This is a genomic window from [Empedobacter] haloabium (assembly GCA_008011715.2).
GTDB lineage: Bacteria > Pseudomonadota > Gammaproteobacteria > Burkholderiales > Burkholderiaceae_D > Rugamonas > Rugamonas haloabia.
Map to the genome: position 1 here is coordinate 2412465 of CP136508.1, position 458535 is coordinate 2870999.

The 458535-nt window shown below is 68.0% G+C and carries 409 protein-coding genes, 3 tRNA genes, 6 pseudogenes and 1 riboswitch (2 of these 419 running past the window's edge); of the genes and pseudogenes, 243 read left to right on the forward strand and 175 right to left on the reverse strand.

Annotated elements, in window-relative coordinates; translation table 11 throughout:
• Both E7V67_010550 and E7V67_010555 read left to right on the forward strand, forming a co-directional pair.
• Nucleotides 1-36: transfer RNA gene (locus E7V67_010550), tRNA-Arg, on the forward strand (it extends 41 nt beyond the left edge of the window).
• A 165-nt stretch (nt 37-201) separates the two neighbouring features.
• Nucleotides 202-1353 (forward strand): alpha-hydroxy acid oxidase, encoded by a 1152-nt coding sequence (locus E7V67_010555; GenBank protein ID WUR15512.1) that lies wholly within the window; start codon nt 202-204, stop codon nt 1351-1353.
• On the opposite strand, the gene bla (E7V67_010560) is transcribed toward E7V67_010555, so the two are convergent.
• Nucleotides 1350-2246 carry a class A beta-lactamase gene (gene bla, locus E7V67_010560; protein ID WUR15513.1) on the reverse strand — a complete coding sequence of 299 codons (897 nt, stop codon included), beginning with the start codon at nt 2244-2246 and terminating at the stop codon, nt 1350-1352. The two genes, E7V67_010555 and bla (E7V67_010560), sit on opposite strands and share 4 nt — an antisense overlap.
• 185 nt (nt 2247-2431) lie before the next feature.
• Here bla (E7V67_010560) and E7V67_010565 point away from each other — a divergent pair, with 185 nt between their 5' ends.
• Both E7V67_010565 and E7V67_010570 read left to right on the forward strand, forming a co-directional pair.
• A complete protein-coding gene (locus tag E7V67_010565; GenBank protein WUR15514.1) occupies nt 2432-3778 on the forward strand; it encodes a DUF4384 domain-containing protein in 1347 nt (448 codons plus the stop codon).
• 10 nt (nt 3779-3788) lie between these two features.
• A complete protein-coding gene (locus E7V67_010570; GenBank protein ID WUR15515.1) occupies nt 3789-6578 on the forward strand; it encodes a CHAT domain-containing protein in 2790 nt (929 codons plus the stop codon).
• 3 nt (nt 6579-6581) lie between these two features.
• Here E7V67_010570 and E7V67_010575 read toward each other — a convergent pair whose 3' ends face one another.
• Both E7V67_010575 and E7V67_010580 read right to left on the reverse strand, forming a co-directional pair.
• A complete protein-coding gene (locus E7V67_010575; protein WUR15516.1) occupies nt 6582-7532 on the reverse strand; it encodes a D-2-hydroxyacid dehydrogenase in 951 nt (316 codons plus the stop codon).
• On the reverse strand, nt 7529-8494 hold the full coding sequence (locus E7V67_010580; GenBank protein WUR15517.1) for a LysR family transcriptional regulator: 966 nt from the start codon (nt 8492-8494) through the stop codon (nt 7529-7531). Before E7V67_010580 ends, E7V67_010575 begins: the two co-directional genes overlap by 4 nt.
• Before the next feature lie 195 nt (nt 8495-8689).
• On the opposite strand from E7V67_010580, the gene E7V67_010585 reads away from it, so the two are divergent.
• The 7 genes from E7V67_010585 to bla (E7V67_010615) all read left to right on the forward strand — a co-directional run bounded on the left by E7V67_010585 (nt 8690) and on the right by bla (E7V67_010615) (nt 17568).
• Complete coding sequence (locus E7V67_010585) at nt 8690-8899, forward strand: hypothetical protein (GenBank protein WUR15518.1); 210 nt, start codon at nt 8690-8692, stop codon at nt 8897-8899.
• Complete coding sequence (locus E7V67_010590) at nt 8899-9786, forward strand: alpha/beta hydrolase (GenBank protein WUR15519.1); 888 nt, start codon at nt 8899-8901, stop codon at nt 9784-9786. Before E7V67_010585 ends, E7V67_010590 begins: the two co-directional genes overlap by 1 nt.
• 225 nt (nt 9787-10011) lie before the next feature.
• Nucleotides 10012-11205: an efflux RND transporter periplasmic adaptor subunit gene (locus E7V67_010595; protein ID WUR15520.1), complete on the forward strand. Its 1194-nt coding sequence runs from the start codon at nt 10012-10014 to the stop codon at nt 11203-11205.
• 33 nt (nt 11206-11238) lie between these two features.
• Nucleotides 11239-14430, forward strand: a complete 3192-nt coding sequence (locus tag E7V67_010600; GenBank protein WUR15521.1) for an efflux RND transporter permease subunit — start codon at nt 11239-11241, stop codon at nt 14428-14430.
• Nucleotides 14427-15926: an efflux transporter outer membrane subunit gene (locus E7V67_010605; protein WUR15522.1), complete on the forward strand. Its 1500-nt coding sequence runs from the start codon at nt 14427-14429 to the stop codon at nt 15924-15926. The genes E7V67_010600 and E7V67_010605 overlap by 4 nt, the downstream gene beginning before the upstream one ends.
• A 134-nt stretch (nt 15927-16060) precedes the next feature.
• A complete protein-coding gene (locus E7V67_010610; protein WUR15523.1) occupies nt 16061-16717 on the forward strand; it encodes a polyphenol oxidase family protein in 657 nt (218 codons plus the stop codon).
• Between the two features lie 2 nt (nt 16718-16719).
• Nucleotides 16720-17568, forward strand: a complete 849-nt coding sequence (gene bla, locus E7V67_010615; GenBank protein ID WUR15524.1) for a subclass B3 metallo-beta-lactamase — start codon at nt 16720-16722, stop codon at nt 17566-17568.
• Nucleotides 17569-17662: 94 nt separating this feature from the next.
• Here the strand turns inward: bla (E7V67_010615) and E7V67_010620 are convergent, their stop codons facing one another.
• Nucleotides 17663-18034: a hypothetical protein gene (locus tag E7V67_010620; protein ID WUR15525.1), complete on the reverse strand. Its 372-nt coding sequence runs from the start codon at nt 18032-18034 to the stop codon at nt 17663-17665.
• Nucleotides 18035-18251: 217 nt separating this feature from the next.
• Here E7V67_010620 and ligD point away from each other — a divergent pair, with 217 nt between their 5' ends.
• Nucleotides 18252-20891: a DNA ligase D gene (gene ligD / locus E7V67_010625; GenBank protein ID WUR15526.1), complete on the forward strand. Its 2640-nt coding sequence runs from the start codon at nt 18252-18254 to the stop codon at nt 20889-20891.
• A gap of 94 nt (nt 20892-20985) precedes the next feature.
• Here the strand turns inward: ligD and E7V67_010630 are convergent, their stop codons facing one another.
• Both E7V67_010630 and E7V67_010635 read right to left on the reverse strand, forming a co-directional pair.
• Complete coding sequence (locus E7V67_010630) at nt 20986-22101, reverse strand: Ku protein (protein WUR15527.1); 1116 nt, start codon at nt 22099-22101, stop codon at nt 20986-20988.
• 44 nt (nt 22102-22145) lie between these two features.
• A complete protein-coding gene (locus E7V67_010635; GenBank protein ID WUR15528.1) occupies nt 22146-23138 on the reverse strand; it encodes an SDR family oxidoreductase in 993 nt (330 codons plus the stop codon).
• Between the two features lie 213 nt (nt 23139-23351).
• Between E7V67_010635 and E7V67_010640 the strand changes: the two genes are divergently transcribed.
• The 14 genes from E7V67_010640 to E7V67_010705 all read left to right on the forward strand — a co-directional run bounded on the left by E7V67_010640 (nt 23352) and on the right by E7V67_010705 (nt 36436).
• A complete protein-coding gene (locus tag E7V67_010640) occupies nt 23352-24827 on the forward strand; it encodes a diguanylate cyclase (GenBank protein WUR15529.1) in 1476 nt (491 codons plus the stop codon).
• Between the two features lie 170 nt (nt 24828-24997).
• Nucleotides 24998-26401: a right-handed parallel beta-helix repeat-containing protein gene (locus E7V67_010645; protein ID WUR15530.1), complete on the forward strand. Its 1404-nt coding sequence runs from the start codon at nt 24998-25000 to the stop codon at nt 26399-26401.
• A gap of 73 nt (nt 26402-26474) precedes the next feature.
• Nucleotides 26475-28121 carry a sulfate permease gene (sulP, locus tag E7V67_010650; GenBank protein WUR15531.1) on the forward strand — a complete coding sequence of 549 codons (1647 nt, stop codon included), beginning with the start codon at nt 26475-26477 and terminating at the stop codon, nt 28119-28121.
• The gene (locus E7V67_010655) at nt 28118-29857 is read left to right on the forward strand and encodes a DUF885 family protein (GenBank protein WUR15532.1); all 1740 of its coding nucleotides are present in this window, start codon (nt 28118-28120) and stop codon (nt 29855-29857) included. Before sulP ends, E7V67_010655 begins: the two co-directional genes overlap by 4 nt.
• A gap of 72 nt (nt 29858-29929) precedes the next feature.
• The gene (locus tag E7V67_010660) at nt 29930-30421 is read left to right on the forward strand and encodes a hypothetical protein (GenBank protein WUR15533.1); all 492 of its coding nucleotides are present in this window, start codon (nt 29930-29932) and stop codon (nt 30419-30421) included.
• A 68-nt stretch (nt 30422-30489) separates the two neighbouring features.
• The gene (locus E7V67_010665) at nt 30490-30723 is read left to right on the forward strand and encodes a hypothetical protein (GenBank protein WUR15534.1); all 234 of its coding nucleotides are present in this window, start codon (nt 30490-30492) and stop codon (nt 30721-30723) included.
• 124 nt (nt 30724-30847) lie between these two features.
• The gene (locus E7V67_010670; protein ID WUR15535.1) at nt 30848-31705 is read left to right on the forward strand and encodes an urease accessory protein UreD; all 858 of its coding nucleotides are present in this window, start codon (nt 30848-30850) and stop codon (nt 31703-31705) included.
• 10 nt (nt 31706-31715) lie between these two features.
• Nucleotides 31716-32018, forward strand: a complete 303-nt coding sequence (locus E7V67_010675; GenBank protein WUR15536.1) for an urease subunit gamma — start codon at nt 31716-31718, stop codon at nt 32016-32018.
• An 8-nt stretch (nt 32019-32026) separates the two neighbouring features.
• On the forward strand, nt 32027-32353 hold the full coding sequence (locus E7V67_010680; GenBank protein ID WUR15537.1) for an urease subunit beta: 327 nt from the start codon (nt 32027-32029) through the stop codon (nt 32351-32353).
• The gene (gene ureC, locus E7V67_010685; GenBank protein ID WUR15538.1) at nt 32353-34053 is read left to right on the forward strand and encodes an urease subunit alpha; all 1701 of its coding nucleotides are present in this window, start codon (nt 32353-32355) and stop codon (nt 34051-34053) included. The genes E7V67_010680 and ureC overlap by 1 nt, the downstream gene beginning before the upstream one ends.
• Nucleotides 34054-34064: 11 nt before the next feature.
• Nucleotides 34065-34598, forward strand: coding sequence for an urease accessory protein UreE (gene ureE / locus E7V67_010690; GenBank protein ID WUR15539.1), 534 nt, complete (start codon nt 34065-34067; stop codon nt 34596-34598).
• Nucleotides 34598-35278 carry an urease accessory UreF family protein gene (locus tag E7V67_010695; GenBank protein ID WUR16260.1) on the forward strand — a complete coding sequence of 227 codons (681 nt, stop codon included), beginning with the start codon at nt 34598-34600 and terminating at the stop codon, nt 35276-35278. Before ureE ends, E7V67_010695 begins: the two co-directional genes overlap by 1 nt.
• A gap of 10 nt (nt 35279-35288) precedes the next feature.
• Nucleotides 35289-35912 (forward strand): urease accessory protein UreG, encoded by a 624-nt coding sequence (ureG, locus tag E7V67_010700; GenBank protein WUR15540.1) that lies wholly within the window; start codon nt 35289-35291, stop codon nt 35910-35912.
• A complete protein-coding gene (locus E7V67_010705) occupies nt 35909-36436 on the forward strand; it encodes a HupE/UreJ family protein (protein WUR15541.1) in 528 nt (175 codons plus the stop codon). The genes ureG and E7V67_010705 overlap by 4 nt, the downstream gene beginning before the upstream one ends.
• A gap of 6 nt (nt 36437-36442) precedes the next feature.
• Here E7V67_010705 and E7V67_010710 read toward each other — a convergent pair whose 3' ends face one another.
• A complete protein-coding gene (locus E7V67_010710; protein WUR15542.1) occupies nt 36443-37063 on the reverse strand; it encodes a 1-acyl-sn-glycerol-3-phosphate acyltransferase in 621 nt (206 codons plus the stop codon).
• A gap of 326 nt (nt 37064-37389) precedes the next feature.
• Between E7V67_010710 and E7V67_010715 the strand changes: the two genes are divergently transcribed.
• Nucleotides 37390-38346, forward strand: a complete 957-nt coding sequence (locus E7V67_010715; protein WUR15543.1) for an MBL fold metallo-hydrolase — start codon at nt 37390-37392, stop codon at nt 38344-38346.
• 376 nt (nt 38347-38722) lie between these two features.
• Here the strand turns inward: E7V67_010715 and E7V67_010720 are convergent, their stop codons facing one another.
• The 3 genes from E7V67_010720 to E7V67_010730 all read right to left on the reverse strand — a co-directional run bounded on the left by E7V67_010720 (nt 38723) and on the right by E7V67_010730 (nt 41556).
• Nucleotides 38723-39835 carry an IS110 family transposase gene (locus E7V67_010720; protein WUR15544.1) on the reverse strand — a complete coding sequence of 371 codons (1113 nt, stop codon included), beginning with the start codon at nt 39833-39835 and terminating at the stop codon, nt 38723-38725.
• A 308-nt stretch (nt 39836-40143) separates the two neighbouring features.
• Nucleotides 40144-41199, reverse strand: a complete 1056-nt coding sequence (locus E7V67_010725; protein ID WUR15545.1) for an alkene reductase — start codon at nt 41197-41199, stop codon at nt 40144-40146.
• Between the two features lie 51 nt (nt 41200-41250).
• A complete protein-coding gene (locus E7V67_010730; GenBank protein WUR15546.1) occupies nt 41251-41556 on the reverse strand; it encodes a helix-turn-helix transcriptional regulator in 306 nt (101 codons plus the stop codon).
• A 233-nt stretch (nt 41557-41789) separates the two neighbouring features.
• Between E7V67_010730 and sugE the strand changes: the two genes are divergently transcribed.
• Together sugE and E7V67_010740 are read left to right on the forward strand one after the other, a co-directional pair.
• A complete protein-coding gene (gene sugE, locus E7V67_010735) occupies nt 41790-42110 on the forward strand; it encodes a quaternary ammonium compound efflux SMR transporter SugE (GenBank protein ID WUR15547.1) in 321 nt (106 codons plus the stop codon).
• Nucleotides 42111-42178: 68 nt separating this feature from the next.
• Nucleotides 42179-42484: a YciI family protein gene (locus tag E7V67_010740; protein ID WUR16261.1), complete on the forward strand. Its 306-nt coding sequence runs from the start codon at nt 42179-42181 to the stop codon at nt 42482-42484.
• A gap of 48 nt (nt 42485-42532) precedes the next feature.
• Here the strand turns inward: E7V67_010740 and E7V67_010745 are convergent, their stop codons facing one another.
• Nucleotides 42533-43492 carry a succinylglutamate desuccinylase/aspartoacylase family protein gene (locus tag E7V67_010745; protein WUR15548.1) on the reverse strand — a complete coding sequence of 320 codons (960 nt, stop codon included), beginning with the start codon at nt 43490-43492 and terminating at the stop codon, nt 42533-42535.
• A gap of 61 nt (nt 43493-43553) precedes the next feature.
• On the opposite strand from E7V67_010745, the gene E7V67_010750 reads away from it, so the two are divergent.
• Nucleotides 43554-44702, forward strand: coding sequence for an acyltransferase (locus E7V67_010750; GenBank protein WUR15549.1), 1149 nt, complete (start codon nt 43554-43556; stop codon nt 44700-44702).
• On the opposite strand, the gene E7V67_010755 is transcribed toward E7V67_010750, so the two are convergent.
• The 4 genes from E7V67_010755 to E7V67_010770 form a co-directional block, all read right to left on the reverse strand.
• Nucleotides 44699-45349 carry a PEP-CTERM sorting domain-containing protein gene (locus tag E7V67_010755; GenBank protein WUR15550.1) on the reverse strand — a complete coding sequence of 217 codons (651 nt, stop codon included), beginning with the start codon at nt 45347-45349 and terminating at the stop codon, nt 44699-44701. The two genes, E7V67_010750 and E7V67_010755, sit on opposite strands and share 4 nt — an antisense overlap.
• A 251-nt stretch (nt 45350-45600) precedes the next feature.
• Nucleotides 45601-46068, reverse strand: a complete 468-nt coding sequence (locus E7V67_010760) for a hypothetical protein (GenBank protein ID WUR15551.1) — start codon at nt 46066-46068, stop codon at nt 45601-45603.
• 103 nt (nt 46069-46171) lie between these two features.
• The gene (locus E7V67_010765; protein ID WUR15552.1) at nt 46172-47089 is read right to left on the reverse strand and encodes a pirin family protein; all 918 of its coding nucleotides are present in this window, start codon (nt 47087-47089) and stop codon (nt 46172-46174) included.
• A 22-nt stretch (nt 47090-47111) separates the two neighbouring features.
• Nucleotides 47112-47705, reverse strand: a complete 594-nt coding sequence (locus E7V67_010770; protein ID WUR15553.1) for an NAD(P)H-dependent oxidoreductase — start codon at nt 47703-47705, stop codon at nt 47112-47114.
• 113 nt (nt 47706-47818) lie between these two features.
• Here E7V67_010770 and E7V67_010775 point away from each other — a divergent pair, with 113 nt between their 5' ends.
• On the forward strand, nt 47819-48721 hold the full coding sequence (locus E7V67_010775) for a LysR family transcriptional regulator (protein ID WUR15554.1): 903 nt from the start codon (nt 47819-47821) through the stop codon (nt 48719-48721).
• Between the two features lie 210 nt (nt 48722-48931).
• Here E7V67_010775 and asd read toward each other — a convergent pair whose 3' ends face one another.
• On the reverse strand, nt 48932-49783 hold the full coding sequence (gene asd / locus E7V67_010780) for an archaetidylserine decarboxylase (protein WUR15555.1): 852 nt from the start codon (nt 49781-49783) through the stop codon (nt 48932-48934).
• Nucleotides 49784-49942: 159 nt separating this feature from the next.
• On the opposite strand from asd, the gene E7V67_010785 reads away from it, so the two are divergent.
• From E7V67_010785 to E7V67_010795, 3 genes are all read left to right on the forward strand, one after another.
• A complete protein-coding gene (locus tag E7V67_010785) occupies nt 49943-52165 on the forward strand; it encodes a TonB-dependent receptor (protein WUR15556.1) in 2223 nt (740 codons plus the stop codon).
• Nucleotides 52166-52472: 307 nt separating this feature from the next.
• Nucleotides 52473-52769 carry an H-NS histone family protein gene (locus tag E7V67_010790; GenBank protein ID WUR15557.1) on the forward strand — a complete coding sequence of 99 codons (297 nt, stop codon included), beginning with the start codon at nt 52473-52475 and terminating at the stop codon, nt 52767-52769.
• Nucleotides 52770-53299: 530 nt separating this feature from the next.
• The gene (locus E7V67_010795) at nt 53300-53908 is read left to right on the forward strand and encodes an LON peptidase substrate-binding domain-containing protein (protein WUR15558.1); all 609 of its coding nucleotides are present in this window, start codon (nt 53300-53302) and stop codon (nt 53906-53908) included.
• 5 nt (nt 53909-53913) lie between these two features.
• On the opposite strand, the gene E7V67_010800 is transcribed toward E7V67_010795, so the two are convergent.
• Nucleotides 53914-54864: a DMT family transporter gene (locus tag E7V67_010800; protein ID WUR15559.1), complete on the reverse strand. Its 951-nt coding sequence runs from the start codon at nt 54862-54864 to the stop codon at nt 53914-53916.
• Between the two features lie 97 nt (nt 54865-54961).
• Here E7V67_010800 and E7V67_010805 point away from each other — a divergent pair, with 97 nt between their 5' ends.
• Nucleotides 54962-56314, forward strand: a complete 1353-nt coding sequence (locus tag E7V67_010805) for an erythromycin esterase family protein (protein ID WUR15560.1) — start codon at nt 54962-54964, stop codon at nt 56312-56314.
• Here E7V67_010805 and E7V67_010810 read toward each other — a convergent pair whose 3' ends face one another.
• From E7V67_010810 to E7V67_010820, 3 genes are all read right to left on the reverse strand, one after another.
• Nucleotides 56315-56581 carry a DUF1294 domain-containing protein gene (locus E7V67_010810; GenBank protein ID WUR15561.1) on the reverse strand — a complete coding sequence of 89 codons (267 nt, stop codon included), beginning with the start codon at nt 56579-56581 and terminating at the stop codon, nt 56315-56317.
• Nucleotides 56582-56900: 319 nt separating this feature from the next.
• On the reverse strand, nt 56901-57980 hold the full coding sequence (trpS, locus tag E7V67_010815) for a tryptophan--tRNA ligase (protein ID WUR15562.1): 1080 nt from the start codon (nt 57978-57980) through the stop codon (nt 56901-56903).
• Nucleotides 57981-58202: 222 nt separating this feature from the next.
• A complete protein-coding gene (locus E7V67_010820; GenBank protein ID WUR15563.1) occupies nt 58203-58592 on the reverse strand; it encodes a thrombospondin type 3 repeat-containing protein in 390 nt (129 codons plus the stop codon).
• 151 nt (nt 58593-58743) lie between these two features.
• On the opposite strand from E7V67_010820, the gene E7V67_010825 reads away from it, so the two are divergent.
• Nucleotides 58744-60639: a CocE/NonD family hydrolase gene (locus tag E7V67_010825; GenBank protein WUR15564.1), complete on the forward strand. Its 1896-nt coding sequence runs from the start codon at nt 58744-58746 to the stop codon at nt 60637-60639.
• Between the two features lie 92 nt (nt 60640-60731).
• On the opposite strand, the gene E7V67_010830 is transcribed toward E7V67_010825, so the two are convergent.
• Nucleotides 60732-61991, reverse strand: coding sequence for an MFS transporter (locus E7V67_010830; protein WUR15565.1), 1260 nt, complete (start codon nt 61989-61991; stop codon nt 60732-60734).
• Nucleotides 61992-62015: 24 nt separating this feature from the next.
• The gene (locus E7V67_010835) at nt 62016-62675 is read right to left on the reverse strand and encodes an HD domain-containing protein (GenBank protein WUR15566.1); all 660 of its coding nucleotides are present in this window, start codon (nt 62673-62675) and stop codon (nt 62016-62018) included.
• Nucleotides 62676-62875: 200 nt separating this feature from the next.
• Between E7V67_010835 and E7V67_010840 the strand changes: the two genes are divergently transcribed.
• Nucleotides 62876-63358 carry a chemotaxis protein CheW gene (locus tag E7V67_010840; protein WUR15567.1) on the forward strand — a complete coding sequence of 161 codons (483 nt, stop codon included), beginning with the start codon at nt 62876-62878 and terminating at the stop codon, nt 63356-63358.
• A 48-nt stretch (nt 63359-63406) separates the two neighbouring features.
• Here the strand turns inward: E7V67_010840 and E7V67_010845 are convergent, their stop codons facing one another.
• From E7V67_010845 to E7V67_010855, 3 genes are all read right to left on the reverse strand, one after another.
• Nucleotides 63407-63907, reverse strand: coding sequence for a ribonuclease HI family protein (locus E7V67_010845; GenBank protein WUR15568.1), 501 nt, complete (start codon nt 63905-63907; stop codon nt 63407-63409).
• A gap of 125 nt (nt 63908-64032) precedes the next feature.
• Nucleotides 64033-64638: a YXWGXW repeat-containing protein gene (locus tag E7V67_010850; protein WUR15569.1), complete on the reverse strand. Its 606-nt coding sequence runs from the start codon at nt 64636-64638 to the stop codon at nt 64033-64035.
• A 116-nt stretch (nt 64639-64754) separates the two neighbouring features.
• Complete coding sequence (locus E7V67_010855; GenBank protein ID WUR15570.1) at nt 64755-64991, reverse strand: hypothetical protein; 237 nt, start codon at nt 64989-64991, stop codon at nt 64755-64757.
• Between the two features lie 155 nt (nt 64992-65146).
• Here E7V67_010855 and E7V67_010860 point away from each other — a divergent pair, with 155 nt between their 5' ends.
• The 7 genes from E7V67_010860 to E7V67_010890 all read left to right on the forward strand — a co-directional run bounded on the left by E7V67_010860 (nt 65147) and on the right by E7V67_010890 (nt 76856).
• Nucleotides 65147-68254 carry a penicillin-binding transpeptidase domain-containing protein gene (locus tag E7V67_010860; GenBank protein ID WUR15571.1) on the forward strand — a complete coding sequence of 1036 codons (3108 nt, stop codon included), beginning with the start codon at nt 65147-65149 and terminating at the stop codon, nt 68252-68254.
• A gap of 80 nt (nt 68255-68334) precedes the next feature.
• Nucleotides 68335-69495 carry a hypothetical protein gene (locus tag E7V67_010865; GenBank protein WUR15572.1) on the forward strand — a complete coding sequence of 387 codons (1161 nt, stop codon included), beginning with the start codon at nt 68335-68337 and terminating at the stop codon, nt 69493-69495.
• A gap of 1 nt (nt 69496) precedes the next feature.
• Entirely contained in the window at nt 69497-70057 is a 561-nt protein-coding gene (locus E7V67_010870; GenBank protein WUR15573.1) for a hypothetical protein, read from the forward strand.
• A gap of 7 nt (nt 70058-70064) precedes the next feature.
• Nucleotides 70065-71123 (forward strand): hypothetical protein, encoded by a 1059-nt coding sequence (locus tag E7V67_010875; GenBank protein WUR15574.1) that lies wholly within the window; start codon nt 70065-70067, stop codon nt 71121-71123.
• Nucleotides 71120-72148: a hypothetical protein gene (locus E7V67_010880; GenBank protein WUR15575.1), complete on the forward strand. Its 1029-nt coding sequence runs from the start codon at nt 71120-71122 to the stop codon at nt 72146-72148. Before E7V67_010875 ends, E7V67_010880 begins: the two co-directional genes overlap by 4 nt.
• A gap of 58 nt (nt 72149-72206) precedes the next feature.
• A complete protein-coding gene (locus tag E7V67_010885) occupies nt 72207-74477 on the forward strand; it encodes a hypothetical protein (GenBank protein ID WUR15576.1) in 2271 nt (756 codons plus the stop codon).
• Between the two features lie 9 nt (nt 74478-74486).
• Entirely contained in the window at nt 74487-76856 is a 2370-nt protein-coding gene (locus E7V67_010890; GenBank protein WUR15577.1) for an SUMF1/EgtB/PvdO family nonheme iron enzyme, read from the forward strand.
• A 79-nt stretch (nt 76857-76935) separates the two neighbouring features.
• Here E7V67_010890 and E7V67_010895 read toward each other — a convergent pair whose 3' ends face one another.
• Nucleotides 76936-77268: an SMR family transporter gene (locus tag E7V67_010895; GenBank protein WUR15578.1), complete on the reverse strand. Its 333-nt coding sequence runs from the start codon at nt 77266-77268 to the stop codon at nt 76936-76938.
• Nucleotides 77269-77404: 136 nt separating this feature from the next.
• Between E7V67_010895 and E7V67_010900 the strand changes: the two genes are divergently transcribed.
• Both E7V67_010900 and E7V67_010905 read left to right on the forward strand, forming a co-directional pair.
• Nucleotides 77405-77821 carry an OsmC family protein gene (locus E7V67_010900; GenBank protein WUR15579.1) on the forward strand — a complete coding sequence of 139 codons (417 nt, stop codon included), beginning with the start codon at nt 77405-77407 and terminating at the stop codon, nt 77819-77821.
• Nucleotides 77818-78708: a pirin family protein gene (locus E7V67_010905; GenBank protein ID WUR15580.1), complete on the forward strand. Its 891-nt coding sequence runs from the start codon at nt 77818-77820 to the stop codon at nt 78706-78708. Before E7V67_010900 ends, E7V67_010905 begins: the two co-directional genes overlap by 4 nt.
• A gap of 98 nt (nt 78709-78806) precedes the next feature.
• Here the strand turns inward: E7V67_010905 and E7V67_010910 are convergent, their stop codons facing one another.
• From E7V67_010910 to E7V67_010930, 5 genes are all read right to left on the reverse strand, one after another.
• Entirely contained in the window at nt 78807-80366 is a 1560-nt protein-coding gene (locus E7V67_010910) for an FHA domain-containing protein (GenBank protein WUR15581.1), read from the reverse strand.
• A gap of 160 nt (nt 80367-80526) precedes the next feature.
• Nucleotides 80527-80982 carry an SH3 domain-containing protein gene (locus E7V67_010915; GenBank protein ID WUR15582.1) on the reverse strand — a complete coding sequence of 152 codons (456 nt, stop codon included), beginning with the start codon at nt 80980-80982 and terminating at the stop codon, nt 80527-80529.
• Nucleotides 80983-80992: 10 nt separating this feature from the next.
• Nucleotides 80993-82465: a 2OG-Fe(II) oxygenase gene (locus tag E7V67_010920; protein WUR15583.1), complete on the reverse strand. Its 1473-nt coding sequence runs from the start codon at nt 82463-82465 to the stop codon at nt 80993-80995.
• Nucleotides 82466-82470: 5 nt separating this feature from the next.
• Nucleotides 82471-84774, reverse strand: coding sequence for an FtsW/RodA/SpoVE family cell cycle protein (locus E7V67_010925; GenBank protein ID WUR15584.1), 2304 nt, complete (start codon nt 84772-84774; stop codon nt 82471-82473).
• Complete coding sequence (locus tag E7V67_010930) at nt 84771-85757, reverse strand: protein kinase (GenBank protein ID WUR15585.1); 987 nt, start codon at nt 85755-85757, stop codon at nt 84771-84773. The genes E7V67_010925 and E7V67_010930 overlap by 4 nt, the downstream gene beginning before the upstream one ends.
• A 107-nt stretch (nt 85758-85864) precedes the next feature.
• On the opposite strand from E7V67_010930, the gene E7V67_010935 reads away from it, so the two are divergent.
• The gene (locus E7V67_010935) at nt 85865-86644 is read left to right on the forward strand and encodes an RHS repeat-associated core domain-containing protein (GenBank protein WUR15586.1); all 780 of its coding nucleotides are present in this window, start codon (nt 85865-85867) and stop codon (nt 86642-86644) included.
• A complete protein-coding gene (locus tag E7V67_010940; GenBank protein ID WUR15587.1) occupies nt 86631-86960 on the forward strand; it encodes a hypothetical protein in 330 nt (109 codons plus the stop codon). The genes E7V67_010935 and E7V67_010940 overlap by 14 nt, the downstream gene beginning before the upstream one ends.
• 99 nt (nt 86961-87059) lie before the next feature.
• On the opposite strand, the gene E7V67_010945 is transcribed toward E7V67_010940, so the two are convergent.
• From E7V67_010945 to E7V67_010955, 3 genes are all read right to left on the reverse strand, one after another.
• Complete coding sequence (locus tag E7V67_010945) at nt 87060-87845, reverse strand: hypothetical protein (GenBank protein ID WUR15588.1); 786 nt, start codon at nt 87843-87845, stop codon at nt 87060-87062.
• Between the two features lie 11 nt (nt 87846-87856).
• Nucleotides 87857-88249 carry a glycine zipper domain-containing protein gene (locus E7V67_010950; GenBank protein WUR15589.1) on the reverse strand — a complete coding sequence of 131 codons (393 nt, stop codon included), beginning with the start codon at nt 88247-88249 and terminating at the stop codon, nt 87857-87859.
• 136 nt (nt 88250-88385) lie between these two features.
• Nucleotides 88386-88919, reverse strand: a complete 534-nt coding sequence (locus E7V67_010955; GenBank protein WUR15590.1) for a GNAT family protein — start codon at nt 88917-88919, stop codon at nt 88386-88388.
• Nucleotides 88920-89029: 110 nt separating this feature from the next.
• Here E7V67_010955 and E7V67_010960 point away from each other — a divergent pair, with 110 nt between their 5' ends.
• The gene (locus tag E7V67_010960) at nt 89030-90469 is read left to right on the forward strand and encodes a M20/M25/M40 family metallo-hydrolase (protein WUR15591.1); all 1440 of its coding nucleotides are present in this window, start codon (nt 89030-89032) and stop codon (nt 90467-90469) included.
• A gap of 3 nt (nt 90470-90472) precedes the next feature.
• Here the strand turns inward: E7V67_010960 and E7V67_010965 are convergent, their stop codons facing one another.
• Entirely contained in the window at nt 90473-91315 is an 843-nt protein-coding gene (locus E7V67_010965; GenBank protein ID WUR15592.1) for an MBL fold metallo-hydrolase, read from the reverse strand.
• A 120-nt stretch (nt 91316-91435) separates the two neighbouring features.
• On the opposite strand from E7V67_010965, the gene E7V67_010970 reads away from it, so the two are divergent.
• From E7V67_010970 to E7V67_010995, 6 genes are all read left to right on the forward strand, one after another.
• Nucleotides 91436-91822, forward strand: coding sequence for a hypothetical protein (locus E7V67_010970; GenBank protein WUR15593.1), 387 nt, complete (start codon nt 91436-91438; stop codon nt 91820-91822).
• A gap of 71 nt (nt 91823-91893) precedes the next feature.
• Nucleotides 91894-92271, forward strand: coding sequence for a hypothetical protein (locus E7V67_010975; protein ID WUR15594.1), 378 nt, complete (start codon nt 91894-91896; stop codon nt 92269-92271).
• Nucleotides 92261-93643 (forward strand): TolC family protein, encoded by a 1383-nt coding sequence (locus tag E7V67_010980; protein ID WUR15595.1) that lies wholly within the window; start codon nt 92261-92263, stop codon nt 93641-93643. The genes E7V67_010975 and E7V67_010980 overlap by 11 nt, the downstream gene beginning before the upstream one ends.
• Nucleotides 93640-95028, forward strand: a complete 1389-nt coding sequence (locus E7V67_010985) for a copper oxidase (GenBank protein WUR15596.1) — start codon at nt 93640-93642, stop codon at nt 95026-95028. The genes E7V67_010980 and E7V67_010985 overlap by 4 nt, the downstream gene beginning before the upstream one ends.
• 41 nt (nt 95029-95069) lie before the next feature.
• Nucleotides 95070-96305, forward strand: coding sequence for a voltage-gated chloride channel family protein (locus E7V67_010990; protein ID WUR15597.1), 1236 nt, complete (start codon nt 95070-95072; stop codon nt 96303-96305).
• A 150-nt stretch (nt 96306-96455) separates the two neighbouring features.
• Nucleotides 96456-97913, forward strand: a complete 1458-nt coding sequence (locus tag E7V67_010995) for a hypothetical protein (protein ID WUR15598.1) — start codon at nt 96456-96458, stop codon at nt 97911-97913.
• Between the two features lie 71 nt (nt 97914-97984).
• Here E7V67_010995 and E7V67_011000 read toward each other — a convergent pair whose 3' ends face one another.
• Nucleotides 97985-98293 (reverse strand): hypothetical protein, encoded by a 309-nt coding sequence (locus E7V67_011000; GenBank protein ID WUR15599.1) that lies wholly within the window; start codon nt 98291-98293, stop codon nt 97985-97987.
• A 185-nt stretch (nt 98294-98478) separates the two neighbouring features.
• Between E7V67_011000 and E7V67_011005 the strand changes: the two genes are divergently transcribed.
• The 14 genes from E7V67_011005 (at nt 98479) to entS (ending at nt 121506) form a co-directional block, all read left to right on the forward strand.
• Entirely contained in the window at nt 98479-100449 is a 1971-nt protein-coding gene (locus E7V67_011005) for a TonB-dependent receptor (protein WUR15600.1), read from the forward strand.
• A gap of 87 nt (nt 100450-100536) precedes the next feature.
• A complete protein-coding gene (locus tag E7V67_011010; protein ID WUR15601.1) occupies nt 100537-101682 on the forward strand; it encodes an isochorismate synthase in 1146 nt (381 codons plus the stop codon).
• The gene (locus E7V67_011015) at nt 101679-103289 is read left to right on the forward strand and encodes a (2,3-dihydroxybenzoyl)adenylate synthase (protein WUR15602.1); all 1611 of its coding nucleotides are present in this window, start codon (nt 101679-101681) and stop codon (nt 103287-103289) included. Before E7V67_011010 ends, E7V67_011015 begins: the two co-directional genes overlap by 4 nt.
• 13 nt (nt 103290-103302) lie before the next feature.
• Nucleotides 103303-104166: an isochorismatase family protein gene (locus E7V67_011020; GenBank protein ID WUR15603.1), complete on the forward strand. Its 864-nt coding sequence runs from the start codon at nt 103303-103305 to the stop codon at nt 104164-104166.
• Nucleotides 104167-104177: 11 nt separating this feature from the next.
• Nucleotides 104178-105011 (forward strand): 2,3-dihydro-2,3-dihydroxybenzoate dehydrogenase, encoded by an 834-nt coding sequence (gene dhbA / locus E7V67_011025; protein ID WUR15604.1) that lies wholly within the window; start codon nt 104178-104180, stop codon nt 105009-105011.
• 149 nt (nt 105012-105160) lie between these two features.
• Nucleotides 105161-106318, forward strand: a complete 1158-nt coding sequence (locus tag E7V67_011030; GenBank protein ID WUR15605.1) for an efflux RND transporter periplasmic adaptor subunit — start codon at nt 105161-105163, stop codon at nt 106316-106318.
• A gap of 1 nt (nt 106319) precedes the next feature.
• Entirely contained in the window at nt 106320-109424 is a 3105-nt protein-coding gene (locus E7V67_011035) for a multidrug efflux RND transporter permease subunit (protein WUR15606.1), read from the forward strand.
• 2 nt (nt 109425-109426) lie between these two features.
• Nucleotides 109427-109681: a hypothetical protein gene (locus E7V67_011040; GenBank protein WUR15607.1), complete on the forward strand. Its 255-nt coding sequence runs from the start codon at nt 109427-109429 to the stop codon at nt 109679-109681.
• Entirely contained in the window at nt 109678-109971 is a 294-nt protein-coding gene (locus tag E7V67_011045) for a hypothetical protein (GenBank protein ID WUR15608.1), read from the forward strand. The genes E7V67_011040 and E7V67_011045 overlap by 4 nt, the downstream gene beginning before the upstream one ends.
• A 1-nt stretch (nt 109972) precedes the next feature.
• Nucleotides 109973-111622 (forward strand): PepSY-associated TM helix domain-containing protein, encoded by a 1650-nt coding sequence (locus E7V67_011050; GenBank protein WUR15609.1) that lies wholly within the window; start codon nt 109973-109975, stop codon nt 111620-111622.
• Nucleotides 111619-112818, forward strand: a complete 1200-nt coding sequence (gene fes / locus E7V67_011055) for an enterochelin esterase (GenBank protein WUR15610.1) — start codon at nt 111619-111621, stop codon at nt 112816-112818. The genes E7V67_011050 and fes overlap by 4 nt, the downstream gene beginning before the upstream one ends.
• Nucleotides 112815-113036 carry an MbtH family protein gene (locus E7V67_011060; GenBank protein WUR15611.1) on the forward strand — a complete coding sequence of 74 codons (222 nt, stop codon included), beginning with the start codon at nt 112815-112817 and terminating at the stop codon, nt 113034-113036. The genes fes and E7V67_011060 overlap by 4 nt, the downstream gene beginning before the upstream one ends.
• A gap of 8 nt (nt 113037-113044) precedes the next feature.
• The gene (locus E7V67_011065) at nt 113045-120208 is read left to right on the forward strand and encodes an amino acid adenylation domain-containing protein (protein ID WUR15612.1); all 7164 of its coding nucleotides are present in this window, start codon (nt 113045-113047) and stop codon (nt 120206-120208) included.
• Nucleotides 120209-120243: 35 nt separating this feature from the next.
• Nucleotides 120244-121506: an enterobactin transporter EntS gene (gene entS, locus E7V67_011070; GenBank protein WUR15613.1), complete on the forward strand. Its 1263-nt coding sequence runs from the start codon at nt 120244-120246 to the stop codon at nt 121504-121506.
• A 119-nt stretch (nt 121507-121625) separates the two neighbouring features.
• On the opposite strand, the gene E7V67_011075 is transcribed toward entS, so the two are convergent.
• Nucleotides 121626-122537 (reverse strand): DUF72 domain-containing protein, encoded by a 912-nt coding sequence (locus tag E7V67_011075; GenBank protein ID WUR15614.1) that lies wholly within the window; start codon nt 122535-122537, stop codon nt 121626-121628.
• Nucleotides 122538-122642: 105 nt separating this feature from the next.
• Between E7V67_011075 and E7V67_011080 the strand changes: the two genes are divergently transcribed.
• Nucleotides 122643-123317: a hypothetical protein gene (locus tag E7V67_011080; protein ID WUR15615.1), complete on the forward strand. Its 675-nt coding sequence runs from the start codon at nt 122643-122645 to the stop codon at nt 123315-123317.
• Nucleotides 123318-123462: 145 nt separating this feature from the next.
• Here the strand turns inward: E7V67_011080 and E7V67_011085 are convergent, their stop codons facing one another.
• From E7V67_011085 to E7V67_011095, 3 genes are all read right to left on the reverse strand, one after another.
• Nucleotides 123463-124506, reverse strand: a complete 1044-nt coding sequence (locus tag E7V67_011085) for an acyltransferase (GenBank protein WUR15616.1) — start codon at nt 124504-124506, stop codon at nt 123463-123465.
• 85 nt (nt 124507-124591) lie between these two features.
• The gene (locus E7V67_011090; protein WUR15617.1) at nt 124592-126844 is read right to left on the reverse strand and encodes a family 1 glycosylhydrolase; all 2253 of its coding nucleotides are present in this window, start codon (nt 126842-126844) and stop codon (nt 124592-124594) included.
• A 113-nt stretch (nt 126845-126957) separates the two neighbouring features.
• Nucleotides 126958-127269 carry a hypothetical protein gene (locus tag E7V67_011095; GenBank protein WUR15618.1) on the reverse strand — a complete coding sequence of 104 codons (312 nt, stop codon included), beginning with the start codon at nt 127267-127269 and terminating at the stop codon, nt 126958-126960.
• A 208-nt stretch (nt 127270-127477) separates the two neighbouring features.
• Between E7V67_011095 and E7V67_011100 the strand changes: the two genes are divergently transcribed.
• Complete coding sequence (locus E7V67_011100; GenBank protein ID WUR15619.1) at nt 127478-129760, forward strand: TonB-dependent siderophore receptor; 2283 nt, start codon at nt 127478-127480, stop codon at nt 129758-129760.
• Between the two features lie 111 nt (nt 129761-129871).
• Here E7V67_011100 and E7V67_011105 read toward each other — a convergent pair.
• Nucleotides 129872-130748: pseudogene (locus E7V67_011105) on the reverse strand (IS1595 family transposase).
• 311 nt (nt 130749-131059) lie between these two features.
• Between E7V67_011105 and E7V67_011110 the strand changes: the two are divergent.
• Both E7V67_011110 and E7V67_011115 read left to right on the forward strand, forming a co-directional pair.
• On the forward strand, nt 131060-131308 hold the full coding sequence (locus E7V67_011110; protein ID WUR15620.1) for a hypothetical protein: 249 nt from the start codon (nt 131060-131062) through the stop codon (nt 131306-131308).
• Nucleotides 131309-131333: 25 nt separating this feature from the next.
• On the forward strand, nt 131334-131723 hold the full coding sequence (locus E7V67_011115; GenBank protein ID WUR15621.1) for a hypothetical protein: 390 nt from the start codon (nt 131334-131336) through the stop codon (nt 131721-131723).
• A gap of 75 nt (nt 131724-131798) precedes the next feature.
• Here E7V67_011115 and E7V67_011120 read toward each other — a convergent pair whose 3' ends face one another.
• Both E7V67_011120 and E7V67_011125 read right to left on the reverse strand, forming a co-directional pair.
• Entirely contained in the window at nt 131799-133361 is a 1563-nt protein-coding gene (locus tag E7V67_011120) for an MHYT domain-containing protein (protein WUR15622.1), read from the reverse strand.
• Between the two features lie 108 nt (nt 133362-133469).
• On the reverse strand, nt 133470-137405 hold the full coding sequence (locus E7V67_011125; protein ID WUR15623.1) for a CHASE domain-containing protein: 3936 nt from the start codon (nt 137403-137405) through the stop codon (nt 133470-133472).
• A gap of 223 nt (nt 137406-137628) precedes the next feature.
• On the opposite strand from E7V67_011125, the gene E7V67_011130 reads away from it, so the two are divergent.
• Nucleotides 137629-138465, forward strand: a complete 837-nt coding sequence (locus E7V67_011130; GenBank protein WUR15624.1) for a cyanophycinase — start codon at nt 137629-137631, stop codon at nt 138463-138465.
• Nucleotides 138466-138662: 197 nt separating this feature from the next.
• Here the strand turns inward: E7V67_011130 and E7V67_011135 are convergent, their stop codons facing one another.
• A complete protein-coding gene (locus E7V67_011135; GenBank protein ID WUR15625.1) occupies nt 138663-139319 on the reverse strand; it encodes a zinc ribbon domain-containing protein in 657 nt (218 codons plus the stop codon).
• A 129-nt stretch (nt 139320-139448) separates the two neighbouring features.
• Here E7V67_011135 and E7V67_011140 point away from each other — a divergent pair, with 129 nt between their 5' ends.
• Nucleotides 139449-139661, forward strand: coding sequence for a hypothetical protein (locus E7V67_011140; protein WUR15626.1), 213 nt, complete (start codon nt 139449-139451; stop codon nt 139659-139661).
• A 13-nt stretch (nt 139662-139674) separates the two neighbouring features.
• Here the strand turns inward: E7V67_011140 and E7V67_011145 are convergent, their stop codons facing one another.
• Nucleotides 139675-142041: a PAS domain-containing protein gene (locus tag E7V67_011145; GenBank protein ID WUR15627.1), complete on the reverse strand. Its 2367-nt coding sequence runs from the start codon at nt 142039-142041 to the stop codon at nt 139675-139677.
• A 203-nt stretch (nt 142042-142244) separates the two neighbouring features.
• Between E7V67_011145 and E7V67_011150 the strand changes: the two genes are divergently transcribed.
• From E7V67_011150 to E7V67_011175, 6 genes are all read left to right on the forward strand, one after another.
• On the forward strand, nt 142245-145217 hold the full coding sequence (locus tag E7V67_011150; GenBank protein ID WUR15628.1) for a TonB-dependent receptor: 2973 nt from the start codon (nt 142245-142247) through the stop codon (nt 145215-145217).
• Between the two features lie 156 nt (nt 145218-145373).
• A complete protein-coding gene (locus tag E7V67_011155; protein ID WUR15629.1) occupies nt 145374-145709 on the forward strand; it encodes a hypothetical protein in 336 nt (111 codons plus the stop codon).
• Nucleotides 145710-145903: 194 nt separating this feature from the next.
• Nucleotides 145904-148030 (forward strand): TonB-dependent receptor, encoded by a 2127-nt coding sequence (locus E7V67_011160; GenBank protein ID WUR15630.1) that lies wholly within the window; start codon nt 145904-145906, stop codon nt 148028-148030.
• Nucleotides 148031-148041: 11 nt separating this feature from the next.
• Entirely contained in the window at nt 148042-148782 is a 741-nt protein-coding gene (locus E7V67_011165; GenBank protein ID WUR15631.1) for an ABC transporter ATP-binding protein, read from the forward strand.
• Nucleotides 148779-150245 (forward strand): DUF3526 domain-containing protein, encoded by a 1467-nt coding sequence (locus E7V67_011170; protein WUR15632.1) that lies wholly within the window; start codon nt 148779-148781, stop codon nt 150243-150245. Before E7V67_011165 ends, E7V67_011170 begins: the two co-directional genes overlap by 4 nt.
• Nucleotides 150246-150263: 18 nt before the next feature.
• Nucleotides 150264-151619: a DUF3526 domain-containing protein gene (locus tag E7V67_011175; protein WUR15633.1), complete on the forward strand. Its 1356-nt coding sequence runs from the start codon at nt 150264-150266 to the stop codon at nt 151617-151619.
• 105 nt (nt 151620-151724) lie between these two features.
• On the opposite strand, the gene E7V67_011180 is transcribed toward E7V67_011175, so the two are convergent.
• The 4 genes from E7V67_011180 to E7V67_011195 all read right to left on the reverse strand — a co-directional run bounded on the left by E7V67_011180 (nt 151725) and on the right by E7V67_011195 (nt 157644).
• Nucleotides 151725-151877, reverse strand: a complete 153-nt coding sequence (locus E7V67_011180) for a hypothetical protein (protein WUR15634.1) — start codon at nt 151875-151877, stop codon at nt 151725-151727.
• Nucleotides 151878-152438: 561 nt separating this feature from the next.
• On the reverse strand, nt 152439-154799 hold the full coding sequence (locus E7V67_011185) for a glycosyl hydrolase family 18 protein (GenBank protein WUR15635.1): 2361 nt from the start codon (nt 154797-154799) through the stop codon (nt 152439-152441).
• A gap of 15 nt (nt 154800-154814) precedes the next feature.
• Nucleotides 154815-155852: a cupin-like domain-containing protein gene (locus E7V67_011190; GenBank protein WUR15636.1), complete on the reverse strand. Its 1038-nt coding sequence runs from the start codon at nt 155850-155852 to the stop codon at nt 154815-154817.
• Between the two features lie 121 nt (nt 155853-155973).
• Nucleotides 155974-157644: a glycosyl hydrolase family 18 protein gene (locus E7V67_011195; protein WUR15637.1), complete on the reverse strand. Its 1671-nt coding sequence runs from the start codon at nt 157642-157644 to the stop codon at nt 155974-155976.
• 645 nt (nt 157645-158289) lie between these two features.
• Between E7V67_011195 and E7V67_011200 the strand changes: the two genes are divergently transcribed.
• Complete coding sequence (locus tag E7V67_011200; GenBank protein ID WUR15638.1) at nt 158290-161622, forward strand: calcium-binding protein; 3333 nt, start codon at nt 158290-158292, stop codon at nt 161620-161622.
• A gap of 57 nt (nt 161623-161679) precedes the next feature.
• On the opposite strand, the gene E7V67_011205 is transcribed toward E7V67_011200, so the two are convergent.
• Complete coding sequence (locus tag E7V67_011205) at nt 161680-164739, reverse strand: TonB-dependent receptor (protein WUR16262.1); 3060 nt, start codon at nt 164737-164739, stop codon at nt 161680-161682.
• A gap of 463 nt (nt 164740-165202) precedes the next feature.
• On the opposite strand from E7V67_011205, the gene E7V67_011210 reads away from it, so the two are divergent.
• From E7V67_011210 to E7V67_011235, 6 genes are all read left to right on the forward strand, one after another.
• Entirely contained in the window at nt 165203-166399 is a 1197-nt protein-coding gene (locus E7V67_011210; GenBank protein WUR15639.1) for an ROK family transcriptional regulator, read from the forward strand.
• Between the two features lie 171 nt (nt 166400-166570).
• On the forward strand, nt 166571-167704 hold the full coding sequence (locus tag E7V67_011215) for an endo-1,4-beta-xylanase (GenBank protein WUR15640.1): 1134 nt from the start codon (nt 166571-166573) through the stop codon (nt 167702-167704).
• Nucleotides 167705-167820: 116 nt separating this feature from the next.
• Nucleotides 167821-168786, forward strand: coding sequence for an IS1595 family transposase (locus tag E7V67_011220; GenBank protein ID WUR15641.1), 966 nt, complete (start codon nt 167821-167823; stop codon nt 168784-168786).
• A gap of 215 nt (nt 168787-169001) precedes the next feature.
• Entirely contained in the window at nt 169002-171164 is a 2163-nt protein-coding gene (locus tag E7V67_011225; protein ID WUR15642.1) for an endonuclease, read from the forward strand.
• 178 nt (nt 171165-171342) lie between these two features.
• Nucleotides 171343-173655, forward strand: a complete 2313-nt coding sequence (locus E7V67_011230; protein ID WUR15643.1) for a diguanylate cyclase — start codon at nt 171343-171345, stop codon at nt 173653-173655.
• A gap of 309 nt (nt 173656-173964) precedes the next feature.
• Nucleotides 173965-174570: a histidine phosphatase family protein gene (locus E7V67_011235; protein ID WUR15644.1), complete on the forward strand. Its 606-nt coding sequence runs from the start codon at nt 173965-173967 to the stop codon at nt 174568-174570.
• Between the two features lie 62 nt (nt 174571-174632).
• Here E7V67_011235 and E7V67_011240 read toward each other — a convergent pair whose 3' ends face one another.
• The 5 genes from E7V67_011240 to E7V67_011260 form a co-directional block, all read right to left on the reverse strand.
• Nucleotides 174633-177011: an EAL domain-containing protein gene (locus E7V67_011240; GenBank protein ID WUR15645.1), complete on the reverse strand. Its 2379-nt coding sequence runs from the start codon at nt 177009-177011 to the stop codon at nt 174633-174635.
• A 111-nt stretch (nt 177012-177122) separates the two neighbouring features.
• Nucleotides 177123-177425, reverse strand: a complete 303-nt coding sequence (locus E7V67_011245; GenBank protein ID WUR15646.1) for a hypothetical protein — start codon at nt 177423-177425, stop codon at nt 177123-177125.
• A 56-nt stretch (nt 177426-177481) separates the two neighbouring features.
• Nucleotides 177482-180277 carry a response regulator gene (locus E7V67_011250; protein ID WUR15647.1) on the reverse strand — a complete coding sequence of 932 codons (2796 nt, stop codon included), beginning with the start codon at nt 180275-180277 and terminating at the stop codon, nt 177482-177484.
• Nucleotides 180274-181434, reverse strand: a complete 1161-nt coding sequence (locus tag E7V67_011255; GenBank protein WUR15648.1) for an acyl-CoA dehydrogenase family protein — start codon at nt 181432-181434, stop codon at nt 180274-180276. Before E7V67_011255 ends, E7V67_011250 begins: the two co-directional genes overlap by 4 nt.
• 311 nt (nt 181435-181745) lie before the next feature.
• Nucleotides 181746-182081 (reverse strand): hypothetical protein, encoded by a 336-nt coding sequence (locus E7V67_011260; protein ID WUR15649.1) that lies wholly within the window; start codon nt 182079-182081, stop codon nt 181746-181748.
• A gap of 197 nt (nt 182082-182278) precedes the next feature.
• Between E7V67_011260 and E7V67_011265 the strand changes: the two genes are divergently transcribed.
• Both E7V67_011265 and E7V67_011270 read left to right on the forward strand, forming a co-directional pair.
• The gene (locus E7V67_011265; protein WUR15650.1) at nt 182279-183796 is read left to right on the forward strand and encodes an ATPase domain-containing protein; all 1518 of its coding nucleotides are present in this window, start codon (nt 182279-182281) and stop codon (nt 183794-183796) included.
• Nucleotides 183783-185492 (forward strand): response regulator, encoded by a 1710-nt coding sequence (locus E7V67_011270; protein WUR15651.1) that lies wholly within the window; start codon nt 183783-183785, stop codon nt 185490-185492. The genes E7V67_011265 and E7V67_011270 overlap by 14 nt, the downstream gene beginning before the upstream one ends.
• An 87-nt stretch (nt 185493-185579) precedes the next feature.
• Here E7V67_011270 and E7V67_011275 read toward each other — a convergent pair.
• Nucleotides 185580-185879: pseudogene (locus tag E7V67_011275) on the reverse strand (IS1595 family transposase).
• 129 nt (nt 185880-186008) lie between these two features.
• Here E7V67_011275 and E7V67_011280 point away from each other — a divergent pair.
• Entirely contained in the window at nt 186009-186908 is a 900-nt protein-coding gene (locus tag E7V67_011280) for a flagellin (protein ID WUR15652.1), read from the forward strand.
• 251 nt (nt 186909-187159) lie between these two features.
• On the forward strand, nt 187160-187708 hold the full coding sequence (locus E7V67_011285; GenBank protein WUR15653.1) for a PEP-CTERM sorting domain-containing protein: 549 nt from the start codon (nt 187160-187162) through the stop codon (nt 187706-187708).
• A 172-nt stretch (nt 187709-187880) separates the two neighbouring features.
• On the opposite strand, the gene E7V67_011290 is transcribed toward E7V67_011285, so the two are convergent.
• From E7V67_011290 to E7V67_011305, 4 genes are all read right to left on the reverse strand, one after another.
• Entirely contained in the window at nt 187881-188558 is a 678-nt protein-coding gene (locus E7V67_011290; GenBank protein ID WUR15654.1) for a PEP-CTERM sorting domain-containing protein, read from the reverse strand.
• 220 nt (nt 188559-188778) lie between these two features.
• Nucleotides 188779-189099: a Dabb family protein gene (locus tag E7V67_011295; protein ID WUR15655.1), complete on the reverse strand. Its 321-nt coding sequence runs from the start codon at nt 189097-189099 to the stop codon at nt 188779-188781.
• Nucleotides 189100-189166: 67 nt separating this feature from the next.
• Nucleotides 189167-189388 carry a hypothetical protein gene (locus E7V67_011300; protein WUR15656.1) on the reverse strand — a complete coding sequence of 74 codons (222 nt, stop codon included), beginning with the start codon at nt 189386-189388 and terminating at the stop codon, nt 189167-189169.
• An 82-nt stretch (nt 189389-189470) separates the two neighbouring features.
• Entirely contained in the window at nt 189471-189770 is a 300-nt protein-coding gene (locus E7V67_011305; GenBank protein ID WUR15657.1) for a hypothetical protein, read from the reverse strand.
• Nucleotides 189771-190128: 358 nt separating this feature from the next.
• Here E7V67_011305 and E7V67_011310 point away from each other — a divergent pair.
• A tRNA-Leu gene (locus E7V67_011310) sits at nt 190129-190215 on the forward strand.
• A 155-nt stretch (nt 190216-190370) separates the two neighbouring features.
• On the forward strand, nt 190371-191381 hold the full coding sequence (locus E7V67_011315) for a site-specific integrase (GenBank protein WUR15658.1): 1011 nt from the start codon (nt 190371-190373) through the stop codon (nt 191379-191381).
• 21 nt (nt 191382-191402) lie between these two features.
• Here the strand turns inward: E7V67_011315 and E7V67_011320 are convergent, their stop codons facing one another.
• The 24 genes from E7V67_011320 to E7V67_011435 form a co-directional block, all read right to left on the reverse strand.
• Nucleotides 191403-191669: a hypothetical protein gene (locus E7V67_011320; GenBank protein ID WUR15659.1), complete on the reverse strand. Its 267-nt coding sequence runs from the start codon at nt 191667-191669 to the stop codon at nt 191403-191405.
• A gap of 29 nt (nt 191670-191698) precedes the next feature.
• Entirely contained in the window at nt 191699-191995 is a 297-nt protein-coding gene (locus E7V67_011325; GenBank protein ID WUR15660.1) for a hypothetical protein, read from the reverse strand.
• On the reverse strand, nt 191983-192501 hold the full coding sequence (locus E7V67_011330) for a hypothetical protein (GenBank protein ID WUR15661.1): 519 nt from the start codon (nt 192499-192501) through the stop codon (nt 191983-191985). The genes E7V67_011325 and E7V67_011330 overlap by 13 nt, the downstream gene beginning before the upstream one ends.
• A complete protein-coding gene (locus E7V67_011335) occupies nt 192488-192619 on the reverse strand; it encodes a hypothetical protein (GenBank protein ID WUR15662.1) in 132 nt (43 codons plus the stop codon). Before E7V67_011335 ends, E7V67_011330 begins: the two co-directional genes overlap by 14 nt.
• Nucleotides 192620-192621: 2 nt before the next feature.
• Nucleotides 192622-193632: a hypothetical protein gene (locus E7V67_011340; GenBank protein ID WUR15663.1), complete on the reverse strand. Its 1011-nt coding sequence runs from the start codon at nt 193630-193632 to the stop codon at nt 192622-192624.
• Nucleotides 193633-193877: 245 nt separating this feature from the next.
• Nucleotides 193878-194705: a hypothetical protein gene (locus E7V67_011345; protein ID WUR15664.1), complete on the reverse strand. Its 828-nt coding sequence runs from the start codon at nt 194703-194705 to the stop codon at nt 193878-193880.
• Nucleotides 194702-194983: a hypothetical protein gene (locus tag E7V67_011350; protein ID WUR15665.1), complete on the reverse strand. Its 282-nt coding sequence runs from the start codon at nt 194981-194983 to the stop codon at nt 194702-194704. The genes E7V67_011345 and E7V67_011350 overlap by 4 nt, the downstream gene beginning before the upstream one ends.
• The gene (locus tag E7V67_011355) at nt 194980-195822 is read right to left on the reverse strand and encodes a DUF551 domain-containing protein (protein ID WUR15666.1); all 843 of its coding nucleotides are present in this window, start codon (nt 195820-195822) and stop codon (nt 194980-194982) included. The genes E7V67_011350 and E7V67_011355 overlap by 4 nt, the downstream gene beginning before the upstream one ends.
• The gene (locus tag E7V67_011360) at nt 195819-196133 is read right to left on the reverse strand and encodes a hypothetical protein (GenBank protein ID WUR15667.1); all 315 of its coding nucleotides are present in this window, start codon (nt 196131-196133) and stop codon (nt 195819-195821) included. The genes E7V67_011355 and E7V67_011360 overlap by 4 nt, the downstream gene beginning before the upstream one ends.
• Nucleotides 196130-196315 (reverse strand): hypothetical protein, encoded by a 186-nt coding sequence (locus E7V67_011365; GenBank protein ID WUR15668.1) that lies wholly within the window; start codon nt 196313-196315, stop codon nt 196130-196132. Before E7V67_011365 ends, E7V67_011360 begins: the two co-directional genes overlap by 4 nt.
• Nucleotides 196312-196587, reverse strand: coding sequence for a hypothetical protein (locus E7V67_011370; protein WUR15669.1), 276 nt, complete (start codon nt 196585-196587; stop codon nt 196312-196314). Before E7V67_011370 ends, E7V67_011365 begins: the two co-directional genes overlap by 4 nt.
• The gene (locus E7V67_011375; GenBank protein ID WUR15670.1) at nt 196568-196993 is read right to left on the reverse strand and encodes a recombination protein NinB; all 426 of its coding nucleotides are present in this window, start codon (nt 196991-196993) and stop codon (nt 196568-196570) included. The genes E7V67_011370 and E7V67_011375 overlap by 20 nt, the downstream gene beginning before the upstream one ends.
• Nucleotides 196990-197160, reverse strand: coding sequence for a hypothetical protein (locus E7V67_011380; protein WUR15671.1), 171 nt, complete (start codon nt 197158-197160; stop codon nt 196990-196992). Before E7V67_011380 ends, E7V67_011375 begins: the two co-directional genes overlap by 4 nt.
• The gene (locus tag E7V67_011385; protein ID WUR15672.1) at nt 197157-197804 is read right to left on the reverse strand and encodes a YqaJ viral recombinase family protein; all 648 of its coding nucleotides are present in this window, start codon (nt 197802-197804) and stop codon (nt 197157-197159) included. Before E7V67_011385 ends, E7V67_011380 begins: the two co-directional genes overlap by 4 nt.
• Nucleotides 197797-198555 (reverse strand): phage recombination protein Bet, encoded by a 759-nt coding sequence (gene bet / locus E7V67_011390; protein ID WUR15673.1) that lies wholly within the window; start codon nt 198553-198555, stop codon nt 197797-197799. The genes E7V67_011385 and bet overlap by 8 nt, the downstream gene beginning before the upstream one ends.
• Nucleotides 198556-198706: 151 nt before the next feature.
• Nucleotides 198707-198970 (reverse strand): hypothetical protein, encoded by a 264-nt coding sequence (locus tag E7V67_011395; protein WUR15674.1) that lies wholly within the window; start codon nt 198968-198970, stop codon nt 198707-198709.
• An 89-nt stretch (nt 198971-199059) separates the two neighbouring features.
• The gene (locus tag E7V67_011400; GenBank protein WUR15675.1) at nt 199060-199395 is read right to left on the reverse strand and encodes a hypothetical protein; all 336 of its coding nucleotides are present in this window, start codon (nt 199393-199395) and stop codon (nt 199060-199062) included.
• A gap of 76 nt (nt 199396-199471) precedes the next feature.
• Complete coding sequence (locus E7V67_011405; protein ID WUR15676.1) at nt 199472-199879, reverse strand: hypothetical protein; 408 nt, start codon at nt 199877-199879, stop codon at nt 199472-199474.
• A gap of 168 nt (nt 199880-200047) precedes the next feature.
• Nucleotides 200048-200320 (reverse strand): hypothetical protein, encoded by a 273-nt coding sequence (locus E7V67_011410; protein ID WUR15677.1) that lies wholly within the window; start codon nt 200318-200320, stop codon nt 200048-200050.
• 144 nt (nt 200321-200464) lie between these two features.
• Entirely contained in the window at nt 200465-200896 is a 432-nt protein-coding gene (locus E7V67_011415; GenBank protein ID WUR15678.1) for a hypothetical protein, read from the reverse strand.
• Nucleotides 200897-200978: 82 nt separating this feature from the next.
• The gene (locus E7V67_011420) at nt 200979-201170 is read right to left on the reverse strand and encodes a hypothetical protein (GenBank protein WUR15679.1); all 192 of its coding nucleotides are present in this window, start codon (nt 201168-201170) and stop codon (nt 200979-200981) included.
• Between the two features lie 57 nt (nt 201171-201227).
• On the reverse strand, nt 201228-201923 hold the full coding sequence (locus tag E7V67_011425) for a hypothetical protein (GenBank protein WUR15680.1): 696 nt from the start codon (nt 201921-201923) through the stop codon (nt 201228-201230).
• Between the two features lie 40 nt (nt 201924-201963).
• Complete coding sequence (locus tag E7V67_011430) at nt 201964-202245, reverse strand: hypothetical protein (GenBank protein ID WUR15681.1); 282 nt, start codon at nt 202243-202245, stop codon at nt 201964-201966.
• Entirely contained in the window at nt 202245-202976 is a 732-nt protein-coding gene (locus tag E7V67_011435) for a S24 family peptidase (protein ID WUR16263.1), read from the reverse strand. The genes E7V67_011430 and E7V67_011435 overlap by 1 nt, the downstream gene beginning before the upstream one ends.
• Before the next feature lie 52 nt (nt 202977-203028).
• On the opposite strand from E7V67_011435, the gene E7V67_011440 reads away from it, so the two are divergent.
• The 13 genes from E7V67_011440 (at nt 203029) to E7V67_011500 (ending at nt 208534) form a co-directional block, all read left to right on the forward strand.
• Nucleotides 203029-203232: a helix-turn-helix transcriptional regulator gene (locus tag E7V67_011440; protein WUR15682.1), complete on the forward strand. Its 204-nt coding sequence runs from the start codon at nt 203029-203031 to the stop codon at nt 203230-203232.
• Nucleotides 203233-203304: 72 nt separating this feature from the next.
• Nucleotides 203305-203550 (forward strand): hypothetical protein, encoded by a 246-nt coding sequence (locus tag E7V67_011445; protein ID WUR15683.1) that lies wholly within the window; start codon nt 203305-203307, stop codon nt 203548-203550.
• A 55-nt stretch (nt 203551-203605) separates the two neighbouring features.
• Complete coding sequence (locus E7V67_011450; GenBank protein ID WUR15684.1) at nt 203606-203797, forward strand: hypothetical protein; 192 nt, start codon at nt 203606-203608, stop codon at nt 203795-203797.
• Complete coding sequence (locus E7V67_011455) at nt 203797-203970, forward strand: hypothetical protein (GenBank protein WUR15685.1); 174 nt, start codon at nt 203797-203799, stop codon at nt 203968-203970. Before E7V67_011450 ends, E7V67_011455 begins: the two co-directional genes overlap by 1 nt.
• The gene (locus tag E7V67_011460) at nt 203967-204368 is read left to right on the forward strand and encodes a hypothetical protein (GenBank protein WUR15686.1); all 402 of its coding nucleotides are present in this window, start codon (nt 203967-203969) and stop codon (nt 204366-204368) included. Before E7V67_011455 ends, E7V67_011460 begins: the two co-directional genes overlap by 4 nt.
• Before the next feature lie 22 nt (nt 204369-204390).
• Nucleotides 204391-205239, forward strand: coding sequence for a hypothetical protein (locus tag E7V67_011465; protein WUR15687.1), 849 nt, complete (start codon nt 204391-204393; stop codon nt 205237-205239).
• On the forward strand, nt 205205-205912 hold the full coding sequence (locus tag E7V67_011470; GenBank protein WUR15688.1) for a hypothetical protein: 708 nt from the start codon (nt 205205-205207) through the stop codon (nt 205910-205912). The genes E7V67_011465 and E7V67_011470 overlap by 35 nt, the downstream gene beginning before the upstream one ends.
• Before the next feature lie 30 nt (nt 205913-205942).
• The gene (locus E7V67_011475; GenBank protein ID WUR15689.1) at nt 205943-206743 is read left to right on the forward strand and encodes a hypothetical protein; all 801 of its coding nucleotides are present in this window, start codon (nt 205943-205945) and stop codon (nt 206741-206743) included.
• A gap of 31 nt (nt 206744-206774) precedes the next feature.
• Nucleotides 206775-207086, forward strand: coding sequence for a Gp49 family protein (locus E7V67_011480; protein ID WUR15690.1), 312 nt, complete (start codon nt 206775-206777; stop codon nt 207084-207086).
• A complete protein-coding gene (locus E7V67_011485) occupies nt 207083-207496 on the forward strand; it encodes a nuclease domain-containing protein (GenBank protein WUR15691.1) in 414 nt (137 codons plus the stop codon). Before E7V67_011480 ends, E7V67_011485 begins: the two co-directional genes overlap by 4 nt.
• Complete coding sequence (locus E7V67_011490) at nt 207493-207852, forward strand: RusA family crossover junction endodeoxyribonuclease (GenBank protein WUR15692.1); 360 nt, start codon at nt 207493-207495, stop codon at nt 207850-207852. The genes E7V67_011485 and E7V67_011490 overlap by 4 nt, the downstream gene beginning before the upstream one ends.
• A complete protein-coding gene (locus tag E7V67_011495; protein WUR15693.1) occupies nt 207849-208190 on the forward strand; it encodes a hypothetical protein in 342 nt (113 codons plus the stop codon). Before E7V67_011490 ends, E7V67_011495 begins: the two co-directional genes overlap by 4 nt.
• Nucleotides 208187-208534 (forward strand): hypothetical protein, encoded by a 348-nt coding sequence (locus tag E7V67_011500; protein ID WUR15694.1) that lies wholly within the window; start codon nt 208187-208189, stop codon nt 208532-208534. The genes E7V67_011495 and E7V67_011500 overlap by 4 nt, the downstream gene beginning before the upstream one ends.
• Before the next feature lie 106 nt (nt 208535-208640).
• Here the strand turns inward: E7V67_011500 and E7V67_011505 are convergent, their stop codons facing one another.
• A complete protein-coding gene (locus E7V67_011505; GenBank protein WUR15695.1) occupies nt 208641-208787 on the reverse strand; it encodes a hypothetical protein in 147 nt (48 codons plus the stop codon).
• A gap of 324 nt (nt 208788-209111) precedes the next feature.
• On the opposite strand from E7V67_011505, the gene E7V67_011510 reads away from it, so the two are divergent.
• The 25 genes from E7V67_011510 (at nt 209112) to E7V67_011630 (ending at nt 230713) form a co-directional block, all read left to right on the forward strand.
• On the forward strand, nt 209112-209552 hold the full coding sequence (locus E7V67_011510) for a phage protein NinX family protein (protein WUR15696.1): 441 nt from the start codon (nt 209112-209114) through the stop codon (nt 209550-209552).
• A 71-nt stretch (nt 209553-209623) separates the two neighbouring features.
• Nucleotides 209624-209746 carry a hypothetical protein gene (locus tag E7V67_011515; protein ID WUR15697.1) on the forward strand — a complete coding sequence of 41 codons (123 nt, stop codon included), beginning with the start codon at nt 209624-209626 and terminating at the stop codon, nt 209744-209746.
• 326 nt (nt 209747-210072) lie between these two features.
• Nucleotides 210073-211392: an SGNH/GDSL hydrolase family protein gene (locus E7V67_011520; GenBank protein ID WUR15698.1), complete on the forward strand. Its 1320-nt coding sequence runs from the start codon at nt 210073-210075 to the stop codon at nt 211390-211392.
• 1 nt (nt 211393) lies between these two features.
• Nucleotides 211394-211699, forward strand: coding sequence for an HNH endonuclease signature motif containing protein (locus tag E7V67_011525; GenBank protein WUR15699.1), 306 nt, complete (start codon nt 211394-211396; stop codon nt 211697-211699).
• An 11-nt stretch (nt 211700-211710) separates the two neighbouring features.
• Complete coding sequence (locus E7V67_011530; protein WUR15700.1) at nt 211711-212220, forward strand: HNH endonuclease; 510 nt, start codon at nt 211711-211713, stop codon at nt 212218-212220.
• Nucleotides 212221-212317: 97 nt separating this feature from the next.
• The gene (locus tag E7V67_011535) at nt 212318-212623 is read left to right on the forward strand and encodes a hypothetical protein (protein ID WUR15701.1); all 306 of its coding nucleotides are present in this window, start codon (nt 212318-212320) and stop codon (nt 212621-212623) included.
• A 10-nt stretch (nt 212624-212633) separates the two neighbouring features.
• Entirely contained in the window at nt 212634-214316 is a 1683-nt protein-coding gene (locus E7V67_011540; GenBank protein WUR15702.1) for a terminase large subunit, read from the forward strand.
• Entirely contained in the window at nt 214313-215596 is a 1284-nt protein-coding gene (locus E7V67_011545) for a phage portal protein (GenBank protein ID WUR15703.1), read from the forward strand. The genes E7V67_011540 and E7V67_011545 overlap by 4 nt, the downstream gene beginning before the upstream one ends.
• Entirely contained in the window at nt 215565-216266 is a 702-nt protein-coding gene (locus tag E7V67_011550) for a Clp protease ClpP (protein ID WUR15704.1), read from the forward strand. Before E7V67_011545 ends, E7V67_011550 begins: the two co-directional genes overlap by 32 nt.
• Before the next feature lie 70 nt (nt 216267-216336).
• Nucleotides 216337-217554: a phage major capsid protein gene (locus E7V67_011555; GenBank protein ID WUR15705.1), complete on the forward strand. Its 1218-nt coding sequence runs from the start codon at nt 216337-216339 to the stop codon at nt 217552-217554.
• 48 nt (nt 217555-217602) lie between these two features.
• The gene (locus E7V67_011560; protein ID WUR15706.1) at nt 217603-217881 is read left to right on the forward strand and encodes a hypothetical protein; all 279 of its coding nucleotides are present in this window, start codon (nt 217603-217605) and stop codon (nt 217879-217881) included.
• Nucleotides 217882-217883: 2 nt separating this feature from the next.
• Nucleotides 217884-218453: a hypothetical protein gene (locus E7V67_011565; GenBank protein ID WUR15707.1), complete on the forward strand. Its 570-nt coding sequence runs from the start codon at nt 217884-217886 to the stop codon at nt 218451-218453.
• Between the two features lie 3 nt (nt 218454-218456).
• A complete protein-coding gene (locus tag E7V67_011570; GenBank protein ID WUR15708.1) occupies nt 218457-218762 on the forward strand; it encodes a phage head closure protein in 306 nt (101 codons plus the stop codon).
• Nucleotides 218759-219220, forward strand: a complete 462-nt coding sequence (locus E7V67_011575; GenBank protein WUR15709.1) for a hypothetical protein — start codon at nt 218759-218761, stop codon at nt 219218-219220. Before E7V67_011570 ends, E7V67_011575 begins: the two co-directional genes overlap by 4 nt.
• A complete protein-coding gene (locus tag E7V67_011580; GenBank protein WUR15710.1) occupies nt 219217-219573 on the forward strand; it encodes a DUF3168 domain-containing protein in 357 nt (118 codons plus the stop codon). The genes E7V67_011575 and E7V67_011580 overlap by 4 nt, the downstream gene beginning before the upstream one ends.
• 116 nt (nt 219574-219689) lie before the next feature.
• Complete coding sequence (locus E7V67_011585; protein WUR15711.1) at nt 219690-220334, forward strand: phage tail protein; 645 nt, start codon at nt 219690-219692, stop codon at nt 220332-220334.
• Nucleotides 220335-220420: 86 nt separating this feature from the next.
• On the forward strand, nt 220421-220834 hold the full coding sequence (locus E7V67_011590) for a phage tail assembly chaperone (GenBank protein WUR15712.1): 414 nt from the start codon (nt 220421-220423) through the stop codon (nt 220832-220834).
• Nucleotides 220835-220851: 17 nt separating this feature from the next.
• Nucleotides 220852-221139, forward strand: a complete 288-nt coding sequence (locus E7V67_011595; protein WUR15713.1) for a DUF1799 domain-containing protein — start codon at nt 220852-220854, stop codon at nt 221137-221139.
• A 34-nt stretch (nt 221140-221173) separates the two neighbouring features.
• Nucleotides 221174-226090, forward strand: coding sequence for a phage tail length tape measure family protein (locus tag E7V67_011600; GenBank protein WUR15714.1), 4917 nt, complete (start codon nt 221174-221176; stop codon nt 226088-226090).
• A complete protein-coding gene (locus E7V67_011605; protein ID WUR15715.1) occupies nt 226087-227001 on the forward strand; it encodes a hypothetical protein in 915 nt (304 codons plus the stop codon). The genes E7V67_011600 and E7V67_011605 overlap by 4 nt, the downstream gene beginning before the upstream one ends.
• On the forward strand, nt 227001-228395 hold the full coding sequence (locus E7V67_011610; protein WUR15716.1) for a hypothetical protein: 1395 nt from the start codon (nt 227001-227003) through the stop codon (nt 228393-228395). Before E7V67_011605 ends, E7V67_011610 begins: the two co-directional genes overlap by 1 nt.
• A gap of 302 nt (nt 228396-228697) precedes the next feature.
• The gene (locus E7V67_011615) at nt 228698-229126 is read left to right on the forward strand and encodes a hypothetical protein (protein ID WUR15717.1); all 429 of its coding nucleotides are present in this window, start codon (nt 228698-228700) and stop codon (nt 229124-229126) included.
• Nucleotides 229123-229758 carry a glycoside hydrolase family 19 protein gene (locus tag E7V67_011620; protein WUR15718.1) on the forward strand — a complete coding sequence of 212 codons (636 nt, stop codon included), beginning with the start codon at nt 229123-229125 and terminating at the stop codon, nt 229756-229758. Before E7V67_011615 ends, E7V67_011620 begins: the two co-directional genes overlap by 4 nt.
• Nucleotides 229755-230276, forward strand: a complete 522-nt coding sequence (locus E7V67_011625) for a hypothetical protein (protein WUR15719.1) — start codon at nt 229755-229757, stop codon at nt 230274-230276. The genes E7V67_011620 and E7V67_011625 overlap by 4 nt, the downstream gene beginning before the upstream one ends.
• 32 nt (nt 230277-230308) lie before the next feature.
• The gene (locus E7V67_011630; GenBank protein ID WUR15720.1) at nt 230309-230713 is read left to right on the forward strand and encodes a hypothetical protein; all 405 of its coding nucleotides are present in this window, start codon (nt 230309-230311) and stop codon (nt 230711-230713) included.
• On the opposite strand, the gene E7V67_011635 is transcribed toward E7V67_011630, so the two are convergent.
• Nucleotides 230667-230861, reverse strand: coding sequence for a hypothetical protein (locus E7V67_011635; GenBank protein ID WUR15721.1), 195 nt, complete (start codon nt 230859-230861; stop codon nt 230667-230669). The genes E7V67_011630 and E7V67_011635 overlap by 47 nt on opposite strands.
• Nucleotides 230862-231107: 246 nt before the next feature.
• Between E7V67_011635 and E7V67_011640 the strand changes: the two genes are divergently transcribed.
• The 3 genes from E7V67_011640 to E7V67_011650 all read left to right on the forward strand — a co-directional run bounded on the left by E7V67_011640 (nt 231108) and on the right by E7V67_011650 (nt 235747).
• Entirely contained in the window at nt 231108-231959 is an 852-nt protein-coding gene (locus tag E7V67_011640) for a hypothetical protein (GenBank protein ID WUR15722.1), read from the forward strand.
• A 25-nt stretch (nt 231960-231984) separates the two neighbouring features.
• The gene (locus tag E7V67_011645) at nt 231985-234210 is read left to right on the forward strand and encodes an acylase (protein WUR15723.1); all 2226 of its coding nucleotides are present in this window, start codon (nt 231985-231987) and stop codon (nt 234208-234210) included.
• 118 nt (nt 234211-234328) lie between these two features.
• Complete coding sequence (locus E7V67_011650; protein ID WUR15724.1) at nt 234329-235747, forward strand: hypothetical protein; 1419 nt, start codon at nt 234329-234331, stop codon at nt 235745-235747.
• A 101-nt stretch (nt 235748-235848) separates the two neighbouring features.
• Here E7V67_011650 and E7V67_011655 read toward each other — a convergent pair whose 3' ends face one another.
• Nucleotides 235849-237024 (reverse strand): PLP-dependent aspartate aminotransferase family protein, encoded by a 1176-nt coding sequence (locus tag E7V67_011655; protein ID WUR15725.1) that lies wholly within the window; start codon nt 237022-237024, stop codon nt 235849-235851.
• On the reverse strand, nt 237024-238409 hold the full coding sequence (locus tag E7V67_011660) for a pyridoxal-phosphate dependent enzyme (GenBank protein ID WUR15726.1): 1386 nt from the start codon (nt 238407-238409) through the stop codon (nt 237024-237026). Before E7V67_011660 ends, E7V67_011655 begins: the two co-directional genes overlap by 1 nt.
• Before the next feature lie 229 nt (nt 238410-238638).
• Between E7V67_011660 and E7V67_011665 the strand changes: the two genes are divergently transcribed.
• Together E7V67_011665 and E7V67_011670 are read left to right on the forward strand one after the other, a co-directional pair.
• Complete coding sequence (locus tag E7V67_011665; protein ID WUR15727.1) at nt 238639-239187, forward strand: thymidine kinase; 549 nt, start codon at nt 238639-238641, stop codon at nt 239185-239187.
• Nucleotides 239187-239741: a hypothetical protein gene (locus E7V67_011670; GenBank protein WUR15728.1), complete on the forward strand. Its 555-nt coding sequence runs from the start codon at nt 239187-239189 to the stop codon at nt 239739-239741. Before E7V67_011665 ends, E7V67_011670 begins: the two co-directional genes overlap by 1 nt.
• Here the strand turns inward: E7V67_011670 and E7V67_011675 are convergent.
• The gene (locus E7V67_011675) at nt 239732-241690 is read right to left on the reverse strand and encodes a DUF4214 domain-containing protein (GenBank protein WUR15729.1); all 1959 of its coding nucleotides are present in this window, start codon (nt 241688-241690) and stop codon (nt 239732-239734) included. The genes E7V67_011670 and E7V67_011675 overlap by 10 nt on opposite strands.
• 296 nt (nt 241691-241986) lie before the next feature.
• On the opposite strand from E7V67_011675, the gene E7V67_011680 reads away from it, so the two are divergent.
• Entirely contained in the window at nt 241987-244230 is a 2244-nt protein-coding gene (locus tag E7V67_011680) for a carboxy terminal-processing peptidase (protein WUR15730.1), read from the forward strand.
• A gap of 208 nt (nt 244231-244438) precedes the next feature.
• Here the strand turns inward: E7V67_011680 and E7V67_011685 are convergent.
• A pseudogene (locus tag E7V67_011685) lies at nt 244439-244544 on the reverse strand (IS1595 family transposase).
• Nucleotides 244545-245491: 947 nt separating this feature from the next.
• On the opposite strand from E7V67_011685, the gene E7V67_011690 reads away from it, so the two are divergent.
• The 7 genes from E7V67_011690 (at nt 245492) to E7V67_011720 (ending at nt 254309) form a co-directional block, all read left to right on the forward strand.
• Entirely contained in the window at nt 245492-245830 is a 339-nt protein-coding gene (locus E7V67_011690) for a hypothetical protein (protein WUR15731.1), read from the forward strand.
• 723 nt (nt 245831-246553) lie between these two features.
• On the forward strand, nt 246554-247165 hold the full coding sequence (locus E7V67_011695; GenBank protein ID WUR15732.1) for a 2Fe-2S iron-sulfur cluster-binding protein: 612 nt from the start codon (nt 246554-246556) through the stop codon (nt 247163-247165).
• Nucleotides 247162-248181 carry a xanthine dehydrogenase family protein subunit M gene (locus tag E7V67_011700; protein WUR15733.1) on the forward strand — a complete coding sequence of 340 codons (1020 nt, stop codon included), beginning with the start codon at nt 247162-247164 and terminating at the stop codon, nt 248179-248181. The genes E7V67_011695 and E7V67_011700 overlap by 4 nt, the downstream gene beginning before the upstream one ends.
• Nucleotides 248178-250379, forward strand: coding sequence for a xanthine dehydrogenase family protein molybdopterin-binding subunit (locus tag E7V67_011705; protein ID WUR15734.1), 2202 nt, complete (start codon nt 248178-248180; stop codon nt 250377-250379). Before E7V67_011700 ends, E7V67_011705 begins: the two co-directional genes overlap by 4 nt.
• A gap of 5 nt (nt 250380-250384) precedes the next feature.
• On the forward strand, nt 250385-251209 hold the full coding sequence (locus E7V67_011710; protein WUR16264.1) for an aldo/keto reductase: 825 nt from the start codon (nt 250385-250387) through the stop codon (nt 251207-251209).
• Between the two features lie 101 nt (nt 251210-251310).
• Nucleotides 251311-252045 (forward strand): PEP-CTERM sorting domain-containing protein, encoded by a 735-nt coding sequence (locus tag E7V67_011715; protein WUR15735.1) that lies wholly within the window; start codon nt 251311-251313, stop codon nt 252043-252045.
• Between the two features lie 41 nt (nt 252046-252086).
• Nucleotides 252087-254309 (forward strand): NHL repeat-containing protein, encoded by a 2223-nt coding sequence (locus tag E7V67_011720; protein WUR15736.1) that lies wholly within the window; start codon nt 252087-252089, stop codon nt 254307-254309.
• 167 nt (nt 254310-254476) lie between these two features.
• Here E7V67_011720 and E7V67_011725 read toward each other — a convergent pair whose 3' ends face one another.
• The 3 genes from E7V67_011725 to E7V67_011735 form a co-directional block, all read right to left on the reverse strand.
• Nucleotides 254477-255346 (reverse strand): DUF2807 domain-containing protein, encoded by an 870-nt coding sequence (locus E7V67_011725; protein ID WUR15737.1) that lies wholly within the window; start codon nt 255344-255346, stop codon nt 254477-254479.
• Between the two features lie 117 nt (nt 255347-255463).
• Nucleotides 255464-256420, reverse strand: a complete 957-nt coding sequence (locus tag E7V67_011730; GenBank protein ID WUR15738.1) for a diacylglycerol kinase family protein — start codon at nt 256418-256420, stop codon at nt 255464-255466.
• 153 nt (nt 256421-256573) lie between these two features.
• Complete coding sequence (locus E7V67_011735) at nt 256574-257551, reverse strand: alpha/beta hydrolase (protein WUR15739.1); 978 nt, start codon at nt 257549-257551, stop codon at nt 256574-256576.
• Nucleotides 257552-257726: 175 nt separating this feature from the next.
• Here E7V67_011735 and E7V67_011740 point away from each other — a divergent pair, with 175 nt between their 5' ends.
• The 21 genes and pseudogenes from E7V67_011740 (at nt 257727) to E7V67_011840 (ending at nt 279902) form a co-directional block, all read left to right on the forward strand.
• Nucleotides 257727-258614, forward strand: a complete 888-nt coding sequence (locus E7V67_011740) for a LysR family transcriptional regulator (GenBank protein WUR15740.1) — start codon at nt 257727-257729, stop codon at nt 258612-258614.
• Nucleotides 258611-259597: an NAD(P)-dependent oxidoreductase gene (locus E7V67_011745; protein ID WUR15741.1), complete on the forward strand. Its 987-nt coding sequence runs from the start codon at nt 258611-258613 to the stop codon at nt 259595-259597. The genes E7V67_011740 and E7V67_011745 overlap by 4 nt, the downstream gene beginning before the upstream one ends.
• Nucleotides 259598-259689: 92 nt before the next feature.
• On the forward strand, nt 259690-260880 hold the full coding sequence (locus E7V67_011750) for an acyl-CoA dehydrogenase family protein (protein ID WUR15742.1): 1191 nt from the start codon (nt 259690-259692) through the stop codon (nt 260878-260880).
• 13 nt (nt 260881-260893) lie between these two features.
• Entirely contained in the window at nt 260894-262006 is a 1113-nt protein-coding gene (locus E7V67_011755) for an acyl-CoA dehydrogenase (protein ID WUR15743.1), read from the forward strand.
• Complete coding sequence (locus E7V67_011760; protein WUR15744.1) at nt 262006-262470, forward strand: MaoC family dehydratase; 465 nt, start codon at nt 262006-262008, stop codon at nt 262468-262470. Before E7V67_011755 ends, E7V67_011760 begins: the two co-directional genes overlap by 1 nt.
• A 72-nt stretch (nt 262471-262542) precedes the next feature.
• Nucleotides 262543-263199, forward strand: coding sequence for a 5,6-dimethylbenzimidazole synthase (gene bluB / locus E7V67_011765; protein WUR15745.1), 657 nt, complete (start codon nt 262543-262545; stop codon nt 263197-263199).
• 50 nt (nt 263200-263249) lie between these two features.
• A riboswitch (cobalamin riboswitch) is annotated at nt 263250-263480 on the forward strand.
• Between the two features lie 150 nt (nt 263481-263630).
• A complete protein-coding gene (locus tag E7V67_011770; GenBank protein WUR15746.1) occupies nt 263631-263816 on the forward strand; it encodes a CbtB domain-containing protein in 186 nt (61 codons plus the stop codon).
• A 35-nt stretch (nt 263817-263851) separates the two neighbouring features.
• A complete protein-coding gene (locus E7V67_011775; GenBank protein WUR16265.1) occupies nt 263852-264631 on the forward strand; it encodes a CbtA family protein in 780 nt (259 codons plus the stop codon).
• Between the two features lie 17 nt (nt 264632-264648).
• Nucleotides 264649-264981: a ferredoxin gene (locus E7V67_011780; GenBank protein WUR15747.1), complete on the forward strand. Its 333-nt coding sequence runs from the start codon at nt 264649-264651 to the stop codon at nt 264979-264981.
• A 347-nt stretch (nt 264982-265328) separates the two neighbouring features.
• A pseudogene (locus E7V67_011785) lies at nt 265329-267549 on the forward strand (cobaltochelatase subunit CobN).
• Nucleotides 267431-269077 carry a cobaltochelatase subunit CobN gene (locus E7V67_011790; GenBank protein ID WUR15748.1) on the forward strand — a complete coding sequence of 549 codons (1647 nt, stop codon included), beginning with the start codon at nt 267431-267433 and terminating at the stop codon, nt 269075-269077. Before E7V67_011785 ends, E7V67_011790 begins: the two are co-directional and overlap by 119 nt.
• 20 nt (nt 269078-269097) lie before the next feature.
• Nucleotides 269098-270990 (forward strand): putative cobaltochelatase, encoded by a 1893-nt coding sequence (locus E7V67_011795; protein ID WUR15749.1) that lies wholly within the window; start codon nt 269098-269100, stop codon nt 270988-270990.
• Between the two features lie 16 nt (nt 270991-271006).
• Nucleotides 271007-271705: a cobalt-precorrin-7 (C(5))-methyltransferase gene (locus E7V67_011800; protein ID WUR15750.1), complete on the forward strand. Its 699-nt coding sequence runs from the start codon at nt 271007-271009 to the stop codon at nt 271703-271705.
• Nucleotides 271702-273285, forward strand: coding sequence for a precorrin-8X methylmutase (locus tag E7V67_011805; GenBank protein ID WUR15751.1), 1584 nt, complete (start codon nt 271702-271704; stop codon nt 273283-273285). Before E7V67_011800 ends, E7V67_011805 begins: the two co-directional genes overlap by 4 nt.
• Nucleotides 273272-274396 (forward strand): cobalt-precorrin-5B (C(1))-methyltransferase CbiD, encoded by a 1125-nt coding sequence (cbiD, locus tag E7V67_011810; GenBank protein WUR15752.1) that lies wholly within the window; start codon nt 273272-273274, stop codon nt 274394-274396. The genes E7V67_011805 and cbiD overlap by 14 nt, the downstream gene beginning before the upstream one ends.
• A complete protein-coding gene (gene cobI / locus E7V67_011815) occupies nt 274393-275133 on the forward strand; it encodes a precorrin-2 C(20)-methyltransferase (protein ID WUR15753.1) in 741 nt (246 codons plus the stop codon). Before cbiD ends, cobI begins: the two co-directional genes overlap by 4 nt.
• A 10-nt stretch (nt 275134-275143) precedes the next feature.
• A complete protein-coding gene (gene cobM / locus E7V67_011820) occupies nt 275144-275917 on the forward strand; it encodes a precorrin-4 C(11)-methyltransferase (protein ID WUR15754.1) in 774 nt (257 codons plus the stop codon).
• Nucleotides 275914-276681 (forward strand): cobalamin biosynthesis protein, encoded by a 768-nt coding sequence (locus E7V67_011825; protein WUR15755.1) that lies wholly within the window; start codon nt 275914-275916, stop codon nt 276679-276681. Before cobM ends, E7V67_011825 begins: the two co-directional genes overlap by 4 nt.
• The gene (cobJ, locus tag E7V67_011830; GenBank protein ID WUR15756.1) at nt 276678-278225 is read left to right on the forward strand and encodes a precorrin-3B C(17)-methyltransferase; all 1548 of its coding nucleotides are present in this window, start codon (nt 276678-276680) and stop codon (nt 278223-278225) included. Before E7V67_011825 ends, cobJ begins: the two co-directional genes overlap by 4 nt.
• Nucleotides 278222-279307, forward strand: a complete 1086-nt coding sequence (locus E7V67_011835; protein WUR15757.1) for a GTP-binding protein — start codon at nt 278222-278224, stop codon at nt 279305-279307. Before cobJ ends, E7V67_011835 begins: the two co-directional genes overlap by 4 nt.
• A 28-nt stretch (nt 279308-279335) precedes the next feature.
• On the forward strand, nt 279336-279902 hold the full coding sequence (locus tag E7V67_011840; GenBank protein ID WUR15758.1) for a HupE/UreJ family protein: 567 nt from the start codon (nt 279336-279338) through the stop codon (nt 279900-279902).
• Between the two features lie 293 nt (nt 279903-280195).
• On the opposite strand, the gene E7V67_011845 is transcribed toward E7V67_011840, so the two are convergent.
• The 17 genes from E7V67_011845 to E7V67_011925 all read right to left on the reverse strand — a co-directional run bounded on the left by E7V67_011845 (nt 280196) and on the right by E7V67_011925 (nt 297928).
• Nucleotides 280196-281416 carry an acyl-CoA dehydrogenase family protein gene (locus E7V67_011845; GenBank protein WUR15759.1) on the reverse strand — a complete coding sequence of 407 codons (1221 nt, stop codon included), beginning with the start codon at nt 281414-281416 and terminating at the stop codon, nt 280196-280198.
• 10 nt (nt 281417-281426) lie between these two features.
• Complete coding sequence (locus E7V67_011850) at nt 281427-282500, reverse strand: phosphotransferase (GenBank protein ID WUR15760.1); 1074 nt, start codon at nt 282498-282500, stop codon at nt 281427-281429.
• A 78-nt stretch (nt 282501-282578) separates the two neighbouring features.
• Nucleotides 282579-283301, reverse strand: coding sequence for a histidine phosphatase family protein (locus tag E7V67_011855; protein WUR15761.1), 723 nt, complete (start codon nt 283299-283301; stop codon nt 282579-282581).
• Nucleotides 283301-283891: a prepilin-type N-terminal cleavage/methylation domain-containing protein gene (locus E7V67_011860; GenBank protein WUR15762.1), complete on the reverse strand. Its 591-nt coding sequence runs from the start codon at nt 283889-283891 to the stop codon at nt 283301-283303. Before E7V67_011860 ends, E7V67_011855 begins: the two co-directional genes overlap by 1 nt.
• Before the next feature lie 31 nt (nt 283892-283922).
• Complete coding sequence (locus tag E7V67_011865) at nt 283923-284663, reverse strand: hypothetical protein (GenBank protein ID WUR15763.1); 741 nt, start codon at nt 284661-284663, stop codon at nt 283923-283925.
• The gene (locus E7V67_011870; GenBank protein ID WUR15764.1) at nt 284663-285421 is read right to left on the reverse strand and encodes an ABC transporter permease; all 759 of its coding nucleotides are present in this window, start codon (nt 285419-285421) and stop codon (nt 284663-284665) included. The genes E7V67_011865 and E7V67_011870 overlap by 1 nt, the downstream gene beginning before the upstream one ends.
• On the reverse strand, nt 285418-286134 hold the full coding sequence (locus E7V67_011875; protein ID WUR15765.1) for a prepilin-type N-terminal cleavage/methylation domain-containing protein: 717 nt from the start codon (nt 286132-286134) through the stop codon (nt 285418-285420). Before E7V67_011875 ends, E7V67_011870 begins: the two co-directional genes overlap by 4 nt.
• A gap of 4 nt (nt 286135-286138) precedes the next feature.
• Nucleotides 286139-286876 (reverse strand): hypothetical protein, encoded by a 738-nt coding sequence (locus E7V67_011880; protein WUR15766.1) that lies wholly within the window; start codon nt 286874-286876, stop codon nt 286139-286141.
• Nucleotides 286848-287321 carry a hypothetical protein gene (locus E7V67_011885; GenBank protein ID WUR15767.1) on the reverse strand — a complete coding sequence of 158 codons (474 nt, stop codon included), beginning with the start codon at nt 287319-287321 and terminating at the stop codon, nt 286848-286850. The genes E7V67_011880 and E7V67_011885 overlap by 29 nt, the downstream gene beginning before the upstream one ends.
• The gene (locus tag E7V67_011890) at nt 287318-287980 is read right to left on the reverse strand and encodes a hypothetical protein (GenBank protein WUR15768.1); all 663 of its coding nucleotides are present in this window, start codon (nt 287978-287980) and stop codon (nt 287318-287320) included. The genes E7V67_011885 and E7V67_011890 overlap by 4 nt, the downstream gene beginning before the upstream one ends.
• On the reverse strand, nt 287968-289551 hold the full coding sequence (locus tag E7V67_011895; protein WUR15769.1) for a hypothetical protein: 1584 nt from the start codon (nt 289549-289551) through the stop codon (nt 287968-287970). The genes E7V67_011890 and E7V67_011895 overlap by 13 nt, the downstream gene beginning before the upstream one ends.
• A 2-nt stretch (nt 289552-289553) precedes the next feature.
• On the reverse strand, nt 289554-290768 hold the full coding sequence (locus E7V67_011900; protein WUR15770.1) for a type II secretion system F family protein: 1215 nt from the start codon (nt 290766-290768) through the stop codon (nt 289554-289556).
• A gap of 1 nt (nt 290769) precedes the next feature.
• A complete protein-coding gene (locus tag E7V67_011905) occupies nt 290770-292464 on the reverse strand; it encodes an ATPase, T2SS/T4P/T4SS family (GenBank protein WUR15771.1) in 1695 nt (564 codons plus the stop codon).
• Nucleotides 292465-292495: 31 nt separating this feature from the next.
• Nucleotides 292496-294232 carry a tetratricopeptide repeat protein gene (locus E7V67_011910; protein WUR15772.1) on the reverse strand — a complete coding sequence of 579 codons (1737 nt, stop codon included), beginning with the start codon at nt 294230-294232 and terminating at the stop codon, nt 292496-292498.
• On the reverse strand, nt 294229-296157 hold the full coding sequence (gene mshL / locus E7V67_011915) for a pilus (MSHA type) biogenesis protein MshL (GenBank protein ID WUR15773.1): 1929 nt from the start codon (nt 296155-296157) through the stop codon (nt 294229-294231). Before mshL (E7V67_011915) ends, E7V67_011910 begins: the two co-directional genes overlap by 4 nt.
• Nucleotides 296154-297158 (reverse strand): AAA family ATPase, encoded by a 1005-nt coding sequence (locus tag E7V67_011920; GenBank protein WUR15774.1) that lies wholly within the window; start codon nt 297156-297158, stop codon nt 296154-296156. The genes mshL (E7V67_011915) and E7V67_011920 overlap by 4 nt, the downstream gene beginning before the upstream one ends.
• The gene (locus tag E7V67_011925) at nt 297155-297928 is read right to left on the reverse strand and encodes an ABC transporter ATP-binding protein (protein WUR15775.1); all 774 of its coding nucleotides are present in this window, start codon (nt 297926-297928) and stop codon (nt 297155-297157) included. Before E7V67_011925 ends, E7V67_011920 begins: the two co-directional genes overlap by 4 nt.
• A gap of 127 nt (nt 297929-298055) precedes the next feature.
• On the opposite strand from E7V67_011925, the gene E7V67_011930 reads away from it, so the two are divergent.
• From E7V67_011930 to E7V67_012005, 16 genes are all read left to right on the forward strand, one after another.
• Entirely contained in the window at nt 298056-299759 is a 1704-nt protein-coding gene (locus E7V67_011930; protein ID WUR15776.1) for a GspE/PulE family protein, read from the forward strand.
• An 11-nt stretch (nt 299760-299770) separates the two neighbouring features.
• Entirely contained in the window at nt 299771-301000 is a 1230-nt protein-coding gene (locus E7V67_011935) for a type II secretion system F family protein (protein WUR15777.1), read from the forward strand.
• 4 nt (nt 301001-301004) lie between these two features.
• Nucleotides 301005-301511 (forward strand): hypothetical protein, encoded by a 507-nt coding sequence (locus E7V67_011940; GenBank protein ID WUR15778.1) that lies wholly within the window; start codon nt 301005-301007, stop codon nt 301509-301511.
• A 71-nt stretch (nt 301512-301582) separates the two neighbouring features.
• Nucleotides 301583-302041, forward strand: a complete 459-nt coding sequence (locus E7V67_011945; protein ID WUR15779.1) for a type II secretion system protein — start codon at nt 301583-301585, stop codon at nt 302039-302041.
• A gap of 125 nt (nt 302042-302166) precedes the next feature.
• A complete protein-coding gene (locus E7V67_011950) occupies nt 302167-302670 on the forward strand; it encodes an MSHA biogenesis protein MshC (GenBank protein WUR15780.1) in 504 nt (167 codons plus the stop codon).
• Nucleotides 302660-303196 (forward strand): prepilin-type N-terminal cleavage/methylation domain-containing protein, encoded by a 537-nt coding sequence (locus tag E7V67_011955; protein WUR15781.1) that lies wholly within the window; start codon nt 302660-302662, stop codon nt 303194-303196. The genes E7V67_011950 and E7V67_011955 overlap by 11 nt, the downstream gene beginning before the upstream one ends.
• Nucleotides 303197-303198: 2 nt before the next feature.
• The gene (locus tag E7V67_011960; GenBank protein WUR15782.1) at nt 303199-304014 is read left to right on the forward strand and encodes a prepilin-type N-terminal cleavage/methylation domain-containing protein; all 816 of its coding nucleotides are present in this window, start codon (nt 303199-303201) and stop codon (nt 304012-304014) included.
• Nucleotides 304011-304448 carry a pilus assembly PilX N-terminal domain-containing protein gene (locus tag E7V67_011965; GenBank protein ID WUR15783.1) on the forward strand — a complete coding sequence of 146 codons (438 nt, stop codon included), beginning with the start codon at nt 304011-304013 and terminating at the stop codon, nt 304446-304448. The genes E7V67_011960 and E7V67_011965 overlap by 4 nt, the downstream gene beginning before the upstream one ends.
• Nucleotides 304445-307555, forward strand: coding sequence for a DUF6701 domain-containing protein (locus tag E7V67_011970; protein WUR15784.1), 3111 nt, complete (start codon nt 304445-304447; stop codon nt 307553-307555). Before E7V67_011965 ends, E7V67_011970 begins: the two co-directional genes overlap by 4 nt.
• A 135-nt stretch (nt 307556-307690) precedes the next feature.
• Nucleotides 307691-308638 carry an agglutinin biogenesis protein MshI gene (locus E7V67_011975; GenBank protein ID WUR15785.1) on the forward strand — a complete coding sequence of 316 codons (948 nt, stop codon included), beginning with the start codon at nt 307691-307693 and terminating at the stop codon, nt 308636-308638.
• Complete coding sequence (locus tag E7V67_011980; protein ID WUR15786.1) at nt 308635-309342, forward strand: MSHA biogenesis protein MshA; 708 nt, start codon at nt 308635-308637, stop codon at nt 309340-309342. The genes E7V67_011975 and E7V67_011980 overlap by 4 nt, the downstream gene beginning before the upstream one ends.
• Nucleotides 309339-310106, forward strand: a complete 768-nt coding sequence (gene gspM, locus E7V67_011985; protein WUR15787.1) for a type II secretion system protein GspM — start codon at nt 309339-309341, stop codon at nt 310104-310106. Before E7V67_011980 ends, gspM begins: the two co-directional genes overlap by 4 nt.
• Nucleotides 310103-310489, forward strand: coding sequence for an MSHA biogenesis protein MshK (locus E7V67_011990; GenBank protein WUR15788.1), 387 nt, complete (start codon nt 310103-310105; stop codon nt 310487-310489). The genes gspM and E7V67_011990 overlap by 4 nt, the downstream gene beginning before the upstream one ends.
• Nucleotides 310486-312255, forward strand: a complete 1770-nt coding sequence (mshL, locus tag E7V67_011995) for a pilus (MSHA type) biogenesis protein MshL (protein ID WUR15789.1) — start codon at nt 310486-310488, stop codon at nt 312253-312255. The genes E7V67_011990 and mshL (E7V67_011995) overlap by 4 nt, the downstream gene beginning before the upstream one ends.
• Entirely contained in the window at nt 312255-313148 is an 894-nt protein-coding gene (locus E7V67_012000; GenBank protein ID WUR15790.1) for an AAA family ATPase, read from the forward strand. Before mshL (E7V67_011995) ends, E7V67_012000 begins: the two co-directional genes overlap by 1 nt.
• Nucleotides 313145-314269, forward strand: a complete 1125-nt coding sequence (locus E7V67_012005; GenBank protein WUR15791.1) for a tetratricopeptide repeat protein — start codon at nt 313145-313147, stop codon at nt 314267-314269. Before E7V67_012000 ends, E7V67_012005 begins: the two co-directional genes overlap by 4 nt.
• A gap of 130 nt (nt 314270-314399) precedes the next feature.
• Here E7V67_012005 and E7V67_012010 read toward each other — a convergent pair whose 3' ends face one another.
• The 3 genes from E7V67_012010 to E7V67_012020 all read right to left on the reverse strand — a co-directional run bounded on the left by E7V67_012010 (nt 314400) and on the right by E7V67_012020 (nt 317065).
• Nucleotides 314400-315359, reverse strand: a complete 960-nt coding sequence (locus tag E7V67_012010; GenBank protein ID WUR15792.1) for an HD domain-containing phosphohydrolase — start codon at nt 315357-315359, stop codon at nt 314400-314402.
• A 2-nt stretch (nt 315360-315361) separates the two neighbouring features.
• Nucleotides 315362-316543 (reverse strand): pyridoxal phosphate-dependent aminotransferase, encoded by a 1182-nt coding sequence (locus E7V67_012015; protein ID WUR15793.1) that lies wholly within the window; start codon nt 316541-316543, stop codon nt 315362-315364.
• A 63-nt stretch (nt 316544-316606) separates the two neighbouring features.
• Entirely contained in the window at nt 316607-317065 is a 459-nt protein-coding gene (locus E7V67_012020; GenBank protein WUR15794.1) for a putative toxin-antitoxin system toxin component, PIN family, read from the reverse strand.
• 37 nt (nt 317066-317102) lie between these two features.
• On the opposite strand from E7V67_012020, the gene yaaA reads away from it, so the two are divergent.
• On the forward strand, nt 317103-317867 hold the full coding sequence (gene yaaA, locus E7V67_012025; protein WUR15795.1) for a peroxide stress protein YaaA: 765 nt from the start codon (nt 317103-317105) through the stop codon (nt 317865-317867).
• A gap of 124 nt (nt 317868-317991) precedes the next feature.
• Here yaaA and E7V67_012030 read toward each other — a convergent pair whose 3' ends face one another.
• Nucleotides 317992-318795, reverse strand: a complete 804-nt coding sequence (locus E7V67_012030; protein ID WUR15796.1) for an outer membrane protein assembly factor BamD — start codon at nt 318793-318795, stop codon at nt 317992-317994.
• A 66-nt stretch (nt 318796-318861) separates the two neighbouring features.
• Between E7V67_012030 and E7V67_012035 the strand changes: the two genes are divergently transcribed.
• Together E7V67_012035 and pgeF are read left to right on the forward strand one after the other, a co-directional pair.
• A complete protein-coding gene (locus tag E7V67_012035; protein WUR15797.1) occupies nt 318862-319971 on the forward strand; it encodes an RluA family pseudouridine synthase in 1110 nt (369 codons plus the stop codon).
• A complete protein-coding gene (gene pgeF / locus E7V67_012040) occupies nt 319968-320765 on the forward strand; it encodes a peptidoglycan editing factor PgeF (GenBank protein ID WUR15798.1) in 798 nt (265 codons plus the stop codon). The genes E7V67_012035 and pgeF overlap by 4 nt, the downstream gene beginning before the upstream one ends.
• A gap of 4 nt (nt 320766-320769) precedes the next feature.
• On the opposite strand, the gene E7V67_012045 is transcribed toward pgeF, so the two are convergent.
• The gene (locus E7V67_012045) at nt 320770-320967 is read right to left on the reverse strand and encodes a hypothetical protein (GenBank protein WUR15799.1); all 198 of its coding nucleotides are present in this window, start codon (nt 320965-320967) and stop codon (nt 320770-320772) included.
• A gap of 51 nt (nt 320968-321018) precedes the next feature.
• On the opposite strand from E7V67_012045, the gene phaC reads away from it, so the two are divergent.
• From phaC to E7V67_012100, 11 genes and pseudogenes are all read left to right on the forward strand, one after another.
• Nucleotides 321019-322749, forward strand: coding sequence for a class I poly(R)-hydroxyalkanoic acid synthase (gene phaC / locus E7V67_012050; GenBank protein ID WUR15800.1), 1731 nt, complete (start codon nt 321019-321021; stop codon nt 322747-322749).
• Nucleotides 322750-322991: 242 nt separating this feature from the next.
• Nucleotides 322992-323559, forward strand: a pseudogene (phaR, locus tag E7V67_012055) (polyhydroxyalkanoate synthesis repressor PhaR).
• A 429-nt stretch (nt 323560-323988) separates the two neighbouring features.
• Nucleotides 323989-325311: a GH1 family beta-glucosidase gene (locus E7V67_012060; GenBank protein WUR16266.1), complete on the forward strand. Its 1323-nt coding sequence runs from the start codon at nt 323989-323991 to the stop codon at nt 325309-325311.
• 79 nt (nt 325312-325390) lie between these two features.
• Nucleotides 325391-326668, forward strand: coding sequence for an ABC transporter substrate-binding protein (locus tag E7V67_012065; protein ID WUR15801.1), 1278 nt, complete (start codon nt 325391-325393; stop codon nt 326666-326668).
• The gene (locus E7V67_012070) at nt 326662-327549 is read left to right on the forward strand and encodes a sugar ABC transporter permease (GenBank protein ID WUR15802.1); all 888 of its coding nucleotides are present in this window, start codon (nt 326662-326664) and stop codon (nt 327547-327549) included. Before E7V67_012065 ends, E7V67_012070 begins: the two co-directional genes overlap by 7 nt.
• Nucleotides 327546-328451 carry a carbohydrate ABC transporter permease gene (locus tag E7V67_012075; GenBank protein ID WUR15803.1) on the forward strand — a complete coding sequence of 302 codons (906 nt, stop codon included), beginning with the start codon at nt 327546-327548 and terminating at the stop codon, nt 328449-328451. Before E7V67_012070 ends, E7V67_012075 begins: the two co-directional genes overlap by 4 nt.
• Before the next feature lie 12 nt (nt 328452-328463).
• The gene (locus E7V67_012080; GenBank protein ID WUR15804.1) at nt 328464-329534 is read left to right on the forward strand and encodes an ABC transporter ATP-binding protein; all 1071 of its coding nucleotides are present in this window, start codon (nt 328464-328466) and stop codon (nt 329532-329534) included.
• Between the two features lie 85 nt (nt 329535-329619).
• The gene (locus E7V67_012085) at nt 329620-332025 is read left to right on the forward strand and encodes a TonB-dependent receptor (protein WUR15805.1); all 2406 of its coding nucleotides are present in this window, start codon (nt 329620-329622) and stop codon (nt 332023-332025) included.
• A 173-nt stretch (nt 332026-332198) separates the two neighbouring features.
• On the forward strand, nt 332199-333608 hold the full coding sequence (gene rimO / locus E7V67_012090) for a 30S ribosomal protein S12 methylthiotransferase RimO (GenBank protein ID WUR15806.1): 1410 nt from the start codon (nt 332199-332201) through the stop codon (nt 333606-333608).
• Between the two features lie 78 nt (nt 333609-333686).
• Complete coding sequence (locus tag E7V67_012095; protein ID WUR15807.1) at nt 333687-334856, forward strand: cystathionine beta-lyase; 1170 nt, start codon at nt 333687-333689, stop codon at nt 334854-334856.
• Nucleotides 334857-334985: 129 nt separating this feature from the next.
• Complete coding sequence (locus E7V67_012100) at nt 334986-336395, forward strand: hypothetical protein (protein WUR15808.1); 1410 nt, start codon at nt 334986-334988, stop codon at nt 336393-336395.
• A 262-nt stretch (nt 336396-336657) separates the two neighbouring features.
• Here the strand turns inward: E7V67_012100 and E7V67_012105 are convergent, their stop codons facing one another.
• The 3 genes from E7V67_012105 to E7V67_012115 all read right to left on the reverse strand — a co-directional run bounded on the left by E7V67_012105 (nt 336658) and on the right by E7V67_012115 (nt 337734).
• Nucleotides 336658-337014 carry a hypothetical protein gene (locus E7V67_012105; protein WUR15809.1) on the reverse strand — a complete coding sequence of 119 codons (357 nt, stop codon included), beginning with the start codon at nt 337012-337014 and terminating at the stop codon, nt 336658-336660.
• A gap of 65 nt (nt 337015-337079) precedes the next feature.
• Nucleotides 337080-337316: a hypothetical protein gene (locus tag E7V67_012110; GenBank protein WUR15810.1), complete on the reverse strand. Its 237-nt coding sequence runs from the start codon at nt 337314-337316 to the stop codon at nt 337080-337082.
• A 22-nt stretch (nt 337317-337338) separates the two neighbouring features.
• Nucleotides 337339-337734: a cytochrome c family protein gene (locus tag E7V67_012115; protein ID WUR15811.1), complete on the reverse strand. Its 396-nt coding sequence runs from the start codon at nt 337732-337734 to the stop codon at nt 337339-337341.
• A gap of 110 nt (nt 337735-337844) precedes the next feature.
• On the opposite strand from E7V67_012115, the gene E7V67_012120 reads away from it, so the two are divergent.
• On the forward strand, nt 337845-338330 hold the full coding sequence (locus tag E7V67_012120) for a TspO/MBR family protein (protein ID WUR15812.1): 486 nt from the start codon (nt 337845-337847) through the stop codon (nt 338328-338330).
• A gap of 10 nt (nt 338331-338340) precedes the next feature.
• Nucleotides 338341-339534 (forward strand): CaiB/BaiF CoA-transferase family protein, encoded by a 1194-nt coding sequence (locus E7V67_012125; protein WUR15813.1) that lies wholly within the window; start codon nt 338341-338343, stop codon nt 339532-339534.
• 165 nt (nt 339535-339699) lie between these two features.
• On the opposite strand, the gene serB is transcribed toward E7V67_012125, so the two are convergent.
• The 4 genes from serB to E7V67_012145 form a co-directional block, all read right to left on the reverse strand.
• On the reverse strand, nt 339700-340542 hold the full coding sequence (gene serB, locus E7V67_012130; protein WUR15814.1) for a phosphoserine phosphatase SerB: 843 nt from the start codon (nt 340540-340542) through the stop codon (nt 339700-339702).
• 44 nt (nt 340543-340586) lie between these two features.
• Nucleotides 340587-344024, reverse strand: coding sequence for a transcription-repair coupling factor (gene mfd / locus E7V67_012135; GenBank protein WUR15815.1), 3438 nt, complete (start codon nt 344022-344024; stop codon nt 340587-340589).
• Nucleotides 344025-344143: 119 nt separating this feature from the next.
• Nucleotides 344144-344959 carry a protein phosphatase 2C domain-containing protein gene (locus E7V67_012140; GenBank protein ID WUR15816.1) on the reverse strand — a complete coding sequence of 272 codons (816 nt, stop codon included), beginning with the start codon at nt 344957-344959 and terminating at the stop codon, nt 344144-344146.
• A gap of 10 nt (nt 344960-344969) precedes the next feature.
• Nucleotides 344970-347390, reverse strand: a complete 2421-nt coding sequence (locus E7V67_012145) for a PBP1A family penicillin-binding protein (GenBank protein WUR15817.1) — start codon at nt 347388-347390, stop codon at nt 344970-344972.
• Between the two features lie 212 nt (nt 347391-347602).
• Between E7V67_012145 and glpD the strand changes: the two genes are divergently transcribed.
• A complete protein-coding gene (gene glpD, locus E7V67_012150) occupies nt 347603-349096 on the forward strand; it encodes a glycerol-3-phosphate dehydrogenase (GenBank protein ID WUR15818.1) in 1494 nt (497 codons plus the stop codon).
• 38 nt (nt 349097-349134) lie between these two features.
• Here glpD and E7V67_012155 read toward each other — a convergent pair whose 3' ends face one another.
• The 3 genes from E7V67_012155 to E7V67_012165 form a co-directional block, all read right to left on the reverse strand.
• Nucleotides 349135-350103 (reverse strand): hypothetical protein, encoded by a 969-nt coding sequence (locus E7V67_012155; GenBank protein WUR15819.1) that lies wholly within the window; start codon nt 350101-350103, stop codon nt 349135-349137.
• A complete protein-coding gene (locus E7V67_012160; protein ID WUR15820.1) occupies nt 350100-352349 on the reverse strand; it encodes an AAA family ATPase in 2250 nt (749 codons plus the stop codon). The genes E7V67_012155 and E7V67_012160 overlap by 4 nt, the downstream gene beginning before the upstream one ends.
• 125 nt (nt 352350-352474) lie before the next feature.
• A complete protein-coding gene (locus E7V67_012165) occupies nt 352475-353980 on the reverse strand; it encodes a peptide MFS transporter (protein ID WUR15821.1) in 1506 nt (501 codons plus the stop codon).
• A 222-nt stretch (nt 353981-354202) separates the two neighbouring features.
• Here E7V67_012165 and ppnN point away from each other — a divergent pair, with 222 nt between their 5' ends.
• Nucleotides 354203-355576 (forward strand): nucleotide 5'-monophosphate nucleosidase PpnN, encoded by a 1374-nt coding sequence (gene ppnN / locus E7V67_012170; protein ID WUR15822.1) that lies wholly within the window; start codon nt 354203-354205, stop codon nt 355574-355576.
• Nucleotides 355577-355583: 7 nt separating this feature from the next.
• The gene (locus E7V67_012175; protein ID WUR15823.1) at nt 355584-356099 is read left to right on the forward strand and encodes an SLATT domain-containing protein; all 516 of its coding nucleotides are present in this window, start codon (nt 355584-355586) and stop codon (nt 356097-356099) included.
• 378 nt (nt 356100-356477) lie between these two features.
• Here E7V67_012175 and lysS read toward each other — a convergent pair whose 3' ends face one another.
• The 4 genes from lysS to E7V67_012195 form a co-directional block, all read right to left on the reverse strand.
• Nucleotides 356478-358007 carry a lysine--tRNA ligase gene (gene lysS, locus E7V67_012180; GenBank protein WUR15824.1) on the reverse strand — a complete coding sequence of 510 codons (1530 nt, stop codon included), beginning with the start codon at nt 358005-358007 and terminating at the stop codon, nt 356478-356480.
• 6 nt (nt 358008-358013) lie between these two features.
• The gene (locus tag E7V67_012185) at nt 358014-358709 is read right to left on the reverse strand and encodes a beta-phosphoglucomutase family hydrolase (GenBank protein ID WUR15825.1); all 696 of its coding nucleotides are present in this window, start codon (nt 358707-358709) and stop codon (nt 358014-358016) included.
• A protein-coding gene (gene prfB, locus E7V67_012190) for a peptide chain release factor 2 (protein ID WUR15826.1) occupies nt 358709-359813 on the reverse strand; the annotation gives its coding sequence in 2 pieces (ribosomal slippage) (nt 358709-359731 and nt 359733-359813; 1104 coding nt in all). The genes E7V67_012185 and prfB overlap by 1 nt, the downstream gene beginning before the upstream one ends.
• Before the next feature lie 45 nt (nt 359814-359858).
• Complete coding sequence (locus E7V67_012195; protein WUR15827.1) at nt 359859-360152, reverse strand: hypothetical protein; 294 nt, start codon at nt 360150-360152, stop codon at nt 359859-359861.
• 74 nt (nt 360153-360226) lie between these two features.
• On the opposite strand from E7V67_012195, the gene E7V67_012200 reads away from it, so the two are divergent.
• Nucleotides 360227-362254, forward strand: a complete 2028-nt coding sequence (locus E7V67_012200; protein ID WUR15828.1) for a bifunctional 2',3'-cyclic-nucleotide 2'-phosphodiesterase/3'-nucleotidase — start codon at nt 360227-360229, stop codon at nt 362252-362254.
• 193 nt (nt 362255-362447) lie between these two features.
• Nucleotides 362448-362939 (forward strand): nuclear transport factor 2 family protein, encoded by a 492-nt coding sequence (locus tag E7V67_012205; GenBank protein WUR15829.1) that lies wholly within the window; start codon nt 362448-362450, stop codon nt 362937-362939.
• 9 nt (nt 362940-362948) lie between these two features.
• On the opposite strand, the gene E7V67_012210 is transcribed toward E7V67_012205, so the two are convergent.
• From E7V67_012210 to E7V67_012225, 4 genes are read right to left on the reverse strand one after another with little or no spacing between them, the layout of a single operon-like run.
• Nucleotides 362949-363788, reverse strand: a complete 840-nt coding sequence (locus E7V67_012210; protein ID WUR15830.1) for a DUF817 domain-containing protein — start codon at nt 363786-363788, stop codon at nt 362949-362951.
• A 7-nt stretch (nt 363789-363795) separates the two neighbouring features.
• Nucleotides 363796-364113 carry a DUF2288 domain-containing protein gene (locus E7V67_012215; protein ID WUR15831.1) on the reverse strand — a complete coding sequence of 106 codons (318 nt, stop codon included), beginning with the start codon at nt 364111-364113 and terminating at the stop codon, nt 363796-363798.
• Nucleotides 364114-364133: 20 nt separating this feature from the next.
• Nucleotides 364134-364859, reverse strand: a complete 726-nt coding sequence (locus tag E7V67_012220; GenBank protein WUR15832.1) for an RES family NAD+ phosphorylase — start codon at nt 364857-364859, stop codon at nt 364134-364136.
• Complete coding sequence (locus tag E7V67_012225) at nt 364860-365297, reverse strand: MbcA/ParS/Xre antitoxin family protein (protein ID WUR15833.1); 438 nt, start codon at nt 365295-365297, stop codon at nt 364860-364862.
• 207 nt (nt 365298-365504) lie between these two features.
• Here E7V67_012225 and E7V67_012230 point away from each other — a divergent pair, with 207 nt between their 5' ends.
• Nucleotides 365505-365954 carry a nuclear transport factor 2 family protein gene (locus tag E7V67_012230; protein ID WUR15834.1) on the forward strand — a complete coding sequence of 150 codons (450 nt, stop codon included), beginning with the start codon at nt 365505-365507 and terminating at the stop codon, nt 365952-365954.
• A gap of 47 nt (nt 365955-366001) precedes the next feature.
• Here E7V67_012230 and recJ read toward each other — a convergent pair whose 3' ends face one another.
• Nucleotides 366002-367696 carry a single-stranded-DNA-specific exonuclease RecJ gene (gene recJ, locus E7V67_012235; protein WUR15835.1) on the reverse strand — a complete coding sequence of 565 codons (1695 nt, stop codon included), beginning with the start codon at nt 367694-367696 and terminating at the stop codon, nt 366002-366004.
• Nucleotides 367697-367726: 30 nt separating this feature from the next.
• Nucleotides 367727-368755 (reverse strand): hypothetical protein, encoded by a 1029-nt coding sequence (locus E7V67_012240; protein WUR15836.1) that lies wholly within the window; start codon nt 368753-368755, stop codon nt 367727-367729.
• Nucleotides 368756-368907: 152 nt separating this feature from the next.
• Between E7V67_012240 and E7V67_012245 the strand changes: the two genes are divergently transcribed.
• From E7V67_012245 to E7V67_012260, 4 genes are read left to right on the forward strand one after another with little or no spacing between them, the layout of a single operon-like run.
• Nucleotides 368908-370173 carry a lipoprotein-releasing ABC transporter permease subunit gene (locus E7V67_012245; protein ID WUR15837.1) on the forward strand — a complete coding sequence of 422 codons (1266 nt, stop codon included), beginning with the start codon at nt 368908-368910 and terminating at the stop codon, nt 370171-370173.
• A gap of 34 nt (nt 370174-370207) precedes the next feature.
• A complete protein-coding gene (locus E7V67_012250) occupies nt 370208-371470 on the forward strand; it encodes a lipoprotein-releasing ABC transporter permease subunit (protein ID WUR15838.1) in 1263 nt (420 codons plus the stop codon).
• A 10-nt stretch (nt 371471-371480) separates the two neighbouring features.
• Nucleotides 371481-372179: a lipoprotein-releasing ABC transporter ATP-binding protein LolD gene (gene lolD, locus E7V67_012255; GenBank protein WUR15839.1), complete on the forward strand. Its 699-nt coding sequence runs from the start codon at nt 371481-371483 to the stop codon at nt 372177-372179.
• A gap of 13 nt (nt 372180-372192) precedes the next feature.
• Entirely contained in the window at nt 372193-372999 is an 807-nt protein-coding gene (locus E7V67_012260) for a TatD family hydrolase (protein WUR15840.1), read from the forward strand.
• A gap of 93 nt (nt 373000-373092) precedes the next feature.
• On the opposite strand, the gene gudD is transcribed toward E7V67_012260, so the two are convergent.
• Nucleotides 373093-374433: a glucarate dehydratase gene (gudD, locus tag E7V67_012265; GenBank protein WUR15841.1), complete on the reverse strand. Its 1341-nt coding sequence runs from the start codon at nt 374431-374433 to the stop codon at nt 373093-373095.
• Nucleotides 374434-374739: 306 nt separating this feature from the next.
• Here gudD and E7V67_012270 point away from each other — a divergent pair, with 306 nt between their 5' ends.
• The 5 genes from E7V67_012270 (at nt 374740) to dcd (ending at nt 381225) form a co-directional block, all read left to right on the forward strand.
• A complete protein-coding gene (locus E7V67_012270; GenBank protein WUR15842.1) occupies nt 374740-376095 on the forward strand; it encodes an MFS transporter in 1356 nt (451 codons plus the stop codon).
• Between the two features lie 48 nt (nt 376096-376143).
• Complete coding sequence (locus E7V67_012275) at nt 376144-377163, forward strand: LacI family DNA-binding transcriptional regulator (GenBank protein WUR15843.1); 1020 nt, start codon at nt 376144-376146, stop codon at nt 377161-377163.
• Between the two features lie 103 nt (nt 377164-377266).
• The gene (locus E7V67_012280; protein WUR15844.1) at nt 377267-379699 is read left to right on the forward strand and encodes a DNA internalization-related competence protein ComEC/Rec2; all 2433 of its coding nucleotides are present in this window, start codon (nt 377267-377269) and stop codon (nt 379697-379699) included.
• 60 nt (nt 379700-379759) lie between these two features.
• Nucleotides 379760-380590, forward strand: coding sequence for an alpha/beta hydrolase (locus E7V67_012285; GenBank protein WUR15845.1), 831 nt, complete (start codon nt 379760-379762; stop codon nt 380588-380590).
• A 68-nt stretch (nt 380591-380658) separates the two neighbouring features.
• Nucleotides 380659-381225, forward strand: a complete 567-nt coding sequence (dcd, locus tag E7V67_012290; GenBank protein ID WUR15846.1) for a dCTP deaminase — start codon at nt 380659-380661, stop codon at nt 381223-381225.
• An 18-nt stretch (nt 381226-381243) separates the two neighbouring features.
• Here the strand turns inward: dcd and E7V67_012295 are convergent, their stop codons facing one another.
• Nucleotides 381244-382668, reverse strand: coding sequence for an ATP-binding protein (locus E7V67_012295; protein WUR15847.1), 1425 nt, complete (start codon nt 382666-382668; stop codon nt 381244-381246).
• 8 nt (nt 382669-382676) lie between these two features.
• Nucleotides 382677-383378 carry a response regulator transcription factor gene (locus E7V67_012300; GenBank protein WUR15848.1) on the reverse strand — a complete coding sequence of 234 codons (702 nt, stop codon included), beginning with the start codon at nt 383376-383378 and terminating at the stop codon, nt 382677-382679.
• Between the two features lie 186 nt (nt 383379-383564).
• Between E7V67_012300 and E7V67_012305 the strand changes: the two genes are divergently transcribed.
• The 10 genes from E7V67_012305 (at nt 383565) to E7V67_012350 (ending at nt 393178) form a co-directional block, all read left to right on the forward strand.
• The gene (locus tag E7V67_012305; GenBank protein WUR15849.1) at nt 383565-384134 is read left to right on the forward strand and encodes a Spy/CpxP family protein refolding chaperone; all 570 of its coding nucleotides are present in this window, start codon (nt 383565-383567) and stop codon (nt 384132-384134) included.
• Nucleotides 384135-384150: 16 nt separating this feature from the next.
• Entirely contained in the window at nt 384151-385044 is an 894-nt protein-coding gene (locus E7V67_012310) for an intradiol ring-cleavage dioxygenase (protein ID WUR15850.1), read from the forward strand.
• Nucleotides 385045-385228: 184 nt separating this feature from the next.
• On the forward strand, nt 385229-385807 hold the full coding sequence (locus tag E7V67_012315; protein WUR15851.1) for a hypothetical protein: 579 nt from the start codon (nt 385229-385231) through the stop codon (nt 385805-385807).
• A gap of 31 nt (nt 385808-385838) precedes the next feature.
• The gene (locus tag E7V67_012320) at nt 385839-386573 is read left to right on the forward strand and encodes a hypothetical protein (protein WUR15852.1); all 735 of its coding nucleotides are present in this window, start codon (nt 385839-385841) and stop codon (nt 386571-386573) included.
• A 5-nt stretch (nt 386574-386578) separates the two neighbouring features.
• Complete coding sequence (locus E7V67_012325; protein WUR15853.1) at nt 386579-387853, forward strand: hypothetical protein; 1275 nt, start codon at nt 386579-386581, stop codon at nt 387851-387853.
• Between the two features lie 25 nt (nt 387854-387878).
• Nucleotides 387879-390059 carry an 8-amino-7-oxononanoate synthase gene (locus tag E7V67_012330; GenBank protein WUR15854.1) on the forward strand — a complete coding sequence of 727 codons (2181 nt, stop codon included), beginning with the start codon at nt 387879-387881 and terminating at the stop codon, nt 390057-390059.
• Nucleotides 390056-391102, forward strand: coding sequence for an aminotransferase class I/II-fold pyridoxal phosphate-dependent enzyme (locus E7V67_012335; GenBank protein WUR15855.1), 1047 nt, complete (start codon nt 390056-390058; stop codon nt 391100-391102). Before E7V67_012330 ends, E7V67_012335 begins: the two co-directional genes overlap by 4 nt.
• On the forward strand, nt 391099-391848 hold the full coding sequence (locus tag E7V67_012340) for a GIY-YIG nuclease family protein (protein WUR15856.1): 750 nt from the start codon (nt 391099-391101) through the stop codon (nt 391846-391848). Before E7V67_012335 ends, E7V67_012340 begins: the two co-directional genes overlap by 4 nt.
• 13 nt (nt 391849-391861) lie before the next feature.
• Nucleotides 391862-392440: a hypothetical protein gene (locus tag E7V67_012345; protein WUR15857.1), complete on the forward strand. Its 579-nt coding sequence runs from the start codon at nt 391862-391864 to the stop codon at nt 392438-392440.
• A 3-nt stretch (nt 392441-392443) separates the two neighbouring features.
• On the forward strand, nt 392444-393178 hold the full coding sequence (locus E7V67_012350; protein ID WUR15858.1) for an amidohydrolase family protein: 735 nt from the start codon (nt 392444-392446) through the stop codon (nt 393176-393178).
• A 45-nt stretch (nt 393179-393223) separates the two neighbouring features.
• Here the strand turns inward: E7V67_012350 and E7V67_012355 are convergent, their stop codons facing one another.
• The 5 genes from E7V67_012355 to E7V67_012375 form a co-directional block, all read right to left on the reverse strand.
• Nucleotides 393224-395167 (reverse strand): hypothetical protein, encoded by a 1944-nt coding sequence (locus E7V67_012355; protein ID WUR15859.1) that lies wholly within the window; start codon nt 395165-395167, stop codon nt 393224-393226.
• 69 nt (nt 395168-395236) lie between these two features.
• A complete protein-coding gene (locus E7V67_012360) occupies nt 395237-396619 on the reverse strand; it encodes a sigma 54-interacting transcriptional regulator (GenBank protein ID WUR15860.1) in 1383 nt (460 codons plus the stop codon).
• Between the two features lie 188 nt (nt 396620-396807).
• Nucleotides 396808-399060 (reverse strand): arginine/lysine/ornithine decarboxylase, encoded by a 2253-nt coding sequence (locus E7V67_012365; protein ID WUR15861.1) that lies wholly within the window; start codon nt 399058-399060, stop codon nt 396808-396810.
• Nucleotides 399061-399284: 224 nt separating this feature from the next.
• Complete coding sequence (locus E7V67_012370) at nt 399285-399893, reverse strand: DUF4337 domain-containing protein (GenBank protein ID WUR15862.1); 609 nt, start codon at nt 399891-399893, stop codon at nt 399285-399287.
• A 14-nt stretch (nt 399894-399907) separates the two neighbouring features.
• Nucleotides 399908-400405 (reverse strand): dihydrofolate reductase, encoded by a 498-nt coding sequence (locus tag E7V67_012375; protein ID WUR15863.1) that lies wholly within the window; start codon nt 400403-400405, stop codon nt 399908-399910.
• 194 nt (nt 400406-400599) lie between these two features.
• Between E7V67_012375 and E7V67_012380 the strand changes: the two genes are divergently transcribed.
• Together E7V67_012380 and E7V67_012385 are read left to right on the forward strand one after the other, a co-directional pair.
• Nucleotides 400600-402111, forward strand: a complete 1512-nt coding sequence (locus E7V67_012380; protein WUR15864.1) for a M48 family metallopeptidase — start codon at nt 400600-400602, stop codon at nt 402109-402111.
• A 29-nt stretch (nt 402112-402140) separates the two neighbouring features.
• Nucleotides 402141-402791 carry a DJ-1/PfpI family protein gene (locus E7V67_012385; GenBank protein WUR15865.1) on the forward strand — a complete coding sequence of 217 codons (651 nt, stop codon included), beginning with the start codon at nt 402141-402143 and terminating at the stop codon, nt 402789-402791.
• 154 nt (nt 402792-402945) lie between these two features.
• Here the strand turns inward: E7V67_012385 and E7V67_012390 are convergent, their stop codons facing one another.
• From E7V67_012390 to wrbA, 10 genes are read right to left on the reverse strand one after another with little or no spacing between them, the layout of a single operon-like run.
• The gene (locus tag E7V67_012390; protein ID WUR15866.1) at nt 402946-403917 is read right to left on the reverse strand and encodes a thymidylate synthase; all 972 of its coding nucleotides are present in this window, start codon (nt 403915-403917) and stop codon (nt 402946-402948) included.
• Nucleotides 403918-403976: 59 nt separating this feature from the next.
• A complete protein-coding gene (locus E7V67_012395) occupies nt 403977-405356 on the reverse strand; it encodes a DEAD/DEAH box helicase (GenBank protein WUR15867.1) in 1380 nt (459 codons plus the stop codon).
• Nucleotides 405353-406456, reverse strand: a complete 1104-nt coding sequence (locus tag E7V67_012400; GenBank protein ID WUR15868.1) for a beta-eliminating lyase-related protein — start codon at nt 406454-406456, stop codon at nt 405353-405355. Before E7V67_012400 ends, E7V67_012395 begins: the two co-directional genes overlap by 4 nt.
• Nucleotides 406453-408345 carry an ABC transporter transmembrane domain-containing protein gene (locus E7V67_012405; protein ID WUR15869.1) on the reverse strand — a complete coding sequence of 631 codons (1893 nt, stop codon included), beginning with the start codon at nt 408343-408345 and terminating at the stop codon, nt 406453-406455. The genes E7V67_012400 and E7V67_012405 overlap by 4 nt, the downstream gene beginning before the upstream one ends.
• A 47-nt stretch (nt 408346-408392) precedes the next feature.
• Nucleotides 408393-409466, reverse strand: coding sequence for a carotenoid 1,2-hydratase (locus E7V67_012410; protein WUR15870.1), 1074 nt, complete (start codon nt 409464-409466; stop codon nt 408393-408395).
• Nucleotides 409466-412024: an FtsX-like permease family protein gene (locus tag E7V67_012415; GenBank protein ID WUR16267.1), complete on the reverse strand. Its 2559-nt coding sequence runs from the start codon at nt 412022-412024 to the stop codon at nt 409466-409468. Before E7V67_012415 ends, E7V67_012410 begins: the two co-directional genes overlap by 1 nt.
• A gap of 53 nt (nt 412025-412077) precedes the next feature.
• Nucleotides 412078-412506, reverse strand: a complete 429-nt coding sequence (locus E7V67_012420; GenBank protein WUR15871.1) for a DUF4124 domain-containing protein — start codon at nt 412504-412506, stop codon at nt 412078-412080.
• Nucleotides 412503-413909, reverse strand: coding sequence for an FAD-binding oxidoreductase (locus tag E7V67_012425; GenBank protein WUR15872.1), 1407 nt, complete (start codon nt 413907-413909; stop codon nt 412503-412505). The genes E7V67_012420 and E7V67_012425 overlap by 4 nt, the downstream gene beginning before the upstream one ends.
• Nucleotides 413906-414325 carry a DUF2069 domain-containing protein gene (locus E7V67_012430; protein ID WUR15873.1) on the reverse strand — a complete coding sequence of 140 codons (420 nt, stop codon included), beginning with the start codon at nt 414323-414325 and terminating at the stop codon, nt 413906-413908. The genes E7V67_012425 and E7V67_012430 overlap by 4 nt, the downstream gene beginning before the upstream one ends.
• The gene (gene wrbA / locus E7V67_012435; GenBank protein ID WUR15874.1) at nt 414322-414960 is read right to left on the reverse strand and encodes an NAD(P)H:quinone oxidoreductase; all 639 of its coding nucleotides are present in this window, start codon (nt 414958-414960) and stop codon (nt 414322-414324) included. Before wrbA ends, E7V67_012430 begins: the two co-directional genes overlap by 4 nt.
• A gap of 77 nt (nt 414961-415037) precedes the next feature.
• On the opposite strand from wrbA, the gene E7V67_012440 reads away from it, so the two are divergent.
• Nucleotides 415038-416420 (forward strand): YihY family inner membrane protein, encoded by a 1383-nt coding sequence (locus tag E7V67_012440; protein ID WUR15875.1) that lies wholly within the window; start codon nt 415038-415040, stop codon nt 416418-416420.
• Between the two features lie 21 nt (nt 416421-416441).
• Here E7V67_012440 and E7V67_012445 read toward each other — a convergent pair.
• Nucleotides 416442-417164 (reverse strand): annotated as a pseudogene (locus E7V67_012445) (alpha/beta hydrolase).
• A gap of 241 nt (nt 417165-417405) precedes the next feature.
• On the opposite strand from E7V67_012445, the gene E7V67_012450 reads away from it, so the two are divergent.
• Entirely contained in the window at nt 417406-417873 is a 468-nt protein-coding gene (locus tag E7V67_012450; GenBank protein ID WUR15876.1) for a CBS domain-containing protein, read from the forward strand.
• 172 nt (nt 417874-418045) lie between these two features.
• On the opposite strand, the gene E7V67_012455 is transcribed toward E7V67_012450, so the two are convergent.
• Nucleotides 418046-420295 carry an EAL domain-containing protein gene (locus E7V67_012455; GenBank protein WUR15877.1) on the reverse strand — a complete coding sequence of 750 codons (2250 nt, stop codon included), beginning with the start codon at nt 420293-420295 and terminating at the stop codon, nt 418046-418048.
• A 271-nt stretch (nt 420296-420566) separates the two neighbouring features.
• Between E7V67_012455 and aroC the strand changes: the two genes are divergently transcribed.
• Nucleotides 420567-421673, forward strand: a complete 1107-nt coding sequence (aroC, locus tag E7V67_012460; GenBank protein ID WUR15878.1) for a chorismate synthase — start codon at nt 420567-420569, stop codon at nt 421671-421673.
• A 12-nt stretch (nt 421674-421685) separates the two neighbouring features.
• On the opposite strand, the gene E7V67_012465 is transcribed toward aroC, so the two are convergent.
• Both E7V67_012465 and E7V67_012470 read right to left on the reverse strand, forming a co-directional pair.
• Nucleotides 421686-423179, reverse strand: a complete 1494-nt coding sequence (locus tag E7V67_012465; GenBank protein ID WUR15879.1) for an HDOD domain-containing protein — start codon at nt 423177-423179, stop codon at nt 421686-421688.
• On the reverse strand, nt 423176-424888 hold the full coding sequence (locus tag E7V67_012470; protein ID WUR15880.1) for a GGDEF domain-containing protein: 1713 nt from the start codon (nt 424886-424888) through the stop codon (nt 423176-423178). The genes E7V67_012465 and E7V67_012470 overlap by 4 nt, the downstream gene beginning before the upstream one ends.
• 257 nt (nt 424889-425145) lie before the next feature.
• Between E7V67_012470 and E7V67_012475 the strand changes: the two genes are divergently transcribed.
• The 4 genes from E7V67_012475 to E7V67_012490 all read left to right on the forward strand — a co-directional run bounded on the left by E7V67_012475 (nt 425146) and on the right by E7V67_012490 (nt 428472).
• A complete protein-coding gene (locus E7V67_012475) occupies nt 425146-426849 on the forward strand; it encodes an isovaleryl-CoA dehydrogenase (protein ID WUR15881.1) in 1704 nt (567 codons plus the stop codon).
• Between the two features lie 64 nt (nt 426850-426913).
• Entirely contained in the window at nt 426914-427564 is a 651-nt protein-coding gene (gene upp / locus E7V67_012480; GenBank protein ID WUR15882.1) for a uracil phosphoribosyltransferase, read from the forward strand.
• A 2-nt stretch (nt 427565-427566) separates the two neighbouring features.
• A complete protein-coding gene (locus tag E7V67_012485; protein WUR15883.1) occupies nt 427567-427920 on the forward strand; it encodes an Hpt domain-containing protein in 354 nt (117 codons plus the stop codon).
• A 348-nt stretch (nt 427921-428268) separates the two neighbouring features.
• On the forward strand, nt 428269-428472 hold the full coding sequence (locus E7V67_012490) for a cold-shock protein (protein WUR15884.1): 204 nt from the start codon (nt 428269-428271) through the stop codon (nt 428470-428472).
• Nucleotides 428473-428783: 311 nt separating this feature from the next.
• Here the strand turns inward: E7V67_012490 and E7V67_012495 are convergent, their stop codons facing one another.
• Complete coding sequence (locus E7V67_012495) at nt 428784-429689, reverse strand: LysR family transcriptional regulator (GenBank protein ID WUR15885.1); 906 nt, start codon at nt 429687-429689, stop codon at nt 428784-428786.
• A gap of 120 nt (nt 429690-429809) precedes the next feature.
• Here E7V67_012495 and aceB point away from each other — a divergent pair, with 120 nt between their 5' ends.
• Nucleotides 429810-431402, forward strand: a complete 1593-nt coding sequence (gene aceB / locus E7V67_012500) for a malate synthase A (protein ID WUR15886.1) — start codon at nt 429810-429812, stop codon at nt 431400-431402.
• Nucleotides 431403-431418: 16 nt separating this feature from the next.
• Here the strand turns inward: aceB and E7V67_012505 are convergent, their stop codons facing one another.
• Both E7V67_012505 and gloB read right to left on the reverse strand, forming a co-directional pair.
• Nucleotides 431419-432066, reverse strand: a complete 648-nt coding sequence (locus E7V67_012505) for a 2-hydroxychromene-2-carboxylate isomerase (GenBank protein ID WUR15887.1) — start codon at nt 432064-432066, stop codon at nt 431419-431421.
• Between the two features lie 12 nt (nt 432067-432078).
• A complete protein-coding gene (gene gloB, locus E7V67_012510) occupies nt 432079-432864 on the reverse strand; it encodes a hydroxyacylglutathione hydrolase (GenBank protein WUR15888.1) in 786 nt (261 codons plus the stop codon).
• A 32-nt stretch (nt 432865-432896) separates the two neighbouring features.
• On the opposite strand from gloB, the gene E7V67_012515 reads away from it, so the two are divergent.
• The 6 genes from E7V67_012515 to E7V67_012540 all read left to right on the forward strand — a co-directional run bounded on the left by E7V67_012515 (nt 432897) and on the right by E7V67_012540 (nt 436762).
• Complete coding sequence (locus tag E7V67_012515) at nt 432897-433694, forward strand: class I SAM-dependent methyltransferase (GenBank protein ID WUR15889.1); 798 nt, start codon at nt 432897-432899, stop codon at nt 433692-433694.
• 31 nt (nt 433695-433725) lie between these two features.
• Complete coding sequence (gene rnhA / locus E7V67_012520) at nt 433726-434166, forward strand: ribonuclease HI (GenBank protein WUR16268.1); 441 nt, start codon at nt 433726-433728, stop codon at nt 434164-434166.
• A gap of 54 nt (nt 434167-434220) precedes the next feature.
• Entirely contained in the window at nt 434221-434922 is a 702-nt protein-coding gene (dnaQ, locus tag E7V67_012525) for a DNA polymerase III subunit epsilon (protein ID WUR15890.1), read from the forward strand.
• Between the two features lie 46 nt (nt 434923-434968).
• Nucleotides 434969-435043, forward strand: a tRNA-Val gene (locus E7V67_012530).
• Nucleotides 435044-435584: 541 nt separating this feature from the next.
• On the forward strand, nt 435585-436361 hold the full coding sequence (locus tag E7V67_012535) for a hypothetical protein (GenBank protein ID WUR15891.1): 777 nt from the start codon (nt 435585-435587) through the stop codon (nt 436359-436361).
• A 53-nt stretch (nt 436362-436414) separates the two neighbouring features.
• Complete coding sequence (locus E7V67_012540) at nt 436415-436762, forward strand: hypothetical protein (GenBank protein WUR15892.1); 348 nt, start codon at nt 436415-436417, stop codon at nt 436760-436762.
• Nucleotides 436763-436974: 212 nt separating this feature from the next.
• On the opposite strand, the gene E7V67_012545 is transcribed toward E7V67_012540, so the two are convergent.
• From E7V67_012545 to E7V67_012560, 4 genes are all read right to left on the reverse strand, one after another.
• Nucleotides 436975-438426, reverse strand: coding sequence for a TULIP family P47-like protein (locus E7V67_012545; GenBank protein WUR15893.1), 1452 nt, complete (start codon nt 438424-438426; stop codon nt 436975-436977).
• Nucleotides 438427-438490: 64 nt separating this feature from the next.
• Nucleotides 438491-440068 (reverse strand): TULIP family P47-like protein, encoded by a 1578-nt coding sequence (locus E7V67_012550; GenBank protein ID WUR15894.1) that lies wholly within the window; start codon nt 440066-440068, stop codon nt 438491-438493.
• Nucleotides 440069-440078: 10 nt separating this feature from the next.
• The gene (locus E7V67_012555; protein WUR15895.1) at nt 440079-441806 is read right to left on the reverse strand and encodes a TULIP family P47-like protein; all 1728 of its coding nucleotides are present in this window, start codon (nt 441804-441806) and stop codon (nt 440079-440081) included.
• 50 nt (nt 441807-441856) lie between these two features.
• Complete coding sequence (locus E7V67_012560) at nt 441857-443143, reverse strand: TULIP family P47-like protein (GenBank protein WUR15896.1); 1287 nt, start codon at nt 443141-443143, stop codon at nt 441857-441859.
• Between the two features lie 819 nt (nt 443144-443962).
• Here E7V67_012560 and E7V67_012565 point away from each other — a divergent pair.
• Nucleotides 443963-444871 (forward strand): alpha/beta hydrolase-fold protein, encoded by a 909-nt coding sequence (locus tag E7V67_012565; protein ID WUR15897.1) that lies wholly within the window; start codon nt 443963-443965, stop codon nt 444869-444871.
• A gap of 3 nt (nt 444872-444874) precedes the next feature.
• On the opposite strand, the gene E7V67_012570 is transcribed toward E7V67_012565, so the two are convergent.
• From E7V67_012570 to tssK, 11 genes are all read right to left on the reverse strand, one after another.
• On the reverse strand, nt 444875-446224 hold the full coding sequence (locus E7V67_012570) for a sigma-54 dependent transcriptional regulator (protein ID WUR15898.1): 1350 nt from the start codon (nt 446222-446224) through the stop codon (nt 444875-444877).
• The gene (locus E7V67_012575) at nt 446217-448136 is read right to left on the reverse strand and encodes an ATP-binding protein (GenBank protein WUR15899.1); all 1920 of its coding nucleotides are present in this window, start codon (nt 448134-448136) and stop codon (nt 446217-446219) included. Before E7V67_012575 ends, E7V67_012570 begins: the two co-directional genes overlap by 8 nt.
• Before the next feature lie 35 nt (nt 448137-448171).
• Nucleotides 448172-449170 (reverse strand): porin, encoded by a 999-nt coding sequence (locus tag E7V67_012580; GenBank protein WUR15900.1) that lies wholly within the window; start codon nt 449168-449170, stop codon nt 448172-448174.
• 39 nt (nt 449171-449209) lie between these two features.
• Nucleotides 449210-450484 (reverse strand): dicarboxylate/amino acid:cation symporter, encoded by a 1275-nt coding sequence (locus E7V67_012585; GenBank protein WUR15901.1) that lies wholly within the window; start codon nt 450482-450484, stop codon nt 449210-449212.
• A 192-nt stretch (nt 450485-450676) separates the two neighbouring features.
• Nucleotides 450677-451414, reverse strand: coding sequence for a sterol desaturase family protein (locus E7V67_012590; protein ID WUR15902.1), 738 nt, complete (start codon nt 451412-451414; stop codon nt 450677-450679).
• Nucleotides 451415-451865: 451 nt separating this feature from the next.
• Nucleotides 451866-452426 (reverse strand): hypothetical protein, encoded by a 561-nt coding sequence (locus tag E7V67_012595; protein WUR15903.1) that lies wholly within the window; start codon nt 452424-452426, stop codon nt 451866-451868.
• Between the two features lie 7 nt (nt 452427-452433).
• Nucleotides 452434-452955, reverse strand: coding sequence for a hypothetical protein (locus tag E7V67_012600; protein ID WUR15904.1), 522 nt, complete (start codon nt 452953-452955; stop codon nt 452434-452436).
• Nucleotides 452952-454082 (reverse strand): Imm71 family immunity protein, encoded by a 1131-nt coding sequence (locus E7V67_012605; protein ID WUR15905.1) that lies wholly within the window; start codon nt 454080-454082, stop codon nt 452952-452954. Before E7V67_012605 ends, E7V67_012600 begins: the two co-directional genes overlap by 4 nt.
• 156 nt (nt 454083-454238) lie before the next feature.
• Nucleotides 454239-454580 (reverse strand): hypothetical protein, encoded by a 342-nt coding sequence (locus tag E7V67_012610; GenBank protein WUR15906.1) that lies wholly within the window; start codon nt 454578-454580, stop codon nt 454239-454241.
• The gene (icmH, locus tag E7V67_012615) at nt 454580-455317 is read right to left on the reverse strand and encodes a type IVB secretion system protein IcmH/DotU (protein WUR16269.1); all 738 of its coding nucleotides are present in this window, start codon (nt 455315-455317) and stop codon (nt 454580-454582) included. The genes E7V67_012610 and icmH overlap by 1 nt, the downstream gene beginning before the upstream one ends.
• A gap of 74 nt (nt 455318-455391) precedes the next feature.
• A complete protein-coding gene (tssK, locus tag E7V67_012620) occupies nt 455392-456735 on the reverse strand; it encodes a type VI secretion system baseplate subunit TssK (GenBank protein WUR15907.1) in 1344 nt (447 codons plus the stop codon).
• Nucleotides 456736-457105: 370 nt separating this feature from the next.
• On the opposite strand from tssK, the gene E7V67_012625 reads away from it, so the two are divergent.
• From E7V67_012625 to tssC, 3 genes are all read left to right on the forward strand, one after another.
• Complete coding sequence (locus E7V67_012625; protein WUR15908.1) at nt 457106-457606, forward strand: hypothetical protein; 501 nt, start codon at nt 457106-457108, stop codon at nt 457604-457606.
• A 124-nt stretch (nt 457607-457730) separates the two neighbouring features.
• Nucleotides 457731-458234, forward strand: a complete 504-nt coding sequence (gene tssB, locus E7V67_012630) for a type VI secretion system contractile sheath small subunit (GenBank protein WUR15909.1) — start codon at nt 457731-457733, stop codon at nt 458232-458234.
• Between the two features lie 2 nt (nt 458235-458236).
• Nucleotides 458237-458535 carry the 5' portion of a type VI secretion system contractile sheath large subunit gene (tssC, locus tag E7V67_012635; protein WUR15910.1) on the forward strand. Its footprint extends 1192 nt past the window's final position, so the window shows 299 of its 1491 coding nt (coding positions 1-299); the start codon lies at nt 458237-458239; the stop codon falls past the right edge of the window.

Consider the following 458535-nt stretch of genomic DNA (forward strand, 5'->3'; position numbering starts at 1 on the left):
AAGGGGTCGTGGGTTCGATTCCTGCCAGCCGCACCAGATGTAAAGGAAAGGCCAGATCTTCGGATCTGGCCTTTTTTCGTTTGCGTTCCCGCTGCGTTGCGCTCAACGCGGTGATTCATCGCGCCCGCGCGCGCGCAGGCGGTTGGCAAACGGCGGCAAATGCCCGATGATTTCGAGCATGTCCATGTCACAGGCTCCCGCATGACCATCATCACCTCCATCGAAGACCTGCGCGTGCTGGCCAAGCGGCGCGTGCCCCGCATGTTCTACGACTACGCCGATTCCGGCTCCTGGACCGAGTCCACCTACCGCGCCAACAGCAGCGACTTCGCCCGCATCCAGTTCCGCCAGCGCGTCGCCGTCGACATGAGCAACCGCACGCTGGCCACCACCATGGTCGGCCAGGACGTGACGATGCCGGTGGCGCTGGCGCCGACCGGCCTGACCGGCATGCAGCATGCGGACGGCGAGATCCTGGCCGCGCGCGCCGCCGAAAAGGCCGGCGTGCCGTTCACGCTGTCGACCATGAGCATCTGCTCGATCGAGGACGTGGCCGCGCACACCAGCAAGCCGTTCTGGTTCCAGCTGTACGTGATGAAGGACCGCGATTTCATCAACCGCCTGATCGACCGCGCCAAGGCCGCCAACTGCTCGGCGCTGGTGCTGACCCTGGACCTGCAGGTGCTGGGCCAGCGCCACAAGGACGTGCGCAACGGCCTGTCGGCGCCGCCGCGCCTGACCTTGCCGAACCTGGTCAACATGGCCAGCAAGCCGCGCTGGTGCCTGGGCATGCTGGGCACGCGGCGGCGCTACTTCGGCAATATCGTCGGCCACGCACCCAAGGTGGCGGACATGTCGTCGTTGTCGTCGTGGACCGCGCAGCAGTTCGACCTGACCCTGTCGTGGCGCGACGTGGAATGGATCAAGCAGCGCTGGGGCGGCAAGTTGATCATCAAGGGCATCATGGACGCGGAGGACGCCCGCCTGGCCGTGGCCAGCGGGGCCGACGCGCTGATCGTGTCGAACCACGGCGGCCGCCAGCTCGATGGCGCGCCCTCGTCGATCGCGGCGCTGCCAGCCATCGTCGATGCGGTCGGCGACGCCATCGAGGTGCACTTCGATGGCGGCATCCGTTCCGGCCAGGACGTCATCAAGGCCGTGGCGCTGGGCGCGCGCGGTGTCTACATCGGCCGCGCCTTCCTGTATGGGCTGGGCGCGATGGGCGAGGCGGGCGTGACGCGCTGCCTCGACATCATCCGCAACGAGCTCGATATCACGATGGCCTTCTGCGGCCTGCGCGACGTGCGCGACGTCACGCGCGACATCCTGTTGCCGGGGACGTTCCCCCGTTAATCCGCGCGTGCCAGGCGCGCCGGCGCCAGCTCGCGCAGGGCGACGCTCGTGGCCTCGGCCACGCTCTCGCTGCGCGCCTCGGCCTGCTCGGTCGCCCCATGCGTGAATACCACCAGCACGATCGGCGCGCGCTGCGGCAGGTAGATCACGCCCATGTCGTTGGCGACGCCGTAGCTGCCGCTGGTGCCGGTCTTGTCGGCCACGACCGCGCCTTTCGGCACGCCGGCGCGGATGCGCGTGGCGCCGGTCGTGTTCCCCACCATCCAGTCCTTCAGCTGTTGCCGCTGCGCCGGCGGCAGGCCGTCGCCGACCAGCAGTTTTTGCAGGGTGCGCGCCATCGCCAGCGGCGTGGTCGTGTCGCGCTCGTCGCCCGGGATGGCGGAGTTCAGCTCCGTTTCCCAGCGGTCGAGGCGGAAGGTCGTGTCGCCCAGGGTGCGCGCATAGGCCGTGATGGCGGCCGGTCCGCCCAGCTCGCGCATCAGGATGTTGGCGGCCGCGTTGTCGCTGTACTGGATCGTGGCGGCGCACAGTTCGGCGGCCGTCATGCCGGCTTCCACGTGCTTTTCGCTCACCGGCGAATGCGGCTTGATGTCGGCCTGGGTGTAGCGCAGGCGCTTGCCCAGGAAGCCGGGTTCGGTCGCGCTGCGCGCCAGCACGGCCGCCGCGACGATGGTCTTGAAGGTGCTGCAGAAGGGGAAGCGCTCGTCCTGGCGGTTGCCGATGACCTTGCCGCTGGCGGTGTCGATGGCGGCCACGCCGACCCGCCCCTTGAACTTGCGTTCCAATGCGGCGAAAGCGGATGGGGCGGCCGGTGGCTTGGCCAGCGACAGGCTCGGCAGCAACGGCAGGGCGGCGGCGGCAAGCAGGAGCCGGCGGTGGCGGGACAGGGTCATGGCGGTTGGGCGGTAGTGGCTGGAGCCCCGTATTCTAGACGGTGTAGCCGATATTGCAACGCTCGCGCTGTGGCACGCGGGCAGCCATTTTTGGCCGCCCGCGTCGCCCGCGCCAGCGCGACGGTGTAAGCTGGCGGAGAGACGCGGCGACCCGTCCGCCGCCCACCGACGTGGGGAGAAGCGCGATGCCGGCCATCTTCTTGCATGCGTGTTGCTGTCTGCTGCTGGCCCTGCTCGGCGCCTGCGGCGACGGCAGGAGCACGTCCGCTACGGGCGCGGATGCCGACTTCGAACCGGCGCGCGCGGGCCCGGCCGCCAGCACGCTGGTCGTGTTCGTGCACGGCGTGCTGGGCGACGCCGTCACCACGTTCGGTGCCGACCGCGAGCACAACTGGCCCGTGCTGCTGGCCAGCGATCCCGCCTTCGCCGGGCAGCTCGCCGTGCTGAGCCTGGGCTACCGGTCGGCGCCGCTGGCAGGCGGCAGCAACGTCAACGAGATCGCCAACCGGCTGCTGGTGCGCTTGCGCGACAAGGACGTGTTCCGGCGCTACCGCCATGTGGTGTTCGTCGCTCACAGCATGGGTGGCCTCGTCGTCAAACGCATGCTGGTGCAACTGCAGGCCGACGGACCGGCCGAGCTGGGTGCCGTCGCGGCCGTGTTCTTCATCGCCACGCCGGCCGGCGGCGCGGACCTGGCGGACGTCAGCGCGTGGGTCAGCGGCAATCCCCAGTTCCGTGACATGCGCGGTATCGATGCCAACACGCTGCTGCAGGCCTACGAGGACGACTGGCAGGCGCTGTTGCGCGCGCGCCCGTCGCAGCGCCCTTATCCCCGGGCATTCTGCGTCTACGAAACGCGCGCGACGGGACCGTTTCACGTGGTCCCGCGCAGCAGGACGCAGGCCGGTTGCGACGAGCGGCCCAACGCATTCGAGGCGGACCATCTGGGTATCGTCAAGCCGGTCCGGCGTGACGGCGTGTACGAATACGTGGGCGCGCGCATTCGCCGCGTGCTTGCGGGCGACTACCTGGCATTGCAGATCCATGCGCAGCTGACCGCTGCCGACGACACGGTGCTGCCGCCGGACCTCACGCTGCGCTCTGGCCAGCAGTTCGCCTTGCGGCTGCACGCCAGCAAGCCGGCATGGTTTCTGGTTCTTGCCGGCGACAGCGCGGGCAAGCTGGTGCGGTTGTATCCCAGCGCGCTGGGTGGGCAGCAGGAGGTACCGGCGGCGCAGCTGCGCATCCCCGCCTCGGCCAAGGAAATGCTGCAGCTGGATCATGCCGTCGGCGTCGAGACGATCTACGTGTTCGCCTCCAGCGCGAGCCGGCTCGACCTGCCGCAGGCAACGGCGGAGCTGGCGCGGCCGCGTCCCGGCGGTACCGCGTGGCTGTCGGACGAACTGCGCAAGCGTGGCCTGGACATCGCACCCAAGCGTGCCGCGCCCGCTGGCGCGCCACGCCAGGTATCCTTCGACGCCGCCAGCATCGGCGCGCAGGCGGTACTGCGCGTCAGCATCGGTCACATCTGAAGGACGGGACATGCGTAGCGAGCGTGGATGGCTTGGCCCGCTGCTGCGAGCGCTGTGCTGCTGCCTGCTGGCCAGCGCCGCGCAGGCCCGGCAGGCGCCGTCGCCGGCAGTGCCGGCCAGCGCGCCTGCGCCCATCGGCCCCGGGGCGGAAGGCGAGCTGGCCGCGTTTGGCCAGCTGCTGGACCCGGCGCGGCCGCTGGCGGCCCCGGGGCCGTTGGATGCCTTTAACCGCGTGCTGGCCGGGGCGCGCTACCAGATCCTGGGCCAGTACGCCCAGGTGCTGCGGCTGTGCCGCTACGACGAGCGGGTCGCGACCAGCGCGGCCGCGCGCGACACTGCCCGCGGCTGCCAGCGCGCGGCACTGGTCAACCTGGAGCGCTACCGGGAAGCGGAGGAGCTCGCGCTGGCGCACGGGGCGCTGCTGCCGCCGTCCGGCCAGCCGCCGGAAGCCAGCGCGCGTCACTGGCACTGGAGCGCCACCCTGGCGCTGAACCTGGGCCAGGTGCGCGTCGCCGAGGCGGCATACCGGCGCGCCCTTGCGGACATCGCCCAGGCGCGGCGCGACGGCCCGTCCGGCCTGCCCAAGCAAGGGGTCGGGCCGGAACTCGAGAGCGCCGCGCGCGACCTGCATGACAGCATGCTGAAAGACGATGAACTGGCCGTGCGCAACGCGCTGGACGGCATCGCCTGGCACCTGCAGCGCTACCCCGAGTATTTGGGCGGTGCCCGGCACACGCTGGAGCGCGCGGCCGTGCTGGGCGGTCGCAATGGCAACCATGCCGAGCTGGCGATCGAGCATGCGCTGCGCCTGTGGCAGCTGGGCCGGCAGGACGAGGCGCGCGCACTGGCCGAGTCGGTACACCCGGCCTTGCGGGCCCATGCCGGCTTTCGCGATCAGCCGGAACCGCTGGTCGATCCGCGTCCGCTGTCCTCGGCGGTGGCGGCGCTGGGCGACGAACGCACGCAGCCGGCCCATGTCCAGGCCTGGCTGCGGCTGGCCAGCGCCTACCAGCTGGCGGGCCGGCTGGACGAAGCGGAGCGCCTGCTGGCAGCGACGGTGCCGCTGGCGCGGCGCTACATGCTTGCGCCGGAGGCGGGCAATACGCTGCTGGCCGAGGTGGAGGAGGCGCAGGGCCGGCTTGCCGCCAGCCGGGGCGTGCCGGCCGACGCGCTGCCGTTCCTGCGCCGGGCGCGGGGCCGGCTGCTGCTGGCGGGCGCGAGCGAGCGCGCGGCGGAGCTGGGACGGCGCCAGTTACGGCTGGACAGTCCGCAGTTGCGCGCAGGTGCGGCGATACTGGCGGCGCTGGCGGGTGGGGCGGCGGTCACGCTGCCTGCTGGCAGCGCGGAGGAGCGCGAGGTGGCCGAGATCGCGTCGGACTTCGCCGCCTCGCGGGCACAGCTGAGCAACGAGCTGGCCGACCGCGCCGCGCGCAGCGACCGCGCCGCCCTGGCCGAACGGCTGCGGCGCGACGGGGTGCTGGTCGACGAGCTGGTCGAGCTGCGCGGTGCCATCACGGCCGGACTGGCCGCCGGCCGCGCGCCGGACGAGCGGACGGCGGCGCTGACGCGGCGCCTGGCGGCCTTGCTGGACGAGCTGGCGCAATCGAAGGCCGGCTTGCAGGCGGACGGGGACGGCGCGGCCGGCACCGACAGCGCGGCACTGCGGCAGCGGCTCGGCACCGGACGCGCCTACTTCCAGTGGATTACCCATCCGGCCGGCAATTTCGCGCTGTGCTGGCGCGACACTGGCGTCACGCTGGCGCCGCTGCGGCTGCCCGTTGCGCGCATCCAGCAATTGGCACGGCGCGTGCACGCGGCCAGCAGCATGCGCGGCGTGGCCAGCGTCGCCGCGCTGCCGGCGTTTCCCCGCGCCGATGCCGCGGCGCTGTTCGATGCCTTGTTCGGCCCGGTGTTGCACAGCGCCGCGGGAACGCGCCACTGGCTGCTGGCGAACTCGCCGCTGGTCGACGGCATTCCGTGGGGAGCGCTGGTGACTGGTCCGCCAGCGGCGCCGCCGGGCTGGCTGGCCGAGCGCGTCGCGCTGACCGTCACGCCGTCCTGGCGCAGCGCGGTCGCGCTGGCGCGACGCCCCGCCGGCCCGGCCGACCGTACACTGCTGGTCGGCGACCCGCGCAACGCCGCGACGCTGGCACCGCCGGGGCAACTGAGCACCCGTGGTCTCTTCGTGGCGGCGGCGATCGGCCTGGCGCCGCCGCGCCTGGTCCGCACAAGCGCACTGGCGCGCGAGCTCGATACCCTGGTGCGCCTGTTTCCCGCTGCCGCGACGACCATGCTGCGTGGTCCGGACGCGACCAAGCACAAGCTGTTGCGACTGCCGCTGGAGCGTTACCGGCTGCTGGTGTTTACGACCCATGGCTACCTGGCGGCCAGCCATGCGGCGCTGCTCGGGCCCAGCCTCGAGCTTACCGCACCGCACGGCACCCTGGACGAGCGGCTGCTGACGGCGCGCGAGATCGCCGGCCAGCGCCTGCACGCGCACCTGGTGGTATTGAGCGCCTGCGATACGTCGGCGCCGGACGGCTACCCGGACTCGGAAGGCCTGTCCGGACTGACCAGTGCCTTCCTGCTGGCCGGTGCGCGCAACGTCGTCGCCTCGCTCTGGCCCGTGGAGACGGAGGCCACGCGCCAACTGGTCACGGTCATGCTGGCCCGGTATGCGCGCGACGAGGACGATATCGCGCTGGCCCTGCAGCAGGCAACCCTGCGCTACCTGCGCGCTGCCGACGCGAAGCGGCGCCACCCAGCCTTCTGGGCGGCGCTGCTGCATGTGGGCGGCTGAGCGTCAGGCGACCACGTTGCGCGGCGTCCCCGCGGCAAACGCCTCCACATTGCCGATCAACTGGTCGGCCAGCCCCTGCATCGCCTCGCGGCTGGCCCAGGCGTTGTGCGGCGTCAGGATGAAGTTCGGCAGGCGCAGGTTCAGCAGCACGTTATCCGCTGTCGGCGGCTCGCCCGCCAGCACGTCGAAGCCGGCACCGGCGATGACGCCGCGCGTCAAGGCGTCGGCCAGCGCCGCCTCGTCCACCAGGCCGCCGCGGGCGGTGTTGATCAGCAGCGCCGTCGGCTTCATGCGCGCCAGCCGGGCCGCGTCGATCAGGTTGCGCGTCGCGTCCGACAGCGGCAGGTGCAGGCTGACGACGTCGGAGCTGGCCAGCAGCTCGTCCAGGCCCAGGTTGACGACGCCGTCCACCGGCGTGCGCGTGTGCACGGCGATCTCCATGCCGAAGGCGCGGCCCAGGTGCGCCACCTGGCGGCCCAGCGCGCCGTAGCCGACCAGGCCCAGGCGGCTACCGTGCAGGTCGCGGATCGGGTGATCGAACAGGCAGAAGCGGGGCGAGCGCTGCCAGGCGCCCGCTTCCACGTCGGCACGGTAGGCCAGCAGGTTGCGGCGCAGGGCCAGCATCAGGGCGAAGGTGTGTTCGGGCACGGCGGCGCGGGCATAGTCGCGGATATTGCAGACGACGATGCCGCGCGCGCGCGCCGCCGCCAGGTCGACGATGTCGGTGCCGGTGGCGGCGACGGCGATCAGGCGCAGGTCCGGCAGCTGCGCCAGTGCCTCCGCGCGCAGCGGCACCTTGTTGGTGATGGCGATGCTGGCGCCCTGCAGGCGCTCTACGGCCTGGGCCTCGCTGCTGGCGTCATATTCGGTGCACGTGTGCGGGAAGGCGGGCCGGCGCACGTCGGCGACGAGGCTGGCGCGGTCGAGGAAGACGATCTGGTGCTGCTCGCTCATGCGATCTCCGGTTCGGCGGTGGGTTGCGGTTGGTTGACGTTCGGCGCCAGCGCGCGCACGCGCATGCTGGGGTGGCTGTCGAACAGCTCGGCCACCCATTCGACGAACACGCGCACCTTGGTCGACAGGTGGCGGTTCTGCGGGTAGACGATATTGATCGGAATCGGGTCGGACACCCAGTCCGGCAGGATCTGCACCATGCGCCCGCTGGCCAGGTGGTCGCGCAGCAGGTAGTCCGTCATCTGCAGCACGCCCAGTCCCGCCAGGCCCGCCTCGACGTAGGCGGTCGAGTCGTTCACGGCGATCACGCCGGGCAGCGGGATCTGGATCCGTTCGCCGTCGCGGGTGAAGTCCCAGTCGTAGATCTTGCCGGTCTTGGCGGAAAAGTAGTTGACGCAGCGGTGCCGCTCCAGCTCGCGCGGATGGTGCGGCGTGCCGTACTGCGCCAGGTACTCCGGACTGGCGCACGTCAGCATGTTGAGCACGCCGACCCGGCGTGCGATCAGGGTGGAGTCGGCCAGCGTGCCGCCGCGCACGGCGCAATCGACGCCTTCCTCGATCAGGTCCACCAGCCGGTCGGAGCAGCCCAGTTCCAGCTGGATGTCCGGATAGCGTTCGAAAAAGGCGGGCAGGGCGGGCACCAGGATGCTGGAGGCCAGGCCGGTGGGCGCGTCCACGCGCAGCCGGCCGCTGGGTGACAGGCGGGTGCGCGACAGCGATTCCTCGGCGTCCTTCACGTCCGTCAGGATGCGCAGGCAGCGTTCGTAATACGCCGCGCCGTCGGCGGTCACCGTGACCTGCCGCGTGGTGCGGTGCAGCAGCTTGACCGACAGCGCCGCTTCCAGCTGCTGGATCAGGGTGGAGACGGTCGCCTTGGGCAGTTGCATGGCGTCGGCGGCGCGCGAAAACCCGCCCGCGTCGACGACCTGCACAAACACTTCCATGGCCTGCAGCTTGTTCACCCTTGCCTCCTGACTAATGTTTTGAAAGCCACTAGCGGCTACTGAACAGTTAAATCCAGTAATCCGGCTGTCATTGTTCGAGGTTCTGAACAATCAATTCGTCATTGACGACTTTATCAGATTCTAGTTCAAAGTTATAGTTACTGCACTGCATCAAAGAGAAGACATTTTTCGAAGGGCTGACGGGAGGCGAACATGGGGATTCGGGACACTATTCTGACAACGGTTGCACTGGCGCTCTGCCTGCTGGCACTGGCAGTGATCGTCTCGACCGACGTGTATTCGCATACCGCGGGCACGGAAGCGAAGGGTTTGGGTGCACTGCAGCGTGAGGTGTTGAGCGGTACGCAGCTCGCGGCCGCCAGCGCAAGCGAGATGGCTGCCAGCGCCGGAGCGGCACGCTGATGGGTATCGCATCGAGCGCGGCCGCCGTTCCTGAACTGGCCAGCGACCTGGTGCTGCGCGACCTGGAAGTGAAGGGCGCCGAAGGCCAGCTGAAGGCGCGCCTGTACCAGGCCGGCCCGGTGGCCGCGAAGCGCGACACACTGGTGGTGTTCTTCCACGGCGGCGGCTTCACCTGCGGCTCGATCGACGAGGCCGACGATTTCCTGAGCCGCCTGGTCAGCGCCGACCCGACCCAGGTGGCGCTGTCGCCGGCCTACACCCTCGCCACCGAGCGGCCGTTCCCGGCCGCCGCCGAGGATGCCCATGCCGTGCTGGTGTGGGCCAAGAAGAACAAGGCCAAGCTGGGCTGGAGCGGCAAGCGCCTGGTCGTCGCCGGCATCGAGGCCGGTGCCAACCTGGCGGCCGTGGTGTCGCTGATGGCGCGCGACCGCGGCGGTCCCGCGCTGACGGGCCAGGTGCTGATCATGCCGATGCTGGACCCGGGCCTGTCCACCTGCTCGATGCGCGAGGTGCCCGTCTGCCCGGACAAGGCGGCGCTGGTCGACAAGGTCGCCGGTACCTGTGCGGCCGGCTATCGCGGCTACCTGCCCAACGCGGCGGACCGCACGCACCCGTATGCGTCGCCGCTGCAGTCGTCGCGGCTGAAGAACCTGCCGCCGGCCCTGATCCTGTCGGCCGAGGACGATCCGCTGCGCGACGAGGCCGAGCAGTACGGCGCCAAGCTGATCAAGTGCGGCATCACGACGACCGTGCGCCGCCTGCCGGCGCCACCGCTGGAGCAACCGGGTGGCCGCAACGATTGCGCCTGTTATTTCGCGCTCAATGAAATCGCCGCGTTCATCCGCGGCGCCGACGGGACGGAGGCCCCAGCAGTAATAAATAACTAAAAGCGTTTACATATTGTCGTGCCGACGATATAGTGAACCGCGTTCGTCAAGCAGTTCCTTAACCAAAAGTAGTTCTCGGTAGTTCCTGACGCTTCAACCGGAATCCCACGCCAGCGCTCGCGCCAGGGCGTGCCGGCACCGCTTTGCCCTTCGGCTTGGAAGGGCGCGCCACGGCGCGGCGGTAGCGCTCAGTTCCACATGTTTTCGTATAAATAGGGGTGAATAATGAAAAACGTACAAGCACTGACTCGACCAATAGTCGCTGCGCTGGCCGCCGCTGGACTGGCGCTTACGCTGGCCGGCTGCGAGGACGCGACCGGCAAGACGGCCGAGGCGCCCGCCGCCGGCGGCCCGCCCGTCTCCGCCGCCGTCGTGGTCGAGAAGGCCGTCGCGGAAACCCAGGAATTCTCCGGCCGCCTGGAAGCCATCGACCGGGTCGAGATCCGCGCTCGCGTGTCCGGCTTCATCACGGCCGTCAACTTCAAGCCGGGCAGCCAGGTGAAGAAGGGCGACGTGCTGTTCGTCATCGATCCGCGCCCCTATCAGGCCGAAGCCGACCGCGCCCAGGCGGCCGCCAGCTCGGCCAAGGCCAAGGCCGACCTGGCCCGGCTGGAACTGCAGCGCGCCGAGAAGCTGTTGGCCGACAAGGCCATCGCCCAGCGCGAGTTCGACGAACGCGCCTCCACCCAGAAGGAACTGGACGCCAACGCCCGCGCCGCCCAGGCGCAGTACGAGGCGGCCAAGCTGAACCTTTCCTACACCCGCGTCACGTCGCCGATCGACGGCCGCGTCTCGAAGGCCGAGATCACGCTGGGCAACCTGGTCGACGGCTCCGTGGTGCTGACCTCCGTCGTCTCGCTCGACAAGATCTACGCCAGCTTCGACGGCGACGAGGAAACCTACCTGCGCGTGGGCGGCCTGGCGCACAAGGGCGAGCCGGTCGTCGTCAGGGTCGGCCTGGCCAACGAGGAGGGCTTCCCGCACGAGGGCAAGCTGGAATTCGTCGACAACCAGCTCGATTCGCAGACCGGTTCCGTGCGCATGCGCGCCACGTTCCCGAACACCGACGGCACGCTGGTGCCGGGCCTGTTCGCGCGCGTGCAGCTGGGCGGCGGCAGCGCTACAGCCAAGGCGATCCTGATCAACGACCGCGCCATCGGCACGGACCAGAACCGCAAGTTCGTGTTCGTGGTCGGCAAGGACAACAAGGCCGAGTATCGCGCGGTGAAACTGGGCCCGACGGTGGACGGCCTGCGCGTGGTGCGCGAGGGCCTGAAGGCGGACGAAAAGATCGTCGTCAACGGCCTGCAGCGCGTGCGCCCGGGCGCGCCGATCACGCCGCAGCTGGTGCCGATGGACTCGAACGTGGCCGCCAAGCCTGACGACAACAAGAAGGATGCGAAGGTCGCCGCACTGTAAGCGGGGCCGGAGCCAACCAGTCAAGGAATACCCATGAACTTTTCACGATTCTTTATCGACAAGCCGATTTTCGCGGCCGTGCTGTCGATCATCGTCTTCGTGGCGGGGCTGATCGCGATCTTCAAGCTCCCCATCTCCGAATACCCGGACGTCGTGCCGCCGTCCGTGGTGGTGCGCGCCCAGTATCCGGGCGCCGATCCGAAGGTCATCGCCGAAACGGTGGCCGCGCCGCTGGAAGAACAGATCAACGGCGTCGAGAACATGCTGTACATGTCGTCGCAGAACACCTCCGACGGCGCGCTGGCGCTGACGGTGACGTTCGCCATCGGCACCAACGTCGAGCAGGCCGAGACGGCCGTGCAGAACCGCGTCCAGCGTGCGCTGCCGCGCCTGCCGGAAGAGGTGCGCCAGATCGGCGTCACCACCGTCAAGAGCTCGCCCAACCTGACCATGGTGGTCCACCTGAATTCGCCGGACGGCCGCTACGACGACCTGTACCTGCGCAATTACGCGGTGCTGAACATCAAGGACCAGCTGGCCCGCATCCACGGCATGGGCGAGGTCCAGCTGTTCGGTTCCGGCGACTACGCGATGCGCGTCTGGCTCGATCCGCAGAAGGTGGCGGCGCGCGGCCTGACCGCAGGTGACGTGGTCAATTCGATCCGCGAGCAGAACGTGCAGGTCGCGGCCGGCGTGATCGGCCAGGGCCCGTCCAAGGATGCCGACTTCCAGCTGACCGTGAAGACCCACGGCCGCCTGCAGTCGCCCGAGGACTTCGGCAACATCGTCGTCAAGGTCAATGCCGACGGCGCCACCACCTTGCTGAAGGACGTGGCGCGCCTGGAGATGGGTTCCAACTCCTACGCGCTGCGCTCCCTCTTGAACAACAAGTCGGCAGTCGCAATCCCCATCTTCGAGGCCCCCAATGCCAACGCGCTGCAGCTGTCCGCGGACGTGCGGGAGCGGATGAAGGAACTGTCGAAAGATTTCCCGGAAGGCGTCGAATACAGCATTGTGTACGACCCGACCCAATTCGTGCGTGAGTCGATCAACTCCGTCATCCACACCCTGGTCGAAGCGGTGGTGCTGGTCGCGCTGGTCGTGATCATCTTCCTGCAGACCTGGCGTGCTTCCATCATCCCGCTGCTGGCGGTGCCGGTCTCGGTCGTCGGTACCTTCGCCGTGATGCTGGGCTTCGGCTTCTCGATCAACACGCTGTCGCTGTTCGGCCTGGTGCTGGCCATCGGTATCGTGGTCGACGATGCCATCGTCGTGGTGGAGAACGTCGAGCGCAACATCAGCAACGGCCTGTCGCCGCGCGATGCCACCGTGCAGGCGATGAAGGAAGTCTCCGGCCCGATCATCGCCATCGCGCTGGTGCTGTGCGCCGTGTTCGTGCCGATCGCGTTCGTCTCGGGCCTGACCGGCCAGTTCTATCGCCAGTTCGCGCTGACGATCGCCATCTCCACCGTCATCTCGGCATTCTGCTCGCTGACCCTGGCACCGGCCTTGTCGGCCGCGCTGCTGAAAGGCCATGACGAGCCGAAGGACTTCCTGACGCGCGGCATGGACAAGCTGTTCGGCCGCTTCTTCGCCGGCTTCAACAAGTTCTTCAACCGTTCCGCCCACGGCTACGAGAACGGCGTCAAGGGCGTGCTGCGCCACAAGGGCGCCTCGCTGGTGGTGTATGCGCTGCTGACGGCCGCCGGCCTGTTCATGTTCAAGGCCGTGCCGCCTGGCTTCGTGCCGTCGCAGGACAAGCAGTACCTGATCGGCTTCGCCCAGCTGCCCGACGCGGCGTCGCTGGACCGCACCGACGCCGTCATCCGCCGCATGTCCGACATCGCCGAGGACATCCCGGGCGTGGAAAACTCGATCTCGTTCCCGGGCCTGTCGATCAACGGTTTCACCAACGCGCCGAACGCCGGCATCGTGTTCCTGGGCCTGGAGCCGTTCGAGAAGCGGCGCGACAAGAACACCTCCGCCGAAGCCATCGCGGCCGAGATGAACAAGCGCATGGGCGCCGTGCAGGACGCGTTCGTGATGGTGCTGCCGCCGCCCCCGGTCAATGGCCTGGGCACCACCGGCGGCTTCAAGCTGATGATCGAGGACCGGGGCAACCTGGGATACGACGAACTGTTCAAGGCGGTGCAGGCGGTGCAGGCCAAGGCCGCGCAGAACCCGCAGCTTGCCGGCGTGTTCTCGGGCTTCCAGATCAACGTGCCGCAACTGTTCGCGGACGTGGACCGCGTGAAGGCGAAGCAGCTGGGCGTGCCGCTGCAGACGATCTACCAGACCTTGCAGATCAACCTGGGTTCGCTGTACGTGAACGACTTCAACCAGTTCGGCCGTACCTACCAGGTACGCGTGCAGGCCGATGCGCAGTTCCGCTCGCAGCCGGAGCAGATCGCCCAGCTGAAGGTGCGCAACGACAAGGGCGAGATGATTCCGCTGTCGTCGCTGATGCGCGTGAAAGACACGTATGGCCCGGACCGGGTGCAGCGCTATAACGCCTACGTCTCGGCCGACCTGAATGGCGGCCCGGCCCCGGGCGTGTCGTCCGGCCAGGCGCAGGCGGCGATGGAGCAGGTGCTGGCCGAGACGCTGCCGAAGGGGATCGCCTACGAGTGGACCGAGCTGACCTACCAGGACATCCTGGCCGGCAACACGATGATCTACGTGTTCCCGCTGTGCGTGCTGCTGGTGTTCCTGGTGCTGGCCGCGCAGTACGAGAGCTGGACCCTGCCGCTGGCCGTGATCCTGATCGTGCCGATGTCGATCCTGTGCGCGCTGATCGGCGTGAAGCTGACCGGTGGCGACAACAACGTGTTCACCCAGATCGCCCTGTTCGTGCTGGTCGGGCTGGCGTCGAAGAACGCGATCCTGATCGTGGAATTCGCCCGCGAACTGGAAGACCATGGCCGTACCGTCGTCGAGGCCGCACTGGAGGCTTGCCGCCTGCGTCTGCGCCCGATCCTGATGACGTCGATCGCGTTCATCATGGGCGTGCTGCCGCTGGTGTTCTCGAGCGGTGCGGGTTCGGAAATGCGCCATGCGATGGGCGTGGCGGTGTTCGCCGGCATGCTGGGCGTGACGTTCTTCGGCCTGTTCCTGACGCCCGTGTTCTACGTGCTGCTGCGCACCCTGGCCAAGCGCCTGGAGAAGAAACCCGCGGCGGCGCCCGACTTCGCGCCCGTCGTCAAAATGGAAGGAACCCACGGATGAAAACCATGATTGCAAGAGGCGTCCCGGCGCTGCTGGCGGCGCTGCTGCTGGCCGCGTGCGGCGCGCCGCAACTGAAGCAGCCGGCCATCGACGTGCCGGTGGCCTTCAAGGAGTCGCAGGACACTGCGGCGGTGCGCACCGCCGCCGACGGCACCCGCTGGAAACAGGCGCAGCCGGCCGAGCAGCAGCCGCGCGGCGAGTGGTGGCTGGCCTTCAACGACCCGGCCCTGAACGAGCTGGTGCTTGAAGCGACCCGCAACAACGCCAACCTGGCGGTGGCGGCGGCGCGCGTCAAGCAGGCGCGCGCCATCGCCGGCATCGCCGAGGCGGACCGCATTCCGCAAGTGGGCCTGGGCGTCGGCGCCCAGCGCGCGCGCCAGTCGCCGCTGGAACTGGGCCTGCCGCAGGGCACCGAGGTCACGCCTGGCACGAGCTACTCGGCGCGCCTGACGGCCAGCTATGAAGTCGACCTGTTCGGCCGCGTCTCGTCCAATGTGGCGGCGGCGCGCGGCGACGCGGCCACGGTGGAGGCGAACTACCGCTCCGTGCTGCTGGCGCTGCAGGCCGACGTCGCCCAGACCTATTTCCGCCTGCGTGCCACGGACGCCGAACTGGCGACCGTGGCGCAGACGGTCCGGCTGCGCGAGGAGAACGTCAAGATCAACCAGCGCCGCTTCGACCTGGGCGACATCGGCGAGTTCGACCTGTCGCGCGCCAAGACCGAGCTGGCCACGACGCAGGCCGAGGCCATCGGCCTGGAACGCCAGCGCGCCAACGCGGAACATGCGCTGGCCGTCCTGCTGGGCAAGCCGGCCGCCGCGTTCACGGCCGGCGTCAACCCGCTGCAGGACTCGACCCTGCTGCCGGCCATCCCGGCCGGCCTGCCGTCGGCCCTGCTGGAACGGCGGCCCGACATCGCCGCCGCCCAGCGCGCGATGGAGGCGTCCAACGCCCGCATCGGCGTGGCCCGCTCGGCCATGTTCCCGGCCCTGACGATCAATGCGGCCGGCGGCGGCATCGGCCCGGCATTCGCCGACGTGTTCAAGTGGAGCAGCCGCTCGTGGGTGCTAGGCGCGCTCTTGAATCTGCCGCTCATCGACGGCGGGCGTAACCGCAACAACGTGGTGCGCAGCGAGGCCGCGCTGGAAGAGTCGGTAGGCCAGTACCGCCAGAGCGTGCTGACGGCGTTTGCCGAGGTCGAGGACAACCTGGCCGGCCTGCGCATCCTGTCCGGCCAGACCCAGCGCATCGACGAGGCGGTGGTGTCGGCACGCCGCTCGGCCGACCTGGCGCAGAAGCTGTACCAGGCCGGCCGCTCCAGCTACCTGGAACTGCTGGACGCGCAGCGCAACCTGGCGGCCGTCGAACGCAATGCCGTGCAGCTGCGCGGCGAGCGCGCCGTGACGACCGTGGCGCTGATCCGCGCGCTCGGCGGCGGTTGGGGCGATGCGCCTGCCGTCAACGTGGCGCAAGCGAACGCGCAAGCGCGCAACTGACGTAACGTCTTTCTCCAAGCCCTTGGCGGCGGTCCTCATCCGAGGCCGCCGCCTTTTTTATTGCCAAAAAAATAGGGACAGACCCCATTTTTCGTGCAACTTTCGCTATCATCCCGGCAGCAAAGGAGAATGGCTTGATCACCAGCGATTTACTGAACGAGATTCCCGGCATCGACCACGGCTTCGGCACGGCCGCGCAACTGGTGCCGGCCGCCTTGCAGCCGGCGTGGGACCAGCGCCCGGACAAGCGCCAGGTGCACGGCACGCGCGGCGTCGCCATCGTGCAGCCGCGCCAGCCGGTGGGCGACGCCGACGCGTTCCACACCGCGCTGCCCGGCGTGCCCGTCAGCGTGATCACGGCCGACTGCGTGCCGTTGCTGCTGGCCAGGCGCGACGGCCGCCGCGTGGCCGCCATCCACGCCGGCTGGCGCGGCCTGGCCGACGGCATCGTGCCGCAGGTGCTGGCGCAGCTGGAGGCGGGCGCGGATTGGACGGCGGCCGTCGGCCCGACGATCTGCGCCGCCTGCTATGAAGTCAGCGCGGAGCTGGCCGACACTTTTGCCGCACGCTTCGGTGCCGCCGCGATACCGGCTTACCGCCACCTCGACCTGCGCGCGGTCGTCACGCAACAGCTGGCCGCGGCCGGCATCCAGGTGATCGACCACGTGGGCGGCTGCACTTGCTGCGCACGCGACGCCGATGGCGCTTTTCGTTTTCGCAGTTACCGCCGGGGCGACCGCAACTCGCAGCAGCACGCCGGCATTCTTATCACTTCCACCGAGACTCCATAACAATGAAAAAAGCACTGCTGTCGTTTGCTATCGCCACGCTGGTCGCCCCCGCCTTTGCCGGCGACTGGGACGAGCCGCAAGACCCGTTCCCGATCTACGGCAACGTCTATTACGTCGGCCCGCACGGCATCAGCGCGCTGCTGGTGACGTCGCCGCAAGGGCATATCCTGCTGGACGGCGCCACGCCGAAGTCGCCCGACGCCATCGCCGCGCACGTGCGCCAGCTGGGCTTCAAGGTGGAGGACATCAAATACATCTTGACCTCGCACGAGCACTTCGACCACGCCGGCGGCATCGCCGCGCTGCAGAAGCTGACCGGCGCCACCGTCATCGGCAGCGCGAAAAGCGTGCCCGTGCTGGCCAGCGGCAAGCCCAATCCGGGCGACCCGCAGTTCGGCGGCCTGCCGGACATGACGCCGGTGGCCAATACCCGCGTGATCCAGGACGGTGACGTGATCAAGCTCGGGCCGCTGGCACTGACCGCGCATTACACGCCGGGCCATACGCAGGGTGGCCTGAGCTGGACCTGGCAGGCCAGCGAGAACGGCCGCACGGTCAATATGGTGTACGCCGACAGCCTGAATGCGTATGGTGCGAAAGGCTTCCGCTACGGCGGCGACCAGCGTTATCCGCAGGCCAAAGCGGACATCGAACGCTCGATCGCCAGGATTGCCAGCCTGCCATGCGACGTGCTGATCTCCGCCCACCCCGAGTTCAGCGGGCTGTGGGAACGCAAGGAGAAGGCGGCCAAGCAGGGCAACGCGGCCTTCATCGATCCGCAGGGCTGCCGCAAGTATGCGGAAAAGGGCAGGGCACGACTGGCGCAGCAGTTGGCCGACGAGTCCAAATAAGTCCGCCGCCAGCAAAAAAGCCCGAGCCAGGAGGCTCGGGCAAGGGAGGGAGGTACTACCGTTTTTCTTGGTTGTAGCCCTGAGAGTGGCGTTGTTATTTGGTTTGCGCGGCGACGCTTTCCTGCTTGTCTTCCTTGGCTTCGGCTTTCTTGTGCGCGGCCTTGCTGTGCGCCTTGGCTTTCTTCTCCTTCGCATCCGCCTTGGCTTCGGCGACGTCCTTCTTCGCCTCGGCGGTTTCCTTCGCGACCTTCGCGTCGGCCTGGGCTACTTCCTTGGCTTCCTTCGCCTCGGCCTTGGCCGCAGCCTTGGTTTCCTTGGCTTCCTGCTTGGCGACCTTGGTGTCGCCGTGGGCCGTGTGCGCTGCCGGGGTGGCTGGCGTGGCGGCGGTGGCAGGGGTGGCCGCGGTTTGGGCGAATGCGGCACCAGCGAACAGACCGGCGATCAGGGTAGCGATAATCTTCTTCATGGTGTGTTCCTTTAAGTGAGGTTGAGCTTGCGAATTACCTGGTGCATCCGGCCGATATTCCGGACGTCACTGAACCAGAAACGCGGCCAGTTTCGGCCCAGTTGACGGGTCTTACAAGTGTTACAAATACCAACGTCGTGTTACGAATCCGGCGCTTCGGGACTCTTCTGTTAGTTGACGAACCGATGCGCGCCACCGCGCGGCCTACAGTGGTCGCATGAAAGACTCCCTGAAGACCTACAAGGCCAAGCGCAACTTCGCCATCACGCCGGAACCGGCCGAGGGCGGCGAGGAGGGCAAGGACGCGCTGACGTTCGTCATCCAGAAGCACTGGGCGACGCGGCTGCACTACGACTTCCGCCTGGAGCTGGACGGCACCATGAAGAGCTGGGCCGTGCCGAAAGGGCCGAGCTACGACACGCACGACAAGCGCATGGCCGTGCACGTTGAGGACCATCCGATCTCGTACAACGACTTCGAGGGCACGATCCCGGAGAAGCAGTACGGCGCTGGCAAGGTCATCATCTGGGACAAGGGCACCTGGCATCCGCTGGGCGACCCACGCCAGGGCTACCGCGACGGCAACCTGAAGTTCGAGCTGCGCGGCCACAAGCTGCGCGGCAAGTGGGTGCTGGTACGGATGAAGCGCTCGGGCGAGAAACAGGAGCCCTGGCTGCTGATCAAGGAAAAGGACGAGTACGTGCGTTCCGCCGACGAGTTCTCCGTCATCGACGAGATGCCCGACAGCGTCAAGGCGCTGGGCATGCCGACCGACGAGCCGTTGACGCCGCAGGCCGCGACGGCCGAGGAAACGGCGCGCGCGCATGCGGCGCCGGCGCGCAAGAAGGCCGCGGCCAAGGGCACGGGCAAGCCCAAGGCCGCGCCGGTGGCGCCAGGCGTGCGCTGCGCCTTGCCGGAGACGTTCGCGCCGGAGCTGGCCACCCTGGTGGACGCGCCGCCTTCGGACCCGCAGGACTGGCTGTTCGAGATCAAGTTCGACGGCTACCGCCTGCTGGCACGGGTGGACGGCAAGGACGTGCGCCTGATCACCCGCAACGGCAACGACTGGACCCACAAGCTCGAACCGCTGCGCGCCGCCATCGAGAAGATGAAGCTGCCCAAGGGCTGGTACGACGGCGAGATCGTCGTGCACGACCAGAGCGGCCGGCCCAACTTCGGGCTGCTGCAGCAGGCCTTCGACGGCACCAGGACCAGCAACATCGTCTACTTCGTGTTCGACGCGCCCTATCTGGATGGCTACGACCTGCGCGAGGTGCCACTGGCGCAGCGGCGCGAATTGCTCAAGACCGTGATGGAGCGCGCCGGCAACGACATGGTGCGCTACTCGGCCGAGCTGGAGGCCCCGCCGGCCGAGATGGTGGCGGCGGCCTGCCAGATGGGCCTCGAGGGCATCATCGGCAAGCGGCGCGACTCGGCCTATGTATCGCGCCGCTCGCCCGACTGGATCAAGCTGAAATGCGCACAGCGGCAGGAATTCGTCATCGGCGGCTATACCGACCCGAAAGGCTCGCGCGTGGGCATCGGCTCGCTGCTGCTGGGTTACTACGGCGAGGACGGCAAGCTGCACTACGCCGGCAACGTGGGCGCCGGCTTCAACGAGACGACCCTGCGCGAGATCACGGCCAAGCTGAAGAAACTGGCCAGCGACAGCAATCCGTTCGCGCCGTCGAAAGCGATCGAGAAGCGCGCGCACTGGGTCAAACCGAACCTGGTGGCCGAGGTGACGTTCGGCGAATGGACGAGCAGCGGCTCGATCCGGCATTCCGTCTTCCAGGGACTGCGCGCCGACAAGAAGGCAAGCAGCGTCACCCGCGAGCAGGCGGCCCATATGGAAACGCTGGTGGAGGGAACCATGCAGACACAAAGTGCGGCAAAGACGACGAAGCCCAAGGCAGCGGCAAAGAGCGCGCCAGCGCGCGCGCCTGCGGGGTTGGACGCGGACAGCAAGCTGCCCGCATCGCTGAAGGTGACGAACCCGGACCGCCTGATCGACCCGGCCAGCGGCACCACCAAGATCGGCCTGGTGCGCTACTACGCGCTGGTGGCGGAACTGATGCTGGAGCACCTGAAGGGCCGCCCGGTGGCGCTGGTGCGGGCGCCAGCCGGCGTCGGCGGCGAGCTGTTCTTCCAGAAGCATTCGGAGGTCGGCAAGCTGCCCGGCGTGAAGCAGTTCCCGCAGGAGCTCGACCCGGATCACCCGTCGATGCTGGAAGTGGCGACGATGCAGGGCCTGCTGTCGGCGGCGCAGTGGAACGTGGTCGAGTTCCATACGCAGAACGCGTTCGGCAAGAACTACGAAAAGCCCAACCGGATGATCTTCGACCTGGATCCGGGCCAGGGCGTGACGTGGCCGCAGATCCAGGAGGCGGCGCAGCTGATGCGCGCCTTCCTGGCCGAGCTGGGCCTGCCGGCATTCCTGAAGACCAGCGGCGGCAAGGGCCTGCACGTGGTGGTGCCGGTCAAGCCGCAGCACGACTGGGATACCGTCAAGGGCTTCACCAAGGCGATCGTCGAGCACATGGCGACGACCTTGCCGGACCGCTTCGCGTTCAAGAGCGGGCCGAAGAACCGGGTCGGCAAGATCTTCATCGACTACCTGCGCAATGGCCGCGGCGCCACCACGGTCAGCGCGTGGTCGGCCCGCACGCGCGCCGGCCTGGGCATCTCGGTGCCGGTGGCTTGGGACGAGCTGGCACACCTGCGCGGTGGGGATCACTGGACGGTCGCTACGGTGCACGGCCGGCTGGACGAGGGCAATACGCCTTGGGCCGACTACGCCAAGAGTGCCGTCAGCATTACCAAGGCGATGAAGCAGCTGGGCTACACCGGCGCATGATGTCGGGGTCTGTCCCCAACGGGGACTGACCCCGAAGTTTCTCGGCGTGCAGGCAAACTTCAGGGTCAGTCCCGAAGGGACAGACCCTGCCACCTCAAGCAGCGCGGCGCCGCGTCGAGGTGGTCGCAGACTTGGCCGCCGTCTTCTTCGCCGCCGGCTTCGCCACCGCCTTCTTCGCCACCGACTTCGAAGCCTCCGCCTTGGCCGGGCTGGCCTTTGCCTTGGCCTTGGCGGCGACCGTGCTCTTGCTGGCCGTGCCCGTCCGGCTTGTGCTGCGCGCATTCACGCTGGCCGAACCGCGCGGTGCCGGCCGCCGCGCCTTGGGCGGCGGTTCGTCGTCGTCCGTGTCCTCGTCGGCTTCGACCTCGTCCTCTTCCTCGTCCTCGTCGGCCGCCGCGGCCTTGCCCTTGCCGGGCTTGGCGCCCAGCGACTGCTTCAACAGCGCCACCAGGTCGATGACGTTGGTCGACGGTGCGGCCTCGCCATCTTTCGACGGCATCGTGATGGTCTTGGTCTGCTTGGCCTTGATCTTTTTCTCGACCAGGGCGAGCACGTCATCCTTGTACGTGTCGTGGTACTGCTCCGGCGCCCAGTCCTCGCTCATGCCTTCCACCAGCGACAGCGCCATCTCCAGTTCCTTTTCCTTGATGCCGGTAGCCTTGGTGCCCTTGTCCGGCAGGTCCAGGCCCTCGGTGTCGCGGATCTCTTCGGCGTAGCGCAGGGTATTCATGATGATGCCGTCCTCGGCGGCCACCAGCGCGCACAGGTGCTGCTTGGTGCGGATCACCACCGTGGCGATGCCGATCTTGCCGGCGCGGCGCAAGGTCTCGCGCAGCAGCGCGTACACCTTGGCGCCGCCGCGGCCGGGCGCCAGGTAGTAGGGCGTTTCGTAGTACGTCAGCGGCACGTCCTCGGCATCGACGAAGGCCAGGATGTCGATGGTCTGGGTGGCCTTGACGTTGGCCTGGCGCAGGTCCTCGTCGGACAGCACCACGTATTCGCCGGGCTGGTATTCATAGCCCTTGATGATGTTGTCCCACGCGACTTCCTTTTCCGTCGTCTTGTTGTAGCGCTTGTAGCCGATGGGGGAGAAGTCGCGCTTGTCCAGCATCGTCAGGTCGAGCTCATTGCTCTTGACGGCCGAGTGCAGCTCGACCGGTATGTGCACCAGGCCGAAGCTGATGGCGCCTTTCCACAGCGCGCGTGCCATGATGGTCTCCTTGCATGTAAAAGGGCGGCCGCGCCGCCCGTGGTTCAGCCCACGCTGCCCGTGATGGGCAGGATGATGCCGGTGATGTAGCTGGCGCAGCTGGGCGCGGCCAGGAAAACGTAGGCCGGCGACAGCTCTTCCGGCTGGGCGGGGCGCTTCATGTCCGTGCTCTGGCCGAACTTGGCGATCTTGTCCGGCGTCTGGTCGGCCGGGTTCAGCGGCGTCCACACCGGGCCCGGCGCGACGGCATTGACGCGAATGCCTTTCTCCAGCAGGTTCGAGGCCAGCGACATCGTGAACGCATGGATCGCGCCCTTGGTGGACGAATAGTCCAGCAGCTTGGACGAGCCCTGCAGGCCCGTCACGGAGCCCGTGTTGATGATCGACGCGCCTTGCTTCAGATGCGGCAGCACGGCTTTCGCCATGTGGAAGTAGCCGTAGATATTGGTCTTCATCGTCAGGTCGAAGCGCTCCTCGGTCAGGTCCTCGAGCGAATCGGCGTGCTCCTGGAACGCGGCATTGTTGACCAGGATGTCGATCTTGCCGAAGGCCTGCAGCGTTTCCTCGACGGCGTGCTTGCAGAACTGCGGTTCGCGCACGTCGCCCGGGATCAGGATGCAGCGGCGGCCTTCGGCCTCGATGCAGCGCTTGGTCTCGACGGCGTCCTCCTGCTCGTCGGTCAGGTAGACCAGTGCCACGTCCGCGCCTTCGCGTGCATACAGCACGGCCACGGCGCGGCCGATGCCCGAGTCGCCGCCGGTGACGATGGCGCTCATGCCTTCCAGCTTGCCGCTGCCCTTGTAGCCGGGCGCCATGAACTGCGGCTTCAGTTCCATGTCCGCCTCGATGCCGGGCTTGGCCAGGTGTTGGCTGGGCATGTCGCCGTCCGGGAAGTCATGCGTGCCCGTCTGCACGCCTTGCGGCTCCTGCTGGCCGCCCCCGGTATCGCCCTGCTTCTGCTGGTCGCGCTGGTCCTGCTGCTGCTGGATCTCGCGCTGCAGGTTGCCCACATTGTTACTGTTCTGCGAATTCGACATTGCTTGTGCTCCCGTTGGTAGACATTGGAAAGACGAGCGACCAGTATTGACAATCGCCGCCGCCGACACCGTGCGCTCTCGCACAGATGCCACGCACACAATCTGACCACCAGGAAAAATATAGTGTATTTAGGTAAATAATATTGTTATTATTGAACAGTCTGGCAAACTGTCGGGATCTGATAACTAGAACAAACACGGGAGCTTTTGAGAATGTCGGAATCCGGTCTTGGCCGCACAGGCCTGTTCGTGCATCCGGATGCCAAGCGGTACGAGCAGTTTCGTGCCGCGTGTGGCGAAACTTTCGGTCGCCTGCATGCGGCCGTCAACGCAGGCGCGGCGATCGAGCGCATGACGCGCGGTCACGTCGACCTGCTCGTCATCGACCTGGCTGGCTGCCTGGTAGGCGACGCCGCGCTGCTGACGGGCCTGTCCATGTTGCTCCGTACCCGCAACGGCGCGCCCGTGCTGGTGCTGTGCCCATACGGGCACACGGCCTGGCTGCCGGAGCTGATGGCGCACGGGGCGCTGCACTATCGCATCAGCCCGGTCGCCGGCGCCGAGCTGCGCAGCGCCGTCGACAGCCTGCTGCGACCGGCGGGCGATATGCAGGCCAACGCCCAGCAGCAGCTGCTGGACAAGGAACGCGAGCTGCGCGAACTGCTGACGATCCAGCGCAGCGTGCAGCGCGCCATGGCCCACGGCGAGGACGGCGAGCGCCTGGCGGCCCAGCTGTGCGCCGCGCTGTGCAGCTTTCCCGGCGTGCGCCACACGGCGCTGCTGCGGCAGCATCCGGGCGGCGACCTGTGCCTGCTGGCGCAAGAGAGCCGCAACCACCTGGACCTGGTGCGCCTGCTCGGGCGGCAGGACAAGCTGCTGGCATCGCCACTGCGGGACACCTTCCCGCCGCTGCTGGCCGCCAGCGCGGGCGAACTGGTCTTGCTGGATGCGCCGGAAAAGATGGGCGACCCGGAACTGGCGCTGGCGCTGCATCGGCGCGACGTGCAGATGGTGCTGGCGCTGCCGCTGCGCGGCGAGCCGGGCGGGCCGCTGCTGGGGGCGGTCAGCCTGATGTTCGACCGTTCGCTGCAGTTTACGCGCGAGCAGTTCGCCTGCTTCGCCAGCCTGGCGCAGTACATCGGCTTCGGCCTGGCGATGGGCGAGCTGAAACAGCAGAACGATGCCCTGGCGGGGCGCCTGACGCAGATGGCCACGCGCGATCCGCTGACGGGCGCGATCAACCGCCGCGCCGGGGAAGCGCTGCTCGAGAGCGAGATCCGGCGCGCGCGGCGCTACGGCATCCCGCTGGCCGTCATCGCCTTCGACATCGACAACTTCCGCTCCGTAAACGACGTGTACGGCTATCCGATCGGCGACCAGGCGCTGCGCGCGGTGGCGGCGACGATCCAGGGCCGCCTGCGCGTCTCCGACACGCTGGCGCGCATGCGCGGCGAGGAGTTCCTCGTCATCGCCACGCATACCGCGGCGGCGGACGCGCGCAAGCTGGCCGAAAAGCTGCGCGCCACGATTGCCGGCACGGCGCTGCCAGGCTGCGAGACGGTGACGATCAGCCTGGGCGTGGCGCAGGTGGCGCCGGACGAGGGCGCGACCACCGTCATCGACCGGGTCGACACGGCGCTGCGGCGCGCCAAGCGGGGCGGGCGCAACCGGGTCGAACTGGCCGATTGACCGCGCTGCGATAACCATTCGAACGGCACCGATACCGCTCCCGGTATCGGGCCGGCAAGCGCATATAGTAATCAAAAAATAGAGCAGCAAACCCGCTGGTGCGACGCTAAGATGGCTCGGCTTCACGGGGCGGCCGCGTGGCCGCTCCGATCCATCCATCGGGAGAGCGCATGAAGAAAAACAGACAGCGGAAGGCAGTGATCGGAACCCTGGCCGCCGCCTTGGCCTGGTCGGCCCACGCGGCGGCGGCGACCTACTACGTGGCGCCGGCCGGCAACGATGGCGCGGCCGGCAGCAAGGCCGCGCCATGGCGGACGTTCGCGCGGGCGCAGGAAGCCGCCGTGGCGGGTGACACCATCTACTTCCGCGGCGGCACGTACAAGTACACGGCGGGGCTGAACGCCTGCGCCAGCACCACCGACGTCGTCAACGCCATCACACTGAACAAGAGCGGTACCGACGGCAAGCGCATCCGCTACTGGGCCTATCCGGGCGAGAAGCCGGTGTTCGATTTCGCGGCGATGAAGGACAACTGCCGGGTCAAGGCGTTCAACGTCAACGCCAGCTGGCTGCACCTGAAGGGGCTGGAGATCAAGGGCGCGCCGCAACAGCCGGGCAACCTGCAGAACAACGAGTCGTGGGGCATCTGGATCAAAGGCAGCCGCAATGTGTTCGAGGCGCTCGACACGCACCACCACATGGGTCCCGGCCTGTTCCTGGCGGACGGCAGCTACAATCTGGTCCTGAACGTGGACTCGCACCACAACTACGACCCGTACAGCAAGTCCGGCGCGGGCCAGAACGCGGACGGCTTCGGCGCCCACGTCAAGGCCAATCAGCCGGGCAACGTGTTCCGCGGCTGCCGCGCCTGGGCCAACACGGACGACGGCTTCGACCTGATCAACGCCTACTCGCCCGTGCTGATCGAGCGCTCCTGGGCCTGGCTGCACGGCTACCTGCCCGGCACCACGACGCCGATCGCGGCCGGCAACGGCAACGGCTTCAAGATCGGCGGCTTTTCCGGCAAGTGGGTCGCCGGCGCGCCCGTGCACGTCGTGCGCAACTCGGTCGCGCTGCGCAACAAGGCCAACGGCTTCTATGCCAACCACCATCCGGTCGCCAGCCAGTTCTTCAACAACACGGCGGCCAGCAACGGCATCGGCTACAACCTCTTGGGCATCGCGCCGGACGGCAGCGCCGTCAACCTGGGCGTGGCGCGCAACAACGTGGCCTACGGCGGCACGGCGGCGGCCAACACGGCCGGCGCCGACACGTCGCACAACAGTTGGGAGCTGCGCAGCGCGCCCGTCGCCGCCGACTTCGAGAGCGTCTCGACCAGCGGCTGGGATGCGCCGCGCCAGGCCGACGGCAGCCTGCCGGCGCTGCCGCACTTCCACCTGGCTGGCGGCAGCGCGCTGGTCGACGCCGGCATCGACGTGGGCCTGCCGTACGCCGGGCGGGCACCGGACCTGGGCGCCTGGGAAGTCACGGCCAAGCAAGGCGCGCTGCCGCGCGAGCTGGACGACGCGGACGAGGGCCTCGCGCCGGAAGCAGTGGAGGAGGCCGCGCCATAGCAATCCGCGGGGCCTGACTCGAGCACCTCAGCCGTGGTAGGCTTCAGCCTTTGATCGAGCAACGGAATTCGTAATGCTGCTTTGGCTGAGGCGCTACCGCCGTGCCGCGCTGCCGGGGGACATCGGCGCCGGCATCGTGGTGGCGATGATGATGATCCCGCAGGGGATGGCGTATGCGCTGGTGGCGGGCCTGCCGCCCGTGGCCGGCCTGTACGCCAGCATCCTGCCGCCACTGGTCTATGCGCTGTTCGGCAGCAGCATGACGCAGTCGGTGGGGCCGATGGCGATCGTCTCGCTGATGACGGCCGCCGCCATCGGCCCGCTGGCGCCGGCCGGCACCGCGCTGCATGGCGTGCTGGCCGCGCAACTGGCGCTGGTGGCCGGTGCGGTGCTGCTGCTGTGCGGCCTGCTGCGGCTGGGCTTTCTGGCCAGCTTCTTCTCGCGCCCCGTAATGAGCGGGTTTACCGTCGGCTCATCGCTCGTCATCGCCTGGGGCCAGGTCAAGCCGCTGCTGGGCGCGGCGCCGCCGCACTTTCACCTCCCCAGCGCCGCGCTGGGCTTGGGTTCCTTGGCGCTGCTCGTGCTGGCCCGTTCCTACCTGGCGCCGCTGCTGGCGCACTGCGGCATGCCGAAAGCGGCCGCCGACGTGGCGGCCAAGCTGGCGCCGATGGCCGTGGTGCTGGCGTCGATCGGCCTGGTCGCCGCGCTGGACCTGCCGGCGCTGGGCGTGGCCGTCACCGGTCCCGTGCCGGCCGGGCTGCCGCAACTGAACCTGGCCACTTCCAGCGCCCACTGGCGCGCGCTGCTGCAACCGGGCCTCTTGATCGGTTTCATCGTTTTCCTGATCAGCATGTCGGCCGCACAGACCCTGGCGCAAAAGCGCGGCGAGAAGCTGGTCAGCAACCAGGAACTCGTGGGCCTGGGAGCGGCCAATATCGCCAGCATGGCGTCGGGCGGTTTCCCGGTTACCGGCAGCCTGTCGCGCTCCGCCGTCAATTTCGCCGCCGGCGCCAACACGCCGCTGGCCAGCGTGATCTCCGCCGTGCTGCTGGCCGCCGCGCTGGTGCTGCCGACCGGATGGCTGGCGCTGCTGCCGCTGCCGACACTGGCCGCCACAATCATCGTCGCGGTGCTGGGCATGCTGCAACTGGACACCTTGCGCACCGCCTGGCGCTACGACCGTGGCGATGCGCTGGCCTGGCTGGTCACCTGCGTCGGCGTGCTGGCGCTGGGCGTGGAGGCCGGCGTCATCGTCGGCGTCGTGCTGTCGATGGGCACCCTGATCTGGCGCGCCAGCCGGCCGCACATCGCCGTGCTGGGGCGCATCGCCGGCACCGAGCACTTCCGCAACGTCGACCGCTATGCGGCCACCACCTGCGCCACGGTGCTGATCCTGCGCATCGACGCCAACCTGTTCTTCGGTAACGTCGATGCGGTGGGCGAACGCATCGAGGACGAGCTGCGCGCCCACCCGGCCGCGCGCCACCTGGTGCTGGCCATGCTGGCGGTCAGCTCGATCGACACGACGGCGCTGTTCGCGCTGCAGGAACTGAACGACAGCCTGCGCGCGCGCGGCATTGGCTTGCACCTGGCTGAAGTGAAGGGTCCCGTGATGGACCGCCTGCGCGCCAGCAGCCTGCCGGAGCGCCTGAACGGCCGCATCTTCCTGTCCACGGCAATGGCCAGCGACTTCCTCAACCCCAACCAGGACCCAGAATGAAACGACTCAGCGCGGCCATCCTTGCCGCCGGCCTGTTGGCCGCCCAAGCCCAGGCTGCCCCGAAGGCGAATCCCACCGACGACCAGTTCCGCGCGGTCTACACGCAGGAATGGCAGTGGCGCCTGTCGCAGCGGCTGGAGGATGCCGAGGACGATACCAACGGCATCCGCGCCACCTTGCCGAAGATCGACCCGGCCACGCAGCTGGCGCGCCAGCGCTACTGGGAGGGCACCTTGCGCCGGCTCGATGCCATCGACGAGAAGAAGTTGTCGGCGCCCGAGCGCATCAACTATGCCGTCTACCGCACCCAGATCGCCGCGCTGCTGGACAACCAGCGCTTCCGCGAATACGAGAAGCCGCTGAACGCCGATTCGTCGTTCTGGTCGAACCTGACCTACGAGGCGCGCAAGCCGTTCCGCACGCTGGCGGAGTATCGCGCCTACGTGGCGCAGCTGAACGACGTGCCGCGCTACTTCGACGACGAGATGGCGAACATGCGCGCCGGCCTGGCGCGCGGCTTCACCCCGCCGAAAGTCACGCTGCAGGGCCGCGACCAGTCGCTCGTCGCCGTGGTCGAGGCCAAGCCGGAGGACACGCCGTTCTACCAGCCGTTCAAGACGATGGCGGCGACCATCCCGGCGGCGGAGCAGGCCAGCCTGCGCGAGGCGGCGCTGGCGGCGATCCGCACCCAGGTGATCCCGGCGCACGCGCGCCTGCTCAAATTCATGCGCGAGCAATACGTGCCGCGCGCTACCGACAACCTGGCGGCCGAGCGCCTGCCGGACGGCAAGGCCTACTATCAATCGAAGATCGTCGAGTACACCACGACGAACCTGACGGCGGACGCGATCCACCAGATCGGCCTGGCCGAGATGGCGAAGATCCGCGCCGAGATGGCGCAGGTGATGAAGGAGGTGAAGTTCGACGGCGACCTGCCCGCGTTCCTGCATTTCCTGCGCACCGACCCGCGCTTCTACGCCAGGACGCCGGAAGAGCTGTTGATGCGCGCGGCCTGGATCGCCAAGAAGTTCGACGGCAAGGCCGAGCAGTACTTCGGGCGGCTGCCGCGCAGCCGCTTCGCCGTCATTCCGGTGCCGCCGGAGCAGGCGCCGTACTATACGTCCGGCCGCGGCGGCCCCGGCGTCTACCTCGTCAACACGTACAACCTGCCGGCTCGCCCGCTCTACAGCCTGCCGGCACTGACCCTGCACGAATCGGCGCCGGGCCACGCGTTCCAGATGCCGCTGGCGCTGGAGCAGCAGGGCCGGCCGGCGTTCCGCAATGCCTACATCTCGGCCTATGGCGAGGGCTGGGCGCTGTACTCGGAGCGCCTCGGCACGGAGATGGGCATCTACGAGACGCCCTATGAAGTGTTCGGCATGCTCAGCTACCAGGCCTGGCGCGCCTCGCGCCTGGTGGTCGACACGGGCATCCATGCCAAGGGCTGGACCCGCGAGCAGGCCCAGCGCTACCTGATGGAGAACACGGCCTTGTCCAGCCACGAAGTCGAGACCGAGGTGGACCGCTACATTTCCTGGCCGGGCCAGGCGCTGTCGTACTACCTGGGCGAGATGGCGATCATCGATGCGCGTCGGCGCGCCGAGGCCGCGCTGGGTACGAAGTTCGACATCCGCGCCTTCCACGATACCGTGCTGGAGCTGGGCTCGGTGCCGCTGCCGGTGCTGGCGGCGCGGATCGAGCGCTTCATCGCCGAGGGAGGGAAGGGCCCTTACTGATCTGCGGCAACGTGCTGGGCGGCAACTTCGCCTACGCTCGGGTGGCATTCCACCACCCGAAAGGAGCCCAGCATGCACCGCATCGCCATCATCGCCGCCGCGCTCGCGCTGGCCGGCAGCGCAGCCGCCGAGGACGCCACCTACGCGTTCCGTGACCAGCCCCGCACGGGCAGCCACATCCGTCGCAACGTCGCGTTCGCCCAGATTCCCTTCGACAAGCGCTACGCCGACCTGTCCGACGCCCAGAAGAGCGTGCTGCGCGCGGGTTACGAGCGCATGGACGCCAACGACGAGCCGCCGTTTCCCGTCAACGGCTTGAGTCCGATGTTCCGGGCATTGGCGCGGCTGGAGAAAAGCGACATCCGTCCCGGCCCCATCAAGGCCGCCGTCAGCGTCGACCAGGCGGGCCAGCCGCTCACCGTGCGCATCCTCGCCGCGCCGAGCGAATACCTGGGCGACTACGTCGCCCGGCTGTTGCTGCTGGAGCGCTACAAACCTGCCCTGTGCGGCGGCCAGCCGTGCGGGCAGGACTTCCTGCTGGCGGCGACCTTGGCGGACGAATAGCGCGGCCGGGGCATGTGTGCATCGCTTGCTGTACGTTATGATAATGTACTGTTTTTCTGGAGCACTACATGCCTCTCTATCAGATCTGGTACAACGACCTCGACCAGCCACTGGTCGTCAACCCGCCTTACCGCCTGCGCGACGTCGAAATCGTCGGCGAAGTGCTGCGCCACGAGCGCCGCGACAACCGCCAGAGCGCCGACCCCAGCGGCCTGACGGTGCGCGAGCTGATGCGCGTGAACGGCTTGCGCAATGTGCGCTATACGATGGATGAGAGCGAACCGATCAGTTTGGCGGGCTGACGCACCAAGCCGGTCCAGGCTCCCCTTCGTCGCACCGAAAAGGTGCGCAGGCCGGCCGTAAAGTGCGTTCCGCCATTGGCACGTAACTTGCGTAGATGAGCAGGTCATCCCCGATCCTGCTCGTATGCCCGACTGCCACGCCAGCCTTACCGATTTCTCCCCGCACGCCGGCCCCGGCGCGTGGCAGGCCAGCCTCAAGCTGGGCTTTCGCCGCGACGGCGCCGTCACGCGCCTGGCCCAGCGCGAGCACCGCGGTCCGCTGCGCGTGCAGAAACCCCTGTATCCCGAAGAACCGGCCGTGTGCCATGCGATCGTCGTGCATCCGCCCGGCGGCGTGGTGGGTGGCGACTGCCTGGCCATCGACGTGCACGCGGGCGACGGCGCGCACGCCTTCCTGACCACGCCCGGCGCGGCCAAGTGGTACCGCGCCAACGGCCACGTCTCGCGCCAGCAGGTGGCGCTGCAGGCCGGCGCCGGCGCCATGCTCGAATGGCTGCCGCAGGAAACCATCTTCCATGACGATGTCGATATCGCCCTCGACCATCACGTGACGTTGGCGGCGGATGCAGCCTACCTGGGCTGCGAGATCTTCTGCCTGGGCCGGCGCGCCGCCGGCGAAACCTTCACCAGCGGGCGCATCGCCCAGCGCACCTCGATCCGGCGCGGCGGCCGGCTGCTGTGGTGGGAGCAGGGCGTGCTGACGCCGGTGCGCCAGCACAGCCCGCTCGGCCTGGCCGGCCGCGGCGTCTGCGCGACCCTGGTCGCGTGCGGCACGCCGCTGGGCGCCGACGTGCTGGCCGCCGTGCGCGCGCTGGACGATGGCGCGCATTTCGGCGCCACCCGCATGAAGGAGGTTTTCGTCGTGCGCTGGCTGGGCGACGACAGCGAGACCGCCCGCGACATCATGCTGGCCGCGTGGCGGCTGCTGCGCCCCGCCTTGCTGGGCCGCGTGGCCTGCGAACCGCGCAGCTGGCGCACCTGAGAGGACAGCCATGGACCTGACACCCCGCGAAAAAGACAAGCTGCTGATCTTCACTGCCGGCCTGCTGGCCGAACGCCGGCTGGCGCGCGGCCTGAAGCTGAACCATCCCGAAGCCATCGCCTTGATCACGGCCGCACTGCTGGAAGGCGCGCGCGACGGGCGCAGCGTGGCCGACCTGATGTCGTACGGGACGACCATCCTGACGCGCGAACAGGTGATGGAAGGCGTGCCGGAAATGATCCCGGACATCCAGGTCGAAGCCACTTTCCCGGACGGCAGCAAGCTGGTGACCGTCCACAACCCGATCGTATGAGGTGCGCCATGATCCCCGGCGAATATCAACTGGAGCAGGGCGACCTGCCGCTCAACGAAGGCCGCGCGACAGTAACGGTGGTCGTCGCCAACCAGGGCGACCGGCCGATCCAGGTTGGCTCGCACTTCCACTTCTTCGAAGTGAACAACGCGCTGTCGTTCGAGCGCTGGAAGGCCTACGGCCGGCGCCTGAACATCGCCGCCGGCACCGCCGTGCGGTTCGAGCCGGGCCAGCAGCGCACCGTCGAACTGGTCGACCTGGAGGGCGACCGCGAGGTGTACGGCTTTTCCGGCAAGGTGATGGGCAAGCTCAAGACCGACGGCGGGCAGGGCTGATGGCGACGATCCCGCGCCGCGCCTATGCCGAGATGTTCGGCCCCACCACGGGCGACCGGATCCGCCTGGCCGACACCGAGCTGTTCATCAAGATCGAACGCGATCACGCCATCTATGGCGAAGAGGTCAAGTTCGGCGGCGGCAAGGTGATCCGCGACGGCATGGGCCAGTCGCAGCGCGCCCATGCCGACGTGATGGACACCGTCATCACCAATGCCGTCATCGTCGACCATTGGGGCATCGTCAAGGCCGACATCGGCATCAAGGACGGGCTGATCGCCGCCATCGGCAAGGCCGGCAACCCGGACATCCAGCCCGGTGTGACGATGGCCATCGGCGGCGCTACCGAGATCATCGCGGGCGAGGGCATGATCGTCACCGCCGGCGGGATCGACAGCCACATCCACTTCATCTGCCCGCAGCAGATCGAGGAAGCCTTGATGAGCGGCGTGACGACGATGCTGGGCGGCGGCACCGGGCCCGCCACCGGCACGGCCGCCACCACCTGCACGCCGGGTCCGTGGCACCTGCACGCGATGCTGCAGGCGGCCGACGCGTTCCCGATGAACCTGGGCTTTCTCGGCAAGGGCAACGTCAGCCTGCCGCTGCCGCTGGAGGAGCAGATCCGCGCCGGCGCCATCGGCCTCAAATTGCACGAGGACTGGGGCAGCACCCCGGCCGCGATCGACAACTGCCTGGCCGTCGCCGACCGCTTCGACATCCAGGTCGCGCTGCACAGCGACACGTTGAACGAAGGCGGCTTCCTGCAGGACACGCTGGCGGCGTTCAAGGATCGCACCATCCACACCTTCCACACCGAGGGCGCCGGCGGCGGCCACGCGCCGGACATCATCGCCGCCGTCGGCCAGGCCAACGTGCTGCCGTCGTCGACCAATCCGACCCGGCCCTATACGGTCAACACGCTGGACGAACACCTGGACATGCTGATGGTCTGCCACCACCTCGATCCGGCGATCATCGAGGACGTGGCGTTCGCCGAGTCGCGCATCCGCCGCGAGACCATCGCCGCCGAGGACATCCTGCACGACCTGGGCGCGATCTCGATGATGTCGTCCGACTCGCAGGCCATGGGCCGCGTCGGCGAAACCATCCTGCGCACGTGGCAGACGGCGCACAAGATGAAGGTGCAGCGCGGCGCGCTGGAAGGGGACAGCGCCCGCAACGACAACTTCCGCGTCAAGCGCTACATCGCCAAGTACACGATCAACCCCGCCATCACGCACGGCATCGCCCATGCGGTGGGCTCGCTGGAGGTAGGCAAGATCGCCGACATCGTGCTGTGGAAGCCGGCCTTCTTCGGCGTCAAGCCGTCCATGATCCTGAAGGGCGGCATGATCGCGGCGGCGCAGATGGGCGACCCGAACGCGTCGATCCCCACGCCGCAGCCGGTGCACTACCGGCCCATGTTCGGCGCCTTCGGCGGCGGCCTGAAGAAATCGTTCACCTTCGTCTCCCAGGCCGCCTTCGACGCCGGCATCGGCGATGCGCTCAAGTTGTCCAAGACGCTGATCCCGGTGCGCGGCATGCGCCACCTGCGCAAGCACCACATGATCCACAACGGCGCCACGCCCGTGATGGAAGTGGACCCGGAAACCTACGAGGTGCGCGCGGATGGCCGTCTCCTGACGTGCGAACCCGCCACCGTGCTGCCGCTGGCGCAGCGCTATTTCCTGTTCTAGAGCGAGGACCCATGCTGACACTGCATACCAAAATACCGGAGACGAACGTCATCGACCCGCGCGCCCCCGTCGACGGGCGCCTGGTGCTGCCCTACGAGCTGCGCGAGAAGTGCCGGCTGCGCGCGCGGCTCGATTCGGGCGAGGAGGTCGCCATCTTCACCGTGCGCGGCACCGTGCTGCGCGGCGGCGACCTGCTCAAGGGCGACGATGGGCCGGGTGTTCGCATCGTTCGCGTCGAGGCGGCGCCCGAGGCCACCTACAAGGTCACCTGCGCCGATGCGCACGCGCTGCTGCGCTGCGCCTTCCACCTGGGCAACCGGCATACCCAGGCCCAGGTGGGCGAGGGCTTTCTGCGCATCCGCGCCGACGCCGTGCTGCGCGACATGCTGGCGGGCCTGGGCGCGACGGTCATCGAGCAGCTGGCGCCATTCGAGCCGGAGTCGGGCGCCTACGGCGGCGGCCATCACCATCACGACCATGGTCATGGTCCCCTGGCGCCGGTGCCGCTGCGCCAGCGCATCCACCGGCCCGGCGACCCGGCATGATAGGCGCGGCGCAACTGCTGCACCTGCTGCAGCTGGCCAGTCCCTCGCTGCCGATCGGCGCCTACAGCTATTCGCAAGGCCTGGAGGCGGCGCTGGAGCAGGGCTTGGTGACGGATGCGGACAGCGCGCGCCGCTGGATCGCGCGCCAGCTGCACGAGGTGGTCGCGCTGTGGGAGGCGCCGCTGTGCTGGCGCCTGATGGCGTCGTTCACCCGGCGCGACGCGCTGGCGGTGGCGGAGCTGTCGGAGCAGTTCCTGGCTTCGCGCGATACGGCCGAACTGCGCGCCGAGACCGTGCAGATGGGCTTTTCGCTGGCGCGCCTGATCGCCGAACTGGGCATCGCCGACGAGGGCGCGCTGGCCATGCTGCACGCGCATGCCGAGGTGCCGCTGCCGGCGGCATATGCCTGCGCCGTCGCCGCGCTGGGCATCCCGCACGAGGAAGCCCTGCTGGCGCTGCTGTTCGCCTGGGCCGAGAACCAGGTGCTGGTATGCGTCAAGTCGGTGCCGCTGGGCCAGGTGGCGGGGCAAAAGCTGCTGCTGTCGTTGCGGCCCGACCTGGAGGCGGCGGCGCTGTGCGCGCAGTCGCTGGCCGACCATGCGCTGTCGAACTGGGCGCCTGGCCTGGCCCTGCTGTCGATGCGTCACGAAGTGCAGTACAGCCGACTTTATCGATCCTGAGGGAACCATCATGCAACCATCTTCCAACCCGCTGCGCGTCGGCATCGGCGGTCCCGTCGGCTCCGGCAAGACGGCGCTGTGCGAAATGCTGTGCAAGGGCATGCGCGAGCGCTACGACATGGCCGTCATCACCAACGACATCTATACCCGCGAGGACATGGAGATCCTGCTGCGCGCCAACGCGCTGCCGGCCGAGCGGCTGATGGGCGTGGAGACGGGCGGCTGCCCGCACACGGCCATCCGCGAGGACGCCTCGATCAACCTGGAAGCGATCGCGCGCATGCAGGCCGACTTCCCGGACCTCGACCTGATCCTGGTCGAATCGGGCGGCGACAACCTGGCCGCCACCTTCAGTCCCGAGCTGTCCGACCTGACGCTGTACGTGATCGACGTGGCCGGCGGCGAGAAGATCCCGCGCAAGGGCGGGCCCGGCATCACGCGCTCGGACCTCCTGATCATCAACAAGACCGACCTGGCGCCGCACGTGGGCGCGGACCTGGACGTGATGGCGCGCGACGCCCGCCAGCAGCGCGGCGCGCGGCCGTTCGTCTTCACCAATCTGCGCAGCGGCGAGGGCGTGGCGCAGGTCATCGATTTCATCCGCACGCAGGGCTTGCTGGAAGCGCGATCATGAGGGCGCTCCGGTTGTTGCCGCTGGTCCTGTGCCTGCCGTTGCCGGTACTGGCCCATCCCGGCCACGCGCACAGCGCGGGTTTCGCCGCAGGGCTGCTGCATCCGCTGACGGGCCTGGACCACTTGCTGGCACTGCTGGCGATCGGCATCTGGAGCGCGCGGCAGTCGCCGCGGCTGCTGCCGCTGGCGCTGGCGGCGCTGGCTGCCGGCGCCGCCATCGGCCAGGCCGGCCTGCGCCTGCCCGCCCTGGAGGGCGGCATCGCGTTGTCGGTCCTGGTGGCCGGCGCGCTGGCCGCGGCGGCGGTACGGCTGCCGGGCCTGGCGGCAGGCGCCATCGTGGCCGGGTTTGCGCTATGGCACGGCAATGCCCATGGCCTGGAGCTGCGGCAGGCGAGCGCCAGCGCCGGGTTCCTGCTGGCCAGCGCTGGCTTGCTGATGACGGGGCGCCGGCTGTCCTGCTGGCCGCAGGCACGCATGCTGGGCGGCGCCGTGGCGGCAGCGGGTTGCGTCCTGTTGGCCGCGTAGGCCGGTTCAGTCGCGCGGCTTCTCGCGCCGCTCGGCCAGCACGATGGGGGCGGCGTTGTGCGGATGCTTGCCCTGTCGTCCGGCGTAAGCCGCGGCGATGGCGGCCATGTCGCGTTCCTGGTCGCCGGTCAGCCACAGGTGGTCGGTCATGTGCAGCGTCTTGTTGGGATAATCCAGCGCGACCAGGCACAACGGCACCTTGGCCTCGATGGCCAGATGGTAAAAGCCGCTTTTCCAGTTGGGCCTGTAGCTGCGCGTGCCCTCCGGCGTGATGGCGACCCAATACCACGGGGCCGCGTTCATGCGCTCGGCCTGGGCCCGGATCATGCCGTTCGGTGCGCTGCGGTCGACCGGCTGGCCACCCAGGCTGACGAACCACTTGCCCAGCAAGGGTATGCGGAACAGCGAATCCTTGGCCAGCCAGCGGAACGGCAGGTCGACGGCCCATTTGGCGAACAGGCCGATGAAGAAGTCCCAGTTCGACGTGTGCTGGTAGGTGACCAGGATGCCGCGCGGCCCCGGCAATGGCCGGTACATGAACTTCCAGCCGAAGAAGTGAAGGACGCGCAAGGCCATGCGCTGCTTGATCGTGGGCAGTTCGGCGACCGCCAGCCTGTGATTGGTCATACGGAGTTCCTGTTGGTGGCGCGGCTGCCGTCCGGTCGTTCCACCTTGTGAAAACCGCGGACGAAATTCTATCCGGGTCGGCAGGGCGCGGCAAGCATTGTTGCCGGTTGAGAATAGCATTCCTGCGCGCTGTGCGGCCTGTTCGCAACGCTCGCGCGCGCCGGCCCGCCAGCCCGATGATGCGGGCTGAGCAACAAAAACCGGGGCGCGACAAGGCGGAAGCCGCGCCAGCCGGGGCGCGTGCATCCCCCGGCGGAGGCAAGCGCAAACGGCGTTTTTGCGTTAACGTAGCGTTCCGTACATCTCAAGATAAAAGGAACAATACGATGTCCAGACAAATCGTACCCGCCCAGGCAGCCCTGCTGGCGGCGCTGGCACTGTCCAGCGCGATCGCATCCGCCGCCGCGCCGATGGTGAAAACCCAGGCGCCCGGTTTCTACCGCACGATGGTGGGGGACTTCGAGGTAACCGTCGTCAACGACGGCACGGTCGACCTGCCGATGGACAAACTGCTGCAGGCACCGAAACCGAAGATCGACCAGGCGCTGAGCCATCACTACCTGACGGCCCCGGTAGAGACGTCCGTCAACGCCTTCCTCGTCAATACAGGCAGCAAGCTGGTGCTGATCGATGCGGGTGCCGGCAACCTGTTCGGCCCCACCTTGGGCAAACTGGTCAACAGCATCAAGGCCGCCGGCTACCAGCCGGAGCAGATCGACGAGATCTACATCACCCATCTGCACCCCGACCATATCGGCGGCCTGAACACGGGCGACAAGCCGGCGTTCCCGAACGCCGTGGTACGTGCCGACAAGCATGACACGGACTACTGGCTCAGCAAGACCCAGATGGAATCGGCACCGGCCGACAAGAAGGGCTATTTCCAGGGCGCACAGGGCGCGCTGGGGCCATATGCGAATGCCAACCGCCTGCAGCCGTTCAACGGCAACACGGAGCTGGTGCCGGGCGTGCGCGCCACGTCCAGCTACGGCCACACGCCGGGTCACACCACTTATGTGGTGGAAAGCCGCGGCCAGAAGCTGGTCCTGATCGGCGACCTGATGCATGCGAAATTCATCCAGTTCGATGATCCATCGGTGACGATCGGCTTCGACAGCGACAGCAAGGCCGCGCTGGCCGCGCGCAAGGCGGCGTTCGCGCATGCGGCGAAAGAGGGCGCGCTGATCGGCGCGGCGCACCTGCCGTTCCCGGGCCTGGGTCACCTGCGCGGCAGCGGCAAGGGATACGAGTTCATTCCGGTCAACTACACCGTGCCGCGCTGAGCGCGGCAACCCGGTGCCGAGGGTCTGCCGGGTCGCCGGACCGCCCCAAAGGGGACTGACCCTGAAGTGTCATTCCTGACAACCAACAAAGTTCGGGGTCTGTCCCTAATGCCGCTGATATGTATTGGACCTGTCAACGCTTTTCGTAAAAAATCCTTTTAGCACAGCGTGCTGGTAGCAGAACGGGCGGCATTCCGACGGTTGATCAGTCTGATATGCGCGGGTTGGGTACCGCATGACAACCGATTCGTCGGGGAGCTGCCTCGCTCTAAGTTGGAGGATCAGTTCATTGCTGGCTGCCTCATAGCGGCACCGAGGGTTCTCCCACCGTTGCCCATTCTGCTACCACCACGCTGTACGTTCACGATCGGCTCCGTTACGTCGTTGGCCTGACGCGCGGCGTCACTTGGCCAATGGCCCAGATGAAGCCTGCCAGCTCGCGCGCCACCGCCGTGCATGCCTGTACTTTGAGTTTGCCCCTCTCGCCCATCGCGCGATAGCGCGCACAGAGCCGCTTTTGGGCGTTCCAGGCGATCTCCTGGACCTCGTCTGACGTCTTCTCGGCACGGCGCTGCAAGTGAGCTGTCTTACGGGCTGGGTACCGGTAGGTCCATGCCGACTCGATGAGCACCTTACGTACGTGCCCGTTCCCGGTCTTGGTGATGCTGCCTCGCGATTTGCTTGCCCCACTTGAGTGCTCGCTCGGCACCAGTCCCAAATAGGCCATAAATTGCGGTGCGGTGGCAAAGCGATGCAGGTCGCCGATTTCCGCCATCACGGTGGCGGCGGTGAGCAGATTGACACCCCGTAGCGCCATCAACGCTTCGATCATTGGCCAGAGTGCCGATGCCGTGGCTTCTGCTTCCAGTTGCTGATCTAGTCCGTCAACGCGCTTAGTCAGCGCCTTGACCGTATCGACGTATTCCTGGAAGACGATTTGCTGCGTCCGACTCGCAAACTTCATTTGCTCCAGCCAGCGGAAATGCGCCTGCGTCCAGTTGCTCTTGCCATCGTAGCTTTTCCCATGACGCAACAGGAAAGCGGATAACCGCTGCTTAGCCTTCAACTGCAGCGCCTTCATATCCTCGCGTGCCCGTGTCAAGTCGCGTAATCCCTCCTGCGCATCATCGGGTACCCACACTGGAGTGAGTTCACCGGCACGAAGCAGGCGAGCCAACATCATGCTGTCACGGCGATCGGTCTTGACGCGGTCACCAGCTTTCTTCGGAATCAGCGACGGTGCCACCACCAAGCACTCCAGACCCAGTCCCCTAAGCTGGCGGAAAATCCCATAGCCACAAGGGCCAGCTTCGTAACAGAACACCAGTTTCGCGCCATCCTTGCCGAGCTGCTTTACCAGCTTAGCAATCGCCTCGGATGTGTTCGGGATTTCACCCATGTAACGCAGCTCGCCTTCTGAATCGGCAACCGAAACGGCGATCGTCGCCTTGTGGGTATCGAGTCCGACATTCTTGATAAACTGTTCCATGACCTGCCTCCTCAATTTCGGCTCTGCGCCCATGGTTCTTCGGAACCTAAAGCTTAACCCGCGTTGTTTGAGGTCGGCAGGTCCAATACATGATGTCTAAGTTAAGGAATTTTGGCGCGCAGAGAACAGACGCTCGCTTGGGGTCTGTCCCGTTTTTTGGGACTGACCCCGGTTTTTATCGCGCAAGTCGCATGGTTCTGCGATTAAAACCAGGGTCAGTCCCCTGCGGGGACGGACCCTAACCCAGCTACTTTTCTCTTAACTTAGCGGCATTAGGGTCAGTCCCCGCCGGGGACAGCCCCCACGGATCAAGCCAGCGCTGGATAGTCGGTATAACCCTCGGCGGACGGCGCGTAGAACAGCTCCGGCCGCTGCGGATTGAGCGGGGCACCCTGGCGCAGGCGCTCCGGCAGGTCCGGGTTGGCGATGAAGTCCTTGCCCCAGGCGATGGCGTCGGCCGTGCCCTCGTTCAGCGCGCGCTGCGCGCTTTCCAGGCTGAACTGCTCGTTGGCGATGTAGACGCCGCCGAACTCCTGCTTCAGCAACGGGCCCAGGCTGTCCGGGCCGACGGCTTCGCGGGCGCAGATGAAGGCAATCTTGCGCTTGCCCAGCTCGCGGGCGACGTACGTGAACGTGGCCCTCGGGTCGGAGTCGCCCATGTCGTGCGCATCGCGGCGTGGCGCCAGGTGCATGCCGACACGATCGGCGCCCCACACCTCGATGGCGGCGTCCGTCACTTCCAGCATCAGGCGGGCGCGGTTCTCGACGGGGCCGCCGTACTGGTCGGTGCGCTGGTTGGTGCTGTCCTGCAGGAACTGGTCGAGCAGGTAGCCGTTGGCGCCGTGGATCTCGACGCCGTCAAAGCCGGCCTTCCTGGCGTTTTCCGCGCCCAGGCGGTAGGCGGCCACGACACCGGCCACTTCTTCCGTCGTCAACGCACGCGGTACCGGGTACGGACGCTGCGGACGCAGCAGGCTGACATGGCCCTTGGCCGGGATGGCGCTGGGCGCGACGGGCGACTCGCCGTTCAGCAGGCTGGGGTCGGAGATACGGCCCACGTGCCACAGTTGCAGGAAAATCCTGCCGCCCTTGGCGTGCACGGCCTCGGTGACGAGCTTCCAGCCTGCCACCTGCTCGTCGGACCAGATGCCTGGCGTATTCTCGTAGCCCACGCCCTGCGGCGTGACGGACGTTGCCTCGGACAGGATCAGGCCGGCGCCGGCACGCTGCGCATAGTACTCGGCCATCAGGGCATTGGGCACCCGGCCGGGCCCGATCGCGCGGGCGCGCGTCAGCGGCGCCATGATGACGCGGTTCTTCAGGGTCAGGTCGCCGATGGTGATGGGGTCGAACAGTGTCGTCATTTTCTCTTCCTGGTTCAAGGGGCTGTGCCGGCCGCGCGCTGCGCGGGACCGTTACAGGCCGAGGTTGATATGGTCGAGGAAACCCTGGATGACCTCTTCGTTGCGCTTGAACATATTCCACTGCCCCAGGCGCGTCACCGTCACCAGCCCGGCCTTTTGCAGGATCGCCAGGTGGCCGGACACGGTCGACTGCGACAGGCCGCACTTGTGGTCGATCATGCCGGCACACACGCCCATGGATACCGGGTGCAGTTGCTGGGCGAAGTGCGTTTCCGGCTCCTTCAGCCAGGCCAGGATCTGGCGCCGCACGGGGTTGGCGAGCGCCTTGTGGATCGCGTCGATGTCGAGTTCGGTCATGTTTCGGGTTTCTCCGATGCGGATATCGGCTATCGCCGATTCGCATATTGGTATTCTACGATATAAATCCAGCCCTTGCCGGCGACTGGCCCAGGCCGCGGCAACGGGGCCACCGGCCCGGCAGGAAAGCGTGAATGATATACTGCCGCGTCACCCGTGGGGACGGCCCCGCCGGCGCCGCGCGCCGCCCGGGTTCGCGGCAGGGACGGCCTTGCCACTCATTGGAGAGGCATATGTCCTGGATGTTCCTGTTTGTTGCCGGTTTGCTGGAAGTGGGCTGGGCGGTCGGCCTGAAATACACGGCCGGCTTCACGCGGCTGCTGCCGAGCGCGCTGACCCTGGCCGCGATGGCCGGCAGCGTCGGCCTGCTGGGCCTCGCGCTGCGCGGCCTGCCGCTGGGCACGGCCTATGCGGTCTGGACGGGTATCGGCACCGTCGGCACGGCCATTTTCGGCATGCTGGTGCTGGGCGAACCCGCCGGCGCCGCGCGGCTGTTTTGCATTGCCCTGATCGTGGCCGGCATCGCCGGCTTGAAGCTGCTGTCGCCGCATTGAGCGGCATGGATGACGTGTACGAAGGAGGCTTCGTGACCAAGTTCCTGATTTCGTTCCCGGCCAGCGCAATGGACGTTCCCGCCGAAGAGATGCCCGCCGTCGCGGCGGCATCGCACGCGGTGATCCGCGCAGCGAAGGCTGCCGGGGTCTATGTCTTTGCCGGCGGCATCAATGCCGGGGTCGCGCCGGAGAGGGTGGCGGCCGACGGCGGGCGTACCGGCACGACCTATCCGCAGACTGCGCGATTCGATGGCGGATTCTGCGTGCTCGAGTTGCCGTCCAGGGATGCCGCCGTCCAGTGGGCGGCCCGGCTTGCGGCGGCCTGCCGCTGTGACCAGGAACTGCGCGAGTTCCACTACGATCCGGAAAGCTGACCGGAACCGGCCGGCGGCGGGCTTGTCGGCAGCGAGGGCACGGCGCCCTCAGAATGCCGGATTGACGCGCGCCAGGTAGTACCACTCCGCATTGGCCCGTGCCGCGCTGTCCGGGAACAGCATCACCGCATCGAATGGCGCCAGCACCGGCGTACCATCGGCGCGCCGGCCGATCTCGGCGCCTGTCGCCACCCGGTCGAAGCTGGACCAGGGCCTGGTGAAGGCGTCGCCGTCGTGCAGCTTGTCGAACACCTCCACCATCGACAGCGCCTCGACGGCATCGGCCGGCACCGGCCGCGGCGCCGCTTCGTCCACCAGCCCCAGATGCGCCAGCGTGTTGCGGATGGCGCGATAGGCCACCTCGGGCGCCTGCGGATCGGCATGCTGGCCGCACTCCAGGGTCAGCGCGTAGCCGCCCGTCGTGCGCATGTATTCGGTCGTGCCCACGCCATAGCGCAGCACCGTTTCGAGCTGGCTGTCGCCGCGCAGGCGCCGCTCGACGCCGGCGCCATACGTGCGCAGCCAGCCGTCGACGAAGCGGCGCACGCCCAGTACCCGCGCCAGTGAACGCTCCGCCTGCTCGTGATGGAACGGCTCCAGCGGGCCATCGTTGTCGCGCGGTCCCATCATGACGAACGGCTCGCCCGGCGCATGGAAGGAGTGCAGGTCGAGCAGCACGTCGTGGGCGGCCAGCAGCGGGCACAGCCAGTTGGCGACGCGGTCTTCGAAATCCTCCGGCTGCGCTTTCGGGAACAGGTTGCGGTTCAGGTTGCGTTGCCCGGCGCGCTCGCCCCGTGCATACGCCAGCGGATTGGTCACGGGCACGAACGTGACGCTGCCGGCGGCAATGGTCAATGTACCGCTGTCGAGTTCGGCCATGACGCGCACGATGCCTTGCGTGCCCGCCGTTTCGTTGCCGTGCACGGCGCCCGTGACGATCAGGCGCGGCCCCGGCGCCAGGCCGGTGTAGGTGGTCGAACGGAAGTGCAGCGGCGTGGACGGGTTCATGCGGCGTTCCTGGCAAAGGTCGGAGCGCTATTCTAGCGGCTGCGCCGGGTAGAATGCCGCCATGATAGAAAGCCCGACCAAGCGCCTGTACGGCCTCGACACCCTGCGCGCGCTCGCGATCCTGCTGGTGTTCGCCAACCATTACGTCAACTTCGTCACGCACCGGCCCACGCTCGGTGCCGTCGGCGAGATCGGCTGGGCCGGAGTGGACCTGTTTTTCGCACTGTCCGGCTACCTGATCGGCAACCAGATCTTCGCCAGCCTGCGCCAGGGCACGTTCTCGCTGCCGGTGTTCTACGCGCGCCGGCTGCTGCGCACGCTGCCCAATTACTATGTCGTGCTGGCGCTGTACGCGTTCTGGCCGGTGTTCGCGGCCGGCTCGCCGCACGCGCCGTGGTGGCAGTACCTGACCTTTACGCTGAACTTCGACCTGAAGCCGGGCACGCGCTTCTCGCACTCGTGGTCGCTGTGCGTGGAGGAGCAGTTCTACATGGCCTTGCCGGCGCTGGCGCTGCTGGTGGCTGCCAGCCGGCGCTGGCGCTTGCCGCTGGCCTGGCTGCTGATCCTTGCCAGTTGCGTGGCGGGCATGCTGCTGCGGGCGCACGCGTGGGACGCGGCCCGCCCGCCGCAGGGGGGCAACGCGCTGTTCTACCGCACCATCTATTATTCGACGTTGTGCCGCTTCGACGAACTGGTGGCCGGGGTCGCGCTGGCGCTGCTGAAGAATTGTCATGCGCGGGCGTGGGCCAGGCTGACGGCCTGGGGCAACTGGACGCTGGCATCCGGGGTCGCCGTCGTCGGCTGTGCCTTCCAGCTGTTCCTGGCCAATCATTTCGGCCGCGCCGAAACAATCTATGGTTATCCGTTGCTGGCGCTGGGATTCGGCTTGCTGGTGCTGGCGGCGCTCAGCCCTGGCTCGCTGCTGTACCGGCTGCGGCTGCCGGGTGCTGCCAGCCTGGCATTGTGGTCGTATGCCATCTACCTGGTGCACAAGCAGCTGTGCATCGTGCTGGCACCGCTGCTGGCGCCGCTGGGCATCGCTGCCGATGAGCCCCTTGGCGTGCTGCTGTTGCTGCTGGCCAGCGTGTGGGCAGGCTGGCTGTTGTATGCGCTGGTGGAGACGCCGTTCATGCGCCTGCGCGCGCGCTGGTTCGACGCGCCGCGCAGGCAGCCGGCCGCGGGCGCGGCCGGCTCGCTGTCGCCGTCTTAAGCGCGGCGCTTGCGACGGGCCAGATAGCCCATCAGGCCCAGGCCGCCCAGCAGCATGCCGTAGGTGCTGGGTTCCGGTACGGCCGCCACCGACAGGTGCAGGTCGTTGACGGTGGCCCACACGCCCGGCTGGTCCTCGGCCGTCATCGTCAGCGAGACCAGGTCGTGGTCCGACACGAAGCCCACGAACGAGCCCTTGTCCGGTGCCGACAGGCGGTAGTCGATCTTGGCGCCGGTGCTGTCGGTGGCGGTCAGGATCAGGTAGTCCGCGTCGGTGTACGAACCGAACAGGTCGGAGCCGAAGAAGAAGCCACCGGCGCCGGCGACTGGCGTCTTGCTGCTGAAGGAGACGATGTCGATGCGGTTGCCGCCCGTCAGCCAGTAGTCGCTGAAGTCGTCGGTGGCGCCCCACAGCGACGGATTGGCGGGCCCTGCCGCGATCGTGTATGCATAGGAGCCGGCGGTGCGGTCCAGCGGGCCGCCGTATTCATCGATTTCCAGGTCGTCGAAGGTGTCGACGCCGGTCGTGCCCACGGCCGCCAGATAGGCGGACTGGCTGGTGTACGTGGTGATGGCGGCCTGTGCGCTGGCGGCGCACAGCAGGACTGCGGAAGCGATTGCGGTCGTTACGAAACGGGAAATACGCACAGTAAGCTCCTTTGCATTTGAGAGGGTCGCACCGTTGTGGGGTGCAGCTCTACTGTACTCCCGCCGCTTGTTAATGCAACAACAAAATTAAGCTAAGGTTAATTGATTTGCGCCTAACGGTCGGCCGGCATGTCATCGAACGGTCATGAAACGCTGAGCTGGCGCGGCATTTGAGCTCAGCCATAAGGTCCGGACAGTCGCTTCGGCGTGTTGTCTTTTCGTTACACCGGCGCTTGTCGCAGTTGACTTGGCTACTTCATCTCGATCACGTCGAACGGGGCATCGGAGCCGCCCAGGAAATCCAGCACGGCGGCGATGCGCTTGTTGCCGTCCAGGTGCGCGCCCGCGTCGATGGCCGCGCGCAGCCCCGGCACCGCCTCGGGGGTGTCGCGGCTGTGGTAGGCACGCAGCAGCAGGGCGGCCAGTTGCGCGGCCTCGCGCCGGTGGCCCAGCCGCAGGCGTTGCTCGAGCAATCCGAGCAACGTGCGCTGCATGCGTGGCGTGGGGTTGACGATGTGGCCGAATACCAGCGGCGTATTGGCGACGGCGTCGCAGATGCGCCGCTCCATCTCGTCGGGCGGGACGTTCGAAGCGATGTCGAAATAGGCCGCGTTCCAGCGCGTGCGCGCGTAGCGGTGGCCTGGGGGAAAGCTGTCGGCCGTGTCGAGCCCGAGCGCACGGCTCAGGCGTTTCAGCAAATGCAGGATGGGACTGGTCATCCGCGCATTCTAGCGTGCCGGCGGCCGCCTAGCGAGGGCGCCGCCGGCTGGCGCGATCAGCCGGCGGCAGGTGGGTTCCTCACCCGCCGCCGGGTGGGGATGGTTACCCGTCGCCGGGTGGGGTTGGTTGCCCGGCGTGGGCTTCCTCGCCCAGGCGGCCGGCGCGGAAGTCCTCCACCGCCTGCTGCAGTTCCTGCTGCGTGTTCATGACGAACGGGCCGTATTGCGCGATCGGCTCGTGCAGGGGCCGGCCGGCGACCAGGATGAAACGGGCCGGTTCGCCAGCCGGGCCGGCGATGCTGACGCCGTCGCTGTCCCCGTCGTTGGCGAAAATCGCCATCGTGCGCGTGGCGATGATGCGTGCGCCGGTCGTCACGCTGCCCCGGTATGGGTACAGGAAGGCATTGTGACCGGCCGGCAGCGGCTGGTCGAACACGGCACCGGGCGGCAAGGTCACGTCCAGGTACAGCGGCTCGGTGCCATCCCGCTGCACGGCGCCCGCGACACCATGGCTGCTGCCGGCGATGACGCGCACGCCGGCGCCGGCCGGCGTCGTGAACGCGGGCACGTCGGCGGCCTTGAAGTCGCGGTACCAGGGCGAGCGCATCTTGTCCCGCGCGGGCAGGTTCAGCCACAGCTGGAAGCCTTCCATGCGGCCTTCCTGTTGTTCCGGCATTTCCGAATGGATCACGCCGCGCCCGGCCGTCATCCACTGCACGCCGCCGTTCTCCAGCAGGCCTTCGTTGCCGGCGCTGTCGCGGTGGCGCATGCGGCCCTCGATCATGTACGTCACCGTCTCGAAGCCCCGGTGCGGGTGGTTCGGGAAGCCGGCGATGTAGTCGTTGGCCTCGTCCGAGCCAAAGTTGTCCAGCATCAGGAACGGATCGAGGCGACGCTGCAACGGCTGCGTCAGCACCCGGTTGATCTTCACGCCCGCGCCGTCCATGACGGCCTGGCCGGCGATCACGCGTTCCACGGTGCGCGGCCGCGTGACCGTATTGCTGTTGTCGATGTCTGCCATGATGGCCTCCTGGTTGTTGGTATCAAGCCAGCGCTTCGATCTGCTGGCGCGCCTCGGCCCGGGCCCGCGCCACGGCGTCCGCCCCCATGCCATGGCCTTCCGAGAACACGAACTGGACGTCGGTCAGGCCCAGGAAGGACAGGAAGGTGCGCAGGTGCGGCAGCTGGCTGTCGGTCGGACCGTCCTTGTGCATGCCGCCACGGGTCACGGCGACGTACACCTTTTTGCCCTTCAGCAGGCCTTCCGGACCGCTGGCGCTGTAACGGAACGTCACGCCGGCGCGGGCGATGGCGTCGAACCAGCTCTTCAGCTGCACGGTGATGCCGAAGTTGTACATCGGTGCGCCGATGACGATCACGTCGGCGGCCTGGGCCTGGGCGATCAGTGCGTCGTCCAGTGCCACCCGGGCCGCCTGCGCCGGGGTGCGCTGGTCGGCCGGGGTGAACAGGGCCTGCAGTGCGGATTCGTCCAGCACCGGATGCGGCTCGGCCGCCAGGTCGCGGCGGACCACGTTGGCCTCCTTGCCGGCCGCCACGCGGGCGACGATCTCGTCGGCCAGGCGGGTCGATTCGGAACCGCTGCTGCGGGCGCTGGAGTTGATCTGCAGGATATTCATGGTGTGCTCCTCGTGTGGGTTCGTCGTGTGCTGCGATGGGTGTACTTTATCCGTTCCATCTGCGCTAAAGAAGACGTTAAAATGGATAACATTGACCCACTCATGGAACAATCATGGACATCGATCCCGCCGACCTGCTGCTGTTCGCCCGCATCGTCGAATGCGGCAGTTTCAGCCAGGCGGCGCAGCGCCTCGACCTGCCGAAGTCCACCGTGTCGCGCCGGCTGGCGCTGCTGGAAAGGCAGGTCGGCGAACGGCTGCTGCAGCGCACGACGCGGCGGCTGGTGCTGACGGAATTCGGCGCCAGCCTGCTGGAGCATGCCCGCAAGGTGGCGGAAGAGACGGCGGCAGCGGGCGCGCTGGCGCAGCATCGGCAGCAGGCGCCGAGCGGCCACCTGAAGGTGTCGATGCCGGCCGACTTCGCCAACGAGGAGATGGCCAGCGTGCTGCCGGAGTTCCTGGCGCGCTATCCGGCGATCACGTTGCAGCTGGACCTGTCGCCGCGCCGCGTCGACCTGCTGGCCGAAGGCTTCGACCTGGCCGTGCGCATGGGCGCGCTGCCGGACGACGCCACGCTGGCCGCCCGGCCCGTCGTGCACAGCACGTGGTCGCTGTACGCCGCGCCGGCCTATACGGCGGCGCACGGGTTGCCCGAGCATCCGGACGAGCTGTTCCGCCACGACCTGCTGGGGCTGGGCGCCGTGCAGGCCGGGCTGGTGCGCTGGAAGCTGCTGCGCGACAAGACGGAATGGGAACGGGAGCTGCCGGTGCGACTGTCCGGCAACTCGCCCGAGCTGCTGGCGCGCATGGCCGCGGCCGGCGCCGGCATCGCCAGCTGCACCGACCGTTCCGTGGCCGGGCTGCTGCGCGACGGCAGCCTGGTCAAGGTATTGCCGGAGTGGGCGTTCCCGGCGGTCACGGGCTGGGCGGTGTTCCCCGGCCGGCGCCTGATGCCAGCCAAGACGCGGGTGTTCCTCGACATGCTGGAGCGCCACTACAACGCGACGATCGCCTGAAACGCCTAATGCCGCCAAGTTAAGAATGTAAGACTCACAGGGCCGCAGGCGGATCTCTCAACCCCCAGGCCCAAAACCGGGGTCAGACCCGCCGGGTCTGACCCCAGCTCTCCGCTGTTGGATGCAAAGACGTCTGCGGCTGGCTGATAATTTTTCCTTAACTTAGCGGCATTCGGGACAGGCCCGGGTTTTCAGGAAATACCGGCACCGTCACCGGTTTTGCAGATTGGCCATCATCTCGCCCAGCCGCACCGGGCCGGCCGGCTGCCAGTGCGGGTTGAACGCCAGCGTGTCCTTCGGGAACAGCATGACGACGGTCGAGCCCAGCAGGAAACGGCCCAGTTCCTCGCCCTTCTTCAGCACGATGTCGCGGTCATGGTAGGTCCATTCGCACAGCGTGGGCTGGCGCGGCGGGTTGACCACGCCGTGCCACACGGTCGCCATGCTGCCGACGATCGTCGCGCCCACCAGCGTCATGACGAACGGGCCGGCGGCCGTGTCGAACACGCACACCACCCGTTCGTTGCGGGCGAACAGGCCCGGGATGCCGCGCGCCGTGGTCGGGTTGACCGAGAACAGGTCGCCCGGGATGTAGATCATGCGCGTCAGCCTGCCATCGCACGGCATGTGGATGCGGTGGTAGTCGCGTGGCGACAGGTACAGGTTGGCGAAGCTGCCGTGCCGGAACTGGTCCGCCAGCGTGCGGTCGCCGCCGACCAGCGCCGTCGTCGTGAACTTGTGGCCCTTGGCCTGGAAGATCTGGTCGTCCTCGATGGCGCCGAACTGGCTGATGCGGCCATCGACCGGGCAGACGAAGTCGGCATCGGCCAGCGGTCGCACGCCCGGCTTCAGGGCCCGGGTAAAGAATTCGTTGAAGCTCTTGTAGCTGGCGATGTCCGGGTTTTCCGCCTCGTCCATATTGACGTCGTACTTGCCGACGAACCAGCGGATCAGCCGCGTCGTCATGGCGCCGCCTTTCGCCCCCGCCACGCGGCCGGCGAAATTGGTCAGCGCCCCTTTCGGGAGCAGGTATTGGGGCAGTACGGCAAGACGGTCGGACACGATGGAATCCCTGACATGATCAAGAACGCATTATAGCCGCGCCGGCAACGCGAGCGGGGCCGTTCGCGCACGAGAAATATTTCTGTGAGGCTAACAATTCTCGTGAAAAACATCTTACAATACTGCATCTTGCAAAATTACTAACCGCCAGATCCTTCCATGTCCTTCCCTTTACCGCTGCGCCCGCGCGCCATCGCGGCCGCCGTCGCGGCCACCGTTTGCACGGCATTGCCGGCGCACGCCCAAGTCCTGACCACCACGCCTGCCGTTGAGGAAAAACCGCCGGCCAAGGCCGAGACCGCACCCGAAAAAATCCAGAAAGTCGAAATCAAGGGCTCCAGCACGGCCTACGACCCGCGCCGCGACGATACCGCCAGCAAGATCGTCGTCTCGAGCGAGGAAATCCTGCGCTACGGCGACACGTCCGTCAGCGACGTGTTGAAACGGCTGCCCGGCATCACCGTCGGCGGCGGCGGGCGCGGCGGCAACGACATCCGCATGCGCGGCCTGGGCAGCGGCTATACGCAAATCCTGCTGAACGGCGAGCGCGCCCCGGCCGGCTTCTCGATCGATACGCTGGCGCCGGACTCGATCGAGCGCATCGAGATCGTGCGCGCGGCCAGCGCCGAGTTTTCCACCCAGTCGATCGCCGGCACGATCAATATCGTGTTGAAAAAGGCCGTCAAGACGGCCCAGCGCGAACTGAAGATCGGCACCGGCGAGAGCGCCGACGCCAGCAATCCCTTCGCCAACCTGCAGCTGTCCGACAAGCTGGGTTCGCTCAGCTATTCGCTGAGCGCCAATGCCTGGCGCTACCGCTACGACCGCGAGACGCCCACCGAGGAGACCCGGATGAGCGCCGACGGCCGTCTGGTCGAGGTGCAGCGTTCGCGCCAGCACGACCGCGGCAGCCCGGAGGGCGCGAGCCTGAACCTGCGCCTGAACTGGACGCTGGCGGACGGCGATACCATCACGTGGCAGACCTACGGCAACACGCAGCACAACGACTACCTGGGCGCCCAGGCCATCGAGACGCCGGTCGGCACGCCGCCGCGCTATACGGAGCGCACGTTGCAGGAGGATGCCCGCAACACGTTCGGCCGCAGCGACCTCAACTGGGTTGGCAAGTTCGCCAATGGCGCCAAGCTGGACGTCAAGCTGGGCACCCACTGGATGCGTTCGCGCGGCCTGTGGGAAGAACAGGACTATCGCTTCGCCACGCTGTGGCGCGACGCCGACATCCACAGCAGCACGCGCGAACGGGGCGTCAGCACCCAGGGCAAGTATTCGACGCCGCTGGTGCCGGGTCATGCGTTGTCGATGGGGTGGGACGCGGGCACCACCTGGCGCGAAGACGCGCGCGTCGAGCGCGACGCGGCGCTGCCCGGCACGCCGCCGGATAATGCCGACGAAGGCTACCAGGCCAGCGTCCGCCGGCTGGCGCTGTACGCCCAGGACGAGTGGGACGTGACGCCGCGCTGGTCGATGTACGTGGGCGTGCGCTGGGAAGGCATCGACACGACCAGCGAAGGCAGTACGTTCGATACCGTGCGTACCAGGACCAGCGTCTGGAGCCCGCTGGCGCAGACGTTGTACAAGCTCCCGGACAGCCGTGACCAGCTGCGCCTGGCCCTGACGCGCACGTACAAGGCGCCGGCCGCCAACAACCTGATCCCGCGCCGCTTCACGTCGACCAACAACAGCCAGACCGAACCCGACCGGCGCGGCAACCCGGACCTGCAGCCGGAGCTGGCGACCGGCATCGATGCTTCCTACGAGCACTACTGGGCCGAGAACGCGCTGCTGAGCGCAGCCGTGTCGATGCGCCGCATCAGCGGCTATACGCGCCAGGGCCTGTTCCTCGACGCCAACGGCCGCTGGGTTTCGGCGCCCGTCAACGACGGCAGCGCCGTCACCCGCAGCGTCGAGCTGGAGGCGAAATTGCCGCTGTCGGCCGTCATGAAGGAGGCGCCCGGCATCGACCTGCGCGCCAGCGTCAGCCGCAACTGGTCGCGCGTCGAAGCGGTGCCGGGGCCGGACAACCGGCTCGGCCAGCAGACGCCGCTGTCGGCCACGCTGGGCATCGACTACAAGACGCGCGACGCCAAGCTGACAACCGGCGCCAGCTTCGCGTTCCGGACCGGCGGCCCGGTACGCATCGATACCAACCAGACGGGCTACCAGTCGGTGCGGCGCGAGCTCGACGTTTATGCGCTGTGGAAGTTCTCGCCGCAATACCAGCTGCGCGTGGCCGTGTCGAATGCGCTGGGCCAGGATTATTTCTACGATAACGCCTACCGCGACGCCAGCGGCGTGCGCCGCCGTGCGGGCACGTATGCCGGTTATCCGCAGGGCAGGGCGACGCTGGAAATGCGCTTCTGAAAGGCGGCGCCCGGGCATGGCCGGCGGCCGCGAATGTCCGGGACAATAGCCGGGCCCAATTCACATCCATTCAAGTGGCGACGTCATGCGCGTCGCCGCCTTGTCGCCATTCAAGGCGGCACCCGTCTTTGTCCGGTATCAGTTAATCGGCCGAGCCACGCTTAATTACCCTGGAGGTTTCGTTGCATACTGCACGAATAAACCTGGAATAAGTTCTGCATCTTATGGTAAATTGGCGGTACATTCAATTCTCACAGATTGTCACACCCCCGGTTTTACCCGGTTTCACACCTACGAAGGATAAGACATGACGACCTACCAGGAATACCAGGCCAAGATCGCCGAATTGCAGAAAGCGGCCGAAACGGCGCGCAAAAACGAAATCGCGCAGGCCAAGGAACAAATTGCAAGCATCATGCGTGAATACAATCTCACGCTGGCCGACCTGGGCCCTGCCGTCAAAGCCGCGAAACCCGTCAAACCACGCGCTCCCGTACCGATGAAATACCGTGACGATGTTACCGGCCAGACCTGGACCGGCCGCGGCCGCGCCCCGAAGTGGCTGGAAGGCCGCAAGAAGGAAGATTTCCTGATCAAGCAGTAAGCGGTACCTGCCGGCGCGCGTTTCGTTGCGCAATATCGCGCCGGCATTTGCGTTGCTTCAACACGAGTAGCGCGGAGCGTTTAATCCGGACGTGCATCCAATAGCGGCCGCGCTCGTGATCGCGCAAAGCGGTCGCTGACGATAAGGCGGTAAATTTCCGCTACCGGCGGTAACACGTGCCGATGCGGTCGTCACGGCGTACGGCCAATCAGGCCGGCGGTGCATGGCCATTCCCATGGCGGCAATTGTGCGAGCAGGTCTGCGAGGCTGTCGGCTATTTGCCACATTCGCCCGGCGCGGGCTGCCGATATTCGCGAACTTATCCGTGCAGCGCCTTGACCCAGGTCAGCGGTCATTTCCAGATTTGTCGCTCACAGGCGACACCCGTCGTCCCGGCAATACCGCCGCGGCCACTCATATATATTCCGTCGCGATAAGCCGCTTCGTAATGACGGAGCGGCTGCCGTTCGTGCGCCGGGCGCTGTCCATGCGGGCGTCAGCGCTTTGCGATGTATGCGAAGATGGCCGCCATGATTCCTCTCTTCCCGCTCAACACGATCCTGTTTCCGGACGGCCGCCTGGCCCTGCAGGTGTTCGAGGTGCGCTACCTGGACATGATCAAGAAGTGCATCGCCAACGGCGAGGAATTCGGCATCGTGCCGCTGGCGCAGGGCGACGAAGTGCGCAAGCCGGGCCAGCACGAGGCGCTGTGCAGCGTGGGCACCCTGGCGCGCGTGGTCGAGTGGACGGCGCCGCTGCCCGGCCTGATGCAGATCACCTGCCTTGGCACGCAGCGCTTTCGCATCGAGACGGCCACGCAGCTGCCGCACGGACTGTGGATGGCCGAGATCACCCGCCTGCCGGACGACCTGGCCATTCCGATCCCGAACGACCAGCAGGACGTGGCCAACGCGCTGGGATCGCTGATCCGCACGCTGCAGCAGCGCGGCGTGACGGGCGCGCAGATGCCGATGCAGCCGCCTTACCGGCTCGACGACAGCGGCTGGGTCGCCAACCGCTGGTGCGAGCTGCTGCAGCTGGACATGGTGCAGAAGGAGCTCTTGCTGGCGCAGGAAAATCCCGTGCTGCGGCTGGAGCTGGTACAGGATGCGCTGACCGAAAACGGTCTCTTGAACTGACCTGGTCAGGCCGGATGCGGTGGCGGCGTGGCGTGCGCCCGCACCGACCACGTCACGCCGAGCACCAGCAGCGCGATGGCCGCCATTTCCAGCGGCCGGGGCCACTGCGCCCGCCAGATGAAGCCGTACAGCAGCGCGAACAGCGTCTCGAACAGGATCAGCTGGCCCGATAGCGTGACCGGCACGCGCCGGCTGGCCACGTTCCACAACTGGTTGCCGATCACCGAGGCGCCCAGGGCCAGCAGGCCGTTGAACAGCCAGAACTTGCCCCAGTCGCGCCCGGTGGCGATGGCGCCGGCACCTGTCACGTCGTCGTGCCACAGCGCGAGGGCCAGCGCGCCGATGACCAGCGCCAGCAGGCCCGACGTCAGGCCGTACAGCGCCGACCATTCGCCGCTGCTGAAATGCGGGTTGCGCTTCAGGTAGCGCGCATTGTCCACCGCGTACCACGTCCAGCAGGCCAGCGCGCCGGCTGCCGCCAGCACGCCGGCCAAGGTCTGCCACAGCGGCCGGCCGGCCGCTTGCGCGTGCAGGAAGGTATCGACATTGACGCAGGCGATGCCGGCGCCGACGATCAGCAGCGGCAGCGCCAGCTGGCGCAGCGGCACGGCGCCATGGTCCTTGCGCCCCATCAGCGTGACGGAGATTGGCAGCACGCCGATGATCAGCGACGTCGGCGCCACCCCGGCCAGGCGCACGCCCAGCGCCAGCAGCATGTAATACACGATGTTGCCGCTCAAGGCCTGGCGCAGCAGCGCCTGCAGGTCGGCCCGGTCCAGCCTCGTGGCCAGGCCACCCAGCTTGGGCAGCAGCAGCGCCAGCGCCATGGCACCGTAGGCCAGGTAGCGGCCCACGGCCAGTTCCAGCGGCGTGAATGCCGTCAGCAGTTCCGGCACGATGAACACCATGCCCCACAATGCGCCCGCCAGCAGGCCGCACGTCACTCCTTGCCACATGTTCGGTCTTTCTTGTCGTTAAAGCGGCGACAGTGTCGCACAGCTTGCGCTAACGTGTGCCGGACCAATCGGAGAGCATCATGAGCAGGAGGGCACCATGAATGACAGGAACGCCATCGCGGCGCTGCGCCAGCACGCGCGGCCGCTGGCCAATGCGGACGACTTCGACGCGGTGCTGGAAACCATCGGCGACGCTTCGATCGTGCTGCTGGGCGAAGCCACACATGGCACGCGCGAGTTCTACCGGCTGCGCGCGGAAATCAGCAAGCGGCTGATCGTGGAGAAGGGCTTCGACGCCATCGCGGTCGAGGCGGACTGGCCGGACGCGCTGCGCGTGAGCCGCTACGTCCAGCATGGCGGCGACGACATGACGGCGGAAGGCGCGCTGGGCGGCTTCAAGCGCTTCCCGCAATGGATGTGGCGCAACCAGGAGATCGTCGAACTGGTCAACTGGCTGCGCGTGCACAACGGTCACGTGGCCAGCAACGCGCGCCGCGTCGGCTTCTATGGCCTGGACCTGTACAGCCTGGCGCAATCGATGCACGCGGTGATCGACTATCTGCAGCAGGCCGACCCGGAGGCGGCCGAACGGGCGCGCCAGCGCTACGCCTGCATCGACCATATGGCGGAAGATCCGCAGCGCTACGGCTACGCCACCACGTTCGGCATGAAGGAGGATTGCGAACGCGAAGTGATGCGCAAGCTGACCGAGCTGACGCGCCAGGCCAATGCCCACCTCGCGCAAGGGGCCGGCCAGGTGCCGGACGAACTGTTCTATGCGCAGCAGAACGCGCGCGTGGCGCGCAACGCGGAGACCTACTACCGCTCGATGTTCCAGAGCCGCGACGAGTCCTGGAACGTGCGCGACTCGCACATGGCGGAAACGCTGGAAGCGCTGCGCGAGCACATCGCCCAGCGTACCGGCAAGCCGGCCAAGGTGGTCGTGTGGGCGCACAACTCGCACCTGGGCGACGCCCGCGCCACCGAGATGGGCGAGGGCGGGCAGCTGAACCTGGGCCAGCTGGTGCGCGAACGCTACCGCCCGGAGGACACCTTCCTGCTGGGGTTCACGACGCATACGGGCACCGTGACGGCGGCCACCGACTGGGATGGCCCGGCCGAGTTGAAGCAGGTGGTGCCGTCGCGCCCGGACAGCGTCGAGCGCCTGCTGCACGAGGTGGCGACAGCCAGCGGCATGCCGCAGTTCCTGCTGCCGATGAAGGGCCGCGACAGTGCCCTGGCGCGCCTGCCCAAGCGGCTGCTGGAGCGCGCCATCGGTGTCATCTACCGGCCGGACACGGAGCGCTACAGCCACTACTTCCATGCGGAGGTGGCGCAGCAGTTCGACGCGCTGATCCACGTCGACCGCAGCACGGCCTTGCAGCCGCTGGAGCGCTCGGCGCTGTGGCAGCTGGACGAGGTGCCGGAGACGTATCCGTCCGGGCTGTGATCAGACGAACAGGAAGGCGCCGAGGTTGACGGCGACCGTCAGCCAGAAGCGCAGCTGGAAGGAGGTCTTCGCGCTCTTGTGGCGCAGGCGGCGCTGCGCCAGCAGCGCGGCGGGCCAGCCGCCCAGCAGGCCCAGCAGCAACAGGGTGTTTTCCGGCGTGCGGCGACGGCCGGCGCGGGCGGCCGCCTTGTCGCGGGCGTAGGCCAGGTAGGTGAGCAGGTTCAGCGCGGCCAGGAGGGCGGCGCCTATGAGATAGTAGTTCAGCATCAGGCTTGGGGTCTGTCCCTTCGGGACTGACCCCGAAGTTTGTCAGCGGTCCGCGTAACAACTCAGGGTCAGTCCCCTGCGGGGAGCGTAGCAGGGGTTTCGAGGCGCGCCGCGCCGCGCCTGCGCAGCGGTGCGGGCCTACCAGCCCGCACCAAGACCCCGGAGTTCGTCAGCGCTCCACATAAGGGCTTACGGTCTTTCCCTGCATGGGGACTCACCCCGGTTTTCATCGCAATGGCCGAGCCGCCGATTAAAACCAGGGTCAGTCCCGAAGGGACAGACCCTAAGCCCGGTCAGCAGCGACGGGCCATAGTCCAGATCAAAAATACGACAGCCCCAAAGCCGCCTTCACCTCATCGGCCGTCTGCGCCGCCACCTCGCGCGCGCGCAGCGTGCCCTCTTTGAGCAGCTGCATGACGTAACCCTTGTCCTTGGCGAACTCCTCGCGGCGCGCGCGGATCGGGCCCAGCAGCTCCTGCAGCACCGCTTCCAGGCGCTTCTTGACGACCGAGTCGCCCAGGCCGCCGCGCACGTAGTGCGCTTTCATCTCTTCCAGCGCCGCCTTGTCCGGGTCGAACGCATCCAGGTAGATGAACGCCACATTGCCTTCCAGGTGGCCGGGGTCCTGCACGCGCAGGTGCAGCGGGTCGGTGTAGACCTTCTTGACGGCGGCCGTGATCTCGTCGGCCGAGGCGCCCAGGTTGATCGTGTTGCCCAGCGATTTGCTCATCTTGGCCTTGCCGTCGATGCCCGGCAGGCGGCCGATTTCCGGCACCAGCGCCTTGCACTCGACCAGCACGTCCTTGTTCGCCAGGCGGTTGAAGCGGCGCACGATCTCGTTGGTCTGCTCGATCATCGGGATCTGGTCTTCGCCCACCGGCACGATCGACGCCTTGAAGGCGGAAATGTCGGCGGCCTGGGAGGCCGGGTAAGTCAGGAAGCCGGCCGGGATGTCGCGCTCGAAGCCGCGCAGCACGATTTCCGCCTTGACGGTCGGATTGCGCTCCAGGCGCGCCACCGTCACCATGTTCAGGTAGTAGAACGTCAGCTCGGCCAGTTCCGGGATCTGCGACTGGATCAGGATGGTCGACTTGGCCGGGTCGATGCCGACCGCCAGGTAGTCCAGCGCCACCTCGACGACGTTGCGGTGCACCTTGTTGGTGTCGTCCATATTGTCCGTCAGCGCCTGCGAGTCGGCCAGCATGATGTACTGCTTGTACTGGTGCTGGTACTCGACGCGGCTGCGCAGGCTGCCGACGAAGTGGCCCAGGTGCAGCGGCCCGGTGGGGCGGTCGCCCGTCAGGATGACGGCGGGCGTGGTGCTCTTGGCCGCGTCGGCGGCGCTGATCACGGAAGACTCGGAGGTTGCGGCGACGGATTCGGTGGTGGTGTCGGTCATGGCGTTCCTGGTTCGGTTGCCCCGACCGGCCGCGCCAATGAAAACGCCACCTGGCAGGGGCGGCGTTGAGATGGGTATCACATCACTTTGCAGTGGCCGCGCGCTGGGAGCGGCGCCACCAGGGCGTGGCGGTGCGGTTGGCGTGATGGGATGGATGAAAATTCATGCCCGTATGTTTACAGGTTGGCGCCGCCCTGTCAAGCAGCGGGCGGCGCCAGCACTTTAGTGGCGGCGCGCATTGTCCGGGCGATCGTCGTGGCGGTTCGGCACGCCGTCGCCGTCACGGTCGCGGTCGTAGCGGTTCGGCACGCCGTCGCGGTCGCGGTCACCGGCGCGCCAGCCGCCACGCTCGAACGCCCAGCGGCCATCGCGTTCATGCCAGGCCGGCGCATTCCAGTGCTGGCCGGGGCGGGCGCGCACGTATGCGCCGCGATGCCAGCTGTAGCGTTGGCCGGTCCATTGCCAGTAGCCGGGCGTCCAGACGTAACCATGGCGGGCGGCCGGCACGTGTTCATGGCGCGGCGGGGGCGGCGCCTCGCGCACGACGATCACGGCGGCGCTGGCCAGGGGCAGGGCGGCGGCAAGCAGGGTGGCGATCAGCAGCTTTTTCATGATGGGCTCCTCGGGTTGCGATGGCTCCATCATGACGCCCAGGTGTAACGCCAGTGTGCCCGCTGCCATTTAGCTTGTAAGCAATTGTTTCGTTGCATACATGGCAACTGCACGGTAGTATGTTTATCTTCAAAACAATACCGGAGATTCCATGCGCCTGCGCACCCTTGCCCTGGCTTCGTCCCTGCTTGCCACATCCGCCCTGGCCCAGACCCCACCGATGGCACCCGATATCGGCGCCAGGTTCGAGGCGCCGCTTGATGCCCACGACTACGTCAAGCGCGTGGTCATGATCCCGATGCGCGACGGCGTCAAGCTGCATACGATCATCCTGGTACCGAAGGGCGCACAGCGCGCGCCGATGCTGCTGACGCGCACGCCGTACAACGCGGCCGGGCGCACCAGCCGCGCCGTCAGCCCGAACATGCTGGCGACCTTGCCGGCGGGCGACGAGACGATGGTGCGGGCCGGCTATATCCGTGTGTTCCAGGACGTGCGCGGCAAGTACGGCTCGGAGGGCGACTACGTGATGACGCGCCCGCTGCGCGGACCGCTGAACAACACGAAGACCGATCACGCGACCGACGCCTGGGACACGATCGAGTGGCTGGTCAAGAACGTCAAGGAAAGCAATGGCAAGGTCGGCATGCTGGGCTCCTCGTACGAGGGCTTCACGGTGCTGATGGCGCTGGCCGATCCGCACCCGGCGCTGAAGGTGGCGGTGCCGATGAGCCCCATGGTGGACGGCTGGCGCGGCGACGACTGGTTCCACAACGGCGCCTTCCGCGTCAACACGTTGCACTACATCGCCAGCCAGACTACGGCGCGCGGCAGCGGCAGCGAGCTGGCGACCGGCGTCTACGACGACTACGACAGCGTGCTGCGCGGCGGCTCGGTCGCGGATTATGCCAAGCGGTTCGGCCTGGACAAGCTCAACTACACGAAGAAGCTGTTCGAGCACCCGGCCTACGACAGCTACTGGCAGCACCAGGCGCTCGATCGCATCCTGGGCGCGCGCAAGCTGACGGTGCCGACCATGACGGTGGTCGGCCAGTGGGACCAGGAGGACATCTACGGCGCGTATGCCGTCTATGGCGCGCTGGAGGCCCAGGACGCGGACAACAAGCGCAACTACCTGGTGATCGGGCCATGGCGCCACAGCGGCGTCAATTACGACGGCTCCAGCCTGGGCGCGCTGAAGTTCACCGGCGACACGGCGCTGGAATTCCGCCGCGACGTCATGCAGCCTTTCCTCGACCAGTACCTGAAGGACGGCGCCCCGGCAGCCGACACGCCGCCGGTGCTGTCCTACCAGACCGGCAGCAACCGCTGGCAGCGGCTGCCGCGCTGGCCGCTGGCGGCATCGACGTCGACAGTTTACCTGCAGGGCGGATTCGGACTCGATTTCAAGCAGCCGGCCGCTGGCGCGGCCTATGACGAATACGTAGCCGATCCCGCCAAGCCGGTGCCGTTCGTACCACGCCCGGTGCGCATGGGCGACCGTGACGTCTGGCAGCCCTGGCTGGTGCGCGACCAGCGCTTCGTGGCGGACCGGCCGGACGTGCTGAGCTACGTGTCGGCGCCGCTGAAGGCGCCGATGCAGCTGTCCGGCGCGCCGGTCGTCAACCTGTTTGCCGCCACGTCGGGCACGGACGCGGACTGGGTGGTCAAGGTGATCGACGTGTATCCGGACGAGATGCCGAACCAGCCCGCCATGGGCGGCTTCCAGCTGCCGCTGTCGATGGACATCTTCCGCGGCCGCTACCGCAACAGCCTGGAAAGCCCGGCGCCGATGGTGGCGAACCGGGTCGAGCGCTACCGCTTCGCGCTGCCGAACGTGAACCACGTGATCCAGCCGGGCCACCGGCTGATGGTGCAGATCCAGTCCAGCTGGTTCCCACTGTACGACCGCAACCCGCAAAGCTACGTGCCGAACATCTTCCACGCCAAGGCGGCCGATTACGTCAAGGCGACGCAGCGGGTGTATCACGCGCCGGATGCGGCCAGCTCGGTCGAGCTGCCGGTGGTGGTGCATCCGCCGTTCTAAAAGGCGTAACCCATGGTGTCAGGCACCTATCTGAGGGTCGAAGACCCTCAGATAGGTGCCTGACACCGGTGTTTCGCCTGTCCCCCGTGCTTCTACTGCGCCGGCTTCAAATGGATGTGATGGTCGCGGAAGTACTTGCGCGCGACAGCGATGGCGATCGCCTGCATCGCCGCGCACACGAAGAAGGTGACGCCGATGCGCCAGTCCGATGGCGGCAGGTGGCTCACTTCGCCCAGCAGCACGCCGCCCACCAGCGGCATGATGATGACGCCCACGCTGCCGATCGACTGCAGTGAACCCATCAACTCGCCCTGTTCGTCGGCCGGCGTGGCCTTCGACACGATGCCCTGCAGCGCCGGGCCGGCGGCGAACGCCAGCAGGTTGCACAGGATGAAGACGTACATCATCCAGCCCTGTGTCGCCAGGCCATACAGCAGGTAGGTGATGGCGCCCGAGGTCAGCCCCAGCAGCGACAGCCGCACCTCGCCGAACTTGCGGATGAAGACACCGAGCAGGCCGGCCTGCACGACGGCGGCCGCCACGCCCACGCAGAACAGCGCCAGGCCGTTCTGGCTGGGCGTCCAGCCGAAGCGGAAGTTGGTGTACAACACCCAGGTCGAGTGCAGCATCATCTGCGCCAGCGTCACCAGGGTGTAGACGATGACGAGGCCGCGGATGTCCTGCCGGCGCGCCAGCTTGAGCAGGCCCGCCAGCGGATTGACGCGGGTCAGGCGGAACTTGCCGCGGCGCGCTTGCGGCAGCGACTCCGGCACGAAGAACCAGCCATAGACGAAGTTCGCCGCCGACAGCGCCGCCGCCACGTAGAACGGCAGGTGCAGGTCGATCCCGCCCAGCAGGCCCCCCAGCATCGGCCCGGCGATGAAGCCCAGGCCAAAGGCGGCGCCGATCTTGCCGAAGCTCTTGGCGCGGTTGTCGTGAGTGGAAATGTCGGACGCGTAGGCCGACGCCACCGACATGCTGGCCGACGACATCCCGCCGATGACGCGGCCGATGAACAGGCAGGCCAGGTTCGGCGCCCAGGCGGTGGCCAGGAAGTTCAGGCTCATGCCGGCCATCGAATACAGCAGCACGGGACGGCGGCCGATGCGGTCGCTGATCGCTCCCAGCATCGGCATGAAGATGAACTGCATCAGGCCGAAGGTGGCGCCGAGGATGCCGTACCAGAGCGTCTGCTCTTCGCGCGAGCCGACGTATTCGCCCACCAGGATCGGCAGCACCGGCACGATCAGGCCGATGCCCAGCATGTCGATGAAGACGCAGACGAGGACAAAGCCAAGCCTGCCGGGCGATGCGGCGGCGACGAGGGCGGGGTCGGGACGGGAATCGTTCATGGTCGGCAATCGGTCAATGTTGGGTCAGGCGCCTTGCCATTCGGCGATGAAGTCGGCGCGGAAGTCCTGCAGCTGGCGCAGGCGCGCCTCGCCCAGGCGCCGCCCGGCGGCGGTGCGCATCGTGCCGGGCAGCGTGGCCAGCTTGACGACGATGTGGTCGAGCGAATAGGCCTTGTCGTCCAGCACGCGGTGCAGCCCGGCCGGATCGCTGTCGTGCGCCAGCGCGCTGCCCATGCGCCCGGCCGTGTAGAACATGCGCGCCAGGCCGACGGCGCCGAGCGCGTCGAGCCGGTCGGCGTCCTGCACGATGCGTGCCTCGATGGTGTGCGGTTCGAGGTTGGCCGAAAAGCTGTGCGTCTCGATCGCGTGCGCCACGCCGGGCAGGAGTGCGGCGGGGAAGGCCAGTTCCGTCAGCTGGGCGCAGGCCAGTTGCGCCGCCTGGCGCGAAGCCAGGTGACGCTCCGGATGGTTCTTCGGCAGGTTGACGAGGTCGTGCAGGTAACAGGCCGCCAGCACGACGAGGGCGTCCGCCTCGGGATGATCCGCCAGCAGCCGGCGCGCATTGCCCCACACCCGATGCAGGTGGTTGAGGTCATGGGCGCCATCGTCGCCGGTGGCGGCGCATGCCAGCACTTCCAGTCGTGGTTGCCAAACGGATAACAGCTCGGTGTGCTTCAGATTCATCGGTGATCAGCATGGACGGCGGGGTGTTGCATTGTGCCACGAACGGCCGCCGGACAGTGCCGAGCCGACAAGATTGCTCTGGTTTCGATGTTGCTGTATGGAATTTCTGTCGCCAAATATCTTGGCTTACGGTAACATTTCGCCTGTTATTCAATTTCCGCGATCCACTTCCGGTCGCGCAGGCCCAAGGAAACGCCGCCATGTCCCATACCGAAACCGCCACGCCAACGTTGCCGTCCGAATACCTCGCCTTCACCCTTGGCAAGGAAGAATATGGCATCGACATCCAGAAGGTCAGCGAGATCCGCAGCTACGAGAACCCGACCCGGATCGCCAGCGCGCCCGAGTTCGTCAAGGGCGTGATCAACCTGCGCGGCATCATCGTGCCGATCGTCGACATGCGCATCCGCTTCGCGCTGGGGGCGCCCGACTACGGTCCGTTCACCGTCGTCATCATCCTCAATATCGGCACCCGTGTGGTCGGCATGGTGGTCGATGCCGTATCGGATGTGACGACATTGACGCCGGACCAGATCAAGTCGGCGCCGGACATGGGCTCGACGCTGAACACGGAGCACATCGTCGGCCTGGGCACGGTGGAAGAGCGCATGCTGATCCTGGTCGACATCGACAAGCTGATGTCGAGCGAGGAGATGGGCCTGATCGAGCGGCTCGCCGCCTGAGCGGGAGCGCTGCACGGCAGGGGGCAGCCTGTCGTGCAGCGCTCCCGCTCAGGCGCCGGACCGCTCGGGCGCAGCCACGCTGATGCCGTCCAGCGCCCGCTGCGACAACCGGTCCGCGTCGCCGTTGCGATGGCGCGGTACCCAGCGCAGCGCCACCTCCCCGATCCGCACCAGCAGCGCCGTCGCCACCGCCCGGTGGTGCGCCAGGCTGACCGCCGCGGCGCCGGCCGGCAGCAGCATGTCGTGCACGACGACCTGGCTGTCGCCATACACCGCCAGCGGCGCCAGTCCGCGCGCCGCGGCTTCCTCCAGCAATCCGATCAAGGCCAGGTATTCGGCATCGGCGCTGCTGCCTTCGCCGGCGCGGCGGCTGATTTCGATCCGCTCGCCATCGGGCCCGAGCAGCAGGGCGCCGATGCCGATGCGGCCCGGATTGGGCGTGGCGGAGCCGTCGAACCAGGCCTGCCACTGGCCTGGCGCGGGCGGCACGGCGCGGCGCGCCAGGCGGGCGGCGGCGGCCAGGGCTTGCAGGGCGGCTTTGCGGGACAAGGGGGCGGGCAGTGCGAAAGCCGGCAACGCGGCGGCAGGGAGGTCGGGCACGGACATCGGGCAGGCAAAGCGACGATTGTACGCAAGAAGGGCCATCCGTGGATGGCCCTGGTGATGCGGGTCGCTCAGTTGCGGTAGGGATTGCCTGGCCGGTAGTCATACCGGTTCGGCACCCCGTCGCCATCGCGGTCGCGGTCATAGCGGTTCGGCACGCCGTCGTGATCCTGGTCGCGGCCGCCGCGCTCGCGCCAGCCGTTGTGTTCCCAATGGCGGCGCGGGGCATGGTCCCAGCCGCTGTGCCAGCGCCGGTCGTAGCGGCCGTCGTGGCGATCGTAGCGATTCGGCACGCCGTCGCCGTCGCGGTCGCGGTCATAGCGGTTCGGCACGCCATCGTGGTCCATGTCGCCGCGCGGGCTCCGGCGGTTCCAGCGTGCTTCCTCGTAAGCCCAGCCGCCATGCCGCTCGACCCAGCGCGGTCCCACGTAAGCATAGCCGGCCCGTTCGCGCACCCAGTTGCCGCCATGCCAGATGTGGCGGCGGCCGTCCCAGCCCCAGTAGCCGGGCGCCCACACATAGCCGGCGCGCTCGTATGGCACCACTTCGTAGCGCACCGGTGGCGGCGGGGTGCCGATGATCAGGTTGACGTCCACCTGGGCCATCGCCTGCGTCGGCAGCAATGCGGCCGAGCCGGTGGCCAGGAGGGCGGCTGCAAGGATGGTTGGCTTGATCATGATGTTCTCTCCGTGTTCGTGGCGGCGCTCTGTTGCTGGCCCGATGAAGCCACTATAGCGCGCCACGTGGAGGAACATTGCGCCTGATTCAGTTTTTTACAAATGCGCGAGATTTGTCACAGCGCCGGCTTGTCCGGCGCTGCCTGGGCCTTCTCGTCCGCGCTGAGGCGCTTGCCGCGCACGATGACGACCGGTACCGACGGCACGCTCACCAGCTGACTGACGCGGTGCGGTTCCGCCCGGGGCGCCTGGTCGGGATGGGTGAGCCCCAGGAAGGGGGCGGCGGCGGCCACCGCGACGGCCAGCACGACGGTGCCGACAAACACAGCTTCCGCATTACGCACGACGTTCATGATGATTCCTTTCCAGAGAAAAAGTGCCCTTCATCGTGCCGGAGCGGGCGCATCGCGGCTTGTGCCAGGTCATTGCAATCCTGTATGTGCGGGGAAACAACGCCGTTTTGTCACGCCCCCCGCTAGCACCCGGCAGTACAGCTTGCGAGACCGCCATGTCACCTTTCCTCCTGCCGTTGCAGCGCCTGTCGGCCGCATGGTCGGCGCACCGCCGCGCCTGGCGCCGTGCCGCCAACCTGCGCCGGGCCGCGCCGCGCGGACGCTGGCGTGCCCTCGGCCTGCCGCTGGCTGCGATCCTGCTGGCCATGACGGGCGCCGCGCTGATCGGGGGACATGCGCGCCGCCTGGGCGACGCGGTGCCGCAGCCAGGGCACGCCGTGAGCGCATTGCAGCCCTATGTCCCGGGCGCCGCCTTTACCGTGCCGGCCGCCGGGGTGCGGCTGCTGGCGCGCAGCGAGGGCGCGCTGGCGATCGTGGCGGGCATGCGCGCCGCGCCGCCGGTGCGCGTGGACCTGTGCCGCCAGCTGCGCGATCCCGGCCGCGGCGACGCGCTGGTGCCGCTGCGGCTGGGCTACCGCGCCGGTGACGTGCGGCGCTGGGCCGCCGGCCCCGCGTCGGCCCCACGCAACGTGGTATTGGTGCCGGACGGCATGCCGCGCCTGGAGCTCAGCGGCAGCGCGACGGGCGACTTCGACGGCGCGCCCTTGCGGCTGTCGTGGCAGGGCACGGCGGTGGCGCACTGGCTGGGCGACGGCGCCGTGGTGACCGGGCCGGCCGGGCAGGGCGGGCTGGCGCGCCAGGGCTGGCTGGCCTGGCCCGGCGGCGCGCTGAGCATCGAGCGCCGTGCCAGCGCCACCTGCCCGGCGGCCGGCGAACTGCTGCTGCGGGCCTGGCAGCCGGATCAGCGCAGCGAGCGTGCCGCGGTGACGGCGTTCGGCGCCGGCGGCAGCATGACACTGGCGCTGCCGCCGGGCGACTACCGGGTCCCGGGCGCCCTGCCCGCCGCCCTGGAGGACGCCGCGCTGTTCGAAGCGCTGCGCCAGGCCGGCCTGTTGCGCCTGTCGCGCGACGGCGCCATCGGGCTGGCACCGCCCGACCTGGCCGCGTGGCAGGCCGCGCCGCCCGCCGCGCGTGCCGCCGCGTTGCCGGAATGGGCCGAGGTACGGATCGACGACGACAGCCGCAAGCTGCTGCGGCGGCTGTACCGCCAGGCCGATGGCGCCTACCTGCGGCGCCAGGTGGAGCTGTACAACAGCGAACGCAGCCTGCTGGCCTGGCGCGTGCCGGAGGGCGACGACGCGACCTGGCAGGCCAGCGGCGCGACCGGCCCGCTGGCGCCGATGGCCGCGTTGCCGCCGGCGGCGGCCCGGCTGTTCGAGACGCTGCCGCAGGGCTGGCGCCCGTGGGCACGGGTGGGGCGCTGGCCCGCCGGCGAGCAGGCGGTGCGGCTGACGTGGCTGCCGGGCCGTCCCGCTGGCGGGAGCGAGCGGGTACGCCTGATGGTGGCCGGGCGGGTGACGAGTGTCGCCGGCGCGGCCGTCGAGACGCGGCCCGCCTGCGACGGCCGCGCCTGTGGTGCCCGTGACGACGTGGTGGAGCTCGCATTGCGGCCGCATCCGGGCGTGCGCGCCGTCGTCGTCACCGCGCGGCCGCTGGCCACCGCACGGCTGCAGCGGCCCGGCGAGCGGCGCTACCGCCACCTGCGCGTCGTCGCCGGGCGCATCGAATGGCAGGCGCTCGGGCCGGCGGCGCCGTTGCCGGCCACGCCGCCCGCCGGGCCCGTGACGATCGCCGACCGTCACGGCACGCCGCTGTGGGCGGACGGCCAGCCGACCCGGGCCGCCGTGCGCGCGGGCCTGGCCACGCTGGTGGGCCTGCGGGCGGAACAGGACAGCGGGGTGGCGGGCCAGCTGCTGCGCGCCGGCGCCGGCACCACGGGCGCACGCCTGACGGTGGACCTGCCGCTGCAGGCGCTGGCCAGCGACGTGCTGGACTGCGTCGGCATGCGGCGCGGCGCGTGGGATGGCCGCCGCTGCGCCGGCGGTACGGCGCCGCCGGCCGGGCGCGAGGCCGGCGTCGTGCTGCTCGACAGCGAGAACGGCGACATCCTGGCCGCGGCCGGCGTCGGCAACGGCCGGGCCGAAGGCGCCGACTGGGCCGAGCTGCGCGATTTCGACCGTGCCGACCCCGCGCGCAGCCCGCTGCGCCTGCCCGCGCTGCAGCACGACGGCGGCGCCCGGCGCAGCCCCGGGTCCACGTTCAAGATCGTCAGCGCGCTCGGCCTGGAGATGGCCGCGCGCGACGATGCACGCCTGGACGACCTGCTGGGCGGCGCGCCACTGGCCCGGCTCGACGCCCTGGCGCAGCAGCGCGGCTTCGATTTCGCCACGAGCGCCGCCACCTATCCCGTCCATGCGGACGTGCACGTGACGAACTACCGCGAGCTGGGGCTGGGCAGCCGGGTGCAGGACGGGCGCCTGGGCCTGGCGCAGGCGCTGACGTACAGCCTGAACACGTGGTTCGCGTGGACCGGCGAACTGTCCGACGCCACGCTGTTCGGCCGGCCCGACGGCGGCGTGCCGGCCGCGCAGGCCCTGCAGCCGGGCGCGCTGGACGAGGTGCGGCCGATCCTGGCCGCGGCGCGCCGCCTCGGCTTCGAACAGCCGCTGCGGCTGGACGGCGGCCTGCTGCCGGCCGACTTCGACTGGCGCCAGTACGACGCCTTGCAGGCCACGCCGGCGCGGTTCGATCCGATCCGCAGCCGCCACGAGTTGCGCCAGATGAGCATCGGCCTGCGCATGCAGGCGACGCCGCTGCAGATGGCGCTGGCGGCGGGCGCCATCGGCCAGGGTGCGACGGTGGCGCCGCGGCTGCTGGCGCAGCTGGACGGGCGCCCGGCCCGCGCCGCGCCGGCACAGCCGCTGGACGTGCGGCTCGACCGCATCCGCGCCGGCATGAAGGGCGTGATCGAGCGCGGTACCGCCGCCGCCGCCTTCCGCTGCGCCGGCTGTGCGGCCCTGCGAGCGGGCCTGTACGGCAAAACCGGCACGGCGCCCGTGGCGATGGATGCCACCGTCTGGTTTACCGGCTGGCTGGAACCCGGCACGCTGCCGGGCCAGCGCCACCGGCTGGCGTTCGCCGTCTTCGTCAGCCGCTCGGAGGCGGGCGGTGGCGATCATGCGGCGCCGGTGATCGCCGCGCTGCTGTCAACGCTGGCAAGCCGTCAAACAGAGGGCGAAATGGCCATGTTAATCGGGCAATGAGGTCGCGCCGTTCGTGGCATGATGAGCATGCGGTTGCCGCCGGCGTTCCGGCGGCCCGCGTCACGAAGGAACGGGACAGCATGCGCTTGCCAGGAACGCGCTATCAGGAACACGGCTGGGAAGACGTGCGCAAGCTGCTGGGCGCCGGCTCGCTGGCGGCGCTGCGCGCCTGCGACCTGGACGCAGTGCTGGCACCGGCCCGGCACGCGGCGCTGCTGGACGACTATACGGACGCGCTGGCACCCCTGCTGCACGCCGCCGGCCGCGCCGCCCGCCTGCCGGGCAACAGCTACGGCGACAGCGTGGGCGCGCTGGCCATGACGCTGCTGTGCGAGCTGCAGGCGCGCCCGGCGTTCTGGCTGGCGTTCGCCACCGGCCTGGCCGGCGAGCACGCGAAGCAGGGGCCGTTCTGGCGCGCCGCCGCTGGCGATGCGCTGCTGCGCAAGAAGGTCAACGACATGTACGCCACCCTGCGCGACCAGGTCGATGCCGACAACTACCAGGCCGCCACCGGCCAGCCCTGTTCGGCCAACCGCATCTACACCTACCGCATGCTGGACACGGCCTGGCGCGCGATCGAACAGGTGTTTGCCGGCTGGCCCGGCACTGCCGCCCAGGTGGCCGCCATCCTGGACCGCCCCGCCGATGCCATGCCGATCGAACTGCGCCAGCTGACGTCGGCCGCGCGCTGCCGGCCCGAATGGGTGATCCGCTGGAGCGAGTCGCTGGAGCGTTTCGGTGGCAGCCCGGGGCCGCTGCACACGCGCTCGAAGCGCTTCGCCAGCCTGCGCAACCAGCCGGAGCGCATCGGCGCGCTGCTGCTCGAGATCGGCGAGTACGAGGCGCTCAGTGCGAATGCCGACGGCGCGGCCTGGCTGCACGACGCGCAGGCGGCCGCGGACTGGCTGGAGGACCTGGACCGGGTCGGCGCCGAATCGGCCCGCGCGGCCGGCGCTGGCGTGGACGCCGTTTGCCCCGCCCCCCGCCATGACACCGTGACGGCGGCGCTGGCCGCGCTCGCGGCCGAGGCGCTGCCGGTGCGGCAGGCGGTCTGCCTGAAACTGCTGGGGCCCGACGACGACAGCTATCCGGACGACTGGCGCACGGGCCCGGGCGCCGGCCTGCCCACGCTGGAGCAGCTGGCGGCGCTGGGCGGCATGTCGGTGCCGACCCTGCGCAAGCGCCGCAACGCGGCGATCGACCGGCTGGTCGGGATGGTCCCGGCCGCCCAAGGAGAATAATGTGACGAAAGACGATATGGTGCAGGCCAGGCTGCGCGAACGGCTGCTGCTGGCCGCGGCGGCGCACGACAGCCTGGTGCTGGCGGACGCCACGCTGCGCGCGGCACTGGACGGCAGCCGGCCCTTGCGCCCGGGCGAACTGGCCGCGCTGCAAGGCTCGCCATTGACGCTGCGGCGCTTCCGCCACCTGGCGCTGGCGCGGCGCCAGGCGCTGGCGCCGCGCTGGGCGGGCAGCACCGGGATGCTGCGCGCGGCCGACAGCGGCGGCGCGCCGGCGCGGCTGGTCACGGACGACGGCCACTGGACGCTGCATTTCGTGGCCCAGGACGGTCACTGGCAGGTCATCCTGCAGCTGGACCCGGGCGCGCCATTCGCTGCGGCGCTGCTGCGCGACGCCCCGCCGCTGCGGGTGACGGACGGCGCCGGCAACACGCTGCTGCAGGGCCGCCTGGACGCGGACGGCGAATGCGAGGCGCCGTGGCCGGGCGCGCTGGCGCCGGCGGCGCACCTGCAGGCGCATGGCGCGGCGTTCACGGTCGCGCCGGCGGCCGGCCAGCCGTGAGGCGCCAATGAATTGGTTCGGCCGATCCGCCGCGCTGCCCGACGCCGGCCTGCTGGGGCAGGCGTTGATGGCGCTGCGCTGCGACGACAGGCCCGTGCCGCCCGGGACTACCGTGACCGTGCTGGGCGCGGACGGCCGCGCGCGCCGCCCCCTGGTCCGCCCGGGAGCGCCCGTCACGTGCGGCGCCGGCGAAATCGCCTGGTGCTGGCACGCCGGCCCGTATGCGATGGATCTGGTGCCGTTCGCCGCCGCGCCCGAGGTCGGCCTGCGCCTGCAGGGCATGGTGGCCGGCGCCGATGCGGTGCCGGGCGGCGAGCGCTTCGAGCTGCTGCTGGCGGCCGAGGCGCCGCCGGAGCGATTGACGGTGGCCGCGTTCGCGCTGCTGGTGCAGGGTGCGTTGCGCGGCGCGTTGGCGCAGGGCCTGCTCGAGCTGCCGCCCGGCACGTCGCTGGAAGAGTGGCACGCGTTTCGCGCCGGCGTCAACGAACTCCTGTACACCCGCTTCGGCCTGATCGTCACCGACTGCCTGCCGGTGGACCTGGGCGACATCGTCGACTATGCGGCCGTGCTGCGCGCCCGGGCCGCGCGGCTCGAGCCTGTCGAGGTGCCGGCCGCGGCGCCGGCCAGTCCGGTTGCCGTCGCGGCCGGCACGCCGCCCGACGACGCGCAGGCGCTGCGCCGGCTGTTCCTGGAACTGCCGGCGCTGGCCGCGCAACTGCGCGTGCTGCCGCTGCCGGCCGGCGCTTTCGGCGCGCACCGCGCGCTGCTGCAACAACTGGCGCTGGCGGCGCTGCAGGTCAACACCATGCCGGCCCTGGGGCTGGCGGCGCCTGGTCAGCCGCTGCCAGCGGCCGGCCAGCGCGGCCGGGCGGGCGCCAGCGCGGCGGCCGTGGCGGCACTGGACGACGCCTGGAGCGTGCTGGCGCGCATGAAGCAGGACGGTTTCGCCGCGCTGCACGACGAGGCCGAACGGGTGCTGGCCAACCTGGCGCAGCATCTGGCGCGGCGCCGCTCGGGCGAGCATGCGGCCGAACCGGTCGCGCAACGCAGGGAGCCCACGCTGTGACGCCCGTCGTCGCCCACTGCCGTACCTTGCTGGCCGACGGCACCATGCTGACGGTAACCGCCACGCGCCGGCCGCGTGCCGGCCGCGCCGACGTCAAGTGCGCCGTGCCGGATGCCGCGCGGCTGGCCGAACGGATGGCCGAGGTGGTGCGACTGGCGCGGCTGACCGAAGCGCGCCTGGACGCGCGCGACCAGGTGGTGCTCAGCGTTGACGGCACGCCCGCCGCGGGAGAGCGCAACTGGGAGCTGGCCGCCGTGCTGGCCGACCGGCTCGTGCGCGGCGCCTGGCAGGCGGCGGATGTCCCGCTGGCGCTGGGCTGGTCCGACGCGTGGCAGCTGGGCCGGATCGACGGCCACGCGCCGCCGCCGGCGCTGCCGGCTGACGCGTTGCTGGGCGGCGCGCCGCGCGCGGGCGCGGTGGCGGCCGGTTACCTGCCGCACCTGGGCGCGCTGACGGGGCATGCCGACCCCGGCGCCGCCGTGTCGGCGGTGCGCGCCTGGTTCCCGCTGCACAGCGGCGGCGGCAACGACAGCCTGGCCTGGGTCGAAGTCGGCGTGTTTCCCCATCCGGCGGACGCAACGACGGACGAGGAAGACACGATCGCAGTGCCGGGCACCGACGCGGCGCTGCAGCAGGCCGTGCGCGCCGTGCTGGCGGGGGCGCGCCATTTCGACGGCCGCGGCCTGGGCCGCTGGCGCAGCGTCGTGCGCTTCAGCGAGGCGCGCTTCCAGGGCGATTCCTACCAGCTGGCGCTGGTCATGGCCGACCGGCTGGCGCGCGGCCGCGAGTTCGTGCCGCGCGGCCGGTTAATCGCCACGGGCAGCTCGACGGCGTGGCATGCCGGGCAGGTGGAGGGCGTGGCGGGACTGGCGGCCAAGACGCAACTGATCCTGGCCGAAGCGGCACCGGGCGACCGCGTGCTGCTGCCGGCGGCGTGGCAGGACGGGCTGCCGCCGGGTTTCGCGGCGGCGCTGCACGCGCGCGGCGCCAGCCTGGCGTGCATCGACCGGATAGGGCTCATCTGAATCGTGCGCCTGTTAAAATCGCACGGCAGGCCGTGTACAAAAAAGCAAGGAGTCTGACATGTTCAAGATGTTTGGTGCCGGTGGCGCCCGCTGCCCGCGCTGCGGGCAGAAAAGCGGCGGCGCGGACGGCTATTGCGGCGGCTGCGGCCTGTCGCTGGGCGCGCCGCGCAGCGCACCCGTGCTGCAGGAAAACCGCTGGATTCCGGCGCCAGACGAGCTGGCGGTGTACTTCGGCGTGCGCCAGCTGTCCGGCATCTTCAGCAAGACCTTGCGCGTGCCGGCCACCACCCGTGCCTATATATTGCAGGGCGAGACGGCCACCGAGGTCACGCAGGGCGAATACGAGCTGGAAGGCTTCTTCCAGCGCCTGAACAACCTGCTGCGCGACCAGCATGCGGAAATCCTGATCACCCGTACCACGCCACTGCCGGTGGCGTTCGCATTCGACGACCTGGCCACCAGCGAACACCTGCGGATCGCGGCCCGCTTCACGGTCGGCATCAAGGTCGAGCAGGTGGCCGCGTTCGGCCAGCATTTCATGACGGCGCCCGGCACCGTCACCACGCGCCACCTGGAAGAGCTCTTGGCGCCGATGGTGCGCCAGATCGCCGCCGAATTCGTCGGCGCCCGTTCGCTGCGCGAGATGCACGCCAATCCGGACCTGCGCCTGCAACTGGACGAACGCCTGCAGGCCGCGCTGAAGCTGCGCCTGGCCGACTTCGGCCTGGCCGCCGTGCAGGTCGAGACCCTGGCCCTGCGGCACGACAAGTTCGACGCCAACCGCGCCCGCGTGGGCAGCCTGTGGCTGGTGGCGGACGAGCGCCACGCCGCGCTGGAACACGTCAAGCACCTGGATCAGCTGTACGACGAGGAGGAATGGCAGGCCATCTGGCGCGAGGAGCAGAAGGCGCGCAGCGCCTACCGCCGCGTCGAGCTGCGCCAGGATGCCACGGTGGACCAGGCCGAGCTGGCGCTGCGCCAGGCCGAACGGCTGCAGGCGATCCGCGCGCGCGAAATCGACCTGTACGCCCGCGTCGCCGAAGCGGATACGCGCCAGCATGCGCTCGAGAAGGGCGCCGGCGCCACTGTCGCCGAGCTGGAACACGAGCTGGCCGGCAAGGCGGCCGAGTGGGCGCACGTGCGCCAGCTGGCCCAGATCCGCCTGCGCACCGAGCTGGAGGTGGCGCAGCAGGCCGCCGTGGAGGAGCGCGCGTTCGCGCGCCAGCGCTTCACCCACCGGCTGCACCTGCAGCAGATCCGCAACCAGATGGAGCAGGCGCTGGCGATCGAGGACGAGACGGCGCGGCGCGCGCAGGCGAAGCGCCTGCAGCAGGCCGAGCTGGACGCACAGCGGCGCGAGGCCGAGATCGAGGCGGAGCATCACCAGGCGCGCTTCCAGGGCGTGGCGCTGGCCAATGCGGCGCGCCGGCGCGAGGCGGAACGGGTGCAGGAATGGGAAGAGGCCCAGCACCTGGCGCGCCAGCGCGAACTGGCGCGCGGCGAGGGTGACAAGGATGCAGCGGCGCAGGCGCGGCTGGACGAACTGCGCCGCGGCGGCGCCTCGGCCGAGGCCCTGGCCCAGCACGAGAAGCTGCTGCGCACGATCGAGGCCGACGGCGCCCAGCAGCGCCAGGCCCAGGCCATCGCCATCGAGGCGGAAGAACAACGCCTGGCGCTGAAGCTGCGCGAGCGCGAGGCCCAGTGGCAGCAGGAGCTGCGCCGCATCGAGCACGAACGGGACGAGCGCTATGCGCGCTGGAAGCTCGATTACGACACGCTGGCCGCGCAGCAGAACCACGCGGCGGAGCTGGCGCGCATCGAGATCGAGCGCATCCAGGCCGTCGGCACGCTGTCGGACACCGGCAAGATCGCGCTGGCCGACACGCCCAACGCGCAGGCGCTGGCGCAGCTGATGAAAACGCAGGCCCATGCCGGCATGAGCGCGGAACAGTTGCAGGCGCTGGCCGGCGTGGTGGCGGCCGAGAACAGCATCAGCCAGCTCGATGCCATGCGGCTGGCGCAACAGGGCATCGGCGACGAACGGGCGCGCGCCGATGCGCAGCAGGACAAGGACCGCCAGCACCAGCTGGAGCTGCTGAAGCTGCAGAACGCCACGCATGCGAATGCGCTGGCGGCGCAGATGCAGCTGGGCGTGGGCGTGGCGCAGGCCGGGGCGCCGGTACATCACCATCATGCGCCATCCCCGGTCCCGATCCCGGTCCCGGTGCCGCCGCTGGCGTCGCGCGTGTGCGTCAACGGCCACCCGGTCCCGGCCGACCGTCCGGACGCGAAGTTCTGCGCCGAGTGCGGCGCGCCGCTGCAGCGCTAGAAGGAAGCGATGCAGACAGCCAGAGAAAAGATCCGCGAGCTGCGCGCGCTGCACGAGGACGGCCTGCTCAGCCAGGACGAATTCGACCGCCGCAAGAACGCCATCCTGGATGCCGAATACGCGCCGCCGGGCGCGACGGCGCCGCCGCTGGCACCGCGCCAGGGCACCGAGCTGGGGCTGATGGTGGGCCAGGAGATCGGTCCGCAGCACCGGCGCTACCGCCTAGAACGCCTGATCGGCATGGGCGGCATGGGCCAGGTGTGGCAAGCCACCGACCTGGCCACGCACGCGGAGCTGGGGCACAGCGAGATCGTCGCGGTGAAGATCCTGCCGCCGCAGTTGACGCAGAGCCCGGTGCACGCGCGCCTGCTGGTGGAAGAGGCCACGCAGGCGCGCCGCCTCGCCCACGACAATATCGTGCGCGTCTACGAATGGGCCCAGGACCCCGCCACGTCCAGCTACTTCATCATCATGGAATGCCTGGAAGGCGAGGACCTGGATGCCTGGCTGGCGCGCAACGGCCGGGCCGACCTGGCGGCCGTCGAACGCATCCTGCGGCCCGTCGCGGCGGCGTTGCAGTACGCGTGGGAACGGCACCAGCTGGTGCACCGCGACCTGAAGCCCGGCAACGTATTCCTGACGGCGGCGGGCCACGTCAAATTGCTCGATTTCGGCATCGCCGCGCAGGCGCGCGACGCCGCGTCCAGGCCCGGCAGCATGGGCGAGCGCATGCCGAATGCCGGCACGGCGGGCTACCGGGCGCCGGAGGCGGGCACGCACCGCGGCCAGCCCTCGCCCAAACTGGACGTGTACGCCGTGGCCGTCATGATCTACCAGTTGCTGGCTGGCGCCATGCCGTTCGACGACAGTCGTTCCGCCCGGATCGCGCCCGTTGCGCCACCCGGGCTGAACGAGGCCCAGTGGGCCGTGCTGCAGCAGGGTTTCGCCTTCGACCAGGACGAGCGCTTCGCCTCCGTGGCGGCGCTGCTCGACGCGCTGCTGCGCGCGGCCGGCCCCAGCGCCGCCGAACTGGCCGAGCGGGAACGCCTGCGCGCCCAGGCCGAGGCGGAACAGGCGCGCGCGCTGGCCGAGGCCGAGCAGGCCGCCCGCCAGGTGCAGGCCGAGCGACCGGCGCCGCCGCCGCCCGTCGATGCCAGGGAGCTGGAGCGGCAGCGCGCGGCCGAGGCGGCGGAACTGCGCCGCCTCGAACTGCAGCGCCAGATGGAGCTGGCGGCGCGGCGCAAGGCCGAGGCGCAGGCCGCCGCGCTGGAAAAGCTGAAGCAGGACCAGGTCCGGCGCGCGCTGGAGAAGCAGCGCCGCCTGGAGGCGGAGGCGCAGGCGGCCGAGCGCAAGGAAAGACTGCGCCAGCAATTGCTGGCGCGGCGCGAGGCCGACGCGCAGAAGGCGCGCCAGGCGGAAGAGGAAAAGCAGCGCAAGGCCGCGCAGCTGAAGGCGGAAGCGGCGTACCGCGCCGAGCAGGAACGGCACCGGCGCGAACAGGCCGCGCGCCACGCGGCCGAACTGGCGGCCCAGTTGCCGACGCCGGGCAGCCCCGTCGCCGACCCCAGCGGCGTGCTGCGCGACCCGTTCGTCGACGGCAGCGGCAACGGGCCGGACCTGGTGCTGATCCCGACCGGCCGCTTCGAGATGGGCGCGCACGAGTACGAGCATGCGCAGGCGCTCAAGGCCGGGGCGCAGCGCGCCTGGCTGGAGCGCGAGAAGCCGCCGCACTGGGTGGGCATCGAACGCTCGTTCGCGCTGGGGCGCTATCCCGTCACGGTGGGCGAATGGCGCCGCTTCGTGCGCGCCACCGGCTGGCAGCCCAAGCTGGACTTCGACTGGGAGCACCCGGGCTTCCGCCAGGACGACGACCATCCCGTCGTCGGCATCAGCTGGTACGACGCGCAGGATTACCTGAACTGGCTGTGCGTGATGACGGGCCAGGTGTACCGGTTGCCCAGCGAAGCGGAGTGGGAGTATGCCTGCCGGGCGGGCAGCAAGACCGCGTTCAGCTTCGGCAACGAGATCGCGACGACGCAGGCCAACTACGACGGCAATTTCAACTATGGCGCCGGGGTCAAGGGCGAGGCGCGCGGCGGCACCACCAAGGTCGGCAGCTTCCCGCCCAATCCCTGGGGCCTGTACGACATGCACGGCAACGTGTGGGAATGGGTGCAGGACCCGGTGCACGACAACTACGCGGGCGCCCCGGTGGACGGCAGCGCCTGGGAGCAGGGCGGCGATCCGTCGCGGCGCGTACTGCGCGGCGGCGCCTGGCTGTACCAGCCGCGCTACCTGCGTTCGGCGGTGCGCAATGGCTATTCGGCGTTCCTGTCGAACGACGTCGTCGGGTTCCGCGTGGCGCGGCGGATTGGCTAGGCATCGCGGATGACCCCTGGTGACAGGCACCGATCTTCAGGTCGACAACCTGAAGATCGGTGCCTGTCACCGGTGTTTGCTAATGCGCCGCGGACTTCGAGAACAGGTTCATCACAACCACCCCGGCCACGATCAACGCGATCCCCAGCAGCGCCGGCGCGTCGAGCCTCTGTCCATACATGAACCACCCTGCCAGCGAGACCAGCACGATGCCCACGCCGGACCACACGGCATACGCGATGCCGACCGGGATCGTGCGCAAGGTCAGCGACAGGAAATAGAAGGCGATACCGTAGCCTACGACGACCGCGACCGAAGGCCACAGGCGCGAAAAGCCGGCACTAGCTTTCAGGGCCGAGGTGGCGATGGTTTCGGAAATGATGGCGATGGCCAGGAACAGCCAATTCTTCATGGTGACTCCGCTTGCAGGTGAACGAGGCCGCAGTATGCCAGAGCGCATGCCCCATTCGGCCGATAGGCGACCCGGACGGAAAAGGTGTAGATTGCGGCAAGGCCATCCCGGCCGCCACACGCTACGAGGAATCCCAATGTCGACACCGATCACCGTCATCCGCGACCCATCCCAGCCCATGCGCCACATCGTCCATGTGCGCAACCATATCGTCTCCACCGACGTCTCCGTCGAGGAAGGCGGCCTCGATGCCGGACCGTCGCCGCACGACCTGTACGATGCGGCGCTGTCGGCCTGCAAGGCGCTGACGGTGCTGTGGTACGCCAGGCGCAAGCACATCCCGGTCGAGGACGTGCGGGTCAGCACCGAACGTGACGACAGCGACGAGCGCAAAGGCACCTACCGTCTCGCCGCCACGCTGCACCTGACGGGCGACCTGAGCGCGACACAGCGCGAGGAACTGCTGGGCGTGGCACAGAAGTGCCCGGTACACAAGCTGATGACGAGCGTGACCACCGAGGTGACGACGCGGCTGGCGGGGGAGGCGGCATGAGCGTCGCGCAACTGCTGAAGGGGCACGACAAGGACCTGGGCGGCGGCTTCGTCGTGCGGCGCTACCTGCCCGCGGCCGTCAAGCAGGCGGTGGGGCCGTTCATCTTCTTCGACCACTTCGGTCCCATCGACGTGGCGCCGGACGCCGACCACGACGTGCGCCCGCACCCGCACATCGGCCTGGCGACTGTCACCTACCTGTTCGAGGGCGCGATGGACCACCGCGACAGCATCGGCACGTTCCAGCGCATCGAGCCGGGCGCCATCAACTGGATGACGGCCGGGCGCGGCATCGTCCACTCCGAGCGCACCCCGCGCGACCTCGTCGGCCGCCCCCATCGTACCCACGGCCTGCAACTGTGGGCTGCGCTGCCGCAGGCGCACGAGGAGGACCCGCCGTCGTTCTCGCACACCCCAAGCGCCGCGATTCCCGAGCTGACGGTGGACGGTGCGACGGTGCGCGTGCTGATCGGCCGCGCCTATGGCCAGGTCTCGCCGGTGCCGACCTTCATGGAGACCTTGTACCTGGACGTGCAACTGCCGGCCGGGCGCGAGCTGGTGCTGGCCGACCTGCCGGCCGAGGCGGCGATCTATCCCGTCGCCGGCAGCCTGCTGCTGGACGATGCGCCGCTGGCAGCGCACCTGATGGCGCTGCTGGACACGGCGGCGCCGCAGCGGGTGCGGGCGCAGGAAGACGCGCGCTTCGTCGTCATCGGCGGCGCGGCGCTGGACGGCCGGCGCTTCCTGTTCTGGAATTTCGTGTCGTCTTCAAAAGAACGGCTGCTACGCGCGGCGGAGGATTGGGAGGCACAACGCTTCGACCCGGTGCCGGGCGAGACGGAGTTCATTGCGTTGCCGAAGAAGCCGGCGGGTGGAACGTATTTGTGAAGAGGGTCTGCCCCCATCGGGGGACCGACCCTGAAGTGGGGCGTTTCCGGTACGCTGGCAAACCTCAGGGTCAGTCCCGCAGGGACAGACCCAAGCCCTTACACGTGGTCGGCTTCGGCCGGCGCCGCCGTCTCGGTGTCATGCGCGAGCGCGCCGGTGCGGATGATCCAGCTCTCGGGATAAGCGTCGCTGGCGAAGCGCGTGTGCGGCATCACGCGCGACAGCTTGTCCGCCTGCACGGTCGGTGCCAGCGCGGTTTCCTTGCCGGTCACGGCGTCCAGGTGCCAGAAGCCGCCGTCCAGGTGGAACAGCAGGGGCAGCGCGGCGGCGGCCGGCGCCGTCTGCGCACGGCGCAGCGGATAGCCGGGGTGGGTGTCCGGTGCCAGCACGATGAAGCACTCGGCGCGCGCGCCATCGTCGATGCGGTGCAGGATGACGCCGTGCGGCAGCAGGCCCGTCACCTCCAGCACGGCGATGCCCTTGATGCTGGCGGACAGCTCGATGCGCATGCCCAGGCGCAGCGGCACGGGCTTGTGCTTGCCGGGCCAGACGCCGTCCAGCAGCAGGCCGTAGCGCGACACGTCCTCGATCTCGAAACCGTGCGAGCCGCGGCGGATGACGGCGTGGCGGCCTGACAGGCGCCGCGTCAGGCCGGCCGTGTCGATGCCGTCCGGCGTGTAGTGGTGCAGCAGCGCGTGCGCTTCCGGATCGAGCAGCTCGAAGCGGCCGAACACGCATTCGTCCAGCGCGAACAGGCGCACGTGACGCTGCGTGCCCGCTTCCGGCGCCGCGTTGACGAAGCTGGCCGCGCGGCTCGGATGCGGGTGGGCAGGGCCCGTGCGCGGCATGTCGATCTCGATCAGGTCCTCGTCCCAGGCGATGGTCGTGAAGCCCAGGTCGACCTTGCCGGCCGGTGCGGACAGGTCCACGTGGGCGATGCCCGCGTTGCGCGCGGTGACGTCGATGTCCATGCTGTCGCCACCCTGGCCCGAGACGCGCGCGATCGATGCGTCGTCCGCCATCACGCGCACGTTCTTGTGGGTGGACAGGAAGATGCGGTGGATCTCGGTCAGGCTGGCATCCAGGCGCGGCACCAGGATGATGAAAGTGCATTCCCACTTGCGCGCCGGCTGGCCCGGCAGCTGCGACAGGATCTGGGTGGTGATCTGGTACTGGCCGTGCTCGCGGTCGCGCGACGAGAACTCGACGAACACGGGGCACCAATCGCCATCCACGGAGCGGACGAACTGCTGGCGCGACGCGCCGTTCGGAATCAGTTCGGAAGTCAGTTGCAGCGCCAGTCGCGGTGCGCAGTCGCCCGGCATGCCGCGCAGTTCCATCTTCAGGGTCTGGCGGCCGCCGGCGGCACGCGGGTCGAAGCCGCTGATGCGCAGTTGCGGGCGCACGCGGATCGGTGCCGCCAGGCGTTCGTACGACGGTTCGGCTTCCTGGACCTGCGCCGGCGCGACCACACTGGCTTGCGGCGCGCGCTGGTTGCGCACGGCGCTCAGCAGGCCGTAGCTCTGTCCCATCGTTTGCCCCGGCGTGTCCGCGCCCGCGGCCGGCGCGGGTTGCGCATGGCCGCCTTCGCAGACGAGCTGGCCCGGCGCGACCCAGAAGGTGCAGTGCGGGTGATCGGTGTTACGGCATTTGTTCATGGGTTCGCCACAGGAGGGATAGGCGAACTTTACGCGCTTTTACGGTCCGTTGGCAATCGGGCTTTAGCCCGAACAGGGGGGTGTTTTGCCCTGTATTCAAGGGCTTTCCTGAAAGCCTGAACTTGCTGGCAAGTTTCGATGTCGCGCCGCTAACAGTGTGTCACGGTTCGGTGGCCTGGCGTAACCAAAGGCTGCTCGCCCAGCCCAGCCGCTGGGGCGCCGCGCCATAGCGGATGCGCCACCAGTCGCCGTCGCGCTCGCCGGTCGGCGTGACGAGCGCGCCGGCCGCGATCACCGTCACGCGTGCCGCGCCGACACCTGCCTGGGCGCGCACGTTGAGATCGCGATGGACGCGATAAGCTTGTCCCGCCGCTAACGTTCGTGGCGGCTCGACCACGGCATCGGGGGCCGCAATGAGCGGCGCCAGCGGCAGCGCCGCCAGCAGCAACGCGCCAAGGGCCCAGGTACCGCCGCCCAGCACGGCGGCGCCGCGCGCGGTCGGCCGGCGCCACCAGTGGCGCGGCGTCAGGGCGGCCGCCAGCGCCAGCGTCAGCGCCAGTGCCAGCAGGTAGGCCGGCGCGCCATGGCCGGCATGCAGCGTCTCGGCAAGCGTCATCGCGGCCCCCTCATGCGTCGTAGCGCAGCACGTAATGACCGGCCACCACGTGATGACCCGGCGGCAACAGGGCGGGCTGGTCGTCCAGCGTGCCGACATAGTGCAGCTGCTCGTCCAGCTGGTACAGGGCCTGGTTGGCCGACTGCCGCGTGACCAGCAGGCCGTGCGGCGCCGCCTCGCACAGGAACGCGCTGCGCGACAGGCCGAGGCGGTCCGCGCCGGCCTGCGGCAAACCGTCGGCACCGGCCAGGCAGCGCGCGCCGTCCAGGACGCGCAGGCCCGCCAAGGCCGGGCTGCCACGGCCGAACAGTGCCTGGCCGGCCAGCGGCACGGCCACCGGCTGCGGCAACGCGACCAGCGCACCGTAGCGTTCCGCCAGCTGTGCCGGCACGGCGTTCACCTGCAGCGCGCGTTCGCCCAGCGGCGCCAGCGTCGCCGGCAGCTGCAGCGGTTGCGTGCCGGCCGGCGTTGCGGCGTGCAGGGCATCGGCCGCGTCGACCGTCAGCGTCAGGGCGGGCGCGCCGCTGCCCGGTGCCAGGGCCAGCGTGCGGTCGAACGCCAGCTCCAGCCGGGTGACGCCGGTGCCCCGGTAGCGGCTCAGGCGCGGCAGGGCCAGCGCCGCCAGCGTCAGGCGCGCCCGCGCACCTGGCGCGAAGGTGGCATCGGTGCCGCCGGGGTGGGCGCTGGCGCGCCGCACCGGCATCGCCGTCGCTTCGTCCCCGAGCGGCGGCGCCGTGTCGCGTGCGCGCGGCTTCCACACGGCGGGCTGGCTGGCGCCGCCGGCGCGCGCCACCTTCAGCAGCAGGCGCTTGCCCTGGCGCGACGTCACCGTGTAATGGCCGGGGCGGGCGTCGCGCACGCAGTCGAACGCGCCTTTCGGGCGCACCTGCAACACGGGTTCCGCGTCGGGGCCATCGTTGATCAGCAGGATCACGCCGTCGCCGCCGAACGGCCAGCCGGGCGCGGCGCTGCCGGTGGCGCCGTCGCCGATCAGTGCCAGGCGCTGGTCGGGATAGACGGGGCAGACGGCATGCCAGTTGGCGCCGTCGCCAGAAGCGCTGACGTCGAACAGGACCTGCTCGCCGGGCGCCGGCAGGTAGACGGCATGGCCGAAGCGCACCTCGATCTCGCCGGCCGCCAGGTCGTCGGCGCCGGCCACGTGGTAGCGCACTTCGTCCTGGCCCAGCAGGTCGCCGAAGTCCTTGCGATGCAGCGCGGCCAGCGTCTCGGCCAGCTCGCGCGCACGGTTGCCGCGGGTCAGGTGGTAGTCGTCGTCGACGTCTTCCTGCGGCAGGCGCAAGGTCACGTGCGCGAAGCAGCGCGTGGCGGCGCGGCCGCGCTGCTCGCGCGGGCAGCGTTCCAGCAGGTCGCGCAGCAGCGGGCGCCGGGCGAACAGCGCCAGGCCGGCTGTCTGCCAGATGGCTTCGGCGTTGAACACGTCCGGGATACGGCCCAGGACTTCGTGTTGGACATAGGTGGGCATGATGGTCACTCCTGGTTCGATGGTGGCGCGGCGTGGATGCCTAGCAGGGGGAGGAGGAAAAACAGCAGGTGGCTGCCGCCGGCGGACAGGAAACTCATGGGCTGGCCCATCACGGGCACGATGGCGAGATTGGTGCCCCACGACAGCAGCAGGTGGCCGGCCAGGAAGGCCGCCCCGCCGCACAGCAGGAAGGCGCGCAGGCGCGCGCGCCAGGCCGGCCGGAAGCCGCGCGCGCCGCTGGCGCTGCGCGCCGCCGTCAAGGCCGCGCCGGCCAGTCCCGCCAGCACGGCGGCCTGCGCGGCCCACAGCAGCAGGCCGCCCAGCAGGCCATGCCGGTGCAGGAACAACGATGGCGCGAAGTCGTCCTGCACCGCCGGCAGCGCGAGCACGGCGCCGGCGCCGGTACCCAGCGTGCGCAGGCCCAGCATGCCGTCCGTGCCCAGCCAGCCGCCCTGGGCGATGGCGCTGCCACCCTGCAGCAGTTGCTGGCCCGTGTGTGGGTGCAGGGCTGGCGCCAGCCAGACCTGGAAGCGGTCGCCGTAGAACGATGCCGGCAGCTGATCGGCGCCGGCCGCATGCAAAGCCGGGACGGCGGCGCTGCCGGCCAGCGCGAGTGCCGCCAGCAGCGCGGCGCTCCAGCGCCGTCCCGCCGCCAACGCGTACGCCAGCGCCATCGCGCCGGCCCACAGCAGCAGCAGGATCAGCGGCGAGTAATCGTCCACCTGCACCAGCGCGACGGCCAGCAGGGCCAGGAACAGCAGCGCCGGCGCCAGCAGGCGCAGCCAGCGCGCGCCCAGGCCGGGGCGGGTGGCGCCGTCCGTGCTCCAGCCCAGCCGCAAGGCCAGGCAATGCGCCGCCAGGCCGGCCAGCACCAGCTTGGCCAGCTCCACCGGCTGCAGGTCGAACACGCCCGTCTCGTCGCCCCACAGTACCTGCGCCGCCAGCAGCGCCAGCGCGCCGGCCGCCAGCGCGGCCAGCAGGTATTCGACGTGACGCTGCGCCAGCGCGCGGCCGTGCGCACACCCCAGGCGCCACAGCAGCGCCGCGGCCGAGCCGATGGCCAGCAGGGCGGCGGTCTTGTGGTAATAGCGCAGCCAGCCGCTGTCCGGCGCGCCCAGGCCCATGTCCAGTTGCGCCAGCAGGCCGGTTGCCAGCAGCAGCTGGGCGCCATGCCCCGCCAGGCCGAGCCGCGCGGGCGGGACGAGCCAGGCGCCCAGCGCGGCCGCACCCAGCAGCCACGAACACAAGATGGCCGGCGGCTGGCCCTGGCGCTGCAGCAGCAGCGCGACCAGGCCGGCCGCCAGCAGCAGTCCTGCCGCGATCCAGCGCAGGGCAGCCTGCGGTGCCTGCCGCGTCGGGCGCAGGATATTGCCGCGCGCGGGCCGGCGCGCCGCCAGCAGCCAGGGCGCCAGCAGGGCAAGCGCCGCCACCAGCGCCCCGGCCCATGCAAGCGCGCTGCCTTGCCATGCTGCGCGCGTCTGCCATTGCCAGCTTACCTGTGGCGGCAGGTCCGCCTCCGGTACGGCGAACTGTGCTACCCGGCGTTGCGGCCGCAAGGTCAGCACATCGCCGGCAGTGGCAAGGCGGTAGCGAGTGGCGCCGACCGCCAGGGTGCCTGCAACGGGCAGGGGCAGGGATTGCTCACGCAGGTCGGCGCCGTCGGCCAGCACGGCCACGATGGCGTCGGCCGGCGCGGCCAGGCGCAACTGGCCGTCCGCACGGGCCACGGTGGCGGCGCCGGCGGCGATGTCGGCCAGGCCGAGGCGATTGTCGCAATACAGGTTGCCGCCGAATCGCAGCGGCTGCGGTACCGTCAGCGCGCGTGGTGCCATGCGGTTCCAGAGAGCGACGGCGCGGTGCCGCAGGGAGGCGTCCGGGCAGGCCGGCAACGCGGTGCCGTCGCGGTACAGGGTGGCGCCGTCGTAGTGCCAGGCGTGCGCCCCGTCGCGGAACGCGACGGCGTGGACGTCCGCCTGCGTGACGCGCCAGACATAGGCGCCGACCTGGATCGTACGCAGCCCGGCCACGGCGACCCTGCCCAACCGCACGTCGTCCAGCACGGGCGGGCGCACGTCCGGCAGCGTGCCTGCGAACCAGCGGCCTGCCACATCGCGCGCCAGCCGCAGATGGCGCGCCTGCGCGCCGACGGCCGCCAGCTCGGCACGGCCCAGCGTTACCTGCGCACCCGCGTCGAGGCGCACCGCGATGGCGCCGGGCTGCCAGGATCGTGGCGCGCGCGCGATGGCCAGCAGCTGCAGCGCCAGCAGCAGGCCGACCAGCGCGATGGTGGCGATGCGGCCGCGGTTCATGCTGGCTGCGCCAGCGCGCAGGCGCGCTCGACGAGCGTGGCCGGTAGACCGGCGCCCACCGCTGCCAGCAGGCGGCTGATCGCGAGCGCATGGCGCGGCCGGACCGCGGGCGCGGCGGCGAGCAACGCGCGCAACAGCGCCAGCGCGGCGGCGCGGACGCCGGGCGGGGCGGCTGCGCCGAAGCGCCGTGCCTCGTCATCCGTCAGCAGCGGGGGCAGGGTGCCGCCATGCGCGGCCAGCAGGTGGCGGGCGCCGTCCGCCAGGTGCTCGCGGTAGGCCTGGCCGCACGCGCTGCTCCAGCACAGGGGCGCGCCCGTCACGATGAAAAACCACAATGCGCCCAGCGCGAAATAGTCGCTGCGCTGGCTGGTCGCATAGCCGCCATCCGCGGCGGGAATGAACTGTTCGGGTGCCTGCCATTGGGCGGTGCCGGCGTAGCTGTGCGGTTCGGCACACGTGAGTTGGCGGTTGGTGCCGAAGTCGGCCAGGCGCAGCGTGCCCGTGGCCGGGTCGAGCAAGACGTTGGCCGGCTTCAGGTCCAGGTAGCGCCAGCCGTATTGATGCACTTTCGCCAGCGCCTGATTGAGCTGGGCGATCCAGTCCAGTGCCTGCGCGAACGAGGGCGGCGTGCCGGCGGCGCGGCAGTGCGCCAGGTGGCGCGCCAGGTCCGTCGGCAGCAGCTCCAGCGCCAGCACCGGCAGGCCGGCATGCCAGCCGCTGTCGACCAGGCGCACCAGGTGGCGGCTGTCCCACGGCGCCAGCGCGCGCAGGAAGGCGATCTCGTTGCAGGCGCTGGCAATCCAGCGCTCGCGCAGGGCCGGCTGGGCCTGGGCCATGCGCTCCTCGTTGACCAGTTTCAGTGCCACCTCCCTGCCGTCCGGCGCGGCGGCGCGCCATACGGTGCCGTAGACGGAGCGGCCGATCTGCCTGGTCAGGCGGTACGATCCGCGGTCGAGGGTGATGACGGTGTGGCTGGCTGGCATGGCATGCTCCGTGAGGGACATGCCGGTTTAGCGGGGGGCGGGGCAAAGCGCAGCTTGTCTGCATCTGCGCAAGCCCAATTGTCTACTTGTATGATGAACCGGTCGCATTGCTGACTCAGACGGTCACAGCCAGCGCTACTGGGCCCGTAATCGCTACGAATATCTACTATATTTACAGTGATCACCTGGGCGCCCCTCGATGGATCACCCAAGCGACTGACAACGCGGTACGCTGGCGTTGGGATCACGCCGATCCGTTCGGCCTGCAGCCGCTGAACGACAACCCGGCAGGGCTTGGTATGCTGGCGTTTAATTTGCGGTTGCCGGGACAGTATGATCGTGAAAGCAATCTGCACTACAACTACTTCAGGGATTATGATCCGCAGACGGGGCGGTATGTGCAGAGCGATCCGATCGGGCTGGATGGCGGCATCAATACGTGTGGCTATGCTCTGGGAAATCCTGTTTCTTATACCGATCCAAAAGGATTATTCGTACCGGCCTTGATCATTGCTGGCAGAGTCGCGTGGACGGGCTATCGTGCCTATCGCACCTATCAGGCAGCGAACGCTATGGCTAGCGCCATCAAGGCTGCAAATGCGGGCGCATCGACGGGGGCTCTTAATGGATGCCCGCCCAACCCCGGCAATAAGGATCCTTGCAAGGGGAAGCGTGATCAGCTGGCCGCTCATGAGCAAAAGTATCGTGATTACATGGAGAATCCGCATGCGCACGATAACAATGGCTGGCTATCGGCCGCCTATGAGTCGGGCAATATGACTCGTTACACTAATATCTTGAATGGTCGATACAAAGAACTGAACAAGCAAATTGACAATTTCCGCAAACAGCTTGAAGAATGCGAGGCAACATATGGAAAGAGATAAAAAGGTTTTAAATCTCGCGGAATTGCGAGAGGTTATTAATTCAATCTTTTTGCACATCGAGAATGATCTTGGCGTCAAAGAGGTGGAACTTACCGAAGACTACTACTGGAATATTGCAGATGAGGTGCTCTACATGGGCGACAATATCGAGGGAGAAGTGACGGTTGGGAGCCTGCATGCTGACCTCGATTTTTTGCATCCACTAGTTAACGACAAAGGGCAAGCTTTTCCTCTTATGCTGATACACGTCGCGCCGCTACTTCGCTTTATGGCGATGCGAACCTCGGCAAAAAAAACGATAGGGGCGGATGCATAGCTAAGCGGCGTCGCCAAGGCGAGGATCCGCAGACGGGCGGTATGTGCAGAGCCATACGATTGGGCTTGCTGGGGGTATTAATACCAGATGACGCCTCGGTCAGGGGACATCGATCTGCAAAAGACCGTAGTCGGACTTGACCGATTTGGGCTGCCACGGCGGATTGACGACGCGGATATTGCGCACGCCAAGTGCCGCGAAGCCGTCGAGCGAGAAAGTCCATGCCACCAACTTCTCGTCAGCGCGGAAACGCTGCTGGTATTGCGGCGCCTGCCCCAGCGTGGTGATGCGCTGTTCGACCTTGATCATGTCGAAGAATCGGCGTTCTTCCTGTGCCCGACCGGCAAGGTCCCGTCTCATCTCGGCGTCGTAGCGCTTGCGCGCCGCCGCCTGCTCGGCCGCCGGCATGGCCGCGAATCTGGCCTCCTGCGCCGGGTCGAGCGCAAAGGTGTCGCTGCTCAAACCGCCGTGATAGCCGATCATCGCGAAGTTGCTGACGATTTTGTACGGGGCCGCCGTGAATACATAATTGGCGCACGAGGACAGGCAATACTCCATGACCTTGACGGTCAGGCCGTGAGCGTGCACCAAGGTGCCGAGCGCCATGCCGGCCGCGGTGTCGCCGCCGCGGCTGCGGATGGCAAGGATGGTGGGCTTTCTGTCCAGGCGCGCGTACAGCGTGGACAGCTCTGTCGCGCCCGCCCTGGAGATGCTGCCTACGTAGTTGAGTTCATCGTTGTCGAGAAAAACCTGCGGGGCTTCCTCAGCCCGGGTCGACAAGGACAGGGCCAGCAATACCAGGCAAGCGGTCAAGCGTTTCATGTGGGGGATGGCGGTGGCAAGTGGGGCGTAAAAAAGCCCGGCATCGCCGGGCTGTCGCTTCATACGTTACCAGATCAGTGACCGTGGTGACGGTGGCCATGACCGCGGCCATGGTGGTGGTGATGGCGATGCCCGTGCGGGCGCTCGTAGTAGTACACAGGACGAGGCTCGACATAGCGCACGCGCGGTGCCGGTTCGTAGTACACGCGCTGCGGCTGTTGGTAGACGCGGGTCTCGACATAGCGGTCGCGGCGATGGCGGTCCGAGCTCAGCGCATTGCCCAGGGCCGCGCCGGCGATGCCGCCGACGACGGCGCCGGTGGTGCCGGCCTGCTGGCTGCCGATGGCGGCGCCGATCACGGCGCCGGCGGCGGTGTTGAACTCACGGTCGCCAGCGGCGAGCGCGGCGGAAGAGCTGGTGACGGCTGCACCCAGCAGCAACACGGTAAACAGTTTTTTGATCGACATGATTATTTCCCCCCGTTATTATCTACTCCACCCTGCGGCCAGTTCGGTCGCGGCATGGAAGTCAATATAACGAACCCGGCAGTACTCAACCACGTCTAATACAGTTTCTTACAATCGCGGGGCCGTCTGTAACAGATCACGGCAAGGTCATGCGTTCCCATTCCGGCCGCAGCAGGCTGAGGACCGTGACGTCCTGGTAGCGGCCATTGATGAAGAAGGCGCCACGCAGGGTGCCTTCGGGCCGGTAGCCGCACTTCTGCGCCACCCGCACGGAAGCGACGTTGGCGGGCGCCGCCAGCACCTCCAGCCGGTGCCAGGTGTGGGCGCGAAACAGGTGGTCCGTCAGCAGGCGCAGCGCCGCCGTCGTGTAGCCCTGGCCGGCCAGTTCGGGGTCGAACAGGCGGTAGCCGATCTCGCGGCTGGTCGGCGTGCGGCTCTTGAAGTGCGTGATGACGCCGACGATGTGGTGGCGCGCGTCCTCCACCACGAACAGTTCGCTGTCGTCCGTCACGAACGACGTCTGCATGAATTCCTTGCGCATCGCCTCGGGCGACTTGAAGTGGCTGGAGAAATAATCGCCCCGCGACGGCAGGTCGTTGACCAGCGCGATGAAGGTGTTCAGGTCGGTGCCGAGCAGGTGCCGCACCGTGCAGAGGGGGCCTTTGAGCATCGGTCCATGGTATGCCAACGGCCGCGCAGGGTCAACGACGGCGACCCCTGCACAACATTGTCAAATGCGTTATCGTGTCAGGTTTCCAGCGCTCTCCCGAGGACCCCAGCATGAACCTTCGCAAGCCCGCCCGCACCGTCGTCGCCATCGCCATTGCCGCCAGCCTGTTCATCTCCACCACCGCCCATGCCGCCCCCAATGACGCCGCTACCCTGGCGCAGGTGCGTGACACGGCGATGGCCAGCGACTGGGCCTACCGGCGCCTGGAAGACATGACGGACCTGATCGGCCCGCGCCTGTCCGGTTCGCCCGGCGCTGCCGCCGCCGTGCAGCAGGTCGCCGAAACGATGCGCCAGCTGGGCGCCAAGGTGACACTGCAGCCGGTCAAGGTGCCGCACTGGGTGCGCGGCGAGGAAAAGGCGCAGCTGGTCGAGTACACCGGCCGGCCGCAGGGCATCGTGCAGAACGTGGTGCTGACGGCGCTGGGCGGCTCCGGCGCCACGCCGGCTGCCGGCCTGACGGCGCCGGTGCTCATCGTGCACGACTTCGACGAGCTGAAGGCGCGCGCCGCCGAGGTGAAAGGCAAGATCGTGCTGATCGACGTGCCGTTCGACCGGGGCATGGCCGAGCGTGGCCTGGCCGGCAACGCCTACGGCCGCGGCTCGGCGGCGCGCACGCGCGGTCCGGGTTTGGCGGCGGAACTGGGCGCGGCGGCGGCGCTGGTGCGCTCGATCGGCGGCGCCGACTACCGCCTGACCCATACCGGCATGACGCGCCTGAAGGACGACCAGCGCATCCCGGCCGCCGCCATCACGGCGGAGGACGCGATGCTGATCGGCCGCCTGGCCAAGCGCGGTCCCGTCACGATGAAGCTGGTGCTGACCCCGAAGACGCTGCCCGACGCGGACAGCTACAACGTGATTGCCGACCTGCCGGGCACGGACAAGGCCGACGAAGTCGTCATCGTTTCGGGCCACCTGGACTCGTGGGACCTGGCCACCGGCGCGCACGACGATGCCACCGGCGTGACCGCGTCGATGGGCGTGATCGAGACATTGAAGAAGCTCAAGCTGCAACCGCGCCGCACGATCCGCATGGTGGCGTGGATGGCGGAGGAAAACGGCGGCAGCGGCGGCCGCGCCTACCACCAGGCCCACAAGCACGCGCTGGACAAGCAGTTCGCCGCGATCGAGAGCGACGGCGGCGTGACCGGGCGCACCTTCGGCGTGGTGGCCGGCGTGCGTCCGCAATACGAGAAGCTGTTCGCACCATTGCAGGCGGCGCTGACGAAGATCGGCGCCGGCGCGCTGACCCGGCGCGACGTGCTGGGCGAGGGCGACCTGCACTACATGGAGTCGGACGGCGTGCCCAGCTTCGCGCCGCACGTGGACACCAGTGCCTACTTCAACTACCACCACACGCCGGCCGACACGTTCGACAAGGTCGATCCGGACCACCTGAAGCGCCACGTCGCCGTGCTGTCCACCCTGACGTGGTATCTGGCGAACATGGATGAACCGATCGGCCGCGCGCCGGAACAGCTGAAATAAAGTTCAGAACTTGTCGATCGGGATCTTCAGGTAGCGCACGCCGTTCTCCTCGGGCGGCGGCAGCTCGCCCGCGTTCAGGTTGACCTGGATCGCCGGCAGGATCAAGGTCGGCATCGCCAGGGTGGCGTCGCGCGCCGTGCGCATCGCCACGAACGCCTCCTCGCCGACGCCGTCGCGCACGTGGATATTGTGGGCGCGCTGCTCGGCCACCGTGCTTTCCCAGCGCGGCTCGCGCCCGGCCGGCGGATAGTCGTGGCACATGAACAGGCGTGTTTGCGGCGGCAGGTCCAGCAGGCGCCGTACCGAGCGATACAGCGTACTGGCGCTGCCGCCGGGGAAGTCGCAGCGGGCGGTGCCCACGTCCGGCATGAACAGCGTGTCGCCGACGAATACCATGTCCTCGATGCGGTAGGCCATGTCGGCCGGCGTGTGGCCCGGCACGTGCAGGGCGGTCGCGGCCAGGCTGCCGATGGCGAAGGTCTCGTCCGGCTCGAACAGGTGATCGAAGGCGGCCTGCGCGGGCGGGCGGCCGAACACGTGGGCAAAGCTCTTCTGCACCGCGTGGATGTGGGCGCCGATGCCGATGCGGCCGCCCAGCCGCTCGCGCAGGTAGGGCGCGGCGGACAGGTGGTCCGCATGGGCGTGGGTTTCCAGCAGCCATTCGGTGTGCAGCCCATGGGTGCGCACGTAATCGATGATCCGGTCCGCCGACGCCGTGGCGGTGCGGCCGGACTTGTGGTCGAAGTCGAGCACCGGGTCGATCACGGCACAGGTGCGGCCGTCGTGGACGACGTAGCTGACGGTGGCGGTGGCGGGGTCGAAGAAGGCCTGGAGGTGGGCGGTCATGGCGGCGAAGTCCGTGAGTAATGCTTCAATTATAAAGAATCGTCATATGGGCGGCCAGCCTATGACGTTTTCCGAGTTAGGCGCAACGTGCCAGCCTGCCTCGTGCTACCATCATGGCCCATGAAGGCGCTGCTCCGTCTCCTCGTCCTCTGGCTGCTGCTGGCCGGCGTACCCTTGCAGGGGTTTGCCTCGGCCACGATGCTGCTGTGCGCCCCGCGCGCGGATGTGAGCGCGCACGCGGTGCCGGCCCATGACGAGCACGGCGAGCACCAAGCGCATGCCGATGCGCACGCCGGGATGGAGCACGACCAGGCCGCCACGCACCACGGCGGCGACATGAAATGCGCCAGCGCCGCGTTCTGCTGCGCCGGCGCGCCGCTGGCCGGCACCATGCCGCTGCCGCCATTGGCGCCCACCGGCAGTTGCGCCCCCATTCCCTTCGACACCACCGCGCCGCCCGCCGTCGACCTGGCCGGCCTGGAACGGCCACCCAAACACCTCGCCTGATCCGCTGGTCCCATCGCCACGATGGGTGTCGCCCGCGCACGCGCGGGCTCATTAGTCCACGAGGTTTTACCATGAAAAGAATGATCACGCTGGCCGCCGGCCTGGCGCTGGGCGCCTGCGCGCACGCGCAGCCCACCGTCAAGGATACGGCCCAGGACGCGGCACGCGCCGAAGCGCCCGTACCGCCCACCAGCTACGTCTCGCCGCTGGCCGGCTACCGCGCCGCGCCGCCGGCCACGCCGGCTACCCCGGCGGCCAACTGGGCGGCGTCGAATGCGACCGTCGCCGGCGGCGGCCACGGCATGCACGGCATGCACGCGGCACCCAAGCAGTCCGGCGCGCATGCCGGCCATCCGATGGCACCGGCGGCGCCGGCCGCCGATCCGCACGCGCAGCACAAGCAGCAGGAACAGCAACCCAACGCCCAGGAGCACCACCATGAACATTAAGCCACCGCTGCGGCGCACCGGCGGCATGCTGGCAATGCTGGCGCTGGCCGGCTGCGCCGGCTTTTCCGGCGACGCCGGCATGGGCGCCATCGATCCGCTGGTGCAGGCCCGCACCGGGGCGCCGGCACGCGTGCTGAAAACCGACGCCGACCGGCGCGCGCTGGACGAACTGCTGCAGGCGCGGCTGGCACAGCCGCTGACGGTCGACGGCGCCGTCGAGATCGCGCTGCTGAACAACCGCACCCTGCAGGCCAGCTACTGGGAGCTGGGCATCGCCGAGGCGGACCTGGTGCAGGCCGGCCGGCTGCAGAATCCGGCATTCGGTTTCCAACGCACGCGCGACGGCGACGACGTGTCGATCGAGCGCACGCTGACGTTCAACCTGGTCAGCCTGATCACGGCGCCGCTGGCGTCACGCATCGAGGGGCGCCAGTTCGAGCAGACCCGCCTGCAGGTCGCGGCGGAAGCCGTGCAGGTCGCGGCCGACACGCGCCGCGCCTGGGTCGAAGCGGTGGCGGCCACGCAGGCCGTGGATTACGCACGGCAGGTGGCCGGCGCGGCCGAGGCCAGCGCCGAACTGGGCCAGCGCATGCGCCAGGCCGGCAACTGGAGCGCCTACGACCAGGCCCGCGAGCAGGCCTTCTACGCCGAGGCGATGGCCGACGTGGCACGTGCCACCCAGGCGGCGACGGCCGCGCGCGAGCACCTGACCCGCTTGCTGGGCCTGTGGGGCACCCAGGCGCAGTTCCGCCTGCCCGATCGCCTGCCGGACCTGCCGGCGGCGCCGCGCGACATCGCCGACGTCGAGCAGCGCGCCGTGCGCGAACGGCTGGACGTGCAGGCGGCCAACCTGGCCACGCAGCGCACCGCCACCGCTTTGGGCCTGACGCGGGCCACGCGCTTCATCAATGTGCTGGAGCTGGGCGCCGTGCGCGAAAGCGACGGCGGGGCAAAGGCGCGCGGCTATGAAGTGACGCTCGAGATTCCGCTGTTCGACTGGGGCGGCGCCCGCACGGCGCGCGCCGAGGCCGTGTACATGCAGGCCGTCAACCGGCTGGCCGCGACGGCGACGGACGCCCGCAGCGCGGCGCGCGAGAGCTACCAGGGCTACCGCAACGCCTACGACGTGGCGCGCCACTACCGCGACGTCGTCATCCCGCTGCGCAAGAAGATCTCGAACGAGACGCTGCTGCGCTACAACGGCATGCTGCTCAGTACCTTCGAGCTGCTGGCGGACGCGCGCGAGCAGCGCGCCGCCGTCAACGCCTATATCGGCGCATTGAAGGAGTTCTGGCTGGCCGAAAGCAGCCTCGAAACCGCATTGGGCGGCCGCCTGCCGGCCGTCCCGCAATCGCAAGGAGCAGCACGATGAGTATCGACACGATGAAGCGCAGGTCCTTCCTGCAGGGCGCCGCGCTGCTGGGCGCGGGTGTGGTCAGCAAGGCCGGCGCCGCCAGCCTGCCGGAAGCGCCGGTGCAGGACAGCGCCGCCACCGCCGCGCCGCTGGTGCCGCCGAACGGACGTCCCTACAACCCGGTCGTCACGCTGAACGGCTGGAGCCTGCCGTGGCGCATGAAGGACGGCGTCAAGGAGTTCCACCTGGTGGCCGAACCCGTCGTGCGCGAGCTGGCGCCAGGGATGCATGCCAACCTGTGGGGCTACAACGGCCAGAGTCCCGGTCCGACCATCGAGGTGGTGGAGGGCGACCGCGTGCGCATTTTCGTCACCAACAAGCTGCCCGAGCACACCAGCGTGCATTGGCACGGCCAGATCCTGCCGAACGGGATGGACGGCGTGTCCGGCGTCACGCAGCCGTCGATCCAGCCGGGCAAGACCTTCGTCTACGAGTTCGTGGCGAAGCACGCCGGCACGTTCATGTATCACCCGCATGCGGACGAGATGGCGCAGATGGCCATGGGCATGATGGGCTTCTGGGTCACGCACCCGAAGGATCCGCGCCAGCACGCGGTGGACCGCGACTTCGTGTTCCTGCTGGCCGCCTACGACATCGAACCGGGCAGCTATACGCCCAAGATCAACACGATGCTGGACTTCAACCTCTGGACCTTCAACAGCCGCGTGTTCCCCGCCATCGATCCGATGGTGGTGCGCCAGGGCGACCGCGTGCGCATCCGCGCCGGCAACCTGACGATGACGAACCATCCGCTGCACGTGCACGGCCACACCTTCGAGGTGACGGGCACCGATGGCGGCTGGGTCAGGCCGTCGGCGCGCTGGCCGGAGGTGACGACGGACATCGCGGTCGGCCAGATGCGCGCCATCGAATTCGTCGCCGACAATCCGGGCGACTGGGCCTTCCACTGCCACAAGTCGCACCACACGATGAACGCGATGGGGCATGACGTGCCGACCCTGATCGGCGTCGATCATCGCGGCGTGGCCGAGAAGATCAACCAGCTGGTGCCGGGTTATATGGTGATGGGGGAGAAGGGCGGGGCGATGGGCGGCATGCGCATGGCGCTGCCGGAAAACACCTTGCCCATGATGACGGGCACGGGCCAGTTCGGCGAGATCGAGATGGGCGGGATGTTTACGCTGCTGAAGGTGCGCGAGGGCCTGCGGCGGGGCGACTACCGCGACCCGGGTCACTACCGTCATCCGAAAGGAACGGTTGCCTACGAGTGGACCGGGGAGAAGCCGCCGGCGCCGAGCGCGCCGGGCGGCAAGGCGGGGCGGGCCGAAGGGGCGCTGGACGTGCGCCGTGGCGGCGCTCACGAAGGGCACGAGGGCCACTGAGCCGGTCCGTCCGCATTGGCGGCGTGCTATATTCGCCGCCAATGAAGCCCTTGCCTCGCCCCCTGTCGCCGCTGCCTTATTGGCTCGCTTATCTGCTGAAATGGACGGCGCTGGCCAGCGTCGTCGCGCTGCTCGCGGGCAGCGCTTCCGCGCTGTTCCTGTTCGCGCTCGATGCCGCCACGCGCTGGCGCGAAGCGCATCCGGCCATTATCTGGGCCTTGCCGCTGGCGGGCTTCGCAGTGGGCTGGGTGTACTGGCGCTTCGGCCGCGCGGTGGAGGCGGGCAACAACCTGCTGATCGACGAGATCATTGACCCCACCAGCGCGGTCCCGCTGCGCATGGCGCCGCTGGTGCTGGCCGGAACGGTGATCTCGCACCTGTTCGGCGCCTCGGTCGGCAGGGAAGGGACGGCGGTGCAGATGGGTGGTAGCCTGGCCGACCAGCTGTCACGGCTGCCGCGCCTGGCGCCGGCCGACCGGCGCGTGCTGCTGATGGCCGGCATCAGCGCCGGCTTCGCGTCCGTGTTCGGCACGCCGCTGGCCGGTGCCGTGTTCGGGCTCGAAGTGCTGGTGATCGGCCGGCTGCGCCATGACGCCATCTTTCCCTGCATTGCCGCCGCCATCCTGGCCGACCAGGTGGGACTGGCCTGGGGCGTGCACCACACGCATTACGCGATCGGCATCATACCGGCCATCACGGTGTGGACGCTCGGCGCGGTCGTCGTCGCCGGTATCGCGTTCGGACTGGTCGGCATGGCCTTCGCCGGCGCGACGCATGCGCTGTCGGCACGGATGAAAGCATGGCTGCCGTATGCACCGCTGCGGCCGCTGCTGGGCGGCGCGGTCGTCGCCGTGGCCGTGTGGGCGCTGGGTACCCAGCGCTATGTCGGCCTGGGCATTCCCGTCATCGTCGAAGCATTCGCGCAACCGCTGCCGCACTGGGACTGGCTGGGCAAGCTGGCGTTCACCGTGGCCTCGCTGGGCAGCGGCTTCAAGGGCGGCGAGGTGACGCCGCTGTTCTACATCGGTGCGACGCTGGGCAACGCGCTGGCGCCGCTGCTGCACCTGCCATTCGGCTTGCTGGCCGGCGTCGGCTTCGTCGCCGTGTTCGCCGGGGCGGCCAACACACCGCTGGCCTCCACCGTCATGGCGCTCGAGCTGTTCGGACCCGCGATCGGGCCGTATGCGGCGCTGGGCTGCGTGGTGGCCTACCTGTTTTCCGGCCACTGCGGCATTTACCGAGCCCAACGCGGGGCGGCGTCCAAGACGCACGGTTGAGGCACGCGTGCGCTCACGCGCGTGAGCGTTTCTCCTGTCAAGTAATGTATTTCGAGAAATGTTGCATTTCGCATACGTTAACACGGCAATAAGTTGTATGATGTCAGGTGACTCCGGGGCGGTTCCCGGCAATGTATTAAGGAGACAATCTTGGCATCCAAGCGGATTATTCTGGCCAACGTGGTAGCGCTACTTTTCGCCGGCACTGCGCAGGCGGCGGACTGGCCGTCCGGTTACTCGAAATGCGCCGACCAGAACGGCACCTGCAAGGTGGGCAGCACGGCCCGTTCCGTGTCGTTCGGCATCAAGGACAAGTTCGTGGTCAAGACGTTGTCCGGCGACGTGGCCTGCACGGTGGCGACGTTCGGCAGCGATCCCTATCCGGGCGTGACGAAAAAATGCGCGATCGGTCCTGTGAGCGGTACCACGCCAACGCCAACGCCAACGCCAACGCCAACGCCAACGCCAACGCCGACCCCGACCCCGACCCCGACCCCGCAGCCGGTGGGCGACGCCAGCGTCGAGCCGGCGCCCGCAACCGGCTGGGCCAGTCGCAACGGCGGCACGACGGGCGGCGCGGCAGCCGCGTCGACGGCCATCTACAAGGTCAGCTCGCCGTCGCAACTGCTGGCGGCGCTGAAGGCGCAGGGCAACAATCCGAAGATCATCAAGCTGTACGGTACTGTCGACATGGCGGCGGCCGACAACGGCGGCCCGTTCAAGAGCACCAGCGACCAGGCGCTGCGCGGCCAGATCAAGGTGGGCAGCAACACGACGCTGATCGGCACCGGCGGCGACACGCGCCTCGTCAACGGCACGATCTCGATCTCCGGCGTGCAGAACGTCATCGTGCGCAACCTGAACATCGTCAACCCGTGCGACGTGGCACCGGTGTGGGACCCGAACGACGGCAGCAGCGGCAACTGGAACTCGGAGTTCGACAGTGTCGTCATCAGCAATTCGAAGAACGTCTGGGTCGACCACAACGTGTTCACGGACGCGCCGCTGACGGACGACAAGCTGCCGATTGCCAACGGCAAGATCAAGCAGTGCCATGACGGCGCGCTGGACGTGAAGAACGGCTCGGACTACGTGACGGTGTCGAACAACCGCTTCGAACTGCACACGAAGAACAACCTGATCGGCTCCTCCGACAGCACCACGAGCGACAACGGCCACCTGACCGTCACCTTCAACGGCAACCACTTCCTGCACGTGGCGGAGCGCGCGCCGCGGGTGCGCTTCGGCATGGTCCACCTCTACAACAACTACTTCGAGGGCAGCCGCTCGCACGCGGTCTATCCGCACCACTACAGCATCGGCGTGGCCTACCTGGCCAAGATCATCTCGCAGAACAACGCGTTCGACATCGCCGGTGCCAGTTCGTGCCCGCAGATCATGACCAACCCGGGCTCGTCCAGCAAGACCGGGGCGATCGTCGATTCCGGCTCGCTGCTGAACGGCGCGGCGCTGGACGTGGCGAACAAGTGCAGCTTCAGCTCGTCGGTGGGCTGGACGGTGCCTTACTCGGTCACGCCGCTGGCCGCGTCGGCCGTCAGGCAGTCGGTGCTCAGTAACGCAGGTACCGGCAAGCTGACGGTGCGTTAACGCTTGAAACACCGGTGACAGGCTCCTCTCTGCGGGTCTCCGACCCGCAGAGAGGAGCCTGTCACCAGGGGTCATTCCCGCGCGGCCTGCAAGTTTATCCCCGCCGGCCGCGCATCCCAACGCCGCGCCCGATGCGCCTCGGCCTGCGGATCGATCTCCAGCACGACCCGGTTCACCTCCGCATACAGGCTCGGCACGCGCATGCCGGCCACGTCGCCATACAACTCCAGCGCTCGCGCCAGGCCATAGCCGTATTTTTCCACCAGCAGTCCCGCCAGCTCGCGCGTTTCCGCGCCCCGGTCGATATCCTTGCGCCGGCTGGCCGCGTAGCGGCGCAGGTCGCCCAGCAGGCGCTCGTGCAGCTGTTCCACTTGGTCCATACGTTCTCTCCTTGCTAACCCGGGCATTCTGCCATCGCCCGCAAGCCTGGCGAAAACCGGTGACAGTCACCGCGTTTTCCGTCACCGCTTTCGCCTAGTCAAAAATAGTCATTGCGAACCTAAATGAGAATCAGTATCATTTGCGTTTCGGGAAGTGCTAGATTCATAACAATAGGCAGAATGCAATGTCCATAACAAGAAAGCTCCTCGCAGTATCCATCGCCGCCATCGGTCAGCAGGCCTTCGCCGCTGAGGCTCCCGAGGCCCCCGCGCCTGAAGCCGGCATCGCCGAACAGTCCATCGTCGTCGTCACCGCCTCGCTGCGCAACCACACGGCCGCCTCGGCGCCCGCGTTCACGACGATCGTCACCGAAGAAGACATCGCCAAGTCCCCCGTCAACAGCCTGCCGGACCTGCTGCGCGACACCGTCGGCGTCAACAACATGACCGACAGCACCGGCCGCGACGAGATACAGATCCGCGGCCTGGGTGGCAAATACACCCTGATGCTGGTCAACGGCAAGCGCGTGTCGTCCGGCGGCGCCCTGTGGCGCGGCGGCGACTTCGACTTCAGCTCGATCCCGCTGTCCTCCATCAAGCGCGTCGAGATCGTGCGCGGCCCGATGGCGGCGCTGTACGGCTCGGATGCCATCGGCGGCGTCGTCAACATCATCACCAAGGCGCCGACGCGCGAATGGAAGGGCAGCGTCAGCGGCGAATACCGCGTGGTGCAGCCGGGCGAGGAGGGCGACCAGTACCGCGTGGGCGCCTCCATCGCCGGCGCGCTCAACGACACGTTCGGCCTGTCGCTGTCCGGCGAATACTACGACCGCGATCCCTGGTACGCGACGTCCGCCAGCGATACCACGCGCCCGGCGCGCCTGGAGGAAAAGCGCGCCGCCAACGTGGCCGGCACGTTGTCGGTCAAACTGGCCGAAAACCAGAGCCTGGACATCGACGCCAGCTACAACCGCGACCACCGTCCGCGCGCGCTGTTCTACTACTCGTACAGCCCGGAATGGGACTGGACCACGCGCGACTACCGCGAGCAGCAGATCGAGCGCGGCACCTATGGCCTGACGCACAAGGGCGACTGGGGCTGGGGTAACACCACCGCGTACATCACGCAGGAAAACGCCCGCATCGAGGACTTCAACAGCCGCTATAACGCGCCGCAGGAGCGCGTGCTGCACGAGGAAAATACGTACGCCAAGGCCTATGCCAACGTCAACTGGGGCATCAACGCCATCACGGCCGGCATCGACCTGCGCCGCCAGGTGATCAAGGACGCCGCCACCTACCTGGAATCGGGCCGCATCAGCACCAACAGCCGCGCGTTGTTCGTCGAGGACGAGCTGGCGCTGGCGCCGAACCTGCACCTGACCCTGGCGGGCCGCCTGGACGACAGCAATACCTTCGGCAGCCACTTCTCGCCCAAGAGCTACCTGGTGTGGCAGGGCGCGGACGGCGTGACGGTCAAGGGCGGCATCAGCCGCGCCTTCAAGGCGCCGGAAGCCTATCAGCTCAGCCGCGAATACCGCACCGTCAGCTGTGGCGGCAAGTGCTACCTGGAAGGCAATCCGAACCTGACCCCGGAGACCAGCACGAACTACGAGGCCGGCTTCGAAATCCACCGCCCGAGCTGGGACTTCACCGCCGTCGTGTTCAAGAACGACGTCAAGGACATGATCGTCGCCACCTACAGCGAGGTCGGACCGTCGCGCGCCTGGGCCAACGTGGCCAAGGCCAAGACGCGCGGCATCGAGCTGCAGGGCGAGGTGACGCTGTCGCCGGCGTTCTCCGTCAGCGCCAACCTGACCCACCTGAAGGCCGACTACATCGACGAGACGGGCAAGGAGGCGAAGCTGGACAACCGCCCCGAGAACACGGCGGTCGCCACCTTGAACTGGAAGGCGACCGATCGCCTGACCACGTCGCTGTCGGCCCACTACACGGGCGAGCAGTACTACCTGACCAAGGACCTGCCGGGCTACACCCGGGTCGACCTGTCGCTGGCCGCCAAGGTGAACAAGCAGCTGACCGTGCGCGCCGGCGTCAAGAACCTGACCGACGTGGACCTGGAGAAGAAGGACCGCGCGTTCGACTTCTTCGAGTTGGGCCGCAATTATTACGTCAGCGCGACCTACAGCTTCTGACCTCAACCAACCCCCGGGGCGGAGCCCCGACGTAGCCAGCGTCTGCCAGCCAACGTGAACCTGTCCACCCAGTTTTGCGAGGTAACGATGGCTACATCCCTTTTCCTGTCGCGGCACCGCAGCGTGCGTGCCAGCGGCGTGTTCGAACGTATCGCCACGCCGGCCGCCGGCGGCGCCCTGCATGCCGAGCTGGCACGGGCGCTGCTGCGTGCGCGTGACGCCGGCATTGCCGACCCGATCGTCATCGGCGCGATCCCGTTCGACACCACGCAGCCGTCCGAGCTGCTGGTGCCCGAGCGCAGCGAGATTTTCGATCGCGATACGCTGCCGCAATTGGCGGCGCTGCCGCTGGCGCCTGTCGTCGCGTCCACCAGCATCCCCGGCGAGGAACGCTTCAAGCAGGGCGTGCGGCAGGCCGTCGCCAACTTCACCCACAGCGAGATCCGCAAGGCCGTGCTGTCGCGCGTGCTGGAAGTGGAGCTGGCCGGCCGCGCCGACCCGGCCGCGATCTTTGCCAGCCTGGCCGCCCAGAATCCGACCGGCTTCCAGTTCCGCATTCCGCTCGCGAGCGGCGCGGAGCTGGTCGGCGTCAGCCCCGAGCTGCTGCTGCGCAAGGAAGGCGCGCAGATCGTGTCGAACCCGCTGGCCGGTTCGGCGCGCCGGCAGCCGGACGCCGACAGCGATGCCGCCGCGGGCGGCGCGCTGCTGCAGTCGCCCAAGGACCTGCGCGAACACCGCTACGTCACCGACGACATCCGCCGCCTGCTGGTGCCGCTGTGCGCCAGCCTGGACGTGCCGGAGCAGCCGTCGCTGCTGTCGACGAACGCGATGTGGCACCTGTCCACCCGCATCGAAGGCACGTTGCGCGATCCGGCGCAAACGTCGCTGCAACTGGCCTGCCACCTGCATCCGACACCGGCCGTGTGCGGCTACCCGACCGACCTGGCACGCAAGCTGATCGACCTGGTCGAGCCGTTCGACCGCGGCCTGTTCGCCGGCGTCGTCGGCTGGTGCGACGCCCACGGCAACGGCGAATGGGCCGTCACGATCCGCTGCGGCACGGTGCAGGGCAATACCATCCGCCTGTTTGCCGGCGCCGGCATCGTGGCCGATTCCTGCCCCGAGGCCGAATGGGCCGAGACCCAGGGCAAGCTGGGCACGATGCTGCGCGCGCTGGGTGCCGCCCGGCCGGCCGTCAGTGCGAACGTCGAGACGGCGGCGGAGGCGGCATGATCGAATTCACCCCCTGGCCGCAAGCGGACGCCGAGCGTTACCGCGCGGCCGGCTGCTGGCTCGGCCTGCCGCTGACGGACATCCTGGAGCGCCAGTGCATCGAACGGCCGGACGCCACCGCGATCCTGTGCGGCGAGCGCGCGCTGACGTACCGCGGTCTGGACGCGCGCGCGGCCCGGCTGGCGCAGGCGCTGGCACGGCGCGGTCTCACCGCCGGCGACACGGCGCTGGTGCAGCTGCCGAACGTGGCCGAGTTCTACATCGTCTATTTCGCGCTGTTGAAACTGGGCGTGGCGCCCGTCAACGCGCTGTTCAGCCACCAGCGCCTGGAGCTGACGGCCTATGCGCAGCAGCTGCAACCGAAGCTCGTCATCGGGTGCGCTAGCCATGCGCTGTTCGGCACCAGCGAATTCGCCGACGCGCTGCGTGCGCAGGTCCCTGGTCTCGCCCACGTGCTGGTGCTGGACGCGCCGGACGGTGGCCTGGCCGCGTTGGTCGACGAGGAGGGCGCCGCGGTCGCCATCGCGCCGTCGCCGGCGCACCAGGTGGCGTTCTTCCAGCTGTCCGGCGGCAGCACGGGCACGCCGAAGCTGATTCCGCGCACCCATGACGACTACTACTACAGCGTGCGCCGCAGCGCGGAGATCTGCCGCCTCGATCCTGCCACGCGCTTCCTGTGCGCGCTGCCGGCCGGGCACAACTTCCTGCTCAGCTCTCCGGGCGCGCTGGGCGTGTTCTACGCCGGCGGCACCGTCGTGCTGGCGCCGTCGCCGGAGCCGCTGGGCTGTTTCGCGCTGATCGAGCGCCATGCGGTGACGATGGCCGCGCTGGTGCCGTCGGCCGTCGTGCTGTGGCTGCAGGCCGCCGCCGATCCCGCGCGCCGCGCGCAACTGGCCTCGCTGCGCCTGCTGCAGGTGGGTGGCGCCAGCTTCGCCGAGGCGCTGGCGCGCCGCGTGCCGCAAGAACTGGGCTGCGCGCTGCAGCAGGTGTTCGGCATGGCCGAGGGCCTGGTCAACTACACCCGCCTGGACGATACGGATGACAGGGTGTACACCACCCAGGGCCGGCCGATGAGCGAATTCGACGAGGTGCGCGTGGTGGACGCGGACGGCGTGCCGGTCCCCGATGGCGTCGAGGGCCTGCTGACGACGCGCGGCCCGTACACCTTCCGCGGCTATTACCAGGCGCCGGAACACAACGCGCGCGTGATCGACGCCGACGGCTTCTATGCCACCGGCGACCTGGTGCGCCGCAGCGCGGACGGCTACCTGACGGTGGTCGGCCGGGTGAAGGACCAGATCAACCGCGGCGGCGAGAAGATCGCCGCCGAGGAGGTGGAGAACCTGCTGCTGCGCCACCCTGACGTGCTGCACGCGGCGCTGATCTCGGTGCCGCACCCGCTGCTGGGTGAGATGAGCTGCGCCTGCATCGTGCCGCGTGCGGCCGGCGAGGAACTGCGCGCGCCGCTGCTGCGCAAATACCTGCGCGAGCAGGGCGTGGCCGAGTTCAAGCTGCCCGACCGCTTCCGCATGCTCGACAAGCTGCCGCTGACCGCCGTCGGCAAGACCGACAAGGTGCGCCTGCGCGCCGAGACCAACATCCAATAACGACCAAGACATCATGGCGATTCCTGCGATTTCCTCCTATCCGCTGCCGGCTGCGACCAGCCTCCCCGTCAACCGTGTGCAATGGCACGTCGATCCGCGCCGCGCGGTGCTGCTGGTGCACGACATGCAGGACTACTTCCTGCGCTTCTACGAGGCCGGCAGCCCGCTGCTGACCACCCTGATCGACCATATCGGCCGCCTGCGTGCCTGGGCCGACGCGGCCGGGGTGCCGGTCGTCTACACGGCCCAGCCGACCGAGCAGAGTAAAGAAGAGCGCGCGCTGCTGAACGATATGTGGGGCCCGGGCCTGACGACGGCCGACCCCGCGCTGCAGCAGGTCACGGCCGCGCTGGCGCCGGCGCCGCACGACACGGTGCTGGTGAAATGGCGCTACAGCGCGTTCCAGCGCTCCAACCTGCAGGACCTGATGCGCGAATGGGGCCGCGACCAGCTGGTGATCACGGGCGTGTACGCCCACATCGGCTGCATGACGACGGCGCTGGACGCCTTCATGCGCGACATCCAGCCGTTCATGGTGGCGGACGCCGTAGCCGACTTCTCCGAGCGCGAGCACCGCATGGCGCTGGACTACGTGGCGGGCCGCTGCGGCGCCGTCGTCACGGCCGCGCAGCTGCTGGGCGACGGCGGCACCGTCGTCGATATCGACTGGCTGCGCGAGCGCCTGGCGCCGGCGCTGGACGACCAGGGCTACGGCGCGGACGAGAACCTGATGGACTATGGCCTCGATTCCCTGGAGGTGATGAACCTGGTCGCGGAGCTCGACAAGCGCGGCATCAAGGTCTCGTTCGAGGAACTGGCCGGCACGCCGACGCTGAACGCGTGGTGGGCGCTGGTCGAGCGCAAGCAGGCCGCCTGAGGACAGCCGCCATGATGCTCGCAGACCAGAAGAACCTGGGCACGGCCAGCGCCGAGCGGCCGCAGGCGCCGCCGGCCCTGCAGTTCGAGGGCCGCCAGGTGTGGGTCACGGGCGCCGGCCGCGGCATCGGTCACCAGATCGCGCTGGCGTTTCGCCAGCTGGGCGCCCGCGTGGTCGGCATCGACCGCGCCTTCGACCGCGAGGAGGCCGGCCCCGCCGGCAAGCGCTACCCGTTCAAGACCGTCTGCATGGACGTGACGGACCGGGCCCGCATCGCCGTGGTCTGCCAGCAGCTGCTGACGGAAATGCCGCGCATCGACGTGCTGGTCAATGCCGCCGGCGTGCTGCGCCTCGGCACGCTCGACTCGACCACCGTGGAGGACTGGCAGGCCAGCTTCGACATCAACGTCAGCGGCGTGTTCTACCTGCTGCGCGAGCTGATGCCGCAGTTTCGCAAGCAGGGCGCCGGCTCGATCGTCAACGTGGCCTCGAACGCGGCGCGGGTGCCGCGCATGAACATGCTGGCCTACTGCGCCTCCAAGTCGGCGCTGGTCGGCATGAGCCACTGCGCGGCGCTGGAGCTGGCGCAGTTCGGCGTGCGCTGCAACGTGGTCTCGCCCGGCTCGACGGACACGCCGATGCTGCGCTCGATGCTGCCGGACGAGCAGGGCATGCGCCGCACCATCGAGGGCCTGCCGGAGCAATTCAAGCTGGGTATCCCGCTGCGCAAGATCGCCACGGCGCGCGAGGTCGCCAATACCGTGCTGTTCCTCGCTTCCGACCTGGCCAGCCATATCACGATGCAGGAAGTGGTCGTGGATGGTGGGGCCACCTTGGCCGCTTGAGGTTTGATTACCAGCACGCCACCAACGCCACAGGCTTGGGGTCTGTCCCTTCGGGACTGACCCCGGTTTTCCAGGTTGGCCGCTGAAAACCGGGGACAGTCCCCGCTGGGGACAGTCCCCAACCCTTGAAACGATAACGAGACACCAAGATGCAAAACTTCCCCCGCCACCTGCCCGCCCTGGCAACCCTGCTGCTGGCCGCCTGCGGCGAGCCGCCGGCCGCGCCGCCGGCGCCACCGAAGCCGCAGGTCGCCGTCGTCACCGTGCGCCAGGAAGCCGTGCCGCTGCGCGCCGAGTTGCCCGGCCGCGTCACCGCGCTGCGCGTCTCGGAAGTGCGCCCGCAGGTGGGCGGCGTGATCGTGCGGCGCCACTTCGAGGAAGGTTCCGACGTCAAGGCCGGCGCGCTGCTGTACGAGATCGGCAGCGACAGCTATGCGGCGCGCCAGGAGCAGGCGGCCGCCGAGCTGGCGATCGAGCAGGCCGCGCTGGTCAACCTGCGCATCATCGCGGAACGCTACCGCCGCCTGATCGACAGCAAGACCGTCACCCAGCAGGACCACGACCTGGCCCAGGCCAATTACGAACAGGGCCTGGCCCGCGTCAAGGCGCGCCAGGCGGCGCTGCGCACGGCGCAGATCGACCTGCAGCGCACGCAGATCCGCGCACCCATCGCCGGGCGCATCGGCCGCGCCGCCGTCACCGAGGGTGCGCTGGTCGCCAGCGAGCAGGCCGAACCGCTGGCGCGCATCCAGCAGGTCGATCCGATCCTGGTCGACGTCGTGCAGTCCAGCCAACAGCTGACGCAGCTGAAGCGTCGCCTCGGCAGCGGTGCCCTGCAGCCGGGCAAGGCCGCCGTCACCTTGCTGCTGGAGGACGGCCAGCCGTACCCGCACGCGGGCGTGCTGAAATTCACCGAGATGAACGTGGACGGCGCCACCGGTTCCGTCACCCTGCGTGCCAGCTTCCCCAACCCGGACGGTTTGCTGATGCCGGGCATGTACGTGCGCGCCCGCGTCGAGCAGGGCGTGCAGCCGGATGCCGTGCGGCTGCCGCAGCAGGCCGTGCGCCATAACGAACGCAACGAGGCCACCGCCCTGGTGGTCGGGAGCGACGGCAAGGTGGAGCAGCGCGTGCTCGACCTGATCGGCAGCGACGCCGGCCTGTGGTCGGCCCGCGCCGGCCTGAAGGCGGGCGACAAGGTCATCGTCGAAGGCGGCAACAAGGTGGCGCCCGGCACGGCTGTCAGCGTGACGGAATGGCAGGGCCGCCCGGCGGCGGCCAGCGCCGCGGTGCCAAAGGAGGGCTGACGTGCTGGCGCGCTTCTTTATCGAACGGCCCGTGCTGGCCTGGGTGCTGGCGGTCGTGCTGATGCTGGCCGGCGGCGTGGCGCTGTGGCGCATGCCGGTGGCGCAGTACCCGGACATCGCGCCGCCCGTCGTGCGCGTGGCCGCCATGTATCCGGGCGCCTCGGCCACGGTGGTGGAAAACGCCGTCACGCAGGTGCTGGAGCAGGAGCTCAAGGGCGTCGAGGGACTGCTGTACTTCGACGCGGCCAGCAATTCCTCCGGCGAGGCGGAGCTGATGCTGACGTTCCGCCAGGGCCTCGACCCGATGCTGGCCCAGCTGCAGGTACAGAACAAGGTGAACCAGGTGGCCTACCGGTTGCCACGCGCGGTGCAGCAGAACGGCCTGACCGTCAGCGCGCTGCAGAACAGCTTCCTGATGGTGGCGGTGTTCGCCGACCGCAGCGGGCGGCTCTCCGACGCCGACCTGGCCGACTGGATGAGCGGGCAGGTGGTCGATGCCGTCAGCCGCGTGCCCGGCGTGGGCCAGGTGCGCAACTTCGGCGCGCCGTATGCGATGCGCATCTGGCTCGACCCGCACAAGCTGCACAGCTTCGGCCTGATGCCGGGCGACGTCATCGCCGCGATCGAGGCGCAGAACACCGAGGTGCCGGTGGGCGAACTGGGCGCGCGCCCGTCCGCTGCGGGCCAGCAGATCAACGTCAGCGTGACCGCGCTGTCGCGCCTGCGCACGCCGCAGCAGTTCCGCTCCCTCGTCGTCAAGACGGGCGCCGATGGCGCCGCCGTGCGCATCGAGGACGTGGCGCGGGTGGAGATCGGCAGCGAAAGCTACGGCAGCACGTCGCGCCTGGACGGCCGGCCCGCTTCCGGCTTCGCGGTGCTGCTGGCGCCGGGCGCCAACGCCCTGACGACGGCGGCCGGCGTGCGCGAACGCATCGCTGCGCTGGCGCTGCCGCCCGGCGTCGAGGTCACCTATCCGGAAGACGCCACCCGCTTCGTCAAGCGCTCCATCGCCAAGGTGGCGATGACCCTGGCGGAAGCCGTGGTGCTGGTGGGCGCCGTCATGTTCCTGTTCCTGGGCGGCTGGCGTGCCACGCTGGTGCCGCTGGTGACGGTGCCCGTCGTGTTGCTGGGCACCTGCGCCGTGCTGGCGCTGTGCGGTTATTCCGTCAACACGCTGACCCTGTTCGGCATGGTGCTGGCGATCGGCCTGCTGGTGGACGATTCCATCGTCGTGGTCGAAAACGTCGAGCGCACGATGCACGAGCAGGGCCTGGACGCGCGCGCCGCCACGCTGGTGTCGATGCGCGGCATCACGGGGGCGCTGGCCGGTATCGCGCTGGTGCTGGGCGCCGTGTTCGTGCCGATGGCCTTCTTCCCCGGCTCGGTCGGCGTGATCTACCGCCAGTTCGCCGTCACGCTGGTGACCGCGATGGCGCTGTCCGTCCTCGTTGCCGTCGTGCTGACGCCGGTGCTGTGCGCCGGCCTGTTGCGTCCGGCCGCGCACGAACACGCGCTGGCGCGCCTGCAGCACCGGCTGCAGGCTCGTTACGACGGCATCCTGGCCCGGCTGCTGGGCCGTCCGCTGCGCTGGCTGCTGGTCTACGGCGCGCTGCTGGCCATCGCGGCGCATGCGTACACGCGCCTGCCGACGGCCTTCCTGCCGGAAGACGACCAGGGCACGGTGATGGTGCGCTTCGCGCTGCCGCCGGGCGCGCCGTACGAGCGCACCGCGGCGCTGGCGGCGCAGGTGGAGCAGTACTTCCTGCGCGAGGAGAAGGCCAATGTCGACAATATCTACACGATCGCCGGTTTCGGCAACAACGGCGGCGGCCAGAATGCCGGCATGGCGTTCGTCGCGCTGAAGGAGTGGGAACGGCGCGGGGCCGGCGAGCACACGGCGCAGGCCATCGCCGCGCGCGCCACCCTGGCGCTGGGACAGTTGGCCGATGCGCGCGTGTTCGCCATGGTGCCGCCGCCGATCGACGGCCTGGGGCAGGCCGGCGGCCTGGAATTCTGGCTGCAGGACGCGGCCGGCCATGGCGCCGCCGCGCTGAACGCCGCCGCCGCGAGCCTGTCGGAACAGGCCGGCCAGCTGCCCGGCATGCTGTACGTGGACGCCGATGGCGGCCTCGATGCGCCGCAGCTGCGCATCGATATCGACCAGGTGCGTGCCCGCACGCTGGGCCTGGCGCTGGACGACGTCAACCAGACCCTGGGCGCCGCCTGGGGCGGCAGCTACGTCAACGACTTCATCGACCGCGGCCGCATCCGCCGCGTGCTGGTGCAGGCCGACGCGCCGTACCGCGCCGCGCCGGAAGACCTGCAGCATTGGTTCGTGCGCGGCACCAGTGGTGCGATGACGCCGCTTTCCGCCTTCGCCAGCACGCGCTGGGACGCCGGCCCCGGCCAGCTGCGCCGCTTCAACGGCATGCCGGCGATCCAGCTGTCCGCCGCGGCGGCGCCTGGGGCAAGTTCCGGCCCGCTGATGGATGGGGTCGAGCGCCTGGCCGCCGCACAGCCGGGCATGGCGCTGTCCTGGAGCGGCTTGTCGTACCAGGACCGGCTGTCGGCCGGCCAGGCGCCGCTGCTGTATTGCGCCTCGGTGCTGTTCGTGTTCCTGTGCCTGGCCGCGCTGTACGGCAGCTGGTCGATTCCATTTTCCGTGCTGCTGGCGATCCCGCTGGGCGTGCTGGGCGCCGTGGCCGGCGCCTGGCTGGGCGGCATGCAGCGCGACATCTTCTTCCAGGTGGGCGTGCTGACCACCGTCGGCCTGTCGGCCAAGAACGCCATCCTGATCGTCGAATTCGCCGAGCATGCGCGCCGCGCAGGCAGCACTGCGCTGGCGGCCGTGGCCCAGGCCGCGGCGCAGCGGCTGCGCCCCATCGTCATGACCTCGCTGGCGTTCGGCGCCGGCATCGTGCCGCTGCTGCTGGCCAGCGGTCCGGGCGCGGCCGCGCAGCGCGCCATCGGCGCCAGCGTGCTGGGCGGCGTACTGTCCGCCACCTTGCTGGGCATATTCCTGATTCCGTTGTGCTACCTGCTGGTCGCGCGCTTCGCGCCATCCGCGGGCCGCGCAGCTTCCACTGTTTCCGTCATTCCCGCCTGAGCATGAACCTCCTTTTCCTGATTCTTGGCACGGCCGGCTGCGCCGTGCTGTATCTCTCCCACCGTCACCAGGGCTGGCTGCGCCAGCCGCTGCCTTCCGCCGCCCGAGTGGCAGGCGTGCTGCTGCTGGCGGCGTCGCTGGCCGCTGCGCTGGCCGCATGGACGCCGCTGACGGCCGTCTTCGCGTGGCTGGTGCTGGCCATGCTGGCCTGGGGCCTGCTGCCGTTCGCCGCGCTGTTGCGCCGGAGGGCGCCATGAACGCCGAGGTGAAGCGCGCGCCGATCCGGCCGGACTGGTGGTCGAAGACCTTTGCCGGCGCCGTGCTGGGCGTCACGCTGGCCTTCGCCTTGGCTGGCGTGTTTGCCTGGGCTGGCCCGGGCGGCATCGCCGCGCCGGACAAGTCGCAGTTCGTCATGTGGCTGATCGCGCCGCTGTGGTTGACCGTGTTCGGCTTCGTCTGGCTGTTCCGCAGCGGTATCCAGGCCATGCTGTGGCTGGGCGGCGCCAACCTGCTGGCGTGGGGCCTGCTGTTCTGGGTGAGGGGCTGACATGAAAATTCGCAGCGATATCCTGAGGGTCTACCAGGCCGTGCACACGTGGGGCGGCATCTGCGCCGGCATGCTGCTGTTCATCGGCTTCTTCGGCGGCGCCCTGACCATGTTCAAGGGCCCGCTGGAGCGCTGGGTCAGCGCGCCCGTGGTGCCGGTACAGCAGCTGGCGCCGGCCCAGGTGGACCGGGTGGTGGCAAGCGTGCTGGCGCAATACCCGGCCGCGCGCGAGGAATTCACCCTGCACGTAACGCGTCACGAGGATGCGCCGGCACCGGTCAGCTGGCAGGCCGGCGAATCGGGCCACGAGATCGACCTGGGCCTGGTGCGCTGGCAGGCCACGCTGGATGGCGACGGCAAGCTGGCCGTCACGCAGCAGCAGCCTTCGCTGCTGGCCGAGTTGATCGACATGCTGCACCGTACCGGCGGCATTCCCGGCACCCTGGGCGAGGAATACCTGGGCATCTACGTGATGGGCGTGGCGGGCGTGCTGTACTTCCTGGCGCTGGTCTCGGGCGTGATCCTGCTGCTGCCTACCCTGGTGAAGGATTTCTTCGCGCTGCGGCCGGGCAAGAACCGCAAGCGCTTCTGGCTGGACGCCCACAACATCCTGGGCATCACCAGCCTGCCGTTCCACATCGTGATCAGCTTTACGGTGGTCGTATTCGCGTTCCACGACCAGTTCTACGATGGCCTGCGCGGCATCGTCTACCGCGACCAGCCGATGTTTGCGCCGCCTGCCATCGGCGCCACGCCGCGCGACGCCACCAAGCTGCTGCCGGCCAGTGAACTGGTACGGCGCGTGCAGCGGCAGGCGCCCGGCTTCGAGGTGACGGAGCTCCTGTACATGGGCGTGGAGTCGCCGCGCCCCATCGTGCGCGCCGCCGTCGCCAGCCCGCGCCACCTGGTGCAGGCCGCCGAGACGGGCTTCGTCATCATCCAGCCATACTCCGGCGCGATCCTCAGCACCAGCATGCTGCCGGGGCAGGGCAACACGTGGAGCTCCCTGGTGGCGCCGTTCTTCGCGCTGCACTTCGGCAGCTATGGCGGCATGACGGTGCGCTGGCTGTACTTCGCCTTCGGCCTCGCGGGCGCCGCGCTGTTCTACACGGGCAACCTGCTGTGGATCGAGAAGCGCCGCAAGAACCAGCTCAAGAACGGTCCCTTGCCGGCGCAGCCGCGGCGCACCGCGAATATCGCCGCCGCCACGGTGGGCGTGTGCCTGGGCAGCATGGCCGGTGTTGGCGCCTGCCTGGTGGCCGCCAAATGGCTGCATGCGTTCGGCGCCCACGGCAATGGCGCCTACCTGACGGTCTATTACACCGTGTTCCTGGCTTGCGTGGCCTGGGCGTTCCTGCGCGGTGCGGCACGTGCCGGCAGCGAGCTGTTGTGGACCTGCGCGCTGGCGGCGGCGGCCATACCGGCCACCAGCCTGGTCGCCGCGCTGGTGCCGGCATCGGGCATGTGGGCCCATACCAGCCCCGCGACCCTGGGCGTGGATGGCACCGCACTCCTGCTGGCCGCCGCGTTCGCCTGGGCTGCGCGCAGGGCGGCACGCCGTGCGAGCGATGGTGCGCTCGACAGCGTCTGGTCGGCGGCGCCCGCGCCGGCGGTCGTGGCAGCGGAACCGGCCCGGCGGGTGGGCACGTGAACACGCTGCACCTGCTGGACCGGCCCGACCTGGGCAGCACCGCCTGGTGGCAGGACGTCGCCGCTGTCGGCACGCCGCTGCGCCGCGGACGAACCGACGGCGACGTCGAGCTGGCGTTCCTGTGGCGCGGCACCGCATGCGCGGCGGTGTGCATCGACGTCTACTCGCACACGCCGCACCCGGTGACGCAACGCACGCACCTGCAGCGCGTCGGCACGACCGACGTCTGGCTGTGGCGCACCGCATTGCCGGCGGACTGGCGCGGCAGCTATTTCCTGCTGCCGCTGGCGCCCGGGCAGCAGGCCCCGGACGAACGTGCCGCCGTCCGGCGCTGGTGGATCGACCTGATGGAACGCCAGGCCAGCGCCGACCCGCTCAATCCGCTGCCGCCGCACGGTACCGGCTGGGGCGTGCCGCTGTCGCCGTTGCTGCTGGCCGAGGCGCCGGTGCACGACGCCTGGCGCGACGCACCCGATACGGATGGCGTGACGGCGCAGCGCTGGCGCAGCGACCGGCTGGACACGGCACGCGACGTCTGGCGACTGCGCACCGGCCCGGACGACGCGGCTCCCGCGCTGGTCCTGCTGCTGGACGGCCAGTACTGGGCGCGCCAGATGCCGATCGCGGGCGCCCTGCGCCGGCTGACGGCGCAGGGCGTGCTGCCGCCGGCGGTCTATGTGCTGGTCGATGCCGTCAACCCGGCGCTGCGCGGCCAGGAACTGCCGTGCAACGAGGCGTTCTGGCTGGCCGTACGCGAGGAATTGCTGACCCAGGTCTATCCGTACGCCATCGACCCGCGCCGCACCGTCGTCGCGGGACAGAGCTATGGCGGCCTGGCCGCGCTGTACGCGGCGCTGCGCTGGCCGGACTGCTTCGGCTGTGCGCTGAGCCAGTCCGGCTCGTTTTGGTGGCCGGAGCCGGACCGCAGCGAGGGCGACGGCTGGCTGGCGCAGCAGGTCCGTGCCGGCCTCGGTGGCGGTGCCCGCATCCGCGCTCTGCTGGAAGTGGGCTGCTACGAGACCGAGATGACCGGCGTGAACCGCGCGATGGCCGGTGCGCTGGCCGATGCGGGGCACGCGGTCGAGTACCGCCAGGTGCGCGGCGGCCATGACTGGATCTGCTGGCGCGACGGGCTGCTGGACGGCCTGGCGCGCCTCTTGAACGACACAACGACACAACAGGAACTAGAACCATGAGCCAAGACTATGTGAACCCGTTCGACGACGAACAACACCGTTTCTCCGTGCTGCGCAACGCCCGTGGCCAATACAGCCTGTGGCCGGAATTCGCCGAGCTGCCGGCCGGCTGGGAGAGCCGTTTCGGGCCCGCCGCGCGCGCCGAATGCGTCGAATACGTCGAGCGCCACTGGCAGGCCATCAATCCGTTCGCGCCCGGCGTGGCCGGCCACGCGTGAGGGTGGCGATGAACGACATCAGCAATATCGACGTGCTGCCGCTGAACGGCAGCCAGCAAGGCATCTGGCTGGCCGACCAGGTGACGGAGCGGGGCGCCAGCGGCTACGTGATCGCCCATTGCGTGGAGCTGCGCGGGGCGGTGGACGAGGCGCTGCTGGCCCAGGCGATCCGCATCGGCCTGGCCGGCGCGGACACCGTGATGGCGCGCTACCGCGCCGCCGGCGCCGCTGCGGTACAGGAGGTGCCGCGCTTCGCCACGCCCGAGGACGTGCCGGCGCCGGCCTGCCACGACTGGCGCGCCGCGCCGGACGGCAGGGCACGTGCGCTGGCCGAGATGCAGGCCGATGCCGGCCGCGCGCTGGCCATCGGCGGCAGCGAGCGGCTTTATAAACACACACTGTACCGGGTCGACGACGCCGGCACCGCGGTGCTGCTGTGGTACCAGCGCTATCACCACGTGATGCTGGATGGCTTCAGCTTCGTCGCGCTGACGCGCCACATCGCCGCCGTCTACACGGCGCTGGCGCAGGGGGCGGACGTGCCGCCGGCGCCGTTCACCGGCGTCGCCGGCGCGGTGGCGGAGTACGAGGCGTACCGGGCGTCCGACACGTGCGTCGCCGACCGCGCCTTCTGGCGCGACTATGCGGAGCAGTTGCCGCCGGCGACGACGCTGGCGCCGCAGGCCGGCGGCAACGGCCCCGGCATTGTCGTGCACACACTGGCGCTGCCGGCCGCGCTGGCGCAGGCGGTGCAGGGTATCGCGCACGATCCGCGTGCGGCCGGGCAGCGCCTGGCCGTCGCCGACCTGCTGCATGGCGCGCTGGCGGGCTACCTGGTGCGCATGACCGGCCAGGCCGGCCAGAGCATCGGCGTGCCCTTCATGCGCCGCATGGGCAGCGCCGCCGTCGCCACCCTGGCGCCGCTGGTCAACGTGCTGCCTGTCGCCGTGACGGTGGCGCCGGGCGACGACTGGTTCGCCGCCGCGGCCGCGTTCCGCCAGGCGCTCAAGACCGTGCGCCCGCACCAGCGCATGGATGCCGAGCAGATCGCCCGCGATGCCGGCACCGTCGGCACCGGCCGCCGGCTGTACGGCGCGCTGATCAACTACAAGATGTTCGACTACCGGCTCGACCTGGCCGGCACGCCAGGCCTGACGCACCATCTGGCGACGGGCCCGGTGGACGACCTGGAATTCGCCTTGCAGGTGGACGGCGGCGGCATCGTGCTGGAGCTGCGCGCGGCGGGCGAACGCTACACCGCGGACGACCTGGCGGCGCACGCGCAGCGTATCGTCCACCTGCTGGAGGACTGGGCGGCACGGCCGGACGCGCCGCTGGCCCAGGTGGCGCTGCTGCCGGCGTCGCAACGCGCGGCACTGGCCGCGTGGTCGCGCGGCGCCACGGTCGCGCTTGACCCAACCCTGCGCACGATCGCCGACTTGCTGACGGCGCAGGCGCGCATCCAGCCGCAGGCCACGGCGCTGGTCTGCGGCGCCGCGCGCCTGACGTTCGGCCAGCTGGCAGGCCGCGTGGCCCAGCTGGCACGCCTGCTGCGCTCCTGCGGCGCCGCGCGCGGGCGCGTGGTGGCCGTGGCGTTGCCGCGCTCGATCGACTCCGTCGTTGCGATGCTGGCCGTGCTGGAATCGGGCGCCACGTTCCTGCCGTTGGACCTGGACTACCCGGCCGACCGCATCGCCATGATGTGCGAGGACACGCAACCCGTGCTGGCATTGTGCAGCACGAAAGTCGATGTGCCGCTGCCGGCCGGGCTGGCCTGCCTGCGGCTGGACGCGCCCGGCGTGCGAGCCGACCTGGCCGGCCTGCCGGCGCAGCCGCTGTCGCTCGAGGAGCGCGACCCGGCCGACGGCGCTGCCATCGCCTACGTCATCTTCACCTCCGGCAGCACGGGGCGGCCGAAAGGCGTGATGAACACCCATGCCGCGCTGCTGAACCTGATCGGCTCGCACCGCGGCACCATCTACGAACCGGCGCGCGCCGATGTGCGTGCGAAGTTCCCGGGCCGCGCGCTGCGCGCCGCCCACACCCACTCGTTCTCGTTCGACTCCTCGTGGTTGCAGCTGTTCTGGCTCCTGCAGGGCGAGGAGCTGCACGTGGTGGACGAGGAGCTGCGCCGCGACGCCCATGCGCTGGCGCGTTACGTCGACAGCGCCGCCATCGACGCGATGGACCTGCCGCCATCGTTCCTGGCGCAATTGCTGAACAACGGCCTGATGGCGCCGGGCACCCATCATCCGACCCTGATCCTGATCGGCGGCGAGGCGGCACCCGCCGCGCTGTGGCAGCAACTGCGCGCCTACCCGGCGCTGCAGGCGCACAACCTGTACGGGCCGACCGAATACACGGTGGACACGCTGCGCGCGCCGATCCACGGCAGCGCGCGCCCCGTCGTCGGCCGGCCGATCGGCAATACCCGCGTATATGTGTTGGACGCGCGCCTGCAACAGGTGCCGCCCGGCGCGCTGGGCGAACTGTACGTATCCGGCGCCGGCCTGGCGCTGGGCTACCTGGCGCGCGCCGACTTGTCGGCTGCCCGTTTCGTGGCCGATCCGTTCGGCGAACCGGGGGAGCGCATGTACCGCACCGGCGACCTGGTACGGTGGAACGGCGCCGGCCAGCTGGAATTCGTCGGCCGTTGCGACGACCAGGTCAAGGTGCGCGGCTACCGCGTCGAGTTGGGCGAAGTGGAGAACGCCTTGTCGCTGCTGCCCGGCGTGGAAAGCGTGATCGTGCTGGCGCAACCCGTCAACGGCAGCCACCGCCTGGTGGCGTATTGCGCCGTGCCGGGGGTGGCACCGGAGGACGCGCCCGCGCGCGGACGTGAGCTGCTGGCGCTGCTGGCACAGGCGCTGCCGGACTACATGGTGCCGGCGCTGCTGCTGGTGCTCGATGCCTTCCCGCGCAACGTCAGCGGCAAGATCGACCGCAAGCGGCTGCCGCCGCCGGAAGCCATCGTGATGGCGTCCGACAGCGATGCGCCCGCGGCCGGCAGTGCCGCCGCCCTGGTATGCGGCGCGATGGCGGCGGTGCTGAAACTGCCGCGCGTGGGCGCGGACGACGACTTCTTCGCGCTGGGCGGCGACAGCATCTCGGCCATCATGCTGTGCGGCGAGCTGCGCAAGGGCGGCCGGGAATTGCGGCCGTCCGCCGTGTTCGCACTGCGCACGCCACGGTCCATGGCCGGCGCGCTGACGGCGCTGGCGGGCGAGGTCGCCGCATGGCGGCTGGCCGACGGGGACGCGGCCGCGCTGGCGACTCGCCACGGCAGCTATGCAGCGGCCGCGCCCGCGCTGCCGCTGCAGCAGGGCATGCTGTTCCATACCCGGCTGGCGGGCGGCGCCGGGGCGCAAAGCTACAGCGCCTTCACCCGCATCCCGTTCCACGGCGCGCTCGATGCGGCCCGGCTGCGCCGCGCGCTGGACGCGGTACTGGGTCGTTACCCGCAACTGGGCGGCCTGTTCGACACCGAGACCGTGACGCAGCCGGTGTTCCTGCTGCCGCGCGCGGGCACCGTGCAGTGGCCGTGGCGCGAGGACGACCTGGTCGCGCTGGAGCCGGCAGCGCGGGCGCACCGCATCGCCGCCATCGAGACCGACCTGCTGGCCCGTTCCTGCCATACGGACCGCTTCGGCGGCATGCTGGCGGCGGGCCTGATGCGGACCGGCGAACGCGAACACGTGCTGCTGCTGGCGATCCACCACCTCGTGATCGACGGCTGGTCGACGCCGCTGCTGCTGCGCGACCTGCTGGCGGCCTATCACGCCGACGCGGCGCTGGCGCCGCTGGCGATCGACTACCCGGCCGTGGTCGGCACGCTGGCCGCGCGCGACCATGGCGCCGCAGCCGCCGCCTGGCAGGGCGCGCTGGCGCACGTGCAGCCAACGGTACTGTTCGGCGAACCCGCCGGCACCGTCACGGAAAGCCTGGCCGCACTGACGGTCGAGGAAAGCGCGCAGCTGACGGCGCGCCTGCGCGCCGCCGGCATCACGTTGAACGTGCTGATGCAGGCCATCTGGGGTGTCGTCATCGGTACGCTGGCCGGCCGCGAAGACGTGGTGTTCGGCACCCCGGTGGCCGGGCGCAGCGCGCCGGTGGACGGTATCGGCGAACAGGTCGGCCTGTTCCTGAACACGGTGCCGGTACGCGTGCGGCTCGAGGCCCACGTGCCCTTGTGGCCGCAACTGGCCGCGCTGCAGCACCAGCACGCGCAACTGCAGGAGCACGACGGCCTTGGGCTGGCCGAGATCCAGCGCGCGGCCGGTGGCGCCACCCTGTTCGACACCTTGCTGGTGGTCGAGAACTATCCGGACAACAGCTACCTGGCGCAGGCGCTGCCGGGCACCGACGGCCAGCCGCTGCGTGCCGGCGAGGTGCACAACCGCGGCTACAGCCACTACCCGCTGGCGCTGCTGGTGCTGCCCGGCGATGCGATCACGCTGCTGGTGGAAAACCGCGGCGCGCTGGCCGATGCCGACGCGCTGGCGGCACGCGTGCTGCAATTGCTGCGCACCGCGCTGGCGACACCCGAACTGCCGCTGGCCCGCTATCCGCTGCTGACGGCGGCGGAGACGCGCATGCTCGATGCCGTCAACGCCACCGCCCACCCGCTGCCGCCGGCCACCCTGCGCAGCGCGCTGGCGGCGCAGGCGGAGCGCACCCCGCGCGCGCCGGCGCTGTGCGATGCCGAGCACGCGCTCGACTACGGCCAACTGCGCCAGCAGGTGCGGGTGCTGGCCGGGCAACTGGCCGCACAGGGCGTGGGGCCGGGCGACATCGTCGCCGTCGCGCTGCCGCGCTCCGTGCGCCTGACCATCGCGCTGCACGCGGTGATCGAGGCGGGCGCCGCCTACCTGCCGCTGGAGTTGGCTTATCCGGACGAGCGCCTGGGCTATATGCTGGCCGATGCCGCGCCGCGGCTGCTGGTCACGTCCGGCGCGGAGCGGCAGCGCTTCGCCGCGCTGGCCGGCACCACGCCGCTGCTGGCCTTCGACGAACTGGCGCCGCCCGGCGCCTGCGGCAGCGAGCTGGACCCGGCACTGACGCCGGACCATCCGGCCTACCTGATCTACACGTCCGGCACGACCGGGCGGCCGAAGGGCGCGCTGGTGTCGCACCGGGCCATCGTCAACCGCATCGCCTGGATGCAGCACCAATATGCGCTGGGGCCGCAAGACGTGGTGCTGCAGAAGACGCCGTGCGGCTTCGACGTCTCGGTGTGGGAGTTCTTCTGGCCGCTGCTGACGGGCGCCAGCCTGGCGATGGCCGCGCCGGACGCGCACAAGGACCCGGCCGCGCTGCTGGACACGGTGGAAGCCTTCGGCGCCACCTGCATGCACTTCGTGCCCTCGATGCTGGCCACGTTCACCAGCCATCTCGCGACCCTGGAGGAACGCCGCGCCGGCTCGCTGCGGCTGGTGTTCTGCAGCGGCGAGGCGCTGACCAAAGCACAGGCGGCCGACTTCGGCCGGGTGCAGCGCGCCCAACTGCACAACCTGTACGGCCCCACCGAAGCGGCCGTGGACGTGACGTACATGCCGGCCAGCGGCCTGGATGCACGCGGCGGCGCCTCGGTGCCGATCGGCCGCCCGGTCTGGAACACGCGGCTGCGCGTGCTGGACCGCTGGCTGCGGCCGGTGCCGCCCGGCGCCGTCGGGGAGCTGTACCTGTGCGGCGTGCAACTGGCCATGGGTTACCTGGGCAAGCCGGGGCTGACGGCGGGCCGCTTCGTGGCCGATCCGTTTGCCGCGGGCGAACGGATGTACCGCACCGGCGACGTGGTGCGCTGGCTGGACGACGGCAACGTCGAGTACCTGGGCCGCGCCGACGACCAGGTCAAGCTGCGCGGCCAGCGCATCGAGCTGGGCGAGATCGAAAGCGTGCTGACGGCGCTGCCGCAGGTGGCGCAGGCCGCCGTCGGCGCCGTCTCGCTGGGGCAGGGCGGCGCCAACCTCGACGACCGCCAGCTGGTGGCGTGGCTGGTACCGGCGGCCGATGCGGTGCTGCCGGAGGACGCAAGCCTGCGCGCCGCGCTGCAAAACCGCCTGCCCGCCCACATGGTGCCGGTGGCCTTCGTGGCGCTGGAGCGGCTGCCGCTGTCCGCCAACGGCAAGCTCGATCGCAAGGCGCTGCCGCTGCCGGCCCGGCCGGAAGGTGCACGCCGCGCGCCCGCGCGTGGCCTGGAAAGCCGGCTGGCGCAAGTCTTCGCCAGCGTGCTGGGGCTGCCCGAGGTGTATGCCGACGACGATTTCTTCGCCATCGGCGGCCACTCGCTGCTGGCGATGCGCCTGGCCAGCGAGATCCGGCGCGTGCTGGAGCGGCCTGTGTCGGTGGGCCAGATCATGACGGCGCCGACGGTGGCGCGCCTGGCCGCGCGCCTGAACGACGACGGCATGCGCAACGACTTCGGCGGCGACGGCTTCGATCCGGTCATCGAGCTGCGCGCCGGCAGCGGCACGCCGCTGTTCTGCTTCTATCCCGGTTCCGGCTTCGCCTGGCAATACAGCGTGCTGGCGCGCTACCTGGACGAAGGCGTGCCGATCGTCGGCCTGCAGTCGCCACGACCGCATGGCCTGATCGCCACCAGTCCGGACATGGAAACGCTGGTGGAACGCCAACTGGCCATCGTGCGCGGCGTGCAGGCGGCGGGGCCATATCGCCTGCTGGGCTACTCGCTGGGCGGCACGATCGCCTATGCGCTGGCGGCGCGGCTGCGCGCGCTGGGCGAGGAGGTCAGCTTCCTGGGCCTGCTGGACACCTACCCGGCCGAGGTGCACGACTGGAACGACCCGCAGGGCGCGGAAGCGGCACTGGGCGCCGAGCGCGAACAGCAGCAGTTGCTGCAGGACGCCGGCGACAACGATGCCGGCGCGGCGGCCGAGCGCGAGGCGCTGCTGGCGCAGATCTTCGCCAACTACGGCGACGCGGTGCGCCTGCTGTCGCGCACCCGCACGCCGGACTACGACGGCGACCTGACCGTGTTCGTGGCCGAACAGTCGCTGCCCGGCTACATCGAACCGGAACGGGACTGGCGCCGCCACGTGGCTTCGCTGCGGGTGCACCGGCTGGCGCAGGCCTCGCACGAGAACATCATGTCGCCGCAGTCGCTCGAGACGCTCGGGCCGCTGCTGAACGACGCAATCAAGGGAAAAGCATGAAGAAAACAAAGGAAAATCATGAAGAAAAGAGAAGCATGAAAAAGAAACTGTTTGCCGATTTCGGCCTGTTGCGGCGCAATCCGGCGTTTCGCAGCGTGTTCATCGCACGCACCATCTCGCTGCTGGGCCTGGGCATGCTGTCGGTCGCCGTGCCGATGCAGATCCATGCGCTGACGGGCGATCCGCTCAAGGTTGGCACGGCCATGGCCGTCGAGGGCGCCGGCATGTTCATCGGCCTGCTGCTGGGCGGCGTGCTGGCCGATCGCTGGGACCGGCGCCGGCTGATCCTGGCCGCGCGCTTCATCTGCGGCCTGGGCTTCGTCGGCCTGGCCGCCAATGCCTGGCTGCCGGCACCATCGCTGCTGGCGATCTACGTGCTGGCAGCATGGGACGGCTTCTTCGGCGCGCTGGGCGTGACCGCGCTGATGGCCTGCATGCCCGTCATCGTCGGCCGCGAGAACCTGATGCAGGCGCGTGCCATCAGCATGGTGACGATGCGCCTGGCTACGGTGATCTCGCCGGCCGTGGGCGGTGCGTTGATCGCGCTGGCCGGCGTCGGCTGGTGCTACCTGATCGCCGCCATCGGCACCGGCCTGACCCTGCTGCCGCTGCTGGGGCTGCCGACGATGCAGCCGCAGGGTGGCGAGGACGAGCATCCGCTGCGGGCGCTGGCGCAGGGCTTCCGCTTCCTCGTGACGAACGCGGTGGTGGCCGGCACGGCCGTCGCCGGCACCATCGTCACCCTGGCGACCGCCGTGCGCGTGCTGTTCCCGGCGCTGGCCGAGGCCCAGCATGGCCCGGCCGCGGCGGCGATGGCGGCGGGCCTGATGTATTCGGCCGTGCCGCTCGGCGCCACCCTGGGTGCGCTGGTCAGCGGCTGGACCGAGGGGCTGCAGCGGCCGGGGCGGGCGATGCTGCTGGCCGGCGTCGGCGCCTGCACCTGCGTCATGCTGCTGGGGCTTTCGCCCGCGCTGCCGCTGTCGCTGCTGTTGCTGGTGGGGTTCGGCTACCTGGTGTCGGTCGCCTCGCTGCTGCAGTATGCGCTGGTGCAGGGGCACACGCCGGACCACTACCTGGGCCGCGTGAACGGCCTGTGGACGGCGCAGGAGGCCGGCGGCGACGCCCTGGGCAGCGTGGGCATCGGCATGGTGGGCAAGTTCGCCTCGGCGCTGTCCGGCGTGTTCCTGTTCGGCGCGACGGCCGCCGCGCTGGGGGTGCTGATGTTGCTGGGCTGCCGGCGCTTGCGCGAGGCGCCCTTGCATAGTCCGGCGTTGGCGGCGGAGCAGGCTGCGGCGTAGACTGACGCCAGTGGCATGCGATCCACAAGGGTCTGTCCCCGCATGGGGACTGACCCTGAAGTTCGTGCGCGGCTTCGTTCGATAAACTTCGGGGTCAGTCCCGTAGGGACAGACCCCAGCTAGCGCTGCGGGCGCGGACCCAGTGCCGTCAGTCCCTGGCCCAACCCCAGCCGCGCCAGCAGGGCGCGCGCATCGAACGGCGCGTGCACCTTGATGTCGTTGTCGAAGTAGCAGAACACGTCGCGGCTGGCCCGTTTCGGCGGCGCCGCCGTGGAGATCAGTTTCGCGTCCGCCAGTTGGCCGCCCGTGCTCCAGGCATGGATCTTCGCGGCCCAGCGGTCCAGCGCCGCGTCGGTGTAGCCGCTGGCGTACAGCTCCTTCTCGCCATGCAGGCGCAGGTACATGAAGTCGGCCGTCACGTCCTCGTAGTCGGGCCACTTGCCGGCCGTGTCGGCCACCACGAGCGCCACCTTGTACTTGCGCAGCAGCGTGATGAAGCGCTTGTCGTTGAAGCTTTCGTGGCGGATCTCCATCGCGTGCCGCAGCTTGCGCCTGGCATCGATCTCCAATACGGCACGGCCGTTCATGCGCGCCTCGTGCCGGCGTGCCAGCTCCAGCGCCGCCTCCGTGTCGTGCGGCAGCAGGCTGAGAAAATGCTCGACCAGCTCCGCGTCGAACTGGAAATTGGGCGGGAACTGCCACAGGAAGGGACCCAGTTTTTCGCGCAGGTTGAACACCCCCGAGGCGAACACGTTCGCCAGCGGCAGTTCCGGCTCGCGCAGCCGGCGCGTGTGCGTGATGAAGCGGTTGCCCTTGTGGCTGAACATGAAGCCTGCCGGCGTGGCGTCGTACCACTCCTGGTAGCTCTTCGGCCGCTGCAGCGAGTAGAACGAGCCGTTGATCTCGATGGTCGGCAGCGCGCGCGACGCGAACTCCAGCTCGCGCGCCTGCGCCAGGTCGCCGGGATAGAACTCGCCGCGCCACGGTTCGTAGCGCCAGCCGGAGATGCCGATGCGGATGGTGGAGGCCATGCCGTCGAGTATAGGCAAGCGCGGCCGTAAGCGGCGCATGCTTGAGGTGTTGATTGCTGTTGGGAAAACGAATTATCATGGCGGGCCGCCATCCCGCTTGCCACCATGACTGCCGCATTGTCGTTCCTGTTCGCCGCGCCAGCACTTGTTTTTGCATTGCTGGTCACGGCAGCGCAGCTATCCCTGCGCTATTGGCCGCATCTCGAGGACATCGGCGGCCGCGTGATGCTGTGCGTGCTGACACTCGATGTGCTGGTGGTCCTGTTTCAGTTGGCGCTCGGCGTCGACGGGATTGTTGCGAAACCGGCGTTGCTGCTCTTGCCGGTCTGCGCACTGCTGGCGTGCGTGCCGAGCGCCCTGCGCTGGTTGCCGCGCGGGCGGATGTTCGCGTGCGCGCCCGCTTGCGTGGCGCTGGTTTCACTGTCGGTCCTGGCGTTCAACCATGCGGGTGCGTGCGTGGCGCAGTGGCGCCACTACAGCGAGCCGGAATTGCTCGACGCTGCGATCGGTCACGTCGTGCGCTACTATTGTCCGGCGCTGGGGACCGACTGTTCGATCAAGCGCGGCCCAGCCACCCCGGCCGAGATTGCGCGCTTTCGCCGCCTCAACCCGGCTTGCTGCCGACTCGATGCCGTCGAACGCACGGATTGGCAATTGTTGACGGGACAGGCCCGCCACGTCGCCCACCTGCGCTTTGCCGTCATCGGGCCGACAGGGCGCGAGCTGGTTGACGCGTCGATCGGGATCGATCCCTGCGGCTGCATCCCGCACGAGCACTGAGCAGCGTTACCGGCGCGTTCTCATCATGCGGAGGCGGTAGCGCCGAACAGTTCGTGTCGTCAGGGGATTGCGGAACTGTCCCGGAAGCGGCCGCCCAGAAGTTGCCAAAATTCGGGGACAGTCCCCGAATTTTGGAAAGATTGCCTCAAAACAGGGGACTGTCCCGGGTTTTGCGCCAGCCCCAGTCGCGCAGGGCCAGGCAGGGTTTTTCGACCAGGTACCAGCTGGCGGCGCCCAGCGCGATCGCCAGCGGGGCGGCCAGGGCGAACAAGGTCCACGGCGAAAGCGCGGGCCAGTACCACAGCAGCAGCTTCTGCACGGGCCAGCCGTACAGGTAAACGCCATACGACACGTCCGGCAGCCGCCGCAGCGCGGCCAGCGCAGGCGCGGGGGCGTAGGCGGCACGCAGCAGCAGCCAGCCGCCCAGGGTGGCCAGCGCCGCTTCGGCCAGCACACGCGAGCCCAGTGCCGCCAGCAGCGCGAGCCCGACCAGCGCGATGGTCAAGGGACCCGCCGGCCAGCGCGCAACGCGCTCGCGGTACAGATAAAAGCTGCCGCCGCAGAAGAAGCACATCGCCAGCCGTGCCAGGTCCGGCAGGGCACGGCCCGCCAGCTGCCAGGCCAGCGCGCCCGCGACCAGCGCAACGCTGGCCATCAGCCACAGGTGACGGCGGCGCAGCATGCCGGCCAGGCCAGCGGCCAGGACCGTCAGGTAGCAGGCGAATTCCAGGCTGATCGTCCACATCGAGCCGTTCACGCTGGCGTGCGGCTGGCCCGCGAACACGGGTGGCACGACCGGCGTCTGCAGCAGCGCGACGCCGGTGACGAAGCCGCCGGGCCAGAAGCCGGCCGCGTAGGCCGAGGGATCGGCGCCCAGCGGTCCCACGACGAGGCCGCAGACGAGCGAAGCGGCCACGAAGCCGGGATAGATGCGCAGCACGCGCTTGCGCAGGTAGGTGGCGGCATGCGGTGCCGCCAGCCAGCTTTGCACGATCAGGTAGCCGCTCAGCAGGAAGAAACAGTCGACGGCGAACTCGCCGAACGACAGGGTGCCGAACAGCCGGGTCAGCGGCTCGCGCCGGCGGTCGCCGTCGACCAGCTCGGGCGCGTGCGCCAGCAGGACGAGCAGGGCGAGAAGCAGCCGCAGCGGGGTGAAGTGGTTGGCGCGATCGCGCCCGGGCACGGACATGCGGGCTGCTTCCTGTTGTGGTTTCTTGCCAGAATCCTAACAGGAAGCAGCCTGTGCTGCTGTTGCTTTTTAGTCAGCAAACGCCTCAGACACGCAACCGGCTGCGCCGCTCCACCCCGGCCGGCAGCGCCTGGCGCTGCACGGCGACGGTGCGCGCATAGCGCTGCAGCGCATCGTCCAAGGTCGGCAGCAGGGCGCCGCGCTCGGTACCCAGCAACGCCGGGGCCGGGTTGCCGGGTGGGGTCTCGTCGCGCAGGCCGGCCGTGTCGACGTCCAGCAGCCCGGCCGTCATGCGCACCATCGAGCCGGCGTCCAGGCTGCCCTGATTGGTCAGGTGCCAGATGCCGCGCTCGCCGTCGATCGCCAGGTCCAGGCAGGTGTTGACGAGGTCCGGCAAGTAGGTCAGCGACAGCGGCCGTTCGCCATCGAGCGCGACGATGCGCCCCTCGCCCAATTCGCGCAGGCTGCGCGCCAGCAGGTGGCCTTCGTCCCATGGGCTGAAGAAGCCGCTGCTGCGCACGATCAGCGCGCCCGGGTGGGCCAGCAGCACGCGCTGCTCGGCCTGCGCCTTGTGGCGGCCGAAGGCGCTGCGCGGCGAGACCGGATCGCTTTCCCGGTAGGCGCGTTCCAGCTGGCCGTCGAATACCTCGGCGCTGGAGAACATCAGGTACTGGATCTCGTGCTTCAGCGCGGCCAATGCCAGCACCGTCGCCCCCAGGCAGTTCTCGCGGTAGCAGCGCGCCAGGGCGTCGTCGGCGGCATCGTCTTCGCCCACGCGCGGCGGCGAGCCGGCCGCGTTGACGATGGCCCACGGACGGTACCGGCGGATCGCGCGCTCGACGGCGGCCGGATCGGTCACGTCCATCTCGGCCCGGCTGGTGATGCGGAACGGGATGTTACGGGCCGCGCACAGCTGCGCGAACACGGCGCCCAGCGCGCCGCTGGCGCCGGCGATCAGGATCGGTTGCACGTGGCGCTGGGCGTCGTCCTTGGCCTGCTGGCGCTCCGCCAGCGAGGCCGGGATGCTGCTGGTCGCCACCGGCGGGCACAGGAAGCGGCCCGGCCGGTGCCACCAGCCGACGCCCTGCAGCACCGGGTGCCGTGGCGGCGCGCCCGTCGCGAGCGAGCGCATCATTGTCGCGACGGCGGTTGGCCGCGGTGCCGGGCCGCGCACGTCGAACGGACCGGGTTCGTAATAGCCCTTGCAGGCCGTGACGAGACAGTTCCAGTCGTAGGAGCCGAGCAGAGCCCAGACCGTGACGGCGCGCATGTCGGCACCGGCTTCGCGCGCGGCTTGCGCGGCCTTCCAGACTTCCAGCAGCCAGCGCAGCTGGTCTTCCCGGTTGGCGTCGATATGGGCTTCAGTGATTGCCACCGGCCGGCGGTAGCGCTCCCATACCTCCATCAGCAACGGCCCGATGCCCGGCGTAGGGTTGGCCAGCACGCGCGCCGTCTCCATGTCGGCGTGGCGGATGCCGCGGTAGGTGTGGACGTGGCTGGCGGGGTAGCGTTCGACGCGGTGGTCCAGCCAGCGTTCGCTGGTGATGTAGTAGTTGACGCCGATGACGTCCGGTGGGCAGGGATGGTCGCGGAACCACAGCAGCTCTTCGGCCGTCGCGCCCGATTCCAGCAGGTAGTTCCACAACGCGTGCGATGGATCGACCATGCCGCACAACAGGTCCCACGACAGCCAGCGCCGTTCATTGAAGAACTCGACGATCTCGCCCATCTCCGGCGTGCCGTAGGTGCGCGACAGGTCGTCGGTCTGCACCAGCTTCGCTTGCGGATTGACGGCGCGGATGGCCTGCATCGACAGCACCACGGCACGGCACTGGTTCAGCAGGGCGCGCACGAACGTGGCCTCGTCGCTGCCGTGCGGGTACCAGACGCCGGCCAGGCCGGAAAAGCGCGCGGTGGTCAGCGGCTCGTTGACGGGCGTGTAGCAGGTCAACCAGGGATAGCGCGCCGCGACAGCGCCGGCATATGCCGCCAGCTTGTCCGCGAAGTCCGGATCGACCAGGCTGGTGTGCTGCGGCCCGCTGCCGTGGTGGATCAGGCCCACGATCGGTTCCACGCCCAGTTCGCGCAGGCGCGGCAGGCGCGCGTCGGACCACGACCAGTCGGCATCCTCGATGGACTCCGGCGCCGTGCATTCCCACAGCACCGGATAGCGGATGGCGCTGATGCCCAGCGAGGCGAAGCGGTCGATGTCCTCCAGCCGTTCGCGGTGGCCGTTGCGCTCCATCTGGCTGAAGTACGTGTCGGTCACCCGGTTGATCGTGCATTCGAGGCCGCCCCACAGTTGCAGCGGATCGGCCATATTGTTCTGCTCTGTCATGCGTAGCTCCTGAAGTGATTCCGGTTCAAGCTTAACGGCGTGACCCGCTGTGCCGTATCGGCCTGCGCCTACATCCATGTCGGACGGCTCGCCGTTGTCCTGGCAGGGATGTCCTATCCGGCCGCCCGGGCACCGATTGCCAGCCGCATGCGCCGGCGCCGGTCGCCCAGCACCCGGCGCAATTCGTCCACCGCGATGCCGCTGACGTCCTGGATGCGCAGCAGCAGCGAACCGCTCAGCGGCAGGCCGCGGTGGCGCAGGCGGGTCAGCAGCGGCGGGGCGATTTGCAGCGCCTTGGCGAGCGCTTTGTCGCTGTGCAGTTGCAGGCGCTGGCGCAGCAGGTCGAACAGGCGCGCGGGGTCGTAGGGCAGGGAACGGCTAACGGGAGGCAGGCGTGGCAGGGCAGGTGTCGAGGTTGCGGTCATCGTTCTCGTGGCTAATTCGTCAAGGCCGAGAGTCTGCCACCGAAGAGCAGGGTGCGGTGTAGGACGATGCCCCATGTGCCGGTCGGACCAAGCCTGATGGAACCAGATGCCCGTCGGGCAACTTTATGCGATAATAAGAATGATTCGTATTATTAGTTCGCGCGAGCGGCGCGTTCGCCAGCCACGAGCCAGCCTCAGAAAGCAAGCAATGACTAGCCGTAATCCGTACATCAAGACCATCAAACATCCCGCCGCCCTGGCCATCGCCACCCTGGCGATGCCCCTGGCCCTGCATGCCCAGACCTCCGAGCAAGGCCTGCCGGAAGTGCGCGTCGAAGGCCGCGCCACCAGCGACTTCCAGGTCCGCACGTCGGTCTCCGACAAGTTCACCGCGCCGCTGCTGGATACGCCCAAATCGGTGACCGTGATTCCGACCGCCGTGATCGCGCAGACCGGTGCCACGTCCCTGACCGACGCGCTGCGCACGGTGCCGGGGATCACGATCGGTGCCGGCGAAGGTGGCAATCCGGTCGGCGACAACCTGTTCATCCGCGGCTACAATGCCCAGACCGACACCTACGTCGACGGCATCCGCGACACTGGTTCGGCCTCGCGCGAGATCTTCGCGCTGGAGCAGGTGGAAGTGGTGAAGGGTCCAAATTCCGCATACGGCGGCCGCTCGTCGGCGGGCGGCGGCGTCAACCTGGTCAGCAAGACCGCGAAGGCGGAAAACTTCAACAACGCCACCGTCGGCATCGGCAGCGCGCAATACCGCCGCGTGACCGCTGACCTGAACCGCACGATCGGCAACAATGCCGCCGTGCGTTTGAACGTGATGGGCCACGACGCCCACGTGGCCGGCCGCAACGAGATTCACGGCGACCGCTGGGGCGTGGCGCCCACCGTCACGTTCGGCCTGACCGGCCCGACCCGCGTATCGATCGGCTATTACCACATGGAGTCGAGCGAGCTGCCCGACACCGGCATCCCGTTCAACAACCCGTTCAGCACGGGCGCGAACATGGCGAAGAATGGCAACGGCACCCCCATCGACGTGCCGCGCGACAGCTACTATGGCCTGCTCAACCGCGACTTCCGCGACACCCAGACCGATATCGGCACCATCGACGTCAAGCACGACCTGGGCAACGGCCTGACCCTGCGCAACGTGAGCCGTTACGGCCGCAACAGCAACGACTACGTCTGGACCCAGCCTGACGACTCGAAGGGCAATACGGTGCTGTACGGCACCGTATGGCGCCGCGCCAACACGCGCGTGACGGAAACCGATTCGCTGGCCAATACGACGGCCTTGTCCGGCTCGCGCGTGTGGGCGGGCATGAAGCATACCTTTACCACCGGCATCGAGATCGGCCGCGAGGAAACCGATCGCAGCAGCTACCTGTTCGCCCCGGGCACCAACAATCCGCTGACGAAAACGTTCACCTGCCCGACCTTCGGCGCCCAGACGCTGTACAACTGCACCTCGCTGGTCAATCCGAACGCCAACGATCCGTGGGAGTACACGCGCACCGTTTCGCCGGCACGCACCAACGTCCACACCAACACGCGCTCGGCCTATGCGTTCGACACCGTCGAGCTGGCGCCGCAGTGGCTGCTGAACCTGGGCCTGCGTTGGGACGACTACCGCTCGAAGCTGGACGTGCCGCAGTACACGCTGGACGGCAAGACCACCAATGCGCAGCACGCGGAAGTGAAGAGCAGCTTCACCAACTACCAGGCCGGCCTGGTCTACAAGCCGTCCACCAACAGCAGCGTGTATGTCTCGTACGGCACCTCGTCCACCCCGCCGGGCTACGACGGCGGCGACGGCTCGGACGGCCTGTCGGTCGCGGTGCAGAACCTGAAGCCGCAGGACAGCAAGAACTTCGAGCTGGGCACCAAGTGGGAAGTGCTGGCGCGCCGCCTGTCGCTGAGCGCCGCCCTGTTCAAGAGCGAGATGAACAACGCCCGCGTGACGGCGCCGGACGGCACCAGCCAGAACGTCGGCAAGAAGAGCGTGGAAGGCATCGAGCTGGGTATCTCCGGCAACCTGACGCCCAACTGGATGGTGTTCGGCGGCTATACCTGGCTGGACGGCCGCCTGGACGACAACGGCTACGTCAACACGGCCGCCGCGGGCCAGCCGGCGCTCTACCAGCCGTCACCGTACAACGGCAACGTGTTCCCGACCACGCCGAAGAACAGCGCGTCGCTGTGGACCTCGTACACGGTATTGCCCGGCCTGACGGTCGGCGGCGGCGTCAACTATGTGTCGAAGGTCTACGCCAACGTCAACAACACCAAGTACGCACCCGGCTACACCCGCTTCGATGCGATGGCCAGCTACGAAGTCAACAAGAACGTCACGTTGCAGCTGAATGTGCAGAACCTGACGGACAAGCTGTACTTCGACAAGGTCAGCTCGCCGCACTACGCCGGCGTGGCCCCTGGCCGCACGGCGGTCGTCACCGCTTCCTTCGCGTTCTGAGCGAATTATCAGCGTGAGTTCAGCGCCGCCTTCGGGCGGCGTTTTTTTTGGGCGCTGTTCGCGTTAGCTGGTGGTTGCCCCTCGTTACGGAACTTTTTCAGCGCGTCGGTGTCATTGGCAGCCTGGACTGTACTTGCCCGGCGCCACGCCGATGCGCAGCCAGTCCGATGGGGTTGCTGGCGAGCCGGCATCGAGTACCCGGCACCAGCCGGTGTAGTTGGCCAGGTAGCGGCTGGCAACACCGTGGAACCGGCCCAGCCAGCCCTTGAAGCGGCTGTGCCAGCCGTTCACGTTTTGAATATGGATGGTACCGCGCGCCCTGATGTCCGCACGCACGTTGATGACCTCGTGGGTGAGACCCGCCTCGCGTGCGAACGCCTGATAGGCCTTCGCCGCGTCGCTGATCAACAAGATGTCCGGCGCCAGCACCGGTAGTAGATGCGCTTGCAGTTGCGCGGCACTGACCGGCCCGCGCCCGGTTACGAAATCGTGCGTGACACGGCTGCGGTCACGCGCGACCAGAATGCAATCGAATTGCCTGCTCTGGCCGCGCCCGGAAGCCTTGCCGCCGCGCTTGCGGGCCGGCCGGGTCAGGTGGCGCGAGCCCTTCTGCGACTCGAGCAGGTAGGTCTCGTCCGCCTCGACGATGTTGGACAATGTCGGACGGCGTTCCCGCCGGACCCCGGCAATGAAGCGGTGGCGCCATCGGAAACTGGTCGATTGCGCTACCGCCACGCGCCTCGGCCGCAGCGCGTACCGTTGTCGATTCCAGCAGGCATGTGAGGTAGGCGAGCCACTTGTCGCGCAACCGGAGCCGGGCCAATGGCGTGCCGGTTAATGCGTTGAACGTGCGGCCGCACGCGGTACAGCGATAGCGTTGGAGGCCGTTGGCCGCGCCGCTGCGGTGACAACGAGCACATGTGCAGCGGGGACAAGGCGGCCTGCCGGCAGCGGCCTCGATCAATGAGAAACATTGATCGCCCTGCATGGCCGTTGCCAGCACGGCTTGTAATGCGGCCATTTCTTCGAACGTCAGTTGGCGCTGGCGCAGCGCCTGCAACACCGCCTGGAAATCCGTCGTCCCCATTGCCGGCCTCCGATCCGCATGAGATATCTCAACAGGAGATCAGACAGGCCGGCGCGAGGCGAGTTCCACTACTTAACGCGAACAGCGCCTAGCGATTTGGGCACCATCAGTAACAACGGACACCCCGACGGCATGCATTCCGACAAAACATCGGCTTCGATGCCGATGCATTCAGCAATCGTGCCGGAGTTCAATAGAGTCGGAGACCAGACATGGACAAAGAAACGCTGATGGGCGCTGAGCCGCACTATACGCTGGGACTGCGGGAAGTCGAGATCGACGCCGTCCTGGATGCGTGCGACCTGGTCGGTCGCGTGCTGCAGTCGGCGCCGGGGAACAATGCCCGTGCCGCCGCGCGGCTGCTGGCCGAGGCGTCGCGCGCGGAACACCGCGATGCGCCGCTGACCCGCTCCATCCTGGTCCAGGTGGCCCGTGCGCTGCAGCGCCGCGCGCTGCAGTAGGCCGCCTGCATATCATCTATATGGTGTGAAGACCGAAGGGGAGGAAGCGATGGACTACGAAGCGAACGACGAATTGCCGCAAGGCGAACAGGTCGGGGAATACAGCCCCGGCAGACTGCTCGACACGCTCGCGGCCAAACTGAATGCCCGCAATGACGCCGCCCTGGCGCGCGCGATCGAGGTGGCGCCCGCCATCGTCAGCAAGATCCGGCACGGCCGCCTGCCCGTGGGCGCGTCGATCCTGCTGCGCATGCACGAAGCGTCCGGGATCGGCATCCGCGAACTGCGCGACCTGATGGGCGACCGACGTGGCCGGCACCGCATGAGCCCGACCGAGTTCCGGCCGCGCCAGAACCAGCCGTCGCCGCAGGCGCACCAGGCGCGCCAGTCGGAAGGCCAGAGCAACGAAGGCTGACCGCCCGGCGCACCCGGGAACAGGCAGCCGCCTGCGACGCGCAGGCGGCTGCCTGTGCTCGTCTCGATCCCTGCCTCAGCCGCCGCAGCCCGCGTGATCCGGCCGCGCCGCACGCCGGCCGGCGCTGGCCGCGTGCAGCGGCAGCCGCACGGTAAACGCCGCGCCCTGGCCCGGCCCCGCGCTTTCGGCGGCGATGGCGCCGCCCTGCAGCTCCAGCAGTTGCCGGGCGATCGACAATCCCAGCCCCAGCCCCCCGTAGCGGCGCGTGGTCGACGCATCGGCCTGGCGGAACCGTTCGAACACGTGCGGCAGGAAGGCCGGATCGATGCCCACGCCCGTGTCGGCCACGCGGATCGCCACCCCTTCGGCCGTGCGGCTCAGGGTGACGACCACGTGGCCGCCGGCGGGCGTGAACTTGACCGCGTTGGCCAGCACGTTGCCCATCACCTGCTGCATGCGCGCCGCGTCGGCGCAGACGGGGCCGGCGCTGCGGTCCAGCTGCACGGTCAGCTCCACACCGGCGGCCAGCGCCACCGGCCGGATGGTATCGACGGCGGCGTTGACGAATTCGGCCGGCCAGGTCGGCGCGGCCAGCACCTCCACCTTGCCGGCCGCGATGGCGCTCATGTCCAGCAGCTCGTCGATCATGCGTGCCTGGGCGCGCGCATTGCGCTCGATGGCGGCCAGGCCGCGCTGCAAGGTGCCGCTGTCCTTGTCGCCCTGCTGCAGCAGTTGCGACCAGCCCAGCACGGAGTTCAGCGGCGTACGCAGCTCGTGCGACAGCGTGGCCAGGAACTCGTCCTTCTGTTCGTTCAGGCGCGCCAGCGCCAACCGCGCCTCGTGCTCGTGCTGGAACTGGGCGCGGCGCTCCTCGGCCGTGGCGAGCGAGGCCGCCAGGATATGGGTGCGCGCCTCCAGACGGGCGTCGTAGATGGAGACGATCAGCGCGATCGTCAGGATGCCGGCCGTGCCCAGCGTGACGGCCAGCGCCAGCGTCGTGTAATCCACGCCGCTGGCGGCGGCACGGCAGATCACCCCGATGGGGAAGTGCGCGGCGGCCATGCCGGTGTAGTGCATGCCGGCGATGGCCAGGCCCATCACGACGGCCGCGGCGCCCTGGATCAGGCTGGCGCGCGGCGTGCGCAGGCGCAGGCGGTAGGCGATCCACAGGGCGCCGGCGGCGGCCCCGATGGCGATCAGCACGGACAGCGCCAGCGCGAACGGCTCATAGCGGATGCCCGGGTCCATCCGCATCGCCGCCATCCCAGTGTAGTGCATGCCGGCGATGCCGAGGCCCAGCAGCAGGGCGCTGGCGGCCAGCCGGATGCCGGCGACGGTGCGTTCGCGCAACTGCCACAGCGCCAGGCCGGATACGGCCACGGGCAGCAGCAGCGACAGCAGCGTGATGCCGACGTCGTAGCCGAGCGGGATTGGCAGCCGGAACGCCAGCATGCCGATGAAGTGCATGGCCCAGATGCCGGTGCCCATCGCCAGCGCGCCGCCGCCCGTCCACAGATAGGCCGCCAGCCCGCGCGAACTGCGCACGCGGTCCGCAAGGCTGAGGCTGGTGTATGACGCGAACATCGCGACCAGGATGGAAACGATAACGAGCGTGGGGTCGAAATAACCGCTGTACATGATCTGGCTGAAACGTCGGATGACATGACCGACTATACCGGACTGTGCCGACCAGAGGCGCCGCCGCCGGGCAGAACCCCTGATTTAGATGCGAAAAAGCAACATCGCTTAATTCTGAGGCAACTCTTCCGAGCGCCAGCGCAGCAATGTCGCCACCATTTCCTCTTCCTCGACGGGCTTGGCGATGAAGTCGTCCATGCCCGCGGCGCGGCAGGCGGCCCGTTCGGCTTCCGTCACGCCGGCCGACATCGCGACGATGGGTATGGCCAGGCGCAGCGTGTCGCGGACGGCGCGGGCGGCCTGCAGCCCGTCCATTTCAGGCATCTGCACGTCCATCAGCACCACCGCATAGCGGGCCGGGTCGCGCCGCAGCGCGTCGACGGCGGCGCGGCCGTTGTCCGCCACCGTCACTTCGGCGCCAGCATAGCGCAGCATCGTCACGGCGACCGTCTGGTTGACAGGGTGGTCCTCTGCCAGCAGCACGTGCATGCCGGCCAGCGGCTGGGCGGGCGCCGGCGCGGTGCGCGGGACGGGTGTCGGCGCCGCGCTTGCCGCAGCCGGGGCCGGTGCCTGAGCCAGTTGCGCCAGCGCCGCATGCAGCGTGGCGCGGGTGGCGGGCGCATGGACCAGGGCGAATGGGAAGGTCTGCGCCGCGCCGGCCAGCGGCGGCGCGAAGCCGGCGCTGATCTGTACCAGGGCGAAGCCGGCCGGCAGGCGCTCGCGCCGCGGTGCCAGCAGGGCCAGCGGCGTCACGCCCTGGCTGTCGGGACCGATCAGGGCGAGGCGGTAGGGCAGTGGGCCGGTGCCGCCCAGCGTATCGCGGGCCTGGTCGAAGTCGTTGACGGGGTGCAGCCGCCAGCCCCACCGCCCGGTCGCGCGCACCAGGGCGGCCGCCACCTCCGGATCGGACTCGAACAGCAGCACGTCCAGGTCGCGCCACGGCGCCGCCAGCGGGTAGCGGTCGGCGGGATCGGGGACGGGCCGCACCGGCACCGTCAGGGTAAAGGTGCTGCCGCTGCCGGGTGCGCTGGTCACGTCGATGCGGCCGTCCATCCGTTCGGCCAGGCCGCGCGCGATGGTCAGGCCCAGGCCGGTGCCGCCGAAGCGCCGGCTCATCGACGCGTCGGCCTGCACGAACGGCGAGAACAGCCGCTGCAGCTGTTCCGGGTCCATGCCGATGCCGGTGTCGCTCACTTCCGCGACCAGCAGCAGGCGGCCATCGCGCTCGCCGCCGGCGCGCAGCAGGCAGTGCACGGCGCCCCGTTCGGTGAATTTCAGCGCATTGCCGATCAGGTTCGTCAGGATCTGTTCCAGCCGCAGCGGATCGGCCACCACTTCCAGCGGCAGCGCCGGATCGACGTCCACCACCAGCCGCAGCCGGCCGCCGCCGCTGACAGCCATCAGCGCGGCCGCCACCTGGGCCAGCGCATCGGGCGCCATCGGCACGGGATTGAGTTCGATCCGGCCCGCCTCGATCTTGGAAAAGTCGAGCACGTCGTTCAGCACGGCCAGCAGGGTCTGGCCGGAACTCCTGATCATGTTGACGAAGTTCTGCTGCTCGCTGTCGAGCCGGGTGCGGCCCAGCAGCGTGGCCAGGCCCAGCACGGCGTTCATCGGCGTGCGCAGTTCATGGCTCATGTTGGCCACGAAGCTGGACTTGGCCCGGCTGGCGCTTTCCGCGTGCTCCTTGGCGCGCCGCATCTGCTCCTCGGCCGCTTGCGCTTCCGTGACGTCGCGCACGATGAAGGCAAACCCGGTCGGCGGCCCGGCGCCGTCGAGGCGCACGGCGGACAGCTGCATCTCGCCCAGGAAGGTCTGGCCATTCTTGCAGACGAAGGTGCGCAGTCCGGCACAGGTACCCGTGGCCGTTGCCTGCGCCAGCGCCACGGCGCCGGCGTCGGCGTCGTCCCAGACCGGCAGGGGCCGGCCGACAGCTTCCTCGTCGCCATAACCGAACAGGTTGGTGGCGCCTTCGTTCCACGCCTCCACGTTGCCGGCGCTGTCCAGGAAGATGATGGCGTGGCTGCGCACGCTGGCCGTGAACAGGCGCAGCCGGGCCTCGGAGCGCTGCACGGCGCGTTGCTGCCCGTGCAGTTCGTGCGTCATGTCCTGCGCCAGGCGCAGCGCGCGCGACCGCGTCATCGCCAGGCTCTTCACCACCTCGAACATCAACAGGCTGATCAAGGTACCCAGGCCGAGAATCAGCAGGCTGCTGTGGCGGTCGACGCTGGCCTCGAACGCGTCGCTCGCGGTCAGCTCCACTGTCCAGTAGCGGCCGGTCTCGTCGACCGCCACCGCCTGCGCCAGGCTGAGGGGGCGCTGGTAGCGGCTGGCACCGGCGCGGGGCGCATCGTTGCGGAAGATCAGGCGGCCGCGCGCCAGCGGGCCGTCCCAGATGCGCAACGTGAATGGCGTGTCGGGCCCGACCATGCTGCCGATCATGTCGCCCAGGCGGAACGGGCTGTAGACAAAACCGTGCAGCGCGGCCATGCGTTCGGCCGGTGTGTTGCGCGGCACGCCGCGGCGGTACACCGGTTCGTACATCAGGAAGCCCAGCTGCCGGTTGCTTTCGATTTCCTGCACCAGCACCACGACCGCCGTGCTGCCGATCCGGCCCAGGCGCGCCGCGGCCTGCATCGCGGCGCGCCGGACCGGCTCGGAGTACATGTCGAAGCCCATTGCCCGGTCGTTGCGCACGTTGTGCGGTTCGAGGTAGGTGACGATGGCGCCGTGCCCGTCGCGCGGCGGCGGCCACACCCGGAAGGTGGGCCAGTGCGGCCGGTGCATGCGCTCCAGCGCCGCCACGCCGGCCGCCGGGGTCCACATCGCAAAGCCCAGGCCCTGCGTGCCGGGGAAGGCGTGTTCGATATCGAAGCTGCTGGCAAAGGTGTGCCACTCGTCCGCCGTCACGTTTTCCGAGGCGTCGAAGAATGCCTTGCCGGCGCGCAGCAGGCGGCGGTAGTTGGCCAGGCGGTAGTCGATCTGGCGCCAGGCGGTATCGGCCAGGGCCGCGAACTGCTCATTGATGCGCCGTTCGCCGTAGCGCGCGGCCGCGTGCCAGGCGCCGATCGTCACCGTCAGGCACAGCGCCAGCATCAGCACGGGCCAGCGGCTGCTGACCGGCGTGTTGGCCGGCTGCCGGTGGCCGGCGCTGGTATTGGTGAGCACCATCCCGGTCACGGCCAGGATGGCGAGGTACAGGTCGAGCGCCACCAGCGAGTGCAGCTGGCTGCGCGTGGCGAACTGGCCGCCGCCCGACAGCGTGGCCAGCACGGCGCCCGTCGCGGCGATGGCGACGACGGCCGTCGAGCCGGCGGCGCCCAGCCGGATCGCCGCCCAGGCCACCGGCAGCAGCAGCAGGAACGGCGGACCGTAGCGCTGGGCGTCGCCCAGCCACTCCAGCTGGAACACGATCGCCACCAGGGCGCTGCTGGCCACCAGTACGAGCGCGGTCTCGGCGGCGTGGGCGCGCAGGCGGCGCCGGGCCGCGCCATCGGCCCAGGCCGACAACAACGGCGTCACCACCAGCATCGCCGTCATGTCGCCCAGCCACCAGACCAGCGCCACCACGCCACGCTCGGCCGATGGCACGACCCCGGCCGCGGCCAGCGCCATGCTGCCGCTGGCGGCGCCCAACGCGGCGCACACGGCCGTGATGCCGAGGTAGCCGTGCACGACGGCGGCGCTGTCGCGCTTGACGGCCTGGTCCAGGGCGCGGATGCCGCGCTGCGCCAGCAGCAGGGCCAGCACGTTGGCGCTGGCGATGACGGCGGCGGCCGCACCCGTCGTCGCGTTCAGGCCATGGCCCGCGCGCATCAGGTACAGGTTGAACAGCAGGCTGCCCAGCGCGACGCCGGGCCACAGCCAACGTCCCCAGCGCAGCAGCACGGCCAGCGCGACGCCGGTCGGCAGCCAGATCGGGCTGCCATTGCCGCGCGGGATCGACAGCGCCACGCACAGTGCGGCGGCGGCCAGGAAAACCAGCGCGCACAGCAGGTTGCCGGCCGCGTGGCCGGCCAGCGGCGGAAGGCGACGGGTAAGCATGAACAGTCCGGCTCCTCGGTCAGGGCGATAGCCGCATCATGCCTGACTCGGCGCAAGTGTGACGCCGCCGTCGCCGGCGCGCTGTGCTCGATCGTGACCACGAGTAATGCAGTGTAGGCGCCTGCCGACACACGCGCGAGCCGTGCACCCATGGTGCGCGGCATGGCGTCCCCTGATACTTCTTTGTCAACACTGTGAATAATGTCCATGCCGGGAGACACAATTGAGCCGTCCAGCCAAGCCCGCCGCCCTGATGATCGTCGGCGGCACCGAAGCCCCCGCCGAGGCCCCCGACGTGCTGGGCCGCTTCGTCGCGTTGTGCGGCGGCCCCGACGCCCGCATCGTCGTGTTGACGGCCGCCAGCACCGTGCCGGACGAGGTCTGGCGCGCCTACCAGGGCGCGTTCGCGGCGGCCGGCGCCAGGCGCTGCGAGCCGCTGCATGTGCGCGAACGCAGCGACGCCACGCACGCGGCGTCACTGGCCGCCATGCGCGATGCGCGTGGCATCTACATCGCCGGCGGCGACCAGAAACGCCTGCTCGCGGTGCTCGGCGGCACGGCGCTGCACCAGGCCATGCGCACCGCCGTGCGGGACGGCGCCTGCATCGCCGGCACCAGCGCGGGCGCCTCGGCCCTGGGCGTACACATGGTGACGGACGGGCGCGCCGAGTTCAGCCCGGAAAAGGGCGCCATCGGCATGGGCGCGGGACTGGGCTTCCTGTCGCACTGCCTCATCGACCAGCATTTCTCGCAGCGGCACCGCATCAACCGCTTGCTGACCTTGATCGCGGCCAACCCGGAACTGGCCGGGATCGGCGTGGACGAGGACACGGCGCTGGTACTGGCGCCGGACGGCGCCATCGAGGTCGTGGGCTCGGGCGCGGTCACGCTGGTGGACGGGCGCCACATGCGCAGCAACCTCGCCGTCGTGGAGCAGGGCGAGATTCCGCTGATGCTGGACGTGCGCGTGCACGTGCTGCCCACCGGCACCGTACTGGACACCCTGCCGGACGTGCTGCGGCCGATGCTGCAGCCCGTGCTCGCAGCGCTGTCCCATTGACCGCCGGGATGTGCCGCGGGTCCGCGCTCCGGAGCGTGCCGATCGGATCGCGCAGGCGCCGGTGGCGCAGGCCACCGACCCCGAAGTTCTGCTGCGCTGCCAGGGACACGTTCCACTTAGGGGTCAGCCCTGCAGGGAGCGGAGCAGGGGTTGCGAGGAGCATGCCCCTCGTCCGCGCAGCGGTGCCGGCCTATGGATCACTGCCGCTGGCCGCACTCGGTACAGAACTTGGTGCCCGGCTCCAGGCTGGTGTTGCAGCCCCGGCACTGGATCTGCTGCGCCATCTTGCAGCCGCACTCGGGGCAGAACTTGGCGCCGTGCGTCTCGGCCCGGCACTGCGGGCAGACCAGTTGCATGTCCTGGCGTACGTCATGGCGCACGCCGCGCGAGCGGCCCTCGTCGTGCGCGATCTCGGAGGCAGCCTGCACCTCGCCCTGGGCGCGCGAGCGCGTGATCGCCACCTTCACGTTCGGCGCGCAGTTGTAGCACAGGCCGTTTTCCGTATCGAAGCAGGTGCCGCAGACGTAGTCGTGGCAGGCGCCGCAGCGGTTGAAGTGCTGCTTGCCTTCGGCCAGCGCCTCCTTGAAGGCGGTGTCGCGGGCCGAATGCCAGCCCGCTTCGGCCAGGCCGTTCAACACGCTGCTGGCGTTGCCCAGCAGGCCGCCGAAGATGCTTGCCCCCTTGGACAGCCAGCCGGACGCCTGGGCGCTGCGGTAAGGCTTGAACGTCGTGCGCCAGCGGTCGCTGCAGCGCTGGCAATAGAACTCGAACTGGAAGCCGGCGTCCAGCCCCGAAGAGTTGCTGAGGTCGCTGTAGTTATTGGAAAACTTGTACGCTTGTTGATCGTCGGACATGACACTGCTCGGTGGACAAGGTGAAGGGGCCGATTATAGCGAAATGACAACGCCCTGTGCGGATCGCCGTTGCGCCGATGCGGCAGCGCTGCGGCATACTGTCGGCATCACTTTGCTGCGGAGACTGTCATGCCCATTCATTTCAACGTCTTCGGCACGCTGATCGATATCGAACGGCGTGGCCAGGCCTGGCTGGCCTGGCATCCCGGTACCGACGGCAAGCGCCGCCCGGCCGATATCGTCGTGCCGGCCGATCTGGACGAAGGAGAGCTGGCCTGCTACCTGGGCGACCTGCTGCACGAGGATGCCCGCCCAGGCCATGACGAGGTGGTGCGGCTGTAGCCGGGAACCGTGCTCACGCCAGGGTCGCCAGTAACGGCATCAGCGCCGGCAGGTCGACCGGCTTGACGAAGTGGTGCTGGAATCCAGCGCCGCGCGACTGCTCGCGGTCGTGCGGCTGGCCGTAGCCGGTCAGCGCCAGGAACAGCGCGGGACGCGCGCCGGGCATGGCGCGCAGGCGGCGTGCCAGCTCGTAGCCGTCCATATCGGGTAGGCCGATGTCCAGGATGAACACGTCCGGCCAGTGTTCGGCGGCGGCGGCCAGCGCCGCGGCCGGCCCGGACGCCGTACGCGCGTCGTGGCCGACCGACTGCAGCACCTGCGCCAGCGACTGGGCCGCGTCGAGGTTGTCGTCGACCAGCAGGATCGTGCGGGCCGGCCCCACCGCCAGCGACGGCGCGGGAGGTTCGGCGTCGGCCAGCGCCGGCGCCGCCGCGCGCGGCAAGGTCACCGTGAAGCGGCTGCCCTGGTCGCGGCCCGCGCTGCTGGCCTCGACCCGTCCCTGGTGCAGTTGCACCAGGCTGTGCACCAGGGCCAGGCCCAGGCCCAAGCCGCCCTGCGAACGGTCGGGCGTGCGCTCGGCCTGGGTGAACAGGTCGAATACGTGCGGCAGCAGGGCCGCGGAAATGCCGATGCCGTTGTCGGTGACGACGATCCTCACCTCGGTCGCGCTGGTCTCGACGGCCAATACGACGCGCCCGCCCGGCGGCCTGTACTTGACCGCGTTGTTGAGGATATTGGCGACGATCTGCACCAGCCGGGTACGGTCACCGACCACCCATGCCGGGGCAGCGGCCAGCTGCGGTTCCAGCGCATGGCGGCGTGCTTCCAGCAGCGGACGCACCTGTTCGACCGCGCTGGCGACGACGGTCTTGATGTCGACATGCTGGCGCTCCAGCTCCACCAGGCCGCGCGTGACGCGGGACACGTCCAGCAGGTCGTCGACCAGGCTCGTCATGTGGTGCACCTGGCGTGAAATGACCTCGCTGGTCTGGCGCACGCGGGCCGTGTCGGCGGGCGCCAACGCCAGCAACTGCGCCGCATTGCTGATGGGGGCCAACGGGTTGCGCAGCTCGTGCGCCAGCATTGCCAGGAACTCGTCCTTGCGCCGCGCGGCCGCTTTCAGGTCTTCCTCCGCGCGCTTCTGGTCGTGCACGTCCGTCAGGGTGCCCATCCAGCGCGTGATGGCGCCGTTGTCGTCGCGCACCGGCAGCGCGCGGTTCAGCACCCAGCGCCACTCGCCGGCATGGTGCGCCAGGCGGTGCTCGACCTCGAACGGGCCGCCGTCGGCCAGGCTGCGCCGCCAGGCTGCGTCCAGCACCGGCAGGTCGTCCGGGTGCACACAGGCGCGCCAGCCGGCACCGGCCAGTGCGGCGGCGCCATGCCCGGTGAACTCCTCCCAGCGGTGGTTCAGGTAGTCGTTGCCGTTTTCCGGCGTGGCCGACCATACCATCTGCGGAATCACGTTGGCGATCGAGCGGAACTTGCGTTCGCTCTCGGCGCGTGCCAGCTCCGCCTCCTTGCGCGCCGAGATGTCCACCGCCACGCCGGCGAAGCGGCGCCGCCCGGTGGAGGGGTCGGCGAACACCTTGCCGCGCGCGTTGACCCAGGCGTCCACGCCGGACGGCTGGGGGATGCGGTATTCGATGTCGTACAGGGTTTCGTCGCGGACCGCCGCGTCGATGGCCGCAAGCACGCGCGCGCGGTCGTCGGTATGGATCATCGACGTGAAGCGCTCCAGCTCGGTGCCGGCGCCGGCCAGCGCGGCATCGACCTGGAACAGGCGCGCGAAACGCTCGTCGACGTAGGTGGCGCCCGTGTCCAGGTCGTAGGACCAGGTGCCGATATTGCCAGACGCCTCCAGCGACAGCGCCAGGCGCTCCTCGGCCTGCTTGTGGCGCGCCAGGGCCAGCACCTTGGCCGTGTCCTCGACCACCAGGCAGACCAGGCCCAGCACCACGCCGCATTCGTCGCGCACGGGGCTGTACGAGAACGTGAACCAGGTTTGTTCCGGATAACCGTTACGTTCGAGCGTGACCGGGAAGTTCTCGAAGAAGCTGGACGAGCCGGCCAGCGCACCCTCGATGATGGGACGTACCGTCGGCCAGGCTTCCGGCCACACTTCGTGGAAGGGGCGCCCCAGCGCCGTGTCGGCGCGCGCCCCCAGTACCGGCCGGTAGGCATCGTTGAAGAACAGGTACAGGTCCTCCGACCAGGTGATAAACGTCGGGAACGAGGTGCCGAGGGCAATGCCGAGCGCGGTGCGCAGGGCCGCGGGCCAGCCCTCGACCGGCCCCAGCGGGTGGCTGTGCCAGTCGTAAGCCGCGATGCGCGCACCCATGGCGCCGCCATTGTTCAGGAACGCCTGGCTGTCTGTCTGCATGCTATGCACGGAAGAGTCTGCGATATCGATCCGCTATTTTACTCAACAACAAGGTTTTCCTCGGTCCGGTTGCGCGTTGCGCAAAAGCTACGCCCTGCTCAAGTCCTTGATTGATTGCAAAACGACACTCCTGGCGGCAACGTGCTGTCCTACCATCGGTACGCCTGGAGAAGGGGCTGACCGGATCGAAGCGGAGAGAACGCATGAAGACAAGCGGGAAGACAGGAATGGCGGCGCGGCCGACGGCACTGGCGCTGGCGGCGGCGCTGGTGGTGGGCGGCATGCCCGCGAGGGCGCAGGAAATGGCGGCGGGCGACCCCAGCGTGGTGGTGGTCACGGGCTTCCGCGCCAGCCTGAACAGCGCATTGAACACGAAGAAGAACGCGGACGGTATCGTCGACGTCATCAAGGCGGAGGACATCGCCAAGTTTCCGGACGCGAACCTGGCCGAATCGCTGCAGCGCGTGCCCGGCGTGGCGCTGGCGCGCGGCGACGGCGGCGAGGGCAAGCAGATCACCGTACGCGGCCTGAACGCCGGCTTCACGCGCGTGCGCATCAACGGCATCGAAGGTGTGGCGGCCACCGGCGCCTCCGACATCAACGGCAGCACCAACCGCTCGCGCGGCTTCGACTTTTCCGTGTTCGCTTCGGAGCTGTTCAACAGCATGGAAGTGCGCAAGACGTCCGAGGCGGCCGTGGAGGAGGGCTCGCTGGGCGCCACCGTCGACCTGCGCACGGCGCGCCCGTTCGACTTCAAGGGCCGCACCTTCAGCCTGGGCGGCCAGGAATTCCACAACACGCTGACCGAGAAGACCCAGCCGCGCGTGACGGCACTGCTGTCGGAGCGCTGGGAAACGCGGTACGGCAAGTTCGGCGCGCTGGTGTCCGGCGCGTATGCCAAGCGGCGCGCCACCGAGGAGGGCTATGAAGGCGTCGAGCTGCTGTCGGCCAGCTTCGACGGCGGCTTCTGTTCGCCCTTGGGCGCCACGCCGCAGAACCCCGCCAGCAGCGCGGTCAAGGGCATCGACGCGGCCAACTGCGGTTTCGGCGTGCCGCGCACGGGCAGCCTGGCGGCCTGGAACGAGGTGATGGGCCGCAGCGACGACTACGGCGGCACGGTGGCCGCGCCGCCGCCCGGCTCGGGCGCCTTCCATCCGCGCCTGCCGCGCTACCGCCGCTCGCAGACCGACTACGAACGCACCGGCCTGACGGGCGCGCTGCAATGGCGCCCCGGCGCCGCGACGGAACTGAACCTGGACCTGATGTACGGGAAGTTCGCCAACAAGCGCTACGACAACTACATCTCCGCGATCTCGTTCGCGCGCAGCCTGGCGCAGGCCAACGGCAAGCCGCAGACGTCCATCGTCGATGCCCACTTCGACCAGAACGGCAGCTGGGACTACGGCAAATTCAACGGCGTGGACATCCGCACCGAAGGCCTGCTGGACGTCTACACCACGAAGTTCCGCCAGCACGTGCTGGCCGGCAGCCACCAGGTCAACGATCGCCTCAAGCTCAACTTCCTGCACGGCACCTCCGACTCGGAACTGGACGAGCCGATGCGCGCCACCGTGCAGTTCGACGCGCCCAACGTGAACGGCTTCGCGTTCGACTTCCGCACCAACCGCAACGTGCCCACGCTGAACTTCGGCATCGACGTGGCCAATCCGGCCAACTTCACCTTCGGCCCGCAGGAGGCGGACGGCACCCTGCACGGCCAGTTCGTGGGGCGCTACCTGAACACCCGCAACAGGCTGCGCACGACGGAGCTCAATGGCAGCTGGGAAGCGAACGAGCACGCCACCGTCAGGCTGGGCGTGTCGCGCCGGGCGAACACGTGGAGCAACCTGGAGCTCGGCTCGGGCGGCAATGGCCTGGCGCTGCCCGCCGGCGTCACGCTGGCCAGCCTGACGCGCCAGATCACGGGCTTCGGCGCGGGCCTGGGCGGCACGGGCGTGCCGTCGTCGTGGACGGCGGTGGACCTGGACAAGCTGCGCGCCGTCCATGACATCGAATGCCATTGCGCGGCCGTGCCGGGTTCCGAATACAACGTGCTGGGGCAGGCCAACCGCCGCGTCGAGGAGAAGATCGATGCCCTGTACGGCATGGTCGATTTCAACGCAGACCTGGCCGGCATCGCCTGGCGCGGCAACGTGGGCGTGCGCGGCGCCGAGACCACGGCCACGTCGATGGCCATGATCAACGCCAACGGCACGCTGGTACCGAACGTCGTCACGAAAAAATACCGCGACTGGCTGCCGGCGCTGAACCTGACCGCACAGCTGCCGCGCGACGTGTTCCTGCGCTTCTCGGCCGGCAAGACCCTGTCCCGGCCGGAGTACGTGGACCTGGCCCCGTCGGCCACCGTCGCCCCGTTCGCGCAGACGGTCACGATCGGCAACGGCGAACTCGACCCGATCCGCGCTCGCACCTACGACCTGCAGGCCGAGTGGTATTACGCGAAGAACGCGATGGTGTCGCTCGGCGTGTTCCGCAAGGAGATCGACTCGTTCATCCAGACCGTGTCCGAGCGCGCCGTGTACTCGTCGCTGGGCCTGCCGAACGAGCTGCTGCTGGGCGGCGGCTGTTCGCTGACGGGCGGCACGCCGGGCTGCCCGACCCTGCCTTCGACGACGGTAGTGGTCAGCCGCAAGGTGAATACGCCGGGCGGACCGTTGAACGGGCTGGAGGCGAGCCTGCAGGCGCCGTTCAGCTTCCTGCCGGGCCGCTGGAGCAACCTGGGGCTGCTGGCCAACTATACCTACGTGAAGTCGAAGATCACCTACATCACGCGGGTGGACAACCCGACCACGGCGGCCAACGAGCAGCTGACGGTGACGGACAACTTCACCGGCCTGTCGCCGCGCGCGGCCAACCTGACCTTGTATTACGAGGACCCGAAGTTCAGCGCGCGCGTGTCGGCCGCGCACCGTTCCAGCTATTTGCTGGCGGTACTGGGCAATGTGCAGGGGCATGACAACACGATCGTCGATGCCTCCACCAACGTCGACTTTTCGCTGTCGTACAATCTGACGCCGCGGCTGCGCTTGAGTTTCGAGGGGCAGAACGTGACGGACGAGCCGCTGCGCTACGGGCGCGACACGGCGCGCGACGATACGCTGCTGTACGTGCATTCGGGGCGCTCGTTCGTGCTGGGGCTGAGCTACAAGTTCTAGAAGACCCACGGTGTCAGGCACCTGTTTGCGGGTCTCCGACCCGCAAACAGGTGCCTGACACCACCGGGTTTGGCGCCGCGGAGGTTGCAGACAGACCCCATGGTTTTTCAGGCAAGCCGATGCTATACTCGCCCGCAATCCAACGACGGCTTGCCCATGCACCTCGCCACCGAACAATCGACCGCCACCAGCCGCACGCTGCCGCGCGCCATGCGCGTGCTTGTGTGGCTGTGCGCGTTGCTGTTCACGGTGGGGCTGCTGCTGTCGTCCACCCACCACCATGACCTGGCCGACGTCAAGACCGATTGCGTCAGCTGCCATGCCGCTGGCAACCCGTTGTCCGACCTGCCGCCGGTGAACGCTGTACTGATGGCAGTGCTGCTGGCCGTCGCCTACGTACTGGCACGGTTGCCGGTCTACAGCTTCGCTCCCGCTCCCAGCTACCTGATCCCGGCGCGCCAGGCGCCGCCCGCCGTTCCCTCCCTTCGCTGATCGTCCGCCGCCTGGCTGACGTGCCGCCGCGCCGCTGAGGCGACGTCGCGGCGCGCCTGCTCATGCCTGCGCGTGCGGCGCATCGCGCATCCCTTTCCGTCCGCCGGCGTTGCCGTCGCGTGCGTCCGACCGGCGCGCGTGTGGCCGCGCACGCCGGCGGCGACCCCGTTCGCAACAACCAGAAGAAAAGCATCATGAAAGTCCATACCGTATACCTGGCCGGCACCGTGCTGGCCTTGCCGGCCGCGTGCGCGCTGGCGCAAAGCGTCGACGTCGTCGAAGTCGTCGGGCGCCGCTCCGCCGGCGCCTATCATGCCAGCGAGGCCGATGGCGCCAAGACCGACCTGCCGCTGCGCGAGCTGCCGCAGGCCGTGCGCGTGATGTCGCGCCAGTCGCTCGACGACCTGGGCGCCACCCGCGTCGACGACGCGCTCGACTACGTCGGCGGCGTCTCGCGCCAGAACAATTTCGGCGGCATGTGGGACAACATCGCCATCCGCGGCCTGGCCGGCGACTCCAACACCGGCATGGCGCTGCTGCAAAACGGTTTCGCCGGCAACCGCGGCTACCACGGGCCGCGCGATACGGCCAATATCGAGCGCATCGAGTTCCTCAAGGGGCCCGCGGCCGCGCTGTACGGTGCCAGCGAGCCTGGCGGCACGCTCAATATCGTGACCAAGCGGCCCCTGTGGCGCAGCGCCCAGGCGCTCGAGGCCTATGCCGGCAGCGACGGCTTCTACCGCACCACGCTGGATGCCACCGGACCGCTGGCCGACGCCGTGGCCTACCGGCTCAACGCGGCGGTGGAAAAACGCGGCAGCATGCGCGACTTCGTCACCACCCGGCGCACCTTGCTGGCGCCGGCGCTGACCTGGCGCGTGGCGCCCGGCAGCACCGTCGACTACCGCGGCGAGTGGCAGCGCCACCGCGGCCTGCTCGATCGCGGCGTGGCGGCCATCGGCGGCCGGCTGGACGCGCTGCCGCGCTCGCGCTTCCTGGGCGAGCCGGCGGACGGCGACCTGGAGGTGAGCAATACCACCCACCAGCTGACCGTGCAGCACGTGCTGCGCGAGCAGGGCGGCGAACGCTGGGCGCTGCGGGCCGGCCTGGCATGGAAGGAAGGCTCGATCCTCGGCTACGCCACCGAAGCGGCGGCAACGCTGCGGCCGGACGGGCGCACGCTGTGGCGCCAGCGCCGCTACCGCGACTACGATGCGCGCGACGTGGTGCTGCAGGCCGAGCTGGCGGGCCAGGTGCGCTGGGGCGGTGTCGGCCACGACGTCCTGATGGGCGTCGAAACCTACCGCTTCCGCAACGACCAGCTGATGATGCGCGTGCTGCCCAGTGCGGCCGCGCCCTACGCCATCGACGTGCTGGCCCCCAGCTACCGTCCGCGCGAGCAGCTGCCGCAGGTGCTGCCGGCCACCGACACGCGCGAGCGCCAGCGCAACAGCGCCCTGTACCTGCAGGATGCCCTGCGGCTGGGCGAATCCTGGCGCGTGCTGGCCGGTGTGCGCCTGGACCGCTACCAGCAGTCGTTGCACAACCGCCGCACTGGCGTGACAACGCAGCAGGACCCGCATGCGACGTCGCCGCGCCTGGGCGTGTCCTACCTGGCCACCCCGCACTGGACGCTGTTCGCCAACGCCGGCCGCTCGTTCCGGCCCAACAGCGGCACCGACGTAACGGGCGCCGCGCTGGCGCCGGAGCACGGCCGGGCCAGGGAGGCGGGCGTCAAATGGGAAGGCGCGGATGGCCGCGCCGGTGCCACGCTGGCGCTGTTCGACATCGACAAGCGCGACGTCGTCACCGGCGACCCGGCCAATCCGGGCTACTCGATCGTGGCCGGGGCCGTGCGCAGCCGCGGGCTGGACGCCGATTTCACGGGCCAGCTGGACCGGCATTGGCGCGCCAACGCCAGCCTGTCGTACATCGACGCCGAAGTGGTGCGCGATAACGTGCTGGCCGTGGGCAGCCGCCTCGTCAACGTGCCGCGCATCAACGGCAGCGTGCTCGTGATGTACGAGGGCGCGGCGGCGGGACGGCCGTTCGGCCTGGGCGGCGGCGTCACGTACAGCGCGCGCCGGCCGGGCGACTCGCGCACCCAGGCGCAGATCGCCGCCGGCACGCCCGTGTTCGAGCTGCCCGCCTACACGCAGGCGCGCCTGACCGCGTGGTGGCGTGTGACGCCGCTGGTGCGCGTGTCGCTCGACATCGACAACCTGTTCGACCGCACCTGCTACACCAGTTCCTACCAGTCCACCTGGGTCGCGCCCGGCGCGCGCCGCACGGCGGTGCTGGGCCTGCAAGCCAGATTTTGAAAGGAGTAAGCATGAGCAAGACTGCAACCATTACCGACAGCACCGCCCTGGAACTGACCGACGTGACGGTACGCTACGGCGCCGCCGACGTCCTGCAGGGCCTGTCGCTGCGCGTGCGGCGCGGCGAGATCTATGCCCTGTTGGGGGGCAACGGCGCCGGCAAGTCCACCACGATCAATGCGCTGCTGGGCTTCGCGCCGCTGGCGGCGGGGCGGGTGCGCGTGTGCGGCATCGACGTGGCGGCCGACGTACTGGCCGCGCGCGCGGCGCTGGCCTACGTGCCGGAAAACGTGGCGCTGTACGAACACCTCAGTGCGCGCGAGAACCTGGCGTATTTCCTGCGCCTGGCCGGCGCCGGCACGGAGGGCATCGATCACGCGCTGACGACGGTCGGCCTGGCGCGCGAGGCATGGGAGCGGCGCCTGGCGGGCTACTCGAAAGGGATGCGCCAGAAGGTCGCCATCGCGCTGGCGCTGGCCCGGGCCGTGCCGGTGCTGCTGCTGGACGAGCCGACCACGGGCCTGGACCCGCAGGCCACCAGCGAATTCAACCGCATGCTGCAGGACCTGCGCGGCCAGGGCGTGACGATCTTCATGGTGACGCACGACCTGCTGGGCGCGGCCGAGGTGGCCGACCGCATCGGCTTCCTGGACCGTGGCCGCATCGTCCAGGAACTGGCAGCCGAGGGCGCGGCCCGGTTCGACGTGCAGGCGCTGTATGCCCGCTATGCCAGCACGCGGAGGGCCGCATGAACGCGGCGGTACTGCCGCGCGCGGCCGGCGGCGCCGGCTTCGCCAGCGTCGCCTGGACCGTGTGGCGGGCCGAGTGGCGCGCGCTGCGCCGCAGCGCCGTGGCCGTCACGGCCGGCCTGTTGCTGCTCGCGCTGACCCTGGTGGCCACCTTCGTCAGCCACGAGCAGATGCGCGCCGTCGAGGCCGAGCGCGCGCACCTGCAGCACGAGGCGGACGAGCAGTGGAATGCCCAGCCGGACCGCCATCCGCACCGGGTGGTGCATTACGGCCACTACATCTTCCGGCCCGTCAGCCCGCTGGCGTTCTTCGACTTCGGCGTCGATCCGTACACGGGGCACACCTTGTACCTGGAAGGGCACCGCCAGAACAGCGCCAATTTCAGCGAGGCCGGCCAGTCCTCGGTGCTGCTGCGCTTCGGCCAGCTGACGCCCGCGTTTGTCGTGCAGACGCTGGCGCCGCTCGTCATCGCCTTCCTGGCCTTCGGCAGCGTGGCGCGCGAGCGCGAACGGGGCCAGCTGCGCCTGCTGGTGGCGCAAGGCCTGCCAGGCACGGCGCTGCTGGCGGGGAAGCTGGCCAGCCACGCGGCCGTGGCGCTGCTGTTGGCCGCCCCGGCGCTGGCGGCGCTGGCGACGATCGCCGCGCTGGAGAGCGCCGTGCGCGGGCATGCGCTGTGGATGATGGCCGGGTATGCGGCCTATGTGGTGCTGTGGGCGCTGGCCGCCGTGCTGGTATCCACCGCCGTACCGCGTGCGCGCGACGCGCTGCTGGCGCTGGTCGGCGCCTGGATCGTCACCGTGATCCTGCTGCCGCGCGTGCTGCCGGACGTGGCGGCGAGCCAGGTGGCGCGGCCCACCCGCATCGAAACCGAGGTGGCGATCCACCGCGAGGCGGCCGCGCTGGGCGACAGTCACGATCCGAACGACCCGCACTTTGCCGAGTTCCGCCGCAAGGTGCTGGCGAAATACGGCGTCGCACGGGTGGAAGACCTGCCCGTCAATTATGGCGGCCTGGTGATCGAGGAGGGCGAGCGGCTGACCAGTGCGCTGTTCGTGCGCCACATGCACGAGGAGTTCGCGCGCCAGGATGCGCAGGCCGGCATCGTCGCGGCGGCGCAGCTGGCCAGCCCGGTGCTGGCGTTGCGGCGGCTGTCGAACGCGCTGGCCGGCTCGGACCGGGCCAGCCACGAGCGCTTCCTGCTGGAGGGCGAGGCCTACCGCTACCGCATGGTGCAGGCGCTGAACCGCCTGCACGTCAACGAAGTGCGCTACCAGGGCGACCGCGACCAGCGGATCGGCAGTCATTTCTGGCGCGAGCTGCCGCGCTTCAAGCACGAGCCGATCGGGCTGCCGACGATCGTCGAACGGCAGGTGCGTCCCGCGCTGGCCGTGTTGGCCCTCTGGCTGGCCGCACTGGTCGGCGGCGCATGGTGGCTGGCGCGCCGGCTGGAGCGTGCCCCGCGCTGAATGAATGGAGAACATGATATGAATACCCTCAAGCTTGAACTGCGCCTGGCGCTGCATTCGCGCTTGGCCAAGGGCGCGCTGTTGCTGCTGCTGGCATTGAGTGCGCTGGCCGTCTGGAGCGGCCTGCACGCGGTGGACCAGCAACGGCAAGCACTGGTCCGCATCGCCACCGTGCAGCGCGCCGACGTGACGGCCGTCGCGCACAAGTACCGCGATGGCGGCGAGGCCGGTTACGCGGCCTATTCGACGCCGCACCTGACCGACCATCCGCCGGCGCCGCTGGCCTTTGCCGCGTTCGGCCAGCGCGACGTGCAGCCGTTCGCGCTGCGCGTGCGCCTGCTGGGATTGCAGGCCCAGTTGTACGAATCGGAGTCGATCAATCCGGAGCTGGCCGCGGCCGGGCGCTTCGATTTCGCCTTCGTGCTGGTCTACCTGGCGCCGCTGTTCGTCATCGCGCTGATGCACGACCTGGTCGCGGGCGAGCGCGAGGCGGGGCGGCTGCGGCTGGTGCATGCGCTGCCGGTGCCGGGCGCGCGGCTGTGGCGCCGCCGCATCGCGCTGCGCTTCGTCCTGGTGCTGGCGGCGCTGGCGCTGCCGCTGCTGTGCGGCGCCGCCAGCGCCGGCGTGGCGGCGGGCCACATGCTGCTGGTCTTGGCCATCGCGGCCTTGTACATGGCGTTCTGGTTCGGCATGGCGGCGGCGGTGGCCGCCGGCGTGCGCACGTCGGCCGGCGGCGCGGCCGTGCTGCTGGCCGTGTTCGTGGTGCTGACCCTGGTGCTGCCGACCCTGGTGAACGGCGCCATCGGCCGCGCCGTGCCGGTGTCGAAGGGCGCCGAGCTGGCGCTGGCGCAGCGCCAGGCCGTGCACACGGCGTGGGACCGGCCCAAGGAAGAGACGATGGCGCAGTTCTTCCGCACCCATCCCGAGTGGCGCGATACGCCAGCGCTGACCGGGAAGTTCCAATGGAAGTGGTACTACGCGATGCACCAGGCCGGCGACGATGCGGTGGCCGGCCAGGTGGACGAGTACCGCGCGGCGCTGACGGCACGGGAACGGTGGACCGGCCACAGCGGCTGGCTGCTGCCGTCGGTGGCGGTGCAGGCCGTGCTGCATCGGCTGGCCGACACCGACCTGCATGGGCAACTGGCGTACCTGGACCGGGTAGCCGCGTTCCACAAGCAGTTGCGCGGCTACTTCTATCCGTACATCTTCAATGAGCGCTCGTTCGGGCCGGCGCAGTTCGCCGGGTTGCCGCGATGGCAGCGCGGCGCGGCCGGCGGGACTGTCGCGCTGGGCGCGGTGGTCGCGTTGGCGCTGCTTGCAGCGGTGGCGGGTGGCGCCGGCAGCGCCGCGTTGCGGCGCGTGCGGCCATGACCGCGGGCCGCCGCCAGCGCTTGTAAACACCGGGGACTTTGTCAGCGTCCAGACGCAAAAAAGGCGGCCACGCGGCCGCCTCGATCGATGGCGATACTTTAACGCTCAGGCCGGCGGGAAGCGGCCGTCGACGTACGGCGCGCCCCAGCGCTCGAACAGGCGGCGCAGGCGCGCCTTCAGCAGCGGCATGTAGCGGCGGTAAGCGTCGGCGATGACGATCGCGGGTGCGTCTTCGACGCGGAATGGGGTGGCGGACATGGCGACTCCTCGAAATATATACCTCTGGCAATAGTTGTAGCTTACGCTTGCCCGAGTTATTCGTCCAATGACGAGTTTCGATGTCTGGTATTCTTAAATCGAATAATATGACGGGCGCCAAATAAATGCCGTGTGGGAAGTTTGCTGGCATTCCGGATAATCTCGGCTGATATGCTTTTGGGTGATTTCAGCCATCACTGGCGGCATGACATCGCTTGGGGTCTGTCCCTAATGCCGCTAAGGAATGTTATTAGCCTGCCGCAGACGGCTTTGCACCCAACAGCGAAGAGCTGGGGTCAGACCCGGCGGGTCTGACCCCGGTCTTGGGCCTGGGGTTGAGGGATCCGCCTGCGGCCCTGCGAGTCTTACATCCTTAACTTAGTGGCATTAGGGTCTGTCCCTGCGGGGGACTGACCCCGAAGTTCGCTCGCAACGCGGCGACAGCGTAGACAAACTTCAGGGTCAGTCCCCACGAGGGGACAGACCCTGTGCGAATCGACAGCTGTTGGCTGCCAGGACGACCTGCCCCCGGCGAGCCGCGAGCTTGTCGTCTCGATCACATCACTTCAGCCCGACCGGCAGGTCAGGATACTCGTCGTTCAACGCATACTTCACGCCGTTCACGGTGATCGTGTAGGCCGACGGCCCGCTGATCGGCAGCTGGTAGTTCAAGGTCAGCGACACCGAGGCGCCCGGTGCCAGCGACTGCCAGGCGGGAATAGTGAAGCGGGCGCGGTTGAAGTTGGCCTTGAAGCCGCCGATATTGTTCGGCCCCGTGTAGCCGGCCTTGATGACCGTCAGCCCGTAGCCCGACTGGTCGCTCATATTGGCCGGCGCCGACACCGGATAGTCGAACTCCACCACCGAGCCGCCCGGGATCGTCACGCTGCTGCGGTTGGTCAGCGTCATGACCGGATTGATCGGGTAATTGCTGTCGCCCAGCTTCCAGCCGCCCAGTTCGATCGACACCTTGGCGCTAGTGGCAGGCATGGCCGTCTCGGCACGGGTGGCGCCGTACGGCGCGGCCGTCTTGAACGCGTTGGCGATATTGGTCGTCAGGGTGTAGCCCATGAAGTACTCGCCCTTGCCACCGTTCTTCGCCGCGTCCCAGGCGTAGTCGCCGGCCAGCTCCCAGATCATGATGCCGCCGATGCCGTTGTCGATCACGTACTGTGTCTTGGCCGCGATCGACTGCGCCGTCTCCGTCGACAGGAACACCTTGCGGGTGGCGTTCCACAGCCATGGCGCCGCCAGCGTGGCGCTGTAGTGCGCCGTATAGGTGCCGGTCAGCGTCTTCTCGGTGATGCCGTAGGCGTCCAGGTAGTCCGGCACGATGGCGTTCTGCAGGTTCAGGGCGTGCCACAGCGGGTTGCCGCCGCCGGGGATCGGCTTGCCGTTCGGGTCCAGGTCATGCCAGACGTTGTCGATGCCGGTGGCGCCGGAGCCGCAGGTCTTGATGCCGGCGCAGGCGACCGGGTCGTTGACGGTCGGGCTGGTGCCCCACAGGCCATTGGTGCCGCCGGTGACGTCCTTCCAGCCGCGCGTGTAGTACGGCACGCCGATGTTGATGCGGCCGGCCTGCAGCGCGCCGCGGTAGTAGCGATAGGCCCAGTCCACGTTCAGGTAGCCGATGCCGCCGTACGAGTAGGCGTTGCCGGCACGCAGCTCGCCGTCGTTGCCGTCGTCGAACAACGCCGCGTTCGGGCCCACGTACTGGTTCCAGCCGCCGTGCAGGTCATACGACATCAGGCTGGCATAGTCCAGGTACTTCAGGCCGGACATGTTCTCCTCGCCGCGCAGCACCCAGCCCGAGGCCGAGCCGGCGATCGTCAGCAGGTAGTACTTCTTGTCGGCGACGGCGGCCGTGTCCAGCTTCTGGCGCACCACGCGCAGCAGCTCGTTGTAGCTCTTCATCAGGCCCGCCAGGCGCGGCTTCGAGATGGCGAAATCGAGCGGGTTGCCGGCCTCGTTGTTGGTGGTCGGGTGCTCGTAGTCGATGTCGATGCCGTCGAAGAACGGATACTGGTGCAGGAATGCCACCATCGAGTCGGCCAGCGTGTTGATGCCGGCCGCGTTCAGGCTGCCGTCCGCATTCGTCGTGGCGGTGTAGAAGCCGCCGCTGCCGGCCCAGCCGCCCACCGACAGCATCACCTTCACGGCCGGATATTTCTTCTTGTATTGCGCCAGCAGGTTGAAGTGGCCCTTGTACGGCAGCGAGGGGTCCATCGCGGCGCCCGGGATGTTCGGCCAGGTCAGGCCCGTATCCGGATTGTTCGCGCCGCTGCCGATGGCGACCTTGTTGGCGCTGTCCACCGTGGCGAACGCGTAGTTGATGTGCGTGACCTTGTCCCACGGGATGTTGTTGACCAGGTAGGCCGGGGCGCCGTTGGTGCCGGTGCGCCAGCTGGTGAAGTAGCCGACGATGCGGCGCTGCAGGCCATTGGCCAGCTTCTCGCGGCCGTTGGCGTCGTACACGCCGCAGTAGGGCACGTTCGGCACCGGCGAGGTCAGGCCATCCGGGCGGCATGGCACGCTCGGGATCGGCGTAGGCGTAGGCGTAGGCGTAGGGGTAGGGGTAGGGGTAGGGGTTGGCGTCGGCGTCGGCGTCGGCGTGGGAGTAGGTGTCGGCGTGGGCGTCGGCGTCGGCGTGGTGGACTGCAGCTGCCACGGGCCCCATTGCTCGGCGCCCGGTACGTTGTTCTGGGTCCACCACTTGGCCGTGTAGGTCTTGCCCTGGTAGGTCACGCACATGCCCTGGGTGTAGACGGCGCTGGCGCTCCATTCGGCGCATTCGGCGGCCGCGGTGACGCCGCCCGACAGCTTCTTGGCCTGCGGGCCGGCGTCCGCGCCGGTGCCGCCGCCGCAGCCCGCGATGGCGCCGGCCACGAGGGCCAGCAGCAGCGCGTTGGAAATTGGTTTCATGCTTGTCTCCTGGTTTTAAAAGTCATGGTTGCTCGGGTAACTGCTGTAGAAATCGTTATCCCAGCGGAAGTGCGTGGCCGAGACGGTGAGCGAGATGTCCAGCGCCTCGACGAAATGCCACCAGCCGACGGGCAGGAACAGGATCTCGCCGGGCGCCAGCTCGCACTCGGCGATCGGCATGCCGGCCAGCGCCGGGAAGCGCTGCAGGTCGATGGCGCGGCCGTCGACCGGGGTGAAGCAATGGCGTGTGTTGTACAGCTGCGGCGTGTGGCAGGGCGCGATCAGGCGCACCCGCTTGCGGCCCATCAGCTGCATCATGAAGTTGTTGGTCAGGTCGTGGTGGAACGGCGTCACGGTGCCGGCCGGGCCGAGCCAGAAGAAGCCCTTGCGTTCCTCGGTCAGGTAGTCCGGCAGCACCGGCATCTCGTCCCACAGCTCCGCCAGCGCGGTGCGGTTGCGGCCGTCGTTGTTGGCCGTCATGTAGAAGTCGTTGGTGCGGCCGGCCGCGCGTACTTGCGCCACGTAGTCGCCGAACGGCATCACGGCCTTGTGGGCGATGCTGTTCATCTCGTAGTCCGGGTCGGCCGAGCGGCCTCCTTGCACCTCCACCGTGCGGGCGCCGAAGCGTTCCGCCAGGCCGTCCAGGGTCCAGTGCCGCGCCGGGCAGTCGTCCAGCATGCCGGTGATGATGACGGGGCGGTTGGTCAGGTAATGCTCGCGCAGGAAGGTCGCGCCGTCCAGGCGGGCACGCCGTGGCACGACGGTCGTCATGTCCGGCGGCGCCATGCGTTGCAGGCGCGCCTCGATGCCCAGTACCCAGTCGCGCTTGGCCAGGCGGCTGTGCAGGCGCAGCACGCCGTGCAGATAGGGACTGGCCAGTGCGGCGTCGATCTCGGCGCGCGCCAGATCGGGCGGCACGCCGTTCTCGTGCAGGATGGCGGCCAGGGTGTCCGGATGGCTGCCCAGCACCAGGTTCTCGGCGATCCAGCGGCGCCAGTCGTTGTTGATGCCGGCGACGGGACCGATGGAATGGACGGTGGCGCGACGTTTCATGTCATGTCCTTCGTATGCGTAAAAAAGCCGGCGGCGACCGCCGCCGGCAAGGATGCGCCGGCGGCGGCCACCGCCGGCTTTACAGCAGGGTACAGCGGCCCTGCATTCGGGTGGCCCCGCCTTAACGGCCTTTCCAGACGGCGCTGGTCAGCGCGCCGCTGGCGTCGCCGTCGAGCTCCCACGAGAAGGCGCCACGCAGGCCCTGGTCGCGCACGTACTGCATCTTCGTGGCGATCACGGTCGGGTCGTCGTAGCTCCACCATTCGCCCGTGCTGGTGTACAGGAACAGCTGCTTGGTCTGCGGGTGGTACCAGCGCTGGCCGGCCTTGTTGACGAGGACCTTGTAGTCGTCGATGCCCGCCTCGTACGTGCCCGGTGCCGGGCCGCTGGCGCTCTGGTACAGGCCGTTGCCGTTCGGACCGGCCGGCACGCCTTTCCAGCCGCGGCCGTAGAACGGGATCCCCAGCAGGATCTTATTCTTCGGCATGCCGGCCGCCGTCAGCGCGATGATCGCGTCGTTGGCGTTGTACTTGGCCACGTTGCCGGTCGATGGATCGGCCGAGTCGCGGTACAGCGGCGCGTGGAAGTTGGTCGTGTTCTCCCAGCCGCCATGGAAGTCGTAGGTCATCAGGTTGACCCAGTCCATGTACTGCGAGTACTTGGCCGGTTCCGTGTTGGCGATCTTGTCGCCGCCGGCGCCGATCGCGGCCGTCAGTGCGTAGCGCTTGCCGTCGGCGGCGCCCTGCGCGTCCAGCTGGGCGCGGAATTCGGCCATCAGCAAGGTGAAGTTCTGCTTGTCGGCCGGGTCCACGGTGTTGTATTCCATGCCGCCGCCGCCCGGGTATTCCCAGTCGATGTCGATGCCGTCGAACACGCCCTTGGCCGAGCCGGGGCCGCCGCGGCCGTCCTGCACCGGCAGGTCGCCCTTGATGAACATCGCCACGCAGGATTTCGCCAATTGCTTCCTCAGCGCGTCGGTCTTGGCGGCCGCCGAGAAGTATTTCGACCAGCTCCAGCCGCCCAGCGAGATGAACACCTTCAGGTTCGGGTGCGCCTGCTTGAGCAGTTTCAGTTGCAGGAAGTTGCCGGACAGCGGCGCATCCCACGGCACCGCCTGGCCATTGACGGTACGGGCCGGCGAACGCTGGTAGTCGGCATAGGCATCACCGCCGGTGCCGTCGCCCGATTCGGCCTTCGTCACCATGCCGCATTCGTAGCCGCCGTTCTTCTGGTAGACGTTGCCGAAGGCGTAGTTGATGAACGTGAGCTGGTCGGCGATGCTGGTCTGTACGCCGTTGACCGGGGTCTTGGTGGTGTGGATGTCGGCCACTTCGTAGCCGCGGCCGTACACGCCCCACTGCGCGAAGTAGGAGCCGATCTCGCGGCCGTTCGGGGTGGGCGTCGGAGTCGGGGTAGGGGTCGGCGTTGGCGTTGGCGTTGGCGTCGGGGTCGGCGTCGGGGTAGGAGTCGGCGTGGGTGTCGGGGTCGGCGTCGGGGTCGGCGTGGCCGTCTGCAGCTCCCACGGGCCCCACTGCTCGGTACCCGGCACGTTATTCTGGGTCCACCACTTGGCCTTGTAGATGGCGCCATTGTAGGTCACGCACATGCCCTGCGTGTAGACGGCGCTGCTGCTCCAGGCCGGGCAGTCGGCGGCGGTCACGGCGCCGGCCAGCAGGCGCTTGGCCTGCGGCTCCGGTGCCGTGCCGTCGCCGCCGCAGGCGGTCAGCAGGGTGCCGACCAGGGTGCCGATCAGGCCGGCCATCAGGGTTTTACGGGGTAATGCACGTTCCATCGTCTTCCTCCATCTTCAGTGGTCGCGGGTGCGGGTGTTTTGAACCAGCATGGGCGCCGCTAAAGTGGTAGTCAAGTGGTTTTGCAAGATGCTGCCAATCTAAGACCAGTTGTAACTTTGCAAGTGATAGTATCTCGCCTTCGGGTGCGGCGGACAGCGCCCGCGCGCAGGCCGATTGCCTCTGCTGCGCCGGCATTCACCAGCGAAGAAGGGAATGTCTCAAATGAGACATTTTGTTATATCGTTAGTACCAGTTCGCATGAGAGCAGCAAGTGGTACGGTAAAACAAAGCCGCGCCCACCTCCCGATTTTCCTACCCGCGCAGCCGGAATCATTCGGTTTTGCTTCCGTTAAGGCAAGAGTATTAACCTGGTTGAAATGAAGCGGCCGGCGCGCGGCGCCGCGCCTGGGTCCACATCGCGTCCATACCGCGTCCAGTCAGCGTTCATTCGGCGCAACGCGGATTGTCATTCCTTGATGTTTATTCGTGATGCTGTACGGAAATAAAAAGCAGAATAGCGAAGTTCTTTCACGGCGACGCCCAAACCACGCGGCCCGTTACACAACCGACCGAACTCGCATCCGGGAAATCGCTGGCAGGCCGGCATTCAACGCACAGCGCTCTCCCTATTCAAGGGAAAACAAATGGCATTCAATTCGAAATACCGTCCCGCTCACGCGTTGCGCCCGTCGCTTGACCATCGCGGCGATGAGACCAATCTGACACCACACCAGGCGGCGCCCAGGAAAATGGGGGCCGCCAGCGGCCCGGGCGACGACCCGGGCACGCTGGTTCTGACCGAAACGGCCAGCGGCGCCGTCGCGCTGGCCCGTGCCGGGGACGACCTGGTGATCCAGTACGGCGACGCCGGGCAAATGACCGTGCTTGGCCAGTTCGCCGGCAGCGGCGTCGGTCGCATCGAGTTTGCCGGCGCCGTCAGCATCGACACCGCCGACCTGGCCATGCAACTGGTGCTGAACGGCACGGCCGGCGACGACCAGCTTGCCGGTGTCGCCGCCGCCTGGTCGGCCGACGACCAGATCCGCGGCTTCGGCGGCGCCGACCACCTGATCGACAGCGATGGCGGCAGCAATCTGCTGGACGGCGGCGACGGCAACGACACCATCTGCTACGCGGCCGACGGCGACAATGCCGTCGAAGGCGGCGCCGGCAACGACAGCATCGTCAGCCAGGGCGCGGCCGGCACCGCTCACGCCAGCGTGGTGGCGGGCGGCGCTGGCGACGATTGCCTGGTCGGCGGCGCCGCGGCGGAGACGTACGTGCTGCGACGCGGCGATGGCAACGACAGCATCCTGGGCGACCGCAGCGCCGACGGCGGCGATGCCGGCAGCGTGGACCGCATCGTGTTCGGCCCCGGCATCGCGCTCGACGACGTCGCGTTCAGTCAGGAGGCCACCATGCTGGTGCTGCGCCTCCGCGACCCCGACGACCCGGCGGCGACGCAAAGCGTGCGGGTCTTCGAATGGTTCGGCGAACACGGCAGTCACTACATCGAATGGTTCGAATTCGCCAGCGGCGTCGTGCTGGACGCGGCCCAGGTGACGGCTGCCGCCACCCGCATGTCCGGCACCGACGGCGCCGACGCGCTGCGCGGCTATGCCGAAACCACGTTGATCGAAGGCGGCGACGGCGCCGATTCGATCCTGGCCAATTCGAGCGGCGCCGTGACCGTGCGCGGCGGTGCCGGCAACGACTACATCGGCTACGTGCCGCGCGCGGCCACGCTGATGGAGGGCGGCAGCGGCGACGACACCATCGCCGGACAGGGCCCGGCCAATGCGTTCGAGCACGTGATCGCGGGCGGCACCGGCAACGACAGCCTGCAGGGCTCGGAAGGGCGCGAAGCCTACCTGTTCAACCGGGGCGACGGCAGCGACGTCGTGCGCGACACGGGCCCGGCATCCCAGGCCGACCGCATCGTATTGGGCGCCGGCATCGCCCGCTCCGACGTCGCCGCGACGCGCGAGGGCGACGACCTGCTGCTGCGCATCGCGGGCGAAGCGGGCAGCACCGACAGCATCCGCGTGCAGCAGTGGTTCTACAGTGCCGAGCGCCGCATCGAGAGCGTGCAGTTCGCCGACGGCGGCTCGCTGACGGCGACGCAGCTGTCGGCCCAGGCCAACACGCTGATCGGTACCGCCGGCAACGACACGCTGACGGGCTACTACGGCACCCCGCTGATCGACGGCCTGGGCGGCGACGACACGATCACCGGCGGCGGCACCGCTGCCGTGCTCCGGGGCGGCAGCGGCAACGACCGCGTGCTGTACGCCGGTAACGTCAACAACACGGTGGAGGGCGGCAGCGGCGACGACTACCTGGCGTGGACCTACGGTTCCAGCCCCTACGCGGGCAACCTGCTTGCCGGCGGCAGCGGCAACGACACGCTGGTCGGCGGCGACGGTGCCGACACCTACCAGTACAACCGGGGCGACGGCAGCGACGTGATCGGCGACGTCGGCGCCGCCTGGGTCGCCGACCGGCTGGTGTTCGGCGCCGGCATCGCGCGGGCCGACCTGCTCGACACGCGCATGGGCCAGGACCTGCTGTTGCTGGTGCGCGATGCCGGCAATCCGGACGCGCTCGACCGCATCCGCGTGCGCGACTGGTTCGCCGGCGACAGTTATCGCATCGAGCGCCTGGAGTTCGCCAGCGGCCCGGCGCTCGGCGGCAGCCAGCTGGCCACGCTGGGGGCGACGCTGAAGGGCACCGAGGGCAACGACACGCTGAACAGCCATGCCGAAACCCGCGCCATCGACGGCGGCGGCGGCAACGACACGATCACGGGCGGCGCCCTGGTCGCGTCGCTGCAGGGCGGCGCCGGCAACGACACGATCCGCTTCGCCGCCGAGGCCAACGCCGTCGTCGATGGCGGCAGCGGCAACGATATCCTGACGGCCTCCAGCGCCACCGGGGCGATGGGCACGACCCGCATCTCGGGCGGCAGCGGCGACGACACCATCACCGGCACCTACGGCGCCACGACCTACTATGTCAACCGCGGCGATGGCCGCGACGTCGTCACGGACAACGGCGACACCGCCAGCATTGACCGGCTCGTGTTCGGTGCCGGCATCGGCCAGGGCGACCTGGCGCTGCGGCGCGGCGGCAACGACCTGGTCGTCGCGGTCGGCGAGGACCCGGCCAATCCCACTGTGGGCGAGCGCATCGTGGTGACCGGCTGGTTCGCTTCCGCCGGCCGCGTCGTCGAGCGCATCGAGTTCGCCGACGGCAGCTTCCTGACGGCGGCGCAGGTGAACGGCATGAGCTTCGGCACGGCCGGCGCCGACACGCTGGGCACGCCGCAAGAGCAGTACCTGTTGGCCGGCCTGGGCGGCGACGACCGCCTGACAGCCGCCGGCCGCGCGACGCTGCTCGACGGCGGTGCCGGCAACGACACGCTGGCCGGTGGCGCGGCGGCCGACTTCCTGTACGGCGGCCGCGGCAACGACAGCCTGGCAGCGGGCGGCAACGACGTGGTGGGCTTCAACGCGGGCGACGGCGCCGACACGCTGCTGGCGGCCAGCGGCGACATCACGTTGTCGCTGGGCGGTGCGCTCGACCCGGCGCAGCTGCGCCTGTCCCAGGCCGGCAGCGACCTGCTGCTGGGACTGGGCGGCGGCGACAGCGTGACGCTGAGGGACTGGTATGCCGGCAGTGCCGCCCATGGCGTGGCGCGGCTGCAGCTGGTGGGGCCGAACGGCGCCGGTACTGCGCTGTACGATTTCCGGGCGCTGGCCGGCGCGTTCGACAGCGCCCGTGCCGCCGACGGCACGCTGGTCGCCTGGGATGCCGGCGCGGGCCTGGCCGGGGCCGCGCTGGCTTGCAGCGCCGGCACGGCCTATGGCGGCGCCATCGCGGCCGACGTGGCGGCGCACGGCAGCGTCACCTTGCTGGCGCCGCTGCTCGATGTGCTGCGCTCCGGCTTGTTCGGCATCGAGGCGCAGGGCGGGTAGGAGGCCCGCAGGGACAGGCTCCGCCATGCGGGCAGTGCCTGTCCCTCGAGGTTACGCTCAGAACTTGTAGCGCGCCCCCACCATGTAGCGCGGCCCCGACTGCGTGGCCGACAGCACCATCCGCTCGTGCCGGCCATGCACGCGCTGCGTCTCGTCCGTCACGTTGATCGCCTCGAACGACAGCGCCAGGCGCGGGCTGACGTTGTAGCCGATCGACAGGTCCAGCTGGCCGTACGGCTCCACGTACTGCGGGTTCGGCCCGACCGGATCGGTGACGGACGAGAGGAACTTGTCGCGCCAGTTCCAGGCCGCGCGGATCGACCACTTCGCGTCCTCGTAGATGCCGATCAGGTTGGCCGAGTCGGACAGACCCACCAGCGCGAACTGGTTGCCCTTGCTGGCGTTGTCGAACGTCAGGTCGGACTTGACGTAGGTGTAGTTGGCCTGGATACCGAAGCCGCTGTTGCCGAACATGTGCTGCAGGTTGATCTCGGCGCCCTTCAACGTGGCCGCCTTCTCGTTGACGAAGGTGGTGATGTCGTAGTGGACCAACGGATCGCCCGGGATGCCGGTGATCGTGCCGGTGGCGTTGCCGGCCGCGTTGTCCGGCCCCCGCGTCACCCCCGGCTGGCCGTTGTAGGTGCGGAAGATGAAGTTGCGCAGGCAATTGGTGTCGGTGACGATGCAGCCCGAGGCCAGCGCCGCGTTCCAGTACTTGCCGCCCACTGGCGTCGTCACGTTGGGCGAGGTCTCGTCCGCCACCGTCTGGCCGGCGTAGTTGTCCAGCTTCTTGTAGTACAGGCCCAGCGAGACGACGCTCTGCCTGTCGTAGTACCACTCGGCCGACAGGTCCAGGTTCTTCGACTTCACGGGCTTCAGGGCCGGATTGCCGCGCGAGCCCTTGCCGCCGTTGACGGTGCCGGTCGGGTCGATCGTGGTGCCGCCCTGTATCTGGTCGTAGCGCGGCCGGCCGATCGTGTGGCCGTAGCTGGCCCGCACCTTGAAGTCGGGGCGCAGGTCCATGTCCCAGTCCAGGCTGGGCAGCAGGTTGTGGTACTTGCCCTTCAACGTCGTGAACTCCTTGCCGCTGAAGACGAACGGGAACTCGTTCTGCGACACCCAGTTGATGCCCGCCACCGTCTGCGACAGGGCGGTGGAGGTGACGTCGGTCTTCTCGTAGCGCAAACCCAGGCCGGTGTGCATCGGCAGCGCCGTGTCCCACTCGGTATTGAGCTGGAAGTAGAGCGCGCGGCTTTCCTCCTTGGTGCGGCGGTCGTAGTCCGGGTCGGCCAGGCTGGGCGAGTACTTGTCCGGCAGGCCGGTCGCCTCGATGGCGCGCTGGCGCATGGCGGCAAAGTCGAACAGGTGGATCTGCTGGAACAGGGCCGGGTCGCCCGAGCCACCCAGCTTGCTGAAGTACTGGCCCAGCGTGTCGGCGCGCCACAGCGACTGCGGGTAGTCGCTTGGGGTGGTGGCACCGCCCCAGGTGTCGCGCTGCACCTGCTGGAACGCCGAGCGGTTCTCGACGTTGGTGGCGGACAGGCCGAAGTTCAGCGCCGAGCTTTCCATCAGGTTCAGGCGACCGCTGGCCTGCACCTGGTCGACCTTCATCTTCTGGTAGCCGTTCTTGAACCACGAGCCGGACACCTGCATCGGCGCGCGGTTGAAGTCCGCGCCCTCGATCGACAGCACCGGCATCTCGTTGCTGAAGTCCACGCGCGTGTTGCCGCGGCTGAAGCTGACGGTGGCCAGGTCGTTCTCGGAGCCGAACGGGCTGTCCGCCTTCGATTCGGCGGTGGAGTGATGCACGTCCAGGTTCAGTTTCAGGTCGCGCGACACCTTCCACTGGGCGTTGAAGCCGAGCGACTGGTTCTCCGACTTGGTGGCGTAGTCGCCGCCGTTCATGGCGATGTCCTGGTTCGCCACGTTCTCCTGGTAATACAGCGGCGCCGCGATCGGGCCGTCGGTCCACTTGCTGACGGACGGGCCGAAATTGAACCAGGCCGACAGCTCGTGGTACCTGGTCTGGATCTTGTTCTGCGAGTAGGTGTAGTCCAGCGTGGTCGTGATGTCCTTGTTGGGGCGGAACTGGAACGTCAGCTGGCCGTTGGTGCGCTGGCGTTGGGTGCCGCGCATGAAGTACGAGATGTTCTGCGGCACCGCGTAGACGTCGCCGGGACCGGGGCGGTTGATGATGTCGGCGGCGCCGGCGCTGCCCGGCTGCGGGATCGTGCCCCAGCTGTTCTCGTCGCCCCGGAACGGGCCTTGCCAGCCGTTGGTGATGGAGGCCGTGTTGACGCCCAGGTTGCGCTCCTGGTAGCTGGCGCTGACGGCCACGCCGAACATGCCGTCGTTCCAGGTGGTGCTGTAGATGCCGGAGATCTCGGGCGTGTAGGAGTGATTGGCCTTGTCTTCCTGGGGCAGGTGGTTGTTGGAGGTGTCGTACTCGACCTTCGCGCCGACGCTGGCCGTGTTGCCCAGGTCGAGCGGGCGGCCCGTCATGATGTTGATGGTGGCGCCGATGCCGCCCGGCGGCGTGTCGGCGCGCGAGCTCTTGTATACCTGGATCTGCGCGATCGATTCCGAGGCCAGGTTGGAGAAGTCGAACGCGCGGCCGGCCAGGTCGCCCAGGTTGGACGTGGGCATCTGGCGGCCGTTGAGCAGCACCATGTTCAGGTCCGGTCCCACGCCGCGCACGGTCACCTGGGCGCCTTCGCCGCGGTTGCGGTCGATCGAGACGCCGGAGATGCGCTGCAGCGATTCGGCCAGGTTGGTGTCGGGGAACTTGCCGATGTCGTCGGCGACGATGCCGTCGACGATGCCGTCCGAGTTGCGCTTCAGGTTCAGGGTCGATTGCAGGCTGGCGCGGATGCCCTTGACGACGACCTTCGGTCCAGCGTCGGCGTCGCCCGCCGGCGTGGCGCTCTGCGCCGCCGTGGCCTGGCCGGCCGGTTCGCCGCTGGCGCCGCTTGTACTTGGGCCCGCGCTTTGCTGGGCGCCCGCCGGGGCGGTCAGCGCGGTACAGGCGCCGGCGACGGCCAGTGCGATCAGGCGGCGGCGGGTGCGCGGATGGGGGGAAAGCCGGTTCGGGTGTGCAGCACAATGTCTCCTCTCGATTGGCGAATGGGCGCCGCCCTACGACGACGCATGTACGAATGGCACCGCGACCGGCGGCGTCGCTGTTGTGGTGGTCTGCACCGCCGGCCGCACGTCCGCCCGGCTGGCCCCGCGGTTGCCAAGGCGGCCGCGTGCGAACGTGCTGAGCTGAAGATTACGAAGCTCCCGGTTAATTGGTCAATCGAACGAACAAATTAAATAGTTCAGGGATAAGGCTTCCAGGCCGGCCGCGAGCGCCAACCTGACTGCCCACGGCCGTGGAACGACACCAGGCAAGCCTACCGGTCCGCAAGTCGAGAAAACGTTTTCAGAATCAAATCAACGACTTCCCGGCAGCGGCGCGGTTGCGCCGCCCATTACGTACTTTACGTAATCGCCGGGTGGCCGGGCGGTTCACGCCGGACTGTCGCGGAACGCCGCGGTGTTGCATAATCATCACAATGACATCGGAGCCAGAACCGCCATGCCCGTGACCGGCGACCAGCAACTGCTGAAACAACTCAATCGCATGGCGCTGGTGCGCCAGGTCAGCGCGCAACCCGGGCTGTCGCGCGCGGCGCTGGCCGATGTGCTGGGACTGACCAAGTCCACCGTCAGCCTGCTCGTGCGCGAACTGGTGGACGAGGGCTGGCTGGCCGAAAGCGAACTGCGCACGACGGGCGAAGTGGGACGCCGGGCGACCCCGCTGCACCTCGATCCCGATCGCCTGGCGCTGCTGGGGGCGGACGTGGGCGTGGACGAGGCGCGCGTCGTCGCCACCGACCTGCTGGGCCGGATCGTGGCTGGGTTGACGATCCGGTACGACGACGCGGCCGATCCGGCATCCTGCCTGCGCCAGGTGGCGCTGGGCCTGACGGGACTGGCGCGCCGGCTGGCGCGGCTGAATGCCGCGGGCGGGCAGCGCCGCGTGCTGGGCGTGGGCATCGGGCTGCACGGCGCGGTCGACGAGGCGGCGGGCCTGCTGCGCCACGCGCCGCACCTGGGCTGGCGCGACGTCGACGTGGCCGGCCTGCTGGCCCGCCAGTTCGGCACCGGCTCGCCGCTGGCCGGGGTGCCGCTGACGATGCAGAACGAGGCCAACGTGGCCGCGCTGGCGGAGTTCGAGTTCACGCCGCAGTCGGCCACCGATCCGCTGATCTACCTGTCGATCGGCTACGGCGTGGGGGCCGGCGTCATCGTCAACGACCGCCTGTTGACGGGACTGCGCGGCTTCGCCGGCGAGGTCGGCCACGCCATCCTGCAGGTGGACGGGCCGCCGTGCTCGTGCGGCCGGCGCGGCTGTGCCGACGCGCTGATCGGCCTGGGCGCGCTGCTGGGCGAACCCCGTCCCAGCGATGCCGCGCTGCAGGCGCTGTGCGACCGCGTCGGCCATGGCGAGGAGGCCGCCTGCGCGGCCGTGGCGGCGGCCGGCCGCCAGCTGGGCGTGCTGCTGAATAATCTGTGGGCCAGTTTCGACCCGATGGCCATCGTCATCGGCGGCGCCGCGCTGCGGCTGGGCGACGCGCTGCTCGGGCCGGCGCGCGCGGTGCTGGCCGACTATGCCAGGGCAGCGATGGTGACGGCGCCGGCAATCCGCACGTCGCATTTCGGCACCGATGCCGTGGCCGTCGGGGCCGCCGGACTGGCGCGCTACCGGCTGACGCGGCCGTTGGGCGGTTGAGCCGCCAGCGCGCGCAGCGGGCCGATCTCATCCGCGCGACGCCTTAACACAAAAACAACTATGATGGCAGGCGGGATGCCCCGGCGTGTCGCTGCCGGCGTTCACGCCCGGGCCGCCGCCGCGTCCGCACCGGCGCGCCGGTGTTTTCACATCTTTCCAAGGAATATACGTATGACATTGAATCGCCGTCAGGTTTTGGGTCTGTTGGCGGCCGGCGCCTGTGTGCCGGCCGGCTTCGCCAGCGCAGCGCAGTCGGGTCCGACGCTGAAGGAAGTGGCTGGAAAGAAGGGCTTGCGGGTCGGTAATGCGATGGGGAACGGCCGGACCACGTTCGGCGATCCCGCGTACCGGGCGCTGACGGCCAGGGAATGCAACGTCATCGTCTGCGAGAACGCCACCAAATGGCAGTCCCTGCACCCGCAGCCCGGCGTATTCGACTTCAAGCAGGCCGACGCCATCTTCGCGTGGGCGCGCAAGGAAGGCCTGAAACGGCGCGGCCACACGCTGGTATGGCAGGAGGACCGCTGGTTCCCGCGCTGGGTGGTGGAGCACGATTTCGGTGCGCAGCCGGGGCGCGAGGCCGAGCGCCTGCTGACGGAGCACATCACGACGGTCACCCGGCATTTCGGCGACGACATCTACAGCTGGGACGTCATGAGCGAGGCGGTCGACTCGCCCACGGGCGAATTGCGCGAGAGCGTGCTGACCCGGCGGCTGGGCGGCGCGCTGGCGCAGATCGACATGAGTTTCCGCCTCGCGCGCGCGAACGCGCCGCACGCGCAGCTGGTCTACAACGACTATATGGGCCCCGAGCGCGGCGCGGTGAAGCACCGGGCCAGCGTGCTGAAACTGCTGGAGACTTTGAAAGCCAAGGGGACGCCAGTGGATGCCCTGGGCCTGCAAAGCCATGTCGGACCCTGGAGCGACCTGGAGGCCAAGGCGGGCCGCTCGCCTTTCCTCGAGTGGCGCAAGTTCCTGGACGAGGTGACGGCGATGGGTTACCAGCTCATCATTTCCGAATTCGATATCAGCGATCGCGCGCTGCCGGGCGACGTGGCGGCGCGGGACGCGGGTGTCGCCGCGCGCGCCAAGGACTACCTGGACGTCACGCTGAGCTATCGCCAGGTTACCGATTTCATCATGTGGGGCATGGCCGACCACGTCAGCTTCCTGCGCAACCAGAAGACCACGATGCGCGAGCATGGCATGCCGACGCGGACGGCGCCCTTCGACGATGACCTGCGTCCCAAGCCGTTGCGTGACGCGATGCTGGCAGCGTTCCGGGCGATGCCGCCGCGGGCGTGAACGCTCGCGGAAATTATGGGCGCTGTTCGCGTTAAGTAGTGGAACTTCCGTCCCGCCGGCCTGTCTGATCTCCTGTTGAGATATCTCATGCGGATTGGAGGCCGGCAGTGGGGACGATGGATTTCCAGGCGGTGTTGCAGGCACTGCGCCAGCGCGAGCTGACGGTCGAAGAGGTGGCCGCATTACAGGCCCTGCTGGCAACGGCCATGCAGGGCGATCAATGTTTCTCATTGATCGAGACCGCCGCCGGCAGGCCACCTTGCCCCCGCTGCACATGTGCTCGTTGTCACCGCAGCGGCGCGGCCAACGGCCTGCAACGCTATCGCTGCACCGCGTGCGGGCGCACGTTCAACGCATTGACCGGCACGCCATTGGCCCGGCTCCGGTTGCGCGACAAGTGGTTGCCCTACCTGACGTGCTTGCTGGAATCGACGACGGTACGCACGGCGGCTGAGCGCGTGGCGGTGGCGCCATCGACCAGTTTTCGATGGCGCCATCGTTTCATTGCCGGGGTCCGGCGGGAACGTCGTCCGAAACTGTCCAATATCGTCGAAGCGGACGAGACCTATCTGCTCGAGTCGCAGAAGGGCTCGCGCCACCTGACTCGGCCGGCCCGCAAGCGCGGCGGCAAGGCCAGCCGGCGTGGCCTGAGCAAAGAATTCGACTGTATTCTGGTCGCGCGTGATCGCAGCCGTGTCACGCACGATTTCGTCACTGGTGGCGGGCCGGTCAGCGCCGCGCAACTGCAAGCGCATCTGCTGCCGGTCCTGGCGCCCGACATCTTGTTGATCAGCGACGCGGCGAAGGCCTATCAGGCGTTCGCACGCGAGGCGGGTCTCACCCACGAGGTCGTCAACCTGCGTGCCGGCATCAGGACGCGGGGTGCCATCCATATCCAGAACGTGAACGGCTGGCACAGCCGCTTCAAGGGCTGGCTGCAGCGCTTCCACGGTGTTGCCAGCCGCTACCTGGCCAACTACACCGGCTGGTGCCGGGTGCTGGATGCCGGGTGGCCAGCGACCCCGTCGGACTGGCTGCGCATCGGCGTGGCGCCGGGCAAGTACAGTCCAGGCTGCCAATGACCGGGACGCGCTGAAAAAGTTCCATGACAAAGGACAAGCACCAGCTAACGCGAACAGCGCCAAATTATGTTATGGCAATGGTCGCCGCTACATACTCCTGACACAAATCAACACTATCATGAACGATTTGTGGTGGTCGGTTCGTTTAAAATGGTGATTATCAGTTGCATGGTGTAAGCGGCGACAGCCGTCCAGCCGTGCTTGCCCCGGAGCTCATGATGGACTTTACCCATATTGCCGTGGCCGCGGGCGAGCGCTGGCAGCGCCGCGCCGAGGTGCGCGAACCCAACCTGGAAAAAATCCGCAACGGCAAGGCCATCGAGGCCGAGTCGCCGCAGCGCGTCCAGGCGCGGCTGGCCCGGCTGTCGCAGGCCGCCGTGATTCCCGCCGTGCGCCCGCCCGCCCTGATGGCGCCCCTGACGGAAGCGATCGGGCTGGAGCGGATCCAGGGCAATCCGGATTTCCTCGACATGAACTTCGTCGAGCTGGCGCTGGCCGTGGCCCGTTTCGTCGGCCGCATCAACATCCGCTCGAAGCTGGGCCGTTCGATCGGTTACGGCACCGGTTTCATGGTCTCGCCCACGCTGCTGCTGACCAATCACCACGTGCTGGAGAGCGCCGACGTGGCGGCCGCCAGCGAAGTGGAATTCGACTACCAGAACGACCGCGCCGGCCGCCAACTGCCCATCGTCGGCTTCAAGCTGGAGCCGCAGCGCTTCTTCATGACCAACGCGGCGCTGGACTTCACCCTGGTGGCGGTGGCGGCGCAGTCGGCGCGCGGCATCGCGCTGAACCGCTACGGCTGGTCGCGCCTGATCGGCACGGAGGGCAAGGTGCTGCTGGGCGAGCCGTTGAACATCATCCAGCACCCGCGCGGCGAGGCCAAGCAGCTGGTGCTGCGCTCGAACGAGCTGGTCGATCTGTTCGACGACTTCGCCCACTACGTGACGGATACGGAACCCGGCTCGTCCGGCTCGCCCGTCTACAACGACCAGTGGGAAGTGGTGGCACTGCACCATGCCGGCGTGCCCAGCCGCGACGCCGAGGGGCGCCTGCTGACGCGCGACGGCAGGGTGTGGGAAGACGGCATGGACCCCGACCTGATCGGCTGGGTCGCCAACGAAGGCATCCGCGTGAGCAGCCTGGTCAATTACATCCAGGCGCAGCCGTTGCCACCGGCGCAGGCCGCGCTGCGCGACGACCTGCTGAACTTGACGCCGCCATCGGCGCTGGAGGCGGCGGCGGCGGGCCAGGCGGGCGACGCCGCGCTGGCGCATGCCGCCGCGACTGCCGCCGCTGGCGCGGCCAGCGTGCCGACCGCGCCGGTGGCGCCCGGCCACGCCGCCGTGGCGCAGGCGGGGACCGCCAGCTGGACGATCCCGCTGACCGTCACGGTGCAGCTGGGCCAGCCGGTGCAACAGGGCGCGCTGGCGCCGCCCGGCGCGCTGCCGGCGATCGCCCCGCTCATCGCGCCCGCCGGGGCGCCGTCCATCGTCGTGCCGCCCGCGCGGCCGGCGCTGGCCGAGGCCCTGGCCGAGCTGGCGCGCGCGCCGCAGCGGGCCTACTACGACGCGGCGGCCGACGGCGCGGCCCGCGACGCCTATTACGCGCAGTTCGCGCTGCCCGCCGAGCCGGCCGCCGCGCACGCGGCCCTGCACGAGCTGCTGACCCGCACGCATACCACGCAGCCCGCCTACCGCCCGGCCAAGCACCTGTACCCCTGGGTGGAACTGCGCCACACCCGCGGCGGCGACGACATCGTCAGCATCTATTCCGGCAAGGGCTTCTCGGCGCGCGACCTGATCGAGAACGACTTCGCCATCGACGAGCAGCGCAGCCGGCTGCGTGCCGCGGTCGCGCTCCCGCGGCCGGGCGCGCTGGAGGCGGCGCCGGTGGACGAGGACTTCCTGGAGGCGGCGCTGCCGTACAACTGCGAGCACGTGGTGCCGCAGTCCTGGTTCGACAAGCGCGAGCCGATGCGCGGCGACCTGCACCACCTGTTCGCCTGCGAGATGGATTGCAACAGCTTCCGCGGCAATACACCGTTTTTCGACTTCGCCGATTTCGGCGAGATCATCCGCACCGACTGCGGCAAGCGCGAGCCGGGCAAGTTCGAGCCGGGCAGCGGCAAGGGCCCGGTGGCGCGTGCCACGCTGTACTTCCTGCTGCGTTACCCGGGCCTGATCGACCGCAGCGCCAGCGAATACAGCCCCGAACGCATCGCGACGCTGCTGGCCTGGCATGACGCCGATCCGGTCACCGACTATGAACGCCATCGCAACGCCGCCATCTTCGAGAAGCAGGGCAACCGCAATCCGCTGATCGATTTCCCGGACTGGGCGGCGCGGATCGACTTCGTGCGCGGCCTGGCCGCCTGACCGGGGGCGCACAGCGCCAAAGCGTGACGCCGGCGCGACAGTCGCCAGCCTGAGCGTAATAGTGCTGCGCGGCATTAACTATTTTCTTTTACAATCTGTGCAGCCGGGCCGCCAGCCCGCCCGGCCGTCACCCGGCCCAATCCCCGCCGTTTGTTTGCCCTTGCGGTAAGGAGCGGCCATGTCCGAACAACATCATTGCACCGAAGCGGCGCGCCTTGCCGCGCTGCGTCAGCTTGCGATTCTCGATACCCCAGCCGAAGAGCGCTTCGACCGCTACACGCGCCTGGCCGCCGCCGCGTTGCGGGTGCCGATCGCCGCGTTCGTCCTGGTCGACGCCGAACGGCAGTGGTTCAAGTCGCGGGTGGGCCTCGATGCCTGCGCCACGCCGCGCTCGATCGCCTTCTGCAGCCATGCGATCGCGGCCGGCGACACGCTGGTCGTGCCGGATGCCCGGCTGGACCAGCGCTTTTGCGACAATCCGCTCGTCACCGGTGCGCCCGGCGTGCGTGCCTACGCCGGCCAGCCGGTGTACAGCGTGGGTGGCGAGCCGCTGGGCACGTTGTGCGTGATCGACACGGTGCCGCGCGCGTTCGACGCCCAAGCGCTGCGGCTGCTGCGCGACCTGGCGGCGCTGGTGCAGGAGGAGCTGAACCGCGACCTGCTGGTGCGCGCACGCGATGCCGCCGAGGCCGGCCTGCGCGAACTGAACGAACACCTGGAAGCGCGCGTGCTGGAGCGCACGCGCGCACTGCACGACAACAACGAATTGCTGCGCCAGGAGATCGCGCGCCGCGAGCAGGTCGAAAGCAGCCTGCGCCACAACAAGCAGCGCGTGCGCAACGTCATCGACACCTGCCTGGCCGCCTTTGTCGGCATCGACGAGGAACAGCGCATCACCGAGTGGAACCCGGCCGCCGAGAAGCTGTTCGGCTGGAGCCGGGCCGAGGCGCTGGGGCAGAACGTGGGCACGTTGATCGTGCCGGCGCGGCTGCGCGAGCGCCATGACGCCGGCATGGCGCGCTTCCAGATCACGGGCGACGCGGCCATGTGCAGCCAGCTGCTGGAACTGCCGGCGCTCACGCGCGCCGGCGACGAGCGCATCGTCGAGATGTCGATCAACCATTTCGAGGTGGACGGCCAGCGTTTCCTGGCCGCGTTCCTGCAGGACGTTTCAGCACGCATCGCGGCCCAGCAAGCCCTGCGCGCCAAGGAGCAACTGCTCGACGCGGTGCTGGAGGCGGTCGACGTGGGTGTGGTCGCGTGCGACGCGGCCGGCGCCATCACGCTGTTCAACCGCGCCGCCCGCAAGCTGCACAACCTGCCGCCGGCACCGGCCGGGGTGCCGCCGTCGCTGCCGGACGGGCGCTGGTTCGGCAGCCACCAGCTGCGCCAGCCGGGCAGCCTGGACGCGCTGCCCGACGACATGGTGCCACTGCGGCGCGCGCTGCGCGGCGAGAGCGTCGTCAATGTGCCCGTCGAGGTGGTGGTGGCGGACATGAAGCCGCGCCTGACCCTCGTCAGTGGCCGGCCGCTGACCGGGCCGCGCGGCGAGCGCCTGGGCGCGGTGGTCGCCATCAATGACGTAACCGACCTGGCCGAGTCGCGCGGCCGCATCGTCGAGAGCGAGGAGCGGCTGCGCACGATCGCCGACAACGTGCCGGCGCTGATCGCCTACATCGGCCCCGACCTGCGCTACCGCTTCGCCAACGAACGCTATGCCGACTGGCTGGGCCTGGACCCGGCCGCGATGCTGGGCCGCACGGTGGCGGAGGCGATGGGCGAGTTGTTCTACGGCGAACGGCGCGCCGCGCTGGAAGCGTGCATGGCGGGCAGCGCGCGCGTGGTGGAAGGCGAGGTGCGCCGCTATGGCCACAGCCGCGTGATCCGGTCCAGCTACATCCCGCACGTGCGCGACGGCGTGGTGCTGGGCGCCTACGTGTTTTCGACCGACATGACGGCGGCGCGCGAGCACGAGCGCCAGCTGCATGCGCTGGCGCACACGGACCATCTGACCGGCCTGCCGAACCGGCGCGCCCACGAGCAGCGGCTGGCGCAGGCGATCGACCGCGCGCACCGCAACGGCAGCGCGCTCGCGCTGGCCAGCCTGGACGTCGACCATTTCAAGCAGATCAACGACACCCTGGGCCACGGTGCCGGCGACGCCGTGCTGCGCGAATTCGGCCAGCGCCTGGCGGCCAGCGTGCGCGTGACCGACGCGGTGGCGCGGCTGGCCGGCGACGAATTCGTCATCGTGCTGGAACAGGTGCACACGGCGGCCGAGTGCGCGACCATCGGGCGCAAGCTGCTGGACGCGATCCGCCCCAGCTTCTTCGTCGAGGGCCGCATCCTGCCCGTCACGGCCAGCATCGGCATCGGCTGGAGCGCACGGCCGGAGCGCCGCGCCCTGGCGGAGGCGGCCGACCGGGCGCTGTACCGCACCAAGGAAGCGGGACGCGATGGCGTCAGCGTCGAGCAGTGTCGCGACGGCTGAGCCGCCTGCGCTCTGGCCTGATGCCGTCAGGTGAAGTATGTAGAACGCGTTGGGCCGGTCGCGCATCCCGCAACCCCGGACCAGAAACCGGGGTCGGACCCGCCGGGTCCGACCCCGGCTCGCCGTTCTGGTGCGCAAAGAGGTGTGCTGCAGGCTGAAAATTCCCCTTGATTCTCCTTGGCTTGGCGCCCTTGCGGGCGGCCCGGCAGACCCCGGACGGCGCGGCAACGCGTCTGTAGCGAAAATGCCGCACCGGCCCGGAGCAACCGGCGTAAGGTGTCGTTTTCGACCATTCCGACCGGAGGTTCCATGGCGCGCCGCATTCTCCTCTATTGGCTTCTGCTGTCGTGCCTTGGCCCGGCCTGGGCCGCCACGCCCGATGAGCTGTGGCGCCGCCTGCAGGCCGGTGGCCACGTCCTGGTGGTGCGCCATGCCGCCACCGAACCGGGTATCGGCGATCCGCCCGGCTTCACGCTGGGCGATTGCGCTACCCAGCGCAACCTGTCGCTGCCGGGCCGCGAGGATGCGCGGGCGTTGGGCGCCGCCATGCGCCAGCACGGCGTGCCGGTGGCGCGCGTGCTGTCGAGCCGCTGGTGCCGCTGCCAGGACACGGCACGCCTCGCCTTTGGCCGCGCCGAGCCCGTGCCGATGCTCGATTCGATGATGGGCGACGGCGACGACGGGCGCACGCGCAAGCTGGCCGAGCTGCGCCGGACGCTGGCCGCGCAGGCCGGGCAGGGCGGGGTGCCCGGCAACCTGGTGCTGGTCACGCACGACGTCAATATCCAGGCGCTGACGGGAGACAAGCTGGCGCAGGGCGAGATGCTGGTGGCGACCGTCCGGCCGGACGGCACGTTGGCGGTGCTGGGACGCCTGGGCGTGCCGAAGAGCGCCGACGCGGTGCAGGCGATGTAGGGCGGCGGGACGCACGCTCCCGGTGGCGGCGATCTCCCTTGGAGCGGCGCAAGCCCGCCCCGCTACAGCGCCATCCGCACCCCGCTGCAGACCATGCTGCTGAGGCGGTCCTGCGGCAGCGCCGGGCTGAAGTAGTAGCCCTGCATCTGGTCGCATTCGTGGTCCTGCAGGAAGGCCAGCTGCTCGCGCGTTTCAACGCCCTCGGCGATCACCTCCAGCTTCAGATTGTGCCCCAGCGCGATGATGGCGCGCGTGATGACGGCGTTGCCGTCGCTGGCCACGTCGCCCAGGAACGAACGGTCGATCTTGATCACGTCCACCGGGAACTTCTGCAGGTACGACAGGCTCGAATAGCCCGTGCCGAAATCGTCGATGGACAGGCGCACGCCCAGCGTCTTCAGCTGCGCCAGCGCTTCCAGCGCCTCGGCCGGGTTGTCCATCAGCTGGCTTTCCGTCACCTCCAGCTCCAGCGCGTTCGGCGCGATCCGGTGTTCGCGCAGCGTCGCCGCCAGGCGCTCGACGAAGTGGCGCTGGCGCAACTGGCGGGCCGACAGGTTGACGGAAATGACGAACTGGCCGACGCCCAGTTCCGCCAGCGAGCGCAGCGTGGCGCAGGCCTCGGCGATGACCCAGTCGCCCAGCGGCACGATCAGGCCGGTCTGCTCGGCGATGGGGATGAACTTGTCCGGGCCGACCACGCCGCGCTCGGGACTGTGCCAGCGCACCAGCGCCTCGGCGCCGACGATGCGGCCGGTGCGCAGGTCCACCTTGGGCTGGTAGCCCAGCACCATCTCGCGGTTGCGGATGGCGCGGTTCAGGTTCGCTTCCAGCAGCAGGTGCTGGTGCACCACGCGGCTCAGGTCGGCCGAGTAGAACTGCACGTTGTTCTTGCCGAGCGTCTTGGCGTGGTACATGGCGGCATCGGCCGCCCGCATGATGCGGTCCACCGTGTCGCCGTCGCGCGGGAACATGGCGACGCCGAAGCTGCCGCCGGCGATCAGCTCGCGGCCGCCCAGCAGGATCGGCCGGTCGACGCAGTGCCGCAGCCGTTCCAGCAGGTCCGCCACGACCGTATCGCCAGGCTGCTCGGCGATCAGCAGCACGAACTCGTCGCCGCCCAGCCGCGCCACCGTGTCGTGCTCGCGCACGCCGGCGCGCAGGCGGTCGGCGATCTCGCGCAGCACGTTGTCGCCGGCGTCGTGGCCGAAGGTATCGTTGATGTGCTTGAAATTGTCCAGGTCGACGAACGCCAGCGCCCCGGACGGGCCGCCGTGCGCCGCGGCATCCAGCGCCTGCTTCAGGCGCTCCTGCAGCAGCGTGCGGTTGGCCAGGCCCGTCAGCGGGTCGTGGTGGGCCAGGTGGTGCAGGCGCCGCTCGTACTGGCGCGCCTGCGTCACGTCGTTCAGCACGGCCACGAAGTGCGTCACCTGGCCGTCGATATTGATGACGGGGTCGATGCGCAGGTCGTTCCAGAAGATTTCGCCGGACTTTTTCGCGTTGCGCAGCACCGCGCGCACGCCGGTCTGCGCTCGCAGCGCGGCGCGGATGCGCGCGTGCTCGTGCATGTCGCAGCCCTCGATGCGCATGAAGCGCGGGTCGCGCCCCTTGATCTCGGCAAGGAGATAGCCGGTCATCTGCTCGAACGCGGGATTGACGTATTCGATCAGGTGCCCGCCGTTGGCGCAACAGGTGATGACGATCGCGTTGACGCTGGAATACATCGCCCGTTCGCTGACGCGCAGGCCCTGTTCCGTCTTCTTGCGCGCCGAGATATCGAGGCCCGTGCCGAATACACAGGGCACGTTGCCCAGGCTGGTGCGGGCGCAGTTGAACAGGCAGGTGGTGCGCCTGCCGTGCTTGCCGACCAGTTCCGCCTCGTGCGACGAGCTGCCTTGCTCGAACGCGGCCAGGATCTTGTCGCGCACCATGGCGCGTTCGTGTTCGTCGAAGAACATGCCCACATCGGTGGTCGGCAGTTCCTCGCCGGGCCGCTCCAGCACGTGCTCGAGCTGCCGGTTCCACAGCAGCAGGTGGCCGCTCTGGTCGATCACGTAGAACACGCAGGGCAGGTTCTCGATCAGTTCGGCAACGGGGAAATCCTGCAGCAGTGCGTTGCGCGGTGCCGCATGGCCGGCCAGCGGCAGCACGATCACGCTGTATTTGCCCGGTTCCTCGGTGTCGAGCGATTGCGGTGCCACGGTCAGCCGTACCGGCAGGTGGCGACCGTCCGCGCACAGCAGGCGGCCGGCCAGGTTGGCATGCGCCACGCTGGGGGAGAACAGCGTGACCGGTTCGTCGAACTCGACGAAGCCGGCCAGGTCGCGCCCGCGCACGACATCCGCGCCGAAGCCGGCCAGCCGTTCGAAGGCCTTGTTCCAGCTGACGACGGCGCCGGCGGCATCGACCACCAGCACGGCAAGAGGTAAGGGCGCGAGACTCATCGGCGTCTCCTGTCGCGCGCTGCCGGCTGGCCGGGTGGTCCGCCAGGCAGGCGTGAGTCATGATAGCCGCAATTGCGCCGGGTGGGCGCGCGCCGTCGCCGGACGTCGCCGTCAGCGCGGCGTGGCCGCCGACAGCACGACGATCGGGCTTGGCCGCCAGTTGCCCGGCGCCGTTTCCGCGCAGGCCGGGTCGCGCAGCGGGATGCCCTCGAACACCTGTTCCAGCATGGCCCGATCCGCCTCGGTGGCGGCGTCGCCCACCAGTTCGCACCAGGCGCGGAAGGCGCCGCGCGCCATGGCCCAGCAGGCGTCCGGATCGACCGGTTCGGCCGCACGCGCCTGGGCGGCGATGGCCGTGATCGTGTCCAGCGTGCTGGCGGTGATGGTGTCGTAGCTGTACGTGGTGTCGGGCATGGGGGCTCCTGTATCGTTGAAATGCCGCGGGCGGGCCCGGCGGGTCCGCCCCCGTCTCACGGCGCGGCCAGCGCCTGGCGCAGCTGCTCGATGGTGTAGGGCTTGCGTAGGGCGCCGCTGGCGAACGGCAGCGCCGGCGCCTGGACGCCGGTGGCGAAGACGATGCGCAGGTGCGGGTGCGCGCCGTGCGCGTGGTGCGCCAGATCGACGCCGGACATGCCCGGCAGCTGCACGTCCGTCAGGAGGATGTCGGCCTGCGCCAGCAGCGCCAGCGCCTGCTCGGCGGAGCTGGCGCCGGTGGCCGCGTAGCCGACCAGTTCGACCATCTGGCACAGGAGGTCGAGCGCATCCGGGTTGTCCTCCACGACCAGCACGCGGGCGCGGGCGCAGGCGGGCGCTGGCGCGGCGGCGGCGGCGCCGCTGCGCGCGTCCAGCATCCCGCGCACGCGCGCGGCCAGCTGGTCGCGCCGGTACGGCTTGCTGAGCAGCTCGACACCGGCGTCCAGGCGGCCGCCGTGCACGATCGCGTTCTGCGTATAGCCCGAGGTGAACAGCACGGCCAGGCCGGGCAGCAGCGTGGTGGCGCGGCGCGCGAGCTCCGGGCTGCTCAGCGGGCCAGGCATCACCACGTCGGTGAACAGCAGGGCGGGCCTGGCGCCGTCCTGCAGCAGCCGCCAGGCGGCGTGGGCGTCCGGCGCCGTCAGCACGTGGTAACCCAGCGCCGCCAACTGGTCGGCCACGGCCGCGCGCACGTCCGCGTCGTCCTCGACGACCAGGATCGTCTCGGCGCCGCCCCGCAGCGGTGCGCGCGCGGCCGACACGGCCGGCTGCGCCGGCTGCCGCGTGCGCGGCAGATACAGCTTGACGGTGGTGCCATGCCCCACCTCGCTGTACAGCTCCACGTGGCCGCCGCTCTGCTTGATGAAGCCGTACACCATCGACAGCCCCAGGCCCGTGCCCTGGCCTTCCGGCTTGGTGGTGAAGAACGGCTCGAACGCGCGCGCGCGGGTTTCCGGTGTCATGCCCGCGCCGGTGTCGGAGACGGCAAGCAGCACGTAGTCGCCGCTGCCCACGTCGCCGTGGCAGGCGGCATAGCATGCGTCCAGCGTCACGTTGTCCAGCTCGATGGTCAGGCTGCCGCTGCCCGCCATCGCATCGCGCGCGTTGATGGCGAGGTTGAGCAGCACGTTCTCGAGCTGCGCCCGGTCGAGTTGCACGGCCCACAGGTCGGCCGCGAGGCAGATCTCCACGGCGATGGCTGCGCCGATGGCGCGCCGCAGCAGCTCTTCCATGCCGCGTAGCACGTCACCGGGGTCCAGCACGGTCGGTTGCAGGGGCTGGCGGCGCGCGAATGCCAGCAGGTGGCCGGACAGCCGGGCGCCCCGTTCCACGGCCGCGATGGCGCTGGCGATGCGCTGGCGCGCCGCCGCGTCGCCGCTATGCTCGGCCGCCAGCAGCTCCAGGTTGCTGCCGACGACCTGCAGGATATTGTTGAAATCGTGGGCCACGCCACCGGTCAGCTTGCCGATCGCCTCCATCTTCTGTGCCTGCAACAGCGCGGCCTGGGCCGCTTCCAGCTCACGCGTGCGCTGGGCCACGGCCTGTTCCAGCTCTTGCTGGTGGCGGCGCCGCGTGGCGTCCGCCGTGGCCTGCGCCGTCACGTCGTCGGCCTGCAGGAAGATGCGGCCGGCACCGTCCTCTTCCTGCACGGGTTTCAGCACCAGGTTCAGGTAGACGTCGCCAGCCGCGCCGGGCCGCGTCAGCGGCACCGCGCCGGCGACCACCTCCTCGCCGGAGATGCGCGCCAGTTCGTACAGGTCGCGCAGCGGCTGGCCAGCCAGCCAGGGGAACGTGCCGTCCAGTGTGGCGCCGGCCGGCGGCTGGCTGCCGAACAGCCGGCCGAACGACTCGTTGGCCATCTCGAACGAAAGTTCCGGCCCGGCCGTCACGGCCATGATGCCGGGCGCGTGCTCGAACAGGCTGGCCAGCTGGCGCGCCTTGTCCTGCGCCAGCGCCACGGCCGCGCGGCTGCGTTCACGCTCGGCCAGCAGCTCGCGCTGCACGCTCGATGCCGGCCGCAGCGACAACAGCACACCGACGATCACGGCGCCGTCGCGGATGGCCGTCAGCGCCACCTCGGTGGGCTCGACGCTGCCGCGGATGCGCAGCGCCAGCACCGTGCGGCCGGCGCCATCGGACATGCGCGCCAGCGCGGCGTCCAGCTCGGGGTTCCAGAACGGCAGCTCGTGGGCGTAGGTGCCGGTGGCGTCGGCCGGTGCGATATCGAGCAGTTCGCTGGCGCGGCGGTTCCAGTACACCACCTGGGTATTGGCGTCGAGGCCGATGACGGCGTCGGCCGACTGCTCCCAGAAGTCGCGCAGGTAGCTTTCGGCGATCACCATGCGCCGCAGCGCGGTGCTGTCGACCGCGCGGCTGGCCAGCTGCGAGTTGGCGCGGTCCAGCGTGGTGCGCAGGCGCCGCTGGGTGGCGGCCGCCTGCAGCGCCTGGCCCAGCTGGCGCCCCAGCTGCGGGTCGGCCGGGTCGAGCACGACGGCGTCGCCGATCATCGGGCTGCGGCGCAGCTCGGCGCGCAGCGCTTCGGCGTCGTGCGCCAGGATCACGATGCGGCCGCTGGGCCAATGCCGGCGCAGGTGGCGTGCCAGCGGCACCGGCCGTTCCACCGAGGCCGCGATGACGCACAGCGCAGTGGCGGCCGGCAGCCAGCCGGCTTCGTTCGCCAGCACGGCGGCGGCGCCGCGCGCCACCAGGACCGCTTGCGCCGGCACTGCCGGCAGCTGCGCCGGCTCGGCCGTGGCGCCGACGAGCAGGATGATGGGGCCGCCCCCGCTCATAGCAGCGGCATGCCCAGCAGCGCGCGGCCGGTCCAGATGCGCAGCATGTCCGTGGTGGGCGACATTACATGGCTGGCGCGGGCGTCGCGCAGCAGCTGGGCCACGCGGCTGTTGTCGCGGTAGGCCGCGCCGCCGCAGATCGTCATCGCGTCGTTGGCCAGCGCCACGGCCGTCTCGCCCGCGTCGGCCTTGCAGGCGAGGATGTACGGCAGCGCCTCCGGATCGCCGGCGTCGCCGCGCTGGGCCGCCTCGAGCACCAGCGCGCGCGTCTTCTGCAGCGCCACCCACATCGCGGCGTAACGCGTCTGCATCGTTTCCAGCTCGCCCAGGGTGCCGCCCGTGTGACTGTGGCGGCGGTTGCGCAGGTGCTCGCCGGCCAGGTCCACGGCCGCCTGCGCGATGCCGAGGTAGGTGCCCGCCATCGCCATCAGGAAGTAGGGCGCCACCACTTCGAACACGTACCAGACCTGGTCGCCTTCGGTGCCCAGCAGGTTTTGCACGGGCACCGGGGCATCGGCCAGGCGCAGCCCGCGCGAGGAATTGCCGCGCATGCCGAAGCCGTGCCATGGCGCCAGCCAGGTCAGGCCGGGCGTGCCGGCATCGACGATCATGCAGCTGAAGTCGCCCTCGGCGGCGCCGCCGCTGGCCACCGTCGAGACGACGTAGGAGTCGGCCCGGCCGCCGTTGGTGACGAACTGCTTGGTGCCGTTCAGCAGGTAGCAATCGCCCTGCGCCGCCATCGTCGTCTCGGGCAGGTAGAAGTGGGCGCCGGTGCCGCTTTCGGACAGCGCCAGCGTGGTGATGTGGCGGCCGGCCGCGATCTCGCGCAGGTAATGGTCGCGCTGGTAGTCGGTGGCCTTGGCGGCGATGACGGCCGTGCCCACGCAATGCATGCCGAAGCACAGCGCGGACGACGGGCAGGCCTGGCCGATCAGGGCGGTCAGGTGGCACAAGGCATGCAAGCCCTGGCCATGGCCGCCCAGGATGCCCGGCACCTGCAGGCCCAGCAGGCCGGCCTGGGCGAACGCGCGCATCGAGTGCTCCGGCCAGCTGCCATCGCGGTCGACCTGCTCGGCATGCGGCAGCACGGTGTCCTCGACGATCTGGCGCGTCAGCGTGGTGAGCCGGTCGAGGATGGGGGAATGCAGTCTGACCACGAGGTTGATCCGTGAGGTAAAAATGGCAAGTATAGGTGATCGCGGTTACTGTTCAGTGTCTTGTTGGCAATCGTGCGCGGGGGACGCCGTGGCGCTGCGCCCATTGTGCTGGGCGGAACGGCGTCACCGGCGCACGTTTCCCGCCGCTATCGTGCGGACGCGCGGGCGCGACTTGCGAATAATCGCGGCAGGAGGAGCCATGCAGTCGAGGAATACACGCGAGGGAATCTATCGGGGCCGGACCCCGGCGGCGGACGGCGGCGCCAGCCGCCGCCATGTCAGGAGCCGCGGCGGCGCCGGCCGGCAACCCGTCAGCACGGGCGCTTCGCTGGCGTTGCTGCGACGCCTGATCCGGCGGCCGCCGCTGTGATGGCGGGCACAGGCACCCGGGCGTGCCGCTGCGCCGGATGCCATGGCAGCGTCGCCCGGGCCCGTGTGGCGCCGGCACCGCGGCGCCGTTCCCCCAGCCGCAGCAGCGGCACCAGCAGCCGGGCCGGCACGCCGCGCGCGCTCATGAAGCGGGCCGCGCGCAGGGTGCCGTAGGCGGGAATCATGGCGGCGCCGATGTGCACGACACGCGCCAGCCGGCCGTCGGCACGGCGCTCCGGCGGCGAGATGGGGCAGGGCGGCAGCGGGTCGGGAAGCATTCGGGGCCTTTCGCACTCGTCTGGCCAGCTTAGCGTCGCTTTATGACGGCCTGCTGACAGCGGCCGGCCGCCGCCGCTCTCGCAACCCGACAGGCTGGAAAGAAACTTTCGATCTATAATCCGGACTCCGCGGCGCCGCCTGGCGGCGCCGTATCGGCAACCCCGCCGCACGCGTCGGCGGCAGCAGAAGGGCATCAATGAGCGCAAGCGCAAGTTCGAACGGAGCGGCACCGGCACCGGCCCGCCGCATCGCCACCGGGGTACCGGGGCTGGACGACATCCTGTGCGGCGGCCTGACGGCCGACCGTGTCTACCTGGTCGAAGGCACGCCGGGCACCGGCAAGACGACGCTGGGCCTGCAGTTCCTGCTGGAAGGGGCCGCGCACGGCGAGGCGGGGCTGTACATCACGCTGTCGGAGACGGCCGACGAGCTGCATGCGGTCGCCCACAGCCATGGCTGGTCGCTGGACGCGATCGCCATCTTCGAACTGGCCAGCGACGCGATGCTGGACCCCGATGCGCAGCAATCCGTGCTGTATCCGGCCGAGGTGGAGCTGGGCGAGACGACGCGCGGCGTCATGGAGCAGGTCGAAGCCGTCAAGCCGGTGCGCGTGGTGTTCGACAGCCTGTCCGAAATGCGCCTGCTGGCGCAAAATCCGCTGCGCTACCGGCGCCAGATCCTGGCGCTGAAACAATTCTTTGCCGCGCGCGCCTGTACGGTGATCATGCTGGACGACAAGACCAGCCAGACCGACCAGCACCTGCACAGCATTGCCCACGGCGTCGTCAGCCTGGAGCAGATCGCCCAGGAATTCGGCAAGGAGCGCCGGCGCGTCAACATCGTCAAGATGCGCGGCATCCGCTTCCGCGGCGGCTATCACGACTACGTGCTGGAACGGGGCGGCATCACCATGTTCCCGCGCCTGGTGGCGGCCGAGCACGCGGGCGATTTCGTGCCGGTACCCCGGCCCAGCGGCACGCCGATGCTGGACCAGCTGCTGGGCGGCGGTCTGGTGGCCGGCACCAACACGCTGGTGGTGGGGCCGTCCGGCGTCGGCAAGACCACGCTCACGGTACGCTCGATGGTGGCGGCGCTAGCGCGCGGCGAACGGGCGGCGTTCTACCTGTTCGACGAGGGGCTCGGTACTTTCTATGCCCGCGCCGCGGCCCTGGGCATGGAGCTGCAACCGTACCTGGACAGCGGCACGCTGACCGTGCGCCATGTCGATCCCGCCGAGCTGGCACCCGGCCAGTTCGCCCACATGCTGCTGGAGGCGGTCGAGCGCGATGCCGTGCATTTCGTGGCCATCGACAGCCTGAACGCCTACCTGCAGGCGATGCCGGGTGAGCAGTTCCTGATGCTGCAGATGCGCGAGCTGCTGACCTACCTGAACCAGAAAGGCGTGACGACGATGCTGGTGCTGGGCGAGCATGGCCTGGTGGGCGAGGTGCGCCGCGACATCGACCTCAGCTACCTGAGCGACTGCACGGTGCTGCTGCGCTTTTTCGAGGCGGGCGGCAAGCTGCGCCGCGCCATTACCGTGGTCAAGAGCCGCACGGCCAGCCACGCGCTGACGATCCACGAATTGCGGCTGCACAGCGGCGGTATCGACATCGGTGCGCCGCTGCAAGGCTTTGAAGGCATCCTGACAGGGCTGCCGACGTACCGCGGCGAGACGGCCCTGATGACGACGGGCGACGATGGCGAGCGCTAGCGATCTGGAACAACGGGCGCTCGTGCTGGCGCCGCACGGTCGCGACGCCGACGTGATCGCCGGCGTGCTGGCGCGGCACGCCATTGCTTGCGAGATCGTGGCCGATTGCGCTGCGTTGACGGTGGCCGTGCAGGCCGGGGCGGCGGCTGCCATCGTCGCGGAAGAGGCGCTGTTGCGCTCCGACCTCGCGCCGCTGCTGGCATGCCTGCGCGAGCAGCCGCCCTGGTCTGACTTCCCGTTCGTCGTCCTGCTGGGCAAGCGCCTGGCGGCGCTGCCGCGCGGTGGCGCCGGCCCGCTGGCCGCGCTGGGCAACCTGGTGCTGCTGGAGCGGCCGCTCAGCGCGGCGACCTTGGGCAGCGCCGCCGAATCGGCGCTGCGGGCGCGGCGCCGGCAATATGAAGCGCGCGAGCTGCTGGCCGACCGCGAGGCCGTGTCGGCGCAGCTGGCCAGCCTGAACGCCACGCTGGAGGCGCGGGTCGCCGAGCGCACGCTGGCGCTGGCCGAGGCCAACGACCGGCTGACGCGGGAGACGATCGAGCGCGAGCGCGCCCAGCAGGCCATGGTGCAGTACCAGAAGATGGAATCGCTGGGTCGCCTGACCGGCGGCGTGGCGCACGACTTCAACAACCTGTTGAACGTGGTGCAGGGCACGATGGAGCTGATCCTGCTGATCAGCAAGGACGAGGCCGTGCGCAGCCGCGCCCAAACCGCCAAGGCCGCGTGCGAGCGCGGCGCCAGGCTGACGGCCCAGCTGTTGGCGTTTGCCCGCAACCAGGCGCTGGACCTGACGCCGCTGCGCGTCGAGGCGCTGTTCGAGGCCGTGCTCGGCATGGCCCGGCCGCTGCTGGGCAGGTCGATCGATGTGCAGGCGCGGGTGGCGGATGACGTCGACTGCGTGACGGCCGATGCCAGCCAGATGGAGATGGCACTGCTGAACCTGGCCATCAACGCGCGCGACGCGATGCCGGACGGTGGCCGCATCGTGTTCGAGGCCAGCCGCGCCGCGCCGCCCGCCGAGCTGACGGCCGGCGGCGGGTTCGTGCGCATCGCCGTCACGGACAACGGTTGCGGCATGAGTGCGGACGTGGCGGCGCGCGTGTTCGAGCCGTTCTTCACCACCAAGGGTGTCGGCAAGGGCACGGGGCTGGGGCTCAGCCAGGTGTACGGCATGGCGCACCAGTCCGGCGGCATGGCGCAGGTGATCAGCCAGCCGGGCGCCGGCACGACGATCGCCATCTGGCTGCCAGCGGCCACGCGTCAGGCGGCGCAGGCTGGCCTGCCGGAGCTGGCCAGCGACGCCCTGGCCGGCGCGCGCGTGTTGCTGGTGGAGGACGACGACAATGTCCGGGCTGGCATGGCGGACGCGCTGATGACGCTCGGCTGCGACGTGACCCAGGCGGCCAACGGCAGCGAAGGCCTGGCGGCGCTGGAGCAGGCCAGGCCCGACCTGGTGCTGACGGACTACCTGATGCCGGGGATGACCGGTGCCGAACTGGCGCGCGCGGCGCGCGAGCGCTACCCCGACCTGCCCGTGCTGGTGGCGACGGGCTATGCCGACATGGCCGCGATCCAGGCCGCGCTGGGCGAGGGCACGGTATTGAAGAAGCCCTTCCAGCTGGCCGAGCTGGCCGGCGTGGTGCGGCGCTCGTTGCAAGGCGTGGCCAGCACGCCGGCGGGTGCTGCGAGGCCGGGTTAGCGGAACGTCACGGGCTGCGAAAAAAGGGCGCTGTTCGCTTTTGCTGGTGGTTGCCCCTCGTTACGGAACTTTTTCAGCGCTTCGAAGTCATTGACAGCCTGAGCTGTATTTGTCCGGCGCCACCCCGATGCGCAGCCAATCGGATGGGGTCGCTGGCCACCCGGCATCCAGCACCCGGCACCAACCGGTATAGTTGGCCAGGTAGCGGCTGGCAACTCCGTGGAATCGGTATAGCCAGCCCTTGAAGCGGCTGTGCCAGCCATTCACGTTCTGGATATGGATGGCACCGCGCGCGCTGATGCCCGCACGCACGTTGACGACCTCGTGGGTGAGGCCGGCCTCGCGTGCGAAGGCCTGATAGGCCTTCGCCGCGTCGCTGATCATTAACGCGAACAGCGCCAAAAAATCCGAATATTTTTCCGCGGGGCATTTAATGCCCGCTCCGAAGCGGTCGTCTTGTACTCATGAGAGGGCAGAAAGCTGCTCCCAACTCGACACCTTAACGGAGTAATCAACATGCTGAGCCTTCACACCAACAACGCCGCGCTGTCCGCACAGAATTCGCTGACCCGCACCCAGAGCACCCTGTCGACGTCGATGACCCGCCTGTCGACCGGCTACCGTATCAATTCGGCCATGGACGATGCCGCCGGCCTGCAGATCGCTACCCGCCTGAAGACCCAGACGAGCGGCATGCAAGTGGCAATGCGCAACACCCAGAACTCGATTTCGCTGATGCAGACCGCCGAAGGCGCGCTGGACGAGACCACCAACATCCTGAACCGCATGAAGGACCTGGCCACGCAAGCCGCCGACGGTTCCTCGACCAAGGATGACCAGGCCGCGATGCAGGCCGAATTCGACTCCCTGTCGAACGAACTGGGCAACATCATGACCAACACCAAGTTCGGCGGCACCAACCTGCTGACCGATGGTACGGGCAAGCTGTCGACGACGATCACGTTCCAGATCGGTTCGGACAAGGATGAAAAGATGACGGCAGATTTCACCACTGAAATGACCGCCGTGCACACCAAGATCAAGGCAGCCGCCACGCAGTACGACGGCGCCGCTGGCGTCGCCGCCGCTTCGGCCGGCACGGAAATCTCGGGCGCCGACGCGGCGACCGGCGCGACCAATGCCAACACCACGATCAAGAACCTGTCCGACGCGATCGACTCCGTGGGCTCGATGCGCTCGAAGCTGGGTGCGATCTCGAACCGCCTGGACCACGTCTACAACAACCTGTCGAGCATCTCGACCAACACGAAGAACGCATCCGGCCGCATCATGGACGTGGACTTCGCGACGGAATCGGCCAACATGACGTCGAACCAGATGCTGCTGCAAGCCGGTACCGCGATGCTGAAGCAGTCCAACAGCCAGTCGTCGCTGGTGCTGTCGCTGCTGCAATAATCGTAGCGAAACGAGGCCCGCGGGCCTCGTGGGTCATCCCGCAAGCCGATCCGCCAGGGTCGGCTTTTTTATTGGCGCCTCGTGCCGCCGGCGGACCGCGCCGTTTTCATCGCGTGACTTCCAACTTGCAATCACAGAATTGCCACACTAGCAAATAAATACGTTTGCAGCTCTGCACGTCATGCATACTTTTGCGGCAGTCTCCCAATAACGAACAGGGGTAAACCATGAAAATCATGCAGAGTTTGCGTATGGCCGCGTTACTCGGTGTTGTTTCAGTCCCGGCGTTGGCAGTCACGCAATCGGTCACGGCGTCGTCGACCGACCAGTATTGGTATCAGAACGCAGGTCTTTTTGAAATCGGTCGCATCTCGCTGCAGTACGGCACCAACGAAATCCTCGACATCGACACGAGTGTACGCCTGGTCGACCAGGGCTGGGGCTATGAGTCGCCGACGGAAAATGCCGTCTATGTCGGCCTGTTCAGCGGCGATGCGGAGCTGTACCAGATCCGCGTGGCCGGCGCCTCGCACGAAATCTCCACCCAGACCTACGACCTGGCGTCGAACGCGACGGACTACGCCCAGCTCAATGCCGCGCTCGACCAGCTGAACTGGGCCAGCTACCCGAACGTGACGGTACGCTTCTACACGCATGCGGTTGGCTACCTGGGCTGGGAACTGCACACCTCGAACGACAGCATGATCGTCAATTCGGTGCCGGAGCCGGGCACCTACGGCATGCTGCTCGCCGGGCTGGGGGCACTGGGCGCTTGCGCGGGCCGTCGCAAGCGCAATTGATTTTTGCGCAGCCGCGCCGGTTGGCAGGCTGCGCGGCTGCCCAGCGTCCCGGCGCTTGCAGTGCATGCCGGCGGTCGTCTTACGGGCACCACTTCGGACGCCAGGAGAAATCATCCTGAATCCGAGGCTGTGCCCGTTTCACACGAAAGGCATCGAGAGGGCTATGGCCGGCTCAGTAGCCTTGGCCGATGGGTCCGGCGCGGCGGCGCATGGCCAGCGAACCGATCATTGCCAGGCCAGCGATCAGCATCGCATAGGACGTCGGTTCCGGGACGGGGCCGATGACCTGCAGCGTACCGTGATCGTAAGCGCCCGATGCCGTACCGAAGCCAACGTCAGCGGCATCATTGCTCCATGAGAACTCCAGCGAGAACCGGCCGCCAAGGCTCTGCAGTGGTACGTCGCCCGTGCCATACAACCGCCATGGGTCAATCACATGCGGGTCGAATTGAAGTGATTGGAAGAAGTGGAAGCGCGGGCCGAAATCGCTCCAGTTGGAATCAAAACTCTGGCTGAGCACGGTTATCGCCTTGCCAGAGCTGTCCGTGAAAGTCGACAGGGAGCTGACGAGCGAACCGGCCTGCTGCATGCGGCTCGTTTTGCCATCGGCAGTCAGTGTAATGTCAAGCACGGTCGAGTTCCACGTGACTGCATTGTCAATGTTTGCGCTCACCGACAGCGTAAAAGGTCCAATGCCCTGGAAGTCGCCGAGCCCGCGATCTCCCGCAAAGAAATCGAATTTTCCGGCATCACCTGTCGTGACCGTCGTGAACGTGATGGGGGCGGCTTGTGTGATATCGGCCGCAAGACTGCAACCAGCCAACAGCAAGCTGCAAAGGATTCTTTTCATTAGTCCGTCCTCATGGAATATGCTGAACATTGATCAGCCGACGCCCATTGCACAGTACGGCGAAGCGGCTGGCTGAGTTATAAAAACTACATCTCGATCCTAGCATATTCGCAATGATATTGTCCGGTAACGCAGCGCTCACGCTCGGCATTATTTCCAGCTATTGATGCCTTGTCCTGCCAAGCGCACACACGACGGCGACAGGAGCGCCGCGGCGACGTCAGTGCGCCCAGTAGTCGAGCACCAGGGAGCGCGCCAGGCAGCTGCCCAGCATGCCGACAAATTGTTGGTGCGCTGGATGGTTGAGGTAGGTGTCACGATCCTCGGCGCTGGCGAACGTCAAGGTGAAGCAGTGGGTAAAGCCATCGTTCAGGCCTTCCGGACTGACGTTGGTGCCCCATTCATAGGTGACGATGCCGGGGATCGCGGCAGGTAGTCCGTGGAAACCAGAGACGACGGCATCGACCGCGTCGGCGGCGGCATCGTCACGAAACGCAAACAGCACGACATGGCGGAGCAGGCTGGATGGGTTGGCTGGCATGGCGAGAGGGGATGGTTAGCGGAGCGTCATCATAACGCTTCGTCGCCCACGCCGCTGCACGCGTGCATCAATGCGGTAGGAGGTCGGGCCCGGCGGCGGGTGGTGCGTACGAACGGCGCGCGCCGACGGTCGCGCCGTCAAGGGACAGGATGCGCCGGATCGTATCCGGCGAGACGCCGCGCTGGGCCAGGTACAGCCACGCCTTGATGGCGCCCTCGATCCGGTCGATTTCAATGGCACGGTCGATCTCGCCGGCCGTCAGCACATCCATTCGGCGCTCAGGCTGCATGCTCGCTCCCAGTGGGGTTGTGCAGTGCAGCATGGCGCAACCGACAGTCGATGTCAAGCGCGCGATGCCATGCCCGTACCCATCAGTCCTCGCGTTGCGGCTGGCCCGCGAACACTTCGACCGACCAGCAGTAGTCGTAGATGTCCTGCTGCACTTCGACCCGGTATCCCTGGCTGACCAGCGCATCGGCAAAGACACGGGCTTCCGCCTCTGTCACGAACGATTTTTCGTACGGAAAGCCGGCGGGGGACGCCTCCGCGGCAGCCGCCGAGCCAGATTGAGACCGCGGCATCAGGTGCAAGGTTTGCAGGACGGTACGGATCAGTGCGTGCATAGGCGACTCCGCAGCGGTGTCGAGCGACTGGCTGTGCAGCGTATTCATGGCTTTCCCCTGTTTGGTGATGCTCTCATGGCATCATTTATGGTATTTTGGTAAAAAGAATTATCCCATGAAACGATTTCCAATGCTCAATTTAAATTGGTCATGGGCAGCATAAATGCGAGGAACTGTATGTCAACGGCGTGGACAGCATCTCTGCCTGCGTGAGACTACGCCGGGATGCCGTTGAGCACCCTGCGGCGGAGCAAGCAATCTTGAGGCGCGCCTACCTGGAGCGGAGCCACACGCCCCTGCCTGCTGCGCAGGCCAAGTGATCGCGCTGCGCGGTTCCACCCTCGACGCACGCAGCGCCATCCCGCTCTGGAACTTGGAGCGCGGACATGTCATAATGTCGGGCTGTGCCTCGATGGTGAAATTGGTAGACACACCGGACTTAAAATCCGTTGGCCGTGAGGCCGTGCCGGTTCGATTCCGGCTCGAGGCACCACCAATCCCCTCCAAAACTCTACGATTTTCCCCTCATATCCAGCGGAATCAAGCACTTACGGCTTTTCGGCTCGGCTCATCAAAGCTGCAATTCCGCACATAAAACCACCGTTTTCTGGTACGCTCCACGAAAATTTCACGAACCAATCACGAAAAATGGCGAGCTTCAGGAAGGACACCGCGAAGGGTAAAACGGTGTGGCGTGTACAGGTCTGGGTGGCTGACGTACGCGAGTCAGCGACTTTCTCGACGAAGGCCGAGGCAGTCGCCTGGGCGGCGCAACGCGAGACCGAGCTGCGGCAAGGCGCCGGCGCCAGAGGCGGGCAGAAGCGTACGTTGTCGGACGCTTTCGACCGCTACGAGCGCGAGGTTTCGGCGCATAAGCGCGGCAAGCGCTGGGAGCAGGTGCGCATGGCCGCGATCGCCAGGCACGAGGTTCTTGGCCGCGCCCTGGGGGCAATGGCGCTTGAGGAGATCACGCCCGAGGTGCTCGGCGCCTGGCGGGACATGCGCATGGCCGGGCCGGACGGCGTTTCCGGTTCGACGGTCAACCGCGACATGAACCTGCTGTCGCATGTGTTCTCAACGGCGCAGACGGAATGGAAATGGGTCGAGGCCAGCCCGACAGGATCAGTGCGGCGGCCAAAGGAGTCGCCTGCGCGCGATCGACGCATCAGCGACGACGAAATCGAACGGCTCTGCATGAACCTGGGCTTCGACGAGCGGCCAGTCACGACGAAGAAGGGCGCGGTGGCAGTGGCGTTTCTGTTCGCGATCGAGACAGCAATGCGGGCTGGTGAAATCTGCGCGCTGACCCAGGAAAATGTGAAGGGCGCTGTGGCCCACCTGCCGATGACGAAGAATGGACGCAAGCGCGATGTCCCGCTATCGAGGCGCGCACGCGAGCTGCTTTCGTTCCTGCCACCCGGCCAAGATCCAGTCTTCGGAATTTCGACATCGACGCTGGACGCGCTTTTCCGGAAGGCCAAGGGCCAGGCGCTGGTCGAAGGGCTGACGTTCCACGATAGCCGGCACGAGGCTATCACCAGGCTCGCCCGGAAGCTGTCCGTGCTCGAGCTGGCGCGGATGGTCGGGCACACGAACCTGAACCAGCTGCAGGCCTACTACAATGAGACGGCCGAAAACTTGGCGGCGCGGCTGGACTGATCCCCGCCGCGCCCGCCGGGCTCAGTGCTTCTCGCGGTACCCCTCGACCCATTTGATCACCTCGGCCGCATGATACAGCGGGTGGGACCGGCCGTTCTTGGTTGGCAAGCGGATGGCCTTCGGGAAGCTCGGCAGGCACGCCATGCGCTCCCGCACCGACTGAGGATCACGCTTCAGGTATGCGGCGATGGTCGCAATGTCCCACAGGTCTACCGATAGCGGGATGGTTGGGCGTATCCGCTCGGCCAGCGCCGTTGCAAGGCGTTCAATCAGGTCTGTTTCACTCATGCTCTTGTTCTCCAATTCGGGACTAGTTTTCAGCGCGCCGGCGCGGCCAGCCGCACGGTGCAGACCTGGCCCAGCTCGACGACGACGTTGCCGTCGCGGCGCTCGTACACGAACGTGACGGTGCCGTCGGCGTTGGTGTGGTAGCCGATCAGGCGATTCCCCAGGTCGCGGACCAGAATCGTGATCTCGTCGGCGGTCAAGCCCATGGGGGCGTACCGGTTCTTGATCAGGTCGACGACGCGGGCGTTCTCCTCGGCGGTCAGGCCGGCGCGGGCCGGCGCGGCGATGGCCAGGAGCAGGGCGCCGGTGGCGATCAGTTTTTGCATGGTTCCTCCGTTGCGTAGCGGATTTCGGTGACGTGACCCACGGGCATGCCCTGGCGCTTGAGCTGGTCCATCGCGTTCAGCAGCAGGCCGGTCAGCTCCGACATGCCCGGCCGCGGCTCGACGTCGAGTTCGTGCGTGCGGCCCGCGCTGGTGATGCGCACCCGGACGGTGGCCGGCTTCTCTTCTGGCGCGGCAGCAGCGCGGATCACGGGCCGCTTCATGGTCATGATGGCGTTGGAGTGAAATTCGCCGTCCACGCAATGCGCATCTACGTACATCGCTGCCTCGGAAAGCGCGCATTCCCATAGCTCGGCTGCCTCGCGGATGTCCTGCGCAACGTTCCTTGCGCTGGCGCGGCGGGTGGCCTCCTGCCAAGCCTCCCATGGTGTCAGCACCAACTCTCCGCGCGGCCCCACCTTTACGTGGTCGGGCAGCTTCAGCTCGGTGCGAACCCACGCCTCGAACTCCGCGCGCATTGCTGCGTCTTTGTCGTCAGCCGCCTGCATAAATAACTCCCTTCTCGATAGCATCCACCACGATCTGATCGAACGTTCGGCCCTGGGCCAGCGCCCGGCAAGCCAGTGCGCACGTCACGTGCCACGGCAGGCTGAATTGAACGTCCATGATCACGCACCCGCCTTTCCGGCCTGCTTGGCCGCGAGGGCGCGCAAAGCAGTTATGCAGGCATTGATGCCAATGGCTGTCGTACCGGTGAAGCGGTAGTTAGCCGACTGCGCGAGAACTCCTTCGCACGCGGCAATGCATTCAGATACATCGCCCTGCGGCTGGCGCATTGCCAAGACGGTACGGCCGTATTCGTGCATCCTGGCGGGGCTGTAGGCGTCATTCTCACCTATGTACGTGTAGCTGATCACGTCCGGCGCAGGCAGCGCCGGCAGTTCCTGCACGGCTGCTGACGGATATTCGCTACGGTCGAATAGATCATGAATCGCTTCATCTTCCGCCTGTTCCGCTGCGCTCACTGGTGAGCCCGCCGCCGAACCGACCCGTTCGGTGCCCGTTTCAGATTGCAGGATCAGGCCGGTGACATGCCATTTGTGCGCCAGCAGTTTTGCCACGTGACGCCGGTCGTCACCGCTGAATTCCCGCATCAACTCCAGCCACGCCTTGTACTCAGCGGCGGTAGCTGGTGCGCCCGCAGATGGGGGAAGCGTGGCGCGGGCCAATGCGTCCTGCAAGTCTTTCAAGCGGCAGGCTATGGCTGACATCGGCGTACTGCCTTCGCTCACCTTGATGCCGAAAATTTCGCACAGCTTCGACAGCTCGTCGCCATCAGCCGGCGCTCCGCTCACTGGTGCGGTAGCGGCGCCGAGATCACGCAGCGCTTCGAAGTCCTGCCAGCCTTGGGCGTACCCCTGGCCGTAGGCGTGTGTCTTTTCATCGGCCACGTGCTTGGTGATGTGGGCGACGAACTTGCCCATGAATTCGAGGTAATTTTCGTACTCGCTGTTCACCAAAGCGCCGATGAATTCTTGAAACTCCGGCGTATCAATCGTCCCCGCATCCCCGGCAGTGGGGGCGGCGCTACGCGTGAAAGGGTGGCGGCAGCCCATGCAGCGCTTGTCGGGGTCGGTTTCGCCGCAGCCGCCGCAAGGTTCGATGTTTTCGTTGTTCATTTTGTCTTGTTCCCTTCAATTGAAAACTTCGTTTTCTGGGTTATGCCGCACAGGGCGGGCAAGGCCAAGTTTTCTCACGCAGCCCGGACAGTAGTCTTTTCCTTTTACAAGAATCCAACCTTCGCGTGGAGAGTGTTCATTCCGTGCCTGCGCTTTTGTTGGAGGCCGTGAGCAGGTAACGCCGTGCGTCCATTGACTGCAATCGTCGCCATCACAGAACACGTCTGCTGTGTATGCAATGCTCATCACCCCTCCGTGCTAGTCGTGGCGGAAGCGATAGCGGCGCGGAGCTGCAACACGATCTGTCGGGCGTCCCACATTCCGTTCTTCAGTTCGGGGTTGTTGACGATCCGGACGCGCTTTTCCTCAATCGCTGCTGCCGCCTCTTCAAGCGCCGCATCCCGCGCATCGCCCTCTGCCTGCTGGGCGGGTGCTGGGGTGGCGAGGATCGAGACAGCGCGCGCGTAGACCTTCTTGATGGTGTCCCACGTCACGGGAACCTTGCGCGATTCGACGCCCGATCCGCCGCATACCTCGCAGTCATCGCAGATTTCGCCAACCTCGGCGCATTCCTGGCAATCCATGTCAAATTCTTCGTTGAACTCGCCGGACAGCGCGCCCTTTGCGCCGTTCTCGGCGGTCAGGCGAGCAGGCATCAGCACGTAATCAGGCTTCGCCACCGGCTCGCTCGGCGCTGCCTGGGTGACGGCGGGGGCGGTGGCAATGGCAGCCGCGATCCCGCGCACCAGATCCTGTCGCGCTGCCTGCGTTTTCGCCTCGTACTCCCGGCAACGCTTCATGCTGGCATTCTCACCTTCGCCGTAGATCAGCTCACTGGAAAGAGCATTGGCGAAGCGAGACAGCAGCTTTGTCAGCTCGCCCAGCAGCTCGCTCGGCGCTGCTTGTGGTGCTGGAGTGACGCGGGCCAGCCGTGCAATGTCGGTCAGCAGGTCGTCCAGCATGGCAACGTCGCTTTCGTCCTTCGTGGCGAACACGTATTCGTTGCCGGTCCACTTGCCGCCAGCGCGGACGAGTTCCTGCGCTTCGTCGATTCGTTCGTTCAGTTCGCTCATGGCTTCTCGCTTTCGGTTTGGGTGGTGGCGCGGAACGCGGCGACATGCAGGCGGGCCATGCGGCGAACCATCTTGTCGAACCGCGCATCACCTGAGTGGTGGATGCACGAGAGGCCCGGATAGACCATCGCGCCGCCGAAATCGTATTCCGCGCGCTCGCATTGGCACGGGTAGCGCTTGCGCACGGCTGCGGCTGCCTCGCGCCTGGCTGCGGCTTTGAGCGTGAGCCAGCGCCGGCCGCCGCCGTGATAGACCGTGACGGTTTCGGCCCGGATCATTTCGACGCCCCAGGTGCAGGAGCGGCAGGGCGTTCCGGGAGCGGCATCCAGTGCGTGACCTTTTCGACGGTCATCTGGTCGTATTCGCCGTCGTAGCATGCCCACGTGCCGTCATCGCGTGCATGCCCAAACCCTGTGCCCTTCATGCCCATAAGCGTTTCGCCGTAGATCAGAACTGTGTTCGATACATCGCAGCCGCTCGATGTGCACTCGTGCATACACTCTGGCAGCCGCTCATCCACGCTGACCCACCCGGCCGGCACAGCGGCGGCTACGGGCGCAGCAGGGGCGGCAAAGACCGGGAATGCGGGCGTGCCGTCGTCGCTCGTTTCACCCTTCTCGCAAACCTCGTACCCTTCTTCGTGTCCGATATTTCCATGCCCCTCGTTAATCTGGCGCGCCCACCAGCGGAGATACGTAATCGGTTCGGCAGGCACCGCCACGGGCGCGGCCTGGGCCAGCACGGCGCGGGCTTGCCACGCCGCCCATTTCGCGGCGATACGGTTATCCGTGTAGACGCCGTTGTGCGATTGGCGGAAGTGCGTGCCGGGCCGTGTATGGGTGCGCTTCGCCCACGCCTCAAAAGCTGCGCGCTCGTCGGACACTTCTGCCTTCGGTGCGCTTGCAGCGGCGCGGAGGGCGGTCAGCTCGGACAGCAGCGCCTTGATCACGGCAGGGTTGGCGGCGGCGATGTAGAGCTTGTCAGCATGCGCGGCCCAGGCTGGCGACAGGACTTCCTGCTTCACGGTGTCCATCACACTGCCGTATTTGCTGAGAATCCACGGCCCTGGCGTCGCCGCTTCGGCCAGCTTAAGCAATTCGTCGTAGTTGTTCGTCATGGTGTCTCTCGTTCAGGTTGTTGTGCGGCGCCGAACATGCGCGCCTCGATTTCAGGGGTCAGGCCGTGTACGCGTTCGAATGGCTTGGGCGGTCGATAGTCGGGCTGATCCTCCAGCCACCACTCGGCCAAAATGCCGATCGGGATGCGCGTTCGCTCGTGAATGCGGCGCAGCGTCTTCATCGTCACCTGTTTGCCTCGCCGCATATGCCAGACCATCGAGCCGTGAAATCCGATGTCCTTCCCGAGCTGGCACATCGATGCCGCGCCCAGGACGTCGGTCAGGCGCTTGACGAGCGTGGCGTTGGTCACTGGTCGTCCTCCTGCGCCCGCTCCAGCAGCGCCGGCAAGTCGTTCACCGGGCCCGCCAGCACGACCTGGTCGCTGTCCGGCATGTGCACGCAGATCGCGCTGCAGTTCGCGTGGTCGATGAGGGCGCGCGCTGCGCGGATCACGTCGGCTTTCAGGCGTTCTTCTTCGGTCATTCCGGTCATGCCAGGTCTCCAATCAGGTCAAGCTGTCTCGGGTCGGTGGCCGTCGCCACGTAAATCACGACGTCGCCAAACTGGTCGGGCGCGTCGCAATCCCGCAATCCGCGCTTCACTGCTTCGGTCGCCGCCGTGTTGCATATCGCCGCTGTCTGCTTGTCGAACATGCAGCCCCTACAGTTCAAGCCGGCGTTCTCGTCATCGTCAACCTGCGCGCGTTCCAGCTGGGCAAACTGAACGCGGGTCGGGTCGATGACGTCACGCGTGCGCCGCTTCATCCTGGCGGCTCGTGGCCGAAAGGCGAACGCCATGCATCGCGCAGAAGGCCAGGGCGTACTCGATCAGGCTCGCGCTGCGCGCTTTCGACATATCTGCCGTACTCTCGCGCAGGTTCACCAGCTCGCCTTCTAGACCCGACACTATCTCGCTGCCCTGTTGCGTTGCGATGGCATGGCCCGAAACAAGCAGCACTTTCCACTGCTCCAACGTTCGGCGCTTCCCGGCGAACAGCACCTCGGACTTAGCAAGGTCGCCGGCAATAGCGTGGAACTTGGCGTTCTGCGCCAGGTTGCGCTTTGGCTCCGAGAACGTGACTTTCCAGCCGTCGGGCGCGTTGTAGGCAAAGTGCGCGGCGCCGGCCCTGGCCTGACGATGGTTCAGGAAGAAGGTGCGCTTCTCGGTCATGGCGCCACCTCGCGGCGCACGGCAACGTAGTCCATGCAGATCAGCCGGGCGATGATCATCAGCGGGTCGATGTCGAATGCCTCGACGAGCGCGTCGACGATTTGCACGTCGGTGGGTGCGAACGCCAGCGCGTCGGCGGCGTCGGCCAGGGTTGCGTGGTCTTTCATGCGGCCTCCCGGAAGGACAGGAACATTTGCACTTTGCTTTCGACCTCGGCCAGGAACGCGAGCACGGCCGGCGTCAGGGTCTTGCTGATGTAGTCCTCATCGCGCTCGATGCGCTGGCGGTACAGCTTCAGGTGCTCGGCGCCGATCTGCATGCGCGGGTCGTACGAGCAGAAGTCCACCCAGTCCAGGCCCAGCACCCAAATCTGCCCCTGCACCTGCGGCGTGTGGTGCTCTGGCATGCCGGTTTCCCAGGTCTGCAGGTGGATCGCGCTGTTGTGCGGGCACTTGATTTCGATGGCGCCGTGCGCGCCCACCAGGCCGTCGGACGACGCCCCCACCCAGGCGTGCGCCGGGTGCTTGGCAAAGCCCACCTCGCGCACGATGGCGCCGGTCAGCTCTTCGTAGGCCAGGCGCGCATACGGCTCGGCCTCGGTGCCCCACTGCATGGCGTAGCTGCTGGGCGTCTGCACGGGCTCACCGGTGATGCGCTCGACGACCAGGCGCATGAGGTAGTCCTCGCGCGCCTTCAGCGGCTGACCGTTGCGGCCGGTCGCCAGGATGTCGGCAAAGCAGGATGCGGTGGCATGGCCGGCGCGCTCCCGCAGCCAGTCGGCGCCGCCCTGGTTGGATTGGCGTTCAAGCATCGCTCACCTCCACGTCGGTGACGTTCGCCGCGCTGGCGAGGGCCTTCAGCGCATTCAGGTGGCCGGCCAGTGCCTTGCGCTGCTCCTTCGTGATCGCAAACCATTTCTCTTCGAGCGCGGCCGTGCCCTTCGCGGCGATCGTCTCCAGCTCCGCCAGCAGCGTCGTATCGTCCGCGGTGAGTTCGGTGCTTATGGTCTGCTCGGCCGTCGTGGCCGCGCTCTGGCGCGTCGGCGCCGGGGTCACATCGACGATGCGCTCGGCCTCGTCCTGGTCGTAGATACCGACAAAGCCGAAGGCCAGACGCGCACATTGGATCATGGCCTTGTGGCGCAGCATGCGTTTCGGGTGCGACTGCCACGGTGCGACAGGGCGCTTGCACTCGGACAGGTATTCAGTGACCCGCACAGGGCGGGTGCGGTCCTTGCGGTACATGATGCAGGTGCACGACTCGTTGTCCTGCTCAAAATCCATGCCGTCGAACTGCGGATGCGAGTTTATGATGCGCGACCAGCCGTCTACGCCTACCACGGGCACGATGCCGTTGTTCTTGTCCGGGAAGGCGTAGATTTCCTTCGTCCACGGGTTCAGCGTGTACTGGTTCGCCACGATCAACAGCGCCGTCATCTGCGCGTCCGACACCTGGCCCTTGAACGCCGTCGCCTTGAGAACGTTCACCAGGTCTTCCGACTCGGGGATATTGAAGATGCCGGCCAGCTTCGAGGCCTGCTGCACTACGAGAGAATTGCTCACGATGTTGCCTTTCTGCCGAGACTCTGCCGGCGTGGTGGTGAATGGTTGAATCAGAAGCCCTTGCGGTACAGAGTGACCGCGCGCTTGACGGCGCCGACCGGGCCCAGGCCCACACGGCAACCGAACTGGTATTGCTTGACGAGGAAGCGGATCACGCGAGTTCTCCTTGAATTTTCGTGGCCTTGTTGGTGAGCCGGACGTGGTGACGGTGCGCCCGGGCCAGCTCGCGGCCCGTGACTTCCTGCGCCAGGGCCAGCAGCCAAATCAGCTGATCCCAGGGCGCCACCTGCACGGCGATCAGGTACAGCCGGGCCGGCGCCATCGCCCGGCGCATGACACGCGCTACGCGGGCTGCGGTTACTGCACGCTCGTGGTGCTCGAAACTGCCAAGTGCTGCGATGTGCTTGCGTGTCATGGTCTGCTCCGTTCGGTCAGGTGGTCAGAAGGCCCAGCGCGGCGCGCCGAGTGCCAGCAGAATTACGATCAGGGCGATGGCTTGGATGCTCATGCGGCACCCGCTGCGTCCAGGGCTTCGCGGGCAATGGCGTGAACGTTCCAGTCGATGCCGTGCGGACTGCCGACGATCGCTTGCGGGTTCATGCCGTACTGCGGCTTCGTGGCCAGGATCGTCTGCAGGGCCGCGACGAGGTGGTCATGGGCATTGCAGGCGCGGACGATGAACTCGGCGTTGGCGTGCATTTCTTCCTTTCGCTCTGGCCACTCGAAACGAGAACACAGCACGCTTGCCGTGTTCAGGTTGGGGCCGTCTTGAATGTCGAAAAAGCCATCGGGCTGGAGATTTGCGTACCACGGCGTCGGCGTGTGCTTGCTGGTGTCCATCCTCTTCTCCCTGTGTTGGGCCGGCGCGGCCGGCGGTTGTTGTTGGCGCCCCGTGAGGTGGGGCGGCCCGGTTCGATTACTTGGCCTTCGCCGCGATGGCGTTGACCAGGGCACAGCCGTCGTCCGCGGTGATCGTCATGACGCTGGTCTGCACGAAGGCGACCGACTTGCCGTTGCTGCACGACGCACTGCCCAGGTACAGCGGGTTGACGTACGTCGTCGCGTCGATCTGCGTCAGCTCCGGCTGGTTCGCCAGCACGCGCTCCAGCAGACCATCGGTGTCGCGGAAGGACGAGGAACCGCCGTTGGCGTAATGGACCTGCACGTAGCGCGTGTCGGCCTGGAACGCGGTGACCTTGAAGACGTTGCGCGTGCTGAACGTCTTGCCGTCGCTGGTGCGGTACACGTCGTCTGCGGCACGTGCTGCCGATACTGCGGTCACGCCTACGATTACTGCTGCTGCGATTGCGGTGATGCGTTTCATGGCTTCTCCAGGTGGTGCGCCAGCCGGCGCGGGGTTATGGGTGCCGTCTCTCCGGCTGCCAGCGCTGCGTAGGCTCTACGTCCTCTGTGACCGAGGCGGCCCTCCTACTTCTGACCCGGAGATTGGCAAACCGCACGTTGTATGTAGGGGTGCGGCGCTCCTTTTCGGTCATGCAAATTCGTGTGCGTCGGCCCAGCGGCTCTCGCGGCAGGCCAGGGCGTTGGCTTCGGCAGCGGCCACCTGGCCGTTCGCCGCGGCTTCGGCTTCCTCGTCGGCCCGCATTGCCGCTGCGTCAGCATCGATGCCCTCGGCAACCAGGCGATCGAAGATCAGCTGGAACGCGTCGGCGCTTGCTGCTTCGTACTGCTCTTGGTCGTCGTGGTGGCGGGCCATCTGCTTCTCCGGTCGGTGCGCTGCGTTGCGCGTTTCGATGGAGTTCATTATCGGTGTTCCTATCTTTGATGTCAATAGGGATACCGATATTTTTATCCGTCTCGTATCGGCCCTGTCAGAACCGACAGGGTGTCACTGAAGCGTGGACGTAAAAAAGCCCCGGCTGGCGGGGCTGTTCAGGCAGGAGAAAGGCTACTTCTGATCGTTCGGCTGTTTCGCGCGTGTCGCGTCTAGCTGTTGCTGCAACTGCTTGAGGAGTGCATCGGTAGCCTCTGTCTGCCGGCGCACCTCAGCCTGAGCTGCTGCCGTGTTCTTTCCGGACTCGAAGGAGGCCAGCATATTGGAAAGGACTGTGGCGTTGAATGCAGCGACGCCGAAAACTATCGCCAATACTGTCCCGATTGCGGTTGTGATGATCGTATGCTTTAGCGTTCGAACGTAGCTGGTCGTCTCACTAAGCGACGTCTCGATTCGGGTCATGCGCTCATCCGCGCGCGCCCAGCGCTCCTCCATGCGCCCCATGAAGCCATCGATGCTGGCTTGGATGGCCGCGACACGACCGTCCATCCGAGCCTCAATGGTTTGGAGCTTTGCGTCGTGTTCTTCGCGGGAGAGGTCTGTCATGGCCTTATGATGGGGCTGCGTCTCGACCCTGTCAAGATCACGCTTTACACCCTCCAAAAACTCAGTGAAACTTCTGTCCGGACTAGTCATTCTGACCCCACTGTTTCATAAGCGCGGTTATTTCATCGAAGCTACGCTTATTTTCCTCGTAGTTTGCCTTTAGTTTCTCACTAATATCACTACGGGCATCCAGCGATAGCATACCAATGCTATGATTCAAACGGACCATCATAAGCGTGATTTCCACCAGCAACTTTTTCTCTGGGGTCTCCATACACCTTCCTAACGACTATCATTTCTGCGGAATCAGCGAAACGCCGGGCGGACACTCTTACAGATTAGTCGCTGATTTTTTCTTCATCTCTTCTCTGCACACTTCAAAATTATCATATGTATATTGAATAGAAACATAGCCTTTGCTTGTGGAAATCGCGTTCGCAGCGACTTCAATGTTTGCCATCTTGTCGGGCAGTGGCGTTTCTAACTTCTTCGTTGACCAATCATATGCGTAAAAAACCGACTCCTCTTTAAGCGCCATCATCCAAAACTGTGGGTTGTTCCGATATACCTCGCGGCCTGTATAGTTGACTTTAGTAGAGTATTTCCCGTACTTCACGCTCATCAACTCGGCATACTGATCCACTTTTGTGCGTAGCTGATCACCCGAGTCATTCACTAAATCCACGTCATGGTTAGCCCGAATTCGGCACACTCCCGCAGTGGGTGTGGCGAAAACCGAATAGTCTGTTATGCCATCCAAAGGCTTAGGCGGCTTTCCAACAAACACGTTAGGTGAGGTCTCGGATTCCTTAAACCCCAGCTGGCTCAACTCGGCAATAGACATTCCGCCAGCGAGGCCAAAGGGGCCATTGCGAACCGGCTTGTTCTGTGCGGGTTTCGGCGCAGGGGCGCTGGAATCAGCAACATGTTGAGTGGCCCCACTAGGCTTACCCTCTTGTTTCTGACAACCGACTACGACAAAAATAAGGGCTGCACCTACAATAAATTTGATGGAATTGACTGGCATATAATTGAATTGTTTTCGGCATCGCAGCGTGCCGGGTCGCCTAAAACGGTAACTCAGCCTCGACTTGCGCTGGCAACTCCGCCCACGCCAGATCCTCGCCATTCGACAGCAGTGCGAACAGGTAGGGCTCGGCGTCAAACTGGGCCTTCGCCTTCGCGCCCTTCCAGCTCGCGCCATCACGCGCTACCAACATGACCGGCATCGCCAGCAGCGCCTGCAGTTCAACAATCAATACATCGGAGCGCGCTCCGGCAAGCTGACCACGTTCGACCAGCACAACAGCCATGCGCACGCCGCGCAGGCTCACAACAGCGTAGTGCATTAGATTCTCTCGCTTTCCTTACGAACAATGCGACCGATGATGATGCACGCATCACCGTCGCAGACCTTCTTGTGAAATTTTCGTTGGTCGGGGTTGTCCGACATTAGCCACCAACGCCCAGCGTCGCGCGAGAACCGCTTGATGACCGGCTCTCCCTCGTAATTCACAGCGAAGACAGCTCCGTCCACGGGCCGCTTGTCGGCCGTGTTTATGACCACCGAATCGCCCTCGTAAAGTGATGGTTCCATGCTTTCGCCCTTGACGCTGATCATGATCAAGCTGTCGCGGCTGTAGCCATGCTTCTGCATCCAATCTGTGGGCACGGTACCAGTCGATCCGTCGAATCGTTCTGGCTCCATCTCGAAGCCGTTAATCCCTGCCGATAGGCGAAGCTTGACGCGAGGAATCAGCGTCAGGCGTGGGTCGTCGTCCCCGACGGCTTCCACGCGCTTGAATGTTCCAGGCGGCAGACCGAAGTTCTCATCTGCGCGGCTGCCAACAGTCGGGTCCATCGGGCCCGCACCGGTCTCTAGCCACAGCGCGTTGACGCCGAGCGCTGCGGCAAACGACGCGATCATTGTCGTGCCCTGAGACTCACCCGTTTCCAGTTCGGATAGCGTCGCCTGGGCCATGCCCACTTTCTGGGCCAGCGCCTTCTGCGTCAGGCCAGCGGCCCGCCGTGCTTCCTTGATTCTCGATCCTATAGACATACCGATATTATCTTCCAGCATCAAATAGGAATGCCGATTGACAGATAAGATCGGAGTTCCTATACTGCTACGCATGGACATCCCTTTCACGATCAAAAGCCTCCGACTGGCAGGCATGACCCAAACGCAGATTGGCAAGGCGATTGGTGTGAGCCAAACATCGGTAAGCGACATGGAGCACGGCAAGGCTGGCGTCATCCGGCCGTCGTACCAGGTCACCCACGGACTGAAGCGCCTGGCCGCAAAGCACAAGGTCGCGACGAAGCCGCCCAGCTGATCCAGCCAGCGGCGCACTCAGTACCGACTTCCCAACCCCGAAATCCTGAACCACGAACACAAGGAAAACACCATGGCACCACGCGACATCACCGTAAAGACCCTGCTCAACGCTGACGAGTACCTCGACTTCGATCAAGAGTGCGCGATCGCGGACAAGAAGCACAGCCCGCTGCTGCGCGACCTGGCAAAGCAGTGGATGGCGGAGCAGAAGCATAAGCGTCAGCAGCGAAACATGGAACGGCCAGTCTACGGCCAGAACATGGCCATGTTGCTGCCGACCCGAGTAGCACGCCCGCGCATGCACATGCGTCTTTGATGCGAGGGGCACATGGACATTCGAACTACCAACGTAACGACAAGGCCCACGACACATGAACCAGCGAACTACCCCAGCAGCAGCTGCCGAAAGGATCGTCACCGAGGCGCACGTCTGGCGCGCAATCGACAAGGACGCGATCGCCAACAAGCAGAACCCCAACCGCGAGCTGGCTGCTGCTGCCCGGCGCGCGGAGTACCGTGCGCGGCAGAACTTGCGCAAGGCCATCGACGAGGCGGGCGCGTGATGGACCTGTCGATCATGATCCAGAACCAGCAGTTCAAACACGGCGAGAAGGCCGCGCTCCGCGGTGAGCCGCGCGACTCCCACGTCATGAACCATGACGCCCGCGCGCTGCATGACTGGCTGCGCGGGTATGACAGCGTGGCCGCCCAGCAGCTGGAAGGCGCCGAGCCATGACCGCGCTCTTCGACCCTGACGACCTGGCGATCGTGCCAATCCGCGCGCTGCAGGAGCACTTGGTCGGCCTGCTGGAGAAGCAGCCGCGCACCATCCGCGAGCTGGTCATCCTGACCGGCTGGAGCGTCGACGCGATCCGCGTCCGCCTGCGCCTGCTGCAGGACGCCGGCCGCATCCACCATCAAGACGTCCAGCTGCGCCAGGGCGTGCTGTACGTCTGGCACGCCGGCCCGACGCCATACGCACCGGTACCGAAGCGCGTGCACCGCGACGACCCGCGCCAGTCCACCGTCACCGCCTATCCATCCAACGCCGTCCGTGACCCGTTCGTGGCCGCCCTGTTCGGCGCCCCTGTCCGCACCGGCATGCTGGCCGGCATCCTGAGCGGGGAGGGCTGACGTGGCCGGTGACTGGATAAAGATGCGCAGCAACCTGTGGGACGACCCACGTGTCGCGCGCTTGGTCGAAGAGACCGACCAGTCCGAAGCGGCCGTCATCGGCGGCCTGTACTGGCTGTGGGCAACCGCAGACCAGCATTCCTCCGATGGCCTGCTGCACGGGATGACCACGCGCACCATCGACCGCAAGACCGGTGTCTCTGGCTTGGGCAAGGCCCTGATCGTCATCGGCTGGCTGAGCGAAAACGATGAGGGCGTTACCGTCTCGCGATTCGATGAGCACAACGGCGCTTCTGCCAAATCGCGCGCTCAGACGGCGAAGCGCGTGGCAAACCATAAGGGTAACGCGAAGGTAACGCAGGCAGCGTTACCAGAATCGGGTCAGTCCGTTAGCGGTGCGTTACCTAGAGAAAGAGAAGAGAAAGAGAAAGAAGAAGAACCGTCTTCGGCAGCCAGCGGAGCGGATCAACCGGAGTTGCCCCCGGAAGTGCCCGCTGCGCGCGCTGGGGACGGGGTTCCTCCTGCTCCAGCGACGCTGCTGTCGATCGCAATGCGCCGCGCTGGCATCGACTGCCAACCTGCAGACCCTCGCCTTGCCGCCCTGGCTGCGCAAGGGGTCACGCCAGAGACGGCTGCGGCCGCCTGCGCGGAGGCGAAAGGTGCCAAGCCCGGCGAGCGTATCGGCCTGGGCTACGTGGTGGCGATCCTGAACCGCTGGTCTGCCGACGCCGCGAAGGTGCAGGCCGGCGGCGCCAACGGTGCCCGCGCGTCGCCGCGGCAGGCCCAGCAAGCGAACACGCAAACCCTCCTGGACCGCATCAACGGAAAGCAAAGCCATGACCCTCAGCCTCGCATCATCGACATCAACTGAATCGCTGCCCGAAACCTGGGTCGAACGGCTGTTCCAGCGGATGCTGCTGGACTATGGCAAGAAGTTCTCCGACCAGTGGGGCGGCGCCGACACGAACACGCTGATCGCGCACTGGTCGCGCGAGCTGGCCGGCTACACCGGCGCGGAGCTCAAGCGCGGCCTGGATGCCCTCAGCACGCGCGACTGGCCGCCGACCCTGCCCGAGTTCAAGAAGCTGTGCCGGCGCCCGCTCGACGCGACGGCGGCCTACTACGAGGCTGTGGCCGGCGTGCAGGCCCGCGCCGGCGGCGAGTACGGTAAGTGGTCGCATCCGGCCATCTACTGGGCCGCCATGCCGCTGTCGTTCGAGCTGCGCGAGCAGACGTACAGCCAGCTCAAGCAGCGCTGGGAAGCCGCGCTGACGGAGCAGATGGACAAGGGCGAGTGGCCCGAGATTCCGCAGGCCATGGTCGCGCTGCCGGCGCCGGGCAAGACGAAGACCAGCCGCGAGGAAGCATCGCGCCGGCTGCGCGAGTTGAATGCCAGCACGGTCGTCAAGGATTCCGCCGGCCGCGACGCCCGAGGCTGGGCCCGCAAGCTGCTGGAGCGCGAGGCCGCCGGCGAAACGCTGTTGCCGATCCAATCGCGGTTCGCGCGCCAGGCGCTGGACATGAAGGCCGAGGTGCCAGCGTGATCAACAACCAAAACGAAGAAGGAACACTGAATGAGCTGGCTCTTTTCGCAGGCGCTGGTGGAGGAATACTCGGCGGGCACCTCCTTGGCTGGCGCACCGTCGTCGCAGTTGAACGTGACGCCTACGCAGCACAAGTTTTGGCGCAACGACAAAACGATGGATGCCTCCGACCTTTCCCGATTTGGTCTGACGTTACAACTTTTGACGGCCGGCCATGGCGTGGAATTGTTGATGTCGTATCTGGCGGCTTTCCCTGTCAGGACATCAGCGCAGCTGGAGCCGGCGCTGGCATCGATGGCGAACGATCCGGCCTGTGGACCCACATGGCGCGGATCATTCGCGAAGTACGACCCAAGCGGGGCGTCTACGTGGAGAACTCCCCAATGCTCACTTCTCGGGGGCTCGGACGAGTTCTCGGAGACCTGGCCGCGATGGGGTTCGATGCTGAATGGGGTGTCGTATCTGCGGCAGATACCGGCGCTCCCCATCTGCGAGAGCGGATCTGGATTATGGCCTACGCCAACAGCGTCGCTTGGCACGAAGGGCGGCCGTGTGACGCCTCGCAAGGGCAGGGAGGGCGGGACGCTTATCGAGGCCGTGTCCGCGAGGCGCTGGCCGACGCCCAAGGCCAACGATGCGGAGAAGCGTGGCAACTTCAACGCATCAGACCCACGCAACGGACTGGTTGGGGCTGTGCGGCAGCAAGAGCCTGGCCAGCTGAGCCCGGAGTGGGTCGAGTGGCTGATGGGGTGGCCCATCGGGTGGACCGAATTAAAGCCCTTGGCAATGGCCAGGTTCCGCGAGTGGCAGCAGCAGCATGGACTCTCTTGAACGCATGACGAAAACAGACGAAAGGACCCACATGACCGACACCACCCAGCACCAGGCGCCGCGCGTCACGCCCGAGCGGATCGACGCCCTGATGGCGACCATGCGCTACACGACCACGCGCACGCCGAACTCCGCCAGCACGACGGCTACGGCCAGCCTGCCGTGGGGCTACGTCGTCGCGACGGCCAGTTCCGGCTGCCTGGACAGCGGCTCGTTCGACGAGGCGACCAGCCGCAAGCTGGCGATCGCGGAAGCGGCCAAGAAGGCGCGCGAGGCGCTGTGGGACCGCGAGGCGTATCGCATCTCGTACGAGCTGGCGCATCAGGGCGGGGAGGGCGCATGACGCTGCCGACCCTCGTCCGCCGCCAGCCGCTGCGCCGCACGGCGTTCAAACGCAACACGAAGCCGCTGGCCGACGTCCGGGCACGCGCCATCAAGTCCAGCCGCCCCAAGATGACGCCCATCCGCCGCGCCGCCCGTGGCCAGGACTGCACGCTGCAGCTCCTGGGCGTCTGCAACGGCGACCCGGCCACGGTCGTGCTGTGCCACTCGAACAGCCTGGCCGACGGCAAAGGCTTCGGCCTGAAGGCGCCGGACACCGCGGCGTGCTTCGGCTGCTCCGACTGCCATGACGTGCTGGACGGCCGGCGCCCGCGCCCGGAGGGCATGACATACGACCAGGTGCAGGACTACTTCCGGCACGCGGTTCAGCGCACGCACGAGGTGCTGCGTGCGAAAGGGCTGCTCGCATGATCGCGCTGACCTTGCCGCTGCCGCCCACCATCAACACCTACTACGGCATGCGCCCGCGCGGCGGCCGGTTCGTCAAGCCCGCGGGCCTCGCGTTCCGGAAGGCGGTGGCCGACATCGTCGCGGCGGCCGGCACGCCGAAGCTGGAGGGGAGGGTGGCCCTGTTCGTCGCCATCCACCCGGCAGACCGCCGCGGCCAGGATCTGGACAACCGGGCGAAGAGCCTGCAGGACGCCCTGACGCACGCAGGCGTGTGGGCGGACGACGAGCAAATCGACGATCTGCACCTGGTGCGCCGCGAAGTCATCAAGGGCGGCCTCGTGAAGGTCGTCATCACCGAACTGAAGGAGACCGCATGACCAACAACCCGCAAACCGCCATCGCCATCTTCCTCGCCATCCTCGTCGTCGGCCTGGTCGTCATCAACGTGTGGGGCGCCGGCACCGAGGCCGAGCGCGACATGAAGGAGGCGCAGGAGGCCCAGCAGCGCGAGCTGGCCCGCGACAGCGCACGCGCTGCCCTGATCGCTACGGCTGGCACGCCGTTCCACGCCGGCGCCATGGCCGCCATCGACGGCGACGACATGCTCGACAACCCGCACTGCACGCCCGGCGGCGCCCACGACCAGAGCATGGCCTGGCACTGCGGCTGGATTCACGGGCGGAAGCTGCTGCAGCACGTTGGAGGCCAGCCATGAGCGAAGCACTGAACCGCGCTATCGAGACCGCGCCCGAGGCCGACACCCCATTCAACCGCGTCATGAAGACCTGGGCGCACTGGATGCGGCTGGACGACAAGCCGTTCTCCACCGGCGACGCCAACCCCCAGGACGTGAAGGAGCTGATGGCGTGCGGCGAGGCCGTTGACGTCATGGTGAGCGAGCTGCCCGCATACGAGCGCTGGGCAGTGCGTAAGGCATTCGGGCTGGCGACCGTCTGGATGTTCCCGGAGCGCTCGCTTCCTGACGCACTTGTTGCAGCCGAGACGAAACTATTTCCCAAGCTGAACAAAAATGTTGCAACCAAGAGATATTTCAATTAGGATATTGATGTTAGATGTCAATATTGCGTCTAGAAAATAGCTCACTTGGCAGATAGCCCTGGAGCACACGAAGCCCGCCCCGAAAGGTCGCGGGCTTTTTTGCGCATTAGTTCAACAGCATCGCCAGGTAGTCGCACCATCCGCGCGCGTGAAAGTGCGGGTGCATGGTGTTGACGAAATTGAGGACGCTGGGAAGCAGTTTCAGCAGCTCGACAGTCCAGAAATTGAGCGCCTGGGTACGTTTTTTTTGCATGGCGGATCGGCCTTGAAGTTGAAGAGCGTCCAGTCTCGTTGGATTCGCGCGCTATTTCCTCTGGCGGGTTTTCCGCTATGCTGCTGAACGCCTGACTGGCGCAACCAGTCTCCACACGTGGCATGCTCTGGAAGCGAGAGCTTGGCAGCCTGGCGGGTTACCGCGAGGAGGCCCGCCCAGAGGTGCCATGTGTGGTGAACGCGCAGGCTGGTGCGCTACGCGTGGTGACAACGCCATTGCAGCCAATAGGGAACGTCACGCCCGACTCACTGCAAAAGCCGGAGATCAGCGCCGGCCGCCACACCCCATATAAACGAGGATCGCATGAAGGTATCGGAACTGACCGGCGCCCAGCTGGACTACTGGGTGGCACGCGCCGAGGGGATGCCGGCCGAGAACTTGCAGATCCGGGGCATCCAGCGCAGCACGGAGGCGCATTGCGTGCGCACCGTGCGAACGGTGATGCTTGGCCCGGATCAGTCAGATGCGCGAGACGTGCCCGTCGAGGCACTGCGCTACTCGACGGACTGGGCGCAGGGCGGGCCGTTGCAGCAGAAACACGGGCTCTCTGTGGTGCGCTGGAGTTCGTACGGTACGCCGGAAGTATGGGTCGCTTTCGCAAACGGCGACTCCCACTACATCGACACCTACCAAGACGACTTTTTGGGCGAAGAGAGCGCCACCCCGCTGCAAGCGATCTGCCGCGCCGTGGCGCGCGCCGCGTTCGGTGATGACGTCGACGAAGCGCCCATCCGCACCGCATAGCACCGCCCACCCGAACAACCGAAGGCCCCGCGATCAGCGATGACGCGGGGCCTTTTGCATTGGAGCTCGCCATGAAATTCTTCGCTGACTGGGGTGGCTTCACCTCGACCGCACTGATTCCGACGCTGATGATCGGCCGCACCTGGGCGTATGCCTATTGGCTGCAGGGCCGCATCGGCGTCCGCTGGAAGTAAATCACGAGCACCAAGCCCCGGCACCGGCCGGACCAGCCGAGCGCATGACCTGCGGCCGGCGCCGGACGCTGTAACCGGCACCATTCCCACGGAGCCAGCATGCACCGCCTTTCCTACGAGGACGACAAACGGTGGGCGCGCATCCTGGCCCAGCTGGAGCTGACGCGCATCGCCGCCGTCCAGGCGCCGCCGCTCATCCACCACCGATCACTTCATGCTCCGCCTTGTCAGCGGAGTTTCCACGGCCCGGCCTTCGAAAGATCGCCGGGCCATTTTTTTGACCAACACCACGCCGGGGCAGCCGGCGCCGATAGGGCCACGACCACATGACCATCAAACTACTCTGCGCGCGCGGCAACCAGCCCGCGGGTGCCATCGTCACGCTCGACGCCGCCACCGAGGCCGGCCTGGTCACGGCGAAGATGGCCACGACCGATCTGACGGGCGGCGTTCCGTATATTCCGCCGGCCGCCGCCCTGGCGCCACGTTTCGCCCCGCGGCGCAAGGTGGTGGGCTGCACTGCATTCTCGCCTCCGAAAGAGGCGTCGGTGTCGACCAACACGACTTGGCACCTGACGATGGCTGCAGCGCGGGCCTTCAGTGGGATCGAGGTGTTCTACGCGGCAGCGCAAGGCGTCGATGTGACCTACGACCACACGGCGGTTGCCGCGTCGGCTTCGCTCACGGTGCCGATGACCCCGACTGAGCCCTGGTACGTCGGCCCATCTGTAACCCTGCCAACGACTGGCACGACTGATTTGCCGGCTTACGGCTCGACTGGCATTCTGCCGTGCCGCTCCGTCAAGCGCATCGACGGCCGATACCCTCTGGCGATGATCCGCACGCACGCGGTGGGCAAAACTCCGTCGTACGCCAGCATCCCGAACTTCAGCACGGCTTACGACGCAGCCAACCCTGACTGGCCGATGCAGGTGTACCAGACCGGCGGCGGCGACTACTGCTCGGTGAATCAGAACCTGTTCAACGTCAACGCGCCGCGGCTGAACTTCCTGATCCCGGCAATGGTCAAGTTCGTCTACGACCAGTCCGGTATCACCGTGCTGGCGATGGGCGACAGCCTGATGGGTGGTGACTCCGTCATCGACGGCTCCAGTGGCCGGCTCAGCTACGCCTTCAAGGCGATTCGCCAGCTGCAAGACGAGGGCATGGCCATCGACCTGGTGAACTGCGCAATCTCGGGCAATACGTTCGCCCGGTTCGGCCCGCGCGGCAAGGCGTTTATCGACATGGTGAAGCCGGACGTGGTTCTGATCCCCGCGTTCACGCCGAACGTCGCTGGCGGTGGCAGCTACGACAACCAGGCTGAGATCGACGCGCAATGGGCGGCGTGCATGGACCTCGTTGCGTACGCGCAGGCGGCCGGCTGCTTGGTCATCCTGGTGACGCCGATGCCGGACAACAGCACCAACGTGGCGAAGGACAACTTCCGCCTGCAGAACCGTGATCGAGCTTTTGCGTCGGGCCTGTGGGTGTTCGACGTCGAGCCGCTGGTATCCAACCGTGCGTCTCCCGCGCGCTGGCTGCCGGGCATGAACGACAACGGCAACGGCATCCACTACGGGGCGCAGGGTGGCAGCGTGATGGGTGCCGGCCTGGCTGCGCTGCTGAAGCAGATCCTCTACTGACGTGCGCCTCAAGACGCTCAAGCCGCGGCTGTCGGCCGTGGCCACCGCCCGCGTGCCGGTGCTCACCCAGCAGCCCGGCCGCATCGAGCGGAAGCGGGGCAGCGCAGGGGTGAAGGACCGAGCGGCCATCAAGGCGCGGGACTGCGGTCTGTGCCGAAAGTGTGGCGCCCTGGGCAGCGTGGTCGATCACATCGTCCCGCTGTGGAAGGGCGGCAGCGATGAGCCTGAGAACAAACAAACCCTGTGTGATCCTTGCCACCAAGACAAGACCGCACAGGAGGCGAACGAGCGCGCACGCGGCTACTGAAGGACAACCCCATGAACGACGAACTGAAGGCCATCCCCGGATGGCCAGGATACTTTGCGACCGCAGCAGGCGCGATCTACTCGGATCGCTCCGGTGAGATGCGCGCCATCAGCATGTGGGACCGTAACGGTTACCTGCAGGCCACGCTGAGAACGCGCAAGAGCGGCAAGGTTCAGGCAAGGCCGCAGCCGGTGCATCGCCTCGTGCTGATGGCATTCGCAGGACAGGCCGATGACGGGATGCACGCACGCCACCTGAACGGCAATAGCACGGACAACCGGATCGAGAACCTCGCATGGGGCACGCCAAGGCAGAACAGTGCTGATGCAATAGCGCACGGGACGATAGGCCCTGGGCTGCTGGCCCACCACCGCCGGTTGAGCGAGGAGGACGTGCAGACCATTCGCCGACGTGTTGCGGCTGGAGAGCGGTCACCTGCAATCGCAAAGGACTACGGCGTCAGCGCGTACTACCCCTCGCGGTTGGCCTACGGTCAGCGCTGGTCGCACCTCGGTTCGTGATACCCCCCCCCGGGGGCCAAAAGTCTGAGGCCGCGCGCGCCGGACACCGCATGTATCCCCACGCGCAAAAAAATCCCCCCATTCAAATGGAATTCAAATGGCAGGTGTTAAAGGAAAGAGCGGCGGCGCGCGCCCCGGCGCCGGCCGGAAGAAGAATCCGGAGAACGAGGGCGCCGAATATTCGGCCTCGACCGAGGGCATGACGCCGCTGCAGGTGCTGGAATTCTTCATGAACGATCCGGAGGTGCCCGTCGCATTACGGCTGAAGGCTGCGCAGGCGGCGGCGCCGTTCAAGCACAAGAAGCTGGGCGAGGGCGGCAAGCCGGAGAAGCCCGACGCTCCGGCAGCCGGTATCGGCAGGTACGCGGCGCGGCGCGGCCCGGGCGCCGCAGTGAAACACTAGGAGCTGCTACATGAAGTACACGACGGCGTGTCCGGATTGGGAGCGCCGGATCGTGGCGCGCGAATCCTTGATCGCGCTGCCGCCTTTGTTCCCCGAGGTTGCCGAAGAAGCGTGGGAAATGATCGGCGGCTTCAGGCTTGTCGACGTCGCCGGTCAGCCTCTGGTGCGGGATTCCACGCTGCCTTGGAGCCGGGACTTCATCAAGGCGATCTTCGGATCGGAAGACCCTGAGACAGGCCGACGCCTGATCAACGAGTTCTTCCTGATGATCTCGAAGAAGAACGGCAAGAGTACGGACGCCGGCAAGATCATGCTCGGCGCCCTACTGATGAACTGGCGCCAGTCGGCCGAACTGCTGATTCTTAGTCCAACGAAGGAGATCGCGGATAACAGCTACAAGCCGATCCGCGACTTTATCAATGCCGACGATGAATTGAAGGCGCGGCTCAAGGTTCAGGATTACTTCCGGACGATTACGGACCGCGAGACGGGCGCGACGCTGAAGGTGGTCGCGGCCGACAGCGACACCGTGTCGGGAAAGAAGGCGTCGTTCGTGTTCGTCGACGAGCTGCACGAGTTTGGCAAGCAGGCCAAGGCCTCGAACATGCTGCTGGAGGCGACTGGCGGCCTGGCGTCTCGGCCGGAAGGCTTCGTTATCTATGCGACCACCCAGTCGAACGAGCCGCCCGCCGGCGTCTTCAAGGCGAAGCTGGACTACGCCCGGAAGGTGCGCGACGGACGCGTCCACGACCCGAAGTTCCTGCCAGTGATCTACGAATTCCCGCCTGCGATGCTGGAGGCGAAGGCGTACGAGAAGCTCGAGAACGCTTACGTCACGAACCCGAACTGGGGCGTGTCGGTGGACATCGAGCGCATCACCCAGCTGCACAGCCAGGCCAAGGAGGGTGGCGAACAGGAGTTCAAGGAGTTCCTGGCGAAGCACCTGAACGTCGAAATCGGCCTGAACCTTCGGAGCGACCGCTGGGCCGGCGCCGACTTCTGGGAAGCGGCGGCGGACACGTCGATCACGCTGGACACGCTGCTGGAGCGGTCGGAAGTGGCCGTCATCGGCATCGACGGCGGCGGCCTGGACGACCTGCTGGGCCTGGCCGTGCTGGGTCGCGAGCGCGAGACCGGCAAGTGGCTGCTGTGGTGTCACGCCTGGGCGCACAACATCGCGCTCGAGCGCCGGAAGGAGATCGCGCCGCGGCTGCTGGACTTCCAGAAGGAAGGCGACCTGACCTTGGTCGACAACCCGGGCGACGATGTCATGGCCGTGGCGGACCTGATCTGCCGGGTGCGCGACTCGGGCCTGCTGCCTGACGTGAAGGGCATCGGCGTTGACGCCGCCGGCATCGGTGATGTCGTCGACGAGCTGATAACCGACGCGCGCGGCGTGACGATGGACCAGATCATCGCGATTTCGCAAGGCTTCCGGCTGAACGGCGCGATCAAGACCACGGAACGGAAGGTCGCCGGCCGTGAGCTGCTGCACGGCGGCCGGCCAATGATGGCCTGGTGCGTCGGCAATGCCCGTGTCGAGGACAAGGGCAACGCGATCCTGATCACGAAACAGGCCTCAGGCAAGGCCAAGATCGACCCGCTGATGGCCGTGTTCTGCGCGGTGTCGCTGATGGCCTTGAACCCCCAATCCCAAAACGCAGTAATCGACCAAGGCTTCGTATCCCTGTGAAGAAAGACTTCGAAATTTTCGACGTGCTGGAGGCCACCGAGCACTGGCGCGAGGAGCAGCCGCGCCCGCAGGACGCTATGACCGTAGTTCGGTCCGGCGATCCGCAGGTGATCGCGGTGCTGGGCGGCGAACGCTCGGCATCCGGCCACGCGGTGACGCCCGACACGGCGATGCGCGTGTCAGCCGTCTACGCGGCGGTGCGGCTGCTGGCCGGCGCCGTGGCGTCGATCCCGGTGGCCGTCTACCGCGAGCATGACGGCGAGCGGGAGTCGATCAGCCCCGATCTGTGGTGGCTGCTGAACGAGCAGCCGATCAACAACTGGACCGCCGCTTCGATGTGGGAGTGGGTGATCAAGTCGATCTGCTTGCGCGGCGACGGCTTTGTCGAGATCGTACGCCGCGGCGCCGACGTGAAGGCGCTGCGACCGCACCACCCGGACCTGGTGCAGGTGCAGCGCGTGGCCGACAGCCTGCTGTACACGGTGACCGACGACACTGGCGTTTCCCGCCCCGTGCACCAGGACGACATGCTGCACTTCGCCGGCTTCGGCTTCAACGGCACGCGCAGCATGTCGGTGATCCAGTGGGCCGGCTTCCAGTCCATCGGCGTTGCGCTGGCGGCCGACACCTTCTCGGCCAGCTTCTTTGCCAACGGCGCCGCGCCGAAGCACGTGATCAAGTCTCCCGGCAAGATGCGCGACGAGCAGGTCGAGCAGCTGCGCAACGAGTACAAGAAGAAGTATGCCGGTGCCAACAACGCCGGCACGCCGATGGTGCTGACAGAGGGACTTGAAGTCCAGGAGATGAGCATGACGGCTGGCGACGCCCAGCTGCTCGAATCGCGCAAGTTCCAGGTGATCGACATCGCGCGCGCCTTTGGCGTGCCGCCGCACATGATCGGAGCGCAGGAGACTACCAGCTCCTGGGGCTCGGGCGTAGAACAGATGACGATTGGGTTCGTCAAGTTCGCCCTGCAGCCCTACATCACACGCATCCGCCAGGAGCTGAACCGCAAGCTGTTCCGCCGGGCGTCGCCATTCGTCGAGCACAGGATGGAGGCCCTGATGGCCGGCGACTCGAAGGCCGAAGGCGAGTACATGCGCCAGGCTGTCGGCGGCTCGCAGGGGCCGGGCTGGATGACGATCAATGAGATCCGGAAAACCAAGAATTTGCCGCCCATTGCGGGCGGAAACGTCCTGTATCGGCCCGAAAAGGCATCGCAAACTGAACAGAAAGGGAAGGCCAACGATGAAACAGCTGGTGCAACTGATCCGCAATAACGCGCGGCGTGAGCCGGCGCGGATCGCGGCAGCGAACGAGCCCGACACGCTGTTGCTGTACGACGTGATCGACCCATACTGGGGCGTGAGCGCGACCGACTTCAACACGGCGCTGGCGGGCCTGGCCGGCAAGAAGGTCACCCTGCGCGTGAACTCGCCAGGCGGCGACGTGTTCGACGGCCGCGCCATGGCCGCCGCAATCGCGCAGCACGGCAACGTGCACGCGGTGATCGAGGGTGTTGCAGCCAGCGCTGCCACGTACGTGACGGCCGCCTGCGCCTCGGTGACGATCGCGCAGGGCGCTTTCTACATGATCCACAACGCCTGGACGATGGCCTACGGGAACAAGGACGACCTGCGCACCACGGCCGGCCTGTTGGAGAAGATCGATGGTTCGATCCTCGACGACTACGAGCGCCGTACCGGCCAGCCGCGCGACCAGTTGGCTGCCTGGATGGATGCCGAAACCTGGTTCACCGCCAAGGAGGCGGTCGAACACGGCTTCGCCGACTCGGTCAGCGAGACCGCCAGCGCGAAGAACGCGTGGGACCTGTCGGCGTACAAGAACGCCCCGCGCCCGCCGTCGCCGCCGCCGGCCGCAAACGACCCTGAAGTGGAGGCCCTGAAGCAGCGCAATTGGAACCGCCTCCGCCTGCACGAAATCGGATAACGCGCTCGCGCAATCCACCACCCCAGCCGCCCGGAGCGGCTTTTTTTACGCCTATCGAAAAGGAAATCGGATGAAATCCATTCAAGCACTGCGCGAGCAACGTCAGAACCTGGCGCGCGAAGCACGTAACCAACTGGAACAGAAGGGCGACCGCGTCTGGTCGAAGGAAGACCAAGCCATCTTCGACAAGCGCTCGGACGAAATCGACGCGATCGAGAACGAAATCGCAGCAGTCGAACGCGTCATGGCCCTGGAAGTCGAGAAGGATCACAAGGACGTCGACCAGTTCCGCCGCGCGCCGGAGAACAAGGCCGAAGCAGAAGGCCGTGCGCTGTTCGCCAAGCTGGTGCGCCACGGTCCTTCCGCGCTGACGAGCGAAGAGTTGCAGAAGGTCCGCAACGTCACTTCGACCGGTACCGGCTCGCAGGGCGGCTACACCGTGCAGACGGACGTGGCGAAGGAGCTGATCGACGCTCTGAAGGCCTACGGTGGCATGCGCGGCGTCGCCAGCAGCATCACCACCAGCCAGGGTAATCCGCTGGGCTACCCGACGTCGGATGGCACCTCGGAGGAAGGCGAGTGGATCCCAGAGAACACGCAGGCCTCGTCCGCCGACCCGAGTTTCGGCACCGTCGGCCTGGCCGCATTCAAGGCGAGCACGAAGATCATCACGATCCCCATGGAGCTGCTGCAGGACAGCTCGATCGACATCATCGCCATGGTGACGAAGCGTCAGCGCGATCGCCTGGGCCGCACGATGAACAAGGGCTTCACGACCGGCACCGGCATCGGCCAGCCGACGGGCTTCGTCACCGCCGCAGGCGCCGGCAAGATCGGCGCCACTGGCACCACGGTAGCGCCGACGTGGGAAGACCTGGTCGACCTGCAGGAGTCGATCGACCAAGCGTACAAGGATGCCGGCACCTGCCGCTTCATGATGCACCAACAGACGCGCAAGGCTGTCCGGAAGCTGAAGGACAGCTCGAACCGTCCGATCTGGGCAGAAGCATACGAGATGGGCATCAAATCCGGCATCCCGGCGCAGCTGCTGGGCGAGGACGTCGTCATCAACAACGACATGCCGCAACCGGCAGCCAACGCCAAGACGATCGGTTACGGCGACTTCTCGAAGTACATGATCCGCGACGTGCTCGACCTGATCCTGTTCCGCTTCGAGGACTCGTTCTACCTGTCCAAAGGTCAAGTTGGCTTCCTGGGCTGGGCGCGCGCCGGCGGCAACCTGCTGGACGCGAACGGCATCAAGCTGTTCCAGCACTCCGCATCCTGATCGTAACCGGCGGCCAGCTGCGGCTGGCCGCCATCACAAGGAGCCGAAATGGCAAAAGCAAAAACCGAAGCGCAGGCGCCGGACGTCGTCGACGAGACGCTGGCCACGGCTGGCGCCGACCTGGCGCCCGTGCAGTCCGAGACGCCGGCGCCGGTACCCGAAGTGCCGGCCGGCCCGCAGCTGGTCCGCGCGCGCGTGCTGTGCGCCTGCGACCTGGGCGCGCCGAACGACGTGGTCGACGTGCCGGCCCAGCTGGTGCAGGACCGCCCCGACGTGCTGGACGCTGACGCATCCGCCGTCGCCTACGCGCTGTCGCAGGCGTACTGACCATGGCCGCCGTCTGCACAACACCGCCGGACGTGCTGGCGGTTTCCCTGGCCGACGCGCGCGAGAAGATCCGCGCCAGCGCAGATGACGGCCTGGACGGACAGCTCACGCTGTCGCTGCAGGGCCTGATCGCGGAGACAGAGCACGCGACCGGCCACTGCTTCATGGAGCAGGCCTGGCGCGTGACGCTGGACGAGTTCCCGCGCGCGTGCGGCGCCGACGAGCCGATCATCCGCCTGCCGCACCCGGTGCTGGCGGTGCAGTCGGTGAAGTACTTCGACCCGGCCGGCGTCGAGCGCACGCTGGTCGGCAGCGCGTACGAGATCGTGCAGGAGCGGTACCGCACGTTCCTGGCGCCGGTACCGGGCACGACCTGGCCGGCGGCGATGGCGCGGCCGCGTGCGGTGACGATCACGTGCACGGCCGGCTACGGGAACGAGCCGGGCAAGACGCCGGCGCCGGCCCGCCAGTACATCCTGGCGCGCCTGGAGCTGGAGTATTGCCCGCCGATGCACGCGCCGACGCTGGAACAGCTGGCCGGCATCCTGGCGCCCCTGACCGTGTATGGGTGACCCATGCCGAAGAACAGCAGGATCACCATCCAGCAGCGCGCTGAGGGCCAGGCGTCGGACGGCCAGCCGGTCGATACCTGGACCGACGTCGCCACCGTGTGGGCCGACATCCGTGACATCACCGGTCGGGAGTACGTCGTGGCCGGCGCCGAGCGGTCCGAGGTCACGACCAAAATCCGCATTTGGCGCCGCGCCGGCATTACGGCTGGCATGCGCGTGCTACGCGGCGTCATCGTGTACGACGTCCAGGCGGTGCTCGATGAAGGCCGCGACACCACGCTGCTGATGTGCACGAAAGGAACCTCATGAGCTTTACCGTCGATATTTCCGAGCTGGCCGGCCTGCGCGAGCGCCTGGCCGAGTTCGGCGAGCAGGTGCAGGACGACGTGGCCATGTCGGGCGTCGCAGCGATGGCGCGCGTCGTCTACACCGAGGCGCGCTTGCTGGCGCCGAGGTCTGAGCGTGCCCACTGGTTCCACGGCACGCAGTTCCGGGTGAACGGTACGAAGTACCTGTTCCAGCCGGGCACACTGCACGACTCGATCTACCGGAAATTCTCGCCCGAGCGGTCCAGTAAATCGCTCAAGCTTTACCGCGTGTCCTGGAACCATCGAAAGTGCCCGTACGGCTTCATGGTGGAGTTTGGCACGCGCAACGCCGGCGCTAACTCGTTCCTGCGTCGGTCAATGGCCAGGGTGCCAGACGCGATCAACGCAGGCAAGGCGGCAATCGGAGAGGCGCTAACGCGGGTGGGAGGTGCAACGTGACACAGGACGAGCTGTTCTTCGGCGCGCTCAAGGATCTGGTCGGTGGCCGCGTGTATCCGGGCATCGCCAAGGAGGGCACCGCAGTGCCGTACATCACGTACCAGGACATCGGCGGCGACGCCGTGAACTTCGTCGACCGCACGCTGCCCAGCAAAGCAAACGCGCGGGTGCAGGTCAACGTCTATTCGAAAACACGAGCGGAAGCCAAGGCCATCGCGCGCCAAGCCGAGAACGCGCTGCGCGGGGTGCTGGAGCTGCAGACGATCGTCATCGGCGCGCCCATGACCACGCACGAACCGAGCACGGGCTACCACGGCACGATCCAGGATTTTTCAGTGTGGACCGACGTTTGAGCCCGCCACCAAACCGATAACCAGCCCGCCCCGCGCGGGCTTTTTCTTTTCCAGCCCTCAGTGGGCACAACCCGGCCGCCCACCAGCGGCCTTTTTTTCGCCCGAAAGGAACCACCGTGGCTGTATCTCTCCCCAATGGCACTACTTTTTCCATCGCGAATAGCTACGCGAACCCGCTGTCCGTCACCGGCGCATCTAACGCGGCCGAGTGCGTGCTGACCGTCACCAACACGCTGTCGGCTGGCGATATCGTCGAGTACTCGAGCGGCTGGTCGCGCGCGAACGCTCGCCTGTTCCGCCTGAAGGCGGCGACCGGCAGCACCGTGACGCTGGAAGGCTTCGATACGACGCTGACGACCCTGTTCCCGGCCGGCTCCGGTACCGGCTCGATCCGCAAGATCAACACCTGGCAGCAGATCACGCAGGTGCTGGAAAACACCAGCTCCGGCGGCGAGCCGCAGTACCAGACCTACTCGTTCCTGGAGCAGGACTTCGATTCGCAGATCCCGACGACCACTTCGGCGCAGTCCATCGCGATGACCATCGCCGACGACCCGTCGCTGCCGCACCACGCCGCGCTGCTGAAAGCGGCCACCACGCGTGCCGTCACCGGCCTGCGTGCGGCGCTGCCGCAGGGTGGCGTGATCCTCTACAACACCCTGGTCGCCTTCGACGAAACGCCGTCGATGACCAAGGGCAACCTGATGGCCGTGAAAGCCGGCTATGCCCTGCTGAACCGTCCAGTGCGCTACGCGAACTGATCTGTCTCTCCCTGGCCCGCACTCACGCGGGTTTTCACGCCCGGCCGGTAGCTCCGGTCGGGTCTTTTTCCTCCTGAAAGCCAACAATGAAAAAACTGCGCCTGGGCGACAACCCGAAGAATTTCAAAAAAACCATCGACATCGTACTGCTGGACGGCACCACGGCGCCGCTGGAGATCAGCTACATCTACCGCACGCGCAAGCAGTTCGCCGAGCTGGTCGACGCCAATATCGCAAAGGCCGAGGCCGAAGCGAAGGAAGCCGCGGCTGCCACGCCGGCCGACGGCGAGGCGCCGAAGCGGATCACCATCGCGGAATCGTATGCCGCAGTGGACAAGGCCCGTACCGACCACGTGCTGCAGATCGCTGACGGCTGGGGTCTTGACGACGAATTCACCGCCGAGAACCTGTTGCAGTTCGAAGACGAGTACCCGGGCGCGCTGCACGCCATCTCGATCGCGTACGCCCAGGCCGTCGCGGAGGCGCGCGCAAAAAACTAGAAGCCGTCGCCACGGCCATGTACGAGAAGCAGCCCAGCGTCGAGGAACTCGCGGCCTGGGGCCTGACGCCGGAGGACGTGGCGACGGTTGTCGACGTGTGGGCCGAGAACGCGCCGGTGGTGCGCCTATTCCAGACGCTGCGCACGCAGTGGTACATGGGGATGGGCGGCGCTACTGGGCTGCGGTACCTGGTCGCGTTCCACAAGATGGACCGGATGGACCTGTCGGAGGACGAATACGCCGACATGGAAGCGGACGTGCGCGTGATGGAGTACGCCGCGCTGGACGCGATGCATAGCAAATAGGCCGCCGCGTGCGGCCATCTTTTTTGAGGCACCCATGACCAACAACGTCGGCGCAGCGAACATTGAACTATCGGTCGACTCGACCGGCGTCGAGACCGGGCTGGCACGCGCCGAGACCGCCGTTACGCGCACCGGCCGCACCATCCAGAACTTCGGCGGCACCGGCGCGGCCGCTATGGACGGCGTCGGCGCAGGCGCAAACCGGTCCGCCGCCCGTGTAGACGCGGCCACCCGCAGCCTGATCGGCTCCATCCAGCGCACCACGGCTACGATGGAAGCCGGCTCTCGCACCAGCCGCGAGTATTACGAGGCCCTGGCGAACCAGCGCGGCGTCAACCGCGACGCGCTGCGCCCGTACCTGGATCAGCTGGACGCCGTGGCAGCGCGTCAGCGAGCCGCGACAGCCGCCGTCGATGCCGCCAACCCGGCGCTGGCGCGCGTGGGTGTGTCGGCGGCGCAGACCGCCGCCGCGCTGCGCGGCGTGCCGGCGCAATTTACGGACATCGTGACGTCGCTCCAGGGCGGCCAGGCGCCGCTGACCGTCTTCCTGCAGCAGGGAGGCCAACTGCGCGACATGTTCGGCGGCGCCGGCGCCGCAGCGCGCGCCTTGGGCGGCTACATCGCCGGACTGGTCAATCCGTTCACGCTGGCCGCCGCCGGTGCCGCTGCATTGGCTGTTGCGTACAACCAGGGTAGCAAGGAAGCCGACGGCTACGATCGCGCGCTAGCCAAGACCGGCAATGCGGCCGGCACCACGTCTGGCCAGATTGCCGACATGGCGCGCAACATTGGGGCCGTCGTAGGCACGCAGGGAAAGGCAGCCGAGGCGCTGACCGCTATGGCGGCCAGTGGTCAGGTTGCCGGCGATAACCTGGAGCGCTTCAGCCGCGTCGCGATCGAGATGGAGCGCAACGTCGGCCGCAGCGTAGAGGATACCGTCACTGATCTGGCGGCACTGGGCAAGGCCCCGCTCGAGGCCAGCAAGAAGCTGAGCGAGCAGTATCACTACCTGACAGCGGCTACCTATGACCAGATTCGCGCTCTGCTGGAACAGGGCCGTGCTGAAGAGGCAGCGGCCACGGCGCAGCAAGCCTACATCGACGCGTTCGACGAGCGGTCCAAGAAGCTGGAAGGCCGTCTCGGCGTGATCGAGCGCAGCTGGCGTGCGGTCAAGGACGCCGCGGCCTCGACCTGGGATACGATCCTCGGTGTCGGCCGCGAGGAAACGGTCGGCCAGAAGCTGGAGCGTGCGTCGAACGTGCTGATGAACAAGCAGTCCGGCCTGGCCGAGCGCGTGGCGCAGGGCAAGGGCGACGACCGCATTTCGCAGCAGTTGCGCCAGGACATTGCAGCCGCGCAGGCCTACAAGAAGGAGCTGGAGAGCCAGGCCGACGCTGCGAACCGGCTGGTTTCGATCGAGACTGGTCGTCAAGCGCTGGACAAGGCGGCCATTGACTGGAAGGAGCAGGGGCTCAAGCTCTTGACGAAAGAGCAGAAGCTCGAACAGGAAATCGCTGAGACCCGCCGGAAGGGCCTGGCGGCCGGCGTATCGGACAAGGAAATCGAGGACCGTGTTGCCGCGATTCGGAAAAGCGCATCAGGCGCGGTGTCCGGTAAGTCCAACGATGGCATCGACGCGCAGATCGAGGCCATCAAGCGTCGCGCGGCCGTCGAGGAATCGGTGGCGAAGCGCTCACGCGATCTGCTGGAATCGAACCGCGCGGCCGGCTTGGTCGCGGAAGAGCAGTACATCCAAGCCGTCGAGGCGCTGGACATCGGCGCGTTCGAGCGTGAGAAGGCCCGGCTGCAGGAAGAGCTGACCCTGGCCGGCGGCAAGCAGAAAAGCGCCAAGGAGCAGGCTGCGCTGCGCGGCCAGATCGCGGCGGTCGAGGAAAACATCATCACGCGGCGCCTGCAGGCCGAGAACCAGCTGAACCAGCTGGAGGTGAAGCGTAACCGCACGGCGGCCGAGAACTACGCGAACGCGCTGGAAAGGCAGACTTCGTACCGCGACAGCATAACAGGCCAGGTGCGTGCGCAGGAAGAAGCGAACGAGCAGATAGGGCTGTCGGCGACGGCGCTGGCCGACCTCACGGCAACCCGGCTGGAAGACCAGGCCGCGATCAAAGACCAGAACGCGGATATCGCGGAAGGGATTGACCTGACCGGCGCCATGTCGGCCGAGTATCGCGCCCAGGCTGAAGCACTGCGAGAGCTGGCGCGCCTGAAGCGCGACGGCGCATTCAAGCAGGCGGCAGTCGAGGCCACGCGGGAGGCCGAGGCGGCGGCCAAGCGCATGGCGGAACAGATTGAGGACGCGCTGACGGACTCGCTCATGCGCGGCTTCGAAAGCGGCAAGTCGTTCGCGGAGAATCTGCGCGACACGACGATCAACATGTTCAAGACCATGGTGCTGCGGCCGACGATCCAGGCCGTCGTTACCGGGAACTTTAGCGGCGGCGGCGCCGCCGGGGCGGGCGGCATCGGCAACGCGACGAGCCTGCTGTCGGCAGGGCAGACGATTTGGAACGGTTTTTCGGCCGGCCTGAACGGTTCGCTCGGCAACATCGTCAGCAGCGCGGGCAACCTCGCCGGTTCGCAGTGGCTGTCTTCGGTGGGCGCCGGTATCTCGGGCGGCGCCAACACGGCCGGCGCGGCAGCGGCGTATGCCCAGGCCGGCAACACGGCTGTGTCGTCGGGGCTGACCGCTGGCGCGAGCATCGCGACATACGTTCCCATGGTTGCCGCCGCCGTCGCGAGCTACTTCGGCGCCAAGGCTATCGCCAACGGCTATAAGGTCGAGGGGATCGGCAACCTGCTGAACTTCGCCGGCCTGGCGGGTGGCGTGGTCAACCGCGCGTTCGGCCGGCGCGGGAAGGAGACGACGGCCCAGGGCATCACCGGCATGTTCGGCGTCGATTCGCTCGAGAACGGCACGCAGTACACCGACTGGATCAAGAAGGGCGGCTGGTTCCGGAGCGACAAGACCGGTACCGACACGGCCGCGCTGGACGCTACCAAGCTGGCCGGGCTGAATACCGCCTACAAGGCCATCAAGGACAGCACGGCAGCATTCGCTACCGCGCTGGGCGTGCCGACTGACGTCGTGACCTCGTACACGAAGCAGATCAAGGTGGCCCTGACTGGCGACGAGGCGAAGGACCAGGCGCTGCTGGCGCAGATGTTCGCTGGCATCGGCGACGAGCTGGCGAACCGTGTAGTGCCGGGCCTGGAGTCATTCGTGAAGGAGGGCGAGACGGCGTCGACGACGCTGCAGCGACTGGCGGGCGAGTTCAAGACAGTCGATGCTCTTCTGGACACGCTGGGCCTGACGAGCCAGCAGGCCTTTGGCGCCGTCGGCGTGGCGTCGCTGGCGGCACGCGATCGATTGGTCCAGCTGGCCGGCGGCGTGGATGCGCTGGCGTCGCAGTCGTCCTTCTTCGCGCAGAACTTCCTGACGCAGGCCGAGCAGTTGGCCCCGGCGCAGAAGCTCGTTACCGAGCAGCTGGCCGCCCTGGGCTATGCCAGCGTGACGACGAACGAGCAGTTCAAGGCGGCCGTCGTAAGCCTGGCGCAGTCCGGCGCGCTGGCGACCGAGGCCGGAGCCAAGACGTACGCCGGCCTGCTCGCCCTGGCGCCGCAGTTCAAGGCCGTCGCGGACTACGCCAAGCAGGTCGCGGACGCCGACGCGGCCGGGGCGGTAAAGGCCGCCGCCGACGCGCTGCAGCAGCTGAAGGACGCGGCGTCCGTCCTATCGGCTGGCGTGGATACGGCGCTGTCGGCGGTCGCGCGCTCCGTGAAGGGCCAGCGCGACGCCGTCACCTCGGCGTACGAGGCGGTGATGAAGTCGCTGGAGACGTCGATCAACGGCGTCTCGGCGTCGATCACGAAGACCACCGCGCTTTCCGACCTGCTCAAGAACACGCTCAGCGGCATGGCGGTACCGGGACAGGAGACGGCCGGGCGCGCCGCGGCTCAGGCGCAGATCCAGACCGCACTGGCGATCGCGAAAGCCGGCGGCCCGCTGCCTGACGCCGACTCGCTGCGTGATGCGCTGTCAACCGTCTCGCGCGGCAATGCTGATGACTACGCGTCGATGGCTGACTACCAGCGCGATATGGCGCAAGCAGCGTCGACCATCGCGGAGCTGTCCGGTCTGACCGGCACCAAGCTGACGGCCGAGCAGCAGCAGTTGAAGCTGCTCCAGGATCAGAAGGACGTGGCAACGAAAGCCTACGAGGCCGAGACCGAGCGGCTGGACAAGATCCTGGAGGCCGCACAGAAGGAGGTCGACATTCTCAACGGAGTCGCGACCGGCGTGCAGGCGATCCCTGTCGCGCTGGAGGCGTTGAAGGCGGCCATCGCCGCAGCGATGAAAAACCCAGTCGCAGCGGCGCCGTCGGCCACCCAGGCTGCCTACAACCAGTACCTGGGCCGCGACGCGTCGAAATCCGAGATCGACTACTGGACCGGCCAGGCCGGCGCGGGCGTCAACGTCGGCAACGCCGTGGCGGGTTCCGATGAGGCCTACATCCAGTCGCTCTACAAGGAGCTGCTGGGCCGCACTGGCGAAGCGGCCGGCGTGGACTCTTGGGAGGAGGCGCTCAGGCTCGGCCAGACGCGCGAGAGCATCCGCGCCGGCTTCATGGCCAGCGAGGAATACAAGAAGCTACACCCGAAAGGGTTTGCTGCTGGTGGCGCGCACGAAGGCGGTTGGCGCATCGTCGGGGAGAACGGGCCGGAGCTGGAGAACACCGGCCCCTCTCGCATCTACTCGAACGGTGCAAGCGCGTCTCTGTTCGCTGGCATGGAGGCCCGCCTGCAGTCCCTCGAAACGCTCATGTCCGCTGGCCTGTCGCGCCTCATCGGTGAAGCGAAGCGCGGCGCAAATGCGATGGAAAACGTCGATACGCGCGGCGTACGAACCCGCAATGAAATGGAGATTGCATGACCCTTCGAATCATTCGGCCAGCATGGGCTGACGACGACCTTGTCGCCGCCGGCGGCATGCTGACTGCGTCAAACGTGCTGGAGACGGTGCCGCTGTGGAATGCCGCGACGGCGTATACGGTCGGCCAGCGCGTGCGGCGCGACACCACGCACCGCATCTATGAGGCCGGCGCGGCGAGCACGAACCAGATCCCGGAGCAGAGCACGGCGGGATCGCCGGCGGCTTGGCTGGACGTGCAAGCGACAAACCGGTTCTCGATGCTGGACGCCGTCAACAGCACGATCACGACGAACGCAGGCAGCATCGACGTTATCCTGACGCCCGGTCGAGCCAATTCCCTCTACCTGGGCGGGTTGGATGCGGCCACCGTCGACGTGACTGTGATGAACGGCGCGACGGTGCGCGAGGCTCGCCACTACCGGACGCTCGTCGACAACGTCTTTTCCTGGCAGGAGTGGACGGACGAGCCGATCATCCGCGCGACGGACCTGACCGTGTCGGATCTGCCGATCTACCCGGGCGACACGGTGCGGGTCGTCATCAGCCAGCCGGGCGGCGTGGCCGGCTGCGGAACGCTTGTCGTCGGCATGTCGCGCGCGATCGGCAATGTGCTGTGGGGGGCTGGGTTTCGCCTCAAGACGAACTCGGTCTACAAGGACAAGGGTTTCGGCTTCGTCGGCCTGGTGAAGCGGCCGGCGGCGCGCAAGATCACCGCGCAGGTGTTCGTGCCGGCGGCCATGTTCGACGAGGTCAACCGCCTCATGGCCGAGTACGACGGCCAGAACCTGGTGTGGTCGTTCTCGGACAAGTACCGGTCGCTGTCGGGCCTGGGCTACAAGGACGACTTCGATCACACGCTGCCTTCGCCAGGCGGCAGCATTTTCAACCTGACAATCATGGGGCTTATCTGATGCCAATGCCACAAACCAACGTGACCGCGTTCGACGGGATTAACACGCCAACGCGCAACGACCCGGCTAACTGGAACGACCGTGCCGAGGACGGTTGGGCGCGCCTGAAGCCAGGCGGCGACCAGATGAACGTTCTGGCCGGCCAGATGAACAACATGGCGACGTCCGCGAACGAAGCGGCCGAGACGGCGACCACGAAGGCGGGCGAGGCGGCGCAGAGCGCAGCCGATGCGGCCGGCAGTGCCAGCGGCGCAGCGCAGAGTGCCGGCGACGCCAGTGCGAGCGCGGAACAGGCGGCCGAAAGTGCCGCCGCCGCCGCCGCCTTGGTCAACGCGCTGACGGCCAGCAGCAGCACGTCGCTGACGATCTCGCTCGGCGCCAAGACGCTCGTCACCCAGTCGGGCAAGCAGTTCGCCCCTGGCACCGACCTGAAGATCGCCGACGTCGCCAACGCGGCGAATGCGATGTATGCGACCGTGACCAGCTACACCGGCACGAGCCTGCAGGTCAACGTCACCAGCGTGACCGGCTCCGGCACCATCGCGGCTTGGAACATCAGCGTGTCCGGCCAGCGCGGCCCGACCGGCGCTACCGGCGGCGTCACCGGCGGCACGCTCGAGGGCGCGCTGTGGGCGAAGAAGGGCACCGACGTGGCCAGCGGCACGGCGCCAGGCGCGGTCGAGGTCTGGACGACGGGCGGCGAGTTCTTCACCCTGACCGGCTCCGCGACCATCACCGGCCTGGCGGCAGCGCCACAGGCCGGTGCGGAAGTGCGTGTGCTGGTGTCGGGCACGCCGACGTTGACCGCCGGCGCCAGCCTGGTCATCAAGGGGGTGCCGAGCGGCCAGAGCTACACGTGTGCGCCCGGCGACGAGCTGGACATCTGGGCGGAGACGACGACCAAATTCCGGGTAGCGATAACCCGCGCGAACGGTGCTGCCACGGCGGACGGCGGCCTGCTGCACGTGGTCGACCAGAAGCCGAACGCGACGCCAGGCGGCACCAACGCCGGCAACACCGACACCGCGCGTACGCTCAACACGGTGCTGGTCAGCACGATCGCAGGGGCGCAGCTGGCGAGCAATCAGGTCACGCTACCCATGGGAACCTACGACATCACGGCCCGGGCACCGTTCAACAACGTGGGCATGAATCGGCTGACCTGGTGGAACGTGACTGACAACTCCCCAGCGATCTATGGTCCATCCGCCGGGGGCACCGCACCCGGGTCAGCGTTTGTCAGCGGGCGCGTGACCATCACAGCTCAAAAGGTGTTTGAGCTCCGGCACTTCACCAGTACGAATAACAACTCGACGGGCCTGGGGATGCACGTAGGAGCCTCGAACGCTGCGCCCGAAGTGTACGCCACTCTGGAAATCAGAAAGGTCGCATAGCCCATGCCTCGACAGCCATTTCGGTACGTGACATTTGACGAAACTGGTTCCCTGACAGGGTGCTATTTCCAGGTTCCGCCGCCGCAGCATGTCGAGTGGCTGATTGAGGTCGATGAGACCTTCGTCTGGACCTGGACCCTGTACTGCGCCAGCGCGGACCGCCTGCACGTCCAGCTTATCGCGGAACATGCTGAGCCAGATCCCGGCAAGCCGGCCGCCAAATAGCCGTACGGCCCCGGCCGCGCACCAACAACCAACCCGCTTCGGCGGGTTTTTCTTTCCTACCTATGAAAGCTCTCCCCATGAGTATCGAAACTGCCGGCGGCGCTGCGGCGATCAAATTTTTCGGCGTCGCTGTCCTGGCCTCGGCGCTGGGCACGGCGGTCGGCTTCGCGCTGATGTGGCCGCGCACGGCGCGCGAGGCGGTCGTTCGCTTCACGTGCGCCATTTCCAGCTCGATCACGTTCGGGCCGCTCCTGGCGATCGGCGCGCACTCGTGGTGGCCGAGCTACTTCACGTCAGCCGGCCAGGTCGGCGCGATGTACGGAGGCGACGCGATGGCGGGCCTGTTGGCGGCCGCCGCGCCATTCCTTGTTATCGCCGCGCTGCCGGCGTGGTGGCTGCTGGGCGGCCTGGTGCTGTGGCTGGAGCGCCGTCGCGGCAAGGACATTGGCGAGATCGCGCACGACGCCGTCGACGTCGTCAAAACCGTCAAGGAGGGCCTGCTGTGAACCTGACCCCCGAGCAACTGCTGAAGATCGCGCCCAGCGTCGGCGCCAGCGCGGGCGTGTACGTCAACGCGCTCAACGCGGCCATGTCGCGCTACTGCATCAACACGCCGCAGCGGGCCGCGCACTTCCTGGCGCAGGTCGTGCACGAAAGCGGCGAGCTGCAGCGCGTGCGCGAGAACCTGAACTACTCGGCGGCCGGGCTGCGCGCCACCTGGCCCAGCCGCTTCCCGAGCGTCGCCGGCGCCCAGCTGTACGCGCGCCAGCCGCAGAAGATCGCGAACTACGTCTACGCGAACCGGATGGGCAACGGCGACGAGAAGAGCGGCGACGGCTGGCGGTACCGCGGCGCCGGCTGGCTGCAGCTCACCGGCCGCAAAGCGCATCACGAGGTGGCCGGCGCCCTGGGCGTGATCGGTGACGTTGGCACCTGGCTGGAATCGGTGCCGGGCGCGGCGCTGTCGGCGGCCTGGTACTGGTGGAAGGTCGGCTGCAACAAGCTGGCGGACGCCGGGAACGTGGACGGCATCTCGGACCTGATCAACCTGGGCCACCGCACCGAGCGCGTGGGCGACTCGATCGGCTACGACAAGCGGCTGAGCCTGACCCGTCACTGCCTGGCGGTGCTGTCATGACGGCGCTCGAGCGGTTCGTGGCCGCCGTCGTGGCTGGCGTGCTGCTGGCCGCGCTGGCTTGGTGGTGGCACGCGCGCGAGGTGTCACATGCGCGCCACGAGGGCTGGGCCGCCGCCGTGGCCGCCGCTGACAAGCAGTACAACGCGGACGCCGACGCCGCCCGGCGCGAGGAGCGCGCGCTCCGCGACCAGTTCGTCGAGCGTGCCAACCAATACCACCTGAAGGAACAGACCTATGACCAAAACCTTGTCGACGCTCAGCGTCGTATGCGCGCTGGTGTTGACAGCCTGCGTTGCCCCGCAGCCAGTGCCGTACAAGCCAGCGCCGCGCCCGCAGATCGACCCGCTGCCGCAGGAGCTGCGCCTGACGAGCCTGGAGCGCCAGTTGTGCCAGCGGTGGCTGGCGATATTCTCGGCCTCGCCGCAGACACAGGCCGACTCGTGCGGAAGCTCGAAGAAGTCACCGCCCGATACGACGCCTGCCGCGCGCTGAACAACGGGGCGCCGCCGGCCGACTGATATACTGGACGCGCATACAGTATAGGTGTCCCATGAACGGCAGCAGCGTGTCAATGAATTGCTCAGCACCAACCCCGCTATGGGTTGGCCTGCCGGTGTCCGTCGTTCGCCTCCGGGTGGACGGGCGCCGGCTGACGGCCGACGAATATCGGGCGGCGGAGCGGCACCGGGGGCGGCTGATCCTGCGGCCGACCGACAAGTGGCAAACCGGCGGCGGCGCCAGCCACATTGCCGAGCTGGCGAAGCCGAGCACGACGGACCACGGGTACTTGGGCGCGCCGCTGTTCAACCCGGTCGTCGAGCGGATCGATCACCGCGGTATCGTGCTGAGCGGCTACGAGACGCGCCTGGTCGGCGGCGCCGTGCAGCACGTCGAGCAGGTCTGGCTGGTCAACTTTGCGTCTGCGGCTGACGACGGCGCCGGGCCGGCTCGCTGATCACGCGGCAGATGACGGGGAAGGGCACGCCGACGTCGGCCAGGAATCGCGCCCTGGCGCGCAGCGTGACGTCCGGTTCCGCGCGTAGAACGTCGTTGATCAGCTCGGCCCGCTGACTGTCGCGACGGCTTTCCATACTGTATGCCATAATTCCTCCTGCACCACTGTAGCTGCGCCCCCAAGTCCAGCTTTGAGCCTCCCCAAAGCTCAGCAGCGCCCCGAAAAAATCACGAACGGCGCTCGCAAGTGCTTGATTTTACTCATGCACAGATTCCGGCTCGAGGCACCAGCACTTCCGCAATCTCCCTCCCCGCAGTAACCCTCCCGTTCGCCCGCCATTGGCCCCCCACGCCGATTGGTGTAGCATGCCGCTTGCTTTATCAAGGACCCAACAATGCAAATCAAGATCAACGACGTGCTGAAAGCCTATATCGAGCCGCTGACGGAGGCCGAGCATGCCGCGCTCGAACGCAGCCTGCTGGCCGAGGGCTGCCGCGACGCGCTGGTGCTGTGGGACGACATCCTGGTCGATGGCCACAACCGCTACGCGATCTGCCAGCAGCACGGCATTCCGTTCAAGGTGATCCAGAACACCACGTTCAAGAGCATGGAAGACGTCATGCTGTGGATGATCGACAATCACCTGGGCCGGCGCAGCGTGTCGGACTTCCAGCGCGGCGTGCTGGCGCTGCGCAAGAAGGACATCCTGGCCCAGCGCGCCGAGGAAATGGCAGCGCGCGCGCAGGCCGAGGACGCGGCCATCGCGCCGCCCGAGCCGGAGGGCGAGGCGCCGGTGGCGCCGAAAGTGCGCACGTCGCGCGAGGACATCGCCCGCGCCGCGCGCCTGTCCACCAATACCATCAGCCAGATCGAGAAGATCCAGAAGACCGCGACGCCGGAACTGGTCGAGGCGGTGCGTGCCGGGACCATCTCCATCAACGCGGCGGCCACCGTCGCCTCGTTGCCGCCCGAGGACCAGGTGCAGGCCGTCGCCGGGGGCAAGAAGTTCCTGCAGCAGGCGGCCAAGGAAATCCGTGAGCAGCGCGCGGCGTCGCGCCCGCCCAAGCCGGCCAAGCCGGCGCCTTGGGAGGACGGCGGTGAAGCACCATCGCTGCCCTCGCAGCCGCTGACGGAAGTGGAGCACCTGCGCGCCGAGGTGGCCCAGCTGAAGGAAAAGAACGCGGCGCTGCGCGCCGAGAACGCCGAGCTGCGCGAGCGCATCGCCCAGCTGGTCGATGCATCCTGACCCCAACCCAACGTAGGGAGCCGTCATGCCGAGAATGTCCTCCACTTTGGCGCTGTGCGCCGTGCTGTCCGCCGCCGTGCCGCTGGCCGTGCAGGCGCGCCAGGCCAAGCCGGCCGCGGCGCCCGTCACGGCGGACGGCAAGCTCAGTGCCGCCGAGGTGCAGCGACTGGGTGCGCTGGCGGCGCGCGTGACGATCCTGCGCGACAAGTGGGGCATCCCGCACGTCTACGGCAAGACGGATGCGGACGCCGTGTTCGGCATGCTGTACGCCCAGGCGGAGGACGACTTCAACCGCGTCGAGCGCAACTTCATCACCGCGCTGGGTCGCGCCGCCGAAGTCGATGGCGAGAAGGCCCTGTACGACGACCTGCGCATGAAACTGTTCATTCGCCCGGACCAGCTGCAGGCGCAATACCAGGCCAGCCCGGCGTGGCTGAAGAAGCTGATGAACGCCTGGGCCGATGGCCTGAACTGGTACCTGCACACGCACCCGGACGTGCGCCCGGCGCTGCTGACGCGCTTCGAGCCATGGATGGCACTGTCGTTTTCCGAAGGCAGCATCGGCGGCGACATCGAGGAGATCGACACCAGGGAACTGCAGCGCTTCTACGAAGGCCGGCCGCAGCTGGCCGGCGCGCCGGCCTCCTTACTGCGCGAGCCGGGCGGCTCGAACGGCTTCGCCATCGCGCCGAAGCTGACGAAGAACGGCCACGCGCTCTTGATGATCAACCCGCACACCTCGTTCTACTTCCGGCCCGAGATCCACGTGATCAGCGAGGAGGGCCTGAACGCCTACGGCGCCGTGACGTGGGGCCAGTTCTTCGTCTACCAGGGCTTCAATGATCGCCTGGGCTGGATGCACACGTCCGGCGGCGGCGACGTCATCGACGAGTTCCTGGAAACGGTCACCGAGCAGGACGGCAAATACTACTATCAGTACGGGAGCGAGAAGCGGCCCGTCCGCGCCGTCGAGATCCGGCTGCCGTACAAGACCGCGACGGGCATGGCCGAGAAAACCGTCACCGCCTATTTCACGCATCACGGCCCGGTGGTGCGGCGCGAGGGCGGCAAGTGGGTGGCGGTGGCGCTGATGAACGAGCCGTTGAAGGCGTTGCAGCAGTCCTATCTGCGCACCAAGGCGCGCAACTACAAGGCCTTCTGGCAGGCGATGGAGCTGCGCACCAACTCGTCCAACAACACGGTATATGCGGACGCCGATGGCAATATCGCCTACTTCCACGGTAACTTCATTCCCGTGCGTGATCCGCGCTTCGACTACACCCAGCCGGTCGACGGCAGCAACCCGGCCACCGACTGGAAGGGCCTGCACGCCGTCAAGGACACCATCCGCCTGTTCAATCCGAAGAACGGCTGGATCCAGAACACCAACAATTGGCCCTTCTCGGCCGCCGGCGAGTACAGCCCGAAGCAGCAGGACTACCCGGCCTACATGTCGATGAATCCCGAGAATGCGCGCGGCATCCATGCCGTGCGGGTGCTGAAGGACAAGCAGGACTTCACCCTGGACAGCCTGATCGCCAGCGCCTACGACAGCCAGCTGACGGCCTTCGAGCCGTTGCTGCCGCTGCTGCTGCGCGCCTACGACGACGCGCCCGCCGGCGACGTCGCCAAGTCCCGGCTGACCGAGCAGATCACCCTGCTGCGCGACTGGAACATGCGCTATGGCTTGAAATCGGTGCCGACCTCGCTGGCGATCTACTGGCTGCAGCACCTGGTCAAGGTGCATGGCCCGGCCGCCAAGGAGCAGCGCATCGCCGTGCTGGACTACCTGGCCACCCAGGTGACGCCGCGCCAGCGCCTGGAAGCGCTGGTGCAGGCCTCGAACAAGCTCGATGCGGACTTCGGCACCTGGAAGACGCCATGGGGCGAGATCAACCGCTTCCAACGGCTGACCGGCGACATCCGCCAGCCGTTCGACGACAGCAAGCCCAGCCTCCCGGTGCCGTATGCGTCCGGTAACTGGGGCGCGCTGGCGGCGTTCGGCATGACGTCGCCGCAGACCACGCGGCGCCTCTACGGCGAGCGCGGCAACAGCTTTGTCGCCGCTGTCGAGTTCGGCCCGCGCGTGCGTGCGAAAAGCATCCTGGCGGGCGGCCAGAGCGGCGATCCGAAGTCGCCGCATTTTACGGACCAGGCCGAGATGTATGCCCGCGGCGAATTCAAGGACGTGCTGTTCTACAAGGAAGACGTGCTGAAGAACCTGGAGCGGCAGTACCACCCGGGCCAGTAGGGCGGCTCGCGGGGCGCGCCGTTGCGCTCGCGCAAACGCCCTGGCAAAACGCTGTCCTCCCGGGCCCGGCCGGCGCACAATGGCTGCATGCGCATGCAATATGTGCGGGAGGATCGTCATGGTCGGCCACAGCGACAGCAGCTCCGCCAAGCCGCCAGGTGGCGGCGCGGATGCGTCCGGGGCCGACCTGGTAAAGCTGGAAGAGTTCATCTTCGTGCGCGAGCTGTACGAGGTGTTCCTGCTGCTGGACCATATCTCCGGCCGTTGGGACAAGGTCCTGCGCAGCAACGAGCTGCAGTCGCCCTCCATCATCGAAACCATTTGCGGCATCGGCCTGGCGCCCGCCGCCGATCCGGCGCAACGGCTCAAGCAGGCGGTCGAGCTGATGAGCGCGAAGGACACGCTCAACGCGATCGCCCGCCCGGCCACCGGGCTGACGGTGGCATTCACGATCCTCGTCGTCGGCGAGGAAAACCGGCGCAAGCCGCTGGGCCAGCTGCGCCGCCTGTGCCGCAGCCTCTTCCACGACAATACGCCACCGGCCGACCAGGCGGCGTCGCGGCGCGGCTCCGGCGGGGTGAATTGGGACAAGCCAACGCGCGTGACGCTGGCACGCTATGCCTATCCGGGGCTGATCGGCGTGGCGATCAAGTTCAACCGCCGTATCGGCTGGCTGGTGGGATTCCTGCTGTGCGCGTTGGCGTTCACCTGCGTGCTGTCCTGGCACGTCAGCGCCGGCAACGTGATCCTGCAGCACCTGGAGGAGGTGCGGACCCGCACCGTCGAGCTGCGCAAGGAAATCAGCGCTGCCGAGCTCAAATATGCGGCGGACGAGCGCGAGCGTGCGGCCGGGCGGGGGGCGACAGCGCCCGTGGTGCGCTTCTGCAAGCTGGGCACGGACGAGGCGCGCGAATACCGCAGCACGGAAGAGTACCAGCTGTGCCAGCGCGAGGAGGCCTTGCGCGAGGAGCGCCGCGCCGTGCGGCTGAACCTGCGTGACTGGCTGGCGCCGTGGAAGACGGCCTACAAGTTGCTGACCGCCGTCACGTCGCGGCTGGACCGCTGGCTGACGCCATCCGGCGAGGCCGCGCCGGTGGCGGCACCTCCGCCGGATGGCGTGCGCCGGCGCGGCCACGAGGAAAAGGCCCGTATCGTCACCCTGGTGGTGGGGACCTCCGTGCTGCCGTTGGCCTATGGCGTGCTGGGTGCCGGCGCGGCCGTCGTGCGGCGCCTGTGGGAGCGCATGCGCGAAAGCATGCTGTCGCCGCGCGACTCGACCATGGCGCTGCTGCAGCTGGCTCTGGGCGGCACTATCGGCGCTTGCATTGCGCTCTTTATCAATCCCTCCGGTCCCGCGCCGGCCGAGGATCATGGCCTGCTGGGGACCTGGGCGCTGAGCGGTTCGGCGCTGTCGTTCATCGCCGGGTTCGGGGTGGAAGGCGTGTTCCGGGCGCTGGAGGCGTTCGTGCACCGGGTGTTCGGCGTGCATGAGGCGCAGCCGGGCGTGGATGACGGGCGCAAACGCAGCCCGTGGTGACAGGTACGCGAAAGGAACCCATGGTGACAAGCACCTGTCTCAGGACGTTACCGCCCTGGGGTAAGCGCCTGTCACCGGCGGGTTTGAAGTCAGCGGCCGATCTAGATCGCCGCCAGCGCGTTCTGCAGGTCGCGCCGCAGGTCCTCGATGTGCTCGATGCCCACCGACAGGCGGATCAGGCCATCGCCGATGCCCAGCTGCGCGCGCTGCGCCGGCGGAATCGTCGCGTGCGTCATCAGCGCCGGATGCTCGATCAGGCTTTCGACGCCGCCCAGGCTCTCGGCCAGCGCGAACACCTCGCAGCGTTCCAGGAAGCGGCGCGCGCCGGCGAGATCCGTGTCCAGGTCGATCGAGATGATGCCGCCGAAACCGTCCATCTGGCGCCGCGCCAGTTCATGCTGCGGATGCGATGCCAGGCCGGGGTAATACACCTTGCGTACCTTCGGCTCGCGCTCCAGCCACTGCGCCAGTTCCAGCGCGCTGGCGCAGTGGCGCTCCATGCGGATTGCCAGTGTCTTCACGCCGCGCAGCGCCAGGAAGCTGTCGAACGGGCCAAGGATGCCGCCCACGGAGTTCTGCAGGAAGCCCAGCTGCTCGCGCCAGGCAGCCTGGCGTTCGTCGCCCGCCACCACGGCGATGCCGCCGATGATGTCGGAGTGGCCGTTCAGGTATTTGGTGGCCGAGTGCACGACGATGTCGAAGCCCAGCTCCAGCGGGCGCTGCACGATCGGGCTGGCGAACGTGTTGTCGGCCACCGCCAGGATGCCGCGCTCGCGGCAGATCAGCGCGATGGTGCGCAGGTCGGCCAGCTTCAGCATCGGATTGGTCGGCGTCTCGATCCACACCATCTTCGTTTCCGGGCGCAGCGCGGCCAGCAGGTTTTCCGGATTGGTCAGGTCGGCATAGGTGAAGGTGTGGCCGGCGCTGCGGCGCCGCACCCGTTCGAACAGGCGATAGGTGCCGCCGTACATGTCGTCGCCGGCGACGATGTGCGAACCGGCGTCCAGCAGTTCCAGCACCGTGGAGATGGCGGCCAGGCCGGAGGCGAAGGCGTAGCCCTGCGCGCCGCCTTCCAGGTCGGCCACGCAGCGCTCGAACGCCCAGCGGGTCGGGTTGTGCGAGCGACCGTAGTCCAGGCCCTTGTGCACGCCCGGGCTGTCCTGCACGAAGGTGGAGGTGGCGTAGATCGGCGGCATGATGGCGCCGGTCGAGGGATCGGGCGCCTGGCCCGCGTGGATGACGCGGGTGGCGAGATGGGAGGTTTTATCGTCTTGCATTAGGTCAGCGTCCTGCGCAGGTGGTTGAGGAGGTCGAAACGGGTGATCAGGCCATAGAACGTGTGCTGGTCGGCGATGACGGCGGTCAGTCCGCGGTCCAGCGTGCTGCGCAGCGCCTGGACCGAGTCGCCCGGGTGCAGCGTTTCCAGGCGCGCCGTCATCGTGGCACCGACCAGGCTGGCGAAGTGGTCGGGCTGGTTTTCCACTTTCAGCAGCAGGTCCGATTCGTCGATGATGCCGACCAGGCGGCCGTTCTCGAGCACTGGCAGCTGGGCCAGGTCGGCCGAGCGCATGCGGTTGAAGGCGATCATCAGCGTATCGCTCGGCGCCACGCTGACCACTTCGCCGGCATCGTGGCGGCGGCCGATCAGGTCGCGCAGGTCGCCCGTGCGTGGGCGCTGGATCAAGCCCTGGTCGACCATCCAGCCGTCGTTGTACATCTTCGACAGGTAGCGCGTGCCGGTGTCGCAGACGAAGGTGGCGACGCGCTTCGGCGTGGTTTGCGCCCGGCAGTATTTCAGCGCGGCGGCCAGCAGCGTGCCGGTGGACGAGCCGCCCAGGATGCCCTCGGCGCGCAGCAGTTCGCGCGCGCTGTCGAAGCTTTCCTGGTCGCTGATCGTGTAGGCCTGGCGCACGCCGGAGAAGTCGGCGATCGACGGGATGAAGTCCTCGCCGATGCCTTCGACGGCCCAGGAGCCGCTGGTGGCCGGTACGTTGCCGGTCTGGACGTATTCGGTCAGGATCGAGCCCTTCGGGTCGGCCAGCACGAATTCCAGCGCCGGGTTGGCGCGGGCGAAATAGCGCGTCAGGCCGGTCAAGGTGCCGGACGAGCCGACGCCGACGACGATCGCGTCGAGCTGGTGGCCGGACTGCTCCCACAGCTCGGGGCCGGTGGTGGTCTCGTGCGCCAGCGGATTGGCCGGGTTGTTGAACTGGTCGGCGAAGAAGGCGCCGGGCAGGTCGGCGGCGAGGCGCGCAGCCACGTCCTGGTAGTAGTCGGGATGGCCCTTGCCGACGTCGGATCGGGTGATGTGGATTTCGGCGCCGAGGGCTTTCAGGTGCAGCACTTTTTCGGTGGCCATCTTGTCGGGCACCACCAGAATGACGCGGTAGCCCTTGATGCGGCCGACCAGGGCCAGGCCCAGGCCGGTGTTGCCGGCGGTGGCTTCGACGATGACGCCGCCGGGTTTCAGGCGGCCGTCGCGTTCGGCCGCTTCGATGATGGACAGGCCGATGCGGTCCTTGATCGAGCCGCCCGGATTCTGCGATTCGAGTTTCAGGAACAGCTGGCAGGGGCCGGTATCGAGCCGGGTGACTTCGACCAGCGGGGTGTTGCCGATCAGGCCAAACAGGGCTGCGGGCGACGTAGGGGTGGTGCCTTGCATACAGTCTCCTTGTGTGGGCGGCCGGGGCGATCGTGTCGTCCCGGCCAAGGCGCGCATTGTCGGGTGTGCAAGCCGGCGCCTGAAGGAATGTTTTTGTATTTACTTATGCCAAAAGCGATGTTGCCATAACAGTATGCACCCGTTCGGGGCGGGGCGCCACCGCGGTCGCCTGTTCCGGCGCATCGCGCCGATTTATAATGCGCGATTCACCAGAACTACCGGGTCCGCTGTGGCAAAACTCTATTTCCGTTATTCCGCGATGAACGCGGGCAAATCGACCGCGATGCTGCAGGTCGCCCACAACTACGAAGAGCAGGGCCAGACCGTGCGCCTGTTCACGGCCGCCATCGACGACCGCTTCGGCGTCGGCAAGATCACGTCGCGCCTGGGCCTGCAGCGCGACGTCGAGACGTTCGACGCCAACACCAACTTCCTGGCGCTGGACAAGGTGGCCTGTGTGCTGGTGGACGAGGCCCAGTTCCTGTCCGTAACCCAGGTGCAGCAACTGCACCAGCTGGCCCAGGTGCAGGGCGTGCCGGTGATCTGCTACGGCCTGCGCACGGACTTCCGCGGCGAGCCGTTCCCCGGCTCGATCTACCTGCTGGCGCTGGCCGACGATATCGAAGAGCTGAAGAATATCTGCACCTGCGGCAAGAAGGCGACGATGAACATCCGCGTCGACGAGGAGGGCCGCCGCATCCGCCACGGCGAACAGATCAGCATCGGCGGCAATGAGCGCTACCGACAGGCCTGCGGGCGCTGTTTCTATACGACCTGATGTTCAGTTGCGCCGCCGCCGCGCCTGCCTGGCTGTGCCGGCATGGCGATGTGCTGCTGTACCTTGGCCCGTCGCTGGCGCTGGCCGCCGTGCTCCGCGCGCTGGCGCGGCGTCATCCGTTCTTCTTCCTGTTCACCTTGGCCGGCACGATCTGCCATGAGCTGGCTCATTTTCTTGTCGGACTGGTCACGGGCGCGCGCCCCGGCTCGCTGACGGTCGTGCCGAAGCGCACGGCCGGCGGCTGGCAGCTGGGCGCCGTCACGCTGGCGCGGGTGCGCTGGTACAACGCGGCACCCGCCGCGCTGGCGCCCTTGCTGGTGCTGTTGCTGCCGATCTGGGTGGCCGTGCTGCGCACGGCGCCGGGTTGGCATTTTCGCTGGCTCGATGCCGGCCTGGCGCTGCTGCTGGCGCCGCAGTTCCTGGCCTGCTGGCCGTCCGCAGCGGATTGGAAGATCGCCATGCGATCAATGCCAGCGTTGCTGCTGGCGTTGCTCGCATGGCTGGGGTACAGCTATTTGAACGGCGGCGTGGTGCGCCGCTTGGTTCAGCCGTAGGGCGTGTAGGCGAAGCCGTGGCCGATCAACTCGGCTACCGCCGCCTGGTTTTCCGGACTTTCGCTGAAGCCGGCCAGCACGTCGGCGCGCGACACGCCCCGTTCCAGGTTGGCGATGTGATAGGCCAGGCCGGCCGCCTCGCCGTCGCGGTGCAGCACGTTGTGGTACAGGTTGGCGACGAAGTCGGCGTTACTGGAACCGATGCCGTATTTGCTCGTGAATTCCGGGCTGGCCAGGAACCTGGTCGCCATGCCCTGCAAGGTCATGCCGTGTTCCTGCTGGTATAGCCAGTAGCCCAGCCCGCCCTTGTCCGGCAGGCGGTCGAAGGCGGCCTGGTACAGGCGCCAGGCCTGGCTGACGGCGGGCGTGGGCGTCAGCACCAGCACCTCGTCGCTTTGCGTGAACATCAGGCGGCCGATGTGGTCGAATTTCAAAGGCTGGCCCGGCCCTTGGGCGATGGTCGTGTCGCCGACACGACTGATCGTATAGTCGCCGATCTTGCCGTCCACGACGCCGGTATCGGTCGGACGATTGGGCAAGCTGTAATACGGGCGGACGGCGCCACCATCCGCAGTGCGTGTCAGCCCGATCTGCTGCGAAAGGTAGGGCGTGTCGGTTGCGTTGCCGCTGAGGTCCAGGACGGCGGTGCCATCGATGCGCGCATAATAACTGCCGGGCAGCAATACATGGCCAGGATCGATAAGGATGTCCTTACCGTCGGCTCTGACGACTTTGCTCGACATATCCCATGCCTCGACGACCTGGCCTGAATATTTGTCGACCAGCGCGATCGTTCCAGTGCCGCGCTGAACGGGTTCGCTGAACGACAACTTCAAGACGCCATCCACGCTGCCCGTCGCGTCGCTCAGCCTGGGTGCAGTCACGTCGGCCGCGGTAGCGCTGACGTGATACGGCACGGGAGTGGGCAGCGCAGTGTTGATATTGGCGCGCACGCCGACTTCGAAGTACCCGGTCTTGTCTGCTATGAACTCAAGCACCTTTGTCGTACCGTCCATGTAGCTGCGCGGCTGGGGCCAGGACGACACGGGTGTTGCCGCCCATAGCTCGACGTCTGATGGCAGCGCGCCATTGTCGGCAGTCAGCCGGAACTTATAGGTCGTACCGGCCACGGCGTTAAGCGAGAAATATTCGCTGTCGCCGGCATAGTCCAGGCGCGCGGCGGCGCTGCCGCCAGTGGGGAGCGCGATGGCGGGGGCGGTGTCGCCGTGGTCGTCGGGCGGAAGCTGCCGTACTTGCCCGGTCATGCTGACGTGGTAGCGCACCGGTGCCAACAGCGCTTCGCGCGGGTCCGTGTCCAACCGGACGTAGTAGTCACGCGTTTGACCCGCTTTCAGATCCATGTACAGTGCGCCGCCGTCCCTGGAGTACGACACGTCCGCCCAACCTGCCTGGTAGGGGAACTTCAGTTCCGTACCGGCCGGCAGGGCGCCCCCGTCCGCGCTCAGTTTGATGCGATAGGTTGAGCCCATCGTCGCCGAAATACGGAAATATTCCTCGTCGCCGCTGAAATCGATCTGGGCGCCGATGTTGCTACCCACCGCCAGTGCGATTGCAGCGGACTCGTCGTTCATATGGTCGTCTGCGACCCGGCGCAGGGATACTGTGTAGTCGACGGGGTGGTCGCTCTTGACCCACAGGTAGTAGTCATCCTTGTCGACCCAGCTGTAAGGGGTCGTCGATGGCATGTAGTTGAGGTAACCGTGGTCGTTCGTGTACATGATGTATGGCAGGCCACCGGTCCGGCCATACACATAGATCAGCGGGTCGCTGCCGTCGCTTGCCGTCGCCGTGAACTGATATGCAGCACCCGGCTGGAGGTCCAGGTGGAACCAGTCCTCGTCGGTTGCCGAATCGATATGGCCACACACGGTACCATCGATGGGCAGCCTGCCGGTTGTAGAGATGTCGCCTGGGTAGTCGTCTGCCATGAGGTGCGCCGCAACGAGATGAAAACCCGCAAGTATAGCGAATTTGCGTTTTCAAATTATCACTAATTATCACCGCGAGGAAACAATTTCGTCGTATTCGAGGCCGTGAGTGTGATGCGGCACACGACCTTAATACGCTCTTAAGGGTGTCCTACGACACTCTTGGCTGCCTCGATCGAGCCGGCCTTCGCCGTGCGCATTTCTTCTGTAGAATAGGTCCGGCAGTTTCGTAAGGCGGCACGCTTGAAAAGGCCGATGCCGTCCGCAGATCGTCATTTTAGTTTCGGAGTACGCCGATGAAGAAGCAAATGCTGTTGGCCGCGATGTCGCTGGCAATCCTGTCCGCCTACGCGGGCGCCGCTCCCGCCGACAAGTCCGCCGACCAGGCGTTGAAGCCTGCCGCCCAGCAGACCCAGGCCGCCGTCTGGGCGTCGCGCGTGCTGTCGCGCTACCACTACAAGGCCACGCCGCTGGACGACGCGATGTCGGAGAAGATCTTCGACCGCTACTTCAAGTCGCTGGATGCGGAAAAGCTGTTCTTCGTGCAGGCCGACGTGGATAAATACGCCGATGCCAAGCAGAAGCTGGACGACGCCATCGTCGGCGAGAACCTGCAGCTGCCGTTCAATATCTACAACCTGTACCAGCAGCGCTTCGCCGAGCGGATCGCCTATGCGCGCGAGCTGCTCAAGACCAAGCCCGACTTCACCCTGGACGAGAGCTACCAGTACGACCGCGAAAAGGCGGAATGGGCCAAGGACGAAGCCGAGGTCAGGGACCTGTGGCGCAAGCGCGTCAAGAATGACTGGCTGCGCCTGAAGCTGGCCGGCAAGGACGACAAGGCCATCCGCGAAACGCTGGACAAGCGCTACGCCAACTACATGAGCCGCTCGCGCAAGCTGAACAATGAAGACGTGTTCCAGATCTTCATGAACGCATACGCGATGTCGATCGAGCCGCACACCAACTACCTGGGCCCGCGCGCCTCGGAGCAGTTCGACATCCAGATGCGCCTGTCGCTGGAAGGCATCGGCGCCGTGCTGCAGTCGCGCGAGGACTACACCGTGATCCGCGAAGTGGTGGCGGGCAGCCCGGCCGGCATGTCCGGCAAGGTCAAGGTGGGCGACCGCATCATGGCCGTGGGGCAGGGCGACAATGGCCCGCTGACGGACGTGCTGGGCTGGCGCATCGACGACGTCGTCGCCTTGATCCGCGGTCCGAAGGATTCCACCGTGCGCCTGCAGATGCTGCCGGCGGACGCGGGCCCGGACGGCAAGCCCGTCACCATCGCGCTGGTGCGCAAGAAAATCAGCATGGAAGAGCAGTCCGCCAAGAAGACCATCATGGAAGTGCGCGACGGCGCGGTCAAGCGCCGCGTCGGCGTGATCTCGCTGCCCACGTTCTACATGGACTTCGAGGCCCGTCGCAAGGGCGACAAGGACTTCAAGAGCGCGACGCGCGACGTGGCGCGCCTGCTGGCCGAGCTGAAGAAAGAGAAGGTCGACAACGTGCTGATCGACCTGCGCAACAACGGCGGCGGCTCGCTGACGGAAGCCGTCGAGCTGACCGGCCTGTTCATCGACCGCGGTCCCGTGGTGCAGCAGCGCAGCGCCGAAGGCAAGGTCGAGGTGGAAAGCGACACCGTGCCGGGCCTGGCCTGGGACGGCCCGGTGGGCGTGCTGATCAACCGTGGCTCGGCCTCGGCGTCGGAGATCTTCGCGGCCGCACTGCAGGACTATGGGCGCGGCATCATCATCGGCGAACCGAGCTTCGGCAAGGGCACCGTGCAGACCCTGATCAACCTGGACCGCTTCGGCCAGGGCGACAAGGCGCGCCTGGGCGAGTTGAAGATGACGATCGCCCAATTCTTCCGCATCAACGGCGGCACCACGCAGTTGCGCGGCGTAACGCCGGATATCAAGCTGCCGGCCATCGCCGACGCGGACAACTTCGGCGAATCGAGCTACGACAACGCGCTGCCGTACACCGTCATCAAGCCGGCCGTCTACATCCCGGCCGGCGAAGTGAAGGACATCGTGCCGCTGCTGGAGAAGAAGCACCAGGCGCGGGTGGCGAAGGACAAGGACTTCCAGTACCTGGTGGACGACATCAACTACGTCAAGAAGCAGCGCAAGGAAAACATGATCTCGCTGAACGAGACCGTGCGCCGCAAGGAACGCGACCAGCAGGAGCAGCGCGCCAAGCTGCGCGAGGCGCGCCTGGCGGCGGCACCGTCGCCGGACGATCCGATCCTGGTGCCCGATCCGAAGGAAGGCCTGAAGCAGGCGGTGTCCGCCAAGCCGGCCGGCGCCAAGGCCGCCAAGCAGGCCGCGGCCGTGAAGGGCGCCAGCCGCACCGACGACGGCCTGCAGGGCGACGAGCGTTCGCTGGCGGCCGAGCTGGAAGCGGAGAAGGCCGCCAAGAACGCCAAGGACGTGCTGCTCAACGAAGCGGTGCACATCCTGGCCGACGAGGTGGGCCTGTTGAAGACCGATACGCGGCTGGCCTCGCGCGTGCTGCCGTACACGCCGGACCGTTAAACGTCCGATCATGTTTCAGGGAGCTGGGAGGACCTCCGGGTCCTCCTTTTTTTGGGAGCGCTGTTCGCGTTAGCTGGACCTTGCTGACTGTCATGGAACTTGACTGCCAGGCCGATGTCGTTAGCAGCCAGTGTGAAGGGGTAGCCGACGCCGCGGCGTCCAGCACCTGCCGCAAGCCGGCCTAGTTCGCCAAATAGCGGCGGTAGGCGAGCCACTTTTCGCGCAGCCTGAGCCGTGTGGGTGGGGGCTGTCAGCGCGTTAAAACTGCGGCCGCAAGCTGTGCAGTGATAACGTTGCAGGCCGTTGGCCGTGCCGCCACCGTGCCAACGCTGGCAGGTGCAGCGGGGACAAGGCGATCTGCCGGCCCGCGGCCTCGATCAAGCTCAGGCATTGGTCGCCGTGTGTTGCCGTCGCAAGCATGGCCTGCAGCGAAGCGACCTCTTCGTGTTTCAACACCTTCAAGATCGCCTGGAATCTAATGACCCATAGGAGGCCTCCTGCTCCACATGCACTATCTCAACAGGAATTCTAACGGCGCTGCGGTAGGGAACTTCCATCACTTAGCGTGAATAGGGCCTTTTTTGGCGCCGCTAGGGTTTGGTTAGCGCTGAAGTTGGGCAGGACGGAAGCTCGTACCTGAAGCGAACAGCATCTTCCTCGCACTTCTTATTCGCTAAGCATTGCGACTGCTCGCAGGACTTTTCGCCGAGCTAACATCACCGGCGGTCTGTGCCGCGCCTTGCTGGTGCAACCGGATGATGGATTATTGTGAAGATCTGGCTTGGGCAGAGGCGTGCTCGACAAATTTCCAGCCGCAGCGAAAATCGCGACACCTCGACGGTGCCGCCAAGCGGCTGTGTCAGAAATTCATTCTGGGTTCATAGCGCTCTGTGCTCGACTCCTGGCCTAGATATTGACCAGCTCGTATCCGATCCCGTGGCGCCTGCGCAGCCACCTGATGTACTCCAGCCGCAGCGCTGAGCTATACAAACGGTGCGACCCGCTTGAGGTAGGCTAAAGCTGAGCTTTTGATCGCTGAGTGCTAGTGGGTCTGCGTCCAAGATGTAGGCGGGTACCATACGGTCGCGGTCGCAGTTGACGAGATGAAATTGAATAGGCTTCAGAAGCCGATCGGAAGAATCGGTAGCAGAAAATTGTAGCAGTATCAAATCTATTTCAAAATAGAAAGTATGCTGTAAAGTTATCAAACCGGAAATATAGTTGTGTTATCTAGTGCTGCAGCGTATTGTTCGATTGAGCATTGCACCTTGATCTGACAGGTTATGACATTATTGACCCCATCACAACCAAAATAACTATGAAACACCCAATTGACTTTTCAATTTTCGATTCGCCCAGTGGAGCATACGGTAACGTAACTGGTGAAGTGGAGTTCACTCAGGTGCCAAAAGTTGGTATCGAAGTCGCATTGCCGGGAAAATTTTGCTCGCTAAAGATTACTCATTTAACGGAACTCGATGGAGCGACGCTGATTGGTCTCGAAGATGTAGTGTTTGATTCGCACGCGGCTGCTGCCGCATTTGCTGAGCGTTTAGAGAGTGAGGCTGGGATGTTTTGTGTTCGATACGACGAGCTGTAGGTAGCGGACTGGTCGTTAACGCGAATACATCGTCGCTGCCGCTATGTTAAGCAGTGGCGCGACTATGGCACCGTGTCGTCACGTTCATCGCACGTTAGCGATGGATCCGTCCACGTGCGTGCTGCCACCGTACGACGAGTCTTGTCTCTCCAATTATTCGGTTGGCACAGCCGGTTCGAAGCCCACGCATCGGCATGCATCGGTGCTCTGAGTTGCTATCTGATCAACTACGGGGCTTATGTGCGCTGGGGCGCGGCCCAGGGAGGCAGTTGGCTTTCTGGCTCGGCGTGATTGTCGCCGGCATAGTACAACACTCGCGCTGTCGCTACCGACTTGCCGATCAAGCAGAGCGAGAAGCCGCGACAGCCCAGAAACGACCGACCGTAACGTTGTCTCACCTGGAGTGTTATGCGCCAGAACCATATCTAGTATCACTACAATAAAGTGGCGCGCTTTTGCGCGGCGCAGCATAATTCACCTGTCTCCTCTATTCTCCTCCAAGGAAATAGATTCACCCACCGGTCTTCCGGTGGGTTTTTTTTTGGGTCTGTCCCTATGGGACTGACCCTGAAGTACTGGCTGGTTTCCAGCGCCGGCGGACCTTCGCAAACGTCGGCGTCAGTCCAGAAGGGCCAGACCCCAAGCCAACCGTGCGCACCCAACCTTGTCAATTGGCTAAGCTACTCCCGCTGTAGCCAAGTTTCATCCATGACAAGGAAACCCATGCAGCAACCGACCCCCGATCCGGACCAGGAAGGCACCCAAGCCATCGACCGCCGCGGCTTCCTCGGCGCGGTGGCGGTTGCGGCCGTCGTGCCCCTGCCGGCATCGGCCGCTGCCGGCGGCACGGCTGTCAAACCGCTCGGCCCCACCGGCGTGCCGATCGTCGTCAACGGCGTCGAGCACAAGATGGACCTGGACGTGCGCACCACCTTGCTCGACTATCTGCGCGACCATCTGCACCTGACCGGCACGAAAAAGGGCTGCGACCACGGCCAGTGCGGCGCCTGCACGGTGCACGTCAACGGCCGCCGCATCAACAGCTGCCTGACCCTGGCGCTGGCGCACGAGGGCGACGAGGTCACGACCATCGAAGGCCTGGGCGCGCCCGAGCGCCTGCACCCCATGCAGGCGGCTTTCGTCGCGCACGACGGCTACCAATGCGGTTACTGCACGCCCGGCCAGATCATGGCCGCCACCGCCTTGCTGGAGGAACCCTGCGGGCCGACCGATGCCGACGTGCGCGAATGCATGAGCGGCAACCTGTGCCGCTGCGGTGCGTATGCCAACATCGTCGCGGCGATCCAGCAGGTGCGGCGCGAGGGCGGCCGGTGACACCGTTCGTGCTGCACCATCCGGGCAGCCTCGCCGAGGCCGTCGCGCTGGGAGGCCAGTCGGCCACCGCCCAGCAGGGCGCCAGCGTGCGCTTCCTGGCCGGCGGCACCACCTTGTTGGACCTGATGAAGCTGGAGGTGGAGCAGCCCGCGCAAGTGGTGCAGCTGCGCCGCCTGGGGCTCGACCGTATCGAGCCGACGCCGGACGGCGGCCTGGCCGTCGGCGCCCTGGTCAGCAACTCGGCGCTGGCACACGATCCGGTCGTGCGCCAGCGCTATGCGGTGCTGAGCGAGGCGCTGCTGTCGGGCGCTTCGGTCCAGCTGCGCAATATGGCGACGACGGGCGGCAACCTGCTGCAGCGCACCCGCTGCGTGTACTTTCGCGATACGGCGATGGCCTGCAACAAGCGCGTGCCCGGCAGCGGCTGCGCGGCGCTGGGCGGCTACCACCGCAACCTGGCGGTGCTGGGCACGAGCGAGCACTGTATCGCCAGCAATCCGTCCGACATGAACGTGGCACTGATGGCGCTGGATGCCGTCGTCCACGTCACCGGCCGCCAGGGCGAGCGGGCCATCCCGATCCGCGCCTTCCATCTGCTGCCCGGCGCCACCCCGCACCTGGAAACGGTGCTGGCGCCCGGCGACCTCGTCACGCATGTCAGCTTGCCGCCGCTGCCGCCCGGCACCCGGTCCCTGTATCTGAAGCTGCGCGACCGCGCGTCGTACGAGTTCGCGCTGGCCTCCTGCGCGGTCGTGCTGACACCGGATGCGGACCGTATCGGCCGGGTCGCCATCGCGCTGGGTGGCGTCGGCACGATACCGTGGCGGGTCCCCCAGGCGGAGCGGCTGCTGGCCGGCCAGCAGCCGACCCCCTCGGCGCTGCAGGCCGCGGCCGCGGCGGCACTGCAGGGCGCGCGCGGCCATGGCGAGAACGACTTCAAGATCGAACTGGCGCGGCGCTGCATCGTGCATGCGCTCGCAACGGCGTGCGCGGGGCTGCCGGGAGCGGCGCCATGACCGACAACGTGATCGGCGCCGCGCTGCCGCGCATCGACGGGCCGAAGAAGGTCAGCGGCCATGCCCGCTACACGGCGGACCGCCACCTGCCCGGGATGCTGGTGGCGCTGCCCGTCGGCGCCACCATCGGCAAGGGCAGGGTAACGGCCATCGACACGGCCGCCGCGCTGGCGCTGCCGGGCGTGCAGGCGGTCTACACGCACCGGAACTTCGGCCGGCTGCACCGGCTGCCCGAGGACAGCGCACTGCGCCTGGACGAGAAGCAGCCGCCGCTGCAGGACGACACCGTGCGCTATTACGGCCAGTACGTGGCGCTGGTGGTGGCCGATACGTTCGAGCGTGCCAGCGCGGCCGCGGCGGCCGTGCGGGTGAGCTATGCGCCCGCCACGCCGGACGTGTCACAGGTCGAGCACCCTGATCGCCCAGCCGAGCCGTCCACGCAGCGCGGCGACCCGGACCGCGCGTTCGCCGCCGCGCCCGTCCAGGTCGATGCCACCTACACCACGCCGGTCGAGACCCACAACCCGATCGAGCTGCATGCCAGCGTGGCGCAGTGGGAGGCCGGGCACCTGACCTTGTACGAGACGACGCAGGCGATCGTCAACCAGCGCGCGGTGGTGGCGACCTTGCTGGGCGTGCCGCTGGAAGCGGTGCGCGTGGTGACCGAATACCTGGGGGGCGGTTTCGGCGGCAAGCTGTGGCCATGGCAGCACTGCCTGCTGGCGGCGCAGGCGGCGCGCCTGCTGGGGCGGCCCGTCAAGCTGGTGGTCAGCCGCCACGTGATGTTCCACAACGTCGGCCACCGCGCCGAGACGCGCCAGCGCGTGCGCCTGGGCGCGCAGCCGGACGGGCGGCTGCTGTCCGTCCGCCACGACTATACCTGGCACGTCGCCCGCGGCGAACCGAACGAGGAAAACTGCGGCGAGGCGACCGGCTACCTGTACAGCACACAAAACCTGCGTGTGGCCGGCGGGCCGGCCGAACGGGACGTGGGGCCGAACACGTCGATGCGCGGTCCCGGCGCCGTGCCTGGACTGTTCGCGCTGGAATCCGCGATGGACGAGCTGGCGGTGAAGCTGGCCATCGATCCTGTCCAGCTGCGCCTGGCCAACGAACCAGCGCACGACGAGATGGAGAACCTGCCGTTTTCCTCGCGCCACCTGCGCGAATGCCTGCACCGCGGCGCCGAGCGCTTCGGCTGGGCGCGGCGCAACCCGGCGGTCGGCGCGATGCGCGAAGGTGCCACCATCCTCGGCTGGGGCATGGCCTGCGCCAGCTGGATGGCCAAGCGGCGCCCAGCCGAAGTCACCGTGCTGCTGCGCGCCGACGGCGGCGTCACCGTGCAGAGCGCCACCCAGGACATCGGCACGGGCACCTACACGGTGCTGGCGCAGATGACGGCACGCGCCACTGGCGTGGACGTGAATCGCGTCAAGGTGGAGATCGGCGACACGGCGCTGCCGCCGGGGCCCTGGTCGGGCGGTTCGATGGCGACCGCTTCCCTGATCCCGGCCGTGGAAGCGGCGGCGCGCGCTGCGATCCGCCAGTTGCTGGCGCGCGCCGCGCCGGTGCTGGGCCGGCCGGCAGCGCTGCTGGCGTTCCGGAACGGCACGGTCGGCCGCACCGACGGCAGCGGCGCCGTGCCGTTCGGTGAGCTGCTGCGCCGGCTCGGCCACCAGCACGTCGCCGGGCATGGCGCTTCGCCGGCCAGCAGCGCCGACCCGCACGCCAAGGATTTGTCGATCCATTCCTACGGCTGCCATTTCGTCGAGGTGGGGTGGCAGCCGGCACTGGCGCGACTCGCCGTGCGCCGTGTCGTCACCGTGATCGACGCCGGCACCATCGTCAACCCGAAGACGGGCCGCAACCAGATCGAGGGCGCCGTGCAGATGGGCGTGGGCATGGCGCTGTTCGAACAGACCCATTACGACCGGCGCAGTGGGGCGCCCGTCAACGCCAACCTGGCCGACTATATCCTGGTCACGCATGCGGACGCGCCGCAGGTGGACGTGACGTTCCTGCCGTATCCGGACCGGGCGCTGAACGAATACGGCGCGCGCGGCATCGGCGAGATCGGCCTGGCCGGCGTGGCGCCGGCCATCGCCGCCGCCGTTTATCATGCCACCGGCATCCGCGTGCGCGACCTGCCGATCAGGATCGAGGACCTACTGCATACACTACAGGAGAACACCGCATGACCGACATGGCGATACCGATGATCGAGATGAACGACGGCCACCGCATCCCGCAGCTGGGCCTGGGCGTCTGGCAGGACAACGACGAGCAGGCGGCGGCGGCCGTGCGCTGCGCGCTGCAGGCGGGCTACCGGCTGGTCGACACGGCGTCGATCTACGAGAACGAGGCGGGCGTGGGCGCCGGCGTGCGCGAGTCCGGCATCGAGCGCGCCGAGGTGTTCATCACGACCAAGATCTGGAACGCCGACCAGGGCTACCAGGCGGCCCAGGACGCGCTGCATGCCAGCCTGGAACGTCTCGGCATGGACTACGTCGACCTGCTGCTGATCCACTGGCCGGTGCCGAGCCGCGACCTGTACGTTGACACCTGGCGCGCCCTGATCAAGCTGCGCGAGCAGGGCCTGGCGCGCTCGATCGGCGTGTCGAACTTCCGCGCCGACGAGCTGCACCGGCTGTTCAAGGAGACCGGCCAGCTGCCGGCCGTGAACCAGATCGAGCTGCACCCGTGGCTGCAGCAGGCCGAGCTGCGCACGGCCAACGGCGTGCACGGCGTGCGCACCCAGGCCTGGAGCCCGCTGGGGCAGGGCAAGGTGCTGGCCGACCCACTGATCGCTGGCCTGGCCGCGAAGCACGCCAAGGAGCCGGCGCAGATCATCCTGCGCTGGCACATCCAGCACGGCGTGCTGGTGATCCCGAAATCGTCCAATCCGGAGCGCATCCGCGCCAACGCCGACCTCTTCGATTTCGCGCTGGACGAGGACGACATGGCCGCGCTGGCGGAACTGGACCGGGGCGAGCGCATCGGGCCGGACCCGGACACCTTCGGCGCCTGAAAACGAACGAACGGGTGGCGGCGCGACAATTGGAGAGATTCGAGGCGTCCTTTGCAACCTATAATCGATGCAACGTATCACCAATCGTTACAGGAGCCGTCATGCAATTCTTCTTCATCCGTTCCCTTGCCCTGGCCGCGTTGCTGGGTGCCGGCGCCGCCCAGGCCGCCGTGCCGTACGTCGAAACCAGCGCGTTCACGCTGCAGGGCTACGACAACTATCCGGACAGCGTGGTCGACGTGCTGGCCGATACCGGCCGCAGTATCACGTTGGGGCTGCCCACGTTCGCGGCCGAGATCAGCGCCGGCCGCGCCGATTCGCTGCAGGATCCGGACAGCGCAGCCGTCCTGACCAGCTTCTCCCAGGCGCTGTATGAAATTCGCCTGAACGAGGGCTATCGCATCACCGGCGTCAAGTTCGGCGGGACCGCGCAAGGCATGCGACTCGACGGCATCGGTGACGTGCCTGGCTCCGCGCACAATTCCCTGTGGCTGGACTATGACATCTGGCACTGGGACGGCGACAAGGGCAACGTTCAGGTGGTCAATCTGGAGGGGCAGCAGCAGGTGGGCCTGGCATCCCGGCCGCTGGCAATCGACACGCAGTTCTCGATCTACCTGAGCGGCTTCGCGAACATGCTGGCGTATGGCGGCTACGTCTACGACCCGCTCGGCGGCGAGCCGACGCGTTCCCAGTCGCTGGCCGACATGAACCTGCGCGACGTGACGCTGACCTTCACCGTGGCGGCCGTGCCGGAGCCGCAAACCTGGACGCTGATGCTGGCCGGCCTGGCAGCGCTCGGCGCGGCGGCGGCAGGTGCGCGCAAGCGCGCCTGATCTGCTAAGCTGGCGGCCACTTCAACTACCAGTGGCCGCACGTGAACCGCAAGCTCCTGATCGCCGCGCTGGCCGGCGCCGGCGTCCTCGCCGGCGGTACCGCCTTCATCCTGACCCTGCGTGGCACCGCACCGGCACCCAAGCCGGCGGCCGTGTTGACGCCGCGCCAGTCCAGTACCGAACGCTTCTGGCAGGCGCGCGTGACGCCGCTGGCCGGCGTCGGCACGGCCGGCTTTGTTGACGGTCCCGGCACGGCGGCCAGCTTCAGCGACCCGTTCGGCGTCGCCGTCGATGCGCGCGGCACCGTCTATGTCGCGGACGGCGGCGACAACAACCGCATCCGCCGCATCGCACCCGACGGCAGCGTCACGACGCTGGCCGGCGGCGCGGAAGGCTTCCGCGACGGCAAGGGGGCCGGGGCGGCGTTCCACACGCCATCCGCGCTGGCGCTCGACCACCTGGGCAATCTGTACGTGGCCGACACCGGCAACCACGCCATCCGCAAGATCGCGCCGGACGGCAGCGTGACCACGCTGGCGGGCAATGGCCAGCCCGGCAGCGCGGACGGCAAGGGCACGGCCGCGCGCTTCAACGGTCCGGTCGGCGTGGCGGTGGACGATGCGGGCGTCCTCTACGTGGCCGATACCTATAACGACCGCATTCGCCGCATCGCACCCGACGGCAGCGTGACGACCATTGCCGGCGGCGACCGTCCCGGCGACGCGGACGGCAGCGGTGCCGCCGCGGGTTTCGACACGCCGTCCGGCATCGCCGTCACGCCTGACGGCACCCTGTACGTCGCCGACACTGGCAACCACGCGGTGCGGCGCGTCGATCCGGACGGGCGCGTCAGCACGGTGGCGCGCGCGCCCGAGGGCGAACGCCGGCCCGTGCTGCGGCGGCCAAGCGCGATCGCGGCCACGCGCGACGGCTGGCTGTACGTGGCCACCGGCGGCGGTGGCCGCATCGTCCAGATCGCGCCGGACGGCCAATACCAGCCGCTGGGCGACATCGACCAGCGCGTGGAGCCGGGTTACGGCAGCGACGGCAGCGTGCAGCTGGCGGCGCCGCGCGGCCTGGCGGTGCAGCGCGACGGCGCTGTCGTCGCCAGCGACGCGCTGGGCTTCAAGGTGGTGCGCCTGGCGCCCGCCGCAGCGCCGGCGCCGGCCCTGCATGCGGCACTGGCCAGCGTGCCTGCCGTCGCACCGCGGCCGTCACGCATGGCCTGGCCCGTGCTGCCGCAGGACGCGCCGCACGAGGTGGTCGGCCTGATGGGCGAGGTGCGCGGCAGCTTCGACGGCGAAAGCCGCGACCATTTCCATATGGGCCTGGACGTGCGCGCCGACGTGGGCGACGCCGTCGTGGCGATGGTGCCGGCCAAGGTCACCGATCCGTTCGCGAACTGGGGCTACGGCACCCTCTCCGAAGGGCTGGCGCTGGGCACGCTGTCGTACATTCACATGAAGGTGGGACGCGACCGGCGCGACGCGGCGCTGGACCCGCGCTTCCAGCTGCTGCGCAATGGCCGCGGCAAGCCGGAGCGGGTGCGCGTGCCGCGCGGCACCCGCTTCGCGGCCGGCGACCGGCTCGGCACGATCAACGCGATGGCGCACGTCCACCTCGATTACTACCCGGACGGCAGCGTGGCCAATCCGCTCGCGCTGCCGCTGGCAGGCCTGCGCGACACGGTGGCGCCACGCATCCAGAGCATCCTGCTGCTGGCCGATGGCGGCAAGCGCCTGCCGGGGCAGCGCGGCGAGCCAGCGGCGCGCAAGAAGAAGAACAAGGACAAGGGAACGAACAAGGAGACGGTCGCGCCGCCGGCGAAGGGGCCGGTGAAGGTGCCGCGCAGCCTGGGCCGCATCGACATCATCGTCGATGCCTGGGACCAGATGGACGGCAACCTGGCGCGCCGCCGCCTCGGGCTGTACAAGCTGGGCTACCAGCTGCTGCGGCCCGACGGCAGCGCGCTGCCGGGCTGGGAGCAGCCCCGCATCACGCAGGTGTACGACCGGCTGCCGCGCAACCAGGAGGCCGTCAAGGTCGTGTACGCGCCCAGCAGCGGCATCACGGTGTACGGCAGCGCGGCCACGCATTTCGCCTACGCCGTGCACAACACCCTGGCGGACGGGCGCGTCAGCCCGGGCGCGTGGGACGTGTCGGGCTTGGCGCTGGGCTCGTACACGCTGCGCATTTTCGCGGCAGACTATGCCGGCAATGTGGCGGTGGAGGGGCGGGACTTGGCGATCGAGGTGGTGGAATAGCCACTGACCCTAATGCCGCTAAGTGAAGGAAAATTATCCGCCAGCCGCAGACGTCTTTGCACCCAAAAGCGCAGAGCTGGGGTCAGACCCGGCGGGTCTGACCCCGGTTTTGAGCCTGGGGTTGAGGAATACCTAGCGGCATTAGCCACTGACCCCGGTGGTTCCGCTCAGCGGACGAAGGTCGTGCGCTTGCCCAGCACGCTGCGTTCGAGCGGGTCGCCGTAGACCGTGATCGTGCCGGAACCGTCGGTGCGGCTGCTTACCTGGCCGGAGACGGCGATGGCGATGTCGCCCGAGCCGTGCGTGGCCAGTTCGGCGCGCTGGCTGCGCAAGCCGGCCAGGCGGGCGGCGCCGGAGCCGTGCACCGTGACGTCGGCCGCGCGCACCTCGCCGCGCGCCGTCAGGCCGCCGGAACCGTACAAGGTAGCGCGCAGCGCCTCGCCCTGCACGGTGCCCAGTTGAATGCGGCCGGAGCCGTTCATCGTCACGCGGGTGTCGCCGGCATCGAGCGCATCGGCCAGCAGACTGCCGGAGCCGCTGTTGACGGCCTCCAGCCGGTCCACGCGGCCGCGCAATTCGATCCGTCCCGAGCCGCGCTGCACGACCTTCAGGTTGCCCCCGTCCAGCCCAGCCACGTGGGTACCGGCGTAGCCCGACGTTTCCAGCCGCTCCAGCCGCGGCACGGTGTAGCGGATGCGTACCGGGCGCGAGGCGCTGGTGTCGCTGTCGCTCCAGATGTGCAGCGTGTCGCCGCGCATGTCCGTGTGCACGTGTTCCAGCAGATTGCCGTCCGCCTCGATGGTCAGGGCGGGCGTGCCGCCGACCTGCACGTCCACCTGCATGTCGAGGCGGCGCCGGCCTTCGATCTCCAGCCCCGGCAGCGCGGTCACGGGCCGCGTGGCGCTGGCGATGCGGCCGTCGCCCTGCACGGCCGGCCGGTCGGACGACCAATGGCCGTCGCCATCCGGCACGACGATGACGCAACCCGCCAGCAGCGTGGCGGTAACGAGGAAGGCGGCGGAGCGTGGCGGTCGCATGGCGGGGTCCCTGTCTGGTTCGATGCTGGCATCGTAGCCAAGGGCCGCGCAAGGCGCGCGCGCCATGCGACGAACGGCAGGAAACGCGGGGTGAACCGCGCGCTGGCGGGACCGGCGTCAGTCGCGCACGGCGTCGGCCGGCGCCGGCACGAGCAGCAGCAGCTTGCCGGCCAGCGCCTCGAACTGCAGCGGCGCCGTCAGGTGCAGCACTTCGCCGTCGACCGCCGCCTTCAGCCGCTTGCGACCGTAGCGCGGCGTTCGCACGGTCATGCGGCGAAAGCCGAAGGCGACCAGGTCGTCCGTATCGGCCAGCATGCCGAGCGCGCCGCGCGCCATCAGCAGCAGCATGCGCAGGCGGCCGACCGGTTTCGGCGCCAGCGCGGCCAGCTCGCCGTCCGCCACGGCGGGCGTGACCTCGGTCAGCCCGACCTGTTCCATCTGCAGCCGGTTGTTGCCGACGAAGAGCGTGGAGGTACGCAGATGGATCTCCTTGCCCTCGGCTTCCAGCGACAGGCGCAGCCGGCGGTGCGGCAGCACCAGCGTCTTCAGCGCCGACAGTGCGGCCACGAAGCGGCTGCGGCCGAACTGGCGCTTGTCGTGCTCGCGCTCTTCCAGCAGTTTCGGATACAGGCCGATGCTGGCGTTGACGAGGAAGATGCGGCCGTTGACGGTGCCGATCTGCACCGGCCGGATCGACGCGCGCAGCAGCGCGTGCACGGCGTCGGTCAGGTCCTGCGAAATACCGTGGGTGCGGCCGAAGTAGTTGAACGTCCCTTGCGGCAGGGCGCCGAACGGGCAGCCGTGTTCGACCGCCTGGCGCGCCACGGCGTTGATGGTGCCGTCGCCGCCGGCCGCCACCAGGATGGCGCCATCGGCCCGCGCGCGCTCGGCCTGCGCGCGCGCCTGCTCGTCGATGCGCTCCGGGTCGTCCACCAGTTCGATATGGAAGCGCCGGCCGGTCTGGTTCAGCACCGCCTCGATCGCGCTGCGGCGCTCGTCGGTCTCGGCCGCGCCGGAGCCGGCGTTGAGGACGATGTAGAGCGGGGTGTCGGGGGCGAGTGTGTTGTTTGGCATGATAGCAAATCGTTAAGTTTGCTGCACTCTACCACCGGCTTGCGCGCTGTGGCGCGACGCTTGCCAAACCCTTGGTGTCAGGCACCGATCCCAGGGCCTTGACGGCCCTGCGATCGGTGCCTGACACCGGTGTTTCTTGCACTGGTGCCTGGTTCAGCTCCTGGCGAACGCCAGCAGGTCGGCGTTGACCTGGTCCTTGTGGGTGTCGGTCAGGCCGTGCGGGGCGCCCGGGTAGACGATCAGCTTGGCGTGCTTGACGATCGCGGCGGAAGCGCGGCCGGCCGCGTCGATCGGCACCACCTGGTCGTCGTCGCCATGGATCACCAGGGTCGGCTTGTCGAACTTCTTCAGGTCGGCGCGGAAGTCGGTTTCCGAGAACGCCTTGATCGAATCGAGCGTGTTCTTGTGGCCGCCCATCATGCCCTGCATCCACCACGACTGGATCAGGCCCTGCGACACCTTGGCGCCCGGGCGGTTGAAGCCGTAGAACGGGCCGGACGGAATGTCCAGGTAGAGCTGCGAGCGGTTCGCGATCTGGGCGTTGCGAATGCCGTCGAATACCGCGAGCGGCAGGCCGCCCGGGTTGTCGGCCGTCTGCAGCATCAGCGGCGGCACGGCCGAGACCAGGGCGAGCTTGGCCACGCGCCTGGTGCCGTGGCGGCCCACGTAGCGCGCCACCTCGCCGCCGCCGGTCGAGAAGCCGACCAGGATGGCGTCCTTCAGGTCGAGCGCTTCGATCAGCTGCGCCAGGTCGTCGGCATAGTGGTCCATGTCGTTGCCTTCCCACGGCTGGCTGGAGCGGCCGTGGCCGCGGCGGTCATGGGCGATCACGCGAAAGCCGTGATTCGCCAGGTGCAGCATCTGCGACTCCCAGCTGTCCGAATTGAGCGGCCAGCCGTGGCTGAAGACGATGGGCTGGCCATGGCCCCAGTCCTTGTAATACAGCTCGACGCCGTCGCGCGTCGTGATCGTGCTGGCGGTCCTGCGCAGCGGGCCTTTCGGCGCGGCGGCGGGTGCGGCTGCGGCGACGGCCGGCAGCGCGATCGAAGCGACTGCGGCGGCCAGGCCGGCGCCGCCCAGCAGGGCGCCGCGGCGCGACAGGTTCAATTCGTTGGCGTTCTGGGTGCTCATGATGTCTTCCTTTTTAGTGAGGGTCCGGAAAAACGACCGTGCTACAGTCGTCTCGATGGCTGGCATCTTATGGCCCGCGATCCATGTTGAGAATGGGCAAGCCTGCAAGCGCACTTTGCAGGAATGCGGGTGGCACCAAAGGCAGAGGCATTGATGAAACGGACGATGGAGACGCATGGCAGACGATTTTGACTGGAACGATATCCCGCTGGTGCTGGCGCTGGCGCGCAGCGGCAGCATGAGCGCCGCGGCGCGCCAGTTGGGCGTGGACGCCTCCACCATCAGCCGGCGCGTCGCCGCCGCGGAGAAGGCGCTGAACCTGCGCCTGTTCACGCGCGCCCCCACCGGCTACCAGCTGACCGACGCCGGCCAGGTCTTCGTCGAGCGCGGCGAGGCGGTGTACGGCAGCGTGCAAAGCATGCTGCTGGCCTCCACGCGCGAGGCCGAGACCATCGCCGGCGCCGTGCGCGTCAGCGCCATCGACTTCCTGTTCGACCACTGGCTCGTCAAGCACGTGGGCGCGCTGTGCGCGCGCCATCCGGCGCTGGAAGTGAACCTGGTGGCCGACAACCAGAACGTCTCCTTCTCGCGCCGCGAGGCGGACTTCGCGCTGCGCCTGGCGCCGCCGGCGGACGACGCGGCGGTGTTGATGCGCCGTCTCGGCGAGATCGGCTGGGCCGTGTACGGCGCGCCCGCGTTTGCCGGCGTGCCGCGCGAGGACTGGGGCAGCCAGCCGTGGATCGCGCTGGAAGAGGCACTGGCGCACGTGCCGGAAATGCGCTGGCTGGCCCGCCTGGCGCCGCGGCCGCGCCAGCCACTGCGCGTCAACAGCCTGAGCACGATGGTCAATGCCTGCCGGGCCGGTGTCGGCATGGCGCTGCTGCCTTGCATCGTCGGCGAGGACGAGGGCCTGCTGCGCCTGTCCGGCGCCGAGGTCACGCGCGAGCTGTGGCTGCTGAGCCATCGCGACGCCGTCTCGATCGGCCGCTTCAAGCTGGTGGCCGGCTGGCTGGCGCAACTGTTCGACGACAGCCGGGCGGCGCTGTGCGGGGCCGCGCGATGAAGGTGCTCGTCACGGGCAGCAGCGGCCACCTGGGCGAGGCGCTGGTGCGGGTGCTGGCGGCCGCGGGCCATGAACCGGTCGGGCTGGACGTGCTGGCGTCGCCATTCACGCACGCCGTCGCGTCGATCGGCGACGCCGGCGCCGTACGCGCCGCCATGCGCGGCGTGCAGGGCGTGATCCACGCGGCCACCCTGCACAAGCCGCACGTGGCCACGCACACGCGCAGCCAGTTCGTCGCCACCAATGTGCAGGGCACCCTGAACCTGCTGGAAGCTGCGGTCGACGAAGGTGTCGGCGCCTTCGTCATGACCAGCAGCACGAGCGTGTTCGGCGCCGCGCTGTCGCCGCCGGCGGGCGCGCCGGCCGCGTGGATCGACGAAACCGTGCAGCCGGTGCCGAAGAATATCTACGGTGTCACCAAGCTGGCGGGCGAGCAGCTGTGCGAGCTGTTCGCCCGCACGCAGGGCCTGCCGGTCGTGGTGCTGCGCACGGCCCGGTTCTTTCCCGAGCCGGACGACGATCCGGCGCTGCGCGGCGCGTATGTGGACGCCAACATCAAGGTCAACGAGCTGCTGAACCGCCGTGCCGACATCGAGGACATCGTCGAGGCCCACCTGTTGGCGCTGGAACGGGCCGGCAAGACAGGATTCGGCCGCTACATCGTCAGCGCCACCACGCCCCTGCGGCGCGAGGACGTGGCCGCGTTGCGGCTGGACGCGGCGGCGGTCGTGGCACGGCGCGCGCCGCAAGCGCTGGCCGAGTACGCGCGGCGCGGCTGGTCGCTGTTCCCCACGCTGGACCGCGTCTACGACAACACGCTGGCGCGCCAGGCGCTGGGCTGGCAGCCGCGCCACGATTTCCACAGCGTCGTCGCGCGGCTGGCCCAGCTGCCGCTGGACGCCGACATGCGCAGCCCGCTGGCCCGCGTCATCGGCAGCAAGGGCTATCACGATCCGCAGCTTGGGCGTTATCCGTTCGTTTGACGTCATGGTCCTGTCGCGCACCGCCAAATCGGGGTAGAATCGATTGGAACGATCGTGCTATTTCAAGGCGACGCGATAACCATGGAGACGATATGGACCTGAACTACAGCGCCGAGGACCTGGCGTTCCGCGACAGCGTGCGCGCTTTCCTCGACGCCAAGCTGCCCCCCGAATTGCAGGACAAGGTGCGCCGCCACCTGCGCCTGTCGAAGGAAGACTACGTGCGCTGGCACAAGATCGTGGCCGAGCAGGGCTGGGCCGCGCCGGCCTGGCCGGTCGAATACGGCGGGCCGGGCTGGAACGCCACCCAGCGCCACATCTGGGAAGAGGAGTGCGCCCGCGCCGGCACGCCGCCGATCCTGCCGTTCGGCGTCAACATGGTGGCGCCGGTCATCATGGCGTTCGGGAACGAAGCGCAGAAGGCGCACTACCTGCCGCGCATCCTCCATTGCGACGACTGGTGGTGCCAGGGCTATTCCGAACCGGGCGCCGGCTCCGACCTGGCCTCGCTCAAGACGACCGCCGTGCGCGACGGCGACCATTACGTCGTCAACGGCCAGAAGACCTGGACCACGCTGGGCCAGTATGCCGACATGATCTTCTGCCTGGTGCGCACCGATCCCAGCGTGCGCAAGCAGGAGGGCATCTCGTTCCTGCTGATCGACATGAAGACGCCGGGCATCACGGTGCGCCCGATCATCATGCTCGACGAGGAACACGAGGTCAACGAGGTCTTCTTCGACAATGTGCGGGTGCCGGTGGCGAACCTGATCGGCCAGGAGAACCGTGGCTGGACCTACGCCAAGTACCTGCTGGGCCACGAGCGCACGGGTATCGCCGCCGTCGGCCGCTCCAAGCGCGAGCTGGCGTTCCTGAAGGCGTTGGCGCTGCGCCAGCAGAAGGGCGGCCAGCCGCTGCTGCGCGATCCGCTGTTCGCCGCCAAGGTGGCCAACCTGGAGATCGAGCTGATGGCGCTGGAGGTGACGGTGCTGCGCACCATCGCGCAGGAACACCAGGGCCCGGGGCCGCAGGCTTCCGTCTTGAAAGTGAAGGGCACCGAAATCCAGCAGATGCTGACGGAGCTGATGGTGGAGGCGGCCGGGCCCGGCGCGCTGCCGTTCGACCCGGCCTACCTGGAAGGGGAAAAGGAACACGCGGCGGGCGGCGACGACGATGCCGCACCGCTGGCGGCCTACTACTTCAACTACCGCAAGACCTCGATCTATGGCGGTTCCAACGAAATCCAGAAGAACATCATCACGCAGATGATCCTCGGACTATAACAGGGAGACAGCCATGGATTTCAGCTACAAGGAAGAACAGCAGCAGTTCGCCGACGCCCTGCGCCGCTGGGCCGAGCGTGATTACACCTTTGAAAAGCGCCGCGCCATCATTCACTCGGACAGCGGCGTCTCGACCGAGGCCTGGGCCACCCTGGTGGAGCTGGGCATGACGGCGTTGCCGGTGCCGGAAGCGCAGGGCGGCTTCGCCGGCAGCGCTGTCGACATGCTGGTCGTGATGCAGGAACTGGGTCGCGCGCTGGTGGTCGAACCGTATTTCGCCACCGTGCTGGGCGCGCGCTTCCTGCAACTGGCCGGCGGCCAGGAGGATCTGCTGGCGCGCGTCGCCACCGGCGAAGTGAAACTGGCCTGCGCGCTGGCCGAAGCGCAATCGCGCCATGACCTGGCCGCGATCGGCGCCGTCGCCACGGGCACGCCGGACAATATGGGCGTCAGCGGCATCAAGACAGTCGTGCTGCATGGCGGCCAGGCCGACGCGTTCATCGTTTCGGCCCGTCACCAGGACGCGATCGGCCTGTACCTGGTCGATGCCGACACGGCCGGCATCGCCGTGCGCGACTACCGCACCATCGACGGCCTGCGCGCCGCCACCGTTTCGTTCGATCACGCGCCGGCCACGCCGCTGGGCGCGCCCGGCCAGGGCTGGGACATCCTGGAAGCGGCGACCGACTACGGCGCCACGCTGCTGTGCGCGGAAAGCGTCGGCGTGATGGACGCACTGTTCGCCGCCACCCTGGACTACCTGAAGACGCGCCAGCAGTTCGGCGCGCCGATCGGCAAGTTCCAGGCGCTGCAGCACCGCATGGCCGACATGTTCATCCACCTCGAGCAGGCCCGTTCGATGGCGATGCTGGCGGCCGTGAAAGTGGATTCTCCCGATCCGGAAGAACGCCGCCGCGTCGTCTCCGCCGCCAAGGCGCGGGTGGCGCAGGCCGGCAAGTTCGTCGGCCAGCAGGCCGTCCAGCTGCACGGCGGCATGGGCGTGACGGACGAGCTGCCGGCCGCCCACCTGTTCAAGCGCCTGACGACGCTGGGCCTGACCCTGGGCGATGCCGACCACCATATCGAGCGTTTCGTCGCCCAGCCGGGCTTTTGCGAGGCCGCCTGATGGACGCGCAACCGGTCCTGCTGGACACCATCCCGGCACTGGAAGCGGTGGTCGGACGCGAGGTCGCGCTGTCGCGCTGGTTCACCATCGACCAGGCCCGCATCAGCGCCTTTGCCGACGTCACGGACGACCACCAGTGGATCCACCTGGACGCCGAACGGGCCATGCGCGAGTCGCCCTACGGCGGCACGGTGGCGCACGGCTTCCTGACCATCGCGCTGCTGCCGGCAATGCTGGCCAGCGCCGTCTCGCTGGGCACGGCGCGGCTGACGGTCAACTATGGCTGCAACAAGGTGCGCTTCCCGGCCGCGGTGCCGGCCGGCAGCCGCATCCGGGGCCGCTTCACGTTGCAGGCGGTCGAGCCGCTGGCCGACTGCACCCAGCTGGTGTGGCTCGTCACGATGGAGAACGAGGCGGGCGGCAAGCCGGTCTGCGTGGCCGAATTCGTGATGCGGCGCTACTGACGCGGTAGCGGTACAATCGCGGCGCCGCCCGGGGGCAGACCCGCCGGGTCTGACCCCAGCCTTTCTCGACCGATGCCCAACCCAAACGCCTACCCGCAAGCCGACATCGACGCCGTCTACCGTGCCATCCGCGAGCGCCGCGACGTGCGCCACTTCGCTCCCGGCGCCATCGCACCCGACCAACTGCAACGCTTCCTGGCCGCCGCCCACAACGGTCCTTCGGTGGGCCTGATGCAGCCGTGGCGCTTCCTGCGCGTCGTCGACCCTGGCCTGCGCCAGGCCATCCATGCCGAGATCGACGCCGAGCGCCTGCGCACGGCCGACGCCTTGGGGGAACGGGGTGGCGAATTCATGCGCCTGAAAGTGGAAGGCGTGCTGACCTGCGCCGAGGTGCTGGTGGTCGGCCTGATCGAACGGCGCGAAAAGTATATCTTCGGCCGCCGCACCATGCCGGAGATGGACCTGGCCTCGTGCGCCTGCGCGATCCAGAACTTCTGGCTGGCCGCGCGCGCCGAGGGCATCGGCGTCGGCTGGGTGTCGCTGTTCGACCCGGAACGGCTGCGCGCCCTGTGCGGCATGCCGGAGGGCAGCCAGCCCGTCGCGGTCCTGTGCGTCGGCCACGTCGCGTCGTTCTACCCGGCGCCGATGCTGGAACTGGAGGGCTGGGACAGGCGCCACGCGCTGGCCGACATCCTGTACCAGGACCGCTGGGGCGAGGCGCCGGCATAGCCTTTCAGCCATCATTTTGTTGCAATTGCTGCCAGCCCCACCTATACTGCGCGCGTAGTTCAGCTTCCGGTGGCGGCGCGCGCACGCGTGCCGCCTTAAATGGGAAGTCGGTGCCGCGCCCCACCAGGAGCGCCATCCCGACGCTGCCCCCGCAACGGTAAGCGAGCCAAGGTGCCGCCATACGCCACTGTGCCAGAGAGCATGGGAAGGCGCGGCATCCCGGCACGTCGTCGACGTGCCGCTCGCGAGCCCGGAAACCAGCCCGAAGCAGCAAGCGCGTTTGTATCGCGGAGGGCGATACGGATGAGGAAAAGCACGCGATCCGCTGGTCTCCTGGCTGCACGCCACCCACCGCATCCGTCCCGTCTCCCCACCCATTCCTTCCCGAGCAACGCATTTCGTCGTTCCGATCCTGCCAAGGAGGAGTATCCATGTCGCCTGTTACGTCCACTTCCGTCCACGCCACCCCGCTGGCCCTGAAGGACAAGCTGCTGCCAGCGCTGGGCGCGGCCGCCCTCGGCATCGTGCTGCTGTTCGGCGCCGGCTTCGCGCCGATGGAAGCGTTGCACAACGCCGCCCACGACAGCCGCCACTCGGCGGGCTTCCCGTGCCATTGAGCCCGGCCGCCGCCGCGCCGGCGCGCAGGCCCGGCGTGTTCAACCGCATCGTCGCGACAGCGGCGGGCGCCGGTATCGTCGCGGGGCTCTTGCTGACGGGCGTCCAGCACCTGCAGGTGACGCCGCTGATTCGCACCGCCGAGACCTACGAGGCGGCGGCGCAGGCCGCGCCGGCGGCCGCGCAGGCGCACGAACACGCCGACGAGCACGAACATGCCCACGAACATGAGCATGCCGGCGCGCAGGAACACGAGCAGGCTGCCGCGTCGGCGCACGAGCATGGCGGAGAAGAGCACCGCCACGGCGGCTGGGAACCGGCCCCGGGCGGCGAGCGCCTGTTCTACACGATACTGGCCAATATCAGCATGGCCGTCGGCTATGCGCTGCTGCTGGCGGCCGCGCTGACCCTGCGCGGCAAGCCGGTCGACTGGCGCGGCGGCCTGCTGTGGGGCGGCGCCGCCTACCTGGTGTTCTTTGTCGCGCCTGCGCTGGGCCTGCCGCCGGAACTGCCCGGCACCGAGGCGGCGCCCGTGGTTGCCCGCCAGAGCTGGTGGATCGCCACGGCCGGCGCCACCGCCGCCGCGCTGGCATTGCTGGCCTGGGGCCGGCATTGGGGGCTGAAAGTGGCCGCGCTGGCATTGGTGGTCACGCCGCACTTGGTGGGCGCACCGCAACCTGCCGTGCATGGCGCCGTCGCGCCGGCGGCACTGGCGCGTGAGTTCATCGTCGCCAGCGCCGTGGCCAATGCCGCGTTCTGGCTGGCGCTGGGTGCGCTGACGGGCTGGCTGCACGCGCGCCTGGATCGTACCAACTGAGCCGCATCGATCAAGTCATGCGCACCCACGACCGCCACGTCTTCATGTGTGTCGGCCCTCGCTGCACCAGCACCGAGGGCCGCGCCCAGGCCGTGTTCGAGCGCATGGGCGAGATGATCGATGCCCGGCCCGAACTGGCGGTCAAGCGTACCCGCACCCACTGCATGGTCGCTTGCAAGTTCGAAGGGCCCGTGCTGGTCGTCTATCCGGAAGGGACCTGGTACCAGCGCGTCGACGAAGCGGCGGCCGCGCGCATCGTCGACGAGCACCTGGCGGGCGGGCGCGAAGTGGCCGACCTGATCTTCCATCGCCTGGGCCACGGCGACACTTGCGAGCCGCAACCGAAATGATGAATCAACTGCCCCGCATCGCGCTGCTGACGCACGCATCCAACGACCTCACCGTGCTGCACCACGCGTGCGCCCAGCTGCCGGCCGGCTTCGGTCCGGTGGCCGGCGTCAACCTGCAGGAGCGGGGCGAGGGCACGCCGGCGCTGGCTACCCTGCTGGACGGCGAGCTGCGCAGTGCCCGCGTCATCGTCGTGCGGGTGCTGGGCCGCCTGGGCGGCGTGCCGGGCTTCGCCGAGCTGGCCGAGGCGGCGCGCCGCCAGGGGCGCCACCTGCTGGTGGTCAGCGGCACCGGCGAACCCGATCCGGAGCTGGCCGCGGTATCCACCGTGGGTGCCGGCGTCACGCAAATGGCGCTGGCCTATTTCCAGGCCGGCGGCGGCGCCAACCTGGCGCAGCTGCTGCGCTATCTGTCCGACCACCTGCTCTTGACCGGCCACGGCTTCGAGCCGGCGCAGCCGCTGCCGGAACACGGCATCCACCATCCCGACCTGGCGGCGGACGCCACGCTGGCCGACTGGCTCGCGCTGCGCGATCCGGCACGGCCGGCGGTCGGCATCGTGTTCTACCGTGCCCACTGGATGAGCGGGAACACGCGTTTCGTCGACGCGCTGCAGGCCGCGCTGGAGGCGCGCGGGCTGGACGTGCTGCCCGTGTTCTACTTCCTCGCTGCGCGCCGCCGACGGCGCCGCCATGCCTGCCGCGCTGCGCTATTTCGGCGACGGCGAGACGGCCCACGTCGATGTGCTGATCAACACGACCTCGTTCGCGATGGGCGAAATCACGCCGGGCGGCCCGACGCCGGCCGGCTGGTCGGTCGGGGTGCTGGAGACGCTGGACGTGCCGGTGCTGCAGGCCATCACCAGCGGCATGACCCTGCCGCAGTGGCAGCAGTCGGCGCGCGGCCTGAATCCCCTGGACACGGCGATGAACGTGGTGCTGCCCGAATTCGACGGCCGCCTGATCACGGTGCCGCTGTCGTTCAAGGAGCGCGCCGCCGGCCTGCCGGGCGAAGCGGTCGAGTATGCGCCGCTGGCCGACCGCGCCGCCCGCATTGCCGGCATCGCGGCGCGCTGGGCGCGCCTGAGACGGCTGCCGAACCAGGCCAAGCGCGTCGCCTTCATGTTCACCAATTCCAGCAGCAAGGCGGCGCAGATCGGCAATGCCGTCGGCCTGGACGCGCCGGCCTCGCTGATGCGCATCCTGCAGGCGCTGGTGGAGGCGGGCTACGACATCCGCGACCTGCCGCCCGACGGCACCACCTTGATCCACGACCTGGTGGCGCGCTGCTCGTACGACAACCTGCACGTGACGGAGCAGCAGCTGGCGCAGGCCGCCGGCCGCGTGTCGGCCACGCGCTATGGCGAGTGGTTCGCCGAGCTGCCGCCGGCCTTGCGGGAGAAAATGCTGGCGCAATGGGGCGCGCCACCTGGTGAAGCCTACGTGCACGACGGCCACCTGGCGCTGGCCGGCATCGAACTGGGCAACGCCTTCGTCGCGCTGCAGCCGCCGCGCGGCTACGGCATGGATCCGGACGCGATCTACCACCAGCCCGACCTGCCGCCCACCCACCATTACTATGCGCTGTATCGCTGGCTGCGCGACGAGTGGCACGCGGACGCCATCGTCCACGTCGGCAAGCACGGCACGATGGAGTGGTTGCCGGGGAAGGGCGTCGGCCTGTCGGAGGAATGCTTCCCGGACGCGCTGCTGGGCGACCTGCCGCTGTTCTACCCGTTCATCATCAACGACCCGGGCGAGGGCTCGCAGGCCAAGCGCCGCGCCCACGCCGTCGTGGTGGACCACCTGACGCCGCCGATGACGACGGCCGACACCTACGGCGCGCTGGCGCAGCTGACGCAGCTGGTGGACGAGTACTACCAGGTCGAGGTGCTGGACCCGGCCAAGCTGCCGTTGCTGCAGCAGCAGATCTGGGAGCTGGTCAAGCAGACCAACCTGGATGCCGACATGCGCATGCGGCTGCTCCACCATGACCACGATCACGACCACGATCATGACCATGACCATGACCACGGGCATGGTCATGCGCACGGTCACCACGATCATGACCACGGCCATCATCACCACCATGACCACCACCATGACCACGAGCATGACCACGACGGCGCACTGCCGGCGGCGCTGGCCGAGATGGGCGGCTCCGATGTCGCCCACCTGATCGAGGACCTGGACGGCTACCTGTGCGAGCTGGGTTCGGCGCAGATCCGCGATGGCCTGCACGTGCTGGGCCGCTGCCCGGACGACGCGCAGATGCCGGACATGCTGGCCGCGCTGACCCGCCTGCCGAACCAGGACGTGCCGGGCCTGCAGGCTGCCGTCGCCCAGCTGTTCGGCCTGACGGTGGACATGCTGCTGGCAACCGGTGCGGGCCGCATCAACGCGGCACCAGCGCTGGCCAGGCTGGCCGGCCGTGCCGTCGTCTCGCGCGCCAATGCGCTGGAAGCGGTGGACCTGCTGTGCCGCCGCGTGTTCGAGGAACTGGGGCAGGCTGCTTACGCACCGGAGGCCATCGACGCGGTGCTGGACCTGTCTCTTATACACACTGGATGACGGCGACAGCGCCGCGCCACGCCTCCAGCCCGCCGCCCGCGCCAAGGCGAGCGTCGTCACGCAGCTGGGGCGGCCGCGCGCCAAGCCGGCCGCTGTCGCCGCGGCCAGGCCGGTTGCGGCCGGCCCGGCCCGTTTCGACGAACTGCGCCGCGTACTGGACTTCGCCTGCCGCGAACTGGTGCCGAAGCTGCGCCGCGCCAGCGACGAAATCGACAACTTGGTGGCCGGCCTGGCCGGGCGCTACGTGCCGGCCGGTCCCAGCGGCTCGCCCACGCGCGGCATGGCGCACATCCTGCCGACCGGGCGCAATTTCTACTCCGTCGATCCGCGCAGCGTGCCGTCGCAATCGGCCTGGCGCGTCGGCCAGCAGCTGGCACGCGAGGTGCTGGAACGCTACCGCCGCGAGACCGGCGACTGGCCGGAAAGCGTGGCGGTCAGCGTGTGGGGCACCAGCGCGATGCGCACGCACGGCGACGACGTGGCGCAGATCCTGGCGCTGCTGGGCGTGCGCCCGGTGTGGCGCCACGAGAGCCGGCAGGTGTGCGGGATCGAAGTGGTGCCGCTGGCGGAGCTGGGCCGCCCCCGTATCGACGTGACGACCCGCATCAGCGGGTTCTTCCGCGACGCCTTCCCGCAGTTGATCGAGCTGGTGGACGACGCCGTCCAGCAAGTGATCCGCCTGGACGAGCCGGCGACGGATAACTACGTGCGCAAGCACTACCTGGCCGAGCTGGCGCAGGGCATCGGCGCGGGCCTGGACGAACCCGAGGCGGCACGCCGCGCCGGCTACCGCGTGTTCGGTGCGAAGCCGGGCAGCTACGGCGCCGGCATCCTGCCGCTGGTCCAGCAGCGCAACTGGGAGGGCGACGCCGACTTCGCCGAGGCCTACGTCAACTGGGGCGGTTATGCCTACGGGCGCGGCAGCCAGGGCACCGACCAGCGCGAAGCCTTCCGTACCCGGCTGGCCGGCGTGCAGGTCGCGCTGCACAACCAGGACAACCGCGAGCACGACATCTTCGACAGCGACGACTACCTGCAATTCCACGGCGGCATGATCGCGACGATCCGTGCCCTGTCGGGCCAGCAGCCGCGCCATTATTTCGGCGACAGCCATGATCCGTCGCGCGCTCAGGTGCGCGACCTGAAGGAGGAAACGTTGCGGGTATTCCGCTCGCGCGTCGTCAACCCGAAATGGCTGGCCAGCATCCAGCGCCATGGCTACAAGGGCGGGCTGGAGCTGACGGCCACCGTCGATTACCTGTTCGGCTACGACGCCACGGCGCAGGTGATGGACGACTGGATGTACGAGGACGTGGCGCAGTCGTACGCGTTCGACCCCGAGATGCAGCGCTTCCTGCAGGAGGCCAATCCGTGGGCGCAGAACGCCATCACCGAGCGCCTGCTGGAAGCGGCCGGCCGCGGCATGTGGGCCGAGCCGAAGCCGGAGACGCTGGAGCGCCTGCGCCAGTTGTACCTGGACAGCGAAGCGCTGCTGGAAGCGCGCGGCGAAACGGCGCGCGGCAGCTGAAGGACCGGATTGGAACAACGATGAGCACTCCCATTTTCCCGTTTGCCGCCATCGTCGGCCAGCAGCAGCTGCGCGCCGCGCTGATGCTGTGCGCCGTCGATCCATCGATTGGCGGTGTGCTGATCCGCGGCGACAAGGGCACGGCCAAGAGTACCGCCGCGCGCGCACTGGCCGCCGTGCTGCCGGCCATCGATCGTACGCCGGGCTGCGCCTTCAATTGCCCGCCCGGCAAGGCGTGCGAGCACTGCGCCGTGTGCGCATCCGGTGCGCCGGTGCCGTCGCCCGTGCCGTTCGTCACCTTGCCGCTGGGTGCCACGGAAGACCGCGTGCTGGGCAGCCTGGATATCGGCCAGGCCCTGCAGGGCGGCGGGCGCACCTTCCAGCCCGGACTGCTGGCCGGCGCACACCGGGGGCTGCTGTACATCGACGAAGTCAACCTGCTGGCCGATCACCTGGTGGACGTGCTGCTGGACGTGGCCGCGATGGGTGTCAACAGCGTGCAGCGCGAGGGCCTGGCTGTCGCGCACCCGGCCCGCTTCACCCTGGTCGGCACGATGAACCTGGAAGAGGGCGACCTGCGCCCGCAATTGCTGGACCGCTTCGGCCTGATGGTCGAGGTGACGGCGCCGCGCGACAAGGCCGAGCGGGCCGAGGTGGTGCGCCGCCGCATCGCCTTCGAGGCCGATCCGGCCGGCTTCACGGCGCGCTGGCACGAGGAGCAGGAAGCGCTGCGCGCGCGCCTGGCCGCGGCGCAGGCGCTGCTGCCGCAGGTGCGGCTGGACGACGCGATGCTGGACCTGATCAGCCATCTGTGCTGCGAGTTCGACGTGGCCAGCCTGCGTGCGGACATCGTGCTGCACAAGACCGCGCGCGCGCTCGCCGCGCTGGACGGCCGCAGCGAAGTCACGCCGGCCGACCTGCGCGCAGCAAGCCAGCTGGTGCTGCCGCACCGGCGCCGCCGCAAGCCGTTCGAACAGCCGGGCCTGGACGACGATAAACTGGACCAGCTGTTGCGCGACGCGATGCCGCCTGCACCGCCCGAGAATGACGCCGGCACGGAGGGCGACGACGATCAGGCAGCGCCGCAGGGCGGCGAAGAGGAGCAGGTGTTCGCGGCCACGGCCAGCGGTGCCGCGCCGCGCATTGCCGTCGAGGCGGACGCCGCGTTTGGCGCCGCCGGCCGGCGCAGTGCCGTCGACCGGGCGCCGCGCGGCCACGCGCTGCGTGCCGTGCCAAACGAGCAGCCGAGCGCCATCGCCATCGGCGCCACCCTGCGCAGTGCCGCGCTGCGCGGCGGCACGAACGTCACGCGCGCCGACCTGCACCAGCAGGTGCGGGCCGGCACCAGCGCCAACCTGATCCTGTTCGTCGTCGACGCTTCCGGCTCGATGGCGGCGCAGCGGCGCATGGAGGCGCTCAAGGGCGCCGTGCTGAACCTGCTGACGGATGCCTACCAGCGGCGCGACCAGGTTGCGGTCGTCGCGTTTCGCGGCCAGCAGGCCGAGTTGCTGCTGGCGCCCACGCGCAGCGTGGACCTGGCCGAGCAGCGCCTGCGCGAGCTGCCCACGGGCGGCCGCACGCCGCTGCCGCATGCGTTGCAACTGGCGCTGGAAGCGCTGGCGCGCGCCGACGCGGGCGGCACGCCGTTGCCGCCGCTGCTGGTCGTGCTGACGGATGGCCGCGCCAACGTGCCCTTGGCCGCCGGCGGCGACCCGTGGCGCGAGGCGCTGGCGCTGGCGCAGGAACTGGCGGCACGCCGCACGCCGGCGCTGGTGATCGACACGGAACAGGGCTATCTGCGGCTGGGCCGCGCGGCCCAGCTGGCCGAGGCGCTGGGCGCCGACTGCCTGACCCTGGAAGAGCTGTCGGCCGACAGCCTGGCCTTGACGGTGCGTGCGCGCCTGGCACAATAAAACAATTGGAGTTGCAATGATCGTATGTATCGGCGCGGGACCCGGCGACACGGGCTACCTGACGCAACGGGGCGCGGACCTGATCCGCAATGCGGACGTGGTGGCGGGCTTCGATGCCGTGCTGAACGTGGTGCGCGAGCTGATTCCCGCCAACGCGCAGGTGATCGGCATGGGTTACCGCGACCAGGTCGCGCAGCTGGACAAGGTGGCGGTCGAACACCATGCCGGCAAGCGTTGCGTGGTCGTGTTCATGGGTGACATCCATTTCAGCGGCTTCCAGTACCTGGAGCGGGTCGAGCGCGCCTGCGGCCATCCGGTCGAATCGCTGCCCGGCATCTCGTCGGCGCAGATCCTCGCTTCGCGCGCGCGCGTGTGCTTCGACGAGACCACCTTCATCACCTTCCATCGCCGCGGCGACCTGGCGCCGTTCAAGCGCCACCTGGTGCGCGTGCTGGAAGACCAGCGCAATGCCATCGTCATCCCGTGCCCATGGGACGAGGCCCGTTCGTTCATGCCTTGGCATATCGCCGCCTACCTGATGGAGCAGGGCATCCCGGCCCATCACCCGGTCGAGGTATGGGAAAACCTGACACGCGGCGAAGCGGAGTGGCACGGCACGCTGGCCGAGTGCGCGCAGCACCGCTGCTCGGACATGAGCATCATGCTGATCCGCACCTTGGCGCCGATGGCCAGCCAGATCGAGCCGGCGCCATGAACGGCATGGTGAGCAACAAGCACGCGGAACGCCTGGGTATCGTCGTCGCCGGCCACGGCAGCCGCGATCCGGACGCCGTGCGCGAATTCGAGGCGCTGGTCGAACTGATTCGCGCGCGCGCGCCGAACGACGTCGTGACGCACGGCTACCTGGAGTTCGCCAGCCCGACCATCGCCGATGCGGCGGTGGCCAACGTGGAGGCCGGCGCGCGCCAGATCGCCCTGGTGCCAGGCGTGCTGCTGGCGGCGCGCCACGCCAAGAACGACATGCCGGCCGAGATGCTGGCCCTGGCGCGCGACTTCCCGGACGTCGATTTCCATTTCGGCGCCCCGATGAGCCTCGACCCGAAGCTGCTGCAACTGGCGCAGGAACGCATCGTGGCGGCGGAAGCGGCCTCGCCGCATACGGTTCGGCGCGACGAGACCTGCCTGGTCGTGGTCGGCCGCGGCACGACCGACCCGGACGCCAATGGCGAGGTGGCCAAGCTGGCGCGCATGCTGGAAGAAGGCATGGGCTTCGGCGCCGCCTACGTCTGCTATTCCGGCACGGCCCAGCCGCTGGTGGCGGACGGCCTGCGCCGCGCCGCGCTGCTGGGCTACCGGCGCATGGTGGTGCTGCCGTTCTTCCTGTTCGATGGCGTGCTGGTGAAACGCATCTACGCGGCGGCCGACGCGCTGGCCGAACGGGAGCCCGGCATCGAGGTGCTGAAGGCGGGTTACTTCGGCGTGCATCCGCTGGTGGCGGACGTGATGATCGAACGCGCGCGCGAGGCCGTGGCCGGCCGGGCGGCGATGAACTGCTCGCTGTGCAAGTACCGCGTGCAGATCGTCGGTTTCGAGCAGCAGGTCGGCGAGCCGCAGCGCGCCCACCACGTGGCCGTGCGCGGCCTGCTGGCCAGCGAACCGGTGGCGCCGCCGCAGCCGCCGGTCTACAACACCTACGTGCCGCACCCGATCGAGGCGGAGAGCTTCCGCATCATCGCCGCAGGGCGCGACTGGTCGACCTTCCCGCCGGAGCAGCTGACGGTGCTGCAGCGCATCGTGCACACGTCCGGCGACTTCAATGCCGTCGACGATTTCTACTTCTCGGCCGGCGCCATCGACAGCGGCATCCGCGCGCTGCTGCGCTGCCGCCGCGTCGTGACGGACGTGACGATGGTGCAGACGGGCCTGAAGCGTGCGCTGCTGGAGGAGCTGGGCATCGACACCTGGTGCGGCGTGCACGACCGCGAGACGCACCTGATGGCCGAGCAGTACGGCATCACGCGCTCGGCGGCCGGCATCCGGCGCGCGTGGCAGAAGTTCGGCAACGACGTGGTGGTGGCGATCGGTGACGCGCCGACAGCGATCGCCGAGGCGGCGCGGCTGATCCGCGAGCATGGCTGGCGCCCGCAGCTCGTCATCGGCCTGCCGGTGGGCTTCGTCGGCACGCGCGAGAGCAAGGACGAGCTGCGGCGCTGCCTGCAAGTGCCGCGCATCACCAACAGCGGCACGCGCGGCGGCTCGCCGTGGGCGGCCAGCGTCGTCAACGGCCTGATGATTGACGCGCTGAACGGGCTGGCCAGCGGTGGAGGCGACTGAACGCCGGCCGTTCGACCTGGCGATACCGGCGTCGAACGGGCTGCGGCGTGGGCGTACCACGGGCACCTGCGCCACGGCCGCCGTCAAGGCGGCGCTGCATCTGCTGCTGGACGGTGAACTGAAGCGGGAAGTGCGGGTCAGCCTGCCGGACGGCGTGCATTACCTGGTCGTGCCGGTCATGCGCGTGCTGCGCCAGGGCGACCGGGTACGCGCGGAAGTGCTGAAGGACGGCGGCGACGATCCGGACAACACCCATGGCGCCACCATCTTTGCCGAGGTGACGCGCAACGACGTGGGCACCGTACGTTTTTTCGCGGGGCGCGGCGTCGGCACCGCGACGGCGCCGGGGCTGCGCGTGGCGGTCGGCGAACCTGCCATCAATCCGGTGCCGCGCCAGATGATGCGGCAGGCGGTAGCCGAGGTGGCGGAGGAGGCGGGCTTCGACCTGACCATCGGCTGCGCGGAGGGCGAGAGCATCGCACCGAAGACGTTCAACCCGCGTCTGGGCATCGTTGGCGGCATCTCGATCCTGGGCACCTCCGGCATCGTCGAGCCGATGTCGCTGGCCACCTGGATCGCGTCGATCGAGGTGTACGTGCGGGTGGCGCTGGCGGGCGGGCCGCCCCGGGTGGCCTACCTGCCGGGCAAGATCGGGCGCGAGTACGCGCGCGATGTGCTGGGATTGCCGGACGCGCGCAGCGTGCAGATCGCCAATTTCCTTGGCGACGCGCTCGATTTCACGCAACGGGCGCTGGGCGAGGCGGGGCAGGAACTGGATGAACTATGGCTGGCCGGGCATCCCGGCAAGCTGGCCAAGGTGCTGGACGGTCACTGGGACACGCATTCCAGTCGCAGCACGATGGCGATGGGCGGCGTGGCGCGCGTCGCCGCCGAATGGGGTTATGGGCCGCACACGGTGCGGCAGATCGAGGAAGCAAACACGGTGGAAGCGGCAATGGCAATACTGAACGAGGCGGGCGGCGCGAACGTCTTCTGGGACGAGATGGCGCGGCGCATCGGCGCGCTGGCGCATGCGCGCGTGCCGTCGGTGCGGCGGCTGGAAGTGCGGCTGTTCGACCTGGCCGGCAATCTGCTGGGAGCGCAGCGATGAGCGGGACGCTGATTGGCACATTCTACGGAGTCGGGGTCGGCCCCGGACCGGCGGGCTACCTGCCGGTGGCGGCGCTGGAAGCGCTGCGTGCGGCCGACCTGATCTACGCGCCGCGCGCCCGTGGCGTGCAGGATTCGGTGGCGCTGCAATGCCTGGCCGGCACCGGCTTCACGCCGGCGCCGGCGCAACTGCGCGAGATCGAATTCAATATGGACCCGGACCGCTCGGTGCTGAGCGAGCATTACGCCCAGCTGGCCGATGCGATCGCGCGCGAGCTGCGCGCCGGCCGCACGGTGGCCTACCTGACCATCGGCGATTCGATGACGTATTCCACCTACGGCTACGTGCTGGCGGCGCTGCGCGCGCGCATTCCCGAGCTGCCGCAACGTACCTTCCCCGGCGTGACCAGCTACGCGGCCGCGGCGGCCGCCATGGCCTGGCCGCTGGGCGAGGGCAAGGAGCGGGTGCTGATCCTGCCGTGCCCGGAAAGCGCGGACGAGCTGCGGCGCGAGATCGAGACGCACGACATCGTCGTGCTGATGAAGGTGGGCGCGCGCCTGCCGTGGGTGCTGGACTTGCTGCGCGAGATGGACATTGCGCAGCACTGCGCTTTCGCGCGCCGCATCGGCCTGCCGGGTGAGCTGCTGTCAACGGATGTCGGGGCGCTGGAAGCAAACGAGGCGATGGGCTACCTGGCCACCCTGCTGGTGCGGCGCAAGCCTTCCGTTCAACGTTAAGGACAATCCCATGAAAGTTTATTTCATCGGCGCCGGCCCCGGCGCGGCCGACCTGATCACCTTGCGCGGCGCGCGCCTCCTGGGCAGCGTGGACATGGTGCTGTATGCCGGTTCGCTGGTGTCCGTCGAGATGCTGCAGCACTGCCGCCCCGGCACGGAACTGATCGATACCGCTCAACTGGACCTGGAACAGCAGCAGGCTTGTTATGTGCGCGCGCGCGACGCCGGCATCGACGTGGTGCGGCTGCACTCGGGCGACCCCGCCATCTACGGCGCGACGGCCGAGCAGATGCGCCGGCTCGACGCGTTGGGCATCGCCTACGAGATCGTGCCGGGCGTGTCCTCGTTCACCGCGGCGGCGGCGGCCATCGGCGCCGAGCTGACCAAGCCGGAGGTGTCGCAGAGCGTGATCCTGACGCGTGTGTCGGGCCGTGCTTCCGCCGTGCCGGAGCTGGAGTCGATCGCGCGCCTGGCCGAGCACCGCGCCACCATGTGCATCTTCCTGTCCGGGCCGCACCTGAAGAAGATCGTGGGCGACCTGCTGCTGCATTATCCGCCCGAGACGCCGGTGCGCCTGGTATACCGGGCCACCTGGGCGGAACAACGCGTGTACGAAGGCACCTTGGGCACCGTGCTGGAAGAAACCAGGCGCGGCGCCTGGAACCTGACGACGATGATGCTGGTGGGCGCCGCGCTGGACCGCGGCGTGGCGGCCGAATCGAGCCTGTATTCGAAGGACTTCACGCACCTGTTCCGCGTGGTGAAGAAGAAGGACGCCGCGTGACGGGTCCGGGCATCTGGCTGGTGCGCGCCGAGGCGGAGCCGCTGGCGCGCCTGCTGCAGGCGCGGCTGGGCGGCACGATCCACCGCCCATGGCTGCAGGGCGACGTGGCGCAGAAGACGTTGTTTGTCCAGCGCTGGCGCGAGCACAGTCAATGGATCGTGGTGGCGGCGACCGGCATCGCCGTGCGCTTCCTGTCCGGCCTGCCGGCGGACAAGCATAGCGATCCCGCCGTCGTCGTGCTGGACGAGGCGGGCCGGCATGCGATCGCGCTGCTGGGCGGGCACGAAGGCGGTGCCAACGCGCTGGCCTATCGTGTCGCCAATGCGGTCGGCGCCGCGCCCGTCGTGACCACAGCCACGGAAGCGCTCAAGCCGCTCACCGTCGGCATCGGCTGCCGCAGGGGCGTGCCGGGCGAGCGCATCGAGGCGGCTGTGCTGCATGCGCTGGCCAGTGCCGGCCTGGAACTTGGCGCGGTGCGCGAGGTGGCGACCGTCGACATCAAGGGCGAGGAGCCCGGCTTGCTGGCCTTTTGCGAACGCCATGGCCTGCCGCTGCGGGTGCTGGCGCGCGCCGAGCTGGCGGCACGGCCCTGGGTCAGCCGGCCGTCCGACTGGGTGCGACAGAACGTGGGACTGGACGGCGTGTGCGAGCCGGCCGCCCTGGTGGCCAGCCCGCGCGGCGCGCTGGTGGTACCGAAAACGAGCCTGGACGGCGTGGCCGTCGCGGTGGTCATGGACAAGAACGATTGGATGGACAAGCAATGACTGGTGTATTGAACCTGGTATCGGTGGGCCCCGGCTTCGAGGAGCTGATCGCGCCGCGCGCCGTGGCGGCGCTGAAGGGCAGCGACGTGATCGTCGCCTATGAGCTGTACCTGCGCTGGGTGGCCCCGCACATCGAAGGCAAGGAGATTCATTCGCCGCCGCTGACGCAGGAACGCGAGCGCGCGCTGCTGGCGATCGAGCGCGCCCGCGCCGGCGCCAAGGTGGCGCTGATCTCCAGCGGCGACATCGGCATCTACGCGATGGCGGCGCTGGCCTTCGAGGAAATGCGCGAGGACGACACGTTCGACGTCAACGTGGTGCCCGGCATTACCTCGGCCAACGCCTGCGCCTCGTTGCTGGGGTCTCCGCTGTCGCACGATTTCGCCACGCTCAGCCTGTCCGATCTGCTGTGTCCCTGGGAGTGGATCGAGCACCGCGCCCGCCACATCGCCCAGGCCGACCTGGCCTGCGTGATGTACAACGTGCAGAGCGCCAGCCGGCAGCAGGGCGTGTACCGGGTGCTGGAGCTGATGCTGGAATCGAAGGCGCCCGGCACCCTGTGCGGCGTGGTGCGCAATGCCTACCGCCCGGACCAGAAGGTCGAGGTGTACCGGCTCGATGAACTGCCCGGCCTGAAGTTCGACATGCTGACCTCGCTCGTCATCGGCAACCGTTTCACCGCGCGCAAGCGCGGCTGGATCTACACGCCGCGCGGCTACAACGACTGGTCGCAGCCGGCCGCCGCGCCGGCGCCGCAGGAGCAGGAGCTGCCGGCCGGTGCCGCGTGGGTGTTCTCCGGCACCAGCGACGGTAATGCGCTGGCCGCGCAGCTGGCGGAGCACCTGCCCGTGGTGGTCTCGGCGGCCAGCGACCATGGCGGCGCCATCGCGCGGCAGGACTGCCCGGGCGCGGTCGTCTGGGCCGGACGGCAGGGTGTGGAAGCGCGGCGGCAGGCCCTGCTGGCGCGGGAAGCGCGCGTGCTGGTGGACGCGACGCATCCGTATGCCAGCGCGATGTCGGCCCAGCTGATCGGCCTGGCGCGCGAGTTGCACATCCCCTACCTGCGTTTCGAGCGCCCGGCCAGCTGGCAGGACGGTGACGGCACCTTGTGCGCGTCGATGGAGGAAGCGGCCGCACAGGCGGTCGCACGCGGCCGGCGCATCTTCCTGGCCACGGGATCGAAGGACATCGCCACCTTCACGCAGGCGCCGGGTGCTGGCGAGCGGGCGTGGTTCGTCCGCCAGACCGCCGAGCCGGCCCTGATCGAACGGGCCATCGCGCAGGGCATTCCGCGCGAGCGCATCTGTGCGATGCAAGGCCCGTTCTCGCAGGGCTTCAACGAGGCACTGTGGCGCGACTGGGGCATCGACTGCGTCGTCACCAAGGATAGCGGCGACGCCGGCGGCTACCGCGCCAAGGTGGCGGCGGCGCGCGCGCTCGGCATCGAACTGCTGGTGGTGGCGCGCCCGGTGCTCGATTATCCGGCCCAGGTGGCCGATGCGGCCGGGGTGCTGGCTTTCCTGGTGGGGCAGGGCAAGGCATGAAGCAGCCGATTCCCGTCACCATCGTCACCGGCTTTCTCGGAGCCGGCAAGACCACGCTGCTGCGCAGCCTGATCGAGAAGCGGCAGACCCGCCGCTTGGCGCTGTTGATCAACGAGTTCGGCGAGATCGCCGTCGATGGCGCGCTGGCGCGCGATGCGGCGGCAAGCGACCCGCACGTGCAGGTGGAGGACTTCGCACATGGCCTGATCGCCTACGGCGACGACGAGCGCTTCGTGCCCGCCATGCAGGCCATCGCCGCGCGCCGCGCTCAGGTGGATCACGTATTGATCGAGACCTCCGGGCTGGCGTTGCCGACGGCGGCGATGGAGCTGCTGCAAAGCGCGGCGCTGGCCGACGATTTCATCCTGGACGCCACGCTGGCGGTGGTGGATACGCCCCTGCTGCTGGAGCGCGCCTTCGACGACGGCGCGCCGGCCGCGATGTTCGAGCAGCAGCTGGCCGCAGCCGACGTCGTGGTGCTGAACAAGATCGACGGCCTGGACGAGGACGCGCTGCTGCGTGCGGAAGAGGCAGTGCGGGCCCGCGCGCCGAACGTGCGCTTCCTGGAGCTGGCCTACGACGCCCAGCTGGACATCCGGCTGGCCCTGGGCCTGCGGCTGCACCAGCCGACCCGCACCGAGCATACCCATTTCACGCCAGTGGCGACGATGCCCGGGCCGGGGGCGGCGCCGCTGGCGGTGCAGTCCCGCCTGAACGGTCATGCGCATTCGGGGCTGGGCGCGCACAGCCACGGGCTGGCCACGCACAAGCATTTCCATGAGCAGGATCCGGGCTGGCTGTCGTTCGTACTGAAGAGCGACGCGCCGCAGGACCCGGCCAAGCTGCAGGCCGCGCTGGTGGAAGCCGCGCGTGCCGAGCCGCTGCTGCGCTGCAAGGGCTACGTGCAGACGACTGGCGCGCAAGAGCCGACGCTGGTGCAGGGCGTGCGCACGCGCTTTGCGCTGACGGCCGCGCCGGGAGCGGCGAGGACGCGTTCGCAGCTGGTCTTTATCGGCTATCACCTGAGCCGCGCGAAGGTCGCGGCGCTGCTGGCCGCGCGCACCGGTTGCGCGTGGCGCTGATTTCACTTTTTACTATCAAGGAGCAAACATGAAACGTCAATCCACGATGGCCCTCGCGGCCCTGCTGTACAGCGGCGCCGCGCTGGCGCACCCCGGCCACGCGGAAGGCGCGCTGGCCGGCCTGCTGCATCCGCTGACGGGACTGGACCACGTGCTGGCCATGCTGGCGGTCGGCCTGTGGGGCGCCCAGCTGGGCGGCCGCGCGCAATGGCTGCTGCCGGCCGGCTTCGTCGCCTGCCTGGCCGCCGGTGGCGCGCTGGGCATGGCGGGGTATTCGGTGCCGCTGGTGGAAGCGGGCATCGTCACGTCGGTGCTGCTGCTGGGGATGCTGATCGGCTTCGCCGTGCGCCTGCCGGTCGGCGCCGCGCTGGCGGTGGTCGGCGTGTTCGCGCTGTTCCACGGCTTCGCCCACGGCAGCGAGATGCCGGCACACGACAACGGCTGGCTGTACGCCGCCGGCTTCATCGCCGCCAGCGCCGCGCTGCACGGCGCCGGCCTGTGGCTGGGCCGCGGCGCGCTGGCGCACGGCCGCTGGCTGCGCGGTAGCGGCGCGGCGATTTCGTTGGCTGGGGTTTGGTTAGCCGTCGCTGGTTGATGTGAGCCCCCGGTGCCTGTCACCGGGGGTTTTGCAAGCGGCGCGTCGGCGCATGCAGGCTTGGGGTCTGTCCCTGCAAGGGACTGACCCCGGTTTTTCGTACGGCAATGTCCGACCTTTGACTGGATGAGCTCCCAGTGAAGTAACGCCGCAAGTGTTAGCGATAAAAACCGGGGTCAGTCCCCATGCGGGGACAGACCCCAACAACTGATATGACACCGCGGGGTTTGCAAACGTCGAGGCGGCGCCGGCAAACTCCGGGGTCGGTCCCCATGCGGGGACAGACCCCAGCCTTATAAATACTTCGCCAGCTCGATCTTGGCCACCGCATTGCGGTGCACCTCGTCCGGGCCATCGGCCAGGCGCAGCGTGCGGTTCATCGCCCACTGGTAGGCCAGCGGGAATTCGCCCGACACGCCGGCTGCGCCGTGCGCCTGGATCGACCAGTCCAGCACCTGCTGGGCGACGTTCGGTGCCAGCACCTTGATCATCGCGATCTCCGCCTGTGCCACCTTGTTGCCGACCGTGTCCATCATGTACGCGGCCTTCAGCGTCAGGAGCCGTGCCGTGTCGATCTGGATGCGCGCCTCGGCCACCCGTTCGCGCCACACGCCTTGCTCGGCCAGCCGCTTGCCGAAGGCGACGCGTTCGTTCAGGCGCCGGCACATCAGCTCCAGCGCGCGCTCGGCCACGCCGATCGCGCGCATGCAATGGTGGATGCGGCCCGGCCCCAGGCGGCCCTGGGCGATCTCGAAGCCGCGCCCTTCGCCCAGCAGCAGGTTCGCGGCCGGCACGCGCACGTTCTCGAAACGGATCTCGCAGTGGCCGTGCGGCGCGTCGTCGTAGCCGAACACCGGCAGCGGGCGCACGATCGTGATGCCCGGCGTGTCCGCCGGTACCAGGATCATCGATTGCTGCTGGTGGCGCGCCGCTGCCGGATCGGTCTTGCCCATCACGATGAACAGCTTGCAGCGCGGGTCGCCGGCGCCAGAGATCCACCATTTGTGGCCGTCGATGACGTAGTCGTCGCCGTCGCGGCGGATGCGGGTGGCGATATTGGTCGCGTCCGAGGAGGCCACGGCCGGTTCCGTCATCGCGAACGCCGAGCGGATATCGCCCCGCAGCAGCGGCTCCAGCCACTGGCGCTTGTGTTCCTCGCTGCCGTAGCGTTCCAGCGTTTCCATATTGCCCGTGTCCGGCGCGGCGCAGTTGAAGACCTCCGGCGCCCACGGCACCCGGCCCATGATCTCGCACAGTGGCGCGTAATCCAGGTTGGACAGTCCCTCGGGCGCGCGCGCGGAGCGCGGCAGGAACAGGTTCCACAGGCCACGCTCGCGCGCCAGCGGTTTCAGGCGCTCGACCAGGGTGGTGGGAATCCAGCGGTTGCCCTGGGTATGCCCGTTCTCATCCACTTCCTTCTCGAAGGCCTGCTCGTTCGGGTAGATGTGTTCGTCCATGAACGCCACCAGGCGGGCGCGCAGGTCCTGGCAGCGCTGCGAATACTCGAAATCCATGCGACTCTCCTCAAGCGACAGGTTTACCCTGGGCATACGACCAGCCCAGTTCGGCCATCGGCCGTGCCATTTTGCCCGACTGCAGCGCCTGCGCGCTGGCGGCCGTGCCGTCCACGTAGCGCTTCATGATGCCCTGCATGATGGACGCCAGCCGGAACATATTGAACGCCAGGTAGAAGCCGAAGTCCTCCAGCCGGATCGTGCGGCCGGTGCGCTGCGCGTACTTCTCGATATACTCCTGCTGCGACGGGATGCCCAGCGCGGCCAGGTCCAGCCCCCCGATGCCGCGGAACTGGCCCGGGTTGATGTGCCAGCTCATGCAGTGGTAGCTGAAATCGGCGAACGGATGGCCGAGGGTCGACAGTTCCCAGTCGAGCACCGCCAGGATGCGCGGTTCGGTAGGGTGGAAGATCATGTTGTCGAGGCGGTAGTCGCCGTGCACGATCGAGGTCTCGTCGCCGGGCGGGATGTGCGCCGGCAGCCAGGCGATCAGCTGGTCCATCGCCTCGATGGTCTCCGTCTGCGAGGCCACGTATTGCTTGGTCCAGCGCTCGATCTGGCGCGCGAAATAGTTCCCGGGCTTGCCGTAGTCGGCCAGGCCGATGGCGGCGTAGTCGATCGTGTGCAGCTGCGCGATCACGCGATTCTGCTCGTCGTAGATGGCCGTGCGCTCGGCCGGCGTCATGCCGGGCAGCGCCTGGTCCCACAGCACCCGGCCCTCGATGAATTCCATCACGTAGAAGGCGCGGCCGATCACGCTCTCGTCTAGGCACAGCGCGTACTGGCGCGGCGCCGGGAAGCCGGCCTTGCTGAGCGCATCCATCACGCGGTATTCGCGGTCGATCGCGTGCGCCGACGGCAGCAGCTTGGTCGCGGGTGCCGGCTTGGTGCGCAGCACGTAACGCGCGTCGCCGATCGCCAGCTTGAAGGTAGGGTTGGACTGGCCGCCCTTGAACTGCTCGGCGTGCAGTTCACCCGTGGCGGGATAGCCGTCGACGTGGGTGCGCAGCCAGGCGTCCAGTTCGGCCGTGTCGAACTGGTGGCGTTCCGACACGGGCTTGGTGCCCATGAATTCCTCGAACATCGTGTCTCCTGTTCATTGTTGTCTGAACGATTCTAGCGCTATTTGAGGAAAAATCGGAGAAAAGAGCGAACGAACGTGCTATTTATTTTGCGACGAAAGCGTGCGCGATTTCAGGTACTGCGCCAGCAGCTGTTCCATCGTCGTCGTGCGGGTATGCTGGTGCAGCGGCGTCGGCGGCGCGTAATTGGAAAAGCGCACCACCCAGTCGTTCGGCGCGGTGCCGACGTCGAGCGCATTGATGCAGCCGGCCGCCTGCGCCAGGTTGCCGAGGAACAGGCGCTGGCCCGTCAGCGCATACGACAGGATGGCCCGGTTGACGCCGCCGTGCAGCACCAGCAGCACCGTGTCCCAGTCCGGGTCGGCGCGCAGGCGTTCCAGCGCCGGGAACACGCGGTCCATCAGTTCGGCCACCGATTCGCCGCCCAGGAAGCGTTTGTGCTCCGCCACCACGCCGTCGAACGCGCCCGTGAAGGCTTCGTGCAGCGCCTCGTCGGGAATGGCGGACAGCCTGCCGCCGCGGATTTCCACCAGCTCCGGCCACTCTTCCGGCTCGATCCGCTGGCCCGTCTCGGCCAGCACGCGCCGCGCGGTCTCCACGGTGCGCGGCAGGCCGGACACGATCACGCGGTCGAAGCGCACGCCCTGGGCGGCGAAGGCCTGGCCGGCGGCGGCGGCCTGGGCGCGGCCATCCTCGTTCAGGGGCACCGATTCGGGCAGCACCGGCTTGCCGGCGGCGTCGAAGTAGGTCACGCTGCCGTGCCGCATCAGGAAGATGCGGCGGCGTTCCGATGGCGCCGCCATCAGAAGAACACCGCCGTGCGCACGATGATCGTGCCGTTGTTCGTGTAAGGCCCGGTGGCGCGCACGGCGCCGCTGTCGGCCTTGCCGTCGTCCAGCTTCGCGTCCAGCTGCTCGGAGAACGTGTCCGGCAGGTTGTCCAGCCGGATGCCGTTGCCGCCACGGTTGCCGACGACGTCGTTGAAGATGTAGACGGCGCCGCCCTGGGCGCTGGTCATGAAGTCGGTGGTGCCGTTGAACGAGCCGGTAATGAAGCCGCCCAGCGCCAGGTGCTGCGGCGCCAGCTGGTACTCGGCGATCTGGCCGTCGCCATTGCCGTTGCCGCTGGCGCCCGGCACGTGCGCGGTGGCCTGGGCGTCGTCGCCCGGCAGCGCGCGGAACTTGTCCTGGTAGGCGTTGACGGCGGCCTGCAGCGACGTGGCCTGCTGGATCACGTTCTTCACCTTGGCGTTGTCGATCAGGCTCTGGCCCTTCAGCACGCCGCCCAGCAAGAGGCCGATGATGACGAGGACGATGGCGATTTCCACCAGGGTGAAGCCGGCCTGGCGGATACCGCGGGCGCGGGCACGGTGCGGGGGCGAACTGCGGTGCATGTACGAACTCCTTTTTGCGGATAGCCACATCTTACAAGCCCGGCGCCGATCGCGCAGCAGGAACCGTGCGACGCGCCGCGGCGGCAGGGTGCCGTCCATTCAGCTCATCCAGGCGGCGGGCCAGGAAGCGCAGCTCGTTCGGGTCCGTTACCTGAGCGCCCGCCAGCAGGGCGCCGATGACGGCGCGCGCGGCTGCCGGCTCGTCCATCTCCTCCAGCACGAAGGCTTCCAGCTGGCGCGCCCAGACTGGCGCGTCCGGCGCCTGCAGGCGCAGGGCATGGGCGTACCGCCGCGCCAGCGGCAGGTCGTGCAGGCGGTGCCGGGCGATCAGCGCGGCCTGGGCCAGCCAGGGCCAGCGCCGCGCCGGATCGGCGGCGAACGCGCGCTCGACAAAGGCCAGCATGACGCGCACCCGGCCCGCATCCGGCACCGCCGCGTACACCCCGGTGGCGGCGACCAGCGGGTAACGGCCGCGCGGATCGAGCGCGAGCGCCAGTTCCAGCCACTGCGCCACGCGGCCATAGTCGAGCGCACCCAGTGGTTGGGCGGCGCCGGCCTGGGCGTCCTGGGCCTGCAGCACCAGCATCGCCAGCCGGGCCAGCGCGGCGTCCTCGCCCAGCCCGGCCAGCCGCAGCACGGCCGGTGCCGGGGCCGGGGGCAGCGCCGCCACGGCCGCCCCGCCGGCCGGCGCGCGGGCGTGCCAGGCCAGTTGCGCCGCCAGCGCGAGCGCCAGCAGCAGCGCGGCGGTGGACGAGGCGCGCCGCCGCGTCATCAGAACTCCCGGCGTTGCAGGTCGACCAGGCTGGCGGCCGCCAGCAGCGCCAGGTAGATCGCGGTCTGGCCCAGCATGGCTGCCGCATCCGCGGCGCCGCCGGTGTCGTACAGCAGCCACTCGGCGCGCGCGAACGTGTCCAGCCGGGGCAGCAGGAACGCGATACCGTCCGCCGCCGCTCGCGCGAGGCTGGTCGCGTCGTGCGCCAAGGCCTGCAGGATGCCAGCCACCCGCGCCAGCAGATAGAAACCCAGCGTGACGCACAGCGCCGGTGCCGCGTGGCCCAGCCCGAGCGCGCAGAACAGCGCAAAGGCGGCCACGATCCACAGCTCGCACAGCACGCCGAGCGCCCACAGCCCGGCCTGGGCCGGCGCGGCATGGCCGAGCGCCAGCAGGGCGGCCGGCAGCGCGACCAGCCCGGCCAGCAGCGCGAAGCCGGCCAGGCGGCCCAGCAGCCAGGCAGCGCGCCCGGCGGGCAAGGCCAGCAGCATCTCGGCCTGCTTGTCGTGGCGCTCGCGCACGACGCTGGCCACCGTGAACACGGCCACGGTCGCCGCGCCGGCGCAGCGCAGCAGCGCCGCCAGCAGGGCGGCCTGGGTGGCGCGCGTGTCGGTCAGGGCCAGCGCGCCGATGAAACCGGACAGGCCGGCACCGGCCAGCAGCAGCGCGGCCAGCAGCCAGGGCAGGCGCCCGCGCAGCGCCTCGCGTACCGTGTCGGCCGCCACCGCGCGGCCGATGCGCCATGCCGCGGCCGTCATGGCAGCCGTTGCGCAGCGATCATGCGGTTGAACAGGATGTTCGGCGACAGCCAGACGACGATATCGTCATAGCTGCCGCCCGGCGCGGCCGGGTTGTCGGCGCCGTCGCGGCTGATGAAGGCCGTGCCGGCGCTGGCGATATTGGCTTTCTCGTCGACGTTGCCGCTGCCGGCGTCCAGCGCGCGCACGCCCTGTTCGCTGAAAGCCCCGTAGCCGTTGCGGCCGGCCGAGAGGATCACGGCCGGGATGTCGTTCGGCGCGGTCGCCGCCACCAGCGCGCCGGCGCTGTCGCGCGTGGCCACGGTGATGTCGCGCGGCGTGTTCAGGCGGAACGGCGTGGCGCTGTCGGCGAAATCGGGCGTGACGCTGTAGACGAACTGGTGGCCCCAGCTGTCCAGCTTGGGCAGGCCCAGCGTGGCCCACGGCAGGAAGCCGATGCGGCGCTCGTCGGTACAACGGTCGCCCGCGCGGGCTTCCAGGCCGTTGGCGGCCGAGATGGCGGGGCAGGGCAGGTAGCCGTTGCGGATGGCGAAACCGGTCAGGGCGTCGCGCGCCTCCTCCAGTGCGCGGCGGGTGTCGGCCACGCGGCGCTGCTCCAGCTGGGTCGACAGGGGCGTGATCAGGCCGCCGATCAGCAGGCCGACGACGACCAGCACGATCGCCACCTCGACCAGGGTAAAGCCGCGCGATGTCTCGTTGCGATGATGGGTCATGTGCTCATGGCAGCGTGCGCGCCGCCGCCATCCTTTCATACAGGGTTTCCAGCGGCAGCGCCACCAGCAGGTCGTCGAACGGGCCGCCCGGCACGCCCGGGTCGGCGCTGGCGGGACGCTGGATGAAGCCCGTGGTGGCGCTGTCGTTGCCGATTTCGTCCAGGTTGCCGCGGGCCCCGTTGGCCTGCGCCAGGCCGGCCACGCTGGTGCCCAGGTTGGCGCGGCCCTGTGAGTACACCACGGCGGGCGCGCACGCCGCGGCCAGCTCGCAGCGCTCCTGGCCGATCACATAGCGCAGTTCACCATTGCCGTCGCGCGTCTGCACGCGCTTGGTCGCCACCGCCGCGATGCGCTGGATCGGCGCCGTTGTGTACAGGGGCGTGACGCTGTAGCGCAGCCGCTTGCCCCAGCTGTCGGCCCCTTCCACGCCCAGCGTGACCCACGGCAGGAAGCCGCTGCAGGCGCCTTCGTCGGCGCAGGGCTCGGGCGCCTCGCGGCCGTCGATGGCGGAGATGGCGGGGCGCGGCAGGCGGCCGTTGACGGCGGCGAAGCCGACCAGGGCGTCGCTGGCCAGCGCCAGGCGCGCCAGCGTGCGCTGTTCGCGCAGGCGTTCCACGCCGCTGCGTCCGAACGCGCCGATCAGCACGGCGGCGAAGCCGACGCTGGCGACGGCCAGCAGCAGCAACAACGCGGCGCCGCGCTGGCGCCGCGGGTCAACGCGCGCCCGCGCCACGCTGGACATCCACGATCGCGCCGCTGGCCGGGTCCCAGCTCTGGCCAGGTTTGAGCAGGACGCGCCGCCCGCCCACGTCGACCGGGACGCCGGCGGCGGGGCGGCCGTGCACGACGGCTTCCTGCACCGCGTCGTCGACCCAGATCGTGGCCTGGCCGTCGCTGCGCCGCAGCACGCCGCCGAAGCGCACGGGCGCCGGCGCGGGTGCCGGCGGTGTGGTGACCGGCGCCGCCATGCCCGGCATCGCACCGGCCGGCGCGGGCGTGGCCGTGGTGCCGGCCGGGCCGGCAGCCGTGGCGGTACCCGGCGGCGCCGCGCTGGCACGCTGCTGGTCCAGCAGGATGCGGTCGGCCGGCGTGGTAAACAGCCGCCCCATCGTGGTGAACGACATCTGCGCGGCAGCCGGCGCCGCCATGCTGGCAGCCAGGCCGATGGCGAACAGCGCGCGCATCATCGTACCCCCTGGGGGCGCAACGCGGCCGCCGGCGTCAAGGTCAGCCAGTTCAGCGTGCAGTCCGCCGTCAGGCCCGGCGCCAGCGGCGCGTTGCCGGCGCTGGCGGCGCGCCGGATCGCGCAGTCCTGCACGGTGAAGACGCCGCGCTGGCGCAGGTCGGCCAGGAAGTCGAACAGGTCCATCTCGTGCAGCAGGTCCATGTGCACCGTCATGCGGCTGCCGCGCAACTGGTAGGCGCCGGTCGGGACGGCGCCGGCCAGCTTGTACGGCTGCTGCGGTTCGATCTGGTAGGTCAGCGGCAGCAGCCGGCGCGCTTCCTGGATCTGGCGGATCGCCTCGACCCACTCCAGCCGGTTCTCGGTGCCGACGAAGCCGCGCCGGCGCAGGTCGAGGAACAGCGGCTGGTAGACGCGGATGTCCTGCTTTTCCGCCTCGACGTGGACGAAGCTCTGGCGCGCCGCGTCGCGCGTGCCCTGGGCCAGCGCCTCCTCCTGGCGGGCATGCTGCAGCTTCCAGTAGCTGGTGACGACCGCCGCCACGGTGACGACGGCCGTCACCGTGAACGTGATCGCCGCCGCACGGATCAGCGCGAAGTGGGCGATCCAGGAGGGCAGGGGCACGCGCGCGGCGGCCGGCACGGCTTTGCTCAGGGCTTCCATGTCAGGTCCAGGGTGAATTTGGCACGGTCCTCGCCGCTGTTGGCCACGCCGACGCTGCCGCTCAGCTTCACGTTGGAGCGGATGTCGAACGGCAGCTGGGCGATCTCCACCGTCATGTGCGGCATGCGCGCCAGCTGCTGGGCGAAGCCGTTCATGTTTTCCAGCACCACGCGATAATTGTCCTGGCCGGCCAGCACCTCGGCCTGCAGCCGCAGCGCCTGCGGCGGCGCTTTCGGAATGCCCAGCGCCAGCGACGAGGTGGGTGCCACCAGCGCCGGCGAGCCTGGCGCGGCACCGGGCACCGCCACCGTGGCAGCGCCTGGCACCTGGGCACGCCACTCCAGCTGCGTCAGGCGGATCTGCGGCGACTTCTCCAGCGCTTCGCTGACCATGCCCAGCATGTGCAGCGGCCATGGGCCCTGCTGCGCCACCATGCGATCGATCTGCACGGCCGCCTTCATGTTCGCCGTCCGGTCGACGGCGGGCGGCATGCTGGACATGCTGTTGCGGTAGGCGGCCTGGTAATGCGCCGTTTCCGAGCGCAGGCCGTCGGCGTTGCCGTGCGCGATGCCGTAGCCGACCAGGTTGGCCACGGTCCAGGCCAGGCAGGTCGTCGCCAGCACCGCGCTGGAGGCATACAGCGACAGGCGCAGCCGCCACATGCGGTAGAAGTCCTCCTTGCCGCCCAGCCGATAGTGGCTGTCCGGCGCGCTGCGCCCGACGATGTGCAGCAGCAGCTGGTCGGCCAGCACCGGCGGCGCGGCCATGCGCAGCGCGCGCGCCGCCGTGTCCAGCGGCTGCACGTCGTACAGCGTGGTGGGCCCATCCTGGCAGCGCGCGGCCAGCTCCGCGACGGCGGCGGCCGGCACCAGCACCGTCACGTGCAGCGGGTCGTCGCGCTCCAGCAGCCGCACGCTGGTCAGGAACTGCTGCGTCCTGCCGGTCTCCGGCGCGATCGTGTCGGCCACGTCGGTATCCGCCGTCGGCTGCACCAGGCGCGAGAACTTCAGCGCGCCGCCTTGCAGGTAGGTCTGGCGCAGGCCGCCGGACTGCAAGGTGACGAGCAGGCGGTGGTGCGGCGCCGGCGTGTCCTGGGTGCGTTCCTGGTGTGCCATGCGTTCCAGCAGCGTCGCCGACAACAGCGTGGCGGAGTAGATCCCGGCCAGCGGCGTGCGCATCAGCTCCATCGCCTCGATCCATGGCGCCAGCAGGGCCGGATTGGTCAAGGCCGTGAACAGCACCACGTCGTCGCGCCGGCCTTCCTCCAGCCGGCCCTGCACCAGCGCGGCGCGGTAGGGGGTGTCGCGGTACTGCTGGGCGAGCCGGCGCGCGCGCAGCTGCCGGCCGGCGCGGCCGCGCACGTGCGGCAGCGCGTGGCGGCTGAAGTCCTCCTCGATCAGGTCCACGATCAGCCAGGCCGGCCGCGCGCCCTGTTGTTCCAGGTAGTCGATGAACTCGTCCACGCCCGCGCGGGTGGCGGGGAACACGGCCGGGCCGGACAGCGTGCCCTGGCGCCACTGCCAGGCCTGCAGCTGCTCGCTGGTGAGGTAGAAAAGCTGTTTCGGGAACATGGTCAGATCCTGATCGCGCTGATCGTGTCGTAGATGGGACCCAGCACGGACAGCATGATCCAGCCCAGCAGCAGCCCCAGGATCACCGTCATCGCCGGCTCGATCATCGCCTGCACGCGCTCGATCTGCTCGCGCACCTCGCGGTTATAGAAGTAGGCCACGTTGCGCAGCGCGCCGTCGAGGGCGCCGGTGGCCTCGCCCACCTTCAGCATGCGCACGACCAGCGCCGGGAAGATGCCCGTGGTGGCGAAGGCGGCGGTGACGCTGTGGCCTTCCGAGATCAGCTGGGCGGCGCGGCGCAGCGCGGCCGCGACGACCCGGTTGCCGACGATGCCCTCGGACAGCCGGATGCAGTCCAGGATCGTGATGCCGGAGGCGTACATCAGCGCGAAGAACGTGGCGAAGCGGGCCAGGATGATCTTGTGCAGCACCGGGCCGACCGGCCACGCGCGCAGCTTCAGGCGGTCGAACGCGAAGGCGGCGCGCTCGCTGCGGCGCAGCCACCAGCGCGTGCCGAACCACAGCGCCACCGGCAGTGCCAGCAGCACGAACCACCAGTCGATGAAGACATTCGAGACGGCGATCAGCGCCTTCGTGTGCAGTGGCAGCTCGCGCCCCATGTTGCCGATGAAACTGGTCAGCTGCGGCACCAGGTAGATCATCAGGAAGAACGTCACGGCGGTGACGACGAGCAGCACGACGGCCGGGTAGGTGACGATCTTCTTCGTCTGCGCGGCCAGTTCGTCCTGCCATTTCAATCCGGCCGCCAGGTCGCGGAACACCTCGTTGACCTTGCCGCTTTCCTCGCCCGCCCGCACCAGGCTGGTGAAGGTGGGGTCGAACACGTCCGGGTAGCCGGCCAGCGCATCGGACAGCTGCAGGCCGCCCTCGATCTTCTCGATCAGGTCCGTGACGATTTCGCGCAAGCGCAGGTGGTCCATGCTGTCGCGCAGGTCGTTCAGCGCGTCGAGGATCGGCACGCCGGCGCTGGCCATCTGCTCCATGTGGAAGCAGAAGTTGATCAGGTCGCGCCGCGAGATCGCGCGCCGGCCGGCCGCGCCCAGCGGCAGGCGGCGCTGGCGCGTCTGGCGGAAGTCGATCAGGTCCAGGTCCATGCGCGACAGGCGCAGTTCCAGGTCAGGCACGTTCAGCGCGTCCATGTCGCCGGGCACGATCTCGCCGGTCGGGGTCATCGCGCGGTAGAGGAACTTCGGCATGTCAGGCCAGCCTGTCCGTCAGGTCGACCACGCGCGACACCTCGTCCAGCGTCGTCGCCCCTTCCAGCACGCGCCGCATGCCGTCGTCCACCAGCGAGCGGAAACCGCTGGCGCGCGCCGCGTTGCGCAGCTCGCGCACGGAGGCGCGGCGCGCCACCAGCTCGTCCAGCTCGGCGTTCATCTTCAGCAGTTCCATGATCGCCAGGCGGCCCTTGTAGCCCTGGTGCGCGCAGCGCTCGCAGCCCACGGCGCGGTAGATCGTGGCGGGCGTGCCCTCGGGCTCGAGGCCCAGCAGGCGGCGCTCCAGCGCGTCCGCCGTGAACGGCGCGCGGCAGTGCGTGCACAGGCGCCGCACCAGGCGCTGGGCGATGATGCCGATGATGTTGCCGGCCAGGACGTCCGCCACGACGCCGATGTCCAGCAGGCGCGAGATCGAGCCGACCGCGGAGTTGGTGTGCAGGGTCGAATACACCTGGTGGCCCGTCATGGCGGCGGCCAGCGCCATGTCGGCCGTTTCCTTGTCGCGGATCTCGCCGACCAGGATCACGTCCGGGTCCTGGCGCAGGATCGAGCGGATGCCGTCGGCGAAGCCCAGCTTGGACGACTCGTTGACGGAGGTCTGGCGGATCATGCTCATCGGGTATTCGACCGGGTCCTCCAGGGTCATGATGTTGACGGCCTCGGTATTGATGTGGTTCAGGATCGAATACAGGGTCGTCGTCTTGCCCGAACCGGTCGGCCCGGTGACCAGGATCAGGCCGTCCGGACGGGCGATCATCAGTTTCAACAGGTCCAGTTCGCGCTCGGCCAGACCCAGCCCGTCCAGCGGCACCAGACCCTTCTGCCGGTCCAGCACGCGCAGCACGAAGTTCTCGCCGTGCGTGGTGGGCTGCGCGCTGGCGCGAAAATCGATCTGGCGGCCGGAGAACTTGATCGAGATGCGGCCGTCCTGCGGCGCGCGCGTCTCGGCGATGTTCATGTTGCTGATCACCTTCAGCCGCACGGCCATCGCCGGCCAGTAGGATTTGTGCAGGCTGCGGATCTGGCGCAGGATGCCGTCGATGCGGTAGCGGATGCGCAGGAAGCTGTGCTCCGGCTCGAAGTGGATGTCGGAGGCGCCGTTCTGCACGGCGTCGGCCAGCAGCGCGTCGATCAGCCGCACCATCGGGTGGCTGTATGCGTCCGACGTGCCCTGGTACGATACCTCGCCCGTCTCGATCTCGTGCAGGATGCCGTCGATCGACAGCTCGAAGCCGTAATACTGGTCGATCGCCCGGTGGATGTCGGATTCGTTGACGAGCAGCGGCGTGATCGTGATGCCCTTGACCAGCATCGCGTGGATCTGGTCCAGCGCCACGATATTGCTGGTGTTCGACATCGCCAGCACGAGATTGTCGGTATCGCGTTCGTAGACGATCGGGAACACGCTGTAGCGCGCCGCGACGTCCTTCGGGATCAGCTTCAGCGCGACCGCGTCCACCACCAGCGCGTTCAGGTCGGCCGACTGGGTGTTGAGGTTTTCCGACAGCGCCTCGCGCACCGTGGCCTCGGTGACGAAGCCGAGCGTGATCAGCAGCCGCCCCAGCGGCTCGCCGCCGCGCTTCTGTTCGATCAGCGCGATGCGCAGCTGGTCTTCGCTGATGACGCCTTTTTCGATCAGCAGCTTGCCGAGCGGGAGTTTGACCTGTTCTGCCACGGCTTAGTCCATGCCTTTACGCCATGCCACGTCAGTTCCCCGCCGGCCGGGCCGGGGCCGATGGCGCCGCCGGCTGGAGCGGAGCGCTGGCGGTGGCCAGTTCGCGCAGGCGGCGCTGCACGGCGGTGCGCTCGAAGCCGGCCGGGCCGGGCAGCGCCAGGGCGCGCTCGTAATAGCCGGCGGCCAGCTTGCCCTGGTTCAGGCGGTCCAGGCCCACGGCCAGGTTGAAGGCGTAGTCGGCATTGTCCGGCGCGGCAGTGAAGGCGCGGAAATAGGCCTGCTGTGCCTCCGGCCAGCGGCCCTGGCGTGCGTACAGGTTACCCAACGCGAACAGCACGGGTCCGGCGTCGGGCCGGCCCTTGAGGATGTCGCGCAGCTTTGCCTCGCTGCGTGCCGTGTCGCCCGGGCGCAGCGCCACCAGCGCGGTCAGCGCGTCCGGGTCGTGCGGGTCGAGCTCGAGCAGGCGGGCGTAGATGGCGGCCGCCTGGGCGGCGCGGTTGTCGCGCTGGGCAACGGCGGCGCTGCCCAGCAGGGCATCGCGGTTGTTCGGGTCCTGGCGCAAGGCCGCCTCGTACTGCTGGCGCGCACCGGCGAGGTCGCCCGCCACGAACGACGCGTAGGCCGCCTGCACCGCCGGCGCGATGGCCGGGCCGTTGCCGCGGGCGATGCGCACGTCCGCGCCGGCCCCGTTCGCGGGCACATACGCGGGCGCGCCCGCGGCCGCGTAGGCCGGCGTGGCGGGTGCGGCCGGGGCAGCGGGCGCGGGGGCACCCGCCAGCGTGGCCTCGACCGTCTGGTCGCGCTCGGCCTGCTGCACCCGCTCGGCCAGGTCCTGCTGGGCGGCCTGGCGGATGGCCGGGTCGTCGCTGACGGTCGGTCCGCTCAGCACCCGTGGCCGCGAGACGCGGCGCTCGGCCGGGACGGGCGCCGCGGCGGCGACGGCCGCAGGGGCGGGCACGGCGGCAGGCGCCGCGGCAGCGGCCGACACCGGCGCGACAGCCGTGGCAGGGATGGCGCCCGGCGCGGCGGACGGCGGCGTGAGCGCTGCCAGCGCCGGATCGGGTGTCGTGGCGGGGACCGCGGCGGACCCGGCGCCCGCCGGCTCGGCCGGCGCCACGACGATGCCGGTCGCGCCGGTGGCGCTGGGCGGCGGCATCGGCACCATCGGCAGCGCGGCGCCAGGCCCGGGGGCGGACGTGGCACGCCAGTAGATATAGCCGAACGTGCCGAGCAGCACCAGCAGGATGCCGGACAGGCCGGCCACGCGCACGCGTGCCATGTCCAGGCCCGGCCGGGTGGTCGCTGCCGCGGCGCGGGCCCGGGCGGCGGCGCGGGCGGCACCGGCGTCGGGCCGGGGCGGTTGCGCCGTCTCGCCGGCGCGGCCGCGCTGCGCGGCGGCACGGGCCTTGGCCGGTTCATGGCGGGCCTGCGGCGGCACCGGATCGTGCACGGCCTCGGCGGCCGGCTGCAGGGGGATGGACGGCTCGGCGGCGGGCCGCGGCGGCGCCGGGCGGGCCGGGGCGGCCGCGGCCGGGGGCGCCACCGCGGCGGCCGGCTCGGGCGCCGCGTCGAGCGGCTCCAGGCTCAGTTCCAGCCCGCCGGCGGCCGGCGCCGGCGCGGGCACCTCGGCATCGGCGGCGGGACGCGCCGCCGGCGCATCCGTCAGCGGCTCCAGGCCCCAGTCGCCGGTGCCGCCCACGTCCTCCTCGGGCAGGCCGTTCTGGCGCGCCCGTTCCGCTTTCTTCAGCGCCTGCATCAGGAGGCTCATGGCTGGCCTTTCGCCGGCGTGCCGGCACTGCCGTACGGTTGTTCGTTCAGCGGCGCCTTGCCAGGCAACAGGTAGCGCAGCTCCTTGTAGTCGCCTTCCATGCTGGCGTCCTTGACGACGACGGCGCGCAGGAAGATCACCAGCTCGGTCTTGGCCGCGCCTTCGTTCCGGTAGGCGAACAGGTTGCCCAGCACGGGAATGCGCGACACCAGCGGCACGCCGTCCTTCTTGTTGTCCACGCTGTCCTGCATCAGGCCGCCCATGACGGCGGTCTGGCCGCTGTACACCTTCATCACCGATTCCACCTCGCGCGCCTGGATCACCGGCACGCGGCTCACCACGTTCTGGCGCGCCAGCTCCGGGTTCGGATCGTCCACGTAGCTGACGATGCGGGTGATGGTGGGGCGCACGTTGATCGTCACCTCGTCGTCCTCCGAGATCTGCGGCGTCACGCTCATCACGAAGCCGACCGGCACCGTCTCCACGCGCGATTCGTAGGTAGCCTGGGCGGCGATGCCGCCCGAGGAATTCTGTACGGCCGGCGTCACCTTCAGGGTGAAGAAGACGTTGTTGTCGACCACCTTCAGCAGCGCGGTCTGGTTGTTCAGCACGCTGATCTTCGGGCTCGACAGCACCTGCACCTTGCCGAACGATTCGAGCATCTGCACGGCCAGCTTGACATTGCCCAGGCCCGACAGGGGATTGGCGTAGTTGAAGGTGAACACGCCGGTCCCGTTGGTGGCGTCGCTCGGCAGCGGCGCCGCGGTGGAGTTCAGCGTGCCCTGGCCCACGGTGGAAAAATTGTTGCCGGAGATGCGCGACCAGTTGATGCCCTGCTGGTACTGGTCCGACAGCTTCACCTCCAGGATCGTCGCCTCGATCATCACCTGGCGCTTCGAGGCCGACTGCACGATGTCGAGGAACTCGCGCACCTTCTCGTGCTGGCGGCTGGTGGCGCGCACGGCCACCAGGCCGCTTTCGGCGTTGACGATGACGGAGGGCGCGTTGCGCTGGGCCGCCCGGGCCTGGGCCGTCTGGGCCGCCGTGGCCTGGGCGCCCGGGTAGCTGGCATCGGCCGGCTGGGTGGCGCCGGCTGCCTGGCCGGCCGGCGTGAAGGCCGGCTGGTAGCCGCCCGGTTGGCCCGGCTGCACGGGCTGGCCCGGCTGCGGGTAGGTGCCCGGCTGCGCCGGCTGGGCCGCCGTGCCGGTCTGCTCGCGCAGCGCCGCCAGCGGATCGGCCAGCGGGTCGTTCAGGTTGGTCGGCCGCAGCATGTCGCGGATGTTCTTTTCCAGGCTGTACCAGAAGTTGTTGTCGGCCCGGTTCGACACCGCCGTCGTCGAATTGTTGTTGGCGCTGCCGGAGAGGCTGCCGCCGGCGTTCGGCAGCGCGCCCTGGCCCGTATTCGAGCCGGTCGTGCTGATGCCGCCCGCGCTGGAACCGCCCGTGGTGGAGATCTGGGTGGCGATGTTGACGCTGCTGCTGGTCGTGCGCGCGATGTTGACGTAGTCGATGCGGTAGTTGCGCCAGTGCGGCTGGTCGGGCAGCACCAGCAGGGTGCCGCCCTGGATCTCGTAGCGCATGTCGACCTGGCGCGAAATGCGGTCCAGCAACTGCGGCAGGGTCTGGTCCAGCGCGTTCAGGGTGACGCTGCCTTCGATGGACGGGTGGATGTCCACGTTCAGGCCGGCGTCGCGGGCCAGCGCGAACAGCACCGATTCCACCGGCACCTTGTGCACCGTGACGCTGTAGGTCTCGACCCGCGGCGTGGGGCGGGGCGGCGGCAGCGCCGGGCTTTGCTGGACGGGTTCCGGAATGGCGCCCGCCGCCCGCGGCGGCTCCGTGACGTGGGCCGGCGAGATCGGCAGCTGCGGTGCGCCGCATGCCCCCAGGAGTGAGCAGAGCAGTGTTGCCGCGACTTTTTTCATTGGATGCCGACAGTTGTTTTTGCTGGGTTAGCAAGGATCATCGTATAAATCCGGTCAAACTTCAATTGTGTGCGCGGCGCGGGCGTGTCCGCCCATGCGGATGCGGCCCACACGGACAGCGCCGCCAGCGCGCAGGCGCCCAGCCCCAGCGCCAGCCAGGCGCGCGGCCCCGCCATGGCGCGGGCGGTGGTGAACGGCGCCTCGGCGATCGCCTGGCGCGCGTGCCTGGCCGTCACCGCCACGGCATCGTCGGCAAAGGCGGCCATCAATGCCTTGTCGGCCAGGATATTGATGCGCCGGACGATGCCGCCGGACGTGCGCGCGATCAGGCGCACTGCCGCCGGGCTGAACAGTGGACCGCCGGTGTAGCCGGCCGCGCGCAGGCGGAACTGCAGGAAGGCCGGTACCAGCCGGGGCGGCAGCGGCGGCACGAAGAAGCTGTGCGTGATGCGCTCGGCCAGCTGGCGCATGCGCGGCAGCGCCAGGTGCTCGTCCAGTTCCGGCTGACCGAACAGCACGATCTGCAGCAGTTTCTCGCGCGCCGTCTCCAGGTTGGTCAGCAGGCGCACCGCCTCCAGCGTCTCGAGCGGCATCGCCTGCGCCTCCTCCACCAGCAACACCACCTGGCGGCCCTGCGCGTGGCGCGTGATCAGCTCGCCGTTCAGGCGGCGCAGCACCTCGTCCGGTCGCCAGTCGCGCGCGTCCAGGCCCAGCTCGGCGGCAATGGCGTACAGCACGTCGTCCGGACCCAGGCTGGGGTTGACCAGGTAGATGGCGTCGATATGCGCCGGCAACTGGTGTTCCAGCATGCGGCACAGCATGGTCTTGCCGCTGCCCACTTCGCCCGTCACCTTGACGATGCCTTCGCCATGGGTCACGGCGTACAGCAGCGCGGCCAGCATGTCGCCGCGCTCGTGGCCGCCGTAGAAGAACGCGGGATTCGGCGTGATCGAGAACGGCGCCTGGGCCAGGCCGAAATGCTGCAGGTACAGCGCGCTCATGCCGCACCCGGCGCCGCGATGGCGGCAAGAAACGCCTGCTCCAGGCCGTCGCTGCCGTAATGACGGCGGCACTCGGCGGGGCTGCCGTCGAAGCGGATGGCGCCGTCGTGCAGGATGGCCATGCGGTCGCACATCTCGTCCAGGTCGGCCAGCGCGTGCGACGTCATCAGTACCGCCGTGCCACGCTCACGGCGCCGCCGCAACGCCTGGCGGAACAGCGCGCGCGCCTGCGGGTCCAGGCCGCTGGCGGGCTCGTCGAGCAGGTACAGCTGCTTGTCCAGCAGCAGGATGGCGGCCAGCCCCAGCTTCTGCGTCATGCCTTTCGAATAGCGCCGCACGCTCATGGCCAGCGCCTCCGGCGCCAGCTGCAGCGCCGCCAACATGGCCGCGCACGCGGACTCGTCGTGCGGCTGGCCGTGCAGCGCCAGTGTATAACGGAGGAATTCGCCACCGGTCATATAGGACGGCGGCAGGAAGCGTTCCGGCAGGTAGGCCAGCGGCGCGCGCGCGGCCGGCTGACGGTGGTCGACGCCGAACACGGCGATGCTGCCCGCCTGCGGCGTGACGAAATCGAGGATGCACTTGAGCAGGGTGGTCTTGCCGGCCCCGTTGACGCCCGCCAGCCCGACGCATTCGCCCGGCGCGACGGCCAGCGACACGCCGTCCAGCACCGGCCGGGCGGGCCGGGGCTGGCGGAAGGGCGCGGGGCGGCGCAGCGCGACGTGGGCGTGTCGCACGACGGCTTGGATGCGCAAAGCGGGTGCGGGCATGTCGGACGATCAAATATTGGCAGTCCGCCACTGTAGCAAAGATCAGACGGTGTGCGCTAGGGCACCGTGCGCTTCGGGCACAATGGGCATACAATGCGCCGACACTTGACTCAGGGGAATATTTGTTATGGCAAGGCCAGAAAAAGTAAGGTTGGGCGAGATCCTGGTCCAGCAAAAGCTGCTGTCGGACGAGCAGCTGGGCCTTGCGCTGGCCGAGCAGAAGCGCAGCGGCCGGAAGCTCGGCCGCGTCTTCATCGACAGCGGCTACGTGACGGAAGAGCAGATCGCCGGCGCGCTGGCGCGCCAGCTGAACATCCCCTACATCAACCTGAAGTTCTACAACATCAACGCCGACCTGGTGCGCCTGTTGCCGGAAACCCAGGCGCGGCGCTTCCGCGCGCTGGTGCTGGAGGACCGCCACGGCACGATGCTGGTCGGCATGTCCGACCCGACCGACCTGTTCGCCTATGACGAGATCGCGCGGCTGGTCAAGCACAATATCGAGCTGGCGGTCGTCAACGAGACGGAAGTGCTGGCCGCCATCGACCGCATCTACCGCCGTACCGAGGACATCACCGACCTGGCGCGCGAGCTCGAGCAGGAGATGGGCGACGTCTCCGTCGACTTCGGCGCGCTGGCCGTCAACCCGGGGCTGGAGGAGGCCCCGGTCGTCAAACTGCTGCAATCGGTGTTCGACGACGCGGCCCAGGTGCGCGCCTCCGACATCCACATCGAACCGCAGGAGAACCGCCTGCACATCCGCTTCCGCATCGACGGCGTGCTGCACCTGCAGACCCAGGCCGACATCAAGATCGCGCCCGCGCTGGCGCTGCGCCTGAAGCTGATGTCCGACCTCGACATCTCGGAGAAGCGCCTGCCGCAGGACGGCCGCTTCGCCGCCCGCGTGAAGAACACGCGGATGGACGTGCGTATCTCGACCATGCCGACGCAGTACGGCGAGTCGATCGTCATGCGTCTCCTGAGCCAGGGCAATACCAGCCTGCGCCTGGACGGCATCGGCATGCCGAAACCCATGATGGAGAAATTCCGTGCCATCGTGCAAAGGCCGAACGGCCTGGTGCTGGTCACGGGTCCGACCGGTTCGGGCAAGACCACCACCCTGTACAGCGCGCTGGCCGAGCTCAATTCGGTGGAAAAGAAGCTCATTACCGTCGAGGACCCGGTCGAATACCGCCTGCCCGGCATCAACCAGGTGCAGGTCAACGAGAAGATCGAGCTGGATTTCGCGCGCGTGCTGCGCTCGGCGCTGCGGCAGGACCCGGACATCGTGCTGGTGGGCGAGATGCGCGACCAGGAAACGGCGCAGATCGGCCTGCGCGCCGCGATGACGGGCCACCTGGTATTGTCGACCCTGCACACCAACGACGCGGCCAGCACGCCGCTGCGCCTGATGGACATGGGCGTGCCGCGCTACATGGTGGCCAGCTCGCTGCAGGCCGTGCTGGCGCAGCGCCTGCTGCGCGTGATCTGCGAGAGCTGCACGACCGAATACACGCCGACGCCGACGGAAACGGAATGGCTGCGGCTGGAACTGAACGACAAGGTGGGCATGGCGCGCTACTTCCACGGCAAGGGTTGTTCGCATTGCAACGGCATGGGCTACCGCGGCCGCACCGGCGTGTACGAGCTGCTGGAGATGACGAGTGCCGTGGTGGACGCGGCCAACGATCCCGATCCGGCCCACTTCCTGAAGGCCGCCAACGAGCAGATGGCGGGCCAGACCTTGCGCCGCCATGCGGTGCAACTGGTGATCCAGGGCCGCACGACGATCGCCGAGGCCATGCGCATCAGCAACCAGCAGGAAGAGTGACGGACTAGCCGATGCCTTTCTTCGCCTACAAGGCGCGCGACATGCGCGGCGAGCTGCTGCAGGGAGTGCTGGAAGGCGCCGACCCGGGAGCGGTGGCGGACCAGTTGATGGGGACCGGCGCGACACCGGTCGAGATCGTCGCCACGCGCCAGCCGCAAGGGCAGGGTGGCGAAGGCTGGTGGGCCCGCCTGACGGAAAAGAAGGTCACGTCGCTGGACGTGCAGCTGTTCTCGCGCCAGATGTACACCCTGATGAAGGCCGGCGTGCCGATCATGCGCGGCCTGGCCGGCCTGCAGGAATCGGCCATTTCGAAGTCGTTCGCCAAGGTCATCCGCGACCTGCGCGAGTCGCTCGACGCGGGCCGCGAGCTGTCGGCCGCGATGCGCCGCCACCCGACGGTGTTCAACAATTTCTACCTGTCCATGGTGCGGGTGGGCGAGATGACGGGCCGGCTGGACGAAGTCATGCTGCGCCTGTTCGAGCACCTGGAATTCGACCGCGAGATGCGCGGGCGCGTGAAAAGCGCCGTGCGCTACCCCTCGTTCGTCATCGTTGCCATGGTGGCGGCGATCTTTATCGTCAACATCTTCGTCATTCCCCAGTTCGTCAAGGTATTCGAGAGCCTGCACGCCGAGCTGCCGTTGATGACACGCATCCTGATCGCCGGCTCGCGCTTCACCGTCGACTACTGGTATGTGTTGCTGGGCGGGGCCGCGGCTGCCGCGGTGGCACTGGTGCGCTGGGTCCGCACGCCGGCCGGGCGCCTGAAGTGGGACCGCTGGAAGCTGCGCATGCCGATTGCCGGCAAGATCGTCCACAAGGCCACGATGGCCCGTTTCGCGCGCAGTTTCGCGTTGTCGTCGAAAAGCGGCGTGCCCATCGTGCAGGCCCTGACGGTGGTGTCGCAAACGGTCGACAACGCCCACCTGTCCCAGCGGGTCGACACCATGCGCGACAGCGTGGAGCGGGGCGAAAGCATCCTGCGCACGGCCGTGACGGCCGGCATCTTCACGCCCGTCGTGCTGCAGATGATCGCCGTGGGCGAGGAATCGGGCTCGCTGGACGACCTGATGGACGAGATCGCGCAGATGTACGAGCGCGAAGTCGACTACGAGCTGAAGACCCTGTCCAGCCAGATCGAGCCGATCCTGATCGCCTTCCTGGGCGCCATGGTGCTGGTGCTGGCGCTGGGCATCTTCCTGCCGATCTGGGACCTGGGCCGGGCCGCCCTGAAGGGTTGACGCTGTGGCTTTCACGCAACAGCAACGGGGCGCTTCGCTGCTCGAGTTCGGCGTCTGCACCATCGTTTTCGCGATCCTGACCGGCTTGCTGCTGGAACGCCTGCTGCGCTACCGCGCCGATGCCGAACGGGAAGGCGTGATCCACCAGGTCGAGAACATGCGCAGTGCGCTGACCAGCCGCGTGCTGGCGGCCGAGATCAGCGGCAACAAGGACGAGCTGCGCGCGCTGGTGGGCAGTAACCCGGTGACGTTGCTGCGGCACGCGCCGATCGGCTACCAGGGCGAGACGGACGACATTCGGACCACGGAACTGGTCCCCGGCAGCTGGTATTTCGACAGAAAACAACAGAAACTTGTCTATGTATTCACGCGAAATAAAAGTTTTCGTACGGGAACAGTAGAACGGTGGGGGTTCAAGGTAGAATTCATTCGCTTGCCCACGAACAACGCCAAGCCGCCAGGGACTCCGCCACGCAGCGCTGGGGTCGTCCTTAATCAGGTAGACGGTTGAACAGAATGATCATCATCCTCGTGTAGCTTCCGTCACACATTCTTATTTTCATTCTTCGTTGGGAGTTTCACATGCAATTCAAACAAATCGGTTCGAACGTTCGCGCTAACCAGTCCGGCTTCACCCTGATCGAACTGATCGTCGTGATCGTCATCCTCGGCATCCTGGCCGCCACCGCGCTGCCGCGCTTTGCCGACATGGGCGACAACGCCCGCTTCGCCAAGATGCAGGCTGCCCGTGGCGCCGTGCAGAGCGCAATGAACATCGCCCGCGGCGAGGCCCTGGTGGTCGGCGGCACGCCGGCGACCGTGGCAATGGAAGGCCAGAACATCGGCATGGCGTTCAACTACCCGACCGCGGCGGCCATCGCCACCGCAGCCGGCCTGGGTGGTGACTACACCGTGACGGAAGCCGCAGGCGTCGCCACGATCGCCGACAACACCGTCGCGACCTGCCGCTTCACCTACACCCAGGCGCAAAACGCCACCACGCCGCCGGTCGTCACGACCCCGGCACTCGGCAACTGCTGATAATTCGATTGACCGCCCCGCTGGGGCGGGCATAATCGTCACGTGAACAACGTGCTCGTCATTAAACCGACTTTCCGACTGCCCGGCCGCAAGCCCGGGCAGTTTGGTTTACGCTCGTCGAGCTCGTGATCGTCATCATGCTGATCGGCATCCTGGGCGCGTTCGCCGGGCAGCGCTTCTTCAGCCGCACCAATTTCGACGCCTCCGGCTATGCCAACCAGCTGGCCACCCTGGTGCGCTACGGCCAGAAACTGGCCATCGCGCAAAACCGCAGCGTGTTCGTGCGCCTGAACGGCAGCAGCGTGGCGCTGTGCTACGACGCTGCCTGCGCCGCGCGCGTGGCCGCGCCGGCGGGCGGCAACAGCGGCAGCGCCGCCACCACGCAGCGCTGCCGCAATCCCGCCACTAATATCTACGATGCGGCCTGGGCCTGCGAAGGGTTGCCGGACGGCGTCGCGATGACCAATGCCGGCACCTTCTATTTCGACGCGGTCGGCACGCCGTTCAATGTGGCGGATGCGCAACCGACCCTGGTGTCCACCTTTCCGGCCGCGCTGGCCGTCGATATCACCGGCAACGGCGTGACCCTGCGCACCACCATCGAAGGGAGCACCGGCTATGTCCATTGAGCTCCCGTCCATGCTGCCGCGGCGCCAGCGCGGCCTGACGATGATCGAGCTGGTCATCTTTATCGTCATCGTCGGCGTGGCCGTCGTCGGCGTGCTGGGCGTGATCGCCATCAATACCGGCCGCAGTGCCGATCCGATGCGGCAGAAGCAGGCGCTGGCCATTGCCGAGGGCTTGATGAACGAGATCCGCTCGGCCGGCACGGCGCTGTGCGACATCTCCGACACCGTTAACTACGGCGTGCCCGGCGCCACCTGCGCCGTGCCCGACAATCCGGGCCGCGAAGGCACGGCGGGACGGCCCTACGACAACGTCAACGATTACATCACCCAGTGGGGCCAGCCCGTCAACTACGCGACCGATGCCGCCGGCAACGCCTTCCCGACGGGCTACACCACCAGCGTCACCGTCACGCAGCCGGCGGCTTTTGCCGGCATTCCGGCCACCGATACCTTCCTGATCACCGTGGCGGTCAGCTACGGCGGCCCGACCGACGTCGTGCTGCACACCGTGCGCACGCGCTTCTGACCATGACGCGCCGTCCGACTCCCCATCGCTGCCGCGGCTTCACCCTGGTCGAGGCCATTGTCGTCATCGTCATCACGGGCATCGTCGCCACATTCGCGGCCGTTTTCATCCGCCTGCCGGTGCAGGGCTATGCCGACACGGCCGAGCGCATCGCCCTGGCCGACGCGGCCGACACCGCGCTGGGCCGCATCAACCGCGAACTGCGCCTGGCGCTGCCCAACACCGTCAAGGTCACGAATGGCGGCACCACCCTGACCTTCGTGCTGACCAAGTCCGGCGGGCGCTACGTCGACGTCAACGACGCGCCGCCGCCGGCGATCCTGCCGCTGCGCTTCGACAGGACCTCGCTGCAGTTCGACATCGTCGGTCCCGCGCCGACCGGCCGGGCCGCGATCCTGCCGAACGACCTGCTGGTCATCAACAATACCGGCGTCGCACCGGCCGACGTGTATGCGGACGCGCGCGACAACGTGGCGGAGATCGCGTCGATCGCCGGCAGTCGCGTCACCTTGCGCGCCAACAACCTGGGCACGCAGTCGCCATCGCCTTACCGCTTCCGCGTCGTTGCCGGCACCGTCACCTACGCATGTGGCAGCGGGCAGCTGCTGCGTCATTACATCCGTGCCATCCCGACCCCGGCGGCGCCGGCCATCGGCGCCGCCAACATGGTGGCGACCCGCGCCCAATGCGCGTTCGGCAGCGTGGCGCTGCCGACCCAGGCCGGCACGGCGCTCGTCACGGCTTCGCTGCGGCTGACGTCCGCCGGCGGCGAAGCCATCAGCCTGGTGCGCCAGACCCAGGTGGAGAACCTGCCATGAACCATGTTATCGCGCGGCGCCGGCGCCGCAGCCGCGGCGTCTCCCTCGTCACCGCCATCTTCCTGCTGGTGGTGCTGTCCGGGATCGGCGCGGCCGTCGTCACCTTGACCACGGTGCAGCACACCAGCGCCGCCTACGACGTGCTGGGCGCGCGCGCCTACGAGGCCGCGCGCTCCGGCGTCGATTTCGCCATGTACGACCTGGCCATCAACAAGCGCTGCGTCACCACCAACCTGGCCCTGCCGGCCACGCTGGCCGGCTTCACCGTGACGGTGCAATGCGCGCAGACCCAGGTGCTGATGGCCGATGGCGTCACCGACCTGAAACCCGTGCGCATCACGGCCACCGCCTGCAACCAGCCGAGCAGCGGTGCGTGCCCGAACCCGGCGCCGGGGCCCGATTACGTGCAGCGCGTCGTGCAGGCCACGCTATGAGGCGCTGCATGCTGCTGGCCCGGCTGCTCACCGCCTGCCTGTTGCTGGCGACATCGCCCGCCCGGGCGGATACCCCCATCACGCTGTTCAAGAGCTACGCCGGCTACGTCAACTTCACGGGCACCCAGGAAACACTGCGCGCCAGGTCGAACGGCAGCGACGCCTGCGCGCTCGTCAAGTCGCTGTCGATGACGCTGTCCGGCATCCCCAGCGGGGCCACGGTGCTGGCGGCCTACCTGTACTGGGCCGGCTCCGGTGCGACGCCGGACTACACGATCACGTTCGACGACCAGAGCTATACGGCGCCAACCAACCGTCAGTACAGCTCGGCGACGGTAGGCTACAACTTCTTCGCCGGCGCGGTGGACGTGACGGAGCGTGTCAAGGCGCGCGGCAACGCCACCTACACGGCCAGCGGCCTGTCGGTCGACAGCAGCTCGCTGTTCTGCAGCGTGCAGGGCGTGCTGGGCGGCTTCCAGCTGCTGGTCATCTACGACAGCAACAGCAAGGGCGACCCGTTCCGCGTGCTGAACGTGTACGAAGGCTTCCAGTACATCCGCAACTCGCGCGTGGAGCTGACCCTGGCGAACTTCCTCACGCCTTCGCCGGTGGGCACCGGCCGGGTCGGCCACATCACCTGGGAAGGCGACTCCACCCTGGGCCAGGACGGCGAGAACCTGTCGTTCAACGGCGTGGCGATGAAGGACAGCCTGAACCCGGTCGGCAACCAGTTCAACTCGGTCAGCAACATCAACAACGACCAGACCTCGTACGGCATCGACTTCGATGCCTACACCGTGGCCAGCCCGACGATCGCGGCCGGCCAGACCTCGGCCAAGACCATCTACGAATCGGGCGCCGACCTGGTGCTGATGAACGCCGAGATCATCGCCGCGCCCAACGTGCTGGCGACCGACCGTGCGATTGCGATGACGGTGGACGGCCCGCTGATCGAATCGACGCCGACGACCTACACGATCACCGTGACGAACAATGGCCCGCTGGCCGAATCCGGGCCCATCGTCGTGCAGGACATGCTGCCGGCTTCCTTGATCGTCGGCACGCCGACCGGCAGCGGCTGGACCTGCGGCAAGGACGGGCAAAAAGTGACCTGCACCTATGACCGCAGCAAGACCATGGCGGTGGGCGAGACGCTGCCGCCGATCACGATTCCGGTGACGCCCGTGCGCGGCGTGACGGGCCTGATCACCAACAGCGCTTCCGTCGGCGGGCCGCTGTTCGACTACTACGACGCCAACAACACGGCCACCGTCAGCGTGCGCGCCGGCGTGGCCGACTTCACGCCGCAGTTCATGTACACCGACTCGATCTGCGTGCATGGCAAGCCGTTCGGCGACCCGGCCCAGACCTGCAAGCCCGTCAACTTCGACCCGTCGCTGGCCAACACGGACCTGCGCATGTTCATCTCCTACGTGGTCAAGGGGGTGCCGACGGCGATGGCCAACAACGACACGACGTTGCCGATGAAATTCGCGCTGTCCTGCCACAACCCCACCACCAATGCCGGCGTGCGCGCCACCTACAACATCTCGAGCACGGTGCTGACCTTGCCCCTGTGCGAGCCGAACGGCGCGATCCCGGCGCAGGCGTCGCCCACCTGGAGTGGCCTGAACAACATCGTCTTCGGCGGCCAGACCCCCAGCACCAAGGTCGAATTCCAGCTGCGCTACCAGGACGTGGGCCGGGTCGAGCTCTTGATGTCGGACAAGGACGGGCGCATGGGCACCACCGGGTCGTTCGTGTCGCGCCCGGAAAAGCTGGTGCTGTTGCCGTCGTCGATGAACACCGCCAAGACGCCGACCAGCGCGACGGAAACGCGCTTCGTGCGCGCCGGCGAGCAGTTCTCGATGTCGGTGCAGGCGCGCATGGTGGGCTTGAGCACGCCGGCGCCCAACTTCGGCCGGGAGACGGAGCCGGTGGCGGTGGCGGTGATCGCCACGCCCGCGAAGATCGAGGGCGGCGCGCCGCTGCCGGCGATGGTGGCAGACCGCGTGCCGGACGACTGGTTCAAGCCGGTGACGATGCGCGGTTCGTTCGGCGCGTTCTCCGGCGGGGCCGCCTCCGGCAGCGACTTCGCCTACGACGACGTGGGCGTGCTGCAGCTGGACGCGCAGCTGGTCTCGCGCGACTACCTGGGCAGCGGCAATGTATTCGCGGCCTCCGTCAATGTGGGGCGTTTCTACCCGGCCTGGTTCAACGTCACCGTGACGGGGCCGATGGAGTGCGTGCCGGCGGCCGGCTGCCCGACGGGCGTCACGGCGCCGGTCAGCGAGATCAAGACAATGGCGTATTCGGGCCAGCCGTTCAGCTACAAGGTCAGCGCGATGGGAATGGCCAACACCGTGCTGCGCAACTACCGGCTGGAGCTGGCGCACGACGTGAACCTGGGCGCCTACACCGCGCCGAACGGCACCACGGTGCAGGACACGCCGGTGTCGGGCACGACGAAATCGGTGTTCGGCGGCACCACCACGCTGACCGCCAGCCGCTTTACCGCCGGCGAAGCCAGCGCCACCGCCACCTATACGTTCCCGAGCGCCGTCAGCTACGCGCGCGGCAGCACGGCAAGCAGCTGGGCGCTGCCGATCTCGGCCTATCTGCGCGCCGCCGAAGTGGCGGGCTGGGACAACGTCACGTCCAAGCGGGGCAGCGCCACGGTCGAGGGCGGCGTGCGCATCGTGGCCGGCCGCACCTACGTGCCGTCGATGCAGGCCGCCGCCGACCAGGCCATCACGGTGCCGGTCAAGGCGCAGTTCTACGGCACCCTGAACACGTTCAACGGCTGGTACGACAGCACGTCCGATTCGAGCAGCGCGTTCGCCGCGGCGGACGTGGCGTTCTCGTCCTGCACCGCGCTGGTGGGCGCGTCGGGCTGCCGGCTGACACCGAAGGTGGATGCCACGACGTCGGGGGCGTACTCGGCCGGCACCGCCAATGTCAAGCTGGCGGCGCCTGGCGTGGGCAGCAGCGGCTCGGTCAAGATGTGGCTGAACCATCCGACTTGGCTGCCCAGCATGGAAGGCACGCTCACGTATGGCACCGTGCGCTCGCCAAATATTTACACATATATACGAGAGATGTACTGAAGCATGTCTTTTCGCCATTGCCTTGCATGGCGGAGTCCATAAAATGTCGCGCACGGCGCACGCCTGGGCGGGACAGACGGCTCATCTTGAATATAATCAAGGCGCAAGCCACCAACATCGGAGCAGACGACACGCATGGCGTTCTGGCACAAGGCAAGGAAGAAGGACGGCTGGCTGGCGATGGTGCCGGCGGGCGAGGGTGTGCACGCGGCCGTGGTGCGGCGCGGCGGCGCCGGCAAGCCAACCGTGCTGGCCTGCGCCTTCCATCCGGGTGGCATCGATGAGCTGGCGGCGCTGCTGACGCGGGTCGGCCGCGAGCTGCATGCCGGCCAGCACCATTGCGCCAGCGTGCTGCCGTTCGGTGCCTACCAGCTGCTGTCGCTGGATGCGCCCAACGTGCCGGCCGCCGAGATGAAGACGGCCGTCGGCTGGCGCCTGAAGGACATGATCGACTTTCCCGTCAGCGATGCCACCATCGACGTGGTCGACATTCCCGTCGCCAGCAACGGCGCCACCCACAATCACCACGTGTTCGCGGCGGTGGCGCGCAACCCCGTCATCGAGGCGCACCAGAACCTGTATGCGGAAGCCAAGGTGCCGCTGGAGGCCATCGACCTCGCCGAAATGGCGCAGCGCAATATCTCGGCACTGCTGGAGCCGGAAGGACGCGGGCTGGCGATGCTGTCGTTCGACGCCGGCGGGGGCCTGCTGACCGTCACGTTCAAGGGCGAGCTGTACCTGGCGCGCCGGATGGACATCACCTTGGCCCAGGTGGAAGGTGCGGCCGAGCAGCGCCAGCAGCACTTCGACCGCATCGCGCTGGAGCTGCAGCGCTCGCTGGACAACTTCGAGCGGCAGTTCCAGTACGTGGCCGTGTCGAAGCTGGTGCTGGCGCCCACTGGCGGCACCAGCCTGCACGATTACCTGTCCAGCAATATGTACCTGCCGGTCGACATGCTGGACCTGGACACCGTGCTGGACCTGGAGCAGGTGCCGCAACTGCGCGATCCGGTCATGCAGAACGGCTTCTTCCTGGCCGTGGGCGCGGCGCTGCGCGAGGCTGGCACGGGAGCGGCCGCATGAGCCAGCAGATCAACCTGTTCAACCCGCGCTTCCAGAAGCAAAAGCGCTACCTGACGGCGCCGGCCCTGGTGCTGATGCTCGGCGCTGCGCTGTTCGGCTCGCTGGCCTTCGCCGTGGCGGCGCGCGGCCGCGTCGTCACGCTCGAGAAGGAGGTGGCCCGGCTGAACGAGCAGGTCAAGGCCGCGGAGACGCGGCGCGACACGGCGCTGGCGCAACTGGTGCCGCGTTCCAAGGATGCGGCAGTCGAGTTGCAACTGACCCAGGCGGAGGCCGAGAACCGCGCGCTGCACGGGGTGGCCGACATCCTGGAACAGAACCGGGTCGGCAACCCGCACGGCTATTCCGAATACTTCCAGGCGCTGGCGCGCGGCCGGGTCAGCGGCCTGTGGCTGACCGGCGTCGAGATCGACGGCGCGCAGGCCGATATTGGCCTGCGCGGGCGGGCCCTGCAGGCCGAACTGCTGCCTGGCTACCTGAACGGTCTGGCGCGCCAGCCTGTACTGCAGGGCAAGGCGTTCGGCCATGTGGAGATCGCCCGGCCGGTGCTGAGTCCTCAAGCGCAGGCGCAGGCCACCCCGCCAGCCGCCGCAGCGGCCGCACCGGCGGCGCCGGCCGCGCCCCCCGCCGCGGTGGACGCGCCCTACGTCGAATTCACGCTGCAGGCGGCTGGCACGCGCACGCTGGGGCAGGGAGGCACGCCATGAAGGAACAATGGCTGAAGTGGGCCGGCAAGATCGATGCGCTGTCGGTGCGCGAGCGGGTGCTGATCGCGCTGGGCGGCGTGGCCGCCATCGTGTCGCTCGTGTACTTCGGCTTTACCGACCCGGCCAACGCGCGCGAGCGCACGCTGCGCACATCGATCATGCAGCAGCGCGCGCGGCTGGCCGCCATCAACGTGGAACTGGGCCAGAAGCTGGAGGCGGCCCGGGCCGATCCGGACGCGGCCGCCCGCCAGCGGGTCGCGACCCTGACCGCCGACAACGCCGCGCTGCGCGCATCGCTGCGCAACACGCAAAAAGCGCTGGTGCCGCCCGCGCGCATGAGTGCGCTGTTGCAGCAGATGGTGCAGCAGAACGCGCGCCTGAAGCTGGTGTCGCTGAAGACCTTGCCGCCGGCCGGCACGACCGACGGCAACTTCGCCGACGTGCCCGCGGACCCGACCGGCCCGGCCTTGCCGGTGACGAGCCTGACGACCACGCCGCCCGGCGCCGCCCCGGCGCCGGTCGCGCCGGCGCCGGCGGTGCCCGAGGCGGACGACAAGGCCGGGCCGCTGCTGTACCGCCATGGCGTGCAGGTGGTGCTGCGCGGTGCCTACGGCGACATGGTGAACTACATGGAGGCGCTGGAACGCATGCCGGCCCAGGTGTTCTGGGGCCGGGCGGTGCTGGACGCGACGGAGCACGACAAGACCACGCTGACCCTGACGTTGTACACGCTGAGCCTGGACGAGAAATGGATAGCCCTGTGACGCTTCGTATCCTGCTGGCGCTGGCCGGCCTGCTGTGCGGGGCCGGCGCCGCCGCCCAGGTGGCCGGCGACCCGACGCTGCCGCCGCCTTCGCTTGGCGATCCTGCCGCCGCGCCCGCGCCAAGCCGGGCCGCGCTGCCGGAGCTGCAGTCGATCCTCGTCTCGCGCGAGGCAGGCGGGCGCCGCGTCGCCGTGATTAGTGGCGAAATGGTACGGCAGGGCAGCCGCTGGCATGGCGCCGTGGTCGAGCGGCTGGGCGAGAACGAGGTGGTGCTGCGGCGCGGCCGCGCCACCCAGGTGTTGAGGCTGTACCAGAGCAAGCCGCCGGCCGTGGCCGTCGTGCCGCCCAAACCCGAGAACAACGCAAAAAAAGAGACGCAATGACGAAGCCCGAGAGCAAGCATCCCTTGAGAATCGCCGCGACCCTGGCCGGCCTGCTGGTGCTGGCCGGCTGCGACACGGCCGCGCGCCGCGATACCTACGACGAGATCAACCGCCAGATGCAGGCGGCCGCCAAGACGACGGCGCAGCCGGCACCGCCGGGGGCCGTCGAGGCGGCGCTGCTGCCGCCCGCACCCGTGCTGGCGGCGCAGCTGCCGAAGGCCCGCGCCGTGCTGGAGGAGCGCTTCAACGTGGCGCTGAACAACGTGCCGGCCCAGCAGTTCTTCAATTCGATCGTGGCGGGCACGCGCTACAACATGCTGATCCACCCGGAGGTGACGGGCACGATCACGGCCAACCTGAAGGACGTGACGGTAGCGGAAGCGCTGGACGCGATCCGCGAGCTGTACGGCTACGACTACCGCATCGAAGGCAACCGCATCACGATCCGGCCGCTGACGATGCAGTCGCGCATCTTCCAGGTCAACTACCTGACGGCCAACCGCAAGGGCAGCTCGAACGTGCGGGTTTCGTCGACCTCGATCAACACGGTGGCGACCAACCAGGGCAACAACGCCAACGGCGCCAACTCGGCGCCGGCCAGCAACGGCCAGACCCAGAACGGCATGCCGGGCGGCGCCCAGGCCCAGCAGGAGGACGCCAGCAACGTCAAGACCACGTCCGATACCGATTTCTGGGGCGAGGTGCGCGCCGCGCTGGAGGCGCTGGTGGGCGGCGCCGAGGACGGCCGCAGCGTCATCATCAGCCCGCAGTCCGGCGTGATCGTCGTGCGCGCGCTGCCGGAGCAGCTGCGCGCCGTCGAGCAGTACCTGCGCGCGACCCGGCTGGCGGTGGAGCGCCAGGTGATCCTGGAAGCGAAGATCCTGGAAGTACAGCTCAACAGCGGCTTCCAGTCCGGCGTCAACTGGGCGGCATTCCGCCAGGGCGGCAACAGCCGCGGCTCGGCCGGCATCCTCACGCCGGGCACGGCGCTGTCCACCCTGAACAACGGCGCGGGCGTGGTCCAGAGCACCGGCGGCGCCAACAGCATTTCCGCGCTGCCGGGCACGGCGCTCGGCAGCGCGGCCAGCGCCGCGGGCACGATGTTCGGCCTGGCGTTCCAGACCAGTAATTTCTCCGCGATGATCTCGTTCCTCGAGTCGCAGGGCACCGTGCACGTGCTGTCCAGCCCGCGCATCGCCACGCTGAACAACCAGAAGGCCGTGCTGAAGATCGGTACGGACGAGTTCTACGTGACGGGCATCAGCACGACGACGAACTCGAACGTGGGCGGCAACACGACGACGCCGAACGTGACCTTGCAGCCGTTCTTCTCCGGCGTGCTGCTCGACGTGACGCCGCAGATCGACGAGGACGGCCACATCATGCTGCACGTGCACCCGTCCGTCAGCGAGGTCAGCACCGTCAACAAATCGATCAACCTGGGCAGCGCGGGCTCGCTGAACCTGCCGCTGGCGGCGTCCAGCACGTCGGAGATGGACAGCATGGTGCGCGGCAAGGATGGCCAGATCGTCGCCATCGGCGGCCTGATGCGCCAGGCCATGAGCAGCGACCGGTCGCAACTGCCGGGCGTCGGCGACGTGCCGGTGCTGGGTTCGCTGTTCCGCAACAAGGACAGCTCGATGCAGAAGCGCGAGCTGGTGGTGCTGATCAAGCCGACCATCGTCGACGGCGCCGGCAGCATGACGCAGGACATGCAGGACACGGCGCGCCGCTTCCAGCAATTCGACCCCGCGCGGAGCCAGTGATGTACGAATCCCACTTCGGCCTGCGCGAGGTGCCGTTCTCCATCACGCCGGACACCAGCTTCTTCTTCGGCAGCCCGCATTCGCAGGAAGGGCTGAACACCCTGCTGGTGGCGGCCCGCAACGGCGAGGGCTTCATCAAGATCACCGGCGAGGTGGGCACCGGCAAGACGCTGTTGTGCCGCAAGTTCATGGCGATGCTGGGCGAGGAGTTCGTCACCGCCTACGTGCCGAATCCCTACCTGGAGCCGCGCGCGCTGATGCTGGCGCTGGCGGACGAGCTGGAGATCACGCTGCCGCGCGACGTCGAGCAGCACCAGCTGGTCAAGTCCTTGACGGCGCGCCTGCTGGAGCTGGCGGCGCGCGGCAAGCACGTGGTGCTGTGCCTGGACGAGGCGCAGGCGATCCCGATCGACAGCCTGGAGGCGCTGCGCCTGCTGACCAACCTGGAAACGGAGAAGCGCAAGCTGCTGCAGATCGTGCTGTTCGGCCAGCCGGAGCTGAACGCGCACCTGGCCAGCCCGCAGATCCGCCAGCTGGCCCAGCGCATCACCTTCCATTACCACTTGGGCGCGCTGCGGCGCGACGACCTCGACTTCTATCTCGCGCATCGCCTGCGCGTGGCGGGCTTCGCCGGCGCGCGCCTGTTCGCCAAGGGTGCCGTCAACGCGCTGTTCCATGCCACCGGCGGCATCCCGCGCCTGATCAACATCATCGCCAACAAGGCGCTGATGCTGGCCTATGGCGAGGGCCGCCAGCAGGTCGAGAAACGGCATGTGACGCTGGCCGCGCGCGATACCATCGGCGCCACCCGGCGCCGCACCTGGCCGTGGTTCGCCGGCCTGGCCGTGGCCGCCTCGCTGGCGGGCGGCATCACGATGGCGCTGACACGATGAGCATCATCAATAAAATGCTGCAGGACCTGGACGCGCGCGGCGGCGCCGGCGCACGGGCGGACGAGCCGGCCCTGCGCCCGGTCGCCGCCGCGCCGCGCCATGGCCGGCTGGCCATCGCGGCCGGTGCCGGTGCCGGGGTGCTGGTAGCGGCGCTGGCCGGGGTAGCGTGGTATTTCCTGCACACGGTGCCCGTGCCCGTGGCCGCACCGGTGCCGCTGCGCGGCGGTGCCGCGCCGGCCGCGCCGAAGGCTGCGGCGCCCGTCGCCGCGCCGGCCGTTCCAGCTGCCCCCGAGGCGCCCGCGACACCGGTAGCGGTCGGCGCCGAACCGGCCGGGCCAGCGCCCGTCGCTCCGGCGCCCGCTGCGAGTGCAGCCGCTGCATCCGGCCCTGCGGCGCCTGCGCCGGTGTCGACAGCGGAGCAAGACGCTGCCGCGGCGGCGCCAGCGCCACGCGTGCGCCGCCAGGAGCCACGGCCACGCGCGACGCCTGCCGAACCCACGGCGGGCGCGCGCACGGTAACAGCCGTCACCGTCATCCCGGCTGCCGGCGCGGTCGCCGCGCAGCCCCAGGCGGAAAACAGCTATCGCCGCGCGCTGGCCGCGCTGCAGGACGGCCGGGTGGCCGATGCCATCGCCGGGCTGGAGCAGGCGGTGGCACTGCAGCCGGGCCACGAGGCGGCGCGCCAGACACTGGCCGGCCTGCTGCTGGAAAACGGCCGCAGCGAGGACGCCCAGCGCCACCTGCAGCTGGGCCTGGGATTGAATCCGAACCAGCCGCAGGTGGCGATGCTGCTGGCGCGGCTGCAACTGGAAAAGAACGGCCCCGCCGCCGTCGAGACGCTGCGGCGCACGCTGCCGCATGCTGCCAGCAACGCCGACTACGTCGCCTTCCTGGCCGGTGCGCTGCAACGCCAGCAGCGTCACCGCGAGGCCATCGAGCAGTACGAGGCCGCTCTGCGGCTGGCGCCGCAGAGCGGCGTGTGGTGGATGGGGCTGGGGATTTCGCTGCAGGCCGAACGGCGCAACGCCGAGGCCCGCTCGGCCTTTACGCGCGCGCGGCAGGCCGGGTTGACGCCGGAGCTGCAGGCGTTCGTCGAGCGCAAGCTGGGGCAGTTGGAGTAACGCCGCGTCCGGGCTTGGGGTCTGTCCCCGCATGGGGACTGACCCCGGTTTTCATCCGGGACGCATGCGTTGCGAATGAAACCGGGGTCAGTCCCGAAGGGACAGACCCCAACCCCGATGCGCCGCAGGCTTAGCGCGCAGCCAGGCTGCCCCAGATCGCCTTCATGGCAAACCGCAACTCCGCCTCGTCCTCCGTCAACGCCCGCGCGATCGCGTCCTCGGAAGCCAGCCGGTGCACGCGCGGCACGGCCAGCGCCTGGCCGGCCGCGTCGCGCAGGCATGCCACCTCCGGCCCTTCGCCCGCGATGGCGGGGCGGTAGGTGACGACACCGATGCCGCCATCGGTCAGTTGCACCAGCGTGCCGGGCGGGTAGCGGCCCACGTGTCGATGAAACGCTGCCCGCAGCACCGGATCGTGCTCCGCGTGCAGCTCGGCCAGCGCCACGTCCGGTGCCAGCGCGCGGCGGTAGTTGCGCGCCGAGACGCACGCGCAATAGCGGTCGGCGAGGCGCAGCAGGCGCGCGCCGCGCGGGATCTCGTGGCCCGGCAGGCCGTGCGGATAGCCGCTGCCGTCGTCGTCCTCGTGGTGGTGCAGCACGCAGGCCAGCCATTCCTCGTCGCCGATGCCGGCGCAGGCCAGCGTGCGGGCGCTGTCCTCGGGATGGCTGCGCAGGCGCGCACGCTCGTCGCCGGACAGCAGCACGCCGGGCAGCGCGACGCGGCGGTTGAAATCGTCGTGGGCGTCCAGCATCGCGCAGTTCATCGTCAGCGCGGCCGCTGCGACCGCCGCCAGCGTGGCGTCCGGCAGTACCAGGCCGCGACCCACGACAGCGACGACGATCGCCGTCTCGACGCAATGGCGGATCGGGTAGGTGCCGCCGATCTGGTTCAGCAGCACGCAGGCCAGCGCGACGTCCTGGCCCATGTCCACCGTGTGCAGCAGGTCCGCGGCCAGCGCGCGCAGGCCGGGGCCGGCCTCGCGCGCGTCGTCCAGGTGCGCCAGCTGGTGCGCCAGCCGGCCGGCCAGGGCGTCCAGGGCGCGCAGCACGGAAGCCTCCGTGCCCGGCATGCTCGCAGGGCCGGAATCCATCGTCACACCCGGGCCAGGCGGTCCAGTGCCTGGCGCAACGTGTCGTCCTGCTTGGCGAAGCAGAAGCGCACGATGCCGGACTCGGTGCCGCCCTGGTAGAACGCGGCCACCGGAATGGCGGCCACCTTGATTTCGCTGGTCAGCCACTCGGCGAATGCCGCTTCCGGCAGGTCCGAGATGGCGCCGTAGCGCACGCACTGGAAGTAGGTGCCGTCCGCCGGCAGCAGCTCGAAGCGGCTGTCCGCCAGGCCGGCGCGGAACAGGTCGCGCTTGTGCTGGTAGAACGCCGGCAGTTCCAGGTAGGGCGCGGGATCGGCCATGTAGGCCGCGATCCCGTGCTGCATCGGGGTGTTGGTGGTGAACACGTTGTACTGGTGTACCTTGCGAAATTCCGCCATCAATGGCGCCGGCGCGGCCACGTAGCCGACCTTCCAGCCCGTCACGTGATACGTCTTGCCGAAGCTGGAGACGACGAAGCTGCGCGCGGCCAGCACGGGATGGCGGCTCATCGACTCGTGGCGCTCACCGTCGTAGACCATGTGTTCGTACACCTCGTCGGCCAGGATCAGGATGTCGGTGCCTTGCACGATGGCGGTCAGCGCGTCGATGTCGGCCTGGCGCAGCACGGTGCCGGTCGGGTTGTGCGGCGTGTTGATGACGAGCAGGCGCGTCTTCGGCGTGACGGCGGCGGCGATGCGCTCCCACGGCACCCGGTAGCCTTCCGGCCCGACTTCCATCTGCACCAGCACCGGCACGCCGCCGGCCAGCTCGACGGTGGGCAGGTAGCTGTCGTAGGCCGGCTCGATGATGATCACCTCGTCGCCCGGGTGCACGCAGCACAGGATCGCCGTCGTCAGCGCCTGGGTGGCGCCGGCGGTGACGGTGATCTCGCTGTCGGCATCGTAGGCATGGCCGTACAGCGCGCCGATCTTGGCCGCGATGGCGTTGCGCAGCACGGGCGCGCCGGCCATCATCGGGTACTGGTTGAAACCGGCCCGCATCGCCTCGGTCACCATGTCGACCAGCTTCGGGTCGCACGGGAAGTCGGGGAAGCCCTGGCCCAGGTTGACGGCGCCGTGCTGGGCGGCCAACTGGGACATGCGGGTGAACACGGTCGTGCCCACGGCGGGCAGTTTGGAGGCGAGGGCGGGCGTGACGGGAGTGACGGCGGTTGCGTTGGTCATTGGCGTTGTCATGGAAAGCGGGTCGACACCATTCTAGCGCAGGCACCCGCGCTTGCGGGCTGGTCAGGCCGCCGGCACGGGCGGCTGCCACTTCTCCGGCGGGATGACGGCGAACATGCCGGCCTTGGCCAGCCGCTTGGACAGCTTCAGCAGCGCCTTGTCCTTGGTGATCAAGGTGGTGGCGCCGGCGTCGCGCGCCAGTTCCAGGAATTTCTGGTCGTCCGGGTCGGTGCAGACGGGCAGGCGCACGCCCGATTCGGCTGGCGCCACGAGCTTGACCAGCGCATCGAAGCGGGCGGCGGCGGCGGGGCGGCTGCTGTCATCCAGCGGCAGGTGCGGATAGTGCAGCACGATGTTGTATTCGTCGCGGCAGTCGGCGCGCGTGATCGCCTCCACGGCCCCGCTTTCGATGGCGGCCAGCAGCGCGGCCCAGCGCGGGTCGTGGAAGACGAACAGGTCGAGGCAGACGTTGGTGTCGATGACGATGCGCGGCGGCAAGGATTCAGCTAAAGCAGGTATCATGTGGGAAATTCTTGTTTTGAAGTACGAACCGAATCATATGCTGATAGTGCTGTCCCCCGCAAAAAGTCTCGACCTGGAGTCGCCTTCCCCCACCGACCACGCCACCGAACCGGCCTTCCTGGCCCATTCCGAACAGCTGATCGCGCAGCTGCGCGAGTTCTCGCCGGCCCAACTGGCCGAGCTGATGGACCTGTCCGACGCGCTGTCCGCACTGAACGTGGGCCGCTATGCGTCGTGGAGCACGTCGCTCGACGATGCGCGCCAGGCCGTGATGACGTTCAACGGCGACGTCTACGACGGCCTGTCCGCCCGCACGATGGCGCCGCCACAGCTGGACTACACCCAGTCGCGCATCCGCATCCTGTCCGGCCTGTACGGCCTGCTGCGCCCGCTCGACCTGATCCACCCGCACCGGCTGGAGATGGGCACGCGGCTGAAGAACCCGCGCGGCAAGGACCTGTACGCATTCTGGGGCGACCTGATCACGGAGGCGCTGAACGCGGCGGCGCGCGAGCAGGGCGCCCGCTGGCTGGTCAATTGCGCGTCGGAGGAATATTTCAAGTCGGTGCGGGCGGCCAAGCTGGATGTGCCGGTGATCACGCCCGTGTTCGAGGAGTGGAAGAACGGCAAGTACAAAATCATCTCGTTCTACGCCAAGCGCGCGCGCGGCATGCTGGCGCGTTATGCGGCCGAGCGCAGCATTACCGAGCCGGAGCAGTTGAAGGCGTTCGATGTGGATGGGTATGCGTTCGACGCGACGGCGTCGAACGATGCGACCTGGGTGTTCCGCCGCAAGGCTTGAGGAGTTTGCCAGCGCACCGCTGGCGGTTCAGGCTTGGGGACTGTCCCCGGTTTTCTTTGGTAACGCTGGCGTTAACGATAAAAACCGGGGTCAGTCCCCGTTGGGGACAGACCCCAAAACCGGATCAGCCCCAGAATTTCCACCACTTCCGCTCGGCTTTGGGCGCACCCTCCTCGAGGAACTTCGAGTTCGGGAAGTTCAGCTTGAACACCCGCATCGTATCGTCGCGCAGGGAGGTGTTGCCCAGCTTGTCGTAGCTGCGCGCCATGATCCACAGCGCTTCCTCGATCGACGGCGAGTCGCGGTAGTCGCGCACGGCGTCCTGGGCGCGGTTGGCGGCGGCCAGGTAGGCGCCGCGGCGGTAGTAGTAGCGCGCCACGTACACTTCGTACTTGGCCATCGCGTTGATCAGGTACTTCATCCGGTCGACGGCGTCCGGCGTGTATTTGCTGTTCGGGAACTTGTCGACCAGGGCCTTGAACGCCGCGAACGCTTCGCGCGTGGCCTTCGGATCGCGCTCGGCGGGATCTTGCTCGTAGACGAAGTTCAGCAGGCTCAGCTGGTCATTGAAGTTGACCAGGCCGCGCAGGTAGTACATGTAGTCGACGTTCGGATGATTCGGGTGCAGCTTGATGAAACGCTCCACGGCGGCCAGGGCCTGCGCCTGGTCCTGCGCCTTGTAGTGGGCATAGGCCACTTCCATCTGCGCCTGCTGCGCGTACACGCCGAACGGGTAGCTGGCTTCCAGCTTTTCATACAGCTGGATTGCGCGCTCGTAGTGCTGGCCGGCCATTTCTTCCTTGGCCTCCGAGTATAATTTCGTTGCGGACCAACCTTTGGTCTCATCGGCCTGTTCAGGTAACAGGCCGCAGGCCGACAAACTGAGCAGTGCTACGGATGCTGCCAACACCTTGATTTTTTTTTGCATGTTCTCGTGCAAGAAGACGTTTAAACAAGATACTACACTAGGCTGATTATAGCCGATGGGAATGCTGTGAACTTGAACCATGTGCCGGATACGGCCGAACAACTGCCCGATCCACTCCTCGACAACGATGTTGACGCCGATTTCGACGGCGAGTTTCCCGCCGCCGAGGCGCCCGGCTTTGCCGCGCCGCTGGCGCCGATCGAGCTGCAACTGACGCCCGAAGCCTGCGGCGAGCGGCTCGACAAGGTCATCGCGAAACTGGTGCCGCAATTCTCGCGCGGCCGCCTGCAGAGCTGGATCGAGGAGGGCTTCGTCACCGTCGACGGCAAGCCGGCCAAGGTGCGCGCCACCGTCTACGGGGACGAGAAGATCGTCGTGCTGCCGCAGGCGGCGCCGGAGGACGTGGCGTTTGCTCCCGAAGAGATCGCCCTCGATGTCGTGTACGAGGACGACCACCTGATCGTCATCAACAAGCCGGCCGGCCTGGTCGTGCATCCGGGGGCGGGGAACTGGTCCGGCACCTTGCTGAACGGCCTGCTGCATCGCTGGCCCCAGCTGGGCGGCGTGCCGCGCGCCGGCATCGTCCACCGCCTCGACAAGGACACCAGCGGCCTGATGGTGATCGGCAAGGACCTGCCCACGCAGACCGACCTGGTGCGCCAGCTGCAGGCCCGTACCGTCAAGCGCGAGTACTGGGCGCTGGTGTGGGGCACGCCGCGCCTGTCGGGCACCATCGACGCCTCGATGGGCCGGCACCAGAAAGACCGCGTCAAGATGGCGGTCTCCACCAGCCTGGGCTCGAAGCCGGCCATCACGCATTACCAGCGCCTGGAATCGGGCGAGCTGGACCGCCGTCCCGTCAGCCTGGTGCAGTGCCGCCTGGAGACAGGCCGCACCCACCAGATCCGCGTCCACATGGCGCACCTGGGCTTCCCGCTGGTAGGCGACTACGTCTACGGCAAGCCGCACCTGACGGGCGTGTTCCATCGCCAGGCCCTGCAGGCCCGGCGCCTGGGCCTGGTGCATCCGGCCACCGGCCAGGACTGCGAATGGATCGTGCCGCTGGCCGACGATTTCCGCGCGCTGCTGGACGAGGCGGGCATCGAGGAACCCCCGGAAACCGTCATCGGTGACGACTATGCCGATGCGGACGACTTCGACGACGAGGACGAATGAGCAAAACCTCCAACGCGCCGCAATGGCTGGTGCCGGACTGGCCGGACCTGCCGGCCACGGTCGGCGTACTGTGCACCACACGGCGCGGTGGCGTCAGCCCGCCGCCGTATGACGACGGCCAGGGCAAGGGCGGCCTGAACCTGGGGATCCACGTGGGCGATGCGCCCAGGTGCGTCGAGCGCAACCGCGACATCGTGCGCGCCGAGCTGCCGTCCGAGCCGGTCTGGCTGACGCAGGTGCATGGCACGGCCGTCGTGGACGCGTCCACGGTGGACACCATTGCCGGCGTCACGCCCACGGCGGACGCCAGTTTTACGCGCGAACGTGGCGTGGTGTGTGCCATCCTGACGGCGGACTGCCTGCCGGTGCTGCTGTGCGACACGGCCGGCACCGTGGTCGGCGCCGTGCATGCGGGCTGGCGCGGCTTGGCCGAGGGCGTGCTGGAACAGTCGGTGGCGACGATGCGCGCGGCCGGCGCCGGCGAATTGCGCGCCTGGCTGGGCGCGGCGATCGGCCCGGCCCGCTTCGAAGTGGGGCCGGAAGTGCTGGAAGCCTTCCTGGCGCGCGCCGAAGGCAGTGTCGACCTGGTGCGCGCCGCCTTCATCCCGCTGCCCGAGCGCCCCGGCAAATACCTGTGCAACCTGTATGCGCTGGCCCGCATCGCGCTGGCGCGCGTGGGCGTGCAGCGCGTCGCCGGCGGCGACTTCTGCACGGTGTCGAACTCCGGCCGCTTCTACTCCTTCCGCCGCGACGGCGTCACGGGCCGCCAGGCCAGCCTCATCTGGATTCGGTGATGCCTCATGGCGGCGGCTCGCGCCGGGCGGCGGCTTGCCGCTCGCGCCGGCGTTTGCGCCGCTTGCCTCCCGTCACATAGAATAGAATGCCCAGTGGCAGGGCACAGTACAGCAGGAACGTCATCATCCCCGCCACCACCGTAGGTTCGGTCAACGCCATCAGCAGCACGACGTAGACCCAGGCAAGCGCGACTATCAGCATCGTTTTTAGTAAGTCTTCGGTAACAAGATCAATTCTAAATGGAATGCACCAATGAACAAGCCTGACCCGATGCCCGACCCGCAAGCGATCGCTACCGCATGGATGTCCCAGTTCAGCGATCCGAACCAGTGGCAATCCTGGTTCCGCATGATGCCCGACATGGACGCGCTGCCCGGCGCCGCACTGCTGCGCGATGCCGGCGCCAGTATCCGGCCCGACGTGCTGGAGACCCTGAAGAACGAATACATCGCCGAATTCGGCGCCCTGTGGCAGGAATTCCTGGCCGGCCGCGCGCCACAGGTGAAGGACCGGCGCTTCGCGTCGGAGGCGTGGACGGCCAATCCCGTGACCGCCTTCAACGCGGCCGCCTATCTCCTCAACGCCAAGTTCCTGATCGCGATGGCCGACGCCGTGGAGGCGTCGCCGCACCAGAAACAGAAGATCCGCTTCGCCGTACAGCAGGTGGTGGACGCGATGTCGCCCGCCAACTTCCTGGCGACCAACCCGGAAGCGCAGCAGAAACTGATCGAAACCAAGGGCGAGAGCCTGACCAAGGGCCTGGCCAATATGCTGGCGGACATGCGCCGCGGCCATATCTCGCAGTCGGACGAGAAGGCCTTCGAGGTGGGCCGCAACCTGGCCACGACGGAAGGCCACGTGGTGTACGAAAACGCGCTGTTCCAGCTGCTGCAGTACAAGCCGCTGACGGCGAGCGTGCACGAGCGCCCGCTGCTGATGGTGCCGCCGTGCATCAACAAGTTCTACATCCTGGACCTGCAGCCGGATAATTCGCTGGTGCGCTATGCCGTCGAGCAGGGCAATACCGTGTTCCTGGTCTCCTGGCGCAACCCGGACCAGTCGCTGGCCCAGACCACCTGGGACGACTACGTGGAGCAGGGCGCTATCGAGGCGATCCGCGTGACGCAGGAGATCTCGCGTGCCGACAAGCTGAACACGCTGGGCTTCTGCGTCGGCGGCACGTTATTGGCCACGGCCCTGGCCGTGCTGGCGGCGCGCGGCCAGCAGCCGGCCGCCAGCGTCACCTTGCTGACGACCTTCCTGGACTTCTCCGACACGGGCGTGCTGTCCGTGTTCGTCGACGAGCCGCAAGTGCAGTTGCGCGAGCAGGCATTGGGGCGGGGCGGCCTGATGGCCGGGCGCGACCTGGCCAGCACCTTCTCCAGCCTGCGCCCGAACGACCTGGTGTGGAACTACGTGCAGTCGAACTACCTGAAGGGCAACGAGCCGCCGCCGTTCGACCTGCTGTACTGGAACGCGGATTCGACCAACCTGCCGGGACCGATGTTCTGCTGGTACCTGCGCCATACCTACCTGGAAAACAGCCTGAAGGAGCCGGGCAAGCTGAAGGTCGCTGGCGTGCCGGTGGACCTGAGCACCATCGACGCGCCGGCCTTCGTCTACGCGTCGCGCGAAGACCATATCGTGCCGTGGCAGTCCGCCTACGGTTCGACCCTGCTGCTCAATCCGGGCCGGCGCGAACGCAACCGATTCGTGCTGGGCGCATCCGGCCACATCGCCGGCGTCATCAACTCGCCCGCCAAGAAAAAGCGCAGCTACTGGACCAACGCCGATGCCGGCGCGCCGGCGGATGGCTGGCTGGCCGGCGCGACCGAGCATCCCGGCAGCTGGTGGCCGGAGTGGGCCGCTTTCCTGGCCGAACACGGCGGCAAGGACGTCAAGGCGCCGGCCAAGCTGGGCAATGCGAAATACAAGCCCATCGAGCCGGCGCCGGGCCGCTACGTCAAGCAAAAGGCGGATTGACAAGCGTGCGTATTTATTAGTTGCGTGGTAATAAAGACCGATAAGTACGGGAAATAGGCGAGATCAGGCAAAATCTTATCTCGCCGCCACCAACTGTGGTTTTTTTCACTCTATAATAGGCCGACCGGGCTTGGGCAAGGCGAACCGCGGTTCGCTTTTCGCAGCGCTCTCTTTTTGCAGTTTTCGCAGCCTTGACCGGCTGCGCGCGGCAGCGCCGCATTGAGTGGATGAGTGGACTTGTGATGAGTAGTGCAAAAAAAAGTGCTGAACGCTTGATCAAGAAGTATCCGAACCGCCGTCTTTACGATACACAGACCAGTTCCTATATCACCCTGACCGACGTCAAGCAGCTGGTGCTCGATGCCGATCCGTTTTACGGTGGTCGATGCGAAGTCGAACGAGGACCTGACCCGCAGCATCCTGCTGCAAATCATCCTGGAAGAGGAGGCCAGCGGCGCGCCGATGTTCTCGACCGACGTACTGGCGCAGATCATCCGCTACTACGGCCATGCGATGCAGGGCATGATGGGCTCTTACCTGGAGAAGAACATCCAGGCGTTTACCGACATCCAGCGCCGCCTGACCGCCAGCGCCGCCAATTTCGACGGCAAGACGTTCAGCCCGGAGATGTGGACCCAGTTCATGAACGTGCAGGCGCCGATCATGCAGGGCATGATGAACAACTACATCGACCAGAGCAAGAACCTGTTCGTGCAGATGCAGGAGCAGATGCAGAACCAGAGCCTGAGCCTGTTCGGCGCGTTCCCGTTCGGCGTGCCGCCGGCCACGACGCCGCCGGAGAAGAAGTAAATCCCACGAAAACCGGCCCGCGCCGGTTTTTTTACGCCCCCTAAACCGGGGTCAGGTCTGACAATCGGACAAATGTCTCATTGCCAGACCTGACCCCGGTTAGCCCCCAAAGCTTGGGGTCTGTCCCCGTAGGGGACTGACCCCGAAGTTTGTAAGCGACCCACGCGACCCACTGCGAACTTCGGGGTCAGTCCCTTTGCAGGGACAGACCCCATGGTGTGGGTCACTAATTCCGCCGAGAAGCATCAAGCCCTGCACAGTGCGGTGGAAGCGTTGCCACACCGGCCAAATATTTGTTGACCAGACAATTTCGCCGCTGCTACTATCTTCACATGGAACTGGAATCGTTTCCAATCCAACCCATCAGAAGGAGACGCAGTGCTACAGAACACCCTGAGCAGCAGCTTCGACCCACCCGCCGGCTCGGTCGTGCGCCACCCGGATTTCCTGCTGGGCGTCGCCACGGCGGCCTACCAGATCGAAGGCGCAGTGGCCGAAGACGGTCGCCTGCCGTCGATCTGGGACACGTTCTCGGCCACGCCCGGGAAGGTGCTGCACGGCGACACCGGTGCCGTCGCCTGCGATCATTACCACCGTTGGGAGGAGGACGTGGACCTGCTGGCCAGCCTGAACGTGGATGCCTACCGCCTGTCGATCGCCTGGCCGCGCGTGATGGACGCCGCCGGCCGGCCGAACGAGAAGGGGCTGGCGTTCTACCGCCAGCTGCTGCAAAAGTTGAAGGACCACGGCATCCGCACCTCCGTCACGCTATACCACTGGGACCTGCCGCAGCACCTGGAAGACGCCGGCGGCTGGCGCAACCGCGCGACCGCCCAGCGCTTCGCCGAGTACGCGGACCTGGTCAGCCGCGAGCTGGCCGGCCTGGTCGATTTCTGGTCCACGCTGAACGAACCCTGGTGCTCGGCGATGCTGGGCTACGGCACCGGCCACCACGCGCCGGGCCAGGCCGACCTGTTGGCCGCGAACGAAGCGATGCACCACCTGCTGCTGGGGCACGGGCTGGCGCTGGCGGCAATGCGCCGCAACGACCCCGGCTCGCAGAAGGGCATCGTCGTCAACGTCGGCCGCGGCACGACCGATGGCGCCACGCCGGCCGACGTGCGCGCGGCGCAGCTGTTCGAGCTGCAGCACAACGACTGGGTGCTCGACCCGCTGCTGCGCGGCGAATATCCGGCCGTGCTGCATGACGAACTGTGGCCGGCCGCGCGACCGCCGGTGCTGGAAGGCGACCTGGCGATCATCGGCGCGCCGCTGGACTTCCTGGGCATTAATTACTACTTCCGCACCAATGTGCGCGCGGACGGGCAGGGTGGCTACGTGGAAGTGCCGCTGGCAGGCGTCGAGCGCACGCAGATGGGCTGGGAGGTGTATCCCGACGGCCTGCGCGACCTGCTGATCGGCTTCCAGCGCCGGTACGCGAATCTGCCGCCGATCTATATTACCGAGAACGGCATGGCCAGCGACGACCGGGTGGTGGACGGCGCGGTCATCGACCGCCAGCGCATCGCCTACCTGAACCGCCACCTGGCGGCGGTGGACGAGGCGCTCAAGGCGGGCGTGGACGTGCGAGGCTACTACGTCTGGTCGCTGCTGGACAACTTCGAATGGGCCTACGGCTACGAGCGGCGCTTCGGCATCGTCCACGTCGACTACGCCACGCAGCGGCGCACGCCCAAGCGCAGCGCGGAGTTGATCCGCGACTTCCTCGCCCGACGCAGGGCAGGCGGCTGACACGCCCCGTTCGCCCGGCCGTATCACTTATCATAAGCTAGTCATTATAAAAACAGCGCCACAGGCGCCAGGAGACAAGATGAAAGAGGCCAACAAAGAGGCCAGGATGCGCGCCGCGCTTGCCGTGGCGGCCCTGGTGCTGGCCGGCCACGGTGCGCATGCGGCCACGCCGGCGCCCGCCGAGCCGCTCAAGGCAACCGTATCGCACTGGTGGACGTCCGGCGGCGAGTCGGCCGCGATCCGCCAGTTCGCCGAAGCGTTCAACCGTGCCGGCGGCCAGTGGATCGACCAGGCCGTGGCAGGCGCCGAGCAATCACGTGCATCCACCATCAATCGCATTGTCGGCGGCAACGCGCCCGTCGCGGCGCAGTTCAACACCTCGCGCCAGTTCCGCGACATCGTCGACCAGGGCCTGCTCAATAACCTGGACGACGTGGCGGCCAAGAACAATTGGGACCGCGTGCTGCCGCAGGTGATCCTGGACGTGATCCGCATCGACGGCCATTACTATGCCGCGCCGGTGGACATCCATATGCCGGCCTGGTTCTTCTACTCGAAAAAGGCGTTCGCGCAGGCGAAGATCAAGGACGAGCCACGCAACTGGGACGAGTTCATCGCCACGCTCGACAAGCTGAAGGCCGCCGGCCTGATCCCGCTGGCGTTCGGTGGCCAGGTGTGGCAGGAGAAGATCGTGTTCGACGCCGTGTTCGCGCTGGTGGGCGGGCCGGAGCTGTTCCTGAAGGTCTACCGCGACCGCGACCTGAACGCCGTGCGCTCGCCGGCGTTTCGTAACGTGCTGGTGTCGTTCCGCAGGCTGAAGGCCTACACCGACCCCGGCGCGCCAGGGCGCAACTGGAACGATGCCACGGCCCTGGTGGTGTCGAACCGCGCCGGCCTGCAGATCATGGGCGACTGGGCCAAGGGCGAATTCCTGGCCGCGGGCCAGGTGGCCGGGCGCGATTTCGGCTGCTTCCCCGGCTTCGGCCCGAAGGCGCCCTACATCGTGGCGGGCGACGCGTTCGTGTTCCCGAAGACCGCCAAGCCGAACATCGTCAAGGCGCAGAAGCTGCTGGCCACGGTGATGACGTCGCCTGGCCCGCAGGCCGCGTTCAGCGCGCGCAAGGGCTCGATCCCGATCCGGCCGGACGTCGACATGTCCCAGCTGGACATGTGCGCACGCCAGGGGCTCGCGATCATGCAGGACACCTCGCGCCAGCTGCCCAATGCCGAGATGCTGGTCGATCCGGACCTGAACGGCGCGTTGCAGGACGTGCTGACCAACTTCTGGAACCGCAATCAGACGCCGGAACAGGCGCAGCAGGCTTTCGCCCAGGCGATGAAGGACAACGCATGGTGACCGCCCGCCGCACGGCCTGCTGGTCCGCCTACGCGGCATTGCTGCCGATGGCCCTGACCGTCGTGGGCGTCTACATCGGCACCCTGCTGTGGACCGCGCGCGTCTCCGTCAGCAGTGCGCGCATCTTCCCCACCGGCGACTTCGTCGGCCTCGGTCAGTACGAGCGGCTGTTCCGCAACGCGCGCTGGCTGCTGTCGCTGGAAAACCTGGCGATCTACGGCGTGCTGTTCATCCTGGCCTGCCTGGTCGTCGGCTTCCTGCTGGCCGTGTTCATCGACCAGAAGGTGATGGGCGAGGGCGCCCTGCGCACCGTGTTCCTGTATCCGTACGCGATGTCGTTCGTGGCTACTGGGCTGGTGTGGCAATGGATCCTGAACCCGGAGCTGGGCATCCAGCGCGTGGTACGGCGGCTGGGCTTCGAGGATTTCACCTTCGACTGGATCGTCGACCAGGACAAGGCGCTGTACACGATCGTGCTGGCCACCGTCTGGCAGGCTTCCGGCCTGGTGATGGCGCTGCTGCTGTCCGGGCTGCGCGGCATCGACGAGGAGCTGTGGAAGGCCGCCCGCATCGACGGCATCCCGGTGTGGCGGGTGTACACCAGTATCGTGCTGCCGATGCTGTGGCCGTCGCTGTCCACCGCCTTCATGCTGCTGGCCGTGATGGTGGTCAAGCTGTTCGACGCCGTCGTGGCGATGACGCAGGGCGGCCCCGGCACGGCGACGGAGGTGCCGGCCAAGTTCATCATGGACTACCTGTTCGGCCGCGCCAATATCGGCCTGGCCTCGGCCGCCTCGCTGGTGCTGCTGGCCACCGTGCTGGCGGTGGTGGCGCCGCTGTACTACGCCCGCAGCAAGGCCGTGCAAAGGGGACTGCGATGAAGCGCGATGCGATCGGCGATATCGTTCTGCCGCCGGTGCGGCGCAAGCAGCGCCGCCTGACGCCGGCGCGCATCGGCGTGTACGCCTTCCTCGTCACGGCCGCGCTGTTCTTCCTGGTGCCGCTGTACGTGATGCTGGTGACGTCGGTCAAGCCGATGGCGGAGATCCGGCTCGGCAACCTGTTCGCGTTGCCCATGGCGCCCACCCTGGCACCGTGGGAGAGCGCCTGGAAGAGCGCCTGCACGGGCCTGGAATGCGAGGGCATCCGTGGCGGCTTCTGGAACTCGGTCTGGATCACGCTGCCCAGCATGGTGCTGTCGATCGCCATCGGCGCGGTCAACGGCTATGCGCTGTCGTTCTGGCGGCCGCGCGGGGCCAATGTGCTGTTCGCCGTCCTGATGATGGGCGCCTTCGTGCCGGGCCAGGTCATGCTGTATCCGCTGGTGCGCGCGCTGGCGGCGGTGGAGCTGTACAGCTCCTTGCCGGGCATCGTGCTGGTGCACGTGATCTTCGGCATGCCGACCATGACGCTGTTGTTCCGCAATTACTATGCGGCGCTGCCGCAGGAGCTGTTCAAGGCGGCGCGCATCGATGGCGGCGGCTTCTGGCGCATCTTCCTGGAGCTGATGCTGCCGATGTCCACGCCCGTCATCGTCGTCGCCGCCATCATGCAGGTGACGAACATCTGGAACGATTTCCTGCTGGGGCTCGTCTTCGCCGGCAGCGACCACCTGCCGATGACGGTCCAGCTCAACAACATCATCAACACCACCACGGGCGAGCGCCTGTACAACGTCAACATGGCAGCGACGATCCTGACTTCGATGGTGCCGCTGGCGCTGTACTTCCTGTCGGGACGCTGGTTCGTGCGCGGCATCGCCGCCGGTGCCGTCAAGGGATAAGAGGAAAACCACATGGCCAATGTCTCCATCCGCAACCTGGGCATCGAACTGGGTGCCAACCGTGTCATCTCCGCGCTCGACCTGGACGTGCGCGCCGGCGAGTTCGTCGTGCTGCTGGGGCCTTCCGGCTGCGGCAAGTCGACGCTGCTGCACAGCATCGCGGGCCTGAACGACGCCGCCGCCGGCAGCATCGAGATCGGCGGGCGCGACATGACGTACGCCGATCCCAAGGATCGCGGCATCGCGCTGGTGTTCCAGTCGTACGCGCTGTACCCGACCATGAATGTGGAAAAGAACCTGTCGTTCGGCCTGCGCATCGCCGGCACGCCGAAGGACGAGATCGCGCGGCGCGTGGCGCGCGCGGCGGACATGCTGCAATTGGGCCCGCTGCTGCAGCGGAAACCCGGCCAGCTCTCGGGCGGGCAGCGCCAGCGCGTGGCCATCGGTCGCGCCATCGTGCGCCAGGCCGACGTGTTCCTGTTCGACGAACCGCTGTCGAACCTGGACGCCAAGCTGCGCACGGAGCTGCGCCGCGAACTGAAGCTGCTGCACGGCCAGCTGGGCGCGACGATGATCTACGTGACGCACGATCAGGTCGAGGCAATGACCTTGGCCGACCGCATGGCCGTCATGCAGGGCGGCGTGATCCAGCAGTTCGACACGCCCGATGCGATCTACCGGCGGCCGGAAAACCTGTTCGTCGCGACCTTCCTCGGCTCGCCGGGCATGAACCTGTTCCGCGGCCGGCTGGCGCGGCAGGACGGCCGCGTGGTGTTCGACGACGGCCACCTGGCGCTCGACGTCAGCGCCTACCCGTTCCGCCAGCCGCCAGCCGACGGCCAGGCCTGCGTGCTGGGCGTGCGGCCGGAAGACGTGGAGGTGCGTGCCGACGGCCCGTGCCAGGGCAACGTCGCACTGGTCGAGGCCATGGGGGCGCACCGCGTGCTGTGGCTCGATCACCACGGCACCCAGGTCGCCGCCATCGTGCAGGACGAGCACCCGGCCGTGGCGGGCAGTGCGGCGTTCGCGTTGCGGCCCGCGCACATTTCGCTGTTCGACGAGGCCAGCACGCGGCGCCTCTGACCCGCAGCACCACCCATGACGGCAATGGCCGCGGCGCGGCCGGGCGCCGTCGCGCCTGACGCTTGACCTATCCGAGGGGAGACCGATGAAGACACTGAACAAGACGACACTGGCGCTGTGCCTGGCGGCGCTGGGCGGGGAAGCCGCCGCGCAGGCGGCAGCGCAGGACCCCGGCACGATGGAACGCATCGTCGTCACCGCCAACCGCCGCGACCAGCTGGTGCAGGACACGCCGTTGGCCGTCAGCGCGTTCACGCAGGAGACGCTGCAGAACAACCAGGTCAAGGACCTTGCGTCGCTGACGGCCCTGGTGCCCAGCCTGGTGGTGGAACCGCACAGCGACTCGGGCGGCGTGCACGTCTACCTGCGCGGGGTCGGTTCGGCCAACCACACGGAACTGGGCGACCCGGCCGTGGCGTTCTACGTGGACGGCATCTACCTGCCGCGGCCGCAGGGCGCCACGGCCCTGATGTACGACCTGGCCCACGTGGAGGTGGCGCGCGGGCCGCAGGGCACGCTGAGCGGCCGCAATGCGACGGCCGGTGCCGTCAACCTGGTGTCGGCCGCGCCCAACACGACGAAGACGATGGGCGCCGTCAGCGTGACGGCCGGCGACTATCACCGCATCCAGACGCAGGGCATGATCAACCTGCCGTTCGGCGACAACCTGGCGTTGCGGGTGGCGGCGATCAAGGACAGCCACGACGGCTATGTGGACTTCGCGCGCGGGTCGAACGTGCCGCCGGGTGCGGACAAGTACGGCGCGCAGGACCAGGCGGGCGCGCGCGCCACCCTGCTGTGGAAGATCACACCGGCCTTGCGCGCCACCTTCATCGCCGACTATTACGAAGACAAGGGTGCCGGCAACGTCTACCTGGCGCAGGAGCCGGTGGCCGGCCAGGACCGCTGGAGCGCGGTGATCGACACCCCCGGCACGCTGGATCAGTCCATCATGACGTACAAGACGAAGTGGAACTGGGCCGCGACGGACTGGCTGGACGTGCAGTACCTGGGCAGCTGGAGCCGCCTGAAACGCAGCAACGCCAGTGACGCCGACGCCGGCCTGTACCTGGGCTTCAAGGCGGAAAACCGCACCGAGTGGGGCCAGTTCGACAGTCATTCGAACGAGCTGCAGCTACGTTCCGCCGGTGCCGGGCCGGTGCAGTGGGTCGCCGGCCTGTTCGAGTTCGGCGAGAACAACCGCATCCGCTTCGACATCGACCGCAGCCAGATTTCCGAGGCGGCCCTGCGCCAGGACCTGGCGGCCGGCAATGTGATCTTCGTGCGGCCGACCGTGGGCGAATATGCTTCGGCGATGTCGTTCATCCAGGGCGACCGGCAATTGAAATCGAAGGCCGTGTTCGCGCAGGGCAGCTATGACGTCAACGAGCAGTACAAGGTCACTGCCGGCGCTCGCTACACCAAGGACCACAAGTTCGACCGGGGCGGCCAGAACTGGGCCTGCCCGAACTGGCCGGACAATGCCCCGCGCGGCGCGGCCGTGCTGACGCCGAACCAGCTGGCGCAACTGGTCACGCCCGGCACGGGCCTGATCAACACCCACAATATCGGCCCGGGCGGGGCGGTCACGGTGGCCGGCTGCGGCAACACGCCGGGCGACAACACGGCCGACCTGGAATATGGCCAGGCGACCTGGCTTGGCCGGGTGGAGTACAAGCCGGCCAGGGACATCCTGGCGTTCGCGTCCGTGACGACGGGCTTCCACTCGCCCGCGATCGGCGACGGCGGCGCCACCACCAAGCCGGAAAAGCTGACCAGCTACGAGATCGGCTTCAAGTCCGACCTGCTGAACCGGACGCTGACCTTGAACCTGGACGCGTTCTGGATGAAGTACAAGGACAAGCTGGAGTCGCAGGTCGTCAACAACACGCTGCAGAACTTCAACGCGGCCGGCGCCACCGTCAAGGGTATCGAGGCGGAGTTCGCGTGGCGCCCGGTTCCCGCCGCACGCATCAGCGGCAACGCCACCTGGCTGCGCGCGGCCTACGACAGCTTCCTGTCGTGCGACATCGACGCGGCGCGCGCCAACGGCCAGGTGTGCGGTACGACGGCGCCGACGGAGGACGTTGGCGGCTCGGTGCTGAAGCATGCGCCGCGCTTCGCCACCACCGTGATGGGCGAATACGATTTCGCGGTCGCGGGCGGCCGGCTGACGCCGCGCCTCCAGGCGCACTACGAGACGAAAGCCTTCATCGCTGCCGGTGCGTTCAACCGCGACGTGCCGGGCCATCCGGGCGTCAAGCAGCAGCCGGCTTACACGACGCTGGACGTCAGCCTGCGCTACGAGCCGGCCAACAAGGCCTACACGGCCGAACTGTTCGTCAACAACGCCACCGACAAGGAGGTCAAGTACGACGCCGTCGAGGTCTGCACGCAGGTGGGCGCGCCGTGCCAGCCGAACCAGCAGATCTGGGCGGCCTACTACAACCAGCCGCGCACGCTGGGGGCGCGCTTGTCGATGAAGTTTTAGGCGCCCGGGACGCGGAAAACCCCTGGTGTCAGGCACCTATCCGCGGGTCTTCCGACCCGCGGATAGGTGCCTGACACCGGTGTTGTTTACCGCCGCCGACTTCTCCAGCACCCCGCCTTCGGGTACAATGGCAGATTGGTTCAAACGTTCGTTGCCATCTTAGCTACCCACACATGCAATCTCAGCCACTCTCCCGCCTGAACAAGCCCGCCGCCGGCGCGCCTGCCACCTCGTCCGCCCCTGCCCCGAAGGTCGGTTTCGTTTCGCTCGGCTGCCCGAAGGCGCTGGTCGACTCCGAACAGATCCTGACGCAGCTGCGCGCCGAAGGCTACGAGACCGCCAAGTCGTATGACGGCGCCGATCTCGTGATCGTCAACACCTGCGGCTTCATCGACGCGGCCGTGCAGGAATCGCTGGATGCGATCGGCGAGGCGCTGGCGGAAAACGGCAAGGTCATCGTGACCGGCTGCCTGGGCGCCAAGAAGGACACGGACGGCAGTGACCTGATCCAGAAGATCCACCCGAAGGTGCTGGCCGTGACGGGCCCGCACGCGGTCGGCGAGGTGATGGCCTCGGTGCACACGCACCTGCCGAAACCGCACGAGCCGTTCATCGACCTGCTGCCGCCGCAGGGCATCAAGCTGACGCCGAAGCACTACGCGTACCTGAAGATCTCGGAAGGCTGCAACCACCGTTGCTCGTTCTGCATCATCCCGTCGATGCGCGGCGACCTGGTGTCGCGCCCCATCGCGGAACTGATGCTGGAAGCGGAAAACCTGTTCAAGGCCGGCGTCAAGGAACTCCTGGTGATCTCGCAGGACACCTCGGCCTACGGCATCGACGTCAAGTTCCGTTCCGGCTTCTGGAACGGCCGCCCCGTCAAGACGCACATGACGCAGCTGACCGAAGCGCTGGGCCAGCTGGCCGCGCAGTACGGCGCCTGGGTGCGCCTGCACTACGTCTACCCGTACCCGCACGTGGACGAGATCATCCCGATGATGAGTGGTGGCCATGTGCTGCCTTACCTGGACATCCCGATGCAGCACGCGCATCCGGAAGTACTGAAGCGCATGAAGCGTCCGGCCTCCGGCGAGAAGAACCTGGAGCGCATCCTGAAATGGCGCCAGATGAATCCGGACCTGACGATCCGTTCGACCTTCATTGCCGGCTTCCCGGGCGAGACGGAAGCCGAGTTCGAATACCTGCTGGACTTCCTGAAGGAAGCGCAGATCGACCGCCTGGGCTGCTTCGCCTACTCGCCGGTGGAGGGCGCCACGGCCAACGAGATCGCCAACCCGGTGCCGGAAGAAGTGCGCGAGGAGCGCCGCGGCCGCGTCATGCTGCTGCAGGAAGAGATCTCGAAGAAGCGCCTGCAGGCCAAGGTCGGCAAGACGGTGAAGGTGCTGATCGACGAGCTGACCCCATCGGGCGCGATCGGCCGCTCGGCCGCCGACGCGCCGGAAATCGACGGCGTGGTCTACGTCAAGAAGCCGTACGAGCCGCACAAGAAGCTGGCCGTGGGCCAGTTCTTCGACGTCGAGATCACGCGCGCCGACGCGCATGATTTGTGGGGTGAAGCGTAATCCGGGACGTTCAACCCGCCGGGGTTTTGCAAGCTACAATAAGGCGAACCATCGAGGTTCGCCTTTTTTACGCCCACCATGACCGCCAAAAAAAACCTGCAAACCACGCTGATCCACCACGACTACACGCCACCCGAAGGCTTCGGCGCCTACCCGCCCGCCATCCACCATGCCAGCACCGTCCTGTTCGACAACGTCGCCGCGCTGCGCTCGGGCGACTGGAAGGACAAGAGCGGCTATACCTACGGCCTGCACGGCACGCCGACCACGTTCACCCTGGAAGCCAAGCTGGCCGCCATCGAGGGCGGCACGCACTGCCTGCTGGCGCCCAGCGGCCTGTCCGCCATCACGATGATCGACTTCGCGCTCCTGAAGACGGGCGACGACGTGCTGCTGCCCGATAACGTCTACCACCCCAGCCGCGTGCTGGGCAACTGGCTGCAGCAATCGATGGGCATCACGGCGCGCTATTACGACCCCCTGGTCGGCGCCGGCATCGCGCAACTGATCCGCCCGGAGACAAAGCTGATCTGGACCGAGGCACCGGGCTCGGTGACGATGGAAGTGCCCGACCTGCCGGCCATCTGCGCGGCCGCGCACGCGCGCGGCGTCACGGTCGCGCTGGACAACACCTGGTCCGCCGGCATCGCGCTGCGCGCCTTCGACCTGGGCGTGGACATCGTCGTGCAGGCGCTGACCAAGTACCAGTCGGGCGGGGCGGACGTGCTGATGGGCGCCGCCATCACGCGCGACGAGGCGCTGCACGACAAGCTCTCCACTTCCCATATGCGCCTCGGTATCGGCGTGGGCGCCGACGACGCCTACCTGGTCCTGCGCGGCCTGCCGACCCTGAAGCTGCGTTTCGATGCGCACGATGCCGGCGCGCGCCGGGTGGCGAGCTGGCTCAAGGGACGGCCCGAGATCACCCATGTGCTGCATCCGGCCTTCGAAGACTGCCCCGGGCACGCTAACTGGCGGCGCGACTTCAGCGGCGCGGGCGGCCTGTTCTCGGTGTTGTTCGACGCACGCTACAGCGAGGCGCAGACCGACCGCTTCGTCGACAGCCTGCGGCTGTTCAAGATCGGCTACAGCTGGGGTGGACCGAACAGCCTGTGCGTGCCTTACCGGATGCAAGGCATGCGCAATGCCTGGGGTGCGGCCGGCACGCTGGTGCGCTTCAATATCGGCCTGGAAGACCCGGCCGACCTGGTTGCCGACATCGAACAGGCACTCGCCGCGCTGGCGTAGGAGGAGGATTGCGTGGCGCTATGACGACGATTGAGCAATACAATCGACACGCTGTTGTTCTTTCAGGCGTTCTGGTGCTTTAATGGAAACAGGAGATCGCTGAGCCACCTATAACAACGGGAGGAAGTCATGAACGCTTCGAGGATGGCGTTTGCCATCGCGCTTGCCCTGTCACCTGCGCTGGTCTGGACTCAGGAGGGCGCGCCGAAGCGTCCCGGCGAACCGCCGCAGCAGCCGACCAGCTACGCCAAGGTCGACATCACCGAACCGTTCAACGTCACCCTCGAGCGCATGCGCGCGGCGCGGCCCATCGTGATGAAACGCCAGCAGGAACTGCTGGCGCAGCGCTACGACCTGGCCAACCGGCCGGCGCCGGGCGTGACGATGTTCCGCGGCAAGCCCGTGCAGGAAGGCGTGCGGGTGCGGCTGCCCAAGGGCGTCACGTGGCAGCAATTGGCCGCCATGGGCCCGGACGAGATCCGCAACCGCGACCTGTTCCCGGCCGGCTTCCTGCCGCTGCCGCACCCGAACCATCCCGAGGGCGGCATGCTGTTCCCGCAGTTTCATATCGACGAGGTGCTGAAACAGGAGGCGCGTGACCTGAACCGCTTCGACCTGGCGTTCGACCTGCCCGACCACGTGCTGCCGGAGTTCCCGGCGCCGATCTTCCTGACCACGCACCCGGAGCTGGGCGATGTCTCGAAGGGCAAACTGATCACCATCGACAACTTCTACGACACGTTCAACGGCATCCTCAATCCGAAGCAGATCGAGGGCCTGCGCCTGCTGCTGACGCCTTTCGCCCAGCAGCAGTTCAACCAGACCGAGGACCGCCGCTCCGTCAGACCCAGCCGCGGCGTGACCTGCTTCGACTGCCACGCCAACGGTCACACCAATGCCTCGACGCACCTGGCCGGCGACATCCGCCCGCAGGAGCTGCGCCACCGCATCGACACGCCGTCGCTGCGAGGCGTCAACGTGCAGCGGCTGTTCGGCTCCCAGCGCGCGCTGAAGACGGTCGAGGACTTCACGGAGTTCGAGCAGCGCGCCGCTTATTTCGATGGCGATCCCGTGATCGCCACGAAGAAGGGCGTCAACATCCTGGAGCGGGGCAGCCAGGTGCATTTCATGGGCGAATTCCAGGCGTTGCTGGACTTCCCGCCGGCACCGAAACTCACCGTGCTGGGCAAGCTCGATCCGAAGAAGGCGACGCCGCAGGAGCTGCGCGGCGAAGCGGTCTTCAACGGCAAGGGCCAGTGCGTGACATGCCACGCGGCGCCGTACTACACGGACAACCTGATGCACAACCTGAAGACGGAGCGCTTCTACAAGCAGAAGGTGGTCAACGGCATGAAGGCAGTGGGCGACGGCCCGATCAAGACCTTCCCGCTGCGCGGCATCAAGGAGTCGCCGCCTTACCTGCACGACGGCCGGCTGCTGACCTTGGAGGATACGGTGGAGTTCTTCAATCTCGTGCTTGAGACCAAGCTGACGGATGGGGAGAAGGCCGACCTGGTGGCGTTCCTGCGCGTGTTGTAAGGTGGGGTCTGTCCCCGCAGGGGACTGACCCTAATGCCGCTAAGGTAAGGAAATGCCTCAGCCAGCCGCAGACGTCTTTCCACCAAAAGCGGAGAGCTGGGGTCAGACCCGGCGGGTCTGACCCCGGTTTTGGACCTGGGGTTGAGGGATACGCCTGCGGCCCAGTGAGTCTTACATCCTTAACTTAGCGGCATTCGGGACTGACCCTGAAGTTCGCCGCAGTCATCGAGACGCATGGTGCTGACGCCGGCGGCTTATCGACTTAGATCGGCTCGTTGTTGTTCAGCGTAACCCAGCCGCGAATCAGCCGGTAAGCCTTCCACAACCACGCGCCGCCCCACACGAGGTAGGCCAGCGGGATGCCGATGATCGTAATGAACAGCGCGCCGCCCACCACCATCCACACCAGGTACCACCAGAACGAGCGGATCTGCCAGTCGTGATGGCTGTGCACGAAGGTGCCCATCGTCTCGCCACGCTTGACGTAGTTCAGGATCAGCGGGATGAACGAGAACGCACCCAGCGTGAAGATGAAGCTGACGCCGTGGGCCACGTACAGCCACCATGCCCAGCTCTTCGCGCCGTCGGTACGCGCGTCGAAAACGATGTCCTGAGCCATATGAACTCCCTCTATGTTGAGATAAAAGTCATACTATAGCAATTTTGCCAAGAACTGCACACGGCTCACTCGCCGCTGGACGCGAATTCCGCTGCAGCCTTGGCGGCCCACAGCGCCTCCTTTTGCGAGGGATAGGGCTCGTCATAGCCGTCCAGCGCGCCGTCGTCGCCGACGAACCAGACCGACCAGCCATCCGCCTCCGGCCGGATGGCGATATCGTCCGGCCGGCACAGCGCGGCGATGTCCTCGCCCGGGTCCAGCGTGACGATGCGGGTGCGGCGGTGCAGGATCGTGGTGGACATATGGCCTCCGTGGTAGTGACGACTAAGGGTACTGGCGCAGGTAGGCCAGCAGGTTGGCGATCTGGCGCTCGTCGCCGATGCCCCAGAAGCGCATCTTGGTGCCCGGCACCATGGCGTCCGGGTCCCGCAGGAAGCGCGCCAGCGCGGCGTCGGTCCAGACGATGCCGGAGCGCCGCAGCGCCGCCGAGTAGGCGTAATCGGTGCTGGCGGCGGCGCGCCGGCCGATGATGCCGTTCAGCTGCGGGCCGAAGCCGCCCCTTGCCGCCGGGCCGACCTGATGGCACGACGCGCACTTGCGGAACGCGGCCGCGCCGGCGACAGGATCGCCGGGCGGCGGTGCGGCGTGGGCGGACAGGACGAGCAGCATGGCAGGTAGGGCAAACAGGGCAAGCAGGGCGGACAGGGACAAGCGGATCATGGTGTGATTATAGGCGCTCGCCGGACCGGCCGCGGCGCGCTTCGGCGCGCACTGATATAGTAGTGTTTTTACAATATCAGCAGGAACGACCACCGATGACCCTGGACCGCTTGACTAGCCAAATCAAGACGCTGGCCGCCTGGCTGGCGCTGACCTTCGTTGCCGCCGCGCTGGGCGCCTGGGCGTCGCGCGGCGCGCCCGAGTTCTACCAGCAGCTCGTCAAGCCCGACTGGGCGCCGCCCGCCGGCGTGTTCGGCCCGGTCTGGACCTTGCTGTACGTCCTGATGGGGATCGCGGCGTGGCTGGTGTGGAAGCTGCGCGGCTGGTCCACCGCGCCACGCACCCTGGGCCTGTATGTCGTCCAGCTGGCCGCCAACGCGCTGTGGAGCTGGCTGTTCTTCGGCTGGCACCTGGGCGCCGCCGCGTTTTTCGAGGTACTGGTCCTGTGGCTGCTGGTGCTGGCGACCACGGTCTGCTTCTGGCGTGCCCGCCCGCTGGCCGGTGCCTTGCTGCTGCCTTACCTGGCATGGGTGTCGTTCGCCAGCGCCCTGACGTATGCGGTGTGGCAGCGCAATCCGCAACTGCTGGGCACCTAGGGAGGACACGATGAGCGGACCCCTGGCAGGCATCAAGGTGATCGAGATCGGCGCGCTGATCGCGGCGCCGTTCGCCGCGCGGCTGCTGGCCGAATTCGGCGCGGAGGTCGTCAAGATCGAGGCGCCGGGCGGCGGCGACCCCTTGCGCAAATGGCGCAAGCTGCATCAGGGCACGTCGCTGTGGTGGTATCTGCAATCGCGCAACAAGCAGTCGGTCGCGCTGGACCTGAAGACGCCGGAGGGTGTCGACATCGTCAAGCGCCTGGCGCTGGATGCCGACCTGCTGATCGAGAACCTGAAACCGGGCGCGCTGGAGAAGCTGGGCCTGGGCTGGGACGTGCTGCACGCGCTGAACCCGAAGCTGACGATGGTGCGCATCTCCGGCTACGGCCAGACCGGTCCGTACAAGGACCGTCCCGGCTTCGGCGCCATCGGCGAGGCGATGGGCGGCATCCGCTACACGACCGGCGAGGCCGGCGGCGTGCCCGCGCGCGTGGGCGTCAGCCTGGGCGATTCGCTGGCGTCGCTGCACGCCGTGATGGGTGCCCTGATGGCCGTGCTGCGCGTGAAGACGGGGCAGGGCGACGGTCAGGTGGTGGATGTTTCGCTGGTCGAAAGCGTGTTCAACCTGATGGAAAGCCTGGTGCCGGAATTCGACCTGCTGGGTCACGTGCGCGAGCGCAGCGGCGGCGCGCTGCCCGGCATCGCGCCGTCGAACACCTACCCGACCCGCGACGGCGCCTATGTCGTCATCGCCGGCAACAGCGATCCGATCTACCGCCGCCTGATGGCGGTCATCGAGCGGCCCGACCTGGCCGACGACCCGCGCTTCGCCCATAACGACGGGCGCGCCGCGCAGGCCACGCTGATCGACGCGGCCATCGCCGGCTGGACCTCGCGCCATCCGATCGAGACGGTGCTGGCGGCGCTGGAAGCGGCCGAGGTGCCGGCCGGGCGCATCTACTCGGTGGCGGACATCGTCGCCGACCCCCACTACCAGGCGCGCGAGATGCTGCTGCCGGCCACCTTGCCGGATGGGGTGCAGGTCAAGATGCCGGGCATCGTGCCGAAGCTGTCGGCGACGCCGGGCGAGGTGCGCTGGCAGGGGCCGGCGCTGGGGCAGCATACCGATGGGGTGTTGGCGGGGCTGGGGTTCGACGCCGGTCAGATCGCGGCGCTGCACGAGAAAGGGGTGGTGCGGTGAGTGATCCGCGCCGCGTCAAGTCTTAGGGTCTGTCCCCGGATGGGACTGACCCTGGTTTTTATCGCTACAGCGAGCGTCATCGTTATGTCTCGACGGCAAAGCGGCCACGGATGAAAACCGGGGTCAGTCCCCTTCGGGGACAGACCCCAAGCCTGTCCGCCATCTTTATCCCAGCAGGTTCAGGATGCCATCGAGCCCGACGAAGTTGAACGCCACCGTGGCCTGCTCGCGCACCACCGGCTTGGCCCGGAACGCCACCGACAGCCCGGCGATGCCCATCATCTCCAGGTCGTTGGCGCCGTCGCCCATGACGATCGCCTCGGCCGGCGTGATGCCCAGCCCCGCGCACACGTGTTCCACGGCGGCGCGCTTGGCCGCCGCGTCGACGATCCCGCCCACCAGTTTGCCGGTCAGCTTGCCGTCGACGATCTCCAGCTGATTGGCCTGCGTGTAGTCGAGCCCCAGCCGGGTCTTCAGCCGGTCGGTGAAATAGGTGAAGCCGCCCGACACCAGCAGCGTCTTCAGGCCGGCCGCCTGCACGGCCCGCAGCATCCGCTCGGCGCCGGGCGACAGGCGCACGCGCTCGTCGTACACACGCTGCAGCGCGCCCGCATCCAGGCCTTCCAGCAGCGCCACGCGGCGGCGCAGGCTTTCGGCGAAGTCCAGTTCGCCGCGCATTGCCGCTTCCGTGATGGCGGCCACCTCGGGCTTGAGGCCCTGCATGTCCGCGATCTCGTCGATGCATTCGATCGTGATCAGGGTGGAATCCATGTCCATCGCCACCAGGCGGAACTCGTCCAGGCGGCGCCGCCCCATCATGTAGGTGGCATCGAGCTGGGCGGCGTGGGCCGCCACCTCGATGGTCTGGCGCAGCGCCGGCGAGAAGGCGATGCCCTCGCAGCGTACGGCATTGGCTGAGATGCGGGTGATGCTGGTGGGCGCCGTCAGCGCGGCGATGCGCTCGGCACGGTCCAGGCAGTCGCCCTCGCCCTGCAGGACGAGGTTCATCGTGAAATCTTTGGCTAGGGTCATCAGTAACGGGAGTGATTGGGTCAGGCGGTCAGCTGTCTGATCGCGGTCTTGATCTGCGCCACGCGCGCCGGCAGGTCCGGCATGCTGGCGGTGATCTTCAGTTTGTCCTGGCCATTGAGCTTGATGTGGCGGTTCTTCTGGATCAGGGTGATGATGCGCATCGGGTCGATGGGCGGCTTCGGCATGAACTGCAGGTTGGCTGCTTCGCCATGCGCGTCGATTTTAACAATTCCCACGGTCTTCGCGGCGATGCGCAGCCGGTGCGTCTCGACCAGCGCCTTGGCCGGGTCGGGCAGCTTGCCGAAGCGGTCGATCAGCTCTTCCTGCAGGCCGTCGATGGCGTCCTGCGTCTCGCAGTTGGCCAGGCGCTTGTAGATCGACAGGCGCTCGTGCACATCGCCGCAGAAGTCGGCCGGCAGCAGCGCCGGCACGTGCAGGTTGATCTCCGTCGTGGTCGACAGTGGCGCCGCCAGGTCGGGCTCCTTGCCGGCCTTGAGCGAGCGAACCGCCTCGTTCAGCATGTCGGTATACAGCTGGAAGCCGACTTCCAGCATCTCGCCGGACTGGCTCTCGCCCAGCACCTCGCCGGCGCCGCGGATCTCCAGGTCGTGCATGGCCAGGTAGAAGCCGCTGCCCAGTTCCTCCATCTGCTGGATCGCGTCGAGCCGGCGCTGCGCCTGTTTCGACAGGCTCTGCACGTCGTTGACGAGCAGGTAGGCATAGGCCTGGTGGTGCGAACGGCCCACGCGGCCGCGCAGCTGGTGCAGCTGGGCCAGGCCGAATTTGTCGGCCCGGTGCATGATGATCGTGTTCGCCGTCGGCACGTCGATGCCGGTCTCGATGATCGTGGTGCACAGCAGGATGTTGTAGCGCTGCGCCACGAAGTCGCGCATCACCTTTTCCAGGTCGCGCTCGTGCATCTGGCCGTGCGCCACGGCGATGCGCGCCTCCGGCAGCAGTTCGGTCAGCTGGGCCAGGCGGTTCTGGATGGTCTCGACCTCGTTGTGCAGGAAGTACACCTGGCCGCCGCGTTTGAGTTCGCGCAGGACGGCCTCGCGGATGATCGATTCCCCTTCGCTGCGCACGAAGGTCTTGATCGCCAGGCGCTTTTGCGGCGCGGTGGCGATGACGGAGAAGTCGCGCAGGCCTTCCAGCGCCATGCCCAGCGTGCGCGGGATCGGCGTGGCCGTCAAGGTCAGCACGTCCACCTCGGCGCGCAGCGATTTCAGCGCCTCCTTCTGGCGCACGCCGAAGCGGTGCTCCTCGTCGATGATGACGAGCCCCAGGCGGGTGAACTTGACGTCCTCCGACAGCAGTTTATGCGTGCCGATGACGATGTCCAGCGTGCCGTCCGCCATGCCCTTGATGGCGTTGGCGATCTCCTTGCCGGTGCGAAAGCGCGACATCTCGGCGATCTTCACGGGCCAGTCGGCGAAGCGGTCGGCGAAGGTCTGCGCGTGCTGCTCGGCCAGCAGGGTGGTGGGGGCGAGGATGGCGACCTGCTTGCCGCCCATGACGGCGATGAAGGCGGCGCGCAGCGCCACTTCGGTCTTGCCGAAGCCGACGTCGCCGCACACCAGCCGGTCCATCGGCTTACCCGAGGTCATGTCCTTGATGACGTTCATGATGGCCGCGGCCTGGTCCGGCGTCTCGTCGAAGCCGAAGCTCTCGGCGAAGCGCTCGTAGTCGTGCGACGAATATTCGAACGCGTGGCCCTGGCGCGCGGCGCGGCGCGCGTACAGGTTGAGCAGCTCGGCCGCCGTGTCGCGCACCTGGTCGGCAGCCTTCTTCTTGGCCTTTTCCCACTGGCCCGAGCCCAGCGCGTGCAGCGGCGCATCCTCGGGCGCGCCGCCGGAGTAGCGCGAGATCACGTGCAGCTGCGAGACCGGCACGTACAGCTTGGTGTCCTTGGCGTATTCCAGGTGCAGGAATTCGGTCTCGCCTTCGCCCAGGTCCATGCTGACCAGGCCCATGTAGCGGCCGATGCCATGGTTGATGTGCACGACCGGGTCGCCGATCTTCAGCTCGGACAGGTCGCGCACCATCGACTCGACCTGCGTCACGGCCTCCTGCTTCTTCTTGCCGACCCGGCGCCCGGAGCCGGCGTACAGCTCCGTCTCCGTGATGAACGCCAGCGGCGCGTCCAGCGCCAGCTCGAAGCCCTGCTGCAGTGGCGCCACGCCCAGGGCGAAGGGCGCATCGGACGCGAGGAAGCCCTCGTAGCCTTCGACCAGCGCCGGCTGCAGGCCGAACTCGGCGAAGTATTGCTGCAAGGTCTCGCGCCGGCCGTTCGAGTCCGCGCACATCATGACGCGCCGGCCCGGCTGCAGCAGGTAGGCGCGCAGGTTGATCAAAGGATCGTCCAGGTGGCGGTTGACGGCCACGTTGGGGATCGGCGCGGACAGCTCGGAGGGCGCGCCGTCGGCGTCGCGCCCGATGGCCACGCGGGCATGGCGCTTGGCGCAGGTGAAGAACGCCTCGTCGCGCAGGAAGATCGATTCCGGCGGCAGCAGCGGGCGCTCGCGGTCCGACTTCAGGAACTTGTAGCGCGACTCGGTATCGGCCCAGAAGCGGCGGATGGCGCCGTCGATGTCGCCCACCAGCGCCAGGGCGGCGCCTTCCGGCAGGTAGTCGAACAGCGTGGCCGTCTCTTCGAAGAACAGCGGCAGGTAGTACTCGATGCCGGCCGACGCGATGCCGCTGCTGATGTCCTTGTAGACCACGGCGCGCGACGGATCGCCCTCGAACGTCTCGCGCCAGCGGCTGCGGAAGGTGGTGCGCGCCGCCTCGTCCATCGGGAACTCGCGCCCTGGCAGCAGGCGCACTTCCTTGACCGGGTAGAGCGAGCGCTGGGTGTCGGCGTCGAAGGTGCGGATCGACTCGATCGTGTCGCCGAACAGGTCGAGCCGGTACGGCAGCGCGGAGCCCATCGGGAACAGGTCGATCAGGCCGCCCCGCACCGAGTATTCGCCGGGCGACATCACCTGGGTCACGTGCGAGTAGCCGGCCAGGGTCAGCTGCGACTTCAGCGCCGCCTCGTCGAGCGACTCGCCCTGCTTGAAGAAGAAGGTGTAGGCGGCCAGGAAGGACGGCGGCGCCATGCGCACCAGTGCCGTGGTGGCGGGCACGATCATCACGTCGCACTGGCCGCTGCGGATCTCGTGGAGCGTGGCCAGGCGTTCGGACACCAGGTCCTGGTGCGGCGAGAACGCGTCGTACGGCAGCGTTTCCCAGTCCGGCAGCAGGTGGCAGCGCAGGCCGGCCGCGAACCAGGGGATCTCGTCCAGCAGGCGCTGGCCGTCGCTGGCCTGGGCCACGATCACGGCCAGCATCTGGCCCCGGCCTTTCAGCGCCAGCGCGGCCTGGGCCAGCGCCCAAGCGTCGGCGGAACCATACAATGCCGGCAGCACGAAGCGGTTACCGGGCTTGGGAAGGGCTTTGTTCAGGTCGAAAGGCATGCAGGCGAAGCGGCAGACGAAAGGACGAAAGACCGGGCGCTTTCACTCTGGGAAGCGGGGGCCCGGCGGACGTTGCCATTATAGTCGAAGCGCTTTTGACGCGTCGCCGGGGGCGCGGGTCAGCCGGCGCAGCGCAGCAGTACGGCTGTCACGTTGTCGCGGCTGCCGTCATGCAGCGCCAGCGCCACCAGCGCGGCACAGCGTTCGTGCAGGTCGTCGTCGCGCGCGTCCGCCAGGATGGCGGCGATGGCGCCATCGGCGCTGTCGCCGTGCAAGCCGTCGCTGCACAGCAGGAACAGGTCGCCCGGCGCCACCGGCTGCACCAGCAGTTCCGGTTGCACGGCGGGGCCGGGTCCCAGCGCCTGCAGCAACAGGTTACGGCCCGGCAGCATGGCGGTGCGGCCCGCGTCCAGGGCCTGCTGGTACAAGGTCTGGTCGTGCGTAACCTGGGCGATACGGCCGGCGCGCAGCAGGTACAGGCGGCTGTCGCCCACGTGGCCGACGTAGGCCGGGCCGGCAGGGTCGGGGCGCCACAGCGCCGTCAGCGTGGTCCCCATGCCGGTGCCCTCGGGCCGGCCCAGCGCCGTGTTGGCCTGGTACAGCCGGGCGTTGGCGTGCGCCACGGCGGCGCCCAGGGTGTGCAGGGGTGCCGCGCCGTGCGCACCCGGGGCGAAGGTATCGTCGGCGCCGTGGCCGGCAGCGCGGAGGAACGCGTGCAGCAGTGCCAGCGCTTCGGCGCTGGCGGTGGCGCCGCCCGCGTGGCCGCCCATGCCGTCGGCCACGGCCAGCAGGCCGGGCTGCGGCGCGAGCAGGAAGTTATCCTCGTTGGCCGCGCGGAACGGACCGGTCTCGGTTAGGCCGAAGGCGGTGCCGCCGGCCAGCGCGCAGTACTGCGACGTAGACAACGGCGGCGACAGCGGCGGGTGGCTGGCCATATACCCTCCGTCAGTCGCCCGGCGGGGGCGGCTGCTGCGGCGCCGGCGCGCCTGGCGGCTGCGGCACGATGTTCGACGCCGGCGCGCCGGGCGTCACCGGAATGACCGGCGGCGCACCCGGCACCGCGGCCGGCGCAGCGCCTTCGCCAGCTGCCGGCTGCGGCGCGGCATCGCCCAGGTCGATGCCCTTGACGGTCGGGTCGTTGGCGTATTCCTCGTAGATCCAGTCGCCGTCCAGCTGGACGACGCCTTCCGGCACCGGGCGCTCCGCCACGGGGCGCCTGGCCAGCGCCACCTTCATGTAGTCGATCCAGATCGGCAGGGCCAGGGAAGAGCCGAACTCGCGGCTGCCCAGCGACTTCGGCTCGTCGTAGCCCATCCAGGCCACCGCCACGATGCCGCCGCCGTAGCCGCCGAACCAGCCGTCCACCGCGTCGGTCGTGGTGCCGGTCTTGCCGGCGATGTCGGTTCGGGCCAGGCGCTGCCAGGCGGTGGCGCCGGTGCCGCTGCGGGCCACGTCGCGCATCATGCTGTCGACGATGAAGGCATTGCGGGCGTCCAGCACGCGATTGGCTTCGTCGGGACGGCTCGGCGCCGGTCCCGCCTTCAGCAGCTTGCCGCTGGCGTCCTCGATGCGGGCGATCAGGTAGGGCTGCACCTTGTAGCCGCCGTTGGCGAACACCGCGTAGGCGCCGGCAAGCTGCTGCGGCGTGACCGCGCCGGTGCCCAGCGCCATCGTCAGGTTTTGCGGATGCCTGGCCAGGTCGAAGCCGAAGCGGCCCAGGAACTCGTGCGCGTACGGCACGCTGATCGCGTTGAGGATACGTACCGACGGCACGTTTTTCGACTTCGTCAGGGAGGTGCGCATCGTGATCGGACCGTCGAACACGAAGTCGTCGTTCTGCGGGCGCCACGGCTCGCCGTTGGCGCCGCCCGGCAGCTCGATCGGCACGTCGTTGATCAGGGTGGCCGGCCCGTAGCCCTTTTCCACCGCGGCGGAATAGACGAACGGCTTCAGCGACGATCCCGGCTGGCGCCAGGCCTGCGTCACGTGGTTGAACTTCTGCAGGTTGTAGTCGAAGCCGCCCACCATCGCGTGGTACGCGCCGGTGCTGGCGTCGATCGAAGCGAAGGCCGCCGCCACCGTCGGCACCTGCGTGATGGCCCAGCGCTTCTTGCCGTCACGCTGGACATGCGAGACGCGGATGATGGCGCCCGGGCGCAGGCGGATGCTGTCCTTGGCCTTGGCCGACAGGGCGCCCGCCGCCAGCTTCAGGCCGTCGCCCTTGATCGTGACGTCGTCGCCATCGGCCGTTTCGGCGCGTACCTCGGTGCTCGATGCGCTCAGCACGACCGCCGCGATCAGGCCGTCGCTGGACGGGCGTTTTTCCAGCGCCTCGTCGATGGCTTCGTCGCGTTCCTCGCCCTCGTCCGGCAGCTCGATGAAGCCCTCCGGGCCGCGGTAGCCATGGCGCTGGTCGTAGGCGATGACGTTGCGGCGCACCGATTCGTACGCGGCGTTCTGGTCGGCCGACAGGATGGTCGTGCGCACCACGATGCCGCGCGTGTAGGCGTCCTCGTTGAACTCGGCCACGGCGGCCTGGCGCGCCAGCTCCGCCACGTAATCGGCGTGCGTGTCGAATTCCTGGCCGCGGCTGTTGACCCGGATGGTTTCCTTGACCGCCGCGTCGTACTGTTCCTGCGTGATGTAGTCGATGTCCAGCAGGCGGCGCAGCACCACCTCCTGGCGCGCCTTGGCGCGCTTGAAGTTGACCACCGGGTTGTGGCGCGCGGGGTTCTTCGGCAGGCCGGCCAGCATGGCCATCTCGGCGATCGACAATTCCTTCAGCGACTTGCCGAAATAGACCTGGGCGGCGCCGGCGAAGCCGAACGAGCGCTGGCCCAGGTAGATCTGGTTCATGTACAGTTCGAGGATCTGGTCCTTGGTCAGCGCGTCCTCGATCTTGTAGGTCAGCATGACCTCGTTGAGCTTGCGCGACAGGACTTTCTCGCGCGTCAGGAAGAAGTTGCGCGCGACCTGCATCGAAATCGTCGAGCCGCCCTGGCGGAAGCCGCCCGCCAGGTTGGCCTTCATCGCCCCCACCATGCGTACCCAGTCGATGCCGCCATGCTCGTAGAAGCGGGTGTCCTCGATGGCCAGCACCGACTTCTTCATCATCTCCGGGATCTGGTCGATCGGCACGAAGTCGCGGTGCTCCTCGCCGAATTCGCCGATCAGCACATTGTCGGCCGTGTAGACGCGCAGCGGAATTTTCGGTTTATAGTCCGTCACGGCTTCCAGCGACGGCAGTCGCGGCTTCACGATCAGGAACAGGTAGGCCAGCAGCGCCAGGGCGGCCAGCAGGCCGGCGACGCCGACGAACAGCAGGCCGCGCACGGCGTTGCGCCGATTGATCCAGGTAGTCTTCAAGTGAGTGGCTTCCAAGGTTGCGAAACCGGGCCATTATAGAGCAGTCAAGAGCGCGGGCAGGCGCCGCGCTCTTGCGGAACGGTCGGTAAGTGTCGTATCTTGATGGAAATTCTTCAGGCCGGAGTGACGCGGTGGCGCACGAATATTCGCAAGCTGGACCATACGATGGGGCGCCGGGGCCGCAATGCGGCCGGGCTGGCGCCGACTGCGACGTGCTCATCATCGGCGGCGGCATCCATGGCGCGGGCATCGCGCGCGACGCGGCCGGGCGTGGCCTGTGCGTCGCCCTGTGCGACCAGGGCGACCTCGCCGCGCACGCCGCGTCCGCCTCCACCAAGTTGATCCATGGCGGCCTGCGCTACCGGGAGTATGCCGAATTCGCCCTGCTGCGCAAGGCGCTGGCCGAGCGCGAGGTGCTGATGCGCGCGGCGCCACATATCACGTGGCCGCTGCGCTTCGTGATGCCGCACGGCCCGGGCCAGCACGCGGCGCCGATGGTGCGGGCCGGCCTGTTCCTGGTCGACCGCCTGACCCGGCGCCAGTTGCTGCCCGGCTCGCACGGCGTGCGCCTGTCCTGCCACCCGGCCGGCCGCGCGCTGCAGCCGCGCTTCACGCGGGCCTTGGTATATGCGGACGGCTGGGTCGACGACGCCCGCCTGGTCGTGCTGAACGCGCTGGACGCGGCCGAGAAAGGCGCCTGCGTGCTGCCGCGCACCCGCTGCGTGGCGGCGCGGCGCGACGGCGACATCTGGCGCGTGACGCTGCGCCGCGCCGACGGCAGCGAGAAGCAGGTCAGCGCGCGTGCGCTCGTCAACGCGGCGGGACCGTGGACGGCGCAGGTACTGGGACTGGCGCTGGGCCAGGCGCAGGCGGGCCGGCTGCGGCTCGTCAAGGGCAGCCACATCGTCGTGCCACGGCTGTTCGAGCACGATTACGCCTACCTGTTCCAGCACGCGGACGGCCGCGTCATCTTCGCCATTCCCTACGAGCGCGATTTCACGCTGATCGGCACGAGCGACGTGGACTACACCGGCGACCCGGCCGCCGTCGCCGTCGACGCCGGCGAGATCGCCTGGCTGTGCGACGCGGCCAGCACCTGTTTGCGCACACCGGTACGGCCGGCCGACGTGGTGTGGAGCTACGCTGGCGTGCGGCCGCTGCTGGACGAGGCGGCGCGCGACACCCGGGCCGTCACGCGCGACTACCGGCTGGCGCTGGACGAACAGGGCGCGCCGCTGCTGTCGGTCTTCGGCGGCAAGCTGACCACCTATCGCAAACTGGCCGAGGAAGCGGCGGACCTGTTGTGCCGCCAGTTGGGCCGGCGCGCGCCGGCGTGGACCGAACGCGCCTGCCTGCCCGGCGGCGACCTGTTCGGCGCCCAGCCGCAGAACCGAGCCGTGCTGGAGTTCGACGGCTGGCGCTCGAGCATGCAGGTGCACTACGCCTTCCTCGACCCGGCCCTGGTGCGGCGCTACGCCCGCGCCTACGGCACCCGCATCCACACGCTGCTGCGCGGGCGCACGACGCTGGCGGACATGGGGGAGGCAATCCTGCCCGGCCTGTATGAGGCCGAGGTGGCGTATCTGCGCCAGCACGAGTGGGCGCGCACGGCCGAGGATATCCTGTGGCGGCGTTCCAAGCTGGGGTTGCATCTGGGGCCGCAGGCCGCGGCCGTGCTGCAGGCCTGGCTGGACGCGCATGAGTAATCCCGAGTCTCGACGGCACGCCGGTGCAGCTATGACGTTCAGGCAGCCAGCAGGTCCATCAGGTCAAGTCCGGCGCGGCGCAGGGCGGCGAAGCGGCGCGAGCCGCGATGGCGTTCCAGGTACTGCCGCAACATTGCCTGATACGGGGCCTTGGCGCCGAAAAAGCCTGCCATCTTGACGAAGACCAATTGCAATTGCGCCTCGTTGCTCCTGCGCGCGCGTGCGTTGCGCACATGCGCGTGCATGGCGATCAGGTGGGCGGCGTCGCGTACGAGAAAGTCGAAGTCGTCCAGCGTCTTCTTGCGCTGTTCCACCAGGGCGGCGCGCTGCAGCGCATACACCTCGATCGAGTGCAGGCCCTTTTCGCTGGGCCGGCCATCGGGCTGGATACGTGGGCGTACCAGGCCATCCTCGCCGAACTCCAGATGGTCTCCCGGCTGGTCGAAATACGGATGCAGCAGCAGTCGCGCCTGCTCCTCGTCGTCCAGCACGCCAGTGTGGCTGCGCACGCGCACCCCTTCCCGCAGGAGCGGGAACTGGGATGCCTTGCCTAGTTGCTGAATGTCGTTGACGCCGGGAACCTCGTGTCCCGCGCTGCGATTGCAGCGCGGGCACGCGACCACGAGGTTGTGCCAGTTCGCGCCCAGCCAGTAGTAGCCAGGATGGTAGGCGTAGCCGGCGCCCTCGATGGAGGCCTTGGGACGGTAGTGGTCGATGTCTTTCGGCGTGACGTGCGCCATCGCGCTCTCGCAATAGCCGCACTTCTTGTTGAACTTGCCGTCCAGGTAGTCCGATACCTCCTTCTCACTGTAGATGCGGAAGACGAAATTCTCTTTCGATACCTTTTTGTTGCCGGCGTAGTGGGCCGCATTCGTGAAATGGGCGATCGCCCGTTCGGTTTCGCTGGCCGCCCTTGTCAGCCGGACCCCGCCCTTGCGGCGCACCGTCTTCTCATGAAACACCTTCAGCGTGGCCGGTGGATCGGCCTCATGCGCCACGGGAATCATGACCCGCCCCGCGCCTGCTTGATGGCGTCCCGCCACAGGGCCGTCACCGTATTGCGCGCGGCGGTGGAGGTTTTCGGCAGCCTGAGCGCGCCGCGCTGCCGCTCGCGCGTCAGTTCCCTATCCACCAGCTCGTACATGCGCTGCTCCCGCGCAGTGCCGCCGAAGTGAGCGCGGCCTTTCAGTTCGGCTTTCAGCTCGGCCAGCCGCCGCGCCTGCGCACGGTCGGGCCGCGTCAGCGCCAGCAGCGTGTAGTACTCGTCGAACAGGCTCTCCGTTTCCGGGTCCGAGGTGGAGCGCAGTCCGAAGAACTGCGACGTGAGCAACTGCTCGACGCGGTAGTCGGCCGGCGACGGCAGGTCGCCGGTCGCTTCGATCTCGCCGTTGGCGTCGCGTCCCATCGTCGTGACCTCGCCCTTGCCGACGCCGCGCAGGCACAGCGGCTCGTGCGTCGTGACGATGAACTGCATGCCGGGCAGCGCGCGCCGCAGGCTGCCGACGACGCGCATCTGCCAGCGCGGATGCAGGTGGACACCGATCTCGTCGAGCAGCACGATGCCTTCCGCATTCGCGGCCGAAGGCCAGAAGACCATGGCCGTGCGCAGGATGTCGGCGGTCAGGGCAATCATGCCCTGATAGCCATCGCTGAGCTGCGTGAGCGGGATCCAGGCGCCGTGCAGGTCGACGCTGACAACGCCATCGCGCCGGCGCAAGGTGGCTGCCGGAGGCAGGCACAACAGATCTTGCAGGATCAGCGCGACATCGCTGAACCTGCGAATGTCCAGGCTCATCAGCCAGCTGTTGGCGTCGGCGAGCGGGGCGAACGGATCGAACAGGTTGGTAACGCGCACGGGACTGTCGAAATCGTACTGCGTGTCCATCTGCCGCCGCGCCCCGAGGCGGGTGGCCCCATACCCGAGCAGCACGGTTGGGGGGGTGCTCACGGGACCCTGCGCCTGCACATCGCTTCCCGTCATGCTCAGCGTTACTTCCGCGCCGAAGGCGCCAGTGAAACGCAGTGAATCCGCCGTAAACGTCAATGTATGCGGCTCAGTAAAACCGCTGAGTTTCACGGAGACGCGCCCGCTCTTGCAGCGTTGCCGGATGAACTCACTGGGTACCAGCAGCCCATTGCGCATCAGTTCGAGGCAAGCATCCGGGCCCGCGAGCACTGCCCCGACGGCCCGCAAAACCGTGGTTTTGGCGGTGCCGTTTTCCCCCAGCAGTACCATCCATGAGCCGCCAGCGTCAGGCCCATGCGTCATGGGCAATGCAAGCTGCGTTATCGCACGGACGTTGGAGATTGAAATCGACTCGATGGTCCGGCTCTGCAACCGGTACCGCTCGAGATTGCGCTGGTGCTTCAGCGAGTACTCGGCCTGCAGCGCGGTGCGCTCGTGTTGGCGCAACCGTACGGCATCGCGCCTGGCCGCGGAGCTGGCGGAAGGCACGGCGGGCCATTGCCATTCCACGGCTGGCAGCGGCACGTCGACCTTGGCGAGCACCCGACTGATGAACTGGCGGTTGGCGCCCGCGTAGACATGGGAAGGCATCGCCAACTGAACCAGGGCCTTGCCGAGATCATGCAGTTGCATGCGTATCCGGGGATGCAGCCCGATCTGATCGTTGGCCTGTTGAATTGCCTGTTCTATCTGCGAGACATGCGCCGCGCAGGCCTTGCGCGCCGCCACCAGTCCCGGGCGATTCAAGTCGAGGACGGCGATGGTGATCGTACCTTCCTCGGTCAAGCCGCTGACTTCGCCAGACTCGTCGAACAGCAGATGTTCGCCCGGATCGTCGGAGTAAGGGTGCAGCAGAAGGCGCGATTCTTTGCTCAGGTCGCCATCTGGCGCATGCACACGGCTGCGCTCGGAGCGCAGGGGAAAGCGATTGCGTTTGGCGATATTGCATGCGCGACACGCAGGCAGGAGATTTCGGCGCTCCAATGCCGTCCACCAGTAACCGGGATGCGCGGTATTCTCCAGCACGCTGGACTTGGGCCGATACAGCTCGATGTCTATCGGCCCGGTGAGTTCCAGGTGGCTTTCGCAGTAGGCGCACTTGCGGTGGAATGTCGCCAGCAAGTGGTCGACGACGGCAGGCTCGCGATAGCTCTTGAAATCGAAGCGCTGCTGCCGGCGTTGCGCCGCCGGCAAGCTATGGAACTCCCTGGCGTGCTCGAGTTCCTTCCCCATCCGCTGAAGGACCCGGGCAGGGAGCTTCCATGGGGTGTCGGCAACTTGCAACATGAATGTTACTTTCTGGAAATAAAGCCCATTCTATTAGAAATCGCCAATCCGGACAAATGAGTATGTCGTGCCCGCCGATAAAAAAAGCGGCTAACGGCCGCTTTTTTCCTTACAAGCAGGGACGCTTACTTCACGCCATGCATCAACTTCTGGATCAACGGCGCGACGATGAACAGCACGATACCGCCACCCACCAGCGACCAGAAGCCGAACGTGTAGCCCGACAGCGCGGACGCCACCGACATGCCCGACTCGCCGCTGACGTGCGAGGCGAAGATGCCGGACAGGTTGTTGCCGATGCCGGTCGACAGGAACCAGCCGCCCATGCCCAGGCCGACCAGGCGCACCGGCGCCAGCTTCGTCACCATTGACAGGCCGATCGGCGACAGGCACAGCTCACCGATGGACTGGATCACGTAGACCATGAACAGCGTCCAGAACGGAATCTTGCCTTCGGCGGACACCAGCGAGGACAGTGCGAACATCAACAGGGCGAAGGCGACGCCGTTGAAGATCAGGCCCAGGCCGAACTTGCGCGGGATCGACGGGTCGGCGTTGCGGCGCGCCAGCCAGATCCAGATGGCGGCGACGATCGGCGCGCAGGTGATGATGGCGATCGAGTTCACGCTCTGGAACCAGGCGGTCGGGAAGACCCAGCCGCCGAAGTCGCGGTTGACGATGTTCTCGGCCAGGAAGGTGAACGAGCTGCCGGCCTGTTCGAAGAACATCCAGAACAGGATGTTGAAGGCGAAGATGATCAGCATCGCGAATACCTTGTCGCGTGCCACGGGGCCGTTGCGGAAGCCTTCGATGATCAGCATGACGGAGAGCAGGATGAACAGCACGGTCAGCACCGCCTGCAGCTGCTTGGCGCCGACCGCCAGCAGCATGAACACGACGGGAATGACGACGAAGGCCCCCAGGATCACGTACAGCACGCGCGCCATGCCCACGGCCTGCGGCTCGGGTGCGCCGATGCCCTTCAGGCCCTGGCGGCCGATGAAGAACCACACCAGGCTGATCAGCATGCCCACGCCGGAGGCGATGAAGACGATCTTGTAGGCGGGCGTGTCGCCCGTGTTGAAGATGTGCTGGGCCAGGTACTGGGTCAGGATCGGCGCGATGAAGGCGCCGCCGTTGATGCCCATGTAGAAGATGGTGAAGCCGCTGTCACGACGGGTGTCGGCGGCCGAGTACAGCTTGCCCACCATCGTCGAGATGTTCGGCTTGAACAGGCCGTTGCCGGTGACGATCGTGGCCAGGCCCAGCTTGAAGATCGTGGGGTCCGGGTAGGCGATCATGAACAGGCCGGCCGCCATGAAGGTGGCGCCGATCAGGATGGAACGCTGGTAGCCCAGCACGCGGTCGGCCACGTAGCCGCCGAACAGCGCCGCCGCGTAGACCAGCGCCAGGTAGGAGCCGTAGGTCAGGTTGGCATCGGCTTCGCCGGAGGAAGCGCCGCCGTGGAACTGGGCCACGATATACAGGACCAGGGCCCAGCGAATGCCGTAGAACGCAAAGCGTTCCCAGAATTCGGTCATGAACAACATCCAGAGTGGGCCGGGATGTCCCATGATCTGGCGGAATTCCGGGATCGCCGTTTCTCGCGCCGTATTGGTTGCACCGCTCATGCGGAGACCTCCTGAAAAAAAGTCGCCATTGTAATGTACCGGCCCGGAATGTCGATCTTTTCAGGTGGTGCACCGCAGCAATGTTGTGTGTTTGCTGAATTGTCTACAATTGTTGCAACCGTGTTGGCCCTATAGGAGGGGCGGGATGCGTGTATATTGACGGTTCGTACGGCCCTATTGCAGAGCACGGCGGGCCGGGAAACTGATAAGGATTGATGCACCATGGAACAAGGCTTTGTCGATACACTGATTTCACCAGAGGGCAAACTTGAGGTCTTGTCCAAGGCAGAGGTCGTCAAACTGCTCGATTCGGGCAAGGGCGGTCTCTACAATATGTTCCGCAACTGCGCGCTGGCGGTCCTCAACTGCGGCAGCACCATCGACGATGGCAAGGAGCTGCTGGAGCGCTACAAATCGTTCGAGATCAACATCATCCAGCGCGAGCGCGGCATCAAGCTGGAGATCAAGGGGGCCCCCGCGATCGCCTTCGTCGACGGCAAGATGATCAAGGGCATCCACGAGCACCTGTTTGCCGTGCTGCGCGACATCGTCTTCGTCAGCAACGAAGTGACGGACAACCCGAAGTTCGACCTGGCCTCGACCGAAGGCATCACGGACGCCGTCTTCCACATCCTGCGCAACGCCAACGTGCTGCGCCCGCAACTCAATCCGAACCTGGTGGTGTGCTGGGGCGGCCACTCGATCAACCGCGCCGAGTACAACTACTCGAAGGAAGTGGGCTACCAGCTGGGCCTGCGCGGCCTGGACATCTGCACCGGCTGTGGCCCCGGCGCGATGAAGGGCCCGATGAAGGGCGCGACCATCGGCCATGCCAAGCAGCGTTTCATGAGCGGCCGCTACCTGGGCATCACGGAGCCGGGCATCATCGCGGCCGAGTCGCCCAACCCGATCGTCAACGACCTGGTGATCATGCCGGACATCGAGAAGCGCCTGGAAGCGTTCGTGCGCACGGGGCACGGCATCATCGTCTTCCCCGGCGGGGCCGGCACGGCCGAGGAGATCCTGTACATCCTGGGCATCCTGCTCCATCCGGACAATGCCGACATCCCGTTCCCGCTGATCTTCACGGGTCCCGAGTCGTCGCGCGAGTACTTCGTGCAGATCAACGAATTCATCGGCACCACGCTGGGGCCCGAAGCGCAGCAGCGCTACAAGATCATCGTCGACGATCCGGAAGCCGTGGCGCGCGAGATGCAGGAAGGGATCAAGCAGGTGCGCGAGTTCCGCAAGGGCCGCAGCGACGCTTACTATTTCAACTGGGCCTTGAAGATCGACCACGAGTTCCAGCGCCCGTTCGCGCCCACGCACGAGAACATGCGCAACCTGAAGCTGCACAAGAACCAGCCCGTGCACCTGCTGGCGGCCGACCTGCGCCGGGCGTTTTCCGGCGTGGTGGCGGGCAACGTCAAGGACGACGGCATCCGCGCCATCGAGCAGCACGGTCACTTCGAGATCTGCGGCGACCTGACGATCATGGAGCCGATGGACGCGCTGCTGGCGTCGTTCGTGGCGCAGAGCCGCATGAAACTGCCGGGCAAGGCCTATACGCCGTGCTACCGGGTCGTCAAGTCGTAGGCCGGCGATGGTCGAACCGCCGTACCACCCGCCGCACGACGCCGACGCGCTGATCCTGGCGTGGCTGCGCCGGGCGCGCGAATCGCAGCTGGGCCACTACGAAATGGCGACGATGCTGGAACGGCGCAGCTACTGGCTGGGCGTGCCCGTCATCGTCATCTCCGGCGTGGTCGGCACCTCGGTGTTCGCGTCGATCGCCGCCGAGGTGGTGGCGGTCGAGGCCAAGCTGGCGGTGGGCGCGCTGAGCGTGCTGGCGGCGATCCTGTCGAGTTTGCAGACGTTCTTCAAGTTCGCCGAGCGCGCCGAGAAGCACAAGACCTTCGGCGCCCGCTACGGCGCCATCCGGCGCGAGCTGGAAGCCATGCACGCCAGTGGCACGGCGGCGCACGAGCCGAACTACATCAATGTCCTGCGCGACAAGCTGGACCGGCTGGGCCAGGAGGCGCCGGCCGTGTCCAGCGCCATCCATGCGCGCGTGCTGAAGGTGCTGCGGGCGGACACGACGCCCGTGGCCGGCGGCTAGCGTCCAGCGTCGCTTGCTGTCCAACCAGGGCGGGATGGCGCGCGGGCGCAAGGAAGGGGCAGGATTTCGACGCGCAAGACGTAGATCGGGGACGGACCTGCGCCAGGTGCGCGGTGGCGGCGCCGTGCCGGTGCTGCGCCAGGGCGGCACGTGGCCTGCGTGGTGGAGTGGGTGCGGTCGACGGTGCCGGCCGGCGCGCGCTTCATTGCCGTGGCAGGCGAGGGCGGGACCGAGAGCTACCGGATCGTCGATCTGGTGGCGATGCTGGACAGGTTGGGGTCTGTCCCCAACGGGGACTGACCCCGAAGTTCGGCTGCGTAGCGACGAGCCCGCAGAACTTCAGGGGCAGTCCCCATGCGGGGACAGTCCCTAGGCGGATCAGTCTTCCTTGCGCAGGTGCGGGAACAGCAGCACGTCGCGGATGTTGGGCGAATCCGTCAGCAGCATGATCAGGCGGTCGATGCCGATGCCGCAGCCGCCGGCCGGCGGCATGCCGTATTCCAGCGCGCGGATGTAGTCGGCGTCGTAGTACATCGCCTCGTCGTCGCCGGCTTCCTTGGCGGCCACCTGGGCCAGGAAGCGGGCCGACTGGTCTTCGGCGTCGTTCAGCTCGGAGAAGCCGTTGGCGATCTCGCGGCCCACCATGAACAGCTCGAAGCGCTCGGTGATGCCCTTGCGGGTGTCGGACGCGCGCGCCAGCGGCGACACTTCTTCCGGATAGTCGATGATGAAGGTCGGCTCCCACAGCTGCGCTTCGGCCGTTTCCTCGAACAGCGCCAGTTGCAGCGCGCCCAGGCCGGAGTGCGCGTGCGGCTTGACGCCGAACTTCTTCAGCTCGGCCGTGATGAATTCGGCGTCGTTCAGCTGTTCGTCCGTGTAGTGCGGCGCGAACTTGTTGATGGCGCCGACGATCGTCAGGCGGTGGAACGGCTTCGACAGGTCCAGCTCGCGGCCGCCGTAGGTCAGCACCGCCGAGCCGTGCGCGTCGATGGCGGCCTGGCGGATCACGGCTTCCGTGAAGTTCATGATCCACTGGTAGTCCGTGTACGCCGCGTAGAACTCCATCATCGTGAATTCGGGGTTGTGACGGATCGACACGCCCTCGTTGCGGAAGTTGCGGTTGATCTCGAACACGCGGTCGAAGCCACCCACCACCAGGCGCTTCAGGTACAGCTCCGGCGCGATGCGCAGGAACATCTGCATGTCCAGCGCGTTGTGGTGCGTGATGAACGGTTTCGCCGCCGCGCCGCCCGGGATCGTGTGCAGCATCGGCGTTTCGACTTCCATGAACTCGTTGTCCTGCATGAAGCGGCGGATCGACGCGATCGCGGCGGTGCGGGCCTTGAACGTGCGGCGGGTTTCCTCGTTCATGATCAGGTCGACGTAGCGCTGGCGGTACTTGGTCTCCTGGTCGGCCAGGCCGTGGAACTTGTCCGGCAGCGGGCGCAGCGACTTGGTGATCAGGCGCAGTTCCGTCACCTTCACCGTCAGCTCGTCCGTCTTGGTCTTGAACAGCGTGCCGACCACGCCCAGGATGTCGCCCAGGTCATAGGTACGGAAAGCTTCCATCGCCGCTTCGCCGGTGGCGTCCAGGGTGACGTAGATCTGGATGCGGCCGTCGCACTTGGCGCCGGACGAATCCTGCAGCGTGGCGAAGGCGGCCTTCTTGCCCGCTTCGCGCTTCAACATCATGCGGCCCGCCAGCACCACCGGCACGGGGTTCGCTTCCAGTTCTTCGCGCGACTTTTCGCCATGCTGCGCATGCAGGTCGGCGGCCTTGTGTTCCGGGCGGAAGTCGTTCGGGAAGGCGACGCCTTTTTCGCGGATCGCGGCCAGCTTGGCGCGGCGTTCGGCGATGATCTTGTTGTCGTCCTGGCCGGGCGCCTGGTCTTGGATTTCCGTAGTCATGGTGATTTATGCTTCTGTAGTGGTGGTGGTGACGGCACTGCTGGCGAAGAGTGCGTCGATATTCAGTTCTGTAAAGTCGCGCGCGACGCGGATGACGTTGTCGAATTCGGCGAAGGCGTCGGCCGGCAACGTGGTCGTCAGCACGACCGCGCGCATGCCGGCGCGCCGCGCCGCTTCCACGCCCAGCGGCGCATCCTCGAACACGATGCAGTGCTCGGGCGCCACGCCGCAGCGCTCGGCGGCCAGCAGGAATACGTCCGGATTGGGCTTGCCGCGCGCCACGTCCGCCGCGCCGACGACCGCGTCGAAGTGGCGGCGCAGGTCCAGGCCATCGAGCGTGAAGACGATGTTGGCGGGTGGCGCGGCGGTGGCCACGGCCAGGCGCACGTCCGCTTCCTGGGCGGTGGCGACGAACTGCTCGAAGCCGGCGACGGCTTCCAGGTGCGGCGCGTACAGCTCGCGGTACAGCTCTTCCTTCTCGGCGTCCAGTTCGGCCGTCTGTTCCAGGGTCAGGTCGGCACCCAGGTAGGTGCGCATGATCTCGTGGCCCTGGCGGCCGGCCGTGGCGCGGAAGAAGGCGTCGGCGTCGATGGCCTGGCCGCGGCGCTCGAAGAACGCCAGCCAGGACTTGGTGTGGAAGGCCATGTTGTCGACGATGGTGCCGTCCATGTCGAAGATGAAGGCACGTGCTGGCTTGCTCATCAGACGCCCTGTTTCAGCGAGGCGGCGATGAAGTCGTCCAGGTCGCCGTCCAGCACGTTTTTCGTGTTGCCGGTCTCGAAGCCCGTGCGCAGGTCCTTGATGCGCGACTGGTCCAGCACGTAGGAGCGGATCTGGTGGCCCCAGCCCACGTCCGTCTTCGAGTCTTCCAGCTTCTGCTGCTCGCTCATGCGCTTGCGCAGCTCCTGCTCGTACAGCTTGGCCTTCAGCATTTCCATCGCCTCGGCCTTGTTGCGGTGCTGCGAGCGGTCGTTCTGGCACTGCACGACGATACCGGACGGCGCGTGCGTCAGGCGCACCGCGGAGTCGGTCTTGTTGATGTGCTGGCCGCCGGCGCCGGACGCGCGGTACGTGTCGATGCGCAGGTCGGCCGGGTTGATCTCGATCTCGATGGAGTCGTCCACTTCCGGGTAGACGAACAGCGACGTGAACGACGTGTGGCGGCCATTGGCGCTGTCGAACGGCGACTTGCGCACCAGGCGATGCACGCCGGTTTCCGTGCGCAGGTGGCCGTAGGCGTAGTCGCCCTCGACCTTCAAGGTGGCCGTCTTGATGCCGGCGACTTCACCCTCGGACTCTTCCATGATCTCGACCTTGAAGCCCTTGCGTTCGCAGTAGCGCACGTACTGGCGCAGCAGCATCGAGGCCCAATCCTGCGCCTCGGTGCCGCCGGCGCCGGCCTGGATGTCGATGAAGCAGTTGTTCGGGTCCATCGGGTTGTTGAACATGCGGCGGAACTCGAGACCCTCGATGACCTTCTGGATCTCGGCCGTATCGGCGATGACGGCTTCCAGCGTGCTGTCGTCGTTCTCTTCCTTGCCCATCTCGAACAGCTCGGCCATGTCCGCGAGGTCGGCCTTTGCCTTCGTCAGCGTGTCGACGATGGCTTCCAGTGCCTTCTTCTCGCGGCCCATGTCCTGGGCTTTCTTGGGATCGTTCCAGACCGCCGGGTCTTCCAGCTCGGCGTTCAGTTGTTCCAGTTTCTCCGACTTCTTATCGAAGTCAAAGATACCTCCGAAGTTCGGCTTCGCGGGTCGTCAGATCGGCGAGCTGGGCGGAGAGGGCGTTGATGCGTTCGGCTTCCATGATTTTTATGTCTCTGTAGAGTGCGATCAAACCTCGGATTATACCTTACCGCCCTCTGCCGCGGCGTGCGCCCGCCAGCAGCACCGCGCCATAGGCCAGCGCGCCGTACAGCAGCACGATGGCGATGCAGGCCGGGACGGTCGGCGCCACCAGCCAGCTGCCTTCGGTCAGCCCGAGCGGGCCGAGTACCGGGTTCCAGGCGATGACGAGGGCCTGGGCCGGCAAGGTGGCGTAGAAGGTGACGGGGCCGGCCGGCCCGAACACGATGACGGCGTAGGAAACGAAGAAATAGGCGACCACGCAGGTGGCGGCCAGCAGGGCGCGGCGGCGGACGGGCATGGCGATGCTCCTTGAGTGGGCGGCGGCTCCTGCGTATTATGCATGCCGTTCCCCCCACAAGTGATGGAAATCCCATGTCGTCCCAGCGCCTGTCGCGTATTTGCCTGCCACTCAGCCTGCCACTCCTTGCCCTGCTTGTCGGTGGCTGCACCACCATCGTACCGGGAGTCCCGGCCGGCAGCACCGTCACCCTGGCGCTGCTGGAAACGACGGACCTGCACGGCAACGTCGCCAGTTATGATTATTACAAGCTGGCGCCGGATGCCTCGCTGGGGCTGGAGCGCACCGCCACGCTGATCCGCGCCGCCCGCGCCGAGTTCCCCAACAACGTCCTGCTGGACAATGGCGACACCATCCAGGGCACGGCGCTGTCCGACTACCAGGCCGTGGCGGCGCCGTTGCCGTGCGGCGAAACGCTGGCGATCTACAAGGTGTTCAATGCGCTGGGCTATGACGGCGCCGGTGTCGGCAACCACGATTTCAACTATGGCCTGGCCTACCTGAACCAGGTCACCGGCAGCCGTTTCGACGTCGACGGCGTCGATGCCGCCCGCCCCGCCTGCGCCGGTCCCACCTTTCCGCACGTGCTGGCCAACGTGGTCAGCGTCAAGTCCGGCCAGCCATTGTTCCGCCCTTATGCCATCATCGACAAGCCGGTCACGGCCACCGGCCCGGACGGCCAGCCGCTGCGCGCCACGATCAAGGTCGGCATCATCGGCTTCACCCCGCCGACGATCCTGACCTGGGACAAGCGCCACCTGGAAGGCAAGGTGAGGACCCTCGGCGTGCGCGAGGCGGCCGAGCGCTACATCCCCGAGATGCGCGCCAAAGGCGCCGACCTGGTGGTGGCGATCTCGCACGGCGGCCTGGATGACAGCGACTATTCGCCGACGCTGGAAAACGGCAGCTGGCACCTGGCCCGCGTGCCGGGCGTCGATGCGCTCTTGATCGGCCACTCGCACCAGGTATTCCCGAACGCGGCCAGCACGGTCGCGCAATTCAACCTGCCCGGCGTGGACAAGGCGAAAGGCACCGTGTACGGCGTGCCGACCGTGATGGCCAGCCTGTGGGGCAAGCATCTGGGCGTGATCGGTCTGCGCCTGACCCGCAAGGACGGGCGCTGGCTGGTCGACAAGGAGCGCACGACGGTGGAGGTGCGGCCGATCCAGCCCGCCGGCGGCCCTGCCGTGGCGGCCGATGGCGCCGTGCTGCCGCTGATCGAGTCCGAACACGCGGCGACGATCCGCTATGTGAAAACGCCGATCGGCGCCACCGACTTCCGCCTGTCCACCTATTTCGCCGACGTGGGCGACGTCAGCGCGATCCAGGTCGTCAACCAGGCGCAGGCCGCCTACCTGGCCGACTACGTCAAGGCCAACCTGCCGGCATATGCCGGGCTGCCGGTGCTGTCGCTGGCGTCGCCGTTCAAGACCGGCAGCGCCGGCGCCACCGACTTTACCGACGTGGCGGCGGGCCGCATCGCGCTCAACAACGCGGCCGATCTGTACCTGTACCCGAACTCGCTGGTCGGCGTGAAGGTGGACGGCGCGGTGCTGAAAGGCTGGCTGGAAAAAGCGGCGGGCCGGTTCAATACCATCGACCCGGCCCGGCCGGGCGAGCAGGAGCTCGTCAATACCTCGTTCGCCGGCTTCAACTTCGACATGCCGACCAGCGCCGAGCTGCGGTACGAGATCGACGTCACGCGGCCCGCCGGCCAGCGTATCGTCGACCTGCGCTGGCGCGGCGCCCCCGTCGCCCCGGCCCAGGAATTCCTGGTCGCGACCAATAATTACCGCGCCGCCGGTGGCGGCGCCTTCCCGGGCCTGGACGGCAGCCGCACGGTCGTCACGGCGCCGGACAACAATCGCGACGTGCTGATCGACTACATCAAGCGCGAACGCGAACTGCGCCGCGCCACGCACGGCGACGCGCGCAGCTGGCGTTTCAAGCGCGTCAAGACCGCCGGGCCGGTCGTGTTCCACTCGGCGCCCGGCAAGACCGCGCTGGCGCGCGAAGCGGGCATCGACAATGTACGCGAGCTGCGCTCGGATGACCGTGGCGGCAAGGGGCTGGCGGTGTATGCCATCGACTTGGGTCGCTGATCGCGGCGGTGCCATCGGCGGCATGCGGCGCGGTGCTGAAGGGCCGGGGTCGGACCCGCCGGGTCCGGCCCCGGCCCTTCACAGCCCTTCAGCAACGCAAACGTGACGGAATCACTTGGCGCACAAGCGACACCCGCCCGCCCAAGCGTGCTCGTCACTGCTATCATGGAACCCGCATAAAGGAGGACGCCACATGAAAGCTCTGGCTTGCGGCATCTGTTTCATCCTGGCTCAGCTGGCGTCCGGCCCGGCCCTCGCCGCCAAGGCACAGCCCAGCCAGCGCGCCGCCGAAAGCGACGTGGAAGCCCAACTGCTGGCCCTGGAAAAGCAGCGCGCGGACGCGATCGTAAGGCGCGACGCGCCCGCCCTGCGCGAGCTGATGGACCGCTACTACCGGCACGTGGAAAGCCGCGGCCGCGTGCGCAGCAAGACCGAGCTGCTGACGGCACTGGAGCGGGGCGACTTCCGTTTCACGACCTACGAGGTCGAAACGGCCGACGTGCAGCTGCTGCCGGGCGGCCAATCGGCCATCGTCGCGGGCGTGTTCCGCAGCCAGCAGAAGGGCGGCAAGCTGTTCCGGGGACGCTACGTGCACGTGTGGGTGCGCGAGCCGGACGGCTGGAAGAACACGTATCATCAGGGCACCGAGATCAAGCTCGCCAGCGAGCCGTCCGCTTGCAACTGAGCCGGCAGCTCACTCCGGCACGTGGATGCGCGCCTTGACGTGCTTCAGGTTGGCCACGATCGTAAACGTCATCACGACCAGCAGCGACCACGAACTCCATTTGCTGACGTGGACCACGGCCCAGGCGCCCAGCTGGTTCGGATAGCGCCACACGCCGAAGAACGTGCCCAGGTTTTCCGCCAGCCAGATGAAGAAGCCGATCAGCACGAAGGCCAGCAGCAGCGGCATGCGCCGGTCGCGGTCCAGCGGCCGGAAGATCACGGTGGTGCGGGCGTACAGGCCCAGCGCGCAGGCGGCCAGGTACCAGCGGTAGTCGCCGATGTAGTGGTGTGTGAAGAAATTCGCGTAGATCAGCAGCGCGATCAGCGCCGCCAGCGGGTAGGGCGGATGGTGGCGGATGCGCAGGTCGAACAGGCGCCAGGCCTGGATGATGTAGCTGCCCACCGCCGCGTACATGAAGCCGGCGAACAGCGGCACGCCGAACAGCTTGGTCAGCCCGGCATCCGGGTAGCTCCACGAGCCGATCGCGCCGGACGTCTTGAATACCTCCAGCGCGAAACCGACCACGTGGAACAGGCTGACGGCCTTCAGTTCGTCCCAGGTTTCCAGCCGGGTCGCTACCATGCCGCCCTGGATCGCCAGCGCGGCCAGCAGCAGCACGTCGTAGCGCGCGATGCCCAGCAGGCCGGCGCGCGGCACCAGGAACACGGCCGCGAAGAACAGCCCCACGAACAGGCAGGCGCGCGCCTCCTTGACGCCGAAGTACAGGAATTCGACCAGGGCGCGGCGCCAGCCGGCCAGCGCGCGCGGACGGGCGTCCGTCAGGTGGCTGTCGAGGGCCGCCAGCATCGGCGCTTCAGTGCGGGCGCTTCTGCTGCTGGACGAGGATGAACGGGCTGACGACGCAGGCCCACAAGCTGGCATCCGTCTCCAGCCAGCCTTGCGCCTGCTGGTCGGAGACCTTGGCGATCTGCCCCGCCGCCATCCACTGGCCGACGCTGGCCTTGTCGTCGTGGGCGACGCGCACGGCCACGTCCACCAGATCCAGCTCGTCGGCCACCCACACCACGTTGCCCGAGGCGAAATGGCGCATCAGCTCCGTCCACGGCAGGCGCGCCGTCTCGCGGTTCACTTTCTGGCGCAGTTCGGTGTCTTTGTCGGGATCGAGTTGCATGGGCTGGTTCGGCATGTGGTTCACGGTTGGGTTGTCTGTGGTGCGACGGGCAGCGGGATCGCTTCGACCAGCGGCTGCGGCGTGCCCCGCCATGTTAACCGATAGGCCGGCCCTTTGCGAACATTGCCGACCAGCGCGGGACGGAAACAGGCCAGGCAGGTGCCGCCCTCGTGGCGCACGCTGGGGTAGATGATGCCCGTCGAGCCGCCGGCCAGCAGCCGCTCGGCCAGCGCCTGCGACGCCACGTAGCTGGCCGGGTCGAGGCAATCGGCGAATTCGCTCAGGCCGCGGATGTCGTGGAAGCGCGCCGTGAAGTCGGCCTGCATGGCCTGGTAGGTCACGCTGTCTTCGAAGCGGTCGATCTCCGCGTACTCGACGGTCTTGTGGAACATCACCTCGGCCAGTGCCGTCTCCATCGCGAAGCCGCAGTACCACGCGCCGCGCTCGCCATCGTTGAAGCGGCTGCCCTCGGGGCGGGCGTAGGTATAGGCTGCGTTGACGATGCGGTAGTTCGGCACGGCGAACAGCAGCTCGTCGATGCCGATGCCGGGCGTGCCGCCGTGCTCGGACAGCAGGCGCGCATTGGTGGCGTTGTCGAGTTCGAACAGGTCGCGCAGCTCGGCATCGCTGTCGGCCAGCGGCGCGAGCACGGAATCTTCGACGTCGGCAAAGCGGGAGGGAATCAGGCGGCAGGTATCGAACTGGCGCAGCAGCCGCAGCGGTGGAGTCGGCAGGGTGTCGGGCAATTACAGGCCCCCACGCCGCGCATCGAGCAGTTTGCGCACGGTTTGCATCGACAGCAGGCCGCCCGCCAGCATGTAGGCAAGCGGCGTGCGGCCACCGAAGATGAGGTTCCGGTTGGGCAGGCTGACCCACTCGTCGGCCAGCTTGTCGCCGTAGATGATGTGCAGGGTTTTATAAATGCCGAGCAGGTAGGAGATGCGCGTGATGCGGTCCACCTCCAGCACCCGGTCCGGGTTCTTCTTCCATTCGTAGAACGCGCTGCTGGACAGGCCGCCCAGCAGCTCGCGCGCATCGTCGTCCCGCAGCTTCCAGGCCGCGGCCAGCTTGAAAAAACCCTTCAATGCGGACTTCGACAGCCGTTCGCGTTCTTCGCGGGCATTCAGGTCGACAGGGTTCTGGGGCAGGTAGCGACTTTTCGGATAGGCGTAGGCGGAATACATAGATCCTCCATATATGGTGACTTTATACTCCGCATCCGGATTGAACGCAAGCTTTTTTCATTGCACCAAACCAACCTCGACTGTAGGCGGGCCGGGAACGGGGCTGTGCGAATCCGTCTGACAGGGCTGGCCGGTCTTGACCGGCAGGCGTAAGATTACCTCAACCAAAGGTTACTTTTGACCAGACTTTGCCTGAAAGGAGCCGCGATGAGGACCAAGTACCGCCTGGCATTGCCAGCCGCCGCGCTGCTGAGCGCTTGCGCCCAACTGCCCCCGGGCGACAATGCCGAGCTGACACGGCAGGTCACCGAAACGGAAAAAGCGTTTGCCGCCACGATGGCGCGGCGCGACTTCGCGGCATTCCAGACTTTTCTTGCGGAGGAGGCGATTTTCGACGGCGGGCGCGAGCCGCTGCGCGGCAAGGCCGCCGTGGCAGCCGCCTGGAAACGCTACTTCGAGGGCGGGCAAGCACCGTTCTCGTGGGAGCCGGACCGGGTGGTGGTGCTGGCGTCGGGCACCTTGGCGCAGTCGGGCGGGCCGGTGCGCGACCCGCAGGGCAAGCTGACGGCGCGCTTCAATTCGATCTGGCGGCAGGAAGCGCCGGGGCAATGGCGCATCGTGTTCGACAAGGGGGAGCCGGTGTGCGATTGTAAATAACCCCCCCGATCGGCGCCTGTCCCCGGCGTCGACGATTGCAGCGCTGTTCAGCAGGCCTCGGCGTGCTCCACCATCAGCTGCACCCGGGTGGTGCCGTTGTATTCGTTGGCATCGAGCCGGAACGCGACGCGGGCGCGGTCGCCCAGCGCATCGGTGCGGCCGAACCAGATGGCGTCGTAGCGGGCGCCGTTCTTTTCCAGCAGCAGCTTCAGATGGCGCTCCTTCAGGATGCGCTGGCTGACCACGCGGAACTCGTCGCAGAACACGGGCGGCGCGAAGCCCTGGCCCCAGACGATGCCGTCGATCAGCTCGATGAACTGGGTCGAGTAGTACGCATCCTCCAGCGGACCGTCCGTCTCGATCACCCGCTCCAGCTGCTGTTCGCTGAGCCAGGAGCGGCCGACGGTCTCGAACGCGTCGGCAAAGGCGTCGAAGGCCTCGGGGCGGATCGACAGGCCCGCCGCCATCGCGTGGCCGCCGAACTTGTCGATCAGGCTGGGCGCCCTTTTCGACACCAGGTCGAGCGCGTCGCGCAGGTGGAAGCCGGCGATCGAGCGCCCCGAGCCCTTGATCCAGCCGTCGCCGGCGGGGGCGAATGTGATCGTGGGACGGTAGAACTTTTCCTTCAGGCGCGAGGCGACGATGCCGATCACGCCCTGGTGCCAGGACTGGTCGAACACGGCGATCGTGGTGCTGTCGGCCGGCTCGAAGGCGTCCAGGTGCAGCAGCGCCGTATCCTGCATCTCCGCCTCGATCTCGCGCCGCTTGATGTTGATCTCGTTGAGCTGCTGCGCCAGCGCCCAGGCCCGTTCCTCGTCGTCCGTGACCAGGCATTCGATCCCCAGCGACATGTCCTGCAGGCGGCCCGCCGCGTTCAGGCGCGGACCCAGCGCGAAGCCCAGGTCGAACGGCGTGGCGCTGCGCGCCTGCCGCCCGGCCACGCGGAACAGCGCCGCCACGCCCGCGTGCATGCGACCCGCGCGCATGCGCTTCAGGCCCTGGGCGACGAGGATGCGGTTGTTGGCGTCCAGCTTGACGACGTCCGCCACCGTGCCCAGCGCCACCAGGTCCAGCAGGTTGTCCAGCTTCGGCTGGGTGGACTGGTCGAACACGCCGCGCCGGCGCAGCTCGGCGCGCAGCGCCAGCAGCACGTAAAACACCACGCCGACCCCGGCCAGGTTCTTGGACGGGAAGCCGCACTCCGGCTGGTTCGGGTTGACGATGACGCGCGCGTCCGGCAGGCGCTCGCCCGGCAGGTGGTGGTCGGTGACGACGACCTCGATGCCGCGCCGGCTCGCCTCGGCCACGCCCTCGATGCTGGCGATGCCGTTGTCGACGGTGATGATGATGTCCGGATTCTTCTCGCGCGCCGTCAGTGCGACGATTTCCGGCGTCAGCCCGTAGCCGTATTCGAAGCGGTTCGGCACGATGAAGTCGACCGTGGCGCCCATCGCGCGCAGGCCGCGCAGCGCGGTGGCGCAGGCGGTGGCGCCGTCGCAGTCGTAGTCCGCCACGATGACCATGCGCTTGTTGGCGGCGATGGCGTCCGCCAGGAACGCGGCCGCCCGGTCGATGTGCAGCAGGCCGGATGGCAGGATCAGCGCGCCCAGCTCGGACGACAGCTCCTTCGGATCGGTCAGCCCGCGCGCGGCGAACAGGCGCGCCAGCACGGGGTGGATGCCGCCCTGGCGCAGCATTTCCGCTTCGCGGAACGGGCAGGGGCGGGTGGTGATGCGGGTCATGGTGAATCCAGGTGAAGGTGAAGCGGTGCCTCAGGTCAGTAGCGCGCTCAGGTTGACGGGGCGCCAGAAACGGTACTGCGCCATTTTACTCGTGCGGGTCTGCAGCCAGCCGTCGCGGTGGGTCAGCACCAGCTCGACTTCGCCGACGCTGCCGGCCCGCTGCGCCGCCAGCAGCGGTGCGAACCAGTCCTGCTCGAGGCGGGCCATGGCCTCCAGCCACAGGCCCCAGTCCTCGGCCAGGCCGGATGCCAGCGCGGCGCCGGCCACGAGCACGTCGCCCGCGCGCAGTTGCGCCGGGGTGGCGGCACGGTGCCCGGGCGCGGCCAGGCGTGCCAGCCAGTCCGGCGCGGCCGCCGTGGCCAGGCTGTTGGCGGCCGGCCGGCGCGTCGCGTCGGCACCGCCCCACAGCCAGAACGAGTTGACCGGCGGCTGGCCGCGGGCCTGCCGCGCCGCGTTCAGCGGATGGGCGAACCACAGCATCTGCACCTCGTTCTGCAGGCGGCGGAAGGCGCGCGCCATGTCGCCGCGTGGCATCCAGGCGTGCAGGTTGTCGCCGTACGCGGCGTCGGGCGACGCCGTGTCCAGGCCGGCCCAGGCGTCCGCGCGCAGGAACCAGTTGTGCGCGTCGGCGTACACCAGCTCGTGGCCGTCGTCGGTAAACAGCGGCAGCACCGCCTCGAACAGCGTGCGCGATTCCTCTTCCGCCAGCTGCAGCTGGCGTGGGTCGGACATCTGCAGGTGGCTGCCCACGTGGATCGCCACCGGATGGACGAGGAACCAGTGGCCGGCTTGCGGCGCCATGCCATGGCCCGCCATCACGGCCGGCGCCACCGGCGCGCCGGCATCGGCCGCCGTGGGCGCGCCCGCCAGGCCGAGCGCGTGCGCGACCCAGGCTTCGTGCGGCAGCACGCGGCTGTCCGCTTCGAAGGGGTGATATGCCTGGGCAGCGGGGCGCGACAGCAGCGCCGCCAGCGCGGGCGCCTGCAGGGCGCGGATCAGGTCGGGCGCCATCGGCGCGGGTGGCAAGGCGAACGGAACGAGGAGGGTGGCGGCAGGCATCCCGCCATTGTACGGTTTTTCAGCCCCAAGCCTCAACCACGGCCCTGGCGTCGATGTATGTTGGCCGGGTCACGCATGAATGGTGTTTCCCTCCATGAAATGCTGTTTATATGGCAAACTGCGCACTTTCGCGATCGAAACACGTCCGCCCCATGAGCTTTTCCCGTAACCTGCCGTTCGAATGGCTGGTCGGCCTGCGCTACACGCGCGCCGGCAAGCGCAGCGGCCGCAACAGCTTCATCTCGTTCATCTCCGCCATCTCGATGGCCGGTATCGGCCTGGGCGTGGCCGCGCTGATCATCGTCCTGTCCGTCTACAACGGCTTCCAGAAGGAGGTCACGGCGCGCATGCTGTCCGTGCTGGGCCACGTGGAGATCTACCAGATGGGCGGTCCCATGACGGACTGGCGCGCCACCGCGCGCGCGGCGCTGAAGAATCCCGAAGTGCGCGGCGCCGCGCCGTTCGTCGAGACGCAGGCCCTGCTGGCGCACGGCGGCGACGTGCTGCGCCCGGCCGTCATCCGCGGCATCCTGCCGGACGAAGAGCCCAAGGTGTCGGACGTGGTGCGCCAGGTGCGCGAGGGCAGTTTCGCCGACCTGAAGCCGGGTGCCTTCAACATCGTGCTGGGCGTCGAGCTGGCCAAGGCGCTGGAAGTGAAGGTGGGCGGCAAGGTGGCGATGGCGCTGGCCGAGGGCGGCGGCCTGGCCGGCGGCGCGCCCGGCATGCGCACGTTCACCGTCGTCGGCATTTTCGAGGCCGGCCACAACGAATTCGATTCCGCGCTGGCCTACGTCCATCTCGAGGACGGCGAGCAGCTCCTGAGGCTGGCCGGCCCGTTCGGCCTGCGCCTGAAGGTGCGCGACATGCAGCAGGCGCTTGACGTGGCGCAGCAGCTGAAAGGCTCGATGCCGGGCGAACTGCTGATCCGCGACTGGTCGAAGCTGAACACCACCTGGTTCGCCGCCGTGCAGACGCAGAAGCACATGATGTTCGTGATCCTGACCCTGATCATCGCCGTGGCCGCGTTCAACCTGGTCGCCACGCTGGTCATGACGGTGACGGACAAGCAGGCCGACATCGCCATCCTGCGCACCCTGGGCGCCTCGCCGCGCTCCATCATGAAGGTCTTCATGATCCAGGGCGCGCTGGTCGGCGTGCTGGGCACCATGCTGGGCGTGGCCGGCGGCGTCGCGATCGCCCTGAACGTGGACGTGATCGTGCCGGCCATCGAGGCCGTATTGGGCGTGAAATTCCTGGCCAAGGACATCTATTTCATCAGCGCCGTGCCGTCCGACCTGCGCTGGCCGGACGTGGCCGCGATCGGCGCCACCGCCGTCGGCCTGGCCCTGCTGGCCACCATCTACCCCAGCTGGTGGGCCGCGCGCGTGAAGCCGGCCGACGCGCTGCGCTACGAATGACAAGAAGACAAACGAGAACACCAAGGACCGATCCATGTTGAAGAATCTGCCGTTCGAGTGGCTGGTGGGCCTGCGCTACACGCGGGCCGGCAAGCGCAGCGGCCGCAACAGCTTTATCTCGTTCATCTCGCTCATTTCCACGGCCGGCATCGCGCTGGGGGTGGCGGCGCTGATCATCGTGCTGTCCGTGATGAACGGCTTCCAGAAGGACGTCACCGGGCGCATGCTGTCGGTGCTGGCGCACGTCGAGGTGTTCGATACCCAGGCCGGCATGCCGGACTGGCAGGAACAGGCCAGGGTGGCGCTGCGCCATCCGGAAGTGCGCGGCGCCGCGCCGTTCTCGGAAACCCAGGCGGGCCTGATGCATGGCGGCGAGGCCCTGCGCCCGGCCATCGTGCGCGGCGTGCTGCCCGAACAGGAGCCGCAGGTCTCCGAAGTGGCCAGCCACGTCAAGCTGGGCAGCTTCGCCGACCTCAAGCCGGGCGAATTCAATATCGTGCTGGGCGTGGACCTGGCGCGCGCACTGGGCGCCAACCTGGGCGAGAAGGTGACGATGGTGCTGCCGCAGGGGACCGTGACGCCGGCCGGCCTGGTGCCGCGCATGCGCTCGTTCACGGTGGTCGGCATCTTCGCCGCGCAGCACCAGGAGTTCGACGCCGGCATGGCCTTCATCCACCTGCAGGACGCGCAGCGCATGCTGCGCATGCCGGCGCCGTCCGGCCTGCGCCTGCGCCTGGCGGACATGCACCGCGCGCCCCAGGTGGCCGAAGAACTGAAAAAGCTGATGCCGGCCCACGTCACGGTGCGCGACTGGTCCAAGCTGAACGCCAACTGGTTCGCCGCGGTGCAGACGGAAAAGCGCATGATGTTCATCATCCTGACCCTGATCGTGGCGGTGGCGGCGTTCAACCTGGTCTCCACCCTGGTGATGACGGTCACGGACAAGCAGCCCGACATCGCCATCCTGCGCACCCTGGGCGCCTCGCCGCGCTCGATCATGAAGATCTTCGTGATCCAGGGCGCGCTGGTGGGCCTGTTGGGCACCGCGCTGGGCGTGGGCGGCGGCGTGCTGGTGGCGCTGAACATCGACGTCATCGTGCCGTTCATCGAGCAGCTGTTCGGCGTCCAGTTCCTGTCCAAGGACATCTATTACATCAACACCGTGCCGTCCGACATGCGCTGGCCGGACGTGACCACGATCGGCATCGTCTCCGTGTTGCTGGCGTTCGCCGCCACCATCTACCCCAGCTGGTGGGCCGCGCGCGTGAAGCCGGCCGAGGCGCTGCGCTACGAATGATCCAACCCTTATGACCACCATGAACATGAACCATGACGCCGTCCTGTCCTGCCGCAACCTGGGCAAGACCTTCACCCAGGGCAGCTACCAGGTCGACGTCCTGCGCGGCATCGATTTCGCCGTGCACCGCGGCGAGCGCGTCGCCATCGTCGGCGCCTCCGGCTCCGGCAAGTCCACCTTGCTGCACCTGCTGGGCGGCCTCGATACACCCACCGCGGGCAACGTCACCTTGCGCGGCAAGGATTTCGCCACCCTGTCGGAAGCGGCGCGCGGCGACCTGCGCAACGAGGCGCTGGGCTTCGTCTACCAGTTCCACCACCTGCTGCCGGAATTCTCGGCGCTGGACAACGTGGCGATGCCGCTGATGATCCGCCGCATGCCGCGCGCGGCGGCGCAGGAGCAGGCGCGCCAGATGCTCGAGCGCGTCAACCTGGGCAAGCGCGTCACGCACGTGCCGGGCGAGCTGTCCGGCGGCGAACGCCAGCGCGTGGCGCTGGCGCGCGCGCTGGTCACGCAGCCGGCTTGCGTGCTGGCCGACGAACCCACGGGGAACCTGGACCACGCGACGGCCGAACAGATCTTCGATCTGATGCTGGAGCTGTCGCGCACCCTGGGCACGGCCTTCGTCATCGTCACGCACGACCCGGAACTGGCGCGGCGCTGCGACCGCATGCTGCGCATGACGGACGAAGGCCTGCGGCCCGCCTGAAGGGAGTTTTTTCATGTGGATCGACACGCACTGTCACCTGGACGCCCGCGAGTTCGGCGGCGAATCGCTGCGCGTGGCCGCGGATGCGGCGGCGCGGGGCGTGTCGATGATCGTCATCCCCACCGTGACGGTCGACAATTTCGCTGCCGTGGCGCAGTTGGGTGCCGCGGCGCCGAACGCCTGCTACGCCTTGGGCATTCATCCGATCTGCGTGCCGCAGGCGAGCGAGAACGACCTGGCCACGATGCGCGCGTGCGTGGCGGCGGCCATGGCCGACCCGAATTTCGTCGCCATCGGCGAAGTAGGGCTGGACTTCTTCCTGCCGCACCTGGCCGAGCCGGCCATGCGCGAAAAGCAGGTCTACTTCTTCCGCGAGCAATTGAAAATCGCGCGCGAATACGGCCTGCCGATCCTGACCCACGTGCGCAAGTCGCAGGACCAGGTGCTCAAGCACGTGCGCCAAATTCCACCAGCCGGCGGCATCGCGCACGCGTTCAACGGCAGCTTCCAGCAGGCGCAGGGCTATATCGAGGTGGGCTTCAAGCTGGGCTTCGGCGGCAACCTGACCTTTACGCGGGCCTTGCAGATCCGGCGGCTGGCCGAGCAGTTGCCGCTGTCGTCCATCGTGATGGAGACGGATGCGCCGGACATCGCCCCACAGTGGCTGCATCCCGGGGTCAATACGCCGGACCAGGTGCCGGCGATCGGGGCCGTGCTGGCCGAATTGCGTGGGGTGGCGGTGGAGGAGGTTCGTGCCGTGACCACGGCGAACGCGCGGGCGGTGTTGCCGCGCCTGGGGTCTGTCCCCAACGGGGACTGACCCCGAAGTTGACGTCTCGGGTCGGCCACCAACTCCAGGGTCATGGTGCTGGCCTGCACGCCAGCACCGCTGCGGGGACAGACCCTTTGGACCCTAGCGCACGAACGCCGGTCGCTTCGGATCGAACGTCCAGCCCGGGAAGAAGTACTGCATGGCCACCGCATCGTTGCGTGCGCCCAGGCCCATGCTGCGATACAGCTCATGGGCCGCTTCCACCGCCGTCATGTCCAGCTCCACGCCCAAGCCCGGGCTGGTGGGCACGTCCACCTTGCCCTGCCTGATCCGCAGGGGATTGCTGGTCAGGTACTGGCCGTCCTGCCAGATCCAGTGCGTGTCGATCGCCGTGATGTTGCCCGGGGCGGCGGCGGCCACGTGGGTGAACATCGCCAGCGACACGTCGAAGTGGTTGTTCGAATGCGAGCCCCACGTCAGGCCCCATTCCTTGCACAGCTGCGCCACGCGCACGGAGCCCTGCATCGTCCAGAAGTGCGGGTCGGCCAGCGGGATGTCGACCGATTGCAGGGCGATCGCGTGACCCAGCTCGCGCCAGTCGGTGGCGATCATGTTGGTCGCCGTCGGCAGGCCGGTGGCGCGGCGGAATTCCGCCATCACTTCGCGGCCGGAATAGCCGTTCTCGGCGCCGCACGGGTCCTCGGCATAGGCCAGCACGTGGTGCTGGTCGCGGCATAGCCGGATCGCATCCTTCAGCAGCCAGCCGCCGTTCGGGTCGAGCGTCACGCGCGCCTCGGGGAAGCGTTCCGCCAGCGCCGTCACGGCCGCGATTTCCTCCTCGCCGCGCAGCACGCCGCCTTTCAGCTTGAAGTCCCTGAAGCCGTAGCGTGCATACGCCGCTTCGGCCAGCCTGACGACCGCTTCCGGCGTCATCGCTTTTTCGTGACGCAGGCGCAGCCAGTCGTCGGCTTCATCGGGCGCGCTGTGGTAGGGCAGGTCGGTGGCGCCGCGGTCGCCCACGTAGAACAGGTAGCCCAGCATCTCGACCTGTGAGCGCTGCTGGCCGTCGCCCAGCAGCGCGCAGACCGGCACCTCGAGGAACTTGCCCAGCAGGTCCAGCAGCGCCGCTTCCAGCGCCGTCACCGCATGGATCGCCACGCGCAGGTCGAAGGTCTGGTTGCCGCGGCCGCCCGCGTCGCGCTCGGCGAATGCGGCCCGTACCTTGTTCAGGATGGCCTGGTAATTGCCGATCGGCTGGCCGACGACCAGCATGCGCGCATCCTCCAGCGTGGTGCGGATCGCCTCGCCGCCGGGCACTTCGCCCACGCCGGTGTTCCCCGCGCTGTCCGTCAGGATCACCAGGTTGCGCGTGAAATAGGGGCCATGTGCGCCCGACAGGTTCAGCAGCATGCTGTCGCGGCCGGCGACAGGGATGACGCGCAGCGCGGTGATCGTTGGCGCGCGCGAGGCGGATTGGTTCATGGTGTCTCCTGATCGAAATGATAGAAAATGACGTGTTACGCTCAAAAGCCGCGCAAGCGCCCCGTTCCGGATGTTAGCCTAACATTGCGTGGCGACGCAACGCAAAAATATATTTCCTTCCTTAGCAGCAATATTGTAGGCTAAACCGTTGATTAATCGCGGGTTTGCGCGCGATCCGGGGATTTGCAGTTTCATCGAAGTCATGCTTATACTGTGATAAACAGCGATGACAGAAAATGATATGTCATCGCAAAGAAAACAAGATCCGACCCATCGGACCCCACCATGCATCGACCAGGAGACGTTATGCCAACGCAGCAATTGAAGCAGCCGGCCGCCCGGCCCGACCCGCGACCCGCCCGCCCCACCCGCGTACGGTGGAGCATCCTCGCCATCCTCTTCATCGTCACGACGATCAACTACGCCGACCGCGCCACGATCTCGATCGCCGGGCCGGAACTGAAAAAGCTGCTGGGCCTCTCCGCGGTCGAAATGGGCTATGTGTTCTCGGCTTTCGGCTGGTCCTACGTGCTGGCCCAGTTGCCGGGTGGCTGGCTGCTGGACCGCTTCGGCTCGAAGATCACCTACTTCTTCAGCATCTTCCTGTGGTCGCTGTTCACACTGCTGATGGGCGGCGTGGGCTTTTTCACGGGCGGCGCCGCGGTGGCGGCGCTGTTCTGCCTGCGCCTGCTGGTGGGCGCGGCGGAAGCGCCTTCCTTCCCTGGCAACAGCCGCATCACGTCGGCCTGGTTTCCCACCAATGAGCGGGGCCGCGCCGCCGCCATTTTCAACTCGGCGCAGTATTTCGCCACCGTGCTGTTCGCACCCCTGATGGGATGGCTGGTGCACAGCTACGGCTGGCAGAGCGTGTTCTACGTGATGGGCGCACTGGGTATCGGCATGTCGCTGTTCTGGCTGCGCTGGGTGCATGGCCCGCGCCAGCACCCGCGCGTCAACGCGGCCGAACTGGCCTACCTGGAAGAGGGCGGGGCGCTGCTGGACATCGAGAATACGCAGCGCGCCGCCGCGCGCATCGAGACGGGCCCCATCATCCGCCAACTGCTGGGCAGCCGCATGCTGCTGGGCGTGTACGTCGGCCAGTACTGCATCACGACCTTGACTTACTTCTTCCTCACGTGGTTCCCCGTCTACCTGGTGCAGGAACGCGGCATGACGATCCTGAAGGCGGGCTTCGTGGCCGCGCTGCCGGCTGTTGCCGGCTTCCTGGGCGGAATCCTGGGCGGCATGATCTCGGACCGCATGCTGCAGCACGGCGCCTCGCTGTCGCTGGCGCGCAAGACCCCGATCGTGGGCGGCATGCTGCTGGCGATGAGCATGATCGTCTGTAACTACGTCGAGCAGGACTGGGTCGTCGTGGCCGTGATGTCGCTGGCGTTCTTTGGCAAGGGCGTCGGCGCGCTGGGTTGGGCGGTCGTGTCGGATACGTCGCCGAAGGAAGCCGGGGGCCTGAGCGGCGGCTTGTTCAACACCTTCGGCAATACCGCCGCCATCACGACGCCGATCGCCATCGGCTACATCCTCGAGGCCACCGGCTCGTTCGCCGGCGCGCTGGTGTTCGTCGGCGCCAATGCGCTGGTGGCGATCCTGTGCTACCTGTTCGTCGTGGGCGACATCCGCCGCTTCGAATTCCGGCAGCCGTGAGGTCAGGCGCGTCGGGTAGAATCGTCGTTTCGCCAGACCGCAACGACCATGGACCCACAGCAGAGCGACGAGCCCCACATCACCAGCGCGACCCTGAACGACGTCGCACGTGTCGCCGGCGTTTCGCCGATCACGGTGTCGCGCGCGCTGAACCAGCCGCACCTGGTGCGGCCCGGTACCCTGGCGAAGATCCAGGCCGCGGTGCGCGAGACCGGCTATGCGCGCAGCCGGCCGGCACCAGCGGCGGCCGACCGCAGCAAGCTGGTGGCGCTGATCCTGCCCACCGTCGCCAATCCGATCTTCGCCGACATGGTGCAGGCGGCCAGCGACAAGCTGACCGAAGGCGGCTACCAGCTGATGCTGGGCCTGGCCGGCTACGAGCTGTGGCGCGAGGAGATCCTGGTCGAGACGGTGCTGAGCCGGCGACCCGATGGCCTGATCGTCACGGGCACGCTGCATTCCGATAACACGCGGCGTCGCCTGGAGGGCGCAGGCATCCCCATCGTCGAGACCTGGGACATGACGCCGCATCCGATCGACATGCTGGTGGGCTTCTCGCACGAAGCGGTCGGGCACACGGTGGCGGCGCGCATGGTCGAAAAGGGCTACCGCCGCATCGCCATCCTGACCGCCAACGACCCGCGCGCCGCGCGCCGCAACCTGGGCCTGCAGGCGGCGCTGGCACGCCAGGGCCTGAACGTGGTGGCGATCGAAACGGTACCGGTGCCGGCCAGCCTGCAACTGGGGCGCGAGGGCTGCGCGCGGCTGCTGGGAGCGCACGCGGACATCGAACTGATCGTCTGCAGTTCCGACACCCTGGCGCAAGGCGCCATGACGGAAGCGGCCAGCCGTGGCCTGCGCGTGCCGGACCAATTGGCGGTGCTGGGGTTCGGCGACCTCAATTTCGCCGCCCATACCTACCCGCCGATGTCCAGCGTGAAGGTGGACGGCGTCGCCATCGGCGCCCTGGCGGCCCAGGCCATTCTCGAGCGGCTGGGTGCCGCGCCAGGACGCCTGCCGAAGGTGACGGATACCGGATTCCAGCTGATCGAGCGGGGGAGTACCTGAGTCAAGGCGCAAGCGCGGGCATCTGAGCCAGCGCAAGCGCACCGGCCGCCGCCCGGCCTATCGTGACAGCCTCGGCGCGCGGGCGCCACCGACAGGGGCAGGCATGCGCGGTGCAATCCTCGGCTTCGTGGGCGGTAGCGCGTTGCTGCAACTGCAGTCTGCGCTGCCCGGTACGGCCATGCTGGCATGCGCGGCGCTGCTGTGTTGCGCGACGCTCGCATTGCAGTGGCGTCGGACCGGAACGTCCGGTTCGCTGCTGCGCATCGCCGCTGGCACCTTGGCGGGGTTCTGCTGGGCCGCCATCGTCGCGGCTCGAGCGCTTGCGCCAGCCCTGGCGCCGCAAGACGAAGGCCGCGATGCGACCGTCATCGGCACCATCGACAGCCTGCGGGCCCCCAGTCAGGGCAGCACCCGCTTTCACTTCGCGCTGGAAGATGTCCTGGCGCCCGCCAAGATGGCGATACCGCCGCGCATTGCGCTGTCCTGGTACGGCAGCGACGGCAGCCCGACGCGGGCCGTGCGCCCGGGCGAGCGCTGGCAACTCAAGGTGCGGCTGCAGCGGCCGCACGGCAACGCCAACCCGGGCGGCTTCGATTACGAGCTGTGGCTGCTGGAGCAGGGCGTGCGTGCCACGGGCTACGTCCGCAGCGAAGGTCCGAACCGGCGACTGGCCGCGTTCGTGCCGACGCCGCACAACTTCGTGCAGCGCTCGCGCGACCGGTTGCGCGAGCGTATCCTGGCCGCGCTGGCGGACCGGCCGTACGCCGGCGTCATCGTCGCGCTCGTGGTCGGCGACCAGCGCGGCATCGGGCAGGCCGACTGGCAGGTATTCACCCGCACCGGCATCGGCCACCTGGTGTCGATCTCCGGCCTGCACATCACGATGATTGCTGGCCTGGTGGCCGGTATCGCATCCTGGCTGTGGCGCCGGTCCTTCCTGATGCCCACCCTGCAGCTGCCCCTGCGCCTGCCGGCGCAGAAGGTGGCCGCGCTGGCCGGCATGCTGGCGGCCCTGGGCTACGTGCTGCTGGCCGGCTTCGGCGTGCCGGCGCAGCGCACCCTGTACATGCTGGGCGTCGTCGCGCTGGCGCTGTGGACAGGTCGCTTGCCGGGCGTAACGCACGTGCTGGCACTGGCGGCCGGCGTCGTCGTGCTGCTCGATCCATGGGCCGTGATGTGGCCGGGGTTCTGGCTGTCGTTCGGCGCCGTGGCGCTGATCCTGTACGCGACCGTGGGGCGCACCGCCGTCTACAAGCAGGCACCGGCCGCCGACGCGCCGCCTGACCAGACCCGGCGCGGCCGTCCATTGACGCGGCGCCAGCGGCTGATGCAGGCCCTGCACGGCGCCGCGCTGACGCAGTATGCGGTGACGCTCGGGCTGGTGCCGCTGACGATGCTGCTGTTCGCCCAGGTCTCCGTAGTCAGCCCGTTGGCCAATGCCATCGCGATCCCGGTCGTCAGCCTGCTGGTGACGCCGCTGGCCCTGGCGGGCGGCGTGCTGCCCGAGCCGCTTGCCACGCCGCTGCTCCTGACGGCACATGCGGTCGTCGAACTGCTGGCGGCGCTGCTGCGCTGGCTCAGCGCCGGCCGCCTGGCCGTGTGGGCGGCACCGGCGCCGGCGTGGTGGACCTTCGCGCTGGCCCTGGCCGGCACCTGCTGGCTGCTGGCCCCGCGCGGCTGGCCCAATCGCTGGCTGGGCCTGGCGACCTGGGTGCCGCTGCTGGCCGCCCAGCCGGACGCGCCGGCAGCGGGCACGCTGCGCATCGTCGCTTTCGACGTGGGTCAGGGCATGGCCGTGCTGGTCGAAACGTCCGGCCACCGCCTGCTGTACGACACCGGGCCGGCCTACGGTCCCGATGCCGACGCGGGCAGCCGCGTCATCGTTCCCTACCTGCGCTGGCGCGGCATCGAGCGGCTCGACGGCGTCATCGTCAGCCATGGCGACACCGACCACGTGGGCGGCGCGCTGTCGCTGCTGCGCGCGGTGCCCGCCGGCTGGCTGCTGTCGTCGCTGGCGCCGGCCCATCCGGTCGTGCAGGCAGCGCCGCGCCAGGTGCCATGCGCCGCGGGCCAGGGCTGGACCTGGGACGGCATCCGCTTCGACGTGCTGCATCCGACAGCGGCCAGCCACGCCGACGGTACGATCAAGTCGAACGCGCGCAGCTGCGTCCTGCGCATCGGCGCGCCCGGCGGGACGGTGCTGCTGGCCGGCGACATCGAGGCGGCGCAGGAAACCGAATTGCTGGCGCGTGGCGCGCGGCTGCGGGCCGACGTGCTGCTGGCGCCGCACCACGGCAGCGGCACCTCGTCCACGCCGGCGTTCCTGGCCGCCGTGCGGCCGCGTGTGGCCGTCTTCCAGGTGGGCTACCGCAACCGTTACCGGCATCCGAAAGCCGCGGTGTACGAGCGCTATGGGGCGCTGGGCGTGGAGCGGGTGCGGACGGACGAGGCGGGGGCCGTGACGCTATTGCTGGACGGGGCCGTCGGCATGACAGCCCAGCGGCAGGCCCAGCCCCGCTATTGGCACGCCCGCTGACGCCACCCATTAGAATACCCCCACCAAACTTTCCCCCGCATTGCCCCTACAATCGCCTGCATGACAAAACCGAAACTGCATTTTTCGCACGCCAACAGCTACCCGGCCGGCACCTACCGCCAGCTGTTCGAGCTGCTGGCGGCCGACTTCGAGGTCGGCGCCCTCGACATGCACGGCCATAACCCACACTATCCGGTGGGGGATGGCTGGCACCGCCTGGTCGACGAATTGATCGATGAGCTGGAGCGCCGCTACCGGGGCGAGCCCGTGATCCTGGTCGGCCATTCGCTGGGCGGGATGCTCAGCCTGATGGCGGCGGCACGGCGGCCGGAACTGGCGCGCTGCGTCGTCATGCTGGACTCGCCCGTGGTGGCGGGCTGGCGCGCCACCGTCTGGCGCGTGGCCAAGGCCATGGGGCTGGGCGAGCGGCTGTCGCCGGCACGGCTGTCCGTCAAGCGGCGCGACTGCTGGCCCAGCGTGGAGGACGCCATGCGCCACTTCGCCAGCAAGGAGCTGTTCGCGGCCTGGGCGCCCGGCGTGTTGCAGGATTACCTGGACGCCGGCCTGGAGCCGTGCGCGGACGGCGTGCGCCTGCGCTTTACCCGGGAAGGCGAAACCGCCGTCTATCAATCGCTGCCGCACCATATCGGCAAGCTGGTGGCGCGCGGGCTGCCGGTACCGGCCGGCTACCTGGCCGGCGTCGCATCCGAGGAGAACCGCATGGCCGGGCTGGAGGCCACGCGCGCGCTGGTCGGCCGGCACCTGCGCATGATGCCGGGCGGGCACCTGTTCCCGATGGAGGCGCCGGCGCTGACGGCGCAAGCGATCCGCGCGATGATCGCCGAGCTGCTGGCGTCTAAAATTGTCGAAAGATCGGCCTCGATCGCGTAAAATCGCTGCCATCCGGCCGCGGCCATTCCTGGCGCGGCCTTTCGGCAAACGATACGATTGAACAGCAGATGACGATTAAAAGCGATAAATGGATCCGCAAGATGGCGGAACAACACGGCATGATCGAGCCCTTCGAACCGGGCCAGATCCGGGCCGAGGCGGGCCGCAAGGTGATCTCGTACGGCACTTCGTCGTATGGCTACGACATCCGCTGCGCCGACGAATTCAAGGTCTTCACCAACATCAACAGCACGATCGTCGATCCGAAGAACTTCGATTCGAACTCGTTCGTGGACGTCAAGAGCGACGTCTGCATCATCCCGCCCAACTCGTTCGCGCTGGCGCGCACCATCGAGTACTTCCGCATCCCGCGCAACGTGCTGACCGTCTGCCTGGGCAAGTCGACCTATGCGCGCTGCGGCATCATCGTCAACGTGACGCCGTTCGAACCGGAATGGGAAGGCTACGTGACCCTGGAGTTCTCCAACACGACGCCGCTGCCGGCCAAGATCTACGCCGGCGAGGGCTGCGCCCAGGTGCTGTTCTTCGAAAGCGACGAGATCTGCGAGACGTCCTACAAGGACCGCAACGGCAAGTATCAGGGCCAGCACGGCGTGACCTTGCCGAAGGCCTGATTGCCAGGCCGTTGCCGCTCAGTCGAGCGGCAGCACGATTTCCACGCACAGGCCGCCTCCGTCGCGGTTGCTGGCGACGATGGTGCCGCCATGCTGGCGCACCACCTGCTGGGCGATCGCCAGGCCCAGGCCGTGGCCTTCGACGTCCTTTTCCGTGCCGCTGCTGCGGAAGAAGGGCTGGAAGATCGTCGCCAGGTCGCTTGCGGCAACGCCGGGACCGCGGTCCAGCACGCGGATCTCCAGCCGCGGCCCGGGCGCCTGCGCAGCGACCACCACCGTGGCGCCCACGGGACTGTGCTTGATGGCGTTGCGCACCACGTTCTCGATGGCGCGCGCCAGCAGGTCCGGTTCGCCCAGCATCGTCACCTCCGCCTCGCCTTCCTGCACGACCGCGCGCCCCTGCGCGCTGGCCTCGAACTGCGCGTCCGCCACGATCTGGTACAGCAGCTCGGCCACGTCGATCTCCTGCCGGCTGGCCGCCAGCGCGCCGGCCTCCAGGCGCGACAACGTCAACAGTTCGCCCACCAGCTTGTCCATGCGCACGCTCTCGCGCTCGATGCGCTGCAATGACGCCAGCATGCGCTCCGGCTTCTGGTACGCCAGGCCGATGGCCGCCTGCAGCCGCGCTAGCGGCGAGCGCAGCTCGTGCGAGACATCGTGCAGCAGGCGGGTCTGGCCGTCCATCAGGCGGCGCAGGCGCGCCGTCATGCGGTCGAAATCGCGTCCCAGGTCGCTCAGCTCGTCGCCAGCGCGGCCCACGCGGGCGAAACGGGGCGCCAGGTCGCCGTGCGACGCGGCCTCGAACGCCTGCCGCAGCGCGCGGATCGGACGGGCGAAATACCATGCCAGCAGCGCCGCGAACAACAGGCTGGCCAGCACCGCCGCGGCCAGCGGCACGAACGGCGTCAAGGGCTGGAAGCGCGCGCCGGGTGGGCCGGGCCGGCGCTCATCGCGCCGGGGCGGGCGCGCGCCGTCGGGTGGTGGACCCGGGTGGGGAACCATGCCGGCCAGGCCACTGCCGCGCGCCTCGAGTCCGCCCTGGCGCGCACGCGCCGGCACGAACAGCAGATACTGGCGCCCGTTCGGCAGCGTGATCCGGCGCACCACCCGGGTGTCGCCTTTGGCCAGCACGGCGCGCGCCTCGGCCAGCATCGTCGCATCGACGATCCGGCCCAAGAGCTCCTTGCCGCTGCCGTCCACGGCAAACACGCGGTGCCGGCCCATGTTTTCCAGCAGCCGGGCCAGGGCGGCCGGGCCGCCCGCGTCCAGCGTGGCGGCGGCCGATTCGATTGCCAGTTCGGCCGGCGGGCCGGTGTCGATGTCGAGCCGCCGTTCCTGCGCGCTGGCGCGGTTCTTCAGCCACAGGGCGCCGCCGATGCCGACGGTGGCGGCCGCCTGCGCCAGCAGGATCGACAGGAAGAACTTCCAGAACAGGCGGCCCATGCGCGCTCTCAATCGCGGATCAGCTGGTAACCCATCCGGTACACGGTCTGCAGGCAGGAGCGCCCATCGGCCAGGGTCCCCAGCTTGTGGCGCAGGCTGGACAGGTGCACGTCGATATTGCGGTCGAAACGCGCCAGCGGCCGGCCCAGGCCCTGTTCCGACAACGTGTTCTTGCTGACCGGCTTGCCGGCATTGCGCGCCAATACTTCCAGCAGGTTGAACTCCGTGCTGGTCAGCTCCAGCGTCGCGCCGGCCCAGGTGGCGCGGCGCTGTTCCGGCCACATCGTCAGCTGGCCGACCACCAGCGGCGCCGACGCCAGCTGGTCCAGCGGCGAACCCTGGGTGCGGCGCAGGATGGCGCGGATGCGCGCCGTCAGCTCGCGTGGCGTGCAGGGCTTGGTCACGTAGTCGTCCGCGCCCAGTTCCAGGCCGACGATGCGGTCGGTATCGTCGCCACGGGCCGTCAGCATGAGGATCGGCATGCGGCTGGCCGCGCGGATGCGGCGCAGCGTTTCCAGTCCGTTCATGCGCGGCATCATCACGTCCAGGATGGCGATGGCATACTGGCCCGTCAGCGCGCAGGCGGTACCCGCCTCGCCGTCATGGGCCGCCTTTACCGCGAAACCTTCCTGCTCCAGGTATTCCTGGAACATGCCGACCAGTTCGACGTCGTCGTCGATCAGCAAAACCTTGCTCGTTACACCATTCATCGCTGCTTGTGGGTCTATGTGGTCGGGCCATGATAACGCAGCGGCGCGAGTGCGCGCGGCGTTTTACCCGCTTTTACACCGCTCCCCTTTACCTGTTTTTTTTACCTGCTTTTACAAGCGGCTGACGGCGCTTTACAAAGGTCGCACCAACAATGGCGGCTCCCATGCAATCAACAGGAGTGCCGGATGAACAAGATGAACAAGATGCTAACCATGCTGGCCGCCGCCGCCCTGGCGCTGCCGCTGGCCAGCCACGCCGCCGTGGACGGCGAGGACGGCGGGCCAGCGCCGCGCGGTTTCCAGGACGCAGGGGCGCCGGAGACGCGGCCGCTGCCGCCACGCCAGGAGGCCCTGCGCGGGGGCGACGACTTCGGCCGCCCGCGCGGCCCGCATGCCGCGCCGCCATGCTGGCTGTCCGGAGCGCCGGGTCGCGCCGTGCCGTTCCTGCGCGGTCTCGAGTTGACCGAAACCCAGGAAGACAAGGTGTTTGCGATCCTGCACGCCCAGGCACCGTACCTGCGCGAACAGCATAAGGCGCACGAGAAGGCCGAGCGGGCGCTGTTCGCGCTGCACGGCGCGGCCAAGTACGACGACGCGGCGGCGGCGAAGCTGGCGCAGGCGTCCGCCCAGGCCATGGCCAATATCACGCTGCAGCACCTGCGCACGGAGCAGAAAGTGCTGGCCGTGCTGACGGCCGAGCAGCGCAAGCAGGTCGAGGAAGCGAAAGCACGGCCGGGCCGCCCAGCACGCCCTTGAGAACACGGAGAGACCCATGGAACATCACGATCACGGCTTGGCGCACGACCTGCAGGCCATGTTGAACACGGCCGCCGGCCGCCGCCAGTCGTTGCGCTGGCTGTTCGCCGGCGCGGCCGCCTTGCCGCTGCTGGGCTGCGGCGGCTCGTCCGCCAGCACCGACAGCGGCGGCGCGACCGACAGCAGCGGTACCACGGGCAGCGCGGGCAGCACGGGCAGCACGGGCAGCACAGGCACCAGCACGGGGACGGGCGCGAGCGGCAGCTGCGCCGTCATCCCCGAGGAGACGGGTGGACCGTATCCGGCCGACGGCACCAACAGCAATCGCGGCGGCGTCGTCAACGTGCTGACGCAGAGCGGCGTGGTGCGCAGCGACATCCGCGCCAGCTTCGGTGCGGCCAGCGGCACGGCGGCCGGGGTGCCGCTGACGATCAAGCTGCACATCATCAATGCCAACAACGCGTGCACGGCGGCGGGCGGCTTCGCCGTCTACCTGTGGCACTGCGACCGCGACGGCAACTACTCGCTGTATTCGTCCGGCGTGACGAACCAGAACTACCTGCGCGGGGTGCAGGAGGCGGACGCCAACGGCGACCTCGCCTTCACGACGATCTTCCCGGGCTGCTATGCCGGCCGCATGCCGCACGTGCATTTCGAGGTGTACCCGACCCTGGCCAAGGCGGCCAGCGCGGCGAATCGCATCAAGACCTCGCAGTTCACCTTCCCGCTGGCGACCTGCAACGAGGTGTACGCGACGGCCGGCTATGCCACCAGCGTGCGCAACCTGGCGCAGATGAGCTTTGCCACCGATAACGTCTTCAGCGACGGCCATGCGCTGCAGCTGGCCACGATGAGCGGCAATGCCAGCGACGGCTATGTCGCTACCCTGACCGTCGCCGTCGTCGCCTGACGCGGCTTGCCCCCGCGGCGAAAATCGTTTCGCCCGTTTTCGCCCGGCCGCCGTGCCGGGCGAAGTCCATTTCGGCGCCTGTCGCCGATTCCCGCGCTTTTGCCCCGCCGGCGCGCTGGCACACCGTTTGCACTACTCCGATTGGGCACCGCACTTCGCGGTGCCGCCAGCCGGAGAGCGTGTCATGGACCGTCGCCTGATCGACTACAAGCCTGAAATGGAATTCGGCGCCGTGCCCGGCGCCGGCCACGACGAAGCGGGCGAAATGGCGTTCGCCGCGCAGTTGCTGGAAGCGCAGTCGCCGCAGGCACTGGACAGCGTGCTGTACGACCTGATCGCGCATGGCGGCAGCGCCGCTCCGGTGGCACAGCCGATCGCCGTCACGCTGCGGCGCGCGGCCCGGCTCGTCTTCCCGCTCAACGGCACCCGGGCCCCGGGCGACCTGAAACGCAAGGCGGCCGCCATCTTCGGCCTGGAGCTGGAGGGGCTGAGCCCGGAGGACAAGGAATTCGAAGTGGCGCGCCGCTTTGTGCGGCTGGCCGGCGACGCCCTGGACGAGGCGCGGGCACGCAGCGGGCAAGGGCCGGCGCAGGCCGCCCAGCTGGCCTTGCTGCATGCCGCGCGCCGGCACGCCCCCGGGCTGCTGCGCCAGGCCGCGGCCCAGCCGGGGCGCAGGTCGCGCCAGCGCGACCGGATCACCAGGCATAACGAAGAAGGCGGCGCATTCCAGCCCGTCAATTGGCAGCAACCGGAGTTCTTTTGACCGCAGTATTCAACCGAAACGGGAGTTCATCATGCACGACATCGACCGCACGACCCTGGAATTTGGCCAGGAAACCGGGTTTGAAATGGAACAGTACGAGTTTGGCCAAGGCGGCCAGGGCGAATGGTCCGGCGAGGGCGGCGGCCTGCTGTCCGAGGCGGACGAGATGGAGCTGGCCAACGAGCTGCTCTCCGTCAGCAACGAACAGGAGCTGGACCAGTTCCTCGGCAACTTCCTGAAAAAGGCCGCCTCGGTGGCCGGCAACGTGATCCGTTCGCCGATCGGCCAGGCCGTCGGCGGCGTGCTGAAGGGCGTCGCCAAGAAGGCGATCCCGCTGGCCGGCGGCGCCATCGGCGGCTATTTCGGCGGCCCGCTGGGCGCCAAGATCGGCAGCGGCCTGGCCTCGGCCGCGGGCAGCGCCCTGGGGCTCGAAGCGGAGGGCGAGCTGTCCGGCGAGGACCGTGAGTTCGAGGGCGCCAAGACCTTCGTGCGGCTGGCGGCGGACACCGTCAACAAGGCCGCGCAGGCCCGTGGCGGCGACCCGCGCCAGATCGCGCAGCAGGCCGCCACGGCGGCAGCCAAGCAGTTCGCGCCCGGCCTGCTGGGCCAGGGCGGCCGCGCCGGCGGTGGCCAGTCCGGTTCCTTTGGCGGCAGCCAGGGGCGCCAGGGCGGCATGGGCGGCCTGGCTGGCGGCGCCGCCGCGAACGGCGGCCGCAGCGGGCGCTGGGTGCGCCAGGGCCGCAAGATCGTGCTGTACGGCGCCTGACGATCATGCGTCCGTATGCCGCCTGGCTGCTGGCCCAGGAAGCGCGCTCGCTGCTGAACCGGGTGGACCGCATGCAGCCCTTCGCGCTGATCGAGCCGATGGTGCCGGCAGCGAGCCTGCCGGACGCCGCCCAGGCCGCCATCGAGCGCCACCTGACATTGGGCCGCCGCGGACTGCGCGCGCTGGTCCGGCAGTTCCTGGCCTGGCTGCGCGGCCCGGCCGGACGGCGCGCCAGCGCGGCCCAGGCACAACGTCGGTTCACGTTCGTGCGGCTGCAGTTCAACGCCGCGCTGACGCAGTTCGACCTGTTCATCGACGTCGTCACCCAGCGCAGCGAGCATGGCAACGGTGTCTGGCTGGCCGGACTGGACGTGGTCTCGGCGGACGCGCTGCGCCTGCCGGGCGGCTACTTCGAGGCGCCGCCGCTGGTGTGCTACCTGGACCGGGGCCCGGGCGCGGCGATCCGCCGCGCACGCACCCGGCTGCCAGGCGGAGGCGAGAACCCGGTCGCCATCATCCGCGTGCCGCGCGAACGGATGATCGGCAGCAGCATCGCCTCTTCGCTGGTGCACGAGGTGGGCCACCAGGGTGCCGCGCTGCTCGATCTGGTGGCGTCGCTGCGGCCCGTGCTGCAGGCCTTGCAGCACGGCGGCAGCGGTCCGCCGCACGTGTGGCGCCTGTGGGAGCGCTGGGTCTCCGAGGTGGTGGCCGATTTCTGGTCGCTGGCGCGGGTCGGGGTGGTGGCGACGCTGGGCCTGATCGGCGTCCTGAGCCTGCCGCGCGTGTTCGTGTTCCGGCTCAATGCCGACGACCCGCATCCGGTGCCGTGGTTGCGCGTCAAGCTCAGTTGCGCGCTGGGGCGGCTGCTGTATCCGCACCCGCAATGGGATCGTATCGAGGCCACCTGGGATGCCTACTACCCGACGGATGGCCTGGCGCCGCAGGACCAGCGGCTGCTGCGCGAACTGACGGCCAGCCTGCCGGCGATGGCCGGTCTGCTGGCGAATCACCGGCCGCGCGCGCTGCGCGGCGCCTCGCTGGCGGAAGCGATGGCGGTGCGCGAGCGCCAGCCGGCCGTGCTGGCGCGGCTGTTCCGCTGGTGGCACCTGGCGCCGCAGCGCATGTACGACAGCGCGCCTTCGCTGGTGCTGGCCGTGATCGGCCAGGCCAGGGCCGACGGCCTGCTGGCGCCGGAGGACGAGAGTGTGCTGCTGGAGCGCCTGCTGACGCAGTGGGCCATGCGCAGCGCATTGCGGGCAGGGCAGCGATTGACAGCATGAGGAAACACCTTTCTAGGAGAGCGACATGAGTACCAGGAAAATGGCCAGGGCAAGCGCGGCCGGCCCCGCGCAGCAGCATGGAACGATCAAGGTGACGGTGCGCGACCGGGCCAGCGGCATTCCGCTGGTCGGCGCCAGCCTGCGCCTGTATCACGGCAGGGATGCCCAGGGCATCATCCTGCAGACGTCGGGCGAGGCACAGCTGGTGAACTGGGAGCCGACCCTGCACGAGGAACTGAAGGTGGACCGTACCGGCGAGCACGGCATCGTCACGTTTTCCAATCTCGAACCGGGCGTGCACTTCGTGCTGTTCGACCACGTCACGCCGTTCGCCGACAACCGGCCCGTGGTGGGCCAGGTCAAGGTCGACCAGGGCGCCCTGCACGAGCTGTTCATGGAGCTCGACATCGACCCCGAGATGCAGCTGTGGTTCGAGCCGCCGGGCCAGAGCCAGCGTACCGACGGCGCCTTCGTGGGCAACCGCGCCATCGTCGACGTGGTGTTCCGCGGCATGGACAAGGCGGTCGGCAACGAGGTCGTGCTGGAAGTGGACGAGCTGTGGCAGCCGCGCAGCGGCCAGGCCTACTCGGCCGCGCAGATGATCAGGAAGCCGGGGCGCTACCGCTTCGCGGCCGACCTGGTGTTCGCGCGCCGCGCCGGCGGCGTCGTTTCCACCCCGGGCATTATGGCGGCGTCGGACGCCGCCGGCGACGGTGCCCGGCTGGGATTGTCGTCCTCGTTCGATGCCGAGGAGCGCACGCCGCAGCCGATCTCCGGCAATATCGGCGTATCGCTGTCGCGCACCGAGACGGAACCGACCGAGGACCTGGCGCTGTGGACCCTGATCCGCAACAGCACCGAGGCGCTGTCGTTCAACAATTACATGGACTTTCTCGACCAGCTGTTCTGCACCCCGGCGGGGGACAGCGCCGCGGTGCCGTTCGAAAAGGCCCGCTTCGGCGCCAAGACGGCGGCGTATCACAACCTGAAGGGCCGGCGCGCGCTGCCGTTCACGGACTCGGAAGCGTACCGCGTGCTGAAGGCGGCCACGGAAGCGTTCGTGATGGTCAATTGCGGCGTGCTGCGCTCGCCCTATGCGTTCGACCCCGTCAACGACAACGCCTACCTGGACCGGCGCGACATTCCCGCCAGCGGCAGCCTGGAAGACACACTGGTGCAGGACTACCTGGAATCGGTCGGCGGCACCAAGATGCTGCCCTACCTGGCCGTGATCCGGCGCAAGCTGCCGGACGTGCCGATCCTGGTGCCGAACCAGAACGAGGAGGCCGAGCTGTGCTTCGGCATCATCCAGGATCGCCTGGCCAATCCCTGCATGATCGAGTTGATCTGGAACTACTGGCAGGAGGAGGGCATGCTGGTGCAGACCATGAACGTCATCACGCAGCGCTTCCAGAACCTGCGCGGCCCCAGCGTCAACGACCCGCTGGCGAACACGGAGATCGACATGCTGCGGCCCTTGAACAACCTGTTGTGGGGCTATACGCAGGACGAGCAGCACCGCCTGACGGTGGTACGGCGCAACTACGAGTACCTGCACCACTACGGCATGCGGCTGGACGGCAAGGCGGTGCGCCACACGCAGCCGGCCGACAGCCGTTCGAAGTTCCTGGAGGCCTTCCACCACCTGCTGCGCCTCCTGACCCAGTTCTACAAGCAGGACGACGACACCACCGTCAAGGCCGACGCGTTCCCGATCCTGAACGCGCTGAAGGAGGTGCACCTGATCCTGTCGCAGGGCGCGCACAACCAGTACGGCGACCTGCCGTCCACGGCGCGCATCGAGATGCTGATGCAGCAGTGGCTGCTGGCGCGGCCGGAGTTCCGCGAGTTCCTGCCCACGCGCGTGATGGTGGCCTATCCGGAACCGTGGATGGACCGGGTCGACGCGATGAAGAAGCTGCAGATGTGGAGCGACACCAGCGTCATGCACTTCCGTAACCTGGCCATCTTCGGCGAGCAGCTGCTGCTGTCGATCCGCTTCGGCCACTGGAGCGATGTGTACGAGGCCACCCAGGCATTCAACTGGGCACGCTTCTGGCGGCCGCAGGCGCAGGGTTACATCCACGCCTACCGGGCCGCCACCGGGGTCGACCTGTCGGTGGACTCGGGCAATCCGGCCGGCGAGGCGACCTTGCCCTCGGTGCTGCTGCGCCAGCGCCTCGCGCAGCAGCAGCGCAGCGCGTGAACGGCAACGGGCCGCTGGACTTCACGAGCGCGCTGTACCTGGGGCTGCGCCATCCCGGCCGCGCGCTGGACGGCTGGGATGCCCTCACGCTGGGCAAGCCCGCCGCGCTGCAGGAGGTGCCGGGCGCGCGCGCCGTGGCGGTGGCGCTGGCACGGCTGCAGGGCTGCGCGGCGGCCACCTTGCTGCCGTCCACCCTGCACCTGTTCTGGGACCTGTTCGGCATGCTGGGGCAGGAGCGCTTTGCAGTGCTGGTCGATGCGGCCGCTTACCCGGTGGCGCGCTGGGGGGCGGAGCGGGCGGCGGGCCTGGGCCTGCCGTTGCAGTCCTTCCGCTCCGGCGACCTGGCGGAGCTGGGTCGGGTGGCGCTGGCCTGGCACCGCGCCGGGCGCCGGCCGCTGATCCTGGCGGACGGCTACAGCCCCGGGGCGGACGGGCCACCGCCGCTGGCGGCCTATGCGGCGCTGGCGCAGCGGTATGACGGCCTGCTGCTGCTGGACGACACCCAAGCCCTGGGCCTGCTGGGCCGGCACGGCGGCGGTTCGCTGCGGCGGCATGGCATCGAGGCGCTGCCGGTGCTGGCCGGCGCCTCGCTGGCGAAGGCGTTCGGCGTGCCGGTCGCGGTGCTGGCGGGCAGTGCCGACTGGATCCGGCGCTTCGAACGGGCCAGCGACACGCGGCTGCATGCCAGCCCGCCGTCGCGCGCCGTCGTGGTGGCGGCGCGGCGCGCCTTGCGGCTGAACGCCGTATGCGGCGACGCGCTGCGGCGCACGCTGGCGCAGCGGGTGGCGCAGTTCCGTGCCGCGCTGCGGGCAGCCGGCCTGCCGTGCCGCGGCGGGGCGTTCCCGGTGCAGTGGCTGGCACTGCGGCCGGACGCCAACCTGGTGCAAGCGCACGCCGCGTTGCGCCACGCGGGCGTGCTGGCGGTGCCGCAATGCCGCGCCGGCCAGGGACGGTTGACGTTTCTGCTGCGGGCGGACCACGCGCCGGCGGACATCGCACGAGCGGTGCGGATCGTGACACGGGAGCTGAGGGGGCTGACATGAAAGACGAATACGAAGGCGAGCAGTTCGAGACCCTGCCGTTCGGGCCAGGCCTGACGGATGGCCTGGGCGAGCTGGAGGAAGAACGCGGCCGCCATGGCGGCCGCGGCGGCGGGCGCGGCAGCGTGCGGCCGGGTGGGGGGAGGACCCGTTCCCGGCCCGCGCCGAAACCTGGGCCGCGGCCGCGCTGGCCGCGCGGGCCCTACTGGGGGCCGGTCTACGGCGGCTGGCCATACGGCGTGATGGTCAGCGATCCCGGCCCCTGGGCGGCACCGGTGCCCGCGGACCCGTGGGAGCCCCCGGCCGGCGCGCCGGCGTTCGACGCCGTCGACCTGGCGCCGCCAGCCGACGGCGGTGTCGAACCGCAGGACGAGATCCCGCCCAGGCTAGCCAACGTGCTCACAACCCATGCGCCCGGCATCACCTTCCGCGACGTGGGCACGCTGGCCGCGTTTCGCAAGGCCGGCAGGGTGACGGGCCCGGGCATCTACATCATCGTGTTCCGCAAGGGCGGGCGCCCGCTGGCCTACGTAGGCGAGACGGCCGACCTGCAGGAACGCATTCGCAAGCACATGCTGGGCGGCGCCGTGCTGGGCGTGGCGCTGCGCAATTACCGGCTGTTCGTGGCGCAGCCGGCCGTGTCGGCGGCGCAGCGGCGCGCCATCGAGAAGGCGATCAACGCACAGATGCTGCTGCCGCACAACCGGGGCGAGACCACCAACCAGGTCAGCGAAATGCAATTCATCTAGCAAGGAGAACATCATGCATGCGAAGCAGTGCTGCTGCGGCCAGTGCCGCACGAGTGGCGAAACGTTTGAAATCCTGCCGTTCCAGCAGGAGGGCGGCTGGAGCGGCGCATCCTGGCAGGGCGAGCGCCCGTTCGGCGAGGCCGAGGAGCTGGAGCTGACGATGGAGTTATTGTCGGTGTCGAACGAGGCCGAGCTGGAGCAGTTCCTCGGCAACGTCTTCAAGGGCGTGTGGAAGGGCATCAGGAAGGTGGGATCGGCCATCGGCAAGGTCGCCAAGCCGCTCGGTGGCGCGCTGAAGGGACTCGCCAAGACGGCGCTGCCCTTCGTCGGCGGCGCGCTCGGCTCGATGATCCCGATTCCTGGCGTGGGCACCATGATCGGCCGCGCGGCCGGCACCGCGCTGTCGAAAGCGCTCGAGATGGAGTTCGAGGGCATGGACATGGAACAGCAGGAATTCGAGATGGCGCGCCGCTTCGTGCGGATCGCCGGCAGCGCCGCGCAGCAGGCCGCGCAGGGCGGCTCGCCACAGGAAGCCGTGCTGCGGGCGCTGCGCCAGCACGCGCCGGCCATCGAGCTGCCGGGCCGGGCGTGAGCCATGATCATCGACAGCCACTGCCACGCCGGTCCGGGCGACGGCCTGACCGGCCCATGGGACAGCAATCTCGCGCTGGGCCGCTACCGCCGCCGCGCCGTGGCGGCCGGCATCGAGCGCAGCGTACTGCTGGCCGCGTTCCACTCCGATTACGCGGTCGCCAACGAGGCATTGGCCGCGCTGGTGGCGGCCCATCCCGAGCGCTATTACGGCTTCGCCTTCGTGCACGCGGCGCGCGACCGTGGGCGCATCCACGCCATGGTGCGGGTGGCGGTGGAACAGTATGGCTTCGTCGGCATCAAGGTACACCGGCACGACGCGCCGATCAGCGGCGAGATCTGCGAGGCCGCGCGCGCCTTCGGCCTGCCGGTGCTGTACGACCCGATGGGCGAGGTGCATGTGGCCGAACTGCTGGCGGCGCAATACCCGGACGTGAACTTCATCCTGCCGCACCTGGGCAGCTTCGCCGACCAGTGGCAGGCCCAGCTCGCGCTGATCGACCACCTGGTGCGGCATCCGAACATCTACACGGACAGCTCCGGCATCCGCCGCTTCGACCTGCTGGCCGAGGCGGTGCGTAGGGCCGGGCCGCACAAAGTGCTGTTCGGCTCGGACGGGCCGTGGCTGCATCCGGGGTTGGAACTGCACAAGATCCGGTTGCTGCGGTTGCCGGCGGCGGACGAGGCGCTGATCACCGGCGCTAACTTCCTGCGGCTGATCGGGCGCGCCACCGGCTGACGGCGGGGCAGGCGGCCGCCGCCAACGCCGCCTGCCCGCGATGGTTTATTGCTGAGGCTTCGGCCAATGCTTGGCGTATGGCGACTTGCGGATCTGCTCCGCCACCGCAGCGAGGTCGCCGTAATTGTTGAACCACGTCGTGTACATGATGCCGTCGATCTTCAGCGACGTGGGCGTGTCGAGCGTCTTCTCCTTCTCATAGGCGGCGGTCAGCGCGTTCAGCCAGGCGGTCGTCGTGTCCTTCTTCTCGTAGTACAGGGCGATCACCTGCGGATACTCGCGGAAGTACAGCAGCGACTCGCGCCGCTTCGTCTGCGCCGCTTCCGTCAGCTCCTCGCCGCCGGTCCAGTTGACGATGACGGTATCGGGATGGAGGTCGATATCGGCGTTGCCGCTCTTGAAGCTCGTCGTGGCGCCGGTTTTGAGCAGGCTGCCGTTGACCTGGTAGTAGCGCGCGATCGCGTTCATGTTCGGATCGAACATGTCGTTCCACGTCAGCGTTTCCACGCCGGCGTTCTCCAGCGGGTTCTGCACGCCGCGCACCATGTGGCCGAGATAATCGCCGGCCGACCTGCGGCTGCAGCGGGCATCGTTCTGCTCCCAGTTCAGCACCGGGATTTCGTCGTAGTACATGAAGTACTTCTTCGGACTGCCGGTGACGACCTTGGGGATCTGGTTGTTGAACAGCGGCGCGATGGCGTTGGCGTAGTAGTTTTCCTGCACGCGGTAGAAGTCGCCGCCGTCGCAGGCGACAGCTGCCACGCCCTTGAACATGCGCGACGGCGACTGGCGCCATGCTACCTTGAGGTCCGCATTCGCCATGTCCTTGTTGTGGATGGTCAGCGTGGCGCCGTTGACGGTGTAATCCGTGGAGGGCAATACCTTGCCGTCGCTGGTCCGTGTCACGACGTAGTCGCCCTGGCCGCGCTCGACCGGATGCGTGATGCCGATCTCCTCGAGCTTGATGTCGTCGATCCACACCGTGTTGGCACCCTCGATCACGTTGTACATGCCGAAGTAGGCGTACGCCTCGGTGAAATTGCCGCTGTTGAACTGCACGTTGTACTGCTGCCAGGTGGGATTGCCGGCGGCGGCGGCCTTGGCCTGGGCGACGAACTTCGTGGTGTTGCCTTCGGCGTTCCAGTTGCCGTCCGGCGTCGAGCCCCATCCCAGGCCCTGGCTGGCATGGCGGTACAGCGGCGCGTCGGGGCGGCCGTCCGCCGTCTGGATGAAGAACTGCAGTTTTTCCGGCTTCGTCATCGCGCCCGGCTTCAGCCAGAACGAGATCTGGTAGGCCGTGTGCGGCTTGAGGGTCAGCTTGCGGTACAGGCGGCTGGCAGCCCAAGTTTTACCGGCTGGCAAGGCTCGCCAGCTCTGCATCCGCATCGCGCGGGCGCTCTCGTGACCGACGGTGGGATCGATCTCGACGCCCGCGCCGTAGGTCGGCTGGAACGCGTCCACGGCCCAGCCGGAGGCATCCACTTCGAAGCCCGCTGGCTCGGCGAACAGGTTCTTGCCCGCGTTGACGACACTGGCGACGCCGGACTGCGCCTTGTACAGCGTGGTGGTCGGGAACGCCTCCATCAGGTCCGGCCGCAACTGGCTGACCAGCTCCGGGTGGCCGCCGATGGGAATGACTTCCAGGCCGGCCGCATTGGCATTGCCGATCGCCAGCTTGATGCGGTCGCTGATCGCTTTCTTGCGGTCGGCGGACGTCTCAGGATTCACCAGCTGGACATAGCTGCCGTCGCCGCCCAGGTTCAGCGCGACGCCGTTGAAACCCGCGGCCTTGATCGTCGGCAGCAGGGCATTGAAGTTCTCGAAGGGCGTCCTGCCTGCGCTGTCGCGCTCCGTGACCATCAGGTTGCCGCCCCAGTACACCCAGCGCTTCTGGAAGCACGTGGCTTCGCACTCCTGCGCCGCGGCGCCGGCCGCCCACAGCGCCAGCACACTGGCGATCGCGCCAGCAACTACTTTTTTGCAAGTCATGTTGACTCCTGGTTATTTTTTGGAGCGGGCATGATAGCAAAAAAATAATACCGAGGGATGACTTCGCAGTCAGCCGCGATCGGCTGCCTGGTCGTCCCGCGCCGCCTTGCGCCGAATCTGCAGGGCGCGGTCCGTCACGCCCAGCCGCTGCGCCGCGCGCTGGTTGTTGTCGCCTTCCTGCTCCAGCACGATGCGGATCGCCAGGTCGGCCGCGGCCTGGCCGAGCCGCGCCAGGCTGACGCCGCGGTCGACGGCGTGGCGGATGGCGTCGCAGAACGGCTGGTCGGGCCAGGCCGGCGCGCCGTGCAGGCGTTCGTCCGGCGGCACGTCGCCGATCGTCAGCGGGCCGGGTCCCGCGTGGCGGTACCAGATGCGCGCGACCGTCTGGCGCAAGTCGCGCACATTGCCCTTGTACTCGCGCGCCAGCAGGTACTCGCGCACGGCCGGGTCGAGCGGGCGGCCCTGGCCCTTGGGGTCGAGCTGGCGCAGGAAGTGCTCGACCAGCGGCAGGATGTCGCTCTTGCGCTCGCGCAGCGGCGGCGGTCGGCAGCGCCAGGCGGCGATGCGGTAATACAGGTCGGCGCGGAAGGTGCCGGCCGCCACGTCCGCCTCCAGGTCGCGGTTGGTGGCGCACACGAGGCGGAAATGGCTGGGGTTCCAGATATTGCTGCCCACCCGCTTGTACTTGTGCTCCTGGACCACGCGCAGCAATTGCGCCTGCAGCGGCAGGGGCAGCTCGCCCACCTCGTCCAGGAACAGGATGCCGCCGTCCGCCATCGCGAACGCGCCGTCGCGCGCATTGGTGGCGCCCGTGAAGGCGCCGCGCTCGTGGCCGAACAGCTCGGAGCCGGCCAGTTCCGGCGACAGGGTGGTGCAATCGAGCACCGTCAGCTCGCCGGTGGTGCCGGACAGTTTATGGATCAGTTGCGCGATCAGGTCCTTGCCGGTGCCCGTCTCGCCCGTGATCAGCACGGGCGACTGGGTGAACGCGGACACTTCGACCACGCTGTGCACCAGCGCGCGCCACACCGGGCTGTCGCCCACCAGCCAGCCTTGCACGGCGGTGGAGGCCATCAGGCGCTGCACGGCATCCCAGCGCTGCAGCCGTGCCACGATCTGCTGCGCGCACAACTCGGCGGAACTGAAGGGCAGCAGGTCGGTCGCGCCGGCATCCAGCATGCCCCACATCGCGTCCGGCGCCAGCGGCTCCGGTGCGCAATCGACGGCCAGCACGGCCGCCTGGCTGGCCAGCGCCTGCACGGCCTGCAGCCGGTCGGCCGCGCCGCCGCAGCCGCCGCACAACAGCACGCCGAAACCGCGCGCGGGTTGCGCCTGGACGGCGATGCCGGCGGCATCGAGGGCATCGCGCAGCATCGGTTCGGCGCCCCGGGCCGGCGTGCCCAACGTCTGCATCCAGATCGACAGTGCCATCGCGGCCTCACGCACCAGCATCCACCGCTTCAATATAGCAGCGCTGCCGGCCCGTTACCTGTATTAATTAGCACCTCGCGGGTCGCGAATTTGTCGCCGAATGTAGCGCGGCAGGCGGAGCACAGGTGCCTGACGCCACGGGTTGGAAAACCGGCGCAAGAAAAAAGGCGGCCGAAGCCGCCTTTCCGTCCTATGCTGGAAGCACGGGCTTACTGCTTGACGCAGTCGACGAAATAATCGCGCTTGCCATTGACCTCGCGCTTGACCAGGCCGTGCACGTCCGTCTCGAAGCCGGGGAAGCGCTCGTTGAAGTCGCGCGCGAAGCGCAGGTAGTCGACGATCGTCTTGTTGAAGCGCTCGCCCGGGATCAGCAGGGGAATGCCCGGCGGATATGGCGTCAGGAGGATCGACGTGATGCGGCCTTCCAGGTCGTCGATCGCCACGCGCTCGATCTCGCGGTGCGCCATCTTGGCGAACGCGTCGGACGGCTTCATGGCCGGGATCATGTCGGACAGGTACATCTCCGTCGTCAGGCGCGCCACGTCGTAGGCCTTGTAGAAGTCGTGGATCTGCTGGCACAGGTCGCGCAGGCCCATCTTCTCGTAGCGCGGATTGGCGGCGGAGAATTCCGGCAGGATGCGCCACAGCGGGGCGTTCTTGTCGTAGTCGTCCTTGAACTGCTGCAGCGCGGTCAACAGCGTGTTCCAGCGGCCCTTGGTGATGCCGATCGTGAACATGATGAAGAACGAGTACAGGCCGCACTTCTCGACGATGACGCCGTGTTCGGCCAGGTACTTCGTGACGATCGACGCCGGGATGCCGGAGTCGGCGAACTGGCCCTCCAGCGACAGGCCCGGGTTGACGATGGTCGCCTTGATCGGGTCCAGCATGTTGAAGCCCGGTGCCAGCTTGCCGAAGCCGTGCCAGTCGTCCTCGGCGCGGATGATCCAGTCCTCGCGCGTGCCGATGCCTTCCTCGGCGAAAGTGTCCGGACCCCAGACCTTGAACCACCAGTCCTGGCCCCATTCCTCGTCGATCTTCTTCATCGCGCGGCGGAAGTCGAGCGCTTCCAGGATCGATTCCTCGACCAGCGCGGTGCCGCCCGGCGCTTCCATCATCGCCGCGGCCACGTCGCACGAGGCGATGATCGAGTACTGCGGCGAGGTGGAGGTGTGCATCAGGTAGGCTTCGTTGAACGCATCCTTGTCCAGCTTGACGGACTCCGACTCGCGCACCAGCACCTGCGAGGCCTGCGACAGGCCGGCCAGCAGCTTGTGGGTGGACTGCGTCGAGAAGATCATCGACTCCTTGGCGCGCGGGCGGTCCTTGCCGATCGCGTGCATGTCCTTGTAGAAGTCGTGGAAGGTGGCGTGCGGCAGCCAGGCTTCGTCGAAGTGCAGGGTGTCGATCTTCCCGTCCAGCATTTCGCGCAGCGTCTCGACGTTGTACACCACGCCGTCGTAGGTGGACTGCGTGATGGTCAGGATGCGCGGCTTCTTGTTGGCGGCGTCGCGTGCGAACGGGTTGTTCTCGATCTTCTTCTGGATCGATTCCATCGTGAACTCTTCCAGCGGGATCGGTCCGATGATGCCCAGGTGGTTCCGGGTCGGCATCAGGAACACGGGAATCGCGCCGCACATGATGATCGAATGCAGGATCGACTTATGGCAGTTGCGGTCCACCACGACGATGTCGCCCGGCGCCACCGTCGAATGCCACACCATCTTGTTCGAGGTGGACGTGCCGTTGGTGACGAAGTAGCAGTGGTCGGCGTTGTAGATGCGCGCCGCGTTGCGCTCGGAGGCGGCCACCGGGCCGGTGTGGTCCAGCAGCTGGCCCAGTTCCTCCACGGCGTTGCAGACGTCGGCGCGCAGCATGTTCTCGCCAAAGAACTGGTGGAACATCTGGCCGATCGGCGACTTCAGGAACGCCACGCCGCCCGAGTGGCCCGGGCAGTGCCAGGAGTACGAGCCGTCGTTCGCGTAGTGCACCAGGGCGCGGAAGAACGGCGGCGACAGGCCGTCCAGGTAGGACTTGGCTTCGCGGATGATGTGGCGCGCGACGAATTCCGGCGTGTCCTCGAACATGTGGATGAAGCCATGCAGCTCGCGCAGGATGTCGTTCGGGATATGGCGCGAGGTGCGCGTTTCGCCGTACAGGTAGATCGGGATGTCCGCGTTCTTGTAGCGGATCTCCTCGACGAAGGCGCGCAGGGACTTCAGCGCATGGTCGGTTTCCTCGATCGAGCCGCCGCCGAATTCCTCGTCGTCGATGGAGAGGACAAATGCGGAGGCGCGCGACTGCTGCTGCGCGAACTGCGCCAGGTCGCCATAGCTGGTCACGCCCAGCACTTCCATGCCTTCCTTCTCCATGGCCGCGGCCAGGGCGCGAATGCCCAGGCCGGACGTGTTCTCGGAACGGAAGTCCTCGTCGATAATGACGATGGGGAAACGAAATTTCATGATGTCTCCAAAAAGAAGAACCGCCCCGGGTCATTCGATGACCGGAGCGGGCTGGGCGCGCTGCACGCGTGGGCCTGGGCCTGGCGGGCGGCGGGATGCCAATACGGGGCGCGGTCCGCGCCCGAAAAAAAGAACCGGGATTCTCGCAGAAATCGCGCCGCCGTGGTGAAAAAATTCCAAGGAATTTTCGAGGCTGGCCGGCGCGCTTTCATGGCGTGCGAAGCTTAGTGCGCTGCCGCGCCGAACAGGGCGCCCAGCGGGTCGACGTGCAGCCAGGCGAACGCGCCCAGCGCGATGCCGGCGGCGGCCACCGCGTAGGTGGACAGCAGCAGCCAGCGGCGGTTGGTCAGCAAGGTGATGGCGGCCAGCGCGATGGCGATCTGTTCGGCGGTCGTCGCCAGTGCCCACTGGTGGTGCTGGTGCAGCACGGTGTCGGACTTCCTGTCCCACTCGTGCGACTTCGCTTCCCAGCTTTCCGCCTCTTTCTTGATCTCTTCCTTTTCCGACTTGTAGCGGGCCACGTCGGCACGGTATTTTTCCGGATCGACGTTCGGCAGCGTCATCGCCAGCTCGGCCAGATTCTGCTTGTTCGACTTGGCCTGGTAGTAGTTCCAGCGGTTGGCCGCTTCCGTCTTGGCGATGGCCGCGTTGTTCTTGAACATGGCCGCGTCGTTCTGGGTGGCGCCGCCCTGGTAACCGAACAGCGCGCCGATCGTCGCCAGGATGGCGGTGGTGACGGCGATCTTGCCGGAGAATTTGTCGTGGCCGTGGCCGGCGGCATGTTCGACCGCGTGGTCGTGCGGGCCGTGGACGTGGAAGCCGTGTCCTGACATCTGTCGAGTATTCCTTAAGCTGGATGACGTTGGTAGGTGACGATCGCGTAAGGCAAGCCACTGGCGGCATGATACGCCTGCCGTTCGCTTTCCTGCCACACGGCCGGATCGATCGGGGGGAAGAAGGTATCGCAGTCGAACGCCTGGTCGATGTGCGTGACGATCAGCCGGTCGGCCACGGCCAGCGCCTCGGCGAAGACCTGGGCGCCGCCGATGATGAAGGCGGGGGCCTCATTATTAACCTGCGCGACCAGCGCCACCGCGTCGGCCAGCGAGCCGACGGCTTCGACGCCGTCGTGGCGCCACTCGGGATTGCGCGTGACGACGATGCTGCGCCGGTTCGGCAGCGGCCGGCCGATCGACTCGAAGGTCTTGCGGCCCATGATGATCGGGTGGCCCGTCGTCAGGCGCTTGAAGTGCGCCAGGTCTTCCGGCAGGTGCCAGGGCAGCTGGTTGTGGATGCCGATGCCGCCGTTGCGGTCGACGGCGACGATGATGGCGAGTTGCGTCATGAGGTCGTATCTGGAGGGTTCGTTGCGGCCCGTATTATAGGATGCCGCCGGCGCGCCTGGCGGGCACGTGGCCAATTCGTGGCCAATTCCTCAAATATTTCCTCTAATAAAGTGCTGGCGTGAGTATTGGAGAGATTTGCCGGGCCACGTTTCCTTTATCTTAACGACTTTTTACGGCGGTTAAGGGAGAACGGGTGGACCAGCAGCGCTATCTGGCACTGATCGAGCGTCTGGAGCGCGAGTCGCGCGCGCGTCCGCGGCGCTTCCACGCCCGCGTCCTGCTCGTCAGCATGGGACTGTATGGCGCGGAGCTGGCGCTGCTGCTGGCGGCGTGGCTGGTCTGCCATGCGCTGCTGCGGCACTTGCCCGCCATCGATGCCACGCTGGCGGCCGCCGTGCTGGGCGCGCTGGTCGCGCTGCTGCTGAAGTGGCTGCTGTGGCCGCGCCTGCCGGTGCCGCAGGGGCGGGCGCTGACGCGGGCGGAGGCGCCGGCGTTGTTCGATGCCCTCGACCGCATGCGCGAGCGCATGGCGGCGCCGCCGGTCCACCACGTGCTGCTGGACGCGCGCTACAACGTGGCGGTGCTGCAGCAGCCGCGCTGGGGCGGCCTGTGGGGGCGCCGTACCAATTACCTGATGGTGGGCCTGCCTTACCTGCTGGCCGTGTCGACCAGCGAGCTGTTCGCCGCCCTGGCGCACGAGCTGGGGCATCTCGGCGGCGGCCGTGCGCCCCTGCATGCCTGGGTGTATCGCCAGCGCCGCGTCGTCGGCGCACTGCACGAGCAGGCGCAGGAGCGCAGCGGCGCGCTGGCACGGCTCGCGGCACCGCTGCTGGACCGCACGCTGGCCTACTACAATGCGGTCACGTTCGTGCTGGCGCGCCAGCACGAGTACGAGGCGGACCGCGCCGCCACGGCTGTGGTGGGCGCCACCGTCAACGCGCGCGCGCTCGTGCGCGACACGCTGCAGATGCGCTGGCTGCACGAGACGTTCTGGCCGACCTTGCTGCGCCACGCCGACCGGGGCGTGCGCCCGCCCTTCATGCCGTACACGGCAATGCGCACGGCTTTGCGCGCCGGTCACGCGCAGTGGGCCCGGCCGGAACGCCTGGAAGCCGCACTGGCGCAGCGCTCCGGGCGGCACGACACCCATCCCTGTCTGCACGAGCGGCTGATCGCCATCGGCGTGCCGGCGGCGCTGCCGCCGCCGCTGGAGCGCAGCGCGGCCGACGTGCTGCTGGGCTCCGACACCACGCGCCGCCTGGTCGCCGAATTCGACGCGCTGTGGTGGCGCCGCGAAGGGCGTAACTGGGAGCAGCGCTACCACCAGGCCAGCGCGGCGCGCCAGCGCATGCAGGCGCTGGCGGCGCAGGACATCGCCACGCTGGCGCCGGCCCAGCTGGAGGAGCTGGCGCTGCTGACGACGGAATTCGACACCGCCCAGGCCGCGCGCCCGCTGCTGGCCCGCGTGCTGGCCCAGCCCGGCCAGCATCCGCAGGCCGCGTTCCACTATGGCCGCCTGCTGCTCGATGCGGACGACGCCCAGGGCCTGCGCTACCTGCAGGTGGCCGCGGCCAGCGAGCGCGCGCTGGCGTCCGGCGCGGCCATGCAGGGCCACCAGTTCCTGCTGCGCACGCAGGACGAGCGCGCCGCGCAGCGCTGGCTGGAGCTGGTGCAGCCGCCGCTGGCCGGCGCGGCGTTATACTGATTCGCACCCACAGCGCACAAGGAGGCAGCATGAAAGTCTATCTGGTCGTGGTCGAGACGCTGGCCGACTGGGAAATCGGCTACCTGACGGCGGAGCTGCACAGCCGCCGTTTCTTCGCCAATCCGCTGGCGCCGTTCGAGCAAGTTCTGGTCGGGCTGACGGCAGCGCCGGTGCGCAGCATGGGTGGCATGGCCTTGACGCCCGATCTGGCCCTGGACGAGGTGCGCATGGAGCAGGGCGACCTGCTGCTGTTGCCCGGTTCGGACATCTGGGACCAGCCGCAGGCCAAGGCCGCGCTGGCGTTCGCGCGTGCCCGGCTGGACGAGGGCCATAACGTGGCGGCGATCTGCGGCGCGACCAATGGCCTGGCGCAGGTCGGCGCGTTGAACGAGCACGCACACACCAGCAACGACCTGGATTTCCTGAAGCAGACTTGCCCGGACTACCAGGGCGCGGAACGGTACCGGCACGAGCCGGCGGTGCGCGACCGCAACCTGATCACGGCCACCGGCCTGGCGCCGCTGGAGTTCTCGTACGAGGTGTTCAAGCTGCTGGACGTGCTGCGGCCGGCCACGCTGGAGGCCTGGTACCAGCTGCACAAGACGCGCGAGGCGAAGTGGTTTTACGCGCTGATGGAGTCGATGCAGGCCGGGGGCCAGGGGTCTGTCCCCGGTAAGTGACGGCTGCTGCCTTACTAGTTGGCAGGGTTAGGGGACTGACCCCGGTTTTTGTCGCACCGCCCGAGTTCCCGGTACCTGGCGGCCGCGGATCAAAACCGGGGTCAGTCCCCGGTGGGGACAGACCCCAACCCACCGTGCCGCGGGTGTGCTTTTTTTACACCGCCATCGGCGCCGTGATCGCGGCATGGTGCTGGTAACCCTCCAGGCTGAAGTCGGACGGCTCGATTTTTTCCAGCCATTCCGGCTCGTAACGCCCGGTCTCGGCAAACGCCGGCACGCGCTCGGAGATCACGAGGCGCGGCAGCGGATACGGTTCGCGCGTGAGCTGCTCGCGCACCATGTCCAGGTGGTTCTCGTAGATGTGCGCATCGCCGACGAAATAGCTGAACCAGCGCGGCGTGTAGCCCGTCAGCCGGCCCACCAGCGCCAGCAGCGCGGCGGCTTCGGCGATGTTGAACGGCGTGCCCAGGCCGATGTCGTTGCTGCGCACGTACAGGCACAGCGAGATTTCCCTGGTCGTCGCGTTCGGGATGAACTGGTACAGCAGGTGGCAGGCCGGCAGCGCCACCTCGTCCAGCACGGCCGGGTTCCAGCCGTGGAACAGGATGCGGCGGCTGCCTGGGTTGTGGACGATGGTGTCCAGGCACTCGCGCAGCTGGTCCACCGCCTTGTACAGCAGCAGCTTGTCGACGCCATGTTCCTGCAGCGGCGCGACGACGGTAAAGCCGTTGGCGCGGGCGGCATCGATCCGCGCCGTGGCGGCCGCATCGAGCACCTTGTAGGCCGGCCATTCGCGCCACTGCACGCCGTACACGGGACCGAGGTCGTCGGTGCCGGCGCGGAACGGATTGTCCAGCCACTGGCGGTTCTCGTTGGCGTTCTGGTCCCATACCTTGCAGCCCAGCGCGCGAAAGTCGGCGGCGCTGCGCGAGGCGCGCAGGAAGGCGCACAGCTCGCCCACGACGGACTTGAACGCCAGCTTCTTCGTCGTCACCGCCGGGAAGCCCTTGGCCAGGTCGAAGCGCATCATGGCGCCCGGCACCGACAGGGTGCGGATGCCCGTGCGGTTGTCCTGCCAGCTGCCTTCGGCCAGGACGGTTTCGATCAGTTGCTGGTACTGCTGCATGCGGTTCTCCGTAAAGCGTGCGCGCGGCGCAAAGCCCGCGATTCTAGCATGCCCGGTTGCTAACGTTTTGGCCGGCCCTTGAGCGCCGCCTTGGCGCCCCGTGGCGCGGCCACCACCGTACGGCCCTGGGGAACAGCGACAGGGCGCGGCTTGCGGGGCGCTTTCGGCGGCGCCATCGGCGCCTGTTCGAAACCGCCCGCGGGGCGGGGGGCCGTGGCGGCCGGATTCGGCGCGGCCGGTCGCGCGGACTTGGCGGAGCGGGGCGCGGGCGCGGGCCTGGCCGGCGTGCCGGTCGACGGCACCCGGTGGTTGGCCTCGAAGCCCGGCTCCTCGACGCGCGGCAGCACCTGCCTGATCAGCGTCTCGATGGAGCGCAGCAGCTCCACTTCGTCCGCCGCCACCAGCGAGATCGCTTCACCCTCGGCACCGGCACGGCCCGTGCGCCCGATGCGGTGCACATAATCCTCGGCCACTGTGGGCAGGTCCAGGTTGACGACCACCGGCAGGGCCTGGATGTCCAGGCCGCGCGCCGCCACGTCGGTGGCCACCAGCAACTGCACCTGGCGCGCCTTGAAGCGGTTCAGCGCCTGCAGCCGGGCCGGTTGCGGCCGGTCGCCGTGGATCGCCTCGGCACTGAAACCTTCGTCCTGCAGCAGGGCGACCAGCTGGTCCACGCCCTTTTTCGTCTTGGCGAAGATCAGCGCCTGGCCCCAGCCCTGCTGGCGCGCCAGGTGCACCAGCAGTTCCGGCTTGGCCTTCTTGTCGGTCGTGTAGACCAGTTGGCGCACCGTCTTCGCCGCCGCGTTGGCGGGACTGGCCTGGACCGATACCGGATCCTGCAGCAGTTGCTGCGCCATGGCGCGGATCGTGTCCGAGAAGGTGGCAGAGAAGAGCAAGGTCTGGCGCTGCGCGGGCAGGGCGGCGAACACCGCGTCCAGGTCCGCCGCAAAGCCCAGGTCCAGCATGCGGTCGGCCTCGTCCAGCACCAGGGTTTCCAGCTGGGCGAACGTCAGCGCGCCCTGGCGCAGCAGGTCGAGCAGGCGACCGGGCGTGGCCACCAGCACGTCCAGGCCCTTGCGCAGCTTGTTCACCTGCGGCTCGAGCGGCACGCCGCCGTAGGCCACGAAGCTGCGCAGCGGCAGCGCGGCGCCGTAGCGGCGGAAGCTGTCGTAGACCTGCTCGGCCAGCTCGCGGGTCGGCACCAGCACCAGGCAGCGCACGCCGTGCGGGCCGACGGCGCCGGCCAGGGTCAGGCGCTGCAGCAGCGGCAGCGCGAAGCCGGCCGTCTTGCCGGTGCCGGTCTGCGCGGCCGCCATCAGGTCGCGGCCCGCCAGCACGGCGGGGATGGCCTGCTTCTGCACGGGGGTGGGGTCGTCGTAGCCCAGTGCCGCCAGGGTGCGCAGCAGCGGATCGATCAGTTGCAGCGATGCGAAGCTCATTGCGCGGCCTCCAGGGCGCGGTGCCATGCCGCCAGCGCGGCATGCACCGCGTCGTCCGGCAGCGCCAGCAGGTGCTCGCCAACGTACCATTCGGTATAGGAGGTGCGCGGCATTGCCGCGTGATGCACCTGGTTGTGCAGCCAGACCCCATGCTCCCGGGCGATGCGGTTGCGGATCGCCAGCGCCGTCTCGCGCGCCACAGGCAGGTGCAGATGGAGCAGGTTGGCCTGCGGCTGGTCCGGATTGGGCCGCAGCAGCGGGTAGCGGCGCAGCGCGTCGAACAGCCATTGGGTGCGGCGGAAGTACGCCGGCATCGCGGCCAGGCGCGCGTCCAGCTGCATCGCCGCCGCGACCACGTAAGGCGTACGGTGGATCACGTTGCCACCCTGGCGGCGATACCACTCGCGCGCCTGCTCGACGAAGGCGTGGCGGCCGGCCAGCACCGCGCCGCCCAGGCCGCCGATACCCTTGTACAGCGAGACGTAGACGGAGTCGCAGCCGGCGGCCAGCTCCGCCGGCGCCTTGCCATAGCCGGCTGCCGCTTCCCACAGCCGGGCGCCATCGACGTGCAGGTGCACGCCGGTGCTGGCGCAGTGGTCCTTGATCGCGGTCAGCTCGGGCCACGAGGGCGCCTGGCCGCCGATCTCGCGCGCCGGCAGTTCCAGCGCCACGGCGCCCAGCGGGTCCGCGATCGCCTGCAGCTCTTCCAGGGTGAACGGACGGTGCGGGCTGCCGATCGGCAGGGCCGTGAAATGGCCGAACAGCTGGTGGTTGGCCCGCTCGTGCTTCAGGATGTGCGCGGTCGGGTGCAGCGCGACCAGCTGGCTGCCGCGCGCCGCGCAGGCCAGGCGCAGCGCGGTGGCCTGCGCCATCGTGCCGGTAATGCAGAACACGGCGGCCTCCATGCCCAGCAGGGCGGCGACCTTGCGCTCCAGCGCCTGGATCAGCTCGCCCTCGCCATACACGTCGTGCTCGATGCCGTGCTGCTCGCACCACGCCGCCATCGCCGCGAAGGTCTGCGCGGGCGTCGGCTGGCGGTGGCCGGGCAGCACCGTGTGGCAGGCCCGCCTCAGCGCGCTTTCGTCGATGGCGCCGTTCATTGCACGGCCTCCGCGGCGACCGCTGTCACGTGCACGCTGTGGAACTGCAGCGCGGCCAGGTTGGCGTAGACGCCACCCAGCGCCACCAGCGACTGGTGCGTGCCCATCTCGACAATGCGGCCGTCTTCCATCACGACGATGCGGTCGGCGCGCTGCACGGTGGCCAGGCGGTGCGCGATGACGACGGTGGTGCGGCCCGCCATCGCGGCCTCCAGCGCCGACTGCACCAGGCGCTCCGATTCGGCGTCCAGCGCGCTGGTGGCTTCGTCCAGCAGCAGCAACGGTGGATTCTTCAGCAGCGCACGCGCGATGGCGATGCGCTGGCGCTGCCCGCCCGAGAGGCGCACGCCGCGCTCGCCCAGGAAGGACTGGTAGCCGTGCGGCAGGCGCTCGATGAAGTCGTGCGCGGCGGCCAGCCTGGCGGCGCGGATCACCTCCTCGTCGCTGGCATCGGCGCGGCCATAGCGGATGTTTTCCATCGCGTTGGCGGAGAAGATCACGGTATCCTGCGGCACGATGCCGACGGCGTCGCGCAGCGTGTGCAGGTCGAGCTGGCGGATATCGACGCCATCCAGCCGGATCGTGCCCTGCTGCGGGTCGTAGAAGCGCAGGAACAGCTGGAACAGCGTGGTCTTGCCGGCGCCGGACGGCCCCACCACCGCGACCGTCTCGCCAGGCCGGATGTCCAGGTCGACCTGGGCCAGCGCCGGGCTGTCCGGTCGCGAAGGGTAGTGGAACGTGACGTCGGCCAGGCTCAGGGCCGCGCCATTGGCCGCGCGCGGCGGCAGCGCGACCGGATGGCTCGGTGCCTGGATTTCGGAGCGTACCGCCAGCAGTTCCAGCAGGCGTTCGGTCGCGCCGGCGGCGCGCTGGGCTTCGCCCATCACTTCCGACAGGGCGCCGATGGCACCCGCGACGATCGAGGCGTACAGGATGAACTGACCGAGGTCGCCGCCCGACATCGAGCCTTCCAGCACGGCGTGCGCGCCCAGCCACAGCACGAACACGATGGTGCCGAACACCAGCACGATGGCCAGCATCGTCAGCAACGCGCGGGCGCGGATGCGTTGCATGGCGGTGACGAACGCGCTCTCCACGGTGCTGCCGAAGCGGGCCGTCTCGATATGCTCGTGGGTGAATGCCTGCACGGTCGGCATCGCGTTCAGGATCTCGCCTGCCACCGCCGAGGCGTCGGCGATGCGATCCTGCGAATCGCGCGACAGCTTGCGCACGCGCCGGCCGAACATCACGATCGGCAGCACCGTCAGCACCAATAGGCCGATGATGATGGATGACAGTTTCGGGCTGGTCACGAACAGCATCACCAGGCCACCGGCGAACAGCAGCAGGTTGCGCAGCGCCACCGAGATGCTGGTGCCGACGACAGCCTGGATCAGCGTGGTGTCGGTGGTCAGGCGCGACAGCACCTCGCCCGTCTGCGTGGTCTCGAAGAAGGCCGGACTCTGGCGCACCACGTGGCGGTAGACGGCGGCGCGGATGTCCGCGGTGACGCGCTCGCCCAGCCAGGACACGGTGTAGAAGCGCGCGGCAGTGGCCAGCGCCAGCACGGTGGCGACGCCGAACAGCGCCAGGAACACGGTATTGACATGTTCCACGTTGTCGATCCCCGCCTTGCCGCCGAAGCCCAGGTCGATCATCTGCTTGAAGGCGTAGGGGATGGCCAGCGTGGCGCCCGCCGCCACCGTCAGCGCGATCCCGGCCAGCACGAACTGCAGGCGGTAGGGCGCCAGGAACGGGGCGAGCCCGCGCAGCGCGGCCAGGCTGCCTTTCTGCTGCTCGCGTCGGGTGGCTGTCGGGGTGTGCTGCGCGTTGCTGGCTGTGCTGCTGGTGCTGCCGCTTGTGCTGCCGCTTGTGGTGCCGTTACTCATTGTGATCGCTGCCTTGCCGGCAGTATGTTGATTGCATGGTTGTTCTTCTACAGCTTCATCGGCGCCACGTACCCCGTCAGCTCCAGGTAGGCGCGGCCCACGGCGCGGCCATCGCGGCTGACCGTCACGGCGCCTTCCCAATAGACGGCGCCGGTCGAGCGGCGCGAGTCCAGTTCCTGGTCGTCCTGCAGCGGCGCGATGTCCCAGCTGGTCTTGCCCGTGACAAGGCGTTGCGCCACCGGATAGTCGGCGTTGGTGCGCGGTGAACGCCAGCGCCGCTGCGGCGTGAAGCTGACGTCCGCGGGGCCGTAATGCGCGATTTTACCGCTGCGGTCGCGCCATGTCGCGTGACCCCACAGTTTAGCACCTCCCCGCCCGCGCACCTGGAAGGCCATCAGGGCGCCGCCGTCGTCCAGGTTGGCGCCCAGCCAGTCCCACCCGACCGCCTCGCCGTCGAGGACCTGGCTGGACCACTCGTGATCGAGCCAGCTGGTCCCCGTGACCTGCTGGCGGCTGCCGTCCGCGCGCGTCACGGTGCCGCTGGTGCGCAGCTGCGGCTTGCTGTAGTAATAGCTGGCCTGCTGCGGCCGCGGGCCCTTGCGCGAATAGCCGCCCACGCCCTGCGCCAGCACCGGCTGGGTGGGCACCAGCGCCAGGGCCAGCGTGAAGCCGGCGCCGCGGATCGCCACGTCGTAGCTGCCGTCGGCCTGGCGCACCATGCGCCAGTCGTCCACCTTGACGTCGGTGTCGCCGGTTTTCGCGTAGGCCAGGCCAAACCCGGCGCGCGCGCTGCGCTGGTCGTGCAGCAGCTTGCCGCGGGCCGGATCGGACAACGCGGCGTGGCCGATGATCAGCTGCCGCGGCGCGAACTGGCTGGGATTGTCGGCCTGCGTGCCGGTGGCGCTGCGAAAGAACGTCACCTGGTAGCCCAGCGACTTGCCGTCGGCGGTCGTCAGCCAGCCGGTCGCGTACCACCATTCCGTCTTGAAGCCGGGATGGGCGCCGTAGTCGCGCGGGAACGCCAGGGTCGCCCCTGGTGCCAGCGGCGTCACGGGCGTGAAGGCGGGCGGCGCCGCCAGCGTGGGGCCGCAGAACAGCAAACAACACAACAGGCGACGCATCACCAGTCCTCCCTGACAGCGCGAATGGGGCCGCCGGACAACGCCTGGCGGCCGGCGACCAGCGCCGTCAGCATCGCCGCCAGCAGCAGCGCGCCCGCCACGGCGGCCAGCAGCGGCCACGGGTAGTGCATTTCCATCGTCCAGTGGAACGACTGCGGATTGACCACGTGGACCAGTACCAGGCTGATGGCCCAGCCCAGCGCGAAACCGGTGGCGATGCCCAGCGCCGTCAGCGCGCCGCCTTCCCAGGCCAGGATGCCCAGCACCTGGCCGCGCGTGACGCCGACGTGGCGCAGCATGCCGAACTCCTTGGCGCGCGCCAGCGTCTGCGCCGAGAACGTCGCGGCCACGCCGAACAGGCCGATGACGATGGCGATGGCCTCCAGGAGGTACGTCACCGCGAAGCTGCGGTCGAAGATCTTCAGCGACAGCGCGCGGATCGCCGTGGGCGCCGTGATGTCCAGCGCGGCGCCGAACGGCAGCCGTTTCAGTGCCGCCTGCGCGTCGCCGACCGTGACGCCCTTGGCCAGCCACAGGGCGGCATCGCTGACGTCGTCATCGCCCGTCAGGCGCCGGTAGTCGGCCCGGACGATCTGCACGGCGCCCGTCGAGCGCGCGTAGTCGCGCCAGATGCCGGCGACAAAAAAAGGTCGGGGCACGCCGCGCAGCGGCAGGTGCAAGGTGGTGCCGGGCTTGATGCCGTACAGGTCGGCCATCGCTTCCGACACCCAGGCCGGCGGCAGTGCATTGCCGGCCGGGCGCACGGCGGCGGCGCCGACCAGCACCACCGTGCGTTCCGGCTGCGCCGGATCGAGGTCGCGCGCCATCAGCACCACGTTGGGTCGCTGCGGCGCCAGCGAGACGGAGCCCAGGCGCATGAACTCGGCGCGCGCGATGCCGGGCGCGCCGCGAATCGCTTCCTGCTCGCGCGGCGTCAGGCCGGCCGTGGCACCGCCGGCCGCGGTGCGCGCATACAGGTCGGCCGGCAGCACCTGCAGGATCCAATTGTCGACCGAGACGCGGAAGCTGGCCACCATGATGCCCATCGCCACCATCAGGCTGAAACTGGACAGCACGCCGCCCAGCGCCACGCCGGCCTGGCCCGAGGCGTTCGCCAGCCGGGCCAGGGTCAGCGCAGGCACGGCCGGCGCCGCGGGACGCGTGCGCGTCGCGGCCTGCCAGCAGCGGTGCAAGGTGCGGAACGCCAGCGCGGCGATGCGCGGCATCAAGGCGATGCCGCCGATCAGCAGCAGGGCGATGGCCAGGTAGCCGAACACGGGCAGCTCGAACACGGGCGGGGCCTGCGTCAGCGCGGCGGCGATGGCGATGCAGGCCAGCGCGGGCCAGGCCGGCGCCAGCCGTGCCAGCGCCACTTCATCCGCGCCCGACTTGAGCGCGACGGCCGGCGTGGCGCGCGCCGCCTCCCAGGCCGGGGCGGCGCAGCCCAGCAGGGCCACGCCCACGCCCAGCGTGAAGTAGACCAGGGCGCCGATGGGTGTGAATTGCACCGTCGGCTGCACGCCGGCGAAGTAGCCGGCGCCCAGGTCGCCGCCGAACAGGCGCAGGGCGGCGGCCGCGATGCCGTAGCCGGCGGCGATGCCGGTCGCGGCGCCGATCAAGCCCAGGGTGAAACCCTCCAGCAGCACCTGGCGCAGCAGCCGGCCCCGTTCCAGGCCCAGCACGCGCAGCAGCGCGAACTGGCTGCGCCGGCGCATCACGGACAGCGCCTGCGTGGAGAACACCAGGAATGCGCCGGTAAACAAGGCGACCAGTGCCAGCACGCTGAGGTTGACGCGGTAGGCGCGCGACAGGTTGCTGTTGCGGCTTTCCTGGTCGGCGTCGTTCGGCTGGCCCACGCGGAAGCGGCCCGGGTACTCGCGCTGCAGGCGCGCCTGCAGCGCGGCCTGGAAGGCGTTGCGGTCGACACCGTGGCGCAGCTTCAGGTCCACCCGCGACAGCTGGCCGAGCCGGCCGAAGCGCCACTGCGCGGCGCCGATGTCCATCACGCCCAGGCGCTGGCCCACGCGTGCGCGCTGCAGCCCACCGACGACGCGCAGCGGCAGCGGCCGGGTGCCGACCTGGAACGCGACGGTGGCGCCGGGCTGTACGCCCAGCCACTGCTGCGCGGCCGGCGACAGGAACAGCGCGTCGCCCGCCAGCACGTCGGCCGGGTCGGCGCTGGCCGGCGCCCCGATCAGGTCGGGCGTGATGAAGCCGGCGCGGAACACGTCCAGCGCGACGATCTTCAGGGGCGCGCTGCCGCCGGGCAGCGAAGCGGCGAATTCCAGCACCGGCGAGGCCACGGCCACCTCGGGCAACTGCGCCAGCAGCGGATAGACCGCTTCGTCGAAAGTGGGCTCGGTGCCGGCGACCTGCACGTCGGCCTGGCCGGACAGGCTCTTGACGGCGGACGAGAACTCGTTGAAGGCGGCGGCGTTGATCAGGTGGATGGCAAAGCCCAGCGCGACGCCGACGGCGATGGCGGCCACCGCCATCAGCGCGCGCACCGGGTGGGCGCGCCATTCGCCCAGCAGCAGCCAGCGCGCCAGGCGGCGCAGGCCGGCACCGCGCTGGCGTGGCGGAACGCTGGAGGCGGGCACGGCGCCGCCTGTCAAAGAGGACACTCCAGCGCCATCAGCGCGGCCACGCGGCGTGCCCGCGCGCGCGCCGCTTCCAGCTGGCGTGGCGAGGCGTTGCGGATGTCCTCTTCGGCCAGGCGGCGCTCCAGTTTCGCCTTGTCGCAGCGCTGGCGGCGCGCGGCCGCGGCGCGGTCGGCACGTTGATCGGCGCGCTCCTGCGCAGCCTCGCGGGTTTCGCGTTCGCGTTGCAGGCGCTCGCTTTCGGCACGCTGGCGCGCCAGTTCTCGCGGCCTGTCCGGATCGGGCGCCGGCGCGTCGGGCGTGGCCAGCACCACCTGCTTGCCGCGCTGGCATGGCGCCTCGCTGTACGTGACCTTGCCGTTCGCCGTGCATTTGTAGATTTGCGCCTGGGCGGGCAGGGCGAATGCCAGCGCGGCGGCGAGCACGGTCAGGAATTTCACAGGATCTTCCCCGGATTCATCAGGTTGTACGGGTCGAGCGCCGTCTTGATCGCGCGCATCAGCCGCAAGGCGACCGGATCCTTGTAGCGCGCCAGCTCGTCGCGCTTCAACGCGCCGATGCCGTGTTCGGCCGAGATCGAGCCCTCGTGGCGCGCCACGCTGTCGTGCACCACGCGGTTGACGGCTTCCTGGTTGGCCAGAAACGCCTCGTTGCCGATGCCGGCCGGCGGCGCCACGTTGAAATGCAGGTTGCCGTCGCCCAGGTGGCCGAAGCAGACCAGCTGGCAACCGGGGAAGGCCTGCTGCAGCAGCGGCTCGGTGGTCGCGATGAATTCGGCGATGCGCGAGACCGGCAGCGAGATGTCGTGCTTGATGTTCTTGCCGGCGGCGGCCTGCGCCAGCGGAATGTGCTCGCGCAGTTGCCACAGGCCGCGCGACTGGGCCACCGAGCCGGCGACGACGGCATCGAGCGCCACCTCCTGCTCCAGCGCGGCGCCGATGGCCTGCTCCAGCAGCGCCACGGCGTGCTGCTCGGACTCGCTGCTGGACAGTTCCACCAGCGCATACTGCGGGTGCTCCCGCGCGAACGGCCGCGGCAACTGCGGGAAATGCTGGGCGACGAGGCGCAGGCAGAAGGCCGACATCAGCTCGAAGCCCGTCAGGCTGGCGCCGGCGCGGTCCTGCAGCAGCGACAGCAGGCGCAGCGCGTGTTCCGGCGTGGCCAGCGCCACCAGCGCCGTGATGGCGGCTTTCGGTTGCGGATACAGTTTCAGCACGGCGCCGGTGATGATGCCGAGCGTGCCTTCGGCGCCGATGAACAGGTCGCGCAGGTCATAGCCCGTATTGTCCTTGCGCAGGCCGCTAAGGCCATGCCAGATCTCGCCCTGCGGCGTGACCACTTCCAGGCCCAGGCACAGTTCGCGCGCATTCCCGTAGCGCAGCACGGCCGTGCCGCCCGCATTGGTGGACAGGTTGCCGCCGATCGTGCAGCTGCCCTCGGCCGCCAGCGACAGCGGGAACAGGCAGCCGTGCGCGGCGGCCGCTTCCTGCACCTGCTGCAGGATGCAGCCGGCATCGACGGTCATCGTGCGATTGACGGGATCGACGACGCGTATGCGGTGCAAGCGGGCCAGCGAGAGCACGACGGCCGTGCCGGAGGCATCGGGCACGCTGCCCAGCACCAGGCCCGTATTGCCGCCTTGCGGCACGATCGGCACGCGCGCGGCGGCGCAGGCGCGCACCAGCGCGGCCACTTCGTCCACGCTGCCGGGACGCAGCACGGCCAGCGCGCTGCCGGTGAAGCGGCCGCGCCAATCGCGCAGGAAGGGCGCCATGTCGTCCGGCCGGTCCAGCACGTGCGCCGCGCCGACCAGCGCGCGGCAGGCGTCCAGGAAGGGATTCATCGGCGCCCGCCAGGCGTGCTGGAGCCGCGCGTGACCTTCTCCAGCAGCTCCTGCGCGGCCTTTTTCGCGGCGCGCTTGTACGGCTGCACGTACAGCAGCGCGCAGCAGAAGAACACGAACACGATGATGGCCTCGCCCCAGCCCAGCCAGGGCATGGTGCGGTCGCTCCAGCCGCGCACCACGCCTTCGGTGAAGTACACCAGGATCATCATCGACGTCCACTGCAGCGTGTACAGGTCGCGCTTGATGACGCCGATCAGCGGAAACACCAGCGGCACGGCTTTCAGCGCCAGCCAGGAGCCGCCCGGGTGCAGCGGCGCCAGCACCAGCTCCCACAGCAGGCACCAGGCCACCAGCAAGGTCACGCTGAGCAGCGCGCCCCACCAGGCGATCTTCTGGCGCAGGCCGGGCATCATGCGCTCCGCGTCGAGGTGGGCACAGGCGTGGCGCCCGCCAGGCGCAGCGCCGTCTCGGCCAGGCGCCGGCCCATGGCGACGGCCAGGCGCTTCTCCTCGTCGGTGACGGGCTTCTTGCCGTCCAGGCCGGACCAGTGGCTGGCGCCGTACGGCGTGCCGCCGGAGGCGGTCGTCATCAGGTCCGGATGCGTGTACGGCAGGCCCATCACCAACAGGCCATGGTGCAGCAGCGGGATCATCATCGACAGCAGGGTCGATTCCTGGCCGCCGTGCAGGCTGCCGGTGGACGTGAACACGCAGGCAGGCTTGCCGGCCAGGGCGCCGGACAGCCACTGGCTCGACGTGCCGTCCCAGAAGTATTTCATGGCCGATGCCATATTGCCGAAGCGGGTCGGCGAGCCGACCGCGAGCGCGGCGCATTGCTCCAGGTCTTCCAGCTCGACATACGGGGCGCCGTCGGCCGGCACGTCCGGCGCGGTGGCCTCGGTCACGGTGGAGACGGCGGGAACGGTACGCAGGCGGGCATCGCAGCCGGGCACGCTCTCGATGCCCTGGGCGATCAGCTCGGCCAGTTTGCGGGTGGAACCGTGCCGCGAATAGTACAGCACGAGGATAATCAGATTGGGAGCGTTCATCGTTGGTATTATATGGCCCTTTATGGACTTTCAGGCAACGGCGCGCTGCCGTTGCCGCCCAGCCGCGCAACGCCTGCATGCCATCTTCCTTCCTGTCCACCTTATTGTCCACATTACCCCAGTATGTGGCCCGCAGCTGCCGCGACGGCATCGCCGAAGTACGCTCGCTGTCGTGGAACGAAATCCGCGACCTGTTCCTGTTCGCCCGGCGCCGCCTGCGCGAGGAAAGCCTGCCGCAGGTGGCCGGCGGCCTGACGTTCACCACCGTGTTCGCACTGGTGCCGGTGCTGACGATCGCGCTGGCCGTGTTCACCACGTTCCCGATGTTCAAGGCCTTCCGCACGGCGCTGGAGGCCTATTTCATCCAGAGCGTGATGCCGAAGGCGATCTCGAACACCATCCTGTCCTACCTGACCACCTTCGCGGCGCAGGCCACGCGGCTGTCGGCCGTCGGTGCCGTCACGCTGGTGCTGACCTCGGTGGCGATGATGGGCATGATCGAGCGCGTGTTCAACCGCATCTGGCGCGTCAAGGCGGAGCGGCGCTGGACCCGGCGCATCCTGGTCTACTGGGCGCTGATCACGCTGGGTCCGCTGGTCGTGGGCGTGTCGCTGTCGCTGTCCACCAAGGTGTTTTCGGCCACCACGTCACTGGTCGGCGACGTGGCCGGGGCGCTGTTCTACACGGTCCTGTCGCTGGTCCTGACCACGGCCGGCTTCACGTTTCTCTACCTGGCCGTCCCGAACCGCAACGTCGAATGGCGCGACGCGCTGGCCGGCGGCATGCTGGCCGGCATGGCGTTCGAGCTGGCCAAGCGCGGCTTCGCCGTCTTCATCACGCAATTTCCCACCTATTCGAAGATCTACGGCGCGCTGGCCGCGCTGCCGCTGTTCCTGTTGTGGGTCTACCTGTCATGGATGATCACGCTGGTGGGCGCGCTGCTGACGGCTGCGCTGCCCGTCGTCAAATACGAACGCTGGTGGCACGAGCCGGCGCCGGGCAGCGCCTTCGTCGATGCGATGGCCGTGCTGCAGGTGCTGCACGTGGCCTGCCGCTGCGGCGACACGGCGCTGGTCAACGCCAGCACGATCCGCGCCCGCACCCGGCTCGGCTTCGACGAGATGGACCTGCTGCTCGAGCGCATGCAGGCGCAGGGCTGGGTGGGGCGCGTCAAGCTGGACGCGCCGCCGCGGGTGCAGTGGGGCAAGCACGTGGGCGGCGACGCCGACAGCTGGGTGCTGCTGGCCAATACGGACCGCCTGACGCTGGCGGACGTCTACCGCGTGTTCGTGTTCGGCGGCATGCCGGTCAACGCCGGCGTGGCCTACGAGTCGGACGACCCGCGCGACGTCCTGGCCAGCCGCGACGCGGCCCGGCTGGCGCGCCAGGTCGAGGCGGCCGTCGAGACGGGCCTGGGCCGCTCGCTGGCCGATCACTTCGGCCCGCTGGACTGCCGCTGACTTACTTACTACTTGCTTCCGTCACGGCGCGCCCAGGAACGCGGTCAGCGCATCGAGCACGGCCTGCGGCTGCTCGGCCATCATCTGGTGGCCGGCGTCGACGGTGACCTGGCGTGGCGCCGGCAATGCGCCCGGCAACTGGCCGCCGTCGGGCGGCGTCATCATGTCGCGCGCGCCGGCCAGCAGCAGCACGGGGCAGCGCAGCTGGGCGGCGGCGGCGCTGCCGTTGGCGTAAGCCTTGCATGCCGCAAGGTCCGTATGCAGCAGGTGATCGCCACGCGCCGCGACGGCGCGCATCAAGGCGCGCGAGCCTTGCGCGGCCGGGTGTTCGGCGCCATCGGGGCCGGGCGCGTGCGACCAGCGCGCCACCATCTCGATGGCGGCCGCCTCGTCTTCCAGCGCCGTCTTCAGCAGCGCGCCAGAGACTTTCATGGGGAAAGTACTGCCCAGCAGCGCCAGGTGCGTAACGCGCGCCGGCGCGCGCGCGGCCAGTTCCAGCGCGATCAGCGAGCCCATGCTGTGGCCGGCCAGGGCCACCTGGCCGAGGTCGCGCGCGTCCAGGGTAGCCAGCAGCCAGTCGGCCATCGCCTCGACGGACGGCAGCGGCGCGCCGTTGCCATCGTGCGCCGGCAGATCGGGTGCCAGCACGCGCCAGCCGCGCTGTTCCAGGGCGGGCACGAGCGGGGCCCAGACAGTGTGGTCGTTCAGCGCGCCGTGCACGAGGACGAGGGTGGGCGAGGACATCGGGGTCTCCTGTATTCATGAATAGTGGCCACGATGCTACCGTGCTGGCGCGTGGCGTCAATAGTTGCATCCCGGTTATGCGCTGCGCTGGATTTTTTGGCGGGCATCGGCTACATTCGGCTATAGCGTCGACAAGCAGTTTCAGAGAGGACCAGGGCGATTTTCGCGGGCCCGGCCCATCCCGAGGCGCTTTCCTGGCACTAATTCACCCACCCATTTTCGCGCGGACAGGACGGCCACCATGAAAGTTTCAGAAATCCTTCAAGTCAAAGGCAATATCCTCTACACGATCAGCCCCGACCAGCCCCTGGCGGACGCGGCCAATACGATGGCCGAGAAGGACATCGGCTCGCTGGTCGTGATGGAGTACGGCGACCTGGTGGGCATGCTGACGTTCCGCGAGGTGCTGAAGGCGCTGCACGCGAACGACGGCACGGTGGGTGGCGGCACGGTGCGCAAGCACATGGACGATCACCCGATCACGGTCACGCCGGACACGGAAGTCAACGAGGTGCGCCGCATCATGCTGGAAAAACACGCGCGCTACCTGCCGGTGATGAATGCGAAGACGATCCTGGGCGTGATCTCGTTCTACGACGTGGCGCGCGCGGTGCTGGAGGCGCAGAGCTTCGAGAACCGCATGCTGAAGGCGTATATCCGCGACTGGCCGGCGGAAGAGGATGAGTTCGCTGCCGCGAACCAGCGCTGAGATCTGTGCGGTCTTGGTGCCGGCTGGGAGGCCGGCACCGCTACGCGGGCGAGGAGCGGTGCTCCTCGAAACCCCCACTGCGCTCCCCGCAGGGGACTGACCCCCGAAGTTCGGCATGTCGATGGATACAACAGAACTTCAGGGTCAGTCCCGTAGGGACAGACCCCAAACCTCAAGCGCTCTGGCGCGCCTCCCCGGCCAGCCAGCCGGCCAGATCCTCCGCCGCCATCGGCCGCGCGAACAGGAAGCCCTGCGCCAACGGGCAGCCCAGGTGGTACAGCACCTGCGCCTGCCGCTCGTCCTCGACGCCCTCGGCCACGATCGACAGGCCCAGGTTGCGGCCCAGCTGGATCACCATCTCGGCAATGCTGCTGCCGCGTGACGATCCGGTAATCTCGGTCACGAACGCGCGGTCGATCTTCAGGCGGTCGACCTGCAGGCGCTGCAGGTGCGACAAGGACGAGAAACCCGTGCCGAAATCGTCGATCGCCACCTTGACGCCGGTGCGCCGCACTTCGCCCAGCATCTCGACCAGCAGGTGCGGCTCTTCCATCGCCATCGATTCCGTGATCTCCAGCTCCACGTACTCGGGCGGCGCGCCCGTGTCCTCCAGCGCCTGCCGCAGCATGACCAGGAACTGCGGATGGCGGAACTGCACCTGCGAGACGTTGACGGAGATCGTGAAGCCGCGGTGACCCGCGGCGCGCAGCCGCACCAGCTCGGCGCACGCGGTGCGCAGCACCCATTCGCCCAGCTCGATGATGAGGCCCGAGTACTCGGCGATCGGGATGAAGCGGTCGGGCGAGACGAACTTGCCGTCGCGCGTGCGCCAGCGCAGCAGGGCCTCGGCGCCGACCGGGCGGCGCGTGGCCAGGTCGATCTGCGGCTGGTACATCAGGAACAGCTCGTTCTGGCTGAACGCCGTGCGCAGCGCGTGCATCATGCGCACGCGCTCGCGGATCTCGACGCCCATATTGCGCGAAAAATAGAAATGGCCGGCGCGCTGCTGCGACTTGGCGCGTTTCAGTGCGATGTCGGCGTCCTTCAGCGCGTCCGAGCCGCTGCCGTCGTGTTCGGCCAGCCGCACCAGGCCCAGTGTCGCCGACAGCTGCACGTCCTGGCCCTCGATATTGAACGGCTGCTGGAACTGCGCCAGGATATTGGCCGGGTTGACGGCCGCTTCCTCGCCCAGCACGGCGAAGATGTCGCCGCCGATGCGCGCCACCGTCAGGTGCCGGCCCAGGCTGTGCTGCAACCGGCCCGCCACGGCCGCCAGCAACTGGTCGCCGAATGCATGACCCAGCGCGTCGTTGGTCTCGGCGAAGTGGTCCAGGTCCACCAGCGACAGCACAGCGCCATCGCGCGCCGGACCGGCCAGGGTGGCGTCCAGGATCTCGACCAGGCGGGTGCGGTTCGGCAGCTTGGACAGTGTGTCGTAGAACGCCGCCTCGTGCAGGTGCGCCACCAGCTCGACGTTGTCCAGGCCTACCGCCACATTGGCCGAGAACACGTCCAGCAGGCGCTCTTCCAGCTCGGTGGGCGCACGCGCCACGTCGAGCTGGGCGACAAAGGTGCGGCACGACTTGCCGGCGAAGTACAGCGCCACCGCATCGGCCGTGTACAGGTTGCGCCGCTCGGCCAGCGCGCGCGCGGCCAGCGGTATCGGCAGGGCGCCGGTGGCGAACTGGCGGCCCTCGTACGACATCCAGGCGCCGGTCGCCGCCAGTACGTGCAGCTGCGGGGCGTCGCAGCCTTCCTGCGCGCACAGGAAGCCGCTGCAGTCCTGTCCCAGCAGCGCGGCCGCCTGGGCCAGCACGCCGGTGGCGAAGTTGGCCACGCCGTGCAGCGCCATCAGCTCCGTGCTGGCGTGGACGATCTGGTTCAGGCCGCGGCGGCTGTCGCTGATCTTGCGGATCTGCTCGTAGGAGCGGATCGCGGCCGTCACGGTCGTGTACAGCTTGATGCGGGTCAGCTCGGACTTGGTCTTGTAGTCGTTGATGTCGAAGTCGCGGATCGCGTCGATCTCCGGCGCGTAGCCGGGCTGGCCGGTGCGCAGGATGATGCGCACGTCCGCCAGCTTCAAGGTCTCGCGGATGTGGCGCACCAGGTGCAGGCCGGCGTCGTCCTGCTCCATCACCACGTCGAGCAGGATCACGGCGATGTCGTGCTCGTGGCGCAGCAGCTCGCGCGCCTGCGCCGCCGAGTAGGCGTGCACGAATTCGAGCGGGCGGCCCTGCATGTCCAGGTTGCCCAGCGCGAAGGTGGTGGTCGAATGCACGTCCTCGTCGTCGTCGACGATCATCACGCGCCACACGCCGTGAGGCGCCGCCGGCGCCGGTTGCGCCGCTGGCTCGTCGAGAAAGACCAGGTCGTCCGGGTCGTCGCGCGACGTCGGGGTCTCTGGCGTGATCGGTGGGGGCATGCGTGCTTCTCCGGATTGGTCTTGGGTAGCGCCCAGGTAGCGCTCTCTTGCCTTGTTTCCCTGTCCAAGTATATAGGGGATTGAACAACATTCGCGAGTAGTATGGTAAAAGTGGACCGATCCGGCGCGAATTCCCGTATTTCTAAGGAGAAATTGATGTTTTTACGCAATACTCGCGGCGTCGCCGGGGCGGCGCTGGCAGAGAGCATGCCAAAGCGGTAAAATTGACAATTCCATTTTCGTTCACGCGTCTCGCACGTCACCCATCACTATGTCCGGCAATTCCTTTGGCAAGCTGTTCACCGTTAGCACTTTTGGCGAATCCCACGGACCGGCGATCGGCTGCGTGATCGATGGCTGCCCGCCGGGCCTGCCCCTGTCGGAAGCGGACATCCAGCCGGAGCTGGACCGCCGCAAGCCGGGCACCTCGCGCCACGTGACGCAGCGCCAGGAGCCCGATGCGGTGCAGATCCTGTCCGGCGTCTACGAAGGCGTGACGACCGGCACGCCGATCGCACTGCTGATCCGCAACGAGGACCAGCGCAGCAAGGACTACGGCAATATCGCCGACAGCTTCCGGCCCGGGCATGCCGACTATACCTACTGGCACAAGTACGGCGTGCGCGATCCGCGCGGCGGCGGGCGCTCGTCGGCACGCCTGACGGCGCCGGTGGTGGGCGCGGCCGCCATCGCGAAGAAGTGGCTGAAGGCGCAGTACGGCACCGAGTTCCTCGGTTGCATGAGCCAGCTGGGCGAGATCGAAGTACCGTTCCAGGACTGGGCGCACGCGGCGCACAACCCGTTCTTCGCCGCCACAAGCGACGCGGCCCTGATCGCGCGCATGGAAAGCTATATGGACGAGCTGCGCAAGGCCGGCGACTCGATCGGCGCGCGCATCGACGTCATCGCCCGCAACGTGCCGGTCGGCCTGGGCCAGCCGATCTACGACAAGCTCGATGCCGACATCGCCTACGCGATGATGGGCATCAATGCCGTCAAGGGGATCGAGATCGGCGCGGGCTTCGAGTCGGTGGCGCAGCGCGGCTCCGAGCATGGCGACGAGCTGACGCCGCAGGGCTTCGTCGGCAACCACGCCGGGGGCATCCTGGGCGGCATCTCGACGGGGCAGGACATCACGGTCTCGATCGCGATCAAGCCGACGTCGTCGATCCGCACGCCGCGCCGCTCGATCGACAAGGACGGCAATCCCGTCACCGTCGAGACGTTCGGCCGGCACGACCCGTGCGTGGGCATCCGCGCCACGCCGATCGCCGAGGCCATGCTGGCCCTGGTGCTGATGGATCACGCACTGCAGCACCGCGCCCAGTGCGGCGACGTGCTTGTCCACACGCCGGACATCGCGCGCGCCGGGCGCTGATCCGCACGCCGCTCAGGCGGCGCGGCTGGCGACCGCCTCGAACGCGTGGCGCCGCTCGACGGCGCGCATGACCAGCGCACGCAGGTCGTTGAGGAGGGTGAATTCGGTCTGCGACAGTTCGATGGGCGGGAAGGTCTCGTCCCAGTCGCCGTACAGGAAACCGGCCGGGTGGCCGTTCGAACTCAGCGGCAGGATGACGAAGCTGCGCGCTTCGGCCAGGGTGCTCTTCCACCATTGCGGCAGCTTGGCCGCGAACTTCGGATCGCGCGCGTTCTCGATGAAGATGACACGGTCGCTGCCCAGCGCGGCGTGGAACACGTTGGGCTGGTAGCTGTCGTCGAATGCCATCAGCGGCAGGTGGTCCTTGAGCGATTCGCCGAAGCACATGCGCGCGGCATAGCGGCCTTCGCGCCGGTTGCGCACGAACGCGACGGCGCGCGAGAAGTCCAGGCCCTTGTACACCGTCTCCAGGGCGATCGACACCATCTGGCCGGGGCTGGCGCTGTCCACCATCTCGCGCATCTCGGCCAGGCCGGCCTGCAGGATCTTGTTGCCGGCGGCGCGCTGGCGCGTGCGCGCCAGTTCGCGGGCGCGCCGTTCGGCCGGTTTCGACAGCGGCGCGATCGACAGGTCCTCGACGGCCGCGGCGCGCGCCTGCGCGATCGCATCGAGGGCGCGCTCCACGTCCAGCCCCAGCATCGGCGCGTAGATCTCCGTGACGCGCTGTACCTCGGCCGCGCCTTCGTCGTTGTCGTGCCACAGGCTATCGGCGCAGCGCCGGGCCAGCGTGGAGATGGCGGCGATCCAGTCGCCATGGTCGACCGGCGTGCCCGGTTCGGCCGGTTCCACGCTGCGCATGCCGGCCACCAGGTTCTTCGGCAGGCCCCAGCGCAGCGCGGCGGCGCGGCCGATCTCCGGCAGCGTGATGCCGAGCAGCTGCGGCGCCGCGACGTCCTCGCGGCCCGCGCCGGCGGCCTGCTGCAGGCGCGTCCAGGCTTCCGGCATGTAGAACGTCACCATCATGCGGCCCAGCGTGTGCAGCATCGAGCACACCACGGCTTCCTCGGCGTGCATGCTCTGCACGCTGCCGGCCAGCTCGCGCGCGACCAGTCCGGCCAGCACGGCTTTTTCCATCTCGATGTGCGCATGGGCCGAATCGGGCCGCAGCTCGGACAGCTCCTCGATCAGCTTCAGGCCCAGTGCCAGGTGGCCGATCGCTTCCGTGCCCAGCACGAGTACCGCCTTCGTGACGGTGCTGACGTGCTGGCCGAACGCGGAATACATGCCGCTGTTGGCGAGGCGCAGCACCTTCTGCGTCAGCACGGGGTCGGTCAGCACGGTTTCCGTCATGCTGAACTGGTGGTCGTCCTCGCCGCGCATGGCGCCCAGGATGGCGCTGATGGCCTTGGCGAAGCCGGGCATGTCGCCCTGGCGCCGGGTGCGTTCCCACAGCAGGGATAAGGTCTGTTCGCCGAGCGCCGTGCCGGCCTTGAAGTGTTCTGTCATCCTAATGCCCGCTGCGGTTGGTCCTGGCACAGGAGCGCGTAATGGCGCTCCGTCAGGGCCGCGACGGCGACGTTGGCCGCCATCGGCTTGCCCGTCAGGTAGCCTTGCACGTAGCGGCAGCCGCGCTCGCGCATGTATTGCATTTGTTCTTCCGTCTCGACGCCTTCGGCGACCACGGACAGCGACAGGTGCTTGGCCAGGTCCAGCACGGCGTTGCAGATGGCGCCGTCCTTTTGCGAGCCAGGCAGGTCGCGGATGAAGGCGCGGTCGATCTTCAGCACGGAGATGGGGAAGTTCTTCAGGTACGCCAGCGACGAATAGCCGGTGCCGAAATCGTCGATGGCGATGCGGGCGCGCCGCTCGGCCATCTTGCCGAGGATGCTCTCGGCATGCACCGGATCGATCATCAGCGTGCCCTCGGTGATCTCCAGCACCAGCTGCTCGCCGGACAGGCCGGAATAGGCGATGGCGTCGTCCAGCACGTCGAGGAACTTGTCGTTGCGGAACTGGCGCGGGCTGATGTTGACCGAGATGTACAGCGACCGCTTGGCCGCTTCCTCGAACTGGCGCAGCTGCACGCAGGCCGCCTTCAATGCCCACGCGCCCAGCAGGTTGATCAGGCCATTGGTTTCGGCCAGCGGGATGAAGCGCGCCGGCGGCACCATGCCCAGGGTCGGGTGCTTCCAGCGCATCAGCGTCTCGAAGCCTTCGATCTCGCGCGTGCCGGCGTCGACGATGGGCTGGTAGTACAGCACGAACTCGCCTTCGCGCACGGCCTGGAACATGGCGGCTTCCAGCGAGATGTCGTGGTCGCTGGGGCTGCTGTGGCGCGCGTTGTAGACGACGCAGCGCGCTTTGCCCGTCTCCTTGGCGCGCGACAGCGCGGTATCGGCCAGCGCCAGCAGGCGGATCTCGTCCTCCGCATGCTGCGGGTAGACCGATACGCCGACCGAGGCGCCCACGTACACCGTTTGTCCTTCGATATCGAACGGCGACTGCAACGCCGCCAGCAGGCGCCCCGTCACCAGCCGGATCTGGGCTTCGTTGAACGTGCCCGGCAGCAGCGCGACGAATTCGTCGCCGCCGACGCGGGCCAGCGTGTCGCTGTCGCGCAGCATCTTGCGCAGGCGCGTGGCGGCCATGCGCAGCACGGCGTCGCCGGCCGGGTGGCCCAGGCCGTCGTTGACCTTCTTGAAGCTGTCCAGGCCGACGGTGGCGACGGCGAAGCCCTGGCCGGTGCGGCGCGCCTGGGCGATCGTCATGCGGATGCGGTCGGACAGCAGGGCGCGGTTGGGCAGGCCGGTCAGCGCGTCGTGCGTGGCCATGTGACGCAGGCGCGCCTCGGTGGCATGTTGCGCCGTCAGGTCGCGGCCCACGACCAGCAGTTCGCCGGCGTGGCTGGAGATGCGCAGATCGAAGGGCGTCTCAGCCTCGCCGTGGCGGAATCGTACTTCGGCCCGGGCGACGTGCACGGCCACCGCTTCGGCCAGCGCGGCCTTCAGGATGGCGTGATCGGCCTCGCAGACGAGGGCGCGCAGGGGCTGGCCGGCCAGCTCGCTGCTGCCGGCCAGCGTGGTGGCGCGCCGGCTGGCGAAGCGGATCTGGCCGCGCGGGTCGGCGCGGAACACGATATCGCCCGCTTCCTCGAGCATGCCGTCGAAGGCGCTCGAGGTGGCGGTTGGCATGGCGATGGGGGTACCGGACGGCATTGGGCGGGCTCGGATCTCTGGGTCGTGCATCAAAAAGAGGCGGCTGGAACGTTATCTGTCGAGCCGGCAACAAATGTACCACTTTGCGGACACTATTTACATGAAAAGCGGCAACATTTCGCGTGTTTTGACTGTTTTTCGTTGCGCTACTTCAGGAAAAGTGCCTGATGGGAACTTTCTGGCCCGGTCTTGCGGCGCCCCGACCTTTCCGCTAGCCTGCAACGACAGGGCGGCAGCCCCTCACCCAAGGAGCGGCGGTGAACCAGTTCGACACGCACGAAATCTTCAACCAGGTGACGCCGTTCGCCGACGTCAACCTGTTCACCTGCGACCCGGCGCTGGGCGAAGCCGTGGTGCGCGAGGGCGCCGGCGCCGCGCTGCCGTCGCTGCAGGCGCTGGGCGCGCGCCTGGGACGGGCGGCCACGCTGGACCTGGCGCGCCAGGCTAACCGCAACGAGCCGGTGCTGCACAACTTCGACCGCGCCGGCCGCCGCATCGACGAGGTGGAATTCCATCCGGCCTGGCATGCGCTGATGGCGCTGCTGATCGGGGAGGGCGCCCATGCCTCGCCTTGGGAGGAAGCCGGGCCCGGCGCGCAGGTGGCGCGGGCCGCCCGCTACCTGCTGTTCGGGCAGGTGGAGAACGGCTCGCAGTGCCCCGTCACGATGACCTATGCGAGCGTGCCGGCACTGCGCCAGTCGCCCCGGCTGGCCGCGCGCTGGCTGCCGAAGATCCTGTCGCGCGAGTACGATCCCCGTCCGCTGCCGCTGGATGCCAAGCGCGGCGCCCTGATCGGCATGGGCATGACGGAGAAGCAGGGCGGCTCGGACGTGCGCAGCAACACCACCCGTGCGCTGCCGGTGCCGCCGGGCGAGGCCCGCGCGCTGTTCGGCGAAGACGGCGAGGACGTCTATCGGCTGGTGGGCCACAAGTGGTTCTTCTCGGCGCCGCAGTCGGATGCGCACCTGGTGCTGGCACAGACGGACGACGGCGGCAGCGCCGGCCTGTCGTGCTTCCTGGTGCCGCGCTTCCTGCCGGACGGCGGCCGCAATGGCGTGCGCGTGCAACGCCTGAAGGACAAGGTGGGCAACCGTTCCAACGCATCGTCCGAGGTGGAGTTTACCAATGCGTACGGTTGGCTGTTGGGCCAGCCGGGGCGCGGCATTCCGACGATCCTGGAGATGGGCAGCCACACGCGCCTGGACTGCGTGCTGGGCAGCGCCGGCACGATGCGTGCGGCGCTGACGCACGCGCTGCACCACGCGCGGCGGCGCCAGGCGTTCGGCAAGCCGCTGGCGCAGCAGCCGCTGATGCGCAACGTGCTGGCCGACCTGGCGCTGGAATCGGAGGCGGCCACCGCGTTCGCGCTGCGCCTGGCCCGTTGCTTCGACCATCCGGACGATCCGGCCGAGGCGGCGCTGGCGCGCCTGTTGACGCCGGCCGGCAAGTACTGGATCTGCAAGCGCGGTCCGGCGTTCGGCGCGGAGGCGATGGAGGTGCTGGGCGGCAGCGGCTACGTCGAGGACGGCCCGTTGGGCCGCTTGTACCGGGAGCTGCCCGTCAACTCGATCTGGGAAGGTTCCGGCAACGTCATGTGCCTGGACCTGCTGCGCGCGCTGGCGAAGTCGCCCGCCGCCGGCGCGGCGCTGGCCGCGGAACTGGCGGCCGCCGGCGACGCCAATGCCGACTACGTTGCCTTTGTCGCGGCACTGAAGGTGGCGCTGGCGCAGGCGCCGGCCAGTACCGACGGCGAGTTCGGCGCGCGCGTGCTGGCCGAACGCATCGTGCTGGCGGTGCAGGCGTCGCTGCTGCTGCGGCACGCGCCGGCCTATGTGTCGTCCGCCTTCGTCGCTTCACGCCTGGCGCGCGAGCCGGGTGGGGCGTTCGGCCGCCTGCCCGCAGGGACGGATTGCGCTGCGATCCTGGCGCGCGCGCTGCTGGAGCCGGACGCGGCACCGTAAAACATGGACAGCGCTTGCCCCGGGCTGGGATAATGCATGCAATCCCGCATAACACTTGAACAAAATGAAACAAGATCCGCGCTTCCCGAACCTGTTTATCACCGACCATCCGCTGATTCAGCACAAGCTGAGCCACATGCGCGACAAGGCCACGTCGACCCGCACCTTCCGCGAGCTGCTGAAGGAGATCACGCTGCTGATGGGCTATGAGATCACGCGCGACCTGCCGCTGACCACGCGCGAGATCGAGACGCCGCTGATGACGATCGACGCGCCCGTCATCGCCGGCAAGAAGCTGGCCGTGGTGCCGATCCTGCGTGCCGGCATCGGCATGAGCGATGGACTGCTGAACCTGGTGCCGTCGGCGCGCGTGGGCCATATCGGCGTGTTCCGCGATCCGGACACGCACCAGCCGGTCGAATACCTGGTGCGCCTGCCGGACCTGGTGGACCGCATCTTCATCCTGTGCGACCCGATGGTCGCCACCGGCAATTCGGCCGTGCATGCCGTGGACGTGCTGAAGAACCGCGGCGTGAGCGACGACCAGATCATCTTCCTGGCGCTGGTGGCGGCGCCGGAAGGCATCGAGGTATTCCAGAAGTCGCACCCGAACGTGAAGATCTACTGCGCCTCGCTGGATTCGCACCTGAACGAGCATGCCTACATCGTGCCGGGCCTGGGCGACGCCGGCGACCGCATCTTCGGCACCAAGTAACCATGGCCACGCCCGCCGATCCCGCGTTCCGCCAGCATCTGCAGGCGCTGGCGGACAAGTACCGCGCCAGCATCCCGCAGCGGCTCGCGGCGATCGGCGCGGCGCTCGATGCGGCGGGGCCCATGCCCGCCGTGGCGCAACTGGCGCCGCTGCACGAAGCGTTGCACACGGTGGCGGGCTCCGCCGGCTCGTTCGGCTTTCATGCGCTGGGTGACGAGGCGCGCCGGTTGGAACAGCTGTTGCGCGAGACGATGGCGGGGACGGCGGCATTCGCCGACGTGGCACCGCAAGTGCGGCGCTACCTGGACTGGGCCAATGACGATCCCACAGGCGCCACAATCAGCGCGCACGATTGATGCAGGTCAAACACCGCGTTGGATTATTGTCTATAGTTACACACATACCGGGCGAAACAGCAGCTTCGGGTGGGAAACGCAGCGATTTTGCCGTAGTTCATGAGCGTTACATGACCGTTTCATGACATTCGGACCGAATTCTTGCTGCCAGGCCACCTTCTAGCTCGTCTGTAGCAATTATTTTCGCAAAAACGTGCTGAAACCGTGACTCGTGACGTGCTTTTGGCGCCGTATTCGGTATAATGCGGGATCGTTTAGATTCAAGAGTAGTGCAGTTAGTCTGCCATTGCATACTTGCTTCAAACGATATCACGGGCGCAAGCTCATTTAACTGTAATAGGAATTGTAATGGCAACTGGTATCGTAAAATGGTTCAATGATTCGAAGGGTTTTGGCTTCATCACCCCTGACGAAGGCGGCGAAGATCTGTTCGCTCACTTCTCGGCGATCCAAACCACCGGCTTCAAATCTCTGCAAGAGAACCAACGCGTATCTTTCGAAGTGACCGCTGGTCCGAAAGGCAAGCAAGCTTCGAACATTCAGCCTCTGTAATACGCTGGATCTAACGAAATAAAAAATCCTCGGTTTCCGAGGATTTTTTTTCGCCTGTACGTCTCGCACACGCCCGGCGCGCCCGTCCCCGCCTGTCCGCCGCGACAGCCGAGCCTGTGTCCCACCACGGTGTCAGTCACCGAAACGGTACACGAACTCAGCCGTGCGTCGCGGCCGCGTCGCGGTCGCTGCCTGACACAAGCGCACGTCGGGCCGCACACCGCGCCGGCACCCGTCCACGGCCGGGCTCGTGTCCCACAATGGTGACTGACCCCGGGGTGGACACGAACTCTGCCGTCAGAATCGCGTCGTCAGCCCCGGCCCCAATACCCCGGCTGCGCATAGCTGCGCCGCAGGAAGTCGACGAAGGTGCGAATGCGCAGCGGCAGGTGGCGCCGCTGCGCGAAGACGGCATAGATGTCGTTGCCCGGCGCCGAGTAGCCATCCAGCACCGTCTGCAAGCGGCCCGCCTCGATGTCCGCGCCGACCTCCCACATCGACCGCCACGCCAGGCCCTTGCCAGCCAGCACCCAGTCATGCAGCACGGCGCCGTCGTTGCAGCTCATGTTGCCCGTCACTTTCAGGGTGACGGTCTTGCCGCCGTCGCGGAAGGTCCAGCCGCGCTGGCTGCCTTCGCTGCTGATCGCCATGCAGTTGTGCTTGGCGAGATCGTCCAGTGTCTGCGGCGCGCCATGACGCTTCAGGTAGGCCGGGGTGGCCACCACCACGCGGTGGTTGTCCGCCAGCTTGACGCTGACGAGGTTCGAGTCCGACAGGCTGGCAATGCGGATCGCCACGTCGACGCCTTCGCCGATCAGGTCCACCACGCGGTCGTTCAGGTTCAAGGTGACGGTCACGTCGCGGTGCTCTGCCAGGAACGACGGCACCAGCGGCGCCACGTGCTGGCGGCCGAAGCCGGCCGGCGCCGAGACAAGCAGGTGACCGGTCGCACGCGCGCTGCGTTCGGACACCGCCGCCTCGGCCGATTCCAGCTCGGCCAGGATGCGCTGGCAGTCTTCCAGAAACGCGGTGCCTTCATCCGTCAGCGCCAGCTTGCGCGTGGTACGCTGGAGCAGTTTGACGCCCAGGCGCTGCTCCAGCGCATCCAGGCGGCGGCCGATCACGGCCGGTGCGATACCCTCGGCGCGGGCGGCGGCGGACAGGCTGCCGCGGGCGACGACTTCGACAAAGGTGGAGATCTGACGGAACTGTCCCATAACGCGATCTGTGACAAAAACGCACAGATGAAGTGATTAATTGTCTTGTTTATGTAAGTGTCCGGTCAATATACTGGATTACATTGCATCGCACCATATCACAAACCCAAGGAGATTCAGATGAGCAGCATTTCCCTTCCCGCAGGCATGGAAATCACGGGCGAGATCGCGCCCGGCTATGAACGCGTGCTGACGCCCGAGGCGCTGGCGCTCGTCGCCAAGCTGTCGCGCGAGTTCGAGCCGCGCCGGCAGCAATTGCTGGCCGCGCGCGTCGAGCGCGCGCGCCGCCTGGACGCCGGCGAGCGTCCCGACTTCCTGGCCGAGACCGCGCACATCCGCGCCGGCGACTGGAAGATCGCGCCGATTCCGAAGGCACTGGAATGCCGCCGCGTCGAGATCACGGGCCCGGTCGAACGCAAGATGGTCATCAACGCCCTGAACTCCGGTGCGGACAGCTACATGACCGACTTCGAGGACTCGAACACGCCGAACTGGCGCAACCAGATCGACGGCCAGATCAACATGATGGATGCGGTGCGCAAGACCATCACCCTGGAGCAGAACGGCAAGTCCTACAAGCTGAACGACAAGACGGCCACGCTGGTGGTGCGTCCGCGCGGCTGGCACCTGGACGAGAAGCACGTGCTGGTGGACGGCAAGCGCGTCTCCGGCGGCATCTTCGACTTCGCGCTGTTCATGTTCCACAACGCCAAGGAGCAGCTGGCGCGCGGCGCCGGTCCGTACTTCTACCTGCCGAAGATGGAATCGCACCTGGAAGCGCGGCTGTGGAACGACATCTTCGTGATGACGCAGAACGAGCTGGGCCTGCCGCAGGGCACGATCAAGGCGACCGTGCTGATCGAGACCATCCTGGCCGCGTTCGAGATGGACGAGATCCTGTACGAACTGCGCGAGCACAGCTCCGGCCTGAACGCCGGCCGCTGGGACTACATCTTCAGCTGCATCAAGAAATTCAAGGTGGACCAGGAGTTCTGCCTGGCCGAGCGTCCGAAAGTGACGATGACGGCGCCGTTCATGCGCGCCTACGCGCTGCTGCTCTTGAAGACCTGCCACAAGCGCGGCGCGCCGGCGATCGGCGGCATGTCGGCCCTGATCCCGATCAAGAACGATCCGGAAAAGAACGAGGTGGCGATGGGCGGCGTGCGCAACGACAAGGCGCGCGACGCCACCGACGGCTACGACGGCGGCTGGGTTGCGCACCCGGGCCTGGTCGACCTGGCCATGACGGAATTCAAGAAGGTGCTGGGCGACGCGCCGAACCAGATCGGCAAGCAGCGTCCGGACGTCGAGGTGACGGCCGCCGACCTGCTGAACTTCCAGCCGGAAGCGCCGATCACGGAAGCGGGCCTGCGCTACAACATCAACGTCGGCATCCACTACCTGGGCAGCTGGCTGGGCGGCAACGGCTGCGTGCCGATCCACAACCTGATGGAGGATGCGGCGACGGCCGAGATCAGCCGCTCGCAGGTGTGGCAGTGGATCCGCTCCAGCAAGGGCGTGCTGGAAGACGGCCGCAAGGTCACGGCCGAGATGGTGCGCGCCATGATCGCGGAGGAACTGCCGAAAGTGCAGGGCGCCGCACCGGACGGTTCCAGCCCGAACTACGCCCGCGCCGCCGCCATCTTCGAAGAGATGTCGACCTCCGAGCAATTCGCCGAGTTCCTGACCCTGCCGCTGTACGAGGAAATCTAAGGACGCGGGCGCTGGCTCAGACGTTGCGCTGGGCCAGCGCGGGCCGCGCCAGGAATTCCTTCAGCCTGGCCTCGTCGATGCGGTGCCCGCCGATCCGGCGCAGCAGTGCGTCGATGCGGTCGGTGCCCCAGAACAGCTCGTTCTGGTAGGCGAACGTGGGCACGCCGAACACGCCGCGGCCGATCGCGGCCTCCGTGGCCGCGATCAACTGCTGCTTGACGTCAGGCGTCGCCGCGGCCACCTGCAGCGCCTCGCCGTTCAGGTCGCAATCCTTGGCCACCTGGCGCAGCACGGCGGCATCCGAAATATCCAGCCCCTTTTCCCACGCAGCCTGGGCCAGCGCGAACGCGAAGCGCTTGCGGCTGGTCGCGGACGGCACGCAGCTCAGCATGCGCAGCGCCAGCAACGGGTTGAACGGATGGCCCGGCGGGCCGCGAAACTCCAGCCCCTGCGCGTCGGCCAGCCGCATCACGTCGCGGAACGTCAGCTCGCGCTTGGCCGGCACCTCCGCCGGTCCCTTGATGCCGTGCGCCTTCAACATCCCTGCCAACAGCACGGGCTCGATCGCCACGTGCACGCCCGTCGCTTCGATACGGGCAAGCTGTTTCGTGGCCAGCCACACGAACGGACTGATCGGGTCGAAATAGAAGTGGACCGTTTCCATGGTTTCCTCAAGTCAGAAAGTGTTTTTCCATTGCCGCAGCGCGGTAAACACGGCCAGCGGCGAGGCGTCCAGCGTCACCTTGCCCGCCTGTGTCAGCGTGCGCGCGATGGCGCGCTCGCGGTAGCGCAGGAACGGATTGGTCGCGCGCTCCAGGCCGATCGTGCTGGGCACCGTGGGCTCGCCGCGCTCGCGCTTGGCGGTGTCGACGTCGATGCGCTCGCACAGCGCCGCATTGTCCGGTTCGACCGCGGCGGCGAAGCGCAGGTTCGCCAGCGTGTATTCGTGCGCACAGTACACCTGCGTGCCGGGCGGCAGCGCGGCCAGCTTGTCCAGCGAGGCCGCCATCTGTTCCGGCGTGCCCTCGAAGATGCGGCCGCAGCCGCCGGCAAACAGGGTGTCGCCGCAGAACACCATCGGCGTTGCGCCCTCATGCACGTAAGCGATATGACCTTTCGTATGGCCTGGCACATCGAGCACCGTCAAGGCCAGCGCCAGCCCCGGCACCTGGACGGTATCGCCTTCGACCAGCGGGTCGGTCACGGCGGCGATGCCGTCACCGGCAGGACCGAACACGGGCACGGCGTAATGCTGCAATAATTGTGGCACGCCCCCGATGTGGTCAGCATGGTGGTGGGTGAGTAGAATGGCATGCAGGGACAGGCCTTGGCGCTCGAGCGCGGCCAGCACCGGGCCGGCGTCGCCAGGGTCGACGATGGCCGCGTGACGGCCGTCATGAATGAGCCACAGATAATTGTCGTTGAACGCTGGAACGGCCAGGACGTGCAGGGGTGTCGTCATCGGTTCTTTAAAATGGAACGCACAGGGAACGCATGGATAGCGCAACATCCGAAAAATCCATTATAGCGCTGGACAGCTGGCTGCAAACGCCGGCCGGCGCCTACGTGCGCGCCTGGGAGCAGCGCCTGCTGGACGAGCTGACGGCCGATATCTTCGGCTTCAACGCCCTGCAGATCGGCACGCCGCAGATCGACGCGCTGGCGGCCAGCCGCATGCCGCACAAATGGCTGGCCGAGACGCGCACGCAGGGCGGACTGGCGCCCGAGGGACGCGCCGTCGCGCTGACCTTCGACTCGGCCGAGCTGCCGTTCGCGTCGCAAAGCCTGGACCTGGTCGTGCTGCCGCACGTGCTCGAGTTCGCCGCCGAGCCGCACCAGGTACTGCGCGAAGTGGAGCGGGTGCTGATTCCGGAAGGTCAGCTGATCATCTGCGGCTTCAATCCGGCCAGCCTGTGGGGCCTGCGCCAGGTCACGGCGCGCGTCACCGGCGCGCACTACCTGCCCGAGGCGGGGGAATTCATTTCTATGCCGCGCATCAAAGACTGGTTAAAATTGCTGAACATGGGCGTCAGCCACAGCCATTTCGGCTGTTACGCGCCCGCCTGCCGCACGGAGCCCTGGCTCGCCCGCTATGCCTTCATGGACCGCGCGGGCACGCGCTGGTGGCCTTACTTCGGTGCCGTCTACCTCGTCCAGGCCATCAAGCGGGTCAAGGGCATGCGCCTGATCGGCCCGGCGTGGAGCAAGAAGTCGGCCAAGGCGCCGGTCGCCGTACCGGCCGCCAACAAGCACCGCCAGGCCGACGAGCAGGAAACCATAGCGTCGCAATAAGGTCGAACAAGATATGAATAGTGAGCAGTACGTGGACAAGGTGGAGATTTTTACGGACGGGGCCTGCAAGGGCAACCCCGGCACGGGCGGCTGGGGCGCGCTGATGGTGGCCGGCGCGGCCGAGAAGGAGCTGTTCGGTGGCGAGCTGAACACGACCAATAACCGCATGGAGCTGAAGGCCGTGATCGAGTCGCTGAACGCGCTCAAGCGTCCCTGCGAAGTGGTGCTGCACACCGACAGCCAGTACGTGCAGAAGGGTATCAGCGAATGGATCCATGGCTGGAAGGCGCGTGGCTGGCGCACCTCCACCAAGGAGCCGGTGAAGAACGCCGACCTGTGGCAGGCGCTGGACACGGCCCAGGCCGTGCACAAGGTCGACTGGCGCTGGGTGCGCGGCCACAACGGCCATCCCGGCAACGAGCGGGCCGACATGCTGGCCAACCGCGGCGTCGAAACGGTCCGCCGCAAGTAACCCGGGCGCCGCGTTTGCTATACTGCGCGGCTGTCTTCTTTACTCATCCAACACATGCGTCAGATCGTTCTCGATACCGAAACCACCGGTATCAATCCCAAGCTGGGCAACCGCGTCATCGAGATCGGTTGCGTCGAGCTGGTCAACCGCAAGCTGACGGGCAATAACTTCCACCGTTACATCAACCCGGAACGCGATTCGGAAGAGGGCGCGCTGGCGGTGCACGGCCTGACGACCGAATTCCTCAGCGACAAACCGCGCTTCCATGAGATCGTCGAGGAACTGCGCGAGTACATCCGCGGCGCCGAAGTCATCATCCACAACGCGCCGTTCGACCTGGGCTTCCTGAACCACGAGTTCCGCATGCTGAACCTGCCGCCGTTCGACGAGCACATCGGCGGCGTCATCGACACGCTGGTGCAGGCCAAGGAACTACGGCCCGGCAAGCGCAATTCGCTGGACGCACTGTGCGATTTCTATGGCATCTCGAACGCGCACCGCAAGCTGCACGGCGCGCTGCTCGACGCGGAGCTGCTGGCCGACGTCTACCTGTCGATGACGCGTGGCCAGAACAGCCTGGGCATGGACATCGAGGAAGAGACGTCCGGCGGCACCATTCAACTGGAGCAGGTTGCGCTGGCCGAGATCCTGGTGGTGCGTGCATCGAGCGAGGAAGCGGCCGCGCACGAGGAATTGTTGAACGGCCTGGACAAGGCGATCAAGGGAACTTGCATCTGGCGTACGCCGGTTGCTTGAAGTCCCTTGACGGGACGCAAGTGCCCACCTATAATAATGCTTCTTCGGGAGGTTAGCTCAGGGGTAGAGCACTGCATTCACACTGCAGGGGTCGCAAGTTCGAAACTTGCACTTCCCACCAGAATTCGCTGTGCTATCAAAGGCTTGCAACGTTCAGTTGCAGGCCTTTTTTGTTTTGTCCGAAAACATTCCGAAAATCCTCCTTGGACATTGGCGTACTTCACCAGCTCGGCAGGGCGCCAGGGCTTCCCATCAGTGACCACATCGTCCGGGGGAGGGCGGTCGCGCATGCACGCATGCTTCGTTCGATTAGCTCTCAATAGAACCAACACGTGTAGCGAGGATTCATGGCAAAAGCGCCCTTTGTCGAAGACCAAAGGCTTAAACACTTATTGAACGTTCCAGGTGTCAGCGGCGAGTTCCCAGTCCGGAATGGAGTCTTGCTGATGTGCGTCCATGGCTTTTTGAAGTTCGCTAGCCCGGAAGTACGTGACTACCCGTTTGGTTAGGTTAGGTTAGGCTAGGTGAGACCGCATAAGGTATCAGATATTTCGACCCAATGTTACTTTTGGTGAGTTTCTCTTGCTTGTGTTTTGGTATGATTAGTTTTCTGCAATATCAAGTTGATCTGCAGTAACAGCTGAAATATGAGGGATTCTAATATGGACGTACATATTCAAACACCGAAAATAACGCCGACCGGCATGTCGCAGTTGGTGCTAACATTGCAGTACATTAAGCAAAGCCCTAACTTTGCATTGTTCTATCCGAATATGGATGGTATCACGATCAATATTGGAAACCTGCCTACGACAGCCCTGCCATTGTCAGGACAGGTCAATTGGAATCCTTACCAAGGGTTGCAGGTAATTTCGGACACAGGTATTCTCGGGGTGCAGTCGCCTGCGATGGGTCTGGTTCATGAAATTGCTCACGTCATTTTTGGTCACAATGAGGCACAAGCGACAGCATTCGAAACACGTGTGGCCCTTGATTTGGGAGAGCCGACTCGCGCAAATTACGGCGCTACCGGCAGTGAAGTGAGGGTGCAGAACGTAACGCAGCACACCGACAATGGACAATGGAAAGCCTTGGACCAAGGAGGCGCTACGAAGACCGGCGCAACCTATGATGGGAGTACGAATGCACCCAATATGGGATTGGGATACATTCCGACGCCTCCCGGTTTCCCTTGGACTTTCTCTCCGACTGTGACTACGTTCTCCTGGGACATCAAGGGTAATCTGGTTGATAAAAGTCATTGGCAGCTTCCTCCAGATGGTCAACAATTCGTGCCGAACAAGTTCGATGCCGAGTTTTTGGAATTTCATCTGGGACAAGAAGATTCGGCGACAGTCGCTGCATTGCCAATAGAACTTACCGATGCGCAGCATGACGCAGTCCAAATCGTTGGAGTGCCCGAGTCGGCGCCTTATTGATCACAGTGAGAGTGTCCGGGTTTTATTGTGTTTCCGTATCGATTGGAGAAGCAATGAAGTCGTTTTTATTCATGGGGCTTGCCATGGCTTCATCCGTTTGCATGAGCCAGACAACAATACCTGAAATGGGAAAGGTATTGGATGAGAAGCCAAGTTCTGGCGAAAGTGCCCCTGCTCGAACTTCGCCGAAAACCGGGTATGAAAATGCGCCACCCTCGCTGCTGGACGATCAATTTTTTTGGGATCAATTCAAGCATCGAAGTACTCTGACCTGGGCTTGCAGGGGCTCGAAAAGCGGGAAAGTCGTGGCCAATTCGTATTGCGCTGCGCAACCGATGGAAGATTCCAGATGGCCGGATAAAAAGACGCCTGAAGATTACACGGGCGTCCTTACTGATTAGGCGCCGCTGACACAACCATCGATGAAGCGTGAGGCTTGCAACCTTAGGTTGCAAGCCTTTTTGTTTTGGCGCTGTTCGCGCCAAGTAGTGGAACGTCTGATCTCCTGTTGAGATATCTCATGCGGAGTGGAGGCCGGCAATGGGGACGAGGGATTTCCAGGCGGTGTTACAGGCGCTGCGCCAGCGCCTTTGCCCATCACTTTGCCCATCATTCAGCCGTTGAACGATGGCGTGCCGCCCATCTGCAGCGCGTAATTCAAAGCGACGCCGGTCAGGTTGAAATCGGCCTGGTCGGACCATTGCAGCGGGTCGGTGGCATTGAACAGCAGCAGGTCGATCGGTGGGGCCGCATCGGTATTGGCGGCCGCGATGATGTCGGGCACCATCGAACCGACGCCGGCGAGGATGCCCATCACGATGGCGGCCGCGGCAAAGCCGGCGCCGCCGGTGGCGACGCCGATCGCGACCGTGATCAGGGCGGCGATGACGCCTTCCAGGATCTTGGTGATTTCGACGCCCTCGCTTTCCGTGGTCCAGTGCTCCGCAGGAACGGCATTGCGTTCGACGTAATAGATGGTCTGTTTGCCCGAGGCCAGCTGGTGCAGGCACAAGTCATACGAGTTGACCACCTTCGTGAAGGCCTGGATGCCGGGCGACACCTCGACCCGGGTGGTCGCGTTCACGGTCAGCAACTGGTCCGTGGTGGTCAGTTCGAAGTCCTGCAGCACGGTGGTGTGGGCATTGCCATCGTCGTCCACGAGGTCGTCGATGGTGACTTCGCCGTTGCTCAGGCTGAGGCCCGTGCCGTCGGTGTTGAGCTGGAAGTCGCCGGGCTTGGTACCCTTGTAGACGATCGACATCGAAGGCCACAGCATCTCGCTGATGAACCGAGCGGGGGCGATCAGGAAGCCCGCGCGCGCGCCCGCCGGGATCGCATTGGGCGAGATTTCCTGGTCCAGGCCGGTGGCCGAGCGATTTTCCGTCATGCACAGGATGCCGAGGATGCTGTCGTCCAGCGTGGCACCGTCGATGTAGGCATAGCTCGAGTAGGTCGGCAGCAGCCAGGCGAATTGGCCGCGGTCGGCGGTGCGGTTGAGGTTGACCGTCGCGAACACATGTTCGAAGTCTCCCAGGTTGGCGTCGAACCACGTCTGCATGGCGGCCTTGACGTCATCGGCCACCGCGTCGAACGGCGTGTGCGAGGCATCCGTGCTGGTGCCGAAGCCGGACGCGTCCAATACCGTCACCACGCTCGGGCCGGCAGGCGCGGCAGCGCGCACCTTCAGGTTGTGCAGCGTGCCCGAGCCCGAGGCTGGCGCATCGGTATGCGGAACGTATTCCAGCTCGACTTCGATTTCGAAGCTGCCGGGACCGAACGTGAAATCCACGGGGCCGGTGCCGGGAACATTTCCTTTGGCGGCGAGTGCCACGACCGGCGTGGCCATGTGGATCAGCTTGCCGCTGCCGCCCAGGGTGATGTGCCAGTCGGAAAACGTGCCCGTGACGGCCACCGCGATGCCGGTATTCGGGTCTTGCGTGGACGTCGAGAAGTCCTTCGGCGACGTTCCCTTGCGCTGGATGGTCGCGTTGACGTCGTCGACCCGGATCGCGAAGGCGGTATCCCAGCCGTAGGTATCGGCCATCAGGCTGTCGTTGTCAGGCATTTTGGTCCAGTGTCAGGGTAAGGGGAATGGGCAGGCCGGGCACGGTGCCGGGCGCCGACATGGTTCAGGCGCCCTTGACCAGTGCCAGTTGCAGCGCGCCGCGCAGGACGGCCGACTGCAGGCAATAGCCGCTGGCACCCGTCCATTTGACGTTGCTGGTGGCCTGCTCGCCGAAACTGTCGAGCGTAGGCATGTCCTCGCTGTTTTCGTCGGCATAGGCTTGCAGGGCGGTGACGATGCCGGCGACCCCGGCGCCGATCACCGCGCCGATCACCGTGCCCAGCAGCTTCCACGATGCGGCGCGGAACAGGCCGGCGAACGTCTGCGGCGCTTCCGGCTCCTGCAGCGCACGAATCGCCGTGCGCAGCGCCGTTACTTCACCGGCCATGACCTGCTGCGGCGTCATGCCGTTGAGGATGGTCTGCATTTCGATATTGACGACGCCATTGGTGGACGCCTCGGCACCGCTGCTGGCGGCGGCGCGCGCCAGTCCGGCTTCGGCGGCAGCGCCCAGCACGGCGCCGACCACCGCCACGGCCACCGAGATGCCGATGCTTTCCCAGATTTCGCGCCATTTCTGCGCATCGGTCTCGGTGACGTTGACGGACACGCTCGGCGCAGTCGTCTGGGTCAGTTGCAGGTGACCGTTGCTGTCGGTCGACAGCTGGCTGGTCGATGCGTAGTTGACCACCACATTGTATTTGTCCTGCCAGGTGAACTTCAGGCCGGAAAACCTGATCTGGACATAGCCGGTGCCGATGGACATCGTGAAGCCGGCGGCGTCCAGTCCAGCGTCGTCGATCACGGTCCCGTCTTCCAGCGTGAAGTCCGTGAACTCGAGGCGCGCGACGTTGACGATCGTCATGCCATCGTCCTGGCGGTCGAAGTCGTCCGGGCTGGCGCCATCGAACAGGGTCTCGATCTGCGGCGCGAACATCTTGTCGACCACGCGCGGCGCGGCGATCAGGAAGCCGGCGTCGGCGCCGGCCGGAATGATGCCGGGATCGATCTGCGGCGACAGATTGAGCCCGGGGCGATTCTCCGTCATGGCCAGCACGCCGAACACATAGTCGTCGGGCGAGGCGATATTTTCCGTGTAGATCGCGTAGCCCACGTGGGTCGGCTTGAGCCACGCGAAGCTGTCCGACGGGTCGAGCGCGGTGTTCAGGTCGACCACGGCGAACACGTGATTGAACTGCGACAGGTTGGCGTTGAGCCAGTCCTGCAGCGCGCCGCGGATCGCGTCGAGCGCCGAGGCCGGCCCGCTGGCGAGCGTCACCTGCAGCACACTCACCGCCTGTGTCTGATCGATGCGCAGCTGCTGGGAGGCCGGGGTGCCCGGCTGCGGAATGAAGCCGAGGCTGACCTGGATCTGGGCCGTTGCCGCGAAAGCCGCGTCGGGCTGGCCGCCGCCGGCGATCGTTCCGCCGGTCAGGGGCAGTGTCATCGTCAGCAGCGACCCCGCGCCGCCCGTCATTTGCCATGGCCCGAACCCCGCGCCCACCTGGTAAGTGGCGCCGAGGCTGTCGTGGGCGCCGTCGAAGCGGGGCGGCGAACTGCCGGCGCCGACGATGGCTGCGTTGGCGTCCTTGAAACGGATGCCGAAGGCGGTATCCCAATTGAGCGTGGAAACGGTGTTCATCGACTGCCTCCTAATCGGCGATGCTGACATTAAGGCCCATCTGCAGCGACTCGTTCAGAGCCATGCTGACCAGGGTGTAGCCGGTCTGTCCCGGCCAGGCGACGGGCGCGATCGAATAATCGGCGAACTCGTCCAGGGTCGGCATCTTCGCCAGGTCGTTTTCCGAGTACGCCTCCAGAATGTCGGGCAGCTTGGCGGTGACGGCGCCGACCGCGCCGCCGATCGCCATGCCGAGGATCTTGCGCCAGTTACGCCGGAAAAAGCCCTTCAGCTTGGAGCTGTACGACCCGTCCTCGGAATTGCTCATGTCGTTGCTGGCTTCCGTGTCGTCAGCCGAATTGACGTCGTCCAGATTGCTGATGTCGTCGTCCGCGGGCAGGTCGCCGGAAAACTCCAGCGTGTCGCTGGTGCCTTCGACCGCGTCGGCTGCCTCGGTCGAGCCGCTTTCGATGGCTTCCCCGGACGCTTCGGCCGCCGGTCCCAGCGCGCCGCCGATGGCCGCGCCGATGACGGCAAAGGCCACGCCTTCGATGATGCCGCTGATGATGTTGCTCCACTTTTCGCCCGACGATTCCGTCACCGTCACCGACAGGGATGGCGTGCCGACCACGCAGGCCTGGAAGTGTTTGTTCGCATCCATGTACAGCTCGCATTCAGAGTTGTACACCATGTGCACCGTGTAACCGCCGTCGTTCCAGGGAAAATTGAGATCGACAAAGCTCAGCCTGAGCGTGGTGGCGGTCGCCGTCAGCGTGAAGTTGTTCGGCTCGAGCGCGGCGCCCGTGATGGTCACCGTGTCGCTGCCGTCCTTGTTCGAGGTCTCGAAGTTCTGGAAGGTGATGCGATTGACGTTGGTGATCGTCGAACCGTCGTCGCCGATGGAAAAATCCGTATCGGTGGCATTCAGGAACAGCTTTTCAATGCCGGGCAACAGTATCTTCCTCAGGAAGCGCTCCTGCGAAATCAGGAAGCCGCTGTTGCATCCCTGCGGAATCACGTTGGGAGAGACGTCATGGCCGAGATTGGCGCCGGGGCGGTTTTCCGTCATTGCCATGACGGCGAAGACATAATCGTCCGGCGCCGCGTTCTCCGGATTGTTGATGCCGTAGCCGACATGGGTGGGCGCCAGCCATTGGAACTGGTCCTTGTCGGCCACGGCGCCCAGGTCGATGGCGGCGAAGGTGTGATTGAAACTGCCGAGGTTAGCCAGCAGCCACTGTTCCAGCACGTCGCTGACGGCGTCGTGCGCTTCCTGGCCGGATGTCAGGGTCACGCTCAGGACGGACACCACCGGCTGGGTTTGCGGGTCAGTGGTGCTGGTCTTCACCTTCAGCTGGTTGGTGGCGCCGCCGCTGACCTTGCCCGAACCGCCCTGGCCGGGCTGGGGAATGTAGTCCATCGATACCTGGATCACGGCGGTGCCGCTGAAGTCGATCGCGGTGGGCGGGGCCGACTGGGCCGTGGCGGTGCCCGACACCGGCAGCGACAGCTCGGCCAGCGAACCGCTGCCGCCGCTCAGCTGCCACGCGCCGAACTGCCCGCTCACCGCGATGGCCGGCCCGCTGAAGGCGCCGCCGGGCTTGGTTCCGTCGAAGCCGGGCGGCGAGGACTTCTGGTTCCGGATCGCCTTGTTCGCATTGGCGAAATTGATCGCGAATACGGTGTCCCAATTGTTGGTCGATGCCACGCCGGCCGATGGCGGCGTGGGATTATCCTTGCAAAGCGCGGTACTGGCCATGGATGACGCTCCCTCTGCGGAAATGGCGATTGGCGGCGCGGCGAGTCCGGTCAGGCGATCGTCGCGTACAACATCAGGCAGTCGTTCAACTCGGCCGTCTGTATCCGGACGCGTTCCAGGCCGGCCCAGCGTACCGTCGACGCCGGCGCGGCGGCCAGCTTGCCGGCCAGGCCCGTACCGGACAGGGTGTCGCCGACAGCGTTCTCGACGGCCTTCAGCACGATGGCGATGATGGCTGCGCCCAGCGCGCCGAGACCGATCAGATAGTCGTACCAGGGCACGTCGCTGTCCGAACTGGACTGGGGATTCGGGTCCGGTTGGAACGAGAACGTCTGCCCGACCGGATCGAAGGCCAGAACGTTATTGGTCGTGGTGGAAAACGTCATCTGCGCATTGGGCAAGTGCAGGCCGCAGTGGCCGGACGCGGCAGTTCTCAGTGCATTTGAATTGATCGCGATCCTCAGCGTATCCACGGTCGGGGTATAGCCGATCGCACCGACGGTGACAGAAGGGAGGTCGAAACCGGTGGCCAGCGTTATCTGGCCGGCGGCGCACTGGAAGTTGGATGGACTGGTGCCGGGGAAGGTCGCCGGCAAACCCGGCAGGATTGCGTTTTGCATGAACATGTCGCCCGATATCGCCAGCACCAGCGGGGAGTTCGATCCGGTCATGGCCGAATCGATATTGGTTGCCAGCTGGGAAATATCGCGATCGGTGGTGACGCTGAATATCGCCAGATAGCCCTGCGCCGAGCCCGCCGGCGTGTGGTAGCTGTAGGCCGATTGTTTCGGCAGCAGCCAGGTCGCGGTATTTGGGTCGATCACGCCGGTCTGGGCGAAAACAAACGTGATCTTGTCCTTATTATCGAGCAGCACATTGGCCACCCCGGTACCCAGTTCGCGGCCTTTGCCGGTATCGTGGGGATCGGACGCGCCCATGAAATAAATATCGCCCGGTCGGCGCGCCGCCCCAGCCGGCGTAACGGCATTCAGTGCAAAGCACAGGTCGTGTGCCCCAGGAGCGACAGCGGACGGCACCCAGGCGAGATTAACCTCGAGCGTGACCGACATGCCGGAAATATCGACGGCAGCGCCTTGGGCCGGGGTGACCGGCCGTATCGTACCGTTGGTAATCGGCAGCGTCAGGTGAATATCGCTGGCGTCGCCCCCGGTGATGGACCAAGGGCCGAAATTCCCCTGTGCCGCGAATTTGCCGGCGAAAGCATCGTCCCAGCTGGTATCGAATGTCATCAGCAATTCCGACAGACGCTGCGTCAGTTGCCGATTGACCTGGTCGATATTAACTACCGATATGGTATCCCACCCGAACGTGTTCATGTATTCCTCGCAATTGCTCGCAATACTGGCCACGAACAAGGACGTGATTAGAATAGGTATCGATATTACGCCGCCAGTTCATCGGACCGGCACTGCACGATCGGATTTTTTAACGATGTGGTTTTGGTGTCACATCATTTATTATAGTCAGGCGTAACCAGTCGCTGATGACCAAATCATCATTATTCTGTATGCCAAGCATTTTCTGCATAATGGGATAGTGAAATGCGGCCCGTGATTCGGCGCGCATCGAGTTGGCGCCGGTGGTATTTGGCGGATAGGCGCGCACCTGTCGATGGCGTTCTGAGAGCGTGTGAAGACCGGGGTCTGTCCCTCCGGGACTGACCCCAATGCCGCTAAGTTAAGGATGTAGGACTCACTCGGCCGCAGGCGTATCCCTCAACCCAAGGCCCAAAACCGGGGTCAGACCCGCCGGGTCTGACCCCAGCTCTCCGCTGTTGGGTGCAAAGACGTCTGCGGCTGGCTGATAATTCTCCTTAACTTAGCGGCATTAGGGACTGCCCCCGAAGTTTGCGTGCATATGGCAAGCGGGGACGACCAACTTCAGGGTCAGTCCCCGCAAGGGGGACAGCCCCTCGCGTGGCAGCCGCCTGCGGTGTTTTACGCAAACGTGAAAGCGGCCGGCAAGTGGCCTTGGCGCCGCGCCGCGGCGGACTTTCCAGCGCGACGGACGTCCCGCGACGCCATCCTGGCAGGTGGCCGCTGGAGCTGTTGCATTCCGACCGTGTCGCCGGGCGGGCAGTCCTGGACCGGTCTGTTGAGTTAGAATGAGAATCATTCTCAGCCATAGCGTAGCCCATGACTCATCATCCCGACCCCTCCAGGCGCCGCCTGCTCGCCGCCGGCGCGCTTGCCGCAGCCGCGCCAGGCGTCCGCGCCGCCGCCGACTGGCAACCGGCCACGCTGCCGCAGTCCCGCCAGCGCGACATCGTGGCGAGCGCGAACGGCCAGCGCTACCGCATTTTCGTCAGCGTGCCGGAACGTCCGGCGCCGCCGGCCGGGCACCCCGTGCTGTATGCGCTGGACGGCAACGCCACGTTTGCCAGCCTTGCGCTGATGGCACGCACGGCCGGCGCCCGCGCGGCGGTCACGGGGCGGGTGCCACCGCTCGTCGTTGGAATCGGCTACCCGACCGAGCGCGATTACGATCCGGCCCGCGGCCGCGACTACACACCGCCGGCCGGCCAGGATGCGGTAACCGGGGAGGGCGGGGCCGACCGCTTTCTCGACGTCATTGAACGCGACGTCATGCCGCTGGTGCGCGGATTGGCGCCTGTGGACCCGGCACGGCAGGCGCTGTTCGGCCATTCGTACGGCGGCTTGTGCGTGCTGCATGCGCTGTTCTCGCGGCCGGCCCTGTTCCAGACCTACCTCGCCTCCAGCCCCTCGATCTGGTACGGCAACCGCGCCGTTCTGGGCGGCGTCGCGGGGCTGGGCCAGCGAACCTCGGGCCTGGCGCGCAAGCCGGCATTGCTGCTGTCCGTCGGTGAACTGGAGCGCGCGCCGGCCAGGCCGGGTGGTGCGGGCAGTGCCAATCCGGCAGCGGCGCAGCGGCGCATGGTGGAGGAGGCGAGCGAGCTGGCTGCGCGGCTGCAGGGCATGCCGGAGGCGCTCTCGGTAGTGCGCTTCCACCTGCTGCCGGGCGAAAACCACGGCTCCGCGGTGTTTGCGGCGATGGCGCGCGGCATGGAATTTTTCGTGACCTGAGCGTCAGCGATAGTCTTCCGCCGCCAACCCGTGCTTCTGCATCTTGTGATACAGCGTCTGCTTCGGCAACCCCAGCGCCGCACACGCCGTGGCGACATTGCCGAGCGCATCGCGCAGCGCTGCATCGATCACGGAGCGTTCGAACCCGCTGACCTGGTCCGCCAGCGAAGCCGACGACGATGCCGTAGCCGCGCTGGCGCTGGCGACGCCGGGCAGGGCGCCCGGCAGGCCCAGCACATAGCGGTCGGCCGCGTTGCGCAGCTCGCGCACGTTGCCCGGCCAGTCGTGCCGCAGCAGCGCGTGCAGATGGGCGGCTGGCAGCGCCGGCACGTCGCGCCGGTAGCGTCTGGCCGCGTCCAGCAGGAAGTGCTCGAACAGCAGCGGGATGTCGTCGCGCCGTTCGCGCAGCGGCGGGATGTGCAGCACGATCAGGTTCAGGCGGTAGTACAGGTCGGCGCGGAACTGGCCCTGGTCGCTCAACTCGCGCAGGTCGACCTTGGCGGCGGCGACGATGCGCAGGTCCACCGGTACTGGCTGCACGGAACCCAGGCGCACGACATGGCGCTCCTGCAGTACGCGCAACAGCTTGACCTGCATCGCCAGCGGCAGGCTCTCGATCTCGTCGAGGAACAGCGTGCCTTCGGAGGCATGCTCGATCTTGCCCACCTGGCGCTTGGCCGCGCCGGTAAAGGCGCCCGCTTCGTGGCCAAACAACTCGCTCTCGAAAATCGTCTCGGGAATCGCGCCGCAGTTGACGGCCACGTAGTGATGCCGCGCCCGCTCGCTGAATTCGTGCAGGCAGCGCGCCACCAGCTCCTTGCCGGTGCCCGTTTCGCCGTAGATCAGCACGTCCGCCGGCTGGCTGGCCACGTCCAGGATCAGGCGGCGCAGCTCGCGCATCGCGGGGGTGTTGCCCAGCAGGGCGGCGTCGATGCCCTGGCTGTGCGCCAGGCGTTGGCGCAGGGCGTGCACTTCCAGCTGCAGGCGGCGCTTGTCGAGCGCGCGGCGCACCACGTCCGCCAGCTGTTCGGAGGAATAGGGCTTCTCGATGAAGTCATAGGCGCCGTCGTGCATGGCCTGGACCGCCATGGCGATGTCGCCGTGCCCTGTCACGAGGATCACCGGCAGATCGGGGTCGACGGCGTGTGCCGCCTGCAGCAATTCCAGGCCGCTGATACCGGGCAGGCGCACGTCGCTGACGAGCACCCAGGGGCAGTGCGGTCGCAGCAGGTCGCGCACCGGCTCCGCGCTGTCGAAATCGCGCACCTTGAAACCCATCAGGTCGAGCGCCTGGGCGCTGCCTTCGCGTACGGCCGGGTCGTCCTCGACCAGGATCACTTCTAATTCATCCATCTTGTCTTTCCACTGATGCGGCCTGCAGTTCGATGACGAAGCAGGCCCCGCTCGTCGTTGTTTCGGTGCGCAGGGTGCCGCCGAAGTCACGCACGATCTGTTCCGAAATCGCCAGGCCAAGCCCCAGGCCTTCGCCCTGGGGCTTGGTCGTGAAGAAGGGCTGGAACAGCCGTTCGCGCGCTTCGTCCGTCAGGCCGGGCCCGGTGTCGGCGACGCGGATGCGTACCTTGCCGTCGCCTTCCGTCACGTCGATCGTCAGGGCACGCGGCGCGTCGCGCTCCAGCGTGCCCAGCGCATCGAGCGCGTTGCTCATCAGGTTGAGCAGCACCTGTTCCAGGCGGTTGCTGTCGCACAGCGCGTAGACGTCGCCCTGGTCGATGTCCAGCGTGAACGCCACCTTGTCCAGTTGCAGGCGGCGTTCGACCAGCACCAGCGCGTTCGAGATCGCCGTGTGGATCGAGACGGGCCCGAGTTCCGCGTTGGACTTGCGCGCGAAGCCTTTCAGCTTGCCCGTGATGGTGCCCATGCGCGCCACCACCTGCGAGATCTTCGACAGGTTCTGGCGGGCTTCGTCGATGCGGCCGCGCTCGAACAGCAGCACGGCATTGTCGGACATCGTGCGCAGCGCCGTCAGCGGCTGGTTCAGCTCATGCGTGATACTGGCCGACATCTGGCCCAGCACGGCCATCTTGCCGGCCTGGTACAGCTCGTTCTGGGTGCGGTGCAGCTGCTGTTCGGCCTGGCGCCGCACTTCCGCCTCCTTCATCAGGCGCTGCGTGGTGCGTTCCAGCCGCGCCGTGCGCTCGGCCACCTTCAGTTCCAGCTGGTTGTAGGCGGCCTGCAGCTGCTCCCTGGCCTGCAGGCGCTGGCGCAGGAACAGGAACAGCAATGTCAGGAAGCCGTACACCACCCAGGCGAACAGCACGGCCGCACGCGCATTGGCGCGCGCCTGGCTCAGGTCCGAGAGGTACAGGAACGTCCACTGCCGCGGCGCCAGCGAACGTCCCTGCACCAGCAGGGGCGGCGTGATCGTGCCGCGCGCTTCGCTGCCGTTGGCGGCGCCGATCGTCACCACGCGGGTGCCGTCGGGCTGCGCCTCCGAGCGCCGGATCGGCAGCGCCGGCAGCGGCAAGCCGTGGTACTGGCGGGTCTGCGCCAGGCTGGCGCGCACGCTGGCGGAGAGCGGCAGCAGGGTATGGTATTTCGAGGCGGGGGCGGAGGACAGGAACAGCACGCCGTTGGCGTCGGCCAGCATCACCTTGTCGGCGCCTTGCACCCAGCCGCGCGCCTGCTCCTCGATATTGACCTTGACGACGGCCACGCCGAGCATGCGGCCATCGCGGTGGACGCCGCGCGCATAGAAGTAGCCGGGCTCGCCGCTGGTCGTGCCGACGCCGTAGAAACCACTGGGGCGGCCGCTCAGCGCGTTCTGCAGATAGGGCCGGAAGCGGATGTCGTCGCCCACGAAGCTGTCCTTTTGGCGCCAGTTGCTGGCGGCCAGCGTGCGGCCCTGCAGGTCGACGATGTAGATGATTCGCGAACCGGCTTGGCGCGACAGGCGCTCCAGGTAGGTATTCACCTCCAGCCGGCGTTCCTGGTCGTGCGGATGTTCCAGCAGGCCCAGCACGTTCTTGTCCAGCTCCAGCATGTGGGGCAGGAAATCGTACTTGTCCAGCAGGTTTTCCAGGCTGGCCGCGTACACCTCGAGGCGCTGGGCGCCGGCGGCGCGCAGCCGTTCGATGCTGATCCGTTCGGTCCACCAGTACGCGACCCAGCCCAGGGCGACGGCCCCGGCCAGGGCCGCGCCCCAGGCCAGCTGGGCAAGCCGGCGGCGTCGCCCTGGCGGGGCGAACGACGTGGCGGCTTGTGCCTCACTGGTCTGGCTGGTGGCGGTATCGGGTGGGACTGGCATCGGCGCCACTATAGCAAATCGGCGCGCCCGCCCGTTCAGAAGCAGTGACGGATACCGAGGTTGAGGGCGGCGTTGCCGTTGCCGCTGTCAGTGGCGTTACCGACCGTGAAAGCGGCGCCGTTGTCGTTGTCGATGTGGCCGTAGGCGGCGTACAGGTCGGTGCGCGGCGACAGGCCGTACAGGTAGCCGGCGCCGAACTGGCGTGCGTCGCGGCGTGCCGCCGAGCGGTCGTCGCGGTCGATGGCCGACAGCAGCACGCGGTGCGGGCCGTGCTTCCAGGTCACGCCGAGCAGGACGTCGCGGCTGCGCTCGCCTGCCAGGCCGCGATTGCTGGTCACAGCGGCGTGGCCGGTAACGGCACCCAGCGTATAGCGCGCCGCCAGTGCGGTATTGCGGACATGGTCGGGCAGCAGCGCGTCTTCGCTGTGGTGGTGGGCCAGCATCACGACCAGCGGTCCTTCCGCGTAGCTCAGCATGCCGCTGAACTGGCGCTTGCGGTCGTCGTTCACGGCCAGCTTGTCCGTCACCTCGCCGGCGGCGTAGGCCACTTCGGCCGACCAGCCGGCCACCCGTGGCGTCGCGTAGACGACCGAGTTGTCGATGCGGTAGTTACCGGCCATCAGGTTGGTCGCCTGGCCGGCCATGCCGTCCTCGAACGGATCGGCCACGTCGCGGATCGCCTGGTAGTACGGCGAATACTGTCGACCGACGGTGACGGTGCCGAACGTGCCGCGCAGGCCGACGAATGCCTGGCGGCCGAAGATCAGGCCACCCTGGCCCATCGCGCCGTTATCGACGCGATAGCCGCCTTCCAGCACGAAGACGGCGGACAAGCCTTTGCCCAGGTCCTCCGAGCCCTTGAAGCCCAGGCGTGAGCCGGACGCGAGGCCACTGCCGATCCCCGTGCTGTTGCCTGCGGGGGTGCCGTACTCGGCCAGGACGCCGGCATCGACGACACCGTAGATCTGGACATGGGATTGTGCTTGTGCGGCCGCGGCGGTCAGTGCCAGTGCCGCGGTGATTACGTATTTCATTGGGTCTCCTATGGTAAATCGTGACTGCTTAGTTACTGCTCATGCAGCTTGAACATCGTGTTGCTTGGTGTGCGCGCTGACGGGTTCTTCGAGCGCGCCTTCCCACTTGGCGACGACCGCGGTCGCCACGGCATTGCCCACGGCATTGGTCGCGGAGCGGCCCATGTCGAGGAACTGGTCGACCCCCATCAGCAGCAACAGGCCTGCCTCGGGGATGTGGAATTGGGTGAGGGTAGCGGCGATCACGACCAGCGAGGCGCGCGGCACCCCGGCCATGCCTTTCGACGTCAGCATCAGCAGCAACAGCATGCTGATCTGCGTGCCCAGCGACAGGTCGATGCCGTAGGCCTGGGCGATGAACAGCACGGCGAAGGTGCAGTACATCATCGAGCCGTCCAGGTTGAACGAATAGCCCATGGGCAGCACGAAACTAGAGATGCGGCGCTGCACGCCGAACTTGTCCAGCGCCAGCAGCAGCTTCGGATAGGCCGCCTCCGAGCTGGCGGTCGAAAACGCCAGCAGGAACGGTTCGCGGATCAGGCCGACCAGGCGGAACACGCGCGGGCCCAGCACCAGGAAGCCGGCGCCGATCAGCAGCAGCCACAGGCAGAACAGGCCCAGGTAGAAGCCGCCCATGAATTTGGCAAAGGTCAGCAGGATGCCCAGCCCGTTCGTCGTGACGACGGAAGCCATGGCGGCAAACACCGCCAGCGGCGCCATGTTCATGATGGCGCCCGTCATGCGCAGCATCACCTGCGCCAGCTCGTCCACCACGGCCACCAGGCGCTTGCCCGATTCGCCCAGCGCGCCCAGCGCGGAGCCGAAGAAGATGGAGAACACCAGCACCTGCAGGATCTCGTTGTTGGCCATAGCCTCGATCGGCGACTTCGGCACCACGTGGGTGATGAAATCCTTCAGCGTGAACGCCGCGGTCTTCAGGCCCGTGCTGGCATTGACGGGCGGCAGCGGCAGCCCCAGCTGGGTGCCCAGCTGCATCAGGTTCGACAGCACCATACCCAGCGCCAGCGACACCAGCGAGGCCACCACGAACCAGGCAAAGGCCTTGGCACCGATGCGGCCGGCGGCCTTGCCGTCCGCCAGGTTGGCGATACCGATCGTCAGCGTGGAAAACACCAGCAGCGCGATGATCATCTTGATCAGGCGCAGGAAGATGTCCGTCACCAGCGAGATATGGCCGGATATCTCTGCGCTGATGGCTTTTTCGGGGAAGGCGGTATGACAGGCATAGCCGACCGCGATGCCGAGCAGCATCGCGATCAGGATATAGAGTGTGAGTGGGCGCTTCTTCTGCATTGCAGTCTCCGTATTATAGAAACCGCGGTAAGCCACCGCGGAGGTGGCTCCCATATAGCAAGCGCCGTGCCTGATGTGATCAGGACGCTAAGTTGTTGTTTTTGTTAGTTTTGTTGTGTCGCGTGAAAGAGATTTGTCCAACAAGTTGGACGGCCCCGGCGCAGGCGGTCCAAAAGTTCGGATGGTAACGTCTCAGCTGTCGCTGCGATGCACGTCGCGCCACAGCAGCATGTCGGCGATGCGGTCGGACTTGTCCTCGTCGAAGCCCAGCCTGGCGGAGCGCTCGCGCGGGTTGGTCCAGGTGCCGAACAGCATGTCCCACACCGGCAGGCCATAGTTTTGCGCATGGTGACCATGCGCGTGATGCACGGTATGCATTTCGGGCCGCTGCACCAGGTAGCCGAGCCATGTCGGCGTGCGCAGGTCGCTGTGCAGGAACAGGTCGAATATCCCGGTGATCAGCAAGCCGATCGCAGCGGCCGCGGGACTGGCGCCCAGCACGAAGTAGCTGAAGAAGGCGCTGATGCAGATGGCGGCGGCGCTGTCGAGCGGATGGGCATAGAACGCCGTCAGCGCCTCGACCCGGCGGGCGCTGTGATGCAGCTGGTGGAAAACCCGCCACAGCAGGTCGGAATAATGTGTCAGGCGATGCCACCAGTAAAACACGAAGCTGGTCAGGAGAAAGCTGAGCAGGCCGACGGCGGCATCCGGCATGACGGCACCGGCCTCGAACAGCGCGGCGTGGCGGATCGTGGCGCTGAACAGGTAACCGGCCGCGATCGTCACGACCAGCGTGGCCGCGCCACTGATGCTGGCCAGGATCAGCCAGCGGCGGTCGCAATGGTTGCGCGAGGCGGGGGCGATGACTTCCCGGGTGAACAGGGCGATGAAGACGAGGGCGACGAGGGGGAGGACGAGGAGTTCGGTCATGCGTTGATCACAGGTGGGTACGGCCGCGGGGGCAAAATATCGGGCGTCGGGCCGACGAACACGACGTGGCGCCGCTGGGTGCTGAATCGCTCCACCTGGCGCCACCCGTCGATGTCGTACGTCCCGCTCAAGAGTCGTCGAGCGGGGAAATTGTAGAGCAATGCGGGCGCGGCTGCCTGCGCCAGTGGTGATCGCCGCACCGGCAGGCATGGTAGGCGATCCGTTTGACGAAGGCCGGCGCGCCGGGTGTCTTGGCGCGGGCGGCCAAGCACATATCATCCGATCTGCCGTGCGATGGCGTTGCTGGCGAATCCGGCGGTAAGGAGGACGCCAATGACGGCGCGATCGCGGATGAACGAATAGCAGTCCGGCGCACGAAATCCGCCGCCAGGGCAAGCTGTTCCAGCAGGCGCACGATGACGCTCCGTACGCCAGTGGGCAGGCCAACGGCTCATCGCTCCCAGGCTCCGCTGAGCGTCGCCGCATCGTCCCGTGCCCGTTGGCGCGCCAGCTTCTTCAATGGATCGGTCGGCAAATACAGTGTCTCGCTCAAATACCTCATCCCGAAAAGCACAAGGATACGGACCTTGCAAGGCATTGCCGACGCGGGCGGAAGCAATCCGTCGACATGGTGACCGTCACCGAACGACATCGAGCTGCCGGACTCCCATCTTTCGAAGTACAGCAGCGCCTTATAGCGGAACACACTGCGGTTACCGACCTGTCTTGCGCTGACGAGCTCCATATCCCCGCTGGCGGCTTCCTTGTCGTAATTGGCCGCGTCGAAATTCGGCGGTCGTGCCAGGGAGCACACCAGCTTCTTGTTGACTGCGGGGCGCCAGCGATGGCCCTGCTCGTAATAGCCCAGGAAATCCACGTCCGAATCGAACGTCACCGCGTAACCGATTTCGGCAATACTGATATCGACCAGCTGCAGCTTCGCAGGCGGCAGCTCGGAACAGGCAGCCAGCATGAGAGTCAAGAGCATCGGCGCGGCTTTCAGCATTCTCATGATCACTTCAGTCGTACTCGCCGGTACTGGACGGTTCGATCAGGGTCAAGTACAGCAACAGCCTGTCTCCTTGCGCGCAAATGAACCCGTGTACCGGCCGCCCCGATTTTCGGATGTAGCCCGTATGCGGATGGCACTGGCGGTTGTCGATCAGGTCGATGACATTGTGTGGCGCATCAGCCAGCAGCTTCCGAAAGTTGGGCGTGAGCCACGCACGTGGCGCCTCAGGCACCACCATTACTCTGCCAATCGGGACGTCACGGCGCGCGATCCACCAGGCCGGAACGCCCCGAAACTCGGCGATCAGCGTCCAGTAATCGGTCGGCGCCGGCACACCGCCGGTGTATTCCGGTGTGCCGAAAATCTGCCAAGTGGCAGCGCTGGCCGGGATATCCGTCGTGACTTGCCGATCGAGCTCTTCGATTCGATGCGAAGGCGGGTTGTCGGGCGTACAACCGGCACCGGTCGCGAGCAGCGCCAGTGGCAGCAACCCACGCCCGAGCGTGTAGCGACATGCTCGCGTCATCATCGGGCACTCGACATAGGGGTAGTACTCGACATGAGCTCAAACCGGGCGCCAGGCAGTAACACCCAGTGAACGTCCAGGTCATGGTGGCGCGGGAGGGGATCGCCCTCGTGCACCATGACAGCGGTACGCATGTCCCAGCCCAGCAACCAGCGTCCCCCAGCGGGCGCGATCACGCCGCTGGCCGCCCAGATCGGTCCACGGTAACCGGGAAGGATGGGCGACGACGGCACGATCGGTTCCGGGTGAGTGAATCGATAGCCGTTTTCCTCCTCGGGCACGGAGCCATCCGCGTAGCGCTCGTCTTTCCACAGCAAGCGCCAGGTCGTTTCGATGTCGATGCTGTCCCTTGCCGTAGTGATCGTCGCAGTGGGCGCCGGCGAGCCGCCATGCAGATAGCTCATCGTGCCTTGGCGCCTGAAGGGCGGCGCGGGCCGGGGCGCACGCGTCAGCCAGCGCCACAGCGAAGGTGCTGGTGCGTCGACTGGCTCCCATATGCCGGAGCAGGGGACGTAGCTTCCGGTTCGGACGAGCGCGCTGTTGGCGGGCGCCGGGACCTCCGGTAACACATCAGGATAGAACTGCGCTTCCAGGTACCTGTCGATCCATTCCCCATAGAACATCAGTGCCGGATCCTCGAGGTAGCGCGGTTCGAGGATGAACGGGCCGCACTCGCCCCATGCATACGCCAGCGTCGTATGGGCTTCGCAAAACTCCGCCCACAGGGGCGTATGCTTGCCCCTCGCGTTTTCGCCAATGCGATAGCGCTCCATCATCTGGCTCCAGTGCGACAGCATGCGACCAGCCATGGCGAACTGGCCATGCTTGTCGAATTTGAAGACACGTTTGTCGCCGCGTGCCAGCCGATCCACGCCGGCCTGACAGTGCGCCACGCATTTCAGAATCAGGGCATGTTCGGAACGGGGTAATGACGTATCGTCTTGCCAGCCGTTTTCCTCCGCAACGCGAACGCATTGCGCGGTGACGTCGGCCCATCGGCGGTAGTACCCGAGAATCCGGCGCCACGCTGTTACGGAACTCACTTGCTTGAGTAGGTAAAAGATTTGGCGGCGCTGTATTTCAGTCGGGAGAAAGGTGGTTTCGTTCAGAATTATGACGGGCTTTTGCATTGTTCGACAAGCGCGGGACTTCCGCCGCTTTCCCAACATCAATGCTATTGGTTTTGATGTCCTCAACCGCGAAAGTCAGCGGTACTTTGTCCGTGGAGTGAGCACTGCCACAGCAGGGTTGCGCACTCTCGAGATGAAGCTTGATCTGAGTTACCGCTAGTGGTTTGGCTGACACAACTCGGCTTGTAGTCCTGCGCCTTCAGCGCCTGCTGCCCATTGACCGCGCCGGAATGGGCGCCTTTCTGCTTCGGGTAGCAGCGTGATGGTCAGTTCCTCGCCGATGAACTGGTGCAGGTCGAGGTCCGTGGACGTGGACAGCGCGTCGACGTCGAAGGCATACAGCTCGTTGACCGCTTCGCGCCCCGTGAAGCATTCCGGCATCAGCGACTCGGGCAGGTCGCCGTCCTGCGCGCTGGCCAGGGTGATCAGACGGGCGTGCTGGGACAACCCCGTGCCGAAGATTCCCAGGGCCGGGGCGATGGTTGCAGCGACATCCATCAGGGCAGCGTGATCGTCAGGTTCGCTGCGCGGGGCGCCATCTTGACCACGTCGTTATAGGCCGTCATCTTGTTTTCCGTGTGATGCGACAGCGTCGTGCGCAGGCCCAGGAAGCCCAGCACGCAGACCAGGCCGAACACCGAGCACATGACCCATACCGGCAGGTCGCTGCGCAGCTTGTGCTTGACCTGGTCGGGGCGGTCGGCATGCGGCGCGAAGCCGCCGCGCTTGCCCTTCATGTGGGCGATCTCGTCGCCCAGGCGCGAGGTCAGGTAGTTCAGCTTTTCCGAACCTTCCAGGATGTAGCGGCCCTGGAAGCCCAGCAACAGGCACATATGGAACACTTCCAGCGCCTGCACGTGGGCACTGCCACGCGCGCGCAGTTCTTCCAGGCGGTTGAAGAAGTTCTCGCCGGCCAGCTGGTCGCCGAACAGCGTCAGTTGCAGCGGGCGGCGCTCCCACGCATCGCGGATCGGGAACGACGAACGCAGGATGATCTCGTCGACGGCGGCGCAGAACGCGTACTTGGCGGCGTCGACGTCGTCGGCGGCAGCGTTCTGCTTCTTGGCCGCGCGGCCGAAGTCGTCCAGGAACTGGGCCATCTTGCGGGCGAATTCGCCGTCGTCCTGCGGGCCGTTGCCGTTCTTGAGCATGAACAGGGCGTAGAAGCCGTCGTACATCAGATCGAGCAGCGTTTGCGGTGCGGCGTGCGCCGCCGCGGGGGCGGCGCTGCCCATCAGGGAAGGTGCGGTCATGGTAGTCATTGCTTGGTAAATCCTCGGGCTTGCATATTAATTAACCGGCACGCGGCTTACGACGTCACCGCCACCAGGTCCAGCTTCACGTCGTGCATGCCGCCCGGGACGTAGATCGAGATGGATTGCGCCTGCAGCATGCGCTCGTACATCTGGCCTTTCGCTTCGATGGAGAAGTAGATCGCGTCCGGCCGCACCGGCACGGCGGCCGGCACCTGCGGCGCGTGCTGCAGGCGCACACCCGGCATGGCCGACAGCACGAACTTCTCGACGTCGTCCGGCGCGCCCACCTTGAAGCGCAGCGGCACGACGTCGACGATCTCGGTGGCCGGCATCTCGGCGGAGACGGCCAGGTAGAACGTCGTCTTGTCGTCGATCTTCTGCGAATCGAGCATGCCGTGGTGGTACGACGGCTTGACCTCGCGCAGGGCGATGGCGAAGTACTTGGACGAGATCACCGTATCGAGCAGTTCGCGGATGATCTGGTACAGCGTCTCGAACGCGGGCCCGGGGTCGGCGTGGCTGTAGGACGGCAGGTCCGAGAGCGTCCAGCTCTTCGAGAACGTCATCAGGCCGCCGGCGAGCGACAGCAGCTGTTCGAACAGGCGTTCCGGATGCAGCGCCGGATGCTGGTAATAGTGCGACAGGGCGGCATAGGCGGTGCTGGCCGTGTGCAGCAGCCAGAACGAGGACATGTCGCCGGAGCGGAACTCGATCACGTGCTTGCTCGGCTCGCGGTGATGGCCGTACAGCGCGCTGACCTTCGCCTGCAGCGCGTCCAGCAGGCGGCGCAGCTGATTGAACAGCAGCGGGGCGCTCTTCACCGACAGGCTCGGGGGCAGGAAGCCGGCATCGAGTTCGAAACCGCCGGTGGCGGCGCGGCGCAAGCGCAACAGCGGGAAGTGCACGTAGGAGTCGCGCGGCTCGAATTCGGACACGAGGCGCACCGTTTTCTTGAGGTAGGACAGCTGCGCCGACGCGGCATGCGTATATAAATCAGGCGTCTCCCGGTTCTCCTGCTGGAAGCGCACGGCATTGGCGCCGGGCGCGTTGGCGTCGCCGAAATTGCCGCCGAACGGCTTGAAGGCGGGCAGCGCGGCGTAGAACGTCACGCTCTGGCCGCCAGCCGGCAGCTGGCTCAGGTCGACCGAGTCGGGCAGGTAGTCCAGGCCGGGCGCGTCGTACAGTTCGCCGTCCTGGAAGCGCAGTGCCAGCTCGAGCAGACGCAGCGAGTTGTTGCCCAGCGCGTCCCGGTCGATCTGCAGCTGTTCCACGCCCCAGGCATAGGGATGCAGGGCCTGGACGCTTCGGTGCAGGCGGTGCTCGTGGTATTGGTCCTGCTGCTGGAAGTGCTGGGGGCGCAAGAACAGGCCATCGCCCCAAAGAATTTTGCTACTCATGCGTGATCGCATCCTTGTCGACTGTGTGCGTGGATGCCCGGATCGCAGCAGCGCGGCTTTCGTATGCCGAAGCGTTGTCTGCGTTGCACCAAGCACGACGCCCTTTTTTAACGGGGCGGCCGCGGGGTTAATCGGAGGTTTACTGCTGACCCGGTCATAAACCGATGTACTCTTCAATAATAAATTACTGATAAGGTTGAGTCTGTTGGTTATAATTATATAATAAGCATCTTTGATGAGCTAGTTTGAGGGCAGCATGACAACCGTTACACAGTTTGGCCGCATCGGCCGGTTTATTGGCGCAGCCGCTTGCGCCGCCACCTTGGCAGCGTGCTCGGCCACCGGACCGGTGGCAATCGAGAAACCCGCCATGCCTACCATGGAAGACCTGCTGGGCAAGGCAACCCAGGCCAGCGGCGCTGGTCAGAAAGAGCAGGCCGTTACGCTGTGGAAGCAGGCCGCCGCGGCATTCCCGACCGAGAAGCAGCCGTGGGTGAACATCGCCCAGGCCCGTTTCGACGCCGAGCAGTATGGCGAGGCGATCGTCAATGCCCAGGAAGTGCTGGTGCGCGACCCCAACGACCGTGTCGCGAACAGCATCATCGCCATCAGCGGCCTGCGTGTGGCGACGCGCGCGTTGAGCGACCTGAGCCGCCAGAACAACCTGTCCGGCACGACCAAGACGGACGCGCAGGAAATGGCCAAGATGCTGCGCGAGACGCTGGGTGAAACCGTGCTGGTGAAGGATGCCGGCCAGCAGATCATTCCTGGCGGCGCCCGCACGACCACCACGAACACCAAGCAGACCGGCAAGGCCGCGAATAAAAAGCAGGGCAAGCAACCCGACAACCCGTTCGACATGCTGAAATAATGTTTTGCTAACTCCGTGGTGGACGAAGCAGGGCGGCGGATGCCGCCCGCGGCGCGCTGGCTGGCCAGCGCGCCATGTTTTCCCCGGGTGACCTCAGTATTTAACCCAACGATAGGGATATCCCATGCCAAAAAACTCCAGCGTCCAGAAAAAACTGCAGAAGGTTCGTCCGCCGCGGGTCCAGATGACCTATGACGTGGAAATCGGCGACGCGATCGAAAACAAGGAACTGCCGATGGTGGTCGGCGTCGTCGGCGATTTCGGCGGCAATTCCGAAGTGGCGCAGAAGCGCCTGAAGGACCGCAGCTTCGTCGCGATCGACCAGGACAACTTCGACGAGGTGCTGAAAGGCGTCGCACCGCGCGCGGCGTATCGCGTCAAGAACGAGCTGAGCGCCGAAGGCGGCGAGTTCGGCGTCGACCTGACGTTCAAGTCGATGGAAGACTTCCGCCCCGAGGCGGTCGTGCAACAGGTCGATCCGCTCAAGAAGCTGCTCGAGGCACGCACCAAGCTGGCCGACCTGCGCAACAAGCTGGCCGGCAACGACAAGCTGGAAGACCTGCTCAACGACGTCCTGAACAGCACCGAGAAATTGGCCGAACTGGGCCAGCAAACCACGAAAGAGTGATCATGTCCGCACAAGCCACTCAAGCCGGCGCAGCCGCCGTTACCACCACCACCGAAGCTGGCCTGCTTGACCAGATCGTCGAGCAGAGCAAGGTCGCCAAGTCCAGCGCCGAGCACGCCCGCGCCAAGGACCTGATCTCCGAACTGGTCAGCCAAGTCATGGACGGCACCGTCGTCGTCTCCGACAACCTGGCCGCCACCATCGACGCCCGCGTCGCCGAGCTCGATCGCCTGATCTCGGCACAGCTGTCGGCCATCATGCACGCGCCCGAGTTCCAGAAGCTGGAGAGCAGCTGGACGGG

What these genes read in the sequence shown, in the direction of transcription:
- E7V67_011800 (WUR15750.1), top strand. Translation starts at nt 271,007, where the DNA reads ATGATCGTATGTATCGGCGCGGGACCCGGCGACACGGGCTACCTGACG.
- E7V67_011640 (WUR15722.1), top strand. Translation starts at nt 231,108, where the DNA reads ATGCAAATCAAGATCAACGACGTGCTGAAAGCCTATATCGAGCCGCTG.
- E7V67_012455 (WUR15877.1), bottom strand. Translation starts at nt 420,295, where the DNA reads ATGCCCCCACCGATCACGCCAGAGACCCCGACGTCGCGCGACGACCCG.
- E7V67_011060 (WUR15611.1), top strand. Translation starts at nt 112,815, where the DNA reads ATGAGCCAAGACTATGTGAACCCGTTCGACGACGAACAACACCGTTTC.
- E7V67_011445 (WUR15683.1), top strand. Translation starts at nt 203,305, where the DNA reads ATGGCACCACGCGACATCACCGTAAAGACCCTGCTCAACGCTGACGAG.
- E7V67_012275 (WUR15843.1), top strand. Translation starts at nt 376,144, where the DNA reads ATGGACCCACAGCAGAGCGACGAGCCCCACATCACCAGCGCGACCCTG.
- E7V67_011045 (WUR15608.1), top strand. Translation starts at nt 109,678, where the DNA reads ATGAACGCCGAGGTGAAGCGCGCGCCGATCCGGCCGGACTGGTGGTCG.
- E7V67_011185 (WUR15635.1), bottom strand. Translation starts at nt 154,799, where the DNA reads ATGAAACCAATTTCCAACGCGCTGCTGCTGGCCCTCGTGGCCGGCGCC.
- E7V67_011920 (WUR15774.1), bottom strand. Translation starts at nt 297,158, where the DNA reads ATGAGCGCGCTGTACCTGCAGCATTTCGGCCTGGCCCAGGCGCCGTTC.
- E7V67_011190 (WUR15636.1), bottom strand. Translation starts at nt 155,852, where the DNA reads ATGAAACGTCGCGCCACCGTCCATTCCATCGGTCCCGTCGCCGGCATC.
- E7V67_011215 (WUR15640.1), top strand. Translation starts at nt 166,571, where the DNA reads ATGACATTGAATCGCCGTCAGGTTTTGGGTCTGTTGGCGGCCGGCGCC.
- E7V67_011270 (WUR15651.1), top strand. Translation starts at nt 183,783, where the DNA reads ATGGCGAGCGCTAGCGATCTGGAACAACGGGCGCTCGTGCTGGCGCCG.
- E7V67_011565 (WUR15707.1), top strand. Translation starts at nt 217,884, where the DNA reads ATGGCCGCCGTCTGCACAACACCGCCGGACGTGCTGGCGGTTTCCCTG.
- E7V67_012285 (WUR15845.1), top strand. Translation starts at nt 379,760, where the DNA reads ATGACAAAACCGAAACTGCATTTTTCGCACGCCAACAGCTACCCGGCC.
- E7V67_011210 (WUR15639.1), top strand. Translation starts at nt 165,203, where the DNA reads ATGCCCGTGACCGGCGACCAGCAACTGCTGAAACAACTCAATCGCATG.
- E7V67_012515 (WUR15889.1), top strand. Translation starts at nt 432,897, where the DNA reads ATGGATAGCGCAACATCCGAAAAATCCATTATAGCGCTGGACAGCTGG.
- E7V67_012015 (WUR15793.1), bottom strand. Translation starts at nt 316,543, where the DNA reads ATGACCAACGCAACCGCCGTCACTCCCGTCACGCCCGCCCTCGCCTCC.
- E7V67_010860 (WUR15571.1), top strand. Translation starts at nt 65,147, where the DNA reads ATGTCACCTTTCCTCCTGCCGTTGCAGCGCCTGTCGGCCGCATGGTCG.
- bluB (WUR15745.1), top strand. Translation starts at nt 262,543, where the DNA reads ATGCCCAACCCAAACGCCTACCCGCAAGCCGACATCGACGCCGTCTAC.
- E7V67_011030 (WUR15605.1), top strand. Translation starts at nt 105,161, where the DNA reads ATGCAAAACTTCCCCCGCCACCTGCCCGCCCTGGCAACCCTGCTGCTG.
- E7V67_011510 (WUR15696.1), top strand. Translation starts at nt 209,112, where the DNA reads ATGAAGGTATCGGAACTGACCGGCGCCCAGCTGGACTACTGGGTGGCA.
- E7V67_010600 (WUR15521.1), top strand. Translation starts at nt 11,239, where the DNA reads ATGAACTTTTCACGATTCTTTATCGACAAGCCGATTTTCGCGGCCGTG.
- cobI (WUR15753.1), top strand. Translation starts at nt 274,393, where the DNA reads ATGAGCGGGACGCTGATTGGCACATTCTACGGAGTCGGGGTCGGCCCC.
- E7V67_010790 (WUR15557.1), top strand. Translation starts at nt 52,473, where the DNA reads ATGACGACCTACCAGGAATACCAGGCCAAGATCGCCGAATTGCAGAAA.
- E7V67_012370 (WUR15862.1), bottom strand. Translation starts at nt 399,893, where the DNA reads ATGTCAGGACACGGCTTCCACGTCCACGGCCCGCACGACCACGCGGTC.
- E7V67_010820 (WUR15563.1), bottom strand. Translation starts at nt 58,592, where the DNA reads ATGAAAAAGCTGCTGATCGCCACCCTGCTTGCCGCCGCCCTGCCCCTG.
- E7V67_011375 (WUR15670.1), bottom strand. Translation starts at nt 196,993, where the DNA reads ATGACCGAGAAGCGCACCTTCTTCCTGAACCATCGTCAGGCCAGGGCC.
- E7V67_011710 (WUR16264.1), top strand. Translation starts at nt 250,385, where the DNA reads ATGGCGATACCGATGATCGAGATGAACGACGGCCACCGCATCCCGCAG.
- E7V67_012115 (WUR15811.1), bottom strand. Translation starts at nt 337,734, where the DNA reads ATGATCCGCTTGTCCCTGTCCGCCCTGCTTGCCCTGTTTGCCCTACCT.
- tssK (WUR15907.1), bottom strand. Translation starts at nt 456,735, where the DNA reads ATGAGTAGCAAAATTCTTTGGGGCGATGGCCTGTTCTTGCGCCCCCAG.
- E7V67_012400 (WUR15868.1), bottom strand. Translation starts at nt 406,456, where the DNA reads ATGAACGGCGCCATCGACGAAAGCGCGCTGAGGCGGGCCTGCCACACG.
- E7V67_012155 (WUR15819.1), bottom strand. Translation starts at nt 350,103, where the DNA reads ATGATTCCCGTGGCGCATGAGGCCGATCCACCGGCCACGCTGAAGGTG.
- E7V67_012245 (WUR15837.1), top strand. Translation starts at nt 368,908, where the DNA reads ATGAGCTTTTCCCGTAACCTGCCGTTCGAATGGCTGGTCGGCCTGCGC.
- E7V67_012405 (WUR15869.1), bottom strand. Translation starts at nt 408,345, where the DNA reads ATGAGTAACGGCACCACAAGCGGCAGCACAAGCGGCAGCACCAGCAGC.
- E7V67_010760 (WUR15551.1), bottom strand. Translation starts at nt 46,068, where the DNA reads ATGACCAGTCCCATCCTGCATTTGCTGAAACGCCTGAGCCGTGCGCTC.
- E7V67_010745 (WUR15548.1), bottom strand. Translation starts at nt 43,492, where the DNA reads ATGAACCCGTCCACGCCGCTGCACTTCCGTTCGACCACCTACACCGGC.
- E7V67_011065 (WUR15612.1), top strand. Translation starts at nt 113,045, where the DNA reads ATGAACGACATCAGCAATATCGACGTGCTGCCGCTGAACGGCAGCCAG.
- E7V67_011300 (WUR15656.1), bottom strand. Translation starts at nt 189,388, where the DNA reads ATGCAGCCTGAGCGCCGAATGGATGTGCTGACGGCCGGCGAGATCGAC.
- E7V67_012045 (WUR15799.1), bottom strand. Translation starts at nt 320,967, where the DNA reads ATGCTGATAGTCGCGCTTGCCTGGGTCTACGTCGTGCTGCTGATGGCG.
- E7V67_011570 (WUR15708.1), top strand. Translation starts at nt 218,457, where the DNA reads ATGCCGAAGAACAGCAGGATCACCATCCAGCAGCGCGCTGAGGGCCAG.
- E7V67_011225 (WUR15642.1), top strand. Translation starts at nt 169,002, where the DNA reads ATGATGGACTTTACCCATATTGCCGTGGCCGCGGGCGAGCGCTGGCAG.
- E7V67_011780 (WUR15747.1), top strand. Translation starts at nt 264,649, where the DNA reads ATGCGCACCCACGACCGCCACGTCTTCATGTGTGTCGGCCCTCGCTGC.
- E7V67_012350 (WUR15858.1), top strand. Translation starts at nt 392,444, where the DNA reads ATGATCATCGACAGCCACTGCCACGCCGGTCCGGGCGACGGCCTGACC.
- E7V67_011670 (WUR15728.1), top strand. Translation starts at nt 239,187, where the DNA reads ATGTTCAGTTGCGCCGCCGCCGCGCCTGCCTGGCTGTGCCGGCATGGC.
- E7V67_010730 (WUR15546.1), bottom strand. Translation starts at nt 41,556, where the DNA reads ATGACCGAACTCGACATCGACGCGATCCACAAGGCGCTCGCCAACCCC.
- E7V67_011635 (WUR15721.1), bottom strand. Translation starts at nt 230,861, where the DNA reads ATGGCATACAGTATGGAAAGCCGTCGCGACAGTCAGCGGGCCGAGCTG.
- E7V67_012585 (WUR15901.1), bottom strand. Translation starts at nt 450,484, where the DNA reads ATGCAGAAGAAGCGCCCACTCACACTCTATATCCTGATCGCGATGCTG.
- E7V67_012470 (WUR15880.1), bottom strand. Translation starts at nt 424,888, where the DNA reads ATGCCGTCCGGTACCCCCATCGCCATGCCAACCGCCACCTCGAGCGCC.
- E7V67_012450 (WUR15876.1), top strand. Translation starts at nt 417,406, where the DNA reads ATGAAAGTTTCAGAAATCCTTCAAGTCAAAGGCAATATCCTCTACACG.
- E7V67_011475 (WUR15689.1), top strand. Translation starts at nt 205,943, where the DNA reads ATGAGCTGGCTCTTTTCGCAGGCGCTGGTGGAGGAATACTCGGCGGGC.
- E7V67_010850 (WUR15569.1), bottom strand. Translation starts at nt 64,638, where the DNA reads ATGATCAAGCCAACCATCCTTGCAGCCGCCCTCCTGGCCACCGGCTCG.
- E7V67_011845 (WUR15759.1), bottom strand. Translation starts at nt 281,416, where the DNA reads ATGGATTTCGAGTATTCGCAGCGCTGCCAGGACCTGCGCGCCCGCCTG.
- E7V67_010970 (WUR15593.1), top strand. Translation starts at nt 91,436, where the DNA reads ATGAAGGCGCTGCTCCGTCTCCTCGTCCTCTGGCTGCTGCTGGCCGGC.
- E7V67_010565 (WUR15514.1), top strand. Translation starts at nt 2,432, where the DNA reads ATGCCGGCCATCTTCTTGCATGCGTGTTGCTGTCTGCTGCTGGCCCTG.
- E7V67_010885 (WUR15576.1), top strand. Translation starts at nt 72,207, where the DNA reads ATGTTCAAGATGTTTGGTGCCGGTGGCGCCCGCTGCCCGCGCTGCGGG.
- E7V67_011555 (WUR15705.1), top strand. Translation starts at nt 216,337, where the DNA reads ATGAAATCCATTCAAGCACTGCGCGAGCAACGTCAGAACCTGGCGCGC.
- E7V67_011980 (WUR15786.1), top strand. Translation starts at nt 308,635, where the DNA reads ATGAGCCAGCAGATCAACCTGTTCAACCCGCGCTTCCAGAAGCAAAAG.
- E7V67_011165 (WUR15631.1), top strand. Translation starts at nt 148,042, where the DNA reads ATGAGCAAGACTGCAACCATTACCGACAGCACCGCCCTGGAACTGACC.
- E7V67_012105 (WUR15809.1), bottom strand. Translation starts at nt 337,014, where the DNA reads ATGGCTCAGGACATCGTTTTCGACGCGCGTACCGACGGCGCGAAGAGC.
- E7V67_012165 (WUR15821.1), bottom strand. Translation starts at nt 353,980, where the DNA reads ATGAGCGGTGCAACCAATACGGCGCGAGAAACGGCGATCCCGGAATTC.
- E7V67_011500 (WUR15694.1), top strand. Translation starts at nt 208,187, where the DNA reads ATGAGCGAAGCACTGAACCGCGCTATCGAGACCGCGCCCGAGGCCGAC.
- yaaA (WUR15795.1), top strand. Translation starts at nt 317,103, where the DNA reads ATGCTGATAGTGCTGTCCCCCGCAAAAAGTCTCGACCTGGAGTCGCCT.
- E7V67_011885 (WUR15767.1), bottom strand. Translation starts at nt 287,321, where the DNA reads ATGATGCGCGCGCTGTTCGCCATCGGCCTGGCTGCCAGCATGGCGGCG.
- E7V67_011110 (WUR15620.1), top strand. Translation starts at nt 131,060, where the DNA reads ATGGACAAAGAAACGCTGATGGGCGCTGAGCCGCACTATACGCTGGGA.
- E7V67_011835 (WUR15757.1), top strand. Translation starts at nt 278,222, where the DNA reads ATGAAGCAGCCGATTCCCGTCACCATCGTCACCGGCTTTCTCGGAGCC.
- E7V67_010915 (WUR15582.1), bottom strand. Translation starts at nt 80,982, where the DNA reads ATGACGCTTGCCGAGACGCTGCATGCCGGCCATGGCGCGCCGGCCTAC.
- cobM (WUR15754.1), top strand. Translation starts at nt 275,144, where the DNA reads ATGAAAGTTTATTTCATCGGCGCCGGCCCCGGCGCGGCCGACCTGATC.
- E7V67_012430 (WUR15873.1), bottom strand. Translation starts at nt 414,325, where the DNA reads ATGATGCCCGGCCTGCGCCAGAAGATCGCCTGGTGGGGCGCGCTGCTC.
- E7V67_011180 (WUR15634.1), bottom strand. Translation starts at nt 151,877, where the DNA reads ATGTCCGCCACCCCATTCCGCGTCGAAGACGCACCCGCGATCGTCATC.
- E7V67_010955 (WUR15590.1), bottom strand. Translation starts at nt 88,919, where the DNA reads ATGCTCAAAGGCCCCCTCTGCACGGTGCGGCACCTGCTCGGCACCGAC.
- E7V67_012320 (WUR15852.1), top strand. Translation starts at nt 385,839, where the DNA reads ATGCACGACATCGACCGCACGACCCTGGAATTTGGCCAGGAAACCGGG.
- E7V67_011350 (WUR15665.1), bottom strand. Translation starts at nt 194,983, where the DNA reads ATGATCCGGGCCGAAACCGTCACGGTCTATCACGGCGGCGGCCGGCGC.
- E7V67_011790 (WUR15748.1), top strand. Translation starts at nt 267,431, where the DNA reads ATGCGCTGGAAGCGGTGGACCTGCTGTGCCGCCGCGTGTTCGAGGAAC.
- E7V67_011145 (WUR15627.1), bottom strand. Translation starts at nt 142,041, where the DNA reads ATGCAGACAGACAGCCAGGCGTTCCTGAACAATGGCGGCGCCATGGGT.
- ppnN (WUR15822.1), top strand. Translation starts at nt 354,203, where the DNA reads ATGGAACAAGGCTTTGTCGATACACTGATTTCACCAGAGGGCAAACTT.
- cobJ (WUR15756.1), top strand. Translation starts at nt 276,678, where the DNA reads ATGACTGGTGTATTGAACCTGGTATCGGTGGGCCCCGGCTTCGAGGAG.
- E7V67_011750 (WUR15742.1), top strand. Translation starts at nt 259,690, where the DNA reads ATGGACCTGAACTACAGCGCCGAGGACCTGGCGTTCCGCGACAGCGTG.
- E7V67_011005 (WUR15600.1), top strand. Translation starts at nt 98,479, where the DNA reads ATGTCCATAACAAGAAAGCTCCTCGCAGTATCCATCGCCGCCATCGGT.
- E7V67_012365 (WUR15861.1), bottom strand. Translation starts at nt 399,060, where the DNA reads ATGAAATTTCGTTTCCCCATCGTCATTATCGACGAGGACTTCCGTTCC.
- aceB (WUR15886.1), top strand. Translation starts at nt 429,810, where the DNA reads ATGAGCAGCATTTCCCTTCCCGCAGGCATGGAAATCACGGGCGAGATC.
- E7V67_011495 (WUR15693.1), top strand. Translation starts at nt 207,849, where the DNA reads ATGACCAACAACCCGCAAACCGCCATCGCCATCTTCCTCGCCATCCTC.
- aroC (WUR15878.1), top strand. Translation starts at nt 420,567, where the DNA reads ATGTCCGGCAATTCCTTTGGCAAGCTGTTCACCGTTAGCACTTTTGGC.
- E7V67_011250 (WUR15647.1), bottom strand. Translation starts at nt 180,277, where the DNA reads ATGAGCGGGGGCGGCCCCATCATCCTGCTCGTCGGCGCCACGGCCGAG.
- gspM (WUR15787.1), top strand. Translation starts at nt 309,339, where the DNA reads ATGAAGGAACAATGGCTGAAGTGGGCCGGCAAGATCGATGCGCTGTCG.
- E7V67_011935 (WUR15777.1), top strand. Translation starts at nt 299,771, where the DNA reads ATGCCTTTCTTCGCCTACAAGGCGCGCGACATGCGCGGCGAGCTGCTG.
- E7V67_011435 (WUR16263.1), bottom strand. Translation starts at nt 202,976, where the DNA reads ATGCTGGAAGATAATATCGGTATGTCTATAGGATCGAGAATCAAGGAA.
- upp (WUR15882.1), top strand. Translation starts at nt 426,914, where the DNA reads ATGAAACAAGATCCGCGCTTCCCGAACCTGTTTATCACCGACCATCCG.
- E7V67_011660 (WUR15726.1), bottom strand. Translation starts at nt 238,409, where the DNA reads ATGCAAGGCACCACCCCTACGTCGCCCGCAGCCCTGTTTGGCCTGATC.
- serB (WUR15814.1), bottom strand. Translation starts at nt 340,542, where the DNA reads ATGAACCTCGTCCTGCAGGGCGAGGGCGACTGCCTGGACCGTGCCGAG.
- E7V67_012030 (WUR15796.1), bottom strand. Translation starts at nt 318,795, where the DNA reads ATGCAAAAAAAAATCAAGGTGTTGGCAGCATCCGTAGCACTGCTCAGT.
- mshL (WUR15773.1), bottom strand. Translation starts at nt 296,157, where the DNA reads ATGAAAAAAGTCGCGGCAACACTGCTCTGCTCACTCCTGGGGGCATGC.
- E7V67_011795 (WUR15749.1), top strand. Translation starts at nt 269,098, where the DNA reads ATGAGCACTCCCATTTTCCCGTTTGCCGCCATCGTCGGCCAGCAGCAG.
- E7V67_012095 (WUR15807.1), top strand. Translation starts at nt 333,687, where the DNA reads ATGACCGCCAAAAAAAACCTGCAAACCACGCTGATCCACCACGACTAC.
- E7V67_011590 (WUR15712.1), top strand. Translation starts at nt 220,421, where the DNA reads ATGAAAAAACTGCGCCTGGGCGACAACCCGAAGAATTTCAAAAAAACC.
- E7V67_011875 (WUR15765.1), bottom strand. Translation starts at nt 286,134, where the DNA reads ATGACCCATCATCGCAACGAGACATCGCGCGGCTTTACCCTGGTCGAG.
- E7V67_012020 (WUR15794.1), bottom strand. Translation starts at nt 317,065, where the DNA reads ATGATACCTGCTTTAGCTGAATCCTTGCCGCCGCGCATCGTCATCGAC.
- sulP (WUR15531.1), top strand. Translation starts at nt 26,475, where the DNA reads ATGCTGCTTTGGCTGAGGCGCTACCGCCGTGCCGCGCTGCCGGGGGAC.
- ligD (WUR15526.1), top strand. Translation starts at nt 18,252, where the DNA reads ATGAAAGACTCCCTGAAGACCTACAAGGCCAAGCGCAACTTCGCCATC.
- dnaQ (WUR15890.1), top strand. Translation starts at nt 434,221, where the DNA reads ATGCGTCAGATCGTTCTCGATACCGAAACCACCGGTATCAATCCCAAG.
- E7V67_011925 (WUR15775.1), bottom strand. Translation starts at nt 297,928, where the DNA reads ATGCCCGCACCCGCTTTGCGCATCCAAGCCGTCGTGCGACACGCCCAC.
- E7V67_010765 (WUR15552.1), bottom strand. Translation starts at nt 47,089, where the DNA reads ATGGCAGACATCGACAACAGCAATACGGTCACGCGGCCGCGCACCGTG.
- phaC (WUR15800.1), top strand. Translation starts at nt 321,019, where the DNA reads ATGAACAAGCCTGACCCGATGCCCGACCCGCAAGCGATCGCTACCGCA.
- E7V67_010665 (WUR15534.1), top strand. Translation starts at nt 30,490, where the DNA reads ATGCCTCTCTATCAGATCTGGTACAACGACCTCGACCAGCCACTGGTC.
- E7V67_012605 (WUR15905.1), bottom strand. Translation starts at nt 454,082, where the DNA reads ATGCAAAAGCCCGTCATAATTCTGAACGAAACCACCTTTCTCCCGACT.
- E7V67_011540 (WUR15702.1), top strand. Translation starts at nt 212,634, where the DNA reads ATGAAGTACACGACGGCGTGTCCGGATTGGGAGCGCCGGATCGTGGCG.
- E7V67_011200 (WUR15638.1), top strand. Translation starts at nt 158,290, where the DNA reads ATGGCATTCAATTCGAAATACCGTCCCGCTCACGCGTTGCGCCCGTCG.
- E7V67_010945 (WUR15588.1), bottom strand. Translation starts at nt 87,845, where the DNA reads ATGAAGCGACAGCCCGGCGATGCCGGGCTTTTTTACGCCCCACTTGCC.
- E7V67_012345 (WUR15857.1), top strand. Translation starts at nt 391,862, where the DNA reads ATGCATGCGAAGCAGTGCTGCTGCGGCCAGTGCCGCACGAGTGGCGAA.
- E7V67_010910 (WUR15581.1), bottom strand. Translation starts at nt 80,366, where the DNA reads ATGAACAAATGCCGTAACACCGATCACCCGCACTGCACCTTCTGGGTC.
- E7V67_012495 (WUR15885.1), bottom strand. Translation starts at nt 429,689, where the DNA reads ATGGGACAGTTCCGTCAGATCTCCACCTTTGTCGAAGTCGTCGCCCGC.
- E7V67_011280 (WUR15652.1), top strand. Translation starts at nt 186,009, where the DNA reads ATGCTGAGCCTTCACACCAACAACGCCGCGCTGTCCGCACAGAATTCG.
- E7V67_012270 (WUR15842.1), top strand. Translation starts at nt 374,740, where the DNA reads ATGCCAACGCAGCAATTGAAGCAGCCGGCCGCCCGGCCCGACCCGCGA.
- E7V67_011440 (WUR15682.1), top strand. Translation starts at nt 203,029, where the DNA reads ATGGACATCCCTTTCACGATCAAAAGCCTCCGACTGGCAGGCATGACC.
- E7V67_012010 (WUR15792.1), bottom strand. Translation starts at nt 315,359, where the DNA reads ATGGATTCCGGCCCTGCGAGCATGCCGGGCACGGAGGCTTCCGTGCTG.
- E7V67_010875 (WUR15574.1), top strand. Translation starts at nt 70,065, where the DNA reads ATGAATTGGTTCGGCCGATCCGCCGCGCTGCCCGACGCCGGCCTGCTG.
- E7V67_011290 (WUR15654.1), bottom strand. Translation starts at nt 188,558, where the DNA reads ATGAAAAGAATCCTTTGCAGCTTGCTGTTGGCTGGTTGCAGTCTTGCG.
- E7V67_011485 (WUR15691.1), top strand. Translation starts at nt 207,083, where the DNA reads ATGACGCTGCCGACCCTCGTCCGCCGCCAGCCGCTGCGCCGCACGGCG.
- E7V67_011615 (WUR15717.1), top strand. Translation starts at nt 228,698, where the DNA reads ATGAGTATCGAAACTGCCGGCGGCGCTGCGGCGATCAAATTTTTCGGC.
- E7V67_010710 (WUR15542.1), bottom strand. Translation starts at nt 37,063, where the DNA reads ATGACCAATCACAGGCTGGCGGTCGCCGAACTGCCCACGATCAAGCAG.
- E7V67_012195 (WUR15827.1), bottom strand. Translation starts at nt 360,152, where the DNA reads ATGCCCGTCCGCCGCCGCGCCCTGCTGGCCGCCACCTGCGTGGTCGCC.
- E7V67_012005 (WUR15791.1), top strand. Translation starts at nt 313,145, where the DNA reads ATGAGCATCATCAATAAAATGCTGCAGGACCTGGACGCGCGCGGCGGC.
- E7V67_012600 (WUR15904.1), bottom strand. Translation starts at nt 452,955, where the DNA reads ATGATGACGCGAGCATGTCGCTACACGCTCGGGCGTGGGTTGCTGCCA.
- E7V67_011705 (WUR15734.1), top strand. Translation starts at nt 248,178, where the DNA reads ATGACCGACAACGTGATCGGCGCCGCGCTGCCGCGCATCGACGGGCCG.
- E7V67_010865 (WUR15572.1), top strand. Translation starts at nt 68,335, where the DNA reads ATGCGCTTGCCAGGAACGCGCTATCAGGAACACGGCTGGGAAGACGTG.
- E7V67_010975 (WUR15594.1), top strand. Translation starts at nt 91,894, where the DNA reads ATGAAAAGAATGATCACGCTGGCCGCCGGCCTGGCGCTGGGCGCCTGC.
- E7V67_012540 (WUR15892.1), top strand. Translation starts at nt 436,415, where the DNA reads ATGAAGTCGTTTTTATTCATGGGGCTTGCCATGGCTTCATCCGTTTGC.
- mshL (WUR15789.1), top strand. Translation starts at nt 310,486, where the DNA reads ATGACGAAGCCCGAGAGCAAGCATCCCTTGAGAATCGCCGCGACCCTG.
- E7V67_012595 (WUR15903.1), bottom strand. Translation starts at nt 452,426, where the DNA reads ATGAGAATGCTGAAAGCCGCGCCGATGCTCTTGACTCTCATGCTGGCT.
- E7V67_012485 (WUR15883.1), top strand. Translation starts at nt 427,567, where the DNA reads ATGGCCACGCCCGCCGATCCCGCGTTCCGCCAGCATCTGCAGGCGCTG.
- E7V67_010950 (WUR15589.1), bottom strand. Translation starts at nt 88,249, where the DNA reads ATGTCGATCAAAAAACTGTTTACCGTGTTGCTGCTGGGTGCAGCCGTC.
- E7V67_010795 (WUR15558.1), top strand. Translation starts at nt 53,300, where the DNA reads ATGATTCCTCTCTTCCCGCTCAACACGATCCTGTTTCCGGACGGCCGC.
- E7V67_010705 (WUR15541.1), top strand. Translation starts at nt 35,909, where the DNA reads ATGAGGGCGCTCCGGTTGTTGCCGCTGGTCCTGTGCCTGCCGTTGCCG.
- E7V67_010715 (WUR15543.1), top strand. Translation starts at nt 37,390, where the DNA reads ATGTCCAGACAAATCGTACCCGCCCAGGCAGCCCTGCTGGCGGCGCTG.
- E7V67_011960 (WUR15782.1), top strand. Translation starts at nt 303,199, where the DNA reads ATGACGCGCCGTCCGACTCCCCATCGCTGCCGCGGCTTCACCCTGGTC.
- E7V67_011170 (WUR15632.1), top strand. Translation starts at nt 148,779, where the DNA reads ATGAACGCGGCGGTACTGCCGCGCGCGGCCGGCGGCGCCGGCTTCGCC.
- E7V67_011260 (WUR15649.1), bottom strand. Translation starts at nt 182,081, where the DNA reads ATGCTTCCCGACCCGCTGCCGCCCTGCCCCATCTCGCCGCCGGAGCGC.
- E7V67_012385 (WUR15865.1), top strand. Translation starts at nt 402,141, where the DNA reads ATGAAAGTCTATCTGGTCGTGGTCGAGACGCTGGCCGACTGGGAAATC.
- E7V67_012490 (WUR15884.1), top strand. Translation starts at nt 428,269, where the DNA reads ATGGCAACTGGTATCGTAAAATGGTTCAATGATTCGAAGGGTTTTGGC.
- E7V67_012590 (WUR15902.1), bottom strand. Translation starts at nt 451,414, where the DNA reads ATGACCGAACTCCTCGTCCTCCCCCTCGTCGCCCTCGTCTTCATCGCC.
- E7V67_010810 (WUR15561.1), bottom strand. Translation starts at nt 56,581, where the DNA reads ATGCTGAACTACTATCTCATAGGCGCCGCCCTCCTGGCCGCGCTGAAC.
- E7V67_010990 (WUR15597.1), top strand. Translation starts at nt 95,070, where the DNA reads ATGAAGCCCTTGCCTCGCCCCCTGTCGCCGCTGCCTTATTGGCTCGCT.
- E7V67_012440 (WUR15875.1), top strand. Translation starts at nt 415,038, where the DNA reads ATGCCATCTTCCTTCCTGTCCACCTTATTGTCCACATTACCCCAGTAT.
- E7V67_011680 (WUR15730.1), top strand. Translation starts at nt 241,987, where the DNA reads ATGAAGAAGCAAATGCTGTTGGCCGCGATGTCGCTGGCAATCCTGTCC.
- wrbA (WUR15874.1), bottom strand. Translation starts at nt 414,960, where the DNA reads ATGAACGCTCCCAATCTGATTATCCTCGTGCTGTACTATTCGCGGCAC.
- E7V67_012505 (WUR15887.1), bottom strand. Translation starts at nt 432,066, where the DNA reads ATGGAAACGGTCCACTTCTATTTCGACCCGATCAGTCCGTTCGTGTGG.
- E7V67_011410 (WUR15677.1), bottom strand. Translation starts at nt 200,320, where the DNA reads ATGAACTCCATCGAAACGCGCAACGCAGCGCACCGACCGGAGAAGCAG.
- E7V67_011530 (WUR15700.1), top strand. Translation starts at nt 211,711, where the DNA reads ATGAACGACGAACTGAAGGCCATCCCCGGATGGCCAGGATACTTTGCG.
- E7V67_012205 (WUR15829.1), top strand. Translation starts at nt 362,448, where the DNA reads ATGAAAGCTCTGGCTTGCGGCATCTGTTTCATCCTGGCTCAGCTGGCG.
- E7V67_012425 (WUR15872.1), bottom strand. Translation starts at nt 413,909, where the DNA reads ATGAATCCCTTCCTGGACGCCTGCCGCGCGCTGGTCGGCGCGGCGCAC.
- E7V67_011320 (WUR15659.1), bottom strand. Translation starts at nt 191,669, where the DNA reads ATGAGTGAAACAGACCTGATTGAACGCCTTGCAACGGCGCTGGCCGAG.
- E7V67_012535 (WUR15891.1), top strand. Translation starts at nt 435,585, where the DNA reads ATGGACGTACATATTCAAACACCGAAAATAACGCCGACCGGCATGTCG.
- E7V67_011075 (WUR15614.1), bottom strand. Translation starts at nt 122,537, where the DNA reads ATGGCCTCCACCATCCGCATCGGCATCTCCGGCTGGCGCTACGAACCG.
- E7V67_011080 (WUR15615.1), top strand. Translation starts at nt 122,643, where the DNA reads ATGACTGCCGCATTGTCGTTCCTGTTCGCCGCGCCAGCACTTGTTTTT.
- dcd (WUR15846.1), top strand. Translation starts at nt 380,659, where the DNA reads ATGACGATTAAAAGCGATAAATGGATCCGCAAGATGGCGGAACAACAC.
- E7V67_010675 (WUR15536.1), top strand. Translation starts at nt 31,716, where the DNA reads ATGGACCTGACACCCCGCGAAAAAGACAAGCTGCTGATCTTCACTGCC.
- E7V67_012410 (WUR15870.1), bottom strand. Translation starts at nt 409,466, where the DNA reads ATGCGTCGCCTGTTGTGTTGTTTGCTGTTCTGCGGCCCCACGCTGGCG.
- E7V67_010805 (WUR15560.1), top strand. Translation starts at nt 54,962, where the DNA reads ATGAATGACAGGAACGCCATCGCGGCGCTGCGCCAGCACGCGCGGCCG.
- E7V67_012000 (WUR15790.1), top strand. Translation starts at nt 312,255, where the DNA reads ATGTACGAATCCCACTTCGGCCTGCGCGAGGTGCCGTTCTCCATCACG.
- E7V67_011715 (WUR15735.1), top strand. Translation starts at nt 251,311, where the DNA reads ATGCAATTCTTCTTCATCCGTTCCCTTGCCCTGGCCGCGTTGCTGGGT.
- E7V67_012140 (WUR15816.1), bottom strand. Translation starts at nt 344,959, where the DNA reads ATGGCCAGCCACCCGCCGCTGTCGCCGCCGTTGTCTACGTCGCAGTAC.
- E7V67_012375 (WUR15863.1), bottom strand. Translation starts at nt 400,405, where the DNA reads ATGACGCAACTCGCCATCATCGTCGCCGTCGACCGCAACGGCGGCATC.
- E7V67_012395 (WUR15867.1), bottom strand. Translation starts at nt 405,356, where the DNA reads ATGAGCTTCGCATCGCTGCAACTGATCGATCCGCTGCTGCGCACCCTG.
- E7V67_012280 (WUR15844.1), top strand. Translation starts at nt 377,267, where the DNA reads ATGCGCGGTGCAATCCTCGGCTTCGTGGGCGGTAGCGCGTTGCTGCAA.
- E7V67_011860 (WUR15762.1), bottom strand. Translation starts at nt 283,891, where the DNA reads ATGCACCGCAGTTCGCCCCCGCACCGTGCCCGCGCCCGCGGTATCCGC.
- E7V67_010985 (WUR15596.1), top strand. Translation starts at nt 93,640, where the DNA reads ATGAGTATCGACACGATGAAGCGCAGGTCCTTCCTGCAGGGCGCCGCG.
- E7V67_011385 (WUR15672.1), bottom strand. Translation starts at nt 197,804, where the DNA reads ATGCTTGAACGCCAATCCAACCAGGGCGGCGCCGACTGGCTGCGGGAG.
- E7V67_012160 (WUR15820.1), bottom strand. Translation starts at nt 352,349, where the DNA reads ATGTTGCAAGTTGCCGACACCCCATGGAAGCTCCCTGCCCGGGTCCTT.
- E7V67_010750 (WUR15549.1), top strand. Translation starts at nt 43,554, where the DNA reads ATGATAGAAAGCCCGACCAAGCGCCTGTACGGCCTCGACACCCTGCGC.
- E7V67_010785 (WUR15556.1), top strand. Translation starts at nt 49,943, where the DNA reads ATGTCCTTCCCTTTACCGCTGCGCCCGCGCGCCATCGCGGCCGCCGTC.
- E7V67_012305 (WUR15849.1), top strand. Translation starts at nt 383,565, where the DNA reads ATGAACAAGATGAACAAGATGCTAACCATGCTGGCCGCCGCCGCCCTG.
- E7V67_011395 (WUR15674.1), bottom strand. Translation starts at nt 198,970, where the DNA reads ATGACACGCAAGCACATCGCAGCACTTGGCAGTTTCGAGCACCACGAG.
- E7V67_011675 (WUR15729.1), bottom strand. Translation starts at nt 241,690, where the DNA reads ATGGCAGACGACTACCCAGGCGACATCTCTACAACCGGCAGGCTGCCC.
- E7V67_012575 (WUR15899.1), bottom strand. Translation starts at nt 448,136, where the DNA reads ATGCCAGTCCCACCCGATACCGCCACCAGCCAGACCAGTGAGGCACAA.
- E7V67_011160 (WUR15630.1), top strand. Translation starts at nt 145,904, where the DNA reads ATGAAAGTCCATACCGTATACCTGGCCGGCACCGTGCTGGCCTTGCCG.
- E7V67_011630 (WUR15720.1), top strand. Translation starts at nt 230,309, where the DNA reads ATGAACGGCAGCAGCGTGTCAATGAATTGCTCAGCACCAACCCCGCTA.
- E7V67_010570 (WUR15515.1), top strand. Translation starts at nt 3,789, where the DNA reads ATGCGTAGCGAGCGTGGATGGCTTGGCCCGCTGCTGCGAGCGCTGTGC.
- E7V67_010640 (WUR15529.1), top strand. Translation starts at nt 23,352, where the DNA reads ATGTCGGAATCCGGTCTTGGCCGCACAGGCCTGTTCGTGCATCCGGAT.
- E7V67_011520 (WUR15698.1), top strand. Translation starts at nt 210,073, where the DNA reads ATGACCATCAAACTACTCTGCGCGCGCGGCAACCAGCCCGCGGGTGCC.
- E7V67_011265 (WUR15650.1), top strand. Translation starts at nt 182,279, where the DNA reads ATGAGCGCAAGCGCAAGTTCGAACGGAGCGGCACCGGCACCGGCCCGC.
- E7V67_010840 (WUR15567.1), top strand. Translation starts at nt 62,876, where the DNA reads ATGTCCCATACCGAAACCGCCACGCCAACGTTGCCGTCCGAATACCTC.
- E7V67_012260 (WUR15840.1), top strand. Translation starts at nt 372,193, where the DNA reads ATGTGGATCGACACGCACTGTCACCTGGACGCCCGCGAGTTCGGCGGC.
- E7V67_011155 (WUR15629.1), top strand. Translation starts at nt 145,374, where the DNA reads ATGCACCTCGCCACCGAACAATCGACCGCCACCAGCCGCACGCTGCCG.
- E7V67_012570 (WUR15898.1), bottom strand. Translation starts at nt 446,224, where the DNA reads ATGGATGAATTAGAAGTGATCCTGGTCGAGGACGACCCGGCCGTACGC.
- E7V67_011040 (WUR15607.1), top strand. Translation starts at nt 109,427, where the DNA reads ATGAACCTCCTTTTCCTGATTCTTGGCACGGCCGGCTGCGCCGTGCTG.
- E7V67_010590 (WUR15519.1), top strand. Translation starts at nt 8,899, where the DNA reads ATGGGTATCGCATCGAGCGCGGCCGCCGTTCCTGAACTGGCCAGCGAC.
- E7V67_011595 (WUR15713.1), top strand. Translation starts at nt 220,852, where the DNA reads ATGTACGAGAAGCAGCCCAGCGTCGAGGAACTCGCGGCCTGGGGCCTG.
- E7V67_010835 (WUR15566.1), bottom strand. Translation starts at nt 62,675, where the DNA reads ATGAATCTGAAGCACACCGAGCTGTTATCCGTTTGGCAACCACGACTG.
- E7V67_011515 (WUR15697.1), top strand. Translation starts at nt 209,624, where the DNA reads ATGAAATTCTTCGCTGACTGGGGTGGCTTCACCTCGACCGCACTGATT.
- E7V67_011855 (WUR15761.1), bottom strand. Translation starts at nt 283,301, where the DNA reads ATGGCGGCGCCATCGGAACGCCGCCGCATCTTCCTGATGCGGCACGGC.
- E7V67_010980 (WUR15595.1), top strand. Translation starts at nt 92,261, where the DNA reads ATGAACATTAAGCCACCGCTGCGGCGCACCGGCGGCATGCTGGCAATG.
- E7V67_011450 (WUR15684.1), top strand. Translation starts at nt 203,606, where the DNA reads ATGAACCAGCGAACTACCCCAGCAGCAGCTGCCGAAAGGATCGTCACC.
- E7V67_010680 (WUR15537.1), top strand. Translation starts at nt 32,027, where the DNA reads ATGATCCCCGGCGAATATCAACTGGAGCAGGGCGACCTGCCGCTCAAC.
- E7V67_011220 (WUR15641.1), top strand. Translation starts at nt 167,821, where the DNA reads ATGGATTTCCAGGCGGTGTTGCAGGCACTGCGCCAGCGCGAGCTGACG.
- E7V67_010740 (WUR16261.1), top strand. Translation starts at nt 42,179, where the DNA reads ATGGACGTTCCCGCCGAAGAGATGCCCGCCGTCGCGGCGGCATCGCAC.
- rimO (WUR15806.1), top strand. Translation starts at nt 332,199, where the DNA reads ATGCAATCTCAGCCACTCTCCCGCCTGAACAAGCCCGCCGCCGGCGCG.
- E7V67_010605 (WUR15522.1), top strand. Translation starts at nt 14,427, where the DNA reads ATGAAAACCATGATTGCAAGAGGCGTCCCGGCGCTGCTGGCGGCGCTG.
- E7V67_012240 (WUR15836.1), bottom strand. Translation starts at nt 368,755, where the DNA reads ATGCCTGCCGCCACCCTCCTCGTTCCGTTCGCCTTGCCACCCGCGCCG.
- E7V67_012360 (WUR15860.1), bottom strand. Translation starts at nt 396,619, where the DNA reads ATGCTGGTGCGTGAGGCCGCGATGGCACTGTCGATCTGGATGCAGACG.
- E7V67_010965 (WUR15592.1), bottom strand. Translation starts at nt 91,315, where the DNA reads ATGACCGCCCACCTCCAGGCCTTCTTCGACCCCGCCACCGCCACCGTC.
- E7V67_011655 (WUR15725.1), bottom strand. Translation starts at nt 237,024, where the DNA reads ATGCAAGACGATAAAACCTCCCATCTCGCCACCCGCGTCATCCACGCG.
- E7V67_012175 (WUR15823.1), top strand. Translation starts at nt 355,584, where the DNA reads ATGGTCGAACCGCCGTACCACCCGCCGCACGACGCCGACGCGCTGATC.
- E7V67_011645 (WUR15723.1), top strand. Translation starts at nt 231,985, where the DNA reads ATGCCGAGAATGTCCTCCACTTTGGCGCTGTGCGCCGTGCTGTCCGCC.
- E7V67_011505 (WUR15695.1), bottom strand. Translation starts at nt 208,787, where the DNA reads ATGCAAAAAAAACGTACCCAGGCGCTCAATTTCTGGACTGTCGAGCTG.
- E7V67_010670 (WUR15535.1), top strand. Translation starts at nt 30,848, where the DNA reads ATGCCCGACTGCCACGCCAGCCTTACCGATTTCTCCCCGCACGCCGGC.
- E7V67_011550 (WUR15704.1), top strand. Translation starts at nt 215,565, where the DNA reads ATGAAACAGCTGGTGCAACTGATCCGCAATAACGCGCGGCGTGAGCCG.
- E7V67_010905 (WUR15580.1), top strand. Translation starts at nt 77,818, where the DNA reads ATGAGCGTCGCGCAACTGCTGAAGGGGCACGACAAGGACCTGGGCGGC.
- E7V67_010720 (WUR15544.1), bottom strand. Translation starts at nt 39,835, where the DNA reads ATGGAACAGTTTATCAAGAATGTCGGACTCGATACCCACAAGGCGACG.
- sugE (WUR15547.1), top strand. Translation starts at nt 41,790, where the DNA reads ATGTCCTGGATGTTCCTGTTTGTTGCCGGTTTGCTGGAAGTGGGCTGG.
- E7V67_011090 (WUR15617.1), bottom strand. Translation starts at nt 126,844, where the DNA reads ATGACAGAGCAGAACAATATGGCCGATCCGCTGCAACTGTGGGGCGGC.
- E7V67_011405 (WUR15676.1), bottom strand. Translation starts at nt 199,879, where the DNA reads ATGAAACGCATCACCGCAATCGCAGCAGCAGTAATCGTAGGCGTGACC.
- ureG (WUR15540.1), top strand. Translation starts at nt 35,289, where the DNA reads ATGCAACCATCTTCCAACCCGCTGCGCGTCGGCATCGGCGGTCCCGTC.
- E7V67_010770 (WUR15553.1), bottom strand. Translation starts at nt 47,705, where the DNA reads ATGAATATCCTGCAGATCAACTCCAGCGCCCGCAGCAGCGGTTCCGAA.
- E7V67_010825 (WUR15564.1), top strand. Translation starts at nt 58,744, where the DNA reads ATGCGCCTGCGCACCCTTGCCCTGGCTTCGTCCCTGCTTGCCACATCC.
- bla (WUR15524.1), top strand. Translation starts at nt 16,720, where the DNA reads ATGAAAAAAGCACTGCTGTCGTTTGCTATCGCCACGCTGGTCGCCCCC.
- E7V67_011970 (WUR15784.1), top strand. Translation starts at nt 304,445, where the DNA reads ATGAGGCGCTGCATGCTGCTGGCCCGGCTGCTCACCGCCTGCCTGTTG.
- E7V67_011240 (WUR15645.1), bottom strand. Translation starts at nt 177,011, where the DNA reads ATGAGTCTCGCGCCCTTACCTCTTGCCGTGCTGGTGGTCGATGCCGCC.
- icmH (WUR16269.1), bottom strand. Translation starts at nt 455,317, where the DNA reads ATGGGCAGCGCCGCCCCCGCGGCGGCGCACGCCGCACCGCAAACGCTG.
- E7V67_012070 (WUR15802.1), top strand. Translation starts at nt 326,662, where the DNA reads ATGGTGACCGCCCGCCGCACGGCCTGCTGGTCCGCCTACGCGGCATTG.
- E7V67_012560 (WUR15896.1), bottom strand. Translation starts at nt 443,143, where the DNA reads ATGAACACGTTCGGGTGGGATACCATATCGGTAGTTAATATCGACCAG.
- E7V67_012610 (WUR15906.1), bottom strand. Translation starts at nt 454,580, where the DNA reads ATGGATGTCGCTGCAACCATCGCCCCGGCCCTGGGAATCTTCGGCACG.
- E7V67_012355 (WUR15859.1), bottom strand. Translation starts at nt 395,167, where the DNA reads ATGACTTGCAAAAAAGTAGTTGCTGGCGCGATCGCCAGTGTGCTGGCG.
- E7V67_012545 (WUR15893.1), bottom strand. Translation starts at nt 438,426, where the DNA reads ATGCCTGACAACGACAGCCTGATGGCCGATACCTACGGCTGGGATACC.
- E7V67_011430 (WUR15681.1), bottom strand. Translation starts at nt 202,245, where the DNA reads ATGCACTACGCTGTTGTGAGCCTGCGCGGCGTGCGCATGGCTGTTGTG.
- E7V67_010940 (WUR15587.1), top strand. Translation starts at nt 86,631, where the DNA reads ATGGAAAGAGATAAAAAGGTTTTAAATCTCGCGGAATTGCGAGAGGTT.
- E7V67_012555 (WUR15895.1), bottom strand. Translation starts at nt 441,806, where the DNA reads ATGGCCAGTACCGCGCTTTGCAAGGATAATCCCACGCCGCCATCGGCC.
- E7V67_012330 (WUR15854.1), top strand. Translation starts at nt 387,879, where the DNA reads ATGAGTACCAGGAAAATGGCCAGGGCAAGCGCGGCCGGCCCCGCGCAG.
- E7V67_011975 (WUR15785.1), top strand. Translation starts at nt 307,691, where the DNA reads ATGGCGTTCTGGCACAAGGCAAGGAAGAAGGACGGCTGGCTGGCGATG.
- E7V67_011725 (WUR15737.1), bottom strand. Translation starts at nt 255,346, where the DNA reads ATGCGACCGCCACGCTCCGCCGCCTTCCTCGTTACCGCCACGCTGCTG.
- mfd (WUR15815.1), bottom strand. Translation starts at nt 344,024, where the DNA reads ATGCCTTTCGACCTGAACAAAGCCCTTCCCAAGCCCGGTAACCGCTTC.
- E7V67_011610 (WUR15716.1), top strand. Translation starts at nt 227,001, where the DNA reads ATGCCAATGCCACAAACCAACGTGACCGCGTTCGACGGGATTAACACG.
- E7V67_010925 (WUR15584.1), bottom strand. Translation starts at nt 84,774, where the DNA reads ATGAACCGCGGCCGCATCGCCACCATCGCGCTGGTCGGCCTGCTGCTG.
- ureE (WUR15539.1), top strand. Translation starts at nt 34,065, where the DNA reads ATGCTGACACTGCATACCAAAATACCGGAGACGAACGTCATCGACCCG.
- E7V67_011945 (WUR15779.1), top strand. Translation starts at nt 301,583, where the DNA reads ATGCAATTCAAACAAATCGGTTCGAACGTTCGCGCTAACCAGTCCGGC.
- E7V67_011000 (WUR15599.1), bottom strand. Translation starts at nt 98,293, where the DNA reads ATGGACCAAGTGGAACAGCTGCACGAGCGCCTGCTGGGCGACCTGCGC.
- E7V67_011605 (WUR15715.1), top strand. Translation starts at nt 226,087, where the DNA reads ATGACCCTTCGAATCATTCGGCCAGCATGGGCTGACGACGACCTTGTC.
- E7V67_011050 (WUR15609.1), top strand. Translation starts at nt 109,973, where the DNA reads ATGAAAATTCGCAGCGATATCCTGAGGGTCTACCAGGCCGTGCACACG.
- E7V67_012315 (WUR15851.1), top strand. Translation starts at nt 385,229, where the DNA reads ATGGACCGTCGCCTGATCGACTACAAGCCTGAAATGGAATTCGGCGCC.
- E7V67_011230 (WUR15643.1), top strand. Translation starts at nt 171,343, where the DNA reads ATGTCCGAACAACATCATTGCACCGAAGCGGCGCGCCTTGCCGCGCTG.
- E7V67_011425 (WUR15680.1), bottom strand. Translation starts at nt 201,923, where the DNA reads ATGCCAGTCAATTCCATCAAATTTATTGTAGGTGCAGCCCTTATTTTT.
- E7V67_011695 (WUR15732.1), top strand. Translation starts at nt 246,554, where the DNA reads ATGCAGCAACCGACCCCCGATCCGGACCAGGAAGGCACCCAAGCCATC.
- E7V67_011600 (WUR15714.1), top strand. Translation starts at nt 221,174, where the DNA reads ATGACCAACAACGTCGGCGCAGCGAACATTGAACTATCGGTCGACTCG.
- E7V67_011955 (WUR15781.1), top strand. Translation starts at nt 302,660, where the DNA reads ATGTCCATTGAGCTCCCGTCCATGCTGCCGCGGCGCCAGCGCGGCCTG.
- E7V67_011345 (WUR15664.1), bottom strand. Translation starts at nt 194,705, where the DNA reads ATGAGCGAACTGAACGAACGAATCGACGAAGCGCAGGAACTCGTCCGC.
- dhbA (WUR15604.1), top strand. Translation starts at nt 104,178, where the DNA reads ATGATGCTCGCAGACCAGAAGAACCTGGGCACGGCCAGCGCCGAGCGG.
- E7V67_012465 (WUR15879.1), bottom strand. Translation starts at nt 423,179, where the DNA reads ATGACAGAACACTTCAAGGCCGGCACGGCGCTCGGCGAACAGACCTTA.
- E7V67_011365 (WUR15668.1), bottom strand. Translation starts at nt 196,315, where the DNA reads ATGACCGGAATGACCGAAGAAGAACGCCTGAAAGCCGACGTGATCCGC.
- E7V67_011840 (WUR15758.1), top strand. Translation starts at nt 279,336, where the DNA reads ATGAAACGTCAATCCACGATGGCCCTCGCGGCCCTGCTGTACAGCGGC.
- E7V67_010620 (WUR15525.1), bottom strand. Translation starts at nt 18,034, where the DNA reads ATGAAGAAGATTATCGCTACCCTGATCGCCGGTCTGTTCGCTGGTGCC.
- E7V67_011175 (WUR15633.1), top strand. Translation starts at nt 150,264, where the DNA reads ATGAATACCCTCAAGCTTGAACTGCGCCTGGCGCTGCATTCGCGCTTG.
- E7V67_012565 (WUR15897.1), top strand. Translation starts at nt 443,963, where the DNA reads ATGACTCATCATCCCGACCCCTCCAGGCGCCGCCTGCTCGCCGCCGGC.
- gudD (WUR15841.1), bottom strand. Translation starts at nt 374,433, where the DNA reads ATGAACCAATCCGCCTCGCGCGCGCCAACGATCACCGCGCTGCGCGTC.
- entS (WUR15613.1), top strand. Translation starts at nt 120,244, where the DNA reads ATGAAAAAGAAACTGTTTGCCGATTTCGGCCTGTTGCGGCGCAATCCG.
- E7V67_012250 (WUR15838.1), top strand. Translation starts at nt 370,208, where the DNA reads ATGTTGAAGAATCTGCCGTTCGAGTGGCTGGTGGGCCTGCGCTACACG.
- E7V67_012625 (WUR15908.1), top strand. Translation starts at nt 457,106, where the DNA reads ATGCCTACCATGGAAGACCTGCTGGGCAAGGCAACCCAGGCCAGCGGC.
- E7V67_011900 (WUR15770.1), bottom strand. Translation starts at nt 290,768, where the DNA reads ATGCCGAAGTTCCTCTACCGCGCGATGACCCCGACCGGCGAGATCGTG.
- E7V67_011965 (WUR15783.1), top strand. Translation starts at nt 304,011, where the DNA reads ATGAACCATGTTATCGCGCGGCGCCGGCGCCGCAGCCGCGGCGTCTCC.
- E7V67_011755 (WUR15743.1), top strand. Translation starts at nt 260,894, where the DNA reads ATGGATTTCAGCTACAAGGAAGAACAGCAGCAGTTCGCCGACGCCCTG.
- E7V67_012550 (WUR15894.1), bottom strand. Translation starts at nt 440,068, where the DNA reads ATGAACACCGTTTCCACGCTCAATTGGGATACCGCCTTCGGCATCCGT.
- E7V67_012125 (WUR15813.1), top strand. Translation starts at nt 338,341, where the DNA reads ATGAGCGGACCCCTGGCAGGCATCAAGGTGATCGAGATCGGCGCGCTG.
- E7V67_010930 (WUR15585.1), bottom strand. Translation starts at nt 85,757, where the DNA reads ATGCCAGCCAGCCACACCGTCATCACCCTCGACCGCGGATCGTACCGC.
- E7V67_011880 (WUR15766.1), bottom strand. Translation starts at nt 286,876, where the DNA reads ATGTCCAGCGTGGCGCGGGCGCGCGTTGACCCGCGGCGCCAGCGCGGC.
- E7V67_010775 (WUR15554.1), top strand. Translation starts at nt 47,819, where the DNA reads ATGGACATCGATCCCGCCGACCTGCTGCTGTTCGCCCGCATCGTCGAA.
- E7V67_010725 (WUR15545.1), bottom strand. Translation starts at nt 41,199, where the DNA reads ATGACGACACTGTTCGACCCCATCACCATCGGCGACCTGACCCTGAAG.
- E7V67_010800 (WUR15559.1), bottom strand. Translation starts at nt 54,864, where the DNA reads ATGTGGCAAGGAGTGACGTGCGGCCTGCTGGCGGGCGCATTGTGGGGC.
- E7V67_011865 (WUR15763.1), bottom strand. Translation starts at nt 284,663, where the DNA reads ATGACGCGGCGGCGCGCCTCGTCCACCGCCGCGCTGCTGCTGGCGCTC.
- E7V67_011650 (WUR15724.1), top strand. Translation starts at nt 234,329, where the DNA reads ATGGTCGGCCACAGCGACAGCAGCTCCGCCAAGCCGCCAGGTGGCGGC.
- E7V67_011560 (WUR15706.1), top strand. Translation starts at nt 217,603, where the DNA reads ATGGCAAAAGCAAAAACCGAAGCGCAGGCGCCGGACGTCGTCGACGAG.
- E7V67_011135 (WUR15625.1), bottom strand. Translation starts at nt 139,319, where the DNA reads ATGTCCGACGATCAACAAGCGTACAAGTTTTCCAATAACTACAGCGAC.
- E7V67_011470 (WUR15688.1), top strand. Translation starts at nt 205,205, where the DNA reads ATGACCCTCAGCCTCGCATCATCGACATCAACTGAATCGCTGCCCGAA.
- E7V67_011335 (WUR15662.1), bottom strand. Translation starts at nt 192,619, where the DNA reads ATGGACGTTCAATTCAGCCTGCCGTGGCACGTGACGTGCGCACTGGCT.
- E7V67_011325 (WUR15660.1), bottom strand. Translation starts at nt 191,995, where the DNA reads ATGCAAAAACTGATCGCCACCGGCGCCCTGCTCCTGGCCATCGCCGCG.
- E7V67_010830 (WUR15565.1), bottom strand. Translation starts at nt 61,991, where the DNA reads ATGAACGATTCCCGTCCCGACCCCGCCCTCGTCGCCGCCGCATCGCCC.
- E7V67_011235 (WUR15644.1), top strand. Translation starts at nt 173,965, where the DNA reads ATGGCGCGCCGCATTCTCCTCTATTGGCTTCTGCTGTCGTGCCTTGGC.
- E7V67_011740 (WUR15740.1), top strand. Translation starts at nt 257,727, where the DNA reads ATGGCAGACGATTTTGACTGGAACGATATCCCGCTGGTGCTGGCGCTG.
- E7V67_012230 (WUR15834.1), top strand. Translation starts at nt 365,505, where the DNA reads ATGAGGACCAAGTACCGCCTGGCATTGCCAGCCGCCGCGCTGCTGAGC.
- E7V67_012085 (WUR15805.1), top strand. Translation starts at nt 329,620, where the DNA reads ATGAAGACACTGAACAAGACGACACTGGCGCTGTGCCTGGCGGCGCTG.
- E7V67_011480 (WUR15690.1), top strand. Translation starts at nt 206,775, where the DNA reads ATGACCGACACCACCCAGCACCAGGCGCCGCGCGTCACGCCCGAGCGG.
- E7V67_011010 (WUR15601.1), top strand. Translation starts at nt 100,537, where the DNA reads ATGGCTACATCCCTTTTCCTGTCGCGGCACCGCAGCGTGCGTGCCAGC.
- E7V67_010630 (WUR15527.1), bottom strand. Translation starts at nt 22,101, where the DNA reads ATGGCACGCGCGCTGTGGAAAGGCGCCATCAGCTTCGGCCTGGTGCAC.
- E7V67_012110 (WUR15810.1), bottom strand. Translation starts at nt 337,316, where the DNA reads ATGTCCACCACGATCCTGCACCGCCGCACCCGCATCGTCACGCTGGAC.
- E7V67_011490 (WUR15692.1), top strand. Translation starts at nt 207,493, where the DNA reads ATGATCGCGCTGACCTTGCCGCTGCCGCCCACCATCAACACCTACTAC.
- E7V67_011870 (WUR15764.1), bottom strand. Translation starts at nt 285,421, where the DNA reads ATGACGGCCGCGGCATGGCGCATCGGCCGCGCGGTGGCGGCCGACACG.
- E7V67_012300 (WUR15848.1), bottom strand. Translation starts at nt 383,378, where the DNA reads ATGAATGGTGTAACGAGCAAGGTTTTGCTGATCGACGACGACGTCGAA.
- E7V67_011745 (WUR15741.1), top strand. Translation starts at nt 258,611, where the DNA reads ATGAAGGTGCTCGTCACGGGCAGCAGCGGCCACCTGGGCGAGGCGCTG.
- E7V67_011930 (WUR15776.1), top strand. Translation starts at nt 298,056, where the DNA reads ATGGCAAGGCCAGAAAAAGTAAGGTTGGGCGAGATCCTGGTCCAGCAA.
- E7V67_011150 (WUR15628.1), top strand. Translation starts at nt 142,245, where the DNA reads ATGAAGACAAGCGGGAAGACAGGAATGGCGGCGCGGCCGACGGCACTG.
- E7V67_012310 (WUR15850.1), top strand. Translation starts at nt 384,151, where the DNA reads ATGGAACATCACGATCACGGCTTGGCGCACGACCTGCAGGCCATGTTG.
- E7V67_011760 (WUR15744.1), top strand. Translation starts at nt 262,006, where the DNA reads ATGGACGCGCAACCGGTCCTGCTGGACACCATCCCGGCACTGGAAGCG.
- trpS (WUR15562.1), bottom strand. Translation starts at nt 57,980, where the DNA reads ATGACCGACACCACCACCGAATCCGTCGCCGCAACCTCCGAGTCTTCC.
- E7V67_010585 (WUR15518.1), top strand. Translation starts at nt 8,690, where the DNA reads ATGGGGATTCGGGACACTATTCTGACAACGGTTGCACTGGCGCTCTGC.
- E7V67_011415 (WUR15678.1), bottom strand. Translation starts at nt 200,896, where the DNA reads ATGACAGACCTCTCCCGCGAAGAACACGACGCAAAGCTCCAAACCATT.
- E7V67_012580 (WUR15900.1), bottom strand. Translation starts at nt 449,170, where the DNA reads ATGAAATACGTAATCACCGCGGCACTGGCACTGACCGCCGCGGCCGCA.
- E7V67_011305 (WUR15657.1), bottom strand. Translation starts at nt 189,770, where the DNA reads ATGAATACGCTGCACAGCCAGTCGCTCGACACCGCTGCGGAGTCGCCT.
- E7V67_012185 (WUR15825.1), bottom strand. Translation starts at nt 358,709, where the DNA reads ATGAGCAAGCCAGCACGTGCCTTCATCTTCGACATGGACGGCACCATC.
- E7V67_011295 (WUR15655.1), bottom strand. Translation starts at nt 189,099, where the DNA reads ATGCCAGCCAACCCATCCAGCCTGCTCCGCCATGTCGTGCTGTTTGCG.
- E7V67_011805 (WUR15751.1), top strand. Translation starts at nt 271,702, where the DNA reads ATGAACGGCATGGTGAGCAACAAGCACGCGGAACGCCTGGGTATCGTC.
- E7V67_011285 (WUR15653.1), top strand. Translation starts at nt 187,160, where the DNA reads ATGGCCGCGTTACTCGGTGTTGTTTCAGTCCCGGCGTTGGCAGTCACG.
- E7V67_010960 (WUR15591.1), top strand. Translation starts at nt 89,030, where the DNA reads ATGAACCTTCGCAAGCCCGCCCGCACCGTCGTCGCCATCGCCATTGCC.
- E7V67_012200 (WUR15828.1), top strand. Translation starts at nt 360,227, where the DNA reads ATGTCGTCCCAGCGCCTGTCGCGTATTTGCCTGCCACTCAGCCTGCCA.
- E7V67_011575 (WUR15709.1), top strand. Translation starts at nt 218,759, where the DNA reads ATGAGCTTTACCGTCGATATTTCCGAGCTGGCCGGCCTGCGCGAGCGC.
- E7V67_011015 (WUR15602.1), top strand. Translation starts at nt 101,679, where the DNA reads ATGATCGAATTCACCCCCTGGCCGCAAGCGGACGCCGAGCGTTACCGC.
- E7V67_011730 (WUR15738.1), bottom strand. Translation starts at nt 256,420, where the DNA reads ATGCCAAACAACACACTCGCCCCCGACACCCCGCTCTACATCGTCCTC.
- E7V67_012080 (WUR15804.1), top strand. Translation starts at nt 328,464, where the DNA reads ATGGCCAATGTCTCCATCCGCAACCTGGGCATCGAACTGGGTGCCAAC.
- E7V67_012210 (WUR15830.1), bottom strand. Translation starts at nt 363,788, where the DNA reads ATGCTGGCGGCCCTCGACAGCCACCTGACGGACGCCCGTCCGCGCGCG.
- recJ (WUR15835.1), bottom strand. Translation starts at nt 367,696, where the DNA reads ATGACCCGCATCACCACCCGCCCCTGCCCGTTCCGCGAAGCGGAAATG.
- E7V67_011095 (WUR15618.1), bottom strand. Translation starts at nt 127,269, where the DNA reads ATGACCGCAACCTCGACACCTGCCCTGCCACGCCTGCCTCCCGTTAGC.
- bla (WUR15513.1), bottom strand. Translation starts at nt 2,246, where the DNA reads ATGACCCTGTCCCGCCACCGCCGGCTCCTGCTTGCCGCCGCCGCCCTG.
- lolD (WUR15839.1), top strand. Translation starts at nt 371,481, where the DNA reads ATGACCACCATGAACATGAACCATGACGCCGTCCTGTCCTGCCGCAAC.
- E7V67_011370 (WUR15669.1), bottom strand. Translation starts at nt 196,587, where the DNA reads ATGAAGCGGCGCACGCGTGACGTCATCGACCCGACCCGCGTTCAGTTT.
- ureC (WUR15538.1), top strand. Translation starts at nt 32,353, where the DNA reads ATGGCGACGATCCCGCGCCGCGCCTATGCCGAGATGTTCGGCCCCACC.
- E7V67_011895 (WUR15769.1), bottom strand. Translation starts at nt 289,551, where the DNA reads ATGTTCCCGAAACAGCTTTTCTACCTCACCAGCGAGCAGCTGCAGGCC.
- E7V67_010660 (WUR15533.1), top strand. Translation starts at nt 29,930, where the DNA reads ATGCACCGCATCGCCATCATCGCCGCCGCGCTCGCGCTGGCCGGCAGC.
- E7V67_011850 (WUR15760.1), bottom strand. Translation starts at nt 282,500, where the DNA reads ATGTTCGAGGAATTCATGGGCACCAAGCCCGTGTCGGAACGCCACCAG.
- E7V67_010595 (WUR15520.1), top strand. Translation starts at nt 10,012, where the DNA reads ATGAAAAACGTACAAGCACTGACTCGACCAATAGTCGCTGCGCTGGCC.
- E7V67_012100 (WUR15808.1), top strand. Translation starts at nt 334,986, where the DNA reads ATGAACGCTTCGAGGATGGCGTTTGCCATCGCGCTTGCCCTGTCACCT.
- E7V67_010645 (WUR15530.1), top strand. Translation starts at nt 24,998, where the DNA reads ATGAAGAAAAACAGACAGCGGAAGGCAGTGATCGGAACCCTGGCCGCC.
- pgeF (WUR15798.1), top strand. Translation starts at nt 319,968, where the DNA reads ATGAGCAAAACCTCCAACGCGCCGCAATGGCTGGTGCCGGACTGGCCG.
- E7V67_010855 (WUR15570.1), bottom strand. Translation starts at nt 64,991, where the DNA reads ATGAACGTCGTGCGTAATGCGGAAGCTGTGTTTGTCGGCACCGTCGTG.
- E7V67_012215 (WUR15831.1), bottom strand. Translation starts at nt 364,113, where the DNA reads ATGCAACTCGATCCCGACAAAGACACCGAACTGCGCCAGAAAGTGAAC.
- E7V67_011770 (WUR15746.1), top strand. Translation starts at nt 263,631, where the DNA reads ATGTCGCCTGTTACGTCCACTTCCGTCCACGCCACCCCGCTGGCCCTG.
- E7V67_011195 (WUR15637.1), bottom strand. Translation starts at nt 157,644, where the DNA reads ATGGAACGTGCATTACCCCGTAAAACCCTGATGGCCGGCCTGATCGGC.
- E7V67_011465 (WUR15687.1), top strand. Translation starts at nt 204,391, where the DNA reads ATGCGCAGCAACCTGTGGGACGACCCACGTGTCGCGCGCTTGGTCGAA.
- E7V67_011890 (WUR15768.1), bottom strand. Translation starts at nt 287,980, where the DNA reads ATGGAAGCCCTGAGCAAAGCCGTGCCGGCCGCCGCGCGCGTGCCCCTG.
- E7V67_011625 (WUR15719.1), top strand. Translation starts at nt 229,755, where the DNA reads ATGACGGCGCTCGAGCGGTTCGTGGCCGCCGTCGTGGCTGGCGTGCTG.
- E7V67_012340 (WUR15856.1), top strand. Translation starts at nt 391,099, where the DNA reads ATGAAAGACGAATACGAAGGCGAGCAGTTCGAGACCCTGCCGTTCGGG.
- E7V67_011340 (WUR15663.1), bottom strand. Translation starts at nt 193,632, where the DNA reads ATGAACAACGAAAACATCGAACCTTGCGGCGGCTGCGGCGAAACCGAC.
- E7V67_010555 (WUR15512.1), top strand. Translation starts at nt 202, where the DNA reads ATGACCATCATCACCTCCATCGAAGACCTGCGCGTGCTGGCCAAGCGG.
- lysS (WUR15824.1), bottom strand. Translation starts at nt 358,007, where the DNA reads ATGACTACGGAAATCCAAGACCAGGCGCCCGGCCAGGACGACAACAAG.
- E7V67_011400 (WUR15675.1), bottom strand. Translation starts at nt 199,395, where the DNA reads ATGGACACCAGCAAGCACACGCCGACGCCGTGGTACGCAAATCTCCAG.
- E7V67_011120 (WUR15622.1), bottom strand. Translation starts at nt 133,361, where the DNA reads ATGTACAGCGGTTATTTCGACCCCACGCTCGTTATCGTTTCCATCCTG.
- E7V67_011245 (WUR15646.1), bottom strand. Translation starts at nt 177,425, where the DNA reads ATGCCCGACACCACGTACAGCTACGACACCATCACCGCCAGCACGCTG.
- E7V67_011330 (WUR15661.1), bottom strand. Translation starts at nt 192,501, where the DNA reads ATGCAGGCGGCTGACGACAAAGACGCAGCAATGCGCGCGGAGTTCGAG.
- E7V67_011380 (WUR15671.1), bottom strand. Translation starts at nt 197,160, where the DNA reads ATGAAAGACCACGCAACCCTGGCCGACGCCGCCGACGCGCTGGCGTTC.
- E7V67_011420 (WUR15679.1), bottom strand. Translation starts at nt 201,170, where the DNA reads ATGGAGACCCCAGAGAAAAAGTTGCTGGTGGAAATCACGCTTATGATG.
- gloB (WUR15888.1), bottom strand. Translation starts at nt 432,864, where the DNA reads ATGACGACACCCCTGCACGTCCTGGCCGTTCCAGCGTTCAACGACAAT.
- E7V67_011460 (WUR15686.1), top strand. Translation starts at nt 203,967, where the DNA reads ATGACCGCGCTCTTCGACCCTGACGACCTGGCGATCGTGCCAATCCGC.
- E7V67_012075 (WUR15803.1), top strand. Translation starts at nt 327,546, where the DNA reads ATGAAGCGCGATGCGATCGGCGATATCGTTCTGCCGCCGGTGCGGCGC.
- E7V67_010890 (WUR15577.1), top strand. Translation starts at nt 74,487, where the DNA reads ATGCAGACAGCCAGAGAAAAGATCCGCGAGCTGCGCGCGCTGCACGAG.
- E7V67_011735 (WUR15739.1), bottom strand. Translation starts at nt 257,551, where the DNA reads ATGAGCACCCAGAACGCCAACGAATTGAACCTGTCGCGCCGCGGCGCC.
- E7V67_010900 (WUR15579.1), top strand. Translation starts at nt 77,405, where the DNA reads ATGTCGACACCGATCACCGTCATCCGCGACCCATCCCAGCCCATGCGC.
- E7V67_012295 (WUR15847.1), bottom strand. Translation starts at nt 382,668, where the DNA reads ATGGGCCGCCTGTTCTGGAAGTTCTTCCTGTCGATCCTGCTGGCGCAG.
- E7V67_012225 (WUR15833.1), bottom strand. Translation starts at nt 365,297, where the DNA reads ATGTATTCCGCCTACGCCTATCCGAAAAGTCGCTACCTGCCCCAGAAC.
- E7V67_011020 (WUR15603.1), top strand. Translation starts at nt 103,303, where the DNA reads ATGGCGATTCCTGCGATTTCCTCCTATCCGCTGCCGGCTGCGACCAGC.
- E7V67_011455 (WUR15685.1), top strand. Translation starts at nt 203,797, where the DNA reads ATGGACCTGTCGATCATGATCCAGAACCAGCAGTTCAAACACGGCGAG.
- E7V67_011125 (WUR15623.1), bottom strand. Translation starts at nt 137,405, where the DNA reads ATGCTTACCCGTCGCCTTCCGCCGCTGGCCGGCCACGCGGCCGGCAAC.
- E7V67_011085 (WUR15616.1), bottom strand. Translation starts at nt 124,506, where the DNA reads ATGTCCGTGCCCGGGCGCGATCGCGCCAACCACTTCACCCCGCTGCGG.
- E7V67_010920 (WUR15583.1), bottom strand. Translation starts at nt 82,465, where the DNA reads ATGCCCACCTATGTCCAACACGAAGTCCTGGGCCGTATCCCGGACGTG.
- E7V67_011535 (WUR15701.1), top strand. Translation starts at nt 212,318, where the DNA reads ATGGCAGGTGTTAAAGGAAAGAGCGGCGGCGCGCGCCCCGGCGCCGGC.
- tssB (WUR15909.1), top strand. Translation starts at nt 457,731, where the DNA reads ATGCCAAAAAACTCCAGCGTCCAGAAAAAACTGCAGAAGGTTCGTCCG.
- E7V67_011910 (WUR15772.1), bottom strand. Translation starts at nt 294,232, where the DNA reads ATGAGCCTCCTGATGCAGGCGCTGAAGAAAGCGGAACGGGCGCGCCAG.
- E7V67_011140 (WUR15626.1), top strand. Translation starts at nt 139,449, where the DNA reads ATGCCCATTCATTTCAACGTCTTCGGCACGCTGATCGATATCGAACGG.
- E7V67_012065 (WUR15801.1), top strand. Translation starts at nt 325,391, where the DNA reads ATGAAAGAGGCCAACAAAGAGGCCAGGATGCGCGCCGCGCTTGCCGTG.
- E7V67_011355 (WUR15666.1), bottom strand. Translation starts at nt 195,822, where the DNA reads ATGACGAACAACTACGACGAATTGCTTAAGCTGGCCGAAGCGGCGACG.
- E7V67_012325 (WUR15853.1), top strand. Translation starts at nt 386,579, where the DNA reads ATGCGTCCGTATGCCGCCTGGCTGCTGGCCCAGGAAGCGCGCTCGCTG.
- E7V67_011315 (WUR15658.1), top strand. Translation starts at nt 190,371, where the DNA reads ATGGCGAGCTTCAGGAAGGACACCGCGAAGGGTAAAACGGTGTGGCGT.
- E7V67_010655 (WUR15532.1), top strand. Translation starts at nt 28,118, where the DNA reads ATGAAACGACTCAGCGCGGCCATCCTTGCCGCCGGCCTGTTGGCCGCC.
- E7V67_010575 (WUR15516.1), bottom strand. Translation starts at nt 7,532, where the DNA reads ATGAGCGAGCAGCACCAGATCGTCTTCCTCGACCGCGCCAGCCTCGTC.
- E7V67_010895 (WUR15578.1), bottom strand. Translation starts at nt 77,268, where the DNA reads ATGAAGAATTGGCTGTTCCTGGCCATCGCCATCATTTCCGAAACCATC.
- E7V67_010635 (WUR15528.1), bottom strand. Translation starts at nt 23,138, where the DNA reads ATGTCGAATTCGCAGAACAGTAACAATGTGGGCAACCTGCAGCGCGAG.
- E7V67_012390 (WUR15866.1), bottom strand. Translation starts at nt 403,917, where the DNA reads ATGCAGCAGTACCAGCAACTGATCGAAACCGTCCTGGCCGAAGGCAGC.
- E7V67_011100 (WUR15619.1), top strand. Translation starts at nt 127,478, where the DNA reads ATGACTAGCCGTAATCCGTACATCAAGACCATCAAACATCCCGCCGCC.